Origin of the sequence: Thermotoga maritima MSB8 (assembly GCF_000008545.1) — a bacterium.
Lineage (GTDB): Bacteria > Thermotogota > Thermotogae > Thermotogales > Thermotogaceae > Thermotoga > Thermotoga maritima.
Map to the genome: position 1 here is coordinate 1 of NC_000853.1, position 461373 is coordinate 461373.

Sequence of the window (461373 nt, forward strand, 5' to 3'; positions counted from 1 at the left end):
TGGTACCGGAAGCTATGCGTTAAAAAAGGAATAATGGATGATATGAAGAGACAATATGAAGAGAATTTGTGGTAATCGATGACGTGTAAGTGCTTTGAATTCGAGAAATTAGTAGTTAACTTCTAACACACTGAGGAATACCTTCTTTCATCTATTTGTGAAACATGGAACTAATCGATTTTTACCAGAAACACCCCAAAATGCCCTGACGTAGGTTGATATAATTTATCTTCTGTTTTTTGCTTGTGTTCTTTCGTTGTTGGACTATGCAATTATTCCATTTTTCCAAACAGTACTTGAAGGTGCTCTCTTGTGTGTTAGAATGGTTTATGGAAAGGAAGGATATGGAAGGTCAAAAAACATCTTGCTTTCAGAGTGTGTTTGTGGTATAATTTCTCTTGAACTCAACGGGTTTCAATACTTCCTTAGAGGTATGGAAACTCTGTGATCTGTTAACGGGGACATCCACACCCAAAATCGTTTCAATACTTCCTTAGAGGTATGGAAACACTGTCGGAGATGTTCTGCTGTGCATCGTCGAGAGTTTGTTTCAATACTTCCTTAGAGGTATGGAAACATATAAGCCTTTTCCAGTCTTCGGGGGACATTTCCCAGTTTCAATACTTCCTTAGAGGTATGGAAACATGCGAGCACTGTCCTCTCCAACATCCATATACACCGGTTTCAATACTTCCTTAGAGGTATGGAAACCATACTCCAGCATCAAGCAACTTGCTGGCGAAATTTCGTTTCAATACTTCCTTAGAGGTATGGAAACATCCATATCAACGTTGCATATTCTCGTTGATAAAAAGTTTCAATACTTCCTTAGAGGTATGGAAACGCGACAAGCCCACGTTCAGGCACGAGGTGTTCCCTGAGTTTCAATACTTCCTTAGAGGTATGGAAACAAGTTTTACCTTTTCTCAGACAACTTCAACTGGAAAAGTTTCAATACTTCCTTAGAGGTATGGAAACTCGATTATTTCTTTTACAAAGACATGCGATCATACAAGTTTCAATACTTCCTTAGAGGTATGGAAACTATACGTTGTAGAAATCGCAAAGGTGGTGATGTTAGTTTCAATACTTCCTTAGAGGTATGGAAACTCTCGAATCCGATATAATCATATTTCCTTATTATATGTTTCAATACTTCCTTAGAGGTATGGAAACCCGCATCTCGTAGGTATTGCTTGCCTTCTGTTCCCTTGTTTCAATACTTCCTTAGAGGTATGGAAACTAAACTTGTAAATCCTTTTGAAGACTTAGAACAACGTTTCAATACTTCCTTAGAGGTATGGAAACGAAACGCCCGCAAACGCTCATCACAAGCCCGTTTCCGTTTCAATACTTCCTTAGAGGTATGGAAACTTGAGTATAAAATCTTCTTCTGATAATGACAAAACAGTTTCAATACTTCCTTAGAGGTATGGAAACTGCTTCTATTACTCTTTGTAGCACGTTCGTGAACTCAGTTTCAATACTTCCTTAGAGGTATGGAAACTCGATAATCTCAGATGCCTCGCCTCAATTTCAATTGGTTTCAATACTTCCTTAGAGGTATGGAAACCTCCACAATGAAAAGAATAGATGGTAAGGTGTGCTTGTTTCAATACTTCCTTAGAGGTATGGAAACCTACTATCTTCTATATATATATTTTTGTTTTTGTTTTGTTTCAATACTTCCTTAGAGGTATGGAAACCTATTTCCCTCTGCCGTCTCTTCGAAATGATCACCTCTGTTTCAATACTTCCTTAGAGGTATGGAAACTGTGAAGGCGTATGAGGTGGAGGATATTCCTGCAATTGGTTTCAATAATTCCTTAGAGGTATGGAAACTTTTTCCAGCATCTTCTTCACGAAGTACGTCTTCATCGTTTCAATAATTCCTTAGAGGTATGGAAACGCGATGTTGCGAGAACGATGAAAGATTTGTATGAACGTTTCAATAATTCCTTAGAGGTATGGAAACTTGTCGAACTCTTTGGTACTTCCATCCGGATACATCTGTTTCAATAATTCCTTAGAGGTATGGAAACGAGTAGTACAGAGGAGAGAGATGCAGATATCCACGACGTTTCAATAATTCCTTAGAGGTATGGAAACCTCGATCGCTTGTGGTATCTCTGTCTGTGCGAGCTGTTTCAATAATTCCTTAGAGGTATGGAAACTTGTGATGATGTCGCCAAGCTTTAGGGGGACATCTGTTTGTTTCAATAATTCCTTAGAGGTATGGAAACCTGATCTAGCCGTCCGGCCAGTCACAGGTTGAGATAGTTTCAATAATTCCTTAGAGGTATGGAAACATGTATTGCAAGGAAAAGCAAAAATAAGATTCGACAGGTTTCAATAATTCCTTAGAGGTATGGAAACTCGAACTCGAAGAGGCCTATGCACCTGTCCAGCCTATGTTTCAATAATTCCTTAGAGGTATGGAAACATCCTCCTTACTTTGGCCGACACCGTTCGTCCGTTTGTTTCAATAATTCCTTAGAGGTATGGAAACCTTCAAGCCATACTAATATTGCGTATTCTCTTCTCAGTTTCAATAATTCCTTAGAGGTATGGAAACAAAAGCCTACGAAGGGCTTCGAGTACCACCAGCTTTTGTTTCAATAATTCCTTAGAGGTATGGAAACGGGCTGAAAAATTTCCCATTTCGTTTTATCACCTCCTGTTTCAATAATTCCTTAGAGGTATGGAAACCAAGGGGAGGATGATACTGAATGGATAGGGGAACTCAGTTTCAATAGTTCCTTAGAGGTATGGAAACACCATTCATCCATTACAACCTCTTTGCCTCTAATTTGTTTCAATAGTTCCTTAGAGGTATGGAAACTGATGTCTTCCCATTGTTTCGTGTTGTCAAACACCTGTTTCAATACTTCCTTAGAGGTATGGAAACTAAAGCATACGCTCCAAAACGTGAACAAATTCTCTCAGTTTCAATAATTCCTTAGAGGTATGGAAACAGTTGGACGACGATCTTGTATTCATAAATGTTGTTGTTTCAATACTTCCTTAGAGGTATGGAAACTAAGACATTCTTTCGCTAAGAAAATCTAATAGTTTGTTTCAATACTTCCTTAGATGTACGAAAAAAAATAACCCCCACATGAGTGGGGGGATGTTTTTGTTATAGACTCTCAGATCAAAAGATCACGTAAGTTCCCTTCTTTTTCACAAACTCTACAAATCTTCTGTAAGTTGGATGGACAGAGAGCGTGCTCGAATCTCCCGTTGCTATCAGTTTTCTTTTCGCCCGTGTGAGTGAGACGTTGAGTCTTCTCAGATCTTCGAGGAACCCTATTTCACCGTTTTTGTTCGAACGCACAAATGAGATGATGATGACCTCTTTTTCCCTTCCCTGAAAACCATCCACACTGTGTACTTCTACTTTCGCTTCGATCAACTCTCTTATGAGATTCACCTGATCATCGTAGGGAGTGATGATCCCGATCCAATCCTCCTTCACCCCCATGGAGAGAAGCTTTTCCACAACCTCTTTCACGATCTGTGCTTCTAATGGATTCTCTCTCGAGGGAGAGTCTTTCCTTTGCCTTTCAAATCTGTCAGATCTGTTCTTTGTGTCTATGAAGACCAGAACGTTTTTTGGGGAGAGAACAACATCCCAGAACTTTCCAAAGTTCGGTATCTCCACTCCAAGGTCGAAGAGCGTTATGTTTCTGACTTTCTCGGCCGCTTTCAGTTTTCCGTCGTAAAATTCTTCACTCGGAAACTCCATCAAAAGTTCGTTCATTCTGTACTGGGTATCGAGAAGAGAAGACTTCTCGGGATATCGAGTTATGAGTTCTTCAAACAGTGTTCTCGAAAGATCCTTCGCGTCTTCTGAGAGTATCGTGGGTGGAAGCTGTTTGTGATCCCCAGCGAGGACGAACTTTTTGCCTTTCGATATGGGAATGAGGATGCTTGGGATAGTTGCCTGAGAGGCCTCGTCAACAACTACCACATCGAAGACTATTCCCGATAGTATTTCCAGAGCTGCGGACGAATTGGTTGAAAGCACAACCTGCGCTTCCCGTACTATCCTGCTCGCTATTATTTCCTCTTTGCGTTCTATGAGGTCCCTGATATCTTGAATCTGGCTGTTTAACTTTATCCACTCTGCCATCTCCTTTATCTTTTCCTTGGAAACTCCCCTGGCACTCCAGTTCTTCTCTGCGTACTCCAGGATCTTCTTGTCGCTGAGCCCTCTTCTCCACTGCGGTGAAGGTTTTGTGAAACTGTCCCTTTTTTTGATCAACTTTGCGAGTTCTTCCTTCATCTTCTTTACCTTCTCGTACTCACTGCTTGTTTCGATTTGATGTGCGAGTGTGGACTCCTTCAGGTGAGAGGACACGCGCGAAGGATGGCCAATTCTCACCAGAGACACTTTCCCCCAGAGCCTCTCCACGAGGTTGTCCACAGCAAGGTTACTCTCCGCTGTGACCAGAATTTTCTTTCCACGTGCTACTTCCTGTCTTATGTACTCCACGAGTGTTCTGGTCTTTCCCGTGCCGAAGGGGCCGTGTATGAGAAAGAAATCAGAACTTCCGAGGGCAAGGGAAACCGCTTCCCTCTGACTCTCGTTCAATCCTTCATCGAAGGGAGTGAACTCTTCTTCAAACGACTCTTCTGGCTTCCTCTTTCCAAGTAGAAACTCAAGAGCTTTTTTCCCTTCCGAAGAAAGCGTCATCAGGTTCTCTATCTGTCTTCTGAACGTGATGTCGCTCGCAAAGAGGTCTATCCTCACATTTTTGAGCTTCCACGATGGAAGCCTATCGACCGCTACCGTGATGAAACGCTCTCCTTTCTCCACAACCGTTCCCGTGTAATCACTCTTGAGGGGGTTTCCTTTGCTTATGAGAACAAGATCACCCACACCGATTTCTGTGTCTATCTTCTTTCTTCTTCCAAACCTCACAAGGAAATATCCAAGTTCTTCTCCTATAAATTTTCCTGTGAGACCCAGAACGGCACGACCCTTTTTCTCTCTTTCCTCCCCCGAGAGCCGCTTCATCTCATCGAGCATTGCGTTTATTTCCGCGTTCCTTTCGAGCTCTACGAGCCTCACAAGCTTCTTTATGAACTGCTGAACCGTCATTGATCTTTCACCCTCATTCTCGGACCATCCTGGATGAATTTTCCTCTGAAAACTTCTTCCTTCAGCATCAGGTGACTGTCGAGGTCATGAAACTCAAAAGCTCCCGTTCCAAGCGCAAAATGAACACTCTGATTTATTCCGAGCGAGGACTCTCCCATGCATCCGATCATGAGCTTCAAACCTGACGATTCTGCTATTTCCACTATGGCAAGAGCGTCGGAAATTCCCGACTTCATGAGTTTTATGTTCACGTAATCAACCGCTTCTTCCTTCACAAGCCTCATCACATCGAACTTCGTCCTCGCGGATTCGTCCGCCGCGACGGGAAACGGAGAGTGGAACCTCACGAACTTCAAGCCTTCTATGTCTTCCCTCCTCACAGGTTGTTCGTACACAGCGATGTCTATTCCTTTTTGATATACTGCTCTCGCGAACTCCACCGCCTCCTTCTGGGTGTATCCCATGTTCGCGTCAACTATGTACTTCGCTCCACGGGTGACTTTCGCTATCTCTTCCACGGCTTCGATGTCTTCCTTCAAATTCTCTCCAACTTTTATCTTGATCACTCTGAAACCCTCTTCGAATATCTTCTTTGCCTCCTTCACACGGTTTTCGACGGTGTCTATCCCAACTGTTTTGTCCGTTTCTATCTCATCTCTTTTTCCTCCAAGGAGATAACAGACCTGTGTTCCAAGTTCTTGAGAGAGAGCGTCCAGTGTGGCAAATTGAACGGCTGCTTTCAAACTCGGAAACCCGAAGAGCCTGTCTGTGATCTCGAAGATCCTGGCATAGTTTCGCACATCGATGCCTGTGATCATCTCCCTCACAGCGTTTTCTATTGCAAGAAGTGCTTCCACCCTTTCACCGTTCACTCTGAAGGAGGGAGACGCTTCTCCGTACCCTTTGACACCACTTTCCAAAACGATTTCAACCTCGACATTTCTGCTTTCGGAAGATACGCTTCCAGTTATGTGAAACGGCTTTTCGTATTCGTATCTCTTGAGAGAAAGCTTCACGTTCACGATCCTCGACATCTCTCACACCTCCTCGAAACTAATAACTTCTATGGTACTTTCGAACGGCAGACGTTTCTCTTCGCTTTCCGCCTCTCCAACCTGGTTGTCTGTGGGATCGCTTCTCACAAAACGAGTTTTCGGATCGAAGTCTTTCATGAAGCCGTCGTTTGCCACCATTCTGAAGCCGTCCAGGTTTCCAAAGTAGAAGCTTCTGAAAGATTCATTATCTCTCCTCGCACCGCCAAAGGAAAGATCCGCAGGAAGCCACCCATAGGGCTCCACGTAGAAAAGTGCCCAGTCGTGAGGAGAACCGAAGATCGGATTTATGTACCATCCAGACTGCCATCTTGCGGGGACACCTGCGATCCTGCACATCGTTATGAAGAGAAGTGCCTGAAAACCACAGTCGCCTTTCAGGTTGTTCACCACAAAATCCGTTATATTCTCGTACAGGGCATACGGTTTCACGTAGGAGTACCTCACGTTGAGTGTGATCCAGTCGTATATCCTTTTCGCTTTGAGGTACGGGTTTACCTCGCTACCCACCACCGTTTGTGTTAACCACCTGAGTTTCGGAGTAAAAACGATGTGTGGAGGCTCTTCTTTCAGGAACTCTTCAAATCCCGCAACTTTCTCTGAAACTCTTTCAGGATCGACGTGGTTCACCCACTCTCTAACAATGTACTCGAATTCCACGAAAAAAGTGCTGTCTTCGCCTTCGAAGTAGATGGTCCTCTGTGGAACATCGTTCGGAGAAATGTAGTAACTTTTGTGACTTGTTCTCAGAAGTTTCACACTTTCGATCTGAAGGCTTTCCTTGGGAAACGGAAGCCATACGCGGTGCTTGGAGGATGTTTCCTTCAGTTTCAAAGTTATTCTCGCTCTTATTCTGTATCTTTTCGGATCCTCACCCTTTATGAGACGCTCCAGCCGTTCGTGGAGAATTCTTCGGGCTTTTTCACTTCTTTCATCTTTTCTGAGTCTTTCTCTGTACTCCGATCTGACGAAGGCGAGGTTGTGGAAGAAACGCCTTTCGAATCGTTTCTCACCCTCCACGACGATGTAGTCGAGTACTCCTTCGTTCATGAGATATTGGAACTCTCCCTCTGAGAAACCCTCGAACATCTCCCTCATCTTTTCCATCGCTTCTTTTTCGGTGAAAGGATAATCCTCGAGGAGTCTTTCGATCCTCTCTTTTTCGTAGATGAGTCTTTCACGCTGAAGCAAAGGGAGGTCCTTTTTCAGAAAGTCATCGATCAGCTTCAAAGCGACTGAAAAGTTCCCCAGCATTTCTTCTCTGAGAACTTCCTCTGGTAAACTGTAGATGAGAAACTCCATGTTGATACCTCCTTCAGAAAGGGAGTGACAGACGTGTTCATAGAATTATCTTATCCTATAGAAGAGAGAATGTTGACCTATCCGGACAACCCGCCAGACTATTTTGAGCCGAAAAGCAGAATAGAACAGGGAGACGCCGCCAACACGATGATGATTCATCATTTCTCGCACACGGGTACACACGTGGACGCCCCCTACCATTTTTGTGAAGAGGGCTGGACATTGGATCAGATACCTCTTGAATACTTCATTTTTGAAAAACCCCTGCTCGTGGACAGGGAGAAGAAACCAATGGAACTCTTCACCATCGAAGATATCGAAGAACTGGATCTGAATGGTGTGGATCTTCTCATGTTCAGATCGGGTTTTGCGAAGTTGAGAAGAACAGATCCTGCAACCTACAGGTACATGTTCCCCGGCATTTCAAAAGAGTTGGCTCGTTTTCTGAGGGAATCTGTCCTCTCTCTCAAAGCGGTCATGCTCGATTTTCTCAGTGCCGATCCCATCGTGTTGGGTGAAAAAGAAAACTACCCCGCGCACAGATGGCTTTTGTCGAAGAAATTCAGCAGCAAAAGACCTATCATCATATTCGAAGATGTGAATTTAGAACCCGTCGCTGGAAAGAAGATAAAACGTGTGATCGCTCTTCCTTTGAGATTCAAGGGGCTGGACGGTGGACCCGTCAGCGTTCTGGCAGAGGTGGAATGATTTGAACAAAAACCCCGCCGTCCGGCGGGGTATCTTCACACTTCCAGTCTCAGAAGGTCCCTCAGATGCTTTTTCTCCTCATCGATGATCGTCTGAACGGGTTCTTTCTCCGGTACGTAGCTCAATATTTCGCTGTAAAAGACTATGGAATCTTTTTCCACTTCGATGGCCCTTCTCACAGCCTCTCTCAGATCATCAGGGGGAGTTTCTTCGAGCTTGGGAAAGATAGAGATCTCTGCGAGAGCTTCGAGATAGCCGAGCACCTCATCGGATGGGTTAAGATCCTGCTCGTATTTTTCGAGGATCTCCTTGAACTTTCTGGAGTGGTCCCTCTCTTGTTCCGCCAGTCGTTCAAAGAGTGCCTTCGTTTCCCCCTCCGTTTTCTCCGTGAGATTCTTGTAGTAAGAGTAACCGGTTGATTCGATCCTCAAAGCTATATTCAGAAGATCCCTTGGGCCTATCATTCTACCGCCTCCTCCACCGGCAGAGCTGGAGTAACCTTGCTTATAGCTCCAAATCTACAGACTTCGATACAGCTACCACACCTGACACACTCCGCCTGATCTATCACGTGAGGCTGTCTCACCTGACCGCTTATACACTGAACCGGACAGACCCTCGCACACGCGGTACATCCAACACATTTTTCAGGATCAATCACGTAGCTGATCAACGCTTTACACTTCTTGGATGGACACCTCTTCTCTTTGACATGCGCCAGATACTCGTCTCTGAAGTATCTGAGTGTGGAAAGAACAGGATTCGGTGCGGTTTGACCAAGTCCACAGAGGGAAGTGTCCTTTACCACATGCGCCAGCTTTTCGAGCTCTTCTATGTCCTCCTCTGTTCCCTCTCCGGAAGTGATCTTCTCCAGGATTTCGAGCATCTTCTTCGTTCCTTCTCTACAGGGCGTACATTTTCCACAGGATTCTTCCACGGTGAACTCGAGGAAGAACCTTGCGACGTCAACCATACAGTCGTCTTCGTCCATCACTATCATTCCACCAGAACCCATGATTGCACCGAGTTTCTGGAGGGATTCGAAATCAACAGGTGTGTCTACGTACTCAGCGGGGATACACCCTCCGCTCGGTCCCCCAGTCTGGATGGCTTTCAGCTTTTTGTCTCCGGCTATTCCTCCTCCAATCTCGTATATGAGCTCTCTGAGTGTGATTCCCATGGGAACTTCCACAAGACCTGTGTTCTTCACTTTACCGGCGAGAGCGAATACTTTCGTTCCCGGAGAGTTCTCCGTCCCGTATTTTCTGAACTCTTTCGCACCGTTTCTGATGATCCAGGGTACGTTCGCAAGTGTTTCAACGTTGTTGATCACTGTGGGGTATCCCCAGAGTCCCTTCTCAACGGGATAGGGAGGCTTCACCTTCGGTTGGCCTCTCTCACCCTCTATGGAGGCCATCAAAGCGGTTTCCTCACCACAAACGAACGCACCCGCACCGATTCTGATCTCTATATCGAAGGAAAAATCCGTTCCCATTATGTTTCCTCCAAGGAAACCGTACTCTCTTGCCTGATTCAGCGCTATGTTGAGCCTTTCAATGGCGAGAGGATACTCCGCCCTGACATAAACGAACCCCTTCTGAGCACCTATCGCGTAGGCGGCTATTGCCATCCCCTCTATGACGGCGTGTGGATCTCCTTCAAGAACCGATCTGTCCATGAAAGCACCCGGGTCTCCTTCGTCCGCGTTACAGACAACGAATTTCTTCTCGGCCTTTTGCCTTGCCGCGAGTTCCCACTTGAGCCCTGTTGGAAAACCCGCTCCTCCTCTTCCTCTGAGTCCGCTGTCCTTTATCTCCTTTATCACGTCTTCCGGTTTCATCTGAAGAGCCTTCGCAAGGGCAAAATATCCGTCTCTTGCGATGTACTCCTCTATCTTCGTGGGATCTATGACACCGAGATTCCTTGTGACGATCCTAACCTGTTTCTTGAAGAAAGGCACTTCCTCATGAACTCTTGGAACAGGTTTTCCTTCGGAAGCCTTGTAAAGGTACTTCTCCACGATCCTTCCCTTCAAAATGTGTTCTTCGACGATCTCTCTTGCTGCGTCTGGTGTGAGTTTCTGGTAAAACACACTTTCCGGGTAGATCACGGCAATCGGTCCCAATGTACACGCTCCCATACAACCGGTCTCTATCACCCTGACAACTTCATCGAGGCCGTACTTTCTCAATTCTTCTTCGAAGGCATCTTTGACACTCTTTTCGCCGGCGGAAATACACGCTCCACCTGCACAGATAAGGATCGTGTTCGTTGTGAGCGGCACTCTCCTTCACCTCCAGAGTCAGGCTTCTCCTCTTTTGACCACCAGATCTTCGACGACCCTTCCTTCGAGTATGTGCATCTTCACGATTCTCTTTGCGTTTTCCGGAGTGACCCTTCCGTATATGACTGGCTCCTGACCTTCGAGCCTCACTTCAACGGTGGGTTCCACCTCGCAGAGTCCCATACAACCCGACTGAACAACCGCTATATCGTTTATGTTGTATTCATTGAGGGCTTCAACGATCGCCTTCAGAGTCTCTTTGGCACCCGCCGCTATTCCACACGTACCCATCGCAACAGTTATCTTCCCCCTTTTACCTGTTTCGCCCCTCAGCTGGAGATCCTTCAGAGCCTGTTCCTTTATCTTCATGAGTTCTTCCAGACTCTTCACCTTGGCCATCCTCATCCCTCCCGCTTGTACTTACTGATGATCTGAGGCACCATATCGGGAGTTACTCTGCCGTAAAAATCGTCTTCATCCACCATGACAACCGGTGCCATACTGCACGCCCCGAGGCATCTCACACCGTGAACGGAGAACATACCATCGCTGGTGGGTTCATCCGGATTCACCTTGAGTTCTTCGAGGAATCTTTCGAAGATTCTGTCCGCACCCTTCACGTAACACGCGGTACCGAGACAAACCTTGATCTGATGTTTACCCTTTGGCTTTGTGGAGAAGAAGTTGTAGAAGGTGACCACTCCATAAACCTTCGAGAGAGGAACGTCGAGTTTGTCTGAGATGTACTCGAGAACATCCGCGGGAAGATATCCGAAGAGTTCCTGGGCCTTGTGAAGCACCTGTATGAGTGCATCCTTCTTTCCCTCGTACCCATTTTCTTCTATGAAATTCTCCAGCTCTTTGAAGAGTTCCTCCTTCGACTTGACCAAAACCGCCACCTCCTGATCAGAATTTATCGGGAATTTTTTCACAATTTTTATCTGATATTTTTTTCACATTCACCATAGTCGATTATAACACCTCTCACTGTCATATGATGAAAAGAAAAGAAACAGTCACAAAGTGTTGCATGTAGTGATAGAATCAAATGGGGATTAATTCTTGAAATCGTTTGAAATCTGGAGGTGACAATATGTTTGAAAACGAAATCCTCTTCGACAACGGTCAGCACAAATTCATGTTTCTGGGATGGGAAGAGAAAGAAGAAGAGATCGTTCAGACGAACCAGTATTTGATCCTCGATGGAAACGAAGGGATTCTCCTGGACCCGGGCGGAGCACACGTCTTTCCCAGGGTGATGTCCAACGTAGCGGAAGTGGTTGATCTTTCCAGCATAAGACATATATTCTACACGCATCAGGATCCCGATGTCACATCCGGGATTTTGCTCTGGCTTTCGATATGTGAGAACGCGAAGATATACATATCCTCTCTCTGGGTGAGGTTTCTCCCACACTTTGGAATCTACGATCAGAAAAGGATCGTTCCGATCTCTGACAAAGGAACAAAGATAAAACTCCTGAGTGGTAACGAGCTCGAGATACTCCCGGCGCATTTCCTTCATTCTACTGGGAATTTCGTTCTCTACGATCCGGTGGCAAAGATCCTTTTCTCAGGAGATATAGGCGCCGCGGTGTTCGAAAAAGGAAAGAGGTACAGGTACGTCGATGATTTCGAAAGACATCTTCCGCTTATGGAGGCCTTCCACAAAAGGTACATGTCTTCCAATGCGGCTTGCAAGAAATGGGTGGATATGGTTTCAAAGAAGAAAATAGATATGATCGCACCTCAGCACGGCGCTGTGTTCAGAGGAGAGTCTGTGAAGAAATTCCTCGAGTGGTTCAGAAATCTCAAATGCGGTGTTGATCTGATAGACAATCTCTATTCTTTGTGAGGTGATTCTATGAGAGAAAGAGAAATCGTGGATAAACTCACTTCTGCGTTCTTTGCAGAGAACACGATCATATCCTTCACAAGCCAGCTGGACGAAGCACTGACCAGAAAGCTGAGAAGAATGCAGCGCAGAATAGAGGAAGTTAAAGAAAGATTTGTGAATCTCAACAGACTGTTTCAGGAACTGGTGGGAGATTTTCAAGCGAAAAGTGATCAGCTCGTCTCTGTCATCCAAGACATGGAAAAGATCAGCGAAAACATCATGGAGGAGTTGAAAAAATCCGGAACAAATGTAGATCAGATCGTCGAAAGGGTGAAAGAAGCTTCATCCCAGATAGGAGAGACCCTTGAAAACATAAGATCGATCGAAAAGTTGATTCAGAACATTATGAGAATCGCCAGGGAAACCAACATCCTCGCCTTGAACGCCACCATAGAGGCTGCGAGGGCCGGAGAAGCGGGAAAAGGCTTCATGATCGTAGCAAACGAGGTTCAGAATCTATCAAACGAAACAAATGAAGTGACAAAGCAGATCGTCGAGAAGGCCAGAGAAATCCTCGAATCTTCACAAAGATCCCTTGAAAACCTCGAGTTCATGGCGAATCTGTTTGAAACAGTTGGAAAAACCCTCCAGAATATGGTTCGTTTCATGGAAAACAACGTAAAGCTCCTTCAGGAGGTCAGAAACTCCCTCGATACCTCGAAGGAGTCACTCTCAGAAAAGAGTGCGGAAATCGACAGTGCAACGAAGGTTCTGGAAGAGACTGCAGGAGGATTCACGACCATAAACAGAGTTATCAACTCAGTGATCACCGCTCAGAGAAAACTGAAGGATCTAAAGATTTAATTTATTGTTTAAGTATACCATTATGAAATGCATTATGTATCTGATACAATAACGTGGGTTAAATCCATGTTGTCGAGGAGGTGCAATCGGATGCCCGTTGCGAAGAAATACTTTGAAATACGATGGCACGGTAGAGCCGGGCAAGGTGCGAAGAGTGCTTCCCAGATGCTGGCAGAAGCCGCTCTGGAAGCCGGGAAATACGTTCAGGCTTTTCCAGAATACGGTGCAGAAAGAACAGGTGCTCCCATGAGGGCCTTCAACAGGATTGGTGACGAGTACATCAGAGTGAGATCTGCAGTGGAAAACCCGGACGTCGTTGTGGTGATCGATGAAACACTACTTTCTCCCGCCATTGTAGAAGGCCTTTCAGAAGATGGTATCCTCCTTGTGAACACCGTTAAGGATTTCGAATTCGTCAGAAAAAAGACAGGATTCAACGGAAAGATATGCGTGGTGGATGCTACAGACATCGCTCTCCAGGAGATAAAGAGAGGAATACCGAACACACCGATGCTTGGAGCGCTGGTCAGAGTGACAGGTATTGTGCCTCTCGAGGCGATAGAGAAGAGAATCGAGAAGATGTTCGGAAAGAAATTCCCTCAGGAAGTGATTGATGCGAACAAGAGAGCTTTGAGACGTGGATATGAGGAAGTAAAGTGCTCAGAGTGAGGAGGTGTGAGAATGTCTCTTAAAAGCTGGAAGGAAATTCCCATTGGAGGAGTCATCGACAAACCGGGAACAGCAAGAGAATACAAAACAGGTGCCTGGCGTGTGATGAGACCTATTCTTCACAAAGAGAAATGTATAGACTGTATGTTCTGCTGGCTCTACTGTCCAGATCAAGCGATCATCCAAGAAGGCGGAATAATGAAAGGTTTCAACTACGACTACTGTAAAGGATGCGGACTCTGTGCGAACGTATGTCCAAAGCAGGCCATAGAGATGAGACCTGAGACTGAGTTTCTGAGCGAGGAGGGATGAGGATGGAAAGGGTCGTCGAGAGAGTGGCCGTCACCGGCGCTGAGGCCGTTGCCAATGCGATGAGACAGATAGAGCCCGATGTCGTTGCGGCGTACCCGATCACTCCACAGACACCTATTGTGGAGTACTTCGCCAGGTTCGTCGCGGACGGCGTTGTCAGGACAGAAATGATTCCCGTCGAAAGTGAACACAGTGCGATGAGCGCTGTCGTTGGAGCCGCTGCCGCGGGAGCAAGAGCGATGACAGCAACCAGTGCAAATGGACTCGCACTGATGCACGAAATAGTTTACATCGCTGCCTCCTACAGACTTCCCATTGTGATGCCCGTTGTGAACAGAGCGCTCAGTGGTCCTATAAACATTCACTGTGACCACAGCGACGCGATGGCAGAAAGGGATTCTGGATGGATTCAGCTCTTTGCGGAAACTAATCAGGAGGCTTACGATTTCACCATTCTCGCTGTGAGACTGGCAGAACACGAAGATGTGAGACTTCCCGTCATGGTGAACCTCGATGGGTTCATCCTTTCTCACGGAGTGGAACCCGTTGAGTTCTATCCCGATGAACTCGTGAAGAAGTTCGTTGGAGAGCTCAAACCCATGTATCCTCTTCTGGATACTGAACACCCTGTAACCTGGGGTCCTCTCGATCTTTACGATTACTACTTCGAACACAAAAGACAGCAGATTGAAGCCATGGAAAACGTAAAGAAGGTGTTCCCGGAAATCGCAAAAGAATTCGAAGAAACGTTTGGAAGGAAATACTGGTTTGTCGAACCGTACAGAATGGAAGATGCAGAGCACGTGATGGTAGCACTGGGCTCCACAAACAGCACGATAAAGTACGTGGTTGATGAACTGAGAGAAGAAGGCTACAAAGTTGGATCTTTGAAAATCTGGATGTTCAGACCGTTCCCGAAGGAGCAGCTTCAGGAACTCCTCAACGGAAGAAAGAGTGTAGTTGTGCTCGACAGAGCTGTTTCCTTCGGAGCGGAAGCACCTCTCTACGAAGCAGTGAAATCTGCGCTCTACGAAGTAGCAGCGAGGCCGATGCTTGGATCCTATGTCTACGGTCTCGGTGGAAGGGACATCAAACCAGAGCACATCAGAAAAGCGTTCGAAGATGCCATAAACGGAAACCTCATAGCAGATGAACAGAGATATCTTGGTCTCAGAGAGTGAAGGAGGTGTGAGGAATGCCCGTTAACATAAAACAGCTGGCACAGGAGTTCGATAAGAAAGAAATCGGTATCACACAGGGTCACAGGCTCTGTCCAGGTTGTGGAGCACCCATCACAGTGAAGTTCGTGATGATGATCGCAAGACACCTCGGATACGAACCCGTTGTTGGACTCGCAACAGGTTGTCTGGAGGTTTCTACCTCCATCTATCCGTACACCGCTTGGAGCGTACCTTACATTCACAACGCCTTTGAAAACGTGGCAGCAACGATGAGCGGTGTGGAAACGGCTTACAAAGCACTGAAAAACAAAGGAAAGATCCCAGAAGACAAAAAATACGCCTTCATTGCTTTTGGTGGAGACGGTGGAACGTACGATATCGGTCTTCAGTCACTGTCCGGGATGCTCGAAAGAGGTCACAAGGTGCTCTACGTCCTCTACGACAACGAGGGATACATGAACACAGGAAACCAGAGATCCGGATCCACACCCCCGGGTTCGGATACCACGACAGCTCCAGTTGGAAAGAAGCTCCCTGGAAAGGTCCAGCTGAAAAAGAACATCGTCGAGATCGTAGCGGCTCACGAGAACGTCTACGCAGCTACCGCATCGCTCTCTGAACCCATGGACTTCTTTGCCAAGGTGGAAAAGGCGCTGAACTTCGATGGACCTTCTTTCCTTGCGGTCTTCTCTCCTTGCGTCAGGTTCTGGAGAGTGAACGACGATAAAACAGTAGAAATATCAAAACTCGCCGTAGAAACGAAGTACTGGCCTTTGTACGAAGTGGAAAGAGGAGTTTACAGAGTCACCAGAAAACCGAGACAGTTCAAACCTGTGGAGGAATTCCTGAAGGCTCAGGGAAGGTTCAGAAAACTTCTTTCAAGACCGGATGCAAAAGAAATCGTAGACGAACTCCAGGAATACGTCGACAGAAGATGGGAAAGACTACTCACACTGGAAGAGGTTACAAAGGACAAACCGATTAGATAAAACGGGCGGGGGTTACCCCGCCTTTTCTGTGGGGTGTTAGCATGCTCGAAGGCAAGGTGGCAGTCGTTACAGGTGGAGGTCAGGGAATCGGAGCCGCGATCGCTCAGCTTTTTGCGGAAAACGGCATGAAGGTAGTCATAGCAGAGATAGACGAAGAAGCGGGCGTTGAAAGAGAAGAGATGTTGAGAGAAAGAGGGCTGGATGTCACATTCGTAAAAACGGACGTTGCAGATGAAAACTCCGTGAAGAACATGGTGAGAAAAACCGTCGAAATATACGGCGGGGTAGACGTTCTGGTGAACAACGCAGCCGTCATGTCCGTGAAGAGCATCTTCGAAAGACCTCTCGAAGAATGGGAGAGAGTGATCAGGGTGAACCTCACGGGGCCTTACATCTGTTCTCGATACTGCGCGGAAGAAATGATAAAACGCGGTGGCGGAGTGATCATAAACATAGCAAGCACAAGGGCATTTCAGTCAGAACCAGACACGGAACCCTACTCAGCTTCAAAAGGAGGCCTTGTGGCACTCACGCACTCCTTGGCCGTGAGTCTTTCCAGATATCACATAAGAGTGGTGAGCATAAGCCCCGGCTGGATAGAAACATCGGAATGGAAGAAGAAGTCCCTGAGAAAAAAACCCGATCTGAGACCCATCGATCACGAACAGCACCCGGCTGGAAGAGTTGGAAATCCCTTAGATATTGCCCATCTCTGCGTCTTTCTCGCGGACGACGAAAAAGCAGGTTTCATAACAGGCACGAACTTCATCGTCGATGGTGGTATGACGGTGAAGATGATATACGAGGAGTGATCGAGCTGGATTACCTGACAATTGCATTCGGAGGAGCGATTGGAGCCGTTCTCAGATACCTTGTTTCCCGTACGATCAATTCACTCCTGCCGTTCTCTTACATACCACTTGGCACGATCATCGTGAACTCTGTGGGTTCTTTTTTTCTTTCGTTTTTGATGTTCGCCGCTATCGAGAAAGTTCCTCTCTCTAAGGAAGCCATCCTTTTCTTCGGAACGGGGCTTCTGGGAGCCTTCACCACTTTTTCCACATTTACTTACGAAACGCTCTCGCTCATCGAAGAGAGTCCCGCAAGGGGAGTCGCTTATGCTCTTGCCAATCTTCTCTTTGCTTTTACATGCGCCTACTTTGGAATGATTCTGGGGAGGGGGAAGGTATGAAGCTTCTCAAGATCTACCTCGGAGAAAAAGACAAGCACAGCGGAAAGCCTCTTTTCGAGTATCTTGTGAAGCGCGCTTACGAACTCGGTATGAAAGGAGTCACCGTCTACAGAGGTATCATGGGTTTCGGTCACAAGAGACACATGCACAGAAGTGATTTTTTCAGTCTTTCACCGGATCTTCCTATCGTTCTTGAGATCGTCGATGAAGAAGAGAGAATAAACCTTTTTTTGAAGGAAATCGACAACATAGACTTCGATGGCCTGGTTTTCACCGCTGACGTCAACGTGGTGAAAATGGGTTAACGCTCGAAAAATCGGTCCATGTCCTCATAGCTGATCTTGAAAGAAATCGGCCTTCCGTGAGGACATCTTTCAAACCGCTTCTTGAAAAAGACATCCAGCAGTTTCGATGCGATCTCTTCGTCGAATTCTCCGGATTTAGTGGCAAGTTTACAAGCGGCAAGGGCTATTCTTTCCTTCAGTTTTTCATCAACTGGGAAGTCCCTGAAAAATTCCTCCACAACGTCTTCGGTGAGGAACTCAGGGATTTCAATGACTTTCAAAGCTCCTTCTTCTCCTTGAAAGGAGAATCCGTATTCTTCCAGTTTTTGTTTTTCTTCCCTTGATAGCACAACTGTTATGTTCCTTTTCACCCGTCTTTTCCCCCAGCTTTTTTTCGAAAGGATTTCTTCGTAAATCGTTCGTTCGTGGAGAGCATGAAGATCCACAAAGAGCAAACCATCTTCCACTTCAACGACAGCGTACTTACCCTTGACCAAAAACCATCTGTGGGATGGTGCTTCTGCCACGCTCAGCGCACGGGAGGATATTTCTTCGTACGCAACCGACCTGTACCATTTCCGTGCCAGATTTCTTTTGAGGGTTTCTTCCAAACTCTTTTTCACCTTTTCTTCGTTGAGAAATTTCACCACGATTTTCGAAGGGTGTATGTTCACGTCGAGTTCTTCCGGATTTACCTCTATGAAAAGAACCGCGACGGGATAGCTTCTCTTTGGAAGATCGTAAACTTTCATGAGTACTTCGTGGAGTTCTTCGGAAACCACAAAACGACCGTTCACGTAGAAATACTCTCCCGTTCTGCTGGATCTTGTCACCTCGCGGGATGAAACTATTCCCTTTATCCTCAGGCCGGATAATTCCTCTTCGAACGTGATGTAACCTTTTCTCAGATCTTCAAGGATCAGGAGAGCTCTTTCAAAGATGTTCTGTGTTCTTGGAAAGGAATGGACTATCTTTCCATCTGAGGTGAATACAAAATCAACGTCGTTTCGTACAAGGACGAATCTTTCAAACATCTCACGACACATTCTCAACTCGATGGCAGAGGACTTCAGAGATTTTCTCCGGACGGGTAGGTTGAAGAAGAGATCTCTCACCTCAACGGTGGTGCCGGTATCCCTGTGGGTTTCCGAGATTTCTTCCACTTTCCCCCCAGCAATCATCAACTGTGTTGCGAGTGCGTCTTTTTCCGTTTTTGTCACGATCTTGGCTCTGCTGACCTGCACAATCGAAGCAAGCGCTTCACCTCTGAAACCGTAAGTTCTGATCCTGTGCAGATCTTCCTCGCTCTCTATCTTGCTCGTCGTGTAAGGTTCTATTGCCAGAAGTGCCTCTTCTCTGGTCATCCCGATTCCATTGTCGGATACTCTTACCATGTTCTTTCCACCGTTTTCTATCTCAACAACTATCCTGTCGGCCTGCGCGTCCAGACTGTTTTCTACAAGCTCTTTCAGAACGAAAGATGGATTGTGAATCACCTCACCCGCGGCGATTTTTCTGACGAGGCTCTCGGGAAGTCTTTTTATTCTCAAAACAGAACACCTCTCCACTCGATCTCCCTGAAAATTTTAACATCCAGAAAAAAAGGCGGGATAACCCCGCCTGATTTTTTCTATTGATTTCCCTTCTCATACTTTGAACTTCTGAACGAGCGTTGAGAGCTGTTCAGAAAGCTCAGACAGTCTTTCAGCGGCCTCAGAGACCCTGGCAGCAGACTCGGTCTGATCTTCTATGAGAGACTCCATTCTGTTTAGACTTTCCACAACTCCTTCGACTATCTTTGTGACGTTGTCCATCGCGCTCGCCATCTCCTCCGCCGCCGCACCCTGTTCCTGCGCAGTGGCAGCTGTGTTCTCTATCATGCTGTTGATCTCTTCTATCCTTCCAAGGATCTCTCTGAATCTCTTTGTGACTTCTTCTCCCATCACCGCTATCTCGTCCACTCCTTCGAACATCTCTTTCGAGCCGTTTTCCACGTGTTCTATCGTTGCCCTCAAACTGCTCAACATCTTCGCTATGTCTTCTGTCGCCCTCTGGCTCTCTTCTGCAAGTTTCCTTATCTCGTCTGCCACAACCGCAAAGCCCCTTCCCGCTTCCCCAGCTCGAGCTGCTTCTATCGCTGCGTTCAACGCGAGCAGGTTCGTCTGCTCTGCTATCGAGCTGATCGTGTCCACTATCTCTCCTATCGTCTTGGCTGAGTCAACGAGTTCTCTCAGGTAGTCCCTCTGTCTTTCTGCTGACCCTTTGAGTTTGTTTATGACTCCTCCCACCGCTTCTACTCTCTCTGTTCCTTCTCTTGCCGCTTTCGTCACCGCTTCTGATCTTTCTGTCAGATCCTGGGTGATCTTTGAGATGTTCTGCGCACTCGCTGCCACTTCTTCTACGCCGCTCGTCACTTCTGTCAGCGCACTGCTCATGTTGTTCGCCTCGTCCAGTATCTTCTTGGCTTCTTCGTGCAGGTTCTCTGACATCTTGTGGCTCTCTTCTGAGAGAACTTTTATCTCTTCTGATGCTCCGCTCAGCTCTTTCGAAGCTTCTATGATGCTCACTATCATCTCTTTGAGTGATAGTACCGCTTCTTTCAGGCTCTCTTCTATCTGGGTCAGTTCATCTTTCCCTTTCGCTTCGAACTCTACTGTCAGGTCCCCTTCTCCGAATCTCTTCACTTTCTCTACCTGCTGCCTCATTCTCTTCACTACCGGCATCATCGAAACAAACAGCACCGCAAAGATCACGCCGCCAAACACTACATACGTCACTATCGTCCCAAAGGTCGCTTTCCTTCCTTCTGCAAGAAGTTCATCCAGGTACCCCGTCGAGAAGATGTAGAAGTCGTATCCGGGCACTTTCTCCCACACGGTGTATTTCTTCTCTCCGTTGTATTCGTACTCTACGTATTTCTCTCCACCACTCTTTGCTTCCTCGAATGCTTTCTCAAAGCCACCTAGTTCCTTCACGTCTTTCATGAAGTTCCCCATGTCTTTGTGGATCAGTACTTTCCCGTCGCTTGTGACAAGAAGCCCGTAGCCGCTCTTGCTCGCTTTCCCTTCTTCTACAACCGCTTTCCAGAGATCGGTGTTCTCAGAGAGGGATATACCTAATGCTATCAGTCCAGATGGTTCTGAACCGAACGTTGTAACTCCCTCCACGAAAAGCAAAACAGGCTTTCCATCGATGGATTCGGCAAGGACAAGCGAAGTTTTGTTTTTTTCCTTCATAAGGCTGAGGTACTTTTCGTACTCTGAATAGTTCTTCTCTTCTATTTTTTCTGGTAAAACCAAATAAGCGGATTCGCTCATCTCATCGACAACAATACCAACGGAGACTGTATCCGTAGCCCCCTGAAGAACAGACTGAAGGTTCGAAGCAATCGTGTACCCTCCTATGAGAGAGCTGCCAAGGAGGGTTTTCAGATTTCTTTGAACCTCGTTCAGCTTCTGGGAGATGTATTTTGAAAGAGAAGACACCGACTTCTCCATGTAATCTTTTGCGTTGCTGATGAGAAGAGACGAGGTACTTCTCTGAACCAGATAAGCACTGAGAACAAAAGAAACAAGAATCACAACCATTATGAATATGATTCTGAATCTTATGTTCATCTCGCATCTCTCCTTTTATGGTTCTGAAACATCCCCGGCGCAAAGCACCGGGGATGTGTCTCATTGAGGGCTCACCGTGACATCATCGAAATAAATCGTAGTTGCCGTTCCTTCTCCGAGTTCGAAACTGATCTGAACGACCTCATCCGCATCGTCTGGATGCGTGTAGGTGAACGTGAACGTCTGCCAGTCCGCTGTGAGATTCACCGTTTGAGCAAAATAGTTGGTCCAGGGATCGTGATTCTGCAGAATTTTCACATTTATAGGTCTTGGTGTATCCGCTTTTGCTTTGAAAGAAATGGTGTAGGTTTTTCCTCTGTAAAGACCTATCCACTGGTTGAACTGAATATGCCACGTGTCAGTTCCAGGATCGGCTATCGTGATATAAGCGTAGCCATCCCTGACACCGTAATCGGAGACCCTGGCACCGCTGATCCCGTAATCTCCCGCCTGCCAAATGAACCATTCGTCCGGGTTGTTGGCCTGATCGTTCACAATAGGTTCGTCGAAAGTGCCGTTATTTATCTGTTCATAGGTCACCTCGGGACCTGCCTGCTGCTGTGCTTGTTCATATTCGCAGTCATCCACTTCCCCGGTGATTGTTTCCGGATTCATATCTTTATAGACTCTGATGTAGTCGATGTACATTCTCTGCGGGAATTGGGTGGTTTCGTCGGGATAACCCGGCCAGTAGCCTCCCACGGCAACGTTCAGAATGAGGAAGAACGGATGGTCGAAAACCCACTCAAGACCGAGTTCGGCCAGTTCATCCTTGCTGAGGACGTGGTAGAGCTGTCCGTCCACGTACCACTCCACTTCGTCTTCGTCCCACTCGATGGAGAAAATGTGGAAGTCTTCGGAGAAATCAGGAACTCCTTCTGGAAGATGATAGGCAACACCTATACTCGCACCACCAGAATATCCCGGACCGTGTGCTGTTCCATAAACGGTTCTGGTGTCGTGGCCAAGCATTTCCATGATGTCTATCTCACCACAGGTGGGCCATCCGACCTCTCCTATGTTGTTTCCGAGCATCCAGAGAGCGGGCCAGATACCTTTTCCTTTTGGAAGTTTTGCCCTTATTTCGATTTTTCCGTACTTTATTTCGAATTTTCCTTCTGTGGTCATCCTGGCTGAGGTGTAGTCGTAGGTTCCGTACTCATCGGAAACCTGTTCTTTTCTTGCCTCAATCACAAGACAGCCGTTCTCAACGAACGCGTTTTCGTCTGTATAGTACTCGAGTTCCCCGTTACCCCAGCCTGGAATACCTTTTGCATGACCGTTTCCTATCTCGAAGTTCCAGATGTTCGGATCGATAACACCGTCATCGAACTCCTGACTCCAAACGAGCTGCCAGTCTTCCACTTTGTCTTCATCCTCCTCGGTGTAGATTTCGTTTTCCTCACCGCTTACCTCGAGAACACCGATGTCCTCCATCACTACGTCGTCTATCCAGACCGTGCCGGTATACCTTCCAAGCTGAAACTCGAAACGAGCATTTTCATCGGTCTCCTGTCTCATGACGAATTCGAACTCGTACTTCTGCCAATCTGTTCCGAGCTCGAAGACCATGCCGCCGGATTCGTCGGTACCGGGGTTGTACGCGGTCCATCCTCTTCCGGCCGTTCCTCCTATCTTCACCCCGATGTTCTTTTGAGAGGAAGCCTTGGCTCGGAAAGAAACTCTGTACTTGTGGAGTTTCTCAACACGTATGGGAGCCTGTATGATCTGAACCGACCAGGTGTGATCTCCTCCGTTTGTTATCTCAACCACGAGAACGCCGTTTTCGACTCGAGCCGTTCCCTCACCGTTTGAATTGGTGAAGAATACCCAGTTTCCTCCTGTGTCTATAGAGCCATCCTCTGCGGGTGGGTCTATATCCACACCTGCGATGAGAATTGGTTCATCGAAAGAAGCGTTGCCAAGGATGTTTTGAGCCAGAATGAAAACAGGAAAGAGAAGCAGAGCGAAAACCAGCCTGCTCATCATATTACCCCCTTTTCATGGTTTGAATCTCTTCTCTCCCTCAACCAGAAAAATATCTCTCAACCTTATATCCCTCGAAGATGCACCGACCCTGACCTCGTATTCTCCTGACTCGACAACCCATTCTTTCCCATCGAAACTCGCAAGATCTCTGAGAGGAATTTCCAAGGAGATTTCTTCTGATTCACCCGGGTTCAAAAGTTTTGTTTTGTGAAACGCTTTCAGCTCCTGGAAGGGTTTGTCTATTTTTCCTTTTGGAGCTTTGATGTAGACCTGTGAGACTTCCTTTCCAGCTCTGTCCCCAGTGTTTGTGATCGTGTACGACACTCTGAGCGTCTCACCGTCGATAGCGATTTTTAAATCTTTGTATTCAAACTTTGTGTAAGAGAGGCCGTAGCCGAATTCGTAGGCAGGTTCCACACCGAAGGTGTCGTAGTACCTGTATCCCACGTAGATGTCTTCCTCGTACACCACTCTTTGCGGATTGTCCTTTGGCTCTCCTGGGAACGTCCAGGATGGAACGTCCGAGTAATCCTTCGGGAAGGTCGTTGGAAGTTTTCCGGAGGGATTAATCTTTCCCACAAGAACATCGGCCACTATTCTTCCCATCTCCTGTCCCGCCTGCCAGACGAGAAGAATTCCATCCACAAGGTCTCTCCAGCTTGCGACTTCGATGGGACTTCCGATGTTCAGAAGAACCACAACTTTCTTACCCTGATCGTGGAATTCTTTCGAGACGGTTTTTATGAGTTCCAGCTCGTCATCGGAGAGGTAGAAGTCACCTTTCACCGGCTTTCTGTCGTATCCCTCACCGGAGATCCTACTGATCACAACAACTGCAACATCGTTTTTCTTTGCAGCTTTCTTTATCTCTTTTTCTGAGAGGAAATTCTCTGGGAGTTTCGGTTTTATGACCGTTCCCCAAGAGTCGGTTCTGGGTTTATATTCCTCTGTTTCTCTCATCTTTTTTATGTACTCCTCATAAGTGGAAGCGAGTTCTTCGTCGAACTTCATGTTTCTTTCTTTTATGCCTTCAAGGATAGAGATCGTGTATCTCGGATGGGTGTCTCCACTTCCCGTTCCTCCCTTTATTGTTTCGATTTGACCGGTGCCAAAGACGGCGACATGGGTATTTTCATCGAACGGAAGAACACCGTTGTTCTCAAGAAGGACAACACCCTCCGCACCTGCTTCGTAGGCGACTTCCGCGTGAGATTCGAGATCCGGCTTGTTTGAGTACCTGTACCCTTTGAAGGAAGGCGCGTTCACAAGAACTTTGAGAATGTTTCTCACACACTCATCGAGAACCTCCTCACTCAATTTTCCCTCCTTCAACGCCTCCATGATTTCTTCTATTTCATCTCTTCTTTCTGTGTTCACCTGATACGCTTTCCCAGGCATGATCATATCGTTTCCGGCCTTGAGCTGTTCTACAGGGTTGTCTCCCGCGTACCAGTCGCTCATCACGAAACCGTCAAATCCCCATTCTTCCCTGAGAACCTTCTTCAAAAGCCATTCGTTCTGTGAACAGTATTTTCCATTCAGTTTGTTGTAAGCGCTCATCACGGTCCAGGGTCTTGCTTTCTTGACAGCAATTTCAAAACCTTTCAGATATATTTCTCTGAGGGCTCGCTCGGACACGATCGTGTCCACTACCATCCTGTTCGTTTCCTGGTTGTTCGCGACAAAGTGTTTTATGCAGGCTCCCACCCCTTGAGATTGAACTCCCTTGACAAAGGCTGAAGCCATTTCACCGGAAAGGACAGGATCTTCTGAGTAGTACTCGAAATTCCTTCCACAAAGAGGGTTTCTGTGAATGTTCATCGCAGGTGCAAGAAGCACATCGACACCGTATTCCCTAACTTCTTCTCCCATGGCTTTTCCCACTTCTTCCAGAAGGTCTCTGTTCCAGGTAGAAGCGAGCATGATTTCAACGGGAAATGCCGTCGTGTAGTAAGTGTTTTCATCGTTTTCCCTTGTGGGATTTATTCTGAGTCCTGCGGGACCATCTGCCAGGACAAACGCAGGAATTCCAAGTCTTGGAACGGGATGTGTTTCTCCAGCCGCACCCGCCACTCTGGAATGTGGGTTCCCAAAAAGTCCTGGAAGACCAACCCCCACAACGAGCTTCACCTTTTCCTCTGTAGTTAACTGAGAGAGAATTTCATCGATCCTTTCCATCGTCTTCTTCCCTCCTCTTTTTCTTTTCTCTGACGACAAGAAACACAAGGAAAGGTACTGTGAGTCCGAGGAGTCCTAAATTTAGGTAGAACTCCACTGGCCTCAAGCCACGCCACAGGTAATAAAACAGAACTATCAATTCAAGAACCAGAGCCCAAGAAAAAATGGAGAGAACCGCTTTTGTAAACATCACAGATCCTCCAGTTTCCTGTAAAGCTTCGGGATGCTACCGACGAGGAGCTTGGTGTATTCGTGGGTCGGCTCGAGAACCACTTTGTCTGGGTGTCCCCTTTCCACGATTTCACCGTTCTTCATAACGAAAATGTTGTCGGAAACGTAATAGGCAAGCCCCAGATCGTGTGTGATGAATATGATGGACGTTCCTTGTTCCTCTCTGAGCTCTTCGAGGAGTTTTATGATACCTCCTCTGGAGGAAGCGTCTATCATGGATGTGGGTTCGTCCGCTACGATCAAAAGAGGCCTCAAGATCCAGCATCTTGCTATCATGATTCTTTGTTTCTGTCCACCAGAAATCTGGTGCGGGTACTTTCCAAGTACATCCTTTGGATCTATTCCCACTCTGAAAAGTGACTCCTTTATGAGTTCGAGCGCTTCTTTCTTGTTTGAAGGCTTGTTCTCGAGAAGACTTATGGCCTGCCAGAGAGTTCTCTCGACTGGATAGAAGGGATTGTAACTCGCAAAAGGATCCTGGAAAACCGCGTGGACCTTCCTTCTGAATTCAACCAGAGATTCCCTGTCCTTTATATCTTTCCAGATATCTTTACCTTCAAAGTAGATTTCACCGGAGGTAGGGGGAAGGAGCCTCAGTATCATCTTTGCGGTGGTTGTTTTTCCGGAACCGCTTTCTCCAACGAGTGAAACGATTTCTTTCTCCTTCACCTCAAAAGAAACATTCTTCACCGCCTCTATACGACGCTTGGAGAAGAATCCAAGTGAGAAGATCTTTGTAAGGTTCTTCACGACGAGCCTGCTCATGCTCTCTCCTCCATGTAAAGCCAGCATGCAACTCTTCTTCCTGGTTCTATCTCCGTTAGCGGTGGTTCTTTTTCTTTACAGACATCCATCGCGTGAGGGCATCTAGGATGGAATCTGCAGCCAGATGGAGGATTTATGAGATTGGGTGGAGCTCCAGGAATGGTGGTGATTCCTCTCTTTTTCACCTCTGGTTCTGGAGTGAGAACCGAATTGAAAAGCCCCTGGGTGTAAGGATGAAGCGGTTTTTCCAGGAGACTTTCCACAGGTGCGAACTCAACTATCTTTCCAGCGTACATGATGATCATTCTGTCTGCGATCTGCCTTACAGTCGCTATGTCATGGGTGATGAAGATTATGCTCTTCACGATTCCTTGGCGTTTCATCTGCATCAGGACTTTCAAAAGAACCTTTTGATTCACAACATCCAGAGCGGAAGTTGGCTCATCAGCTATGAGAAGGCTCGGATTCAATATAGTTGCGATCGCTATCACGGCTCTTTGTCTCATTCCACCACTTAGTTCAAAAGGATACCTTTTAATCCAAAGTGGATCGAGCCCTACCTCTTCAAATCTTCTTCTGGCTTTATCCAAAAGTTCCTCTTCGTCTATTCCGTGCGATTCCGCAAGATGCCTCACATACTTTTCCATCCTGATGGTGGGCATCAGTGCGTTCATCGCTGCCTGGGGTATTATCGTTATCTCTTTTCCCCAGAATTTTCTTTTCACTTCGTCTCTTGTCATGGACGACAGCTCCACAAACTCTCCGTTAACTCTCAGAAATATCTTTCCATCAACGAGTGTCAACGGCTTTACCATGTTCATGAAGATCACGTTCGAGAGAGTTGTCTTTCCACAACCAGATTCACCGACAACCCCTATAACTTCGTCTTCCAGTATTTCAAAAGACAAACCATCCACAGCTTTGACAGAAACCTTTTCCAGTTTATAGTAGGCCCTCACATTTTCTGCTTTCAAAAGTATTTCTTTCATTCTTCACTCCTCCCTCAAGCGTGGATTGAAGACTTCATCCATTGCAGTACTGATGACCAGCAGAGAAGCAGTGACAGCCACAATGGCGAGTCCTGGTGGCACGAACCACCACCACAGACCTCTTCTCACTGCCTCCATGAGAACTGCCCACTGGAGCATGATTCCAAGGGAGATTCCCTGGGTGGGACCGAGCCCTATCAAGCTCAGACCTGCTTCTCCCATGATTCCTCCGTTTATGAAAAGAACAAAGGACATGAAGGCGTAAGTTGCGATCGTTGGGATGAGGTCTTCTATCACCAGTCTGAGATCGGAATAGCCGGCCATAACAGAAAGGTACACGTACTCCCTCGACATCACACTCATGAGCTGTGCTCTTATCGCTCTTGCGAACCAGGGCCACTGGAATAGACCCAAGATGACTGCGACCATTTCAACACTTCGTACCTTCAAATAACTCGCTATCAGAATAGCTATGAGTATCGAAGGAGTTGTAAGGACGATGTTTGTTATTCCCATCAATACATCATCCACAATACCCCTTTTCACGGCGGAGAAACTTCCTATGATCGTACCTATCACAAGCGAGATGATTGCAGCCAGAAAACCGATGTAAAGCGAAGAACGAATTCCATGAAGCAGTTGTGCAAGAACGTCTCTACCGTACGTATCCGTTCCGAGAGGATGCGCACTGGAAGGAGGTTGCTCGTAATCCCAGGTCATTTCAGTAGGATCTACTCTGTAGAACATTGGTCCAAAAATTCCCAGGAAGAGAAAGAAGAGAAAAATCGAAAAGCCTATTATGAACTTTTTGTTTTTGAAAAGTGGTCTTATCATCGTTCGAAACATATTTTATGCCTCCTGTCCCAGTCTTATTCTTGGATCTATCAGAGCGTAAAGGAAATCCACAATGAAGTTGGCGAGATAGATAGAGGCAATAAGAATCACAAAGATTCCCTGAATCAATGGATAATCGAGTGTAGTCAAAGCCCTGAAGAGTAGATATCCCGTTCCAGGGTAATTGAACACGATCTCAGTGATGAGGGCTCCTCCCAGAACCCCTCCCAAGCTCAAAGCGAGTCCTGTAATCTGCGGGAGGAGGGAGTTTCTGAAGACATACTTGAAAATTCTCTTGTCTTTCATACCAAGATATTCAGAAAACATTGCGTAATCGCTTCCAAGCTCGTATATCACCATGAGTCTCATTCCTATCGCCCATCCACCCATCGCAGAAACGACGATGGATGCGAAGGGCATTATGTAGTGCTTCAAAACATCGACGAAGAACGACCAGCTCAGGTTCGGTATCGTTCCCTGAGAATAAGCCCCTTGAACAGGAAGCCAGCCGAGTTTAACTCCAAAAAGAAAGATGAATATCATTCCAAGCCAGTAATACGGGATCTGAGAAACTATCAGGGAAGTTGTAAGGACTCCCTTGTCAATCCATGTGTTTCTTTTGTAAGCTGCCAGAGCACCAAGGCTGTTACCTAGAATCCAGGCAACTATAGTTGCTGGAAGAAGAAGAATCAGTGTCCACGGAATGACTGGAATGATCAGGTCAATGACTTTCCTGGGGTAGAAAGTAATGGATGTTCCAAGATCTCCTCGAAGTGCCTTGGTGATGAATTCGAAATACTGAACGTACCAGGGTTTCCCGAGACCAAATTCTTCCATCAAAGTTCTTTCTGCAGCTCTTATAGCTTCTGGATTAGCCTGGGCGACTCTGGAAAGACCAGAGAGAATCTGAGATAAAGGATTCCCGGGAATCGCTCTTGGAAGTATAAACACAATAGTGGTTGCCACTATGTAGGTAACAAGCAGGAAGATGAAACGTCTCAAAAGGTACTTGAACATCGATTTCGATCCCATTCAATTCTCACTCCCCACTCTGTTTTTGTGGAACCCGGCCCCGAAGTGGGGCCGGGAAAAGATCACATAGTCGCTTTCTGGAGATCTTCGAAGATCTTTGCGGTGGGTATCTCGATTCCTCCTTCATCAACCGTTCCAAGCCAGGACGGTACGGGCTGTGGATCGCTCTTCTTGGAGATGATGAAGAGAGTCGGCCAGGCGTCCGCGTGCCATGGAGAAGGTCTGAACCAGGCTGGATTGTCCTCGCTCGGCCAGTTGATCCAGTACTTCGTCGAGTATTCGTACCAGTGAGCCGTGTAGAACGCGGGTATGCTCGGCATGTCTCTGTAGATGATCTGCTGGATTCTGAAGTACGCCTGTTTCCTCACCTCAGGATCGAGTGTAGAAACTGCTTTGTCGAGGAGTTCGACTACTTCATCGTTGTCGTACCTTTCCCAGTCTCCGGCCCACGTGACTTCACCGACTGGTTTGGAAAGTCTCTTATCAAGAACGAATCTGTAGATGTTGAACGGATGATCGAAGCTTGGTCCAACACTCCAGGATATGATGAGGTCGAACGTTCCCTTCGTCATCCTGTCCGCCCACACGGAGAAGTCCGGAAATTCTGTTTTCACATCGATACCTATGCTTCTCAGATTCTTTGCGATCATTTCACACATCATCATCCAGTCGGTCCAGCCGTACGGAACAGATATCGTGTACGGACCAAGTTTTGTGCCATCGGGTCCCACTCTCACACCGTCAGGTCCTTTCTTGTATCCTGCCTCGTCCAAGATCTTGTTTGCCATATCGAGATCGAATGGGATTCTTCCATCTTCAGTTCCAAAGGTCTTCTTCGCAAGCTCGTAGTCGATATACTGTTTGTACGGTTCGAAGAGATCAATCACCATGGACGGATGAGCCTGGCTTCCATAACCGAAGTAAGCCTTTTTGAGCATTTCGTTGTACGGAATAGCGTAAGCAATCGCTTTTCTCACAGCTGGGTCGCTCAAACCAGGTTTGGTATTGTTTACGTACACGAATCCCACACCGTCGGGAATGAAGTAAGGTTCCTTTTTGTACCACGTTCCAACCGGAAGGCCTTTCTTCTCCCACAGTTCCCAGACACTCGGAATGAAGAGTCCGTTCCAGTCAATGTCGCCTCTTTCGAACGCGAGACTGGCACTCGGGTTGTCCTTGTAAATGACGTGAGCCAGATACTTGGGTCTTGGGAGTCCAAAGATGTCCTTGCCCCACCAGTCGTCAACTCTCTGATACACAACGATGTTCGGGTCGTAGTAGTAGAGTTTGTAAGGACCAGAAACAACCTGTTCTTCAGGTTTGTCGTTGATCCAGTCTTTTATGTTCATCTGTGCTCTGATCCTTTCGTAGACGTGTTTGGGCATCGGTTGTGCACCGAGGGAGTAGGAAAGGAACTGGAAGTAATTGAGATTCTCTTCTTTCGCCTTGAATTCAACCACTTTTGTGTCAACAGCTTTCACGTACTCGATGTAGGTATCCCATCCACCGCCGGGACCTATTCCGAGTTCTTTGGTGAGCTCCAGAGCGTAGACAAAATCATCTGCGGTGATAGGCACCCCATCGCTCCATCTTGCTTCAGGTCTGATGTAGATCCTCAGAGTTTTGTCGTCCACGAATTCGTATCTTTCTGCGATGACAGGAATCCAAGCGTCTCTTCCAAGGTCGTACTGGAACGCCGGGAGGTACATGAACTGATCAGTACCCCATGTGGACTGCGGTGCATAGAGATTCCAGGTGGTTGCAGGACCCCAGAGGGCTCCTCCGATGTAGACTGTGTCTTCACGTGGCAGAGACACCTGCGCCATCAAACTGGAAAGAACCAGAAGAGCCAGTAACAGTACAAGTGACTTTCTCATACCCACACCTCCTTTGTATATGGATAAAGGTTAAGTTATTTGTCTCAGAAACTCTTCTATCGCCAGAACATTTCCTCCAACAAGGGACGGTGAAATTTCCTTGAAAATGGTATCTCTTATGAGAACATTGGCAATTTCTCTGTCTGTTATCTTTTCAAGTTCTCTTTTTATAAAAGAACCAAATGTGTCCCAGAGATCGTTGACAACACCGCCGAGTACTATCACGCCGGGATTCAGAAAGTAGATGATGTTCTTCAAAACAACTGCTACATGTTGAAGAAATTCTTCCATTGTTTCTTTCACGTTCTTTTCCCCTGAAAACCATAACCTTTTGATGTATCGGAACTTCTCATCCAGCGATTCTCCCTGAAGTTCCACAAATTTTTCCATCCTTTCCACGAGTTTTGATATGGAGAGAAACTCCTCCACTTCTTTTCCATTTTTTACATCGAGGACAACATGACCTATTTCTCCAGCAGCGAAATTTTCTCCTCTAACGATTTTTCCGTTCACCGAAATCGCTCCACCGATTCCTTCACCGAAATAGAGAAAGAAGGCAACATCACTTTCCTTTACATCCTGAGAAAAGAATTCTTCAGCCAACAGCGAAAGGTTGGAATCGTTTTCCACCAGAACTTCCAGATCCAGATTTCCAAACTCTCTCCGAAAATCAATGTTTCTCCATCCAAGGTTCGGTGCATGAATCAAAAACTTACTTTCCGTGTTCACAATACCTGGAAGAGAAAACACCACTTTCGATATGTTTTTGTTCAGAACATGGCTTTTGAGAATATTTTCATAAGAAGAAGTGACTCTTTGTTTGAATTCATCAAAATCCTTTGGAGTAGAGAACCTCTCAATTATTCTCCATGCACCATCCAGAAAACCAACTGCAACCAGCGTCTCAAGTACTTCTACGTTGTATATGATGGATGTGATGAAAGATCTTGTTGGCCCGTAAGTTACGGCTTTTCTGCGGCGACCAGTCGCTGTTCCCTTTTCTTCTACCAATCCCTCATTCACCAGTTCTTCAATGATTCTCCATATTGCACTCTGGGCGAGTCCTGTTTTTCTGGCGATTTCCACCCTGCTGTGCGGTCCGCTCTCTATCAGATACCTAAGGACCATCTTTTTGTTTTCTCTTTTCATGGATTTTGGATTCAGCTTTTTATGCACTCCATATTCCTCCTGCTTCTTATCTATCTTCCTCAGAAAGAAATTATAACGATATGACTCAAAAAGTACAAACACGAGTAATACTCATTTTTTATGATTATGAGTGAATAACAGGAATTATTTCGAATTATAGTTCAAATTCTAATATTTTCTTTGAGTTACAACTGATTTTATTCCCGATGCTCTTTCCAAGGAGCTCAAGACATTCTCAAAGTGAGAAGAATGTGTGTAACAAAAAATCCATCGAAATCATAAGTTATTGACTCCATGTAATGATCGGTTGCCGTTATTTTTTGTTAAAATTACAACATATCGAAGTGAATTCTGCATCAAAGGGGGTATAATCACGAGAAGAGGAATGCTGTTTTTTATTTTCATGGGAATTCTTTCTATACTCTTTGCGCAGGAGGATGTTACTGTGAAGAGTGTAACTCTTATTACAAAAGTCTTTCCGGAAGGTGAAAAAGTCTGTGCGGTCGTCATCGAATATCCCGTTGAGATCGATGGTCAGAAACTCTCACCGGATCAGTTCTCGGTGAAAGTGAAAACTGGCGATACCTACTCTTCAAGAACGATTACAAAAGTCTACGCAAACAACAGCGGAGGTCTCTCTTTCAGCATTTTCAACAACCGTGGAAAGTACGTTGTTCTGGAACTCTCCACCGAAGATTTACACTCAAACACCATTGTTTTCGGGCCTAATTTTCTCAACACCCGCATGAAACTGGACTACATTGTTTCACAGCTTGTTCCCATTTTTGACGTAGACGGGAACGAAGTGGAACCTTTTACGTCGAAACAAACGGATGAGAAACATCTCATCATCGATGATTTCCTCGCATTCACTTTCAAAGACCCAGAAACAGGTGTTGAGATACCTTACAGGTTGTTTGTTCCAAAAGATGTGAATCCTGACAGAAAATACCCGCTGGTTGTCTTCCTGCATGGCGCGGGAGAAAGGGGAACAGACAACTATCTGCAAGTTGCTGGAAATCGTGGAGCGGTTGTCTGGGCCCAGCCGAGATACCAGGTGGTTCATCCGTGTTTCGTCCTCGCACCGCAGTGCCCCCCAAACAGCAGCTGGTCCACACTCTTCACTGACAGGGAAAATCCTTTCAACCCAGAAAAACCCCTTCTTGCGGTGATAAAGATCATTAGAAAACTTCTTGACGAATACAACATAGATGAGAATCGAATCTACATCACCGGGCTTTCGATGGGAGGCTACGGCACCTGGACTGCCATCATGGAATTTCCTGAACTCTTCGCAGCCGCTATACCGATATGCGGTGGAGGAGATGTCAGCAAAGTCGAGAGAATAAAGGACATACCCATCTGGGTTTTCCACGCAGAAGACGACCCTGTTGTCCCGGTGGAGAATTCGCGTGTTCTTGTGAAAAAATTGGCGGAGATTGGTGGGAAGGTCAGATATACCGAGTACGAGAAAGGTTTCATGGAGAAACACGGGTGGGATCCACACGGATCGTGGATACCTACCTACGAGAATCAAGAAGCCATAGAGTGGCTGTTTGAACAAAGTAGATAGTTGTGGTAGAATTTAAGTGAAAAATCATACACCTCAAGAGAGCCCTGCTGGGCTCTCTTTTTAATTCTCAAAAAAGGAGGGATTCACATGCCAGCGAAGGTTTATTTCACAGACATGACAACCAACCCAAACATGAACATGCTTCAAAAGTTAGAACTTCTTTTGAAGAAAGTGGAACTGGAGAAAATCATCGAAAAAGACAAGTTCGTGGCTGTAAAACTCCATTTCGGTGAATACGGAAACCTCGCATTCATAAGACCCCAGTACGTGAAAATCATTGTGGACCAGATCAAGAAACTGGGTGGAAAACCTTTCCTCACCGACGCGAACACGCTCTACACCGGCCACAGATCGAACGCTGTGGATCATCTGATAAACGCCTACCTGAACGGCTTCACCTACGAGGTGACGGGAGCTCCTGTGATCATCGCGGATGGTCTCAGAGGTTCAGATGAGATAAAGGTGAAAATAGATGGAAACTACGTAAAAGAAGCGAAAATAGGTGCCGCAATAGCTCTTGCAGATGCGATAGTCGCTGTAACACATTTCAAAGGGCACGAAGCGACAGGTTTTGGTGGAACGATAAAAAACGTCGGAATGGGAAGTGCATCCAGAGCAGGAAAGATGGAACAACACTCCGAATCCAAACCGTACGTTGTGGAAGAAAAGTGTGTCGCCTGTGGAACATGTGCGAAGTTCTGCCCGGTTGGTGCGATTACTGTCACAAAAGTGGCAAAGATCGATTACGAGAAATGTATCGGTTGTGGACAGTGTATCGCCATGTGTTCCTACGGTGCCATGTCTCCAAAATGGGACAGCTCGACTGACTCTTTGAGTAAAAAGATGGCTGAATACGCAAAAGCGGTTCTCAAAGACAAGAAAGCGGTCTTCATTTCGTTCATCATGAACATCTCTCCAGACTGCGACTGCTGGAACATGAACAAACCTCCCGTGGCTCCCGATATCGGAATCGCGGTCAGTACAGATCCAGTTGCTCTGGATCAGGCCTGTATAGATCTCGTCCTTCAAAAAACGGGCAAAGACCCGTTCCTTGAGGTTCACCCAGATGTAACCTGGAAGACACAGCTCGAATACGCTGAGGAGATCGGTCTTGGAACGAGAGAATACGAACTCGTGAAGGTGGCTTGTGATTTGAAGTGAAAAGTGGTTTAATAGAAGTGGCAAACCTTATGAGGAGGTCTTATTGTGAAAAAACTTATTTTGATCAGTTTGGTTCTTTTAGCGGTCCTTGGAATCTCCCAGGAATGGGTCTTCCCGATCTTTCGGTCCCATTAGCTGGCAGCAACCGTCAGACTGGCAGGAAACACCCCCACTGGCTTTCAATTCGACCGGAGTCTTCAAGGGAGTGGGTGATGGCCAGACACTCAATCAGGGAATCGGTGTGTTTTTCATCTACGACGCAGGTGTCGAAGAAGCGCTCGTCTATGGACTATCTCAAGATGCATCTCTCGTCGACCAGGGTGAGACAGAGTGGAAAGGATTCAAAGGAAGATACTACAAGTTTGAAGGAAACAACCTTTCTTTCAACGTTCAGGTCTTTCCACTCGGAATGAGAGATCTCGCTTTCTGGAATTTTGTGGCCGGAGAACCTGCAGACGAGGATTTAAAAACTCTGGAGAAAATCCTCTCAAGCATCGATCTGAACGATCGATTCAAATTCAGCAGATGGAACTCACAGGATGGAACGCTGAAAATATACCAGAACGGCAACCACTTCGAAGGATCTTTTGGAGAGAAAACCTTGGAAGGAATAGTGATCGAAAACAGTATCTTTGGATGGTGGAAAAAATCAGACTCGACCGGTAGCGTGGGACCATCTCGGTTCTGGGATGGTGCTTTCAGCGGAAAGTTCGTAGAAGGGAAACTGCAACTGTTATTCTCCAGCTCGGAAGATCCGTTCTACTCGCTGGAAGGAACCACCGTGACCTTTGAAAACGTTTCTGGAAAATTCGAAAGCTCTACGGTAGAAGAAGTGTCCGTTACAGAATCACTCCTTTGCAGAAGTGTTTACGAAAACACACCTTTCGCCACGGACACTGCGTTCACACCTTTTGACAAAAGAATCGTCATGTGGAGCGCGACAAAGCCATTTGAAAACTCTCATATATTCAAATGGGAATGGTACGATCCAGATGGAAATCTGAAGGAAACCGTTTATTACATCGTTGCTCCAACGATAGAAACGGGTTACGACTATTACGACAGCGTGTGGGGCTGGATGGCAACCGACAGATTCGGAGAAGATGCGTTCGGCGAGTGGAAAGTAGTGGTTTACGCGGACGGAAAGAAACTCGATGAAAGTTCTTTTAAACTGGTTCAGGAACCAGAGATGAAAACCATCGAAACAGAAACCTTCAAATTGAACGTTCCCGCTTACACCTATTACCAGCTTTCTGAAGGAGTGCATTACTTCATATTGGACATTGCAAATCTGATCTTCGCAGAAGCACATTACGAGACAGAACCACTCAACGGTGAGGTTTACAAAACCCCGAATTACGAGGTTAACTTCATAGAAACATCCATGCCGGATTACCAGACGGGACAGAACTTCATTTACTGGGTCGTTCAATTTCCGGAGAAAGATGGACAGTACCTCTACATGAGCTTCTACGCTCCAGAAGATGACTTCAAGAGACTGGAAAGCCTGTTTGAAAGGATTTTGAACAGCGTTGAGTTAAAATGAAAATCCTTATCACCGGAAGGCCAGGTGTTGGGAAAACCACTTTAATCAAGAAACTATCACGCCTCCTGCAGAACGCAGGGGGCTTTTACACTGAAGAGATGAGAGAGGGCGAAAAAAGAATCGGTTTCAAGATCATCACCTTAGATGGTGAGGAAGGAATACTAGCAAGAACAGATCTCCCTTCTCCATACAGAGTGGGTAAATACTACGTGAATCTAAAAGACCTGGAAGAAATCGGTGTAAGATCGCTCGAAAGAGCCTTTCAGGAGAAAGATCTGATCATCGTAGACGAGATAGGGAAGATGGAACTCCTATCCAGGAAATTCCGGGAAGTAGTCGAAAAAATCTTCGACAGCGAGAAAGATGTGATAGCCACAATCAAAAAATCGAGCGATCCATTCGTAGAAAAGATCAAAAACAGAAATGATGTCGTCATCTTTGAGCTGAACGAGAAAAATCGTAACTCTCTGTTGAACGAAATTCTGTCTGTTTTAAAATTCAATCGAGGTGAAAAACAATGATACAGATGTTTATCAATTTACTGGAAACGATCCCTTCACTGGGAAGACACTCATTTCAGGTCGCTTTTCTTTCCGCTCAGATCGCAGAAAAAATGAATCTTGATCCCAACGTTTCATTCTTATCTGGATTGATCCACGATCTGGGACTGATTCTGCCATACGAAGGGAAAACGCTGCTGGATGAAATAGACGACACTTTCGTTATCGTGCGGGACACCCCGGGCAAACCCCTTCACCTTCACAGCATCCTTGGGAGTTTCATCACCGATTACGTCGAGAAACTGAAGCCCATATCCCCCATCGTTTTGAAACATCATTTCCCCGCCTCGTACCTGGACAAAACAGAAGAGAATCTGATCTCCAACATCGTCTTCATCTCGGACCAGGTTTCAAGATATACAATGATCAATTTAGACGTTTCACCCAGAGATATCCTCATAGCTCTTGAAGATATGAAGAGCTTCTTCTTTCCGGAGGTGTTCGAAGCATGCAGAGAGGTTCTGAACACGGAGTTTGTCCAGTGGCAACTTGAGAATATTCTTGCAGGATACGATGTTACAGACTTGCTGGATCACCACGTAAGAAATTGTCCGGACTGTGACAAGAAAGACCTGATTCAAATTGGGAAAATCGTATCGTTCATCGTGGATACCAAAAGCGAATTCACCACCAGCCACACCTGGAGAGTCGCAGTCTTCTCAGAAAAAATGGCAGAAAAAGCCGGCAGAAACAGTGAGGATCTCTTCATCGCTGGTCTGTACCACGACATTGGTAAAATCAGCGTGAGTTACAAAATTCTCGAAAAACCAGCAAAACTCAGTGATGAAGAATACGCTATTATGAAAAAGCACGTCTATTTCTCCTATCTCATCCTTCTCCCCTACAAAGATGAAAACTGGTTCTTACCCGCGGTAAGGCACCATGAGAGGCTCGACGGTTATGGCTATCCTTTTAGACTGAAAGGGGAAGAAATGACCCTTGAAGATAAAATAATCCAGGTTGCCGACGTGTTCAGCGCACTTTTAGAGGAAAGGCCTTACAGACCTGCGAACACCGTGGAAAAAGCCCTGAGCATGGTGCGCGAAGAAGTGAAGAAAAAGAAGTTATCTCAAGAAGCCTTCGAGTTACTTGAATCATCCCTGGAAGACTTCGATCTCAGCAGTATAGAGGTGGGAAGAGAGATTAGAAAAGAGATCAGAACGTTTGTGAATAGAGTGGTCGAAAAATTCGGAGATTACGTTCTTTAGAGGTGAGAGCATGATCTTGGTGAAGAAATTTTCTTTTGAAGCCGCACACAATCTGACCAGGTACCTTGGAAAGTGTGAGAGACTCCACGGTCACACCTACAGACTCGTTGTTAAGATAGAAGGTCCTCTGAACGAAGAAGAGATGGTCATGGATTTTGCCGAGCTGAAAAAAATCGTCGAAGAGCTGGTTATTTCTAAACTCGATCACTCGTATCTCAACGACATGTTCGACCAGCCCACCACGGAAAGAGTAGCGATATGGATATGGGATCAGCTCTCAAAAGAGATGGAAAAACGCGGTGTCAGGCTCCACGAGATAGAACTGTGGGAGACAGAAACGAGCGGTGTTGTGTACAGGGGTGAGAAGGTTTGAAGGATGTTCAGAACGAAAAAGACCCAAGGATGGTCCCTCTAAAAAAGGTGGGAATAAAAGATCTGCACTGGCCTCTCAAGGTGATTCTCAAGGAAGATGGATACCAGTCCACCGTTGCTCAGATTAGCTGTTCAGTGGATCTTCACCGTGAAAAAAGGGGAATACACATGAGCAGATTCATAGAAGTTCTAAACAAACTGGAAGTGATAACTCCTCAAATCTTCGAAGAGATTCTGGATGATCTCATAGAAATCATGGAAGCAAAGAGGGCACACCTGGAGATCCACTTTCCTTACTTCATATGGAAGGAGTCTCCTGTTTCCAGAAAGAAATCGCCGTTGAAAGTGGACTGCTTCGTTGAAGCAGAAAAGGAGAAGAATTTTTCTTTCAAAATTGGGGTCAGAACACCTGTCCACACACTCTGCCCGTGTTCAAAAGAGATCAGCGATTACGGTGCTCACAACCAGAGGGCTTTCGTTGAAATAACGGTGAAAACCAGAAAGTTCATCTGGTTCGAAGATCTGGTAGAAATAGCGGAGAAAAACGCAAGCTCTCCTCTTTACACCCTGCTGAAGAGGCCGGACGAAAAATTCGTCACGGAAAAGGCTTATGAGAATCCCCGATTCGTAGAGGATGTGGCAAGAGACGTGGCACTGGAACTGGAGAAAGATCCAAGGATCACCTGGTACAGAGTCTACGTGGAAAGTATGGAAAGCATACACAACCACAACGCGTTCGCCTGTGTAGAAAAAGGAGATTTCGTTCTGGAGGGATGAAACGTGGTTTACACAACTCCATGGAACAGAAAGATCGAGTTTGGAAGAACGATGGTTATGGGAATAATAAACGTCACACCGGACTCCTTCTTCGCTGATTCCAGAAAACAGAGCGTACTCGAAGCGGTGGAAACCGCAAAGAAGATGATAGAAGAAGGTGCTGACATAATAGACGTGGGAGGAATGTCCACCCGTCCCGGATCAGATCCCGTCGATGAGGAAGAAGAATTGAACAGAGTGATTCCCGTGATAAGAGCGATCAGATCGATAACCGACGTTCCGATTTCCGTAGATACATACAGGTGGAGGGTGGCTTTGAAAGCTCTTGAAGCCGGAGCGGATATCGTAAACGATATCAGCGGTTATCAATTCGAACCGGATATCGTCAGAGTAGTTTCTGAAAACAACGTCCCTTACGTTCTCATGCACATAAAAGGAACGCCAAAGACGATGCAGGAAAATCCTCATTACGAAGATGTGGTGAAGGAGATAAAAGAGTACTTCACAGAAAAAATAGAGTATCTAAAAGAAAAAGGTGTGAACCAGATCGTTCTGGACCCGGGTATCGGGTTTGGAAAAAGATACGAAGACAACCTCGAAATTCTTCGAAGGATCGACGAATTCAAAGAGTTAAAACTGCCCATCCTCATAGGTGCTTCAAGAAAATCTTTCATAGGAATCACCTTGGGAAACGTGCCCCCCGAAGAAAGACTTGAAGGTACTCTTGCGGTCACCGCGTACTGCACGATGAAAGGAGTAGATATAATTCGGGTACACGATGTCCTCCCTAACAAGAGGGTGATAAGAATGATGGAGGCGATACTCTGGCAAAGGTTGTAATAGCGCTTGGAAGCAACCTCGGTGACAGGCAGAGAAACATAGAAAAAGCCCTTGAGGAAATGAACAAGAGAAATATAAAGGTGGAAAAAGTCTCCTCCGTAATAGAAACAGAACCATACGGCTACGAAGATCAACCGAGGTTCCTGAACGCGGTTTGTATCGCACAAACACCGCTTTCTCCTCACGAACTGCTGAATACACTTCTTCAAATAGAGAGAAACATGGGAAGAGTGAGAACGATACGGTGGGGACCCAGGATCATCGATCTCGACATCGTATTCTATGAAGATCTTGTTCTCAGCGAAGAAGACCTCATAATACCCCATCCCGATGCGCACAACAGAACGTTTGTCCTGGAACCACTGTGCGAGATAGCTCCAGATTTAATCCATCCTGTGATGGGAAAGACAGTGAGAGAACTACTGGAAGATCTCAGACGACGAAGATAGATCTCGGCAGAGTAGTGAGTATTTCACAGCCTTGCTCTTTCAAGACCACGTCTTCTTCTATCCTTATACCGAACTTTCCCTCCAGATAAATTCCGGGTTCTACGGTGAAAACAACGTTTTCTGGAAGTGGAGAATCGTTTCTGAAGCTGATGGCTGGTCCTTCGTGTACTTCGAGGCCTATCCCGTGTCCCAAACTGTGTCCGAAGAACTCACCGTAACCTTTTTCCCGTATAAATTCCCTGGCAACCGAATCGAGTAGTTTTCCCGTCACACCTGCCTTTGCAATTTTGAGAGCCCTTTCCTGTGCTTCGAGAACTATACTGTGAACTTCCTTTACTTCGTCGGATGGTTCTCCTATGGAAACAACACGGGTGATATCAGCACAGTAATTCTCATATGTGGCCCCGAAGTCTATCACAATCACGTCCCCTCTCTCAACTACTTTGTCTGAGGCTTTACCGTGTGGAAGTGCGGATCTACAGCCTGAAGCCACTATGGTGTCAAAAGCTACACCCTCCGCTCCTTCTTTTCTCATCGTGTATTCGAGAAGGGCGGCGATCTCTTTTTCTGTCATTCCAGCTCTGATCTGCTGTACCGTTTCGAGGAAGGCTCTTTCAGAGATCTCTATTGCCTGTTTTATCTTCTCGATTTCTCCTTCGTCTTTCACCATCCTCATCTGCTTGACTTCATCATCTATTCCTATGAACTTTCTATCTCCAAAGGCACTCGAAATCCTCCGGAAAAGTGAAAGAGAAACCCTTTCTTCTTCCAAAGCAATCGTTTTTATTTTCAGATCATTCACCGTTTTTTTGAGAACATCAATGAAATCCCCACCTTTTACTTCCCTCACCTCGAAATCCGTTTCCTGCTTGGCTTGAACTGTGTATCTGGAGTCGGTTATGAGAAGCCTTGTGTTTTCGGAGATGAGAATGATAGAAAAAGATCCGGTGAATCCGGAAAAGTAAACCGAAGATGCCCTGGCGGAGTTTTCTATGTTCATTATCAGAAAAGCGTCAATGCCCTCTTCAGAGATGAGTTGAATCAATCTTTCTGATCTGTCCATTGTTTTCCCTCCCTACGCATTTTCGAACTGTATCTTGTAAAGGTTGTAGTAAAATCCTCTCTTCTCTAACAGTTCATAGTGATTGCCTTTCTCTACAATCCTACCATTGTGGACTACCACTATTTCATCGACGTCTTTCACAGTAGAGAGTCTGTGTGCGATCATTATCACTGTCCTGTCTTTCGAAAGCTCTTCTAAAGCTTCCTGAATCTTTGTCTCTGTTATAACATCCACGTTGCTCGTCGCTTCATCAAGAATGAAGATCTTCGCGTCAAATAAAACGGCCCTCGCGAGCGCTATGAGTTGTCTTTCGCCTGCTGAGAGAGTGGTTCCTCTTTCGACTATTTCGTAATAAACACCTCCGGGTAACCTCTCTATTATATCCAGAGCATGAACTCTTTTCAGTGCTTCGAGAACCCGTTCTTCTGGTATGCTCTCATCGAAAAGCCTGATATTATCGAGGATCGTACCGCTAAACAGCAGCACATCTTGCGGGACAGCTGCTATCTGTTTTCTCACGAGTTTTAAATTGTACTCCAGAAGCGGAATCTCATCGATGAATATATTTCCCTTCTGTGGTATGTAAAGACCGTTTATCAGGCTCATGAGAGTGGATTTCCCACCACCTGTTTCTCCCACTATCGCGTACAGTTTCCCTGGTTGAAAATCCAAGTTTATGTCCTTCAGCACCCAGTTCTTTCCGTCGTACGAAAACCACACGTTCTCAAAACGAACACGACCTTTTGAAATCTTATTCGGTCCATTTGGATTTCCTATGACCTCTGGTTCTTCTTTTAAGAGGTTCAAAATTTTCTCGGAGGATGCCATGGAGTTCTGGATTATATCGTACTTCTCAGAAAGGTCTCTGAGAGGCCTGAAGAACATATCGAGGTAAGATACAAAAGCGTACAGAGAACCGAATCCAAGGGTTTTATTCGCGATATACCTGGCACCGTACCATAAAACAAGACTCACTCCCAGAAAGTAGAGAAAATCCATAAGGGGACGAAAGACTCCGAAAACGTAAAGCTGCTCCATCAAGGACCTGTAATACTCTGTGGCCACTGTGGAAAACTCCCTTTCTTTGTGTTTTTCCAGATTCAAGATTTTTGTCACGTTGATACCCGCTATATGCTCTGCCAGGAAGGCGTTGAGGCGGGCGAGGTTGGTTCTGACCTTACGATAAGCCCTCCTGTCGAAGTATCTGAACAGGAGGATCGAAATGACGATCAAAGGCAAAAGGTAATAGACGTGGCCAAAAAGCTCACGACTGAGCTGGACGAGAGAAACAACGACCGCTCCCAAAAGGAGAACATCCATAATCACACTGGTCACAACAGAAGAGAAGAACTCCTGGATATTCTGTGTGTCGTTAACGATCCTGGTGGTAACTACTCCGGAAGGTATTCCTGTGAAAAAAGAATACGGAAGTGAAATGACATGGGAAAACACATCTTTTCTCATCAGAAGGACTATCCTTGAGCCTGCGTATCCTGTTACATAAGAACTCGCAAACCCCACCAGAAAGGAAAGGACGCGAATTCCTAAAATTATAAAGGCCGTTATTACAATACCGTTCAAACGCTCAAACGAAGATAAAGTACTTTCCACAAGAAACTTATCTATCGCCGTTTTCATCAAACGGGGTGGGAGGATTTCCATCACTGTGAGAATCAGAGATAGTACAGTTCCTACAAGAAAAAGATACCAGTATTTTTTAGCGTACCTTAGCAGAAACTTCTCCGGACTCAAAATCACCACCTCTGTCTTGATATTTTACCACTTCTGTGTGTTATAATTGAACACGGAAAATTTCATTACAGGGAGGGAGTTTTCATGAAAAAGCTTCTTGTGATTCTTCTCGCGGTAGTGGCAGTGGGAGCTTTCGCTTTCTCGCTGGAGGATCTGAAGGTCAGCGTTTTTGGGAATTATAATTTTGTTGTTTCTGCGACATCTACAACTTCCGATGCTACGGCCGCTAATTACTTGGATTTTGGTCTCGATCTCACATATCCGGTAGCAGAAAATATGGAGCTGGGTCTTGGGCTTGGTTTTGCTTATCTTCTTGGTACTGATGCTACTCCTCTTTTCTCTGTTGATGCTACTCCGAGTCAGAACGCACTCGATCTGTTTGCTGTTTTCAAATACTCCATTGAACTCGACAGAGAATCCAGAGTTGTCATAAGGGGATTCGGTGGACCCAGCTGGCCTATGGCCAAGTTCGATTTTGGTAAATTCGGTTGGGTCTTTGGTGTTGGTGCCAGCTACACAAGAGACTTTGAAGGACTCGTAGTTGGACTCGGTGCAGGTGTTGAAATGAGAATCTACGAGAAAAACAACGTGATCGCAATCCCCGTTGGAGGAAACTTTGAGATCAACTTCTGATGAAATCCATAGAAACGAAGGGGGCATATGCCCCCTTTTTGTTTTGAGGTGATGTGGATGGACAAGGAAAAATACGTGAAAGGAATAGAAAAAGCACTTCAGAAAATAGCGGTCCGTGAGTTAAAAATCGTCGATATCTCCGAAATATGGATCGAAACGGCTCTCCCAAAAGATCTCATAATCGAAATACTCAAAGAAGGAAAGCTCAATATCCCATCCGGTATCGAGACCATAAAAGACGGGAGGGATGTCATCTGGAAAAGGTCTGGTTCCTGAACGTCTCCAACTACGAGGAAGCCAGCACAAGGCTCAGAGAACTCCTTGACAAGTACTTTTCTCACCTGTTTTCACCATCCGATAAGGTTCTTTTGACACTCCCAATCCCCTGAAGGGGATGGGATTCTTGGCAGCTCTTAGGCTGCCTTCCATGGAGCGCTAATCGCTCCATGGCCACAGAGGTGCGGGTTAAACCTCACACCTCTGGCGGGTGCCAAGCCCGCTACTACTTGGGACTTCGTCCCAAGATACCTTTTCCAAATGTTGATTGCTCCCACTCCGTCCCTGTGATACTCAAAACCGCAGCCGGCGCACTTGTAATTTCGTCCAGACGGCCTGTTTTGAGTGCCGCATACAGGACACGTTTTGCTTGTATGCGCTTCAGAAATGCGCACGACCTCGATGCCGAATATTTGCGCTTTGTATTCTATCTGGCTCATGAGCTTTCTGAAGGCCCATTGGTGCAGTTTTTGATTGAAATTATCGTTGCCGTTTGTGCGTTCTCTTATGTTCGTAATGTCTCCGACGACAATGGTGCCTATGTTCTTTTGCACGCATAAACCGATGAAGTGGCTCGTGATTTTGTGGAGCACGTCGTTGATTTGGTTTCTCGTCTTGTACAGCACCCTTCTTTTGGCTCTCGACAGTTTTTTATACCTTCGTGAGCCCTTTTGGCATCGACTCAAAGCCCGCTGAATATCTGCTAGTCTTTTGTTTCGGTATCTGAGTATGCTGTTGAGAACACCACCGTGATATGAAATCACCTCAGAACCATCGAAACAGGTTATCGGGCGGAGTATTCCGACGTCTACGGACATAACTTTCTGGCTTTGGCCTCTCTTGTGCTCACTCTTCACCTCTATCGCAAGGTGAAGATAATACCGGCCGGCTTCGTAAACCAACTTGGCTTGCCTGATTGTTGTACCGGCTGGCAACGTTGTGGGGATTACAAATGGCTCTCGATTGCGTCCCATCGAGAGCTTGACCTTCCCATCTGGCAAAAGCTTGATGGCTTGATTTTTCCAAATGAACGGCAGAAAATTTTTCCTCTTGTATGGCGGTTTTGCATGTGGATTTGTTTTGACTGCAACAAAGTAGCTATTGAGTGCCTGAAAGTACAGCTGGACCATGGCTTGTTTGGAGTGAGTGTGGATATCGATAGCGCTCGACCAGCGAAGGATGTATTTTTGCGCTGTGTTCGGTGAGAGCCAAAAACCTTTCTTGTTTTTGATCTTTTTGACCAGCGACATGGTTTTGTTGTAGATCCGAGCGGCGATCCTGTTCAGCTCGGAACACAAAGGATACAATTCCACCGGCACAGGGACTTTGTAGGTTCTGATCACATATCTTGACACTCTTCAATGTACCTCCTGATGGTTTCTTCTGAAACGGTGCCCACTGAGCCCACATAGTATGTTCTGCTCCACAATCCTTCTCTTGTTCTCAGGTGCGGGAATTTTTCGAGAAGCTTTTTTGAAGACACCCCTTTGAACAGGTTGACTATTTGTGCCGGAGCTAACCGAGGAGGCGCAGAAACAAAAAGATGCACATGATCCGGTTGGATCGATAGCGACAACACCCAATCATAACACGAACATGACCAACAAGCAAGCCTCTTACCCGTTCCCCTGAAGCGGAAGGGCTTGCGAGGCTGTTTTTCTGTCACAGGTGTTGAAGATGTTTGTGAAAGACTGGGCGTTCCATGTGTTCCTTTGGATGATCCTGTGGAAGTCAGCGGAGAAGTGTTTCAGAAGATAAAAATTTCCAGGAAGGTTCTTGAAGCAGACAAGGTGGTTAATCTTCCAAAATTGAAGACCCACTCCCAAATGGTTATGACACTCGGAGTGAAAAACACCTTCGGATGTGTGGTGGGTCTCGAAAAATCTTCCTGGCACATGAGGGCAAAGAATTACGACGATTTCGCGAATCTGTTGATAGACATTCATCGAATCGTGTCTCCAGTTCTCACGATTCTCGACGGTGTGGAGGGTATGGAAGGAAACGGACCCACAAACGGTAAAAAGAAACATTTTGGCCTTGTGGCTGTTTCGAAAAATGCTTTTGCTCTCGACGACGCTGTCTGCAAAGCTTTAGGAATAGATCATGTTGTTTACACGGTTCAGCATGCTCGAAAAAGAAGAGTAGTTCCTGATTATGAAATTGTGGGAACGTTCCACGCTTCTATACAACTTCCTTCCACCGTCTCCACCCTCGATAGACTATCCAGAACCTTTTCAAGGTTCTTTGTGAAGTATCCAAAGATCGACACCAGAAAGTGCGTGAAGTGTCGGCTCTGCGAGGAACGATGCCCCGCCTCGGCCATAGATATCTCCTCTCAGAGAATCGACTACCAGAAGTGCATAAGATGCTACGTCTGCCATGAAGTCTGCCCTCAGGATGCCATAAAGCTTGTCAGAAGACTCGTATAGACAATATATTAGAAATGTATATATTGAAAGCATCCATGTGATGATGATACAATTAATCTGAATTTTTTGAGAATCATTCTCAAAAAAAGGGGGCAGAGCCGTGAAACTTTCAAGACTCGTACCAGGAGTTCCCGCAAGAATAAAAAGACTCGAAGTTTCCGGAGAACTGCATGAAAAACTCGTGGGAATGGGATTCGTTCCAGGTGAAGAAATAGAAATCGTTCAAGTCGCTCCCCTGGGAGATCCCATCGTTTGCAAGATTGGGAATAGGAACATCACATTGAGAAAAAGAGAAGCGGATCTCATAGAAGTGGAAGTCGTGGGAGGAGAATTGCCTTTGATCCTTGCAGACGATGGAACTTACGAGATAACCAAACTAAATGGTGGAAGGAGATTTCTTTTTAGAATGAAGAACCTTGGAATCGAATCAGGTAAGAAAATACAGGTTTCAGGAAGGAGATACTACATAGAAGGAAGGGAAATAGATTTAGGATACGGCGAAGCAACCAAGATATGGGTGAGGAGGGTCAGCGATGCCGGTGAAGAGTCTCACCCGCAGAAGTGAGATTTCTCAAAAAATCGTGAAAGTCGCTCTTGCGGGATGCCCAAACGTTGGAAAGACCAGTCTTTTCAATGCCCTGACCGGCACGAAACAGTACGTCGCCAACTGGCCCGGCGTGACGGTTGAGAAAAAGGAAGGTGTCTTCACATACAAAGGGTACACCATCAATCTGATAGACCTTCCTGGAACTTACTCGCTCGGATATTCCTCGATAGACGAAAAGATAGCCCGTGACTATTTACTGAAAGGTGACGCTGATCTTGTGATACTCGTCGCGGACTCTGTCAATCCAGAGCAGAGTCTGTATCTACTTCTTGAAATACTAGAAATGGAAAAAAAAGTTATCCTTGCCATGACAGCCATAGACGAAGCGAAAAAGACGGGAATGAAAATCGATCGTTATGAACTTCAGAAACATCTGGGAATCCCCGTGGTTTTCACCTCTTCTGTTACTGGAGAGGGTCTGGAGGAACTCAAAGAAAAGATTGTGGAGTACGCACAAAAAAACACGATTCTTCACAGAATGATTCTGGATTACGGAGAAAAAGTAGAATCTGAGATAAAGAAGGTAGAAAATTTTCTCAGAGATAAAAAGTTGAGAATCAACCCGAGGTATTTCGCTTTGAAATACCTCTCGGGGGACCCGGAATTTTACTCAGAGGGCGTGAAGCTTGGTCTTCCAGAGCTGAGCGAAGAAGAAAGGATCGGTTATCGCCTTCTCATAGCGAAAAGAAAGAGAGAATACGTTGAAAACGTTGTTAAAGAAGCCTTTGCAGATGCAGGGTCGAAATCTCTCTCTCTATCCGAAGCCATAGATCATGTCCTGACCCACAAGTTTCTTTCGTTTCCGCTGTTCTTTGCCCTCATGTATCTCGTTTTCAAGTTCACATTCGACATCGCGCAGGTCTTTTCGGACTTGCTGGATCTGCTCTTTTCCCAGTTGGGATCCGCTGTTGTCAACACTTTCGGAGAGAACGCTTTCACATCGCTGATATCCGATGGAATCATTGGTGGAGTGGGAAGTGTTCTGGTGTTCACACCAAACATCTTCGCCATGTTCCTCGCACTCGGTTTTCTGGAAGAAAGCGGTTATCTCCCCAGAGCCGCGTTCGTGATGGACAGAATCATGGAAAAATTCAAACTGAGCGGTAGAGCGTTCATGTCTCTCATACTCGGATTCGGATGTAATGTACCTTCTATCATGGCCACCCGTGCCATAGATGATCCAAGAGAAAGGCTCGTGACCATCCTCATCACTCCCTTTATCAGCTGCAGCGCAAGACTTCCAGTGTACCTTCTCATTCTGAGAATCTTCTTCCCTGAGTCCTCCGCTGCCATGCTCTTTATAATCTACTCTCTGAGTATTCTGATAACCCTCCTTTCATCGGTTGTCATAAACTGGCTGTTCTACAGGGGAAGGACTTCACCACTCATTCTGGAACTGCCGAGGTACAGAATGCCCACACTCAAGAATCTGTACATCTACACCTGGAACAGAGGAAAGCACTTTCTGAAAAAAGCCGGAACGATCATATTCGTTTCTGCCATTCTTATCTGGGTTTTGAGTTATTTCCCAGCAGCCGGGGACATTGAGAACAGCTTCTCCGCGATGATAGGAAAATCCTTGGAGTGGATCTTCAAGCCTTTTGGATACTCCTGGAAGATAGTGACATCGCTCTTCTACGGGGCCGTAGCGAAGGAAGTTGTTGTCTCGACTATGTCGATGCTCTATGGATTCGAGGAAGAAACATTCCTGGGAGCAAAGGAAGCTCTGTCTGCGGAAATGGACCCTGTGTCTGCCATAGCGTTTCTCATTTTCGTCATGGCGTACATACCGTGTTTCGCAACTATCGCAACCATATATTCTGAAACGGGAAGTTTGAAGTGGACCCTTTTCTCAATTGGATATTCCCTTTCAATTGCGTATGTGCTATCCCTGATCGTATTCTATGTTGGAAAACTGGTGGTGATGCTAATATGAACATTTTGATGTTCATATTAACCCTGATTTCTGGTATCCTTTACATGAAGATCGATCTTCTGTTCGGCATCTTCCTGGGAGTCGTCTCGCTTGTTTTTCTTGCTGGACAATTCGAGATCTCTAAAGAAAAGTACCATGCACACATGTTCGTTGGAAGTATCATTGTTTTGTTTTTCGCTGGAATGAGTCTTCTTGAGTACCTGACAGGGTTTTTGAGACCCATTCTTGGAGAAGAAAGAATCACCCTGTCAGCGGGACACTACACCCTCTTTCTAACGGGATTGGTGGCACTTTTCATGATATTCAAGAAAAGGATGAGATCAGAATGAGGTTCTTTCTGGTTGCGATCGTCCTTCTTGGTGTATCAATGTTTGGCTTCAACATCATTCTGGAATCTACACCCACACTCTACGATGTGGTGGAGTACTACGCTGGGGACTGGTGTATATTCAGGATGGTGTACGATGGAACCGTTGATCCGTACAATCCTCCTCTCCTTGAAACCAACGCCACCGTCATTGGAAAAGTGATAAAATGGCAAAAACCAGAGGAAAAACTCGCTGAAATACACAAAGAAGGTTCTTCTCTCAATCTCGTAGTGATACACGGAATGGATCCGAGGGAATACACAGGCGAGATGACCGAGTACAAGAAAGAGATTGAGAAGGTGTTCGAGGAAATAGGAGAAAGACTGAGAATAAACGTCTATCTGTTTATCTACCCAACTCTTCTTGCAGATCCGGAAAAGTCAGCCGAAAGATTCATCGATCTCACAAAAGATATGGAGAACATCATCATATTCGCACACAGCATGGGAGGAATAATAGCAGAGCATATCGCTGCTAAGCACCCTGGAAACGTGAAAGGGATAATCTTCGCGGGAACGCCTCACTTAGGAAGTCCACTTGCCAACGTTCTGTTCACCGATCCAGATCGATACGAAGAGGAGTTTCTCATAGACAAAAAGACCGCAGAAAATCTCAGAGCGGCTCTTCTGATATCCTACGCGGGTTTCAGTGCAACGTACGCTCCAGGATACAGATATCTTCTCTGGCAAAGAAAACCACTGGATTTTTCAAATGTTCCGTTTGTGAACCTGGTCGGAACTATTTCCCTCGATAGTGTAGAAAGTATTCCAGGAATTCTACTGAACATAATGACAACATCTGCGTGGGACACTCTGGGATTGATCGGCCTGAAACTTCTCGCAAGTAGTGTTTCCACAATGAAAGACGATTTTGAAGAAACGGATGGTATGGTACCATGCAAAAGTGCCTCATACGGAGGAAATGCACTCGTTTTCGACGCCGATCACGAAGATCTTTACAAAAGAAAAGATATAATCCTCGAGGGGCTTTCATATATTCTTTTCAGAATACTGGAAAACGAGGTGATTTTAAAGAAGGGGGGATCGCAATGAAAGTTCTTTTGATTTCTGCTACTTTATTCAGTCTTATTCTCACAGGATGCATGCTGACCACGACTTTCCAAACCCCACCAGGTACTGGAGAGATTTCAGAGGAGACATTAGTAAGTAGTATTGTCGAGGGTCAATCTCCAGAATCAACAATTACTACTGTTGTGGACAACAGTTTGCCCGAATCCGATCAACACGGAACGGTTCTCTACGTTTCTCCTTCTTCAACAGATGTCACCGGTTTCATCAGCGTGTGGTTCGATCTAAAGAAGCTCCTTGAAGGAAAAGCTTTCAAAGGAGACATCGTTAAGTTTTATATCGACATACTTCAAACCAGAGAAGACCAGGCGACTGTCACTATGAACATCTATGAAGAAACCGGCGGCAGCACCTCACTCACAAAGATAGCCACGGCTCTTTTGGAGAAAAACGAATGGACGACCGTGGAAGGTACCACGACCGTCCCTGATATTGGCAATGTCGAAAGATATCTACTCGGTGTTTGTGCTTCGAAACCCGCCACACTCGACTTCTACATAGACAATTTCGAATGGGAGGTCATATATCAAGAAGAAGGAGGAGCAATCTGATCACGGATATATCTTTCTTCCCTTCTCATCAGGGATACCCGTTCTCCTGTAAAAGTATGTGTTGATTACATCACGCCACTCCTTCGCGTGTTCGAGTTGCATATGAAGACGCTCTTTCACTCTCTCAAAAATATCTGGTGATACCCTGTCTTTCAGTTCCTCCCATTTCTTTATGAATTCTTCTACTTCCTCCACCCCTTCAAAGTGGAGATCGTACATCGTCTGAAGGAGTGTCTTTCCGGATTTCAAACGATGATCGTATCGTACCCTGTGGAAGAAAAGAAGAAGATCCTCGGGACACGTGTTGATATCATCGTATATCTCTTTCCACGGTGAATGGTATTGAAGGGTGTAACCAGTGCCTCTGGAAGTTCTATCGACACCGATCGCTTCCCAGTTGGCTCTGTGGTAAGTACCCCATTTCGAATATTCGTATCCCTCCGGATTTGGACCGTAGTGGTGACCAGGATTCACCATCCATCCCAACCCGAACGGAGTGGTGTATTTCTCATACGTCCTGTGGGATTTCATCAACATGTATGAAACATTTTCCAGAACCTTCTCGTCATCGCCGAAAGTGAGTTTTATCCATTCTTCAACTATCCTTTCGATTTCTTCATCGGGATTCCACGCAAGTCTTCCGAACGCGTATAAATTCGCCTGAGCGAGATCGTGGCCCGTCCAGTTCACACTGTCACCAACGTTTGATACTCCGGCAAAACCGTTGTTTTCACGGTCAAAGAGAGTTCCATCCACGATTCTCTTCACGTAAGAACCCTCACCCTTCGCAAACGTGTCGAATTCCAGTATCTCCTTCCAGAGGGTTCCTAAAAAACACAGATGAATCTGCTGACCTGTGTATTCCTGCGTGATTTGAAGCTCAAGAATTTGATTTGTCTTCTCCATTCCTCCGAAAAGCGGATTGACGGGTTCTCTCACCTGAAAATCCATAGGACCATACTTTATTTGAATGATCACGTTGTCGTCGAACTGCCCATCAAGAGGCTTGAAATTGTCATAAGCCGCCTTTGCTCTGTCCGTCTTGTAATCTCTCCAGTCCTGGAGGCAGTTGTAAACAAAAGCTCTCCATATTACTACTCCACCGAACGGTGCCAGAGCCCTTGCAAGCATGTTTGCCCCTTCTGCATGCGTTCTTCCAAACATGTGCGGTCCAGGATTGAACTCAGAATCGGCTTTGACAAGAAATCCTCCAAAATCTGGAATATAATCGTATATTCCCCTCGCTTTTTCTCTCCACCAGCGCGCCACTCTTTCGTCGAGGGGATCGGCCGTATCCAGCCCTCCCAGATAAACAGGAGAAGCGAAGTTTATACTTAGATAGATCTTAATTCCATACTCTCTGAAGATATCAGCCAACTTTTTCAATTTTTTAAGGTAGATAGAGTCTATCAAGTAAACTTCTCGCTTTTTGACGTTCACGTTGTTTATAACAACACCGTTTATACCTATTGAGGCTAAAAGTCTGGCGTAGTCTTTCGTTCTCTGATTTATGATAATTCTGTTGTCTTTGAAAAAAATGGAGTTCCCTGCGTATCCTCTCTCGATCGTTCCATCGAGGTTGTCCCAGTGGTTAAGCATACGAAATTTCGCTTTCGGCTTCGCCAGGACGTTCATCTTCTCGATATCTTCACCAAGTCTTATTCTCTTCATCAAATCAAAAATCCCGTAAACAAGCGCCTTCTTTGTTTCGCCAGTTACAAGCAGAATTTTCGAACCATTCCACTCAATCGTTCTCAGCATGAAACCTTCCTCACCAAGATTCACATCAAGCTTGATGGGAAGGGATTCCAAACGTCCCACCATGATGTATTTTTCTTTCTTCAAGGGTCTGGAATAAAATCTGGGAGTGATGCCAATCGATCTTTCAGAAAATCTTCTGATCTCGTCTTTCAAAACTGAAGAACCGGGTTCCAGAATGGAAACACTTGAAAACCAGTCTTTGAGTTTTCCGGCGACATCAGCTGGTAAACCTCTGTACTCCAGCCAGCACATCCTGTAGTCCACAGCATTTCCCTCCCTGAAAGTTCTGAAAACCCCCGGCGATTGCCGGGGGCTTAGATTCATTTCTGTTCGATGAAGAACTGCATCGGCATGGCATTCAGAGGAGTTCTCAACACATCGTCCGTTACGAGGAATTCCGGTACGTTTCTGAAGTTGTTCTTCGCTATGGCAGGCGAAAGGTCTTCTCCGACGGTTCCTATCATCCAGAGATTTTCTCTATGGATCTTCGTCGCTTCTGCCATGAGCTCTTTGATCTTATCAGGATCCGGCGTGGAGGCTATCTGGTAGTACAGATCGACAAGTCTGTAGACGACCTCTGGTGGTTCAGGCCCTTCGGGTACTTCTTCGGGCTCCACACCTCTTATGTTCTTGTCGATGTAGTATGAGATCCAGCCACTCCATCCGATGTACCAGAAGTCTGCTATGTTCTCGGAACCCGGGAAGATGACCATCGGTGAAGAGAGTGGTTGGGCAGCCCTATCCATGTTCCACACCATCGCGTCGAAGTCACCGGCATCGGCTCTTTCGTAGAAGAGAGATCTTTCAAGGTTCTCAATCTCCACCCAGACACCTATCTGTTTCCAGTATTCTTTTACCATCGTCCAGACGTCAACATGAAACTGCCCAGTCACAGTGATGGTGAATCGGAGTGGTCTGCCATCTGGTAAGAGTCTGTATTCGTGCTTGTCATCCCACTTCAATCCCATTTCATCGAGAAGCTTGTTCGCTCTGTCTGGATCGTACTCTGCATAAGCTTTTTCCCATTCGGGATCGAAGTATGGGGATCCACTCACGAGAGACGCCTGCCTTGGCTCAGCGAGACCGTTGAAGAGAATCTCGTTGATTTCTTCCCTGTTGATAGCGAGTGAGAGAGCCTGCCTGAACCTTACATCGTTGAAGACCTTCCTCAGCACCTCGTCGGAGTGAGCGTAGTTTAGTGAGATTCTGCTGGCAGAACCGTTCGCAGCGATCCATTTTAGCACTCTGTATCCTCCACTCTGGCTGTTCTCCATGAGCAGTGTGAAGTTTCCTGCTCCCGCTCCCAGTCCTCCGATATGTCTCCACTGCATATCGATTTCACCGGAGATCGCTTTCAGGAGTATGACTTCGTCGTTCTTGACGTATTCGTGCCTCACGTAATCGATGTATGGAAGCTGATTACCTTCGATATCAACCGCCCAGAAGTACGGGTTTCTCTCGAGTATGTAGAACTGTTCTGTTGGATCGGTGATAGGCTTCCACGGTGATAGTGTTGGAAGCTCGGTGTTTTCAAGGAAGTCGTTTTTATCGTTGAAGAGGTCCACCCAGGTGTTGTGCACACCTTCCACCATCTTCTTCTCTATTTCTTCCATCGGTGTGTACTTTGGATGGAACTGTTTCAGATAGTGTGCTGGTGCTCCGGTAAATCCACCGTATGGAACTTTCAGAAGGAACAATCCATAAGGCTTGCTGAATTCGAACTTCACCGTGTAATCGTCGAGCGCTTCGACTTTCACACCAATGTTGTACCAGTCAGGTTTCGAAGGCGTGATATCGTCGTTTCCTACGATGTCGTTAACCCAGAACACGATATCGTGGGCCGTGTACGGTGCTCCATCGGACCACTTCACACCCTTTCTCAGATGGAAGATGTAGACCCTTCCGTTCTCCAGAACCTCCCAGCTCTTCGCGAGCCCCGGAACGAGTTTTCCACCCTCTTTGTCCCAGAACGCGAGTTTCACTTCGATGAGCTTGGAAATACCCCACCTGTCAGAAGGCCCTTTCCAGACTCTTCTCCAGGTACCACCGAACTGTCCAACTTTTTCAACAGGCTGAACCACGAGCGGTTCCTCCGGGAGTCTCTGTTCGACGGGTGGAAGCTTTCCTTCTTCGACGAGCTTGGTCAGCATCGGCGATTCATGGTACTCGGTAATCTTCTTTCCTGTAGCCTTGTAGTACTCTTCCGGTGTTGCGTAGAAGACCCATGTGTCGTTGGCAGCAAGAGCTAAAACAACCATGAACACAAGCGACAGCAAAACAAACAACCTTCTCACAACTAACACCCCCTCACAAAGTGATTTTCACACCTCTCAATTTCAAACTTTCGGCGAAATGACAGGCCACGTAATGTGGATTGTCTTCCGTTCCAAGATTTCTGAACTCAGGATACTCTTCCTTACAGATACTTTTTGCATAAGGACATCTTGGATGGAAGTAGCATCCTGATGGTGGGTTTGCCGGGTTTGGAACCTCTCCTTCTATTGGAACGAGTTCTTCCCTCAGATCCGGATCAGGCTTTGGAACGGACCTCAAAAGCGTCTCCGTGTATGGATGCTTTGGATTTTCGAATATCTCCTCGGTGCTGGAAAGTTCCACAATCTTTCCTAAGTACATCACCGCAACTCTATCGGATATGTGTTCCACAACGCTCAGGTCGTGTGTGATAAAGAGATAGGTGAGGGCAAATTCTTCCTGAAGATCCATTAAAAGGTTGAGTATCTGTGCCCTTATGGAAACATCCAGTGCAGATGTCGGTTCATCACACACCACCAGTTTCGGTCTCAGGGCGATTGCCCTTGCTATAACGATTCTCTGTCTCTGACCACCTGAGAAGGCATGCGGATACCTTATCATGTACTCTGGTCTCAATCCGACCGCCTTCAAAAGTTCTGCCACTCGATCTTCCAGTTCTTTTCCCTTCGCTATACCGTTCACCAGAAGTGGTTCACCAACGATCTCCTTGACCTTCATTCTTGGGTTGAGAGAGGTATAAGGATTCTGAAAGATCATCTGCATATACCTTCTGTAGGGTTTCAGTTCATCTCTGGAGAGCTTTGCTATGTTCACGTCTTTTCCATCCAGATGAAGAATAACATCTCCATCTGTGGGATCTATCGCTCTGAGGATACTCTTGGCTGTTGTTGTTTTTCCACATCCACTCTCTCCCACCAATGCGAGAGTTTCACCCTGTTTTATATCGAAACTGACATCATCCACTGCTCTGACGTAACCTACTACCTTCTTGAAAAAACCCTTTGTCAGCGGGAAGTACTTTTTCAGTCCCTTCACTTCGAGTAGTTTCATTCTTTTTCCCCTCCATAAAGGAAGCACTTTACTTTGTGGCCGGGTTTTACCTCTACCTCGGGAGGCTCTTTCACATCACACAATCCTTTCATGAATTTCTCACATCTGTTGTGGAACCTGCAACCCGTTGGAAGATTGTACGGATCCGGTACCATGCCCTTTATGGTCTCGAGTCTCGTTTTCCTTATTCCAATCTTCGGAATGGATCTCAGCAGAGCCTGTGTGTAAGGATGGAGCGGATTCTTGAAGAGTTCGAAGACCTCCGCTGTCTCCACAATGTTTCCGAGGTACATCACAGCTACTCTGTCTGCCATCTGGGCTACAACTCCCATATCGTGCGTGATCAGAAGGATCGAAGAATGGTACTCCTTTTGAAGTTCCTTCATTAGATAAAGAATTTGTGCCTGTATAGTCACATCCAGAGCAGTTGTGGGTTCATCCGCTAAAAGCAACGTGGGATTCAGAGACATAGCCATTGCGATCATACATCTTTGAAGCATTCCACCGGAGAGTTCAAAAGGATACATATCCACTACCTTCTCGGCATTCGGAATCTTCACCTTTTTGAGCATCTCTACAACGCGCTTTCGTGCTTCTTCCTTGGAAACGTTCTCGTGAAGTAATATCGCTTCTATCATCTGCGCGCCAACTGTGTACACAGGAGAAAAAGAGGCCATCGGTTCCTGAAAAATCATCGATATATCCTTCCCTCTTATATCTCTTATTTCTTCACCTTCAGGATCGAGTCTCGTGAGATCTAACGTTTTCCCATTTCTGTGAAACACAATCTCTCCATTAACTATTCGAGCACTTTTTGGAAGGATCCTCAGTATGGACTGTGCCGTGACACTTTTGCCACAACCACTTTCACCAACGAGACCCAGTATTTCTCCCCTTCGAATATCGAACGAAACTCCATCAACCGCTTTTACTGTTCCTTCAGTGAGATCAAAATAAACTTTTAAATCTCTTATTTCGAGAACCTTTTCCATGACTCTCCTCCCTTCATGTCTTGTATGGGTCGGCGGCGTCTCTCAGACCATCACCGACGAAGTTGAAGCAAAGGACAGTGATGATCACAAAGAGACCAGGTATCAGAAGCCATGGATAGAGAGCGACAGTTCTTATGTTCTGTGCTTCCTGTAGAAGAACACCCCAGCTGATCGCAGGTGGTCTGAGTCCCAGTCCCAGAAAGCTGAGCCCAGTCTCACCGAGTATCATCCCGGGTATCGAAAGTGTGGCAGAAGCTATAAGGTGACTCGTCAGAGATGGAAGCATGTGTTTGAAAATGATCCTCCATTCCGAAGCTCCAGCAAGCCTTGCAGCTACAACGAAGTCTTCATCTTTGAGCGAGAGAAATTTACTTCTCACGACTCTCGCAAGCCCTGTCCAGCCTATCAATGAAAGGATCACGGTGATGGCAAAGTACACCTTTATCTGTGACCAGTACCTTGGAAGCGCCGCAGCCAGTGCCATCCAGAGAGGAATGGTTGGAATACTAATCAGAAACTCTATAGTTCTCTGAATGAAGTTATCGATCTTTCCTCCGTAGTATCCGGATATGCCCCCTATGATGATCCCAAGAACCATGCTGAGAAAGACTCCCACCAACCCTATTGTGGTGGAGATCCTGGCACCGTAAAGAATTCTGGAAAAGACATCTCTTCCGAGCCTGTCAGTTCCAAAAAGGAAGATAGTACCTTCTTCTACCCCAAAGAAATGAACGTCGGATTCCCACGTGTTCCAGAGTTTGTATTTGTCACCGTGAACAAAGAGCCTTATTTTATATATCTTCGTCTTGTCTTCCTTGTAGATTCTTCTGAACGTCTCCGGATCTCTTTCCATCTTGTATCCATAAACAAAGGGACCTATGAATTTTCCTTCGTGGAAGAAGTGAATCTTCTGTGGAGGAGCGTATACGTACCTTGCAAAGATCCTGTTTGGATCGTACGGTGAGAAGAATTCGCAGAAAATACCAAGAACGTAGAGTATTCCGAGAATCACCATTCCAATAACTGCGAGTTTGTTTTTCTTGAACCTCCACCACATCAACTTCCATTCTGAAGCAAGATACAGTTCTTCTGTTTTGTCCATCTTCTTCCTCTTCCACACACCTATCACCTCATTCGAATCTTATTCTGGGATCGAGCCAGGCAAGTAAGATGTCGGATATGAGAGTTCCTATGATCGTGAAGACACTCAGTATCAAAACGAGACTCCCTGCGAGGTACATATCCTGGGAAGTGAGTGCGTCAAGAAGAAGCGTACCAACCGTGGGAAGGTTCAAAACGATACCCGTCACAACTGCACCTGAGACTATCTGAGGAAGTGCCCACCCAGCAGTGGAAGCAAAAGGAATGACGGCAACTCTCAACGGGTACTTCCAGACGAGTTCTCTCTCAGGTACTCCTCTTGCTCTCGCTGCAACCACATAAGGCTTGTTTATTTCATCGAGGAGATTCGCTCTCAAAACCCTTATGAGACCGGCCATGCTTCCCGTTCCCAGGACAACTACTGGAATCCAGATGTGCTTCAAGAGATCAACAAATTTGGCCCACGACCAGGGAGCACCGGCATATTCCGGAGAAAATAGTCCACCTAAACTAACACCGGTCGTTACAAACATGAACCACAAAAGAATCAGTGCGAGGAGGAAGTTAGGTGTAGCGAGTCCTATATAACCAAGCACGGTAAAAACATAATCACCGATAGAATACTGATGCGTTCCAGAATAAACACCTATTAAAAATCCGAAAACCCACGCGAAAGCCGTTGAAAGAACGGATATCAGTATTGTCCACCAGACCCTCTGATTCAACAAATCACTGACAGGTTTTTCCCACATGAAAGAGTATCCGAAGTCACCTTTCGTAATGATGTTGCCGATCCAGTAAAAGTATCGGACTATCACTGGTTTGTCCAGACCATACCTTTTCTTCAGAACTTCCAGAGCCGCCTGATCGATGGTCTCTCCACTTTGCCTGAGCGTCATAACATATGTGGTGAGATAGTCTCCTGGAGGAAGTTCGATGATGATGAAAGAAACAATAGAGATAACGAACAACAAAGGAATGGCGTAGAGAACTCGTTTTGCTATATAAGCGAGCACCCAGTACACCTCCTCGAAAATTGTTTTCGAAATCAGAAGTTACAATCGCGGGTTACATCGTTCCTTCTTGGAATGAATTCTACACTATCACATCAAAAGAAATCAAGCACCATTAACGGCGATTACACCACATTAACTTCGAATAGCAGAAATTATTGCAGAATATCTTCGTTTTTCTAATTTGAAAGTTCCTTTCACAATAATGGTATAATTTCTTATCGAAGAAGCTCAATTTTTTCTTTACAAAAAATAACTTTAGGGTGATATAATTTCCCAAAAGAAGGTTGGTTAATTTTATGCAGGGAGGTGTGTGAATCTATGCAAGTCAGGAAGAGACGGGGTCTTCTGGATGTTTCAACCGCCGTACTGGTGGGGATTTTAGCGGGTTTTCTCGGTGTCGTACTGGCAGCATCGGGTGTTCTGAGTTTCGGGAAAGAAGCCTCCTCTAAGGGAGATTCTTCTCTCGAAACAGTTCTTGCTTTGAGTTTTGAAGGAACAACAGAAGGTGTGGTCCCATTTGGAAAAGACGTTGTTCTCACAGCTTCTCAGGATGTAGCAGCAGATGGTGAGTACTCTCTAAAGGTCGAGAACAGAACCTCCCCATGGGATGGGGTAGAAATCGACCTGACCGGAAAGGTAAAATCCGGAGCAGATTACCTTCTTTCCTTCCAGGTCTATCAATCTTCTGATGCTCCACAGCTGTTCAACGTAGTCGCGAGAACAGAAGATGAGAAGGGAGAGAGGTACGACGTCATACTCGACAAGGTTGTCGTATCAGATCACTGGAAAGAGATCTTAGTACCGTTCTCACCCACGTTCGAAGGCACACCCGCAAAATACTCTCTCATCATCGTAGCGTCTAAAAACACGAATTTCAATTTCTACCTTGACAAGGTTCAGGTACTTGCTCCAAAAGAATCGGGCCCAAAGGTCATCTACGAAACATCCTTTGAAAACGGTGTTGGAGACTGGCAGCCCAGAGGAGACGTGAACATCGAAGCTTCATCTGAAGTGGCACATTCAGGTAAGAGTTCGCTCTTTATCTCCAACAGGCAGAAGGGCTGGCAGGGTGCCCAGATCAACTTGAAAGGAATCCTGAAAACAGGAAAAACCTACGCCTTTGAAGCCTGGGTCTATCAGAACTCCGGTCAAGATCAGACGATCATCATGACAATGCAGAGAAAGTACTCATCCGACGCGAGCACACAGTACGAATGGATAAAATCAGCCACTGTACCATCTGGTCAGTGGGTGCAGCTTTCTGGAACGTACACAATCCCGGCCGGAGTTACCGTGGAAGATCTCACGCTTTACTTCGAATCTCAAAATCCAACTCTCGAGTTCTACGTAGACGACGTGAAGATAGTGGATACAACTTCCGCAGAGATAAAGATTGAAATGGAACCTGAAAAAGAGATACCTGCTCTGAAAGAAGTACTAAAAGACTACTTCAAAGTCGGAGTTGCACTGCCGTCCAAGGTCTTCCTCAACCCGAAGGACATAGAACTCATCACGAAACACTTCAACAGCATCACCGCAGAAAACGAGATGAAACCAGAGAGCCTGCTCGCGGGCATCGAAAACGGTAAGCTGAAGTTCAGGTTTGAAACAGCAGACAAATACATTCAGTTCGTCGAGGAAAACGGCATGGTTATAAGAGGTCACACACTGGTGTGGCACAACCAGACACCCGACTGGTTCTTCAAAGACGAAAACGGAAACCTCCTCTCCAAAGAAGCGATGACGGAAAGACTCAAAGAGTACATCCACACCGTTGTCGGACACTTCAAAGGAAAAGTCTACGCATGGGACGTGGTGAACGAAGCGGTCGATCCGAACCAGCCGGATGGACTGAGAAGATCCACCTGGTACCAGATCATGGGGCCTGACTACATAGAACTCGCCTTCAAGTTCGCAAGAGAAGCAGATCCAGATGCAAAACTCTTCTACAACGACTACAACACATTCGAGCCCAGAAAGAGAGATATCATCTACAACCTCGTGAAGGATCTCAAGGAGAAGGGACTCATCGATGGGATAGGCATGCAGTGTCACATCAGTCTTGCAACAGACATCAAACAGATCGAAGAGGCCATCAAAAAGTTCAGCACCATACCCGGTATAGAAATTCACATCACAGAACTCGATATGAGTGTCTACAGAGATTCCAGTTCCAACTACCCAGAGGCACCGAGGACGGCACTCATCGAACAGGCTCACAAAATGATGCAGCTCTTTGAGATTTTCAAGAAGTACAGCAACGTGATCACGAACGTCACATTCTGGGGTCTCAAGGACGATTACTCCTGGAGAGCAACAAGAAGAAACGACTGGCCGCTCATCTTCGACAAAGATCACCAGGCGAAACTCGCTTACTGGGCGATAGTGGCACCTGAGGTCCTTCCACCACTTCCAAAAGAAAGCAGGATCTCCGAAGGCGAGGCTGTGGTAGTGGGGATGATGGATGACTCGTACCTGATGTCGAAGCCGATAGAGATCCTTGACGAAGAAGGGAACGTGAAGGCAACGATCAGGGCGGTGTGGAAAGACAGCACGATCTACATCTACGGAGAGGTACAGGACAAGACGAAAAAACCAGCAGAAGACGGAGTGGCCATATTCATCAACCCGAACAACGAAAGAACACCCTATCTGCAGCCTGATGACACCTACGCTGTGCTGTGGACAAACTGGAAGACGGAGGTCAACAGAGAAGACGTACAGGTGAAGAAATTCGTTGGGCCTGGCTTTAGAAGATACAGCTTCGAGATGTCGATCACGATACCGGGTGTGGAGTTCAAGAAAGACAGCTACATAGGATTCGACGCTGCGGTGATAGACGACGGGAAGTGGTACAGCTGGAGCGACACGACGAACAGCCAGAAGACGAACACGATGAACTACGGAACGCTGAAACTCGAAGGAATAATGGTAGCGACAGCAAAATACGGAACACCGGTCATCGATGGAGAGATAGACGAGATCTGGAACACGACAGAGGAGATAGAGACGAAAGCGGTGGCCATGGGATCGCTTGACAAGAACGCGACAGCGAAAGTGAGGGTGCTGTGGGACGAGAACTACCTGTACGTACTTGCAATCGTGAAAGACCCCGTTCTGAACAAAGACAACAGCAACCCGTGGGAACAGGATTCCGTGGAGATCTTCATCGACGAGAACAACCACAAGACAGGATACTACGAAGACGACGACGCACAGTTCAGGGTGAACTACATGAACGAGCAGACGTTTGGAACGGGAGGAAGTCCAGCGAGGTTCAAGACAGCGGTGAAACTGATCGAAGGAGGATACATAGTTGAGGCAGCGATCAAGTGGAAGACGATCAAACCCACACCGAACACGGTGATAGGATTCAACATCCAGGTGAACGATGCGAACGAGAAAGGGCAGAGGGTCGGTATCATCTCCTGGAGCGATCCCACAAACAACAGCTGGAGAGATCCTTCAAAGTTCGGTAACCTCAGGCTCATCAAGTGAGGGGGGAGATTTCCCCCTCCTTATTTGATCATAATCTTAAGGGGGTAGATAGATCATGAAGAAATGGTTTTTGATGAGCGTGCTGGGAGTTTTCGCTTTTCTGATCATCCTTTCAGGATGTGTCTCTGCACCTGGTACGGGAGGAGCATTGAACAAGGTTCTAAAGGTAGAAACGGGTGATCAAGGCTGGAAAACGGCATGGTTCTATGGTATTGGGAACTACATCAACGCAGATGCAACCTACACCTACAGCGTCAGAATCTACCACGAAGAAGCCACATCTGTGAAGTTCAACCTCACGTTGAAGACAACAACAAATCAGTACAAATCCATATTCTGGGGAAGAGAAGTGCTACCCGCAACATGGGTGACGATCGAGGCAACCTACACGTTGAACTCCTCTGATGGAAATCCCTCGGACATCTACATCGAACCTCAGACCCCCGGTATCACCTTCTACCTCGACGACTTCGTGATCAAAGATGAGAGTGGCAAAGTTGTTTTGAAAACTGATTTCGAAGACGGTACAGAACAGGGCTGGTCAGGTAACAACGCCACTGTTTCGGTTGTGTACGATCCTGCTCAATCTCAATGAGCTGAGACATCAAAAAACAACCCCCGCTCGTGCGGGGGGTTATTCTTCATACACTGTGTAGATACTCATTTTTCAAATATCTGGAGGAAACGAAAATAAGAAGAGATCCACCGATGAGCTTCAGGAGGTAGATGATGATTTCCGGTAATCCCAACTTATAACCGACCGAGAAGAAAAATGGAGCCTGAAACCCTGCCCAAACAAACATGAGGATTCCTGAAACTGTGAGAACCGCCCTTAGAAGATCCTTCATACTACTTTCCACTTTTTTCCTGAAGTAACTCTCACTGAATATGAAAAATCCAAGGAACGCGATGCCCAAAACTATCACAACGAATTTGTCCACAGCGTTTATGGTTTGTAAACGAGCACTTGTGAGTCCAAGCAAGGTGAAGAAGAATCTTCTACCTTCCATGAATATCACGTAAAATCCAAGAACACTCGTCACTGCAAGAAAGAGATAGGCCAAAACGTAATTGAAAATTTTTTTCATAATTTCCCCCCTCATCCAAAGAAGAGAGCTTTCGGGCCATCGTAACTAACGTGCTTCACGAGTTCTCTTGCTTCCTTAATAGGAATCTGCCCCTTTTCAACCATCTCTCCCACCACATTCGAAAGAACCCTCCTGAACATCTCTGTTCTGGAACCGAAGGAGAGAAGTTTTCTGGAATCTGTGACCATTCCCGCAAGGTTGTACAGAAGATCGACTGAAGCGAGGTATTTCAGGTGCATCTCCATGCCAAATGGACTGTCGTTGAACCACCATGGAGCACCGACATAAACATTCGGAAAAGCACGTGCAATGGTGGATATCGTTGGAAGATGCGTGGGATCGAGTACATAGAGAACGATCTTGAGCTTTCCGTCGAACTCGTTCAGAAAGTACCTCAGCCCTTCTGCGATTCTCAGAAAGTTCGTCGAAATATCTCCTCCTGAGTCCGGTCCGAGCGTTTTGAAAAGGCTGTCTCTATAATCTCTCAAAGCACCGATGTGAAGCTGTGTCACCCAGTTCGTTTCCTGGTTCATTTTCCCAAACTGAACCATCATAAAGGCCTTGTAATCGTTTATTTCATCCTGAGTGAGTTTCTCCCCACTGAAGGCTTTTTCATGAACTGCCCTTGCTCTGTTTTCGTCCACATAGTATACCGATGGCTCCAGGAGAGCATGGTCACTCGCCACACAACCATGCTCTTTGAAATGTTCGTGTGACTTCCAGAGCGCGTTCAGAAAACCATCGAGTGTAGAGGTGTCTTCACCGTAACGCTCCCCCATCTTCTCCACGTACTCTCTCCATCCCTCTTTGTCTACGTTCATTGCTCTGTCTGGTCTCCAGGTGGGAAGGATGGTAACACCTTCCACCGCTTCTTTTGCCTTCCTGTGATGTTCCAGAGTGGAAACAGGATCATCTGTTGTGCAAAGGATCTCCACCTTCATGTCTCTGAGAAGTTTCTGAGGTGTCATCTCAGGAAGCTTCTTTTTCGTTTCTTCCCATATCTCTTCTGCCGTCTCTTCTGAAATTACCTTCTTTATGTTGAACCTTCTCCAGAGATCAAGGTGTATCCACTCGTAGGTTGGATTTCCCACAAATCTTGGAAACACCTTTGCGAGGGCAAGCCATTTTTCTTTGTTACTTCTCGATCCAGTTATGTACTCTTCCGAAACACCACAGCGTCTCATGAGTTCCCACACATAATGATCTGTCGCACCCTCTACTTCCCAGATATCGTTCCAGGGTTTGTTCTCAACGATGTCTTTCGCATCCAGATGGTTGTGTGGATCCACAATGGGAAGATCCTTGACCTCATTGAACAATCGCACAGCTGCTCTGTTTGTCAGAAGGTAATCCTCTCCAAGAAACATACATCCACCTCCATTTGAAAATGGTTTTCTCAAAAAGAAAATCTTCATGGTATTATTATAATTGATTGTAGACAAAGAAGAAAATCAGGGAGGCAGAGAATTTGAATACCCTCAAAAAAGCCTTCGAAATACTGGATTTCATCGTAAAGAATCCTGGCGATGTAAGCGTTTCTGAAATAGCCGAAAAGTTCAATATGAGCGTTTCAAACGCATACAAATACATGGTTGTTCTCGAAGAGAAAGGGTTTGTTCTCAGAAAAAAAGACAAGAGATACGTACCGGGGTACAAATTGATAGAGTACGGTTCATTCGTTCTGAGGCGCTTCAACATTAGGGATATAGCTCACGACCATCTCGTGGATATCATGAAAAGAACGGGGGAAACAGTACACCTGATTTTGAAAGATGGCTTCGAGGGAGTTTACATAGACAAGGTGGAGGGTGAGCAGAGCATTCCTATGGTCTCAAGACTTGGTATGAAAGTCGACCTTTACTCCACAGCCTCTGGTAAATCCATTCTCGCCTTCGTTCCCGAAAAAGAATTGAAGGAATACCTGAAAATTGTGGAACTAAAACCAAAAACCCCAAACACCATCACGAATCCCAGAGTACTGAAGAGAGAGCTTGAAAAAATTAGAAAGCGAGGATACGCCGTAGACAACGAAGAAAACGAAATAGGTATCATGTGTGTGGGAGTTCCTATATTTGATCACAACGGATATCCGGTGGCTGGAGTGAGTATTTCCGGGGTTGCACGAAAGTTCACAGAGGAAAAAATAGAAGAATACTCCGATGTACTCAAAGAAAAGGCAGAAGAAATATCCAGAAAACTTGGATATTGAAACCCGCAGATTTATGGTTTTTGTTTTTTTGAAATATGATTAAATATCACATATCAGGAGGGATGAAGATGGAAGAGCTCTTCAAAAAACACAAGATTGTAGCCGTGCTGAGGGCAAACAGTGTGGAAGAAGCGAAAGAAAAGGCGTTGGCTGTTTTTGAAGGAGGAGTTCACCTCATCGAAATCACCTTCACTGTTCCAGACGCTGACACAGTCATCAAAGAACTCTCGTTCCTCAAGGAAAAAGGTGCCATAATAGGTGCAGGTACAGTGACGAGTGTCGAACAGTGCAGAAAAGCTGTAGAAAGTGGAGCAGAGTTCATCGTCAGTCCACACCTTGACGAGGAAATCTCTCAATTCTGCAAAGAAAAAGGTGTCTTCTACATGCCCGGTGTGATGACACCCACCGAACTTGTAAAAGCCATGAAACTCGGTCACACGATTTTGAAACTCTTCCCTGGAGAAGTGGTGGGACCTCAGTTTGTAAAAGCGATGAAAGGACCGTTCCCCAATGTGAAATTCGTGCCCACTGGAGGCGTGAATCTGGACAACGTGTGTGAGTGGTTCAAAGCCGGAGTCCTCGCTGTTGGTGTTGGAAGTGCGCTTGTGAAAGGAACACCAGACGAGGTGAGAGAAAAAGCAAAAGCGTTCGTAGAAAAGATCAGGGGGTGCACAGAATGAAGGTGGTAACTTTTGGAGAGATCATGTTGAGACTCTCACCACCAGATCATAAGAGGATCTTCCAGACAGACAGCTTCGACGTCACCTACGGCGGAGCAGAAGCGAACGTAGCGGCTTTTCTTGCTCAGATGGGACTCGATGCGTACTTTGTGACAAAACTACCAAACAACCCGCTGGGGGACGCTGCAGCAGGACATCTCAGAAAGTTCGGTGTGAAGACAGACTACATAGCAAGAGGTGGAAATCGAATAGGTATTTACTTCCTTGAGATAGGGGCTTCTCAGAGACCGAGTAAAGTTGTCTACGACAGAGCACACTCTGCCATTTCTGAGGCAAAAAGGGAAGACTTCGACTGGGAGAAAATTTTGGATGGTGCGAGATGGTTCCACTTCTCAGGAATTACTCCTCCTCTTGGAAAAGAACTTCCTCTCATCCTTGAAGACGCTTTGAAAGTCGCTAATGAAAAAGGTGTGACGGTGAGCTGTGATCTAAATTACAGAGCAAGACTCTGGACAAAAGAAGAGGCACAGAAGGTGATGATTCCATTCATGGAATACGTGGATGTTCTGATCGCAAACGAAGAAGACATAGAAAAAGTTCTTGGCATCTCGGTTGAAGGTCTCGATCTTAAGACAGGAAAACTGAACAGAGAAGCGTACGCGAAGATAGCAGAAGAAGTCACTAGGAAATACAACTTCAAGACGGTTGGTATCACTCTCAGAGAAAGCATATCCGCAACTGTGAATTACTGGTCCGTCATGGTTTTTGAAAATGGTCAGCCCCATTTCTCGAACAGATATGAAATACATATCGTGGACAGAGTGGGAGCCGGAGACAGCTTTGCAGGAGCTCTCATCTACGGAAGTTTGATGGGATTTGACTCGCAGAAAAAGGCCGAATTCGCGGCAGCCGCTTCCTGTCTCAAGCACACAATACCCGGGGATTTTGTGGTGCTCAGCATAGAAGAGATAGAGAAACTCGCGTCCGGTGCTACCTCCGGTCGAGTGGAAAGATAAGGAGGTGAAAACGTGCGTCTCAACAGGGAAACGATAAAAGATAGAGCGGCTTGGGAAAAGATAGGTGTCAGGCCTCCGTATTTCGATCTCGACGAAGTAGAGAAAAATACAAAAGAACAACCGAAATGGGTTCATTTCGGTGGTGGAAACATATTCAGGGGATTCGTTGCGGCAGTGCTTCAGAATCTCCTCGAAGAGGGAAAGGAAGACACTGGTATAAATGTGATAGAACTCTTCGACTACGAAGTCATAGACAAAGTTTACAAACCGTACGACAATTTATCGATAGCGGTCACAATAAAACCCGACGGAGATTTTGAAAAGAGAATCATAGCGAGCGTGATGGAAGCTCTCAAGGGAGATCCTTCGCATCCAGACTGGGAAAGAGCAAAAGAAATCTTCAGAAATCCTTCTCTTCAGCTCGCTTCTCTCACCATCACAGAAAAAGGCTACAACATAGAAGATCAGGCCGGGAACCTCTTTCCTCAGGTGATGGAGGACATGAAAAACGGTCCTGTCTCACCCCAAACATCGATGGGAAAAGTGGCTGCACTTCTTTACGAAAGATTCAAAGCGGGAAGACTTCCTATCGCTCTTCTCAGCCTCGATAATTTCTCAAGAAATGGCGAAAAACTCTACAGCTCTGTGAAAAGAATTTCCGAGGAGTGGGTTAAAAGCGGTCTGGTGGAAAAAGATTTCATTGATTATCTGGAAAAAGACGTTGCTTTCCCATGGAGTATGATAGATAAGATTGTACCGGGTCCTTCAGAATTCATAAAAGAGCACTTAGAAAAACTTGGAATAGAGGGAATGGAAATCTTTGTGACATCCAAGAGGACCCACATCGCTCCTTTCGTAAACATGGAATGGGCTCAGTATCTGGTGATAGAAGACAGCTTTCCGAACGGCCGGCCAAAACTCGAAGGAGCAGATAGGAACGTTTTTCTGACAGACAGAGAAACTGTTGAGAAGGCAGAAAGAATGAAGGTGACAACCTGTCTCAATCCTCTTCACACAGCGCTGGCCATCTTCGGTTGCCTTCTGGGATACAAAAAGATCGCAGACGAAATGAAAGACCCCCTCCTGAAAAAACTTGTAGAAGGTGTGGGAGAAGAGGGAATAAAAGTTGTGGTAGATCCTGGTATCATAAATCCAAGAGAATTCTTGAACGAAGTGATAAACATCAGACTTCCCAATCCGTATCTGCCAGACACACCGCAGAGAATAGCAACGGATACCTCTCAAAAGATGCCTATCAGGTTCGGCGAAACTATAAAGGCATACCACGAAAGACCAGATCTGGATCCAAGGAATCTGAAATACATACCACTTGTGATAGCGGGATGGTGCAGATACCTCATGGGAATAGACGATGAAGGAAGAGAAATGCAGCTCAGTCCAGATCCCCTTCTTGAGAACCTGAGGTCTTACGTTTCAAAGATAAAATTCGGCGATCCCGAATCCACGGATGATCATCTGAAACCGATCCTTTCCAGCCAGCAGCTTTTCAGAGTGAACCTGTACGAAGTAGGACTTGGAGAAAAAATAGAAGAACTGTTCAAGAAGATGATCACAGGGCCACGAGCTGTGAGGAAAACACTCGAAGAAGTCGTTGGGAGGGAAGATGGATGAAGCTTGTTTTCAGATGGTATGGTGAAAAACACGATACCGTGACACTGGAACAAATACGTCAGATCCCAGGAGTAGAAGGAGTCGTAGGGGCTTTGTTTGACATACCTGTGGGAGAAGTCTGGCCATTTGAGGAAATAATGAAGCTGAAAGAAACCGTTGAAAAAGCGGGATTGAAACTCGAAGTTATCGAGAGTGTGAACGTCCACGAAGACATAAAACTGGGTCTTCCCACAAGGGACAGATATATAGAGAACTACAAGAAAACGATCAGAAATCTGGCAAAGGCCGGTGTGAAGGTAGTCTGCTACAACTTCATGCCCGTATTCGACTGGATGAGAACGGATCTACACAAAAAACTCCCGGATGGCTCTGAAACGATGGAGTACGATCACCGTCTCATCGAAGGAGTAACACCAGACGAACTCATAAAACGAGTGAAAGAGGGCTCTCAGGGTTTCGTCCTTCCAGGATGGGAATGGGACAGGTTGGAGAAACTGAGAGAAACCTTCGAACTCTACAAGAACGTAGATGAAGAAAAACTCTTCGAAAACCTGGTTTATTTTCTCGAAAGAGTCATTCCCGTTTGTGAAGAGTGCGATGTGAAACTCGCAATACACCCGGATGATCCACCATGGAGTATTTTTGGCCTGCCAAGGATTATAACAAACAAGGAAAACATAGAGAGAATGTTGAAAGCTGTTGACAGCCCCTACAACGGAATAACGTTCTGCATGGGATCACTTGGAGCAAATCCTGAGAATAACATACCTGAGATGATAAGATACTTCGGAAAGATGGGCAGGATCCACTTTGCACACGTGAGAAACCTGAAGTTCACCGGTGAGAAGAGTTTCTACGAAACTGCACATCCTTCCTTCTGCGGTTCTCACGATCTCTTTGAAGTGATGAAAGCGTTTCATGACATAGGCTACGAAGGGTACATACGTCCTGATCATGGAAGACTGATCTGGGGTGAAAAGGCACGACCTGGCTATGGACTCTACGACAGGGCACTCGGTGCAACCTACATTCTTGGCCTCTGGGAAGCCATCGACAAAATGAAAAAGAGATACTGCTGAAAATAAGGGGGCATCGCCCCCTCATTTTCTTTCTTCTATCTTTTTCTCCAGCACCTCTTTTATCGCGTAATAACAAGGCTTGGGGTTGTAATTCTCATCGAAGAGCAACGCTTTCCCGTACCCTTTGAAAAAGCCGGGAACCCAGGAGTATTTGTCTGTGAATCCCCAAAACTGGATCGCTTTAACTGCAGGGTTGTCCAAGCATATATCGAAGATCTTCGCACAAACTTCAGCCTGTTTTTTCAAATAATACTCCTCCGAACCACTGAGAGGAATTCTCACATCCATCTCTGTGATGTATATTTGAAGACCGAGTTTCGCAAATCTCTCCAAATTCCTTCTGAAACTGTCATAATTGAGCCCTCTGTAGTCTATGTGCATCTGAAATCCTATTCCATCAACAGGTACTCCCTTTTCTTTCAGCTCTTTTATCATGTTGTAGACGAAGTTCGATTTTGCGTTGATTTCTTCTATGCTGTAGTCGTTGTAGATGAGAATCGCATCTGGATCGGCTTCTTTTGCCCATCTGAACGCTTTTTCAATGTATTCAGGACCGATCGTCTTGTACCACACGCTTTCCCTGTAGGTTCCAGAATCGCTCACCGCTTCGTTCACCACATCCCAGATCTTCACTCTACCTTTGAAATGAGACACCACCGTTTTTATGTGGTCTTCAAGAACGTTCAAAAGTTCTTCCTTTGTCCATTCTCTACCAGTGATCCATCCAGGAAGCTGGTTGTGCCAGACAAGAGTGTGTCCATGCACGATCATGTCGTTTTCTTCTGCAAACTCAACGTGTTTTTCAGCGGGAGTGAAATTGTATCTGTCTCTTTCTGGATGAATCGTATCCCACTTCATCTGGTTCTCAGGGGTCAGGATGTTGAATTCTCTTCTTGCAACTTCCATGTACTTTTCTGCGTCGGAAAGAGACCAAAAGTTGTTGATTGCGGCAAAACCAATATAGATGTTCAGCTTTTCTGCGAGTTCTCTCAGAGATACATTCTGAGAGCTGAAAACTGGAACACATCCCAACAAAAGGATCAACACAGAAGGTAATATTTTCATAACATGAAACCTCCTTCTCTATGATTTAACGAAAATATAATACCAGAAAGGAAAAAAGAGAAAAAAGAAGAAAAACGACAATATTTTGAAATAATCTTTTACAAGTGCAGATAACCTCCATTATCCCAAAAAAACGCACCTTGATTTTCTCGGAGATTTACATTAAAATATTTCCCGAAAGGAAAAAATATAACATACAATCAAGGGAGGTGAGTTTTCATGAAGAAGTTTCTTGTAGTTTTGTTCGTCGTTTCCATGTTCAGTCTGTTCTTTGCACAGCTTCCACCCAATATTCCGAGAAATGAGACTTTCATAGCACAGGTTTTGACCGGAAGAGCAGCCAACCCCACCAACTTCAACGTGTGGACAGGATGGGTTTGGCAAGACAGGGGTATCCAGAACCTGCTTCTGGAACCGCTCTGGTACGTGGATTTCGCAACTGGAAAGATCATAAGCGCACTTGCCGAATCTCTCCCGACCTACAATTCCGACTTCACAGAACTCACCATCAAACTCAGAAAAGGTGTATATTGGAGCGATGGAGAACCATTCACAGCGGATGACGTTGTGTTCACAATCGAAACAATCATGAGCACTCCAGCGTTTGGATACCATCAGGAACTGGTCAACGAGGTTGAAAGCGTTGAGAAATTGGACGACTACACTGTGAAAATAAAACTCAAAAGACCAAATGCCAGGTTCCACGCCTACTTCATCGACAGATGGGGCGGAATAAGACCTATGCCAAAACACGTTTTTGAGAAAGTAGAAGATCCCGTTAACTTTGAATTCAATCCACCCGTTGGAACCGGCCCATACGTGCTCCATTCTGTCGATCCAGGAGGCTACTGGACACTCTGGCAGAGAAGAGAAGACTGGGAAAGAACACCGACTGGTATGCTCTTTGGAATGCCACAGCCCAAGTACGTACTCTTCATAGATTACGGTTCCCCGGAAAAACAGGTTCTTGCCATGGCACAGCATCAGCTCGACGAAGCGATCCTCACGATAGAAGCGCTCAAAGCGGTTCTCAACAGAGTCAAAACAGCCAGAGCCTGGAGGAAAAACTTCCCGTGGACTGTGAACAACGATCCGTGTGTGACAGGATTTGTCTTCAACACGGCGAAAGAACCATTCAACAACATCGAAGTAAGATGGGCTCTCACACTCGCAATTGATATTGTTGAATACGCTGCCAACGCTTTCGACGGTGCCGTAACACTTTCGCCTATCCACATACCACTTTCAACCGCATACTACAACTGGTATTTCACAAGACTTGAAGACTGGCTCAAAAATTACGAAATCGATCTTGGAAACGGAGAAAAATTCAAGCCATACGATCCAGAAGCAGGCCTTAGGTTAGCAGAATATGCAAAGAAGAGAGGCTATTCTGTACCTGATAGTCCTGAAATAATTAAGAGAACTTTCGGACCTGGTTGGTGGAAGTATGCCCCCGATGTTGCTGCAAAGCTTCTGGAAAAGAACGGATTCTACAGAGATAAGAATGGAAAATGGCATCTGCCGAATGGAGATCTGTGGCAGATAACGATAATTGCCCCCACCAATCCATCTGATCCTGCTTACAGAAACGCATTTGCTCTCTCCCAGGCGTGGAAGAAATTCGGAATAGATGCGGTCGTTCAGACTTCCGAAAATGCAAACTCGTTTGGTGCGGAAGGTAACTTCGACGTTCACACCGCATGGCCAGCTGCAGAACCCTGGGGTGGTCATCCAGACCTTTACAGGACACTCTATCCATTCCATTCTGAGTACGTTGTTCCAATAGGTGAAGATGCACCATGGGGTAACTACTGCAGATGGTCCGATCCAAGGCTTGACAAAATAATCGAAGAACTCAAGAACACGCCATGGGGTAACACTCAAAAACTCATAGAACTCGGTACCGAAGCTCTTAAGATAATCGTTGAAGGACTTCCAAGTGTTCCAACATTCAACTATCCTGGTGTTATCGCATGGGATGAATACTACTGGACGAATTATCCTGGAGCAGAAAATCCATACACACAACCTTACCAGCACTGGCCGAACTTCAAGTACATGCTTCCGTTCTTGAAACCTACCGGCAGAAAATAATGATGTAAAATATTTTCAAACAGGGGGCCGGGGGGACAACCCCCGGTCCTTTAAAGAGAAAAGGAGGGCAGATACCTTGAGCTTTGTAAGGAGATACCTGCTTCCAAGATTGATAACTTACTTTCTCGTAGTTTTTGTGGGTTTAACGATTGTGTTTTTCTTGCCGAGATTTCTTCCGAGCGATCCAATACAGGCTTACATCGATCGACTCATAACACAGGGAGGAAATTTGAATCCAGAGTACTTCAACAAACTTGTGGAAACGATCAAGGAACTTTATGGTTTGCAGGGAAGCCTGTGGAATCAGTACGTCAACTTCTGGAAAAGACTTTTAAAAGGCGATTTTGGTCCTTCATACTTTCAGTTTCCAACTCCTGTGATGAAATTAATAAGACAATCACTGCCCTGGACTGCCTGGCTCTTGTTTGTAACGACTGTCATTTCCTGGATCATAGGAAACATTCTTGGAGGACTCGCAGGATACTTCTCTGACAAAAAATGGGTGAAGATTCTCGATGGTATTGCGATGGTGATAAGACCGATGCCGTACTACATCCTCGCACTCGGACTTTTGATCCTACTTGCGTATATATTCCCCATCTTTCCAATCGGCGGAGGTTTTGCAATAGGAATGAAATTCACCTTCAGCTGGGAAAACCTGCTGATACTCCTAAAACATGCTTTCCTTCCAGCTCTTTCTTTAGTTCTAATAGGTGTGTTTTCCTGGTTTCAAGCCATGAAGCTTGTGGTTCAAAGTGTGAAAACAGAAGACTACGTGAAATACGCAAAGATGGGAGGAGTAGAGGAGAGAAGAATCGTTCGAAGATATGTCATAAGAAACGCTATGTTACCACAGATAACGGGTCTTGCTCTCTCTCTGGGACAGATCTTTGGAGGTGCTTTGATCACAGAGATCGTGTTCTCCTATCCCGGTATTGGATCTCTCCTTTATAATGCCATTTTCACAGGTGATTACAATCTACTGATGGGTATAAGTACCCTCTCCATACTTCTCGTCACAACCAGTATACTCGTTATAGACCTGCTGTATCCACTTTTCGATCCAAGGGTGAGATACAGATGAAAAAGGAGTGGAAAGAATGCAGGTGTTGAAGGATCTGTTGAGAGATACACGTTTCAGATTCGGTTTCATAGTTCTTCTGGTACTTTTGACTCTCTCTATCCTGTCTTTCTTTTCACCGTACAACCCGTACCTGTGGAATCAGGTCCCGAGGGATCTTCCACCCCATTGGCCTCACATATTGGGAACCAACTCGATGGGACAGGACATTTTCTGGAAACTCACTTTCGCTGTGAGAAACTCACTTGTCATGTCACTGATCGCGGGACTTGTATCGAGAATCATAGCCATGATCGTTGGTATGATAGCCGGATACAAAGGAGGAGCCGCAGATAGGGTCCTGACATTTCTCAGCGATTCTTTCCTTGTGATACCACTTTTCATAATAATAGTTCTGGTTGCTTCTATTGTAAAGGGACGTTTGAGTCTTCCCATGCTTGGTCTTCTCCTTGGAGTCTTTGGCTGGGCATGGGATGCGAGAGTGATCAGGTCTCAGGTTTTGAGTTTGAGGGAAAGAGATTTCACCTACACTGCTCTTCTCTCTGGATCAAAAGCCCTTTCGATTGTTTTCAAAGAGTACCTGCCGTTTCTGATACCGCTCATATTCGCCACTCTCATAGGTAACATGTCCTGGGCAATTGGAATGGAGATCACACTCGCGATACTGGGTGTGTCGAACCTGGACATACCCACACTCGGTACCATGCTTCAATGGTCGATAAACTACCAGGCCCTTCTACTGGGATACTGGTGGTGGGTGCTGACTCCTGTTTTAACGTCTATCTTTTTGTTCATAGCGCTGTACTTGATTTCCATCAGCATCAGTGAGTATCTGGATCCGAGGATGAGGATACAGAGAATAGGACAGGCATGAGGTGATAGCGGTGGAAGTGTTGAGAACAGAAAATCTCAAATCTTATTACATTCTGGACATATTCGGAAAAAAGAGAGTAGTGAAGGCAGTGGACGACGTGAACATCTCGATCATGGAGAACGAGATATACGGTATCGCAGGAGAGAGCGGATGTGGAAAGAGCACTCTTTTGAGAGCTCTCTTTGCTGCAATAGAACCACCACAGAGAATAGTGGGAGGAAAAGTCTTGTACAGAGAAAACGGAAAAGAAGTGGATGTTTATTCCCTGAGCGATGAAGAGAGAAGAAGGCTCAGATGGAGTTTCATTTCTTACGTTCCACAGGGATCGATGAGCGTTCTCAACCCCGTTGTGAAGATAAAAGAGACCTTCAAAGACTTCATAGAGAGCCACACGACCGGAAAGACGAAAGAAGAAGCCTACGAGATGGCAAAAGAACACATAAAAGAGCTTGGCCTTCCGATAGAAATTCTCAATGCCTATCCACACCAGCTATCCGGTGGAATGAGGCAGAGGGTGACGATCGCCCTTGCAACTGTTCTGTCACCGAAGGTGATCATAGCAGACGAACCAACGACCGCTCTCGACGTTGTAACTCAGAGAGGTGTGGTCCAACTTCTAAAGGAGATACAATCTTCAAGACAGAACACCATCATCCTTGTCACACACGATATGGGGGTCCATGCGAACGTGACAGACAGGATAGCGATCATGTACGCAGGAAAGATCATAGAAGAAGGGAAAACAGAAGAGATCTTTGAAAACCCCATGCATCCCTACACGAAGTATCTGATCTACTCGCTTCCAAAGTTTGGAGACAAAGGAAGGAGAGAAAGCGCTCCTGGAAGTCCTCCATCACTCGCCGATCTTCCACCAGGATGCAGTTTCCATCCAAGATGTCCACATGCGTTCGACAGGTGTAAAAAAGAAGTACCCCCTCTCAAGGAATACCTGCCGGGCCACAGAGTTGCATGCTGGTTAGTAGAGGAGGGAAAGAATGCCGCTTCTTGAGATAAAAAATCTGACGAAGATCTTCACCATAGGGAGTATCTTCTCCAGAACGAGGATAGTGGCTGTAGACAACGTGAACTTCGATATAAACGAAGCAGAGATCTTCACCCTCGCTGGAGAGAGCGGCTGTGGAAAGACCACGACCGCCAAGATCATCCTCGGCTTTGAAGAACCCACCTCCGGTGAGATCATCTACAAAGGAAGAAAGATCGATCGTGTGCATCAGAACGAAAAGGAAAGAAGAGAGCTTCTAAAAGAAATACAGGCAGTCTTCCAGAATCCGTTCTCCACGTTCAACCCCCTCAGGAAGGTGGACAGGTACTTCTATGAGACACTCTTCAACCTTGGCATAGCGGATACAAAAAAGAAGGCAGAAGAGATCATCAAAGAGAAACTCTCCGCAGTCGGTATCTCCTTTGAAGAATTCTCCGAGAAGTACCCAAGTGAGTTCTCGGGAGGTCAGCTTCAAAGAATTTCCATCGCAAGGGCGCTTCTCACGAATCCTTCTCTTCTTGTCGCAGACGAACCCGTCTCGATGGTCGACGCTTCTTTGAGAATGTCGATCGTGAACCTCTTCAAGGATCTCAAAGAACAGTACGGTGTGAGCGTGCTCTACATCACCCACGATCTCACAACGGCCTACTACGTCTCTGACAGAATCGCCGTCATGTTCAGAGGAAACATAGTGGAACTGGGACCTGCAGAGAAAGTTCTCATGGAACCAAAGCATCCATATACCCAGCTTTTGAGGGAATCCGTCCCAGAGCCGGATCCGAAGAAAAAGTGGGACATCAGGATAAAACTGTCCGAGACAGAGCAGGCAGAGTATCTGAGACAGGGCTGCAAGTTCGCAGGAAGATGTCCAAAGGCCATGGATATATGCAGAAAGGAGCCTCCTCCATATTTTGAAGTTGATGGTGTGCAGGTGAAGTGCTGGTTGTACAGATGAGCTTTATGGTTTCAATAACGGATGAGGAGGGAAAAATATGGAACTGTACAGGGATCCTTCGCAACCCATCGAAGTGAGAGTGAGAGATCTTCTTTCCAGAATGACGCTGGAAGAGAAAGTGGCCCAGCTTGGGTCTGTCTGGGGTTACGAACTGATAGACGAGAGGGGAAAGTTCAGTAGAGAAAAAGCAAAAGAACTCCTCAAAAATGGTATAGGCCAGATCACAAGGCCTGGTGGATCAACGAACCTTGAACCTCAAGAAGCCGCGGAACTTGTGAACGAAATACAGAGATTTCTTGTGGAAGAAACACGCCTTGGAATTCCTGCGATGATACACGAAGAATGTCTCACCGGTTACATGGGACTTGGAGGAACCAACTTCCCTCAGGCGATAGCAATGGCGAGTACATGGGATCCAGATCTCATAGAAAAAATGACCACCGCCGTCAGAGAGGATATGAGAAAGATAGGGGCACATCAGGGTCTCGCACCTGTTCTGGATGTCGCAAGAGATCCAAGGTGGGGGAGAACAGAAGAGACGTTCGGAGAATCTCCCTATCTGGTGGCGAGGATGGGAGTCTCTTACGTGAAAGGCCTCCAGGGGGAAGATATCAAAAAAGGTGTCGTTGCCACAGTGAAACACTTCGCCGGATACAGCGCTTCTGAAGGTGGAAAGAACTGGGCACCAACGAACATTCCGGAGAGGGAATTCAAAGAGGTCTTTCTCTTTCCGTTCGAAGCGGCCGTTAAAGAAGCGAATGTGCTTTCTGTGATGAACTCCTACAGCGAAATAGACGGTGTCCCATGTGCAGCGAACAGGAAACTCCTCACAGACATTCTCAGAAAAGACTGGGGATTCGAAGGAATCGTCGTTTCTGACTATTTTGCTGTGAAAGTTCTGGAAGATTATCACAGAATAGCAAGGGATAAGTCAGAAGCCGCAAGACTCGCACTTGAAGCGGGGATAGATGTTGAACTTCCGAAGACAGAATGTTATCAATATTTGAAAGACCTTGTTGAAAAAGGCATCATCTCCGAAGCTTTGATCGACGAGGCAGTCACCAGGGTGCTGAGGCTGAAGTTCATGCTCGGGCTCTTCGAAAATCCCTACGTTGAGGTGGAAAAAGCAAAGATAGAAAGTCACAGAGACATCGCACTCGAGATAGCAAGGAAATCCATTATCCTTCTCAAGAATGATGGAATTCTGCCTCTTCAGAAAAACAAAAAAGTTGCCCTGATCGGACCGAACGCGGGTGAGGTGAGAAATCTCCTCGGAGATTACATGTACCTTGCACACATAAGGGCTCTCCTCGACAACATAGACGACGTCTTTGGAAATCCTCAGATCCCGAGAGAAAACTACGAAAGACTGAAGAAGAGCATAGAAGAACATATGAAGAGCATTCCGAGTGTTCTCGATGCCTTCAAAGAAGAAGGGATCGAATTCGAATATGCAAAAGGCTGTGAAGTGACAGGGGAAGACAGAAGCGGTTTCGAAGAGGCGATAGAAATTGCAAAGAAATCCGACGTTGCCATCGTTGTCGTAGGGGACAAATCTGGACTCACCCTTGACTGCACAACCGGTGAGTCCAGAGACATGGCAAACCTCAAGCTTCCAGGAGTCCAGGAAGAACTCGTCCTCGAAGTTGCAAAGACAGGAAAACCCGTCGTTCTTGTCCTCATCACGGGAAGACCCTATTCACTCAAAAACGTCGTCGACAAGGTGAACGCGATCCTTCAGGTGTGGCTTCCTGGAGAAGCGGGAGGAAGAGCGATCGTTGACATCATCTATGGAAAGGTGAATCCCTCTGGAAAACTCCCGATCAGCTTTCCAAGAAGCGCTGGTCAGATTCCTGTCTTCCACTACGTCAAACCATCCGGGGGAAGGTCTCACTGGCACGGAGACTACGTGGATGAGAGCACAAAGCCTCTCTTCCCGTTTGGGCACGGTTTGTCTTACACGAAGTTCGAGTACAGCAACCTCAGAATCGAACCGAAGGAAGTGCCACCGGCCGGCGAAGTGGTGATAAAGGTGGACGTGGAAAACATCGGAGACAGAGACGGAGACGAGGTGGTTCAACTTTACATCGGTCGTGAGTTTGCAAGCGTCACAAGGCCTGTGAAAGAGCTGAAGGGCTTCAAGAGGGTTTCTTTGAAGGCGAAAGAGAAGAAGACTGTTGTGTTCAGGCTTCACATGGACGTGCTCGCCTACTACAACAGAGACATGAAACTCGTGGTTGAACCCGGTGAGTTCAAAGTGATGGTGGGAAGCTCTTCTGAAGACATCAGACTCACAGGTTCTTTCTCCGTCGTCGGTGAAAAAAGAGAAGTGGTGGGAATGAGGAAATTCTTCACGGAAGCCTGCGAGGAGTGAAAAAATGGCCTTCTTCGATTTACCACTCGAAGAACTGAAGAAATATCGTCCAGAGCGGTACGAAGAGAAAGACTTCGATGAGTTCTGGGAAGAGACACTCGCAGAGAGCGAAAAGTTCCCCTTAGACCCCGTCTTCGAGAGGATGGAGTCTCACCTCAAAACAGTCGAAGCGTACGATGTCACCTTCTCCGGATACAGGGGACAGAGGATCAAAGGGTGGCTCCTTGTTCCAAAACTGGAAGAAGAAAAACTTCCCTGCGTTGTGCAGTACATAGGATACAACGGTGGAAGAGGATTCCCTCACGACTGGCTGTTCTGGCCTTCTATGGGTTACATATGTTTCGTCATGGATACTCGAGGTCAGGGAAGCGGCTGGCTGAAAGGAGACACACCGGATTACCCTGAGGGTCCCGTTGACCCTCAGTATCCAGGATTCATGACAAGAGGAATACTGGATCCCAGAACTTACTACTACAGACGAGTCTTCACGGACGCTGTCAGAGCCGTTGAAGCTGCTGCTTCTTTTCCTCAGGTAGATCAAGAAAGAATCGTGATAGCTGGAGGCAGTCAGGGTGGCGGAATAGCCCTTGCGGTGAGCGCTCTCTCAAAGAAAGCAAAGGCTCTTCTGTGCGATGTGCCGTTTCTGTGTCACTTCAGAAGAGCAGTACAGCTTGTGGATACGCATCCATACGCGGAGATCACGAACTTTCTAAAGACCCACAGAGACAAGGAAGAAATCGTGTTCAGGACTCTTTCCTATTTCGATGGAGTGAACTTCGCAGCCAGAGCGAAGATCCCTGCGCTGTTTTCTGTGGGTCTCATGGACAACATTTGTCCTCCTTCAACGGTTTTCGCTGCCTACAATTACTACGCTGGACCGAAGGAAATCAGAATCTATCCGTACAACAACCACGAGGGAGGAGGCTCTTTCCAAGCGGTTGAACAGGTGAAATTCTTGAAAAAACTATTTGAGAAAGGCTAACGGTCTTCCTGTGACAGGATGTTCAAGTACCACGAATTCCGTTTCGAATGTATTCCGGAGCACCTCTTCGGTCACCACCTCTGGGGGTGCTCCGGTTTTTATCATCTCACCGTTTTTCATAACGCCTATTCGATCACACAGAGCAGATGCCACGTTTATGTCGTGGAAAACGGAGATGATGGTTTTTCCCGATTCTTTCAACCTTTTCAAAACGTTTCCCACAAGACTCACGTTGTTGTAATCCAGATGGGCTGTGAGTTCATCGATGAGCAGGATTTCCGTGTCCTGCACAATCGCTTTCGATAGCACAACCTTCCTGCGCTCTCCAGAGCTCAATGTCCAGAAGTTTCTGTCGACAAATTTCAGTGTTCCGGTTAGCTCTAGGCTTTTCAGGACTATCTCCTCATCCTTTCTGGATGTTCCACTCAGAAGACTCAAGTGTGGAAGCCGTCCCATCTCGACTATCTCTTTTACAGAAAAGTCGTAGGAAGGAAAGAAATCCTGAGAAACGAGGGTTACTATCTTCGCCATCTCTTTTCTCGAAGTCTCCCACGGTATCCTACCGAGGAGCTGAACCGTTCCTTTCTGAGGACGAAAAATCCCCACAAGGATCTTTAAAAGAGTAGTCTTTCCGGAACCGTTCGGTCCGATGATACCGAAGAACTCCCCTTTTTTCACAGAAAGATTTATGTTTTTCAGAGAGAATCCGCCTCTGTATTGGAAGAACAAATTTTCAATCCTCACAATCTCCACTTCACACACCTCTTTTCATGAGGAAAGCAAGGAAAGGTGCTCCAATCAACGCCGTTACAACGCCAACTGGAAGCTCCGTGGGCGAAAAGAAGGTTCTTGCTGCCGTGTCGCAGAGTGTGAGAAGAACTCCTCCCACGATCAAACTCGAAAGGACGGACTTCAGAAAATTCGGACCAACGAGGTAGCGAGAGATGTGAGGAACTATGAGACCGACGAAACCGATAACACCACTTCTGGAGACCAGAAATGCCGTGATGAGATTTCCAAAAAGAAAAGTGACAACCTTCAATCTCTCAACGCTGACTCCAAGGATGAACGCCTCTTCCTCTCCAAGTGCCATGGCGTTCAGATGTTTGGAGAAGATCAAAGAGTAAAGTAAAAACGGGATGACGACCATCAGATAGAAGAGAACATCCTCCCACGTACTCCCTGAAAAGCTTCCAAAGAGCCACATAGAGATGGTGGTTACATTCCTTTTCAAAAGAACGATCGTCATGTAAGTGAGAGAGCTGAACAACGTACTTACCACCACTCCAGAAAGCACGATGGTTGTTACCGGAAAGCGGCCCTCTTTCCTTGCAATGAGAAGGGTCAAGAGCGACGCTATCATAGAGAAACCAAAGCTGAGAAGTGGAATTCTGTATATCCAGGAGATTCCGAGGGTTTCAGCGAGGTAAAACGACACAACAGTACCGAAAGATGCACCCGAGGAGATTCCAAGGAGATACGGATCAACAAGAGGATTCTTCAAAAGATTCTGAAACGAATTTCCCACGATCGAAAGACCGGCTCCAACCAGAAAACTTGCCAGAACCCTTGGAATTCTGAGAGAAAGAATCCTTTCGACCCCGGGGTTTTCTTTCAAACCAAAGAGGACCCCCAACACTTCAAGGGGGTCCAAAGGCACACTTCCAAAGAAGATTCCAAGAAGAAAACTGAGTATCAGTATCGGAAAAACGAGTTTTCTCACTCACCTTTTCCTCCGTAGAAAAATTCATAGAACAAATCGAGGAGTTCAAACACATCGGGAGAAGGTTGAGAGGCCACGTTTCCGTCCACTGCGAAGACTCTTTTGTTCTTCACTGCGTTTATTTCTTTGAAAGGTTCAAAATTGAGTATTTTCTTTATCTCTTCGTTCTCCGTTCCAGGGATGTAAACTCCAACTATTATCACATCAGGATTTTGAGACACAACATACTCAATAGAAAGCTGTGGCCAGCCGTTTGGCCCTGCGATTCCAGAGGCAATGTTCACCCCGCCCGCCAGAGAGATGATCTCGTTGAGATAGGATCCCATACCACACGTCCAGATCTCCTTCACATCAGGACCGGGAGATGAGATCAGGTAGAGTACCTTGGGACGCTTCGATGGAGGAACGTTGTAGGTCTTCTTTCCTATCTCAAGCATTTTTTCTCTCAGCTTTTCCGATTTCTCCAGAGCAAGGTCTCGACGATCAAAGATTGTTCCAAGAAGGACCACGTCTCTAATGATGTCATTGAGAGAATTCGGATTCACAACAAGGACCTTTAAGCCTGCTTTCTCAAGTTTTGGAACTTCGGGAAGCTGGAATCCGCCGAACATCAGAACGAGATCGGGATTCAGACTCACCACCTTTTCAATGTTCACAGGAACCATCGCACCGACTTTTTCAGCTTCGTAGCTGTCGTAATCTGTGACTCCAACGATTTTGTCTTCCAGTCCGAGGAACACAAGAAACCTCGTTGCGGCGGGAGACAGACTGACCACCCTTTCGGGTGCGGATGTGATCTCAACCACTCTTCCCGCATTGTCCACAACCGTTACGGCGAGCGCAACAGCGGTGACAAAGAGAAGGATCAAAGAAACCAGTTTTCTGAACACTTCCATCCCTCCCTGAAAAAGAATATTCCCACCTTCCTGGTGCCGAGGAAGGTGGTTCCCCTTCACCGCGGGCGGGTTTCCCGGCTTCCGGATCATCCTACTCCCCGCGCCTTCCCAGGGTGATCGCCCCAGTGGCGTTCTGCGGGTTTCGTCCCCGGTCACGGTGGCGGCCCCGCGCCGGATTTTCACCGGCTTCCCCTTTGAACCCCGAAGGGTACCGCACGGTGAGGGAGGCTTCTATTTGAAAATCATACCACAGTCTTTGAACGCTCTATCTCTTCGGAAAGGAGGTGTCTCAACTGGTAATCTTCGTTCTCCAGTATCGTTTGAATTCCCTTCTTTTTCTTTTGATTCAAAATTATCGGTGCCCTGAGATTTATCGTGGTCTTTTCCGGTTTTCCTGGGGGAATCGTTAACACACAGAAGAAAAGGAGCGCTTCCTGATTTTCGGCTTCGATCTCCTCGAGATCTTCACTTGGCACTGCGGGATCGTAATCGGCTCTCACGAGCTTTGGATCCACAACGGGAAGTCCCACTTCCGAATCCTCGAGTGAAAGCAGCCATCCTATGGGAAAGGTTTCCTGAGGAAAAACGAGTGCGAACTTTCGCAGATGTTCGAATCCGGGGATTCCTTTTTCGAACGTGAAGATACTTTCATCCGAAATTTCTATCTCCCCGAGTTTGGTTTTGTAAACCACGTTATCACCTCACGAAGTCTACCAGGGTCGCCTGAAGCACTCGACTGGCCGATTTCAAAGCAGCTTCAAGAACCGACTGCTGCATAGCAAGATCCGTCACGAGTTCTGTGATGTCCGCGTCTCTCTCCTTTGAAAGGTACTCGGTGAAGAAGAAATCGAGATCCTGCACCCTTGAGTTCACCATATCGATGAACCTGCTCACACCACCGACCTTTCCTATCGTTTTGGTTATACGCTCCTCGAAGGAGGACAGTTCCTTCAAGAAAACGTTCGACACACGTTCAGATATCTGAGTTTCGTTGAGATTGGAACGAAGAGTGGCGGAAACCTCTTCAAGCATCTGGAACACATTCTTTCCGCTGTCCAGTTCAAAAACCTCACTGGCCGTGACACCGTAATCAATGGAATGTCCCAGCACTAGAATAGAGCGACTCTTATTTGAGGCCGGAAGTGTTGAAATCTTCCAGATACCGTTTTCGTTTTCGACCGGCTGGCTGAAAACATCGTATCCAGAAAAGATGTACTCGTTCCCTATTCTTGTGTTCGCTACTTCCACCAGATTCTCTTTGATTTTATCGATCTCCTCTGCTATAGCCTCCCTCTCTGCTTTCGAAAGAGTCCCATTCGCTGCTCTAACCAGCAGCTCTCTGAGTCTTTGAGTGATGGAGGAAACGGTTTGAAGGGCACTGTCGTACGCGTTCACGTAGGTTTGGACATGATCCACGCTTCTTTGAAACTGCTCGAGTTCCCTCTTTCTCGTCAGAATGTCACTGGCCCTCTTCGCAACAACGGCATCGTCACTTGGATACCTCACCTTGTATCCCGAAGAGAGTTGATCGTGGAGCTTCGCTATTCTTTTCAAACTCGTCTGTATGTTGAACAGCACTCTGTCACTGATCATTTTGTTCGTAACCCTCATTCAGATCACCCCACCATGTTGATCACGGTCTGTATCATCTGATCGACAGCGGTGATGACTTTGGCAGCAGCGCTGAACGCGTGCTGATACTCTATCATGTTCGCCATCTCCTCGTCGAGAGAGACTCCCTTCACCTCTTCACGGGCATTGTCGATCTCCTGTCTGAGGATTTCTGTGTTGTTCTTGAGATTGCTGGCAGTTTCCGCCTCCACACCGAGCTCTGAGACTACTCCCCCGAAGAACTCGTAGAAACTCTCCTTGCCGTTCGATAACATCTTTCTGGTGTAAAGATTCTGTATGGTTTCAAGAAGCTCTGGATTGGCTCCACCCGAAGGTTTGATACTCGTCGCGTTCCAGTCGGAATTTTCCAGAGCGTATCCCACATCGACCGCGAGGTTTGCAGGGTTCGTAGCGAGAGAAGAACTCACCTCGAACTGATTGACGATGTTCAGGGGTTCATCGTACGGTGCCCTGTCAAAAGTCAGAATGTCCGCAACTTTGAAACGTTCGCTCAACGTAGTGAAATCGTCAGATTTTGAAACCAGGGTGAAAGAAGTGTTCCAGTCAAAAGTAGTGGGATCACCGTCTGGATCAACAAATCCGACGGCTTCGAAAAACCCCTGCGGGCCTTTTATTTCCATCATTCTGAGATCGAAATCGTAGAGTGACGACGCCCTGAAGACGAGCGAATGATGGGGTGTTAGATCTGCAAGAACTCCCGTGTTCTTTTCGTTGATCTTTTCAACGAGTGTTTCCAGAGTGTCCACAGCTGGATCTATTTCTATATCCGTGGAGTTAATAGTGATCGTGAAAGGCCTTGTTGGGTCAAAACCGGTTTGACCGTAGAAAATGTTTTCCAGAGTGTCTTTGTATTTCAGCACTTCGTAATTTCTCACGAACGCGTTAGACTCCGTGAAGAAGTCATCGTCACTCAACACCTTGACAGCCGAAGGATCGAAATTGAGCTGCTCATCTGGAACGATCACAAGCATGTTTTCTCCAGTGGATGGATCCGCGTAAATCTGCGCCCTCAAATGCGAAGAAGAATTTATGGAAGCTTCTATATTCGAAAGGTTCACCCCGGAAGAAAGATCCACGCTGATTGTTTCTGTCTGTCTTGTGCCATCTTCAAGGATGTACTCCACGTTTATGTTGTAAACACCGGAAGACAACCCGGAAAGGTCGGATTCTTTTATGGTTATGTACCCTTTTGTCTCGGTGTCGAACCCCATCTGTGACAGAGAATCTCCCAGCGAGAGGAAAAGCCTGTTTCTCAGAGAACCGGTGCTGTCCTCCAGGTAAAGTCTGTATCCCCCTGCATGTGTACCCACTTTCAAAGAGGTACCGAGCAGGTTCCACGAACCAACGAGGTCACCAATGGTCGTTCCAGCCGAGATGTTCAAAACGTTCGATGAACCGCCATCGAAAGAGAGAACGACGTCATTAGAGTTGAAGCGCCTTCCTTCTATTTCAGCTTGGCTGTTTGCGGAATGAAGTCCCGTTACAGTGTGGTAGGGTCCCATCTCGAGCTTTCTGTTTCCTTTGATTCTGAAGATGGAAGGATCATCGCTGAAGGCCTCAATTTTCTTGAAGAAGTTGAGGTTCGTTGTCACTCCGTTCGACTCAAAACCATCCCTGTGAACAAGATTCAATGAGTCCGTTATAAAAAGCACGAATTCATCGAGTTTTCTCATGTACTTCACTATGCTGGAATCTCTCAGATCTATCAACGCCTTCAGTTTCCCATCCGAGAGAATTAACTGAGAGTTTCCAACGAAGAGCTCATGGTATCCTTTTCCGTAAGGTCTTTCCAGCGCCCTGAGCTCTCTATAAGTAGAACCGTTCAAAACGATCTGATTTCCTATCCTCAGGGTAATCTGTCCGTCCTCCGCTTCGGTGTAGTTGATATTCGCAAGATTGGAGAGCTCGTCAAGGATCCTGTCTCTTTCATCGAGAAGGTCGTTCGGTGGAGAGTTGAGCATCATGCTGGTTCTGATCTTGTTGTTGAGATCTGCCAGTCTTTTTATCATCTGGTTTATCTCGGACACCCTCTGAACGATCTCGGCGTCTATATCTTCTCTGAGCTGCTCCAGTCTTCCGTAGAGATCCTTTATCTGAGAAACCATCTGTTGCGCTCTGGAAACAACCTCCGCCTTCGAGGCTGTGCTGCTGGGGTCGGACATGACTTCCTTGAAAGCGTTCCAGAAGTTGTCCACGAGACTTCTTATACCGTCTTCCCCTGGCTCTGCCAGAAGCTGCTCTATGAAGTGAAGGTTGGAAAGGACAGTGTCCCAGTAGTTGTATCTGTTGTTCACCTGCCTATACTGAACGTCGAGGAAGGCATCTCTCAACCTCACAATAGTTTTAACCCTTGCACCGGTTCCCATCTGCAAGGGAAAAGAAGGCTGTGTCAGGGTAGTGAGGGGGATGGGAGGATTCGCCTCTATGACTGGTCTCTGTCTCGAGTAACCGGGTGTGCTGGCATTCGCGATGTTGTGCCCCACAATGTTCATCGCCAGCTTGTGCGCGTGTATTCCTGTGAGCGCCGTGTTGAGTATTCCGAACATGGACATATCGGGCATATTCAGGACCTCCCGTTGAACATCGAAGGACCGTCTCTATCGAAGGATCCATTTCGATTGTAGGTGAGTTCATTCCTCTGGAGATTGAACACAAAATCTATGAATTCAAATGAAAACCTATTGCCTGTTTTAACTTTTCTATCTCGAAGACCAACTTGTTCAGCGTTTCAAAGAAACTCCTTAGCTCTGAGAGCATTTCTTCATCGTCCTTGTAGATTTCCAGAAGATCGATGAGCTTTGTGCCATTTCCATGTGATTCCAGTGAAGATTTCAATCTCTCGTTGCAGGTTTCCATAGAAACGGAAAGTTCCTCAATGCGCGGCAGGATGCTTTCAAGACGTTCGAAGTCCTTATTTATGATCGCTTCTAATTCTTCCTCTAGAAGATTCCTCATGTTCTCCATGAGTCTTATCTTCTCTGTGAGAACCCTCTTCAATTCCTCTCTCATTCGGACAGCTCCTCCAGAATTTTTCGGGCAAGTCTTTCGGTATCGATGAAGTAATTCCCACTTTCTATGGCTTTTTTCAGCTCCTCTACCAGCTGTTCGCGGACAGTTGAGATGTTTTTCGCCTCTTCAGCGAATTTTCTGACATCTTCAACGTGTCGAAGTTCCACATTATCGGTGCTTTCCTTTTTCCTCTTCTCCTTTGATTTTTCTACAGAAGGCTTCTTTATTCCTTCGATGGGATTTATGTCTCTCGGTCCGTTTATTCTGTCTATCATCATTCCACCTCCTTCCGTATAATATTATCGGGTGCTTTTTTGCAAACTTGAATCAGGAGGAAGAAAAGTGTCCAGCATAAAGAAAACGCTCGCTTTCTCTCTGGGAACCTTTTTCTCCCGTATCACGGGTCTCGTTCGTGATATAATTCTCGCAAAAACCTTCGGTGCTTCCTCTACTCTCGATGCCTACTATGTTTCCATAGTCTTTCCGTTCTTCCTCAGGAGGACCTTCGCTGAGGGTGCGATGAGCTCAGCCTTCATGGCAATCTACAAAAAGCTGAAGAACAAAGAAGAAAAAGCACAATTCACCTCGGCTGTGCTCACCTCTCTTGGACTCGTTACTCTCCTCATTGTCTTTCTTTCCGAAGTTTTTCCTTACTTCATGGCATCTATCTTCGCCACAGGTGCCGACGAAGAAGTGAAATCGCTGGCAGCCGATCTCATACGCCTGACAGCTCCATTCATAACCATCGTTTTTGTGTGGGCAGTTTTTTATTCGGTACACAACGCCTCACACAGATACTTCCTTCCCGCGTTGACTCCGATGTTTTCGAACGTAGGTGTGATAGTGGGATGTCTATTCGGTGATGTAAGGTGGGCAGCCGCCGGATTCACGATAGGAGGTCTGGCTGCACTACTGGTTTTACTTCCCTTCGGAAAATTTCGATACAGACCAACATTCAAAGGCCTTGGAGAATTCTACAGACTCTTCTTTGGAACGTTTATGACAATGGCAGTCTCTCAAGTAACCACACTGATCGATGTGAACGTTGCCTCTTTTTTAGACCCAGGTTCTCTCTCTTTGATCCAGCTTTCCAGTCGTCTTTACCAGCTTCCACTCGGTATCTTTGGTGTTGCGGTATCCACCGTTGCACTGTCCACCCTCAGCGAAAGCGAAGGGGATTTTCACGAGAATCTGAAAGATTTCATAAGCAAAAGCCTCTTTCTGACGCTTCCTTCCTCGATTGGATTGATGGCTCTTTCCGAGAGAATCATTTCTCTACTTTTCGGATATGGAGCGTTCACCCATGAAGATGTGAAAAAATCGGCTCAGATACTCTTCATGTACGCAATTGGATTGTGTTTTGTGTCCCTGTTTAACCTTTTATCCCGAGCCTATCACGCTTCGAAAGAAGTGAAGACTCCCTTCTTTGCCACTCTGCTCGTTTCTGCTGTGAACATATCGCTCGACGTGATACTCGGTTTCACCATGGGAGCCTCGGGCATCGCACTTGCGACGAGTGTTTCATACATTGCAGGATTCGTTTTTCTCACTTTAAGGATGAAACCTTCCTTCGACAAAAAGATTTTCAAAATCAGCCTGGCTTCTGCGGTCATGGGAACTGTGATTCTTCTGCTGAGAGGTTCATTCAAAGGGAATCTCGGAACGATCTTTCTGGTACTGATCGGTGTGTTCGTTTATGTGTTGTTTTCGAAACTTCTGAAAATAGAAGAACTCGAAGAGATTCTCAGAAGAGGATCGCACTGAGATATCCAACAACCTCCAGCGTATCGCCCGAAACGTCTCCGCTGGTCGCGTGTTTCAAAATCCTGACATTCTCAAAATCCATGTTCAAAAGGGTGGCCACTCCACCGTACCCACACATGCTGATATCTTCTCTCACGAGATATTCGTATAGAAGACTTGGATCCATACCTTCTATCGCTTCTATGATATAAGAATCTTTCCTCAGAGTTGTTCTCTGATCCTCGTAGTGATTCAGATCCGTTGAGGCTATTATCAGAACACCCGGAAACTCAGCCACGAGTTTTGCCAGAGCACTCGCGAGATCTTCAGCAACCGCAGGACTTTGATCCATCAGACATATGGGAACTATGGAAACCTCTCCGAACACAAACTGAAGAAACGGAATTTGGACCTCAATAGAATGCTCTCTGATGTGAGACATGAAGTCTTCCTCAGCGTATCTAGAATTGCTCAAGACGATCTCCACTGCTCGTTCATTCACCGGAACAGTTCCAAGCGGGGTTTCCCATTCCCCCTCTGGCCACACACCCACAGGCCTTCCCAGACCCGTGTGATTTGGTCCGATAATAACCACGACAGAAGGTTCGCCGAACTTAACTGCCTCAAGAAATCCCCACGCAGCAACAGGCCCACTGTAGATGTAACCAGCATGAGGAGAGACAAGGCCAATGGGATTTTGAAGCTTTGTTTCGACAGGGCCAGGCAACTTGCCCGGCCCAATCCTTTTGTCAAGAAAACACATCCTGATTTGTTCGATGAGTTCATCTCTCCTGGAAGGATAGAAGAGGCCGGCCACAGCCGGCTTTCTTTTCATGGTTCCACCACCCTCACGGTGAGGAATATGACAAGATCTCGTTTTTCTTTGTTTTCGGACTTTGTTCTGAAGAATTGACCTATCACCGGTAGATCACCGAGGAAAGGTAGCTTGCTTTCTGTCACGTTCGTTACTTCTCTGATCAAACCTCCTATCGTTATGGTACTTCCATTCTTCACGATGAGGTGCGTCTGGGCTTCTCGCGTCCTTTCCCCCGGCACTTCATTTATGTAGTTTCCGGGTTCACTGGCCTTCACAAAGAGATCGAGCTCTATGGTGTCGTCGCTTCGCACGAACGGTGTGATACTGAGTTCTATACCGGTCTCGAGGAATTGCACTTCTGGAGTTCCGTCTCCATTGGTGTCTGTAACGTACGGTATTCTGTCACCTATCAGTATTCTCGCCTCTTTTCCGCTGGTGGTGACGATTCTTGGACTCGCAAGAATGTCATCGAGAGTGTTGGTCTTTTGATCTGAGAATTGAAGGGAAAGGGTATTGTTCAAAATCTCTCCGAAGATCTTTTCGAAATCAAGGTAGTCGGTCACGGAAAAAGATATCTCTGCGCCAGAGGACCCTACATTCACATTTTCTCCAGTCAATTCGAGACCAGTTTCTTTGCTCAATCTGTCGATCAAAGATCTATCCACTATCTTTGCGGATATCTCTATCTGTTTCGTCGGCTTTTTCAATTTTTCTATGATATTATCCAGCTCTCTCTTTATCGTCTCAGAAATCCCTGTTACCACCATGAAGTTGTTCAGAGAATCCACATAGACCGTTCCTCCGTAGAATTCGATCAAAGCTTTTATTTGATCGAAATTGTGCGGCACATCGTAGATGTAGCGCCTTGCAAGATCCTGTTTGGGTTTTGAGACAACGTACACACCGTTTTTGTTGTCAAATAAATAACCATAGTTCTGAGAGATCAGATCAATAAACTTTTCCCATGCGACATTATCTGCCTTCATCGTGATCTTCTCCGAAGGGATGGAAACAAACATCACCGAAATTCCGAGTTCGCTGGCGATCTCTTCGAGAAGATCGTAAAGCGGAGCATCCTCTGCGTTTATAGTCAGCTTACCATCCGAAACTTTCACGTAGTCTTTCCTTTCCTTCAAAACGATCTTTTCTTTTTCCGCTTCTACGAGTTCTACAGCTTTTTCCACTTCGTTCTCTGGCCCCTCTACGATCATCTGCCCCATGTTCGGGAAGACCGTGATCTCGACATTTCTGAGGAGTTTCTTCAAGTAAGAAGAAAGTTCGTCAGGATTCACACCGGAAGGTATGGTGACACTTTTCACCGCTTTCTTTTCTGATACAGCTTCTTCCTTTTTCAAGAACGTATCGAGGAGACTTTTCACTCTCTCTGACTGTGAAACAGGAACTTCCACCAGAAGCAGGTTCAACTTGTCAAGATAGACAACTTGTTTGACTTCTGGAACGAGGACTTCCAGGAAGGTCTTGAATTCCTCGAAAGAAAAACCGCTCGGAACTTCCAGCATGAGCCGATCGAACACGTTTTCTTTCACTATCTTCTGGTGTCTCTCGAAGAAAGAACGATACATGCTCGAAAGATCTTCCACCGCTTCTGAAGATCCCTTGAGAACCAGAAGGCCCAGTTGATCGAGACTGAAACAGGTAACATCCGGATACAGCTTACCGGAGAGGTTTATAAATTCATCAACAGGGAAGGAAGAATTCACTTCGAGGAATTCCACTGTTTCTTCCTTACGTACTTCTCCAAGTTTTTCCACTATGTCTGAGAAGAGTTCCTTTGCCTTCTCGACGTTCTCCTTTGTCCCTTCAAAGTAAACTACTCCGTCCAGTATTTCGTAAGTGATCCCGGCGCTGTTTTTCACAACTTCGAGGAGTTTCTCTTGTTCATCAATCCAGCTGGGCAACTTCACAAAGTCGCGTGAGATCTCTACTTCAGAAGAGAAGATTTTCTGAAGAAGATCAGCAGCCTTTTCGACTTCTTCTCTTTCACCGATGACGACAAGTTCATTCCCTAACTCTTCTATGGATACACTGTACAGTTGCAAAACAACGTTTTTCGCTTTATCGATCGGTACATTCTCAGTCTTTTTCACGAATCTTATGATCCTCTCCTCCGAAGAAATTATCTGCAACTCTTCAGCGGCCTTTTGAACGTTTTCTTCTTCCTTCCCACTCAGCATTGCCACCTTCAGAGAAGAAAAGTACTCGAATTCAACACCGTACTTTTCCTTCATGAATCTGCCCAAATCTTCCACATTCTCAGTTTTTAAGGCGATTTTCAAAAATTGTGTGTGTTCACTCAGGAGTTTCTTCAGTTGCTCTTCAACGTTTTCAACGGAACTCCTGGCTCCCTCTATGAAGAGGAAGTTCCCTATTTTTTCCATAGAAACCCCGTACATTCTCGTTATCGCGTCTATCATCTCCTGCTGAATCTCCTCTTTCAATTCCACACTTTTCACGATGAAATTCTTTCTTCTGAGTGACAACAATTTTTCCAGAACGGGGGATACTTTCTCATAGGCTGCTTTTGGAACTGAGATAGCGGCTTTTACATTCTCACCATCGATGTTGAGAAATTTCAGCCTTGAATCCGGTATTCCAAGAAACTGTGCCGCTTCTCTGAGAAAATCCTCTTCACCTTTTTTAATATCCAGATAGAACATCTCACCGAGTTCCAGATTGTTTTCCGCGATGAAATCAATCAGCTTCTGTTCTTCATCTATTGGCACCTGGCACACCACCAAGTTCATGTCTTTGAAAGGCTGGGCATCTATTCCGAGAAGCAAAGTGATAAGCGAAGCAGCGGATTCTGGGTCGTAGGCATAAAAGACAAATTTTTTAGCCGGAATCTGGACCTGTTCTTCTACAGACACCTGCTCGCGAGTTTCCAAAATCTTGATATATCTTTCCACTTTCGAAATCGTCTCAGAATCTCCCACAAGAATCATTCTGGATACCGGCTTTAAGAGATGATACTCGAACTGATACACACTTTTGAGAGCGGTCAGGAGCTCTTCCACTCTCCCTGAATCTACCGAAAAGGAAACTTCCTTTTGCTGGAGGGGTGGAGAAACAGAAAGAAGGCTCGCCACGAGGTCATGTTCTTCCGAGGTTCCATAGACGAAGAGAACAGATTTCGACGGAAGGTAGTCTATCATGGCTTCCTGAGAAATGAGACTCTTTATCCTGTCGGCGACGGTCTGGTTCTCTACCCTGTATATACCCCAGAATCTCTGAAACCTTCCGGATACTTCTTCGTATTTTCCTATGAACATAGTTCCATCCGGGAAATAAGCGTAGGCAACCTCTCCGAACGTAACAAGAAGGTCTCTCAGCGCATCTTCGGGTGTGACATCGTTCAGCTTCAAACTCGTTGTTGCACTTTTGACGCTATCGGAAACAATCACGTTGAGATTTAACCTTTCAGCGAGATATTTCACCATATCTTCGAAAGGCATGTTTTCAAAGGACACATCGATTCTTTCCTTACTTCTTGGGAATTCCATCACTATCGTTTTGTCTTCTACGCGGTAACTCCCTGAGAATGGGACCAGCAGACTCGCGGATACCATAACCCCATTGCCAACGTTCACCACTCGTACACCTTCAACAGGACCAACACCAACGGGAACCATGAACCTGCTGATCTTCATTTGAACCCCTTTCATGAAAATGGAGAACACAGTCTTTGAAGAATTCATTTCTGCCGAAACATCTTCAACCGGTGAAGAAATCTGGATCTCTATGATCACCCGATCATTCTCTATCTTAGGAAGTACCCCTACGAGCTCTGCAGAGAACAACACACTGAACATCAACATGACAAGAATAAGAAGTATTCTCCTCACAGATACCACCCCTCCTCATCTTATTGAAAAAAATCTACCATTTTCCACGTCGAGAACCAGAACACCGAGACTCGAAACGTAGGTGACCACATAATTCCCAAAAGTTGGGCTCTCGCCCGACACCTCAAAGAGCTTTCCTCCATCGGAGAGAAATATTTTTAATCCATCACCCGTTCTTATGAAACCCAGGAATCGATATTTCAGGGTAGGAAGTGTCACAATCAGAGTGTCAGCCGCCTCTTTCCCAAAGCTGAGCGTCACGGAATTGAAAACCCTGTACGAGAATTCTGGAGGATTTTCCTGAGCCGTTTTCTTGAGCAAGGGGTTGATCTGTATTTTGTTCACCAGCGCCGTAAAATCCGTTGGCCTTTCCACCTGAAGAGTTCCGGATTCTCTGTTGCCAGCGAATAAATAGAAAAGAACAAATGACCACACAACCCCCATAATTACGAGAAGAATCACTGTTCTTCGGTTCATTGTTTCACCCTTTCCAATTCAAGGGAGATCTTCACACTGGGTTGAGATATTGAAGTACCGAAAAAGTTGATCGGTATAACTCTTTTCGCATCAATGGTCAAGGTCTTCACTGTCACCCTTCGTGTCTCAGCAAGTTCCTTTAAGAGATCTTCAACTTCTTCAACACTGATTTCTTTTTCGGTGAAATTGTATTGAAATTCAGGTGTATTCATGATCGTCTTTATTATTTCCTCGTATTCCCTTTGCTTCAAGGTGAAAACCTTGAAAGCAGGTGCCAGGTTTTGAAGTCGTTGTTCTAACTCCTTTGTGTTGAACATGAAAATCACAAAATCTGGTACCACAAAGCCAAAGACCAGCACGAGGAGAGTCAAAACGGCGAACCAGATAGCGAACTTCCTGTTTATTCCCCTCACTTTTCCACCGCCTCGTACTCAAGCCTGTACTTTCTCAGGTAAAAACCTTCCGGTAGTTTTTCTTCAAACAGGAGACTTGTACTCACATTCGAGTTTTGAAAAGTACTACTTACAACGTTTTTGGAAACTTCGTAAAACTCAACAATGGCTTTTTCCTGAGAGAAATCAAGATAGCACAGAGTGCGATTCTGATCTTCAAAAATATTCAGCAAAACCTTCACAAAATCCTCCCATTTCTTCCTCTTATCAAGGAAAGCATTCAGTTGATTGACTCTCACTTCCAATGATTTTATTTGGTTCATAAAAACGCTTTCCACACGGGAGATTTCCTCCAGATTTTTGGAAGAATCTTTCGAAAGCTTCACAGAATATGCTCTCAAAACCTCGGAGTAATCACTTTGCAGTCTTTCTATCATTTGTTCTTTCGCATAACTAAAGTAGATATTAAAGGAAACGGGTGGCAGCAACATAACGGCCAACAGTACCAGAAAAGTAGATAACTTTACCTTTCGCTTCTTAAACGGATAGATGTTTAACTTTTCCAATTTCCCTGCCCCCCCTTATCATCAAACCAAGGGTTCCTAAAGATATACCAGGTTTGAAAGAAGGAACGATTCCTTGCTTCAATGCTACTCCTTCGAACTTTTCCAGTGACTGAGAAAGAACTGGTGAAAAGATTGGAGGATCAACGATGTAGAAGAACTGATTGACCCTGCTCAGATTGACTTCATCCAAAGACACTTTGACTTCTCTGTCGAGTTCGATCAAAAAATCTCCAAAATATGGTTGCAAGAAACTAAGATCAACATTCACTGTTCCTTCTATCAATTCCTTGGGTTGAATACCAGTGTTCTCCACCACAATGTCCATATAGTCCCAGAACATCGAAAAGAGCAACCTGAGGGAACGATAGTGGTTGTTTTCGAGAACAACTATGGAATAATAGTCACTCAAGAAAGAAATCACCGTAAGAACACTGGTTCCTTTCAAACGCTTCCCAAAATAAAATTCGAACACTTCAAGATATTTAACGATATCGGGAATAACCACATCCGTTTCTGGGAATTCTTTTTTCATGAGGTCTGTTACAAAACTCTTCACCTGATCAACCTTTGAAACAAAAAACAATCCTTCACCGCCACGAATATCCAACGGAGCAACAACAAGCTGTTCAGGGAGTATACCAAGATTTCTTGATATTTCCATCGTGGCATACTCTACAGCATTTTGCTTGTTCAACGTAGGAGGAACTTTTATATTCATCACCAGCACGTTTTCCATGGACACGTTCGCAACGACTATATCTTCAAGATCTTTTTTCACGTTTCTTGAAAGATTCAGTATAATTTCATCTGATTTCTCCTCATCTGTTATTTCCAGAAGAGATAATTTGTGATCTAACAGCTTCAATTTGGACCCTCTCATTCTCGCACGGGATATCTCCACACAATGTGAACACCAATTTAGGGAAAGGATATCATTGTAGAAAAGCTGCAAGCTATCTCCCCCCGTACAATCTCATTCTGCCAGTGACTGGTTCCACGGTGATCCACCACCCATCTCCATAGACAGTACCTGCTGTGGAGACAAATCCATTTTTGAAAGTGATGTCTTCTCCATCTACAGCTACTTTGGAGAGAAAAATGAATGGAAATTCATAGATTTTCTTTTCATTCTTATGAGGATCGTAAGTTACTATTTTTCCATTGTCTTCTATTATCAAAAGTCCGTTTCTGGATGTTTTTTCAATCATTCTAATCGTCATCACCTTAAAAGCAACAGCCTGATGATCTTTTCCCAGCTTGAACATCAGAGTTGGTATGAAAAATCCCATTATCATCAATGAAATAGCGATGACGATGAGAACTTCGATAATGTTCATCCACCTATACTCCTCTGAAGCTGGAATACCGTGGTGTATATCGAATACGCGAGGAAAGCCACAAATCCACCAACACCTGCTATCAATAGAGGCTCTACCAGAGAAACAAGCTGCTTCACACTGTTTTTCACTATGTCCTCGTAGAAGTCGGCCACTCTTTCCATCACTTCGTCGACTTTTCCAGTCTCTTCTCCTGTTCCGATCATCTCATAAATCAATTGTGGAAAAACTCCACTTTCTGCAAAAGTATCTCGAAGGGTTTTACCTTCAGATATCTTCCGAACCATTTCTTCGGTTTTTCTGATAATGGAAGGTGAACTGGAAGCCTGAGCGGCCATCTTTATGGCATCGGTTATTCTGACACCACTACCCACAAGAATTCCCAGTGTTCTGGCGAATCGTTCGAGCCCCATGTTCTGTCTGAGCTTCCTGACAGGTGGAAAAATAAAGGATAGATATTCCTTTATGTAAACACCGTATTTTGACTTCATCAAAACGAAAATACCGGCTATGATACCCGTCACAAGCACCGAGAACCACGGCCAGTTTTCACTCAAAAATTCATTGGCTTTCAGAAGAGACCGAATCGTGGGCGAGAGCGGAATAGAAGTCCCAAAAGCCCTGACGAGGTTGGGGAGTATGTAGAAACTGATCACAAGGACAATTACCACTGCAAAGAAGAGAACAAAGAGAGGATAAGCCATGGCAGATTTTACTTCATCTTGTAGTCTCTTTATACTTTCGTAAAAGTCCGCAGCCCTCTTCAGGGTTCTGTCAAGGACTCCGCCTTCCTCTCCTGCTTCTAACATACTGATCAAAACGTTGTCGAAAACACCTGTTTTTCTGAAAGCTTCTGCTAAAGAGTCCCCCGTTTCAACGTTGAGAGCGATTTCCAGTATAACTTTTCTGAAACGTCTTGAAAAAACCGTTTGACGTGCCAGAATGTTCAAAGCTTCCTTTATCCTTATGCCAGCTGAGATCATTATGGAAAGCTGTCGGCAGAACGTAGCTATTTCGCTGATTGAGATTTGGAAAAACGTTGAACTTCTCTGCGCTTTTTTTCTCTCCTCCACACGAACAACCATCAATCCTCTCTCAGAAAGGATCGATATCGCTTTCAATTTGTTCTCTGCCTCTATGACCCCCGTTATCTTCTTACCGCTCCCCTCCACGGCCACGTATTTGTAAAAAGGCATATCAGGTGATCATCCCCTTTATCCTGAGGAGTTTTACCACGTGCTGTTTTTCCTGCTCTATAATACCTTTAACAAGAGATCTTGCTTTCTCGTTCTTCAAGAGTTCTAAAATTTCGTAATAAAAGATGATGGTTTCCTTTTCAACCGATATAGAAAAATCTATTGCTTCCTCGACAGACTTTTCTTTCAGATATCTTTCCATAACTTCAGGGGATGGAAAGAATTTCCCCTCCACAAAGCTTTTGAGATATTCTTCGGTGTCTTCCATATCGAGGTAAGTCTCCTCTTTGGCTCCCACTTCTTCTCCGATCTTTTCAAAGGTTCTGGCATGTTCGGCTTCCTGTCTGGACATGTAAGAGAAAAATTCCTTTATGTCCGGCTGAGTGAAACGTTCGGCAATTTTTCTGTAAAACTCTTCTCCCTCTTTCTCTACTCTGACCGCTATGTTCAGCAATTCCTTTGCAGAAAACATGCTCACACCTCCTTGATGAAATTATAAAACATCTCTTTTAAAATTTGAACTTCTTCTATTTTCATAACTTTCTCTCTGAATCTCCTTGCGCCTTTCAGATCCTTTGTATAACCTGCCAGAAACTTTCTCATTTCCACAACCGCTTTTCTTTCACCCTTCGTCTTTATCAACAGCTCGAGATGTCTTTCGAACGTTCTAAGAATCTCTTCCCGGGACGGTTCAGAGTACTTTCCGCTTCGGAGGAAATCCTTTATCTGTTTGAAAATCCAAGGTCTTCCTATAGCACCTCTCGCTACCAGAAGACCATCACATCCGCTTTCTTCCAGAGCCCTCTTGGCGTCTTCTGGAGTGAAGATATCACCACTCACAAAGGTAGGAATTCTCTTTTCCAGAACACTCAACGCCTTCCATTCAGCCCTCCCAGTGAAACTCTGAACCACCGTTCTCGTGTGAATGAATACCTCATCCACCCCTTCCTCAACGAGTATTCGATATATCTCCTCGACTTCATTTTTCTCCCATCCAAGGCGAGTTTTCACAGAAAATTTGCCAGAAACACTCTTTCTGAGCTCCCTCACAATGTATCGAAAATGTCTCAAATCTTTCAACAAAGCTCCGCCTGCTCCTTTTTTTACAACTTTTCTCACAGGGCAACCAGCGTTCAAATCTATCCACTTGTACTTTTCAGAGAGAATCCTCGCTGCCTCAGAAAGTTCGTTCGGTTCGCTTCCAAAGATCTGGACCGCCACGTTTCTTTCATGTGGTTGTGGTAAGAGTTCTTCTGTTTTTTGAGAGTTCATGAGAAAACCCTTTGCACTCACCATTTCAGAGAAAGCAAAATCCGCACCCCATTCGAAAGCCAGAGTGCGGAATGCTGAATCAGTGTATCCAGCCATCGGCGCAAGACCGACTTTAACCTCCATAGAAAACCTCCACTTCCTTCCTGATCTCCTCTGGTACAAACCCTTTCAAAGTCTTCCCGAGTCTGGCCCTTTCGCGGATCTCCGTAGAAGAAATTTGAACGATAGGCATATCCAGAAACACAATCTCGCTCAGATCTCCTAATACTCTCCTGGCGTGCTCATGATAAGGTTTCCCGCAGTACCTCGGATAAACAACCAGGGTGGATTTTTTTAGGATATCGCGGTATCTGTACCATTTCTCAAAGTAGGAGAGCGCATCTTCACCAACGATAAAGAACGGTTTTGTCTTGTAGATCTCTGAAAAATACTCTATCGTGAAGATAGAGTAAGAAACACCCCCTCTCCTCTTCTCATAATCGCTCACTTCCATCTTCTCCATCCCTTCGAAGACTTTTTTCAACCACTCGAATCTCTTTTCAAAGGGGGCAACTGTTTTCTTGTGTGGCGGATTGAAAACGGGTACAACGATCAACCGATCCAGATCGAGAATTTCAAGCGTATAGACACTCACAAGTACATGACCGGTATGAACGGGATCGAACGAGCCCCCAAATATGCCTATTCTATTCCCTGTATTCAAACTCGAAGTCTCCGATCCTGACAACATCCCCTTCCTTCACCCCGGCTTCTTTTAACTTATTGTTTAGACCGTTTTTCTCCAGAACCTGTAAAAGCATCAATCTCGCGTCCCTCTGATTCAGGTCGAATCTCTCTATCCAGACTCTAAGGTTCTCTCCTTCAACCACCCAGTATCCCTCATCTTCTTTGACAACTTCTAAATGGAATTTCTCAGGAAGCCTCCTCCAGACAGGTGAAGGCTTCACGAATTTTTCTTCTTTTCTCTCTGGTTTCTCTACCTTCATTTCCCTGACGATGGAGGCCAGCTTTGAAACGAGCAGATCTATTCCCTCACCTGTCACAGCAGAGACAGGGATCACCTCTCGGTTGGTAGCATCTCTCAGTCTCTTCAGAATTTTCTCCAATTCTTCTTTACCGATAAGGTCTATCTTGTTTGCAACCACTATTTCGGGCTTCTCCAAAAGGAACGGGGAGTACTTCTTCATTTCTTCTCTTATGACGAAGTAATCTCTCACCGGATCTTCTCTCTCATAGCCACTCACATCGATCACATGGGCTATCAAGTAGCACCTTTCAACATGCCTCAAAAATACGTTTCCAAGACCTACTCCTTCACTCGCACCTTCGATGAGACCGGGAATGTCCGCCACCACAAAGCTGAAGTCATCGTATTTCACCACTCCCAGATTAGGTATGAGTGTTGTGAACGGATAATTCGCTATCTTGGGTCTCGCGTTGCTGATGCGCGATATGAGGGAAGACTTTCCCACGTTTGGATATCCAACGAGTCCAACGTCTGCCAGTATCTTCAGTTCAAGTTCGAGCCATCTGGACTCACCTTTTTCGCCGCGTTCTGCTATCAAAGGAGCCTGCTTTATGGATGTTGCAAAATGGGCGTTCCCTCTCCCACCTCTTCCACCGCGTGCCACACACACGATCTTTCCCGGTTCGTTCAAATCGGCGATGACTTCTCCAGTAACGGCGTCCTTGACCACAGTTCCTACCGGCACGTCTATGAAAAGATCCTTACCGTTTCTTCCTTTCATTTTCTTTCCCATGCCGTGCTTTCCGTTTTCTGCCATGAATTTCCTCTTGTTCACAAATTCTATCAATGTGGAAACGGAAGGATTGGCCCTGAGGAAGACGAATCCTCCATTACCGCCGTCTCCACCATCAGGGCCACCCTTTGGAACGTATTTCTCTCTTCTGAAGCTCACACAACCGTTTCCTCCGTCACCGGCTTTCACGAAGATTTTCACTCTGTCAACAAAATCCGCTCTCTCTATGTTCAACTCGAGACCCTCCTGAACATCTTATCAATCGTGTCTATCTTTTTCAAAAGATCCAGATTTTCCAGTTCCTCCAGTGCATCTCTTATCAAGACCTTTTCTTTTTTGAAAATGTTCAGATTTATAAGGAGGTCAACCGTTCCTTCTGTTGTCTCCAATTGTTTAGCCAATGAGGCTTTGAATCTGTCCTTGTACTTAGAGATTTCATGAAATGGAGAAAGACGGAAGTTCTTTCCATAGTGTATTCTATCTCCAATCGCCGAAAGCTCCAGGAAGACCTCTCCCGCTGTTTCTCTTAGGAAACTGTAAAGAAATATTGTTTCTAACCTGCTCAGGTTAAACGTCTTGAAGAAATTTCTCGGTCTGATATGAACCTTTGGAGCTTTTGAAGGCCTGGGAAATTTCATTTTTTCCAATTCCTTCAACACTTCCGATTTCATGGCACCGGCTGCCACTGAAAAGATCAACCCACCACCAATCTCTAAGAAGATCTGTGGGGGAAGCGCCAGCACTTTATGAACTGCCTCCAGAAGACTTTCCGCTTCGTCAGAAGTTCCCCAGACCTTGAGTTTAGAGAATTCCGCATCAATGTGCTTTGAAACATCGAAGTATTCGGGAAGTTCTTTCTTCAGAATTCCCACAAGGTCATCGAAGGTTCTCAACAGAGAACCTCGCAATTCAGGAGGTTCGTGTCTCCAGCCAATGTTGAAAACCATCGAAAAACAAAAGCTCTTCAGTGGTTTTCCCTCGAATATCAACTCCATTCCTTCCAACTCCTCATTATCTCGTCGAAGTTGTATCCCTTCAATTCTGCTCTTTTTCTGACAAACTCGAGGAATTCTTCCTCACTCATCATTTTTACTTTCAACATCTTCGCTCTTTCGTACTTGGAGCCGGGATTTTCACCCACTATGAGATAATCCGTGTTCCTGCTCACAGAGTTGACGACTTTTGCTCCCAGCTTCTCGAGGAACTCTATTATTTCTTCCCTTGTAAAGTTCTTCAAGGTACCTGTCACGGCGAAAGTCAATCCCCTCAGGATATCGAGTTTCACAACTTTCTCTTCGAGCTTCACTCCGGCTTTTTTGAGTTTTTCAATGATTTCCCTTGTTTTTGGATTTCGGAAGTACTCAACGATGCTCTTTGCGATTTCTGGACCGATTCCCGGTATGTCCTTTAGTGTTTCATAAGAAGCATCTGCAATTGCTTCCAGGGATTTGAAATGCTCCGCGAGAATCTTTGCCGTCTTCTGACCTACCATGGGAATTCCAAGACCCGTTATCAGTTTGTGAAGCGGTCTCTTCTTCGCCTCTTCTATCTCTTGGAGAATCTTCGCTATCGTTCGCTGACCGATCCCCGGTCCAAGCTGAGCGAGATCGAAAGGAGTAAGGTAGAAGATATCTGCTATATCCTTTATGAGACCAGCATCGACTAGTCTGTCTATCAGCTTCTCCCCGAGTCCTTCAATATCGAGAGCCTCTCTGGAAACCAGAGTCCTCAAAGCTCTCTTCAGTTTAGCAGGACAATGCGGGTTTAGACACCTGATAGCAACCTCGTCGGGATTCAACTTTCCTACTTTCCCACCACAGACAGGGCACTTATCGGGTGGTTTTATTTCCTTTTCGTTGCCAGTTCTCAATTCTGGTATCGATTTGACTATCTGAGGAATGATTCCACCGGCTTTTTCCACAAAGACGTAGTCTCCTATTCTGATATCTTTTTCTCTTATGTACTCGAAATTGTGCAGTGAAGCTCTCTTCACGATCGTTCCAGCGAGCTGAACGGGTTCGAGCTCGGCAACGGGTGTGAGAACACCTGTTCTTCCAACCTGGATGGTGACATCCAGCACCCTAGTTCTTGCCTGCTCAGCAGGAAACTTGAACGCGATAGCCCATCGTGGTGCTTTCGATGTCTCACCGAGAATTCTCTGGAAATCGAATCTGTTCACCTTCACCACAACGCCATCAACCCAATAATCCAGCTCCCTTTTTCTTTCTTTCCATTCCTTCCAGTAATCGATCACTTCCTGAATGTTTTTGCACAGTCTGGAGTGTGGATTCACCTTGAAACCGAGTTCTTTCAGAAACTGAAGAGCTTCCCATTGTGTTTTCAGACCGTAGTTTTCAGGATGAACCACATAGTAAATGAACGAATCCAGACGCCTTGCCGCAACAAGAGCCGTGTTCAACTGCCGAAGCGTTCCTGCAGCGGCATTCCTTGGGTTGGCAAAGGGAGGAAGTCCTTCTTCTTCTCTTTCATCGTTCAATCTTTTGAATTCATCCACAGGCATGTATATTTCCCCTCTCACTTCTATGGTGACGGGCTTTCTCAGACGAAGTGGAATACTGCGTACGGTTTTCACATTCTCGGAGACGTCTTCTCCTTCTATTCCATCTCCTCGTGTCGCTCCCAGAACGAACCTTCCGTTCTCATATCTAAGAGCTATGGAAACGCCGTCTATCTTCAGCTCGGCAACGTACTCGACTTCTGCCTCCTGAAGAGCTTTTTTAACACGCCGATCGAATTCGAGAATCTCTTCTTCGTTGTACGTGTTATCCAGACTCAACATAGGAACGGAATGCTTTACCGTTTTAAAACCTTCGAGTACCTTTCCCCCTACCCTCTGAGTTGGCGAATCCGGTGTAACCAGTTCTGGATACATCCTTTCCAGTTCAATGAGCCTTCTCATGAGTCTATCGTACTCTTCGTCCGTAATAACTGGATCGTTCAAAACGTAGTATCTGTAGTTGTGATACTCGATCTCCTCTCTGAGCCTTTCCACTTCTTCAATTACTTCCTTTGGGATCTTTCTCTCACTCATTCTTGATCACCCCTTGTCTATAGTATAATCCCGAATGGGGAGTTGAGACGATGAAAAAATGGATTTTTCTGTTCTTGTTATTTCTGGTTGTACCCGTTCTTTCCTATGCCATCGATTTAGAAAATGTCACCGCACAGTTTCAAAAGCTGGTGGAAGATTACGAAAGTGGATTCCCCCAGGATCCATTCGTGAGTTATGTAAAAGAAAACATCCCTCAACTTCAAAAGTACAGAATCTTTCGAAGATTTCTTGCAGGAAGTGTGGAAAAAACTGAGTTTGCAAAGACTCCGGGTGACTACCTGTTCGTGCTCTATCAGAACTGGAAAGAAACCAACTGGGAAAGAAAACTCTCCAACGTTCTTTTCCTCTCTTACCTGCAGTCCATGATGTCCGGTTCAAAGCCTTCAGAGAGTGTCCTGAAAAATTCTCCTGCCTTCAATTCCTTCTTTGCCGAATACAGAATGTTCGTTCGCTCCAACGCGTTGAACCTTCTCAGATGGATTCTAGCCTATTACACAGGAGGAACAAACACCCCTCCACCTGTTGAATTTAACCTGGGTATCAGAAACACAGGGTTCTCTTTCAATGTGAATCATGATGTTCATCCAGATATTTTGAAAGTCCTACCTGAAGATCTGGAAGCGAAATTAAAAGAAGCGATCGAGGAAATCGCCTCTTCGAAAAACCAGGCCGAGTACACTCGAAACATAAACAGGCAGGCGAGTCTTCTGTGGAAAGAATTCGAAAGTAATATCTCTGCGCTTCAGAACGAAGTAGCGGACGTTTTTGAAAACACCTCGCCATCGATCTCCAACTTCTGGTGGATCCGGTTTGTCGTCTACGGAATTCTTCTGGTGATTTTCCTGAGAAAGTATCGAACGATACTGCAGTTCATCATCGCCGCAGAGATTCTGTTCATCTGGGTGACAAAATCGCTGTATCTCAACACCGTTGAAAATATGATCTTTTCGACAGTTGTCGTTTTCATGTTCATCTTTTTCAATTTTATCCTCCTTGTCAGAAGAAGGTATCTTTATCCACTGCTCTCACTGATATTTGTTTTCCTCCTTTTCATCCCGTCGTACATCTCAATCAGGGAGATGGGTATGGATAGTGCTTTTGAGAACTCACCGTATTACGATCAACTGAAATTTGAGGTGTTTGAAGGTTCTGACTCGCCTGTGAAAACGGCCATCAGAAGAATGAACACGATCGCTCTTTCAAGCAAAGAACACACAAAGCAAATAGTAGAAACCTTGGGGTCTCTACCAGAAGAACTGTTGAAAATTGGAGCTCTAAAATCGATAGAACCCACCAAGAACGGACTTTTCTTTCTGTTGAATGAACGTTCAAAATTCTTCACCACAGCCGGGTTCGAAGACAGATTGGATTTAACCGGTAAAATCGAAGGCGATCTGAGTGATTACCTCTCACAGGAAAAATCCAGGTACAGAAAATACAGAAGAGAAATCAATTCACTGGACCAGCTCATAAAAAAGATCACCTCGTACACTTCCGAAAAATTCTCACAGGATTTCGAAAGAGAACTGACAAACACCATTGAAAGGTACCCACTCATTGCAGGTGTTTCTTTCTCCTATTCAACGGAGAAAAGCTATCTTTCGCTGAAACCTTATCGCACTATGAATGGATTGATCGGCATCTTCACTTTCTTTTTGCTTTTCTTCTCCGCTGTTCTTGGAGGAAGATACTTGCTCTTTCCCGCAGCGGCGACTCTGTTCACTTCCATCCTTTCGATGATCAAATGGAAACACCTCGAAGTCTTCGTGGAAAGCGGTATTTTCCCTCTGATCATCGAAACTTCGTCCACTCACACCTTCCACATCGAGGTGTTCTTGATATTCGTTTCTCTGTTTCTTCTCTATAAAAACTTCATGAAAAGGAGGGTGAAAGCATGAGAAAGTTTCTCGTTATTTCTTTGATGATTTTCGCGGTTGCTCTGTTTGGTTTCAAAGTCATTATGGTGACGGACGTCGGGGGACTCGGTGACAAATCCTTCAACGACGGAACGTGGGCAGGAATAAAGCAGGCCGCAGAAGAACTCGGAATAGAAGCGAAAGTGATACAATCTTACGAGCAGTCCGACTACATACCGAACCTCAGCAAAGCAGCGGAAGAAGCTGATCTCGTGTTCGCTGTTGGTTTCATGATGACGAATGATCTCTTTAAAGTGGCAAAGCAATATCCGGACACGTACTTTGTGGGAATAGACATCACGCCTCCCGAGGGCCAGATTCTCCCGAACGTACTCACATTCACCTTCAAAGAACAGGAAGCCGCTTTCTTGGTGGGGTACGTGGCAGCCGCCATGACGAAGACCGGAATGGTTGGATTCGTCGGAGGAATCCCGATACCCCCCGTGGAAAGGTTCAGATACGGTTACGAGGCTGGTATAAAGACCTATTCGGTTCTCCACAAAAAGAACGTGAAAATCTTGAGAGGCTACACACAGGATTTCGAAGATCCGAAGAAGGGTAAAGACCTCGCCATGTCTCAGTTCGCGGAAGGAGCCGACATCGTGTTCCACGCCTCCGGTGCCTGTGGAAACGGAGTTATAGAAGCTGCCAGGGAGAAGTTCTCAGCACTGGCCGGTTCTGACAAACTCGTTGACCTTATAGATTACTACACGACGAACGGAAAGGGATTCTTCGCCATAGGAGTGGACATGGACCAGGATTACATGGCTCCCGGTGCTGTTCTGACAAGCGCGATGAAGAGAGTGGACGTAGCGTCTTACTACGGAGTTGTCTGGGCGTACGAGGGAACGTTCGAAGGTGGGCACAGGGTTCTTGGAATCTCCGAAGACGCAGTTGGAATAAGTCCGATGAAGTACACGAAAGGACTCGTTCCCAACAGAGTCATAGCCGAACTTCTTTACCTTGAAAAATTGATGAAAGAAGGCACTCTGAAAGTCCCAGAGACTCAGGAAGAGCTTGACGCTTTCGAAGTTCCACAAATCGAATTCCCATTCTGAGGGGGAGTCCTCCCCCTCTTTTCAGGGGTGATCCGGTGGAGTACGCAGTTGTGATGAAGAGAATCGTTAAAAGGTTTCCCGGAGTTCTGGCAAACGATCACGTGGATCTCTTCGTCGAAAAGGGCGAAATCCACGCTATCGTTGGTGAAAACGGCGCTGGAAAAACCACTCTCATGAAACAGCTCTACGGCCTTTTAAAGCCCGATGAGGGGGAAATTTACATAAACGGAAAAAGAGTAGAATTTTCCGGTCCCGCTGACGCGATAAAAAGCGGTATAGGTATGGTTCACCAGCATTTCATGCTCGTTGACAACCTGACGGCTTACGAGAACGTGATCATCGGGATGGAACCAAGGAAAGGAATTCTTCTGGATAGGAAAAAGGCGAGGAAAGAAGTTAAAAGACTCTCGGAAGAGTACGGATTAACAATAGACGTCGATATGAAAATAGAGGACATGCCCGTGGGGTTGCAGCAGAGAGTAGAGATCATCAAGACACTCTACAGAGGAGCAGAGATTCTCATCTTAGATGAACCCACCGCCGTCCTCACTCCACAGGAAACAGAGGAACTCTTCGAAGTCTTGAAACGATTGAAAAAGAGCGGGAAAACGATCATATTCATTTCGCATAAATTGAACGAAGTGATGGAGATCTCCGATAGAATCACCGTTATGAGGCAGGGAAGGGTCACAGGAAACCTCATCACTTCACAAACCACACCACAGGAAATAGCGAGATTGATGGTGGGAAGAGATGTTGTTCTCACGGTTGAGAAAAAACCAAAAGAAGCCGGTGAAACACTCCTCAAAATAGAAGATCTCTGGGTCAAGGACAACAGAAAACTGGACGCTGTAAAGGGAGTTTCTTTCGAGGTAAAGAGGGGAGAGATAGTAGGGATAGCCGGTGTTGCTGGAAACGGTCAGTCCGAACTGGTGGAAGCGATCACAGGACTTCGCGGAGCGGAACGAGGAAGAGTCTACTTCAAAGGTGAAGATATAACGGGATACGACCCAAAAAGATTGCGAGATCTCGGAATGTTCCACGTTCCAGAAGATCGACTCAAAAGAGGTTTGATAGTGGATTTTCCGGCATATTTCAACACCATTTTGGGAAGGCACATGATAGAGCCTTTCGTGAAGAGCGGTTTTCTCAACATGAAGGAAATAAAAAGATTTTCAAAACAACTTTTTGAAAAGTTCGATATCAGGCCGAGAAACATAGAACTCCTCGCGGGAAGTTTCTCCGGTGGGAATCAGCAGAAGATCATCGTTGCACGTGAAATGAGTTTCTCCCCCGAACTTCTCGTTGTGGCTCAACCGACACGTGGTCTGGACGTGGGTGCGATAGAATTCATTCACAAAACACTCGTATCGATGAGAGATGCAGGTGTCGGTGTTCTTCTCATATCCATGGAACTGGACGAAATCTTCTCGCTCAGCGACAGAATACTGGTTATGTACGAAGGACAGATAATGGGAGAAGTCAAACCGGAAGAAACCACTCCAGAGGAAGTAGGGCTCATGATGGCAGGTAAAAGACTGGAGGAGATCAGAAGATGAACAACAGGGTGTGGTCATTTCTTGTCCCGTTCTTTTCGGTCATCATAGCACTTCTTATAGCGGCCGTGGTGATCATTCTGATCGGGCAAAACCCCGTGATAGCGTACAAAGCCATGATCGAAGGGGCTTTTGGAAATATCCAGGCTCTGGCCGATACGGTGATAAAAACCACGCCGCTCATCCTAACAGGACTCGCCGTTGGATTTGGTTTCAGAGCAGGGCTATTCAACATAGGAGCGGAAGGACAGATGATCATGGGAGGGATTCTGGCAACTGTCGTTGGAATGCACATGAGAGGAATACCGCCAGCACTCGCTATCCCTCTTACGATGATTGCCGGCATGCTGGGAGGTGCCGCCTGGGCCTCTATAGCCGGTTATCTGAAGGCAAAAACGGGAGCACATGAAGTTGTGTCAACCATAATGCTGAACTGGATCGCAACCTACATATCCTCTTACCTCATCACGGGACCACTGGCAGTGGGATCGGGTACTCCCAAAAGTCCAGAAATCGCTCCTTCTGCCAAACTTCCTCCTATCGTTACAGTTGGCGCTTTAGAAATGACCTCCGGTATTCTGATTTCAATTCTTTCAGCGGTGGTTATATACATCGTTCTGGAGAAGACGAAAACTGGCTATGAGGTGAAAGCAGTTGGATTCAATCCGTACGCGGCAGAATATGGAGGAATAAACATCTCAAAGAACATCGTCATGTGTATGGCAATAAGTGGAGCGCTGGCGGGCCTTGCTGGAGCCCTAGAAGTGATGGGATTGCACCACAGGTTCCTAGGAACACTCTCCGGCGGGAAGGGCTTCGACGGAATCTCGATCGCGCTGATCGGACAAAACCATCCCATAGGCATCATCTTCGCCTCATTTCTCATAGCCGCTCTGAGGACTGGATCGAGCAATATGCAGTTCGTTGGGGTACCAAAACACATTGTCACAATCATACAGGGTATCGTCATATTCCTCGTTGCAGCCGACAGGATCGTTAAAACCCTTCTCAGGTTCAGGAAGGTGAAAAGATGAAAATACTGGAAGTGCTCTGGAACATTTTCTCAAATCCCCTCTTTTACAAGCTCACTCTCACAGCTTCCACTCCTCTTCTTTTCGCATCCCTTGGAGGTGTTTTCAGTGAAGTTACAGGGGTTGTGAACATCGCCCTTGAAGGAATAATGCTTCTTGGAGCGTTCTCCTCGGTGGTGATCACATATTACACCGGAAACGTGTGGCTCGGTTTCTTGCTTTCTATTCCCATAGGAATCGGGTTTTCCTGGTTCCACGCCTGGGCGAGTATCAAATGGAGAGGCAACCAGATAGTGAGCGCGACGGCGTTGATACTGGTGGCGCAGGGTCTGACAGGTTTTCTCATGGAACCGATATTCGGTCAGCCGGGGCAGACACCTTATGTGGGTCGAATCGAAGAGATCACACTGCCTGGCATTTCCTCCATTCCTTTCATCGGAGAAGCCATCGGAACCATCAGTCCAATAGTTCTCATAGCCTTCGCAATGGTCTTTTTTGCGTGGTTTCTGATCTACAAGACCCCACTGGGTCTCAGAATGAGATCGGTAGGTGAAAATCCCGAGGCTGCCGATACTCTCGGTGTTGACGTCTTCAAAATAAGGTACTTCGGAGTTCTCATGAGCGGTGCTCTGGCGTCCATGGGAGGAGCGTTCCTTTCCATAGGAGAGGTCGGTAACTTCAGGGAACTCATGACGGGAGGAAGGGGCTTCATTGCCCTTGCGGCCATGATCCTTGGAAACTGGAATCCCATAGGTGCCATGTGGGCCTGCCTCATGTTTGGTATGTCAGAAGCTCTGGCCAATCAACTTCAGAGTAGTCCCATTCTCAACGTACCTGCTACGGCAAAACCGTTGTTCAATCTCTTTCCGTTCGTTGTTACCCTCGTTGTCGTGGCTGGCCTGATAGGAAGAACAAGACCACCAGCAGCCGATGGTGTTCCCTACGAAAAAGAAGAGTAAGACCTCATGAAATCCAGGACCAGCTTCGTTGCTCTCACATCATCCTCGTTGTACAGGAGCATCTGCTTTAGAAGCTCCTCGTTTCTCGTTTTTTTCCATTTCTCATAAAGCCGCAGTATTTCATAACCATTCAGGGACGTTCTCCAATCGTACCCCAGATACTTAGCGATTCTTTTGAGCGAGTAGGACATAACAGGAAAAACGAAATGATTCCTCAGGATTGTGAACACATCGAGAAAATTCATCCTTTTGTTTCTGCCGATCAATGAAATCAGCTTTCTCTTCTCCGGTCCATGATAGTGATAGAAAACACTCTCATCGTCCAGAGAATTCAAAAATGCGATCAGATCTCCTTGATCCTCTTCCAGAAAATATCTGTACTCATCACCTATTAAAAACCCATAGAGAAAATCCCTCTCTTCTGACGGATGATACTCTATGTCAACTATTGTTCCTTCTGGAAGATCCTCCGGAGGGGTTATCATTATCACTCTATTCTCGAGAAACGCCCTCGCCGCCATAACGAATCTTTTTCCTTTCTCTTTTCCAAATACCTTTTCCAGGATTCTCTGGTCCGCCTCCGCGAGATCTTCCAGCGTTTCTATACCCATTCCATAGAGAACCCTGTACGTTTCTTCTCCTATCCCGTTCACCAGAAGCAAACTCTTCTCTTCAAAAAACTTCCCTTCGCAATCTTCGAGGAAATCACAGTATCTACAGTGTCTTCCCACTCTGGGGTGAGGATCATCATCTATTGTCAACATTTCTCTCAAAACATCTTCGACGATGGGTATCAGATTTTTCCAGTTTTCCATCTTTCTTGAGAAGCTGTCAGATACGATCTCCACGCCCGAAACTTCCAGGCCAGCCCTTGAGAAAACCAGGGCATGATAAGCGCTCTCAAGGATGTATTTGTCTTTAAACCTTTTTGCGCTCTTTCTCAGAATAATTCTCCATCCATCCCTGTCTTTCACAATCAGATCGGGATTTGAAACCAGTTCATGACCCTCAAACTCACACACGATCACAGGATTTTCGAGCGGGAATCCAGCCTCCATTAACTCCTCCGAAAAGTTCGGAGAAACCTCTTTTGAAATTTTTTTTGAAAGGTAATATCGCCTTGGGCACACCAAGAAATTTTCTACATCCTCGTAGCTTATTGTCATCGAATCCTCCCTCCACATTTTCAACGTGGTAGAATATTTCTGAAGTTTATTATACTGACAATTGGGGGTGCTCAACATGGATGAACGCACGGAACTTTTGAAAAGAATAGAGGAACTGGAAGAGAAACTGCGGCAGTGCCAGCAGAGAGAGCAGGAGCTCGAGGCTCTGATAGAAGAATACAACGAAGTCATGAAGAAACAATTCCAGGTGTTCGACGATTTCTTTGAAAAGCTGGGAACTACAAAAATGATCGATCCACTGACAAGAGTGTACGCGAAAGACCATTTCCTGAGACTCCTATCTTATCAACATCAGAGGGCCTTCGAAGAGAACACACCTTACACGATATTCTTTGTGAAAACAAAGGTATCTAAGAATGAAAGAGAAAAAGCGCTGATGAAGATAGGAAAAATTCTCAAAGAATGTGTGAGAGTACCCTTAGACAGTGTGGGCAGATACTCCGATGATACTTTTGCACTCTTCGTAATCGGTGTTGGAAAAGAAACGGCCCCGAATATAGAAGAGAGAATAAAAAATCACATCGAAAGTATAGGAGGCATCGAATACTCGATTGCATACAAAAGCTATCCTGAAGATTTCATGGATCTGGAAAAGGCGATCCTTGATCTTGAAAAGGCGGTGGCTTGATTGGGTAAACTGGTCGTTCAGGGTGGCGCCGTTCTCGAAGGAGAAGTGGAGATATCGGGTTCAAAAAACGCTGCTCTTCCAATAATGGCAGCAGCGATTTTGTGTGATGAGGAGGTAATTCTCAAAAACGTACCGAGACTCCAAGATGTCTTCGTCATGATAGACATCCTGAGATCCATTGGATTCAGAGTGGAATTCGAGGAGAACGAACTGAAGATCAAAAGAGAAAACGATATCTCACAGGAAGTGCCTTACGAACTTGTCAGGAAGATGAGGGCGTCCTTCAACGTGCTCGGTCCGATCGCTGTGAGAACTGGAAGAGCGAAGGTTGCTCTTCCAGGTGGGTGTTCCATAGGAGTCAGACCTGTGGACTTTCATCTTGAAGGCCTCAAAAAAATGGGATTCTCGATAAAAGTGGAACATGGCTTTGTTGAAGCCTGCTTTGAAAGAAGAATCGATTATGTGACGATTACCCTTCCTTTTCCAAGCGTTGGTGCCACGGAGCACCTGATGACCACAGCGGCTCTCTTAAAAGGTGCCCGTGTAGTGATTGAAAACGCCGCAATGGAACCTGAAATCGTAGACCTTCAAAATTTCATAAACAGAATGGGTGGACATATTGAAGGAGCCGGAACCAGCCGGATAGTGATTGAAGGCGTGGAGAAAATGCAGGGAGTTGAATACAGCATCATTCCCGATCGAATAGAAGCTGGAACGTACCTGGTAGCCATCGCAGCAAGTCGTGGAAAAGGTCTGGTGAAGAATGTAAACCCGGATCACCTCACAAACTTTTTTGAGAAACTGGAAGAAACAGGGGCGAAACTTAAAGTTCTTGGAAACGAAGTAGAGATCGAAATGAGAGAAAGACCAAAAGCGGTGGATGTTACAACGAATCCGTACCCTGGTTTTCCCACGGATCTTCAGCCTCAGATGATGGCGTATCTATCGACAGCGTCGGGAGTCTCGGTTATAACCGAAAACGTCTTCAAAACGAGGTTCTTACACGTGGACGAGTTGAAAAGAATGGGAGCGGACATAGAAGTTTCTGGAAACGTCGCCATAGTGAAAGGCGTTGAAAAACTCAGCGGTGCCCCCGTTGAGGGAACGGATCTCAGGGCAACCGCTGCCCTTCTCATAGCGGGAATCATAGCAGATGGAGTCACTGAGATAAGCAACGTCGAACACATATTCAGAGGTTACGAAGATGTCATAGACAAATTCAGTGAACTGGGAGCAAAAATCGAGTATGTTGAAAAAGAAAATTGAAAGAATAAAAGAGATCGAAACCACACTGTGGGGCAACCTTGAAAAATGCGAACTCTGTCCTCGAAAATGCGGTGTTGATAGATACAGAACCACCGGTATCTGTGGACTACCCGCCAGAGCGAAGATATCCAACGCGGTTCTTCACTTCGGTGAAGAACCTCCCATCTCTGGAAAAACGGGTGCGGGTACGGTGTTCTTCAGCGGTTGTAACATGAAATGTGTATACTGTCAAAACATGGGATTCAGTCAGAAAGGGATAGGAACAGAGGTTGAAGTGGAAGACCTTGCGGAGATATTCTTGATCCTACAAAAGCACGGTGCGAAGACCCTGAATCTTGTCACCCCCACACCACACCTTCCGTTCATAATCTCAGCCCTGAGAATCGCCATTGAAAACGGATTGAACCTCCCCATCGTCTACAACACCAGCGGATACGAAGATCCTGAGATTCTCAGACTTTTAGAAGGTGTCGTTGATATCTATCTTTCCGATGTGAGATATTCGGACAACGAAGCTTCTAAGAAGTACTCAAAAACCCCGGATTACTGGACAGTTGTTCAGAAGGCCATCGTTGAGATGTTCAGACAGGTGGGAATCTTCGATGAAGAAAAAATGAAAGGTCTCATTGTGAGAATTCTTGTTCTTCCTGGAAACGTGGTGGATTATTCTGAAATTTTTTCTTTCCTTTCAAGCTTGTCCACACGGATTCCTCTCTCCATAATGAATCAATACATCCCTCACTTTGACGCCCAGAAATTTCCCGAAATAAGCAGGAAACTGAACCAGAACGAATACGAAAAAATTTTAGAACTGGCTGAAAGATACGGTTTTACCGAAGGATGGTATCAATCTGAAGAAAAAGAGAGAGTAACCACCAGAGGCCTGAAGGAAATCTCCGAAAAATTGCAATTTTTAAGGTTAAAAACCCATAATTCCTATTAAACAGCCAAAAAAGGAGAAAATAACAGATATCCGACCTTGATTTTAAATTATTTCCTGCATATAATTAATGTGAACATAATATTGAGATCCAAAAGGAGGAATCGAAGTTGAAATACAACTCACCAAGAATAAAAATCCTCAACAAAAAGAGCATTCTCAAAGTGATTCACGAAAACCATCCCATTTCCAGATCGGACATATCGGAGGTCACAGGGCTCACGCCGAGCAGTGTAACAAGACTCACGAAAGAACTAATAGATGAAGGTTATATAAGAGAGATCGGTACAATGGGAAAAAATTCTCCTGGAAGAAGAAGAATTCTCCTCGATCTAAGAAAGAACGCCTTTCTGAGTTTAGTCTTCGATATAGGAGTGAATATAACGACTTACGGTATTGGATTTTTCGATGGAGAAGTGGAACCAAGGGGAACTTTCAACACACCAAAGGAACCAGTGGAATTCTTCAACATAGTCAAAGAAATCTACGAACGTATCTCAGGTGAATATAGAATTTCAAGAATCTCTCTTTCCGTTCCAGGAATGGTGGATATGGAAGAAAAGAAAATACTTCTTGCCCCAAACCTCGAGTGGGAGAACGTGAACATAAAAGAGCTCCTCAAAGTCGACGTTCCTGTTCTTGCAGACAACGAGGCGAATCTTTCCATGCTCGCAGAAAAGTACCACTCAGAAGATCTGAGAAACGTGAAAGAAGCCGTTTTTATCATCATTAGAGAAGGTGTTGGAACGGGATTGATGATCGATGGAAAGATCTTCAGAGGGCCTTCCTTCACAGCGGGTGAAGCAGGACACATGACAGTGAACATGTACTCCGACAGGCAGTGCCACTGCTCTAACTGGGGTTGCTGGGAGCTCGTTTCTTCGATCAACTGGACGATCGAGCAGTACGGGAAAGAACTACCTGGAAAAAACGCCATAGAGAAATTCCAGGCACTGAAGCAGAGAAACGATGCGAAAAGAATACTGATGAAATTTGCGGAAAACATAGCGGTCGGCATCGTGAACCTGGTGAACATATTGAATCCTGAACTCGTGATCCTTGGTGGGGAAGTCGTCGATCTTGGTGAAAATTTCCTCGACATTATAAAGGATTTCGTCCATCAAAGAGCTTTGAAGGCCGCTGTGAAAGATCTGAAAATCAGGACTACGGAATTCAGAAACATCAGTTCTAACCTCGTGGGCGCGGCCGTATTGGCTGTCGAGGACATAATAGAAGAAGTCAAATGAAGGAGGTGGCAGCATGTTCAAAATTTCGTTCTATCTTCCAACGGAGATCATTTTCAGGGTGGGAGCGGTGGACGAACTGGAAGAAAGGGCAAAAAAGCTCGGAAAAAAGGCATTGATTGTGACAGGACGATCCAGCACTAAGAAGACCGGCCTTTTGCAGAGGGTGGTAGATCTTCTCAAGAAAGCGGGAGTGGAAAGTTTCGTCTTCGACAAAATAGTTCCCAACCCGATATCGGATCACGTCGATGAGGCTGCAGAAATCGTGAGAAAAGAGAAGATAGATTTCATCATAGGACTTGGTGGAGGAAGTCCCATAGACAGCGCAAAAGCGATCTCTATCACCGCTCCGAACGAAGGAAAGTTCTGGGATTACGTTCCCGTAGGTGGTGGAAAGATTCCAGAAAAATCCATCCCCGTTGTTGCTATACCCACCACACACGGAACGGGAACCGAGGCAGACCCATTTGCGGTGATTACAAATCCTCAAACGAAAGAAAAAGTGGGAATAGGCTATAGAAACACCTTTCCCGTTCTCTCCCTTGTGGATCCTGAAGTGATGAAGACACTACCGAAAGACCAGACCGCGTACACCTCTATGGATGCGTTCTATCACGCTATAGAAGCCTTCCTCAACGTGAATGCGAATCCTTACTCGGATGTTCTTGCCCTGGACGCCATGAAAAGAATCGTGACTTACCTTCCCGTTGCTTACGAGAATGGAGAAGATATGGAAGCCAGAACGAATCTCGCCTGGGCCAGTACTGAAGCAGGAATTACAGAGACTCTGACTGGTGTGATCGCAAACCACGCGCTGGAGCATGGTCTCAGTGGTTTCTATCCAGAAATAACCCATGGTCTTGGTCTGTGCATCACAGGTCCGTACCTGTTCGAGTACATCTTCGATCACGCCTACGAGAGACTCGCCATCGTTGGAAGGGAAGTGTTTGGCGTTTACGAAACAGACGATAGAAAAGCTGGAAGGCTCGCTATCAAGAAACTGAGAGACTTCCAGGAGATGTTCGGTCTCAACAAGAGACTCAGTGAACTGGGTGTGAAAAAAGAGGATATTCCAAAGATGGCAGAAACCGGCTACAGGATACTGAATGGAGTGGTTGTCGTAACTCCCGGTAACCTAACCGCAAAGGATATGGAGGAGATATTCAACAGGTGTTACTGAGGGGGAGATAACTTGGCTTCGAAATTTAAGAAGAGAACTTTCAGAGAACTCGGTCCTTTAGTTGCTCTCGTCAGTCTGGCTGTTTTTACGGCTATCTTGAATCCTCGCTTTCTGACGGCATTCAATCTTCAGGCTCTCGGAAGGCAGATCGCGATCTTTGGCCTTTTAGCTATCGGGGAAACCTTTGTCATCATCTCCGGGGGAGGAGCCATCGACCTCTCCCCCGGTTCCATGGTGGCGCTCACAGGGGTAATGGTTGCATGGCTCATGACTCACGGTGTTCCCGTGTGGATCTCTGTAATTCTCATTCTGTTGTTCTCTATAGGAGCAGGTGCGTGGCATGGCTTGTTTGTCACAAAGCTCAGAGTTCCCGCTTTTATCATCACCCTTGGAACTCTGACGATCGCCCGAGGCATGGCAGCCGTGATCACAAAGGGATGGCCTATCATCGGACTCCCGTCTTCTTTCTTGAAAATCGGGCAGGGTGAATTTTTGAAGATACCGATCCCGGTGTGGATTCTCCTTGCAGTGGCTCTTGTGGCAGATTTCTTCCTCAGAAAGACCGTTTATGGAAAACACCTGAGGGCTTCCGGCGGTAACGAAGTCGCCGCAAGATTTTCCGGAGTGAACGTAGACAGAGTGCGAATGATAGCGTTCATGGTATCGGGATTCCTCGCCGGTGTGGTGGGGATAATCATTGCGGCAAGGCTTTCTCAAGGGCAACCAGGTGTCGGTAGTATGTACGAACTCTATGCCATAGCCTCCACTGTAATCGGTGGAACGAGTCTCACGGGAGGAGAAGGAAGTGTTTTAGGAGCAATCGTAGGCGCGAGTATCATAAGTCTTCTCTGGAACGCTCTCGTTCTTCTCAACGTTTCGACGTACTGGCACAACGTAGTCATCGGAATCGTCATAGTTGTGGCAGTAACTCTCGACATATTGAGAAGGAGACTTGCAAGCAAATAACAGGTGGGTGGGTCATGAAAAGACTTCTGGTTTTTCTTTCGATCTTTTTGACAACAGTTTTGCTTTTTTCAACTGATTCAAAAGTGAACTTCGGGGAGGAAAACGGAGTGAAACTGGTGGCGCTCACTTTCGATGACGGTCCTGATGTAAAACTCACCTCCGCAGTACTGGGTACTCTTGAAAAACACGGTGTTGTAGCTACCTTTTTCGTTGTGGGACAGAGGTTGAACGAAAGTACTCGAGCTATTCTTGAAAGAATGATATCTATGGGATGTGAAATAGGAAATCACTCGTGGAATTATGAACCACTTGACAAAAAAGATCCTGAGACGATAAAAGATTACATCGAACGTACGAAGGATCTCATCAAGAAATACACAGGAAAAGAGCCTCGATTCTTCAGACCACCCAATCTGGCGGTGAGCGATACCATGTTCGATGTGATAAACATGCCGTTCGTGAGCGGCATTCTCGGCTACGACTGGGCGGGATGTGATAGAGATCCCCAAAAGATCGTAAGCAACGTGTTGAAAGACATAAGAGATGGTGCAATAATTCTTCTTCACGACGTACAACCAGAGCCGCATCCGATCGTCGAAGTTCTAGAGATACTGATCCCGGAATTGAAAAAACGTGGATACGGATTCGTCACTCTGAGCGAGCTTTTCAAAAGAAAAGGAGTGAACCCTGAAGATCCGGTGTACAGAAAAAAGATGTGGGTGTATGTGGAATAAAACATCTTTACAAGGGGGTGTTATCATGAGGAAACTTCTGGTTTTTCTTTCGGTTCTCCTGGTTGCTGGTCTGTCGCTGGCTCTCACCATAGGTGTTATCGGAAAATCCGTCCATCCTTACTGGTCACAGGTAGAACAAGGTGTTAAAGCGGCGGGGAAGGCACTTGGAGTGGATACGAAGTTCTTCGTTCCACAAAAGGAAGATATCAACGCTCAGCTTCAGATGCTCGAATCTTTCATAGCCGAAGGTGTAAACGGTATTGCGATCGCGCCGTCCGATCCAACTGCAGTCATCCCCACCATCAAGAAAGCCCTTGAGATGGGTATTCCTGTTGTCACTCTCGATACAGACTCTCCGGACAGTGGAAGGTACGTCTACATCGGAACGGACAACTACCAGGCAGGTTACACAGCTGGTCTCATCATGAAAGAGCTCCTTGGAGGAAAGGGTAAAGTTGTCATAGGAACGGGTTCACTGACAGCTATGAACTCCCTTCAGAGAATCCAGGGATTCAAAGACGCCATCAAGGACTCGGAGATAGAAATAGTCGACATCCTCAACGATGAAGAAGACGGTGCGAGAGCAGTGTCTCTAGCGGAAGCCGCTCTCAATGCCCATCCAGATCTCGATGCATTTTTTGGTGTGTATGCCTACAACGGACCTGCCCAAGCACTCGTGGTGAAAAATGCTGGAAAAGTTGGAAAAGTGAAGATCGTCTGTTTCGATACAACACCTGATATTCTTCAGTACGTGAAAGAAGGAGTTATCCAGGCAACGATGGGGCAGAGACCCTACATGATGGGATACCTGTCAGTCACAGTTCTTTATCTGATGAACAAGATAGGTGTTCAAAACACTTTGATGATGCTCCCGAAAGTCAAGGTTGATGGAAAGGTTGACTACGTGATCGACACAGGTGTTGATGTGGTCACACCAGAGAACCTCGATGAATATTTGAAGAAGATGGAAGAACTCGGAATTCCAATAAAATTCTGAAAAACACGAGGAGGGGTGTTTCCCCTCCTCGCTTTCCGGGGTGATCGAATGGAGATACTGAAAGCAAAGGGCATAGTGAAAAGATTCCCTGGAGTTGTGGCTGTGGACAACGTCGATTTTGAGGTTTACGAAAACGAGATTGTCTCTCTGATAGGTGAAAATGGTGCTGGTAAATCCACCCTCATAAAAATTCTGACGGGTGTCCTCAAACCTGATGCGGGAGAAATTCTGGTCAACGGCGAAAGGGTAGAATTTCACTCTCCGGTCGACGCGTTCAAAAAGGGCATAAGTGTTATCCATCAGGAGCTGAACCTGTGCGACAACATGACTGTGGCGGAAAACATCTTTCTCGCCTATGAAGCTGTCAGGGGACAGAAAAGAACCCTTTCCAGTAGAGTTGATGAGAACTATATGTACACAAGATCTAAAGAACTGCTCGATCTCATCGGCGCCAAGTTCTCTCCAGATGCTCTGGTGAGAAACCTCACCACCGCCCAGAGACAGATGGTGGAAATATGTAAGGCACTGGTTAAAGAACCCAGGATCATCTTCATGGATGAACCCACATCGTCGCTTACTGTCGAAGAGACAGAAAGACTCTTCGAAATCATAGAAATGTTGAAAAGTAGAGGTATTTCTGTTGTTTTCGTTTCACATAGACTGGACGAAGTTATGAGGATAAGTGACAGGATCGTTGTGATGAGAGACGGAAAAAGAATCGGCGAGTTGAAAAAAGGAGAATTCGATGTGGACACGATCATAAAAATGATGGTAGGACGTGAAGTGGAGTTTTTCCCACACGGAATAGAGACCAGACCCGGAGAAATTGCCCTTGAAGTCAGAAACCTGAAGTGGAAGGATAAAGTGAAGAATGTTTCTTTTGAAGTGAGAAAGGGAGAAGTTCTGGGATTCGCGGGACTTGTGGGGGCTGGAAGAACTGAAACGATGCTCTTGGTGTTCGGAGTGAATCAAAAGGAATCCGGAGACATATACGTTAACGGAAGGAAAGTTGAAATAAAAAATCCGGAAGATGCTATTAAGATGGGGATAGGACTCATTCCTGAGGACAGAAAACTTCAGGGGCTTGTTTTGAGAATGACTGTGAAGGACAATATCGTGCTCCCATCACTGAAAAAAATCAGCAGATGGGGGCTCGTGCTCGATGAAAGAAAAGAAGAAGAGATCTCAGAAGACTATGTAAAAAGACTCTCCATAAAAACGCCTTCCATTTATCAAATAACAGAAAATCTATCAGGTGGAAACCAGCAGAAAGTGGTCCTTGCCAAATGGCTCGCCACGAACGCGGATATTCTGATCTTCGACGAGCCAACACGCGGAATAGACGTTGGTGCAAAGGCAGAAATACACAGGATGATCAGAGAACTCGCCGCACAGGGCAAAGCTGTGATCATGATCTCTTCGGAACTCCCAGAAATACTGAATCTCAGCGATAGAATAGTCGTCATGTGGGAAGGTGAAATCACAGCCGTTCTGGACAACAGAGAGAAAAGAGTCACTCAGGAAGAAATAATGTACTACGCATCTGGACAGAAAAAACAGAACGGGAGGGTCGCATAATGAACCTGTACGTGGGACTCGATGTGGGAACGACCGGTGTCAAGGGAATTCTTGTGAACGAGAAGGGAGAGATTCTTGCAACAGCGAATGAAAGACTAACCATGTTCACTCCTCAGCCTGCCTGGGCGGAGCAGGATCCCCTCTCCTGGTGGGAGGCGGTGAAAAAAATACTGAAAAACCTCTCCGAAAGATCGAAAGAAATGGGCGGCAAAATAAGAGCGATCTCTACCAGCGGGCAGATGCACAGTCTTGTGGCAATCGATGACAACGGTAAAGTCCTGAGAAACGCTATCCTCTGGTGCGATCAGAGAACATACAAAGAGTGCGAAGAAGCCACCCAGATCCTCGGCGGAGAGGAAAACGTTCTCAAGCTCGTCGGAAATCCCATTTTGCCCGGTTTCACGCTCCCAAAGATACTCTGGATCCGAAAGCATGAACCTGAGATCTACGGAAAAATTTCAAAAATCATGCTGCCAAAAGATTTCATAAACTACATGCTCACCGGTGAGGTGAAAACGGAGCATTCCGACGCCTCCGGAACGGTGATGTACAGTGTGTCAAAGATGGAATGGAACAAGGACGTATTGAAAGAACTCAACATACCGGAAAGTGTTCTCCCAGAGATAATACCGTCGAACGGCGTGGTTGGAAATGTGAAACCTGAAGTAGCGTCGGATCTCGGTCTCTCCGAAGACACGCTTGTGATAGGCGGAGGAGCCGACAACGCCTGTGCAGCTCTTGGAATAGCCGTCGTAGAACCGGGTGACGTGATGGTGAGTCTTGGTACTTCAGGAACCGTTCTGGCACCCACAAAAGGGAATCAGCCCGATCCAAAGGGTAGAGTACATTTCTTTGCACACACCGTTCCAGAAACAAGATACCACATGGGTGTGATGCTCTCCGCTACCTATTCACTGGAGTGGTTCAAGGAAAAATTCCTGAGCGAAGATTACGAAACAATCAACGAAGAGGTGGATAAAATTCCTGCAGGATCAAACGGGATAATCTTCCTGCCGTATCTCAACGGTGAAAGGACACCACACAGAGATCCATTCGCGAGGGGTGTTTTCTTCGGTATATCCTCGTACAACACCAAGTGGGATATGGTGAGAGCCATATTCGAAGGCGTTGCCTTCGGTATCAAAGATTCGTTCGATATACTGAGAGAACTCAAGGTGGTTCTCAACAGTGTGAGAATTACAGGAGGAGGTTCAAAGAGCAGGGTATGGAACAAAATGCTCGCAGATATGACAGGATTGAGAATACAAAAACCAGCCGTGGATGAAGGGGCGTCTTACGGTGCAGCGATCCTCGCAGTGTCTGGCTCAATGGGAGAAAATCCCGCGAAAATTTCGAAAGAATGGTTTCGCGTGAAGAGTTACACTGACCCTGCTGTTGAAAACACAGAAACCTACGAAAAACTACACGAGAAATTCAAAAAACTCTACACATCTCTCAAAGAGATGTTCAGATCTTGAAAAGAGGGCGCTCTGCCCTCTCTATTCTTGAAAGAATGCAAGTAGTTCTTTTCGAGTTCTTTCGAAGTACTCATTCTCAAGTGCCCAGGAAAACCCTAGTTTTTCGTAAAAATCCTTCACACGCCATCGATAGTGCATGTCGTCGATAAACACGCAATCCACGTGAGGTTTCAACATGCTCGCCAGCTTTTTCGGGTTCATGGGAAGCATGGGACTGATGAAAACACAGGTCCTTATTCCATTTTCTTTCAGCACCTTCAAAGCCTCCACTCTTTCCTCTATGGAACTCGAGTTGGGCTCGAACATCTTCCGGATTTCGTCGTCATCAGTTGTGACGCTGAGTCCAACCGAGATTCTTCTCATCTTCTTAAACAGATCCAGGTCCCTTAAAACGAGTGTGGATTTTGTGAGAATCATCACCTCGATTTCCAGAAGCGGGAACTCCAGAAAGACTTCGAGACATCTTCGGGTGAGCTTGTACTCTTTCTCGATAGGTTGATACGGATCGCACATGGTGCTCATGAAAACGTGGTGTGGTTTCTTCTTGATGATATCTTTTCTGAGAACTTCGGCTATGTTTCGTTTCACAATGATTTCTGACTTCCAGATCATCTCTCTGTATCGTCGCGCGTAATCACTTGCGTAACAGTACACACAGGCATTGGTGCAGCCCACGTAAGGGCTGAGGGTGTACCTTCTTTTCGATTCGGAATAAGTCAGTGCGCTCTTAACATTTATCTCTTTTACTCTCATCTTCAAAAGGATACCATGGGAAATTCTTTAGAAATTTTCCGATACTGTTTCAGAATTTTCACCGGGATGGTGATGTATAATTTCTCGGGAAACCCTACCACATGTTGAATTACTGTGAAAAAACACACAATATGTTGTTTAAAAACAGGAGGGAGAACATGAAATTGTCCGATTTGATCTCAAGGTGGATCGACGTTGAACCTTCAAAAAATGCTCAGATAATTCTCAGAGACAGGTATTTCATGAAGGATCTGGATGGGAATTATCTGGAAACGAAATGGGAAGATGTGGCAAGAAGGGTGGCGAGAGTTGTAGCAACAGCAGAGCTTCTGAACCCATCGTACAAGAAGAACGAAAAACTCGACAGAATAAAGGAATGGGAAGACATCTTCTTCAGAGTTTTGAAAGCGAGACTCTTCATTCCAAACAGTCCCACCCTCTTCAACGCAGGACTCGGTGTGAAGCACGATCTCCTGTGGAAACCCATCGATCAGATGACACTAGAAGATTACGAAGAAATTTACAGATCGAGAAATCATCTTCATATGCTCTCCGCATGCTTCGTAGTACCCGTCGGCGATAGCATTGAAGAGATTTTCGAAGCGGTGAAAGAGTACGCGCTCATAACGAAAGTGGGAGGAGGAGTGGGAAGCAACTTTTCTGAGTTGAGGCCGAAGGGCAGCTTTGTGGCAGGCACACACGGAAAAGCGTCCGGTCCCGTTTCTTTCATGCACGTCTTCAACTCCGCCATCTCCGTTGTGAAACAGGGTTACAGAAGGCGCGGGGCACTGATGGGCATCTTGAACATAAACCACCCCGACATAGAAGAATTCATAGACGCAAAGAAAGAAAACACGGGAGAAGCGGTGCTGAACTTCTTCAACCTCTCTGTTGGATTTCCAATGGACAAGAAAGAGATTCTGAAACTCTACGAAGAAGATGGCGAACTCGAGCTTTCCCATCCAAGAAGCACGATCAGGAAGAAGGTTAAGATCAGAGAACTCTTCAGAAAGATCGCTACAAATGCCTGGAAGAGTGGAGACCCGGGACTTGCCTTCCTCGGAGAGATGAACAAATACTATCCACTCTACCCGCACAGAAAGATCAACTCGACCAACCCGTGCGGTGAGATCGGGCTTTCAGATTACGAAGCCTGCAACCTCGGTTCCATCGATGTTGCAAAGTTCTACAACAATGGTTTTGTGGATTTAGAAGCGCTTCAGGAACTCGTTCAGATAGCCGTTCGTTTCCTCGACAACGTCATCGACGTGAACGTGTTTCCTATAGACAAGATCACAAAAGCAGTCAAAGAGAGCAGAAGGCTCGGTCTTGGAATAATGGGATTTGCCGATCTCCTCTACAAGCTCGAAATTCCTTACAATTCTCAGGAAGCTCGTGATTTCGCGGCCAATCTCATGGCTTTCATAGCGCTCCACGCGCATAGAACTTCCTATGAACTCGGAAAAGAAAAAGGGAACTTCCCGCTCCTTGAGATCTCGAGGTACAGAACGGAAGACAATTTCGTGCCTTTCGCTATGGGTATGAGCAACTACGACGATGAAATAAGAGAAGTCATGAAGATGACAAAAGAGTTTAGAAGAAACGTCGCTCTTCTGACGATCGCACCCACCGGTTCGATCTCGAACATAGCGGACACTTCGTCGGGACTGGAACCAAACTTCCTCCTCGCGTACACCAGATTCGTGACGAAGGAAGACGGAACGAAAGAGCCTCTTCTCTACGTGAACCAGGTGCTCAGAGAGAAATTGAATCCGGAGATTCTCAAGAGGATAGAGAAAGAACTCATAGAGAAGGGAAGCTTGAAGGATATCCCGGATGTTCCAGAGAAGATAAAGAAGGTCTTCGTAGTCGCACTCGATATAGATCCAATGGATCACCTCCTCATGCAGGATGCCTTCCAGAGGTACGTTGATAACAACATCTCCAAAACGATCAACATGCCTCAGAGCGCAACCGTGGATGATGTTCTCAACGTGTACCTTGAAGCTCTCAGAACAAACGTTAGGGGCATCACCGTGTACAGAGACGGTTCTTTACAAACACAGGTGCTGACGAAAGCCTTGAAAACACCGGAGGCTCCAAAGGTTCAGTTCTTCGTCGTCGATGAGAAGCTGAAGCTCCATCCGAGACCGAGAAAAGATACTCTCAGAAGCGTCACGAGAAAGTACAAGAGGCCCGATGGCACCACTTACATAACGATATCCTTCGACGACACAGGAGAAGCGGTGGAGATATTCATTTCCAACGGCAGTGAGATGGCCGAAGCGATAGGAAGACTCTCCTCAATAGCTCTCAGAGCGGGAGTTTCCATAGATGAAATAGTAGAACAGCTTTCGAAGGTGAAAGGAGAGTACTGCAAGGGTCTAGCTGAAGAAATCAAGAAAGCGCTTGAAGACTTCGCAAAACTGTGGCTCAGAACGGGTGAAGAAGCACCAGAGAGTGAGGAAGAACCGATCGAAAGAGAAAAGTTCATAGTGGCGCACAACCTCAGATGGCAAAGCGGTTACTACGTGGATGACGAAGGAAACGTGTACTGTCCCGTTTGTCTCTCAAAGAATTCCCTGATAAAGCAAGAGGGATGCGTGAGCTGTAAGAACTGCGGCTGGTCAAAGTGTGAGTGAGGAGATGAGAGCATGAAGGTTGTGCCAGCCCAGAGGTGTGTATACTCGTTTTCAGCGAACATGGCACCCGTAGAAGAGGTATACCCTGGTGAACAGGTCGTGTTCGAAACACTCGACGCACTCGGTGGTAGTTACGATAAAATCGATTTTTCGAAGGTGAATCCAGCGACGGGACCTGTATTTGTCAACGGTGTAAAGCCCGGAGACACACTGAAGGTTCGGATAAAGAGGATAGAACTTCCCCGAAGAGGAATGATCGTAACTGGCAAGGGATTCGGAGTTCTCGGTGACGAAGTAGAGGGTTTTCACACAAAAGAACTGGAAATAGAGAAATGGGCCGTTCTGTTCGATGGTGTGAGGATTCCGATTCACCCGATGGTAGGAGTGATCGGGGTTGCTCCTCAGGAAGGCGAGTACCCAACGGGAACGGCCCACAGACACGGAGGAAACATGGACACGAAAGAGATAACAGAAAACGTCACAGTGCACCTTCCAGTGTTCCAGGAAGGTGCACTTCTTGCTCTGGGAGACGTCCACGCGACGATGGGAGACGGAGAAGTGTGTGTCTCCGCGTGCGAAGTCCCTGCAAAAGTGGTCGTGGAGATCGATGTATCCAAAGAAGAAATCAAATGGCCCGTGGTTGAGACAAACGATGCCTACTACATCATCGTTTCTCTTCCAGATATCGAAGAGGCTCTGAAAGAAGTCACACGCGAAACAGTGTGGTTTATCCAGAGGCGGAAAACCATTCCCTTCACAGATGCCTACATGCTCGCCAGTCTCTCCGTCGATGTGGGTATCTCTCAGCTCGTGAATCCCGCTAAGACTGCGAAGGCTCGCATTCCAAAATACATCTTCACGGGGGTATGAGGATGCTCTACGACCTTGCAAAACAGCGAAAGACCGTGAGAAAATTCAAAGAAGAAAAGCCTTCCATTGAGAAGTTGATGTACTGTCTGAAAGTGGCGAACGAGGCTCCTTCGGGAATGAACGCTCAACCCTGGAGATTTCTCGTCGTGAAAGATGAAGAAACGAAAAGACAAATCAGAGAAACCTGTGAAAAGGCCGAGAAAGACTTCTACGAAAACGTGAGAGGAAAACTTAAAGAATGGCTCAACGAAAACAGTTTCAACTGGAAAAAACCCTTTCTCGAAGAAGCACCATATCTTCTGCTCGTGTTCTCAAAAAAAGACGCACCCTATTCGAGAGAATCTGTCTGGCTCGCGATCGGATATCTTCTCCTCGCACTGGAAGAGCAGGGACTTGGAACCGTCCCGTACACACCTCCGAATCCCAATGAACTGACAAAAATCGTGAACACACCATCAGATTTGAGATTTGAGGTGATACTCCCGGTTGGATATCCGGACGATCCGAAACCCAAGTATCCAAGAGAAGAAATGAAAGTGAGTTTCAACCACTTTTAATCCCCCGGCAGGGGGATTCACACGGTGTATTCTTCCAAAAGTTCACTGTAATCGTCGAACCAGAGCGCCTGGGGATTCCTCTTGTACACCATGACTTTTCTTCTATTCTTCTCATCGTGTGCTCTATGGTATTTGAAAACGATGAAATCTTTCGTGAGGGCTGCGATTTCTATCTTCCCTGTTCTGTGAGACATAACGTATCTGACCCGCTTGGCGACACCAGATATGTTCGAAATCGCTTTCGTGAAGATCTCGTAACCCTCTTCAATCGGAACGGCGAATTTCCTGTTTCCAGAAACAGGCCTGTTCTGGAACACGTAGTAGGGAGTCACTCCAACAAAGGAAAGTCTGTCCAGAAGCTCACCGAGCACTTCAGGATCGTCGTTTATTCCCCTCAGAAGAGGAGTCTGATTGCAAAGCACCGCTCCTGCGTCTTTCAAAAGATTCACCGCTTCTATCGCTTCCCTGGTCAGTTCCCGGGGGTGGTTGAACTGTGTCATCACGTATATCTTCTTCTCTTTTGTGCTGTACTTTCTGATCATCTTCAACAGATCCGGATCGTCTATTATTCTGTAAGGGTTAAACGCTGGTATCTTGCTACCTATTCTGATAATTTGAACGTGATCTATCTCTCTCAAGGAACTCACTATCTTTTCCAGCTTTTCTGTCGATAAAAGCAGCGGATCTCCTCCCGTGAGCAAAACGTTCGTTATCTCTTTGTGAGTGCGGATGTAATCGAGTTGAGGTGTGATGTCTCGTATGACTTCGGCTCCAACGTTTATGAAGAGTCTCTTCCTGAAACAAAATCTGCAAAATCCACCACAAACATCGTTCACAAGAAAGAGGGCCGTGTCCGGGTATTTGTGCTGAAGTCCCTTCGCAACGGTGTAAGATTTTTCGTTAGAAGCATCCAGCGTTCCCCATTCTTCCAGCTCGTCCTCCTCGGGTACTATGATCTTCCTGATAGGGTCATCAGGGTCTGACCAGTCTATGAGACTCAAGTAATAAGAGTTGGCTCTGAATCGGTACTTTTCCTCTACCCTCTTCAACCTCTCTCTTTCTTCAGGAGACAATTGTTCCACCTGTGTTATGCTGGTGTAGTATTTCACCTTCAATCGAATCACCTCCTGATTTTTGTTTTAACAAAGTTATATTTTCTAAAATAAACCCCTTAAAAAAATCGAAGAACTCAGCTTCGACGAATACGACATCTGCCATCCATTTTCATTATACCATAATACGGTATAATCGGAGAGCACGATGAATACTGAGAAATATATCATCAGTACAATGTTTGAATGATATCTTGAAATCAGCGACTGTGTGTAGTACAATATAACTTGCAAATGCTTTGCATTTGCAGGTGAGAGTATGAGGATGACAAAAAACAGGGAAGCCGTTTTTGAGATAATCGAATCTTCCAGAGTCCCTCTCACTGCCGAGGAGATACATCGAAAACTGGATGTGAACCTCTCCACGGTCTACAGGGCATTGAAGTTTTTAGAGGAAAGAAACCTCGTGGGTTCTTTCAGTGTGGGTGGCCCGAGATACTTCTTCAAGAAGAAAAGACACTATCACTTTTTGATCTGTGAGAAATGCGGGAAGCTCTTTCCTTTCGAAGAATGCGTGGATGAATTTCTTGAAAAACTCCAGAAAAAGTACGATTTTTCTGAAGAAAGTCATCTGTTTTTGATTCACGGAATCTGTAAGGAATGCAAAAAGGAGGTGGAAAAATGAAGAAGATTCTTCTCCTTCTAGTACTCATTGTCGCTGTTTTGAATTTCGGCAAAACTATCGTGACCACGATAAACCCGTACTATCTCATCGTTTCTCAGCTACTTGGTGATACAGCGAGCGTAAAGCTCCTTGTTCCCCCTGGAGCGAATCCACACTTGTTCTCACTAAAGCCTTCCGACGCTAAGACTCTGGAAGAAGCGGATCTGATCGTGGCGAACGGGCTCGGATTGGAGCCGTATTTAGAAAAATACAGAGAAAAGACAGTTTTCGTTTCAGACTTCATTCCAGCACTTCTTCTCATCGATGATAACCCTCACATCTGGCTCGATCCTTTCTTCCTCAAATACTACATCGTTCCTGGACTGTACCAGGTTCTCATCGAGAAATTCCCAGAAAAACAGAGCGAAATAAAACAGAAAGCAGAAGAGATCGTAAGCGGATTGGACACCGTGATCAGAGATTCCTTCAAAGCACTCCTCCCTTACACCGGAAAAACGGTAGTGATGGCTCATCCGAGTTTTACGTACTTCTTCAAGGAATTCGGCCTGGAATTGATAACTCTCTCCAGCGGTCATGAACACAGCACGAGTTTTTCCACGATCAAAGAGATCCTCAGGAAAAAAGAACAGATTGTTGCCCTGTTCAGGGAACCGCAGCAGCCGGCAGAGATTCTCTCGAGCCTCGAAAAAGAACTGAGAATGAAAAGCTTCGTGCTCGATCCCCTCGGAGTGAACGGAGAAAAGACGATCGTGGAACTCCTGAGAAAGAACCTTTCTGTGATCCAGGAGGCGTTGAAATGAAAATCGTGGAAGTGAAGAATCTGACCTACAGAATAAACGATTTTGAGATCCTGAAGAATGTAACCTTCTCCGTGGAAGAAGGTGAATTCGTTGGAATAATCGGTCCGAACGGAGCAGGAAAAACCACACTTGTGAGAATTCTGGTGGGAGATATAAAGAATTACGAAGGCAAGGTAGAAGTCAGGGGGAAGATAGGATACCTTCCACAGCTCCATCAGGTTCAGAGGGAGTTTCCCATCACCGTAAAAGAGTTCGCCGCGATGGGAATGTACGGCAGGTACAGAAAGATAGACTGGGAAAAGGTGAGATCGACCTTGAAAGATGTGGGGATCCTTCACAAAGAAAACGATCCGATAAAGAACCTCTCAGGTGGTGAATTCCAGAGACTCTCACTCGCGAGGGCCCTTCTTTCAGATCCGGATATTCTCGTATTGGACGAACCTGAGGCTGGAGTGGATGAAATGGGAAAGGCTTCCTTTTACGAGCTTCTGAACCGATTGAGGAAAGAAAAAAATATCACAGTCATCATGGTCAGCCACGACATCGGAATGGTGTTCAAAGAATGCAGCACCATCATGTGTCTCAACAGGACCCTTCACTGTCATGGTCCCACTGAAACGATTAACCCTGAAGACCTCAAGAAAATCTTCACAGACTTCGATATATGGATCAGAGGAACAAGACACTACGAGATCTACCATGGGAGGGAGAGAGATTGAGCTTCTTTCACGATCTCGTTGAGTACAGTTTCTTAAGGACAGCTTTCGTTGGGGGAATCCTGGTCGCGTCTTTATCGGGCCTTGTTTCTCCAATAGTGGTTTTTAGAAGGATGGAGTTCATAGGAGACGGAACCGCACACGCGGTCTTTGCCGGGCTTGCTGCAGCCACTCTCATCGGAGCGGATCACAGATTGATCGCCTTTGCCACGGCTCTTCTTTTCGCTTTTGCGGTGAGTCTCTTTTCTCGCTCCAGGATCAGCGAAAGCAGTGCCATAGGCATCCTCCTTCCCTTCTTCATGGCCGTTGGAGTGGTTCTCTTTTCTGTTTCGGGAAGGTATCAGACAGATGTGATGGGGTATCTGTTCGGCGACGTGCTTCTTGTGAACAGCACCGACGTCGCGATAACGGCCGTTGTCCTTGCCCTGAGCGTGATCCTCACCGTGGTGTTCAGATGGGACATCAAGTATTTCATAGTGGATGAAAAAATGGCCAGGTTTTATGGCATAAAAACAGATCTCATCCGTTTTCTGATCACCTCGTTCATCGCTATCACCGTGGTGACGACCGTTAAAGTGGTTGGTGTGATCCTCACAGGTGCCCTTCTGATCCTTCCTGGACTCGTCTCGAAAATATTTGGAAAATCCTTCTGGTCACTCACAACAATATCCGTCATCTTCAGCACCGGCGTTTTCTTCGCGGGGTTTCTGACCGCCTACACTCTTGACCTGCCACCAGGTCCGGTCATAGTGATCATTGCTTTCGTTTCTTTCCTTCCAATGCTAAAATTCTCATGATGTGGAAGATAGCCGTTGTGGATGACGACAAAAATATTCTGAAAAAGGTGAGTGAAAAACTCCAGCAGTTGGGACGGGTGAAGACCTTCCTTACAGGAGAAGATTTTTTGAACGACGAGGAAGCCTTTCATGTTGTGGTTCTGGACGTCATGCTTCCAGACTACAGTGGTTACGAGATCTGCAGGATGATAAAAGAAACCCGACCAGAAACCTGGGTGATACTCCTAACGCTCCTTTCCGATGATGAAAGCGTTCTAAAAGGATTCGAAGCGGGGGCGGACGACTACGTGACAAAACCGTTCAACCCGGAGATTCTTCTTGCAAGAGTGAAAAGATTTCTGGAGAGGGAAAAGAAGGGACTGTACGACTTTGGAGATCTGAAGATAGATGCCACCGGTTTTACTGTGTTTTTGAAGGGGAAAAGAATACATCTTCCCAAAAAAGAATTCGAGATATTGCTCTTTCTCGCAGAAAACGCCGGGAAAGTCGTCACGCGTGAAAAACTCCTGGAAACCTTTTGGGAAGACCCTGTCTCACCAAGGGTTGTGGACACAGTCATAAAGAGGATCAGAAAAGCCATAGAGGACGACCCAAACCGTCCTCGATATATAAAGACTATCTGGGGTGTGGGCTACATGTTCACGGGGGGAGAAAGATGATATCTCTGAGAACCTTTCTCATCACCTTTCTTGTGAATATAGCCTTACTTGGAATCTTCTGGGGAAACAGGATGAACTTTGTGGATGTCGTTATTTTCTCTTTCTTTTCAGCGCTCTTTGTTAGTCTCGCTACTCATATTCTGGTGACCAGCAGACTGAGGAAGCTCAGAGAAGCTGTAGCCAGAAAAAGTCGATTCGAAGATTTCCTGAACGATGAGATCACAAAACTCGCCGAAGAGGTGAATTCGGTAGTCGAAAATTCGCTGATTCAGGAAAAAGAAACGGAAAAATTGAAAGACATCGTCACAGGTTTTGTGCACGATGTGAAATCGCTCGTATGGAATGAGGTTGAGGACGAAAATTTACAGAAGATCATAGAGGAATTCTACGAATTCGCCAAGCTCGAAGCTGGTCTTGAAAGGTTGAGAAAAGAGCCGGTTAATCTCGTCGAGCTCGTGAACGACGTGGTGGAAAAATTCCCAGGAAAAGTCATTTTCAAGTACGATGACGTCGTGGAAGTCGAAGCTGATCCCATGAAGCTTTTCAGGGCCTTTTACAACGTGATAGAAAACGCTGTGAAGTATTCTTCAGGACCGGTGGAGGTCCACGTGAAAAAAGACAGGATCATCGTGAAAGGTCCCGGACCAGAGATCCCCTATGAGGTACGTGCAAATCTTTTTGAGAAAAAGAAAAAAAGCAAAGGTACAGGACTGGGCCTGTACCTCGCAAGGGAATTTTTCGAAATGCATGGCTTCAGAATCGCTTACAGGAGAGAAGGAAATCACAACGTTTTTGAGATTTACACTGGATACACCGGCATGTCATCGGTAAAGTCAGAGAGAGATTCGAGATAGTTGAAGTCCACGCCGATCTTCTCCTCGTACTTCTTCCTCAAAAATTTCTTGCCTACCTCTCCCAGGATCACAGCGATGAGAAGGTCTTCGTCCGTTTCAACAAGAATTCCCAATTCTTTCCTTGTTTTGTCCAGTTCGGGTTCCAAAAGATCAGCAGGTCTGCAATCTATGGGTTTCTCATCACCAAGAATCTTTCTCATCAGTTCTGGATCGATCGGTGCGGGTGGCCTACCATAGAGTCCTTTCACATAATTCCTCGTTTCGTTGGTTATCCGCTCGTATCTACCATAGACCACGTTGAGAAACGCCTGAACACCCACGATCTGACTCGTTGGTGTAACGAGTGGTGGATAACCGAGGTCTTTTTGGACCCTTGGAACCTCCTCGAGCACCTTATCAAGCAAGTGTTCCATCCTCTGCTCTTTCAGCTGCTTGAGAAGGTTGGAGTACATACCACCGGGAATCTGCGAGAATATGATCCTCGAATCTGGATACTTCATCCCCACATCGTACTCGATGTATTTCATTCTCACCTTCGTGAAATGATCCACCAGAAACTTCAGCGCTTCTCTGTCAAAATCCTCTTTTCCGTTTCCTCTGAAAGCGTAATACATGGTTTCAAAAGTTGGCTGAGACGTTCCCATGGAAAACGGAGAAATAGCCGTATCGAAAAAATCCGCCCCTGCTTCGTAAGCCGCTTGATACGCAAGGGGAGCAAAGCCTGTGGTACAGTGAGAGTGGACCTCAACGGGAACACCGAACTTCTCTTTCAAAGCCCTGACGAGTTCGTAAGCCCTTTTTGGAGTGAGAAGCCCCGCCATGTCCTTTATACAAATCGAGTCCACTCCCATATCCAGAAGTTTTCTTGCGAAGTCAAGATAGTAATCGAGAGTGTGGACAGGACTCACCGTGTAACTGATCGCTACCTGAACATGAAGACCGTGCTTTTTTGACTCTTCAATAGATTTCTGCAGGTTTCTTTCATCGTTCAGCGCATCGAAGATACGTATGATATCCAGTCCATACTCCGCCACTTTCTTTATGAAAAGCTCCACAACATCGTCCGCGTAGTGCCTGTAGCCAACGAGATTCTGTCCTCTCAGAAGCATCTGAATCTTCGTGTTCTTCAAACCCTCTCTTATCTTTTTCAACCTCTCCCATGGATTTTCGTTCAGAAATCTAACGGCGACATCGAAGGTTGCTCCTCCCCAGACTTCCATGGAGTGAAAATTCATTCTGTCGAACGCTTCGAGAGCAGGCAGCATATCTTCCGTTCTCATCCTCGTCGCGATCAGAGATTGATGTCCATCTCTTAAGGTTGTATCAACGAACATTTTTTTCACCTCCAAGTTTTCTCAAAAGATGTACAACCAGATTCACCCTATCTTCAAATTGATCGAGTCTCGCGTATTCATCCTCGGAGTGCATCTTACCACCGGGAATACCCAGACCGTCTATGGAAGGAACGCCGTTCTGCGAGAAAAACGCCACGTCTCCTCCACCAGTTGCCCTCACAAAACTCACAGTCATTCCAATCTCTTCGGCAGACATCTTCACAATGTTCACAAAATCAGGATCTTCTTTCATAGGAAGCCTTCTGAGTTTCAAGGTGTAAGAAACGTTCGCTTCAGGATGTACAGCAGAGAGTCGTTTCAGTGTTTCTTCGAGAAACTCGTACTCTTTGTCGTCGTAGTACCTGACATCGAAATAAACCTCTGCTTTGTCCGGTGTTACGTTGCTTTCCGCACCGCCCTTTACGATTGTTGGATTCAGAGTAAGGTTTGGAAATCTCCCGTTCAGTGAAGTTAGTTCCACCACTTTGAAAGCCAGTTCAACGATCGCGTTGGCTCCTTCGTCCAGTCTCGAAGCGTGTCCTTTTTTTCCGCGAGCGAACAACCACAGAGAGATGATTCCCTTCCTGGAGGATATGAGCTCTCCGTTTTCTCTTCCCGGCTCGAAGGATAGACAGTGGGAACTCATACCGGCAACTTCTTTGAACACTTCTCCACTGAGCGGTGATCCCAGTTCTTCATCCACGTTTAGAACCACACAGAGATCGGTGTCGTTCTGTTGGAGGAATCTTTTCAAAGACTCAAGAAGGATCACAACTCCTCCTTTCATGTCACAAACACCAGGACCCTTGGCGATGTTTCCTTCTATTGTGAAAGGTCTTCTCTTCGATTCACCTTCGGGAAAGACGGTGTCGAGATGTCCTATGAGGGTAACATAAGGCGGTTTTCCACGGAAGGCCACGTAAGCGGCTTCCCTTTTTTCCACTCTGAAACCAAGGTCTTCGAGGATTTCTGTCAGAAACGACGTTCGCCTCAGCTTCCCCTCTAATGGAAGATCGGGTCCTGTGTCGATGTTCACGAGTTTTTCGTAAATTTCGATCCACTTCATTTTTATCCCTCCAACTACATTATACTATTCTTTAAGAAAACCCCGGTGAGGAGGGATGTTATGTCCAGAAAAAAGGCCTTCCTATTCATCGTGCTTTTGGGGCTGGTCAGTCTCTTCGCGGACGTTACTTACGAAGGGGCAAGGAGCATCATCGGACCGTTCATGAAGACACTGGGAGCGAGCGCCGCCGCTCTTGGATTTGCCGTAGGGCTCGGTGAACTCACAGGATATGCCTTCAGATTGATTTCGGGAATTCTGAGCGATAAAACACGAAAGTACTGGCTTTTCACCATCCTGGGATACGCGATAAATCTCTTTGCGGTACCGGCTCTCGCATTCGCAGGAAACTGGCAGACAGCGCTTGTTCTCATCATCGCCGAAAGATTTGGGAAGGCCCTGAGAACTCCCGCAAGGGATGTCTTGCTCTCTTTCGCTTCTGAAGAAGTTGGAATGGGCAAAGGCTTTGGCATTCATGAGGCGCTAGATCAGATCGGTGCCATCTTGGGACCTCTTGCGCTCACATTCGCCCTCGCATTTGAAAAAAGCTACAGGTTCTGCTTCTTCATTCTTCTCATACCGGCTCTCGTTGCAATGGTTCTTCTCCTCACAGCACGTATAACTTTCCCAGCTCTTCAGGAAATGAAAAAGAAGAAAGACAGTCCAGTGGATCGAAATCTGGGAAAGACTTACTGGTTCTATCTTGCCATCGTTTCTATGGTGGCCTTTGCTTTCGCTGATTTTCCCATCATCGCATACCACATGAAGAGTTTCGAAGTCGCAAAAGATTTCTTCGTTCCTGCGACTTACTCACTCGCGATGGCCGTGGATGCGGTGGCTGCGTTGGTTTTCGGTCATTTGTTCGATAAAAAGGGTTTCGTTGCCCTGGCCTACGCGGTCCTTCTCTCTTCTTTCTTTCCCGTGCTTTCTTTTTCGAACAGTTTTCCGCTCATCTTTGCCGGAGTGATTCTCTGGGGAATCGGTATGGGAGCGCAGGAATCGATCATGAGAGCGGTTGTAGCGAAGATCGTACCTGCAGAAAAGCGTGGATTCGCTTACGGAATGTTCTTCACCGTGTACGGTGTTTTCTGGTTCTTCGGGTCATGGATCATGGGAACGCTCTACGATATCAACCGGTTCTATTTGATACTGTTCTCTTTCGTAATACAGTTTGCAGCGGCTCTGCTCCTTCTTAGAATGAAAAGATACGAATGGTGAACCATCCTGCCTCCTATGAGGTAGGGTTTTCTGCTTCAACCCGTGATGGCTCGTAGACCCTTTTTAGGTTCCGCCGCCAGAGCACGGTCAACGGGCATGAACTCGGACGGCTCCCGCCCTACTGATAGCATCAAGCCATACCTGGCTAGATTCTTTGCAGCGTCCCTATCATGATGCGCTCCACTCTTTGGCTTCTTTATTTATGTATCCACATTCACTGCATAGCTGACTTGAGGGATAGTATCTGCTTGCTTTTATCACTTTGACCCCACAGCGCTTTGCCTTAAATGTTGAGATCTTTCACCACGATCTTTCCAGTTTGGCTTTCGCTGACAAGATCGCGGATGATCTTGTAAAGCCAGTCGTTCTTTACTATTCTTATCACGTAGTTTTCTTTGCACGTTCTGATAAAATTCATTATGGAAAGGGGGGATTTAGGATGAGGGTGAACGATGTAAATTTGATGCGGTACATTCAGCAACTCAGCCTTGAAAGAAAAGCCCCCACACCGGGAAGTTTCCTCTTCAACACAGTATCTGAACTTGCCGTTCAGCAGAAATTGAGAGGACAGATAGAAGGATACAAAACGACACTTTCACAAATATACAACGGAATAGGTCTTCTGAACACGGCCAACGCGGGACTTGAAAGCATATCAACAGCGCTTCAGAGGGCAAGAGAACTCGCCGTTCAAGCTTCGAACGCTACTCTCACAGACGTAGAAAGATCCATGATACAGAAAGAATACGAGGAGATAATGCGCGGTGTGAAAAGGATCATCCAGCAGACAACTTACAACGAACAGAGGGTGCTCGCCGGAGACGTTCGAAACCTTGTGATCCAAACTGGACCCAATGAAGGACAGAACGTAACGGTGAACATACCAAACCTCGAAGAGACTCTCTCCGAACTGTTTGAAGTGGACCTTTCCACCTTCGAAGGAGCACAAAGATCTCTTGAAACCATAGATCAAGCTCTGGAAAACATCTCTCAGATCAGAGGAAACGTTGGATCCTGGATGAACAGGCTGGAGTCTTCAGCAAGAAGTGTGATGAACAGCTACACGGAGCTCTTCAAAACAGAGAGTCTTTTCGAACCGAGCGTGGCAGAACTTCTCCTCGAGTCAACGAAGGAAGACATTTTGAGACAGACGGCACTGACCGGAATTCTCTTCAGAATGGAAAATGCGGGAAACGTACTCAAACTCTTGATGTAGTATGTTTTATTTCCCAGAAAGAGAAAAGAAAAGATTCACTTTGAAAAGGCCGGCACTTCTCATCATCGATCTTCAAAATTATTTCACCTCTCCTGACTCCCCAGCATACCTTCGGGGAGTGGAGGTTGCTATCGAAAACATCAGAAAACTGAAGATCTCCTTCGAAAGAGCGAAACTTCCCGTGATAGCCACGGTCCACGTGGGAGCGTCTCCGATGATGAAGAAGTGGTGGGGAAACGAAGTGGATAAAAGGTGGGCCGTTCCCGTTTTTTCCGATGTTCTTCTTTTTGAAAAGAACACGTACGACGCGTTTTATTCAACGAAACTCGAAGAGGAGCTCAGATCAAAGAGCATTAATCAGCTGATCATAACAGGTGTGATGACACATCTTTGCTGTGAAACTACAGCCCGAAGCGCTTTTGTGAGAAACTTCGAAGTGATAATGGTGGAGGACGCGCTGTGGGATAAAAACGAATGGTACCACTTCTCTTCACTGAAAAACCTGGCACATGGAGTTGCGTACATCGCTAAGACGGAGGAGATCCTGTGCGCGTTGGAATCGTTGGAGCAGGGCCAGCGGGAGTAGCAGCCGCTGTGTTTCTGAGGAGGTACAACGTTCACGTTACAGTGTTCGAAAAAAACAGGGTGGGAGGACTTTTGCGGAACGCCCATCTCGTTGAAAACATCCCGGTTTTGCCTCCAGCCTCCGGTGAAGAGATCTGCAAAACACTGGAGAAAAGATTATTTGAATCTGGTGCTGAACTCATATGGGAAGAAGTTGTAAAAGTGGAAAACGAAAAAATTCTGACAGAAAGAGAAATTCATTCGTTCGACTACGTGATCGTTGCAAGCGGCACGATTCCAAGGAGAATTCCAGAGTTCGAAGTATCTGAGAAGGTGGTCTATGAGTTCATCGATCTTCCAGAATTCGAAAAACTCGCAATCTATGGAGCAGGAGACGCTGCATTCGACAGTGCTTTGAACGCTCTTGTGAGAGGAAAAGAGGTACATCTTTTCAACAGAGGCAGCAGAATCAGAGCGCTTCCCCTTCTGGTCGAGAGAGCGAAAAAATACGAGAAATTCTATTATCATGAAAGATGCCCCATCCTCAAAGTGGAAGAAGAAAGCAAAATGGTTAAACTGAAAACAGAACACGGTGTTTTCACCTTCGACGCTCTCCTTTTGTCTGTAGGCAGGCTTCCAAACACTTCTTTCGTTGAACCTGGAGAAAGAAATTTCATCGTCGGAGATGCGAGAGGTGGCTTCAGGCAGGTATCGATAGCGATGGGCAGTGCCATCGAAACAGCGATGGAGATCCTGAGAAGAGAGGGAACAGTGTCAGCTACCCTCCCTCTGAAGGAGGGCTTGCTCAACCCAAACGGGGAGCATCAGGCCGGCTGACAACGGCCCCTAAAAGCTTTTCAAGATTGACCTGCTGGTCTTTGGCAAGAACTCTCAGGGCTATGTTGATCGCACCAACTATGTCTGCGTGTTCTTCGTAGCCGCAGCTTTGACATACAAAACGCTCTCCATGGTCTGGTCTGTTTTCTTTCGAGACGTGGCCGCACCTGGGACAGGTTTGCGAGGTGTAGCTGGGGTCGACCTTTTCGGACTGAACTCCGTAGTACAATTTCGCTTTGTACTCTATCTTTTGCTGAAGACTTGCAAACGGCCATTGTTCTGACTGTCTTCTTGCTTCTTTGTCTTTGCCGCGGTAGGTGATTCTGTTAGCTCTGATCTGAGTCAGGTCTTCGAGAACAAACCTGGCACCAGGGTGGCTTGTGGTGAGCTTTTTTGCAATGATGTGCAGTACGTTCTCAGTGAACCGTTTCTCTCGCCTGCTGATCCTGGCAAGCTTTCTCTTAGCAGAGCGAGTGCCTTTTGACATGAGCTCAGAGCGCAGACGCTGATAGTGTTGTTTTCTTTGTTTGAACTCTTCAGGAAGGTCTATCAGATACCTGGTGCCTTTGGTAGAAGCAACAGCAGCAATGTGTCTTTCTCCAACGTCAACACCGACGATTTCTTTTGGTTGATGTTCCTGAACTTCAAGAGTCACAGGAACAAGCAAGAAGAAGGTTTTGGATGATTTGTCGTAAGTCAGTATCGGATCGCCGATCTTGCAAGACTTGAGGTACTCAAAGTGTTTGGACCAGCCTTTCATCGGGATCCATTTGATTCGACCTTGAAGTGTGGACAAAGAAGCGTGCCACTCTCCGTTGATCTTTTTGAAGCTTGCAGTTCGGTTGTACGTGTATTTGACGATCAAGCTCTTTCGCTTCGGTGGTTTATCCCAGAACTTCTTGACAGCTTTTGAATCAGGTTTGCGGCGCTTGAGTTCTTTGAACTGAGCCCAGAGAGTTTTGTACATTGCAGAGACGTCTCTGTTTACGTTAATAGCCATCTGTGCTGGAAGGTCGAAGTCTTCGCGGATGGTTTTGTAGTAAAGTCTGTGGAGTTTTTTGACGTTCGTCGATTTGTCCTTGAGGTTTTGTTCGAGCACATAGTTGACGGCGTTTGTGTAAGCCGTCGCAATATCCAGGAACTGCTGTTTTTGGTCCTTGCTGAGTTCGAGTTTGAATCTACAGGTCAGAGTCACAGTCATTTGTTCAATCACCTCATCTATATATTAACACTATTGAATCTGGAGGTGGTACACATGTCTGCTTCCTCCCAATCCCCTAAAGGGGATGGGCTTTTGCAAACAATTTCTGTGAAAATTCTCAAGAGAGTAGGAAAAGAAGAAGTCGCATACGTGTATCTTGGAGAAACTTCCAGGGGAAATCTGGTGGAATTCGTTGAATCGATTCAGCCCCCCGTTCCCCGCGAAAAGAAATGGGTTCTCATCGTTTCAACACTCGCTGGATGTCCCGTGGGATGTCTCATGTGCGACGCTGGAGGTTTCTACAGAGGTAAACTCTCCGCCGATGAAATCTTCGAACAGATCGATTTTCTGGTGAAGAGCAGGTACCCAAACGGAAGGATCCCTTCGGAGAAGTTCAAAATACAATTTGCAAGGATGGGAGAGCCCGCACTGAACGAAGCCGTTCTCGATGTTCTGAAGGAACTTCCAGCAAGGTACGAAGCACCGGGACTGATGCCTTCGATCTCCACAGTTGCCCCTTGCGGGACGGATTCTTTCTTCGAAGATCTTCTTAAAATAAAGGAAAAACACTACAGAGGTAAGTTCCAGCTTCAGTTTTCCATTCACTCTACAGACGAGAAAGAAAGAGACCAAATCATTCCCGTCAAAAAATGGTCTCTCGAAAAGATATCAGAGTTCGGAAAGCGGTTCGTGAAAGAAAACGACAGAAAAATCACCTTGAATTTCGCTGTGGCACAGGAGTACTCGCTGGACCCGAAAGTCATCATAAGAGTTTTCGATCCCGAGAAGTTCCTTGTGAAAATCACACCGGTGAACCCCACCTATCGTTCAAAGGAGAACAATCTGAATTCAGATGTTGACGTCGAAAGAAAAGAACTTCTGAAGCATCGGAACTTCATAGAGGAGCTCAAAAAAGCTGGTTTTGAAGTGATCCTGAGTATCGGTGAACTCGAGGAGAACAAGATCGGCAGTAACTGTGGTCAGTACGTCCAGAGACACTTGATGAGCGAAAGAAAGATCGTGGATGGTTACCAATACGTGTGAAAAACCCCGCGCGGGCGGGGTTTTCATTTTCCGAGGAGTTCTTTTACTTTCTCAACAACCTTCCTGGGAATCTCATCCTTCGGATTTTCTTCCATTATTCTCACAAGAGCACTTCCGACGATCACACCGTCGGCGATCTCCCACACCTTTTTCACCTGTTCGTGCCTGGAGATTCCAAAACCCACGAAGAGAGGAAGTTTTATTCTTTCTTTCACCCTCTTTATGTGATCCGCGAAAGGAAGGTCTTCCCTCTCACCTGTGACACCGTACCGGGATATGTAATAGACGAACGGAGCCTGAACGGAATTGATCAAATCTATTTCCTCGTCTTTGGTGTTCGGTGCAACGAAGGGAACTATGGGATACGCTATATCGACGTTCTTTACCTCCCTCAAGGGCAGGTCAGGTATGATCAAGCCCTTCACACCGAGTTTTTTCAATTCATCGAGGAGTTTTTCTTTTCCCTCTGGATAGTTCACTATCGGATTCAGATAACTCATCAGGTAGAGATCGTAATCAACAGATATTTCACTCAGCATCTCCAGAATCTTTTTTATAGTGACACCGTTTCTCAAAGCCACGCTGTGGGCAAGCTGAATAACAGGACCGTCTGCGACCGGATCGGAGAACGGAACTCCTATCTCCACACCTGTGATGCCGAGTTCGTTGAGAGCGATCAGTATTTTCCTTGTTGTTTCAAGATCGGGAAATCCAGCGGGGATGTATGCAATAAAGCCCTTCATCTTATCCTCTCCCTGACGTACGGATGGTTCAAAACTGATTCTAAATCCTTGTCGCCGCGCCCTGAAAGGTTCACAACGACGACCTTACCCTTTATATTGATCTTCTTCAGGTAAGCCAGTGCGTGAGAGCTTTCGAGTGCTGGAATGATCCCTTCCAGCCTTGAAAGTTCGATGAAGGCATCGAGAGCTTCTTCATCCGTCACCGCATCGTACAGAACTTTTCCAGTCTCCCTCCAATAAGCATGTTCAGGCCCCACACCGGAATAGTCCAGTCCCGCCGAAACCGAGTGTGTCACCTGAACCTGGCCCCAGTCATCTTGAAGAACGAAGGTCTTACTTCCGTGTAGGTATCCAATTTTCCCTTTGAGAAGAGAAGCTGCGTGCTTTCCGGTTTCGAGGCCTTCTCCACCGGCTTCCACTCCGATCAGCTTCACACCGGAATCTATGAACGGGTAGAATATACCGGCGGCGTTGCTTCCTCCTCCAACGCACGCAACGATGTAATCCGGCAATCTCCCTTCCTTCTCAAGGATCTGCTTTTTTGTTTCCTCACCAATCACCTTCTGAAAGTTTCTCACTATGATCGGATACGGGTGAGGTCCCACGACGGATCCAATGACGTAGTAGGTGGTCTGAAGGTTCGTGATCCAGTCCCGAAGAGCTTCGTTTATGGCGTCTTTCAGCGTTCTGCTTCCGCTCTTCACAGGGACCACTTTCGCACCGAGAAGTTTCATCCTCTCAACGTTAGGTTTCTGTCTGATCGTGTCTTCTTCGCCCATGTATATGACGCACTCCATTCCAAAGAGCGCGGCAGCCGTTGCAGTGGCAACACCGTGCTGTCCCGCTCCTGTTTCCGCTATTATTCTTGTTTTTCCCATCTTTTTTGCGAGAAGCACCTGACCTATGGCGTTGTTTATCTTGTGAGCGCCTGTGTGAAGAAGATCTTCGCGCTTCAAATAGATCCTGGCACCGTACTTTTCACTCAACCTTCTGGCAAAGTAAAGAGGAGTGGGGCGTCCAGCGTAATCCCTTAGAAGGTCGTTGAACTCTTTCCAGAACGATTCATCCTTCATGATTTCCTCGTAAGCCGCCTCAAGTTCCTCGAGTGCGGGCATGAGAATCTCGGGAACGTACTGACCTCCGTAAGGACCGAAGTAACCTTTCATTCTCACAACCCCTTTGCATTTTTAATGAACATCTTTATTGAATCGTGATCTTTCTTTCCCGGAAAGGCCTCAACACCGGAAGACACATCCACCGCGAAAGGTCTAACCACGTCTATCGCACTTCTGACGTTCTCAGGATTCAAACCTCCCGATAGCACGAGATACCTGAACCGGTCCCTGTACGGGAGGATCAGAGACCAGTCGAACGTTTTTCCGCTTCCTCCATACTCCGGTGTCTTCGTATCGAGAAGAATCGGAAATTCCCTGTAATTCAAAGCACGTTCCATATCCCTTTCGTTCGAAACTCCAACTGCTTTTATCACCAGGATTCTCTCCGCTATTTTTCTGCACAGTTCGATCGGTTCTTCTCCATGTAGCTGGACCGCGTTCAGCTGAACATAAGAGGCCACATCCAGAATCTTTTCTGGTTCTTCGTTCACAAAGACCCCCACACGAAAAACGAAAGGAGGTAATTCAACAGAAATCCTCCTGGCATCCTCAGGAGAGATGTACCTTTTGCTCTTAGGATAGAAAACGAATCCCACAGCGTCAGCACCACTCTCCACAGAAAACAGTGCATCTTCCAGGTTCGTTATCCCGCAGATTTTCACTCTGACCATGCTCTCATCTCTTCTAGAAATCTTCTTGGATTTTCGGCTTTCATGATGGATGTACCAACGAGAACAGCGTTCACTTTCCCCCGCAGATCCTTGAGTTCTCTGGGATCTTTTATGCCACTTTCAGCGACCACAACCGTATCATCCGGCACGAGTGGTAGAAGTTCCCACAGCACATTTTTCTTTATCTCGAAAGTGTCCAGATCTCTCGTGTTGATACCGATTATCTTCGGTCTGATCACCGAAAAGACCTTCTCCAGATCTTCTCTGGAGTGGACTTCTACGAGACTGTCCATTCCGAGCTCTTCCGCCGCTTCATAGATCTCTTTTATCTGCTCTGCAGTGAGTATTCGAGCAATTATAAGGATGGCGTCCGCTCCCACACTGGAAGCCAGTTTCACCTGGACCGTGTCTATATAGAAGTCCTTAGCGAGAATGGGTCTGCAGGTCAAGTTTCTCGCCGCTCTTACGAAGGCAGGATCTCCTTTGAAATAGTGCTTTTCCGTGAGGATGCTGATCGCATCCGCCAGCTCGTCGTACATCCTTATGAAATCTTCCAGAGAAGCATCAGCGTTTATATCTCCAGCAGATGGAGAAGCCTTCTTGAATTCCGCTATGATCTTCACTCTCTCTTTTCCCGACAGAACCTCCAGAAATCTGTGGTTTCTTCTTTGAACGATCAAGTTCTCGCCGTCTATCTCCAGAATATCTTTCTTTTTGGCTTCAACTATTTCCCAGAGTCTTCTGATAGTCCATTACCTCCCTCAATTTTTTGTAGGCCTCACCCGTTCTGATGAGATCGAGAGCCTTCCCGACACCGTCCTTTATGGTGTCACATTCACCCACCAGCCAGAAAACAACCCCTGCGTTCAGAGCCACCGTCTCCACCTGTGTTCTGCTGGCTTCTCCTTTCAGAACACTTTCCATCATCCGGTACGCCTCTTTGGGATCGGAAGGACCTTTCAGCTCCTCGGGGTCTCCACTCTTCAATCCGAGTTCTTCGGGATCCAGCACCATGGGGACGATCTCTTCCTGAGTAACGAGGAGTAGGTTGTTCTTACCACACGTGGTGAGTTCGTCTGTGAAACCTCCGTTGACCACTGCCGAGCGTTCCGTACCAAGACGTTGAAGGGCCGTTGCGAGTTTGGAAGCGAAAGAAAGATCGAAGACCCCCACCACCTGGTACTTCACCCTGGCAGGGTTCGTTATGGGACCAAGAAGGTTGAAAGCCGTCCTTATCTTCAGCTGTCTTCTCGCGGGCATCACGTGCTTCATCGCTGGATGAAGAAGCGGTGCGAAAAGGAAAGAAAAACCGGTTTCTTTGAGCTCTCTTTCCATCTCCTCCGGTGTCTTTTCAAGTTTGTACCCACCGGCTTCGAGAACGTCGGCACTCCCCACCTTGCTTGAGACAGATCGGTTACCGTGTTTTGCAACGGGAATACCAGCCGCAGCAACGACAAAGGCCGTTGTCGTTGAAATGTTGAACGTGCCAAAACCGTCTCCACCGGTTCCGCAGGTGTCGACCGTTCTTGGAGAAGGTGCTTTTATATGAATCGATTTTTCTCGCATGACGCTGGCCATTCCACCGAGTTCGTCTCCCGTTTCCTCTTTCATCCTGAGTGCCACAAGGAAACCTGCAATTTGAGCGTCCGTGGCATTCCCGGACATGATGAAGTTCATCACCTGACGGCTCTCTTCAAAAGTGAGATCTTCAAATTCTACGAGTTTCTTGAGAGCGGAAACGATGTCAATTTCCGTTTCTTCGGAAACTTTCTTTACCTGAATATCCTGGATGTTCAGGAAGTTCTTTATGATTCTCTTTCCTTCTTCGGTCAGCACGGATTCTGGATGAAACTGAACTCCAAAGGTTGGGTGTTCTTTGTGCTGGAGTCCCATGATCTCTCCATCGTCACTTTTGGCGGTGATTTCCAGAACTTCAGGAAGGGATGCCTCTTCAACAACGAGTGAATGGTACCGCGTAGCAACGAGTGGATTTTTCACACCAGAGAATACACCCTTTCCGTTGTGTACGATCTTCGATGTCTTTCCATGAAGAATCCTCTTTGCATGCACGATCTTTCCACCAAAAGCGTAGCCGATCACCTGGTGTCCAAGACACACACCGAGTATTGGAACCTTCCCGCTGAAGTGCCTCACAACATCAACGGAGATACCCGCTTCTTCGGGTCTTCCGGGGCCAGGAGATATAACTATGTGAGTGGGATTTTTTCTCTCTATCTCTTCGATCGTTATCTCGTCGTTTCTGAAGACTTCGATTTCACAGTCTGGTTCTACCTCACCGATGTACTGAACGATGTTGTAAACGAACGAATCGTAGTTGTCTATAACGATCACTCTTTTCAAAACAATCCCCCCTGGATCTTCTGCGCAACTTCCAGGCTCCTGAACAAAGCCCTGAGTTTGTTCAGAGTCTCCTGATATTCGCGCTCCGGAACGGAATCGTAAACGATACCCGCTCCTGCCTGGAGCCATCCCTGTTTACCTTTGAAGAAAAAGGACCTGATGGTGATAGCAGAATCCATGTTCATCCTTCCCTTATCATCGGGGAAAGAGAAATACCCAACGGCTCCAGCGTATGGCCCTCGCGGGGTGGGTTCGAGTTCTTCTATGATCTCCATTGCCCTCACTTTGGGTGCGCCAGAGACTGTCCCCGCAGGGAAAGTCGCTTCGAACACATCCACAGCATCTTTATCGTCCTTCAGTTCACCGCTCACCTGCGAGACTATGTGCATAACGTGGGAGTACCTCTCGATAACCATCTTCTTCTCCACTCGCACGGTTCCTTCTTTACAGACTCTTCCAAGATCGTTTCTTCCAAGGTCCACGAGCATAACGTGTTCTGCTATCTCTTTTTCGTCGTTCAAAAGTTCTCTCTCCAGCTTCAGATCTTCTTCAACAGTTCTTCCCCGCGGTCTGGTGCCGGCAATTGGCTTCACAGTGGCCTTGTCTCCTTCCACCTTCGCCATGGTTTCGGGAGAAGATCCCAAAACGACCGTGTCTCCGAACTTCAGATAAAACATGTAGGGAGAAGGATTGATCATTCTGAGCGCCCTGTAGATGTAGAACGGATCCAGCGTCGTTTTGAATGTGAAAGCCTGGGAGAGAACCACCTGGAATATGTCACCTTCTACAATGTACTTTTTGGCCTTTTCAACCACTTTGTAGAACTGCTCTCTTTCGAAGTTCGATTCCGGTTCTGTCACAAAAACGTTCTTCTCTGGTTTCTCCTCAAAAGGACTCAAGACCTTCGATGTGAGTTCCTCAGGGCTATCGCTGATGATGAAGACGTTGTTCTTCAGGTGATCGAATATTATGAGATGCTCGGGTACCACGAAATAAAACGTGGGAAACACAGAGGCTTTGACTTTGACTTTCTCTATGTAAGAAATGTAGTCATAACTGACGAAGCCAACGGCTCCTCCCCTGAACGAAGGGAGTTCGTCGTGTTTGACGCTGTATCTATAGACCTCAAGCCAATCTTTTATCGCCTTGAGAGGAGAGGAAGTGTAATCGAGCTGCTGATTCGAAGTTCTCAAGATTCCCTTTTCGAAAACGAGCACGTCTTTTTTACCTATACCTATGAAGGAATGCCTTCCGAAAGCGGAACCGAGCTCCACGCTTTCGAGCAGGAAAGCGAATTCTTCCCCTCTGGAAACCTTCATGAAGGTGGAAACCGGTGTTTCCAGATCCGAAACGAGCTTCAGCACGTGCATGCTATCACCCACTGTGATTTTTCAGTTATTATATCACGTAACGATCTTTCCCAGAACGCTTAGCTGTGTAAAGTTTTTTGTCTGCTTCCTCTATCAATTCCACTGGTGAGGACTCTTTCTTTGAAAACGCAACCCCTCCACTCAAAGTTACTTTCTTTTCACTTCCGAATATCTTCTGCCAGTCGAAGTTTCTGATGTTCTCCATAATGTTGTCCATCGTTTTTACCACCGCGTCTCGCTCACCTGTTTCAAATACCACCATGAACTCCTCTCCACCGTATCTTCCCACTTTCCCAATCTTAACAGTTTCCCTCAGTATGTTTGCCACCACCCTCAACACTTCATCTCCCACCGGATGGCCGAACGTGTCGTTTATTTTCTTGAAATCGTCTATATCCATCATAGCCACTGCAATATTTTTTTCGCTTCGAAGAACTTCTTCCAGAAATCTCATGATGGCCCTCTTGTTGAACAAACCCGTCAGTCCGTCTGTTTCTGAAGCGATCACGTAATCTCGAAAGTCGTTCAGATTTCTGAAAAGAACCATCAGACTCGAAAGAGAATCTTCTAAAGCACTTCTCAAGAGGAATGGATTTTCAACATCTTCGAATAGGACAACCCCGAGTTCTGTTCCGTCATCTTTCACGACTGCAGAAATGTTATCATCCGAAATCGAACCCTCACCGAAAGCACCATGAAAGGACCAGAAAGATGGAGATGTCGGTTTTTCCAGTTTGGAGATCAAAAACTTTCTGAGAACTTCTTTATCAACCGGTTTTCCAAAGGAGTAAATCCTTCCTTCACTCGTGGAAATAAGAAGCGCTCTGAAGCTTCCAAACATAGAGAAATTTCTGAACAGCATAACAAGAAGGGAAATCACATATCTCTCGTCACGGGAGTACTTGAGATAAGAGAGAATTTCCTTCTCAAGAATCTCCCTTTTCAATCGCTTTTCAACGATATGAAAAACGTTTCCAGATTCGCTGCTCTCACAATTTTTGAGAGACTCGTATGGAGTGTTCAGAAAAACCTGAAGTTCCTTCTCGATTTCCTCTTTTTTTCCTTTGTTTATGAACAGATTCGCTCCACTCTTTTTCGCCCAGAAGGAATTGATCGTGTCAGAGGATGCCGTTAATATTACTATTCCTGAGTCCTTGAAAGCTTTCATTTCTCTCAAAACAACAGAAAGATAAAGTCCAGAGAAATCAGGCATGTTGTAATCGATGATGAAGTAGTCGGGTCTGTGATTCAAAGCTTTCTGTAACCCGTCCATTCCACCCTCTGCAAGGAGGATCTCTACGTCTTTCTTGATATTTTTTACAATATCAGAAACGACAAGCCGCCAGAATTTGCTGTCGTCAACGATGAGAACTTTCTTCATCAATCTCCACCCTATCCCTGAGTTTTCATAATAATATATTATCAGAGAAAAAAACGAGTTGAACCGATGACAGATTAATGGTATCATTTAAAAATGGATCGGGGCGTAGCGCAGGTGGCTAGCGCGCCTGCCTTGGGAGCAGGAGGTCGCTGGTTCAAGTCCAGTCGCCCCGACCATTTTTTTATCGAGGTAGACAAAGCACTATTGAAGGAGGTGAAAGACATGCCAATCTATAGATACGTGTGTGAAGAATGTGGATACGAAACAACGGTCATGCACGGCATAAACGAATCACCGGAGGTTATCTGTGAAGAGTGTGGTGCTAAAATGAAAAGAACGATAGGAAGAGTGGGAATTATTTTCAAAGGAAGCGGTTTTTACATAACAGATTCGAGAAAGAGTGAGAAAAAGAAAGAAGCGGCGTCTGCTTCAAGCGAAAAGAAAGACTAAACATTCAAGTTGGGATCGGCGTTCAAACTCAAGGGGGAGAACATCCCCCTTTTCGCTTTTTCGTAGCCCGCCTTTGCGACCATCAGAGCGTTGTCCGTGCAGAGTTCCAACGGTGGAAAGAAAACCTCGTAATTCCATCTTTCCGCCCTTTTCCGTACCTCTTCTCTCAACATAGAATTCGCGGCAACACCTCCGACGAACGCTATTTTTCTGATTCCAAGATTTCTCGCCAGTCGGAAGGTTTTTTCAACGAGAATATCAACGACCGCCTTCTGGAAAGAAGCCGCAACGTCTTCTACCTTGTAGCCTTTTTCCCTCTGGAGGAAATAGAGGACAGAAGTCTTCAAACCCGCAAAGCTGAAGTTGTAACTGTCATCATCCAGCATCGGACGAGGGAAGCTGTACTTTTCAGGATCTCCTTTCTTTGCCACTCTGTCGATCACAGGACCTCCAGGATATCCGAGTCCGAGGAGGCGAGCCACCTTATCGAATGCCTCCCCCGCCGAATCATCGAGCGTTTCACCCAGCACTTCCATGGAATAGTCCTCATCCACTTTCATCAGCTGTGTGTGCCCACCTGAAACCATCAAAACAACGAGGGGTGGTTTCAGATCAGGGTTTGCCAAAAAAACCGCCTGCACATGAGCCTCTACGTGATTCACTCCAACGAAGGGTTTTTCAAGCGAAATGGCGAGTCCTTTTGCTGCGGACAGACCAACGAGGAGGGCACCGATTAGGCCAGGTCCATAGGTGGCCGCAACGACATCCACTGTCTCCGGTGGGACTTTTTCAAAAGCTTTCTTCAAAAGAATGGGTAAATTTTTGAGGTGGTGCCTGGCCGCCACTTCAGGCACCACCCCTCCAAACTTCTGGTGGACCTCTATCTGAGAAACTGTGAAATTCACAACAACGTTTTTACCATCGTCCAGAACAGCGACCGCCGTTTCATCGCAGGACGTTTCTATTCCAAGAACTCTCATGCCGATTCCCTCATAACAACGATGGGTTTTTCTTTTCCAAGAGCAACTTCTTCCGTGATAACGACCTTTTCCACGTTCTTCAAATTTGGAAGTTCAAACATCATATCTATCATCATTTCCTCAAACACGTTTTTCAGAGCGCGTGCACCTGTGCCTCTCTTGAGCGCCTTCCTCGCTATGATCCTGAGGGCTTCGTCCGTTACTTCCAGTTTCACACCGTCGATTTCGAACAGTTTTTGATACTGCCTCACAACGGCGTTCTTCGGTTCTTTCAGTATCCTAACGAGATCGTCTTCCGACAGATCATCGAGCGTCGCTATCACAGGAAATCTTCCAACAAATTCTGGAATGAGACCGTACTGTACCAGATCGTCCGGTGTTACATGTTTCAGGATCTCTCCAAGTCTCATCTCCTTCTTGCTCTTTATCTCCGCACCAAATCCCATGGTGGTACTCTGAATACGTCTCTTTATGATTTCTTCAAGACCGTCGAACGCTCCTCCGGCTATGAAAAGGATGTTCCTCGTATCCACCTTTATGAACTCCTGGTACGGATGTTTCCTTCCACCCTGTGGTGGAACGTTCGCTATCGTTCCCTCCAGTATCTTGAGGAGAGCTTGCTGCACTCCTTCACCGGAGACATCTCTTGTTATCGAAGGATTTGGGGATTTCTTGGCTATCTTGTCGATTTCATCTATGTAGATGATTCCGTACTGGGCCCTTTCAACGTCGAAGTTCGCTGCCTCCAGCAGCCTGAGAACAACGTTTTCCACATCTTCTCCCACATATCCTGCCTCTGTGAGAGGTGTTGCATCGGCTATGGCGAATGGAACATTGAGGATTTTGGCGAGAATTCTCGCAAGATAGGTTTTCCCGGTGCCCGTGGGACCGATGAGAAGAACGTTCGATTTCTCTATCTCCACATCGTTAGAATCTAGGTTTGAGAACACCCGTTTGTAATGGTTGTAAACGGCCACGGAAAGGACTTTCTTCGCCCTTTCCTGTCCTATTATGTATTTGTCGAGTTCGGCCTTGATTTCCGCAGGTGTTGGAATTTCTTTTATTTCGTTTTTTATACGGACTTTTCTATCGCTTCTCAGAAGATCGTGAAACAGATCGATACACTCGTTACATATGTAAACGTTGTTGGGACCAGCAATCAGCCTTTCCACCTGCTGAATATCGCGTCCACAAAAACTACAGAACTTTCCTGCCATTCTCTCATCCTCCTCAAACACTTATCCTGTCCGCGTCTATCCAGAGTCCTTCAAGGTCGTAGAAATCTCTTCCTTTCTCCGTGAAGATGTGGATCACAACACTACCCGCATCTATGATCAACCATTCGTATTCTTCGCCTTTGTCATAGTAGATCAAGGGTAGCGACAATTCCTTTATCAGATCGATCAGTTCGTCCCTCATCGCCCTCATATGGGTGTAGGAATTCGCCGTAAAAATCACAAAGTAATCCGTTGGAACAGGTGTTTTTCTCATATCGAGCACAACTGGGTTCTCTCCGCCTTTCTCAGAGATCTTTTTCAGGATCTTCCTCAAAACATCTATCACCTGGTTTCACCTCCAGATCACTCCACAGTGACACTCTTCGCAAGATTTCTGGGCTTATCCGGATCCAGTCCTTTCAAATCCGCTATATGATAAGCAAACAGCTGTATAACCGGAGCCATCATGAGCGGATAGAGACTCTCATGGGTTGGGGGAACATGAATGATATCACCTGTGATCTCTTCGAGACTTCTGTTACCCTCCGTTCCCAGAACAATCACAGGTGCATTCCTCGATTTAGACTCGATCACGTTGCTCTTGGTTTTGAAGAACAGACTATCGTCCGGCATCACAGCGAAAACTGGAAAATCAACATCCAGAAGGGCTATGGGACCATGTTTGAGTTCGCCCGCCTGATAGGCTGTGGCATGTATGTACGTTATTTCCTTCAGTTTCAAAGCGCCTTCCAGTGCAGTGGGATAACCGTATCCTCTTCCTATGTACATGAAGTTCCTGTAATCTTTGTATTTTTCAGAAAGCTCCCTTATCTGAGGATCCTTTCTCAGCACGTTCTCCAGAAGTTCTGGCATACGAACGAGCTTGTCCAGAATCTCTTCTGCTTCCCTATCCCAGTAGCCGTTTATCTCCATTATCTTCAGCCCGAGGAGATACAACACCGCAAGTTCAGCCACGTAGGTTTTCGTCGCGGCAACTCCTATTTCGGGACCCGCGTTCATGAAGAGCGTCACATCGGATTCCCTATCGAGTGTGGAACCTACCACGTTCACAATTGAAACGATCTTTGCACCGTGTTTCTTGGCAAGTCTAACAGATTCAAGGGTATCTGCCGTTTCCCCAGATTGTGAGATGGCTATCAGAACATCTCCTTCCTTTATGTGAGGCCTCTTGTATCTGAATTCAGAAGAGACCTCGATTTCAACATCTATATCCGTGTGATTTTCCAGGAAATATTTGAACACCAACCCTGCATAGTAACTGGTTCCACACGACACCACACGGATTCTATCTGCATTCTTTAGAAGCTCTTCGTAGTACTCGAGCTCTTCAAAAAATGGTCGATCGTTCTTCACTCTTCCAACGAGTGCATTCACAAGAGCTTGCGGATCCTCCATTATTTCCTTGTACATGAAGTGTTTGTATCCACCCTTCTCTGCCGCTTTTTCATCCCAGTTAACGTGGTAAACTCTCCTCTGCTGCTTCACCCCGTCCGTGTTGTAAATCTCAAATCCATCCTTTCTCAAAACCATCACGTCGCCGTCTTCCAGAAAAACGACGTCTTTTGTAAACCTCAAAAGGGGAGTCACATCCGACGCGAGAATCCCCACACCGCTTCCAATCCCGGCAACAAGGGGACTGCCTTTCCTTGCAGCAACAATGGTGTCAGGAACATTTTTGTGAACAACCGCGATCGCGTAGGCTCCTTTCAACTTCTTGACGGCTTTCAGGACGGCATCAAGCAGATCGCCTTCGAACTCTTCTTCCACAAGATGAGCGATCACTTCGGTATCCGTTTCCGACGAAAAAACGTGTCCTCGTTGCTCCAGAAACTCCCTTATTTCTCTATAATTTTCAATTATGCCGTTGTGAACCACCGCAATTTCTTCCTTACAATCCATATGAGGATGGGCATTCATATCGTTCGGCTCACCATGTGTGGCCCATCTTGTGTGAGCGATCCCAACGAAGAATCTATCGTTCAGCTTTTGTTTGAGTCCGTTCTTTAGAACATCTATCCTTCCCTTCTTTTTGTACACTCCGAAACTATCACCCAAATAAGCGATACCCGCTGAATCGTAACCTCTGTATTCGAGCTTCTGAAGTGATGTCACAAGATCTTCGAGTTTCAAATTCTCACCGACCATCCCCACTATTCCGCACATGGGAGATCCCCCTCTCTATCTCCTGAACGATGTTCACTCTAATACCCTTCTCCGCAACTTTTATAGCATGCTTTATGGCCTTTGCATCTGAAGATCCATGCGCTTTCACAACGATTCCTTTCACTCCCAATATAAAAGTACCTCCATAGGACCTGGGGTCGAGCTTCTCTTTCATCTTGTCAAAACTTCTCTTCATGAGAAGCGCCCCAAGGAGGGAAAGAAATCCTCCATCCTTTATAGACTCCTTCAACACACTCGTGACCAACTTTGCAGTACCCTCCATGGTTTTCAACGCGACGTTCCCTGAGAAACCATCAGCCACCACAACATCAACGGTGCCAAGGTTTATATCGTGGCCTTCAACGTTTCCAAAAAACGTATCTCCGAGAAACTCCTTCAAAAGCTGATAGGCTCTTTTGATATCATCTGGTCCTTTGTTTTCTTCAGATCCCATATTCAGAAGACCAACTCTTGGGTTTTCTGCTCCCAGAACCTTGGAGTAAGCGATTCCCATGAAAGCAAAATCAACCAGATGCTCTGGTCTGACCTTGGCGTTCGCCCCCGCGTCGATGAGAACGGTAGCTCCCTTGAGCGAAGGTACGGCTACTCCAAGTGCGGGTCTTTCGATGCCTTCCAGTTTACCCACGATTGAAGTGGCACCAAGAAAGAGAGGACCAGTGGCACCAGCGCTCACAAACGCATCCACTTTTCCCTCGGAGAGCAACTTCAAGCCCATATGCATCGAAGAGTTCTTTTTTCTGAGAACTTCCAGAGGAGGATCGTCCATTTTAACGATTTCAGAGGCAGAAACAAAGGGAAGACCTTTGTTCTTCACTATTTCTTCGGGTCCGATGAGTACTATCTCTCCCTCAACTTCTTTTGAAGCCAAAAGAGCGCCCTTCAAAATTTCATCGGGCGCTCTGTCACCACCCATCACATCGATCGCTATTTTCACTCTATCACTCCGATATCTCAAGCACCTGTTTTCCTTTGTAGTAACCGCAGTGTAGACAGACCCTGTGTGGCATCTTGTATTCTCCACAGTTTGGGCACTTCTCAAGAGGCACGCTTATTGCTCTGTAGATCTTCGCTCTCTTGTGATGAGTTCTCGATCTGGACCTCTTTTGCTTTGGAACAGCCATCTTTTATACCTCCTCGTTTTTGAGTTTATTTTTTAACTCGGCAAGGATTTCGAATCTGCTGTCAACCACAGGAATTTTATCACATTTATGATCGGGCTCTTCATTCAAATTGGCACCGCAGTAGGGACACAACCCTTTGCAGTCCGGTTTGCACAGAACTTTTTCTGGAATGGCAACCACTATTGCTTCGATGATTCTTTCTGAAAGATCGAATTCCGTTTCATGATAGTATATGATGTTTTTCAAAGATTCAAGTTTCTCTTCTTTTACATTTTTTCTCATGCTTTCTGGTAGATAGAGAGCTTCTATGACTCCTCTTATCTCAACACGAGCGGGTTCAAGACATCTGGCACAGGGGTGTTCTACCGCCGTGTGAACGTATCCACCAACGGTGAAACCATCTTTTGTCTTTGCAACGACCATTTTCACCTGAACAGGTTCCAGGAATCTGCAAAAGCCAACATCGAGTTCTATACCGTCCTTATCAAAGATGCCTTCCAGAAAGAATCGCTTCTTTTTTTCTATTTCCGAGAGTTCTACTTTCCAGTTCATTTTCTATCACCTCTTTTCAGGATCAATTATACTGCTATTATTAGTAGTAGTAAATAATAGGGGACGCAGGTGGTAGGTTTCGAGTATTGAAATTTTTGAACAGGCTTCTGATGAGGCTTTTAATGATGTCTGCAACTTACCACCCGGGTGGTAGGTAAGTGGTAGGTAAGTGGTAGGTTTCTCTGAAATCGGCTTGGATACTGGATTTTAGGTGGTAGGTTTTCTGTAACGCTCATTAAAAGGACGTTGTAGAATCTTGAATCTGAACGGTAATATTGTTTGTAAAGACTAAAATAGTCTATTGATGAGAGATTCAGAAACCTACCACACTGAAGTTGTCCTAAAATGGTCAATACAGAGTTTGGTGGTAGGTTTGCTTTGCATATATTCAGTTTCATGCAATTGTTTGTCTATTTAATACAATATATGGTATGTATTTAAAACTCAGATACTACAAAATGTACACAAAACCTACCACTAAACCTACCATTTTAGTTTCAGTTAATAAGATTTTCTCTATAAATCACACAAATTCAACAAAAAGGAGGTATAGAGTTATGAGCTTGAGAGAGGAACTATGGCTATGGAAAAAAGAGAAACTCGCAGAGCACGTGGCTAACAACTTAAGAAAAAAGAAACATGAGGTATGGATTGCTCGTGATCGTGAAGAAATTCTTGAGAGAGTGAAAGAGCTTATCCCGGAGGGTGCAACGGTATCGGCTGGTGGTTCCCTCACCCTGGCAGATACAGGTGTGATTGAACTTTTGCGCAGCGGCAGGTACAACTTCCTTGACAGGGCAGCTGCCAAAACGAGGGAGGAAGTGGAGGAGATATACAGAAAGAGTTTCTGGGCCGACTATTACTTCACCAGTGTGAATGCCATAACGGAAGATGGAAAATTGGTCTTTCTCGATGGGAACGGTAACAGGGTAGCCGCCGTTGTTTTTGGACCAAAAAACGTGGTTGTGATAGCGAGTGTGAACAAGGTGGTGAAAGACGTAGAGGAGGCGAGAGAAAGGCTGAGATACATCTCTCCGATGAATTCGAAACGACTGAATCTGGAAACACCGTGCACAAAAACAGGATTCTGTGCAGACTGTTCTTCTCCTCAGAGGATCTGTGACTACTTTCTGGTAGTGGAATCTGGGGTGAGACAGCCGGGAAGGTTCAAGGTGATTCTGACGCTGGAAGACTTCGGACTTTAAAAAAGCGGGGAATTCTCCCCGCTTTAAAAATTCATCGGTATGATCTTGAGATAGTCATCGAGAGATCCGTCGTCGAGACAGCACTGGATGATTTCTCTTCCCACGGGATTCAGGTCTTCGGTCAGGAATTTTTTCAGTTCTCTCTTGAAGAAGTCTTTCAACTCTTGGGCACCTTTTTCATAAGCTTCCTCACCTACTTCGGATTGCAAGTGTGGCTGCAGAAGTTCTTTCGGAATGGTGTTTCCTTCGATCTTCATCTCTTTGAGAGAAAAACCGAGGAGCGAACATTTCGATGGAACGAGCTGGTCTGGTCTGAATCTGACGCCGCCCCTCCTTGAGAGATACTCTCTTGCAATCCACTCCGGCATGAACCCTACTTTGTAAGCGCCGATATACTGATTTGGTACGAGGATGTATCTTGTCTCTGGTGTATCTATGATCTGTTCGAGAAGAATGTTAGCGAGTCTTACCATTTTTCCAGAAGAGAAGGGCCAGAAGGATCCTACTCCTTCGCTGGTCATACCTTTGGTGCTGACAATGCTTGGATTTGCGTGTCCTCTTGGTGCTACCAGTCTCCAGAGCCATGCCAGCGCAGGGGGCAGAATCTGCATCAAACCCACGATCCCGTACGTTGGTTTTTCTTTCGTGCAAGGAGGAGTTCTCACTCCAAAGCTTCTCACATCCACTTTCACGGGTTCGGAAACCGCGTTCTTCATAAAACGTTTCGGTATGATGACACGCGGGTTCGGACATGGTTTTCCTGGTTCATCTTCGATGTGTTCCCAGATCAATGCGGTTGAGTTTGGAACGGCGTAGATGTTGAGGAATATGAGCGGTTCAGGCGGATGTATGGTCAGCCTTTCCAGATCCGGAGCGCTTCCGTATTCTGTTATGTGGTCGACCCTTATGAACCATCCAGCTTCCGCGTCTTTGGCCACGAGTTTCTTTCCCGTCTGGAGCTTTGGATGGCACATAAACATGTCATCCGCTACAGGCATGAGAACACAGGATTGTTTCAGTTCCATATAGAATTTTTCACCGGTCACAATGTTTTCGGCGAGCTTTATTCTTCCATCCGGTTCTCTGTGTATCTCTTCGAGGATTTCACTCTTTCCTCCTCCACTTGCCCCTTCATGCATGATCACGAGCTCGTTTTCGTAGGGTGTGATAACCTTCACTGCAGATGCGTGCGCGGTGACCCATTTTTCTTTCTCGCCTACGTGGAGAAGAAATCCATAGACTCCTTTCTTGGCGCTGGGACCTGGATAAAGATTGTAGGAGAAGATCTCATAGTGGGAGTTGTGTCTGTAGTGGACGACCACCTGTTTGCCGTCGAAGTGTGTGTGTCTGAAAGGCGGGGCTAAGAACATGTAGAGTTTGGGTTTGAAATTCTCGGGGACTTCGCTGGCCGGTACGAAGAACTGGAGATCGGCAAGACCGCCAACGAAGAACCCGGCGTTTTTGGGGGCTATCAGAACGGCAGGATATCCGTAATCGTATCCACCGGCCATGAAAGGTAGCAGGATCAACTCCTGTTTTTTCAGCCACTCGAAGGTTTCCTGTCGAATAGGTTCGAATTCTTTTCCGAATCTTTCTCTGAAACGCGGCTTGTCCGTTTCCAGATTGTCACCAACTACGAGTGCGTTTGGGTCTCTTCGTCTCATGTACGGTTCGGGGTAATTGACCACCAGACCATTTTTACAGCGGGTAACTGTTGCTTCGACTACGAAGCCTTTGCCAGGAACTTCGTAGCCTACTTCGAAAAGGTCTCTACCGGCTATGGCAAGGTCAAGTATTTCTTTCCTGCTCTCTGGTATTATTATCTCGGGGGCGTTTTCTATGATATCTCTAACTTCGTCAGAAAACACGAATCTGTCGAGAATAGCTGTTTTCACTTTATCACCCCTCCACGATATGGTGTTCAAGCCAGATTATACCACGCGTCATTATGTAATAATTATGTGTGAATTCAAATTTCCTTATACGTAATTTGAATTTTCCTTTAATAGAACCAACGAAAAAGCGATTGATGATTAAAAATTCCGTGTTGTAGAATATTTTGAGAGATCAGAGTTCAAGGAGGTAGGATAATTTGAAAGTTTATGTTTCCGGGAAAGGAACTCTTATGGACGCTTTGAGAAAGGAACTGGAAGATTCAGAGTGGCAGCTTTCCGAATCGATTGAAGACGCGGATCTCATCGTCTCGAGTGAGATTCTCGAGATATTATCTTCGAATCAGAGAATCGTTGATCTCTATCCCATCAAGGAAAAATCAATTCCGTTTTATAAGGAAAAATCGATTCGCTTTGCAAGCATCTTTCCGGTCTTTCACGGAGAATTCGCTTACTCTGAGTTTTATGTTGTTGAGAAGGTCTCCGATGAAGCAATCGAGAACTTTCTTGATTTTCTGAGAAAATTGGGTGTTGTGTTAAAGGACGTGTTATGGGATGATTATGTGAAACTTCTGGACAGGTCGTGTGCTGTTTTCTACCTTGGTTCAGCGTTTCGGGATCCCTTTTTGATCGATCACGTTTCTCATCTTCTTTCTTGGGAGGAAGAGAAGGAATCGTTTCTGAGACGGGGGAAAGAAGTCATTGCAAACCTCAGCGAAGGAAGCACTCCTGAAGAGACACCCAACATCGTCTCAAAAGTCCTCGCTGCTTTGAGAGATCCTTCCGATATCACTGAGATGAGGCACAAAATCAGGTTGATAGATTTCATACTGCTCAGGTTTATCGAAGAGAGAATGAAAGTGGCAAGAGATGTCGCAAAGGAAAAGAAAAAGACAGACTCTCCCATCGTTATAAGGGATATAGAAGAACAGAAGATAAAGGAGATTCTGGACAGGACAGATCTCAATCCTGTTAGAATGAGACGCATATTCGAGGAAATAATGAAGCTTGCCAAAGAAGAGGAGTACAGATTACTTGGAATTTCCAAGACGGTGGCCGTGCTGGGGCCCATGGGAAGTTTCAGTGATGAGATGGCCATGAAACTGATAGGTTCAAGAATACCCCTGAAGTACTGTTCCACAACTGACGAGATCATAGAAATGGTGGAAAAAGGTGAGGTAGATTATGGAATCGTGCCTATTGAGAATTCCACCTATGGAACGGTCATCCCTGTACTGGACGCCTTGCTCAACCACGAAGTGGAGGTGTTTGGTGAGGCAAAGCTCGAGATACACCACTGTCTCGTGGCAAAGAAAAAACTGGATCTGAAGGAGATAAAAAGGATCTACTCTCATCCCCAGGCCATATCTCAGTCTCTTGGATTCATCAACACGTACCTTTCGCACGCTGAGATTCGGTACACTTCTTCGACGAGCGACGCTGTAAACCTCCTGGATGACGAATCCGCTGCCATCATGTCAGAGAGTGCCGCAAAGATGTATGGGTTACTCATACTGAGGAGGAGCATTCAGGACTTGAAAGAAAAGAATATAACGAGGTTCTACATCATAAGAAGGAAAACAGGAAAGATGGAAGGAAAATACACCTCCCTTTTCTTTGGAGTTCAGGACAGACCGGGCTCTTTGAAGGCAGTTCTGGATATCTTCGCAAGCAGAGGAATAAACCTCAGAAAGCTGGAGTCAAGGCCCGCAAGGACGTTCTTGGGAGATTACGTGTTCTTTGTGGAAGTTGAGGCACCTTTGAAAGAAGAGGATATTAGGGACCTGGAAAGGGTCACGGCGTTTTACAAGATCATAGGTGTGTTTGATGAGGTAGAAGAGCTCGATGTGTTCAAATGAGGGGGCAGATCGCCCCTCATTTCGTTACGGGTTCTTTCAGAAGTGGATACTGAAGAGAGTACCCTGTGAGTTTCATTATGATCCTTGGAATCTCGGTGTTGTCGAGAAATCCGGTGAAGTTTTCGGCACCCGGACCAAAAGCGAAGATGGGAACGGGAGTTCCTGAATGTGTTGTGGTGGTCCACCCAACGCTAACCTTTTCTCCCAGGATCCTTCCAAGTTCGATCTTTGGATTTTTGGACATGGAAATCCTGTTCAGATCCTCATCAGAAAGAGTCAAACCGAAATACTCTTCGATGGCCTTTTTGAATTTCTCCCGATCTTTTGGCGAGTAATTTGCCATGATCCAGTCCGTTGTTTTTTTGAAGTTTCTGATTTTGTCCACATCTACTCTGTAGTCGCCCGAAGAAAGCCCTAATCCACCCGTTTCGTGGTCGGCAGTTACGATGACGAGGGTGTCTCCCCTCTTGAGGGCGAAATCGAGCGCCACCTGAACGGCTTTGTCGAATTCCACGACTTCTTTCCAGACCCCGTAGATGTCGTTATCGTGGGCTTCCCAGTCTATCTGGGAGCCTTCCACCATGAGGAAGAAGGGTTCATCATCTTTCGACAGTATCTCGAGCGCTTTTTCCACCATTTCATAGAGCATCGGCTGCTCCTTTCTGCTACTTGCAGGATCCAGGTGACTTGGTGCAAAGAGAGCGAGTATTTTATCTGAATCCGCGGAGATTTTTGAGAGTTCCTCTCTGGTTTTCACGTATATATACCCTTTTTCTTTTGCAAGTTCAATCAAGTTGAGGTTGTCATCTCGTTTTCCACCGAGATCCTTGGGAAGAAAGTTTGCCCAACCTCCCCCCATCACCACATCGACTGTTTCATTCTCAACGAGTTGTCTTGCTATTTCGTTCTCTTCATCTCTACTTTTAACGTGTGCGTAGAAAGCAGCCGGCGTCGCATGTGTTACTCTGCAGGTAACAACGATACCCGTTCGAACTCCGTAGGTCTTTGCCACTTCGAAGATAGTGGGTACCACCGTTCCATCGGGGAGAATGTTGATCATACCGTTGTTCGTTTTGAACCCCGATGCCAGCGCTGTGCCCGCTGCTGCGGAATCAGTCACCCAGCTGTTTGCGGAGTGTGTCTTCACAAGTCCGATGTAAGGAGTCTTCATGAACGAGAGGGGTCTTCCTTCGAGCATGCTGGTGAGATAGACTTGAGAAAGACCCATACCGTCTCCAATGAGGTAGATAACGTTCTTCACCTGAGAAAAAGCGAGCGCGACCAGCAGGGAAATCAGTATCAGTGTAAAAAGCCTTTTCATCCTCGATCACCTCCCGCCTCCAGTGTACGGGGACTTTTTTCGAGCTGTTTTAAGAAACGTGAAAAAATAAAGGCAGGGGCGAGCCCTGCCTTTCACAACAGTTCGTGTTCTCCGAATATGAGAGGAGGCTCATCTTTCAGTACTTTCTGCCTTCGCACAGTTCCGATGTAGACGATGTGATCCCCCGCTTCAAACTGTCCAGTCTTGTCGCACTCAATGTAAGCGATTGTTCCTTCTGGAATGGGAAGGTTCCCTTCGCTCATCGTGTAGGGATATTTTTTGAATTTGTCTGTGTTTCTGCCAGAAACAGTTCCGAAGTATTCAGCTATTTCTTTTGCGTCTTTTCCGAGAATGCACACAGCAAAGGAATCTGTCCTGTCCATGAGTTCTCTTGTGTATCTGGTTTTTCCTATCGAAACGGCCACCATGGGAGGTTGCCAGGAAACTCTCGTCACCCACGCTACAGTGATCCCGTTGAGTTTCCCTTCCACGTTCACGGTTACTATAGCGGTCGAGGTGTAAAGTTTTCCCAGAGCATCCATTATTTCACCCCCCTAAAAAATGGTATCATACTCACTGTGGGGGGTGGAAAAGTGAGTTTTGTTTCCTTTGGAAGAAAGGTGTTTCTTCCAAGAGAAAGAGTGATAGCCGTTATGCCTATCAGTACTTCTGTGGAAAAGAGGCTCAAGAACGTGGATTTTTACGCGAACAAAATAATAAACGCGACGTTTGGAAAACAAGCAAGAACCGCGGTAGTTATGGATAGTGGACATGTTGTACTCATTCCTACCAGATACAAAATAGCACTGAGAGTTATCTGGGGGCGGAGAAGAAAATGAAGAAAATCCTCGCTTTTCTCTTAATTGCTGCTGGATCGACGCTTTTCTTCGTTTTTCTGTTTATTTTTCTATCAAAAGTTTTCAGTGGAGAAATTCTGCTCAGCAGGTACATATTTCGAATCGGAGGCTTTGAACTCAGATGGTATTCCACTTTGATTCTCATGGGCTTTTTGATCAGCTACTTTGTGGCAAGAAAGAGAGCGAAGAATGAAGGCATAAACTTGGAAGAATTCGATGAGCTCATTTTCTACGGAGTGATAGCCGGTATTGTTGGAGCGCGCCTTTATTATGTCTTGTTCAATTTGAAGTATTACAGAAGTTTGTGGGATGCTTTGAAGATCTGGGAAGGAGGACTTGCCATACATGGAGCTGTGATTGGTGCTCTTCTCACAGGCTTCTTGTATGTTCGATTGAAAAAGCCTTCCTTCACTTTTTTGCAAGCAACAGACTTGTTCACCTCCGTATTGCCGCTGGGGCAGGCGATAGGAAGATGGGGAAACTTCTTCAACTACGAGGCATTCGGTGTTCCCACGAACCTTCCGTGGAAAATGTTCGTGCCAGAGCCCTACAGACCCGTTGTGTACAAAGATTATTCCTTCTTTCATCCTACGTTTCTTTATGAGTCCATATGGGATCTGCTGGTGTTTTTCATGTTGAGTGTTTATTTCAAAAGGTACAGGAAAAGGCACGGCGAAGTAACGTGCCTCTATTTTGTCCTCTACTCACTTGGAAGAATCGTGATAGAGAGATTGAGGGTCGATAGCCTCATGATTGGAAACATAAAAGCTGCTCAGCTGCTGAGTGCCGTGCTGATTCTCCTGGGATTCACCGGTTTTCTGATTCTAAGATCTTCTCAAGAACCGAAAAGAGCTTTCTGAAGGCCTTTGATCTGTGACTGATTTTTTCTTTGAGATGAGGAATTTCGCCGAAGGTCTTATCGTATCCATCCGGTATGAAGAACGGATCGTATCCGAAACCGCCTGTCCCTCTTATTTCGTTGGCTATTCGGCCTTCTACTCTGTCTTCAACAGAAATAAGGGTGTTTTCCACAGGATCGAAAAAGGTAGCACTGCACACGAAAGCAGCTCTTCTATCTTTTCCTTCAAGCATCTTCAGTATGGTTCTCATCTTCTCTTTGTAGGAATGTTCCTCCATGAACCGGGCAGACATGACACCGGGGAATCCTCCCAGGGAATAGATGACCAGTCCGGAATCGTCCGCCATCACAGGATGTTTGAGTTTTTTCCCGTAGACCACGGCCTTTTTCACGGAGTTTTCCAGAAACGTTTCACCGTCCTCGACTACTTCGATTTTTTCGGGAGAGGGCAGAATCTCCATCCATTCTGGAGCGATCATCTTTATTTCTTCAACTTTGTGCGGATTCGTCGTTGCAAGGTAGACGGTCAGTTTTTTCATGTTCTCTTCCCCCTTTCAAATAGGATTCTACAGGAACTGGTTGGTTCCTTTTTCGTATTGAAATTTAGTTGTAAAATAAAGTCTGGTGCGGAGTGTTTCAGAAAGGAGGGAACTGTCTTGAGGAAGGCATGGGTGAAGACTCTGGCGCTCGATAGAGTGAGTAACACGCCAGTAGTTATTCTCGGCATTGAAGGTACAAATAGAGTGCTTCCCATCTGGATAGGAGCGTGTGAAGGGCATGCTCTGGCCCTCGCGATGGAGAAGATGGAGTTTCCACGCCCTCTGACTCACGATCTCCTTTTGAGTGTTCTTGAATCTCTTGAAGCACGCGTGGATAAGGTGATCATTCACTCTTTGAAGGATAACACCTTCTACGCAACCCTCGTGATAAGAGATCTCACGTACACGGACGAGGAAGATGAAGAGGCTGCTTTGATAGATATCGATTCCAGACCTTCCGATGCGATCATACTCGCTGTGAAGACCGGGGCACCCATTTTCGTATCGGACAATCTGGTGGAGAAACACTCTATCGAGTTGGAAGTAAACGAAACACAGGACGAGGAAGAGGAATTCAAGAAGTTCGTTGAAAATCTGAACATAGATACGTTCAAACAGATGATAGAAAAGAAGAGGGAAGAAGATGAAGAAGGAGAAAGTTGAAGAAAGAATACGCGAGATTTTGAGGCCTGGATGGGATCTTCTCACAGAAGAAGCCATGCTGTACTCCGCGACGGTTGGAGGAAAGAGGATCCGTCCTCTCCTCGTCTTGACACTGGGTGAGGATTTGGGAGTGGAAGAGGAAAAACTTCTCGATGTGGCGGTGGCCGTTGAACTCTTTCACACGGCTTCTCTGATACACGATGATCTTCCCCCAATAGATAACGCGGATTTTCGAAGAGGGAAGCCTTCTTGTCACAGGACCTATGGTGAAGATATCGCCCTTCTTGCGGGAGATGGTCTGTTCTTCCTCGCTTTTTCTCAGATATCTAAAATCGGAAATTCAAAGATTTTTGAAGAGTTTTCGGAAACGGCCTACAAACTTCTTTTGGGGGAAGCGATGGATGTGGAATTCGAAAGAAGAAAGATGGAAGTCTCGCAGGAGATGGTGGAGAGAATGTACGCTTTCAAAACGGGAGCGCTATTTGCTTTCTGTTTCTCAGCTCCATTTATCCTGAAAGGAAAGGATCACACCAAGATGAAACTCCTCGGAGAGAAGTTCGGGGTGGCTTTCCAGATATACGACGATCTGAAAGACATTCTTGGGTCTTTCGAAAAGGTGGGAAAGGACCTCGGAAAAGACACAGAAAAAGTGACGCTTGTGAAAAAGGTGGGGATTCAGAAAGCTCGTGAGATGGCCGATAAGTATTATGAAGAAGTTTTGAAAGGTATCGAATCAGAAGGTCTCTTTCGCACGCTGTTTCTTCTGAAAGAACTCAAACAGATGGTGGAGGAGAGATGAGTTTTTTAAAAAAACTCCTAGAAATTGTTTTGAAAAGGAAGATTCTGTTTTTTACCCTGGTGTTTATAAGCATAACGGTGTTTTTCCTTCTGATCTTTTTTCAAAAAGAAGGCTCCTTGAAGATTGGAAAAGAAGGAGCGGAATCTGGTTTTATCAATTTGAGGGTGGAGATACCACCTGGAGCTTTTGGAAAACAAAAGGTTTTGAAAATCACGAGGCTTTCCGATGAAGAAAGAAAGCTTTATCCGGATGTGTTCGTGGGAGATCTTTACAGGGTGGAATTTGCGGACGGCGTAGATGAGTTTGCTCTGAAACCGATACGTCTCAAATACTATTTCGACGCCAAATACCTCAGAGGGGAGAATTACAACAATCTCACCTTTGCGTACGCGACAGAGGATGGTGGATACCGTATCATTCCCGGATCGATGATAGGAAAGGACGAAAGAGGATATTATGTGGAGGCCTTCACGTACCATCTTTCCGTTTTTGGAGTGGTTTTGAGATCGGCCGGTTTTCAAAAACATGGGATAAGGCTTCTGAGGGAAGCTGTGAACAGCTCCGGGCCAGCTGTTCTTCTGGTACCTGGAGAAGATCCTACCTTTGAAGGTGTCGTTAAGGACAACAACATATGGGAGACGATTTTCCCCGACAGAACGATCATGACGTACGAATACGCCCTTTATGAACCGCGTTCCCTGGCTTACAGTGAGATGTACAGAAGCTTCATAGAAAAAGAAGGAAGAAGAAGCTTCATTGACTTCGAATCGGATTTTCTCTCCCAAGAGATCTTGAAATATTCACAGTACGAGTTCGACATCCTTGCACATGGAACGGGTGGACTGATCGTCTTGAGGATGCTGCAACGTCATCCTGAGGTGAACAACGTCAGAAAAGTCGTTCTTCTTTCAACGCCGGTTCAGGGTACCAACGTGGTGAATCCCCTCTACTTCTCTTCTATCTTCTACGGCAAAGACCCAGAGGTGTTGGAAGACATATTCGGAATAGAGTGGACGAAGCTGAAGATGTTGACATTGCACATCAGAAATCTCATAGACACCCTGGGTGAGGTGGTGCAGGAAATCCTTCCGGATTCTCAACTTGTGAAAGAACTCGGGGGGTTTTCAAGAAACGATGTGGAAATAGTATCCATCTGTGGAGACACCCCACCTTACGGTGTTGATGTGTCCGGAACGGAACTTGAGAGGTTCTATCCGGAGTTCGTAAAAGGAAGGGGAGATGGTTTCGTTTCCATTCAGTCCTGTCGGGTGGGTAAAGTTGAGCAGTTGAGCGGGAATTTTTACGATCTCTATTCCCGTGAGGAGAACGTAGCCTACATAAGAGAACTTTTGAAGTACGAGGTTCAGGTGTTTTCCGGTTTCAGGAGCGATGATTACGAGGAATACCTTCCATCGAAAAACCCGGAGCTCTCTGAGGAAAGTGCTCAGAAGGTTGTTGAAGTTAAAGAGACGGAAGGTACTGAATTTCCCGTGCTACCAGTTAACATTCTCTTTGAAAACTTTTTAGAACGGATCCGATCTCTGGAGCTTTCTTCCTATCTGTCTGGAGCCCTGGTGGGTAAGGAAGTCTACATCGCTACCGAGTCGGGAGTTTTTGCCTGGGACAAGAAGGTTCTCGACAAGAAAATAGAGTTTTTTAAAAAGATAGAAGATTACGCGTCGTTCGTAGGTGAAGGCGACATTTTCATAATAGACAACATAGGAATAAAGAAATACGCACCCTTTCCTCTTGTCGGTGACATCAGTGACGCTCTAATAACAAGGAACGCGATTATCTATGCCAGGGTGGTTCCGGGTGGTGTGAGGTACTATCTTTTCAGGAATGGAGCGGAAAAACTTATCGCTACCTCTCCCGGTACAACGGTTCGAATGAAATCAGAGAATGGAAACTACCTTCTCATAACGGATGGAGAGGTTGTTGCAATAGGTTCAGATTTCAAAGAAAAAGGAAGAGTGTTAAGTTCTCTGTTCGGAGAGAAGGTGAAGATAGTAGATGCTTCTTTCAAGGACGATGCATTCTATATTTTGCTCAACGATGGATCTATTGCCTTCGTTTCCAGCAGCAGATCGGAAACAAAAAATTACGGTCTCGCTGTTCCAAAAAAGGTCCTGAACTTTCAGGGCAGGATACTGGTTGTTTACGATGGCGTCATTCTGGATCTTTCTGCTGGAAAAGCTCAGCGGTTCGACAGGGGAATTATCGATGTGTTCCCGGGAAATGAGAGTCTTTTCATTGTGTTCGATGAGAAGGTGAGAGTATCGGTAGAAGAGTGGTGGTTGTCAAAGGACTGATTTTGATTTTCATCTTGCTTTCTCTGGTTTCTGTTGCCAACGATCTCTATTCTAGCGCTTTGAGTGCATACCTCGAAGGTGACTACAGAAGGGCACTCGAACTTTTTGAGAATGCGCTTCGAGAGGATCCAACCATTGAAGAAAGAGACCCCCTTGTGAAACTGAAAATGGGAATCTGTGCTTACGCAATAGGTGACTACGAGAAAGCCCGTGCTTACCTTTCGAATTTTCCGGATAACGTAGTGGCACAAGAAATTCTGAAAAGATTGAGTGTCCCGGAAGAGGTCTGGAAAAAGTATATAGAAACCGAGAAGGCAGGTTCTGAATCAAAAAAGGTTGAAGCTACAAAGAGTATCCCTTTCTGGCTGCCGATGGTTGTTTCTGCTGCCACCTTCTTATCAGTTTTCTTTCTTCAAAGGTTCTTGATGAAGCGCCTGGCGATACGCTCTGAGAAGAAATCCAGTATTGCCGAAGAAACTCCAGAAGTTGTTGAGGAACTGCCAGAGGGTACCGTCGAAGAGATTCCCGAGGAGAAACCAAGTGAAACCTTTGCGGAAAAACTCGATTTTCTGGAAGAGCTCCTCGGTAAAGTTCAGGAATCTAATCGTGAAGAATATGTAGATGTCGATGAGGTGAAAAACAGAGCCAGAGAAATTCTCGAAAATTCAGAGGAGATACCAGATGATCTCACGGCAGAAGAAGTGAACCTTGATGTGGAAGAGGTCATCAAAGAGTTGGAAGAGAAAGAAGCGTACGATGAAGAGGATGCAAGGAAGCTAGTTCTTGTGGCCAAGAATAAACTCAGGGAGGAATGAAGGTGTGGTTCTTCTTTTCAGGTGTTCTTATGGGAATAGCGAACGTGGTACCGGGTGTCAGCGGTGGGACAATCGCCGTTCTCATGGGTGTCTATGAGAAACTGATAGAATCCGTGAATTCTTTTTTTCATGGAAATTCGAGATCTCTGAAGGTGCTGATACCTGTGGGAGCTGGTGTTTTGGTGGGAGTATTTGGTATAGCACGCTTCTTAGAAATCTTTCTTTCGAAGTATCCAGTTCCGACACATTTCTTTTTTTTGGGACTCATCATCGTTAGCTTTGTAAAAACAAAGGAATATTTCTCGATCAAACCTGTGAACATATTTTTTGTCTTGCTTGGGATGTTTTTGATTTTTATGTTGCATTTTTCAGGTGAAACAACTGCGAAGGAGAGTATGTTCCTTCTTGTTCTGGGAGGTTTTGTAGCGGCTACGGCCATGGTAGTGCCCGGTATCAGTGGTTCGCTGATCCTTCTGATTTTCGGTGTTTACGATCACGTTCTTTATCTGGTTTCGCACCTGATAATTGGTGAACTTTTGATATTCTCCATCGGAGTTGTCGCCGGAATTCTTGTCTCCGTAAAGATCATGAACTTTCTTTTGAAAAGATTCCGGGAGGAAACTTACAGTTTCATCGGTGGGATGATTCTCGCGTCTCTCTACGAGGTTCTTCCGAAAAAGATGAATACAAACGTCGTTCTGCCATCTGTCTTGAGTCTTGTACTCTCACTAACTCTTGGATTCTTTCTGCTTTACATTGAAAAGAAACTATCTGTGACTCAGAAACTTTAAAGCTTCTTTTATCAACTCGGATGTTTTCATTCCCTCTCTGTACACCTGTTTCACCGCTTCTCTTGCCTGTTTCTCCGGGTATCCCAGTGATACCAGGGCTTCTAAGGATTCATGATAGATTCTCATGTCTTTTATTCCAGCACTTTCGAATTCATCTTTCAGTTCCATCACGATCCGTTCCGCTGTTTTCTTACTGATGCCGGGAAGTTTTGAAAGGCCTTCCACGTCCTGAGAGGCGATCATTGCTACCAGTGTTTCCGCATCTTCGTTCGAGATGATCTTCAGGGCCGTTTTTGGCCCAAGCCTGGAAACCTTTGTGAGAGAAAGGAAGAGTTCCTTCTTCATTTCGTTTGAAAACCCGTAGAGGGTGATGCCATCCTGTGAAACGCTCAAAAATGTGTGAAGAAAACATTCCCCGCCTTCTTTCACTTCCTCACTGGTTTGAACGTCGCAGACGATTTCGAAGACGACACCGGATTTTGTTTCTACGAGAAGAACGTTTCCACTCTTTTTCAAAACCCTTCCAGAGATTCCCGCTATCATAGTTTCCACTCCTCATTTATCTTTCCGGTTGTCAGGAACTCCCTTACGTATCCCACTAGAAACAGTGATCCTGTAACAACCGTGGCTCTTTCAGTAGATTCGATCGCTTCCAGGGGATCTTCTATGACTTCCACGTTTTTGAAGAATTTCTTTGCCATGTCAACAAGGCTGTTCATGTCTTTCATACGAGGTGAAGGAACACGGGTGACTATGACCCTTTCGAAGATTCCGGTGTACTTTCGAAGAATGTCCTCCCGGTTCTTGTCGTCCAGAATACCTATTACCAGGCTCAAGGGTTCGCCGTTGAAGTACAATTTCAAGCTTCTGACAAGGCTTTCCGCTCCGTGAGGGTTGTGCGCTCCATCGAGGATGTACATCTTCCCGTTTTTCTCTAAGATTTCAAATCTTCCCAGATTCTTCGCATTTTTCAAGCCTTCGCGTATTGCTTTCTCGCTCAACGGAAGTCCTGTTGCTTCAAGAGTCTTCAGGGCAACACCGGCGTTTTCTATCTGGTGAGGACCGTTCATGGTCAGGACGAGATCTTCGAAGGTGTTTTCCCCACAGTAATCGAATCTGTTTTCGTGAAGTTTCAGAGATTTAACCTTAACGGAAAAATCCTTGTCGATGACGTACATCCTTGAGCTCTTCTTTCGGGCAACATCTTCCATCACTTTGAGGGCTTCTCTTTTTCTTTCCCCTGTCACAAGGGGAACTCTTTCTTTTATTATTCCGGATTTTTCCCATGCGATCTGTTCTATGGTGTATCCCAACGTTTTTTCGTGATCTCTGTCCACCGTGACAATGGTGGAACAAAGAGGGAACACCACGTTCGTTGCGTCCAGTCTGCCTCCAAGACCAACTTCCAGGACGGCAATGTCAACGTTTTTTTCCGCGAAATAGAGAAAAGCCATCGCCGTTACAACTTCAAAAAAGCTTGGGGAGAATATTTCTTCTTTGTCGAGCTCGTTCAGAATCGGCTCCATTGTTTCGTAGATCTTCACCACGTCCTCTTCGGATATGTACTCTTCGTTTAACCTTATCCTTTCTCTGAACGTGCTCAGATGAGGGGAGTAATATGATCCCACTCTGTACCCTTGAGATACCAGAATGTTACTGACCATGTTTGCAACAGAACCCTTTCCGTTCGTGCCACCTATGTGTATGGTTTTGTATTCCAGATGGGGATTTCCCAGCTTTGAAAGTAGCATTGAGATCCTCTCAAGACCTGGTTTCACCTTTCCCATAGGTCTTTTGTGGTAGAGATACCTGAGAACTTCGAGGTATGCCATGGTCTCATCTTTCACTCCCATATGAGGTTTTTGAAGGAGGTTCCGTTTTCAAGTGGGGGAACTCCGAAGATATCGGCGATGGTTTGGCCCAGGTCGGCAAAGGTTTCCCTGATGCCAACGTAAACGTCTTTTTTCAGTCTTCCTCCGTATCCAAGGAGGGGGACCATTTCCCGGGAGTGATCCGTTGAGGGAGTTGTGGGATCACATCCGTGATCTGCAGTGATGAAAAGAACGTCGTCCTCATTCAGATTATGCATGATCTCGGGTAATCTCGCGTCGAACTCCTCGAGGGCTTTGGCATAAGAAACGGGGTCGTTTCTGTGGCCGTATTTGGTGTCAAAATCCACAAGATTTGTGAAGATCAGACAGTCATGATTTTTCTCCTTCATGAGTGAGATCGTTTTGTCTATTCCATCGTTGTTGTCCTTCGTCTTGTAATTTTCCGTCACGCCCCTTCCGGCGAATATATCTGCGATCTTGCCAACACCGTAAACGGGTATTCCATTCTCTGTGAGGACATCGAGAAGTGTTTTACCTTCCGGTTCGAGCGAGAAGTCTTTCCTTTCGGGTGTTCGAACGTAGTTGGGCCACTCTCCCGTGAAGGGTCTTGCGATGACTCTGGCAACTTTGTATCCCATTTCGTTCAGAAGTTCCCTGGCGATTTCGCAGTACCTGTAAAGTTCCTCCAGGGGAACGATTTCTTTCTTTGCCGCTATCTGAAACACACTGTCCGCTGATGTGTACACGATCAGAGCACCGGTCTTCTCGTGGATCGGACCGAGTTCTTTTATGATTTCCGTACCGGATGCAGGTTTGTTACCTATGACTTTCCTCCCCGTTCTTCTCTCGAACTCTTCTATCAGTTCCTTGGGAAAGCCTTCCGGAAACAGATCGAACGGCTTCTTGAGGATGACACCCGCTATTTCCCAGTGTCCAGTCGTCGTGTCTTTACCGGGGCTTTTCTCCATCATTTTCCCGTAGATGCCTTCTGCGGGTTTCACAGGTTCAACCCCCGGTATGTCGTCGAGATTGCCGAGCCCCAGCTTTGCCATGTTTGGAAGGTGCAACCCACTTACCGCTTTTGCGGTGTTCACAATGGTGTTGCTCCCTTCATCGCCGTACAGATGAGCGTCGGGCATCTCACCTATTCCCACGCTGTCCAGGACTATCAGTACCACCCTCATCCTTCCAGCTCCTTTCCGAAAAATTCTATCACAAATGGCTGAAAAATCTGATATTATTAACTTTGAGAAGGAAATATCAGGAGGTGTAGACATGAAGGAATACAGACCACAGGAAATAGAGAAAAAATGGCAGGAAGTATGGGAAGAAAAGAAGGTCTTCTATACACCTCAGAGGTCTGAGAAACCCAAGTATTATGCCCTCGTGATGTTTCCGTATCCCTCTGGAACTCTCCACGTAGGGCACGTGAAAAACTACGTCATAGGTGACATAGTTGCAAGATACAAGAGGATGAGAGGATACAACGTCCTTCACCCGTTCGGATACGACGCATTCGGACTTCCCGCCGAGAACGCCGCGATCGAAAAGGGAATTCATCCTGAAGAGTGGACAAGGAAGAACATTGCCACCATTCGGCAGCAGGTGAAAAAACTCGGTATAAGCTACGACTGGAGCAGAGAAATAGCGACCTGCGACGAGGAGTACTACAAGTGGACCCAGTGGATATTTCTCCAGCTCTACAAGAATGGTTTGGCCTACAAGAAAAAGGCGGCTGTCAACTGGTGCCCCAAGTGTAAAACTGTTCTTGCGAACGAGCAGGTGAAAGACGGAAAATGTGAAAGATGTGGAACGAGCGTCACCATAAGGCACCTCGAACAGTGGTTTTTCAAGATCACGGATTACGCGGAAAGACTGCTGAACGACCTGGACAAGCTCACAGGATGGCCGGAGCACGTCAAGACCATGCAGAGAAACTGGATAGGAAAGAGCACCGGTGCGGAAATAGATTTTCCTGTCGAAGGATCGGATACAAAGATCAGGGTCTTCACAACCAGGCCCGACACACTCTGGGGTGTCACTTTCATGGCTCTTGCACCGGAGTCTCCCCTTGTTGAAGAGCTCGTTCCTGAGGAGAAGAAAGAAGAGCTTCAGGAATTCCTTGAACGTGTAAAGCAGCAGGATAGATTCAGAAGAACCTCTGTCGAAGCCGAGAAAGAAGGGTTCTTCCTGGGAAGGTACGCCATAAACCCCGTGACCGGCGAGAGGATACCGATCTACGTGGCAAACTACATCCTCATGGAGTATGGAACGGGTGCCATCATGGGAGTTCCTGCCCACGATCAGAGGGACTTCTCCTTCGCTAAAAAATACGGAATTCCGATAAAGGTTGTGATTAAACCAGCAGACAAAGATCTCGATCCGGAGAAGATGGAAGAAGCCTACGAAGGCGAGGGTATCATGGTGAACTCCGGACCGTTCGATGGAACACCGAGCAGCGAAGGAATAGAAAAAGTCATAAATTGGCTCGAGGAAAAAGGCATTGGAAAGAGGTCGGTCCAGTACAAGTTGAGAGACTGGCTCATATCGAGGCAGAGATACTGGGGCGCTCCAATCCCCATCATCTACTGTGAAAAATGCGGTGTTGTACCCGTTCCAGAAGAGGACCTTCCCGTGAGACTTCCAAAAGACGTGGAATTCCTTCCAACGGGTCAATCTCCTCTTTCTTTCCACGAAGGTTTCAAGAAGACAAAGTGCCCCGTCTGTGGCGGAGAAGCCCAGAGAGAAACGGACACCATGGACACTTTCGTTGATTCTTCCTGGTACTTCCTCAGATACGTGAATCCTCACCTGGAGGATAAGCCGTTCGAGCCTGATGACGTGAACTACTGGTTACCGGTGGATCAGTACATTGGAGGAGTGGAACACGCCGTACTGCATTTGCTGTACTCCAGATTCGTAACCAAGGTACTGCACGATCTGGGTTATCTCAATTTCGACGAACCATTCACCAACCTTTTCACACAGGGAATGATTTACAAAGACGGTGCCAAGATGTCCAAGTCGAAGGGGAACGTGGTGTCCCCGGATGAGATGATAGAGAAATACGGTGCGGATACCTTGAGAATGTACATACTCTTCATGGCACCTCCAGAGAAAGACGCCGAATGGAGTGACGCCGGTATCGAAGGTGTTCACAGATTCGTCAAAAGGCTCTGGAACACTTTCTACACGGTTCTTCCGTTTGTGAAAGAAGAAAACACGGAGAATCTTGTGTTGAAAAACTCCACAGAAAAGGAACTCAGAAGAAAGCTTCACAGTATTATCAAGAAGATAACGGAGGATATAGAAGGTGGATTCAAGTTCAACACCGCTATAAGTGGTCTGATGGAACTCGTGAACCACCTGAGCCAGTACTTGAACAGTGTACCGCAGGAGGAATGGAACAGGAAACTCCTGCGAGAGATAGTAGAGAAACTCACACTCGCTCTTTCACCTTTCGCACCGCACCTTGCAGAGGAGTTCTGGCACGATCTCGGAAACGATAGTCTTGTTGTCCAGCAGTCCTGGCCTTCCTACGATCCAAAAGCGCTCGAAGTGGAGGAAGTCGAAATCGCCATCCAGATAAATGGAAAGGTGAGAGACAAAGTGGTTGTGCCTGTGGATATCTCTGAAGAGGATCTGAAGAGGATCGTCCTCGAAAGAGAAAGGGTCAAGGAATACGTCGATGGCAAACCAATAAGGAAATTCATTTACGTGAAGGGAAGAATCGTAAATATCGTGGTATGAGGTGATAGAATGGCGGAAAAGATACCGAAGCCCGTTTCAAAAAGGTTGGTAAGTTACTACATGTGCCTTGAAAGGCTCCTCGATGAGGGTGTAGAGGTGGTATCCTCGGAAGAGCTCGCAAGAAGGCTCGATCTCAAAGCGAGTCAGATAAGAAAGGATCTGTCATATTTTGGAGAGTTTGGAAAGCGCGGGGTTGGTTACAACGTGGAACATCTTTACGATGCGATTGGCGAGATCCTCGGTGTAAAGAAAGAGTGGAAACTGGTCGTTGTGGGAGCTGGAAACATAGGAAGAGCAGTTGCGAACTACACAGTGATGAAGGAAAAGGGTTTCAGGATAATAGGAATTTTCGATAGCGATCCGTCAAAGATAGGAAAAGAAGCAGCTCCTGGCCTTACTGTGAGTGATGTGAGTGAACTCGAAAAATTTGTTGAAGAGCACGGTGTCGAAATAGGAGTGATAGCCGTTCCCGCTGAACACGCTCAGGAGATAGCTGAAAGATTGGAAAAAGCAGGCATCAAGGGGATTCTGAATTTCGCCCCCGTGAAGATAAAGGTATCTGTCCCGGTAGAGAACATAGACATAACCGCTTCTTTGAGAGTTCTTACCTTCGAGATTGTGAGGAGGAATTCTTGATATGGAATACGATGTTTACGTGAGGGTTTCAAAAGAGGATGTTCACCTTCTGAACTACCTTCTTGAGGTGGAAGAGCATATGTTCAACATCAGAAAATACGAAGATGGAGTTTTGAAAATTATCACTCCTTTTCCTGAGGAGGCTATAAAGCTCCTTGAAGGATGTAAAGAGATGGTGGATCTTGAAATCCTCGAGGTAAAGGAGAATCCCGGCGAGGCATGAAAGTCGAAAGAGTTGAAAGGGTCGAAGACATAGACTTCGAAGGTCTTTTGAAAGAAGGCTACACCTGTTTCTTTTTTGACTTCGATAACACTCTTGTTCCGTGGAAAGAGAGCAAACTTGAAGAGAGTAAGAGAAGGTTGTTAATCGAACTGGCAAAAAAAGCTCGTGTGGTAGTTGTTTCTAATGGAAAACCAAGAAAGGTCGATCTTCCAGTCATGTTCATCTGGAGGGCGGGGAAGCCTTTCAGTCTGAAGCTTTGGAGATTCCTGAAAAAGGAAAAAATCGATCCAAAGCGCTGTGTGATGATAGGAGATCAGATTTTTACAGATGTGCTCACTGGTAAGATTTTCGGATTTCGTGTGATAAAAGTAGAACCGATCAGTGCGAAAGAATTCTTTGGTACGAAGATTCTGAGGTTCTTCGAAAAAATACTGGAGGGAAAAGTACGATGAACACAGGTGAAATGAAGATAAACTGGGTTTCCAGATACATGCCCCTTCTGAACAAAATCGCCGAGGAGTATTCGAGAGAAAAGCCGCTGTCTGGTTTCACCGTTGGAATGAGCATACACCTTGAAGCAAAAACGGCCTATCTCGCGATTACTCTGTCAAAGCTTGGAGCGAAAGTGGTGATCACAGGAAGCAACCCACTTTCAACACAGGATGATGTGGCGGAAGCGCTCAGATCAAAGGGAATAACCGTTTATGCGAGAAGAACACACGACGAGAGCATCTACCGGGAAAATCTCATGAAAGTTCTCGATGAAAGGCCAGACTTCATAATAGACGACGGAGGAGATCTCACGGTGATTTCTCACACCGAAAGAGAAGAGGTTCTCGAAAATCTCAAAGGGGTATCCGAAGAAACCACGACGGGTGTTAGACGTTTAAAGGCATTGGAAGAGACAGGAAAATTGAGGGTGCCCGTTATCGCTGTGAATGATTCCAAGATGAAGTATCTCTTCGATAACAGATACGGGACGGGTCAGTCCACATGGGACGCCATCATGAGAAACACGAACCTTCTCGTTGCTGGAAAAAACGTTGTGGTGGCGGGATACGGTTGGTGTGGACGAGGGATCGCTCTCCGTGCAGCGGGACTAGGAGCCAGGGTGATCGTGACAGAAGTTGATCCTGTAAAGGCCGTCGAAGCGATCATGGACGGGTTCACAGTTATGCCTATGAAGGAGGCCGTGAAGATTGCCGACTTTGTGATAACGGCCTCAGGAAACACCGACGTTCTCTCAAAGGAAGATATCCTTTCACTCAAAGACGGGGCAGTTCTGGCAAACGCTGGGCATTTCAATGTGGAGATTCCGGTGAGGGTACTGGAAGAAATTGCGGTTGAAAAGTTCGAAGCACGGCCGAACGTGACAGGATACACTCTGGAGAACGGTAAAACAGTCTTTCTTCTTGCGGAGGGAAGGCTGGTCAACCTGGCAGCGGGAGATGGCCACCCAGTAGAAATAATGGATCTGTCCTTTGCACTTCAGATCTTCGCCGTGCTTTATCTTCTTGAAAATCACAGAAAGATGTCACCGAAGGTTTACATGCTCCCAGATGAAATAGACGAAAGAGTGGCCAGGATGAAACTGGATTCTCTGGGAGTAAAGATAGATGAGCTGACAGAGAAACAGAGGAGGTATCTGAGAAGTTGGCAGTGAATTCCAAATACCATCATTCCTGTATCAACTGTGGGGGATTGAACACCGATGAAAGAAACGAAAGGGGACTTCCTTGTGAAGTTTGTCTTCCCGAAGATTCCCCTTCTGACATTTATAGGGCCCTTCTTGAAAGAAAGACTCTGAAGGAGTATCGCTTCTATCATGAATTCTGGAACGAGTACGAAGATTTCAGGAGTTTCTTCAAGAAAAAATTCGGGAAGGATTTGACGGGTTATCAAAGGTTGTGGGCAAAGAGGATCGTTCAGGGAAAGAGTTTCACAATGGTTGCACCAACCGGTGTGGGGAAAACAACTTTTGGGATGATGACGGCCCTGTGGCTGGCAAGGAAAGGAAAAAAATCCGCTCTCGTTTTCCCAACGGTTACTCTGGTGAAGCAAACTCTCGAAAGGCTTCAAAAGCTTGCCGATGAAAAGGTGAAAATCTTCGGTTTTTATTCCTCAATGAAAAAAGAAGAAAAAGAAAAGTTCGAGAAAAGCTTTGAAGAAGACGATTACCATATCCTGGTTTTCTCCACTCAGTTCGTTTCGAAAAACAGAGAAAAGCTTTCCCAAAAAAGATTTGACTTTGTTTTCGTGGACGATGTGGATGCTGTTCTCAAGGCCTCCCGGAACATAGACACTTTGCTCATGATGGTTGGAATACCGGAAGAGATCATAAGAAAGGCTTTCTCGACTATAAAGCAGGGAAAGATTTACGAAAGGCCAAAGAACCTGAAGCCAGGTATTCTTGTGGTTTCTTCTGCCACCGCCAAACCGCGTGGTATAAGGCCCCTTCTCTTCAGAGACCTCCTCAATTTCACCGTCGGAAGGCTGGTTTCGGTAGCAAGAAACATCACCCATGTCAGGATCTCCTCCAGATCGAAAGAAAAACTGGTAGAGCTGCTGGAGATTTTCAGAGATGGGATATTGATCTTCGCACAAACTGAAGAGGAGGGTAAAGAGCTTTATGAGTACTTGAAAAGATTCAAATTCAATGTGGGAGAGACCTGGTCCGAATTTGAGAAGAATTTCGAAGATTTCAAAGTGGGAAAGATCAACATTCTGATAGGTGTTCAGGCGTACTACGGAAAACTGACGAGAGGTGTCGATCTTCCCGAAAGAATAAAATACGTGATCTTCTGGGGAACTCCTTCCATGAGATTTTCACTGGAACTCGACAAAGCACCGAGGTTTGTTCTTGCCAGGGTTTTAAAGGAAATGGGTTTGATAAAAGCTCAGGAGAACCCAGATGTCGAGGAGCTCAGAAAGATAGCGAAAGAGCATTTAACTCAAAAAGAATTCGTTGAGAAAGTGAAAGAAATGTTCAGAGGAGTGGTTGTTAAAGATGAAGACCTGGAGCTGATCATCCCAGATGTTTACACCTACATACAAGCGTCTGGGAGATCCTCCAGAATACTGAACGGTGTGCTGGTCAAGGGTGTTTCTGTGATCTTCGAAGAAGACGAGGAGATTTTCGAATCGCTGAAAACAAGACTCCTTCTCATCGCAGAAGAAGAAATAATAGAAGAGGCCGAAGCGAACTGGAAAGAATTGGTTCACGAGGTAGAGGAAAGCAGGAGAAGAAGCGAAAGGGAACTGACCGACACGTCAAGATCCCTTCTGATCATCGTGGAGTCTCCGACCAAAGCAGAAACACTCTCCAGATTCCTTGGAAGGGCTTCTTCTCGGAAAGAGAGAAACATAATTGTCCATGAAGCGGTGACAGGCGAGGGAGTGATACTCTTCACCGCGACGAGGGGACACGTCTACGATCTTGTTACAAAGGGAGGAATTCACGGAGTAGAGGAAGAAAATGGAAAATTCGTTCCCGTGTACAACTCTCTGAAAAGATGCAGAGATTGTGGATACCAGTTCACGGAGGATAGGGATGAGTGTCCTGTATGTTCTTCGAAAAACATAGATGATAAGACAGAAACGCTCAGAGCTCTAAGAGAGATTTCACTGGAGGCAGATGAAATCCTTGTGGCAACAGACCCGGATGTTGAAGGAGAGAAAATATCCTGGGATGTGACTCAGTATCTTCTTCCGTCCACCAGATCTTTGAGGAGAATAGAAATGCACGAAATCACAAGGTACGGTTTCAAAAAGGCAAGGGAAAGCGTCCGGTTCGTTGATTTCAATCTGGTGAAGGCACAGATCGTGAGGAGAGTGCAGGACAGGTGGATAGGGTTTGAACTCAGTGGAAAACTGCAGAAAAGATTTGGAAGATCGAATCTCTCGGCAGGCCGGGTGCAATCCACCGTTCTGGGATGGATAGTAGAGAGAGAAGAAGAATACAAAAAGAGCGAAAAAGATTTCACTCTCCTTGTTCTGGAAAACGGTGTGAATCTGGAAGTCGAAGGGAAAATCGCAGACGATGTGGTAACCGTTGTGGAACTACAGGAAGCCGAAGAAGAAAAAAATCCGCTACCACCATACACAACATCTTCGGCACTATCAGAGATTTCACAAAAATTGCGGCTCGGTGTTCAAGAAGTGATGGACATCCTTCAAGATCTTTTTGAAAAAGGTTTCATCACCTATCACAGAACGGATTCAACAAGAATTTCTCTTGAGGGTCAGAACGTCGCGCGAACCTACCTCAGGAAGATAGGAAAAGAGGATATATTCATGGGAAGAAGCTGGTCAACAGAAGGCGCTCACGAGGCGATAAGGCCCGTGAAGCCTATAGATGCCAGGGAACTTGAGGAGATGATCGAAGAAGGTTTGATAGCCGATCTCACCAAGAAACATTTGAGAGTTTATGAACTCATCTTCAACCGCTTTCTTGCCAGTCAATCCGCGGCTGTGAAGGTGAAAAAACAGATCGTGACAGTCGATGTGGATGGTAAGCGGATGGGAATAGAACAGATAGTCGAGATTTTGAGAGACGGCTGGAATCTCTTCGTGCCGTTAACAGTTTCTCCAAGATTTGAACACAGAACCTACAAGATAAAAGAAAAAAAGTTTTACAAAAAACACACCGTTCCTCTCTTCACTCAGGCTTCTATTGTGGAAGAAATGAAGAAAAGAGGTATTGGAAGACCTTCTACTTATGCAAAAATAGTAGAGGTACTTTTCAGAAGAGGCTATGTGTACGAAGACAAATACAAGAGAGTTCGACCAACCAGATTTGGTGTGATGGTCTATTCCTATCTGAAAGAGCGTTATGAGAAATACGTCACAGAAGAGACCACACGAAGATTAGAGGAGATCATGGATAAGGTGGAAAGGGGAGAGGAAGATTATCAAGCAACTCTGAGGCTTTTATATGAAGAAATAAAATCTCTCATGGAGGAGGGGTAATGTATGTGGCTGCTCTTTTCTTTTTAATTCCGCTTGTTGCACTCGGTTTTGCTGCCGCAAACTTCGCAGCCGTCGTCAGAAAACCAGAGGGGACCGAGCGGATGAAAGAGATTTCCTCCTACATCAGAAGTGGAGCAGATTCCTTCCTTGCACACGAAACAAAAGCTATTTTCAAAGTTGCCATCGTCATAGCGATACTCCTCATGATTTTCACAACCTGGCAGACGGGTGTGGCGTTTCTCCTGGGAGCCGTTATGAGTGCATCTGCTGGTATCGTGGGAATGAAGATGGCCACCAGGGCAAACGTCAGGGTGGCGGAGGCTGCAAGAACCACAAAGAAGATAGGTCCCGCTTTGAAAGTGGCGTATCAAGGCGGAAGCGTTATGGGTCTTTCCGTTGGTGGATTCGCTCTGCTTGGACTCGTCCTGGTGTATCTGATTTTCGGAAAGTGGATGGGACAGGTGGACAATCTGAACATATACACGAACTGGCTTGGAATAAACTTTGTTCCTTTTGCGATGACCGTTTCTGGATACGCCCTTGGATGTTCAATCATTGCCATGTTCGATAGGGTCGGTGGAGGAGTTTACACGAAGGCCGCTGATATGGCAGCCGACCTCGTTGGGAAAACCGAATTGAACCTCCCGGAAGACGATCCCAGGAATCCGGCAACGATCGCAGACAATGTGGGAGACAACGTGGGAGACGTTGCGGGGCTCGGAGCGGACCTTTTGGAGAGCTTTGTTGGAGCGATAGTTTCTTCCATAATCCTCGCTTCTTACATGTTCCCAATCTACGTTCAGAAGATAGGTGAGAATCTGGTACATCAGGTACCGAAGGAGACGATACAGGCGCTCATCAGCTATCCTATCTTCTTTGCTCTTGTTGGTCTTGGCTGTTCGATGCTTGGAATACTCTATGTGATCGTAAAGAAGCCATCTGATAATCCTCAAAGAGAACTCAACATCAGCCTCTGGACATCCGCGCTGCTCACAGTTGTCCTCACAGCCTTTCTGACGTATTTCTATCTGAAAGATCTTCAGGGACTCGATGTAGTCGGATTCCGATTTGGAGCCATCTCACCCTGGTTCTCAGCGATCATAGGCATCTTCTCAGGGATTCTCATAGGATTCTGGGCCGAGTACTACACGAGCTATCGCTACAAACCGACCCAGTTTCTGAGTAAATCTTCTATCGAAGGAACCGGAATGGTCATTTCGAACGGACTTTCGCTTGGTATGAAGAGCGTGTTTCCTCCCACTCTAACACTTGTTCTTGGTATTCTTTTTGCTGATTATTTTGCGGGTCTCTACGGTGTGGCGATTGCCGCGCTTGGAATGCTTTCGTTCGTTGCAACATCCGTTTCTGTTGACAGCTACGGTCCCATTGCGGACAACGCGGGCGGAATAAGCGAAATGTGTGAACTGGATCCCGAAGTCAGGAAGATCACGGATCACCTCGACGCGGTCGGTAACACCACCGCAGCCATAGGAAAAGGATTCGCTATAGGATCCGCTATCTTTGCAGCGCTTTCGCTCTTTGCGTCTTACATGTTCTCCCAGATCAGTCCTTCTGATATTGGGAAGCCTCCTTCACTCGTGCTTCTTCTGAACATGCTCGATGCGAGGGTCATAGCAGGCGCCCTCCTTGGTGCAGCCATCACATATTACTTCAGTGGATATCTTATTTCGGCAGTTACCAAGGCAGCTATGAAGATGGTGGATGAGATCAGAAGACAGGCTCGAGAGATCCCAGGACTGCTGGAAGGTAAGGCCAAGCCTGACTACAACAGGTGTATTGAGATCACAAGCGACAACGCTCTGAAGCAGATGGGTTATCCTGCGTTCATAGCGATTCTCACACCGCTTGTGACTGGTTTTCTCCTCGGAGCGGAGTTTGTTGGAGGAGTGTTGATAGGAACGGTCCTCAGTGGTGCGATGCTCGCAATTCTGACGGCCAATTCTGGAGGAGCCTGGGACAACGCGAAGAAGTACCTGGAAGCGGGTAATTTGGAAGGGTACGGAAAAGGTTCCGAGCCGCACAAAGCGCTGGTTATAGGAGACACGGTTGGAGATCCTCTCAAGGACACCGTTGGACCTTCTCTTGACATTCTCATAAAGATCATGTCGGTGGTCTCGGTGATAGCTGTCTCCATATTCAAACACGTTCACCTGTTCTGATAAACGGGGGCTTCGGCCCCCTTTAAAATTGTGATAGGATTTCATGGGGGGACTTCACGTGGAAAGAAAAAAGCTCATTGCGAAATTTGTCGAAATCGCGTCAGAGAAAATGGGAAAAGATCTTGAAACGGTTGATGAGGAAAACACGTTCAAAGAGCTCGGATTCGATTCGATAGACGTGATAGATCTTGTGATGTTCTTCGAGGATGAATTTGCCTTGAGAATAGAAGATGAGGAAATATCGAAAATCCGGAAGGTTAAGGATTTGATCGATATCGTAATCAAGAAGCTGGAGGAGATCGACGATGAGGTATCTGAGGGCTGACGAAAGGTGTCTGATCTGCAGTCTCAGACAGGCGGAGAATCTTCTGAAGAAAACCATCACTTCTCCCGAAAAGAGATGGGTGATCTTCAGAGAAGTTTTCAGGATTATGAGTGAGATGAAGTGGGGTATGAAGCCTCTCGAAGTTAACGGAGAGGTTCACAGGTTCATAATGGAGTACATAAAGGAAGAAGATCCTTTCAAAGAGGAGAAAAGAAGATCGAACGATATGGCCATAAAACTCGTTGAAATGTTCAGGCCAGAAATTTTGAACTCTCCTGACCCTGTGTATTCCGCCGCAAAGCTCGCTGTTTCTGGGAATCTGATAGATCTCGGGATACCGGGATGGAGTGTTGATGAAATCTTTGAAAAACTGCACGAGGTTTACGAAAGGCCGTTCGACAGAGAAGACTTCGAGAAATTCAGGAATGTGTTGATGAACGCTTCCACTCTGTTCTATGTGGCTGACAACGCAGGAGAAATCGTGTTTGACAAGTTCTTCATAGAAGTCCTGAAGATGGAGAATCCATCGCTGGAGGTAGTTGTGGCGGTTCGTGGCAAACCCATTATCAACGATGCAACCATCGAGGACGCAAAGTACATCGGTCTGGAAGAGATCGCCACTGTTATTAGCTCTGGAGTGGACGAACCTGGTGTCATGCTTGACAAAGCAAGTGAGGAGTTCAGAAAGGCATTCTTTGAGTTCGATGTTGTGATCTCCAAAGGCCAGGGAAACTTCGAAGGTCTCTACGAAGAGGAGAAAAAGAATCTCTTCTTCCTCCTGACAGCAAAGTGTGATTTCGTTGCCGAGGTACTGAACGTTCCTTTGGGTGGTAAGGTCTTCATCTCTTCTTCCTCCCTCTGATTTCTCTCGTGGAGGTGAAAGAAGTTGATAGAAAAAATCAAAGAGTACGTGCTGAGTACTCTTGGAACGTTGATCACTGCCGTTGGACTCGTTGTTTTCCTCATACCGAACGATATAGCGGCTGGTGGAGTGAGTGGACTTTCGATAATACTTCACAGTTTCGTACCGATCCCCGTTGGTGTGTGGATGTACATACTCAACGGTTTGCTCTTTTTGATAGCTTTCTTGACGATAGGTTTCGATTTCAGCGCGAAGACTATTTATTGCACTTTTGTTTTTAACTTCTTCGTGGATCTTTTCGACCGCATTATTCCCCTTCCAAAGTACACCGGTGATGATCTGTTTCTTGCCGTGTTTTTTGGAACCATCCTCACGGCTTCCGGACTTGCCATAACTTTCTCCCAGAACGCTTCCACAGGGGGAACGGATATTCTGGCCAGGATTCTGAACAAGTACTTCTGGATATCTATGGGAACGGGGCTGCTCATGGTGGATGTCGCGATAGCGGTGCTTGCAGGACTTGTTTTCAGTGCCAGAACAGGTATGTACGCACTTCTTGGAGTTATTTTGAACGGTATAATGGTGGATTTCATGATGAGAGGTATCGAACAGTCGAGTGAGGTGATCATTATCTCTGAAAAATGCGATGATATAAAAGACTTTGTGCTGAACGTTCTTCAAAGAGGGGCTACTTACATTCCCGCAAAGGGAGCTTACACCGGCAAAGAAAGGAAGATACTTCTGGTGGTGGTGAGGAGAAGGGAATTGAACGAACTGATCAGGTTCATAAAGAAGGCTGATCCAAAAGCCTTCGTCATAATCAAGGAAGTGAGACAGGCCCTTGGAGAAGGGTTCAAAGAACTGGAGGAGTTGTGAGATGTACTACAAGGTGGCTGTCTCCGGTTCGGGAAAAGTGCTGAATGTTTTCTCTTCGGAAGAGCTTTTGATAGGAGAAAGAGTGTGGTTGAACTGGCGAAACGGAAAAGTCAAGGGTTACGTACTGGAACGATCGCTTTCCCACGAAAACGAAGCAACGCCCAGTGAAAGGGACGGTAAAAGTTTTCTAAGCGAAGGACACGTGGAAATAGCAAAATGGGTGTCTGAAAGGTTTTTCTCACCCTTAGGAATGGTTTTCGATCTGTTTTTCCCACAGGGTATCGACGATTACAAAGAGGAAGTGGTTGTTTCGGAAAGCCCGTTTTTGGATTTCGACAGGATGACTCTGCGCGATTTTCTTGAAAATTTCGGGGAAAAAGCTCTGAAAGAAATGGTGAAAAAAGGCCTGGTGAGGGTGGAGAAAAATTTCTATGTGAAAGAGCCAAGACCTCGTGTGAAAAAGCGATTGTTTCTGAAGAAGAGAATAAGTGAAATTATTCGAGAACATCTAACTGTGAAGCAGAGAATGGTGGTGGAATACCTTCAATTCAACGATGGGGTCCCTCTTGAGGAGCTGCTGGAGGATCTGGAGGTTTCAAAGAGTGTGATTGAAACTCTTCAAAGGAAGAATATAGTAGAAATAGTGAGTGGTGACGTTTTTCCAAAAAAGAGAAGGATCCTTCGCGGTGATTTCAAAGGAAATATCTCGAAGGAAAATCTTTTTTTTGGTCCTACTGGAAGTGGAAAAACCGAGGCTTTGTTCGAGTTGATCGATGTGTATTCGAGGAAAGGAACTGTGCTTTTCCTCGTACCGGAAGTTTCCGTCCTCACCCACACGCTTTCACGTCTGAAGGGAGCCTTCCCGGACTTGAAAATAGGGATTTATCACAGCTACCTTTCCAGAGCGAGGAAAAATCTGGAGTGGTACAAAGCGGCTAGTGGAAAAATCGATGTGCTTTTGGGAACACGCAGTGCTGTTTTTGTTCCAGTTAAGAATCTTTCTCTCTTGATAGTCGACGAAGAACACGATGAGAGTTTTTATCAACACACTCGACCTTCTTACGATGCCATCGTGGTTGCAAGGAAAATCTCTGAAGTTTTCGATGTTCCCATAATTCTGTCTTCTGCAACACCGGATTTGTGGACCTACAGAGAGGCAAAAGAGGGTCGCATCAGGACGTTCAATTTTACGAGAAGGTTCGGGAGTTTGTCTGTGGAAGTTGTCGATATGCGAAATGAAGAGAAGATAGGAAGTTTTGCGAAAAAGACCCTTGACAGAATAGAGGAGACCCTCGAGGAAGGCAAGAGAGTTCTCATCTACGTAAGGAGAAAAGGTTTCTGGGGCCGCGTCCAGTGTGAAGTGTGTGGGTACGTGCTCAAATGTGAAAATTGTGATGTGTCTCTGGTGTACCATTCAGATACGCATTCCTTGAAATGTCATCAATGTGGGCGTGAGTACGGATTGGTTGAATCCTGTCCTCGCTGTGGAGGGCGTCTCGTCGGAAGAACAGCGGGAACAGAAAGAGTGGAAAGGGAACTGAAAAGGTACTTTCCGACTCGCAGGATAGCGAGAGTCGATAGAGAGGTTGTCGATAATATCATGGAGCTGGAAAGTTACATAGACAAATTGATCAGAGGCGAGATAGATATACTCGTTGGAACCAGGTTGATCACAAAGAGTCTCAGTGTACCCGAAATAGGTCTCGTATGTATCATGGATGTGGATTCTTTAATCTTCAACCCTGATTATTCGTCTTCGCTTCGTACGTTTCAGTTGGTCGTTCAGGCACTTGGGAGAGCATCAAGAGGAGATCAGGGGAAGGCGATTATCCAGACTTACAACCCGGAGGACACGATCATCAGAAAAGCTCTGGAAGAAGATGTGAACGGTTTTTATGCCGAAGAACTCGAAAGAAGAAAAGCCCTTGGTTATCCTCCATATCGTCACCTCATTCAGGTTGCTGTGAAGTCTAAGAATCCGGAAGTTGGAAAGAATTCTCTGACTTCTCTAAAAGAATTTCTGAAAGGCGAGGAGGTTCTTGGACCCGTCGAGCACTGGGTTTTCAAACTGAGAGGATTCTACAGGCACCATCTCATTGTGAAAACAGAAGACTTGGAGAGAGTACTTCCGAAACTGGAAAAAGCGTTGAGAATACTGGGAATCGATGCGATTGTTCGGGTCGATCCACCCACGCTCGAGGTATCAGATTAATCTTGATGTTACTTTATCGTATCTTTTTCTTAATTGAAAGAGGTTGAAGGGGATGCTATTATTAATCTCGGCGACGTTGAGATGAAGGGTCTTCAGAAAGCGGAAAAAGAAGAATAAAACCCGGAAAGAGAAGTTACGAACTCAGAGTCGAAGCAAACTTCAAGGTTTTTGTCCCCGGGTCATTGAAATATGGATAGCAGCCCCCCAGTTTGTTGAGCCTGGATCGAATCTTATATGGAGGGTTTGATCCTGGCTCAGGGTGAACGCTGGCGGCGTGCCTAACACATGCAAGTCGAGCGGGGGAAACTCCCTTCGGGGAGGAGTACCCAGCGGCGGACGGGTGAGTAACACGTGGGTAACCTGCCCTCCGGAGGGGGATAACCAGGGGAAACCCTGGTTAATACCCCATACGCTCCATCAACGCAAGTTGGTGGAGGAAAGGGGCGTTTGCCCCGCCGGAGGAGGGGCCCGCGGCCCATCAGGTAGTTGGTGGGGTAACGGCCCACCAAGCCGACGACGGGTAGCCGGCCTGAGAGGGTGGTCGGCCACAGGGGCACTGAGACACGGGCCCCACTCTACGGGAGGCAGCAGTGGGGAATCTTGGACAATGGGGGAAACCCTGATCCAGCGACGCCGCGTGCGGGACGAAGCCTTCGGGGTGTAAACCGCTGTGGCGGGGGAAGAATAAGGTAGGGAGGAAATGCCCTACCGATGACGGTACCCCGCTAGAAAGCCCCGGCTAACTACGTGCCAGCAGCCGCGGTAATACGTAGGGGGCAAGCGTTACCCGGATTTACTGGGCGTAAAGGGGGCGTAGGCGGCCTGGTGTGTCGGATGTGAAATCCCACGGCTCAACCGTGGGGCTGCATCCGAAACTACCAGGCTTGGGGGCGGTAGAGGGAGACGGAACTGCCGGTGTAGGGGTGAAATCCGTAGATATCGGCAGGAACGCCGGTGGGGAAGCCGGTCTCCTGGGCCGACCCCGACGCTGAGGCCCGAAAGCCAGGGGAGCAAACCGGATTAGATACCCGGGTAGTCCTGGCTGTAAACGATGCCCACTAGGTGTGGGGGGGTAATCCCTCCGTGCTGAAGCTAACGCGTTAAGTGGGCCGCCTGGGGAGTACGCCCGCAAGGGTGAAACTCAAAGGAATTGACGGGGGCCCGCACAAGCGGTGGAGCGTGTGGTTTAATTGGATGCTAAGCCAAGAACCTTACCAGGGCTTGACATGCCGGTGGTACCTCCCCGAAAGGGGTAGGGACCCAGTCCTTCGGGACTGGGAGCCGGCACAGGTGGTGCACGGCCGTCGTCAGCTCGTGCCGTGAGGTGTTGGGTTAAGTCCCGCAACGAGCGCAACCCCTGCCCCTAGTTGCCAGCGGTTCGGCCGGGCACTCTAGGGGGACTGCCGGCGACGAGCCGGAGGAAGGAGGGGATGACGTCAGGTACTCGTGCCCCTTATGCCCTGGGCGACACACGCGCTACAATGGGCGGTACAATGGGTTGCGACCCCGCGAGGGGGAGCCAATCCCCAAAGCCGCCCTCAGTTCGGATCGCAGGCTGCAACCCGCCTGCGTGAAGCCGGAATCGCTAGTAATCGCGGATCAGCCATGCCGCGGTGAATACGTTCCCGGGCCTTGTACACACCGCCCGTCACGCCACCCGAGTCGGGGGCTCCCGAAGACACCTACCCCAACCCGAAAGGGAGGGGGGGTGTCGAGGGAGAACCTGGCGAGGGGGGCGAAGTCGTAACAAGGTAGCCGTACCGGAAGGTGCGGCTGGATCACCTCCTTTCTAGGAGATGAATGGGGGCTGCTATCCATATTCCAATGGCTCGGGCTCGTAGCTCAGTCGGTCAGAGCGCACGCCTGATAAGCGTGAGGTCGGTGGTTCGAGTCCACCCGAGCCCACCATTGGTGGGGACGTAGCTCAGCTGGGAGAGCGCCTGCTTTGCAAGCAGGAGGTCAGGGGTTCGAATCCCCTCGTCTCCACCAAGGTGAAGGGTCATTGAAAACTGCATAGGGGAAAGTAGGAGGTCAAGGTACTAAGGGCACGCGGTGGATGCCTTGGCGGCGGGAGGCGATGAAGGGCGTGGCAAGCTGCGATAAGCCCGGGGGAGCCGCAAGCAGGCGTTGATCCCGGGATTCCCGAATGGGGAAACCTGGGTGGCCGTTGAGGCCACTCGCCGCCGAAAGGCGGTGCGACACCGGGGGAAGTGAAACATCTCAGTACCCCGAGGAAAAGAAATCAACCGAGATTCCCCTAGTAGCGGCGAGCGAACGGGGAGGAGCCCAAACCAGCGTGGTGTCAAAGCCCGTGGGCGTTGCCACGCTGGGGTTGTGGGACACGGCCGGGCGAGGCCACGGACTCGCCGGGGAGTTACAAATCCCTCCTCTAGCCGAACCACCTGGGAAGGTGGGCCGGAGAGGGTGACAGCCCCGTAGGCGAAAGGGGAGGGACTCCCTGGGCCGTGCTCCCGAGTACCACGGGACACGTGGAATCCCGTGGGAAGCTGGGGGGACCACCCTCCAAGGCTAAATACTACCCGCCGTCCGATAGCGCACCAGTACCGTGAGGGAAAGGTGAAAAGCACCCCGGAAGGGGAGTGAAAGAGGACCTGAAACCGCGTGCCTACAAGAAGTCGGAGCCCCCATTTGGGGGTGACGGCGTGCCTTTTGATTAATGAGCCCGCGAGTTGCCGTCGGTGGCGAGGTTAAGCCGACGAAGGCGTAGCCGTAGCGAAAGCGAGTCCGAACAGGGCGCTCAGTCACCGGCGGCAGACCCGAAGCCGGGTGAGCTACCCCTGGGCAGGGTGAAGGTGGGTTAAAACCCACTGGAGGCCCGAACCGGTGGACAGTGAAAAGTCCTCGGATGACCTGGGGGTAGGAGTGAAAAGCTAACCGAACCCGGTGATAGCTGGTTCTCCCCGAAATGCATTGAGGTGCAGCCTCGGGCGGTCTGTGCAGGGGGTAGAGCACTGATGGGGCTAGGGGGGTTTCCTCCGAACCCCGTCAAACTCCGAATCCCTGCACACAAAGCCCGGGAGTGAGCCCGCGGGGGATAAGCTCCGCGGACGAGAGGGGAACAACCCAGACCGCCGGCTAAGGGCCCGAAGAGGTGGCTAAGTGGTAAAGGATGTGGAGCGCCTAAGACAGCTGGGATGTTGGCTTAGAAGCAGCCATCATTTAAAGAGTGCGTAACAGCTCACCAGCCGAGGCGCTCTGCACCGAAAATGTAACGGGGCTCAAGCCACCCCCCGAAGCCGCGGGTCAGTACCTCCGCTGGAGGTACTGGCGGTAGGGGAGCTTTCCGCTGTAGGGTGAAGGCGGACCCGCGAGGGCCGCTGGACGAGGCGGAAGTGAGAATGCGGGCATGAGTACGCGAAAGGAGGGTGAGAATCCCTCCCCCCGTAAGCCCAAGGGTACCTGGGGAAGGTTCGTCCGCCCAGGGTTAGCCGGGACCCTAAGGTGAACCCGAAAGGGGTAGCCGAAGGGAAGCCGGTTAATATTCCGGCGCCACCTGCGGTCGATGGTACGAGGGGTGACGCAGGAGGGTAGGCGCCGGGGGCAAGTGGCATGCCCCTCCAAGCGGTTAGGGCGATGACGGGCGTAGGTAAATCCGCGCCCCGAGCCTGAGCCGTGATGGGGAGGTCCCTTCGGGGACCAACGGCGCTGACCCCACACTGCCGAGAAAAACCTCGCGTACCGCTTGAGACCGTAGGTGCCCGTTCCGCAAACCGACACAGGTGGGCGGGCTGAGAAGGCTCAGGGGAGCGGGTTAACCCTCGCCAAGGAACTCGGCAAATTGGCCCCGTAACTTCGGGAGAAGGGGTGCCGCGTTAGGGTGAACCCAGGGGAAGGGGCAACCCGGAAACTGGGGGAGCCCGAGGCGGTCGCAGTGACAAGGCCCTGGCGACTGTTTACCAAAAACACAGGTCTCTGCTAACTCGAAAAGAGGAAGTATAGGGACTGACGCCTGCCCAGTGCCGGAAGGTTAAGGGGAGGGGTGAGGCTCCCCTTGTGGGAGCGTAGCTCCGACCCGAAGCCCCGGTAAACGGCGGCCGTAACTATAACGGTCCTAAGGTAGCGAAATTCCTTGTCGGGTAAGTTCCGACCTGCATGAATGGCGTAACGACTGGGGCACTGTCTCGGCGGGGGGCCCGGCGAAATTTCAGTCTGGGTGAAGATGCCCAGTACCCGCGGCTAGACGGAAAGACCCCGTGGAGCTTTACTGCAGCCTGGTATTGGGCTCTGGTGCATCGTGTATAGCATAGGTGGGAGGCTGTGAAGCCGCCTCGCCAGGGGCGGTGGAGCCGCCAGTGGAATACCACCCTCGGTGCACTGGAGTCCTAACCTGACCCTGTGAAGAGCAGGGTGGGGACAGTGCCAGGTGGGCAGTTTGACTGGGGCGGTCACCTCCTAAAAGGTAACGGAGGTGTGCAAAGGTCGGCTCAGGTGGGTTGGAAATCCACCGCAGAGTGCAAGGGCATAAGCCGGCCTGACTGCGAGGCCGACAGGCCGAGCAGGGGGGAAACCCGGCCCTAGTGACCCGGCGGTCCCGTGTGGAAGGGCCGTCGATCAACGGATAAAAGTTACCCCGGGGATAACAGGCTGGTCCCGCCCGAGAGTTCACATCGACGGCGGGGTTCGGCACCTCGATGTCGGCTCATCCCATCCTGGGGCTGAAGCAGGTCCCAAGGGTTGGGCTGTTCGCCCATTAAAGGGGTACGTGAGCTGGGTTCAGACCGTCGTGAGACAGGTCGGTCCCTATCTGCCGCGGGCGTAGGAGGCTTGAGGGGGGTCCTCCCTTGTACGAGAGGACCGGGAGGAGGGGGCCTCTGGTGTACCGGCTGTCGCGCCAGCGGCATACGCCGGGTAGCTACGCCCCTAAGCGATAACCGCTGAAAGCATCTAAGCGGGAAGCGCGCCCCAAGATTAGGCCTCCCATCCCGTTAAGGGAGTAAGGCCGGTCCGAGAAGAGGACCTTGATAGGCCGGGGGTGTAAGCGCCGCAAGCGTTGAGCCCACCGGTACTAATCGGCCGAGGCCTTGACCTCCGAAATCCCCTATGCAGTTTCCAGTGACCCTTCGAAGTATCCCCGGGTGCCGATACTGGGGCGGGAAACACCCGGTTCCATTCCGAACCCGGCCGTTAAGCCGCCCTGGGCCGATGGTAGTATGGGGGCAGCCCCATGCGAGAGTAGGTAGCGCCCGGGGATTTGTTTTTTTATAGATCACCTTTTGTTATAATAGTAACAAGGGGGTGATCTCGTGGCGGAAAAACTTCCTATAAAAACTGTGATGACAATCCTTGTGGAAAACAGAAGAGAAACGGCAGAGAAAGTTCAGAAGATTCTCACGGCCTGGGGTTGTCTGATCAAGACAAGACTCGGCCTTCACGATGGTGTTCTCGATAACTGCTCAGAAGCGGGTCTCATAGTTCTTGAACTTGTGGGAAGTCCTGAGCAGCACAGAGAACTGTGTGACAAACTCAACAAACTTCCGGGTGTGAAAGCAGACTACATGGAACTTTCATTCGACGAAGAATGAAGCCCCTCGAAAAGAGGGGCTTTCGTTTTACCAGGCGGTCCAGGTGACCCAGAGCCTTACGTTGGTGATGGTGACCGTGACGGTGGCACCAGTGGTGGACTCGTATTCGTTTTGACCAAAAATCACCCATAGAGTGACATCTTCGCCGTTGTTTATTCTGTTGAGGGCTGTTCTCAGAGCATCTGAATCATCGGCAGAGATGGGAAAAGAGTATTCGCTCTCCTGCGAGGTGTCAATACGGATAGTCACATCACCGGTTGTGGGCGTAGATGATGGCTCCTCAAGCGCAAATCTTATGAATCCAACGAATCTGAGATCTCCTTCAACCGTGATCTTTCCGGACACTTCGATGTTGTGGAAGTGTACCGTTCCGGGAACTCCTGCTTTCTGCTGTGCATTTTTCACATCTTCTGCTTTGACTGTGAAACTTGCCGATGTTGTTTCTAGTGTAGAAGAACTTCCCGCCGGGATCTCAAACACCTGAGGCTCGATACCGAGGTTTCCAAGATCGATGGGAATGGGCACCGGGATGCATCCAGAAATCAGTACGAGAATACCAGCTGTGATCAGAGCCGACCAGATGAGCACCCTTTTCATATTTTCACCTCCTCACTATCCAAATAATAACACTTTGAAATTGTTTCTCAAAGCGTGTTAAAATCACCATGAGAGGTGATTGTATGCCAGTCACGTTTCTCACAGGTACTGCAGAAACTCAGAAGGAAGAATTGATAAAGAAACTCCTGAAGGATGGTAACGTGGAGTACATAAGGATCCATCCGGAGGATCCCGACAAGATCGATTTCATAAGGTCTTTACTCAGGACAAAGACGATCTTTTCCAACAAGACGATCATTGACATCGTCAATTTCGATGAGTGGAAAGCACAGGAGCAGAAGCGTCTCGTTGAACTTTTGAAAAACGTACCGGAAGACGTTCATATCTTCATCCGTTCTCAAAAAACAGGTGGAAAGGGAGTAGCGCTGGAGCTTCCGAAGCCATGGGAAACGGACAAGTGGCTTGAGTGGATAGAAAAGCGCTTCAGGGAGAATGGTTTGCTCATCGATAAAGATGCCCTTCAGCTGTTTTTCTCCAAGGTTGGAACGAACGACCTGATCATAGAAAGGGAGATTGAAAAACTGAAAGCTTATTCCGAGGACAGAAAGATAACGGTAGAAGACGTGGAAGAGGTCGTTTTTACCTATCAGACTCCGGGATACGATGATTTTTGCTTTGCTGTTTCCGAAGGAAAAAGGAAGCTCGCTCACTCTCTTCTGTCGCAGCTGTGGAAAACCACAGAGTCCGTGGTGATTGCCACTGTCCTTGCGAATCACTTCTTGGATCTCTTCAAAATCCTCGTTCTTGTGACAAAGAAAAGATACTACACCTGGCCTGATGTGTCCAGGGTGTCCAAAGAGCTGGGAATTCCCGTTCCTCGTGTGGCTCGTTTCCTCGGTTTCTCCTTTAAGACCTGGAAATTCAAGGTGATGAACCACCTCCTCTACTACGATGTGAAGAAGGTTAGAAAGATACTGAGGGATCTCTACGATCTGGACAGAGCCGTGAAAAGCGAAGAAGATCCAAAACCGTTCTTCCACGAGTTCATAGAAGAGGTGGCACTGGATGTATATTCTCTTCAGAGAGATGAAGAATAACTGGTACAGCCTCGCGGCCCTTCTCTCAACCATATACAGCAGGCACCTCGATGTGGAAGCAAGACCTGTGAAGTTTGAGGAAATAAAGAAGTTCCCTCCAGAAAAGACCATCGTTGCCTATTCCTTCATGAGTTTTGACCTTGATACCGTCAGAGAGGAAGTCAAAACATTGAAGGAAAGGGGATACACACTCATCGCGGGAGGACCGCATGTGACAGCCGATCCAGAAGGCTGCTTGAGAATGGGATTCGATCACGTTTTCACGGGGGATGGAGAGGAGAATATTTTGAAGTTCTTGATGGGGGAGAGAAAAAAGATCTTCGATGGTATCTCAAAGAGGGTCAACCTGAACCACTACCCACCTTTCCTACCTTCGAAAGGAATCTACATGCCCATCGAAATCACGAGGGGATGCCCGTTTTCTTGTGCGTACTGTCAGACACCGATCATCGCCGGAAGACGGGTAAGACACCGCGATGTGGATGTCGTCGTTCATTACGCGAAACTCGGTGTGAAACACGGAAGGAAGCTCGCTCGTTTCATAGCTCCCAACTCCTTCGGCTATGGTTCGAAGAACGGAGTAACACCCAATGTAGAGAAGATAGAAGAACTCCTGTATGGACTCAAAAAGGTTGGTATCGAAGAAATATATTTCGGAACGTTTCCTTCCGAAGTGAGGCCAGAGTCTGTGACCGACGAAGTACTCAAAGTGGTGAAAAAGTACGTCAACAACCGTTCCATAGTGATAGGTGCCCAGAGCGGAAGCGACAGGATCTTGAAGATCATAAAGCGTGGCCACACGGTTGAACAGGTAGAGGAAGCGATAGAAAAGATCTCTCTTCACGGTTTTATTCCACACGTTGATTTCATATTCGGCTTCCCGTTCGAAACGGAAGAGGATGTGGAGAAAACTTTCAGCTTTATTGTTAAAATAGTGGAGAGGTACGGCGCAAAGATCCATGCGCACACCTTCATGCCGCTTCCCGGGACGGAACTTTTCAACGCTGGGCCCGGAAGACTCACAGAGGTTCATTACAAATTTCTGGGGAGGCTCGCTTCAAAGGGTATTCTCGACGGTTACTGGATGAAGCAGGAAATGCTTGCGAGGAAGGTGTACGAAATTGCGAGTGGCGGCAGTACAGATGTTACCAGCGATCGGTGACTTCGAAGGAAATCTGGAGAGAATAGAACAGTTCATAGAGATGGCTGTTTCGGAAGGAGCCGAAGTCGTTGTCTTTCCGGAGCTCACAATCAGTGGGTACACCTGGGACGAGGCGATTCTGAAAAGGGGAGCCTTGTTTTTCTCGGAAGTCGCAAAGAAAAAACTCTTGAAGCTTTCAAGGGAAGGACAGATACTGATAGCTGTTGGTACACCAAGGGTCGTTCTGGGAAAGCTCAGAAACTCGCTTGTGATTTTCAAGAAGAAAAAGGAATTGCTTTTCTACGATAAAACACATCTCTTTCGTGGAGAGAAAAACGTCTTTGAACCTGGGGAGTATTTCCTTGTGTTTTCTTACAGAGGGGTAGTTTTTGGCACGTTGATCTGTTATGAGATCGGCTTCCCTGAAATATCACGTATTTTAACATTCAAAGGGAGCAAAGTGATTCTTTCGGCCTTTGCTTTTGGGAAAGCTCGGGGGCACACGTACGATGTTGCCACAAGATCCAGGGCGGTTGAGAACGGAGTTTTCCTTGTGGCATCCTCCATGTGCGGCGAAGGTTTTGTGGAATTCGTCGGAAGAACGAGAATAGTGGGTCCAAACGGAAAGGTTATGAACGAGATAGAGAGCGGTGAAGGTTTGATCTGTGAAGATCTCGATCTAGATGCTGTTTATCATTACAGATACGACGAAGAAGGAGATTCTCACGCTTACCTTAGAAACTACATATCCCACCTTTACACGCTTCAGAAGGGGAGGTTATGAGGGTGAAATACTTCGGAACCGACGGAATAAGGGGAATCTTTGGTGAAACACTCACAGATGAGCTGGCCTTCAAGGTGGGCAAAGCGCTGGGAGAGATTGTCGGAGAAGGGAAAGTTATCGTGGGAAAGGACACGAGGGTTTCGGGGGATTCGCTCGAAGCGGCTATTTCCGCTGGCCTCACGTCCATGGGGGTGGACGTTCTTCTGTGCGGCATTCTTCCAACGCCCGCGGTGGCTCTCCTCACGAGGATCACCAGGTCGTTCGGTGTTGTCATTTCGGCTTCTCACAATCCTCCAGAATACAACGGCATAAAGGTGTTGAAGGGTGGATACAAGATACCGGACGAGATGGAAGCAGAGATAGAGAAGAGACTGGAAAACGGGAGTTTCTTAACCCGCTCGGTTGTCGGCAGGACAAAATCGTTTAGAGAAGGAAGGGACATGTACATCGGAGCGGTCCTTGAAATGTTCAGGGATCTCGATCTCACAGGTGAGATGGTATCCCTGGACCTTGCGAACGGTGCCACAACGACAACTGCCAGAGAGGTTTTTGAATTCCTTGGAGCGAAAGTAGAGGTGTTCAACGATTCCCAGGACGGACTCCTCATAAATCAAGGATGCGGAGCCACTCATCCCAGGTTTTTGGCCGAAGAGATGAAGAACGGGAAGGTGGGATTCACCTTCGATGGTGATGGAGACCGTGTGATAGCTGTAGACGAAGAAAGAAACGTTGTGAACGGAGATAGGATCATAGGGATCCTCGCAGTTGGGTTGAAAGAAGAGGGACGTCTAAACAGCGATACCGTGGTGGGCACCGTTATGACGAATGGAGGCCTCGAAGATTTTCTCAAAGAAAAAGGGATAAGACTTCTTCGAACGAAAGTTGGAGACAAATACGTTCTTGAAAAGATGCTCGAAAGTGGAGCGAATCTGGGAGGAGAGAGATCCGGTCACATAATAATCCTCGACAGAAGCACTACGGGAGATGGTTTGATAACCGCTTTGGAGCTGATGAGAGTCCTCAAGCGATCGGGAAGAAAGCTTTCTGATTTCGCGAAGGAGATACCAGATTATCCGCAGATCACAAAGAACGTAAGGAGAACGGAGCGAATGTCTCTCGAAAATGAGAATCTGAGAAAGATCGTTGAAGAGAGCACTTCCAGGGGCTACCGTGTGGTGATAAGACCGTCCGGTACAGAGCCCGTTATAAGAATCACGGTTGAGGGAAAAGACAGAGAGGAGATAGAAAAGATCGTGGAGGAGATTTCAAGGGTTCTCGAGAGTTGATATCCCGTATTCTATCCATATCTTCGCGAGGGTCAACATTTCTCCCCATCCGACTGCACACTCGAGCTTTATTTTCATGTCCTCTTCGTTGAGGACGATCGTGTGGTCTTCTACCTGAACCCAGGTGCCGTTGTAGCTTGAAGGGAAGAACTCCATCTTGACGCGGGATCTGAATCCATCTTCGTATGTGTTCCAGGAGAACTCTATGAGATTGGGAGGTTCTAACCTATGGATGATACCTTCGTCCGTCACTTCCTCCCCAAACGTTTTTCTGAACCACCTGAAGAAGATCTTTCCTCCTTCCTTGAGTTCCATCTTCATACCATCGGTGAACCAGCCGTCCCAGCCGTTTTCGTTAACGAATACCCTCCACACCTTCTCCAGGGGAGCTCTGATGTGAACGCCCGCCGTTGTGGGAGGTATCTTCATCCTTCTCCCTCCTGTAGACATCGGTTATTTCTTTTTCCAGTTTCAGGAAGGCTTCGACTACTTCTGGTGAATAGAGCTTCCCGGAAAGGGATTCTATCTCTCTGAACGCTTCTTCAAGTGGTTTTGGGTTTTTGTAGGGTCTTCTGGAAACCATGGCGTCGAAACTGTCCGCCACCGCTACGATGAGGCCAGAAATGGGTATTTCTCTCTCCTTCAGTCCCCTGGGATACCCGGACCCATCCCATCTTTCGTGATGCGTGAGAGCGATCTCCGCTCCAAGTTGAAGGATAGGGGAGTTGCTCCGGCTGAGGATCCTGAATCCGATGGTGGTGTGTTGTTTCATGATTTCGAATTCTTCCGGTGTGAGAATACCGGGCTTCAACAGGATTCTGTCGGGTATTCCGATCTTTCCAATATCGTGGAGGGGAGCGGCGAACTGAATCTCTGTGACGAAAACCTCGCTCATTCCCATTTCTTCAGCAATCCTTCCTGAGAGCCATCCAACCCTCTCTGTGTGTCTGTGTGTCTCCATGTCCCTGTATTCGGAAAGCATGTTCAGTATTTCCAGAACTTCGAAGAGAAAGTCTTCGTATTCTGTGAAGAACTCCTCCGCGGTTTTTTCCAGAAGGAAGAGTTTTTTCTTCAACGATTTCAGATAGCTGTTTCTGTACATATGGAAGACTCTGTTTCTGAGGGCGTGGGTTATTTTCAATCTCAACAGTTCGAGATTGACAGGTTTTTTGATGAAATCATCGGCTCCTGCCTCCACACATTTCTTTACTATTTCAGTGTCGTCGTACGCGGTTACGACGAAGACCACACAGGATGGATTCTTCGCTTTTATCTTGTTCACCACTTCTATTCCACTCATCCCTGGTAGCATCACGTCTACCAGCGCGACATCGACGTTTTCCGAAAGCTCGACGGCTTTCTCTCCGTTTTCTGCTTCGATCACGTTGAACCCGGAGAGCTTCAGGTACTGTCCCATGGCTTCCCGTGTGATGTCATCATCTTCCACGATCAGTACTGTCATTTTTATCCCTCCTGAGGGGAAGGGTTATTACGAATGTGGTCCCGTCCTTTTTTATGACTTCCATCGAACCATTCAGATAGTTCACCAGTTTCTTCACTGTGAAGAGTCCAAATCCGTTTTGTTCCTTCAAACCCGGTCCTGTGTCAGAAACACGCAAGTTGATTTTATCATTTTTCTTTTCTATTTTGAGAACCACTCTTCCAGAAGGTGTGTACTTCACCGCGTTTGAAAACAGGTTCAAAACCAGTGCGAGGAAAGCATCTTTGTCGATTTCGAGTTCGTCGAATTCCATTTCGATGTCTGTTTCAAGGTTTTTGAGCCGAGCCGTTTCCAGAATCGGTTCCAGGGCTTTTTCCACGTCATTCTTCCTCAGAACTTCGCTTCTTCCTATCGACGTTTTGAGGATCCTTTCTATCTCTTCTGTCATTTCGTGGCAGAGTTTTTCTATGTTTCTAACCACAGGCGAGGTCTCTGGGAACTGTTGTTTCAAAAGTTGAGCACTCACGTAGATGGCGTTCACCGGGTTTTTCAAATTGTGGGCGAGGTTCTTGGTGAGTACAACGTACATATCCTGAAATTTTTGTTTTTCTTCCAGAAAGGATATGTACTCCTCGGCAAACTTTGAAAAAGCATCTCTTAACTTTGGAAAATAAGAAGACACTTCTTGTGAAAAATATTTGCTGAGCATCTCTCTCACTCTGTTTTGATCATCTTCACGCAGGATTTCCGGTATGATTCGCAGGATTTCGATGAGAAAGTTGTAAAGGTTCGTGACGGCAGAAGAAATTCGTTCGGGAGGAATCTCGAGTTCCTTTGAGAGCTTTTCTGCTTCTTCTTTGGGTGTCTCCACGTACTTTTTAACGAAGTGCCACATCAAAAAGATACTGCCCGATGCCACATGGTAGGGATATGCACTTCTGAAAAAGTAGAAAAAAATCGAGGAAATGGAATAAAGAAACAAACTCACCGAAAGGAGTGTTGTCTGCGGTTTTCTGATGAGGAGAAGAAGAGAAAAAAGAGCGAGCGAAACGCTCTCAAGGTGGAGGGTGAAGTCAAATCTCAAAACTGATACAGCAAAAAGAATAACAAATGTGAGAACAACGAGCCATTTGAAAGAATTCTTTTTCTTCCCGATCAGAAAGAAAAAGAAACCTTCAGCGAGGATCAGCTTGGAGCTGCTCAGAAACATCCACGCGTTTTTGGGATTCATGAGGAAAATCCGAAGGAAAAAGAGGGAAAGTAGAGAAGAGAACAAACAGGAAAAAGCGAGGATGGTTAAATCCTCATCCTTTCTTGAGCTGGTGTAGTGTGTGAAAAACGAGAGAAAGAGCGCCGCAAAGTTCAGAGCAGAGACGATCACTACGTTTGTCGTTTCAGGAAATAGGAAATACATAACGACCATACCAAAAAGTGAGATTATAATAAAGGGTCCATGCTATCTACCCCCCTTGATTTAATCTAACACATGAGTTTGTAACATGTCAATAATTGACTGTTATTTCGTCAATTGATTCAGTTGAAAACTATCATTTGTTAAAGCAGTTTCGTTTGATACTGAATTTAATAAAATGAATCAAAACGAAAGACTGGGCAGGCGGTATGTTGAGAGTTATAAAGATCACCGAAGTCTTCAGGAATGGCTCTCAGGATAGGACTTGAATAAATAGAAGAGATCGAGTATAATAAATCACGGATGTGGGGCCGTAGCTCAGCTGGGAGAGCGCTACCTTCGCACGGTAGAGGTCGTGGGTTCAAGTCCCATCGGCTCCACCAAAAAGCCCCTGCGCGTGCAGGGGGTTATTTTTTTAATTTAAAGGGGGAGTTGGATGTGTTTCTGTTGAAACAGATCGGTGTGATTAGATCTCCTTTCAAAAGTCCCTCCGAGTGTCCTTTCCAGGGGAGATTTTCTCAGGAGAGATTCACGATCGAACTCTTTCCTGAATACGAGGAAGGGCTGAAGGACATCGAAACGTGTACACATCTGATCGTTCTTTACTGGCTTGACAGAGCGAACAGAGACAGATTGATCGCTATCCCACCGTTTGACAAGCGTGAGCACGGTGTTTTCGCGACACGCTCTCCCCACAGGCCGAATCCCATCGGTTTTTCTGTTGTGAAACTTTTAGAAGTGAGGGGAAGGGAACTGGTTGTAGAGGGACTGGACGCTGTTGATGGAACCCCCGTTGTCGATATCAAACCCTACTCTTCGAAAATAGACTGCGTAGAGAACGCCAGAATTGGATGGTTCGAGGAGGTGTAGAGAAATGAAATTCAAGGTTTTTATCTCTGTTTTTCTGATTCTCTCGGTCGCGTTGTTTTCGGAAGGAATCGTGATAAAAGATCTTCTTGGAAGAGAAGTGGAGATTCCTTCGAACGTGAATCGAATCGTGGCAGTGGGTCCCGGGGCGCTCAGGTTGATTGCGTATTTGAAAGCCACCGATATGGTTGTCGGTGTGGAAGACTTTGAGAAACTCAGACCTTACGGGAGGCCATACATACTTGCGTATCCGGAGCTCAAGAAACTTCCGAGTGTTGGTCCTGGAGGACCGGGAAAGCTTCCAGATCTGGAGTCTTTGATAACCCTGCAACCCGACGTTGTCTTCATCACGTACGTTGACAGGAAGACGGCGAAGGACATACAGGAGAAAACGGGGATTCCTGTTGTCGTTCTCAGTTATGGGAATCTGGGGACATTTGAAGACGAGGATCTCTTCAGATCGATCGAGCTGGCGGGAAAGATTCTTGGAAGAGAAGAAAGGGCCCATGAAGTGGTTGATTTCATAAGGAAAGCGCAGGAGGATCTCGTAACTCGATCTGAGGGTGTCGAAAGCCCTACCGTCTACGTTGGTGGAATCGGATACAAAGGAGCTCATGGAATCGATAGCACGGAGGCGAAGTATCCTCCTTTCGTGGTCCTACACGCGAGGAACGTTGTGGACGAACTGGGAGAAGGACACAAATTCATAGATCCTGAGAAGCTACTCGTTTGGAATCCAGAGTACATTTTCATCGATGAAAACGGTTTGAGCCTCGTACTGGACGATTATTCGAAACACAGAGAATTCTACGAGAGTTTGAGTGCTGTCAAAAGAGGAAAAGTTTACGGCATTCTCCCTTACAATTACTACACCACCAACATTGGAACGGCTCTGGCCGATGCGTACTTCATCGGAAAGGTTCTCTATCCCGAACGTTTTACCGATATCGATCCAGAGGAAAAGGCGGATGAAATTTATGAATTCCTCCTCGGGAAAAGGGTTTACGGGGAGATGGCTGAGCAATTTGGAGGATTTGGAAAGATAGATCTTCCTTCAGGAAGGATCCTCCGTGGAACGTGGTGATTTACAAGAATTACGTTGCGAGAAGAATTCTCACGATTCTGTTTTTATCATTTTTGCTGGTGCTTGTAGGGATCTATTCTCTATCACATGGTGGATACTCTCTGTCGCTCAAAGATATTATCGGCGCATTTCTGGGGAAGGGTGACAGGAAGGCGCAACTTGTGATCTGGAGTGTCAGATTTCCAAGAGTAGTCACCGGTATCCTCGTTGGTGCTTCTTTGGCGGTCTCTGGAGCTGTTATGCAGGGAGTTTTGAAAAATCCTCTTGCCAGCCCCTTTACAACGGGTACATCTCATGGCGCTATGTTCGGTGCTTCCTTAGCCATCGCACTGGGAGCAGGGTATTCTGAGAGCACTGGTAGTGTCACACTGAACAATCCCTACACCATCGCTCTCTTCGCTTTTCTTGGGGCGATGAGTTCTTCTCTTGTCATTCTTTTGATTGGAAAACTAAAAGAAATCACTCCAGAAGCTATAGTGCTGATGGGTGTCGCCATGGGTTCTCTCTTCACGGCTGCCACCACGTTGATCCAGTACTTTGCCGATGATCTGGAACTCGCCACGATGGTTTACTGGAGCTTTGGAGATCTTGGAAGGACAACCTGGAGAGAAAACCTCATACTTCTGGTGATATTTTTGACGGTTTTCGCTTATTTCCTCTGGAAGGCGTGGGATATCAATGCGATGGTTGTGGGAGACGAAATCGCAAAGTCGACGGGGATTGAAGTGGAAAAAGTGAGATTGATTCTGGTAGTGCTCTCTACTTTGCTGACAGCCATCAGTGTGGCGTTCGTCGGTATAATCGGTTTCATAGGACTGCTGGCACCCCACATGATGAGAATCCTCTTTGGAGAAGATTACAGATTTTTGATTCCTCTTTCCGCGCTGTGTGGTAGTGTTTTGCTGTTATCGGCCGATACTGTGGCACGCGTTCTTCTATCTCCCACAGTTCTTCCTGTGGGGATTGTGACTTCTTTTCTCGGGGCACCTCTTTTCATCTATCTGCTCCTTCACGGGGAAGAAAGGTGACAGAGATGCTTCGAATAAGAAATCTCTCGTTCAGTTACAGAAACAAAAAGATCCTAGATAATGTCACTTTCAGCGCGCAGAAGGGAGAACTCATCGCTATCCTGGGGCCAAACGGTGCAGGAAAGAGCACGTTGTTGAAGTGCATAGCAGGTATCCTGAAGTGCCAGGGCGTAGAGATTTTTAGTAAACCTCTCGAACAATACACCAGAAGAGATCTGGCCAGGATAGTAGGGTACGTTCCACAGAGAATCGATCCCGGAATGTTGAACGTTTACAATCTGATCCTTCTCGGGAGGAAACCATACGTAAGCGTAAGCCCCTCAAAAGAGGATATCGAGATTGTAAACAGGGTGGTAGAACGATTGAATCTCCAACATCTGGTGTTTCAGAGAGCGAAGAATTTGAGCGGTGGCGAACTTCAAAAGGTGAGTATTGCCAGGGCACTCGTTCAAGAGCCGGAGATACTTTTGCTGGACGAGCCAACGAACAATCTCGACCCAAAGAATCAGATCGAGATCATGGAGATAGTTCAAGATTTTGTGAAATCAAGAAAGATGGCACTAGTCGTGATGCATGAGATAAACCTGGCTCTGCGATTTGCTGATAGGTTCATTTTCATGAAGGATGGAAAGATTGTACGCGACGGTGAAAGATCGATTTTGACACCAGATCTGTTCTGGGAAGTGTACGGGGTGAACGGAGTTGTGAAAGAGATTCTTGATACACCTGTTTTTGTTTTGAGAGGCAAGGAATCTCCGGGATCCCGTGAAAATGCTGGCTAGCAAAAACAAAAATCCCCGCAAATGCGGGGATTTCGTTTGCTTTTTCTTGTGAAAACTCAGTCTTTCGGGAAGACAATGAACTTGATTGCCGTTCTGGTTTCTCCGTTGATCTGAACTTCCGCGAAAGCGGGAACGCAAACGAGGTTGATTCCACTTGGAGCAAGATAACCCCTTGCGATGGCTATGGCCTTCACGGCCTGGTTAACAGCACCCGCTCCAATTGCCTGAAGCTCGGCCTTTCCTTTTTCTCTGATAACTCCTGCGAGAGCTCCTGCGACTTTGTTGGGGTTGGAATTAGAAGCAACCTTGAGTACTTCCATGTGTTTCTACCTCCTCTACGGTGAGTGTTCTTCTATGCCCTTCAACGACATTGGTTTATTGGTTTTCGAGTGGCGCGCCCGGCAGGACTCGAACCCGCAACCATCGGATCCGAAGTCCGACGCTCTATCCAGTTGAGCTACGGGCGCGTCGCTGGGGTGACCAGCGGGACTCGAACCCGCGACCACCTGATCCACAGTCAGGCGCTCTACCAACTGAGCTATGGTCACCACGAAAAAAATGGCGCGCCCGGCAGGACTCGAACCTGCAACCCTCGGATTAGAAATCCGATGCTCTATCCTGTTGAGCTACGGGCGCACCAGAAACGTTGGAGCGGGCGACGGGACTCGAACCCGCAACCCTCGGCTTGGAAGGCCGATGCTCTACCAGTTGAGCTACACCCGCCCTTCAAAGACCCTCCAAGCACTAAAAATATTATCATAACTCTTTGGGAACGTCAAGTGGGATATACAACGTGTGAGTTTTGAAGTTCTCAAACGATCAGCTGATTTTCTCTGTTGAAGAAAGCTTTGTATCCCAGATAGAGAAACACGCTCACACTGATCGTGACTTCACCAAGTATTCCAAGCATTATTGCGATCTGATACTTTATCGCAGTGATCGGAGAGGCTCCAGAGAGGATCTGTCCCGTCATCATCCCGGGGAGGAACACGATACCCATACCAATCATGGAGTTGAGAGTTGGCAGTATCGCCGAATCGAACGCCCTGTCACTGAACATTCTCACAGCATCTTTTGGCCTTGCACCCAGCATCAAAGCGGCTTCCACAATATCTTTTTGAATCGTTATTGACTCAGAGAGTGTCTTCACTCCGAGTGAAACACCGGTCATGGAGTTTCCGATGATCATACCCGCAAGAGGGATCACGTACCTCGGATCGAACCAGGGAGAGATCCTGACTACCACGTACAGAAAGTACACGAGACTGAGAAGCGTTCCTGTGCTCACAGAGATCGCTATGAAGAGCTCCAGACGTTTTTTCACCCTTGCAGGAAGAGAGAGCCTTGCCCTTTTGTAAACGTTGTAGATGGCGAAGATCTCCATAACGAGAACTGCCAGAATTGTGTAGAGAGGTGAAGGGTGATCGAGTATGTAACTCAGTACAAATCCTGCCATCACCAGCTGGAAAGTCATCCTGATAGATGCCACCAGAACTTCCTTTTCTCGCGGTATTCTTCTTATTCTCAGTATGAGCATCAGAACCACAACGAAAATGTAGGCGCTCAAAAGCTGTATCAGACCGATATCAACTGGTCCCATCACAAAACCCTCCCGTTTTTGAGTTCGATCAACACGTCTGCGAATTTTCTCAATTCCGGGTTATGAGTCACCATGACAAGCGTTTTTCCCCGACTTTTTGCAAAGTTGGACACTTTTTTGATGATTTCAATGCCGGTTTTTTCGTCCAGAGAGGAAGTGGGTTCATCGAGGAGCAACACCTCAGGATCCATGAGAAGAACCCTTGCCAGAGCGAGACGCTGTTTTTCACCGCCGGAGAACTTTTCTGGATCATCGTTCAGGTCTTTTTCGAGCATGACGAACTTTAGGATTTTTCTCAACTCTTCATCATGTGGAATCTTTTTTCCAGAAAATTTCAGGCCCATGAGGAGATTCTCCTTCACGTTGCCGGGAAACACAACGGGAAACTGAGGAAGCATCACCACTTTCCTTCTGAGTTCAACCGAGTCGATCTCCGTCAACGGTGTGCCCTTGAAGAAAATTTCTCCACTATCCGGTGAAATCAGTTTGTTCAGCATCTTTAGAAGAGTTGTTTTTCCCGTACCGCTCTTTCCTGTAATAACGGTAATTTTTCTGGCCGGTATGTGGAGTTCCTCGATGTTCAATATATCCTTGTATTTCACGTTCTTTAGAACAAACACGATCTTTCCTCCCCTTGAATATTTCTGGATATGTTGCTATAATAAATGGCAGGTGGAGAGGTGGCCGAGCGGCCTAAGGCGCTTGCCTGCTAAGCAAGTGTGGGGGTTTCCCCACCGTGGGTTCGAATCCCACCCTCTCCGCCAGTTTTTTATATATGTGCCCGTAGCTCAGTTGGATAGAGCGCCAGACTGCGGATCTGGAGGTTGGGGGTTCGAATCCCCCCGGGCACGCCATCTTTTTTCAAGGATCTCCCACACTATTCCGTATCTGTAACCCCTGGTGCTCACCGTCATCCTCGGCGAATATTTTCTCAAAAGAGCAATGGTCACGATTCCTCCTGCGAGTATTGTCTTCTCTCGTCCTTCAGGAAGCACTTTCAAGTTCTTCACGTCTTCAAAGCTCATCCTTTTGATCTTGTCCACGAGTTTTTCAACCTCTTCTAATTTTAAGACGCTTCCGTGAAGAATTTCTAGATCCCATTTCCCCTTCATCAATGCAGCGAGCGCGACAAAACTTCCCCCAACTCCAAAAAGCTCGTCCTTTTTTACCTCGGGAAGTCTCTTCATCACGTACTCAACTATTCCGTCCACCGGCTCGATGTAGGGAAGTGTTAGGGAAAAAGTGCGATTCAGAACGTGTGTTCCAAGTTCTAAACTCACGTATCCATCTTTCCAGGCGAGTTCGAGGCTACCTCCACCGAGGTCGGCCACCAGGATATCCTTTTTCCCGAAATCTTTCGCTACAGAAATATAAGAATAGTACGCTTCCTTTTCCTCCGGTAAAATCTCTCCCCTGCCCCCTGTTATCTGTTGGAAAATGTCGGGATGCTTCCTAAAAAATGCCGTTCCAAATATGTGAAGTTCCGCCCCCATTTTTTCAGCTTTTTCCACACATTCTTTGAACACCTCTTTCGCCTTCTCGAGGTTTCCGGAGGCTATTCCGACTTCGTGGACCTCTTCAAGAATGGTCTCTCCTTTCTCCGAAACGACAAGGAGAATGAAGGAGTTGGTTCCCATATCCAGCACTGCGATCATTTCCCCACCTCCTGGTGTTAGAATATTCCTGGGAGGTGAAAGCGTGAGTGTACAGCTCGAGGTCGTGGACGTGTCCATTCCAGAAAATGCCAATATTATTCTGGGACATTCTCATTTTATCAAGACGGTTGAGGATCTGTACGAGGTGATGGTGACAACGAATCCAAACCTCAAGTTCGGTATAGCCTTCAACGAAGCGAGTGGGCCATGTCTCATCAGGTACGAAGGAAACGACGAAGAGTTAGTGAATCAGGCGATCGAGACGGCAAAAAAGATAGGTGCCGGCCACACCTTTGTGATCTACATAAGGGGTGGTTACCCCATCAACATCCTGAACCAGATCAAAAACGTTCAGGAGGTATGCAGGATATACACGGCAACAGCGAATCCTTTACAGGTGATCGTTGGTATCACTTCTCAGGGAAGAGCGGTCCTCGGAGTGGTTGACGGGTACTCACCCAAGGGTGTGGAAGGTGAGGAAGACAAAAGGAAAAGACACGCGTTTCTTAGAGAGATCACAAAGTACAAAAAATGATCCCCCGCTTATGCGGGGGTTTTGTTTTTCCTTTTCTCTACCTGCTTTCTGAGTCTGCAGAAGGAACACACCTCTGCCGTCGTTGGATAACCACATTCTTTGCATTCCCTGAGTCCTTCCACTTCGAATTTTGGCTCTTTTTTTCTTTTCAAAAATCCAAGATAAAAATTCAGAGTGATTCCGGGTTGTTCTTCTTCGAGTTCCCGCAGGATCTTTTTGTATACGAGTGAAGTTGCTCCCACGGAGAATGGACAGGCCATCTCGAGGTGTGGTATCTCGTTCAGAGTTGCGTACAGTTTTATGTCTTCTTCGTAGTTCAAAACGAGTGGTTTGGCCTTTGGAACGAGTTTTTCATGGGTTTTTGGAAGGAGCGGCCACTGTCTCTCCAGATATCCTTCCTGCCAGTGAAGGATGTTTCCCAGCAAAACGGACGCCTCATCGTTCAGGTTGTGCCCCGTGACCACCACATCGTAACCGTTTTCGTAGGCAAATTTGTTCATGAGATACCTTCTCACGACCCCACAAATAGAACAAACAGGTCTCCTCAACATAATGGAGATTTCCTGAGTGGAAAGGCCTCCGAAGTATTCCGTTGCATCGACTATGTGAAGTTTAGTGTTGAGAAGCTCTGCGTTTTTTTCAACGATTTCCTGAGCTTTCTGAACCATTCCGCTTTTTCCGGCTCTGATGAATAGTGCGTCCACCTCGTAGCCAAGTTTTTTCAACATGTGCCACAGGGAAACACTGTCCTTTCCACCGGAAACAGCTATCAATATTTTCGAATTTCTGCCGAACATTTTGAACTTTTTTATCGCTTTCTCCACCCTTTGTTCTATGAATTCGTTGAAGTGTTCTTTGCAGAGCTTTATGTTGTAGTGTCTCAACTTAACCGAGGCGGGTTTTCCACACTTGGTACACTTCATTTTTTTCCCTCCTTTCGAGAAAAGTGTCGTTTAAATTCGGTTCGATTAAATTGTATCATGGATATTTCACCGGTTGTAGATCCGTACGAAAAATCGAATTCGGTGAATCTAATTGTTACCTTTTGCTTTACTTCTGAGAGAACTTTGAACATTTCTGAAAGATGTTATGTCCATAAGGGTGATATAATGAAATTGGAAGACCCGGAGGTGATACTATGTTTGATAAGTTCTCGGAGAAGACAGCTCAGATATTTGTAACAGCCCAGGAGGAGGCAAAAGAACTCGGGCATTCGTACGTCGGAACGGAGCACCTTCTGCTTGCAATTCTAAAAGTAGATAGAAGCCCGGCCGTCGAACTCCTGGAAGAAATGGGAGCCTCGTACTCCAAGGTGAGATCCGAGATCATCTCCATGGTTGGCATGGGGATGAGAGGCTTTGTCCCTTCTCCTCAGATGACTCCAAGAGCCAAAAGAGTGACTGAACTCGCATACGAAGAGGCGAAGATTCTTGGAAGTGACAAGATAAACCCGGAGCATCTTCTCCTTGGTATTCTGAGAGAGGGAGAAGGGATTGCAATACACATTCTGAGGAAACTCGGAGTAGATATCGCTACTCTGAGAAGAGAGATCATAGATATCTACTCCTACTCCTCGAACAAAAATCTGGAGTATGAGGAAGAGGAGGATTACACTTACAGAAGCGTGAAGCAACTTGAAGGCTTCGGTGTGAATCTCACAGAACTTGCAGCTAAGAAAGAACTCGACCCAGTTATTGGAAGAGAAGAAGAAATAGAGAGAGTGATGCAGGTCCTCGTCAGAAGGAAGAAAAACAATCCTGTTCTCATAGGAGATCCTGGAGTTGGAAAGACAGCGATAGTCGAAGGTCTGGCTCAGAGGATAGTCGCTGGAGATGTGCCCGAGATCTTGAAAAACAAGGTGATCTTCTCTCTTGACGTGGCAGCGCTGGTTGCGGGAACCAAATACAGAGGTGAATTCGAAAAGAGGATGAAGAAGCTCCTTCAGATCGTGACCAAGGATAAGAACATTATCCTCTTCATAGACGAGATACACACCATAGTTGGTGCTGGATCGGCTGAGGGAGCAATCGATGCTGCGAACATTTTGAAGCCTGCTCTCGCACGTGGAGAGATAAGCTGTATAGGTGCCACCACACCGGACGAATACAGAAGGTACATTGAAAAGGATGCGGCTCTGGAGAGAAGGTTTCAGAAGATATATGTGAAAGAACCAACTGAGGAAGAAACGCTCGAAATATTGAAAGGTTTGAAGAGAAAATACGAAGCGCATCATAAAGTGATTTATACCGACAAGGCTCTGGAGGCGGCCGTTTACCTTTCCAAGAGATACATAACCGATCACTATCTACCTGACAAGGCGATCGATGTGATAGACGAGGCAGGTGCCAGAGCGAGATTGAAGGTGTTCGTGCTTCCTCCAGAACTGAAGGATATGAAGCTAGAACTGGAAAGAATAAGAAGCGATAAGGAGCTCGCTGTTCTGAACCAGGATTACGAAAAGGCTGCACAACTGAAAGAAGAAGAGATGGAGCTGGAGGCGGAATACAGAAAAAGGTACGCAGAGTGGAGAAGACGCGCAGAAACAGCTGTGGTAAAGGTGGATGTAGACGACGTGGCTGAAGTGGTGTCTTCCTGGACGGGTGTTCCTCTCAGAAAGATCGAGGAAACAGAAGTCGAAAAGCTTCTCAATCTCGAAGAGGCTCTCCACCAGAGAATCGTTGCTCAGGACGAAGCCATAAAAGCTGTAGCCAGGGCCATAAGAAGAGCAAGAAGCGGTTTGAAGGATCCAAGAAGGCCGATAGGTGTGTTCCTGTTCCTCGGTCCAACGGGTGTTGGAAAGACAGAGCTTGCAAAGGCGCTCGCAGAGTACCTGTTCGGGGATGAAAGGGCCCTCATCAGGTTCGACATGAGCGAATACATGGAGAGGTTCTCCGTTTCGAGGCTCATAGGAGCACCTCCAGGATATGTGGGTTACGAAGAGGGAGGTACTCTCACGGAAAAAGTGAGAAGAAGACCGTTCTCGGTGATCCTGTTCGACGAAATAGAGAAAGCACATCCGGACGTGTTCAACATACTGCTCCAGATAATGGACGATGGAAGACTCACGGATTCCCAGGGACGTGAAGTTGATTTCAGGAACACGATCATCATCATGACCAGCAACATCGGAAGCTCTTACATCAACAAATCCAAGAGAACTCTTGGGTTTGTGGGTGACAACAACGAAGAGAAGGAATTCGAGAAAATAAAGGATCTCGTTCTGGAAGAGGTGAAAAGAACGTTCAGACCTGAGTTCCTGAACAGGATCGATGAAACGATCATATTCCATCCGTTGAAGAAGGAACACATCGAACAGATCATCGACATACTCTTGAGAGACCTCAGAAAGAGACTCTCGGAGAAGAACATGAAGCTTGTACTGACAAAGAGTGCAAAAGAGTTCCTGGTCGAAAAAGGATTCGATCCGGTGTACGGAGCAAGACCTCTGAAGAGGGCCATACAAAGATACGTGGAAGATCCTCTCTCTGAGGAGATCCTGAGAGGCAAGTTCAACGAAGGAGATACGATCGTCTGTAGGGCTCGCAAAGATGCTCTTCGATTCACCAGAAAGGGTGAAAAGAAGGAGAAGGTGGTCCAGTGAAGAAGTTCGTCTGTTCCAACTGCGGCTACGTTTCTCCAAAATGGTTCGGAAGGTGCCCTCAGTGCGGTGAATACGATACAGCAGAAGAGGTTCAAAGAAGAAAAAACAGGGAGGGGAGCCCCTCCCTGTTTTTAAATTTAGAAGACGCTGGAGAAATTTCCCTTGAAAGGCTATCCACTGGCTTTTCAGAACTGGACAGGGCTTTCAGGGGAGGAATTGTCCCCGGACAGGTGATCCTGCTCTCCGGTGAACCCGGGATAGGAAAGAGCACGATAGCGCTTCAAATCGCTGAAAGGTTCGCTGAAAGAGGACTGGTTGTTTACGTTTCCGGTGAAGAATCCCCTCAGCAGTTGAAATTGAGGGCGGACAGGCTTCTGTTGAAGAGGAAAAAGGACATCCTTTTGACCTTGGAGAACGACATCGATGAAATAATATCTTCTCTACAAAACAAAAGAGTGAGTTTTATGGTGGTTGACTCTATTCAAACGGTTTTTTCTTCGGATCTTGGAAGCAGTCCTGGAAGCATCTCTCAGGTAAAAAACGTGACGATGAAAACGATCGACTTCGCGAAGAGAAGAGGTGTGCCAGTTCTCCTGGTGGGACATGTGACGAAAGAAGGGGAAATAGCAGGACCGAAACTGGTGGAACACATGGTGGACACCGTGGCGTATTTTGAAGGGGACAGACGTACAGGATTGAGACTCTTGAAGATTACAAAGAACAGATTCGGACCTTCCGACGAAGTGGCGGTCTTTGAGCTCAAAGAAAACGGTTTCGTCCAGGTGGAGAATCCTTCCTTTACTGAAGGAGATGCGGATCTTCCAGGAAATGTCCTCACGTGTGTTTTTGAAGGCACGAAGCCCTTTGTTGTGCAGATACAGGCACTCGTCTCCAAGAACAGAACGTTCTCTCCCAAGAGGGTGTGTAAAGGCGTAGATGTGAACAGAGTGATGCTTTTGATTGCCGTGATCAGTAAATATCTGAAGCTTCCCATAGAAACACACGATGTTTATGTCAACGTTGTAGGGGGACTCAGAGTAACGGATCCCGCAGCGGATCTTGCGATAGCGCTTTCCATTGTGTCTTCCTATCTGGAAGTTTCCCTGCACAACACGGCGGCCGTTGGCGAAATTGGTTTGGATGGAAGGGTGAGGAAGGTTTACAATATTAATAGAAGATTGAACTCTTTGAAGAGTTCTGGAAGGATAATAGTTCCTCCGATCGAAGAAGAGCAAAAAGGAGTTTTTGAGGTGCGTGACCTCAAAGAGGCCGTCTCTATAATTGGGGGTGAAATCCTTGGTACCCCAGGAGCTGATTGAAAAGATAAAACTCATATCACCGGGAACGGAGTTGAGAAAAGCACTGGATGACATAATCAATGCCAACTTTGGTGCGCTTATTTTTCTTGTTGATGATCCAAAAAAATACGAAGATGTTATCCAAGGGGGATTCTGGCTGGACACCGATTTCTCGGCGGAGAAACTGTACGAGCTTTCAAAAATGGATGGTGCGATAGTTCTTTCTGAGGATATCACAAAGATATACTACGCGAATGTTCATCTTGTGCCGGATCCTACGATACCAACGGGAGAAACCGGTACAAGACACAGAACGGCAGAAAGGCTGGCGAAACAAACGGGAAAAGTCGTGATAGCAGTTTCAAGAAGGAGGAATATCATCTCACTCTACTATAAAAATTACAAGTACGTTGTGAACCAGGTGGATTTTCTCATATCGAAAGTGACGCAGGCGATCAGCACTCTGGAAAAATACAAGGACAATTTCAACAAACTTCTTTCGGAACTTGAAGTTCTGGAACTGGAGAACAGAGTCACTCTCGCTGACGTGGTGAGGACACTGGCAAAAGGGTTCGAGCTTTTGAGGATAGTAGAGGAGATAAGACCCTACATAGTAGAGCTCGGTGAGGAAGGAAGACTCGCAAGGATGCAGCTCAGGGAGTTGACGGAAGACGTGGACGACCTTCTGGTTCTTCTCATAATGGATTACTCTTCCGAAGAGGTGGAAGAAGAAACGGCTCAAAATATCTTGCAGGATTTCATCACAAGGAGAGAACCGTCTCCCATTTCGATTTCCAGAGTTTTGGGATACGATGTGCAGCAAGCCGCACAGTTGGACGATGTACTTGTTTCCGCAAGAGGCTACAGACTCCTTAAAACAGTGGCGAGGATTCCGCTCAGCATAGGATACAACGTGGTCAGAATGTTCAAAACACTCGATCAGATCAGCAAAGCTTCTGTTGAGGACTTGAAGAAAGTCGAGGGAATAGGAGAAAAAAGAGCGCGGGCCATTTCAGAAAGTATCAGTTCCTTGAAGCATAGAAAAACTTCCGAGTAGTTGTGGTAATATATCCCAATGAGGAGGTTTTTTAAAAATAATTTGAGAAATTTATCACAAAATGGTGAAACCAATTCTGTGAGGAGGTGCTTTGCCTTGGCGGACGTGACGGTTGTTATAAATGGTAGAACGCTCACGGTACCTGACAACTTGACGGTCATTGAAGCCTGTGAAAAGGCGGGAATAGAAATTCCTGCTTTGTGTCACCATCCAAGACTCGGGGAATCAATAGGTGCGTGTAGAGTCTGTGTCGTTGAGGTGGAAGGAGCGAGGAATCTTCAACCTGCGTGTGTGACAAAAGTGAGAGATGGTATGGTGATAAAGACCTCCTCTGACAGGGTAAAAACAGCCAGGAAGTTCAACCTCGCGCTTCTTCTCTCTGAACATCCCAACGATTGTATGACGTGTGAAGCGAATGGAAGGTGTGAGTTCCAGGATCTGATCTACAAGTACGATGTGGAACCCATTTTCGGATACGGTACTAAAGAAGGGTTGGTCGACAGGAGCAGCCCTGCTATAGTCAGAGATCTTTCCAAATGTATCAAATGCCAGCGCTGTGTTAGAGCATGTTCCGAACTTCAGGGAATGCACATCTACTCTATGGTGGAGAGGGGCCACAGAACTTATCCCGGCACTCCTTTCGACATGCCTGTTTATGAAACAGATTGTATAGGTTGTGGTCAGTGTGCTGCGTTCTGTCCAACGGGTGCTATAGTCGAAAATTCGGCGGTAAAGGTTGTTCTGGAGGAACTGGAGAAGAAGGAAAAGATCCTCGTTGTTCAAACTGCACCTTCAGTGAGAGTGGCGATTGGCGAAGAATTTGGATACGCTCCCGGTACCATTTCTACTGGCCAGATGGTTGCTGCCCTCAGAAGACTCGGTTTCGATTACGTCTTCGACACGAACTTTGGGGCAGACCTCACCATAATGGAAGAAGGAAGTGAATTTCTCGAAAGACTCGAAAAAGGCGACCTTGAAGACCTCCCCATGTTCACTTCTTGTTGTCCTGGTTGGGTGAACCTTGTGGAAAAGGTCTATCCCGAACTCAGAACGAGGCTTTCCTCTGCCAAGTCTCCACAGGGAATGCTCTCCGCTATGGTGAAGACCTACTTCGCGGAGAAACTCGGAGTGAAACCGGAAGACATTTTCCACGTGTCCATCATGCCCTGTACCGCGAAGAAGGACGAGGCTCTGAGAAAACAGCTCATGGTGAACGGTGTTCCAGCGGTGGATGTTGTTCTCACCACAAGGGAACTTGGGAAGCTCATAAGGATGAAGAAGATACCGTTTGCAAACCTTCCAGAGGAAGAATACGACGCACCGCTTGGAATCTCTACGGGAGCGGCGGCACTCTTTGGCGTTACAGGCGGTGTGATGGAGGCTGCTTTGAGAACTGCGTACGAACTCAAAACGGGAAAGGCACTACCGAAGATCGTTTTTGAAGAGGTGAGAGGACTCAAAGGTGTCAGGGAAGCCGAAATAGATCTGGATGGCAAAAAGATAAGGATCGCTGTGGTTCACGGTACAGCCAACGTGAGAAATCTGGTGGAGAAGATTCTGAGAAGAGAAGTGAAGTATCATTTCGTTGAAGTGATGGCGTGTCCCGGCGGATGTATCGGTGGAGGAGGCCAGCCCTACAGCAGGGATCCAGAGATCCTCAGAAAGAGGGCGGAAGCCATCTACACCATCGACGAGAGAATGACTCTGAGGAAGTCCCACGAGAACCCTGCCATAAAGAAGCTGTACGAAGAGTACCTCGAACATCCGCTCAGTCACAAAGCTCACGAGCTGCTTCACACCTACTACGAAGACAGATCAAGGAAGAAAAGACTTGCGGTAAAATAAACAGGGAGGGGAAACCCTCCCTTTCTTTTTCAGGAGGTGATTAGATGAAGAAAGTAACGATCGTGGTTTTGCTCCTGACGATATCCATTCTTTTCGGAGAAACACTTTTGAATCCCCTCGGGCCCGCGTTGATTCCTGTTGTTCCTATCATGGACGGGAAGATACCGACGGATGTGAAGATCGAAATCTGGAAAAATCCAGAGGAAGCGGTTGCGAAGATAGTTTCAAAAGAGGTTGATTTCGCTGTTCTTCCCGTGACCGTTGGTGCGAATCTATACGGAAAGGGAGTAAGGATAAAACTCGTGGGTGTACACGAGTGGAAGGTGTTCTATCTTGTTGCATCTGATGATGCTACCTTTGATGGATGGGAGAGTCTTCGAGGGCAGGAAGTTTACACACCTCACGGAAGAGGACAGACGGTGGATGTTCTGATGAGGTACTTTTTATCAAAAGCAGGACTCACTCTCGACAGAGATGTGAAGATACTCTACGCACCTCCCCAGGAAATAGTCGCACTCTTCAAATCAGGAAAGGTGAAGTACGCGGCTCTTCCCGAACCATTCGTTTCCATGTGTCTTGACAGGGGAAAAGTGGTTCTAGATTTTCAGAAAGAGTGGGGAAAGGAACTGGGAGTACCCGGAAGGATTCCGATTGCCGGTCTGTTCGTGAGGGAAGGTGTGGACAAAGAAACCGTTGAAAAAGTAGAGAAAGCCCTCATAGATTCTATCAGGTGGATGAAAGAAAATCTCGATGAAACCGTTCAACTTTCTTCTGAAAAATTGGGTATTCCCGCAAAGATTCTGAAATCGTCACTGGAGAGAATAGAGTTCGAATATGTACCTGTTGAAAAATGCAGAGAGGAAGTCGAGACCTTTCTGAAAAAGCTGAACGAACTCTATCCCGAAGGGTTTGAAAAGATACCAGACGAAGGATTCTACTGGAAATGAGAGCGGTTTTTGGAATACTTCTTGTTCTGATAGCGTGGTACCTTTTGCACTTTCTTTTCCCATCTTCTCTCATATTGCCGGGTCCTGTGGAAACCTTCAAAGTCTTTATTAAAATGTTGAATCGTGAAACCTTCGAGGCCCTTTTGAGCACACTCTTGAAGGGCCTCGTTTCCACTTTCATCGTCATCGCTGTGGGACTTCCCGTTGGTTTCTTCATGGGTATCAGCGACAGGGTGTACGAATTTCTACGTCCTTTGGTCACGGTGGTGCAGGCGGTACCCGTTGTTTCCTGGCTCGTCGTTGTGATCTTTCTCTGGGGAATAGGCTGGCAGGGTCCTGTCGTCATCTCTTCCCTTTCCCTCATTCCAGTTGCCATTTTCACAACGGTTTCCGGGGTAAGAAGCGTGGACAGAAAGCTGTTGGAAGTGATGAAGGTCTACAGGGTGCCGCGGAGGATGATTTTGAAGGAGGTGTATCTTGGTTCGATCTGGCCCTTCGTTCTCTCGATTCTGGAGGTGTCTTCTGGAAACGTGTGGAAAGCGGTTGTTATGGGGGAGTACCTTTGCGGTGACAGTGGACTGGGAGTTCTGATATCCTGGGCACGGCAGTACGTGGACGTTCCTCGGGTGTACGCACTCACCATTTTCACAGTGGTTCTGGGGATATCTTTTGAAAGATCTGTGAAGGTTCTCGCAAGGAGAGTGTGGAAGAAGTGGAGGTTATCCTGAAGGTAGAAGGATTGAGGAAAGACTTCAACGGTGTTAAGGTGATAGAAAACTGGGGTTTTTCAGTTGGTAAGGGTGAAAGGGTGGCTCTTCTTGGGCCGTCTGGCTGTGGAAAAACAACCTTTTTGAGGATTGTATCAGGTCTTGAAGACTATCAGGGAAAGGTGAAGGTTTTCACGGATAAAATCGGATACGTGTTTCAGGAACCCAGGCTGATTCCGTGGAAAACGATAACGGAGAATTTGATGTTGATCAGAAGAGATACAGACAGAATAGCATCCCTTCTCGAGAAAGTGGAGCTGAAAGGTTTTGAAAATCACTATCCATGGCAACTCAGCGAGGGAATGAAACAGAGGGTAAACTTTGTGAGGGCACTCCTTGTGGATCCTGATCTTCTCCTTCTCGACGAACCTTTCGACGCACTGGACTTGAAGACAAAGATGAAGGTGATGGATTTGCTGGTTGATTTATGGCAGAAGAGGAGGTTCTCCATCGTTTTTGTGACACACAACGTGAAGGAGGCTGTTTTTCTGTCGGAAAGGATCTTTCTCCTATCGGGAAGGCCTTCAAAGATACTCGACGAAGTGAAGCTGAAAGAGAAAGCCATAGATTTCACTGATGAGAAATTGTTCAGGCTGGAAAAGATGGTGATCGAAAGGCTCCTCAACCTACTTCGATGAGTTTTATCTCTTCCGGGAGTTCTATTCCTTCCACGTCGATTTCCTGAACGTCTTCTCTTGCCCACTCCAAGAGTTTCAGATCTCTGTATAGATCGGCCACTTTGAAGCCGCTCAAACCGTGCTGTTTCACACCGAAGAACTCTCCAGGGCCCCTCGTTTTCAGGTCGTACTCGGCTATTTTGAACCCATCTGTGTTGAGTGTGAAGAATCTCAGCCTCTCCATTGCCTCCTCTCCCACGTCTCCAACAACGAGGAAGCAGTAAGCCTCCTGACCTCCCCTTCCCACTCTTCCACGAAGCTGGTGGAGCTGGGCGAGGCCAAACCTCTCTGGGTTTTCTATCACCATCACGTTCGCTCTCGGAACGTCTATCCCGACTTCTATAACCGTTGTGGAAACGAGGATGTCGTACCTTCCTTCGGCGAACTCTAACATGACTCTGTCCTTTTCTTCCTGAGAAAGCCGTCCGTGCATGAGACCCAGTTTGAACTCCGGGAAGACTTCTTTCGAGAGGTATTCGTACATCTCCACAGCGGACTTCACGTTCAGTTTGTCCGACTCTTCGATGAGCGGATAAACGATGAAAGCCTGTCCTCCCCTCATCACTTCTTGCCTCACGAACTCGTAGACTTCGTTCACTCTATCCATTGGAACGAGCATGGTCTGCACTTCTTTCCTTCCAGGAGGCATCTCGTCTATCACTGTGACATCGAGGTCCCCGTAGAAGGCAAGGGCCATGCTTCTGGGAATGGGAGTGGCACTCATCACCAGTGTGTCCACCATTTTTCCCTTGTTCATGAGGGCTTCTCTTTGCTTCACACCGAAGCGGTGCTGTTCGTCGATTATGACCAGTCCCAGGTTCTTGAAATGAACGTCTTCCTGTATCAGTGCGTGTGTTCCTATCACCACATCTATCTGACCGTTCCTGAGGCCGGATTTTATTTTCTCCTTCTCTGAGGGCGTGGTTGCTCCTATGAGGAGTGCCACGTGGATGTTGAACTTCGAAAAACTCTCGACGGTTCTTCTGTAGTGCTGGATCGCGAGGATCGAGGTTGGCACCATGAAGGCCGTCTGGAAACCCGCTTCGTAGTTGTCGAGTATGGCAAGCTGTGCCACGACGGTCTTTCCAGAACCCACATCTCCTTGAAGAAGCCTGTTCATCGGTTTTTCAGAGATCATATCGTTTCTTATCTCCTGGTGGGCTCTTTTTTGAGCATTTGTCAGCTTGAAGGGAAGGGACTTTATAAACTCCTCTGCGAGTTTTCCTTCTATTTTCTTTGGAATCCCTCCGTGCTTTTCCCGCTCTTTTCTGATCTTCTGGAAAGCCAACTGAAGTACGAAGAGTTCTTCGTAAGCCAGTCTCTCTCGGGCCTTTTCGAGGTGATAGAAGGTTTTGGGAAAGTGCATGCCGTAGTACGCGTCTTTCACACCAAGCAGTTTTCTCTTCTCAAGAATCCTTTCTGGAAGGGTTTCTTTCAACGAACAGCAGAGCGATGGGATGTTTTCCTCGAAGATCTTTCTCATTTGTTTTTGTGAAATTCCCGAGGTCAAACGGTATATGGGAAGTATCCTTCTTACATATTCTCCCTCTTTCGGTGTTACCTCGGCGTTGTGGATTTCGTACTGGCCCGTGTACGCGTTCGATTTCACGGTGCCGGTCACGAAAACTTCTTTTCCAGTGAGCTGTTTCAGATAGGTCTGGAGGTAGTCCTGGTTGAACCATTTCAAGGGAACGTGCACCAAACCGTCAGACAGAACGGCAGTCAAGATGTTCATGTTCTGGAATTTTTTTGTCTCAACGCTCACGATCTTTCCCTGGGTTGTCACCTTTTCACCGGGAAGGAGATCGTTCAGTTTGAAGATCTTTCTTCTGTCTTCGTAATCCCTCGGGAAGAACTCGAGGAGGTCTCTCAGCGTTTCTATTCCGAGTTTTTTTAGTTTCTTCTTTCTGTTGGGTCCCACTCCTTTTGCGTACTGGATATCCGTTGAGAGATCGACTTCTTCTCCAGAACATTCCAAATAGTCTATGAGAAACCAGCTTCTCAGCTTTTCTATCATTTCCAGAGATTTCTGGATTCTGTACCTTTTTCTTGCTTCCGGAAGGTTGGGAATTTCTTTCACGTAGTCAAGAAAAGCTTGAAGTTTCTCCTCGAGGTCTTTGTTTTCCAGTAAAGGATCATCCAGCTCCTTCAGGAGCTGGTGAATTCTCCGTGTGTTCACCTGATTCTTGAGCATTTTCTCGACTTCGTTGAGGAATTCTTCTAACAGTGTCGGCAACGCTTCACCCCACAAGAAAAGAGAGGATGTAAAGTATCTGGAACACAACAAAAGACACCATCATCAAAACGATGAGGGCGAAGACAAGCACGAACCCCTTATTCCACATAGCCTATGTAGGGAAGGTTTCGGTATTTTTCATCGATGTCGAGACCGTAACCAACCAGGAATTTATCATCCACTCTGAATCCCACGAAGTCCAGAGGAATTCCATGATCGTGGACGGTTTTTTCTATGAGACTCACTATCCTGAAATCTCTTGGATTGTATTTTTTCAGGTATCGGACTATGTGCTGCAAGGTGAGACCGGTGTCAACGATGTCTTCCACAAGGAGCACGTATTCATCGTGTATCGATTCATCGATCCAGGATTTCACTCTAATCTTTCCCGTTGAAGAGGTACCCTGATAGCTCGAGACATGAATGAAAGAGTATTTGACGTTCAGTTTCCTTATGTTCAACATGAGGTCGCTGAAGAAGTGTATGGATCCCTTCAAGATGCATACAGCGTGTATGGTGTCTGTTTTACCCAGGTAGTACTCTTCTATTTCCCGTGCCAGTTCCTTGATTCTCTTCTTGAGAGTCTCTTCGTCTATCAGCACCTTTATCATCACTGCACCTCCATGACGACTACTTTTCTTTCTTTCGGCTTTTCAAAGAGCTCGAGGATGTTTCCCACACGTTCGTACGAATCGAAGAGTTTCAAAAAATCATCAACGGGCAGGAGATTGAATTTCAGGTACTTCGTCTTGTAGTGCATCGGAATGATGACTTTCGCGTTCAGCAAATCCGCTACTTCCTTTGCCTCCTTTGGCCCAATGGTGTAAGTTCCACCGACGGGTACCAGCAGGACATCGATCTCACCTATTTCTTCTACCTGAGCGGGGGTAAGCACGTGTCCAAGGTCTCCCAGGTGGCATACTTTTATGCCTTCCCCTTCGAATACGAAGACGATGTTTTTGCCCCTTTCTCTTCCATGCGATGGGTCGTGAAAGGTCTCCACACCTTTTATTTTCACACCGTTCACGGTGTAAGCACCGGGTCTGTCTATCACACGGAAGTTTCCCTTCACAAGATGGTGAGCGTTGTGATCGAAATGCTGATGACTTTCCGTTACAACATCAGCGGTTACGTTTGGTATGGGATATCCCACACTCTCATCGAAAGGATCTGTAACGATCGTTTTTCCTTCCATCTCCAGGGCGAAGCATGCGTGTCCAAACCAGGTGATCTTCATAGCGATCCCCCCTCAATCCACCTTCAACACCCTTATGGTGTTTGTCGTTCCCACCTTTCCTGGAACGCCGGAAGTGAGAACCACCAGATCCCCTTTTTCTGCCAAACCCATTTCTTCTACTTTCTTCAGCCCTTTTTCGATAAACTCTAATTCCTGGGAACATTTTTCAGCGAGAACGGGTATCACCTTCCTCACGAGAGAAAGTCTGTAGTAGGTTTTCTCTTCTGGTGTCAGGGCCACAATGGGTTGAGAAACGTTGTACTTTGAAACACGAACAGCGGTACTCCCGGATATGGTAGGTGTGATGATCAGCTTCGCGTTCAGAGATTCAGAGAGCTGCCAGCAGGCGTGTGATATAGCCTCAGATATGTCGCTGGTATCGTATTCTATCGTTCTGAAAAATTCCAGTTTTTTTTCGGCTTCTTTTGCTACTTTACTCAGCACCTTTATGGCTTCCAGGGGATGTTTTCCAACCGCTGTTTCCGCTGTGAGGAGCAGGGCGTCCGCTCCATCGAAGATGGCGTTGGCTATGTCGGTGACCTCTGCCCTCGTGGGGAACGGATTTTCTATCATCGATTCGAGTATCTGAGTTGCGACTATGACTGGTTTGGAGTAGTACTTGGAGAGTTTGATGATTTCTTTCTGAACGATGGGGACTTCTTCTATGGGTATCTCCACTCCCAGGTCACCGCGTGCGACCATGATTCCATCGCTCACCTTTATTATCTCCTCGAGACGCTCCAGAGCCTTTTTCGTTTCTATTTTGGAGATTACAGGTATTTCCTTTCCGTGTTTTCTGATCTCTTCTTTTGCCTTGAGCACGTCCTCTGGCTTTCTCACAAAAGAAAGAGCGAAAAATTCAACGTCATGCAACGTTCCGAGTTTTATGAATTCTCTGTCTCTGTCCGTTATGGATTCCACCGAAAGATCGGCCGTCGGTACGTTCACACCTCTCCTGTGTGTGATCTTTCCACCGACTTTCACCACTGTTTTCACTTCTGTATCGGTTGTTTCAATTACCTCAAGCACTATCTCTCCATCGCTCAGCAGAATGGTGTCTCCTTTCTTCACGTCCTTTGGAAGAGAGCTGAGATTCACCGAGACTATGTGTTCGTTTCCAAGTATTTCCTTTGTGGTGAGAGTGAAGATCTGGCCTTCTTTTAATTCCACAAACTCTTTTTCGAGGTATCCGGTTCTGATCTTCGGCCCCGCAAGATCGATCAGAATGGCTACGGGTTTTTTCTTTTTCTCTCTCAGATCTTTTATTTTGAGTATTTTCTGTTCCTGCTCGTTCCAGTCACCATGTGAGGTGTTTATTCTGAAGACGTTCACTCCAAGGTCTATCATCTTTTCTATCATTTCATAGCTGTCTGTTCTTGGTCCGACCGTACATACGATCTTTGTACTTCGCACGATTTCACCCCGTTCATGAAAGCATATGTGCTATTTCGTAAAGTTTTTTGTCGATCGTTTTCTTTGTGGAGAGCGCTTCCATTATAGGAACTCTCACGAACTTGTTCCCTTGGAGCGCTATCATCACGTCTACCTCTCCGTCCAGAAGAGCATCGACCGCTTCAACTCCCATACTCAGTGCCAGTCTTCTGTCGAAAGCCGTTGGAGAACCACCTCTCTGTACGTGTCCGAGTATGGTGATCCTCGTTTCGTAGCCTATCCTGTATTCGAGGTGTCTTGCGACGGTATAGGCACTCGCTGCCCCTTCAGCGACTATGATTATGCTGTTGATCTTTCCTCTTCTCCTTTCTTCGAGAATTCTATCGGCGAGCTGTGAATAATCCACCGGAATCTCTGGTACGATGATGGCTTCTGCACCAGTCACCAGTCCCGCCATGAGAGCGATGTAGCCGGAATGCCTCCCCATGACTTCCACAATGAAAGCTCTCTCATGCGAGCTAGCGGTGTCTTTGAGCTTTTGAACAGCATCCATCACCGTGTTCAAACACGTGTCCACCCCTATGCACATGTCAGTCAACCCAATGTCGTTGTCTATGGTTGCTGGTATACCGACAACGGGTATTTTGTGTTCTTCGTAAAGAAGATGAGCGCCGGTGAGACTCCCTTCACCACCTATGACGACGAGTCCTTCTATACCATGTTTTTTTATCTGTTTCGCAGCGAGTTCCCTGCCCTCTTCTGTCTTGAACTCCTCACATCTGGAAGTTCTCAGAATTGTTCCTCCCTTTTCTGTGATTCCTGCCACATCTTTGTACTCGAGTTTTACAAAATCGCCGTCGATGAGGCCTGAGTAACCTCTTCTCACTCCGATCACTTCCAGTCCCTGCCTGACACCGTACCTGACCACGGCTCTCACAGCTGCGTTCATTCCAGGTGCGTCTCCGCCGCTTGTAAGTACTGCTATCTTCTTCAAGGCGATCAGCCTCCCTGTGAATTGTTTGTTCTCTTCAATGAGAGTTTAGCATATGCATCAAAAGTGATAAAATGTACATGGGTTCCCTATGTCAATTTACCACTTCTTCGTGATGTTAACAAACCCTGAATCTTGGTGTAAGGAGGATTAAAATTTTGAAGTGGAAAACTTTAATTGAGGGAAGTGAACTGGAGGTAAAGATGATCGAGGATATATTGAAAGAAAACGGAGTACCTTACGTAGTTGAAACGTGTGATGATGTTACACCGAGAGCGATTTTTGGTTCTTCAGCCCTCATGGTGATAAAGGTACCAGAGAAATTTTTAGAAGAAGCAAAGAGAATTCTGGAGGAGATGCGGGAATGAAGAGAACGCCTCTATTTGAAAAGCATGTTGAACTCGGTGCGAAAATGGTAGATTTCGCGGGGTGGGAGATGCCTCTTTATTACACATCCATATTCGAAGAAGTGATGGCAGTCAGAAAATCGGTGGGGATGTTCGATGTCTCTCACATGGGGGAATTTCTCGTTAAAGGGCCCGAGGCGGTTTCTTTTATTGACTTTCTTATAACGAACGACTTTTCTTCACTTCCGGATGGTAAAGCGATTTACTCTGTCATGTGCAATGAAAACGGTGGAATCATCGATGATCTTGTTGTGTACAAGGTGAGTCCTGATGAAGCTCTCATGGTGGTGAACGCGGCAAACATTGAAAAGGACTTCAACTGGATAAAATCCCATTCGAAGAATTTCGATGTCGAAGTATCGAACATTTCAGATACGACAGCGCTCATAGCGTTCCAGGGGCCAAAAGCACAGGAGACCCTCCAGGAGCTTGTTGAAGACGGTCTCGAGGAAATTGCCTATTATTCTTTCAGAAAGAGTATTGTAGCCGGTGTAGAGACTCTTGTCTCAAGAACGGGATACACGGGTGAGGACGGTTTCGAACTGATGCTTGAAGCGAAGAATGCACCGAAGGTCTGGGATGCTTTGATGAATCTGCTCAGAAAAATCGATGGCAGACCCGCAGGTCTTGGGGCGAGAGACGTTTGCCGACTCGAGGCGACTTATTTGCTGTACGGTCAGGACATGGATGAGAACACGAATCCTTTCGAAGTGGGACTTTCCTGGGTTGTAAAACTGAACAAAGACTTCGTGGGGAAGGAAGCGCTGCTGAAAGCGAAGGAAAAAGTGGAAAGAAAACTTGTGGCGCTTGAGCTCTCTGGAAAAAGAATAGCAAGAAAAGGCTATGAAGTTTTAAAGAATGGAGAGAGAGTGGGAGAGATCACAAGTGGTAACTTCTCTCCAACTCTTGGGAAGTCGATAGCGCTGGCTCTCGTTTCAAAATCGGTGAAGATAGGAGACCAACTGGGAGTGGTGTTTCCTGGTGGAAAGCTTGTAGAAGCTCTGGTAGTAAAAAAACCATTTTACAGAGGCAGTGTGAGGAGGGAGGTTTGAAGATGAAAAAGTACACGAAAACTCACGAATGGGTGTCGATTGAGGACAAAGTAGCAACGGTTGGAATAACGAATCACGCTCAGGAACAGCTCGGCGATGTGGTCTACGTGGATCTTCCTGAAGTCGGCAGAGAGGTGAAGAAAGGGGAAGTTGTGGCGAGTATAGAGTCTGTGAAAGCCGCAGCGGACGTGTACGCTCCTCTCAGTGGGAAGATCGTGGAAGTGAACGAGAAACTCGATACTGAACCTGAACTCATAAACAAGGATCCAGAAGGAGAAGGCTGGCTTTTCAAAATGGAAATATCCGATGAAGGCGAACTCGAAGATCTTCTGGATGAACAGGCTTATCAGGAATTCTGTGCTCAGGAGTAGTTTCTCATAGAAATCCGGAGGTGTCCTGATGAACTATCCTTACATTCCCCACACGGATGAAGACGTCCGTGCCATGTTGGACTTCATAGGGGTTTCTTCCATAGAAGAGCTGTTTTCTTCGATTCCTGTTTCTGCCAGGTCGTCTCTGAATATTCCAGAGTCCAGAGATGAGTTCAGTGTTTTCAAGCAGTTGAAAGAGATTTCTGAGATGAACAATTCTCTTGAAGACTACGCTGTCTTTCTTGGTGCCGGCGTTTATAAAAGATACGTTCCCACGGTCGTTTACGATCTTGCGATGAAGCCCGATTTTCTCACCGCTTATACACCGTATCAGGCGGAGGTATCCCAGGGAACCCTCCAGGCTCTGTTTGAATACCAGACCATGGTATGCGAACTGACAGGAATGGAAGTGGCGAACGCATCCATGTACGATGGAGCCACCGCTCTGGCGGAAGCGGCTCTAATGAGTTTTCGGCTCACCGGAAAGGAAAAAGTGGTTGTGGCAAGGTCCGTTCATCCCGAGTACAGAGCAGTCTTGAGAACCTATCTCGAAAAAAGAGGTTTCACCGTGGTGGAAGCCGGATACGACGAAACGGGAAGGGTCCTGTTAGAAGAGGTCGATGAGGAAACGGCGGCGATAGCCGTTCAATATCCCAATTTCTTTGGAATCATAGAGGATCTCGATTATGTCAGAAGCCGATCGGGTAATGCTCTTCTGATAGTGGTTGTAGAACCAGTTTCACTCGCTCTTCTGGAACCTCCAGGAAGTTACGGGGCAGACATCGTGGTTGGTGAAGGCCAGTCGCTGGGACTTCCCATGTGGTTCGGAGGATATTCCCTTGGAATCTTTGCCACAAGAGAGGAGTACGTGAGGCAGATGCCGGGGAGATTGATTGGACAGACCGTGGATCAAGCCGGTAACACAGCCTACACCATGATCCTTCAGACCAGAGAACAGCACATAAGGCGAGCCAGAGCCACTTCGAACATATGTTCCAACCATGCCCACGCCGCTCTGATCGCGGCTGTTTACATGAGTGTGATGGGACCTGATGGTTTGAAGGAGGTAGCCAGGCGTTCTTACAACGCCGCTCATTACCTCCAGGAAAGACTGGAAGAAATTGGATTCAAACTGTGCTTTTCGGGAGAATTTTTCAACGAGTTCGTTTTCAACGTGCCAGAAGATTATCCTGATCGGTGGAGGAAAATGATGGAGAAGAAGATCCTTGGGCCGTTGCCTTTGGAAGAATTTTATCCGGAACTTGGAGACACAGCACTCGCGTGTGCCACAGAGGTGATTTCCAAAGAGGATATAGAAAAGCTCCTGGAGGCGATGAAATGACGATATTTGAGAGATCTAAAAAGGGAAGAAAAGCATTCCGGCTTCCCGAGAGTGACATTCCAGAATATTCCCTTCCGGATCGATTTCTCAGGAGGACACCTCCGGAGCTTCCCGAGGTGAGCGAGCCTGATTTGGTGAGGCATTACACCAATCTTGCCAGAAAGAACTACTCTGTGGATCTCGGAATCTACCCCCTCGGTTCCTGCACCATGAAGTACAATCCCAAACTGAACGAAAAAGCTGCGAATCTCGAAGGATTCAGAGAGATACACCCGTATCAGCCCGTCGAAACTGTTCAGGGCAGTCTTCGGCTCATGTACGAACTGAAAAAAATGTTGTGCGAGATAACGGGAATGGATGATATGACACTTCAACCCGCTGCCGGAGCTCACGGAGAACTCACGGGAATGCTGATAGTGAGAGAGTACTTTAAAAACAGAGGGGACACTGGAAGAAAGAAAGTTCTCGTACCGGATTCTGCCCACGGTACCAACCCAGCATCTGCTTCGATGGTTGGTTTTGAGGTGGTGGAGATAAAGAGCAAAAACGGTATGGTGGATGTGGAAGATTTGAAAAAACTACTGGATGAAGAAGTAGCCGCTGTGATGCTCACAAATCCAAACACGCTTGGGCTCTTCGAAAAGGACATACTGAAAATAGCGGAAATGACGCATGAGTGTGGTGCCCTTCTCTATTACGATGGTGCGAACCTCAACGCGATCATGGGTAAAGTGAGACCAGGAGACATGGGGTTCGACATCGTCCATTTGAACCTGCACAAGACGTTTTCCACTCCCCACGGAATGGGAGGGCCCGGATCTGGGCCAGTTGGTGTGAAAAAGCATCTGGTGGATTTTCTGCCCTTCCCCCAGGTAAAGAAGAACGGAGAACTTTACGAACTCTTCGTTCCTGAAAAGACCATAGGACGTGTGAGGAGTTTCTTTGGAAATTTCCCGGTTCTCGTAAAAGCGTACACGTACATTCTCACGATGGGAAGAGACGGCCTTGAAAGAGTGAGTGAAATGGCCGTTTTGAACGCGAACTACTTGAAGAAAAAAATAGAGAAGTTCCTGGAGATTCCATACAATGGGTTCTGCATGCATGAATTCGTGGCGAGCGCGGAGAAAGTGTTCAGGGAAACCGGTGTGAGAACACTGGATATTGCGAAGCGAATACTGGACTTTGGTGTGCATCCTCCCACAGTTTACTTTCCACTCATCGTTCCGGAAGCACTCATGATAGAACCAACTGAGACTGAAAACAAAGAAACGCTGGATAAGTACGCCGAAATCCTTGAAAGAGTGGTAAAAGAAGCCTATGAGAATCCTGATGCTTTGAAAAACGCTCCTCACAACACACCGGTTCGAAGGGTCAACGAAGTGCTCGCTTCGAAGAAACCCGTGTTCAGGTGGAGGGGATAGTATGAAGCGCTTTGTCGAAACCGATAAGGCTCCAAAGGCCATAGGCCCGTACTCTCAGGCGGTCGTTGTCGGAAACATGATGTTCGTTTCGGGTCAAATTCCCATAGATCCAGAAACCGGTGAACTCGTTCAGGGTACCATAGAAGAAAAGACTGAGAGAGTTCTGGAAAATCTGAAAGCAATACTGGAGGCGGGCGGTTTCTCCCTGAAAGACGTCGTGAAGGTGACGGTGTTTACGACCAGTATGGACTACTTCCAGAGAGTCAACGAGGTGTATTCCAGATACTTTGGAGACCACAGGCCCGCTAGGTCGTTTGTGGCGGTTGCTCAGCTCCCGAGAAACGTAGAAATAGAAATAGAAGCGATCGCTGTGAAGGAAGGGGAGTGAAAGATGTATCTTCAGGATGTGATAATGAAACTGAACGATTTCTGGGCGTCTAAAGGTTGTCTGCTTGAACAACCTTACGATATGGAAGTCGGTGCCGGAACGTTTCACCCCGCTACGTTCTTTGGTAGCCTGAGAAAGGGTCCTTGGAAAGTGGCCTACGTTCAGCCAAGCAGAAGGCCGACCGATGGTAGATATGGAGAGAATCCCAACAGATTGCAGAGGTACTTCCAGTACCAGGTGATCATAAAACCCTCCCCTGAAAACTCTCAAGAACTGTATCTTGAGTCCCTGGAGTACCTCGGTATAAACCTGAAGGAACACGACATCAGATTCGTGGAGGACAATTGGGAATCTCCCACCCTCGGAGCGTGGGGTGTTGGTTGGGAAGTGTGGTTAGACGGCATGGAGATAACCCAGTTCACATATTTCCAGCAGATTGGTGGAATTTCCCTGAAGGACATTCCTCTCGAGATAACCTACGGGCTGGAAAGGATCGCCATGTATCTTCAGGGAGTCGATAACGTTTACGAGGTACAGTGGAATGAAAACGTGAAATACGGTGATGTGTTCCTTGAAAACGAAAGAGAATTTTCGGTTTTCAACTTCGAAGAAGCCAACGTAGGACTCCTTTTCAGACATTTCGATGAGTACGAGAAGGAGTTTTACAGACTTGTGGAAAAAAATCTTTACCTTCCCGCTTACGATTACATTTTGAAATGTTCTCACACGTTCAATCTTCTCGATGCGCGCGGAGCGATAAGTGTGTCTCAGCGACAAACCTACGTGAAACGTATTCAGGCGATGGCAAGAAAGGCTGCGAGAGTTTTTCTGGAGGTGCAGGCTAATGAGAACAGCCCTGCTTGAGGTGGGACTCGAAGAACTTCCCGCGAGCGAATTCCACAGTATTCTGAAACAGCTCGAGGAAAAATCGGCTGAGCTTCTCAAAGCGTACAGAGTTTCTTCCGGATCTGTTGAAGTCTTCGTTGGAAGCAGACGTTTTGGTGTGATTCTCAAGAATCTTCCGGAGAGACAGGAGGATTTTACCGAAGAGAAGAAAGGTCCACCACTGAACGTTGCTTACGATGAAAACGGAAAACCAACCAGAGCTCTTGAGGGGTTTTTGAGGAACAACAACGCTTCCTTGGAGAACGTGGTTCACAGGGAGGGGTACGTCTATTTATCGCGAGTTGTTGAAGGAAAGCCTGTCGAAGAAGTTCTCCCAGATCTGTTCAGAGATCTCGTTTTGGGTTTGAATTTTAGAAAACCCATGAGGTGGGGTTCCGGTGAACACGAATACATCAGACCTGTTCACTGGATTGTGGCGATGGTTGATGGAAGAGTTCTTGACTTAGAAATCTTCGGTCTTAGATCGTCCAGAATCTCTTACGGCAAAAGGTATCACGCTGGATCAATCGAAATTCCCGATTCGGAAAGGTACTACGAATCTCTCAAAAAAGGATTCGTGATTTCTTCCCACCTGGAGAGAAAAAAATTCGTCCTCGAACAGATCGATGAATTTGAAAAAAGAAGTAGTATGAAGATCGAACGCGATGAAGAACTCATCGAAGAGATAGTGGCGATAACGGAGTATCCCAGGATCGTTGTTGGACAGTTCGATCGAAAATATCTCGAACTTCCAGAGGAGATCATAGTAACCGCCGTGAAACATCATCAACGCTCTTTTATAGCGCATAAAGGAACCCTGACGAATACCTTTGTGGCTTTTCAAGACGGTCCACAACCACCGGAGAACGTGGTTAAGGGATACGAGAGAGTCATAAACGCTCGATTGGAAGACGCGCGGTACTACTTCCAGAAGGATCTCGAGACACCGCTGGAAAAGATGAATGAAAAGCTCAAAGAAATCGTTTTTCAGGAGAAACTCGGAACACTCTACGATAAGGTAGAAAGGATAAAGAAAATATCACAGAGACTCTGTGAAGATCTGAAACTTCCAGGGTCGTTCACGCAGAAGGTCCTGGAAGCCGCCTCTATATGCAAAGCAGACATCGCTTCGAAGGTGGTGTACGAGTTCCCGGAGCTCCAGGGTGTTATGGGTAGGATCTATGCCCTGAGGGAGGGAATAAACGAAGAAATAGCAACGGCCATAGAAGATCACTACTCTGAAGAGCCACAGACAGTGATAGGTTCCATTCTTGGAATAGCGGATAGAATCGACACCATCGTGGGAAATTTCGCCATAGGCAACGTTCCCACGAGTTCTAAAGATCCGTATGGCCTGAAAAGTAAAGCTGACACAATCTTCAGGATCATAAGGAAGAACGAGTGGGATATTTCTCTGGAAGAGCTTCTCACTTTCGCTTCTTCACTGGTGGGGTACCGTCTTTCTGAAGAACTGGAAACGTTCTTTGCAGGCAGGTTCTATCAGTTTCTGATCAACGAACTTGGAATATCCTTCGACGTGGCAAGAGCGGTGAATCACCTGTGGAAGAAGCCCCTTCGCGGGATCCTCTCTGCGGAAGCCCTCCAAGAGATATCTGAAAAACCCGAGTTTCAAGACCTGTTCGTTGGATTTGAGCGAGTCCACAACATAACGAAGAATCACGACTCCACCAAATTCGATGGAGCCCTCTTTGAGAAAGAAGAAGAGAAAAAGCTGATGAACAAGTTCTACGAAGTCAAAGAAAAAGTTTTGAAAGCTCTGGAGAGGTTGAACTACCGTGAGGCGCTTCAGTATCTGATCGAATTGAAACCTTACATAGACGAGTACTTCGACAATGTCTTTGTGATGGTGAAGAGGGACGACTTGAGAGTGAACAGGTTGAGCTTTCTGAAAAACATCGACGAACTCTTCATGATGGTAGGAGACATGACTTACTTAGTCAAGAGATCTCAGGTATAGATCCAGAAGTTTCTGAAGGGTTTCCTCGAATGAAGCTTTTTCAAAGACACCCTGTTTCAGAAAGGAATCGATCTCGTCTTTCATTTCCACAGCTTTGTCAACGAGTGGATTGGTCCCACTCTTGTAAGCACCGATTTCAATCAGATCTTTTGCGGATTCATAAGCCGACATCAGCGATCGGAGGCGGTTCGCCGCCTCTCTGTGTTCTTCGGTGACGATATCGTTCATCAATCGGCTCACACTTGCAAGAACATCGACTGCTGGGTAGTGATTCGATTCGGCAAGTCTCCTCGAAAGAATTATGTGTCCATCTACGATGGATCTGACAGTGTCGGAAATGGGTTCGTTGAAGTCGTCCGCTTCAACGAGCACGGTGTAAATCGCTGTTATGCTGCCTTTATCTGAGTTTCCTGCCCTTTCGAGTATTTTTGGAAGGCCGGCAAAGACACTTGGTGGATATCCCCTGGTGGTGGGAGGTTCTCCCACTGCGAGCCCCACTTCTCTCTGAGCCATGGCCCATCTGGTGAGAGAGTCCACCATCAGAAGGACATCGTATCCCAGATCTCTGAAGAATTCCGCTATACTGGTGGCGGTGAGGAGAGATTTCACTCTGGCAAGGGCAGGCTGATCGGAAGTTGAGACCACCAGTATAGATCGCTTCAGTCCCTCCTCTCCAAGGTCCCTCTCTATGAATTCCCTGACCTCTCTTCCGCGCTCCCCGATGAGGGCCAGCACGTTAATGTCCGCCGTCGTGTTTCGTGCGATCATTCCAAGAAGTGTGCTTTTTCCAACACCGCTGCCCGCGAAAATTCCAATTCTCTGGCCTTTGCCTATGGTTATGAAACCATCTATTGATCGTATACCCACCGGTAAAGGATCTTTTATTCTTCGTCTTTTTAGAGGGTTTGGAGGGTTGTTGATCAGAGGATATCTGTCTTCCGGAACGAAGGGCTTTCCGTCTATTGGACGTCCCAGACCATCGAACACCCTTCCGATCATCTTTCTGCTGACACCAACTTCGAGTACTTTGTTAGTTCTGATGACTTCACAGCCCATCTTCAACCCGGAGACATCCTCGTAGGGCATGAGAATAACACTTTCTTCCCTGAAACCAACTACCTCCGCGAGTGCGTTTTTACCGTTTTGAAGTGAGATCTTACACATTTCTCCTAGAAAAGCGTCTGGACCTTTCGATTCCACAGTGAGTCCTACCACTCGTGTGACTCTTCCGTTGAATTTATTGAAATCTTCTTCACTCAACTTCTTTTTCAGCTCTTTCAGGATGTCCTTCAAAACCTACCACCTCTTCGAAGATGTCCTCCACGAGTTCCCATTGATGAGAGAAGGTTTTGTCCAGAATTCCAAAATCTGTCTCGACGATGACGCCGCCTCTTTCTACATTGGGATCCGGTATCAAAGTTTCTTTGCTGACTTCACTGAGGTCCAGTTTTTTTGCATCTTCTGGATTTATTCTGATCTTCACATTTTTGATGCCCACTACTTTTGATAAGGCGCTCCTCAACTTTCTTTCCACTGTGGACTCGTCCATCTCCTTTTCGAGGATCTTCTTGAAGAGGATCCTGAGTATATCGAGAAGCTCTGGAAGTATCTCTTCTATTCTCTGGTTTACTTGTTTCTGGATCTTTTCCTTCAAAGCAAGAATGTATTTCTGGAAATCGTTCTTCATTGTTTTTGCTTCTTCTAAGACCTTCTTCGCTTCGAGCTTTAAAGCTTCAGCCTCGCTGGAGGCGTTGCTTAAGATTTCCTCTGCGTCTTTTCTGGCACCTTCAATGATTTTTCTGGCCTCTTCCTGAGCTTCAGAGAGGATCTTTTCTCTCATTTTTTCGATCCGCTGGATTTCCTCTGCTGCGTTTTCTTTTGTTTTTTCTTCTTTTACTTTTTCTTCTTTTTCTATTTTCCTTGGAAGATCTATGTAGAAGACCTCATCCTTTCTGAGAAGCATACTACATGATCAGCTCCTCTCCGCCACCTCTCGCGATGACGATTTCGCCAGCCTCTTCCAGCCTTCTTATGATGTTTATTATCTTCTGCTGGGCTTCCTCCACATCCTTGAGTCTCACAGGCCCCATGTATTCGAGTTCGTCTTTCAGCAACGCGGCAGCTCTCTTTGACATGTTCTTGAATATCTTCTCTTTCAGCTCGTCGGAAGCCCCCTTCAAAGCGAGAGCTAGGTCCCTCGTGTCCACTTCCCTCAGCACAAGCTGTATCGATCTGTCGTCGAGCTTCAGAATGTCTTCGAAGACGAACATCCTTCTTCTTATCTCGTCGGCCAGTTCGGGGTTCTCCTGAACCAGTTTGTCCATGATCTTCTTCTCGGTAGTTCTGTCAAGATTGTTCATTATCTCTGCAGCTGTATCGATTCCACCTACTTTGCTGAACGTTCGACTCACAAATCCAGAGATCTTTTTCTCCAAGTTCCTTTCTATCTCTTTAACAACTTCTGGAGAGGTGCGTTCGAGCAGAGCTATTCTCTTCAGAACTTCGGTCTGAAGCTCTTCGGGAAGCGCTCCAAGAATCTGAGCCGCGACAGGAGGATCAAGATAGCTCAGAACAACCGCTATAGTTTGCGGATGTTCGCTTTGGAGGAAGTTCACAAGCTGGACGGGATCTGTGTCTCTTACGAAGCTGAAAGGTTTGACCTGCAGAGAGGATGTTAACCTTTCTATGATTTTTCTTGCCCTTTCAGGCCCGAATGCTTTTTCCAGAACTTTTTTTGCGTACTCTATACCACCTTCTGATATCATTTCTTTTGCTTTGGCGAGACTCAGGAATTCTTCTAAAACTTGCTTTTTTTCCTCTGGAGTAACCCTTCCTATGTTTGCGATTTCTACTACCAGTTGTTCCACCGTTTCCTCGTCGAGGTGTTTCATCACCTGGGCTGCTTTTTCGGGTCCAAGGGCCACCAGAAGAACTGCGGCCTTTCTTCTGCCATCTATCTTTTTCTCGGGCATATCCTCATCCCCTTTCAAAGAACCACAGTCGGACTATCTCGGCGATGTCGGAAGGTGAACGGGAAAAGATGTTCTCCAATTCTTCCAAAAGCTCGAGCAGTTCCTTTTCTTCTGGCGATACCTCTTCCTCCTTCAATTCTTCCTGGAGGATTTCTTTCACCTCTTCTTCCAGTTTTCTTCTCCGTTCTTCTGCGAGTTTCCTTGCCCTTATTCTTCTTATCTGAACGATCATAAGATAGATGAGCATGAACGTGAGAAAACCAAGCAGGGCTATTCCCACCGAGTACAGAACGAATCTTCTTCTCGTTTCAATCTGTTTCAACTCTTCCTGAAGAGCTCTTTCGATGGAGCGATCGAATGGCAAAAAGGCAACCGCGACGCTGAGAGAAGCGGAAGACGTTATGGATCCCACTCCTTTTTCCACAAGATCGTTTATTACACTGCTCCAGTCACTGCTGTTTTGAAGAACAGAAGAAGAAGCATCGATTATGACGGCGACGGAAAGCGAGGAGATCTCCCCTTCGCGGTTCTGTATTATCTTCTGATACACTTCGTTCAGTTCGTAGTTGGTGATGGTATGGGTTCGTTCGTAGGTACTCGTTCCTTCAGACGTGACTGATGGATAGGTGAGAGGCGGTATGTTCGAATCCGTTCCCGCTGGTCCTCCAGTTGGAGGAAGGTTTTGGCTCTTCTCTACCTGCGTCTCCTGACTTCTCACCAGACCTTCTCTTCTGGCGGGCGCTTCGTACTTTTTCATCTCCGTTTCTATCTTGGACCAGTTGATCGATATGTCGGGTATTACCTCCACTCTTCCAGGACCGAAGACGCTTTCCAGTGCTTTCTTTATTTTGCTTTCGTAGTATTTCTCAAGCTGTTGTTTCAATTCCAGTTTGCTGGAGGCAAGGAAAGTTCCTTCGTCTGTTTCTAACATATCGCTCAGCGATCTGGAGTAGTTATCCACTACCCTCACGTTCTCCGGTTTCAACCCTTCAACGGCTCCTGAGACGAGTTCAACGATTCCTCTCACCTGTTCGCGGGTGAGTTCTGCACCGGGTTCCAGGACCACGAGAACTGAAGCTCGGGGTTCTGCCATCTCACCACGAACGTAATAGGTGTACTTCGGAAGGACCAGGTGAACTCTTGCATCTTTCACACCTTTTATCGTCATGATGCTTCTTTCAAGTTCCTCCTGTAAAGCGATCTGATATTTGACCTGCTTGTCGAAGCTCGTGGCTCCGAAAGAGTTTTCACTGAGTATAGAAAAACCTTTCCTTGAACTTCCGAGAACTCCTTCAGACGCCAGTTTCATTCTGAGTTCATAGACGTTGTAACTGTCGGGAACGTATATATCTCCCCCAGGGGATACTTTGTAAGGAACGTTCATCTCCTCGAGCTTTTGGATGATCACACCTGCCTCGTCTTCGTTGAGGCCAGACACGAGGAGTCTGTAGTGAGGAACGGACGCTACAACGGCGAACAGAACGATCGCTATTACAAGGGCAATCCCTATTCCTCCCACGAGGAATTTCCTTTCCCGAGGCATGGAGTTCCATAAGTCTACAATCTTCTTCCAGAGATCTCTCAAACGTTCAACAATGTTCATAGGATAATCCACCTCTCGTTAAATTTTACCACGTGATATAATTTTCAACATGAGAATAGAAGTAGTCAACGTTTCCCATATCTTTCACAGGGGAACACCCTTGGAAAAAAAAGCACTCGAGAATGTAAGCCTTGTGATAAACGAAGGAGAGTGTCTCCTTGTTGCTGGGAATACAGGATCTGGGAAGTCGACCCTCCTTCAAATTGTGGCAGGTTTGATCGAACCCACCTCAGGTGATGTGCTTTACGACGGAGAAAGAAAGAAAGGTTATGAGATAAGAAGGAACATAGGAATCGCTTTTCAGTACCCCGAGGATCAGTTCTTCGCAGAGAGAGTTTTTGACGAAGTGGCTTTCGCCGTGAAAAACTTCTATCCAGATAGGGATCCTGTTCCCCTGGTGAAGAAAGCGATGGAGTTTGTGGGGCTGGATTTCGACTCTTTCAAAGACAGAGTGCCGTTTTTCCTGTCCGGCGGTGAGAAGAGGCGGGTAGCGATCGCTTCTGTGATCGTTCACGAACCGGATATTCTCATCCTCGATGAGCCTCTCGTGGGATTGGATCGGGAGGGGAAAACGGACCTTCTGAGGATTGTAGAGAAGTGGAAGACCCTTGGAAAGACGGTCATTCTCATTTCTCACGATATCGAAACAGTTATAAATCACGTGGATCGTGTGGTGGTACTCGAGAAGGGAAAGAAGGTCTTCGACGGGACCAGAATGGAATTCCTTGAAAAATACGACCCTCGCTTCTTCACGAGCAAGATGCTGGTTATGAGAAGATTAGTTTTGAAAGGAGAAGACCCCTTCTCAATGAGCGACGATGAGCTTTTGGAAAGGGTGTGCAATTCATGAGATTAGATTTGTTTCTCAAGATCTCGGTGGTGAAGAGAAGAACGATTGCCCAGAAACTTCTGAAAGGGCAGAGAGTTTTGGTGAACGGAAGACCCGCGAAAGCCTCGTACGAGGTAAAGGACGGAGACATCGTGGAGGTGTTCTTACCAACCAAGAAAATAATCCTAAGGGTTGTGGGAAACGGAGGCTATGAAATCCTCAGTGAGGAGAGAGTGAGTAAACCTTTTTGATCTCTCCGTCGAAGTCTATCAACAGACTATCGGGGTTTATCTTTACGATCTTTCCCTTCTTTCCTTCCAGAGATATGAGATCTCCTTCTTTCTGAAGAAGGTACCTCTTCCAGATCCTCGTCAAAGCTTCTTTCTTCCTTGAGTATTTTCTGAAAATCACGCGCGCGTTCTTCAACATCGACTCCATGAGTTTCACAATGCTGATTTCTTTTCCCATGATTTCCTTCAGACTGATCGCTCTTGTTTTCAACTCGGCTGGGATTTCGTTGTTCACGTTCATGCCCACTCCCACAACAACGGCGAGAGGCTTTGCACCTTCAAAAATTCCCTCTGAGAGAACTCCTGCGAGCTTTCTCCCGTTTATGTACACGTCGTTGGGCCACTTTATGTTCGCATGTATTTTCATGTTTTCAAGAGTTTTCACAACTGCTACTGAGAACACCCTTGTGTAAAACGAAAGCTCCAGTGGCTTTCTCGGTTTGAAAAGCACCGAAAACCATAATCCACCCTTTGGAGAGTGCCAGTGTCTTCCGCTTCTTCCGTATCCGGAGGTCTGCTCCAACGCGACCACCACCGTGCCATCGGGATAGAAACGGTAATTCTCTTTCAAGAAACGATTCGTGGAGTCTATGGATTCGAAAGAAATGATCTTTTCTCCTATCAATCTCTCTCCCTCCCGTGCTACAATTCTAACAAACAAAAAGAGGGGGGAGACGAATGAGAATCGATCTTTCCCTTAAACCCACACCTGTTCAGTTTCTCAAAAGACTTTCGGAAAAATACGGGTTCAACATCTACGTTAAAAGAGACGATCTCACAGAGCTTGTGGGATCGGGCAACAAAATCAGAAAGCTGGAGTATCTTCTATGGGAAGCTCTTAAAAAAGGAGCAACGACTGTCTTCACCTGTGGAGGTCTTCAGTCGAACCATGCCAGAGCAACGGCATACGTTTCGAGAAGATACGGCTTGAAACCTGTTCTCTTCCTCAGAAAAGGGGAGAAGGTACTGAACGGAAATCTTCTCCTCGACATTCTCCTCGGTGCTGAAATAGTGGAGGTATCCCCGGAAGAGTACGAACGCATCGATGAGATCTTCGATGTTCACAAAAAGATGAGAGAAAAGAAAGGTGAAAAGGTGTACGTGATACCCGAAGGGGGATCGAACTCCCTTGGAGCCTTTGGCTACTTCAATGCGGTGCTGGAGATGAAAGATCAATTGAACCTCGAATCTTTCGATGCTATTGTGTGTGCTGTTGGAAGTGGTGGAACCATAGCGGGCTTGTCAGCTGGAATTTCCTTTCTGGAATATCACGTACCCGTAGTGGGTGTGAACGTCACCACGAAAAACTCGGATTATTTTGTGGGGAAGGTGAAAAGAATAATTAGTGGTATGGAAGAGTACGGCCTGAGAGTCAACGAAACCGTTTTCGAAGTGGTGGACGATTACAGAGGGCCGGGATATGCGATTCCGTCCAGTGAGGATGTGGAGATCTTGAAAGAAGTAGCTTCGATAGAAGGCATCATCCTCGATCCGGTCTACACGGCAAAAGCCTTCAGAGGAATGATCGAAATGTTCAGAAACTCAGAAAAGAACGTTCTTTTCATCCACACGGGGGGAATATTCGGTCTGTTCGCGCAGAGCAGGAGGTTGGTATAATGTTTCACTACGCTGTTCTTCTGAACGCACTTGGGGTTTTGATCGGTGCGTCCGTGGGCTTCCTGTTCAAAAGAAAGATTCCTCAGAGGTTACACGACATCCTTTTCACGGTGATAGGACTCACCACACTGGGTATAGGTATCCGGATGGTCACGCAGGGAGATGATTTTTTGATGATTCTCCTCGCACTCGTCGCAGGCGGCATCATCGGAGAGTTGTTCAGAATAGAGGACAGAATAGAAGGTATTGGGAAGAAGTTCAGTGATTCTCAGGGGTTTGCGGAGAGTTTTCTCACTTCTTCGCTTCTCTTTCTGGTTGGTCCCATGACCATAGTGGGATCCATAAACATAGGACTCACGGGAAACGCGGATTTGATACTCGTGAAAACGGTGCTCGACACAGTGTCAGCCACAGTGCTCACGGCAACCTTAGGAACAGGGGTTTTTCTCTCGGCAGTTTCTGTGTTCCTCGTTCAGGGACTTCTCGTTGTTTTCGCAAAGAGTTTGACTTTTCTCACAGGTGATGTGTTTATCTCCGATTTTGTTGGCACGGGTGGTGTCATGATTCTGGGTCTTGGAATAAGGATTCTTAAGCTGAGAGAGGTGAAGGTTGGGAACCTACTTCCGGCGCTGGTTTTGATTCCTATTTTTGACTGGTTGAAAAACCTTTTTTAAAAGGCATAGAAAAAGTGGTATAATTTTTCGTGAATAATTGTGAAATTTTTGACGAGGGGGAGTGAAGATGAGGGAGGTAATAGCAGAGATCGTCCAGAAAGCTAAAGAGACAGCAGAAGAGAGAGATGTTTTGATAAACACTCTGCACGAGATACAGAAGCGCTTTGACAACTTCATACCACCGGAGGCTGCTGAGATCGTGGCTGAAGAGCTCGATGTTCCGCTCTCCAGAGTGTACGAGGTGTTGACGTTCTACACCATGTTTTCGACAAAACCGAAGGAAAATACGTGATAAGGGTTTGTGAGAGTCTGCCGTGTCATGTTGAAAACGGAAGAGAAGTGGTCAAAGCCCTCAAAGAAATTCTGAAAATCGACTTCGGACAGACCACTTCTGATGGTCTTTTCACACTCGAAATGACGAGTTGTCTGGGTCTTTGTGGTGTTGCACCGGTGATCATGGTGAACGACGAGTATTACGGTAACATGACGCCCGATCGTGTGAAGGATCTCATAGATAGACTGAGAGGTGAGTCGCTATGAAACCGATAACAGTTCTGGTTTCGGTGGATTCAAACAGTGTGTTGATGGGTGCTCGTCACTTTCTCAATTACTTCAGAGATCTTGTGAAGGAACACAATCTCGAAGATACCGTCGATGTGCTGGAAACGGGCAGCATGGGAATTTATCCAGAAGGAGTGATTGTTTCCGTTCTTCCCGACGGTGTTTTCTACGTTGTGAGGAATGAATTGGATGTGAGGAGGATCTTCGAAGAGCACATTCTCAAGGGAAGGAGAGTGCTCGATCTTGAAATTCCCGAGAGTCAAATAAAAGGAACCGTTGAGGTAGAGAAGGTGGCCGAAGAAACTCGTATCGTTCTAAAGAACGTAGGAGAGATAGATCCCACTCGTATAGAGGAATACATCGCAAGAGACGGTTACTTTGCCCTCGCCAAGGCGCTCCAGATGGAACCAGGAGAGATAATCGAAGAGATAAAGCGAAGTGGGCTGAGAGGAAGAGGTGGAGCCGGTTTTCCAACGGGTCTGAAATGGGAATTCACCTACAAAGCTTCTGCCGACCAGAAATATGTTCTGTGCAACGCCGATGAAGGAGAGCCCGGTACCTTTAAAGACAGGCTCATCATGGAGGGTGATCCTCATTCTTTGATAGAGGGCATGATCATAGCGGGGTACGCGGTTGGTGCAACGAAGGGTTACATATACATAAGGGGAGAGTATCACAGTTCGATAGAAATCTTGAAAAAAGCTGTAGAACAGGCCTACGAGTACGGATTCCTCGGTGAGAACATCCTCGGAAGTGGATTCAACTTCGATCTGAAAATAAGGCTCGGGGCGGGAGCTTACGTGGCGGGAGAGGAGACGGCGTTGATAGAGTCCATAGAGGGGAAACCCGCTCGACCCAGGCTGAAACCTCCTTACCCTCCCACTTTTGGCCTCTTTGGAAAACCCACCGTTGTGAACAACGTGGAAACTTTTGTGAACGTTCCAAGGATAATAATGAACGGTGCGGAGTGGTTCAAAAAGTTCGGCACCGAGTCTTCTCCTGGGACGAAAGTGTTCTCCCTCGTGGGTAATGTGGTGAGAAAGGGAATCGTGGAAGTGCCAATGGGAGTGACGGTGAGAGATCTCATTTTCAAATTTGGTGGGGGGATTGAGGGTGGCAGGAAGTTGAAAGTGGTGCAAACGGGTGGTAGTGCAGGAACGTTCATCGGACCAGACAAACTCGACGTTCCACTCGATTTTGATTCTTACGCAAAGTACGGAGTTTCTCTCGGATCAGGAGTGATTCTCGTTGCTGACGAGACTCACTGTGTGGTGGATCTCGCACTCACCGTTATGAGGTTCTTCGAACACGAGTCGTGTGGGAAGTGTACACCGTGTCGGGAAGGTACGAGGATGATCGTCAATATTTTGGAGAGAATAAGCAGAGGAGAAGGCAAAAAAGAGGATCTCGATACGTTGAGGGAGATTGCTCGAAACGCGGGGGAAACTTCTTTCTGCGGACTGGGTCAAAGCATTCCGGTTCCTCTGCTCTCCATCGTTGACAACTTCGAGGAAGAGTTCAAAGCCCACATAGGTGCTGATAAATGTCCAGTGGGTGTGTGTGAGTTCAAGAAGAAGAAGGAAAAGAAGAAAATTGGTGTTAGAAAACCATAAAGAGGGCGTCAAAGAGACGCCCTCTTTTTCTGGTAGAATTCCTCTCAGGGGTGCACTGAATGGAATTTTCGGTCATCATACTGATCGGTTATCTGACGAAGAAATTTTTCGAAAGAGATACTGGTAAGATCCTTTCAAAACTCGTGGTGAATTTCACACTGCCTGCGGCGATCTTCTACAGTTTTTCCACCTCACGTTTTCACTTTTCGAAGTTCGCCTTCACCGCAACGGGTATTTTGAGTAACCTTCTTCTCATCTTTCTTGCCTTTCTGTTTTTCTCGAGAATAAAGGATCCAAGAGTGAGAATCCCGATCATTCTCTCTTTCGTTGGTTTCAACACAGGTTTGTTCATGTATCCTCTGGCGGAAAGCCTCTGGGGAGAAGCATCGGTTGTTAACTTTGCCCTGTTCGACCTGGGGAATTCTTTCTTCATATTTGGTGTGGGGAAAGCAGTGGCTGAGCAGAACAAAAAAGGAATACTGAAGGTTTTCACCTTCCCACCGTTTCTGTTTCTTCTCGTCGGAATAACAATGAACAGCCTCAAAGTGGTTCCACCTGGTATTGTTCTCGATGTGGCACGAACGATAAAGAACGCTAATGCCTTCCTCGTGTTTTTTCTTGTGGGATACTATCTCAGCTTCAGATCGGTTTACGAAAAATTCCGTCTGATTTTAATGGCGGGACTCGTAAAGTATGCTGCCGGGTTGCTTGTTGCTCTGATCGCAGTGAAGATCTTCTCTCTTTCTTCTTTCGAAGAGATGAACCTGTTTCTTTCACCGCTTCTTCCTTCTGCCATCATGACACTCGTGTACTCGGTTGAAAAGGGTTACGATGCGGAACTCGCGAGCGGGCTCATTACTTTCTTCACGATCGTTTCAACGTCCATAATCATGGCGGTAAACTATACATGGGGGTGATGTGAATGTGGCTGATACTCAGTGACACTCACGATAACATGGAGGTTCTGAAAAAGGTGGAAGAACTCGTATCTGAGAAGAACATCGAAAAAATTTTCCACTGTGGTGACTTTGTTGCGCCGTTCACACTTGGAAGATTGATCAAAGAAGGGGTGGATTTCTACGGTGTTTTTGGAAACAACGACGGAGAAGTACTGCTGCTGGACAAAAGATCCGGCGGAAGAATCAAAAAACCACCCATTTCCTTGGAGGTCGATGGTTTAAGAATAGCGATGATGCACGAACCCGTTCTTCTGGATGCGATCGTTCGTTCTCAGGAGTTCGATCTGGTTCTCTACGGGCACACTCATAAAGTGGATGTGAGAAAAGAAGGAAAAACTCTCGTGGTGAATCCCGGAGAAGCGTGCGGTTATCTTTCCGGTAGGAGCACCGTCTATTTGTTCGATCCTAGGACGCGCGAAGGAGAACTTTTGGAGCTCTGATAACGTTCCACGAACCTTCTGGAAGAGTAGATGATATCTCCGGCACCAACGAAAAGGAAGACGGTGTTCTCACTCACGGAGATTACCTTTTCCAGTTCTGGAAGCTTCTCAACGAAATATGCCTCTTTACCGAGCGACTTGAGAGAGTCCCAGATCATCTTCCCTGAGATGCCGTTTTTCTTCTCTTCGAACGCATCGTAGACTTCCGTGACCACAACTTCATCCGCCAGCTGAAGCGCCTTTGCGAAGTTTCCGTCTTCTCTTTCCAGTCTGGAATATCGGTGCGGCTGGAATATCACCACGATTTTTTCGTTTTCGAAGACTTCTTTTGCTGTCTGAAGAAGGTTTCTTATCTCATCTGGTGTGTGGGCGTAGTCGTCTATCACATAGATGTTCGTTTCCGGATCGTGAAACGCGATGGAAAAACGCCTGTGAACTCCCCGGAATTCTTCCAGCGCTTCGAGCACTGGTGCCAGATCGTACCCGAGCGAGTCGAAAAGCGCTATCACTGCCAGTGCGTTCAAAACGTTGTGAAAACCGGGAACCTTGAGTTTGAGTTCGAGATATCTCTTTCCATTTTTCTCCACCATTGCTTTTTGCTCGGCGCGAGAGGCACTTCTCATCTCGAGGGTGTATGTGCCTTTCTTCACGCCAAAAGTTACATCACCGAGATGAGATGTGAGTTCGTCCTCTGCGAAGGTGACTACCAGATCGGTGTTCCTGCTGATCTTTTCGAAGGCCGATCTGTATCTGGTCAGGGAGTTGCCGTAGTTTTCCAGATGATCTCCTCTGGCGTTTGTGATTATGAGATAGTTTGGAGAGAACTCTGAGAAAAACTCTTCGCTCTCGTCGAGTTCGTAAACTACAGGTCCGTTTCCTTTCTCGTAGTTTCCGTGTTCGAGAGAATCCATTATACCTCCAAGGAACACCGTTGGAGACTTTCTCAAATGTTTCAAAACGTGTGCAACCATAGCGGTTGTCGTGGTTTTGCCATCGGTTCCGGTTACAGCGAACTCTTCCTTTTTCTCCCGTTTCAGAGTGTCTCGGAAATAATGCAGTCTGTTTTCGATCGGGACCCTTTCCATCCTGGCGCGTACTATCTCCGGGTTGTCGTCACGAACAGCGGGGGTTTTTATAACCAGATCGGGATCGTACCAGTTGTCTGCGGAGTGTGGCACAAAAATCGGAATTCCTAATTTTCTTAGATAAGCGGTTCTTTCTGTTTCCTCTATATTTGAACCGTAAACATCGTTTCCATTCGAGAATTCGTGTAAAGCCACGGCACTCATTCCAATTCCACCAATTCCTACGAAATGAATTTTCACATTATCTCCCCCAGTATTTCCTTAGATATTTTGGAAGCAGGGTTTTCTTTCATCTTCTCTATTTTACCTTTTTTCACTACTTTATCAATAGACTCGATTATTTTCCGAGGAGACGCTTCGTTTTCTCTGATAACGATAGCATACCCCAGTCTTTCCGCTTCCAGAGCGTTTTCAAGCTGGTGTGATTCGGCGGAACTTTCCCACGGTATCAGTATTCCGGGAACACCGTAGTACATCATCTCTGCGATTGTACTCGCCCCTGCCCTTGAAATGGACGCGATCGCTTTCTTCCAGTAGGCTCCCATGGGGTCTATGTAAGTGAGTGCTGTTACATTTGGAAAAACGGAAAGCCTTTCTGTCCAATCGTCTGACCCTGTGGAATGTACGAATTGAGTTTCCTGAAGTTCTGGATACACCTTTTCCATCAACTCGTTTATCGCTTCGCTTCCCAAACTTCCACCGAGAACGAGCACGAAATCCTTCAGAGGTGCTTCTTTTTCCGTTTCTCTCACCGGACATCCAGTGACGACGATTTTATCCTGCCATTCTCTCAGATAATCTCGGGTTCTTTCGAAAGAGACGAAAACTTTCTTCGCGTACTGTGAGAGAACTTTCACTGCGAGTCCTGGAACGACGTTTTGTTCGTGAACAAAGATGGGTATCCCAAGATCCTTAGCGGCTAGCCCCACAACTCCAGATATGTATCCACCCGTGAGAACCACTAAATCCGGTTTGAAGCGCTTCAAATGTTTCTTTACTTCGATCGTAGCAATTCCTATCTTCAAGGTTCTCCACAGGTTTTTTGGATGATGGAGTGGCCTGAGCAAACCTCTGACATCGATTGAAACTGTTTCGAACTCTGGATGATCTTTTCTCACAACTCTCTCATCGATTTTGCCTTTTACAGCGAAGAACAGGACCTTCACGTCAACTCTTTTCGCGAGCGTCTCGAGGATGGCCAGAAGTGGATAGAGATGTCCACCAGTTCCACCGCCAGCTGCAGCGACCTTTATCACTCTCTTTCACTCTCCAGAATCATATTTCCGACTATTCCAAAGCCTATCATGATAGAAAGAAGTGAACTCCCTCCATAGCTTACCAGAGGAAGAGTTACTCCCGTGACTGGAAGAATTCCGGATATGACACCAACGTTCGTCATCACCTGAAGCATTATCAAAATAGCGAAACCGGAGATGAACGTTCTGACTGATGGAACCGTATGCATTTTCGTAGCGACCTTCACAAGGCTGTGAACCAATCCGTAAAATGAGAACAGGACAACTCCCAGTCCTATGAAGCCAAGCTCTTCTCCCACTATAGCTAACACGAAGTCGCTTGTCACCACAGGCACGAAGAGCTTTTCTTCACCGAGAACTAATCCTTTGCCAAGCGTACCACCGTTTCTTATAGCGTTCACTGCTTCAACAACCTGTTCTGAAACGTTCCCTCTCAGATACGATATGAGTCTTTCCATCTGGTAATTTTTCATGAAATGTTCCAGAACACCGGTTTTATACATGGAAATAAAAAGAGAAATTATCACCAGAAAGAAACTCAGCACGTAAATCCCGCGAGTTTCAGCAGCGTAGAGTGTGAGGATAACCATGAAAACAAGAAGCACAAAAGTACTGAAATCGGGTTCTATCAGAACAAGGAAGAGTAGAGGAGAAACAAGAAGAATCGGCTTCAAAAATCCCCTGAAGAATTTTTTCATGAACAGGGAGTTTTTTTCGACGTACCACGCGAGAAACAGAAGAATGTAGATTTTGACCAGTTCGGATGGCTGGAATGAAAAGCTACCAAGATCTATCCACCTGTGTGCACCTCTCTCACTCGAGGGGAGGAACAGCACGACCGTCAGAAGGACAAGGGAGAGGACGTATCCCCCTATGATGATTTGCTTTGAGAAGAGCAATCTGTGGTCCGTGTAGAGGAAGACAACGAAAAAAGCGATGGCCACCGCGAGCTTCATCAAATGGTTCAGCACCACGTGTGCGGTGTCTCTGACCGGTTTCACATAATCCCGAACTATTTCAAAACTGCTGAGAGATATGAACCCCACGCACAGAAGTACGATGACAAAGAACACGAGAGATTTTTCGTTCAAACTTCATCCCCTCCGTGTCGTTTGAAGATCTCTCTGAAGTGTTCACCTCTTTTTGCGTAGTTTTCGTACATGTCAAAGCTCGCTCCTCCCGGGCTGAGAAGAATCACATCACCTTTTTCAGAGACTTCCATTGCTTTTTCAAAGGCTTCTTCCATGTTTTCGACGATGCTGTGAGGAATTTTCCCCACAAACGGAGCAAGTTCCTTAGATATCTCTCCGAACATGATGAGATGTTTCAGCTTTGGACTGGCTTTTTCCACGAAGAGAGAATAGTTTTCTTTTTTGCCGATTCCACACATTATGAGAACTACCTTGTCGAAGTTGGAGAGCGCACCCAGTACCGCGTGTGTCGACGTGGCTTTCGAGTCGTTGTAGAAATGTCTTCCATCTATTTGACCCAGATATTCCATTCTGTGCGGGAGCGGTTTGAAATCTCTGAGAAGTTCCAGAAAACTTTCCAGTTCGTTGAACATTTCCATGTAAAGAACGGAAACTGCCAGTATGTTTTCCCTCATCTGATACGGATAGTTTCCAGGAAGTGTGTATTTCTTCCCGCGAACGATCAGTTCTTTTTCTGTAGCAAAGTTTTCATCCGTCCAGAAAGGGATTTTTCTGGATCTCACACCCTCCAGATTCCTCAAACGTTCGATGTGCTTGTTGTAGACGAACAGATCTCCTTCTGTCTGGAGAAAAGCCGGTTTCAACTTTGAATCAACGTATTCTTTGAAAGAAGAGTGCCAATCCAGATGATCTTCGGATATGTTCAGAACAAGGAAGTTTGAAAGATACGGTCTTTCGCTCCAGAAAAGCTGGAAACTGCTCATTTCCAGTACGTAATAGTCGTACTCTCCTTCCAGTGCTTCCACAGCCGGTGTACCAAAGTTCCCACCAAGGAAAGTCTTGAATCCTCTTCCGGAAAGTACATGATACATGAGGGCGGTGGCGGTGCTTTTTCCATCAGTCCCCGTGATGCCTACGACCTTTTTTGGATCTACATTGTCCAGGAAAAACTGAAGTTCTGTGGATAATTTCACACCTCTGGAGGAGAGGAGTTCGATCATGCTCGTGTCTGGTTTTATCCCGGGACTCACGTAAACAACATCACAATCCAGGAGTTTTTCGGTGTGGCCTCCTTCTTCGTATTCCACCGAATGTTCTTCCAGAAATTTTTTCGTTTCACCGTCCAGAGTTTTTGCTTCGCTCACGAAAAATTTCGCTTCTTGATGATTCAAAAGATATTTCAGAAGGGACCTGTTGCTCTTTCCAAAACCCAGAAAGCCTATTTTCATCCTATCACCCCGAAGATCTCAAGAGCGACAAGAGAAGATATCAGATTGAAAACGGTGAACACCGCTACGATTTTTTCCTCGCTCCATCCAATCAATTCGAAGTGATGGTGCAGAGGAGACATTTTGAATATTCTGCGTTTGAAGATCTTGAAAGATCCCACCTGAAGAATAACGCTCAATGTTTCGATGACGGGAATCATAAAGAAAAGCACCAGATAAAACTCCGTTTTTGTCAGAACGGAAACAGTTCCCAAAACCCCACCGAGTGTGATAGAACCTGTGTCTCCCATGAAGATCTTTGCGGGTTTCGAGTTGAACACGAGAAAGGCAAGAACACCGACTCCAAGGATCAACAGAATATCCTCTGAGACTCCCCTTTCTTTGAGGAAAAACCAGTAAGGGATGCTCCCACTCACGTATATCCACCCGGCTAGGCCGTCTAGTCCGTCCGTCAGGTTCATGGCGTTCGAACTTCCCACGATGACCAGGAGCGCGAAGAGGTAATACCACTTCCCCATTTCAATCGTGGAGCCAAAAAAGTCGACGTTCGTGTCGGGACGTATCAGAAGCAACATAATGAAGGCTGCGAGGGTCTGAAGCAGAGCCTTCTGATAAGTTTTCAACCCGGTGGAATCTTTTCTTGCCACACTGAGAAAGTCATCCAGAAAACCGATGAGGAAGAAGAGAAACATGCCGAGCAACACCATCGTATTTGTCTTCGAAATCATTCCAAACAGAAAACCGGTCAGAACGAACAGAATACCTCCCATGGTGGGGGTACCCTCTTTGTAGCCGTGAAGGTCTGGGCCTTCTTTCCTTATGTACTGCCCGATTCTTCTTCGTCTGAAGAGTTTTATGAGGATCGGATAAAGAAAAAGGTTCAGGAGAAAATTCGCTGCTATCATCTTTTCTCCAGCTCCTTTTCAAACATTTCCAGAACTCTTTCTATTCTCACCGCTCTTGAAGCTTTGAAGAGAACCACATCCCCTTTTTTTACCCTGGTGGCGAGATCTTTCGCTATCTTTTCGGGATCGTCTGACTTCAGGATGATCTTTTTGGACTTGATCCATTCTGCTTCGGGTTCTGACAAGAAAACATACACCCCATCCAGAACGTTCAATCTCTCTCCCAGTTCTTCGTGAAACTCCTTCGACCTCTCCCCGAGCTCTTTCATCGCTCCCACAACAGCGAATTTCTTTCCGGGGAAACGAAGAAGCGCCTCTATGGAAGTTTGAAACGCTTCAGGGCTTGCGTTGTACGTATCATCCACGATCAGCACACCTTTTTTTTCTCTCACGTTGAAACGGCCGGGAACTGTTTTCAGGCTGGCAAGATCGAAGATATCCACAGTTTCGCCCAAAGTTCTCATGACACACAGAGAAGCGGCGATGTTCAGAAGTTGCCCTCCATTCCAGTATCCGGAGAGTTTCACTGTGAAAAGAGAATCAAAAGCTTCGAACTCTGCGATCGTGGAACCCTCATAGTACCACCAATCCTTTAGAACCGAGTCACCGCCTTCTTTGCCGAAGAACAGTGTATTTCTGTAGCGAGGCACTTCTTTTCTCAGATCAGGATCGTCAAAGAGTGTTACGGCTATCGCATTTTCTTTCGAGTGCTTGATGATCTCCATCTTGGTTTCCATGATTCTTTCTCGTGTTCCAAAAAACTCGAGGTGAGCGCTTCCAACGTTGAGGAGAACGGCGACATCCGGAGGAGCGATTTTACACAGGTGAGCGATATCACCGGGCCTGCTCGCGGCCATTTCGAGAACCAGGATTTCTTCTCCTTTGTAGTCGTTGAGAATGGAGAGTGGCAACCCGTACTCCGTGTTCATGTTTCCCGGTGTTTTGAAGACACTTCTCTTGTTTTTGAGAAGGTTGTACAATATTTCTTTCGTGGTGGTTTTTCCCGATGAACCTGTTACACCAACGACTGTACCGGAAAAATTCCCGAGCTTTTCTCGGGCCAGCTTAGCAAGCGTGTCAACGGAACTTTCTACGAGAAAGATTCTATCAGAATTCACCGTTTTTCTCTCGGCAATGATCGCATAAGCGCCGTTCCTGAGGGCTTCATCTATAAAATCGTGACCATCGAATCTTTTCCCTTTCACGGCGACGAACACGTCACCTTCTCTCACTTCTTTCGAATTCAGAACGAAACGCCTTGTGAGTAGATCTTTCATTGGGCGTATTTCCTCCCCTTCAGCTTGTCTCTTATGATCTCTTCCACGACTTCTCTGTCTTGGAACGGCACCTTCTTTTCTTCATCGATTATCTGGTATCTTTCATGGCCTCTCCCCGCTATGACAACAGAATCTCCTCTGTTGGCGATGGTTAGAGCCGTTTCGATGGCTTCTCTTCTGTCGAAGAGCACCAGATACGGTTTGCGTTTATCTATACCCTTTATCAGGTCTTCCATTATCTGTTCCGGGTCTTCCCCTCGTGGATCATCGGTTGTGAGGATTACGACGTCAGCGAGTTTTGATGCAACTTCGGACATCATGGGACGTTTTCCCCTGTCGCTGTTTCCCCCGGCCCCGAAGACAACTATCACTCTTCCCTGAGAGATCTTCCTGACATTTTTCAGTAATTTTTCCAGTGCATCTGGAGAATGAGCGAAATCGACGACGACGTTGAGCCCGATCTTCTTTGCTCCCCGTACTACTTCGAATCTTCCCTCGACCCCTGTGAACGTCTCAAGGGAACTCGCCAGATCTTTTGGATCGTATCCGAGCTGGTGAAGAGCCGCGATAGCGGCCGCGGCGTTGTAGGCGTTGAAATCTCCTATCGCTCTTGTGAAAACCTTCAGCAAACCATCGGGAGTTTCCAGAACGAACTGTGTTCCTTCCCAGCTCACTTCTATGTTTCCCAGCCTGTAATCGGCGTTTTTCGATGTTCCAAAGGTGATTTTTCGCGACTTCCGATTGAAAGCGTCCGCCAGTGATTCGTTCAGAACAGCGACCCCATCATCTTTCAGCAGATCGAAGAGGTGAAGCTTTGCTTTCAGATAGTTTTCGAATGTGCCGTGAAAATCGAGGTGATCGCGTGATATGTTGGTGAATATTCCTACATCGAATCTGACTCCTTCGACCCTTTGTTGGACCAGTGCGTGGGAAGAGACTTCGAGGGCGAAGAACTTCCCTCCACCTTCCCTGTTTTCTTTCATGGCGGAAAGGATGGTGATCGCATCCGGTGTGGTGATGTCGTCGTAGTAGGAGTTTCCAAGGATTCTCTTCACAGCGGTGGTGAGAACGCTTCCTCTTTCTCCAAGAGAGGTGAGCATGTGGTAGATCATCATGGTTGTTGTGGTTTTGCCATTTGTTCCTGTGACTCCAAAGGTTAAAACGTCTTTCCAGGGATCTTCGAAGAAAAGGCTGGCCACTTTCGCCTCAAAATAGCGCGAGTCAAAAACCTGAATGTAGGGAAAATCCAGATCTATTTCCCTTTCAACGACAACAGCCACTGCTCCTTTTTCCATCACTTCGGGTATTATCTCGTGGGAATCGAACTTCTCCCCTCTTCTGCAGATGAAAAGATCTCCTTTTTTTACCTTAGAAGAGTGGTTGGACACACCTGTTATTTCGAGATCATAGGGTGCACGAACTTCCAAAATGAGATCCTTTAAATTCGACACGATAGTTGATATATTCATAGTAGAACCACCTCTGAAGGAATTTTAACACTTTATTTAAAGCTTTTCCAGACAGGAGGTAAGAAAAATGATTTTAACTTATCATCTTGAGAAATGGAAAGACAGGGAAATCGTGAAAGTAGAACTGATGGAAGATGAATTCAAGGGAGGATCGACCATAGTTCCCGAAAGATCGCTGGGAGAGCATTACAAGATTTTTGTGGCCGTGCTAGAAGAATATGAAGGGATTCTCAAGGAAGCAAAATCGAGTCAGATTTTTGGTCTCTTCGAGAGACTCGAGGCGCATTTTCCAGAACATCCGAAAGTGCTTTTCTCGTTATCGTGTGCCATGTTAGAACTCTTTTCCAGACGTTATGGAGTAAGGCTCGAAGAAATGTTCGATCTGCCAGACTTCGAACCAGAAGAACTCGATTTTCCTTCTGGTGATTTTCTGATCTTCCCCGAAATGATCGGTCACGTTCTCAGGGTGATGGGATTCATGTCTGCCATGAGAAGCTTTGGAGAGAGAGTTTATCTTGTCGTGAGGGAATATCCGGATTCTAACACCAATTTCATTGTAGATTTACTGAAAAAACTTTCGGACGGTTTTATAGAAGAAAAGTGGAGGTGATAGAATTCTTTAGTGAACGAAGGAAGAGAGGTGTGAAGAATGAGGGTGCTTGGATTGATTCTTGCTGGGGGAAAAAGTGATCGTTTGTGGCCTCTGACGAAGGTGAGAGCCAGTGCGGCGGTTCCTGTGTTTGGAAAGTACAGGGCTATAGACTTCACTTTGAGCAACATGGTGAATTCCGGCATCAGGAAAGTGGGTATCCTTACTCAGTACAATCCAAGGAGTTTGATGGACCATCTGGGTTCTGGAAAGGAATGGGACCTCGATCGGAAAAGCGGAGGATTGTTCATTCTCCAGCCCTACGTTGGGCCGAACAGAGAAGTTTGGTACAGGGGAACGGCGGATGCCATCTTCCAGAATATGACCATTCTAAGAAGGGGCGAGGAAGATCACGTTTTGATAGGTTCGGGAGATCACATCTACAAGATGATCTACAGGGATCTTTTCAACTACCATCTAAAAAAGGGAGCGGACATAACTCTCGTAGTTAAAGAACTCGATGAAACGTACAACTTGAGTGAATATGGAATAGTTCAGCTCGACGATGACATGAGAGTGGTGGAGATAGAAGAAAAACCGGCACATCCAAAAGGGAACATCGCGTTTCTTGGGGTTTACTTCATGAACAAAGAGCTGCTCAAGGAGCTTCTTTATGCAACGGTTCCCCAGGGGAAGTACGATCTTCTTCTCGACATAGTGATTCCCAACCTCGACAGGTTGAAGGTCTACGCTTACAGGTTCGATGGTTACTGGAGAAACGTAAAGAAGGGAATAAAAGAGTACTACAGGATAAACATGGATATATTGAAAAAGGAAGTGCGCGATGAGCTCTTCTACAGAAACGGTAAGGTTTATACGAAGCTGAAGGATCTTCCTCCTCCAAAATTCACGACCACGGCTGTTGTTGAGAATTCTTTGATTGCAGATGGGAGCATAGTTTCTGGTACGGTGAGAAATTCTGTCATTTTCAGAAACGTGCGGATAAAAGTCGGGGCAGTAGTAGAAAATTCCATCATTATGGAGAACACCGTCGTGGAGGAAGGAGCAGTTCTGAGAAACGTGATCCTGGACAAGAACTGTATCGTGAGAGAAGGTCGTGTCATCGAAGGAGACACAGAGTTACCTGTTTTCGAAAAAAGAGCAGTTTTGTGAGGTGAAATCTTATGGGAAATACCGTTGCGATGATACTGGCGGGTGGTCAGGGGACGCGGCTCGGAGTTCTCACGGAGAGAATAGCGAAACCTGCGGTTCCTTTTGGAGGGAAATACCGTCTCATAGATTTTACTCTGAGCAATTGTGTGAATTCTGGAATCTATAGGGTAGGAGTTTTGACCCAGTACAGACCCCATGTTCTCTCGAAACACATAGGTATTGGAAGACCCTGGGATCTGGACAGAAAGGACGGAGGGGTTGAAATTCTTCCACCTTACGTCGGGAGGCACGAGTCTGACTGGTACAAAGGGACTGCCAACGCCGTCTATCAGAATCTCGAATTTCTCGAAGAAAACGATGCGGAACTCGTCCTCATCCTCTCAGGAGATCACGTGTACGCCATGAATTACAACGATCTCATAGATTACCATCTGCTCAAAGAGGCGGATGGAACGATAGCCTGCATGGAAGTGCCCATCGAAGAAGCGAGCAGATTCGGTATCATGATAACGGACGTGGATGGGAGGATCGTCGATTTTGAAGAAAAACCGGCAAAACCCCGGTCGAACCTGGCATCTCTGGGAATCTATGTCTTCAACTATGAATTCCTGAAGAAAGTTCTCATCGAAGACGAGAACGATCCAAACAGTTCCCACGATTTTGGAAAAGACGTGATTCCAAGAATTTTGAGGGAAAATCTCGGTTCTCTCTACGCGTTCAGATTCGACGGGTACTGGAGAGACGTTGGTACGCTCAGATCTTACTGGGAAGCCAATCTGGAGCTTGTTCTTCCAGTGCCGCCTTTCAATCTCTACGATCCAAACTGGAGGTTTTTCACCCACACCGAAGAGATGCCGCCCGCTTACGTAGCTCCTGGTTCGAAGGTTTCCACCTCCCTCGTGAGTGAAGGAGCAGAGGTTTATGGCAACGTTTTCAACTCCGTTATTTTCCAGGGTGTGAAGATCGGTAGAGGAACAGTGGTGAAAAATTCAGTCATAATGACCAGAACTGAGATAGGAGAGAACTGTTATCTGGAAAACGTGATAATAGCGGAAAATGTAAAAATAGGAAGCAACGTCAGGATGGGAGTGGGTGAAGACGCTGAAAGCAAACTGGATCCAAAGGTGTACTCGGGTCTTCTGACAGTGGTTGGGATGAATTCTGTGATTCCCGACGACATGGTGATAGGAAAGAACTGTGTTATAGGTATTGGTGTAAGACCTGAAGACTTCAAATCGAAAACTTTAGAATCGGGAGATTATGTGATAGTCAGGGAGGAGTAGTGAGTGGATCTCTATTTTGTGAAGTTCAGGGTCACATCGAAGCTCACATCTGAAATCGTTCAGGGGTATTTCCTCGGCAAACTCAACCAGATCCCCGAGTACGATTTTTTTGTGATACCGGGTCGGTACGCCCGGAAATATTCTGTAGATTTGAATCTTGGATTTGAAGATTTCCTTGAAGATTTTAAAGCGAAAAAGGAATCGGCTTTGAAAGAAGTACTGGAAGCTTCTGCCATAACGGATGAATTCTTCGATTTCTGGCTGATTCAAAGCAGAAAACAGAACCTCCGGTTGGTGGGGAGCGAGTTTTTCAGGCTCGTTGAAAGCGGTGATCACGAGGCGCTCAGGGTCTTCATAGCCGACCTTTTCAGGGAGTGGTCTGAAAAACTAGAGGTTGAAGTGGTAGGAGTGCCTCTGGACTATGAAGACGTTTCTCTTGAAGTGGTGAAAGAGCACTTCGAAGAACTCTCGACTGATGAAGTTTTTAAATTGTTTCAGAGAGAAGACTTGAGAAATCTGCCGGAAGTGTTTCCGGTTCTTGATCCCTTGAACGGCGTGACCATAAGAGAGATAGATGTGGAAGAGAGGATAGATTTCGTGATCCTGAACTATGGAAATGAAGAGTTTTCGGAGAAGTTCAAGAGGTTTCTGAAGGAAAAGTTCGGGACGGAAAACGTAGCGAGTCTCCCCGGAAAAGTCCTTTCAAAAGAAATCGTGAAGACCAGGGAAGGAACTCTTTATCTTTTGAAGGTAGAGTTTGAAGAAGGAATAATTGGAAAAGCCATAGTATCCCCGAATTTGAAGATAAAACGCGGTGAAAGCAGGGTGAAGATTTCCGATGAAGAATGGATGGAAAAAATAGGAGAGATGCTCAAGGAGGGGGAAGAATCGAAGCAAGAAAAGTTGAAACTGAGAAACTCTCCTCAGCCCGTTCAAAAAACGACGAGTTCGGATTTTCTCCTCGCTCTCGTGCTGGCGCTTCTTGTCATGGGAATTCTTCTGATACTTTCTTATCTTCTTTTCAGTTAGGTTCTCTTGTCATGGAAGTCCTTTTTGCTCTTCTCATCGTCACAGTGATCTTTTTCACGGTTTGCAGTGTTTCCATTCATGCGAGAAGGATATTTTTACTTTACAGGGAAAGAGAAATAGCTGAAAGAACCGCAGATGGTGTGCTCATGCGATTGGAAGCAAAACAGTCGATTCCTGAGTTTTTGAACGGTTTCGAGATCAGTGTAGAAGGGAGCAGGGTTCGCCTGAGAAAACAAGAAAGAGAATACGAGTTTGAGGTGGAGAAATGATGCTCAGAGCATCTTACGGAACGATTCGGAAAGTAAATGGAAACTCGTCCTTAGAGATGGACACCGCTTATCTCATGCTTGGAGAAAGGTGTGTTTACAACTGTCTGTACTGCGCGCAGTCACGCTCTTCCACAAGCCCATCTCATTTTCTCTCCAGGGTCACCTGGAAAGAGGTTTCGGAAGATTTGCTTGGCAAATTGAACGATCGTTTCAAGAGGGTTTGTATCCAGGTTGTTTCTTATCCTAGCTACGGAAAGGATCTCAGGTTGATCATTCCAAGGTTTCGTATACCGGTTTCAGTGAGTGTCAGAGCAGTCAGCATAGAAGAAGTTGTGGAGTACTTCGAACTGGGAGCAGACAGAGTGGGTATCGCTGTGGATGTCCCCAACAAAACTCTCTTTGAAAAAATCAGAGGAGGAAAGTACGAGAGACACCTTCATATCCTCGAAAAGGTATCAGAAATGTTTCCTGGAAGGATCACAACACACGTGATAGTCGGACTGGGTGAAAGCGATAAAGACATCGTTGATTTTACAGTGTGGGCAAGGGAAAGAAATATCGTGGTTTCTCTGTTTGCTTTCACCCCTATCAAGGGAACAGCCTTTGAAAACAGAGAAAGACCTTCCCTCGAGCGTTACAGAAAAATCCAGCTGGTAACTTACCTTCTCGAGAAAAACCTGATAAAGCCGGAGAACATAATTTTCGACTCAAATGGTAAAATTATTGACGTTGAATGGAACGGCGAGTTTCCAGAAGAGGCTTTAAGAACCCGCGGATGCCCTCACTGCACGCGTCCCTACTACAATGAAAGCCCAAGAGGTCCCATCTACAACGTTCACTGGAGGTGAAACTGTGCTCACTTTCAAGGGAGGAGTACACCCCCCGGAATTGAAAGAATGGTCGAAGGACAAACCTATTGAAAGGGCACCTCTACCTCAGAAGGTTTTCGTCTTTCTTTCCAATCATGCGGGGAACCCGGCGAAACCAGTGGTTTCTCCCGGTGACGAAGTGAAGACCGGTCAGGTTATAGGAGAACCTGAAGGTTTCATTTCCGCTTATCTGCATTCTCCTGTGACAGGAAGAGTACTCGAGATAAAGAAGATCCTGCACCCAATCCTTGGAAAGCCCATCGAAGCGATCGTTATAGAAAGAACCTCTGACGATGAGTGGGTTCACATAGAAACTGGGGATTTTGAACGCATGTCGAAAGAAGAAATCCTGGAAATCATCAAAAAAGCGGGAATCGTTGGTCTGGGTGGAGCGATGTTTCCAACCCACGTTAAACTCTCACCTCCTCCCGAGAAAAAAGTGGATACCTTGATCGTCAACGGGGCGGAGTGTGAACCCGTTCTCACGATAGATCACAGACTCATGCTAGAAAGAGCCGAGGACATCCTCCAGGGAATCCTGATAATGATGAAGGTTCTGGGGGTTCAAAAAGCCGTAGTCGGTGTAGAGAGCAACAAGATGGATGCGTACCACAATTTGAAAAAGGTTTTCAAGGGATATCCCGTTGATGTTGCTCTCCTCAGGACCAAATATCCGCAGGGTGCAGAAAAGCAGCTCATATACGCGATAACCGGAAGGATGGTACCGAGAGGCGGTCTTCCAATGGATGTTGGAGTGGTGGTCCAGAACGTCGGTACCTGTGTTGCTGTGAAGGAAGCGGTCGTCGATGGAAAACCGCTCGTGGAAAGAGGTATGACAGTCAGCGGTGATGCCGTGAAAAATCAGAAAAATCTGATCGTCAGAATAGGGACACCCGTGAAGGATGTTATCGACTACTGTGGTGGAATAGATGAGAACACGGAGCGTGTCATCCTCGGTGGCCCGATGATGGGAATATCCATCACAAATCTGGACATCCCTGTTATGAAAGGAACTTCTGGAATAACCGCGTTTCTTCCAAAGAAGTCTCGACCTCAGAAACCCTGTATTAGATGCAGTGAATGTGTTCAGGTGTGTCCGATGAACCTTCAGCCTTACCTTCTCTATCTCCTCTCCACGAAGAGAAAGTACGACGAAGCTGTGGAAAACGGTTTGATGGACTGTATAGAGTGCGGCTCGTGTACCTACACCTGTCCTTCGAAGATAGAACACGTAAGGTACATAAAACTCGCAAAAACAGTGTATCGCGCCACAAGGAGGGGTAGAAGATGAAGCTGATAAGCGCTTACGCTCCACACCTTCGAGAAGAGGATGATGTGAGAAAGATCATGCTGGATGTGCTCATAGCCCTATCACCAGCGGTTATTGGGGCGGCTTATTTCTTCGGATGGTATGCTCTATTTCTCTGTATCGCAGGAGCGGTGATAGGTGAGCTGTTCGATATATTCGTCATGAGATACCTGAGAGGAGTGAAGGATTTCGTCCCGGATGGCAGCGGGGCAGTGACAGGACTGCTTCTGGCGATGAACGTGAGCACAAGGCTTCCTTTCTGGGCTTTTTTGTTGGGACTCGTTTTCGCTCTGGGGATCGGGAAACACGTGTTCGGAGGACTCGGCCAGAACATTTTCAACCCTGCGCTCGTCGGAAGAGCGTTTCTGCTCATTTCTTTTCCCACTTACATGACCACCTGGGTTGTACCCGGGGCAGGATTCTGGAAATCTCCAGCGGATGTGGTAACGGCAGCAACTCCTCTTGCACTTTTCAAGGAACACGGTGTTTTCACACCCTATTGGGATCTGTTCATAGGTAAGGTTGGAGGATCCTTAGGTGAAACGAGTGCACTTCTTCTCATAATTGGTTTCATCTATCTTCTCTTGAGAAAGAGAGTGAAGATATTCATTCCTGTCTCCTATATAGGAACTGTTCTTGTGTTTTCTTCGATAGCTTATTTGATGAATCCAAGGTACGGTGATCCTCTCTTTCACCTCCTCAGTGGTGGTCTCATGCTCGGTGCACTTTTCATGGCCACCGATATGGTGACGAGTCCCATCACCGCGAAGGGACAGGTGATCTTCGGGATTGGATGTGGCGTTCTCACGATGGCTATAAGACTCTTTGGAGCGTATCCTGAAGGCGTTTCATTTTCGATCCTTTTCATGAATGCACTGGTTCCCCTGATAGACAGGTACACCAGACCGCGCATCTTCGGTGAGGTGAAAAAATGAAGGATATCCTGAAGACTGGATTGATTCTGATGGTTTTCACGGCTATTTCTGGACTCTTTCTTGGACTCGTGTATGTGGGAGTCAAAGGAAAGATCCAGGAAGCGGATAACGCAGCTAAGTTGAGCGCCATCAAATTCGTTCTGAAAGATCCCCTCACGGGAGATTATCTGGTGGATGAAAAAGAAATCGAGGAAATCGTCAAAAAAACAGGCATAGAAACGGTTGTTCTGAAAGAGTACAAAGAAGGGGTAGTCCTTGGTCCCTTGTATGAATTCGTGACGAAGGATGGCAGAAACGCATACGTTCTGTCGGGATACGCACCCGGTTTTGGAGGAAACGTGACCGTTGTAGCCTGTTTTATAAAAACGGAAGATGGATTCATGCTCAATTCCGTGAGAGTAATAGATTATTCTCAGGAGACGCCTGGACTCGGCGCAAAGATAGGAGAAGAAAGTATACAGAGGCGTTTCTTTCCAGTTCCACCCGAAGGACTGAAGAACGGCCTGAGGGTCGACAAAGATGCGGGACTTCCGAAGGGTTCTCCTGAGGAGTTGAAAAAGCAGGGTATTGTGAAGGTAAGCGATGTAATGACGGGAGCAACGATCACACCAAGGGCCGTGGTGACCGCTCTGAATCTCATGTACAGGTACCTCGAGGAGGTGTCGAAATGAGCCGCTTGAGAGAATTAACTAAGGGGATCATAAAAGAGAATCCCACTTATGTTCAGGTTCTTGGAATGTGTCCCACACTCGCCGTCACCACGAGTGCCATCAACGGTCTGGGGATGGGGCTTGCTACGACAGCCGTTCTCACCATGTCAAACGTGGTTATTTCACTGATAAGAAAGATCGTTCCTGATAAGATCAGAATTCCTATATTCATCGTTGTTATCGCGTCTTTCGTTACCATGATAGATCTCCTCATGCACGGTTTTGCCTACGATCTGTGGAAGACCCTGGGACTTTTCATTCCTCTCATAGTGGTGAACTGTATCATAATGGGAAGGGCGGAATCGTTCGCTTCCAAGCATGGTGTTCTGGATTCCATGCTCGATGGCCTGGGAGTGGGTCTCGGTTTCACAGGTTCGCTTGTTCTCCTTGGAAGCGTCAGAGAACTCTTCGGTAACGGTACGATCTTCGGTTACAAAGTGTGGGAGTTGAAGATATTTCTTGAAATTCTTCCACCGGGAGCCTACATAACACTCGGTCTTCTCTCTGCACTCTTCACCTACATCGGCATCAGGAGAAAGAAAAGAGGTGAAGCGAAATGAAGGTGTTTTTGCTCTTCTTTTCTGCCATATTCGTGAACAACTTCGTTCTGGCGAGGTTTCTCGGGATTTGTCCCTTCCTGGGGGTCTCCAAAAGGTTGGAAACGGCAACAGGAATGGGTATAGCCGTTACGTTCGTTATGACGGTTTCTGCTGCCATCAGCTGGTTTCTGGACAAGCTCCTTATCTCCACAGGACTTGAATTTCTGAGAACGATCGTCTTCATACTCGTCATCGCTTCTTTCGTCCAGTTCGTCGAACTGTTTTTGAAGAAAACCAGCCCGGATCTCTACGAAGCGCTTGGTATTTTCCTGCCTCTCATCACCACAAACTGTGCGATCCTCGGTATGGTGCTTTTGAACAGTCTCATGAAGCTCAACTTTGTTGAGGCGGTCTTCCACGCACTGGGATCTGGTCTTGGATTTGCTCTTGCTCTTGTGATATTCGCCGGAATAAGGGAAAAAATGGATCTCTACGATCTGCCGGAGCCTTTCAAAGGCACCGCCATAGCCCTCATCACCGCGGGACTTCTTTCGCTTGCTTTCATGGGATTCCAGGGAATGGTGAAGCTGTGAGGAGGTGAAGGAGTTGGAAGTCATCTACTCGACGCTCTTGCTCGCTGTTCTGGGTTTTGGGTTCGGGGCTTTTCTTGCCTATTCTGCGCAAAGATTCAAGGTGGAAGAAGATCCACGTGTGAAGATGATAACGGAGGTTCTTCCTGGAATAAACTGTGGCGCGTGCGGTTTTGCCGGGTGTGAAGCCTACGCGAAGGCGATCGTGAAGGGTCAGGCGGAAACGAACAGGTGTCTCCCCGGAAGACCTCAGGGTGTCGAAGAGAAGATAAAGAAGATTCTCGAGGAGTACAAGAATGTCTCCTCTTGAGATGGCTCTGCTCGTTCATCGTGGTGAGTTCCATCTTCGGGAACTGGAACCGGAGTTACCTCTCGAAAAATTTCTGAAGAACGCGGATCCAAAAAAGACGAGGAAGTTTCTTGAAAAGTGCGGAAAAGAAGAATTAGAAAGGCAAAAGGAACTGATAAGGAAACACAATGTGAAGCTCGTTTCGTTCTGGGAAGATGACTACCCCCAGCACTTGAGGGAGATCAGGTATCCGCCAGCTGTTCTTTTTGTGAGGGGCGATGCTGAGCTCTTGAAAGAAAAGTGTGTGGGAGTTGTGGGAACAAGAAGACCCACAAGTTATGGAGTGAACGTCACAAAGCGCTTTGTTAAACTGCTGAGCGAATACTTTGTGATCGTTTCCGGCATGGCGTTTGGAATAGATTCCGTTGCACACAAGGAAGCCCTGAGTTCTGGAGGAAAGACGGTGGCGGTTCTCGGCACAGGAGTGGATGTTGTTTATCCGCGATCGAACGAACGACTCTTCCATGAAATTGTGAAAAACGGGTGTGTTGTCAGTGAGTATCCAATGGGAACTCGTGCTCGAAAACATCATTTTCCAGCGAGAAATCGAATCATAGCGGGTCTTTCTGATGCGATCATCGTCACAGAGGCTCCCATCAAAAGCGGTGCACTCATAACGGTGAAGTTTGCTCTGGAAAGCGGTCGTGATGTGTTCGCCGTTCCCGGTGATATAGATAGGAAGACCAGCGAAGGTACGAACTATCTGATAAAGTCAGGTGCCTATCCCCTCACCGACGAGGAAGACCTTGAAACTCATTTTGGAATCAGAAGAATCGCTTCCCCATCGCTCGATGATGACAAAAAGAAGATCTACGATCTGTTGAGAAGTTCGCCAAAAACAGTCGATGAGCTTGTTGAAGAATTGGGGTGGAGCGTTTCGGAGGTCCTCAGGGTGATATCGGAGATGGAACTGATGGGAATGATCTGGTTCGACGGCGGTGCATACAGATTGCTGGGGTGATAACGTGCTGGTTCTCACTAGAAGAGTAGGGGAAAAGATCGTGATTGGTGAAGACATAGTGATTACTGTCCTGAAGATAGAGGGGAATTCTGTTAAAATTGGTATAGAGGCACCCAAACATGTGAAGATTCTTCGTGAGGAACTCTACGAAGAACTCAAGAGTGAGAACATAAAAGCTTCTGAAGTTTCAAAAGATGACCTGAAGGGGGTTTTAAGGAATGATAAAGGTTACAAAGGACCTAGTGCTTCATCTTGAAAATCTGGCAAGGTTAGAACTCTCCGAAGACCAGAGAGAAAGTCTGATGAAAGATTTTCAGGAGATACTCGATTACGTGGAGCTCCTCAACGAAGTCGACGTGGAGGGTGTGGAGCCAATGTACACACCCGTTGAGGACAGCGCCAAACTCAGAAAAGGAGATCCGAGGTTCTTTGAAATGCGGGACCTCATAAAGAAGAACTTCCCGGAAGAAAAAGACGGTCACATAAAAGTCCCCGGAATCCACAGATGATGGACTGGAAGGAAGCGGAAGAACTCGCATGTAAATTTTTGAAGAAAAAAGGTTACAAAATTCTTGAAAGAAACTACAGAACGAAGTACGGTGAGATAGACATAGTGGCGCGCGATGGGAGAGAGATAGTTTTCGTGGAAGTCAAAAGCGGAAGTGGGAAAGTGGATCCTCTTGAAAGAATAGATCTCAAAAAGGTGAGGAACCTGGAACAGACAGCGAGATTTTACATGATTCAGAACAAATTAAAAGGACCAGCGCGGGTTGATTTTGTGAGGGTGACTCCTGAAGGAATAGACCATTTTGAAGGTATCTGGCTGGGGTGAGATGGTGAAGGTTGTTGCCACGAACAAAAAAGCCTACACGGACTACGAGATCCTGGAAACTTACGAAGCGGGAATCGTTCTCACAGGAACGGAAGTGAAATCCCTGAGGAACGGCTCAGTCAATTTCAAGGATTCCTTCTGTAGATTCAAGAACGGGGAGCTTTACCTTTTGAATTTACACATTCCACCCTACAGTCACGGTGGAGTTTACAACCACGATCCTGAAAGGCCGAGGAAACTGCTTCTTCACAAAAGAGAACTGAAGAGACTCATGGGTAAGGTACAGGAAGAGGGAGTAACGATAGTTCCACTGAAGATATACTTCAACGATCGCGGGATTGCAAAAGTGGAGATAGCCGTTGCTCGAGGGAAAAAAGAAGTATGACAAGAGAGAAGCGATAAAAAAGAGGGAAATGGAAAGAAAGATCAGGGAGTACATGAAGTATTCGAGATAGTTATGGTATACTCTTGGAGAGAGAAATCAGACTCACGGGAGGGCATGATCATGGCAAAGAGATGTGAAGTGTGCGGAAAAGCTCCTAGATCCGGAAACACCGTTAGTCACTCAGACAAGAAGTCAGGAAGATGGTTCAGACCCAATCTCCAGAAAGTAAGAGTGGTGCTTCCAGATGGAACGATTAAAAGGATGAGAGTCTGTACATCCTGTTTGAAGTCTGGGAAAGTGAAAAAGTACGTTGGACAAGTTTCGGAGGTGTGAGCGGGCTGTTGGCCCGCATTATTTATGGCTGTAATAAGATTCAGGGTCCCTTTCTGGTATAAGTTCATCATGATTCTGCTATGGGTTGTGAGCTTTGACCTCACAATTTTCCTTTTTTATAAACCTCTCCATTCAGTCTTGCGATATTCCATTCTGATTTTGGATATAATCTTTGGTGTATGGGTGTTCTCACTCTTCAAAAAAGAGATAGTGATCGATGTAGAAAAAAGCAGACTGATTCTGGGAAAGGAATCGTTTGACCTTTCTTCGATTGAGAGAGTTGAAAGGTACGGGATGTCAATTGTTTTTTATTTAAGTGATGGAACACGTCGTGTTTTCTCTCATCCCATAGAGGACTTTGAACTTTTGAGGAAATTGATTGACGAGAAGGGAAGTGGTTGGTTTGAAACTCGGTGATTTGATGCCAAGAGATCTGCTAAAACAGGAACTGTTTGTTCAGGATTTGAAAAGTCATATCAACGACAACGTAGAAATTATCTTGAAGATTAGGAGTAAAAAACTCCAGGAAACAAAAGACAGTAAGAAATTCCTGATCATGACACTGGAGGACAGGACGGGAACCGTCAGGGCTGTGGACTGGTACAACGCTGAACTCAACGATCAGCGTCTGAAGGAAGGAAACGTCGTCAGAGTGAAGGGCAGAGTGGTATTTTTTGAGAACAGGATACAGATAAACGTGGATAACGATTACGGTGCCATAAAGATTCTGAAGAGCGACGAGTACGATTACACGAAATTCGTCGCACAGTCGAAAAAAGACCTGGAGATTTTGAAGAAAAAGCTCTTTGTCCTTCTGGATCAAATAAAGGATCAACACTACAAAAAACTTCTGAAGGCATTCTTTGAAAATAAAGAGTTCTCCGAAAAATTCTTCAGATCACCGGCGGGTATGAGAGTACATCATGCCTACATAGGAGGACTTCTAGAGCACAGCGTCACGGTCGCTGAGATTTGCAAAGAGATCAGTAAATATTACTCCCTCGATAGAGATCTTCTCATAACTGGTGCCCTCCTCCATGATGTTGGAAAGGTGGAAGAATACAGAATCACAGAATCCGGGATCGAAGTGACTACCGAAGGGAGTTGAAAGGGCATATAGCAATAGGGGCGGCTATGGTTAGAGAAATGGCGAAGAAATTGTCTATTCCAGAGCACAAGATCCTCGAGTTAGAGCACATAATTCTTTCGCACCACGGAGAGCTCGAATGGGGTTCACCCGTGGTTCCAAAGACGATAGAGGCTTTAATAGTTCATCACGTTGAGAACCTGGATTCCAAGATAGCTCGATTCATCGAGGTTATGGAAAGTTCCGAATCGAATCAGGGTTGGACGGAGTACGACAGGAATTTGGGAAGAAGAATCTTTTTAAGAGGTGGAGGAACTGATGAGTAAGAAAGTGAAGAAATATATCGTTGTTGAATCTCCTGCCAAGGCGAAGACGATCAAGAGTATTCTTGGGAATGAGTACGAAGTATTCGCTTCGATGGGGCACATCATAGACCTTCCCAAGAGCAAGTTCGGTGTGGATCTGGAAAAGGATTTCGAACCGGAATTCGCGGTGATAAAAGGGAAAGAGAAGGTAGTTGAAAAGCTGAAGGATCTTGCAAAAAAAGGCGAACTGCTCATCGCTTCTGATATGGATAGAGAAGGGGAAGCCATAGCCTGGCACATAGCCAGGGTAACGAACACACTGGGGAGAAAGAACAGGATCGTGTTCTCTGAGATCACTCCTCGTGTGATAAGAGAAGCCGTTAAGAATCCTCGAGAGATTGACATGAAGAAAGTTCGTGCGCAGCTTGCAAGAAGGATTTTAGACAGGATCGTTGGTTATTCTCTGAGTCCGGTTCTCTGGAGAAACTTCAAATCCAATTTGAGCGCTGGTAGAGTCCAATCAGCAACCTTGAAGCTCGTTTGTGACAGAGAGAGAGAAATCCTCAGGTTTGTGCCAAAGAAGTACCACAGGATCACCGTCAATTTCGATGGTCTCACAGCAGAAATAGATGTGAAAGAAAAGAAGTTCTTCGACGCTGAAACGTTGAAAGAAATCCAGAGCATAGACGAACTCGTTGTAGAAGAGAAAAAGGTTTCTGTGAAAAAGTTTGCGCCTCCAGAACCCTTCAAAACCAGTACCCTCCAGCAGGAAGCGTATTCTAAACTGGGTTTCTCCGTTTCCAAAACCATGATGATTGCCCAGCAGTTGTATGAAGGCGTGGAAACAAAAGATGGGCATATCGCGTTCATAACCTATATGAGAACAGATTCAACGCGTGTTTCGGACTACGCGAAAGAAGAAGCCAGAAATCTGATAACGGAGGTCTTTGGAGAAGAGTACGTTGGTTCAAAGAGAGAAAGGAGAAAGAGCAACGCAAAAATACAGGATGCGCATGAGGCGATTCGTCCCACGAACGTTTTCATGACACCTGAAGAAGCGGGAAAATACCTGAATTCTGACCAGAAAAAACTCTACGAGTTGATATGGAAGAGATTTCTCGCATCGCAAATGAAGCCTTCTCAATACGAGGAAACTCGTTTTGTCCTGAGAACAAAGGATGGGAAGTACAGATTCAAGGGAACGGTGCTGAAGAAGATTTTCGATGGGTACGAAAAGGTGTGGAAGACGGAAAGAAACACGGGAGAGTTTCCTTTCGAAGAGGGAGAATCTGTGAAACCGGTGGTTGTAAAAATAGAGGAACAGGAAACCAAACCGAAACCAAGGTACACAGAGGGTTCTCTTGTAAAAGAAATGGAAAGACTCGGTATAGGTCGTCCCAGCACATATGCGTCCACGATAAAGCTTTTGCTGAACAGGGGTTACATAAAAAAGATCAGGGGCTATCTCTATCCAACGATCGTTGGAAGCGTTGTCATGGATTATCTGGAGAAAAAGTACTCTGATGTTGTTAGCGTTTCCTTCACAGCTGAAATGGAAAAGGACCTCGATGAAGTCGAACAGGGTAAGAAAACAGACAAAATCGTTCTGCGGGAGTTTTATGAATCCTTTTCCAGTGTGTTCGACAGGAACGACAGAATTGTGGTTGATTTTCCGACGAACCAGAAATGTTCGTGTGGAAAGGAAATGAGGCTCTCTTTTGGAAAATACGGCTTCTATTTGAAATGCGAGTGTGGTAAAACCAGAAGCGTGAAAAACGATGAAATTGCGGTCATAGACGATGGAAAAATATTCCTGGGGAGGAAAGACAGTGAGAGTGGCTCTCCTGATGGGAGGAGTGTCGAGGGAAAGGGAAATCTCTCTGAGAAGCGGAGAAAGGGTAAAAAAGGCTCTTGAAAAACTCGGGTATGAACACACCGTTTTTGACGTTAGAGAAGATTTTCTCAAGAAAGTGGATCAGTTGAAAAGTTTTGATGTGGTCTTCAACGTTCTCCATGGAACTTTCGGTGAGGATGGAACGCTTCAGGCAATTCTGGATTTTTTGGGGATCAGATACACCGGGTCCGATGCGTTTTCAAGCATGATATGTTTTGATAAACTCGTGACTTACAGGTTTTTAAAGGGCACCGTCGAGATACCTGATTTTGTGGAGATCAAGGAATTCATGAAAACTTCTCCCCTTGGGTATCCCTGTGTGGTAAAACCGAGGAGAGAGGGTTCAAGCATAGGAGTGTTCGTTTGTGAATCGGATGAAGAGTTTCAACACGCGCTCAAGGAAGATTTACCACGATATGGGAGTGTGATTGTTCAAAAGTACATCCCCGGCAGGGAAATGACTGTGTCTATTTTAGAAACGGAAAAGGGCTTCGAAATTCTTCCCGTTCTTGAGTTGCGACCAAAGCGTCGTTTCTACGATTACGTTGCGAAGTACACGAAAGGTGAAACGGAGTTCATTCTTCCTGCTCCTTTGAATCCTTCAGAAGAACGCCTTGTCAAGGAAATGGCTCTCAAAGCGTTTGTAGAAGCTGGTTGCAGAGGTTTTGGGAGGGTGGATGGTATTTTCAGCGATGGCAGGTTCTACTTTCTGGAAATCAACACGGTACCGGGTCTAACGGAAACCAGTGATCTCCCAGCGAGCGCGAAAGCGGGAGGAATCGAGTTCGAGGAACTCGTTGAGATCATCTTAAAGAGCGCTTTTTTGAAAGAAGGGGTGAGAGTATGAAATTTATAGAAAAAATGCTTCCGGAGGAGTCTCCCATCGATCTTCTCATAAATCTTTCCAGAAGAGGCGAAGCGGCCGTCGTGCTTCTCAAGGATGCCATCGAGGATTACTTCACCGGAAAATTCGGGGAAGGTCACCTCAATCGTGTAATCTCTCTGGAGCGAGAGTCAGATGAGATCAAATCAAAGCTGAAGAAGATGTATCTCAAAATGAAGTACACCTACTTCGAAAAAGACGACTTTCTTTACATAGTTCACAAAGCGGATGAGATTCTTGACGTTGTCAGGGACATCGTCATCATGCTCGACATGAACAGAGTTGAAGATGTACCGGAGAATATCAAAGAGTTATTCGCAGAACTCGTTGAAAACGTTCTGGATACTATCAGAGAAACCACCGAGGCAATCGAACAGCTTCGCACACTCGCGGAGAGCGGTTTTTCACCTTTTGAAAAAGAAAAGGAAGAAAGAGAAATCTTTGACGTGTCCATGGAGGAGAGGGAAGTCGACACAATATCGAGGAATCTTGGTAAAAAACTCTATTCCCTCAAAAACAGTATGAATCCCGTGGATCTGATTTTCTTGAACAAAGTGGCAAGACTTATTTCAAAGATTGCCGATCAGGGCAAAGATATCACAAAGAGGATAAATTCCATCCTTAGGTGAGGAGGGAATAACGTGACAATACTCATCATAGCTGGCATACTTGGTTTCATCATGGCTTTCTCCATAGGAGCCAACGATGTGGCGAACTCCATGGCGACAGCTGTTGGGGCAAGGGCTATAACTGTGAGACAGGCAGCTCTTATAGCGATGTTTCTCGAGTTTCTTGGAGCAGTTATGTTCGGCTCCCATGTCTCCCAGACGATCGTCAAAGGAATAGTGGAAGTGGAGAAAGTTCAACCGGTAGAACTCATGTATGGTGCACTGTCAGCCTTGATCGCAGCTTCATTCTGGATTCTGATAGCGACCAACTGGGGTTATCCCGTTTCCACCACCCATTCTATAGTCGGAGGAATGATGGGATTCGGTCTTGTGGCGGTGGGTATAAATGGCGTGAACTGGAAAACGTTTCTCTTCATAGTACTTTCCTGGGTTGTTTCACCTGTTCTCGGCGGTTTGATTTCCTTTGTGATGTTCAAACTGATCTCTCTTTCGGTGTTCCACACAAAAAATCCGAAGAAATCTTCCACTGTCGCTATTCCGTTTTTCATATCTCTTGCGATTTTCACAATGATATCTCTTTTTGTAAAAAAGACGCTCAAACAGCCTCTCAGTGAATCTTTTCTGCTCGGTATCGCTTTCTCTCTCGTAACATTTTTTGTGGTTCACTTCGCTGTGAGAAAGTTGATAAACGAAAAGAAAGATGTGTACGATGCGGTTGAAAATGTGTTCAAGCGCGCTCAGATTCTCACTTCATGCTACGTTTCTTTTTCTCATGGAGCCAACGACGTTGCCAACGCGGCGGGCCCTGTAGCGGCGGTCATGATCGTTGCGTCAACGGGTGTTGTTCCAAAAACCGTCGAGATTCCGTTTCTGGCGCTTCTTCTTGGGGGAATCGGTATCTCGCTCGGTGTGTTCTTCCTTGGACAGAAGGTCATGGAAACGGTGGGTGAAAAGATAACTACGCTCACAAATTCCAGGGGATTCACAGTGGATTTTTCCACTGCGACGACGGTTCTACTCGCTTCGTCACTAGGGCTTCCTATCTCCACGACACACGTTGTGGTGGGAGCTGTCACGGGTGTTGGCTTCGCCAGAGGGCTTGAGATGGTGAACGTTGGTGTGTTGAAGAACATCGTTATATCCTGGCTTCTCATAGTACCAACGGTGGCTGCGACTTCCGCGGCTGTCTATTGGGTTTTGAAACTGATACTAAAATTCTAATGGGGGTGAGACGATGAAAGTAACCGTCACGACTCTTGAATTGAAAGACAAAATAACCATCGCCTCAAAAGCGCTCGCAAAGAAATCCGTGAAACCCATTCTTGCTGGATTTCTTTTCGAAGTGAAAGATGGAAATTTCTACATCTGCGCGACCGATCTCGAGACCGGAGTCAAAGCAACCGTGAATGCCGCTGAAATCTCCGGTGAGGCACGTTTTGTGGTACCAGGAGATGTCATTCAGAAGATGGTCAAGGTTCTCCCAGATGAGATAACGGAACTTTCTTTAGAGGGGGATGCTCTTGTTATAAGTTCTGGAAGCACCGTTTTCAGGATCACCACCATGCCCGCGGACGAATTTCCAGAGATAACGCCTGCCGAGTCTGGAATAACCTTCGAAGTTGACACTTCGCTCCTCGAGGAAATGGTTGAAAAGGTCATCTTCGCCGCTGCCAAAGACGAGTTCATGCGAAATCTGAATGGAGTTTTCTGGGAACTCCACAAGAATCTTCTCAGGCTGGTTGCAAGTGATGGTTTCAGACTTGCACTTGCTGAAGAGCAGATAGAAAACGAGGAAGAGGCGAGTTTCTTGCTCTCTTTGAAGAGCATGAAAGAAGTTCAAAACGTGCTGGACAACACAACGGAGCCGACTATAACGGTGAGGTACGATGGAAGAAGGGTTTCTCTGTCGACAAATGATGTAGAAACGGTGATGAGAGTGGTCGACGCTGAATTTCCCGATTACAAAAGGGTGATCCCCGAAACTTTCAAAACGAAAGTGGTGGTTTCCAGAAAAGAACTCAGGGAATCTTTGAAGAGGGTGATGGTGATTGCCAGCAAGGGAAGCGAGTCCGTGAAGTTCGAAATAGAAGAAAACGTTATGAGACTTGTGAGCAAGAGCCCGGATTATGGAGAAGTGGTCGATGAAGTTGAAGTTCAAAAAGAAGGGGAAGATCTCGTGATCGCTTTCAACCCGAAGTTCATCGAGGACGTTTTGAAGCACATTGAGACTGAAGAAATCGAAATGAACTTCGTTGATTCTACCAGTCCATGTCAGATAAATCCACTCGATATTTCTGGATACCTTTACATAGTGATGCCCATCAGACTGGCATGAGGTGATTGGTTTGAGGCCTGAGGACGATCGTGTCTATGATGTGATCGTTGTGGGAGCCGGTCATGCGGGAATAGAGGCGGCTCTTGCGGCTGCCAGAATGGGTTTCAGAGTACTTGTCCTCACGGTGAATCCGGACACCGTGGGATGGGCCCCGTGCAATCCCGCCATAGGTGGTCCGGCAAAGGGTGTTGTGGTTCGTGAAATAGACGCTCTCGGTGGAGAGATGGCCAAAACCACCGACGAGACGATGATAAACGTGCGAATGCTGAACGTGAGCAAAGGGCCCGCTGTGAGGGCTTTGAGGGCTCAGATAGACAAGATTTCGTACAGCAGAACGATGAAAAGAAAGCTGGAAACGAATCCGAACATAGTGTTGAGACACGGTATCGTTGAAAGGATTCTAACGGAGAAGGGAAGAGTTAAGGGAGTTGTAGACAATTACGGGATAGACTACCTGGGAAAAGCCGTGATCGTGACAACAGGGACTTTTCTGAGGGGAAAGATATTCATCGGCCGTTCCACGTTCCCAGCGGGTCGTATGGGAGAGTTTCCAGCGACAAAACTCACGGAAAGTCTCATAGAACTGGGATTCGAAGTTGGTAGATTCAAAACAGGAACGCCGGCTCGTGTGTTGAAGCGCTCTATAAACTTTTCCGTTATGGAAAGGCAGGACACCTCGGATGAACCCCTTGCTTTTTCCTTCTTTGACGAACCGAGAGTTCTCCCGAAGGATTACCCCTGCTGGCTGACCAGAACGAACCCGGAAACCCACAGCATAATAAAACAGTATCTGGAATTTTCGCCCCTTTATGGAACGGTCAAACTCATAGAAGGAATAGGACCAAGGTACTGTCCTTCTATAGAGGACAAGGTTGTCAAATTCAAAGACAAAGAATCGCATCAAGTCTTCGTAGAGCCAGAAGGAAGAGACACGGAGGAATACTATCTGAACGGTTTGAGTACGAGTCTTCCCTATGAAGCACAGATAAAGATGATAAGAAGCGTGAAAGGACTCGAGAACGCAATCGTTACTCGTCCTGCCTACGCGATAGAGTACGACTACATAGATCCCAGGCAGCTCTATCCCACACTTGAATCCAAGCTTGTGGAGAATCTCTATTTCGCAGGTCAGGTGAACGGGACGAGCGGATATGAAGAAGCGGCTGGTCAGGGCATAATCGCTGGTATAAACGCTGCTCTCAAACTCCGGGGAGAGCCTCCTCTCATTTTGAAGAGATCTGAGGCTTACATTGGTGTTCTGATAGATGATCTGGTAACAAAGGGAGTGGATGAACCATATCGGCTTCTCACTTCGAGGGCTGAGTATCGTCTTCTTCTACGCCATGACAACGCTCATCTGCGCCTGGCAAAGTACGGCTATCGGGTGGGGCTGATTCCCAAGTGGTTCTACGAAAAGGTGCTGAGTCTTGAGCGTAGAATAAACGAAGAGATCGAACGTTTGAAGAAGGTCATTGTGAAACCTTCTGACAGGGTCAACGATCTTTTAACTTCCTTGAGAACCAGTCCTCTTAAAGAACCGGTTTCTTTTTATCAGCTCTTGAAACGTCCTCAATTGAGTTACAGTGCGCTGAAGTTTCTGGATCCGAATCCTATAGACGATCCGGAAGTTGTGGAACAGGTGGAAATAAATGTGAAATACGAGGGATACATTCAGAAGATGTTTGAAGAGGTCGCCGTCTTTGAGAAGTATGAAAATTACGAGATACCACACGATTTAGATTACGACGCGGTTCCAAATCTCTCCACAGAAGCGAGAGATAAATTGAAGAAGATCAGGCCAAGATCCATCGGTCAGGCCATGAGAATCCCGGGAATAAATCCTTCCGATATTTCGAACCTCATAATCTACCTGGACAGGAAGAAACAATGAGACTGGACAGGTATCTTTCGAATAGTGGTGTGGGAACGAGAAAAGAAGTGAAAAAACTGATAAAACAGGGCAGGGTGACCGTTAACGGGAGAGTAGTGCTCGATCCTGGACATCCTGTGTTGGAGAACGACGCAGTTGCGCTCGATGGTGAGGTGGTGAGATTTCACAAAAAGGTTTACATTCTCTTCTACAAGCCTTCAGGATACGTGACCAGCACGAAAGATCCACATTCGGAAACCATCATGGAATTTCTCCCTCCATTGAAAGGAATTTTCCCCGTTGGAAGACTCGACAAAGATGCCGAAGGTCTCCTGATAATAACGAACGATGGTGATTTCGCTCATCGTGTGATTTCACCGAAATGGTCTGTAGAAAAAGAGTACATTGTGAAGGTAGAAGGAGAAGTCACAGAAGACAAGATAGAAAAGTTGAAAAATGGTGTGACTTTAAGGGATGGTTTTTTCGCGAAAGCAAAGCGCGTGGAGAAGCTGTCGAACGACACGTTGAAGATAGTTATAACGGAGGGTAAGTATCATCAGATCAAACGAATGACAGCCGCTGTGGGTCTAAAAACAGTGCACTTGAAGAGAACAAGAATCGGTGGACTCGTTTTACCCGATGACATGAAACCCGGAGAGTACAGATTCTTGAGTGAAGAGGAGGTGAAGAAGGTTTTTGAAAGAGAAGATCAGAAAGAAGATACTCCTCGCTCCTGAAGAACCTGGTGTTTACATCTTCAAAAACAAAGGGGTTCCCATCTACATAGGAAAAGCAAAGAGATTGTCCAATAGATTAAGGAGTTACCTCAATCCCCAGACGGAGAAAGTGTTCAGAATCGGCGAAGAAGCTGACGAACTGGAAACGATCGTTGTGATGAACGAAAGGGAAGCGTTCATACTCGAGGCAAATCTCATAAAGAAGTACAGGCCGAAGTACAACGTTCGTCTCAAAGACACAGATTTCTATCCTTACATCAGGATATCCGATGACGAGATACCGTACGTTGAAATTGTGAAGAGAAAACTGTGGGATGGAACGTACTTTGGGCCCTACACCAGCGTTCAATTCGTCAGAAATCTGCTGGAAATCCTTCAGAAAATAATGGGATTCAGAACCTGTAAATCCGATTTGAAAAGGATAAAGAGGCCCTGTTTTCTTTACCATCTTGGCAGATGTATCGGCCCGTGCATTGGAAACATAGAATCGCATGAAGAAGCAATAAGAAAGCTGAGAGAGTTTCTCTCGGGAAACATGGAAGAAGTCTTCGATTATCTGAAAGAAAAGATGGAAACTCATAGCAAAATGCTCGATTTTGAGAACGCTGCAAAGTACAGGGACCTTCTTTTGAATCTGTCGAATGTTCTGGAATCTCAGGGTGTGGTTTTTGAAGAAAATATCAATTGTGATGTTCTGGTCCATGCACACGACCTGTTCGTAGTTCTGAGAGTCAGGAATGGTTACCTGGTAGGGAAGATCTCCTTTGAAATGGAAGGGGGAAATGTGGAAGATTTCATCAGAGAATACTACATATCTGGGAGAGGTGATATCCCGAAAACTCTCATTCTGGAGAGTGATCTGGACGAAATGGATTACTCGTCTCTCGGTTTTGAGTATGTAGGACCGCCACGCTCCACCACAGAAGAAGATCTTCTTGAGAAAGCAAAGAAAAACCTGGAAAACGAGTTAAAAATGAGAGGATTGAGGAAGGAAGCGCTCGAAGAATTGATGAAGCTCCTGAACATGAAGGATTTTCCGTACAGGATAGAAGGGATCGATATTTCTCATCTTCAGGGAAAATACACCGTGGCTTCTCTGGTGGTGTTTGAAGATGGATTTCCCAAAAAGGGCGATTACAGACGTTATAAGATCGAACAGGATCATCCCGATGATTACGAATCGATAAGAACAGTTGTGAAAAGAAGATATTCGAAACACCCGCTTCCGAATCTTCTGTTCGTGGATGGTGGAATAGGTCAAGTGAACGCTGCTATCGAAGCGTTGAAGGAAATAGGAAAGGACTGTCCTGTGGTTGGTCTCGCGAAGAAGGAAGAGACCGTTGTCTTTGAAAACAGAGAAATACACCTTCCACACGATCACCCGGTTTTGAGGCTTCTCGTTCAGATAAGAGACGAAACACATAGATTCGCTGTGAGTTACCACAGAAAGCGGAGGGAGAAAGAATCACTCAGGTCTGTTCTTGACAATGTACCCGGAATAGGTCCCATCAGAAAGAAAAAGCTCATTGAACACTTTGGTTCCCTGGAGAATATTCGTTCTGCATCCCTGGAGGAAATAGCAAGGGTCATTGGTAGTACTGAGATAGCACGAAGGGTCCTGGATATTTTGTAAATTTTCTGTAACTGATTCTAATTTTTGTCCTATTTTTCGAAATCCCGCTTTTTATGGGGATTTTAGAACTTTCAGACTTCGAAGTGCTTTTCTAAAGGGACTTGCAACACCCCGCTGTAAAATGGTATATTTACAAGCAGTGAGAAGAGTGCTTTACAACCCTAGAAAGGAGGGGGTTTCATGACCAAGAAGGAACTCATCGACAGGGTGGCGAAGAAAGCAGGTGCGAAGAAAAAGGATGTAAAATTGATTCTCGACACCATCCTTGAAACGATCACAGAAGCTCTCGCAAAGGGTGAAAAGGTTCAGATCGTTGGATTCGGAAGCTTCGAAGTGAGGAAGGCCGCTGCAAGAAAAGGCGTGAATCCTCAGACAAGAAAACCCATCACCATTCCCGAAAGAAAGGTCCCGAAGTTCAAACCCGGAAAAGCCCTCAAAGAGAAGGTCAAGTGATAGGGGAAGGGGAAACCCTTCCCCTCATTCATTTTCCAACGCAGAAATTGGAGAATATGGTATCCAGCAGATCTTCCCTGAAGCTCCTTCCTGTCACTTCATCGAGAAGATTGAGAGCCCTCTCTAGATCTATAGAAGCCATATCAACCGGCATTCCTTCCTTCAAAGACTTTATAGCGTCTTCCAGATGTCCTTTAACGTTTTCAAGCAACTGTTTTTGTCGAAGATTTGTGATGAGAGAATCAGAACCTCTTTCAAAGATCTCCTGAGTTTCTCTGTAGATGGATTCTTCCAGCTTTTCAAGTCCTTCTCCTTTCAGGGCAGATATCTTCACCATGTGTCTGTCTGTTCCGAGTTTGTTTTTTATCTCCTCTTCATTTATCTTCTCCACCACATCTACTTTGTTTATCACCACAAGATAGCGTTTGTTCTTTATCCTTTCGAGGATTTTTCTGTCCTCTTCGTCAAGTGGTGAAGAAGCATCGAGCACAAACAGTACTATGTCAGCTTTCTCTATTTCCTGAAGAGTTCTCTCTATCCCCAGTCTCTCGACCAGATCGTTCGTTTCCGATCTCACACCCGCTGTGTCGACTATCCTGAAAAGAATTCCTCTTATGACGATTTCTTCACTGATAACATCCCTTGTTGTTCCGGGTATATCTGTGACGATCGCCCTGTCCTCGTTCAAAAGTCGATTCAGAAGAGTAGATTTTCCCACGTTGGGCTTTCCCACGATGACCATCCTGAGTCCTCTGTTGAGAAGAATACCCGCATCTGCTTTTTTCAGTTCTTCTGTGAGCTTTTCTTTTATTCGCTCCAGTCTGGTCACCACTTCGCCTGTGTTCGTTTCTATCTCGTCTGGATAATCGAGCTCTACCCGTATCTCAGCAAGGACTTCTATGAGTTCTCTTCTCAAGCTATCAACGAAGTCTCTCAATCCTCCCTTGAGGTTCCTCAGGGAGAGTTTCAAACTAGTTTCACTTTTCGCCTCTATGAGATCTCTCACAGCCTCCGCTGAAGTGAGGTCCATCTTCCCGTTCAAAAAAGCTCGTTTTGTGAACTCGCCGGGTTCAGCCATTCTCGCTCCAGATTTCAAGAAGAGATCCAGCAGCTTTTTCACCACGAGCGGTCCTCCGTGGCACATCACCTCTACCATGTCCTCTCCTGTGTAGCTCTTTGGTGATTTGTAGAAAACGACCACTACCTCATCCACATCTTCTCCGTTTTCGTGGATCCAGCCGTGGATTGCCTTTCGTGGAACGATTTTCGATCGTGTTCGAAGGTGTTTCTGAACGATCTTCCAGCTATCTGGACCGCTCAACCTGAGAATCGCGATTGCTCCTTTTCCGGGAGGGGTAGCTACAGCGACAATGGTATCCACACTCTCATCTCCCAAGAGATTTCAATATTTTTACCGCTTCGGAAGCATTCTTTGCGTAATAGTCCGCTCCAAGCTCTTTTGCTAGTTTTTCGTTCAGGGAAGCACCACCCACTATGACAGGGATTTTCAGGTTCTTTTCTTTGAGCTTTTCCACAACTTCCTTTATTCTGCCGACGGTGGTTGTCATCATTGCAGACAGACCGAGTGCAACGGGTCTTTCTTTTTCCACGGCTTCCACTATTTCCGATGTGTCCACGTCTTTTCCAAGGTCCACCACGCGGTACCCGCTGCTTCTGATGACAGATGCCACTATGTTCTTTCCTATGTCGTGCACATCACCCTTGACTGTTGCAATGACGAACGTTTCACCCTGACTGTCTGATGGAAGCATCGATGTCAGTTTGTCGAACACGGGTTTCACCGTTTGAGCGGCGAGGATGAGTTGCGGCAGAAAGATCTTTCCCTTATCGTAGAGTTCTCCAATACGTTCCATCGCTGGCCTCAGGTGTTCTTCTATGACGGAAAGAGGATCTTTTTCCTTCAGAAAATCCTCCACAAGCTTCTCGAGTTCCGACCGGTTCCCGGAGAGTATGATTTCAACCAGTTTTTCTTCCTTCACTTCAGCCCTGGGAAGTTCCTTCTTTTCAAGTATCACAAGTGTAGCGTTCAAGGTCTTCATTAGTGTTTCGTCGAGGGGATTCATGATGGCAGAGCTCAGGCCTTTAGATATTCCAAGAACGAGAAAAGCGGTGTTGTAATAACTTCTGTCAGGAAGTCCGAAAGACAGGTTGGAAAGACCAACAGTTGTGTTGAAACCCTTGCTTGAGATGAATTCTATGGTCTTCAGTACTTCTACCGGTTTTCCTTCTGCACCGAGGGGCAGAACTCCTGGATCGAAGATCACCCTGTCTGAGAAATCGTGTCTCTCCAGGATTTTCAAAGCCTTTTCGAAGTACTCTTTTCTCTCTTCGAAGCTTTTTGGAACGTCTTTTCCCATCAATAGTACGATGAGTGTACCTCCGTATTTCTTCAACAGGTTTATTTTCATTTCGAGTTCTTCTTCATCCACCTTGGCCGAGTTGAAAAGAGATCTTCCCGGATAGGCTCTGAGCGCTCTCTCTGTGAGGTCGACGTTCTGGATGTCCAAGGAAAGAGGAACGTTCGAAACATACGGAAGTGTTTGAACGATCTTTTCCACGTATCGTACGTCTATCTGAGATTCTATCCCGAAGTTCACATCAAGCACTTCCGCGCCTTTTTCCACCTGTGTTTTCGCTTCCTTGATCACAATTTCTTCGTTTCCTTTCTGCATCTCCGCCCATAGCTTCTTTCTACCTGCCGGGTTTATCCTCTCTCCTATGACGACGAAATGATCGAACGTCACGAGTTTTGAAGGAGAAGAGACAGCGAATATTCTCTTTTTCTTTCTTTGAAGAGGCTTTCTGTTTCCGAGAACTTTTCTGAAGAGCTTCACGTGTTCAGGGGTGGTTCCGCAGCAGCCTCCGAATATGTTCACGCCGAGTTCGTAATAGGAGTCTATGTGAACGGCAAAATCGTGTGGTTTTAAAGGATACACAGTTTTCCCGTTCTCCACGATGGGCTTTCCCGCGTTAGGTTCCACTACGAGAAACTTGTCTGTGTACTGGGACAGTTCCTGAAAAATGGGAAGGATCTCTTCGGGCCCGAGTGAACAGTTTATACCGAGGGCATCGATATCCAGTTCATCGAACGTGATGGCAAAGTTTGCGGGATCTGTCCCTGTAAGACTTCTTCCCTTCTCATCGAATGTCATGTGGGCAATCAGGAAAACATCCCGGGATACTTCCCTTGCCGCAAGCACAGCGGCTTTCAGCTCGAGAATGTCCGAGAACGTCTCAAAGATGATTCCGTCCACACCTTCTTCGACCATTATCTCCACGGTTTCTCTGAAGTTCTCGTAGAATTCCTCGAACAAAGTGCTTCCGAGTGGATAGGGAAGTTCTCCCGTCGGTCCGATATCTCCAAAAACAAGCTTTTCTCCAGCTGCTCTTCTTGCGATTCTCACAGCGTTTCTCACAATAGGGTCCAGTTTGTCCTCCAGCCCGTGTTTTCTCAGTTTCATCCTTGTGGCACCGAACGTGTTCGTCAGAATGACATCCGATCCACTCTCTATGTAACTTCTATGAACTTTCAGCACCACATCGGGTGCTTTTATATTCAGCTCTTCGGGAAGGTCATCGTATCCGTACTTCATGAATTCTGTTCCGTAAGCACCATCTAGGAGCAACACCCTTTCTGAAAGCAATTTTGAAACCTCACGTCTGTTTCTCATTCTTCTCCCTCCAGCCCACGAACGCTGTGATGGTTTTTCTGGGAACGAGCACGTAGGAGTCTTCGATCACATTGACGTCCACTTCTTCCTTGAAAATTTCGGCGATTTTCTTGTTCAAGGAAAGTGGAAGGTCTCCATATCCGGGTGAAATTCTAAAACTTCCCTCCAGGTTGGATCTTTTCATTCTGAGCTCCGCATCTACCTTTCTCAAAGCGTACTCCACCATCTCTGAAGCGATTCCATCGATGAAAAACGCGAGAAGATCCTCTCCTTTTCTAAAGTATTCCTCTATCTTTTCGTCCACCTTTTTTCCGAGGGTCGCAAGAAAAACTGTGATGATCTTACTCCCAGAAAGGTGTTTCGTTGCAAGTTCACCCGTGAGTCTCATGTCGTCGAAAGAGAGAGAACCGTCCACCTCGAAATCTCGCCACAGAACCACAGGTTTTGCCGCATCGAGAAGCTCTTCGTAAGCCCTGTTCACCGTTTTCCTGAATTCTTCAGGTATCTCCTCTGCTCCTCCAAAACCGAGCTTTGCCTTCAAAACGTTGTCTGGAATCTTTATCTCGCTGGGGGCTATTTCAACTTTTGGCAATTTCTACCACCTTCCTGATTTTTTCGAGATCTTTCACTATAGCCACTATGTAGAAACCATCCAGTACACCTTTTGTTTCTTCAACGAATCTGAGTACACTTTCAAAACTTTTTTCTTTCAGGTAATCGTCACCCTTCTCCGTGGAATTCACTATCTCATCGGGTATTTCTATTCCAGGAACACTCGAGAAGTAACTCATCTGTTTTGCGTTTTCAAAGAAGACTATAGAAGCGAGAATTTTCGTGTTCAGTTCTTCCTTGATCTTTTTCGCCACCTCGCTGTTGAAAAGTGGCTGGGTGACAAGGAAATCCACACCGGCTTCAATCTTCTGTTTAGCTCTTTTTATATCCTTATCACTGAAAGGGTTCAGCGCACCACCAACGAAGAAATCGGTTTTTCCATAGATCTTGTTTCCGGCAAGATCCGTTCCTTCGTTCATGAGCTTTGTGAGTCTTATGAGGTCTAAGATATCTATATCGTTAACGGAGGTCGTTTCAGGGTAATCACCGTGGGAAGGATTGTCCCCAGACAGAAGAAGCAGATTCTTCACTCCGAGGGCATGACAGCCCAGAAGGTCAGATTGTATTCTTATCATATTCCTTGTGTTCCTCGTGAAATGCATGAGAACATCTTTTCCGCTTTCCACAAGAAGGTGGGAAGCAGCCCAGGGAGCCATTCTCACTCTTCCCATCGGCATGTCGGTCACCGTGAACGCGTCGATACCTGTCTTCCAGGCTTCTTCGGTGAACTCCATGAACCTACCCAGATTTGTGCCTCTTGGTGTCAGCACTTCCAGAACAACACATTTTCCTATCTCGAGAGATTTTCTCAACGTGCTACCTCCTTTCCTGTGTTATCATAAGTTTTGGTGAAGAAAAAAGAAGGAGGTTCTGAACATGAAGAAAGGGATAATCTTTATCCTGCTGATTCTCACGGCCCTCTCTTTTTCACAAATATTAAACTATGTACCGGAGAATTTCAAGGTGATTCGATATGTGAAGGATTTATCAGAGTTCTACTCCGAGATCAAAAGTCTTCCCACCGGCCGTTTCCTGACAGAGAGCCTCGGTCTTGAGATGATGATACAGGGTGTTCTGGAGTCCCAGCTTCTCAGCAGGGATATAGAGCCTTCCGACTTCTACGATCTCCTCTCTCACGAATTTCTCTTTGTACAGCTCAACAGCGAAGACACTTGCTTCGTTCTGGGACCATCTGAAAAGGCAAAGAAACTGAAAGACAGCATAAAGTCTCTTGTGGTTGATCTGCTGGGAATGGAAGATGTGGTCGTTGTTGAAAAAGATGGGTATCTCTTCTTAGGAACAGCTAAAGCAGTGAACGCTTCTTTGAAAGGTGGAGGGAAGATTCCCGACACTCTGAAGACCGCAGATTTCTTTGGCTACGGTTTGCTGCAAGGTGAGAAGTATTCCTTCACCGTTGTGAGCACAAAAGAATCCGCGAGTGATCATCTCTCGATAAAGGTGGAAATCGCTCCAGCGGATGATACTTCCAGAAACTTCCTCGAAAAAGTAGGACAGCCAAGGAAAGTCCCATCTGATTACTACACGTTCGGAGAATTGACGGTGATTTTCAACACGGAGAATTACGATGGACTGTTGGATGTTCTCTCCAGTGCTGGATTTTCTATAGAAAGCGAGAATCTACCTGTTCAACTCCCCGAATCGGACATTGAGAAAGTTGTCAAAAATCTCTTTGAAGAACTCGAACCTCCAATGTTCTTGAGTGCGAATGTATCTTCAGCGGTTATGGACCTGATAGCCGGATCCACTCCCACCAATCTCGAAGTTGTTGCAAAAGCCAGGCTGAAAACCCCTGATGCAGTGGAAAACGCTTTAAAAGCCGCGGGAGTTCAGTACAGGAAGGAAGGCAGGTGTTTTGTTCTGGAAAATGGATTATCGATTTGCACAGAGGGAGACACAGTCGTTCTGAAAAGCGAGCAATTTTCTCCCAGAGATCTCGATATCACGCCTGCAAAGAACGACGTTTTCTTCCTCTTTCTCGATATGAAAGCTGTCATGGAATCGCTTGTGGGAGAGGGTGAGGAGGCTTACATCTTTGCGAGGGGCTTCTACAAAGATGGGAAGATGGTTTTCTATGTTAACGTGAAATGATACCGAAGTTAATCGTGCGGTTTTGATTTTATAATAAATTCTTGGATACGAAAGGAAAAGGAGGGAGTCAGAAGATGGCAAAGAAATACGTGTACTTCTTCGCAAACGGTAAGGCAGAAGGCCGAGCGGACATGAAAGATATCCTCGGTGGAAAAGGTGCCAACCTCGCAGAGATGACCAACCTTGGAATTCCTGTTCCTCCCGGATTCACCATTTCCGCAGAGGTCTGTAAGTACTACTACGACCACGGAAGAACTTATCCAGAAGAACTGAAAGAACAGGTTGAAGAGGCAATGAGGAGACTCGAGGAGGTTACTGGAAAAAAGTTCGGTGACCCCAACAATCCACTCCTTGTTTCCGTCAGATCTGGTGCAGCCATTTCAATGCCTGGAATGATGGACACCGTTCTCAATCTTGGTCTCAACGATGAGACAGTGAAAGGATTAGCAAAGCTGACGAACAACGAAAGGTTTGCCTACGACGCTTACAGAAGATTCCTTCAGATGTTTGGTGATGTGGTTCTGAAGATACCTCACGAGAAATTCGAAAAGGCACTCGAAGAACTCAAGAAGGAAAAAGGTGTGAAACTCGACACCGAACTGGATGCAGAAGACCTCAAAAAACTCGTTGAAAGATACAAACAGATCTACAAGGAAGAGGGAAAAGAATTTCCGCAGGATCCCTGGAAACAGCTCTGGCTTGCGATCGATGCGGTGTTCGGTAGCTGGATGAACGAGAGAGCTATCAAGTACAGGCAGATTCACGGAATCAAGGAAGGAGATCTCCTCGGTACGGCCGTGAACATCGTCGCGATGGTGTTTGGAAACATGGGAGAAGACTCCGGAACGGGTGTCGCCTTCACAAGAGACCCGAACACTGGAGAGAAGAAACCTTACGGAGAGTTCCTGCCCAATGCTCAGGGTGAGGACGTTGTTGCGGGTATCAGAACTCCTCTCAAACTTGAAGAGTTGAAAAACAGAATGCCAGAGGTCTACAATCAGCTCCTTGAAATAATGGACAAACTGGAAAAACACTACAGAGATATGCAGGACATCGAGTTCACCGTTGAGAGAGGAAAGCTCTACATCTTGCAGACAAGAAATGGAAAGAGAACCTCTCAGGCAGCTATCAGGATCGCCGTTGACATGGTCCACGAAGGACTCATCACCAAAGAGGAAGCTATTCTCAGAGTGAGACCTGAAGACGTCGAACAGGTGCTTCATCCTGTGTTCGATCCAAAAGAAAAGGCCCAGGCAAAAGTCATCGCGAAAGGGCTTCCTGCATCTCCAGGTGCCGCAACGGGTAAGGTCGTCTTCAACGCGAAGAAAGCTGAGGAGCTCGGCAAAGCAGGTGAACAGGTCATTCTTGTGAGACCTGAAACCAGCCCCGAAGACGTTGGAGGAATGGCCGCTGCGCAGGGAATTTTGACCTCCAGAGGGGGAATGACCTCTCACGCTGCCGTTGTCGCAAGAGGAATGGGTAAGCCAGCAGTCGTCGGAGCAGAATCCATAGAAGTCCATCCTGAGGAAGGTTACTTCAAAGTGGGAGACGTCGTTGTAAAAGAAGGAGAATGGATCTCCATCGATGGGACTACCGGTGAGGTCCTCCTTGGAAAAGTAACAACAATAAAACCACAGGGCCTTGAAGGACCTGTCGCGGAGCTTCTGCAGTGGGCCGATGAGATCAGAAGACTCGGTGTGAGAACCAACGCAGACATACCGAGAGACGCGGAAGTCGCGAGAAAATTCGGTGCTGAAGGAATCGGGCTCTGTAGAACAGAACACATGTTCTTCGAAAAGGACAGAATACCCAAGGTTAGAAGGATGATCCTCGCAAAGACAAAAGAAGAAAGAGAAAAGGCTCTGGACGAACTTCTGCCACTTCAGAAAGAGGACTTCAAGGGATTGTTCAGAGTGATGAAAGGACTTCCAGTCACCATAAGGCTCATAGATCCTCCTCTCCATGAATTCCTGCCGCAAGAAGATGAACAGATCAAGGAAGTTGCCGAGCAGATGGGAGTCTCCTTTGAGGAACTCAAGAACGTCGTGGAGAATCTCAAAGAACTCAACCCAATGCTCGGGCACAGAGGTTGTAGGCTCACCATCACCTATCCTGAGATCGCTGTGATGCAGACCAAAGCAATAATTGGAGCGGCCATCGAACTCAAGAAAGAGGAAGGAATAGATGTAATACCTGAAATCATGATTCCTCTTGTGGGACACGTTAACGAACTCAGGTACCTGAAGAAGATCATCAAGGAAACGGCCGACGCTCTCATAAAAGAAGCTGGTGTCGAGCTCACTTACAAGATCGGAACCATGATTGAAGTTCCAAGGGCCGCTGTTACCGCCCATCAGATAGCGGAAGAAGCAGAATTCTTCAGCTTCGGTACTAACGACCTCACACAGATGACCTTTGGATTCAGCCGAGACGACGTTGGAAAGTTCCTGCCTGAGTACCTTGAAAAGGGCATCCTCGAACACGATCCATTCAAGACGCTGGACTACGACGGTGTTGGAGAACTGGTGAGGATGGGTAAAGAGAAAGGAAGAAGCACAAGGCCCGATCTCAAAGTTGGAGTCTGTGGAGAACACGGTGGAGATCCGAGATCCATACTGTTCTTCGACAAAATTGGACTCGACTACGTTTCCTGTTCGCCGTACAGAGTACCTGTTGCCAGACTTGCAGCGGCTCAGGCAGCTCTCAAAAACAAGAAATAATTGAAGGCCGGGCTTGTCCCGGCCTTTACATTGAAGGAGGTGTGACAATGCCTTATGTAAAGAACACGAAAGAAATTCTGGAAAAAGCCAGCAAAGAGAGATACGCTATCGGTGCATTCAATTTCAACAACATGGAATTTCTCCAGGCAATTCTTGAAGCCGCTGAGGAAGAAAAAGCACCGGTCATCGTCGCTACATCGGAAGGAGCGATAAAGTACATAGGAAAGGGCGATATAGAAACAGGAGCAAAACTTGCCGTTGAAATGGTGAGAACTTACGCTGAAAAACTTTCAGTTCCCGTCGCACTCCACCTGGACCACGGAAGAGACTTTAAAGTTATCATGGCTGCCATAAAAGCGGGTTACTCTTCAGTGATGATCGACGCTTCGCATCTTCCCTTCGAGGAAAACCTCAGAGAGACGAAGAGGATCGTGGAGATAGCTCACGCGGTTGGTATAAGTGTAGAAGCGGAACTCGGAAAACTCAAGGGAATAGAGGACAATGTGGTGGAAAAAGAGTCCGTGCTCGTCGATCCGGAAGAAGCAAAGGTATTTGTGAAGGAAACAGAAGTGGATTTCCTGGCTCCAGCCATTGGAACCAGCCACGGTGCGTTCAAGTTCAAAGGGGAAGCACAGCTCGACTTTGAACGACTGAAGAAAGTGAAAGAATACACCCAGATACCGCTCGTTCTTCACGGAGCTTCCATGGTACCGCAGGATATTGTGAAACTGGCGAACGAATACGGTGCCGAGCTTTCCGGTGCGAAAGGCGTTCCGGAAGACATGCTGAAGAAAGCTATAGAACTTGGTATCAACAAGATAAACACAGACACCGATCTGAGAATCACCTTCGTCGCGTATCTCAGGAAGGTTCTCTCAGAAGACAAGTCTCAGATAGATCCCAGAAAAATTTTCAAACCTGTCTTCGAACAGGTGAAAGAAATCGTCAAGGAGAGAATCAGAATATTCGGATCCAGCGGAAAGGCGTGAGGTGAAAATAGGATGAGAGTACTGGTGATAAACTCGGGAAGTTCTTCAATAAAGTACCAGCTCATCGAGATGGAGGGTGAGAAAGTTCTCTGTAAGGGTATCGCAGAAAGAATCGGCATTGAAGGCAGCAGGCTCGTTCACAGAGTGGGCGACGAAAAGCATGTGATAGAAAGAGAACTTCCGGATCACGAGGAAGCGTTGAAACTCATATTGAACACATTGGTCGATGAAAAACTTGGAGTCATAAAAGATCTAAAAGAGATCGATGCCGTCGGCCACAGAGTGGTTCACGGTGGTGAAAGATTCAAAGAATCGGTACTTGTGGACGAGGAAGTGCTCAAAGCGATTGAAGAAGTTTCACCCCTTGCGCCGCTTCACAACCCTGCGAATCTCATGGGAATAAAAGCTGCCATGAAGCTTCTTCCTGGAGTACCAAATGTGGCTGTTTTCGACACAGCTTTCCACCAGACGATTCCTCAGAAAGCATATCTTTACGCTATACCGTACGAATACTACGAGAAGTATAAAATCAGACGCTACGGTTTTCACGGTACAAGCCACAGGTACGTTTCGAAAAGAGCGGCGGAGATTCTCGGGAAGAAACTAGAAGAACTCAAGATCATCACCTGTCACATAGGAAACGGCGCTTCAGTAGCCGCTGTGAAATATGGAAAGTGTGTCGATACTTCCATGGGATTCACGCCACTTGAAGGGCTCGTTATGGGTACAAGGTCCGGTGATTTGGATCCGGCAATTCCCTTCTTCATCATGGAAAAAGAAGGTATATCTCCCCAGGAGATGTACGATATACTGAACAAAAAGAGCGGTGTCTATGGACTTTCAAAGGGCTTCAGCTCCGACATGAGAGATATCGAAGAGGCTGCCTTGAAAGGAGACGAATGGTGCAAGCTCGTTCTGGAAATTTACGACTACAGAATAGCGAAATACATAGGCGCATACGCTGCAGCGATGAACGGTGTCGATGCCATAGTTTTCACAGCCGGTGTTGGAGAAAACTCTCCAATCACAAGGGAAGATGTGTGTTCTTACCTAGAATTTCTCGGAGTGAAGCTTGACAAACAGAAGAACGAAGAAACAATAAGAGGAAAGGAAGGCATAATCTCCACTCCCGATTCCCGTGTGAAAGTACTGGTTGTTCCCACAAACGAGGAGCTCATGATAGCGAGGGATACGAAAGAAATAGTCGAGAAGATTGGCAGGTAAAGGAGAGGTGATTTGCAATCCTTCCAAAATACAGAATAATTGAAAAATTTTTGATCGATGAAATAAAATCTGGAAAGTACAAACACGGAGACAAACTCCCCACCGAGAAAGAGTTAATGGAAAGATTCAACGCCAGTCGGGAAACGGTGAGAAAGGCCCTTGAAAGACTGGTAGTTAAAAACCTGGTCATCAGAAAGCCAGGACTTGGAACGTTTGTGAACATAGAAAAGAAAAACAAGGTCGTTGGCATTCTTGTCCAGCAGATCACAAGTTACATATTTCCATATATAGCACTCGGCGCCGAAGAGGTTCTGTTCGCAAACGGGTACAAGATGCTTCTTGGAAATGCTTCTGAGGACCCCCACAAGGAGAGACAGATCATAAACGAATGGCTGGAAGTTGGTGTGGATGGCCTGATAATAGACCCTGTCTACAGTGCCACCAAACGTTCCAACAGAGATTTGATAGAAGACATGGCAAAAAAAGGCACGAAGGTAGTTCTGGTACACACCAACTGGGACATAGAAGGTGTGGGAAGTGTTGTTCTCGACGACTGGTACGGAGGAGAAAAAGCAGCGGAAATATTTTATCAGTATGGACACAGGAATGTGGCTGTATTGTATAAAACGATACACCTTCCCAGTGTTGTGAGAGCCCAGGCTTTTCTGAAACGAGGAAGAGAACTCGGTTTCGAGAAAGTCCACGAGAAATCTTTTCATGTTTCGGAGTTCACCGGTATTGTTATGCAGAGTGCTTTTGAGCTTCTATCTTTACCGAAGGATCAGCGTCCAACTGCGGTTTTCTGCTACAATGATGCAACGGCTCTTCAGTTTTTCCTTGCAGCAAAGAGAATGGGTCTGAAGATACCAGAGGACGTTTCAGTTATAGGTTTCGACGATGCTCCCATAGGTGATTTCAGAGAGATTCTGACCACCTTTGAACATCCCAAGGAAGAAGTTGGAAAGAAAGCAGTCGAGATCCTTTTGAAGATGATCGATGGAGAAAAACCTGAGAAATATGTTTTCAAACCAAAACTCATTATGAGAGAGTCGGTGACGTATCCAAAAAAATGAGGGGCTTTCGCCCCTCTTTCATCTTTTCAAAAGCCCCCAGTAGAGTTCGTTCCATCTCAGTTCTTTTTTGAAGTCCTCGAGATCCAAATTCTCATCGATGACGACGTATTCGATTTCCAATGCCTCCGCCCAGTCGATGAGGTATTCTACGTCAATGGCTGTTGAGAAGGCAGTGTGGTGTGATCCTCCAGCGAGTATCCATGCAGTAGTTGCCCTCTTGAAATCAGGCAGCGGTTTCCAGAGGACCCTGGCTGTCGGGAGTTTTGGCATCTTCCTCTCTATGGGAACGGATAAAACCTTGTTCACAACGAGTCTGAACCTGTTGCCCATATCAACGATCGATGCGTTAACGGCTGGTCCTTCCTGACCATCGAAGACAAGACGGGCAGGATCTGCTTTCCCGCCGATGCTGAGAGGGTGAACCTCTATTCGTGGTTTTTCCTTTGCTATCGTTGGACATACCTCGAGCATGTGAGCCCCTAAAACGAGTTCATTTCCGGGAGTGAGGTGGTAAGTGTAGTCTTCCATAAAAGAAGTTCCGCCGGGAAGACTCGTTCCCATTACCTTGATAGCTCTAACCAATCCCGCTGCTTTCCAGTCACCTTCTGCACCAAAACCGTATCCTTCCTCCATGAGTCTCTGGACCGCGAGCCCGGGAAGCTGTGGAAGATCGTGCAGGTCCTCGAACGTGGTGGTGAAACCAACAGCGTTCTTTTCTTTCAAAAATTCTCTCAGAGCAATTTCTATTTTCGCCTGCTCTCTTATTGCTTTGAGACTGTATTCATCCTCTGGCATGATGTATTTTTCTCTGTATTCTTTGAGAAGTTCCTCTACTTCGCGCTCTGGAACGGCTTTCACTCTCTCTGCAAGTTCTCCAACTCCCCAAGTGTTTATGGACCAGCCGAGTTTTATCTGTGCTTCTACTTTGTCGCCTTCGGTGCTGGCGACTTCTCTCATGTTGTCACCGAACCTGACTATCTGTCCCATTCTTCCATCCTGTATCGCACAGGCCACTCTCATCCACTTTGCGATCTTTTCTCTGACTTCTTTCTCTTCCCAGTGTCCCACCACAACTTTCCTTGGAAGTCTCATCCTTGCATGTATGAACCCATGCTCTCTGTCTCCGTGTGCGGACTGGTTCAGGTTCATGTAATCCATATCGATCGTATCCCATGGAATCTCTCTGTTGTACTGCGTGTGAAGGTGAAGCAGGGGTTTTTTGTTTATGGAGAGTCCCCGTATCCACATCTTCGATGGGGAAAAAGTGTGCATCCAGACGATAACCCCTGCGCATTTGGGGTCTGCGTTTGCCTTCTCAAAGATTTCCGTGATTTCAGAAGAACTCTTCAAAACCGGCTTTAAAACGATCTTTGAAGGGAAGATGGGGTCATCGTTCAGTGAATCCACGATCTTACTTGCCTGTTGCTCCACCTTTTTCAGGGTTTCCAGACCGTAAAGATACTGACTTCCAACGAGAAACCAGAACTCGTACTGCTTGAGATCTATCATTCTCCGACCTCCTTTCTCATGGTTTCATCCTTTTAGTATAACATAAAAGTACGTACCATTATACGTATCATGTCCGTTTCTGCGGAGATTTATGTTAACTAATTGACTATAAGATAATTCTTTGTTGACAGATATGATATACTACCATCGGTACGTACCGTTATCCACTATTTTTAGGCAGGGGGGATTTGTATGAAGAGATTTTTACTGTTGATCTTTCTCATCATCACCTCGTTGATCTTCTCGGTTAAAATCTCCGTTCTCTGTTCTCCAGACAACGCGGACGCCCTGAAGTGGCTTGCCCAGGAGTTCATGAAACAGAATCCCGACATTCAGGTTGAAATCGTACCTCTTTCGTGGGAAGTACTTTATCCGAAGCTGCTGCAGGATCTCAGATCTCAGGCTGGATCGTTCGACGCTTTCACTTACGATGTGATGACCACTGGAGCCGTCTCTTTCCGGACTGGTTGACCTTGGAGAGTTCATGAAACAACATCCAGAACTTGTTCCAGAAGATTACGATTTGAACGATTTTATCCCACAGGTTCTGGAAGAATCTGGAAAGTGGAAGGGAAAACTCATCGGGCTTCCGTTCTACAACAACACAATGCTCTTCTATTACAGAAAAGATCTCTTTGAAGATCCAAAGATAAAACAAGCGTTCAAAGAAAAATACGGTAGAGAACTCACCCTCCCGACCACCTGGGAAGAAGTTGTAGAAATAGCGGAATTCTTCACCAAAAAATACAACAAGAGCTCTCCAACAGACTACGGAATCGCCCTCATGTTCCCGAGAACCCACACACTCTTCTACATGTATCTGCTGTTTTTCGGTGAGTACAGGAACGCACCACTCGGTATCATGAGGCACGGAACCGCGGATCTTGAATTCGGTGAATACTTCACAGCGGATCACAAACCTGCCTTCAACAGTGAAGAGGGATTGAAAGCGCTCGAAATGATGAAAAAACTCATGCCTTACAGTCCAGATCCGCTCGGCTCTGATTACGGTGAAACGATCGAGTACTTCAACCAGGGACTCGTTGCTATGGTACCTCAATGGACGGGACCGTATCTGATCTTCAAGAGCACCCTCGGTGAAGATAAAGTCGGGATCATTCCCATGCCGGGTCGATCCGTGAGTGGTCAATGGGCACTCGGCATCAACAAATTTATACCTGAGGAAAAGAAACTCGCTGCGTTCAAATTCATCATTTTCGCCACCAGCAAATGGGCTGACAAGAACAAGTTCCTGAGATTCGCCGTCGCTCCTGCCAGAATCTCAACACTCCAGGATCCCGAGGTGAGGGCCGCTGATCCGAGAGTTCCCGCCCTCGAGGTAACGTACGTTTCTCAGACCCACAGGCCAAGGATTCCAGAGGAACCAAGACTCGAAGACATCACCGTTGAGACCTTCTCCAAGATCCTCTCTGGAGAACTCCCGCTCTCCATGGAAACGCTGAACGATCTCGCAAAGAAATGGGAAGAGATTCTTGGAAAATAAGGAGGTGAAGAGGGGGCGCTCTGCCCCCTTTTGCCATGAGAAAAAGAATTGTTCCCTGGTTGATGGTCCTTCCCGTTCTCGCTCTTTTCCTTGCAATGACGATCTATCCCTTTGGTTTCATGATCTGGGCTTCTTTCAGAGATTACGATCTTTCAAAGAGTGCGGAGACTCACTTCATTGGTCTTTCGAATTACTTCCAGATTTTCAGAGATTCAACCGCTATCGAATCCATGAAATTCACCGCAAAGCTCCTCTCGATAGCAGTTCCCGTAGAACTTGTTCTCGGTGTTCTCATCGCTTTTCTGATAAGGGGCGTCAAGGGAGAAAAGATAATCAGGTCTTCTCTCCTTATTCCCATGATGATTCCACCGGCAGTTTCCGGGGTTGCCTGGAAGATGTTGTACAACTTTGCCTTTGGACCGGTGAACTGGTTTTTGTCACTCTTCGGTGTTCCCAAAATTTCGTGGCTTGGAGATCCATTCTATGCACAACTGGGGATCATTATCATAGACGTCTGGCAGTGGACTCCTTTCATTTTTCTCATGATATACGCAGGTCTTCAGTCGATACCTCAGGATCTCATCGACGCAGCCCGAGTGGATGGAGCCGATTGGGGAAGAGTCTTTTTGCACGTGGAGTTTCCTCTTCTAAGACCTTTGATTCTGGTTGCTCTTGTTCTAAGAATCATAGACTGTCTGAAGACCTTCGATATTGTCTTCATGACAACCTGGGGTGGCCCAGGATCTGCGACCCACACCTACAGTTTCTACATCTACAAGGTAGGTATTTCTTTTGGATGGAACATCGGTTACGCCTCTGCGTTGAGTGTTCTGCTATTGATTGTGGCGATAGTCCTCGTGAATGTAGTGTTCAGGCTTGTGAGAATGAGACAACAACTGGGGTTTGGGGGTGAGGAGTGATGAAAAAAATCCTGACGATTGTGAGATACATCCTGATCGCCATTTGTCTGATATTTTTCCTTTTTCCCGTTTACTGGCTCGTGATCACGGCCTTTAAGCCTTCAGACGAGTGGTTCACCATGCCTCCTAGATTCTTTCCAACAAAGCCCACGCTTGCTAATTTCTTTGGAGCAAAAGAGACAGAAGTTTTCGGTGGAACAACCGGTTCTATTGAGAACATCTTTCCGTACTTGAGAAACAGTATCGTGGTTGGTGTATCTGTAGCACTTATAGGAACGGTAATCAGTGCCCTCGCTGCCTATGCTATAGCCCGCTACAGGGTAGGAGGTCCATTCCTGGCGGAGTGGATCATCTCCATCAGAATGCTCCCACCTATTGTGTCAGCCGTTCCCCTGTACGTGATATTCACAAAACTGAGACTCATCAACACCTGGTGGGCTCTCATTCTGTCACATCTTGTCATAGTTGTGCCTCTCGGGGTCTGGCTTCTTATCAGCTTTTTCAGAGAGATTCCAAGAGAGATAGATGAAGCGGCCTATGTAGATGGAGCTACTCCCTTTCAAGCGTTCTTCTATGTGGTTCTTCCGCTCAGTGCTCCAGGACTCGCAGCGGTTGCAGTGCTTTCTCTCATTCAAAGCTGGGGAGAGTTCCTTCTGGCCCTTGTTTTAACGAACGATGCACGTGCTCAAACGCTACCCATTTTCCTTGGAAGATACATCACTGGCTGGAGGGTTGCCTGGGGACCTCTTTCGGCTGCAGGAATCGTCACAATGCTTCCCGTTGTGGTCTTTGCTCTTGTTGCCCAGAGGTATCTAATCAGAGGCCTCACTTCGGAGCGGTGAAAGGATAGTTTGTGAAAAAATGAGAAACCATAAGAAAAGAGCTTTTAAACGGAAATATTTGTATCTATTAAGGTATAACATGCAATATTTGTCCAGAAATATACTTGATTTAACAAAAATGGACAATGTAGAATTTGCGTAAAGAATAATGTACGTACCTAAATGTATGAAAAGGAGGAATATCGTTTATGTCCAAAATCGTAGAAGTTTCCAAAAGTCCCTACGCAAAGCTCAAAACGATACCTGTTGGTTCTGTGAGGGTAAATGGATTCATGGGTAAATATTTTGAAACTCTCGTCAACGTAACCCTTCCCACACAGTACGATCTTTTGGAGAACACAGGAAGACTCGACAACTTCAGAATCGCCGCTGGCAAGATGGAAGGATCTTACAAAACTCTCTTTCCCTTCGACGACACAGACGTGTACAAATGGGCTGAGACAGTGTCCTTCGCCTTGGCGAACAGGAAACTGCCGGAGCTGGAGAAGATCCTCGACAGCGTGATAGAAGAGGTGAAAGCTGCTCAGGATGAAGACGGTTACCTTGGAACCTATCTTTCTGGAGATAGAAAAAAAGAGCGATGGACGAACCTTGCATGGAATCATGAATTGTACAACGCAGGTCATTTGATTCAGGCGGCCGTTGCACACAGAAGAGTGACAGGGAAGAATACACTCTTCGAGGTGGCAAAAAGATTCGCAGATCACATCTACAACACCTTCGGCCCTGAGAAGAAAGAGGGAGCACCGGGGCATCCTGAAGTGGAAATGGCACTTGTAGAGCTCTACAGAGAAACAGGAGACAGAAAATATTTGGACCTTGCAAGGTACTTCATTTACGCACGTGGAAAAGGGCTTGCCAGCGTCCCAAGAAATCCTGGACCAGAGTACTTCATCGATCACAAACCTTTTGTGGAGCTAGAAGAGATCACAGGCCATGCGGTGAGAGCTCTGTATCTCTGCTCTGGTGCTACCGATCTTTATCTTGAAACAGGTGATGAAAAGATCTGGCAGGCCCTCAACAGACTCTGGGAGAATTTTGTGACGAAGAAGATGTACATCACAGGAGGGGCGGGTTCCAGACACGACTGGGAATCCTTCGGAGAAGAGTACGAGCTTCCAAACAGAAGATCTTACGCCGAGTCCTGTGCCTCGATAGCGAACTTCATGTGGAACTTCAGGATGCTTCTTGCAACGGGCGATGGGAAATTTGCAGATGTGATGGAACAGGTACTGTACAACGGACTTCTCTCCGGTATATCCCTCGATGGGAAGCACTATTTCTACTTCAACCCGCTGGAGGACTACGGGAGAACAAGAAGACAGAAATGGTTCGACTGTGCGTGCTGCCCACCGAATCTTGCCAGGTTCATAGTGTCTTTTCCGGGATACATGTACACCACATCGGACGACGGTGTTCAGGTTCATCTGTACGAAAAAAGTACAGCCAGGCTTGATTTCAAAGGTTCGGTTGTGGAGATAGAGCAGGAAACAGACTATCCATGGAGCGGCGAAGTAGCTTTCACGATTAAAACAGACATTGAAGAGCCATTCTCCATTTATCTCAGGCTTCCTTCCTGGGCAGATGATTTTGTTCTCAGGGTGGACGGAAAAGCGGTGATAGCAAAGCCACAGAACGGCTATGTGAAATTGAGCCAGAGCTGGAAAGGAAAACACACAGTGGAACTTTCACTTCCCATGAAAGCGGTGTTTATCGAGGCACACCCATTTGTGAGAGACGACCTTGGAAAAGCTGCAGTGAAAAGAGGTCCAGTCGTCTACTGTATAGAACAAGCAGATAACCCGGATTTCCATGTTTGGACACTGGTGTTGAACTCAGAAAGCCTGAAGGAAGAAAAAGGAAAGATACTGGACAGGGAGGCTGTTTTCCTCAAAGGAACTGGAAGAGCACTGGACATCTCTGAATGGGAGGGGAAACTGTACAGAAAGCTGTCTGAGGTTAGGGAAAAAACGGTAGAGTTCACTCTCATTCCCTACCATATGTGGGCCAACAGAGAACCGGGTGCAATGGCGGTGTGGTTGAAGAGATAAGAGATGAGGAGGGAAAAGAGTATGTCCTACAGGATAGTGGTGGATCCAAAAGAAGTTGTCAAGCCGATTAGCAGACACATCTACGGTCATTTCACGGAACATCTGGGAAGGTGTATCTACGGCGGAATTTATGAAGAAGGTTCTCCGCTCTCCGATGAAAGGGGTTTCAGAAAGGACGTTCTGGAGGCTGTAAAGAGGATAAAAGTTCCGAACTTGAGATGGCCCGGTGGAAACTTCGTGTCGAACTACCACTGGGAAGACGGAATAGGTCCCAAAGATCAGAGGCCTGTTAGGTTCGATCTCGCCTGGCAACAGGAAGAGACGAATAGATTTGGAACGGACGAATTCATTGAGTACTGTCGTGAGATAGGAGCAGAACCTTACATCAGTATAAACATGGGAACTGGAACACTCGACGAAGCTCTCCACTGGCTTGAATACTGCAATGGAAAGGGTAATACCTACTACGCTCAACTCAGAAGAAAGTACGGTCATCCAGAACCTTACAACGTAAAGTTCTGGGGAATAGGCAACGAGATGTACGGGGAATGGCAGGTAGGCCACATGACGGCGGACGAATACGCAAGAGCCGCCAAAGAATACACGAAATGGATGAAGGTTTTCGACCCTACAATTAAAGCGATCGCCGTGGGCTGTGACGACCCCATATGGAATCTCAGGGTTCTTCAAGAAGCAGGTGATGTGATTGACTTCATATCCTACCATTTCTACACAGGGTCCGACGATTACTACGAAACGGTCTCTACGGTTTACCTTCTCAAAGAAAGACTCATCGGAGTGAAAAAGCTCATTGATATGGTGGATACTGCTAGAAAGAGAGGTGTCAAAATCGCCCTTGATGAATGGAACGTATGGTACAGAGTGTCCGATAACAAGCTCGAAGAACCTTACGATCTCAAAGATGGTATCTTTGCATGTGGAGTGCTTGTACTTCTTCAAAAGATGAGCGACATAGTCCCACTTGCCAATCTCGCACAGCTTGTAAACGCCCTTGGAGCTATACACACCGAGAAAGACGGTCTCATTCTCACACCCGTTTACAAGGCTTTTGAACTCATCGTGAATCATTCCGGAGAAAAGCTTGTCAAGACCCATGTTGAATCGGAGACTTACAACATAGAAGGAGTCATGTTCATCAACAAAATGCCTTTCTCTGTCGAGAACGCACCGTTCCTTGATGCCGCCGCTTCCATCTCAGAAGATGGCAAGAAACTTTTCATCGCTGTTGTAAACTACAGGAAAGAAGACGCTTTGAAGGTTCCAATCAGAGTGGAAGGTCTGGGACAGAAAAAAGCCACCGTTTATACACTCACAGGTCCGGACGTGAACGCGAGAAACACCATGGAAAATCCGAACGTCGTTGATATTACCTCCGAAACCATCACCGTTGACACCGAATTTGAACACACGTTTAAACCATTCTCTTGCAGTGTGATTGAGGTAGAATTGGAGTAAGAAAAACTGTTGCCAGGAGGAGAAAGAAATGGAATATCTGATGAGCCACATTGAAAAGGAGTTCTTCGGAGCAACTTCTGAGGGAATACCTGTATATCAGTACACACTCATAAACAAAAATGGAATGATGGCAAAAATCATCACTTATGGTGCGATAGTTAGAGAGTTGTGGGTGCCAGACAGTTCTGGCACCCTTTCTGATGTTGTTTTGGGATTTGACACGCTCCAGGAGTACGAAGCAAAGAACTCGAACTTCTTCTTCGGAGCGATAGTGGGAAGATACGCGAACAGAATAGCCGGTGGAAGATTCGAGATCGACGGAGTCACCTATCAGCTTGCCCTGAACGATGGAGATCGCCCAAACGCGCTCCACGGTGGTGTGAAGGGATTCTACACCAGGGTCTTCAAAGCCGTCCCCATGAAAACACCCACTGGACCTTTCCTTGTTCTGAAGTATTTGAGCCACGATGGCGAAGAAGGCTATCCTGGCAATCTGGATCTCACAGTTATCTACACTCTCACAAACGAAAACGAGCTGAAGGTAGAGTATCGTGCCACAACGGATAAACCCACCGTTGTGAACCTCACACAACATTCCTACTTCAATCTCTCCGGCGAGGGAACAATCCTCGATCATGAACTCAAGATAAACGCAGACAGTTACACCCCCGTTGATGATAACCTCATACCAACAGGAGAGATTGCACCGGTTGAAGGCACACCGTTCGATTTGAGATCTTTCAAAGTTCTGAGAGACGCCATCGAACCGTTGAAAAGCACTACAACAAAAGGTTTCGATATAAACTACGTTTTAAACGGTGAAGATGGAAAGCTGAAGCTTGCAGCTGTTCTAAGAGACAAGAGATCTCGTCGAAGGATGGAGGTCTACACAACAGAGCCGGGTCTTCAACTCTACACGGGAAACTTCCTCGATGTGAAGGGAAAATGCGGTACATACTACGGACCGTACTCAGGTTTGTGTCTTGAAGCACAGCACTTCCCCGATTCTCCAAATCATGCAAACTTTCCAAGCACCATCTTGAGACCAGGTGAGGAGTACAGACAGGTTACTGTTTATAGATTTTCTGTTGAAGTTTGAAAACAAAAACGGAACTGTGATACCTTGTTGTGTGGATAATTTTGACTGTACGTTTACCCATAAAGGAGGTAAAAGCATGTACGAAAAAGAAAGGAAAGAGCTATACAATGCCCATCTTCTGTTGGAAAAATACGGTCTTGTCGCTTACACAAGCGGTAACGTGAGTGTGAGAATCGGTGATCATGTTCTGATAAAGCCCTCCGGTGTTCCATACACCGAGCTGAAACCAGAGGACTTCGTCGTGGTGGACCTTGAAGGAAACGTGATCGAGGGAGAGAAGAAACCCTCCGTCGATACAGCTACACATCTGTATCTCTACAAACACCTCGACTGGGCAAAATCCGTGATTCACACTCATTCAACATTCGCCATGGTGTGGGCAATTCTCGAAAAATCAATCCCCGTTCTTTGCACGGCACATGCGGATGTTTTCGGAGAGGAGATTCCTCTTACAGAATACGCTCCTGTAGGATCCGAGGCGATTGGAAAAGCTGTCGTGAAAGTGATTGGAAAATCCGGTGCTGTTCTTCTCAGAAAACACGGTGTTATGATCGTGGGGACCTCTGTGGACGATGCAGTGAAAAAGGCGATTTTCCTTGAGGAGGTAGCAAAGGCAGCGTACTTTGCGACACTTGCAGGAAAACCCACACCATTGCCACCTGACGAGGTGGATCATCTCTACAATCAGTACCACACCAAGTACGGTCAGAAGTGAGGAGGGGGAACATGTACCTCATCGGAAGTGATATAGGAACTCAGGGGACGAAATCCGTCATTGTGAACGAAAAAGGAGAAGTACTCGCTGAGGCTTTCAGAGAGTACGAAGTCATAACTCCAAAACCAAACTGGGCAGAACAGTGGCCTGATGTCTGGGTTAAAGCAGTCTTTGAAACTGTAAAAGAAGTGGTGGAGAAATCTGGGGTATCGAAGAAAGAAATAGCTGGGATTGCCATTAGCGGGCTCTACGGTGGATCGGGCATTCCAGTTGACAGGAACATGCAACCCCTCAGACCCTGCCTCATCTGGATGGACAGAAGAGCGGTGAAAGAGACGGAGTGGGTGAAACAGAACGTTCCCAAGGAAAAGCTCTTCGAAATCACAGGAAATTACGTGGATTCGTACTTTGGCTTTACGAAAATCATGTGGATCAGAAACAACGAACCAGAGATCTGGGAAAAGATCTACAAGTTCATCACTCCTAAGGACTACGTGATCTATCAAATGACGGGAGAAGTTGTCATCGACTATTCCTCTGCTGGAAACCTGGGTGGTGTTTTTGACATCAGAAAGCTCACCTGGTCCAAGGAGATGTGCGATGTTCTCGGAATACCAATTGAGTTTCTCCCCGAGAGAATAGTGAAGTCTTCTGACGTGGTTGGAAGAGTGACGAAAGAAGCTTCAGAATTGTGCGGACTCCTTGAGGGAACACCCGTAGTGGCCGGTGGAATAGACGCTCCAGTTGCCCAGCTTTCTGCCGGTGCACTTGAGGAGGGAGAACACGTTGCGATGGTGGGTACTTCCACCTGCTGGGGAACGGTCCACGACGGTTCGAAACTGGCTTTCGGGCTTGTGAATTATCCTTATGTGGTTTACGACACTGAAAGGATCTACACATTTGGAGGGTCCGCTACAACGGGGGCTCTCGCCAGGTGGTTTAAAGAACAGTTCGGTGAGAGCGAGACAATCGTCGGTGAAAGAACTGGCATCTCACCGTACCAGCTCTTTGACAAGGAGGTAGCAAACATCCCTGCTGGAAGCGAGGGTATCATCGTTCTTCCATACTTCATGGGTGAAAGATCTCCGATATGGGATCCTACCGCAAGGGGTGTGTTCTTTGGGGTCACTCTCTATCACAAGAGAGCACACCTCTACAGGGCACTAATGGAAGGAGGAGCGTATGCCCTGAGACACAACATGGAAGAGGGTTTGAAAGCTGGTTTGAAACTGAACGACGAATGCTGGATCGTCGGTGGCGTTTCCAAGTCTTCTGTGTGGGTTAAAATATTCGCGGATGTTACTGGTTTCAAGATGAGGCAGGTTGCAAGCCTTGTGGAGGCTCCTTACGGAGATGCCTTCCTTGCGGGACTCGGAACAGGCGTTATAGACAAGCCCGAGAGAATAAAAGAGTGGGTGAAATACAGAGATCCCGTGGAGCCAGATCCGGAGAACAAGAAGATCTACGACAGGTACTACGAAATATACAGAGAGCTCTATGAGAGAACAAAAGACCTGATGGCGAGGTTGTGAGGGATGAAGGATATCCTGGGAAAAACCTTCGAGTGCAGTTGCGGGAAAACTCATGAGGTTCCAGATATAGAAATCCTGGAGACATCCATAAGAGAGGCACCGGATGTTTTTTCGGATGCGTTTTTCATAGCAGACCTGAACACCGCTTCCCTGGTGGACTTGCCCGGGAAGCGGTCTTTCGTTTTCAACGAGAGAAGACCCCTTGCAACGATGGAAAACGTTGAAAAAATAGTGAAAGCATCTGGAGATTTCCCAGAGATCGTATCGATTGGATCTGGCAGCCTCACAGACATAGCAAGATACGCGGCATATCTTTCTGGAAAGCGTTTCTCGTGTGTTCCTACAGCGCCTTCTGTGGATGCTTATACTTCCACCGTGGCGCCCATCCTGGTGAACGGTGTGAAAAAGACCTTCATGGCGATTCCCCCCAGGAGAATCCTTTTAGATATCGAGGTGTTGAGAAACGCACCGATGGACCTTTTGAGAGCTGGCGTAGGAGACATCGTTGCCAAGATTCCCGCGAGAATGGACTGGATTCTTTCACATATCGTTACGGGTGAATACATCTGTGACTTCGTCTGGGACGACATGAAAGATCTGTTGAAAGAAATTCTTTTGAAGTCAAAGGACATTCTCAACAGAGAAAGAAGCGCCATCAAAACACTCATAGAGGCCCATCTCGTTTCGGGAATCAACATGGTCATCATGGGAAATTCAAGGCCGGCGTCCGGTGCAGAACACATGGTTTCCCATCTGATAGAGATGTTTCACGAAGAAAAAGAGGAGATGCCTCCTTTCCATGGCCTGACAGTGATGATAGGAGTTTTTGTTTCGATGAAGGCGTACGAGGCACTTGTAGAGAAAAAAGAGATACCTCTAGAAGAGTACTCCATTGAGGAAAGAAGGAAAGAACTTCTTGAGCTCTTCGAAGAAAGAAAAGTAGAAGAATTTTTAAAAACATATGCCGGGAAGAAACTCCCAAAAATCGAAGCAGATATAGTCAGAGAACCAATGGAAAGCATCTATAAGGAATTTTTCCCCCATCTCAAAAGAACTCTTGAGACGATAGATGTGAACTCGATGATCAACAGCTACAGCAAAGACTTTCTGTCAAAAGTTGTACGTCTCGCAAACACCATAAGGGACAGGTTCACCGTCCTGGATGTCTTTGATGAGATGAAGATCCTCAAGAATTTTTCCAAAATAGTGTTTTGAAACATTCCAGGAGTCCGGTATAATTTTTGTTGAAAATCATAACTCTATAGATATATCTGGTGACAGTATGAGAGATACGAAAGGGCATCTGAAATTTCTGGTTCTTCACATAATTTCTCAACAACCCTCTCATGGGTACTACATAATGAAGAAGATCTCCCAGATAATAGGGGCAGAGCCTCCGAGCCCTGGTGCGCTCTACCCGATACTCTCTTCTCTCAGGAAGCAAAAGTACATCGAAACGTACAACGAGGGGAAAAGAAAGGTTTACCGTTTGACTGATAAGGGGAGAAAGTATCTGGAAGAACACAAAGAAGAGATCAAGAAAGCTCTGGATTTTGCAGAGAGATTCAGAGTCTTTTCTGAAATTTGTGGTCTTTCCTTGAGAAATGTAGTGGATGTGATTTTCAAAAACGCGAAAGATCTCACACCGGAACAAAAGAAGAAATTAAAACACGCCACGGAAGACTTTGAAAGGAACGTATACAACATCATCTACGGAGGGAAAAACTCGAAATGAAAACACTCGCCAGATATTTAAAGCCGTACTGGATATTTGCCGTTCTCGCACCGCTTTTCATGGTTGTAGAAGTGATATGTGATCTTTCACAACCCACTCTTTTGGCACGTATTGTCGACGAAGGAATCGCGCGTGGAGACTTTTCTCTGGTTTTGAAAACAGGGATCCTCATGTTGATAGTGGCACTGATAGGTGCGGTGGGAGGAATAGGCTGCACGGTCTTCGCGAGCTATGCCAGTCAGAACTTTGGAGCCGACTTGAGGCGAGATCTCTTCAGAAAAGTTCTGAGTTTTTCTATTTCCAATGTGAACAGATTCCACACTTCATCTTTGATAACGCGTCTCACCAACGACGTCACGCAGCTTCAAAACTTGGTGATGATGCTTCTCAGGATCGTTGTCAGAGCGCCTCTTCTCTTTGTGGGTGGAATAGTCATGGCAGTGTCTATCAACGTGAAGCTTTCTTCCGTTTTGATCTTTTTGATACCTCCCATCGTTCTCCTCTTTGTGTGGCTCACTAAGAAAGGGAATCCTCTTTTTCGAAAGATTCAAGAGAGCACCGACGAGGTCAACAGAGTCGTGAGAGAAAATCTCCTGGGTGTCAGGGTAGTGAGGGCCTTTCGAAGAGAAGAATACGAGAATGAGAACTTTCGGAAAGCAAACGAGTCTCTGAGAAGATCCATCATCAGTGCCTTTTCACTCATTGTTTTCGCACTGCCCCTTTTCATATTCATCGTGAATATGGGGATGATCGCCGTCCTGTGGTTTGGAGGGGTTCTCGTTAGAAACAACCAGATGGAGATAGGAAGCATCATGGCATACACGAATTACCTCATGCAGATCATGTTCTCTCTCATGATGATCGGAAACATTCTCAATTTCATTGTAAGAGCCAGTGCTTCTGCAAAGAGAGTTCTCGAGGTGTTGAACGAAAAACCTGCGATTGAAGAAGCGGACAATGCCTTAGCACTTCCAAATGTGGAGGGGAGCGTTTCCTTCGAAAATGTCGAATTCAGATACTTCGAAAACACCGATCCTGTTCTCAGTGGAGTGAACTTCTCCGTTAAACCAGGATCACTCGTTGCCGTTCTGGGTGAAACAGGGTCCGGAAAGAGCACCCTCATGAACCTCATTCCAAGACTCATCGATCCAGAACGTGGACGTGTGGAAGTCGATGAACTGGATGTTCGGACGGTGAAGCTGAAAGATCTGAGAGGTCACATATCTGCTGTTCCTCAGGAAACCGTGCTGTTTTCGGGAACCATCAAAGAGAACCTGAAATGGGGAAGAGAAGACGCCACAGATGATGAAATCGTGGAGGCGGCGAAGATCGCTCAGATACACGATTTCATAATCAGTCTGCCCGAAGGATACGATTCTCGCGTCGAAAGAGGGGGGAGAAACTTCTCGGGAGGTCAGAAACAGAGACTCTCTATAGCCCGTGCTCTTGTAAAAAAACCAAAGGTACTGATACTCGACGACTGCACGAGTTCAGTGGATCCCATAACTGAGAAAAGAATACTGGATGGGTTGAAGCGATACACGAAGGGATGTACGACCTTCATCATCACTCAGAAGATCCCAACGGCTCTTCTCGCCGATAAGATCCTGGTCCTTCATGAAGGGAAAGTAGCGGGATTTGGCACCCACAAAGAGTTGCTCGAACACTGCAAACCCTATCGAGAGATATATGAATCCCAGTTTGGAAACGGGGTGATGAACGATGCCTGAGATCAGAAGAAGGCCACACGGACCAATTTTAGAAAAACCCGCACTGAAAAATCCCACGGCCACGTTGAGAAGACTCCTCGGTTATCTGAGACCTCACACTTTCACTTTGATCATGGTCTTTGTTTTCGTCACCGTTTCTTCCATACTTGGTGTTCTCTCACCGTATCTCATAGGAAAAACGATCGATGTTGTCTTCGTTCCGAGAAGATTCGATCTTCTTCCCAGATACATGCTGATTCTCGGAACGATTTATGCGCTTACGTCTCTTCTCTTCTGGCTTCAGGGAAAAATCATGTTAACGCTTTCCCAAGATGTTGTTTTTCGTTTGAGAAAGGAGCTTTTCGAGAAACTTCAAAGAGTTCCGGTCGGCTTCTTCGACAGAACACCTCACGGAGACATCATAAGCAGAGTCATAAACGATGTGGACAATATAAACAACGTTCTTGGAAACAGTATCATTCAGTTCTTCTCGGGAATTGTGACACTCGCAGGTGCTGTGATCATGATGTTCAGAGTGAATGTGATCCTTTCACTCGTCACACTCTCAATAGTTCCCTTGACCGTTCTCATCACGCAGATCGTCTCCAGCCAAACCAGAAAATACTTCTACGAAAATCAAAGAGTCCTCGGCCAGCTCAATGGGATCATAGAAGAAGACATCTCCGGCCTCACTGTGATAAAACTCTTCACCCGTGAGGAAAAAGAGATGGAGAAGTTCGACCGGGTGAACGAGAGTCTCAGAAAGGTGGGAACGAAGGCTCAGATCTTTTCAGGTGTTCTCCCCCCTCTGATGAACATGGTCAACAACCTCGGATTTGCCCTGATCAGCGGTTTTGGAGGATGGCTCGCCTTGAAAGACATAATCACGGTGGGTACCATAGCCACTTTCATAGGTTACTCAAGGCAGTTCACAAGACCGTTGAACGAGCTTTCTAACCAGTTCAACATGATCCAGATGGCGCTTGCGAGTGCTGAAAGAATATTTGAGATTCTCGATCTGGAGGAAGAAAAAGACGATCCTGATGCTGTGGAACTGAGAGAAGTCAGAGGAGAAATCGAGTTCAAGAATGTCTGGTTCTCCTACGACAAGAAAAAGCCTGTTCTTAAAGACATAACCTTTCACATAAAACCGGGTCAGAAGGTTGCACTGGTGGGTCCCACAGGGTCCGGAAAGACGACGATCGTGAATCTGTTGATGAGATTCTACGACGTGGACAGAGGGCAGATCCTCGTGGATGGTATAGATATAAGAAAAATAAAGAGGAGTTCTCTGAGATCCAGCATAGGCATCGTCCTTCAGGATACTATTTTGTTTTCCACCACCGTGAAAGAAAACCTCAAATACGGAAATCCTGGCGCTACCGACGAAGAAATAAAAGAAGCAGCGAAACTGACACATTCCGACCACTTCATAAAGCACCTGCCTGAGGGTTACGAAACGGTCCTCACCGACAACGGTGAAGATCTGAGTCAGGGTCAAAGACAGCTTCTTGCCATAACAAGAGCTTTCCTTGCGAATCCAAAGATCCTGATACTGGACGAAGCCACCAGCAACGTTGACACAAAGACGGAGAAAAGCATACAGGCAGCCATGTGGAAACTCATGGAGGGGAAGACCAGCATCATCATAGCTCACAGATTGAACACGATAAAAAACGCAGATCTGATCATCGTTTTAAGAGACGGAGAAATTGTGGAGATGGGAAAACACGATGAGTTGATTCAAAAGCGAGGCTTTTATTACGAGCTCTTCACAAGCCAATACGGTCTCGTTGTAGAAAAAGAATGAGCCCCGAGATGGGGCTCATGAAAGTTTTATGGAAGCTCTGTCGTATGCCAGTATTTCTTTTTGAATTCTTCAGGTTCCATCTTTGCGAGCTTTGCTAGTTTTTCGAGAGTTTCGGGATCTTCGAGATCTTTCTTTTCCAGCCTTATCATGTATTTTCTTGCTACTCTGTAATCTTCCGATCGAACATCCACCACTCTCACCTTTGTCCTTCCGGTCTTTGGATCCATGAAAGCGTCGAAGGGAAGAATCTTGATTCTGCCACCAACCACGCACACCATCCCGCCAGGGAGATCGGAATAGTCTCCAAGGAGAAATCTCACTGCACCGTAACCGAGTGTTCTGGTGTATACTATGTCGAAAGGTATAGGGCGTGCGCTTCTGAGTTCGTATCCTATTGTGACATCGACGATGTGGATTCTTTCACCTCTTTCAGCGTATCTCCTCTCGATCGCCCGTTTCAGAATGGTGGCGAGCGGGATCTCTGCAAGTCTCAGGTGTCCGTGTGGGTCTTTTTCGACTATCACACCGGGAATGTTGGCGAGTTCTTCAGGATCCATCTTTTCTGCGATACCTTCACCTATGACCGCCACTCCATCGTCTCTTCCCATGAGTTTTCTCTTGAGAATCGCTCCATCAAGAACGTCGCACACTTCTTCGAGCGTCACTCCCTCTTTGAACTCTTCAGGAATGATCGTGATCGTTGCACTCGCCGCTTTTCCAACGCCGAGAGCGAGGTGCCCGGCTTCTCTTCCCATCATGGCCACAAAGTACCACCTGTTCGTTGTTCTTGAGTCTTGCATGAGATTGTAGACGAGCTCTGTGGCTACGTGACGAGCTGTTTCGAAACCGAACGTGGGCATGTTCTCCGGAAGAGGGAGATCGTTGTCTATAGTCTTTGGAACGTGGACCACCTTTATTTCGCCCTTCGATCTTTCACACACTTTGCTCGCGGAGAACGCGGTGTCGTCCCCGCCGATAGTAACAAGATACTTTATCCCGAGCTTTTTGAGAGTCTGAACTGTCTTCTCGAGGGTTTCTTCGGATTTGGCAGGATTCACCCTCGAGGTTCTGAGAATGGATCCACCTTCGATGTGGATTCTGGAGACATCTTCGATGGAAAGTTTTTTCACCATATTCGTTTTTCCCTCTACGAGGTGTTTGAATCCATCGTATATTCCGATCACTTCGAGTCCGTTGTTTATAGCTTCGATGGTAACAGAACTTATCACACTGTTGATTCCAGGTGCCGGCCCTCCACCAACGAGTATCCCCAATCTTTCAGCCACTTCAACCCCTCCCCTTGCTTAATGTCTTCAAAACATATTCTACCAATTTTTCTGCGAAAGTGTTAAATCTTTTTTGAAATGAAAAGCATTAAAATGCCAGCCTGTGCCATGCAGTACTGTTTAACTTTACCTTCAAGTTTGTATGGTAAAATTTCCCAAAGCCCTCCTTCATTTTTAATCGTTCCAGTGTATAGTTATACAACACGGAGGTGTTATTTTGATACAAAAGGGACTGGAAGGCGTCAAAATATGTGAAAGTTCGATATGCTATCTGGATGGCATCAACGGAAGGCTCTACTACCGAGGAATACCGGTTGAGGAACTCGCGGAAAAATCGACCTTCGAAGAAACGGCCTACTTTCTCTGGTACGGAAAGCTTCCCACAAAGAGTGAGCTTGAAGAATTCAAAAGGAAAATGGCAGATTACAGAGAGCTTCCTGCAGAAGCCCTTGGAATTCTTTACCATCTTCCGAAAAACCTTCATTACATTGATGTTTTGAAGATATTCCTTTCTATTCACGGTTCCATGGATGGGAACGATGAGGATCTCAGAGAAAAAGCCATCAGGGTTGCCAGCGTCTTTCCCACAATACTGGCGTATTACTACAGATACTCTAAAGGAAAAGAACTGATAAGGCCAAGAAAAGACTTATCACACGTTGAGAACTTCTACTACATGATGTTCGGAGAGAGAAACGAAAAGATCCGTCTTCTGGAATCTGCGTTCATTCTTCTCATGGAGCAGGATATAAACGCTTCCACCTTTGCCGCGCTCGTGATAGCCTCCACACTCTCCGATCTTTATTCCTGTATTGTAGGGGCTCTCGGTGCACTCAAGGGTCCTCTCCACGGTGGTGCAAGTGAAAAGGTTCCACCCATGCTGGAAGAGATCGGAAGCGAAGACAGGGTGGAAGAGTTCGTTCAAAAGTGTCTGAAAGAGAAAAGAAAGATCATGGGATTCGGGCATCGAGTTTACAAAACTTACGATCCGAGAGCGGTGTTTTTGAAGAGAGTCCTTCAGGAACACTTTCCAGATAGCAAACTGTTCAGAATCGCCAGCAAGCTGGAAGAATACATCGTTTCCAACAAGATCAAAAACATATACCCGAATGTGGATCTGTATTCGAGCGTTCTCTTCGAAGAACTCGGTTTTCCAAGGAACATGTTCACTGCCCTGTTTGCAACTGCGCGTGTTGTCGGATGGACCGCTCATGTGATCGAATACGTGAGTGACAACAAGCTGATCAGACCAACCAGTGAGTACGTGGGTCCTATGGATGTCGAATACATTCCTATCGAGCGGAGGGATGAGAATGGGTAAGACACTCGCAGAAAAGATCTTTTCTGAACATGTTGGAAGAGACGTGAAAGCCGGAGAAATCGTACTCGCGAGAGTGGATATAGCCATGGCCCAGGATGGAACAGGCCCTCTGATGATAAACGAATTCAGAGAACTCGGTTTCAAAGAAGTGAAGGTCCCGAAGGCCTTCCTCTTCATCGATCACGCTTCTCCGAGCCCGAGGAAAGAGCTTTCGAACTCGCAGAAGATGATGAGAGAATTTGGAAAAGAGATGGGAGTCAAGGTTTTCGATGCGGGAGACGGAATATCCCATCAAATCCTCGCGGAAAAATACGTGAAGCCCGGCGATCTGGTAGCGGGTGCGGATTCGCACACCTGCACTGCCGGTGGGCTCGGTGCTTTCGGAACAGGAATGGGTTCCACGGATGTTGCGATCATCTTCGGGCTTGGACAGAACTGGTTCAAAGTACCTGAGACGATCAAAGTTGTGGTGAACGGGAAGCTACAGGATGGAGTTTACGCGAAGGACATCATTCTCGAGATCGCGAGAATTCTGGGAAGCGACGGCGCAACTTACAAAGCGTTGGAGTTCCACGGAAGCTGTATCGAAAATATGAATGTGGAGGACAGACTCACCATCTCCAACATGGCGGTGGAAGTGGGAGCGAAAGCGGGTCTCATGCCCTCTGATGAGAAGACCAGAGAATTCCTGAAAAAGATGGGAAGAGAGGAGGACTTCAGAGAGTTGAAAGCAGATCCAGACGCGGTTTACGAGACAGAGATAGAGATAGATGCCACCACACTCGAACCACTCGTCTCTTTGCCTCACTATGTGGACAACGTGAGAAAGGTGAGCGAGGTTGAAAAGGAAAAGATAAAGATAGATCAAGTTTTCATAGGAACCTGTACGAACGGAAGACTCCAGGATCTTGAGATCGCTTTGAAGATTCTTGAGAAACACGGAAAGCATCCGGATGTGAGGCTGATCGTTGGTCCTGCTTCAAGGAAGGTCTACATGGACGCCCTTGAAAAGGGAATAATCAAGAAATTCGTTGAACTTGGAGCGGCAGTTATACCACCTGGCTGTGGCCCGTGTGTTGGAATTCACATGGGTGTTCTTGGAGACGGAGAGAGGGTACTTTCCACGCAGAACAGAAACTTCAAGGGAAGAATGGGGAATCCCAATGCGGAGATATACCTCGCTTCTCCTGCAACGGCGGCAGCCACCGCGGTAACTGGATACATCACAGATCCAAGAAGGTTCATTTGAAGGAGGGTGAATCATGATAAGGGGAAGAGTCTGGAAGTTCGGTGACAATATATCGACTGATCATATAGCGCCTGGAAGGTACTTTCATCTGAGGAACAATCTCGAGGAGCTCGCAAAACACGTCCTGGAAGATGCCATGGAGGATTTCGCGAAGAAGGTGCAGAAAGGTGACATCATCGTGGCTGGCAAGAACTTCGGACTTGGTTCTTCCAGAGAACACGCTGCGCGCATCATAAAGATCGCTGGTGTTTCCTGTATCGTGGCGAAGTCTTTCGCAAGGATCTTCTACCGAAACGCCATCAATGTGGGCCTTCCAGTCATAGAGCTCAAAGAAGTCGACGAGATCAACCAGGGAGACGAACTTGAGATAGATCTCGAAAACGGTGTTTTGAAGAACCTCACAACGGGAAAAGAATACAGATTCACTCCAATTCCGAAGTTTCTCCTCGAAATACTGAAAGAAGACGGTATAGTGAACTATCTGAAAAAACACGGTTCCTTCCCGAAGGTTTAGGGGGTGAGGATTGTGGATGAACTCCTCGAGAAGGCGAAGAAGGTACGAGAGGCTTGGGATGTTCTGAGAAACGCTACGACGAGGGAAAAGAACAAAGCGATAAAGAAGATAGCCGAGAAACTCGATGAGAGGAGAAAAGAAATCCTCGAAGCGAACAGAATCGACGTGGAAAAGGCCCGCGAGCGGGGTGTGAAGGAGTCTCTCGTTGACAGACTCGCTCTGAACGATAAAAGAATCGATGAGATGATAAAAGCGTGTGAGACGGTGATTGGACTGAAAGATCCCGTGGGAGAAGTGATCGATTCTTGGGTGAGAGAAGACGGACTCAGAATAGCGAGAGTGAGGGTTCCCATCGGTCCGATAGGGATCATTTACGAATCCAGGCCGAACGTCACCGTGGAGACCACGATCTTGGCCTTGAAGAGCGGTAACACCATACTGCTCAGGGGCGGATCCGACGCTTTGAACTCGAACAAGGCGATAGTCTCAGCCATAAGGGAGGCGCTCAAAGAAACCGAGATTCCGGAAAGCTCCGTTGAGTTCATCGAGAACACCGACAGATCCCTCGTTCTTGAGATGATACGGCTCAGGGAATATCTCTCCCTTGTCATTCCACGTGGTGGATACGGCCTCATCAGCTTTGTGCGTGACAACGCGACCGTTCCGGTACTGGAAACAGGTGTTGGAAACTGTCACATCTTCGTCGATGAGAGCGCCGATCTGAAGAAGGCTGTTCCGGTCATAATAAACGCGAAGACACAAAGGCCTGGTACCTGTAACGCTGCAGAGAAACTGCTCGTTCATGAGAAGATAGCGAAGGAGTTTCTTCCTGTGATCGTGGAGGAGCTGAGAAAACACGGCGTCGAAGTGAGAGGCTGTGAAAAGACCAGAGAAATCGTGCCGGACGTGGTACCGGCTACTGAAGATGACTGGCCCACCGAGTATCTGGACCTCATCATCGCCATCAAAGTGGTCAAGAATGTGGACGAGGCGATTGAGCACATAAAGAAATATTCCACAGGACATTCCGAATCGATTCTGACTGAAAACTATTCGAACGCTAAAAAGTTCGTTTCAGAAATCGATGCCGCAGCCGTTTACGTGAACGCTTCGACCAGATTCACAGACGGCGGGCAGTTCGGTTTCGGTGCCGAGATCGGAATCAGCACCCAGAGATTCCACGCAAGAGGTCCCGTGGGGCTCAGAGAGCTCACCACGTACAAATTCGTCGTTCTTGGAGAGTATCATGTGAGGGAATGATTATGAAAGTCGTTGTAAAGGTTGGAAGCAACCTGCTTGTGGGAAGTTCTGGCTTGAGAAAGTCTTACATCGCAGAACTCTGTCGCGAGGTTGCACGTTTGAAAAGTCAAGGGCACGAAATTTCCATCATCACATCTGGGGCCCGCGCTGCGGGCTTTACTTATCTTGGAAAAGGAAAGAGAACACAGGACCTTCACATAAAACAGGCTCTCTGCGCTGTGGGACAGGTCCAGCTCATGAAGGTGTACGAAAACGCCTTCGATTTCTATGGCATCAAAATCGCCCAGATCCTGCTCACAAGGGACACTTTTTCCAACAGAAAAAGGTACCTGAACCTCAGAAACACACTGATCGGACTCTCGGAGTTCGATGTTGTACCCATCGTGAACGAAAACGACACAGTTGCAACAGAGGAGATCACACTCGGTGACAACGACACGCTCGCTGCCATGTTCTCGATAGCCTGGGATGCGGACTTCCTTGTGCTTTTCACAACGGTGGATGGAGTCATCGATGAGAACGGAAAACTCGTCGAAAGATTCGACGAGTCGGTGAAACTGAAAGATATGGGAAAGAGCAGCTGGGGAACTGGTGGTATCAGATCCAAGATAGAATCTGCGTTGATGGCTTCAAGATGCGGTGTGAAAGCGACCATATGCAGCGGAAACGACGTTTCAAACCTCACAAGGTTTGTGAAGGGAGAACCTGTCGGTACTGTTTTTGAACCACAAGGACGCTTGAAAGCAAAAAAAGCCTGGATTGCCTTTCTCTCAGAACCTGCAGGAAAGATATACGTAAACAAAGGAGCTGAAGAGGCACTCAAAAGCGGTAATAGCCTTCTGCCTGTTGGTGTCACAGGTGTGGAAGGAACGTTCGATGTGGGAGATGTGGTGGAGATAGTGAACGAAGAAGGAGAACTCGTCGGTCGAGGGATCGTGAATTACTCGTCTTCGGATCTGGAGAAAATAGCGGGTCACAAATCTTCCGATTTGAAAAAGATCCTCGGATACGAAGGAAACAAGGTGGTCGTTCACATAGACAACATGTGGGTAGCTTAAAAAAGCCCGCCGGGTGGCGGGCTCTTTATTTCTTCAGGTTCTCCAAATACTTTTTCCAGTCTTCCATGAACCTTTCTATTCCAAGATCCGTCATCGGGTGTTTGAAGAGTTTCTCCAGCACGGCAAATGGCATCGTCACGATATCCACACCCATAAGTGCTGCTTCCACCACGTGCATTGGATGTCTGATGCTTGCGGCGATGATCTCGGTTTCGAAACCGTAGTTGTTGTAGATCTCGACGATTTCTCCAAGCATTCTCATTCCGTCGTTTGAAAGATCGTCCATCCTTCCAACGAAGGGGCTCACGTAGGTTGCTCCCGCTTTCGCGGCCAGAATGGCCTGGGCTGGGCTGAACACGAGTGTCACGTTTGTCTTTATACCCTCTGCAGAGAGAGTCTTCACCGCTTTGATGCCATCGGGTGTCATTGGTATCTTGATCACCACGTATTCGCTGATCTGAGCGAGTTCTCTCGCCTCTCTCACCATGCCTTCGTAGTCGAGAGACACAACCTCCGCAGAAACGGGACCTTTCACCAGATCGCAGATCTCTTTCACTCTCTGTTTGAACTCTGCTCCTTCCTTTGAAATCAGTGTTGGATTCGTCGTTACTCCATCCACGATACCCCATTCAACACCTTTTTTGATCTCTTCTAAGTTTGCTGTGTCCAGAAAGATCTTCATCGTTTCACCTCCCAGAAGCTATTCTCTCTTATTTTCTTTAAGAGCTCGATAGGAGTTTTTGAAAATCTCTGTTAGTCTTTGGTTGATAAGAAGTTAACTCAACGTTCCTGATTTGATAGAAACATTTCAACTTCATCTAACACCGGCATAGCATCTACACCGCCTACTCTTGTGATAACGATAGCGGCGACGGCGTTGGCGAACTTTCCTATCTCGACAGCGTCTTCGATCGTTTCAGGTGTTTTCTCCAGATACTTGTGTATCACAGCGGCTGTGAACGAGTCTCCGCACCCCGTGGCATCCACAGGTTTTACTTTGAAAGAAGGAACCATACGTTTTTCTCCTTTGAACTTCACAAGACATCCCCTTTCTCCCATGGTCACAAAAAGCAGGCCGTTTTCCTTGATCGGAATTTTGTCAACGGCCGTTTCTAAATCTTCCTGGAAGATGTATTCCAGATCCTTGTCGCTGAGTTTTACGATATCTACCTTCGAAGAGATCTCGAGAAAGTCCTTCACGAAGGTGTTTCTGTCTTCTATCAGTGAGGGTCTCACGTTCGGATCGTAAGAGACGGGCTTCCCTTCTTCCAAAAACGTTTCCATCACTTTCAAATAGGCGCTTCTCGATGGTTCAACGGCAAGAGAGTATGATCCGATGTGAAGGAAAGAAAATTGTGCGGGGTCGATGTTCACTTCTTCCGGTCTCAGATTCGTATCGGCTGGTTTTTCTCTGAAGAAGACGAAATCCGGATTTCCCTGAGCGTCTCTTGCCACAAAAGCGAGGGTAGTCTTACAAGAAGAATCGAAGATGATGTGTGTTGTGTCTATGCCTTCTTTTTTCATCACCTCAAGTAGGAACTCGGAGAACTGGTCTCCTCCAAGTTTTCCGAGAAAAGAAACCTCTCTTCCCAGTCTTTTGAGAGCAACGGCGACGTTCAGGGGAGAACCTCCCGCTTTCTTTCTGAAGAGCTCACTCTGTGAAAGGTTCTTTCCTTTGTCCTCTGAGATGAAATCAATGAGGATTTCACCGGTGCAGAGAACATTCACAAGAATACACCTCCGCCGGAAAACGATTTTCTATTTCATCTTCATTATACTTCAAGGCGAAGTGTGTTAATATTGTGTTGAACTGTTATTTTTCCGGGAGGGATCGTTGTGAATATTCTTGAAAAGCTTTTCTCTTTGAAAAGAAAGGTAGCTCTGGTGACTGGTGGAGGACAGGGCATCGGGAAGGCCATCGCCCAGGCGCTGGCAGCGGCGGGTGCAGCTGTTTTGATCATGGACATAAACGAAGAAACAGCCAGAAGAACGGTCGAAGAGATAAAAGAGAAAGGTGGCGAAGCAGATTTCTATGTTGGGGATGTGACGAAAGAAGAAGATTGTTTTGGAGCGGTCAAAAAGGCGCTGGATAGGTGGGGGAAACTCGACATAGGAGTCAACAACGCGGGAATAGGAGACTGGTGTGAAGCGGAGAATTATCCGGTTGAGAAGTGGAAAAAGGTCATAGACGTGAATCTGGTTGGGGTGTTTCTTTCCGCAAAAGCGGAGTTCCACGCTATGAAGGAAAGAAAATACGGAAAGATCATAAACATCGCGTCCATGTCCGGACACATCGTGAACAAACCTCAGAAGCAGACAGCTTACAACGCTTCGAAAGCGGGTGTGATCCATCTCACCAGATCTCTGGCCGCCGAGTGGGCCCCGTACGGAATCAGGGTGAACAGCATAAGCCCCGGATACATCAGAACACCTCTCATAGAATCTCCAAACGTGAAAGATCTTGTTCCCCTCTGGCTCGACATGATCCCTCTTGGAAGACTGGGAGAGGTGGACGATCTGATAGGAGCTGCTATCTTCCTTGCAAGTCCCGCCTCAGATTACATGACAGGGCACGATCTTGTGATAGACGGAGGCTACACCGTCTGGTGAGGAGGTTAGAATATGAAAGTACTTTTGATAGAAAAACCCGGTGTTGCGAGTGTTGTGGAGAAAGAGATACCCGTTCCCGGTGAAGATCAGACCCTCGTGAAAGTACTCGCGTGCGGTATCTGTGGAACCGACTACAAGATATTCTCAGGAGGCACCAACGCCAACTATCCAGTTGTTCCAGGGCATGAGATCGTCGGCGTCGTTGAAAGATCGGGTGTTTTCGAAAAGGGGCAGATGGTTGTGATCGATCCCAACAGATCCTGTGGGAAGTGTGACTACTGTAGAAAAGGTATGTCTCAGTTCTGTGAAAACCTTCAGGCAACGGGCGTGACAGAACCAGGAGGATTTGCGGAATACGTGCTCGTGGAGAACTCACAGGTTTATCCTGTGAGAAATGTACCCGCAGAGAGAGCCGTTTTCGCAGAACCGCTTTCCTGTGTTCTCGAAGGAGTGAAGATGGTGAAACATGGATTCTACGACAGAATCCTCGTAGTCGGAGCAGGTAGTATAGGTGTGATTTTTGGTCTGATCTTCAAGAAAATTTTTCCGGGTGCAGAAATAGTCCTTGCGGAGAAAGACGAGAAACGTGCGGAATACGTTGTGCAAACTTTTGGATTGAAAGTGGATGAACCAAAAGGAGAGTACGATCTTACTGTCGAGTGTTCTGGTACGGTGGAAGGGTTCAAAACTTGCTTTGAACACACAGGAAAAGGTGGAATGCTCCTTCAGTTCAGCGTCATCTCCAAAGACAAGATGGTTGAGATCTCACCGTTCGAGATCTACCGAAAGGAGATGAAAATACTCGGGTCCTATCTCAATCCTTTCACAATGAAAGAAGCGGTGAAGATCATAGAATCTGGAGAGTTTCCCTTCGAAAAACTTGTCACCGATCGTCTGGATCTTGAAGGGGTGAAAGAATACCTGTCGTCTCACAAAAAGGCATTGATGAAGGGAATTTTTTCTTAATTAAGCTAATTCCCGTCGAGAGTTTTAAAGAAAAACATTCTTGTCACGAGAAATCTTTTAGTGTTTTTATTGTTCTGACGGAAGATCGCTCCACGAATTTTACCTTTAACACAACTTGCATACGGGGAGATGGTTTCTTTCTATTTTTCATTCTGTCTAAAAGAATTGTTGCTGCTATCAACCCTATTTGTTGGGGGTCTTGTCTTACACAAGTTATCGGCGGATCGAAGATTTCGTTCCAATATGCATCATCGAAACTGACAAGGGATATGTCTTCTGGTATTTTTATATTCAGCTCCTTAGCAGCTTTTAATACTCCTAAAGTCATCAGGTTATTTCCAATGACAATAGCTGTCGGTCTTTCCTGACTTGTCATTATCCTCAGAAAGGATTCATATCCACCCTGTTCAGAGGATCTTCCGTCTCTTATCCACTCTTCGCGGATCTCTATGCTGTCCTTGAAGAGGAGAAAGCCCTTTAATCTTTCTTCTCCAGTAAAAGAACCTCTTAAAGGATGTATGAGACCGATTTTTTTATGGCCATGCTTTACAAGGTAATTAACAAGTATTTCCATTCCTTCTCTATTATCTGAAATTACAAAGTCAGAGTCTACACCTTCTACTAGCCTGTCGAAGAAAACCACGGGAATTTTGAAGTGATTGATTATACTGTTGTATATATCCTTATTTTCCTTCACATTCACAGGCGCAGAAAGAATTCCCTCTACTTTTTGATCGAGGAGAAGTTGTAAATGCTCCCTTTCCTTCACAGGATCGTCATCAGTTGAACAAAGTATAAGTCTGTATCCGAGATGAAACAATGATTTCTCTATACTTGAGACGATATCTGCGAAGAAATTAGCGCTTAACTCAGGTATGAGAACACCAACAGTTCTAGTATTTCCCTTTTTTAAACCCAGAGCCATTAAATTTGGGGTATACCCAATTTCTCTGGCTTTTTCCAGTATTTTCTCCCTCAATTCACTGCTGACACCGGGTTTTCCAGAAAGAGCTCTTGAAACAGTGGAAATTGAGACACCAAAATATTCTGCAATGTCTTTTAGAGTAGCTTTTTTCATGTTGTTGCCTCCCTGTACTCTTCTCTTAATCACTTCATTCACTATTATAACGTTTCCCACGAACTAAGCAAACGTTTGCGTAAATGTGATATGAAAAAATATGGAACGATAAGTTATCATATTTCTTTTTAATTTGAAATAATCGTCTTTTTTGAGATTTTGAATGAAAATGTTTTCATAGTAATCTTATGAGTAAGCTTTACTAAAAACAAAACTTTTTTTTAAGGGGGTGTTTTTATGAAAAGGTTTCTTTTTGTGGCGGTGCTGTTCACCATTTTTGCAGCAAGTTTTGCGCAATTTTTGAATGTTCCCAGAGAACAAACAGTTATAGTACCGGGTCCTAAAACAGCAAATCCGGGAGACTTCAACGTGATAGCAGGATGGAAAGATCCACACAGGGGGATTCAGCAGTTGTTGCTCGAACCACTCTGGATGGATGATCCTGTGAGAGGAGAGATTATTAACGCGCTGGCAGAAACTGGCCCTATTTACAATGAAGATTTTACCAAAATGATTGTAAAACTCAGAAAGGGTGTTTACTGGAGCGATGGTGTACCTTTCACAGCGGACGACGTGGTTTTCACAGTAGAAATGTGCATGAAATATCCAGAAATGGCAAGGCACATGGAATTCAACGAATACATAGACAAGGTCTACAAAGAAGACGACTATACCGTGGTTTTTGAACTGAAGAAACCCAACACAAGATTTCACACGTATTTCATAGACAGATGGGGATACTGGTGGCCCATGCCGAAACACGTTTTTGAAAAGGTTGAAGACCCTGTTGGATTCACTTTCAACCCACCCGTTGGCACAGGTCCTTACGTTCTTAAAGACTACGATCCAGCGGGATACTGGGTTCTCTGGGAAAGAAGGGAAGATTGGCAAAGGACACCGACTGGTATGATTTTTGGTATGCCCAAGCCGAAATATGTGCTCTTCTATGCTTACGAAACAGATGAAAAAATTACTTTAGCATTTCTCCAGAATCAACTTGATGCTGCGGGTATAGGTCCTCAAGCCCTCAAGGCACTCCTCAAAAGAAGCAAGTATGTGAAGCTTTATTCAGATTTCCCATTCGTCCCTCTCGTTGATCCCGTCGTCGGAGGAATCACCATCAACACCGCAAAATATCCGTTCAACATGAAAGAAGTAAGATGGGCTCTGGCTCTCGCACTTGATATTGTGAAACTCTCAGAAACCGAAGAAGGTAACATGCTGATATCTGCGCTTCACATACCGCCACTTCCTCTCTACAGGAAGCTCTACTATGAACCTCTGGAGGAATGGTTGCAGAATCTCACCGTGAACGGTGTAAAGGTGTACGATCCAGACGTTCCCTTGAAGATCGCTGAAGTTGCGAAAAGATACGGCTGGAACGTGCCTGATGACCCTGAAAAGATAAAACTAGGTGTTGGAAGTGGCTGGTGGAAGCATCTCCCGGATGTCGCTGAACAGTTGTTGCTCAGTGTAGGTTTCAAGAGAGATAAAAATGGAAAATGGCTGTTGCCGAATGGAACTCCTTGGAAGATCCAGCTTGGAACGAATCCGAACGATCTTGTAGCCTTCGGTGTTGCTCAGCAGTGGAGAGAGTTTGGTATAGATGTTGATGTCATCACAACTTATATTTCAGGTATAAACGAAGGGAACTTTGAGGTGCTGATAACTGGAAACTGGCCTGCTCCAGAGCCATGGGGAGGCCACGCTGATCTTCACAGAACACTTTACTTCTTCCATTCAAAATATCAAAATAAACCTCTTGGAGAAGGTGTAGGACATGTATCAAGATGGTTTGACGAAAGACTGGATAAAATCATAGACGAAATGGAAAAGCTGGATTGGAACGATCCCCGAAATATAGAATTTGGAAGAGAAGGACTGAAAATACTGGCAGAAGAGCTTCCCACCATACCAATTGGAACTATAGGAGTGTTAACCACAGCCCTTGTCTACAACGATTACTACTGGACCAACTGGCCAACTCTTGAAAATCCATACATGATGCCTTATTGGCACTGGTCACAGTTTAAGTATCTCCTCACCTTCCTTGAACCAACTGGAAGGAAATAACATTCCCCCGCCCCAGACGGGGCGGGCTCTTCTTTGAGATTAGACATAAGGAGTGAGAAAAATTATGAAATTTATAAAAAGCTACCTCATTCCAAGATTGATTCAGTATGTGTACATGGTCGTAATAGGTATAACCCTTGTTTTCCTCATACCAAGACTATCACCAGTAGACCCTATCGAACAGATTTTGAACACGAGATTAAGAATACAAAACACAACACCTGAAGCCGTTATCAAGATGAGGGAAGTTATGGAAGAGCTTTATGGACTGAAAGGCACTCTGTGGGAACAGTACGTTAATCTCTGGAAGAGACTCTTAAAAGGAGATTTTGGTCCATCGATGGTCTATTATCCTGCATCGGTAATAAGCTTGATCAGAAACTCTCTTCCGTGGACCATAGGTCTCCTTACTTTGACAACACTGATCTCATGGGTTTTAGGGTTGGTAATAGGCGCTATATTAGGATATTACAAGGAATCTTTTGGTTCCAAGATTCTTACGGGTATTCTTATGGCTATAAATCCGATACCTTACTATATCTTTGCACTTACACTCCTTCTCCTGTTTTGTTACGTGTTTCCAATTTTTCCACTTGGTGGAGGTTTCTCTGTTGGACAAAAGATCTCTCTTAGCTGGTCTTTTATTCTTGATGTTATAAAACATGGGACATTACCAGCACTGTCTCTTATTATTCTTGGTTTTGCAGGTTGGGGATTGGGAACGAAAATACTCGTTCAAAATCTTCGAGAGGAAGATTACGTTGTTTATGCCAGAATGATGGGATTGAGGAATAGCAAGATTTTATTTTCCTACGTTTTGAGAAATGCTATGCTCCCTCAGGTTACCGGTCTTGGTTTATCTCTTGGTGGAATATTCGGAGGTGCGATGATGACAGAAATTCTCTTCACCTATCCAGGTATAGGGACATTGGCTTATAACGCTGTCAGGGCCAACGATTATAATGTCATGATTGCTATAAGTTTTTTCTCAATCATAGCGGTTGCAACTGCTCTGTTGATACTGGACCTTCTTTATCCTCTGATAGATCCTCGTATAAGGTATAGATAAAAGCAAGGAGTGATCCTGATGAAGAGGATTCTGAGATTGTTTTTCGATATGTGGGAAGATCTAAGATTCAAGTACGCAGTCACAGTTCTTACTGCTTTGGTTCTTCTTTCGATTCTTTCCATTTTTTCTCCTTATGATCCTTACAAATGGTATGTGTTACCAACAAATCAACCACCTTCTTTAGAGCATATCCTCGGAACGGATGGGAAAGGTCAGGATATCTTCTGGCTTCTAACTTTTTCCCTGAAGAATTCTCTGATACTTGCAACAATCGCGGCTGTTTTTTCCAGAATCATAGCGATAACAATAGGAATGCTATCAGGATATCTTGGAGGAACTACGGACAGAATCCTCATGGCTCTAACGGATACATTCATGGTCATGCCTGTTTTTCCCCTCTTACTTCTCTTATCTTCTCTCATAAAGAACTATTTAAGCCTTCCAATTTTGGGACTGATAATAGGTGTCTTTGGATGGGCAGGGGATGCCCGCGTAATAAGATCCATGATTCTAAGCTTGAGAGAAAGAGAATTCGTTGTTACTTCGAAATTTTCCGGTATGAGAACCTTTGAAGTCGTCTTTGGTGATTTTGTACCATATTTGATCCCTGTTATCTCGGGTGGATTCATTGGAAGTATGATGGGTGCCATCGGTTTCGAAATTGTCCTGGCGATACTAGGGTTCACTCGCGTGGAGATTCCCACACTTGGATCCATGTTCCACTGGATGATAAATTTCCAGGCCATGCTCCTTGGATACTGGTGGTGGGTTCTAACACCAATAGTAACGGCTGTTTTCCTTTTCACGGCTCTCTACACACTTTCTCTGAGTATAAACGAATACCTCGATCCGCGAACGCGGATGCAAAGAATAGGGGCGGTGAAGTGATCATGGAGAAGATCGCTGTCGCAGAGAACTTGAGAGCCTACTATTTCATCAAATCTGGAGATAAAACGACTTCCATTAGAGCCGTTGATAACGTTTCCCTTCATTTTTTTGAGAATGAAGTCTATGGAATAGCAGGGGAAAGTGGATGCGGAAAGAGCACTCTTTTGAAAGTACTCTTTGGTGAAATAAAACCCCCGCTCAAATTGGTTGATGGAGAAGTTGTTTTCAAGCTCGACGGCGAAGAGTACAGGATAAACTCTATGAGTCTTGATCAGTTAAAAAAAATCCGCTGGAAATACGTGTCTTACGTTCCGCAAGGCTCAATGAGCGTTTTGAATCCTGTTAGAAAAATCAGGAGGATATTTCTTGATGTCATAGAGGAGCATACTTCAATGTCCAGGGAAGAGGCGTTTTCAAGAATAGAAAGCTATTTCGAAGCTCTTGGTCTTCCTGTTAGAGTGCTTGATTCTTATCCCCATCAGCTCTCCGGTGGTATGAGACAAAGAGTCACAATAGCCCTCGCAACCGTTTTGAACCCTAAAGTGATATTCGCGGATGAACCAACAACAGCCCTCGATGTTGTGGTTCAAAGGGGAGTGATACAACTTCTTAAAAAGATACACAAAGAGCAGAAGAATACATTGGTCATCGTCACACACGATATGGGAGTTCACGCACATCTTGCTACTAGAATCGGCGTAATGTACGCGGGAAGATTGATAGAAGAAGCAGAAACCCATGAGATATTCAAAAATCCTCTTCATCCGTACACAAGGTTCCTAATAAACTCACTTCCAAGATTCGGTGATCGCTCCCGCAAAGAAGGAACACCAGGTTCTCCTCCTTCTCTTGCAAATCTTCCTTCTGGATGTCCTTTTCATCCAAGATGTCCTATTGCGGATCAAATTTGTATGGAGATGGAACCTGACCTTATAGAAGTTGCTAGAAATCATAAAGTGGCTTGCTGGAAAGTAGGTGTTGAGCGATGAGGGTGTCTGTTCGAAATTTAACGAAGATATTTAGAGTAGGAAGCATTTTTTCTCTGAAAAAACTTGTAGCAATTGATAACGTTTCTTTTGAAATTGGCTCTGGGGAAATTTTCTCTCTTGCTGGAGAATCAGGTTGCGGAAAGACAACAACCGCAAAGATTCTTCTCGGATTGGAAGAACCAACTAATGGTGAAGTCTTGTATGACGGAATAAAGCTGAAAGACTTTGTAGAAAATGAAATGCATTTTCTCAAGAAAGTTCAAACAGTTCAACAAAATCCATTTTCCACATTTAATCCTTTTAGAAAGGTGGAAGATTATCTTTTTAAAACTGTACTGAGATTTAAAATGGCCAATACTAAAGATGAAGCGCTAAGGTTAATAGAAGAAAAGCTATCTGTGGTTGGATTGAACTTTGATGAGATTAAGGGAAGATACCCAAGTGAATTTTCAGGGGGACAATTACAAAGAATTTCAATTGCGAGAGCTCTTCTCACTAATCCTTCATTCTTGGTGGCAGATGAACCTGTCTCTATGATTGATGCCTCCTTGAGAATTTCTATAGTCAATCTCTTCAGAGATCTAAAGGAAAGATTTGGTATAAGCATACTTTACATAACTCATGATTTATCAACGGCTTATTATGTGGCAGATAAACTTGCGATCATGTTTAGGGGCAGCATAGTTGAAATGGGAAGGGCACAAGACATACTGGACACACCTTTTCACCCGTATACAAAACTTTTAAAAAGTTCTATCCCTGTTCCTGATCCTGAATACGAATGGGATGAAAATATCAACCTTTCATCCACCGAGCGTGAAGAATTTTTTGCGAAAGGGTGCAAATTTGCGAGCCGTTGCCCGGAAGTTATGAGTATTTGTAGAGAAAGTGTTCCTCCAGACTTTGATGTTAATGGTAGAGTGGTGAAATGCTGGTTATACAAATAGTAAGGGGGTGTAAAAATGCTTAGATCTTTCTTGATTTTATTTTTAGCGATACTGGGTGTTGTTTTTGGAGCAACTTTTGAGTGGAAATCGGTGGAAATCAACGGAGGAGGATTTGTACCAGGAATAATATTCCATCCTGCTAGTCCTGGGCTTTTATATGCGAGAACGGATGTTGGTGGACTTTACAGGTGGGATGAGGAAACAAAGAGGTGGAAGCAATTATTTGATTTTTTGAGAAGAGATCAGTCCGATTACATGGGAGTGTTGAGCGTTGCTCTCGATCCTAGTGATCCGAAGAGAATCTACGCGATGACAGGAAAATACACTCAGGATTGGGCAGGATATGGAGCCATTCTTATCTCGGAAGATTACGGTGAAACGTGGACAATTGTAAACCTTGACAAGTATGGGATAAAAGTTGGTGGGAACGAAGATGGAAGAAACGCTGGTGAAAGATTGCAGGTAGATCCAAATTTCAGTAGCGTGCTTTTTATGGGTACAACGAAATATGGTCTGTGGAAATCAGAAGATTTTGGAAAAAATTGGAAAAAAGTGGATAGTTTTCCCTCAACCAGTGTAACGTTTGTGCTATTCGATGAGAAAAGTGGAGAAAAAGGAAGTCCTACTCCTAGAATTTTTGTTGGATGTTCAGAACCCAAGGGGATCTTTGTAACTGAAGATGGTGGAACCACCTGGAATGTTCTTCCAAACCTGCCGAACGATCTCATTCCATTGCGTGGAAAAATACATGACGGGATCCTTTACGTTACACTTTCCAATGCTTTGGGACCGAATGGTGCTACGAGAGGGGCTGTTATGAAGTATGTGATTGCTGATCAAAAATGGTACGATGTAACACCAATGAAAGGAGATTTCGGATATTGTGGAATAGATGTTCAAGAGAACGTGGTGATAGTATCCACACTCGATAGGTGGTATCCACACGATGAGATATTTATTTCCCTGAACGGAGGAGAAACGTGGAGACCTCTTCTGGAAAAGGCAAATTTTGATATCAACAAAGCGCCCTGGATAAAAGATTTAAATCCTCACTGGATATCTGACGTCAAGATAGATCCATTTGACATGAATAGGGCTATTTTCACAACAGGTTATGGTGTGTGGGTGACTTATGAGTTAAAAAAGTCATTCGAAGGTATGGGAAAACCAGTGAAATGGATATTCGAAAATCGAGGGTTAGAAGAAACAGTTGTTTTGCAACTGGTTCCCCCCATAGGAGAAAGGCCTCTTCTCTCTGCAATCGCCGATTGGGGAGGATTCCGTCACGAAAGTTTGGACACCCCACCATCATCTATGTACAAACCCCTAAAATGGACGTCTCTTGGTATAGCTTTTGCCTATCAGAATTCAAAATTCGTGGCAAGAGTGCATACATACACCTATCCTTTCTTGTCTTACTCCGAGGATGGCGGAATCAACTGGAGAGAGATAGAAACTGTCCCGGAGGGAATAACTGACGGCGGGAGGTTAAGTTTGGCAGTCTCGAACGATGGAAAAACACTGGTCTGGAGTCCAGCGAATCATGAGGTAATTGTTTCAAGCGATAAAGGAAAAAGCTGGAAAAAAGCCATTAGTGTTCCAGTTCCAGAATTCAACTATTTTCCTGCATCTGATCCTGTAAATCCGAGTAAATTTTACATCTTCGATTGGAAAAACGGTGACTTCCTCATAAGTAAAGATGGAGGAAAGAGTTTTATGAAAGGTGCTAAACTTCCTTCTTTTGATAACTGGTGGGTATCGCTTTATTCTTTCCCTGTGTTGGCTCCTGACAGAGAAGGAGATATCTGGTTAGCACTTCAATGGAATGGACTTTACAGATCAAAAGATGGTGGAATAACGTTTGAGCGACTAGGAAACGTTGATATAGCCTACGTGATTGGTTTCGGAGCCCCAAAACCAGGTACTGACTATCCAGCAATTTACCTGAACGGTATGGTGAATGGAGTTTATGGTATTTTCATGTCGACAGATGAGGGCAAAACATGGATGAGAATTAACAACGATAAGCATCAATTTGGATGGATACATTACATGATAGGAGATATGAATGAATTCGGGAGAATTTTCCTTGGTACGGAAGGAAGAGGAATCATCGTTGGTGAAGTGAAGGAGGAATGATTTCTATGAAACCCCGTTACAAACCTGACTGGGAATCTCTGAGGGAACACACAGTACCGAAATGGTTCGACAAGGCGAAATTCGGGATCTTCATTCACTGGGGGATTTACTCTGTTCCGGGATGGGCGACGCCCACCGGAGAACTCGGTAAAGTGCCGATGGATGCCTGGTTCTTCCAGAATCCGTACGCAGAGTGGTACGAAAATTCCCTCAGGATCAAGGAGAGTCCCACCTGGGAATACCACGTGAAGACCTACGGAGAAAATTTCGAGTACGAGAAGTTTGCGGATCTTTTCACCGCAGAGAAGTGGGATCCACAAGAGTGGGCTGATCTCTTCAAAAAAGCAGGAGCGAAGTACGTGATACCGACAACGAAACACCACGATGGATTTTGTCTGTGGGGGACGAAATACACAGATTTCAACTCCGTGAAGAGAGGACCGAAGAGAGATCTCGTAGGAGATCTTGCAAAAGCCGTAAGAGAAGCAGGATTGAGATTTGGAGTGTACTACTCAGGAGGTCTGGACTGGCGCTTCACGACCGAGCCGATAAGATACCCCGAGGATCTCTCCTACATCAGGCCGAACACTTACGAGTACGCAGATTATGCCTACAAACAGGTCATGGAACTTGTGGATCTGTACCTTCCCGACGTTCTCTGGAACGACATGGGCTGGCCGGAGAAAGGAAAGGAAGACCTGAAGTATCTCTTCGCTTACTACTACAACAAACATCCAGAAGGTTCTGTGAACGACAGGTGGGGAGTGCCGCACTGGGATTTCAAAACGGCCGAGTACCACGTGAACTATCCGGGGGATCTGCCGGGCTACAAATGGGAGTTTACGAGGGGAATAGGGCTCTCTTTTGGATACAACCGAAACGAGGGGCCGGAACACATGCTCTCTGTTGAACAGCTCGTCTACACACTCGTGGACGTTGTGAGCAAGGGAGGAAATCTCCTTTTGAACGTTGGGCCAAAGGGTGACGGAACGATTCCGGATCTGCAAAAAGAAAGACTCCTGGGCCTTGGTGAATGGCTGAGAAAGTACGGAGATGCCATCTACGGTACTTCTGTCTGGGAAAGGTGCTGTGCGAAGACTGAGGATGGAACAGAGATCAGGTTCACCAGAAAATGTAACAGAATCTTTGTCATCTTTCTCGGTATCCCGACCGGAGAAAAAATTGTAATTGAGGATCTCAATCTATCAGCAGGGACAGTGAGACATTTCCTGACGGGGGAGAGATTGAGCTTCAAAAATGTGGGAAAGAACCTGGAAATCACAGTACCCAAAAAGCTCCTTGAAACAGACAGCATAACACTCGTGTTGGAGGCGGTGGAAGAATGAAGGGAAAATACAGGGTGGGACTCATCAGCTTCTCCGATGGAAGAGAGTACGTGCACAGAGAACTTGAAGGCATTGTGAAAAAGTTCGAAGATGAGATAGCAAAAACTCTGGAAGAAACAGGAGAAGTGGAGGTAATCAGAGCAAAAGAAATCGTGTGGAAGCCTTCAATAGCGAAGAGAGAAGCAAGAAGGCTCGCAGAAGAGGGAGCGGAAGTTACCATCTTCAACTACGCAGTTTGGGCGTTCCCTCATTTCACAGTTCTTGCGAGCAAATTCGCACCGGGTCCGTTTCTACTTTTTTCCAACATAAACCCGCAGTATCCAGGTATGGTTGCGATGCTCTCTGCGGCGGGAGCGCTGGAACAGGACGGAACGAAGCACTACAGAATGTGGGGCAACATAAAAGACGAGAAAGTTCTCAGGAAAGTGATGGCATTCATCAGAGCGGGAAGCACATACAAAAAACTCAGGGGTCAGAGATACGGTGTGTTCGGTGGAAGATCGATGGGTATGTACACCGCCGTTCCTAACGTGGATCTGTGGAACAAGATCTTCGGTGTCGATGTAGAGCACATAGACCAGTTCGAGATCGTTCGAAGAAGCCAGCTGATACCGGACGAGCGCGCAAGGAAAGGAAGGCTCTGGATCGAAGAGAAAGCAAAAGCGGTTCACTACGATGGGAAGTACCTCACACCCGAAAAGCTCGAACTCCAGATAAAGAGCTATCATGCGGTGAGGGAGATCGTGGAGGAGATGGAATTAGACTTTGTGGGAATAAAAGGCCAGCTCGAACTCACAGAACACTTCGTGACGATGGATGTGACGGAGACGTTCCTGAACGATCCCTACGACTGGGAAGGAGAGCACGAACCGATCGTGTGCGCAACAGAGGCAGATTCCGATGGGGCGCTCACGATGCAGATCTTCAAGCTGATTGCGAAAACACCCGTGCTCTTTGCGGACGTGAGACACTACGTGGAGGAGTACGATGTACTGGATCTGTGCAACTCAGGAAACCACGCAACGTACTTTGCAGCCAGATCGTTCGATCCCGACGAGAACATGAAGAAAGTGGAGTTCTATCCACAGACGTTCTACTTCCCCGCAGGTGGTGCAGCGGTAAAACACATAGCAGCACCCGGAAAAGTGACACTTGGAAGACTCACGAGGGAAGATGGAAGGTACAGATTCACAGTCGTTCCTGGAGAGTTCGTGGACTTTGGGGAGGAGAAAAACTACGAGATAGCAGACAGCATACAGAACAACTGGCCGCACGCGTTTTTGAAGATGGAGACACCTATAGACGAATTCCTGGCCAAATATTCCTCCAACCACATCCACGGCGTCTACGGGGACTACGTGGAGGAGATCAAAACCTTCTGTGAAATAGCCAGTATCGATTTTGTGCTTATGAAATGAGGGCGCAGAAGCGCCCTCATTTTGTCTTTAAAATCGCTCTCTGGAAGCTGAGAACCACCTCTGTTCCTTTTTCTAGTTCTCTTGTCTCAGCTCCTTCCACAGCTTCAAGCCTTTCGTTCCAGAACAGCAGCTTCCATGGTTTTCTGGAGTCCTTCAGGACCTCAACGTGTATCTCGTTTCCTTTTCTCTCTACTTTCACACTCAATTCCACCTCGCCCCGTGTGTTGTAAACATGCGCTGTTTTGTTTGAAATTTCAAAAACGTTCAATGTGACACCGTCTGCGTAATCGTAATCCGGCCTGTCATCGACGGACCCTGTCGGAATTATGGAGTTCGGTCTTGTAAAGAGTGGGAGTCCGAAGTAGTCGTATTTTTCTGTTCTCCATCTTCCTCCTTCTACCCTCTCGCCGGTGAGAAAGTGAGTCCAGACTCCCTCTGGAAGGTAGTAGGTCACCTCTCCCGTCTCGCTGAAGATCGGAGCGACAAGGAGTGATTCTCCCAGCATGTACTGTCTGTCCAGATAGAGACAGGTGGGATCGTCTGGAAACTCAAGAATCATGGGTCTCATGACAGGGATTCCCCTCTCATGTACTTCGACTGCGCTGGCGAATATATAGGGCATGAGCTTGCACTTCAGTTTCGTGAAAAATCTGAGCACCTCCACCGCTTCCTCATCGAAGTTCCAGGGAACCTTGTACATCGAATTTCCGTGGAGCCTGCTGTGAGATGACAGAAGACCGAATGCCACCCATCTCTTGTACAGATCCGGTGTTGTGATGTCCTCGAATCCTCCGATGTCGTGACTCCAGAAACCGAAACCGCACAGTGCCAGAGAAAGACCTCCTCTCAAGGTTTCCGCCATGGACTCATAGGAAGCCAGACAATCTCCTCCCCAGTGGACCGGGAATTTCTGACTCCCTGCCGTTGCAGACCTTGCGAAGACGACAGCGTTTCTCTTTCCGAGTTTTCTCTCAATGGTTTCGAAGACCACTTTGTTGTACAGATAGGTGTAGTAGTTGTGCATCTTCTCAGGATCGGATCCGTCGTAATAGACCACATCTGTGGGAATCTTCTCTCCAAAGTCCGTCTTGAAACAGTCAACTCCCATATCTATCAATCTTTCCAGTTTTGAAGCGAACCACTTTCTGACTTCCGGATTCGTGAAATCGATGATCGCCATTCCTGGTTGCCAGTCGTCCGTCTGCCAGACATCTCCGTCTGGTTTTTTCAGGAAATAACCCTTTTCTTTTCCCTCGTCAAAGAGACTCGAAAACTGAGAGACATAGGGGTTTATCCAGACACACACCTTCAGGCCCTTCTCTTTGAGACGTTTCAACAACCCTTCAGGGTCGGGGAAGTTCTCCCTGTTCCACTCAAGATCCACCCAGTGAAACTCCTTCATCCAGAAGCAGTCGAAGTGAAAGACATGAAGGGGTATGTCACGCTCTCTCATGCCATCCACGAACTCCATCACAGTTCTCTCATCGTACTGTGTGGTGAAGGATGTGGTGAGCCAGAGTCCGAAACTCCAGGCAGGAGGAAGTTCTGGTCGTCCTGTGAGAAGTGTGTAGCGTTCCAGAACTTCTTTCAGATCTTTCCCGGCGATGATGAAATAGTCCAGAGTCTCTCCTTTCACACTGAACTGCACCTTTTCCACATGTTCTGTTGCGATTTCGAAGTCCACCTTTCCAGGATCGTTCACAAAGACACCGTATTTTCTGATGCTCACATAGAACGGGATGTTCTTGTAGGTCATATCGGAGATCGTTCCGGCGTCCTCGTTCCACATGACAACTCTCTGAGCGTTTTTGACGAAAGCTGAGAATCTTTCTCCGAGACCGTAGATCATCTCTCCCACGCTCAGATGGAGTCTTTCAAGACAGAACCTCCCTTCTGGTGCCACGGCGTATCCCAGATCCGATTTCGTGAGGAAACGATCTTCGTAAAAGAATTCCACACCGAAGGGATTCTTCCTTATGATCGCTTTTGCCTTTCCTGAGGTGAAGATAAAACTTCCTTCTGTTTCTTTGATATCCGGTGTGAAGCTTTCGTCCTGGTAGATTTCGTAGTACGGGGGCTTTTCGAGTACTCCCTTGAAATGTCTGAACCGAATTCTTATTACGTTTTCAAACGGAGAGGAGATCTCGATCTCGAAGACCGGACCCTGAAGCGTCTGTCCCCGGTGCTCCACCCTCCGAAACGGCGATCGAAGGATCAGTTTCTTTCCATCGCAGGAGTATTCGTACACCTGTTCTGGCCTGAACAACTGTACCCCCTCTCTCAATCTCCAAAGCCCTTCCGTGAAACGCATCTTGGCCCACCTCCTTTTGAACTAAGATTATCATGAAACTGTTTTCACGCAGAGTTCGAATAATTCCTCTGAAACCGGATACCAGGGAATTATAGAAGATTAACGTCGAGTTTCTTTTCTGAAGGCTTTTTCAAATTAGGAAATACGATTTCAGATGAGAAAATTGACGGTAAAAATCGATATTTATCGATAGTTGCGAATAATTCCAGAAAATCGGATTTTTTCGTGTTTGGTTCTCTTTGTACAGTGGTGGTAGTATAATAACGAAGAAATTTCTTTAGAGGAAAAAATAAAAACATTCATCAAAGGGGGTGTGTTCATGAGGAAAGTCTTTGTTTTTCTGCTCGTCTCACTGTTCATTGTGATTGGTCTTTCCTGGAGTGTCTACGCAACACCTGAAGACTACTACAAAGCCACGGGTAAAAGGATTGAAAAGTTCAACGAGGCACCCATGCTTGCAGAACTTGTGAAGCAAGGAAAACTACCACCGGTCGAGCAGAGACTTCCAAAGGAACCTCTTGTTGTAGTTCCTGAGGAGAGTGTAGGACAGTACGGTGGCACCTGGAGGAGAGTCTGGAAAGGGCCTTCTGACAGGTGGGGTATTCCCAGGATCAACCAGGCGAGTCTTGTGTTTTGGGACAAGAACGGAGAGAAGTTTGTACCGGGAGTAGCGAAAAGCTGGGACATACTTGAAAATGGAAAAGTATATGTCTTTTATCTCAGAGAAGGCATGAAGTGGTCCGATGGTCATCCTTACACTTCCGAAGATATCCTTTTCTGGGTCGACGATATACTGGGGAATGATGAACTCACCCCTGCGAAACCCGCCTGGTACAGACTTCTCGACAGGGTGGAAGCTCCAGACCCCTACACGGTGAAATTCGTGTTCAAACAACCGTACGCTCTGTTTCTACTTCAGGTGGCGAACAGAGGATTCACAGGCTCTCCGAAACATTTCTTGAAGCAATTCCACCCAAATTACACCCCTATGGAAGAGATCGAAAAGAAAATGGTCGAGGGTGTTCACAACACGTGGGTTGATCTTTTCAATGATAAAAGTGATTTTCTCGAAAGTCTCGATCTGCCCGTTTTAACACCCTGGAAACCCGTCACAGATCCAACAGAACAGTTCTACATACTCGAGAGGAACCCATACTTCTGGGCAGTTGACATCGAAGGGAATCAACTGCCTTACATTGACAGGATCAGACACGAATACGTTCAAAGTAGTGAAGTTATCATGTTGAAAGCAATCTCCGGAGAAATCGATATGCAGTGGAGGCACATCGGTCTTCTGGGACCCGGCCCGGGTGTTTTGCCGCTTCTTCTCGAAAACGCCAAGAGCGGTGGTTACAGGGTTTTGAGATGGAAAACCGACAATGGATCCGTGAGCATGGTGATGCTGAACATATCCGATCCGCCAGATCCTGTACTCGGAGAAGTTTTCAGGGATGTGAGATTCAGACAGGCGCTGTCACTTGCTATCAACAGAGAGGAGATCAACGAGATCCTCTTCAACGGACTGGCAGAACCAAGGCAAGCCTCGTTCGTGAGCGGATCTCCGTACTACGATCCTGAATGGGAGAAGGCGTATGCGGAGTATGACCCAGACAGAGCAAACAAGCTCCTCGACGAAATGGGACTGAAGTGGGACAGCAGGCACGAGTACAGACTCCTTCCCGATGGAAGACCTCTGAGATTCACCATACAGGTCACCGGTCAGACCCATGTTGATGTCTGGACAATGGTGAAAGAATACTGGAAACAGATAGGTGTTCGGGTCGAAATCGAGAACCTCGAAAGGTCACTCTACGATTCGAGGCTCAGTGCGCACGATTTCGATGCGCAGGCTTGGGTGATGGATAGGGCAAGCCAGCCTCTTGTGGATCCCCTATGGATCATTCCTGGAAGCACGGAGTACGCTTCTGCGTGGTACATTGGCTGGGCTGATTGGGCTGGTTCTTACCTTGAAGGAGAAGAATCTCTGAAGGAATATCTACAGCAGGAAGATGCGATCGTTCCACCCGAGGGTATAAAGGAGACTCTCGAAAAACTACTCGACGTATGGAAGGAGATTCAGAACACTTCCGATCCTGAAAAGATCAAGGAACTCATGAAAGAAGTAACGAAGATTCACAGAGAAAATCTCTGGATGATAGGAACGGTGGGCGAAGATATATCTCCTGCTATTGTCAAGAACAACTTCAAGAACGTACCGGAGGAACTGGTGACAGCAACGCCGTTCTTCAGCCCGTGGAACGCCATGCCGATACAGTTCTACATAGAACAGAAATGAGGAAGCCCCGGCGATCGCCGGGGTTTTTTGGAGGTGAACATGGGTGGTAAATCCGAAACTTCCTGTGATCTGGTACGGAGGAGACTACTACCCGGAACAGTGGGACGAGGAAACGTTCGAAAGAGATATTAGGATGTTCAAAGAAGCAGGTATCAACGTGGTCACCATCGGGGTTTTCTCATGGAGTCTTATCCAACCAGACGAGAACACCTACGATTTTTCGTTCTTTGAAAAAGTAATGGATCGCCTGTACAAAGAAGGTATCTACGTCTGTCTTGCAACTCCCACATCCGCTCCCCCTCACTGGATGACGCAGAAATACCCTGAAATCCTTTTCACAGACGTGAACGGTGTAAAGCGAGAAAAGGGAGGCAGACAGAACTTTTGCCCCAACAGTGAGAAGTACAGATATTTTGCAAGAAACATTGCAGAGAAACTCGCAGAACATTTCAAGGATCATCCTGCTCTCGTTCTCTGGCACGTGAACAACGAATACCTGAACTACTGCTACTGTGATATCTGCAGGGGGAAGTTTCAGAACTGGTTGAAGGAAAAGTACGGCACACTCGATGAATTGAACAGAAGATGGAACACACGGTTCTGGTCCCAGACCTTCACCGCCTGGGAAGAGATTCCTGTTCCAACAACGAGGAGTGTTCTCGTCTGGAGAAAGGACAGGTATCAATCTGTTCTTCCAGAACTTTATCTGGATTACAGACGCTTCATGACACAGAGTATGCTCGAGTGTTTCCTGGAGGAATACAGGGCAATAAAGAAACACACTCCCGACATACCCGTCACCACGAATCTGATTGCGGCAACTTTCAAGGAGTGGAACTATTTCGAATGGGCGAAGCATATGGACGTTGCAGCATGGGACAACTATCCCGGTTACAAAGAAGATTTCTCCGTGATTTCTTTGAGACACTCTCTGATACGCTGTTTGAAAGAAGGAAAACCCTTCGTCCTGATGGAACAGTCTCCTTCGCAGGCGTGCTGGAGATGGTACAATCCCCAGAAAAGACCCGGAGAGATGAGGCTCTGGAGTTATCACGCTCTCGCTCACGGTGCTGAAACGCTCATGTTCTTTCAGCTGAGACAATCAAAAGGAGGAGTAGAAAAATTCCACGGGGCTGTTATCACACATGTCGACAGTCCGAACACAAGGGTCTTTCAGGAAGTGAAAAGAGTGGGAGAAGAGATAAAGTCCTTATCGGATATTCTCGACGCAAGGGTTGTCTCACAGACAGCCCTTCTGTTCGATTGGGAAAGCTGGTGGGCGATGGAAGACACCCTGACACCTAGCGTAGACTTCAGGTATTTAAACGAAGTGCAGAAGTACTTCAAGGCACTTGTGAAAACCGGCCTTGGAGTCGATGTTGTTGGGAAAGATCAGAATTTTGAAAGGTACAGAGTCCTCGTTGCTCCGGTGCTTTATATGGTGGGCAAAGAACTTGCACAGAAGCTGAAAGATTACGTCTCGAACGGAGGAATCTTGATCCTCACAACAATGAGTGGTATTGTCGATGAAGACGATCAGGTTGTTCTGGGAGGTTATCCAGGTTATCTTCGCGATCTTATGGGGGGCTATGTGGAAGAAATAGATGCTTTGCCACCTGAAGAGAAGAACGAAATCTTGATGTTTGGCAAGAGGTACGAATGTAGTTTGGTGTTTGACTACATAAAAACCACCACCGCGGAAGTACTCGGAAGATTTGGAAGGGACTATTACATGAACGAACCTGCCGTGTTGAGAAACAACTACGGCAAAGGATGGGTTTACTACGTAGGCTCTTCCACGTCTTTCGATCTTGTATGGGATCTTGTGAAGTTCATGGAGAGAGAACACAATCTCAGAGCAGAGATCGCACCGCCAGATGATGTAGAAGTGATAAAGAAAATCAAAGGGGAAAAAATTTTCTACTTCCTCTTCAATCATTCCCATGAACTACAGATCGTTGATTTGCCGGAAGGAATGTTCAGGGATCTGATCAAAGGAAATTTGTATGAGAAAAAAGTAAAATTGCAACCGCTCGATGTTCTGATCCTTCTAAAAGAATGAGAGTTTTGCCAACAGGAGTATGTTCAAGGGCGGATTTCCGCCCTTTTTTGTTCTGGTGTTAGAATTTGTACAAGCTTCGTATAGGGGGTGTGATGATGCTCTGGAAGGCTTTGATCTTTCTGGGTATCTACGCTGTTCTTCACTTTGGCTACGAACTCTCCGGATGGGAACTTTTAAAGCCCATCTGTGGAGTTGATGAGTCTGTTTTCGAGCATCTCAAGATCGGTTTCTGGGCGTACTTTTTTACGAACATCATCGAGTATTTCTTTGCGAAGAAAAAACACGGGTTCTGGTATCCACGTATCCTTTCAACCGTTCTTCTTCCTTGGTTTATAGTGCTCATCTGGTACATGCTTCCTGTGTTCTTCGGGCACGTTGAATCACTTGCTGTGGATCTTTCCTGGGCTTTTGTGGTGACCTTCCTTGCTGCTATCCTGTCAGAGATTCTCGAGAAAGACTTGGAGAGAAACTCTCTTGGAACAGCTCTCAAAATAGTGATAGTTGTACTTTTCATCATCTCCATAATCTTCTACACCGCTTTTTCCTATGAAAAACCGTGGATCGATGTTTTCACCAAACATTGAAATGAAAACATTTTCAGACTATAATGTACTGAAAAATCACGTGAAAGAAGGTGAAGCCTTTGAGAAAAATCAGATTGGGTATTGTGGGGTGTGGAATCGCCGCTCGAGAGTTGCACCTTCCTGCCTTGAAGAATCTTTCCCATCTCTTTGAGATCACGGCTGTCACGAGTAGAACGAGGTCTCACGCTGAAGAGTTCGCGAAAATGGTAGGAAATCCCGCTGTTTTCGATAGCTACGAAGAACTTTTGGAATCTGGCCTTGTTGACGCGGTTGATCTAACGCTCCCTGTTGAATTGAACCTCCCGTTCATCGAAAAGGCCCTTCGAAAAGGAGTCCATGTGATCTGTGAAAAACCCATCTCAACGGACGTGGAAACAGGAAAGAAGGTTGTCGAGTTGTCCGAAAAATCTGAAAAAACAGTCTACATCGCGGAGAATTTCAGACACGTTCCGGCTTTCTGGAAGGCAAAAGAGCTGGTTGAGAGCGGAGCGATAGGTGATCCCGTTTTCATGAATTGGCAGATCTGGGTGGGAATGGACGAAAACAACAAATACGTTCACACTGACTGGAGAAAGAAGCCGAAGCACGTTGGAGGTTTTCTCTCAGACGGAGGGGTCCACCACGCTGCGGCGATGAGACTGATCCTTGGTGAGATAGAATGGATTTCCGCCGTTGCGAAGGATCTTTCTCCGCTTCTTGGGGGAATGGATTTTCTTTCCTCTATCTTCGAGTTCGAAAACGGCACAGTTGGAAACTACACGATTTCTTACTCTCTGAAAGGGAACGAGCGATTCGAAATCACAGGAACAAAAGGAAAGATTTCCATATCCTGGGACAAGATCGTTCTGAACGAAGAGGAAATGAAAGTTCCACAGGAAAACAGCTATCAGAAGGAGTTCGAGGATTTCTATCAGGTGGTTGCGGAAGGAAAACCGAACGATCTGGGAAGTCCGGTTCAGGCTCTGAAAGATCTTGCTTTCATAGAAGCATGTGTGAGGTCCGCGGGAAACAAAGTGTTCGTTTCCAGTCTGTTGTAAGGAGGTGTTTTCGATGGAGTACAGAAAGGTAGGTAAATGGGGTGTCAAGATCAGCGAACTCTCTCTTGGGTCCTGGCTTACGTTTGGAAAACAGCTCGACCTCGATACGGCTACGGAAGTGGTGAAAAAGGCGTTCAACAGTGGAATAAACTTCTTCGACACGGCAGAGGCATACGCGGGTGGAATAGCGGAAGCGATGCTTGGAAAAATACTCAAGAACTTCAGAAGAGAAGACCTCGTCGTTTCCACGAAGATTTTCTGGGGTGGAAGTGGGCCGAACGATCTGGGACTTTCGAAGAAGCATCTTCTCGAGGGAACCTGGAACTCTTTGAAGAGACTTCAGATGGATTACGTGGATATCCTCTACTGTCACAGACCCGATCCGAACGTTCCCATGGAAGAGGTTGTCTTCGCGATGGACTACATTTTGAGAGAGGGGCTTGCACTCTACTGGGGAACCTCCGAGTGGAGTGCAAAGGAGATAGAGGAAGCGCACAGGGTTTGTAAAGAACTGGGTGTCATGCCTCCCATCGTGGAACAGCCGCAGTACAACATGTTCGTGAGAGAAAGGGTGGAAAAAGAGTACGCACCTCTCTACGAAAAGTACGGCATGGGACTGACCACTTATTCACCTCTCGCGTCTGGCCTTCTCTCTGGAAAATACAACAACGGAATACCTGAAGGCTCAAGGCTTGCCACGTTCCCGCAGGTGAGGAAGTGGCTCGAAGAAGGAGGACTTCTCAACGAAAAAACCTTCAAAAAGCTCAGAAAACTCCAGAATATAGCGGATCAGCTCGGTGCGAGTCTTCCACAGCTTGCCATCGCGTGGATCTTGAAGAACAAAAACGTCAGCAGTGTCATTCTCGGAGTGAGCAGACCGGAACAGCTCGAAGAGAACCTGAAAGCAGTCGAGATCAAAGAAAAACTCACAGAAGATGTGATGGAAGAGATAGAAAAGATCCTGAATGAATAAAAGGCGCCGGATGGCGCCTTTTTGATCAATGACAGCATCCATGGCCGTGTGAGTTTTTCTGGTGTGCATACTGCTCCGGGTTATCTTTGAACTTTTCAGCACACTCTTGAGAACAGAAGTAGTACTCTTTCCCCATGTACTCTATCTTTTCTGCCGCTTCTTCTTTTTCGATCTTCATTCCGCAGACGGGATCCTTTACTTTCATAAAATCCACCTCCTTGCTAGAAAATTTCGACTTGAGTTAGGCTTTCATAATGTGCTACAATTAGTATAGCATAATTTGAAAGGAGGAATCAACGATGTGTCCATTCTGTTTTTGGAGCTGGGGCTTCTGGCCCTGGAACTGGGGAGGAGGAGTTATCATGATGATTTTCTGGGCAGTTATTCTGGTGTTTCTTTTTGTCTTTCTCTTCAGGTGGCTTGGAGGAGAAAGACATGAAAGAGTGGAAAGAACTGATAGAGCTCTTGAGATACTGAAGGAGAGATTCGCTCGTGGTGAGATCACAGAAGAAGAGTATGAGAGAATGAAGAGGAAGATCCAAAATGAATGAATTCGAAAGGTGGAGAAGAGAATTCCCTGAGGTGAGCGGTGCGGTTGTGAGGATGAGAAATAAGGCCTTTTCTGATGGATCGATACCTGCAAAGTACAAGGTGCTGGCAGCCTTAGCCATAGCGGTTGTGGAAAAGTGCAAGCCCTGTGCTCAGGGGTACTATCAAAAAGCAATTGAAATGGGTGCCACAAAGGATGAAATAAAAGAGATCCTCGAAGTTGCTGTCACCATGGGAGCGTGCATCGCAGAAACCTGGGCGAGGGAGGTGTGGCAGTATGAGCGATCAGAAAACGATGGAGGATCGTGCTGCGAAGAATGAGGAGATAAAGAAGACCTTCACTGTGACAGGAATGACGTGCGCCACCTGCGCGAAAACCGTTGAAAAGGCCCTGAAAAAACTCGACGGGGTGAAGTTCGCGGCTGTGAATCTTGCCACTTCAACGGGGTTCATAGTGGCAGAGAAAGAGATATCCTTCGAGGAAATCAAAAAAGCTGTGGAGGAAGTAGGATACGGAGTAACAACAGAATCTCCAGAAGATGTGGAAAGAAAGCGATACGAAGAGTCGAAGAGAAATCTGATTCTTGCCTGGCTTGTCACGGCCCCTCTTGCCCTCCTCATGATCTATCACATGTTTGTTTCTGAGGTACCTTATTTCACCTGGATAGAGGTTTTCGCGGGTGCGTTCGTTACGTTCTACGTGGGCAGAGGAACGATCAGAGGAGCATGGATAGCCCTCACACACAAACACACAAACATGGACACGCTCATCTTCTTCGGTGCGGTGACTTCTTGGGTGACCGCTCTTCTTGACAGTGTGGGACTTCCTGTAATGTCCTTTGGTGCCATCGGTGCGATGATCGTTGCGTTCCACATCACGGGACGTTTCATAGAATCTTACCTGCGCGACAGGGCCAGCAAAGAAATCAAAGCCCTTCTGAAACTTCAAGCAAAAGAAGCCCGCGTCATCACCGACGAAGGAGAAGTGATGATGCCGATAGAGGCGGTGAAAGAGGGTTTCATCGTGCTGGTAAAACCCGGTGAAAGAATCCCCGTGGATGGGGTGATCGTGGAAGGGCAGTCTTCGATCGACGAATCTGTGGTCACGGGTGAATCCATACCGGTTTTGAAGAAAGAAAACGATGAAGTGATCGGTGGTTCTTTGAACGTATCGAGTCCTATCAAAATAAAAGTCACAAAGGTAGGAGAAGACACCTTTTTGTCTCAAATGGTCAAATTGATTCAGGAAGCGCAAGGTTCGAAGGTACCGATCCAGGCTCTGGCCGACAGGATCACCATGTGGTTTGTTCCCACGATCATCGTCCTCGCTATAACCAGCGCTCTGGTGTGGTACTTCAATTACGAACGGTTCCTTCCTTTTGTAGAAAAGGCAAGAGAAATCTTCCCTTGGATCATACAAACCAGTGACCCGTTGACCTTTTCCATCTTCGTCTTTGTTGCAACGATTGTCATAGCGTGTCCGTGTGCTCTCGGTCTTGCAACTCCCATGGCGCTTGTAACTGGAACGGGACTTGCGGCAAAGAAGGGCCTTCTCATAAGAAACGCCGAGGCGATTCAGACATCGAAGGATGTAGGGGTAGTTCTCACGGATAAGACGGGAACGCTCACCGAGGGTAGTCCGAAGGTGGTGGATCACAATCTCTCCGCTGAACTGATCAGAATAGTTGCAAGTATAGAAAGGAACTCGAACCACCCGCTCGCGAAGGCAATTTCTGAGCTATCTCAGGATGTGGTCGAAGTGGAAAGCGTGGAGGAAATCCCAGGAGAAGGGGTAAGGGCACTCTACGGAGGAGAGGAGTATTTCGTCGGGAAACCTCTGGATTACTCAAAGTACGAGTCTCTTTTGGAGGAAGGAAAGACCATTGTCGAGGTGAGAAGAAACGGTGAAGTTGTGGGATTTCTCGCAATAGAAGATCCAATCCGAGAAGACAGTCCCGAGGCCGTGAGAAGACTCAAAGAGATGGGAATAGAACCTGTCATGATAACGGGAGACAATGAAAAGACCGCAAGGGCGGTTGCGAGACGCCTTGGAATAGAGAAGTTCCATGCAGGTGTGAAGCCTTCTGAGAAACTTGATCTTGTAAGATCTTACCAGGCACAGGGAAAGAAAGTCGCGATGGTGGGAGACGGCATGAACGATGCCGCTGCTCTGAAAGGAGCAGATGTCGGAATAGCGATAGGTTCAGGAACAGACCTTGCTATCGACAGTGCAGACATCATCATAACAAAGGGTGGCATATCGAAAGTCGTCGATGCGATAGAAATATCGAGAAAGACGTTCAAAATCATAAAACAGAATCTCTTCTGGGCCTTCTTCTACAACGTGATAGCTATTCCAATGGCGATGATGGGACTGCTTCATCCGGTGATCGCAGAACTCGCCATGGCTTTCAGTTCCATCACCGTGACCCTCAATTCTATGAGGGTGAGAGAGTGAGTGTTGAGAGAAAGTACGACAGATTTGCAGCACTGTACGATAAGTTCGAAAGTTTTATTGAGAAAAAGTTTTTCTCACGGTTTCGTGAAGAACTCTTCAAAAGAGTAGAAGGGAAGAAAATATTGGAAGTTGGTATCGGCACCGGAAAGAACGTTCCGTACTATTCGGACGATATGGATGTTGTAGGTGTAGATATCAGTGAAGGAATGCTCAGGGTGTGTCAGGAAAGGTTAAAAAAGTTTCCAGAAAAAAAGGTGAAGTTGTTGAGAGCGGACGTTCAGAATCTTCCTTTTTCAGACGGAGAGTACGACTGTGTTGTTTCTACGTTCGTTTTCTGCACAGTGCCTGATCCTGTGAAAGGTTTGAAGGAAGTTCACAGAGTTCTCAGACCTTCTGGAAAAGCCGTTTTTCTCGAACACATGAGAAGCAGAAAATGGTACGTTAACGTGATTTTGTTTTTGATGCACATCTTCACGAAACTTCTTTTGGGAACAAGCATGCTCAGAAAAACGGTTGATAACATAAAAAAAGCAGGATTTGTGATCGAAGAAGAAAAGTACCTTCTAAGTGATGTGGTGCGGCTGATAATTGCCAGAAAAGGAAGTGAAGAAAGTGATTGAAAAGATAAAAGAGGATACCTCTCTCAAGGAAATCATGGAAACTCATGAAAGACTGGAGAAAGCTCTCAGAAAATACGGCTTTGATACTTGCTGTGCGAAGATGGCAAGTTTGAAGGATGCCTGTGAAAAGAAATGGCTGGATGTTGAAAAGGTTCTGGAAGATCTCAACAGAGTTGTGGAAGAGATCAACGAGGAAGAGAGGATAATAATAGAATCTCAGTTTCTGTGAGGAGGTGCTGCCATGAGGTACGTTCTCTATGTTCCAGATATTTCCTGCAATCACTGCAAAATGAGAATTTCGAAGGCGCTGGAAGAATTGGGTGTTAAAAACTACGAGGTGAGTGTGGAAGAGAAGAAGGTGGTCGTTGAAACGGAAAATCTGGACAGTGTTCTGAAGAAACTCGAGGAGATCGACTATCCGGTGGAGAGTTACCAGGAAGTCTGATTAACAAAGGTGTTGAGAACTTTTTTCAAAAAATCTCTAAAGACCTGATCCTTCAGGCCCTCGCTGTGAGCAGGTGTGAGGGCCAGTATTTTTCCGTTGTGGTATCTTCTCCTCCAGCCCGCAATGGAAGTTCCATCGTCCGACTCGCTCCAGAGGAATATCTCTACATCGGAATACAGATCCACGAAATAGTGTTCATCCACGAGTTCAAATTCGATGTCCTTGCCGTAGTATCTCACTTTCTTCTGAGGTGGATGGTGGATGAACCTTCCTCCAACGAGTCCGTTGTAACTCTCTGGAAAACGTGCAAGGCCGGAGTGCCAGACGAAAAGTTTTCCTCCAGATCTCACATAATCTACCAGGATCTTGATGTCTCCCTCTTTAAGCCATGGTGTTTCATCATCGAGAAGGTTCCATCGTCCTATGACAACAAGATCTGGGAGTTTTCTGATCTCCGGGAAATCCTCAGGACGAAGATCATTAATCTCACAGTTTAAGGCATACTTCAAAGTTTCCAGAAAGAGATCGTGATCGTGGTACTTATCTCCAAGAAAAGAAAAAGCTGTCATCTCAACCCCTCCTCATCAGTATCCTATCACCACGTTATGTAACAAAAATATTAACCATTGACTTCCAATTCGATTTAGACATAAGAAAAAAATATTTTTAACGAGGAGGTGTGGATTAATGAGTAGAAGGCTTCTTCTGATCCTAGTCTTGGGTGTATTTTTGGTGTCAGCGGTATTTGGCGCGAAGTACACACTGAGATTTGGACACGTTCTTGCTCCAGGTGAACCGTACCATCAGGCGTTTCTGAAATGGGCCAAAGCAGTTGAAGAGAAAACGAACGGCGACGTTAGAATTGAGGTTTTCCCGAGCTCTCAGCTCGGAGTGGAAGAGGACATCATCGAACAGATCAGAATGGGAGCACCTGTGGGATGGAACACGGACTCTGCGAGGCTTGGAATGTACGTTAAAGACATCGGTGTCATGAATCTTGCATACTTCATCGACTTCATGGGTGCAAAAACTCCTGAAGAGGCAATTGAGGTTCTGAAGAAGATCAAACAGTCTCCGACAATGCAGAAGTGGTTGAAGGAACTTGAACAGAGATTCGGCATAAAAGTTCTCTCCTTCTATTGGGTGCAGGGTTACAGACACTTTGTGACAAACAAACCTATCAGGAAACCGGAAGATCTGAATGGCTTGAGAATCAGAACTCCCGGTGCACCAGCATGGCAGGAATCCATAAGATCTCTCGGCGCTATCCCTGTTGCTGTCAACTTCGGAGAGATCTACACAGCGGTTCAGACAAGAGCAGTTGATGGAGCGGAACTCACCTACGCAAATGTTTACAACGGCGGTCTCTACGAAGTTTTGAAGTACATGTCTGAAACAGGTCATTTCCTTCTCATCAACTTCGAAATCGTCAGCGCAGACTGGTTCAACAGCCTGCCTAAGGAATATCAGAAGATTATTGAGGAAGAGATGGACAAAGCGGGAATCGAAGTCTCTCTCAAAATCATGAAAGAACTCGAAGAAGAATACAAACAGAAGTGTATCGAAAAGGGTATGGCAGTGATACCAGCTTCTGAAATCGACAAGGAGGCTTTCATGGAAAAGGCAAAACAGGCTTACAAAAATCTCGGTCTTGAGAATGCCCTCAACCAGCTGATCAAGGAAGTGAAGGGAGAGTAATTATTAACTTACCCGGCCCTTTCTGGGTCGGGCTTTCTTTCACTCTAATTCAGACAGAGGTGAGAGACGTGAAAAAAGTGGACCAAATTCTTTTGAAGTTTGAGAAGCACGCCGCCAAGATTCTCCTTATGGCTATGATTGTTCTTGTCTTTGCTTCAGGGGTTGCCAGATTTCTAAAGCACCCAATAAACTGGGCTGTTGATATGAGTAGTTTTCTCTTTGCCTGGGCTTGTTTCTTTGCAGTCGATGTAGCCTGGCGTGAAAACAAAATGATGTCGGTGGATATACTTGTGAAGAAATTCTCCGAAAGAACTCAGAATAGTGAATTACCTTATCATTCTTGCCTTCATTGTTTATCTCATTGTGTGGGGCTTTTATCTTTCCTATAAAACAAGATACAGAACCTTCGTAGGGATACCGAACTTTAGCTACACGTGGGTTACACTTAGTGTTCCTGTTGGTGCGATTCTGCTCTTCAGAACAACTGTACTGAAGCTGATAGGAGAATTCAGAGGCAACAAGAAGGAGGAAAGATGACATGATCATAGTTCTCATCGCCTTTGCTGTTTTTCTGATGCTTGGAATGCCTGTTGCCTTTGCTATAGGAATATCCGGGTTTCTCTGGTTTCTCCAACATCCTGAACTACCTATCACCATTCCGATACAGAGACTGCTTTCTCAAACGGTGAATTTCACGTTGCTTGCTATTCCCATGTTCATTGTGGCTGGAAATGTGATGAATTCTGCTGGAGTGACGAGAAGACTCCTCGATTTTGCCTCCACCCTCGTTGGTCACATGAGAGGAGGACTCGGTCAGGTTTCAGCTGTTCTTTCCACGTTGATGGGAGGAGTTTCCGGATCCAGTATTGCAGACGCAGCTATGGAAACAAGGATGCTCGGTCCAGAGATGCTCAAACGAGGTTATCCAAGAGGTTTCGCAGTTGCCGTGAATGTCTGGACGTCTCTGATCACCCCGATCATTCCCCCTGGTATCGCTTTCATCATTTACGGTACGATCGGTCAGGTCTCTATAGGGAGGCTCTTCGCAGCAGGAATAGGACCCGGTCTTCTTTTGATGATCGTGTACATGATCACCATATGGTTTGTTGCCAAAAGATTGAATCTTGCACCCGAACGAGAGAGACGAGCACCGGTAAATGAAGTTTTCAGATCTCTGGGAAAGAGCATCTGGGCTCTTATGTTTCCGGTTTTGCTGATTGTGGGTCTGAGAGGCGGTATCTTTACCCCTTCAGAGGTTGGTTCCTTCGCGGTTTTGTACGGAATGCTGGTGGGATTCATAATACACAGAGAGATGTCTCTTAAAACCTTTTACTGGGAAACCCTGGAGAATTCTCTTGGTGATATCGGGAGTGTGATGTTCATACTTTCGATGTCTACAATTTTCGGTTACGGTATGATCTGGGAAAGAATACCGGAAAAGCTCGCGGAATTTCTCCTGGGAATATCTTCCAATCCAAACGTTCTGATGATAATGATCTCTTTATTCTTGGTTTTTGCCGGTCTGTTTGTCGATGCAACGGCTTTGATTCTCATGCTCACGGCAATCTTGCTTCCTGTGGCAGAACAGGTGGGAATAGATCCAGTTCACTTCGGTCTGGTATTCATTTTATCCGCTGCTATGGGTAACCAGACACCTCCTGTAGGTGCTTCTATGTACGCAGGTTGCTCGGTACTCGATGCGACTATGGAAGAGTACATACAGGCATCCTGGCCTTTCTTGTTTGTGACGATACTGGCGATACTTATAGTCATCTTCTTCCCACAGATCGTATTGTTCATTCCGAATCTCATCTTTGGATGAGGAGGGAGCAGAGATATGAATTTCCAGGGAAAAGTGGTTTTAATAACAGGAGCAGGTTCCGGTATTGGAAAGAAAGCAGCCGTTATGTTCGCAGAAAGAGGGGCAAAAGTAGCGATCAACGATATCTCTGAAGAAAAAGGAAAAGAAACTGTGGAGCTGATAAAGAGCATGGGAGGAGAAGCTGCGTTTATCTTCGGAGATGTAGCGAAAGATGCAGAACAGATAGTGAAGAAAACGGTGGAAACGTTCGGAAGGCTCGACATCCTGGTGAACAACGCTGGCATCGTACCTTATGGAAACATAGAAGAGACTTCGGAGGAAGATTTTGATAAAACAATGGCTGTGAATGTCAAAGGGCCTTTTCTTCTCTCAAAATATGCCGTTGAGCAGATGAAAAAGCAGGGCGGAGGAGTCATTGTAAACGTTTCCTCCGAAGCAGGACTCATAGGAATTCCAAGAAGGTGTGTCTACAGTGTTTCAAAAGCTGCACTCCTGGGACTTACAAGATCTCTTGCCGTCGATTACGTCGATTATGGAATCAGGGTCAACGCGGTGTGCCCGGGTACCACTCAGTCTGAGGGACTCATGGCGAGGGTGAAGGCTTCTCCAAATCCAGAAGAACTCCTGAAAAAAATGACCTCCAGGATCCCTATGAAGAGACTGGGAAAAGAGGAGGAAATCGCCTTCGCGATCCTCTTTGCAGCGTGTGACGAAGCCGGATTTATGACGGGCAGTATCATAAACATAGATGGAGGTTCTACCGCTGTATGAGGAGGTCTTAGTGTGGATGTTATTCAGAGGATAAAGGAAAAATACGATGAGTTCACGAATGCAGAGAAAAAAATAGCTGATACCATCCTTTCTGATCCGAAGGGAATTATAGAGAGTTCCATCAGCGATCTCAGTGAAAAAGCAGGTGTGAAGAGTGAAGCTTCCGTCGTGAAGTTTTACAAAAAACTGGGGTTAAACAGCTTTCAGCAGTTCAAGGTGCTTTTAGCCCAGAGTATCTCCAGGGCACCGCTCGAGATCGTCTACGAAGATGTCTCAAGTGAGGACGATACGAAAACCATCACGGAAAAGATATTCAAAGCAACAGTGAGGGCCATCCTGGATACACTGAACTGGCTGGATATCGATTCCATTGAAAGAACCGTCGATCTGTTCAAAAACGCTCAGAGGATCATATTCATTGGTTTTGCAGCTTCGGCCGCCGTTGCCTTCGATGCGTTTCATAAATTCACAAGAATTGGAAAAAACTGTCTGTTTTCCAACGATGAACACATCATAGCAGCCATTCTTGCCACAGCCTCACCAAGCGATCTGCTGGTTGCCATATCGCACACTGGAGAAACGATCTCCGTGGTGAACTTCGCTAAGAAAGCGAAAGAAATGAAAATGCCAGTTGTTACAATCACAGGGAATAGAAAATCCACGCTCGCGAAGTACTCAGATGTTGTTCTTGCCACCAATACGAAAGAAACGAAAATAAGAACCGATGCAATGACTTCGAGGATAGTCCAGCTTGTGATTCTTGACACGATATACACACTCTTAGCAGCAAGAGATCCAAGGGCAATAGAAAATCTCAACAAGAGTAGACTCGCAGTCTCAGAATTGAAGTACTGAACCTGGAGGGGGAAGATATGAAAAAAATATTGATCGTGACACGAACCTTCGGAAAGTACTCTCAGGAACCTGTCGAATTCCTCAGAAAGGAAGGTTTCGAAATAATAAGATCCGATACTATAGACCCTGACATCCTGAAGGAAGTAGATGCTTTGATTGTGGGAACACACCCAGTAACAGCGGAAATGGTAGAAAACTCCAGTCTCAAGATCATAGCAAAGCACGGTGTGGGAGTGGACAACATAGATTTGGAAGCTGCCACGAAGAAAGGTATTCCCGTTACCATCACAGCCGGTGCGAATTCCCTTTCTGTTGCGGAACTTACAATCGCTTTCATCTTCGCACTGAGTAGGGGACTTGTATGGGCTCATAACAAACTGTTTCTCGAAAGAAGATGGGAAGGAACGGTGGGACAGGAAGTTTCTGGAAAAACACTGGGTGTGGTGGGGTTTGGCTCGATAGGAAGAGAAGTGGTTAAAAAGGCTGTCTGCCTTGGAATGAACGTACTGGTCTATGATCCTTACGTGAGCAAAGATAGTGTTAGATTACTGGAAGCCACCCCTGTTGATGATCTGGAACAGCTTTTGAAGGAAAGCGATTTCGTCTCACTCCATGTTCCGCTGAACGAAAGTACAAAGAACATGATAGGAGAAAGAGAACTTTCACTCATGAAGAAATCTGCTTTTTTGATCAACACCTCCCGCGGAGAGCTGGTGGATGAAGAAGCGCTTGTGAAAGCTTTGAAAGAAGGAAGAATAGCGGGTGCAGCCTTGGACGTCTTTTCTGAAGAACCTCCAGATGCCAATTCACCTCTTTTCGAATGTCCCAATCTCATCACCACGGCGCATATAGGTGCACACACAAAGGAAGCCATCTTCAGAATGAACATGATGGCCGCCCAATCTATTGTGGATTTCTTCAAAGGTAGAATACCAAGGTACGTGGTGAATAAAGAAGTGATCCGAATTTTGAAAGAAAAGGGTTATCAGGAAATATCTTGAATAGAAAAGGTTCGTGTGTTAAAATAACCACAGAGGCGAGCAGGCGTAGCTTCAAGCGGTGGAGCGCCGCCTTGGTAAGGCGGAGGGTGTGGGTTCGAGTCCCACCGCCTGCTCCATTTTCTATTTTCCTATCCCCAGGGGATGACATTGTGAAGAGAAGAAAATCAACAAGAACCAGTTCTTTTGGAGTAAAAGGCCGGGAAAGCCATGATTCATCTCCATTTTATAGTAGAGCGATCTATTCCAACTTTTCCCTTCCAAAACCTTCAGAGGAAGATCTCATCGAGAACCCACTTCCTGAAAATCTCTTAGACAAGGTCATTGAGGGGGATGCCAGAGAAGTTCTGAAAAAAATACCTGACTGTTCGATACATCTCATGGTGACTTCACCTCCGTACAATGTAGGGAAAGAATACGATGAAGATATGACTCTTGATGAATACCTTGAATTCATAGAAGAAATCATGAAAGAAGTGTACAGGGTTCTCGTCTGGGGTGGAAGAGCCTGTTTTAATGTAGCAAATCTTGGAAGAAAACCGTACATTCCTCTTCATGCGTATCTCATCCATTTGTTTGAAAAGATAGGCTTTTTGATACGTGGAGAGATCATTTGGGACAAAGGGGAAGCGGTGAGTGGTTCTTCGACTGCGTGGGGTTCGTGGATGTCTCCTGTAAATCCCGTGCTAAGAGATCAACACGAATATATAATTGTAATGAGTAAAGGAGATCTAAAGCGAAGAAAACCCAGTGATAGAGAAGCAAAATCAACAATAACAAGGGAAGAATTTTTAGAATTCACAAGGAGTGTGTGGAAATTTCCACCAGAGTCAGCTAAGAGAGTAGGACATCCTGCCCCCTTTCCTGAGGAACTTCCTTACCGTTGTATACAGCTCTACACCTTTAAAGGAGATGTCGTTCTCGATCCTTTTGCTGGTGTAGGAACAACTTGTGTGGCTGCCGTTAAAACAGGACGGCATTTTGTTGGAATAGAGATAAATCCCGAATACGTAAAAAAGGCCGAAGAAAGGGTAAAGGATATTCTCAGCAAACCTACTCTTTTTGAAGATCACTGTTGATATTTTTCTATCAACTCTTTTATGAGATCGTACCATCCTTTGAAATATTCTTCTTTTGCTTTGAGTATCAATTCAACGGGAAAAGGTTTGTAATCGATCTCTAAATAGTTTTCCTCTTTTTTTGAAAGCTCGATCAATCTTTTTACAGTAGAACTCTTCAATCCAAAACCACGCGGGTTTGTGTTGCTGCTCGGGAGTGAGTAGTACTCCTCCAACTTTGATTCATTTTTTTCTACTTCTCTCTGTAGGTCTCTCAATTTTTCTAAATCAATAACGCATAGTATTATTTTGTCTTTGTTTCTTGCAATGTAGAATATATCTGCCTGGAAGTTGAAAGTTAAAATTCTATCTTTGGTTGGGAATCCATCCCATGCTATTTTAACGTCGGAAAATCCTTCAGTTGTTTTTATACTGTACCTCTTTGTTGAGTCGTCTTGAAAAGTTATTTCAATATCCCAGTTTCTTTCTGTGTCTGGGGCTTGATTAACGGATTTTATGAAGTGTGAAAGTTCTTTTCTTATCATCTCAACTATGAAATTCTCACGCCTTTTACCTACATCGGGAGCTCTTCCTTCAAAATAAAAGATATCCCATGCTTTTCCAAGGATATCGATTCTCTCTTTGTTCTTTTTGAAAATATCAATGAGAGGATCCGTTTTTCTCATAAATCTTCTCCCCCTCCACAAACACCGCAATGGGATCATCCTCGAAAAGAAGTGGATTTCTCTCGTAGAGACAAAAGTCTGCTCTGTACCCTGCTTCTATCTTTCCTGTTTTTATTCCCACCTGACTTGCCCCCGCTTCCGTCATCAGGTAGAACGTTTCTTCTCTGGAGAAACCCATTTTGAGTGCGTGTTCTGCGATATATTTTGGGTCACACGGTGAAACGGGAGAATCCGAAGAGAAAGAGATAGAAACACCCGCTTTGAACATTCTGTAGAACGGATAGTGAAGAGCGTTCACCTTGACTTTCTTCAAAAGGGGCTGATCTTCGAAGAAGAAATGTGGCTGAACGGAAAAAGTGGTGTTTTTCACCCGTTGTAGATCCTTTTCCTGGACGAACTGAGCGTGGATGATTCTGTGACCGCGGTGTCTTTCGAGAACATCGAGAACAAGGCTCACCGCACTGTCTCCTATGGCGTGAACGTTCAAAATGAGATCGTGTTCGTCGCAGAAGCGAGCCAGTTCTTCGAGTTTTTCTTCTGTGAGAAGTTGCACACCCTGCGTTCCGTCGTCGTATTCACCGGAGATGAGAGCCGTTTTTGCTCCAAGGGAACCGTCCATGAAGACTTTGACTCCTTTAACGTGCACTCTCTTGTTGAGATCTCCGAAGTGTTCGGGTTTTAGATCCTTTGGTTTCAGCTTCTCGAAGAGTCTGATTCTGGAGTGTTTTATAATGGAAAGAAGCCTTTCCACGCTCACACCGTAAAGGTCATCGCTCTGAACGAATGTTACACCGTGTTTGAGAAATTCCTCTTCTCCTACTCTGTAGAATTCTGCTATTTTCTCTTTGAAGACGTATTCGTAGATCTTTTCCAAGTTCTCTACGAGATACCTTTCTTCGACTCCCAGAACCTCCATCGCTTTTTTGTTGAGAAACGCTTTGTGACCGCACCTTCTTATGAGAAAGACAGGCGCTTCGATTCTGTCCAACCTCTCAACAACCGATCCATCTGGTTCTTCGAACCAACCCCTTCCCACCACAACTTCACTGGTGAGATCTCTTTCGAAAAGCTCGTCCCAATCGTTGAACTGGACACTGAGTTTCGAAAAGCCCGTTCCCACAACGTGTGCGTGTGAATCGACAAAGCCAGGAACGAGGAAGTATCCTTTCGCATCGATGACAGGTTCACTCGATTTTTCGACGAATTCTCCGTTTTCCACGAACAGATCTTTTTGAACGAACTCCTTTCCGCTCCACACCAGGGCACCTTTTATTATCATTTCAATCCCCTGCTTCCCGGTTTTTCTGCCGGGATTCCCTGTTTGCAGAGTGGACAGTCTTCAGGATCGTAAACCGGAAGGTCGAGCTTCAGAAGACTTTCGAACGGAACTCCAAAGTCCACTTTTCCGCCGGAGCGATCGATGATGGAACCCACACACACCACGTTTGCTCCATACTCTTTCAAGAGCTCTATCACTTCCTTCACAGAACCACCCGTGGTCACCACGTCTTCAACTACCGCTACTTTTTCTCCAGGTTTCACGAAAAAACCCCTTCTTAGTTTCATCACTCCGTTTTCTCTTTCCGCGAACAACGACCTCGCTTTCAGGTACCTTGCAACGACGTACGAGAGTATCACTCCCCCCATTGCGGGACCCACTACTGTTTCAACATCGTATTTCTTCAGAAGCTTTGCTAATTCTTCTCCCACGACGTCGCCGTACTCTGGAAACTCGAAAAGACGTGCGCACTGCACGTATCTTGAGGAGTGTTTCCCGGAAGAGAGAATGAAGTGCCCTTCCATCAAAGCACCGGTTTTCTCGAGGATTTCCTTTATCACAGTCTCATCTCCTTTATCCTTTTGATCTTTTCTCTGGGATTTTCGCTCAGGTAGATCTCTCTTCCGAGCACAGCAAAATTCGCTATTCCCTTCATCTCTTCGAGCGTTACGACGTCCTTTTGATCGTCTGCTTTCACTTCCATTCTGATGCCGGGAACGAGAATTTTGCCTTTTATCTTCTCTCTCAGAGCCTTTGCCCATGGACCGGGAAGCACGAAATCACACCCAAGCTTGTTCAGTTTTTCTATCCTGTCCATGTAATCCTCGAGGGATCCTTCCATGGAAGTGAGTTTCACCACAACGAACACGTGTTTGTCTGTTGCACTGAGAGCCCTCTCCACGCTTTCGTATCCAGCGCAGGAGTGAACTGTGAAACCTATGATCGCCGGGTGATCCCAGCTCTTTATGGAACGTTCCACCGTTGAAGGGATATCGCAGAACTTCAGGTCGAGGATTATCTTCAAATTTCTCTTTGCGAGCTCGTCGAAGATCTTTTTCCCGTGTATGGCGAGGTTGTGACCCACCTTCACCACTTCGAAACTGCCGTTTTCGTCGATGAATCTGATAGGATCTTCCATGTCCAGACTGAGAACAGGTGTCATCTTTTCACCTCCAGCAGATATTTTCCAATTTCTTCCACAACACCGGGATCTTTGAAGAGAGCGCTTCCGACTCCTATCACGTCCGCTCCCACTTTCAGGAATTCTTCTGCGTCTTTCACGGAGTACACACCACCGCTTGCTATCACAAAGAGTTCTGGGAATCTTTTCTTCACTTCGTACACTGCCCTGAGGGCGATCGGTTTCAGCACGGGACCAGAAAGTCCTCCTAAGATCATCGTGTCTTTTTCAAAATGCAGTCCCCTCACCGTGTTCACGAGCGTGATTCCGTCCCACCCTGTTTTCATCACAAATTCCGCGGCATCTTCCACAAAGATACCCTCTACTCCCACTTTCGCTATCAAGAAGGAGTCGGGAAGTTCTTTTCTAAGTGTGTTCAGGAGTTTCTTCCACTCTTCCGCGTTTTTGACTATGGAGAGTCCTCCTTCTTTCACGTTCGGACAGGAGAAATTGAACTCCACCGCATAGAATCTGTCCGCTACCTTTTTGAACACACGGGCCACTTCCAGATACTCCTCGAAAGAATCACCGCCGAGACTTGCGATCATGGGAACGGGAAGTTCCGGAATGTTTTCAACGAACGCGTGTATTCCGGGGTTTTCCAGTCCGATCCTGTTTATCACGTAGAAATCGCTGTCTGCCATTCTGGGAGTGGGGTTTCCTTCTTTCGGATGGAGCGTGACGGTTTTCAGCAAAACACCGCCCACGTATCTGTGATCCATGAGCTTCAGATACTCTCCAAAGCCGGCAGGACCGGAGAGAAGAACAAGGGGAGGTTTCAGCTCCAGCACAGTTCATCACCTCTGAATATAGGACCATCGGTGCAGACGTGTTTCACACCCTCTTTTGTGAAGACGGCACAGGACTTACACGCTCCTATTCCGCATCCCATGTATTCTTCGAGCGAGAAGTAAACTTCTTTTCCTTTCAGGTGTTCCCAGCAGACTTTTTCCATTCCCCGAGAACCGGAGACGAGGTACCAGTCGTACTCTCCCGTGGAGGAGAGTTTACTCAAAAACTCCTCATCACCAACGGCCGTTTCGTGATCAAGTGGTATCTGGAAGGGAGTTCTGCTTCCCACGAGTACATCCACGTTCATCTTCTTTCGGAACGCTTCGGCCATCGTGAGGCATGTGGGAGAGATGATGAGAAGGCCTTTTCCAGGCTTTTCGAAGCCGTTTCCAAGAGGACCGTGACCTTTTATCTTCTCTGCTTCTTCGACGATCCACTTCGTTCCCTTTCCCTTCACCTGAACGGAGATCGCTGTGTGATCTTCCCAGTATCCGAGAACGAAAGGCTTTCTGACGAGTTTCGGTGTCTCCAACATGACGAACTGTCCTGGAGAGAAATCGATCCGCTCCTCGAAGAGAACGATCCAGGTATCCTCGTTCACTCTAATCGTTTTCTTTTTGGTCAGCAATAACCTCTCCATCTATCATCACCCATCTTCCTTTGAGTTTAAGAGCGACCACTTTTCCCTTCAGTCTGACACCGTCGAACATGGAATTCTTCCCTTTGCTTTTGAATTTTTTTGCGTCCACGATGAACTCTGCCTCCGGATCGATGAACACAAGAGTATCTTCTGTGAGACGAGCTTCAACACCGAGCACTTCGAGGGGCTTTTTCGTGAGTTTTTTTACGACGAGTTCGAGATCACCCAGGGCTGTGTAATAGGCAGGAAAGGCGATTTCTATGGATGTTGAGCCGTAGGGAGCGGTGAGAAAATCGTCCGGTTTTTCGTGGTGTGGCGCGTGATCCGTCGCTAGAACATCGATCACATCTTTTTTCACGGCCTCAATGAGAGCTCTTCTATCCTCCGGAGATCCGAGAGGAGGGTTGATCTTGAAGTTCGTGTTTTTGATGTCTTCGTAGCAGAAAAACAGGTGGTGCGGTGTTACTTCACAGCTGACCTTTGCCAGGTTCTTCAAAAACGATATCACTTCTACGGAGTACTTCGTTGTTACATGCTGGATGTGGAATCTTTCGAATCCGTACTCAAGGCCCGTCAGAACGGTTCGTGCTATGGCTATCGCTTCGTTCGATCTCGGTCTTTTCTGAAACGGTAGAGGAGCTCCCTCGTAGAAGATTCCATCCACCTCGTACATCTGGCTGTGGTCGAACCAGAGGGCTTTCTTTTTCTTTTTCATCGTTTCAACGAGTGTAGGGTAGTCGTACTCTATGCCGTCCGTTGAAAAGCCCACCACTCTTTCTCCTTCAGCTTCGATCGATCCGAAGGGAGAAACGGCAAAGAGAAACTCGACCGCTCTGTTTTTGGAGAGATCCAGGTGTCTTTCCAGAACTTCTTTGCTGTCTATGAGTGGCTTTGTATTGGGCTGTACCACCACTTTAAAAAAGCCTCCCACAAGGGAGGCTTCTTCTAAGGAGCTGTAATCTTCTCCACCATTGAGGCGAACATGAACGTGAAGATCGACAAAGGGAAACGTGGCAACCAATCCTTTCGAGGGAAAGGGTGTTTCTATTTCTTCTTCTATCCATTTCTTTCTAAACGGATCGTAGATCCTCACACTTTTCCCTCCGAATTCCTTTCCTGTTATTTTACCATCCACCTGGCGATCTCATCTATTACTCTTTTGTCAACGTGACCTTTCTTCATGTATTCAACCGGCGTTGATTTTCCTTCTCCTGAAATCATCAAGTGATTGAGATCGTCGAAGACGAGTATTTTCACATTTTCCCTGCCTGAAAGTTCCTTCAACCAGATCTCCTGGTCCTTTTCAGTCACCTGGTAGTCTCTGCCGCCGAAGATCAAAAGCATGGGGATGGTTAGTCTCTTCGCAATTGAAGCAGGATCTCTTTCTCTCAGATCGTAAAAGTACTTCGCGGGAGCTCCAAGGACGAATTCATCTGGAGGAATCTCTTTTCTTTTGAGTTTTTCCAGAATGTTCAGAGTTTCTTCTACGTTGCTTGCAAGACCCAGAGACTGAAGATATTTCAACTGATCTTCCATGACTTCTTCGAGCGGTCTTGCGGGCGGTGCTATCATGACAACACCGTCTGCCTTCGATCTTTCCGCTATCTCCGGTGTGAGCATCGCACCGAGGCTGTGTCCCAGCACATAAACTCGGGAGACGTCTTTTCTCTCTTTGAGTATCTTCACCGCTTCCAGTGCGTCTTCTATGACTTCTTTTTCGACGGTCAGGGTGGTAGGGTCTACTTTCTCGACGAACGTTCTTTTGTGGTATCTGAGAACGATGATACCCTTCGAAGACAGACCGTACGCGATGTCCTTGAATATCTTGTTTGGACCGATGGTTTCGTCCATGTCGTTCGGTCCAGAGCCGTGCACGAGGACAACAGCCGGGAACGGTCCGCTTCCTTTTGGGATCGTGATCTTCCCGGGAAGGCCGTTCACGGTGATATCCTTCTCCTCAAAGCTCTCCGGGTCCACGTAGTCTGGAAGTTCGTACTCTGTCTTTGTAGCCTGTTTGAAGAAGAGTCCGGCGACTTTTCCTTCTCTGTCCATGGTGACAAGTGCTGAGATTTCTCCTCTGTCGAACTTCAGAGTGAAGTTGTAGATCTCGTATTCAGCCTGGATGATTTTCTCGTATCCAGCGATTTCTCTGAAGTCACTGAGCTGTGCTTTCAGAGAGTTCCAGATGTTTGAAAGACTCTGGACACTGAGCTGTGCTTTTACCTGATTGGAACACATATTCAAAGCCGATTCGAAGTTTTCAGAGGTGAGATGTTGAACGAAGAGAAACGCTTCCTGATCGAAGGCACCAAACACCATCACACCGAGAAAGAGCGAAAGGAAGACAGTGAGTCTCATCTCTTTTCCCTCCCCTTCTTTTTGAACAGCACGTTCTCCTTCATCTTGTTTCTCACCTTCAGCGATCTTTCGACGTGGACCTTTTCACCTGTGAAGGGATCCACACCAGAGTAGTACATCGCGGTGCTCACCGTTCCGGGAGTAGGTGTGAAGATCTGGATCTGCTGGGGAAAGTACCCGAGGTGTTTGAGTATGAAGTCTCTCAAGTAATTGTTCTCCCTCCAGCCTTCTCCCGGGTGTCCCACTATGAAGTAGCCGATCACATACTTTCTCTTTCCCATCTTCTTTGCGAGTGTTTCGAAGCGTTTTTTGAACTCGAGAAACAGTTCCACAGGCGGTTTTCTCATCAGAGATAGCACCTTTGGATGAGCGTGTTCGGGGGCGAGTTTCAGCTGTCCCGGGGTGTACTTCACGAGTTCCCTTATGAAGACATCTGGGTCTTTTTCGGCAAAGACAAAGTCGTGTCTGATTCCTGAAGAGACAAAGACGTTTCTGACACCTGGAATTTGCCTGATCGACTCGAGAAGAGAGATGAATTCGTCGTGGTTCGGTCGGACAACCTTGCACACGATGGGATACAAACAGAACTTCTGGCACTGTCCTTTCGTTTCTCTGATGGAACAGCCCGAACCGTAGAGGTTCGCAGTCGGTCCTCCAACGTCTGTGATGGTGCCTTTGAAGTCCTTTTTCTTCGTGAGGATCCTCACTTCTTCGAGAATGGAATCTTTGCTGCGGTAGGAGACGTGAGTTGTCTGATGCTGTGTGAGGGCGCAGAAAGAACAGTTTCCGAAACAACCTCTCACAGCCGTTATCGAGAACTTCACCGTCTCTATCGCTTTCACTTTTCCCATCTTTGCGTAAAACGGATGAACTTCTCTTTCGAAAGGGAGAAGGTAGAGCCGGTCGAGTTCTTCCTGGCTGAGCGGTGGCTGGGGTGGATTCTGCACCACGTACCTCGTGTCTTGCCTCTGGTAGATCGGAATGTTCTTGTATGGATCAGTGTACCAGGTCTGAAGTTTCAATGCTTCGGCGTATTTTTCGGGATTCTCTGAGATTTCATCGTAAGAGGGCAGTTCGATGCCTTCTTCGGGTTTTTGAGAGGCCCACCAGACGACTCCACGAATACTTTTGCACTTTTCTATATCACCCGTTCTGGAAAGGATCTGTGCGATCCCAAGAACTGCCTTTTCACCCATTCCATAGACGAGGAGATCTGCCTTTGAATCGACGAGAACAGACTTTCTCACTCTATCGCTCCACCAGTCGTAGTGTGCGAACCTTCTGAGGCTCGCTTCCAATCCACCAAGGACAACGGGAACTTCCGGGAAGAATCTCTTGATGAGATTCGTATAGACGATGGTTGCCCTGTCGGGTCTTTTTCCACCGATTCCACCCGGTGTGTAGTCGTCCGTTTTTCTTTTTTTCTTCGAGGCCGTGTAATTCGCCACCATCGAGTCAACGTTTCCAGCGGTGACACCGAAGAAAAGACGAGGCCTTCCAAGGCGTGTGATGTCTTTCTCTGTTCTCCAGTCTGGCTGAGCGATGATCCCCACTTTGAAGCCATGAGAGACGAGATAATGACCGATGAAGGCAACACCGAAGGAGGGATGATCCACATAAGCGTCGCCTGTGACAAGGATGATATCGAGCTCTTTCCAGCCTAATTTTCTCATTTCCTCACGTGTTGTGGGAAGAAACACAGTATCACCCTATGTATTTTAAAACAAAAAAAGCCTCGTTTCGAGGCCTGGTTAAAAAATGGGGACGCAGGGGTACGGCACTTACTTTTTGTTATTCTTCTTTCTGTTTTCCTGTGTTTTTCCACCAAAAATCTCTATGACCACATCCAGCGGTATCAGTTCTAACATCTTCTTCACCTCCTTTCAGATATCATCATCCTTCGCCTGTAAATGTAGCATCGGAATATTAAGCACAAAATAAGAATTAATAATTATCTGTTCCTTTTCTGTCCTATCTTCTCGCTGTGAATGGCTATCAACACATCTACCGGTATCAACACAAACATTTTCCTCACCTCCTTTTTGAGAATAATTCTCATCTTTCACATAAGAGTGTACCACCGGTGTATTAAAAATCAAATAAGGCAATACTAATTATATGTAAAGAAAATCTCGTTTCACGGCGGGAAAAGGGGCAACGAAAATCCTTACAGAAAAATTTTTTTGGAGACTTGACAAAATATTTGGTAATATTCTAAAATATTTTGCAGGAGGTGACAAAATATGTTGCCCAAGTGCCCGGTCTGTGGAAAAGAAATGATAGTTACAGAGCTTCACTGCAAAAGAGATGAGGTCACCGTGCGAGGACGTTTCAGAGCGAGTCCGTTCGATTTTCTCGATAAAGACGAGCTCGAGTTCGTGATTCTATTTTTCAGAGCGCGTGGAAATCTGAAGGAGATAGAGCGCTACACAGGGCAGGGTTACTTCGCTCTGAGAGGAAAACTGGAAAAGATTCTGGAGAAGATGAACCTCCAACCTCTTGGAGAGATGAAAGAGGAAATCTCAGAAGAGGATCTCTTCAAACAGGTGAAAGAGGGAAAGATCGGCGTTGAAGAAGCCCTGGAAATTCTGAAAAAGAGAAAAAAAGGAGGGGAGAGCGATGTCTGACGAAATCAGAAAGATTCTGGAGGCCGTGGCAAGAGGAGAGATCAGTCCAGAAGAAGGGGAGATGCTGATAAAAGCGATGCAGGAAAAGGAAAGAGAAGAAAACGGGTCAAAAGATGATTTTTCTGAACGGGAGGGCGACTACATCCTCGACGAAGACGAGATGGTGGAAGAAGATCTCGTCCTTTCTAAAAAGAAAGCGATCATAAGGGGGAAAATTAAAGGAGATCTCGCACTCATCAACTGTGAGACGTTCTTTTCCGGAGAGGTTGGAAGGTGATCTTGCCGTCATCGGTGGAAAGATCGAATTCGGTGGAGGAACGGTGAAAGGAGACCTCGCCCTGATCGATGCCAAAGAATCAGGGAAAACACCAGTGGTGGAAGGTGATATCGCGAGGATATCGAATTTCTTCGTCGGCGGTATTTTGAAGATGATTTCTCCTTTCATCAGTAATATCTCTGTTTCTTCCAGAAAGAAGAAGGTCGAAGGAGAGGAGTGATCTTCCATGAAGGTGTATCTGATGGTTTCAACGATTCTTGTGGTGATGTTGTTTTCTTTGATATGGCTGTATGTGCTGTTTTTTTCTACTTTAGAGACAGTTCCATCTTCACCGGCGGTTTGGGAACCGGGTATCACAGAAACATCCAGTACAATGGTACCTGGAAGTCTTCAGAATCGATGAGGAGGGAGTACTGTGAATGAGATCTTACACTGGAAGAGGAACTTCTTCCTTCTCGCACTCGGAAGATTCGTATCGATTCTTGGAAGTTCCGTTCAGGCGGTTGCGATTCCTCTTTTTGTACTGGATCTGACACACTCCGGATCTGCCGTTGCCCTGATGACCGTAGCCTACATGGTTCCAAGGATCCTTTTCACACCCATAGCCGGGATCGTGGGAGACAGGGGAGACAGGAAGTTCCTCATGGTGTCGATGGATTTTTTGAGGGGATTTCTCATCTGTTTTCTGGCTCTTCTCGCGTTCAGGAACTCCATCACTCTTCCCGTTCTCTACGTTTCTCAGATAGCCATGGCTATTATGGACAATCTCTTCGACATACCGACAGGCGCGATGTTTCCCGATATTGTTCCGCAGGATTTTCTCATGAGAGCCAACTCCATCATGGGTATGGTGAGGATCTTTCCTCAGATTCTGGGTCCTGCACTGGGAGGAGTGATCTACGGATTTTACGGTATAGCGATCGTGTTTCTTGTGAATGGAGTGTCTTTTGTCCTCTCTGCCATCAGTGAGATCTTCATCGTTTACAGCCGAAAGGTGGAGAAAAAGCCAGCAAAATTCTCTCAGATCCTTGAAGATCTCAAAGAAGGATTTCTCTTCATCTGGAACCACGAGCTCATACGAACCATTCTGATCTTCGCACTTTTTCTGAATCTGCTCATCTCTCCGCTGTTCATGGTGGTGTATCCTTACACGATCAGGGAAGTGATGAAATTTTCGGCTCAGGAATTTGGTTTCCTGGAGACCTCCTTCACTTTAGGGGCACTCCTTGGGAACTTTTTGATTGCATCGTACCTGTCGAAGAAGAACATGTGGAAGGCCATGAAGATCTCTATCTTTCTTTTTGAGCTTCCCATCGTCTTCCTTGGCTTTCTCGTTATGCCTGATTTTTCCTTGAACAGACTGGTCCTCTTCTCGTTGTTTTTCATCACTTTCCTGATAATGGGTTTTTTGAATCCCATCATCAACGTTCCGCTGGACACGGCGTTTCAAAAGATGACACCTTCTCACATCAGAGCGAGGGCCTTTTCTTTCCTCATTCTCGTGGCAAACGGAGTCACTCCGCTCGGATCGGTTCTCTACGGATACCTCGTTGATAGAGTGCCGGTCCATTTTCTCTACTACGTTGTCGGGGCACTTTCTTTTCTGGTCGCTGTACTGCTTCTGGTAGCTTTGAGGGGAAAAGAGCTTCCCACTTGATTTTTCCAGCGTTGTTTGTTAGAATAGTAACCAAACAGGGGTGAAAGGTTATGCGACGTGGAAGAATAATATGTCTCAAATCGGTTGAACACAATTATTATTACTTTTGGTTTAACAGGGGCACCTGTCCGTGAGTGCGACCGCTCCGGGCAGGTGCCTCTTTCGGTATCTGCCCGGAGCGATAGAAAACACTGAAGGGCTCCGGGCAGCGGAGCCCTTTTTTTATTACCAGAATCCCGTAGGAGGTGGTAGGTCTATGATAGTCGTTTTGAAACCCGGTTCCACAGAAGAAGATATAAGGAAGGTGGTGAAGTTGGCCGAGAGTTACAACTTGAAGTGTCACATTTCCAAAGGTCAGGAAAGAACGGTTATTGGGATCATCGGGGACGACAGGTACGTGGTGGCGGACAAGTTCGAGTCGCTGGATTGCGTGGAAAGCGTTGTGAGGGTGCTCAAACCTTACAAACTCGTTTCTCGTGAGTTCCATCCGGAGGACACGGTGATCGACCTCGGAGATGTGAAGATAGGAAACGGCTACTTCACCATCATAGCGGGACCGTGCTCAGTTGAAGGCAGGGAAATGCTCATGGAAACCGCACACTTTTTAAGCGAACTCGGTGTTAAAGTTTTGAGGGGAGGGGCCTACAAGCCTCGAACATCTCCTTACTCTTTCCAAGGACTCGGAGAAAAGGGGCTGGAATACCTGAGAGAGGCTGCCGACAAGTACGGTATGTACGTGGTGACGGAGGCTCTCGGAGAAGACGATCTTCCAAAAGTGGCCGAGTACGCTGATATCATTCAGATAGGAGCGAGAAACGCTCAGAACTTCAGATTGCTCTCTAAAGCGGGAAGCTACAACAAACCCGTTCTTCTGAAAAGGGGTTTCATGAACACCATCGAAGAGTTCCTTCTCTCCGCTGAATACATTGCAAACTCTGGAAACACGAAGATCATACTGTGTGAAAGGGGAATCAGAACGTTCGAAAAGGCCACGAGGAACACACTCGATATATCCGCTGTTCCTATAATCAGAAAGGAATCCCATCTTCCCATTCTGGTGGATCCGAGCCACTCTGGGGGAAGAAGAGACCTCGTTATTCCACTCTCCCGGGCCGCTATAGCGGTTGGAGCTCATGGAATCATTGTGGAGGTTCATCCGGAGCCGGAGAAGGCACTTTCGGATGGAAAACAGAGTCTTGACTTCGAGCTCTTCAAGGAACTGGTTCAGGAAATGAAGAAACTCGCTGATGCCCTGGGGGTGAAGGTGAATTGAAAATTTCTGTGCTCGGAGCGGGATGCATCGGTGGATCGATCGCACTTAAATTGAAAGAAAAGCATCATGTCACAGCCTTCGACAGAGATGAAGAAACGATGAAAGCATTGGAAGAAAACGGAATAGAAACTGTTTCAAAGGAAAGCGATCTCTACGATACAGACCTTCTCGTTCTTGCGCTTCCCATGAGCGTCGAGGAGAGATTCCTGAAAGAAACGGACTTTTCAGGGAAGATTCTCGATGTGGCGAGCGTGAAGACACCTTTCATGGAAATAGCCAGAGAGAGGGGATTGAACTTCACAGGAGGACATCCCATGGCCGGAAACGAACGAAAGGGAAAATCAGGTTGGGATCGAGAAATGTTCGACGGAAAGATCTTCTTTCTCTGCTCTCTCGACGGAAAAGAGGATGGGATGATTGAAAACATCGTGAAAGATCTTGGTGCCAGACCTTTGTGGATAGACTACAGGATCCACGACGAGATCGTCGCTGCGGTGAGCCACGTTCAGTACTTGATCTCACTGAGCGCACGGTACGTAGGGAAACCCTTTGAAGAATACGCGGGACCTGGTTATCTTTCCAACACGAGACTTTCGAAACAGAACATGGAGATGGCGCTGGATATGATCAGATATAATAAAGAAAACATCCTCAAATACCTGGAGAACGCAAGAAACTTTCTGAATGTTTTATATCATCTCACAGAGAAAGAGGATTTCGAAAACCTGAAAAAAGTGATAAGGGAAGTGATATCTTGAAGGTACTTCCGGCGAAGAAGGTTGAAGGAGTGCTGAGCGTTCCTCCGGACAAATCCATAACTCACAGGGCTCTCATTCTGTCCGCTTTGGCGGAAACGGAAAGCACCCTGTACAACCTCTTGAGGTGTCTCGACACAGAGAGAACCCACGATATTCTCGAAAAACTCGGTACACGTTTTGAAGGCGATTGGGAAAAGATGAAGGTCTTTCCGAAGCCCTTCGCTGAGCCAATAGAACCTCTCTTCTGTGGAAACTCCGGAACAACCACGAGGTTGATGAGTGGAGTTCTTGCTTCATACGAGATGTTCACAGTGCTTTATGGGGATCCTTCTCTCTCCAGAAGGCCGATGAGAAGAGTGATCGAACCTCTGGAGATGATGGGAGCGCGTTTCATGGCGAGGCAGAACAACTACCTTCCCATGGCCATCAAAGGAAATCACCTTTCCGGTATCAGTTACAAAACACCGGTGGCGAGCGCTCAAGTGAAGAGCGCTGTTCTTCTGGCGGGGCTCAGAGCCAGCGGACGAACAATCGTTATCGAACCAGCAAAAAGCAGAGATCACACGGAAAGGATGCTCAAAAACCTCGGTGTTCCCGTCGAGGTGGAGGGAACACGTGTGGTTCTGGAGCCTGCTACCTTCAGGGGTTTCACGATGAAAGTCCCTGGTGATATCTCGTCGGCTGCTTTCTTCGTGGTTCTCGGCGCCATTCATCCCAACGCTCGAATCACAGTAACGGACGTTGGCCTGAATCCCACCCGAACGGGACTCCTCGAAGTTATGAAACTCATGGGAGCCAACCTGGAGTGGGAGATCACGGAAGAAAATCTTGAACCGATAGGAACTGTGAGGGTTGAGACATCTCCAAACCTGAAAGGTGTGGTTGTTCCCGAACACCTCGTACCTCTCATGATAGATGAACTGCCTCTTGTGGCGCTTCTCGGTGTTTTTGCGGAAGGAGAAACGGTTGTGAGAAACGCGGAGGAGTTGAGAAAGAAGGAATCCGACAGGATAAGGGTTCTGGTGGAAAACTTCAAACGGCTCGGTGTCGAAATAGAAGAGTTCAAAGATGGTTTCAAGATCGTTGGAAAGCAGAGCATAAAAGGTGGATCGGTGGATCCAGAAGGCGACCACAGAATGGCTATGCTCTTTTCCATAGCAGGGCTCGTGAGTGAAGAGGGGGTTGATGTGAAAGATCACGAATGCGTGGCGGTGTCTTTCCCGAACTTTTACGAACTGCTGGAGAGAGTGGTGATATCATGAAATTCTGCATCATAGGGTATCCGGTGAGACACAGCATATCACCAAGGCTTTACAACGAGTATTTCAAAAGGGCGGGAATGAACCACTCGTACGGTATGGAAGAGATACCACCTGAATCTTTCGACACGGAGATAAGAAGGATTCTCGAAGAATACGATGGTTTCAACGCGACAATTCCTCACAAAGAAAGAGTGATGCGGTACGTCGAACCATCTGAAGATGCGCAGAGAATAAAAGCCGTGAACTGTGTCTTTCGGGGAAAGGGATACAACACCGACTGGGTTGGCGTTGTGAAATCGCTCGAGGGTGTAGAGGTGAAGGAGCCCGTTGTCGTTGTGGGAGCGGGCGGAGCCGCACGTGCCGTGATCTACGCTCTCCTCCAGATGGGCGTGAAAGACATCTGGGTGGTGAACAGAACGATCGAAAGGGCGAAGGCTCTCGATTTTCCTGTGAAAATTTTCTCTCTCGATCAGCTCGACGAGGTTGTGAAAAAGGCGAAGAGTCTCTTCAACACCACTTCGGTTGGTATGAAGGGAGAGGAACTTCCCGTTTCTGACGATTCACTGAAAAACCTGAGCCTTGTTTACGATGTGATCTACTTCGACACACCACTTGTTGTGAAAGCAAGAAAACTTGGTGTGAAACACATCATAAAGGGAAACCTCATGTTTTACTACCAGGCAATGGAGAATCTGAAGATATGGGGAATATACGACGAGGAGGTTTTCAAAGAAGTGTTCGGGGAGGTTCTGAAATGAAACTCACGATAGCGGGGGATTCCCATGGAAAATACATGGTTGCAATCCTGGAAGGTTTGCCTTCGGGGATAAGGGTGGATGAGGAACTCATAAGGAGGGATCTTTTCAGAAGGAGAAACTGTTACGGCAGAGGAAAGAGAATGAAGATGGAAGAGGACGCGTTCGAGATCGTTTCGGGGTTGTGGAAGGGCATCACAACGGGTGCACCGGTGACGATCCTCATTCCCAACAGGGCGGGAAACCCTGTGAAAGATGTTCGGAGTGTTCCAAGACCCGGTCACATCGATTACGCTGCGTGGGTGAAGTACAAACTTCCCGATCTGAACATCTACGTGGAGCGGTCCAGTGCAAGATGGACGGTGGCGCTCACGGCGGCAGGCTCCCTCTTGAAAAGCCTCCTCAAAGAGTTCGGTATCGAGGTACTGGGATTTGTCACAAGACTTGGAAATGTCGAGGCAAGGGACATTCCAGGTGATTTCGAAGAGTTGAAGAGAAGAAGGGATGAATCCGTGGTGTTCTGCCCAGATCCTGAGGCAACGAAAGAGATGGTCGCCGAGATCGACAGGGCGAAAGAAGAGGGAAACACCCTCGGCGGCAAGGTGAAGGTCATTGCAAGAGGTGTCCCGGCAGGCATCGGGAGCTACTCCGATCTTTTCAAAAAGCTCGACTCGAAGATAGGTTCTCTCTTTTTTGCCATTCCCGCTGTGAAGGGAGTGGTGATTGGAAGTGAAGAAATGTGGTACGGCTTCGACTATCTGGATGAATTCGAACTGGAAGACGGCAAGATAAAGAGAAAAACGAACAATCTGGGAGGAATAGAAGGGGGCATCACCAACGGAGAAGACGTGTGGGTGAACGTCTCTGTGAAGCCTATTCCCACCACGGGAAAGCCGTTGAAATCCGTTGATCTGAGAACGATGGAACCAGCGAAGACACCGTACGTGAGATCTGACGTGACGGCCGTTCCTCCTGCTTCTGTCGTGTGTGAAGCCGCGCTCGCTGTGGTGATCTCGGACGCTTTGCTCGAACATCTGGGCGATGGAAACATCGACGACCTGAAAAGGAGGTTCGAGAATGAGAATCTTCCTCGTTGGAATGATGGGTTCTGGAAAGAGCACTATCGGTAAAAGGATTTCCGAGGTGCTCGACCTTCAGTTCATAGATATGGATGAAGAGATAGAAAGAAGAGAGGGAAGAAGCGTTCGAAGGATTTTCGAAGAAGACGGTGAGGAGTACTTCCGCCTGAAAGAAAAAGAACTTCTTAAAGAACTTGTGGAAAGAGACAACGTGGTTGTGGCAACGGGTGGAGGTGTTGTGGTCGATCCAGAGAACAGAGAGCTTTTGAAGAAGGAAAAGACTCTCTTTCTCTACGCTCCCCCTGAAGTGTTGATGGAAAGAGTAACAACAGAGAACAGACCTCTTCTGAGCGAAGGAAAAGAGAGAATACGGGAGATCTGGGAAAAGAGAAAACAGTTCTACGCGGAGTTCAGAAGGATCGACACCTCCAGGTTGAACGAGTGGGAAACAACCGCACTCGTTGTGCTGGAGGCTCTGGACGAGAAAGAAATCTCAACGATAGAAAAACCACACCTGGTGAAGATCATCCTCGGTGGCTTCAAGAGGGTGAGAAACGAAGAGCTGGTTTTCACCACGGAGAGGGTGGAGAAGATATACGGAAGGTACCTCCCGGAGAATCGGCTTCTTTTTCCGGATGGAGAGGAAGTGAAGACGCTGGAGCATGTCTCCAGAGCGTACTACGAACTCATCCGAATGGACTTTCCCAGGGGAAAGACCATAGCGGGTGTCGGGGGAGGTGCTCTCACCGACTTCACCGGCTTTGTAGCGAGCACGTTTAAAAGAGGAGTGGGACTTTCTTTCTATCCAACAACACTTCTGGCTCAGGTGGACGCTTCCGTTGGTGGAAAGAATGCCATCGATTTCGCTGGAGTGAAAAACGTCGTTGGGACTTTCAGAATGCCAGACTACGTGATCATAGATCCCACCGTCACGCTTTCCATGGATGAGGGCAGGTTCGAAGAGGGAGTCGTGGAAGCCTTCAAGATGACGATTCTTTCGGGTCGCGGGGTAGAACTCTTCGATGAGCCGGAGAAGATTGAGAAGAGAAATCTCAGAGTTCTCAGCGAGATGGTAAAAATCTCCGTTGAAGAGAAAGCGAGGATAGTGATGGAAGATCCCTACGACATGGGTTTGAGGCACGCCCTGAATCTGGGACACACACTCGGTCATGTGTACGAGATGCTGGAAGGGGTACCTCACGGTATAGCAGTAGCATGGGGCATCGAAAAAGAGACGATGTACCTGTACAGAAAAGGAATAGTGCCTAAGGAAACCATGAGATGGATCGTAGAAAAGGTCAAACAGATCGTACCAATTCCTGTTCCATCCGTCGATGTTGAGAAAGCCAGAAATCTCATTCTGAACGACAAGAAGATCCTGAAAGGTTCCAGAGTCAGGCTTCCTTACGTGAAAGAAATCGGAAAGATCGAATTCTTGGAGGTCGATCCGCTCGAGCTTCTGGAGGTGGTAGATTGAAAGTACTCGTGGTGAACGGACCCAACTTGAACATGCTCGGAAAAAGAGACAAAAACATCTATGGAAACTTTTCTCATGAGGATCTTGTGAAGATGATAGAAGATTGGGGAAGGAAAAACGGTGTGGAAGTGGAGGTCTTTCAGTCGAACCACGAGGGAAAAATTTTGGATAGACTGCACAGGCTCGATTTCGATGGTCTTGTGATAAACCCGGGGGCTTTCACCCACTACAGCTACGCCATAAGGGATGCCCTGGAGATCGTGAAGGTGCCGAAGGTGGAGGTTCACATATCGAACATACACAGGAGAGAAGAGTTCAGAAGAAGGAGCGTCACGGCTGAGGTGTGCGACGGTCAGATAAGCGGACTTGGTGTGTACGGTTACCTTCTGGCTCTGGAGTACATAAAGAAGAAACTGGAAGAACTCACCTGAGAGAGTCAAGCACGAAGAAAAGGCCAAAACCGATGAGGAACAGACCGGTCACGGTCATCACTATTTTGTAGATCAGTGAGGATTTCAAGATGGTGTTTCCAAAGACACCTATCAGAGAGTACCAGAGAATGTCTGAGAGAATGTGGCCGAAGTAGAAGGCAGTAACTCCAGCCAGAAGTGATGTTTGCGCTTTGACGAGGAAAGCGCTGCCGACGGACATCCACCAAAGAAGAAAGTACGGGTTGGACAGTGAAACAAGGGCACCTGTGATTGGAAGGGGGATTTTCTGATCGGTTTTTTCTACCTGTGAGATCTCACCTTTGATGGCTGTTAGCTGAGAAACGCCCATGAAGGCAAGGAAAGACCCTCCAAGAAGGCCTATCACTTTTGTCACAAGCGGAGATTTCAGGACCCATTGAAAGCCAAGAACCAGCAGGAGAACGAGAAAAGCTTCCAGAACAACGTGGCCGAATATCAGTTTTATAGAGTTTTTCCAGCTTTTTGCACTCTGATATACGGCTATCATCATCAGAGGACCCGGTGCAACTGCACCGGAAAGTCCCACAAGGAAACTCCCGAAGAATATGGAAATCATTTTCTTCCTCCCCAAGGATTTTGAGAAATTTTACCACTCTGTTCTTTGCTTTTGTATTAGTGTGAAATATATTTGTTTTAACATATTGTGTTTTATGCATACAAACCAGGTTAGTTCCAATCATTCACAAAGTAGGTGATGCGTGTATCTGGCACTGGAAGAACGATACAGAGTATGCAATTACCGGTAACGAAAAATTTCATGCGCCTTTCTGGTACCGGAAGCTATGCGTTAAAAAGGGAATAATGAATGATATGAAGAGACAATATGAAGAGAATTTGTGGAGATAGATTACGTGTAAGTGCTTTGAATTCAAGGAGTCAATAGTTAACTTCTAACACATTGAGGAATCCCTTCTTTCATCTATTTGTGAAACATGGAACTAATCGATTTTTACCAGAAACACCCCAAAATGCCCTGACGTAGGTTGATATAATTTATCTTCTGTTTTTTGCTTGTGTTCTTTCATTGTTGAACTATGCAATTATTCCATTTTTCCAAACAGTACTTGAAGGTGCTCTCTTGTGTGTTAGAATGGTTTATGGAGAAAGAGAATATGGAAGTTCAAAAAACATCTTGCTTTCAGAGTGTGTTTGTGGTATAATTCCTTTTGAACTCAATGGGTTTCAATAATTCCTTAGAGGTATGGAAACAGACAATCGTGGATCAGGTCATCAATGCCCTGAATTAGTTTCAATAATTCCTTAGAGGTATGGAAACACTTGTGGAGATTGAGGAACATCTAGGAAAGAACATCGTTTCAATAATTCCTTAGAGGTATGGAAACAGCGATAACATTCAATCCTTCGACGAGGTACACCAAGTTTCAATAATTCCTTAGAGGTATGGAAACTAATCTTGTCTGTAGGATCCTCTGAAAACCCTCTCTGGTTTCAATAATTCCTTAGAGGTATGGAAACGTGGAAGAGTCCGCAGGAAAAGACAGCGCTGGGTAGGTAGTTTCAATAATTCCTTAGAGGTATGGAAACTAGGTGTCTGAAACCGAGTCAATCAGTGCATTGTCGAGTTTCAATAATTCCTTAGAGGTATGGAAACCAGGAGAGCCATTTTCTGAGTATTTCGCAAGGAAGATGTTTCAATAATTCCTTAGAGGTATGGAAACAGTGATCCTCGTGAATTGTGCTCCTTTTGATCGTCTCAATGCATCCTTAGAGGCACAGAAATCTCCTGAGTTTGCCTCAGTTCAAAAAGTCTCTCAGCGATTTTGATACAAAATAAAAAAATGCCCCTTTCGGGGCAAATGTTTGTTTTTATATTTACGCTATCCGGTTAAATTACTCGTACCTCAGGGCTTCTATCGGGCTCAACCTGGAGGCTCTGTACGCAGGATAGAATCCGAAGAACAATCCAACACTTGCTGAAACTCCAAACGCGATAATCACAGAAAACGGATCTACCACGGCTTTCAATCCGTACTGACTGCCAAAGGTGTTAACTATCGTGTTCGAACCCAGAATACCCAAAGCAACACCTATGGCACCAGCAACGAATGTGATCACAACGCTTTCCACAAGAAATTCCAGAAGAATCCTGAGTCTTGATGCTCCTATAGCCATCTTTATACCTATTTCCCTGGTTCTTTCAACAACGGAAACGAGCATGATGTTCATGATACCGATACCACCAACGATCAGCGACACAGCGGCAATTGCAACGAGAACAAGGTTGATGATAGACACACTCTCGGAGACCACATTCAAGATGGCTTGCTGACTGATGATGTTGTAGTAACTTTCTTCCTCGTGAAACTTTGTGTAGAGCAGGTGATCTATCTCCATGACTGCTCTTTGAGCAACGTCCGCAGATTTACTTGTTGCGAGTATCATGGAAACCTTTCCGTGTGTCTGGAAGACCCTGAATTTTCCCGTTTCATAGGGGATCAGAATCATGTTGTCTGGGTTGAACATGAGAATGCTACCGGTTCTTTCGAAGATTCCAATGATTTCAAAGACGAGTTTTCTATTTCCCTGAACGAGGTAAATCTTTTTGCCCACCGGGTTTTCGTTTCCAAACAGATTGTAAGCTACTTCCTGTCCAATTATTGCAACGTTGGCGGCGCTGTCCTCTTCTGAGAAGGTCCTTCCAGAAGAGACTTTCAAATTCAAAATGTGGAAGATATCAGGTGGTGCCGAGTACACGTTCGATCTGGTGTTCGTCTCTCTGTATTGAACAAGGAAACTTCCGCTCATAAGATCGATCGCTTTGTCAACACTTGGGCACATCTTCAGGATGTCTTCTACATCGTCTTCCTCGAGCGATTCCACCGACTGAGCGATCGTACCACCTCTTCCTCCAGCGAATCCAGGTGTGATCATGATAATGTTCGAGCCAAGAGAGGTGAGCCTCTCTGTCACGCTTTCCCTCATACCTGCCCCAAGAGACATCACCATGATAACGGCGGTCACTCCGATCACAATACCAAGCATCGATAGAAACGTTCTCATCTTGTTGGCCAGAAGTGATCTCAAAACCTCTTTAAGTATCTCCATACACAACACCTCGACGTTCTATACCTTCGATTCTTCCATCTCTGATTCTCACGATGCACGTTCCTTCATCCACCATTTCGAGGTTGTGAGTCACAACAACCAGTGTCTTTCCCATCTCGTGAAGTTTTCTGAACAGCTCCAGTATCTCTTCACCAGTTTTTGTGTCCAGATTTCCCGTTGGTTCGTCTGCGAGAATGAAGACAGGATCGTTTGCCAGAGCCCTCGCTATCGCAACTCTTTGTTGCTGACCTCCTGAAAGCTGATTCGGCCGGTGATGGAGTCTGTCTCCCAGACCGACCAATTCCAGAAGCTCTTTTGCCCTCCTTTTTCTCTCCTTCGCCGGTACACCCGCGTAGATCATTGGAAGCTCCACATTTTCCAAAGCGGTGAGACGGGGAAGAAGGTTGTAACTCTGAAAGACAAAGCCTATTTTCCTGTTTCTAACCTGCGCGAGCCTTCGATCACCCATCCTCGAAACCTCTTCTCCTTCTATGAGTACCTTTCCCTTTGTAGGACGATCGAGACATCCAAGAATGTGAAGAAGTGTAGATTTCCCACTTCCAGATGGTCCTATTATGATCACGTATTCTCCTTCGAACACCTCGAAAGAAACACCACGAAGAGCCTCAACCTTCACCTCACCCAGATCGTATATTTTCCACACATCGACGAGCTCCATCACCTTTTTCATCTTGCTCGTCCCCCTCCGGGACCGAACATCGGAAGACCTTGTCTTGTTCGAAGTCTCTGGATTTCCTGCTGTGACGGGATGAGAAGCAGGACGTCTCCTTCGGAAACACCCTTTTTGATTTCTATCTTATCGTTCAGCTCTTCACCCAACTCAACATACACCTTCTGAGGTCCCTGGGGTGTTTGTTTCATCACGTAGTAACCGTTTTGATCCTGCCTGACCGCTTCTTTTGGAATGAAGAAAGAACTTGTAGCTTCTTTGATAATTATTTCCACGTCGCACGTGAGACCGGGTATCACTAAGCTGGGAGGTGTCTGATCGAAAGAAAACTCCACCGGTATCACTGTAACTCCACCGGATGTTTCCGCAACGGGACTGATTCTTTTCACCTTTCCAGTCAGGGTGAGGCCAAGCTGTTCGAAGGTGAAAACAGCCTTCATTCCTTCTTTGACGTTCTTGAGGTCGTATTCACTGATGGAACCTTCTACTCTGAGGGTATCTGTTTCCACTATCGTGACTATGCTAGTACCAACCGATACTCTGTCTCCCACATCCACATTGACTGCTTGAACCACTCCACTCACAGGCGAAACCACTGTTGTGTTCTCCAGGTTCTCTTTTGCTTTTTCCAGGTTAAGACGGTTGATCTCGGTGGGAGAAGTTTTGTAGCTGTTGAGAGCTGAAAGATAACTGATTTGATAATCTGTGTCGTCTATCTTTGCTATTTTCTGACCTACCTGAACCACGTCTCCCTCTTCCACGTAGATTTCCAGAACGTCTCCAGATACTTTGGAAGTGACTTTCTTCGTATCGGCAGTGACTTGACCCACTATTTCTACGGTTTCGTTCTCTTTCGTTACGGTGTAGGTGAGAAAGACAGGAGCCTGTGTTGAAGTGGCGTCTTTTTCAGAAACGGTCTGGGCACTGGCTCTGTTCAAAAAGATCACAACAGCTACCAAAACCACCAGTACTGCTATGATCAGCAGGGTTATCCACTTTTTCAATTCTGATCACCTTCCTTGAGGAATTTCTCAAGATCGTATCCCAAGATGCTTATGTATTTCAGCTTTTCCAGAATCAATGAATTTTCCATATTTTCTTTCTCGAGAGTTCCTTCCGCGTAGTCGAGCTTCGAGAGAGCGTAGTCTTCTTCGCTCAGAAAGCCTTTATTGAAAAGCTGATCGCTTGTTTTAGAGCTTTCCTCCAGATCTTCCAGTTCGATTTCTTTTTGTTTCAGCTGGGACTCGAGATTGGCAATGTTGACAAGCTCCTGGTTCAACGAGTTTTCTATGTTTTTCACCTCTTCCTGATATTCCAGAGAAACCAACTGGGATTTCCTTTTCTCTGCTTCCAGTTTTCTTTCTCCAAAGTCCCAGAGCGTCATCTGAAAACCGATCCCGATCGACCACTCGCTATCTTCGAAGTCGTAGTTGAACGAAACTGTTAGATCCGGAAGATACGGAAGAAACCATGTTTTCTTTTCTATCTCTTCGGCTTTCTTTTGAAGCTCCAGAGCTTTCAGGTCTTCTCTGTACTCCAGAGTGGTGGCCGGCAGAGTGATACTTTCAAGGAGATTTCTTGTTTTCTGATACACTTCTTCGTCGATGTTTTTTGTTTGAATCGTCTGAAGCTTGTATTCTGCATTTCTCAGGGTTTGTTCAGTGGAGAGTATCTGCTTTTCCAGAGCTTTCTTTTCGTCGTCATCTTTTGCCTTGCTGAGTTTTTCGTTCAACACCTGAAGCCTCTGCGAGAGTATTTCGATCTTCTTTGTGTAGTAGTACCAGTCGAATATGTCCTGGACGGTCTGGATGAAAACACTGTTCTTTGTGGACTTTAAGGAATACTTGCTGGAAAGATAGCTTGACTCTGCCATCAATCTATCCACTGTGTATTCTGTTTTAAGCCCCCTTGACACACTCAGCTGTGTTCCTTCGAAGTTAAAAGACCAGTCGTCGGTGTTCACCGAGATCGGAAAAGAAAGTCCGAGCTCGAATCCGTAGATGTTTACAAAGTTGACAATTGGAGATATTGAGAAATCAGAAACACCATCCTCTGTTATGGTGATACCGGTCTTCCCCAATGAAACGGATATCTCAGGATTCCAGAAGTTCGTGTAACGTTTGTAGTTGAGCTGTGCTTCTTTGAACTTTTCCACACTTGACCAGTAACTGTACGAGTTTTCCAGGTTCTCTTTGAAAAGATCGAAGACGTTCCCCGCGAGGAAAACCGGAACAAGGAGAAAAACCAGAAAAAATCGTTTCATTTCCTACCACCTTCTTCAAAAGGAGACTTCTTTTCCAGCGTCTATCAGGAGGTTCACTATCGAAATGTAGTAGCTGCGCAGCGAATTGAGGTAATTCTTTTTGATGTTGAGAAGATTGATCTTCTGGGTGTTCAGTTCTTTCTTTGAGATCAGTCCCTTTTCGTATCTTTCCTGGTAATCTTTGAGGATGTTCTCGTTGAGCTCAATCTTCTCTTTCAGTACTTTCAGGTTCAAGAAGGCGATCTCCAGAGAGTCGAGAGTGCTCTTGTAGCTGTCTTTTGCTTCTTTCAAAGCTTCGTCGTAGTTCATCTTTGATTTCTTGTAATTCAGCTCCGCCTTTTTTTGTTCGTATTTTGAGGCGGAAGCGGAGAGGTTGTTGAGATCGTATTCAGCGATCTTCATGTTCAGCTCCGCGATCTTGACGGAAGAAAGATTGTCAAGGTATTCGTCTTCACCTACAAGGTTCTGATAATCGATGAGAGGAAGCTCTATTTCACTCACTTCCACGCTGAAGATCTCCTCGTAATCTTTTTGGGCTTCTTCAAGATCTTTCTGGGCGGAAAGGAGATTGTTGCTGGCTTCTTCGAGGGTGAGTTCGGAATCCTTCAGGTCGTTTTCGGAAATGAGATTCTTTTTGAAGAGCTCCTGACTGGTTTTGTAGTCTTCCTGGGCGTTTTCGAAGTTCAGCTGTGCGATTTCATAGGAAAGATCAGCGGTCAGGAGATTGAAAATCCTTCCAAGAACATCCTGATAAGCGGATTTCAGCGAATTTCTGTAGCTTTGAAGGTTGTTGTAGTAGCTGAGTTCCGCGGAGAGTTCTGATCTCTTGTTCGTTGCTTCGAGTTTTGCTTTTTCGTAGTCCATCGTCGCGGATTCCAAGCTGATCTGCGCGATTTGATAATCTGTACTGCTCGCAAGAGCGGTTTGAAGAACATCATTCAGAGAAACAGAAAAGCTCAGCACAGAAACGAGAGACAACAGCACCACGAGGAGATTTTTCATACGAATACCTCCTTTTTCAATTGTTTGACGATAAAATTCTATACTCTTCTTTGTGAAAAAAGTGTGAATTTCTCACATGCAAAATGAGGAAATCCTTCTTTCAAACGAGTTCAAGCCTGGAGTAAGATTAAAACTGTGGTTGCTCAGAAAACCGGGAGGTGTTTCTCGTGATCACACTCGAGGATATAAAAGAAGCCCAAAGAACATTGAAGAATGTGGTGCACAGGACAGCTCTTGCTTACAGCTCTGTTCTGAGCGAGGTAACCGGTGGAGAGATCTACCTGAAGATGGAAAATCTCCAGAAGACCGGTTCGTTCAAAATAAGGGGAGCGTACAACAAAATAGCTCACCTGAGCGAAGAAGAAAGAAAGAGAGGAGTCGTTGCCGCGTCCGCTGGAAACCACGCGCAGGGAGTGGCACTTGCTGCTCAAATCTTCGGTATTCCCGCTACCATTGTGATGCCGAGGTACGCCCCTCTTTCTAAAATCACCAAAACGAGGAATCTTGGAGCTCAGGTGATTCTTGAGGGGAACATTTTCGACGAGGCCTACGAGGCGGCTCTCAGAATACAGGAGAAAACAGGTGCGGTTTTTGTGCATCCCTTCAATGATCCTCATGTCATCGCCGGGCAGGGAACTATAGGGCTGGAAATAATGGAAGATCTTCCGGATGTGGAAGTGGTGGTGGTGCCCGTTGGTGGAGGTGGTTTGATTTCGGGAGTATCCGTTGCGATCAAATCGATGAATCCTGAGGTTAAAGTAATAGGCGTTCAAACGGAGAACATGCCTTCCATGATCGCTTCACTGAGAAGGGGCAGGGCAGAGCGGGTCGAAGGTAAACCCACACTTGCCGATGGAATAGCCGTGAAAAAGCCCGGTGACCTGACCTTCGAGCTGGTGAAGAAGTATGTCGATGAGATGGTCGCGGTGAACGAAGAAGAAATAGCGGATGCTATCCTTTTCCTTCTTGAGCAGGCAAAGGTGGTTGCTGAAGGTGCAGGAGCGGTGGGTGTAGCCGCTGTTTTGAACAAACTGGATGTGAAGGGAAAGAAGGTAGCGATCGTGATAAGCGGTGGTAACATAGATGTGAACATGATAGACAGAATCATAAACAAAGGGCTCGTGAAGAGCGGAAGGAAGGTGTTCATAGAAACGTTCGTGATGGACAGACCCGGTGCCCTGAAAGAGCTTCTCGGGATAGTGGCGGAACTCGGCGCAAACGTTCTTTCCGTTTTTCACAATCGCTCCGCAAAGGAAGTTCCCATTGGTTTTGCCAAAATAGAGCTCGAGCTTGAAACGGTCGATGAAAAACACGTCGAAGAGATAGAGAGGGTGTTGATCGCAAAGGGATACGAGGTGAGGATAGTCGGGTGAGATGGAGGTGAGACTTTGAGATTTGTATCGGATTTTCTGTTCTTTGCCGGTTTTGGACTTTTGTTCATCGCGATAGTGTTTTTCGATCTTGGAACACGTGCTATAAAGAAGAAGCAGAATCAAAAGAAAAAGTTCTACGATAAAAAAGGATGGCAGTTTCTCTCTGTGAGTCTTGGAGCCTTTGCTGTATCTATTCTGCTTGCTCTGATCGGAAGGGGATGAAAGTGGTATTCCTGATCTGCAATCCCGCTGCGGGTGGAGGAAGAGCTGGAAAAATCTGGAACAGAGTTGAAGATCTTCTGAAGAAACACGGGATAGATCACAAGTTTGCCTTCACAGAAAGGCCAGGTCACGCGATGGAGATTTCAAAGAAGGCTTTCAAAGAGGGATACAGAAGAATAGCAGCGTTCGGAGGAGATGGAACGGTAAATGAGATGGTAAACGGGATCTTTCTGAACGGATACGATTTAAGAGAAGTTGTCTTCGGATGGATACCGTTTGGAAGCGGCAAAGACTGGGCGAGAACGATCGGAGTTCCTCTCGAGATCGAAGAAGCGATCAAAATGCTGAAAGATGGAAAGGAATTCGTTCAGGATCTGGGAGTAGGTGAATACGAAAAAGCGAGCGGAGAGATAGAAAAGCGCGCGTTCGTGAATGTTGCAGGCCTTTTCTTCGACGGATTTGTGACCTACAGGACCAACCTTCTCAAGAGGAAGAACCGTGTTTCTTACTTCTCGAGGATTTTCTCCTCTATCATCGAATACGATCCCCCTACTGCCAGAATCCAGATCGATGAAAAGGTGTGGGAGAAGAGGGTTTTTTCCATGAACGTTGGGATCTGTAAATACAATGGAGGAGGCATGAACCAGCTTCCCCACGCTGTGCCAGACGACGGCCTTCTTGCTGTGACAGTGATAAACGACATAGGAAAATTGAGAATCCTGGCTAACCTGCACAGGGTGTTCAACGGAAAGCTATTGGAACATCCCGGGGTGGAGGGTTATCAGGCGAAAAAGGTGGTGGTGGAGTTTCAAAGAGATGAACCGGTGGAATTCGATGGTGAATCTTTCTGGGCCAAGAAGATTTTCTTTTCAATAATCCCCGGGGTTATAAGGGTGCTGGTGAAAAAATGAGGGGGCTGCCCCCTCATTTGGTGATGGTCTTTGCAAGATCCAGGAATTCCTGAGCGATCTTGTCACCGCCGTACTTTTCCACAAAAACCCTCACTTCTTTCTTGATATCCTCGACCAGCTCTCTGTCCAGCATCAAAAGCTCAAGCTTGTGAACCAGATCGTGAATATTTCTGTACTTCACGATGGGGCCGAATCCGTACACGTCGGTCTCTATGGTTTCAACGAATCTACTGTCTCTTATGACGATGGGGGTTTCACTCGCTATGATCTGATACAGGGTAGAAGACACAACAACGTTCGGAGTGTTTCCTTTTGGTAGAAGGTGTACGTTCGAGCCTTTCAGATAACTGTAGAGTTTTTCGACGGTTGGTCTTTTCTGCCACTGGGTGATCCACTCAGCCTCGTAATCCACCCTTCCATCTGACCTGATGATCCAGTAGTGAACGTTGTCGAATCTCTTTCTGAGTTTTTTCAGGGCGTTGAGGAAGTCACAGTATTCTTCGACGGGTTGTCTTCCAAACGAAAAGAACAGGAACTTGTCTTCACTGACGGGTCTTTCTGGTTCCGCATCGTAGGGTTTCATTACCGGGTAGCTGATCACTTCGACCTTTTCCCGGGGAATCTCGTAAAACTCCAGAATCTCATCGTAAAACCTTCTGTCGAAAACCACGATTTTATCGCAGGGCAGTTTCACCACTTCTCTTGCTTTGAAGATGTTTGCTTCATGGAAAACGGAAATAACCGGAATCTTCAGCTTTTCTATGAGCCTGGTGAGTGGTTTTACCGGAACTCTCCAGAAGGTTTCTATTATGAGCAGGTCCAGGTTTTCCTTTAAAATCTCTTCTTCTTTCACCCAGCCCTCCTCTGTTACGTTGTCCACTTCCGTGTAAATCTCTCTCTTCACGAACTCCGGATCCTGGGCTTCCGTTCTTTTGTAGTATTTAACTTCCTTGCTGGCACTCTCTTCTGTTGGTGCAAAGACCACAACTTCGTGTCCCATTCTGATGAACTCTCTTGCAAGTATCTCTGCGTGCATCCCCACACCGCACGTGGCACCCCATCTGCTGAGGAATCCGATTTTCATACTCTCACCTCCTTTTTGTGATGCAAATTTTAAGAACCTCTATAATATATTATAGAATTCATCGAATTTAGGAGCGTGATGAAATTGAAAGAAATTTCGAGCATGGAAACAAAAGAGCTGATTCTAAAAGCAAATAGAATGACGATGATGATATAAAACTCATTGAAGGATTGAGGGAGCTGATGGGATGGTAGAAAGACTTCTTGAAATCATCGAAAGAAGTTTGAGGAAGTGCCCCTGGTTAGAGAAACAGAGCATTGAAACTCTGCTTGAAGCACTCGCTTCTGAAATAGAAGAAGTCGCTGAAGCTGTGAAGAAAAACGACCTCGCAAATCTCGAGGAAGAGATAGGAGATCTCATCTACGACGCTCTTCTCGTGGCAGCAGTGGCACAGAGAGATTACGGAATAGACCTTGAAAGTGCTATTCAGAAGGTGGTGGAAAAGATCTCACACAGGAAACCCTGGCTGTTCTGGGAAGAAAAGATCTCCTTAGAAGAAGCGGAAAAAATATGGAAAGAGCGCAAAAAGAAAATTTAATCTTTCTTCTCCAAAGGAACCTCTCCAAAAAGCTTTGCAGGTATGAAATAAAGAGGTGATTTGAGTTTCCTGTTGAATTTCTCTACCTCAAAGTTGTAGTCTTCCCTGGCTTTTTCGAGGAGCTTCAGTATTTTTTCGTATTTTTCTTTGACAAAGTCATTTCCTGAGACGACTTCTCTTCTGAAGAGCTTCTCTCTTTCTTCTAACTCCAAAATCTCTCTTTCTATGTACGAGATGATCTTTCTGTGACGAACAAGAAACGCCCAGGTGTAAAATGAATATAGAGTGAATCCAAGAACAACAAGCGCAGTGATCCACACGATGTCACCCCCATGCACCGTTTCATTATATCACCGGGAAAGGGGTAAGAAGCATGATAAAAATAGGAGCTCACATGCCCATCTCGAAAGGATTTGACAGGGTACCACAAGACACAGTGAACATAGGGGGGAACTCCTTCCAGATATTTCCTCACAACGCTCGCTCCTGGAGTGCAAAACTCCCTTCTGACGAGGCCGCCACGAAATTCAAAAGGGAGATGAAAAAACACGGTATCGACTGGGAAAACGCGTTTTGTCACAGTGGATACCTCATAAATCTCGCCAGTCCAAAGGATGACATTTGGCAGAAATCTGTTGAACTTTTGAAAAAAGAAGTGGAAATTTGCAGAAAGCTGGGTATAAGGTATCTGAACATTCACCCCGGAAGCCACCTCGGAACTGGAGAGGAAGAGGGAATAGACAGAATAGTAAGAGGTCTGAACGAAGTGCTGAACAACACCGAAGGTGTGGTGATTCTTCTTGAAAACGTTTCTCAAAAAGGAGGAAATATCGGTTACAAATTGGAACAGCTGAAGAAGATCAGAGATCTCGTCGATCAAAGAGATCGTGTGGCCATCACCTACGATACGTGTCACGGGTTCGACTCTGGATACGACATCACAAAAAAGGAGGGTGTCGAAGCCCTTCTCAACGAGATAGAGAGCCTGTTCGGTCTGGAAAGACTCAAGATGATACACCTGAACGATTCTAAATACCCCCTCGGTGCGGCAAAAGACAGGCACGAAAGAATAGGAAGCGGATTCATAGGTGAAGAAGGTTTTGCCGTATTTTTCTCCTTCAAAGAGATCCAGGAAGTTCCATGGATCCTGGAAACCCCTGGTGGAAACGAAGAGCACGCGGAGGATATAAAGAAAGTGTTTGAGATCATAGAAAAATTCGGTATAGAGGTCGATTGATATGCCCTTCGATGGGTTGCTTTTGCACAAAGCAGTCCGAGAGTTAAAGGAACTCGAAGGAGAACACTTGAGGCAGATTTATCAACCAACGACGGTTGATTATTATTTTCTTTTCAGAAGTGCGACCGTTCGGGTGTGTTTGAGACCCGATGTTTCCCATGTAGCGATCGCTGAAAAAGAAGAGGCATCGGAGAAGATGCCCTCTTCGTTCACGATGCTTCTGAGAAAGGAACTGAAAGGTGCGAAACTTCTAAAGGTAGAACAAATTGGGATGGACAGAACACTGCGGTTTTCCTTCGAGAAATTCGATGAGATAGAGGGAATCGTTCAAAAAGATCTCTACATCGAAATAATGGGGATCCACTCGAACATGATACTGGTCAGAGATAGGAGGATCATTGACGCACACAGACGCATTGTAACGAAAAAGAGAGAAATCCTCCCCGGCAGGGAGTTCGTGATTTTTCCCTCCGGAAAGGTTTCCATTTTTGAATTGAGAGAGCTTCCACCAGAGAGTGAAAAAACGATCCGAAACGTTCTCCTTTCACTTCTCGAAGGCTTCTCTCCCGTCTCCGTGGAAGAGCTGATCCACAGAACCGGCTACGAACTGGATACTCCGTGGAAGGCTGTGGATCAAAGGAAGATACTCGAAGTTCTTGAGGAGATAAAAAAGGAGCTGGAACTCCCGGGGGTGTTTGTCTACTACGAAGCTTCACACCCTGTGGAAGTTTCTGCTTTTAGGTTTACTATGCTGAGCCTCAAAGAAAGGTACTTTGAAAAACCCTCCGAGGGTATCAACGAATTTGTGAGATGGAAAGAAGAAAAATCCACCTTTGAAAACACCAAAAATCGTTTTATCAAAGTGGTTGTGAATAGAATTGAAGATCTGGAGGATCTTGAAGAAAAACTTTCGAGGGAACTTTCCGAAGCAGAGAAAGCCGAAAGATACAAAAAACTCGGCGATCTCATCGTTCAGAACCTCTGGAGTATAAAGGGAAAATCCGGAGAGGTCGAACTCACGGACTGGGAGACAAACGAAAAGATCGTTGTGGATGTGGGAAAAGATCCTGCCCAGACGGCTCAGAAGTTCTACAATACCTACAAAAAACTGCAGAGAAAGAAAGAACAGGTAGAAAAACGGCTCGAAGAGATACAGCGGGAAAAAGAGTATCTCTATCAGCTGTGGCAGACGATCGAAGACGCGGAAGATCTGGAAACACTCGAAGAGATAGAAGAAGAAATGAGAGAATTTGGACTCCTGAAAGAGAGGAAAACGAAAAAACAAAAATCAAAGAAAACCCGTTTCAGAGAGGTGTACTACGGCGGGTTCAAAATTCTCATAGGAAGAAACAACAAACAGAACGATGAACTCGTGAGAACTTCCTCGAAGGAGGACCTGTGGTTCCACGCTCACGAGATGCCGGGAGCCCACGTTGTGGTGAAGACAGAAGGAAAGAAGGTGCCTCAGGAAGTCGTGGAATATGCGGCGAGTCTCGCGGCCGGTTACTCGAAGGGAAAAAACTCCGGAAAAGTGCCGGTCGATTACACATTCATAAAATATGTAAGAAAACCTAAGGGTTTCAAACCCGGTATGGTGATATACAAGAACTACAAAACCATTCTTGTTGAGCCAAGGAGGATAGAGGGATGATAGGCTATCAGATCTACGTGAGATCTTTCAGGGATGGAAACCTCGACGGTGTGGGAGATTTCAGGGGATTGAAAAACGCTGTTTCCTACCTGAAAGAACTGGGGATTGACTTTGTCTGGCTCATGCCTGTTTTTTCCTCCATATCTTTTCACGGGTACGACGTGGTGGATTTTTATTCTTTCAAAGCTGAGTACGGTAGTGAGAGAGAGTTCAAAGAGATGATCGAGGCATTCCACGACAGCGGAATAAAAGTCGTTCTTGACCTTCCCATCCATCACACAGGCTTTCTCCACACGTGGTTCCAGAAGGCGCTGAAAGGAGATCCACACTACAGAGATTACTACGTATGGGCAAACAAAGAGACGGATCTGGACGAAAGAAGAGAGTGGGATGGAGAAAAGATCTGGCATCCCCTGGAAGATGGGAGGTTCTACAGAGGGCTCTTTGGACCTTTCTCACCCGACTTGAACTACGACAACCCGCAGGTATTCGATGAAATGAAAAGACTGGTTCTCCACCTTCTCGATATGGGAGTGGATGGTTTCAGGTTCGATGCAGCAAAGCACATGAGAGATACGATCGAACAGAATGTTCGCTTCTGGAAGTACTTTCTTTCCGATTTGAAGGGCATCTTCCTCGCAGAGATATGGGCAGAGGCCAGAATGGTGGATGAACACGGCAGAATATTTGGCTACATGCTCAACTTTGACACATCCCACTGTATAAAGGAAGCTGTATGGAAAGAGAACACAAGAGTTCTGATAGAGTCGATCGAAAGGGCCGTTATCGGCAAAGACTACCTCCCGGTGAATTTTACTTCGAATCACGACATGTCGAGGCTTGCAAGCTTTGAAGGAGGCTTCAGCAAAGAAAAGATCAAACTTTCGATTTCCATTCTTTTCACTCTCCCGGGAGTTCCTCTCGTGTTCTATGGGGATGAGCTTGGAATGAAGGGAGTTTACCAGAAACCGAACACAGAAGTCGTCCTGGATCCGTTCCCGTGGAACGAGAGTATGTGCGTTGAGGGACAGACCTTCTGGAAGTGGCCCGCGTACAACGGGCCTTTCTCTGGTATCTCCGTAGAATACCAGAAGAGAGATCCCGATTCGATTCTTTCACACACTCTGGGATGGACGAGATTCAGAAAGGAAAACCAGTGGATCGATCGGGCAAAGCTCGAATTTTTGTGTAAAGAGGACAAGTTTCTTGTGTACAGACTCTACGATGATCAGCATTCTTTGAAGGTGTTTCACAATCTTTCAGGGGAAGAGGTTGTCTTTGAGGGAGTTAAAATGAAGCCTTACAAAACGGAGGTGGTTTGATGAAAATGGAAAGGAAAAACGTCTGGCACCACAGGAAGAAGGAGGAAATAGAAGCCTTTTCGAAAGAGTACATGGAATTCATGAGCAAAGCAAAAACCGAAAGGATGACGGTGAAAGAGATCAAGAGAATCCTCGACGAATCGGGATTCGTTCCTCTTGAAGACTTCGCGGGGGATCCCATGAACATGACAGTTTACGCTGTGAACCGGGGAAAAGCCATCGCCGCCTTTCGTGTGGTGGATGACCTCAAAAGAGGTCTGAACCTTGTGGTTGCGCACATAGATTCTCCAAGGCTGGATTTCAAACCCAATCCGTTGATAGAAGATGAGCAGATAGCCCTGTTCAAAACACACTACTACGGAGGAATAAAAAAGTATCACTGGCTGAGCATTCCTCTTGAAATACACGGTGTTCTTTTCAAAAACGATGGAACGGAGATAGAGATTCACATAGGGGATAAACCGGAGGATCCCGTCTTCACGATTCCAGATCTTCTTCCGCATCTTGACAAGGAAGACGCGAAGATCTCTGAGAAGTTCAAGGGAGAAAACCTCATGCTCATAGCCGGAACGATTCCTCTCAGTGGAGAAGAAAAAGAAGCGGTGAAGACGAACGTTCTTAAGATTTTGAACGAGATGTACGGTATCACCGAAGAAGACTTCGTGAGCGGTGAGATAGAAGTGGTTCCTGCTTTCTCACCGAGAGAGGTAGGAATGGACAGAAGTCTCATAGGAGCGTATGGACAGGACGACAGGATATGTGCCTACACAGCTCTTCGGGCTCTTCTGTCTGCAAATCCCGAAAAATCGATAGGTGTGATCTTCTTCGACAAGGAAGAGATAGGAAGCGATGGAAACACGGGAGCAAAAGCTAGATTCTACTTGAAAGCCCTCAGACAAATTCTGAAAATGCAAGGTGCGAAAGATTCGGAGTTCGTGCTCGATGAAGTGCTTGAGAATACCTCCGTGATCTCTGGAGATGTGTGCGCTGCCGTGAATCCTCCTTACAAAGATGTCCACGACCTTCACAACGCTCCGAAACTGGGATACGGAGTTGCTCTTGTGAAGTACACGGGTGCAAGGGGAAAATACTCCACGAACGACGCGCACGCTGAATTCGTGGCTCGTGTGAGAAAAGTGCTGAACGAACAGGGAGTCATCTGGCAGGTGGCCACCCTCGGGAAGGTGGACCAGGGCGGAGGAGGAACAATTGCCAAGTTCTTTGCTGAGAGAGGATCCGATGTGATCGACATGGGACCCGCTCTTCTGGGGATGCACTCTCCTTTTGAGATCTCCTCGAAGGCGGACCTCTTCGAAACCTACGTTGCTTACAGGAGTCTCATGGAAAAACTGTGAGGTGGTACTTTGATAGAAGAGCTGGCAAGAGAAATCGTGAAGCGATTTCCAAGGAACCACAAAGAAACGGATCCATTCAGAGTTCTCATCTCCACTGTCCTGAGCCAGAGAACGCGCGACGAGAACACAGAGAAAGCGTCGAAGAAGCTCTTCGAAGTTTACAGAACACCGCAGGAACTCGCAAAGGCGAAACCAGAGGATCTCTACGATTTGATCAAAGAATCCGGGATGTACAGGCAAAAAGCCGAGAGGATTGTGGAGATATCCAGGATCCTCGTGGAAAAGTACGGCGGAAGAGTTCCCGATTCGCTGGAAGAACTGCTCAAACTTCCCGGTGTGGGAAGAAAAACAGCGAACATAGTGCTGTGGGTGGGTTTCAAGAAACCTGCCCTCGCGGTTGATACGCATGTTCACAGAATCAGCAACAGACTGGGTTGGGTGAAGACAAGAACACCGGAAGAAACAGAAGAAGCCCTCAAGAAATTGCTCCCGGAAGATCTCTGGGGGCCGATCAACGGTTCTATGGTCGAATTCGGAAGAAGAATCTGCAAACCGCAGAATCCTCTGTGTGAAGAGTGCTTTCTGAAGAATCACTGTGAGTTTTACAGAAGGAGGGGGAAGGGTGAAGTACGAAATCGTACTGAAAGGTAGCTACGCTCTTTTGAAGGTGTTTCTTTCGACCGGAGAGAGTGTTGTGGTAGAACCGGGTGCGATGGTCTACATGAAAGGACCCATCGAAGTTAAAACCTCAGCAACGGGAGGTGTCTGGAAAGCCCTCAAAAGAGCTATTTTGGGCGGGGAGAACTTTTTCATGAACACGTACATATCTCGCGGAGAAAGTGAAATCGGTCTGGCTCCTCAGCTTCCGGGAGATATAGACGTGATACCTCTGAAAGACATCCTCTACGTTCAATCGACTTCTTTCCTGGCATGTGATCCTTCGGTGGAAATGGACGTTTCATTCGGTGGTTTGAAATCATTCTTCTCTGGTGAAGGAATATTTCTCTTGAAATTCATTGGTCACGGTGATGTGGCCGTTTCCTCTTTTGGAGGAATAAAGTCTGTAGAACTCCAGCCGGGAGAGGAGTTCACCGTTGATACGGGACATGTTGTGGCGTTCGATGGAACGGTGAAATGGAACGTCAGAACATTTGGTGGACTGAAATCCACACTCTTTGGTGGGGAAGGCCTGGTGTGTACTTTCACAGGCCCGGGAAGGGTCTACATCCAGACGAGAAATTATCCCGCTTTTGTCGAGTGGATAAAGTCTCTTGTTCCTAGGCAGACGGGTAGCAGATGATTTGATAGGTACATGATAAGTTGTTGGATTTTTTGTTTGCTATTCTTTTGATGTTTGATGTTTTTCGTCATTGTGATAAAATAATTCACATACCGAACTAATTGCTGGAGGGTTGAAGGATGCTCTTTCTCACCAACGTTCTTCGCTCTATGGGCACCATGAGTTTCAATCTTCTGATACAGCTTCGCATGAAAGAAATAGGAGCAACTCTCTTTCTGATAGGGCTCCTTTCCAGTTTACAAGGGGCAATGAACACCTTTTCTAACGTTTTCTGGGGAAGAATTTCGGACAAAATCGGGAAAAGAAAGGTATTCATCATATTGAGCCTCGTTCTAGCATCTGCTTTTTATCCTCTGTACGCGGTCATAGACGTTCCTTCTGCCATTCTGATCGTTTCCATGATCATAGCGTTCTTCAACGGAATGTATCCTCCCGCTGCCATGGCGCTCAGCAGCACTGCGAAGAAAATGTCGCTTGGATTTTCACTTTACAACTCCTCGAATTCACTTGGGATGCTTCTGAGCAGGATTTCCATAGGTTTTCTGCTGATGTTCATGGACCTGAAACTCGCTTTTGTTTTCTTTTCGATAGTCGTGGCAGTATCCGTGATTCCTGCTCTCGGGTTGAAAGAAGAGAAGATCCAAAAGAAGAAAGAGGAAGACTTTCATTTTGGAAGGAAGGTAATGGAGCATGGAATCTGGGCACTGTACCTGGGGAGTCTCTTGAGGCAGATGGGAACTTCCGGTTCCATGTCACTGATCGCTGTCTATCTAAACGAAAGATTTCATTATAGTGCTTCGACGATAGGCTTTATCACGGCTGTGAATCCACTAGTTCAAATACCATCCCATTTTTTGTTCGGGAAGATGGTAGAAAAGGTCGATCCGAAATTCATAAGTGTTCTGGGCATTTTCATGTCTTCACTGGTTCCCTTTCTCATGATGATACCTGAGAACTGGGCACCAGTGCTGGCTTATGCCTTTTTGGGAGCGAGTTTTGGAGCTTTCATCAACGGATCGAACAATTTTCTTGGAAGAAGATTCCACTACCTTCAGAGGGGAAGAGCACTTGGTCTTTTGAGCTCTGCCAGATTTCTTGGAGCAACCATCGGACCTTTCCTGGCGGGATTGCTCGCAGAAAAGTCTTACTCTCTTATGTTTTCGACACTGGGTCTTGCTGTGCTTTCAGGAGGAATAGTGGTTCTTCTGTTCACAAAAGGCGGGGATTGATTCCCCGCCTCACAGTTTCTGAATCACACTTTCAAGTTTCTGTTTGATCTCCTCGAGTTCTTTTTTGACTTCCTGGAGCTTTTCGTCACTACCAGTAGTAGTAGTGACTACCTTGATACCCTCACCTATCAATCCTTCCACACTCAACTTTCCTTCCTTCAGAAGTTCATAAGTTTCGTTCACCAGCTTTCCGGCTTTGGTTTCTCCCTTGACGTGTTCTCTGATTGTTGCTTCTGTCCTTCCAAGTTCCTCTGCTATTTCGGAAGCTGTCATTCCTGCCTTTGCCCTTGCAAGGGCACCGGCTGCCACCGCCAGGCTGTCAACCCAGGTGAGCCTCTCAGCAGAATTTCTGATCTCCTCGAGCACTTCCTTTCTGAAAAGTGTACCAACGAGCAAAGCGGTCTCGAGCTGGTGAATCTCCTCTTTGGTCACGGGATTGAAGTTGAGTTTCATCTTCCTTCACCCCCCTCCGAAGGATATATGACGATTCCTTTATCGGTTATTTCGAACGGATGCCTCCTCATCGAGTGGGATGTTCCTCTCATCTTCCAGACGATCAGGCTTCTTTTGAGTTCTCCATCGATTTCGTCAAGGTCCAGCCTGATGATACCGTCCACTCCGTGTTCGACACCAGGACCTCCGAATCCCTTCTCAGTGACTGACACCTGACTCACAAAGAGCGATGTACATCCAAGGCCTGAGAGTATTCTCTTGAGCTGGAAGATAATACTTCTTGCCATTGCAGGTTTCGTGATATAGAGAGTGGTTACAGAATCGATCACAACTCTTTTTGCCTGTGTTTCTCTCACCGCTCTCTTCAGCACTTCGGCGAGTTCTCTGACATCGTCTATGTCTCTTACGACGTATTTTTCTTTCTCGGCATATTCACCGATTCCACCTGTGAACGCGTCCACTATGGCAAACTTTCCTTCCTTCTCAAAAGGATCAACGTTCCAGCCGAAAACTTCCATGTTTTTCTTCACCTGAACAGGATGTTCCTCGAGTGCAACATAGATGCCGGGTTCTCCCATCTGAAGACCGTTCCATATGAACTGCTGGGAGAAGATTGTCTTTCCGGTACCGGGTCCTCCAGAGATGAGCACGATGTTTCTCTCAGGAATTCCGCCGTGAAGAATTTCATCCATCCCCGGGATTCCCGTCTTGACCCTCTTGATCATCTTTCCACCCCCCATAATTATCTTAGCAATCATTTTTTTCTTTTGATAAACCAATACGTTACTTTTTTGATAACAACATCATAAAAATTGAATTTTCCGTTCATATTTTTCATATTTATGCTATATATATAGTTGTATGCTTTCAAAAATGTTCTTCGGAGGTGTTTTCAATTGAAAATTTCAAAGAAGAGAAGACAGGAACTGATAAGGAAGATTATACACGAGAAAAAAATAAGTAATCAATTCCAGATCGTTGAAGAACTGAAAAAATATGGAATAAAAGCAGTTCAACCAACCGTTGCTCGAGATCTGAAAGAGATAGGTGCCGTGAAGATCATGGACGAGAGCGGAAACTACGTGTACAAACTTCTCGATGAGACCCCTGTGATCGATCCGTGGAAGGAACTGAAAAGAAACTTCAAATCTTTCGTTGAGAGTATAGACAGGGCAGGGAATCTCATCGTCATAAAGACGATACCAGGTACCGCAAGCGGTATCGCTCGGGTTATAGACAGACTCGACATAGACGAAATCGTAGGTACTCTCGCTGGAGACGATACCATATTCGTCGCGGTGCGCGATCCAGAAAGCTGTGAGAAGATAGTTGAGAAGCTCTCATCTATACTCTGACTTTTCTTCTGATCGCGGCGTAGATCACAGGGATCACAAACAAAGTGAACAGCATGGATATCAACATTCCAAAGATCACCACCCAGGATATCGGAGACTCTATTTCCGATCCTTCTGCGTGGCTCAGTGCAGTTGGTAGAAGCGCAACGATCGTGGTGAAGGTGGTCATCAGGATGGGTCTTAACCTGCTCTGAGCACCTTCAAGTGTGGCCTCTAAGAGGCCTTTTTCCTGTCTTATCTGTTCTATTCTTGTCAGCATCACGATGGCGTTGTTCACAACCGTTCCCGAAAGGGTAAGAAGCCCAACAAGAACGGGTACATTCAGTGAGTATCCGTTCACGAAAACCGCGAAGGCAACCCCAACGACAGCAAAGGGTATGGTGAAGAATATGACAAAAGGTAGCACAAAAGACTCGAACTGCGCAGCGAGAATCATGTATACGAGTGCGATCGCTATGTAGACAACATACTGAAGCTCCGAAAACGCTTCGTCCATGAAACTTTTCTGTCCGGTGATTTCCACTTTTACACCAGAAAGATCAATTTCATTTAAGAGCTTTTCTACTTTCTTTGCAACTTCACCGATCGAACCTTCTACACTCACCAGATCCACGTAAACAACACGTTCTCCATCGGAGTGCTCCACTATAGAAGGAAGTGTTTCCCTTGAGATGTTTGAAACAACACCAAGAGGGACATCTCCTTTGAGACCAGTAAGCGAAATCTTCGATAAGTCTTCGGGGGATAGAAATTTTGCCTTTTTCAAAACGATGGGAAGTGTTCCTTCTTCCGTTCTCAGTGTTCCGATTTTCTTTCCGAGAAGGTAAGTCTGGAGATCCAGAAAGACCTGCCCTGCCACCACTCCGTTCATGAGGGCTTTGTTCCGGTCTATTTTCACATGAAGGACTTCCTTTTCAAAGGAATTTCTTATCTGAATCTTTTTGACTTCCTGCAGTTTCCTTAAGCGCTCGAAGATTTCTTTCGCTTTTTCCTGTATCAGGGAAAGGTCATCTCCTCTAACTTCGATCGTCACAGGATAGCCCAGAATTTCGTATATCTGCTGTGATTGCTCAAGAACTTCTATTTTCGCTTCTGGAATGTTCAGCTGGGAGATGGCATTCTTCAGTTTCTCTCTGTTTTTCGCGAATTCCCTCCTGCTTCCTCCGAGGTTCACCATTATTCTTGCTTCGTTCTGTCCCCTTCCCATTATCTGCGAGTAAACGTTCGTTATTCCAACTTCCGCGTAGAAGGAAGAGATTTTGTACTCGTTTCTGTGTTCGTTCAGGTAATCTTCTATTTGCTTCACAGCTTCGGCGGTTTTCTCATAGGACGACTGAGAGGGAAGTTTCACATCTATCACCATGAGATTCGTCTGGAAAGACGGGAGAAAACCCAGAGGTTTCGAAAGAAGGTAAATCACGGAGATTGCAACCAGAGCAAAAGAAATCACCAGGACCAGTTTCTTTCTCTTCAAACACCATTCCAATGCCTTCCGATAATGTTTTTGCAGTGCTTCGGTGAGTTTTCCTCTTCTTGGCTTTATCCACCTTGTACCCGCTGGAACGACGACTGTAGATACGAACAGCGAAGAAGAAAGTGCGAAGACGAACGCAATGGCGAAATACTTGAACAGTCTCACCACAAAGCCTGTGAAGAACACTATGGGAAGAAAAACAGAAACGGTTGTGAGTGTGGAAGCAAGAATCGCCAGCCACACCTCTCCCGCACCTTTTCTCGCGGCGTCCGGTATTGGATCACCGAGGGAGCGATGACGGTATATGTTTTCAAATACGACTATGGAATTGTCCACCAGCATTCCCAGTGCCATGATGAGACCACCCAGCGTGAGCGTGTCGAGGTTCAAGCCGAAGGCGTAAAGAAGAACAAAGGTGATCGTGAGGGACAGCGGAATGGAAAACGAAGTGACGATGGTTGACGTGAAATCCTTCAAAAAGATCAAAACCACCACGAAAGCCGCGATGAAGCCGTAGAGAAGATTCTTGAGAAGATTGTCGATCGCTCTTTCAGTGTAATAAGCCTGGTTCATGGCCTCTATGTAATTTATTTTGGAATCTCTCAGTATCCTCTTTATTTCACGGACAGTTTTGACGGTGTTCGCACCGCTTCTTTTGTAGATAGCGATGAGAGAAGCCTTCTTTCCGTTGACCCTGACTTCTCCCTGAACGCTTTCGTTCGTTATATTAACCTCGGCTATGTTTCTCAATCTCACGGGAACGAGTATGTTCGGTACCTTACCCTGCAGAAGGGACTGGTACTTCACTCCCCTGAAACCAACGATGGTGTTTTTGAGATCTTCTATGTTCTCAAACCGGCCGTCAACGGAAACGGGGTAAATGTTTCCTTCAGAATCGCTCACATAGCCGAACGGGTAAACGAGATTTCCAGAAAGGATGGTCTCTATCAACGAAGGATCAACATCGAACCGTTTTATTTTCTCCTGATCAAGTATAACCTCGACGATTTTTTCTGGTTTTCCCATCACTTCTACACTGGCGACTTCCGGCAGTCTTTTGATTTTCGACACGACATCTTCGTAGTCATCTTCCGTTGAGAAAGCATACACGGGAAGTAAGGAAGGATCGAACTCTACGACCACAGGATTCGCACCCTCTGGCAGGTCGCGAGTGGCAAGATCTACGTACCTTGAGAGTCTTCCAACAGCTTCGGAGGTTTTCACATTCCAGTCGAACTCGACGAGGATGAAAGAAACGGAATCCATCGACATGGAGGTGAACCTTCTAACACCCGGAGTTGAGGAAATGTACCCTTCAAGAGGTTTGGTTACGAGTTCTTCGACTTCTTCCGTGCCCGCTCCCATGTACGTGGTTATAACAACAGCGTAAGGGTACTCTATCTGAGGAAGAAGATCCAGCTTGAGATGCTGAAACGAAATGAAACCAAGGAAGACAACAGCCATCAACAACATGAAGATAGCTATGGGTCTTTTTGAAGAGATTTCCGCGATCTTCACTTCGATCCCTCCCCGACAGAACAAATTATAGCTCACTTTTGATCTGAATTGTTATTATCATTCAAACATTTCATTTGCTATACGATATTGTTTCTAAAAAATTATATATTCGATTTCCCTCATATTTAGGTGCATGTATGTTTTTACAAATTCTCATACGACCCCTTGACATCCCATTCTGTGCCTCACTATAATTTTTCATGGATGAGAAAAGGTTCTAAGGAGGTGACACAATGGCAGAAAAGAAAGAATTCGTTGTGGGAATAGACCTTGGAACGACAAATTCTGTTATAGCTTGGATGAAACCGGACGGTACAGTTGAAGTGATACCGAACGCTGAAGGAAGCAGGGTCACACCATCCGTGGTTGCGTTCACAAAGAGTGGAGAGATACTCGTAGGAGAACCCGCCAAGAGACAGATGATACTCAATCCTGAACGAACGATAAAATCCATAAAGAGAAAAATGGGAACTGATTACAAAGTGAGAATAGACGATAAAGAATACACTCCTCAGGAGATCAGCGCGTTCATTCTCAAGAAGCTGAAGAACGACGCGGAAGCGTACCTCGGTGGTGAAATAAAGAAAGCCGTCATCACCTGTCCCGCTTACTTCAACGATGCCCAGAGACAGGCAACGAAAGAGGCTGGAATCATAGCAGGTCTTGAGGTCTTGAGGATCATCAACGAACCAACCGCAGCGGCCCTCGCTTACGGACTCGATAAAGCTGGAAAAGAAGAGAAAGTGCTGGTTTACGACCTCGGTGGTGGAACGTTTGATGTCTCCATACTCGAGATAGGAGAAGGTGTGATCGAGGTCATCGCGACAGCTGGTAACAACCACCTCGGTGGAGACGACTTCGATCAGAGGCTCATTGACTGGATGGCAGAGGAATTCAAGAAACAGCACGGAATAGATCTCAGAGAAGACAGACAGGCGCTTCAGAGATTGAGAGACGCTGCCGAAAAAGCCAAGATAGAGCTTTCAACGAAGATGGAAACCGATGTGAGTTTGCCGTTCATCGCTGTCTCTCCGAGCGGACAGCCTCTGCACCTTGAAATGAGAATCACCAGAAGTCTCTTCGAATCGCTCACAAGAGATCTCGTTGAAATGACAAGAGGCCCAATCGAACAGGCACTGAACGATGCAAAGCTCTCACCACAGGATATCGACGAAATCATACTCGTCGGCGGTATGACCAGAGTTCCAATGGTGCAGAGGTTCATAAAGGAGTTCTTCGGAAAAGAACCCAACAAGAGCGTCAACCCGGACGAAGCAGTTGCTATCGGAGCAGCGATTCAGGCGGCGATACTCGCAGGCACCGAAGGAGCAAAGGGAAGAGATATCGTTCTCGTCGATGTAACACCACTAACACTCGGAATAGAAGTCAAAGGCGGACTCTTCGAACCGATAATCCCAAGAAATACCAAGATACCCGTGAGGAAGAGCAAGATCTTCACAACGGTTGAAGACGGTCAGACCGAAGTAGAAATCAGAGTCTATCAGGGTGAAAGGCCGATTGCGAGGGAAAACATCTTCCTTGGAAGCTTCAAACTCGTTGGAATTCCACCGGCACCGAGGGGTGTTCCTCAGATAGAGGTCACGTTCGACATAGACAGCGACGGAATAGTCCACGTTTCCGCAAAAGATCTCGGTTCTGGAAAAGAACAGTCCATGGTAGTCACAGGAAGACACAAGCTCTCCGAAGACGAAATAAAGAGAATGATAGAAGATGCGAAAAGATACGAAGAACAGGACAAACGTCTCAAAGAAGAAATCGAACTCAAGAACAGAGCAGACGATCTCGCATACAGCGTAGAAAAGACTCTGAAAGAACACGGAGATAAGATACCAGCGGATCTCAAGTCCAGACTTGAAGACATGATCAGAGAACTCAGAGACGCGATAAACAGAAACGACATACCAAAAGTGAAGATGCTCTTCGATGATCTTCAGAAGGAAAGCATGAAGATAGGAGAATACCTATACAAATCTGCAACTGGTGGAGAAACATCAAATCAGTAAAAGGGGGGGTGACACTATGCTTCTTGGAAGAAGAGAAGACATCTTCAGGCCGTTCAGGGAACTCCAGAGGGAGATCGACAGGCTCTTCGATGACTTCTTCAGGACGGAGGTCAGACCCGCTAAGGAGTTCTTTGCACCAGACATGGATGTGTACGAAACAGACGATGAAGTAGTGATAGAAGTAGAAATCCCAGGCATAGACAGAAAAGACGTCAAAATAACGGTTGAAGAGAACATTTTGAAGATCTCTGGTGAAAAGAAACTCGAAAGAGAACAGAAAGGTAAAAACTATTACTACGTTGAGAGAAGCGCTGGAAAATTCGAAAGGGCAATCAGACTCCCAGACTACGTTGACGTAGAAAAGATCAAAGCAGAGTACAAGAACGGTGTTCTCACGATAAGGGTACCAAAGAAAGAAGAAAGGAAGAAGAAAGTGATCGAGGTGGAGGTTCAGGAGTAAGGGGAGCGTGCGCTCCCCTTTTTTATTTTTCTAGAACTCCACGATGTAGACGAGATCTCCTGTGTTGAGCATGGCGGCGTTTGCTTCGTCCGTGTCCACATGAAATTCCAGGGCGAAATCTTCCCTCACCCTTATGAGAACATCGTCGAATATCAACCTTCTGTCTCCGCTTTCAACGATCACCTTCACTATGTCCTTGTCTTTCACACCGTAGTATTCTGCGTCTTTTGGGTGCATGTGTATGTGTCTTTTCGCTATGATGACTCCCTTTTCCTTCACCAGGATCCCGTTTGGACCTATTATGACGATTCCCGGGGTTCCCTCGAGGTCCCCCGAGTCTCTTACAGGGGGTCTTACACCGAGCCTGAATGCATCCGTTCTGGAGATCTCCACCTGGGTCTCTTTCCTGACGGGTCCAAGCACACGGACGTTTTCAATGGCACCTTTTGGACCAACTATGGTGACGGTTTCCTTCGCAGCGTACTGACCGGGCTGTCTGAGTTCTTTCACCGGTGTGAGTTCGTAACCTTCCCCAAAGAGTGTCTCTAGGTCTTCTCTGGAAAGATGGACGTGCCTGTTGCTCACTCCGACGATTATCCCGGGTTCTTTCCTGAGCAATTGGTACACCTCCCTAACTTTATGCATTATTCCATCTGTTATCATCTCACTTTTCTATTTCTTTCTGGTTGAAAGTTAATTAAAAAACGTATCTTATTCCAACCACGATTACTGCTGTAAAGACGATCCATCTCACCCAATTTGCACCTTTTTTGATGGAGAAAGTGGCAGCGAGCCACGCACCAGTCATATTCCCAAGAGCGAGAATGAAACCGTAGAGGAAGTTCACCTTTCCGTTCAGAATGAAGATCACAAGTGAGATTATATTGTAAGAAGCCACGATGAAAACTTTTACAGCGTTTGTTTTGACCAGTTCGTATCCAAGAAGAAGAGCGATCGCAGGCATGAGAAGAAAACCGACCCCCGCTTGAATGAACCCACCGTAGATACCGATCAGAAAAAAGACGATGTATATGAGAACCCAGTTTCTTTTGACGAATCTATCCTCAAGCCAGATTCTGGGTTTCCAGACAAGAGAAACGGCCATAACGAGGAAGATAACACCGACGATTTTCTGAAGCATCTCTTTCTCTATCTGAACCGCTATGGAGCTTCCCAGAATTGCTCCCACTATGGCCGGCAAGGCAACAAGAATCGCTTCTTTTATTTTCAAAACCTTCTTGGCTTTGAACCTTTCAATTGCCACAAGATTTTGAAGTATTATGGCGATCCTGTTCGTTCCGTTTGCAACATCTATTCCGAGTCCCAGAGCAGTTAAGATAGGAAGTGTGATCATTGATCCACCACCTGCGAGAACGTTCAAAAAACCTGCGAGGATACCCCCAAGGAACACAAGAACGATCACCTCAGAACACCTCCAAAAAAGTTTTGAAAAATTTTACCACTCTGTTCTTTGCTTTGATGTTAGGATAAAATATGTTTACTTTAACATGTTATGTTTTATGCATACAAACCAAAATAGTTCCGATTGTTCACAAAGTAGGTGATGTGTGTACATGGCACTGGAAGATCGATACAGAGTATGCAATTACCGGTAACGAAAAATTTCATGCGGGTTTGTGGTAACGGAAGCTATGCGTTAAAAAGGGAATAATGGATGATATGAAGAGACAATATGAAGAGAATTTGCGGTAATCTATGACGTGTAAGTGATTTGAATTCGAGAAGTTAATAGTTAACTTCTAACACACTGAGGAATACCTTCTTTCATCTATTTGTGAAACATGGAACTAATCGATTTTTACCAGAAACACCCCAAAATGCCCTGAACTAGGTTGATATAATTTATCTTCTGTTTTTTGCTTGTGTTCTTTTCTTGTTTGACTATGCAATTATTCCATTTTTCCAAACAGTACTTGAAGGTGCTCTCTTGTGTGTTAGAATGGTTTATGGAAAGGGAGGATATGGAAGTTCAAAAAACATCTTGCTTTCAGATTGTGTTTGTGGTATAATTTCTCTTGAACTCAACGGGTTTCAATAATTCCTTAGAGGTATGGAAACGAAGGTTTGATGTAGAAGGTGGTGTGTACTGGAGAAGTTTCAATAATTCCTTAGAGGTATGGAAACCCAGAGAAGGAGGAGTGTTTTGGGATTTTGCATGTGTTTCAATAATTCCTTAGAGGTATGGAAACTGATCCAGACGGCATTCGTCCTGTACTGAGCTGGAAGGTTTCAATAATTCCTTAGAGGTATGGAAACTCAACCTCAAGCACCATTTGCCCGTAGCGCGTTGACAGTTTCAATAATTCCTTAGAGGTATGGAAACACTAGTATGAGCTACTACAATCCAACCACTGCACCTAGTTTCAATAGTTCCTTAGAGGTATGGAAACACGTGAGCGCGTTTCTTTGCCATTTTCAGTATCGTATTTGTTTCAATAGTTCCTTAGAGGTATGGAAACACCTGTGCTAAATTCTCATCCCAGTATCGGATCTCGGTTTCAATAGTTCCTTAGAGGTATGGAAACTCTAAACCAGTGATACGACTCAAAAGCAATAACCTCATTGTTTCAACACTTCCTTATAGGTACAGAAACATCCAATTCCGTGAGATATGAGAGAACCATTTCACGAAGCAGGGGAAAACCCTGCTTTTTGTTTTTTGTTAAAATTCTTGGGGAATTCTGTTTTTGAGGAGGAATGGAGATGAGATTTTTTGTTCTCGGTGCAGGGAGCTGGGGGACAGTTTTTGCACAGATGCTGCATGAAAACGGAGAAGAAGTGATTCTCTGGGCAAGAAGGAAAGAGATCGTCGATCTCATAAATGTTTCACACACGAGCCCTTATGTGGAGGAATCGAAGATCACCGTAAGAGCCACAAACGATCTTGAAGAAATCAAAAAAGAAGACATTCTCGTTATAGCGATTCCCGTTCAATACATAAGAGAACATCTTCTGAGACTACCTGTGAAGCCTTCCATGGTGCTGAATCTTTCAAAGGGAATAGAGATCAAAACAGGTAAAAGAGTGTCTGAGATCGTTGAAGAGATACTGGGTTGTCCTTACGCTGTCCTCTCCGGTCCTTCACATGCCGAAGAGGTCGCAAAAAAACTCCCAACTGCCGTCACACTCGCTGGAGAAAATTCGAAAGAACTTCAAAAGAGGATCTCCACCGAGTACTTCAGGGTGTACACCTGCGAAGATGTGGTGGGTGTGGAAATCGCTGGAGCATTGAAAAATGTCATCGTATCGCCGCGGGGATCCTGGATGGATTCGGTGGTTGGGACAACGCAAAAGCAGCACTCGAAACTCGCGGTATATACGAAATAGCAAGATTTGGAATGTTTTTTGGAGCGGATCAGAAGACCTTCATGGGTCTTGCAGGAATAGGCGATCTCATGGTCACTTGCAACAGTCGTTACAGCAGAAATAGACGCTTCGGAGAATTGATAGCGCGGGGATTCAACCCGCTGAAACTCCTTGAAAGCTCAAACCAGGTTGTAGAAGGTGCCTTCACTGTGAAAGCTGTGATGAAGATAGCCAAAGAAAACAAAATAGATATGCCCATCTCCGAAGAGGTTTACCGAGTCGTTTACGAAGGGAAACCACCTCTTCAGTCGATGAGAGATCTCATGAGAAGAAGCCTGAAAGACGAATTCTGGGCGAGCTGATTATTAGACACCGTAATTTCTCTACCTTTGCAGTTGAAATTTAATCCGAAAAGTAGTAGAATTGTGAATGGAAGATCGTGAAAAATTTCTCTTTTGGAGGGGAAAACATGAGGTACGATGTTGTAGTTGTTGGAGGTGGACCAGCCGGTCTTGTGGCGGCATTCACCACAAAAAGATTCTTTGGAGACAAAAAAATTCTCGTTGTCAAGAAGACCGAGAAAGAAATGGTACCCTGTGGAATACCGTACATCTTTCACACTCTCGGCAGTGTGGAAAACGACTACATGGGAATTGAAGACCGCTTCAAAGGTGCAGGCATAGATCTTCTGATAGACGAAGTTGTCGATGGAAACCCAGATGAAAAGAAGCTTTTCACGAAGAGCGGAAAAGAGATTTCTTACGACAAGCTCATCATCGCAACTGGATCTTCACCGAACATACCAAAGATCCCTGGTGTGGATCTAAAAGGTGTGTTCACCGTTCCAAAAGAGGCTGACTATCTCAAACTACTGCACGAGAAAGTGAAGGATGCCAACGATGTGGTCATCATCGGGGGCGGTTTCATAGGTGTTGAAGTGGCTGACGAGATCAAAAAGTCCGGGAAGAACGTCACCCTCGTGGAAATAATGGACAGCCTCCTTCCCGTGTCGTTCGACCCGGATTTTGGAGAACTCGCGAGAAAGGAACTCGAATCGGACAACGTCAAAGTCCTCACAGGAAGAAAAGTAACAGAGATCCTCGGAACGGAAAAAGTGGAGGGAGTAAAGCTGGACAGCGGAGAAACGATCCCGGCCGATGTGGTCGTGCTCGCAACGGGTTACAAACCGAATTCTGAACTCGCCAGAAAACTCGGACTCAAGGTGACAGAACTCGGCTTCATAGAAACGGATGAGTACATGAGAACTTCAAAACCTGATATCTTCGCTGCAGGCGACTGCGTACAGCACAAAGACTTCCTCACTGGAAAGCCTTCCAGACTTATGCTTGCCTCCGCTGCTGTTTTTGATGCCAGAATTGCAGCGTCCAACCTGTACGGTCTGAAGGTGATCAGAACGAACAAGGGTTCTCTGAACGCGTACTCGACCGTCATAGGAAGCAAGGCCTTCGGCTCTGTGGGAATAACGGAGAGAATAGCGAAGGAAGAAGGATTCGAAGTTGTCGTTGGAAAGGCAGAGGCACCAGACAGACATCCTGGAAAGTTCGAAGATACCTCAAAACTCGTGGTGAAACTCATCTTCTCGGAAGACAGCAAGATCCTGCTCGGTGCGCAGGTGTGTGGTGGAAAGAGCGTCGGTGAGATAGTGAACCTAATAAGCCTCGGCATACAGAAAGGCATCACAGCCAACGATCTGTTCACCATGCAGATCGGGACCCATCCACTTCTCACATCCGCTCCAACGGTGTATCCACTGGCGAAAGCGGCTGAAATGGTATTATAAATTTCTCATATGGAGGTGTTGCTCATGGCAGCGAAAGAAAAACTGGAACAGATTCAGAAGCAGCTTCAGGAAATCATCGGAAAGGCACCTGAGATCGGAAAGTTCGCAGAATACGTTCACGCGGCTGAAAGCCCGAAAGCACTCGACACAAAAACGAAGGAACTCATATCTCTTGGAATAGCTGTGGCAGTGAGATGTGAACCGTGTATCGTCTGGCATGCGGGACCGCTGTGAGAGCAGGAGCAACAGAAGAAGAAATCCTCGACACAATCAAAGTGGCAGTCTGTATGGGCGGTGGCCCAGCACTCATGTACGGTTTGAAGGCATACGAAATCGCCCTCGAATTCCTCGGAAAATAACATCACCCCTCCCTTCGGGAGGGGTTTTCTCAGGAGGGGACGAACATGTACGATGCTGTGATCATAGGAGGAGGACCCGGAGGTTACGTCTGCGCTATAAAACTCGCACAGCTTGGAAAGAAGGTCGCACTTGTCGAAAAAGATGCCCTCGGGGGAACCTGTACCAACAGGGGATGCATTCCAACGAAGGCGATGCTCACAGTCTCCCATCTCATGGATGAAATGAAAGAGAAAGCTTCAAAGTACGGCTTGAAAGTCTCAGGAGTCGAATACGACGTCGCCGCCATAATGAAACACGTTCAAAAGAGTGTGATGATGTCAAGAAAGGGAATAGAGTACCTGCTGAAAAAGAATGGGGTTGAAGTCTTCAAAGGAACGGCCGTCGTGGAAAACAAGAACACGGTTGTTGTCCAGGAAACGGGAGAGAAACTGGAAGCAAAGAATCTTGTTCTCGCACACGGATCCGTTCCCTCCGTGTTTTCTCCCTTCGATATCGACGGAGTCTGGACGAGTGATGACGTGTTCAATTTGAAAGAATTTCCAAAGTCGCTTGTGATAGTGGGCGGTGGTGTCATCGGAGTTGAATTCGCGACGTTTTTCGGTTCTTTCGGTGTGGATGTGACGATCGTTGAGATCGCAGAACACATCCTCCCCTATGAAGACTCAGATGTGGCAGAAGAAGTGAAAAAGGCCCTCAAAAGGAAGGGTGTTAAGATCCTGGAAAAAACAAAAATTTCCTCCCTGAGCAAAGTCGATGACGGCTTTGAAGTCGCACTCGAAAATGGAGAAACCCTTAAGGCAGAAAAGGTCCTGCTCGCCGCAGGAAGAAAGCCCAACATACCGGAGGACGTGAAAGCTCTCGGAGTGAAGATAGAAAAAGGAGTCGTCACTGATAGCAGGATGAGAACGAACGTGGAAAACGTTTACGCGATAGGAGATATCAGAAGTGGAATCATGCTCGCTCATGTGGCCATGTACGAGGGAATAGTCGCTGCAAAGAACATCGCGGGAGAAGAGGAAGAAATGGATTACTCGGCCGTTCCGAGTATCATCTTCTCCTCTCCGGAAGTGGCATCTGTCGGTGTGAGAGAAAAAGACGTGAACCCCGAAGAAGTTGTGATCTCCAAGTTCCCAGTCTCCGCAAACGGAAGGGCAAGAACGATGCTTGAAAACATAGGGTTTGCCAAGGTCATAGCGGACAAGAAAGACGGAACGGTTCTCGGCATGAGCATCGTTTCACCATCGGCTACCGATATGATCATGGAAGGTGTCATAGCCGTGAAGTTCAGGATGAAAGCGGAAGATCTGGAGAAAGCCATTCACCCGCATCCGACTTTGACAGAAACCATACTCGGGGCTCTTGAAGGGGTCTCAGGAAAACCCATTCATCTGTGATACATGGCAGCACTCTTTCTTTAAAGGGCAGACACCGCACTTCGGAGTTTTGCTGCAAAATTTTTTCGCGTGTTCCACTATAAGCCCGTGAAACTCCTGGTAAAGACGAACATCTTCTGGATAGTGAGTCATGAAAAGCTTTTGCACTTCGTCGTAGTCGTTCAGCTCGATGTTGAAGATTCTCTTCAAAAGTCTTCTTGTGTAGCTGTCAACAACGAAAACCGGTTTTTCCAGGGCGTAGAGCAGAATGGCATCGGCGGTTTCTTTGCCGATGCCTTTTATTTTGAGGAGTCTTTCTCGTAAAATATGTGTTGGAAGATCTCTCAGACGAGATAGATTGTAGTTGTATTCTTTGAGAAATTTCAACAGTTCCTTGAGGCGCTTTGTTTTGATGTTGAAGAACCCCGCTGGTCTTATGAGCTCTGCTACTTTCTCCTCGGGAAGAGAATCCAGTTCTTTCAGCAGGTTGTTTCCTTTGACTTCGTTTTTGATGTTTTCCATGGCACGTTCAACGTTCTTCCAGTTCGTGTTCTGGGTGAGAACTGCTGTTATTACGATTTCCTCAGGTGTTCCGGGCCACCATTTCCCAACCGATCCGTGTATTTCCAGTAACTTTCTGTAGAGTTCTGTCAGTCTCATACTTAAAATTATACGGGGGGTGAACCAGATGAGCATCATCTACAGGAGAAGGAGTATCAGAAAGTATCAGAAAAAGGATGTTCCGGACGAGCTGGTGAAAGAGATCATCCGTGCCGCCATGCACGCTCCTTCCGCGTGCAATCAACAACCGTGGCATTTCGTTGTTATCAGAAACGAAGAAACAAAAAAGAAAATCGCGGAGATCCACCCTCATGCACAAATGTCTGCAGAGGCGCCCGTTGTAATCCTTGTCTGTGGAGATCCCACACTTGAAAAGTGCAAAGGCTACTGGATCCAAGACTGTTCCGCCGCTGTGGAGAACCTTCTTCTGAGAGCGACAGAACTCGGTCTTGGAGCAGTGTGGTGTGGAGTTTACCCAAGAGAGGAAAGAGTGAAAGCCTTCAGAGAGCTTCTTGGAATACCCGAACATGTCGTTCCTTTTGCCCTCGTTCCGGTGGGATACCCCGCAGAACATCCCGTCCAGGTGGACAGGTTCAAGCCCGAAAGGATCCATTATGAAAAATGGTGAAAAACATTAACAAACAGATCCATCTTTTTAGAATCTCCACCAACAATTTTTTGAGATGTAACTAAACAAACCACAATATATTGTGGTAAAATCTCAGCAGATTTCACCGGAAGGGGGTCCTTCCCTTGTATGTGAACCGAATAGGAACTTTCCGGGATCATCCAGATCTCTATGGGGTGTCGGTTTACTTCCAGGGGTGCGATGCGAAACCAAAGTGCTACATGTGCCACAATCCAGAAACATGGCATCTTTCAGAAGAATACAAAAGACCATCAGAGGTTGTGACAAAGATCATCGATGAAAAACTCTCGAGTCTTTTGAGGTACTTCCCAAAAGCCGCCCTCGTCTTTCTCGGAGGAGAACCCCTCGCACCGTACAACAGAGAAGAGATGCTTTCTCTTTCGAAGATGTTCAAGGAAAAGTACGGAGAACGCTTGACGGTTGTGCTGTTCACCTGGAGGCTTCCGAAGGACATCGTAAAAGAGAACCTTCTCAAGTACGTTCAATACGTGGATGAGTTCGTCATGGGAAGGTACCTCCACACTTACCGCCGGGATGGGTTTCCGGCCTCTAAGAACCAGATTCATATTGACAGGAGAACTTTTGAGAGAATGATCGAAGCAGTGTTGAGGAGGGGACACTATGAAGGTTCAGTATTCGTTCGAAAGAGAATTTGAAGAACTGATGAGTGATCTTCTTTCCAAGTACGGTTATGAGATGTTCCAGATGGACGGCCTCGGCGACCAGCTCGATGTAGTAAAGTTCACAGAAGACTTCGTGAGACGGGGAATCATCGAGTCTACGATCGACGCAAACGCGAACGTCAGGGTCACCAACATCAGCACTTACTTCATCGAGATATCGAAGCCGCACACGTACCTCTACTCGCTGTACAGGATCTGGCAAAAGATGAAGGAGATGTTTGGAAAAGGGGTCGCAGACGAGTTCGTCGAAGCGCAGATAAACGGTGCCGTCTATCTTCATGACAGGCACCACGCAGCTCTCATGCCTTACTGTTTCGCCTACACTCTGAAACCCATAGTGGAGAAGGGACTTCCGTTCATAAAAACCATAAAATCCGAGCCCGCAAAGCACCTGTCCACATTCATTCAGCACGTCATTCAGTTTGTGATGTTTGCGTCCAACCAAAGCTCTGGTGCGGTTGGACTTCCTGACTTTTTCGTCTGGATGTGGTACTTCGTCAAGAAAGACCTCAAGGAAGGAATCATCCCGCGTGACAAACTCGACTGGTACATAGAACAGCATTTCCAGATACTCACTTACTCACTGAACCAGCCCATCAGAACGACACAGTCTCCGTACACGAACTTCACGTACCTCGACAGAAACTACATAAAAGCGATTTTCGAAGGGGAAAGGTATCCAGATGGTTCTTTGATCACGGACCACGTGGAAGACATCATCGCTCTGCAGAAGCACTACTGGGAGTGGGTGTCAAGGGAAAGAGAGCGCCAGATGTTCACCTTCCCTGTACTCACAGCAAGCCTTCTCTATAAGGACGGCAAGTTCCTCGACGAGGACAGCGCTCGCTTCATAAACAAAATCAACATGAAGTGGCAGGACACAAACTGGTACATCTCCGACTCGATAGATGCTGTGGCGTCCTGCTGCAGGCTCACATCGTCTACTCAAACTCTGAAGAAGTTCTCACTTTCGAGCGAGGAAGAAGAAAAACTGAAAGGAAGGATGAACTCTATCGGTGGATCAGACCTGAACATCGGATCCTTCAAAGTGATCACGGTGAACCTTCCAAGAATCGCTCTTGAAAGCGGCGGAGACAGAGAAAAGTATCTTCAGATTCTCAGGCACCGCGTTCAGCTCATCAAAAAAGCCCTCGCCGCAGTCAGGGAGATCATAAAAGAGAGAATATCCGAAGGACTTCTTCCTCTCTACGAAAACGGTCTCATGCTTTTGAACAGACAGTACGGAACCATCGGTGTCACTGGTGTCTGGGAGAGCGCCTCGATCATGGGATTGACCACGGAAGACATCGACGGTCTGAAGTACACAGAAGAAGGAGAAGTGTTCGTAGACAACGTTTTGGACACCATCCGAGAAGAAGCGGAAAAGGGATACCATGAGTACGGCTTCACCTTCAACATAGAACAGGTACCCGCAGAGAAAGCGGCTGTGACTCTTGCTCAGAAAGACAGATTTCTCTTCGGTGAGAAACAGCCGTTCGAGATCTACTCCAACCAGTGGGTGCCTCTCATGGCGAACACGGATGTTCTCAACAGAATCCGCTACTCCGGAAAATGGGACAAAAAGGTGAGTGGAGGAGCGATTCTGCATATCAACCTCGGAGAATCTTTCAAGACGGAGGAAGAATCCTTCAACATGGTGAAAATGATCGCGGACATGGGTGTAATGTACTTTGCGTTCAACACGAAGATCAGCGTGTGTGAGGATGGACACGCGTTCTACGGAGAGAGATGTCCTGTCTGTGGAAAAGCCAAAGTAGATGAATACATGAGAATCGTAGGGTATCTCGTTCCCGTTTCCGCTTTCAACAAAGAAAGAAGAGAAATAGAGTATCCCAGAAGACAGTTCTACGATTCGCTGACAATCAGAAGGTGATCAGCCCCCGCACAACGCGGGGGTTTTTTGTGGTACAATTATTATTGAGAATTAGTTTCAACTTTTTTGGAGGTGAGTTTCATGAGGGTGAAGCACTTTGAACTCCTCACGGACGAAGGGAAAACATTCACTCACGTTGATCTTTACGGGAAGTACACCATCCTCTTCTTTTTTCCTAAAGCAGGAACGAGCGGTTGCACGAGAGAAGCCGTCGAATTCTCCAGGGAAAACTTCGAGAAGGCTCAGGTAGTAGGGATCTCCAGAGACAGTGTTGAAGCATTGAAGAGATTCAAGGAAAAGAACGATCTCAAAGTGACTCTCCTTTCAGATCCGGAAGGAATTCTCCATGAGTTTTTCAACGTTCTGGAAAACGGAAAAACAGTTCGATCCACCTTCTTAATAGACAGGTGGGGCTTTGTGAGGAAAGAGTGGAGAAGAGTGAAGGTCGAAGGACATGTTCAGGAAGTGAAAGAAGCTTTAGATCGACTGATAGAAGAAGACCTTTCACTGAACAAGCACATAGAGTGGAGAAGGGCAAGGAGAGCGTTGAAAAAAGACAGAGTACCGAGAGAGGAGTTAGAACTCCTCATAAAAGCAGCTCATCTTGCTCCTTCGTGCATGAACAACCAGCCGTGGAGGTTCGTGGTAGTGGATGAAGAGGAACTCCTCAAAAAGATACACGAAGCACTTCCCGGTGGAAACTACTGGATGAAGAACGCACCCGCTTTGATAGCGGTTCATTCGAAAAAAGACTTCGATTGTGCACTCCCAGATAACAGAGATTACTTCCTGTTCGACACTGGGCTTGCCGTGGGAAACCTCCTTGTTCAGGCAACACAGATGGGCCTTGTGGCTCATCCCGTTGCAGGCTACGATCCTGTGAAGGTCAAAGAAATCTTGAAAATCCCTGAAGATCACGTGCTGATAACCTTGATCGCTGTAGGATACCTGGGAGACGAAAGTGAGCTTTCCGAGAAACACAGGGAGCTGGAACGCTCAGAAAGGGTGAGAAAAGAGCTCTCCGAAATTGTCAGGTGGAACCTTTAGTCTTCTTTTCTCAGAACGAGTGACGCTGTGTAAAAGACAAACATAAGACCAGCTAAGAACATGATCACTGCGGTGATAAGGTACCTGCTGAACGGAAATATCTCAAAGCCCAATGAGTACCTGATGAGTTCCACACCATATTTCACAGGTAGGAAGTAAGAGACAACTCTCAGATAATCAGGGAGGAACGAGACCGGAAAATAAACACCTGTTAGAAACATCATAATGGTGAAGAGAATCACAGCAGCATCCGTTGCCACATCGGATTTCTTGAACAGAATTGATATCAAAGCTCCAAGCGCGATGAAGGATAGAACAGAACTGACGACGGATATCAAAAAGAGAAACACGTTCAGTTCGTAGCTTGCTTTAAAGATCAAAGTTCCCAGCAGCATTATGAGAGCGGTGCTCAAAATTCCGTAGAACATCCTCGCTGAGATGAGACCAAAGACAAAGGAAAAGTTTCCAACGGGAGTTGCTTTGAGCCTCTTCAAAAAGCCTCTTTCACGATAGCGGGAGAACACGTCCACGGTTCCAAAGAGCCCGATCGAGAGTAGAGATACGGCGATCACACCCGTGAGGGTATAATCGAAAGATGTGAGCTCTCTTGCGGTTTTCAGAACTTCTTTTTTCACCATGATGACGGGATTCAGACCGTTGAGGAGCCTTGTGACCTTGTTTTTGAGGGAGATTTCCCAGGAGTCGAGAAGCGATTGATAGTATTCGTCCGTTGTGTTTCTTATAAAGATGATTCTTTCTTTCTCCACCACCGCCACTTCGTGGTAGTAGCCCTTCAACTCCTCGAGCGAGGTGTAAACATCTCCAAAATCCGAAAGATCGTAATCGACGGTCACAACTGCTGTTTTCACAGAATTGCCGGAACCGCCAAAAAGAAAACCAAAAATCAGAAGAAACATGACGGGAAAAGCAATGCTGAAAAAAGTGGAAATTTTATCCCTCCACGATTCTTTCCACATAGCAGAGAACAGAGCCAAAAACTCACTCAACCATCATCACCCTCCTCCAGTTCAAAAAAAAGAGAACGAAAGAGAGTACTATCCACACGATCGGCACTAAAAAGTGATTCGAGTAAATCGTTCTGTATCCGAAAGACCCCCTCAGATAATCCACCAAGTAGGTTGCAGGATTTCCAAGAACAACCGCTTTGATCGGCCAAGGAATTCCGGAGACATCGAAGTAAAAACCTCCGAGGAACATGAACACCTGGTTGAACACCTGCGAAGCTGCACTCAAAGCGGAGAAGGTTTTGAACAAAGACACCATGAGCAGAGACACACTCAGAAACGTAAGAAAGGAAAGAAGCACACCGCCTAAGAAGGATACATTGATGGGGAACTCTATTCCGTACACAAAACGTGCAAAGAGCGTCACAGAAGCGGAAGTGATGGACATGGCAAAAAGTCCGCAGACGACTATGGAGAAAAAGTAGTGATGACCTCTCAGTGGAGAAGCGAGGATTCTTTTCAAAATTCCCTGCTCTCTGTAGAGAGCGAGCTGATACGGAACAGTGAAAAGGCCGACGGACATCACACCCACAAGAAGAACGGCAGGAAGAATGTAGTGAGAGTAATTGATAGCCTGCCTTTCTTTTTTTCTGTACTCCACTTCTACCTCCTTTACCTTTCTTAGTTGAAGGTCGAGCGACTCGAGTATGTTAGAAACAACGTTCGCAAGGACAATGGATTCCTGCCTCTCCGGAGCGTAGAGAATGGTGATCTCTACAGGAACAGAGATCTTCGTTTTGGAAAAGATGATAGCTTTTGTGAAGAGATTGTCGAAGTTCTCCGGTAGAATCACACAAACATCGATCTTTCCGTATTTGAGGTCTCTTTCAGGGTTCTGTGTTCTGATGATCTCGATACCGGATGGGAGATGGCTGAACACACTCTCTACCAAACTACTCTCTCCCACAAGTCCTATCCTCAGGTTCATGTTAGAAGACATATCTCCGAAGATGGATACGAGAATGAGATAGAGGAGTATTGGAAAAAGGAAATTCCAAAAAAGAACGCTCTTAGTTCTGAAGTAATCGTTTTTCAGAATGGAAACAACAAGATGCCTCATTCTCTGAGATCCCTGCCTGTGAGCTTCAGGAAAACATCTTCAAGATTCGGTTTTCTTATCACGATGTTTGAAACGTTCCAATTTTTCAGGAGATCTTTTATGAGTTCTTCTGGGGCATCAGTTTCCACAACGTAGTGGTTCTCTTTTTTCTCCAAGTATCTCACGTTCACGTCCTGATCACAGTCAAACTCGACGACGGTTTTCAGCCCGGAAGAGCTTATGAGAGAGGAAGGAGTTCCTTCTGCTATGATCTTCCCGTGGTCTATGATGCAGACGTGGTCAGATAGTCTCTCTGCCTCTTCCATGTAATGGGTGGTGAGAAAGATGGTCTTTCCAAGATTTTTGAAGTGTTCTATGGTGTCCCATATCTGCCTTCTCGCCTGTGGGTCAAGACCTGTCGTTGGTTCGTCGAGGAAAACAATCTCCGGATCGTTGATGAACGCCACAGCCACTGCGAGTCTCTGAAGCTGGCCCCCAGAGAGTGTTTTCACCATTTTTTTCTCTATGTTTTCAAGAGAAAACAATCCCATCACTTCTTTGAGATCCAATCCCGTTCCGTACAGCCCGCGGAACAATTTGAGGGTTTCCCAAACGGTGAGGTTTTCAAAAAACGCACTTTTCTGGAGACACACACCAATTTTTCTCTTCGTTTCTCTATCCAAGACATCCTTTCTCTCACCGAAATAGTAGATCTCCCCGGAGTCTTTCTTTCTGAGACCTTCGAGTATCTCAACGGTCGTGGTTTTTCCCGCACCGTTGGGTCCAAGAAAGGAGAAAACAGTTCCACGCTCCACGGTGAAACTTATCCCGTCCACGGCCTTCACGTCACCGTAGTGTTTCTTCAGATCAACGACTTTCAAAATCTCCAGAAAAAATCCCCCCTTTGAATGTAATACTACCATACATTGAAACAAAAAAGCGCCCCTCACGGGCACTTTTGTTTAAAGGATGCATTGAAATTTGTTGAGCTTAGCGGAGATCATCGATACAAGACAAGTTTCCGTACCTCTAAGGAAGTATTGAAACCTGAAAGAGGGAACGAATGTGTTTATGCGACGAAAACTGGTTTCCATACCTCTAAGGAACTATTGAAACTTTGGGAAGAGGAGGGAGAACATGAGGATAAGTGAGTTTCCATACCTCTAAGGAATTATTGAAACTAATCAAAATGTATCCAGACGGAACATCTAAAGAATTGTTTCCATACCTCTAAGGAATTATTGAAACTTCCAGTCCAACCGTCGACTGAGTGTGAATGACTCCCGTTTCCATACCTCTAAGGAATTATTGAAACCACCCGTGATGTCTATCGTGTTGCCTGTCGTTACCGGTTTCCATACCTCTAAGGAATTATTGAAACGCGTTTCCACTCGTATCTATCGCTCTCACACGGAAGGTTTCCATACCTCTAAGGAATTATTGAAACTTGTGCCTGTAAAGGGGACAGTAGATACTGAAAGTTTATATTGTTTCCATACCTCTAAGGAATTATTGAAACCCGACAGCGAATCAGCGAATCCCCACGATGGTGCGGTTTCCATACCTCTAAGGAATTATTGAAACAGGTGCAATCGCAGGCATCTGGAAGCTCCAGAACAAAGGGTTTCCATACCTCTAAGGAATTATTGAAACCAGAGTAATGAGAGGAGTCATATTTGAAATCGATGAGTTTCCATACCTCTAAGGAATTATTGAAACCCGGAAGTAGTAGGGTTCGTCGCCGGGCTCTGTGATGTTTCCATACCTCTAAGGAATTATTGAAACGTCTGAACTCTGCCTTGAACAATGCCTCCGAAGAATGTTTCCATACCTCTAAGGAATTATTGAAACCATTTGTAGCACTATCATAAGTCAGAGTTTTCCCCGGTTTCCATACCTCTAAGGAATTATTGAAACAGGAAACGAATACGAAATCTGGATAAGAGAAGCAGAGTTTCCATACCTCTAAGGAATTATTGAAACTATTGTGCTTTTGTTCAGAATGCTTTCGAGTCTGTGTTTCCATACCTCTAAGGAATTATTGAAACTTTGAGCCTGATCGGGATAGCAGAGAACTTCACGTGCTGTTTCCATACCTCTAAGGAATTATTGAAACGTGTCCTTCAGTAGCAAATGGAGCTACAGGAAGAGCGTTTCCATACCTCTAAGGAATTATTGAAACACTTGAAAGTGCTTGAAAAAGTTGTGGAATAGCGCTAGTTTCCATACCTCTAAGGAATTATTGAAACTGCGAAGGATTGTGGTAGAGCATATGAAGTATATAGTTTCCATACCTCTAAGGAATTATTGAAACATCCATTCACAATCCCGACATTGTGAAGCCAACCACGGTTTCCATACCTCTAAGGAATTATTGAAACAAGTACACATCAACCATTGTCCCTTCTGTTACCTGGGTTTCCATACCTCTAAGGAATTATTGAAACTCGATGCGATGGGGTGATAGGGTGCTTCGATGGAAGTTTCCATACCTCTAAGGAATTATTGAAACAAGGCAGATCTGAGGATCATTGCAGAGCGAGGAAACAGTTTCCATACCTCTAAGGAATTATTGAAACGAAGAAAGGAGGATGAGGAAGATGGGAAAAGAGAACCGTTTCCATACCTCTAAGGAATTATTGAAACCCGTTGAGTTCAAGAGAAATTATACCACAAACACACTCTGAAAGCAAGATGTTTTTTGAACTTCCATATCCTCCCTTTCCATAAACCATTCTAACACACAAAAGAGCACCTTCAAGTACTGTTTGGAAAAATGGAATAATTGCATAGTCCAACAATGAAAGAACACAAGCAAAAAACAGAAGATAAATTATATCAACCTAGTTCAGGGCATTTTGGGGTGTTTCTGGTAAAAATCGATTAGTTCCATGTTTCACAAATAGATGAAAGAAGGTATTCCTCAGTGTGTTAGAAGTTAACTATTAACTTCTCGAATTCAAATCACTTACACGTCATAGATTACCGCAAATTCTCTTCATATTGTCTCTTCATATCATCCATTATTCCCTTTTTAACGCATAGCTTCCGTTACCACAAACCCGCATGAAATTTTTCGTTACCGGTAATTGCATACTCTGTATCGATCTTCCAGTGCCAGATACACGCATCACCTACTTTGTGAATGATTGGAACTAATTTGGTTTATATGCATAAAACAATATTGTTCAAAACTACCTTTATTTTCACTAACTCGAAAAAACCTCTTGAAACATTTCCATCCCGTGGTATGATTAATTGTGTATTAATTCAAGTTACGAATAAATTTGGGAGGGATCACCGTGGATGTTGTGTTGAGAGAGCGAAGCATAGAGGAGTACCGCACCATAATCGGAAACGAGGTGGACGAGATAAAAAAACTCGCAGAACCTCTTAAAGGAAAAAAGGTGCTCCACGTCAATGCGACTGCCTACGGTGGAGGAGTTGCTGAAATTCTCCACAATCTCGTTCCGCTTATGAGATCGGTTGGTCTGGATGCCAGATGGAGGGTCATAGAGGCACCCGATGAGTTCTTCAATGTCACAAAAAAGTTTCACAACACGCTTCAGGGAGCAGATATAGAGATTTCAGAGGAAGAATGGAACCTTTACGAAGAGGTCTGCAGAAAAAACGCAGAACTGATCCAGGATGAAGAGTTATTCGTGATCCACGATTCCCAACCAGCAGCTGTGAGAAAGTTTGTGGATTTGAACGACAGGAAGTGGATCTGGAGATGTCATATAGATCTATCCACTCCAAACATGAAGGTCTGGCAAAAATTTTCTCAGTATCTGGAAGGATACAACAGACTCGTTTTCCATCTCGAGGAGTATTTCCCGCAGGGATGGAAAGAAAGGAGCATTGCTTTTCCACCGAGTATAGACCCCCTGAGTGAAAAGAATCGAGATCTTGACGAAGACACGATAAGAAAAACTCTTGAAAGACTCGAAATAGACCCGGAGAGACCTCTGATAACTGTTGTGGCTCGATTTGATCCGTGGAAAGATCTCTTCAGTGCCATCGACGTCTATAGACTGGTGAAGAAAGAGATCCCGGAGGTTCAGCTTGCCGTGGTTTCCGCCATGGCGGCGGACGATCCAGAAGGATGGTTCTTCTTTGAGAAGGTCCTCAGATACGCCGGAACGGACGAAGATATAAAATTCTGCACGAACCTGAAAGGTGTTGGAAACAAGGAAGTGAACGCTATTCAGAGGGCCACAACCGTTGCTCTTCACACGGCAACAAGAGAAGGCTTTGGTCTCGTCATAAGTGAAGCCCTTTACAAGAGGGTTCCGGTCGTGGCAAGGCCAGTTGGTGGTGTTAAGATACAGGTGAAACATGGAGAAAATGGTTATTTGGCATGGGAAAGAGAAGACCTTGCGGGGTACGTGGTAAAACTCATAAAGGATGAAGAACTCAGAAGAAAAATGGGAGAAAAAGGAAGGCAAACCGTGGTGGAAAATTTCATTATCACGGTGCATCTGAAGAACTATCTGAAACTCTTCTTAGATCTGTTGAGGTGAGAGAGTGCCTTCACCGCTTCTTCGAAGAGAAAACAAGATAAAGATCCTGAGGTACATACTGAAAAATGGAAAAACTACCAGAAACCAGCTTGCCAGCAATTTGAACCTCGCACACAGCACTCTGAGCTACATAATCGACGAGTTGCTCGATGAAGGTTTCCTCGTCTTTGAGGAGATCAAAAAGAAGAGAGGGAGACCATATCAGATTTTGAGCGTCAATCCAGAGAAATTCACCGCGATCGGGGTGAAGGTAGGCCGCGAAGAGGTACGGGGTGTACTCTTTGACGCAAGAATGAATCCTTTGAAAGAACACAGAGTGCAGATTCTGTCCGGTATGAGAAACAACGACGGTTATACTCGTGCTCTCAGAGAAACCATCGAACAACTTCGCAGTGAAAATCTTCTCGGAGTGGGTATCTGCTCTTCTGGTATCGTGAAGGAAGGAAGAGTGGTTGTTTCTCATGTGATGAACGTGAAAGACTGGGATCCAAGGAAAGTCCTGAAAGATCTTGAAAGGATCCTCGTCATGAACGATTCGGATGCCCTCTGCCGGGAAATTTCCCAGAGAGTGAACACAGACTTTCTTCTGGTGAGCTACGGTGTCGGCATAGGTGCAAGTCTCTGGAAAGATAAGAAGATTCATCACATAGAGATGGGACATATGCTGGCCGCTTCGGAAGGAAAGTGCTACTGTGGACAGACAGGTTGTCTGGAGTATCACTCTTCAGAGTACGCTGTTTTGAAGTCTTACCTTGGAAAAGAGATCGATTTCGAAGATTTCATCACAAGTGAAGAAGAAAAGTACAGGCAGACAATCGAAGAATTGAGAGAAAAAGCCAGAGAAGATTTTGATTCTGTGAAAGTGCACTACGAAAAGGCATTCAAAACCTTTTCTGTGGTACTGGGGAACGTTATCATGGGTTCGGGTGTTTCTCGGGTGTTCTTCGCGGGAGAAGGTGTGGTAAGCGAAGAGATGGTCAAGATCCTGGAAGAGCTGGTTAAAGTTCGGTTCAACCGCGATTTTGTGGGAGAAGTGCAATTCCAGGTGGCCGATGCGAACTGGATGCTCGGCGCGGCTCGGGCGGTTGTTGACAAATACCTTCCTTATATTGTGAAATAAGCTCCCGGAATCCCGGGAGCTCTTTTTTAATACGCATACAATCTTCCGTACGGTCTGTGTGTGTAGGGTTTGAGGATGATGAATTCTTCGTTCAGGATCTCCTCTGAGTCGTAGTCAAAGAGTCTGCAGAACTCTTCAACATAAGGCTTGATCCTGTTGATATCCTCTTCGGTGGGCTGGAAGATTTTCACTTCTTTTCCGAGTTTGTGCTCTTCTACGGTTCCTCTGAGAAAGATCTCCCCACCGTGCATTCCTGTTCCAACGTAGTTTCCTGCGATGTTTCCATCTTCATCTTTTTCCAGTCCCAGCACTATGAGAAGTCCTCCTGCCATGTATTCTCCGAGGAAGTCTCTCGCAAAGCCTCCTATGACGACAACGGGGTAATTTTCTTTGTATGCCTTCATGTGTATTCCCACTCGATATCCAGCATTTCTTTTTATGTAGATGTGTCCACCCCTCATGGCGTATCCTATGATGTCGCCCGCGTGCCCGTGAACCACGATTTTTCCTGCGTTCATGGTGTTTCCTACACCGTCTTGTGCGTTTCCGTTCACGATGATTTCAGGACCGTCCATGAAAACACCAAGATCGTTCCCCGGAACGCCGTTTATTTCTATTTTTACTTTCTTTCTGATTCCGGCTCCGATGTATCTCTGACCGCAAACGTTGTCCAGAACTATTTCTTCTTCTCCGTTTTCTACCGCTTCCCAGATCAAGTCGTTCAATTTTTTGTAGTGGAGACCTTTCGCGTCTATTCTAACCATATCTTGATTTCCCCCTCCAGCATCTTCTTTCTGAACTCTTTTGGAAGGTAAACGAGGCCGAAGTTCTCGTCGAGTAGTCTGTCTTTGAAAGAAGACACGTCGAGTTTTTGAAGGATGAGGCCTGTGTAGATTCCGGCCCTGTCTATGTCGTTCACGAGGATAGCACCTACGAGTCTGTTGTCCTTCAACACCATTTTTTTGTAAGTATTTCCTTCTTCGAAGGTGAGGATTTCATACCCACCGTCTTCCACGTTCGAGTGCCCGACAGATATGGTTGGAATACCGGCGAGTTCAACGGAGTTCATCGGGATACCGCCGGGATATCTCACGTTTTTCCCAGCCATGTTGTAGCCAGCCACTCTTCCCTGCGCAACGGCCACAGGCCAGATGGCGATCGTTTTTCTCTGACCATCTATCAGATCGTAGAATTCAGTGCAGTCTCCCGCAGCGTAAACACCTTCCACGTTTGTTTCCATCTTTTCGTTCACCACAATACCGCGGTTTATTTCTATCCCGGAGTCTTTGAGAAATTCCACATTCGGCTTTACTCCAATTGCGATGACGAGAAGCTTTGTTGGGATCTCCTTTCCGCTTTTTAGAACAACGGAGGAAACCGTGTCGTCACCGTTCACTTTCACCACTGTGTCGTTCGTTATAACGCTGCATCCTTCTTTTTTCAAAGCTTCGGTGATGATCTCAGATGCCTTTCTGTCGAAGGTAACAGAGAGTATCCTGTCTGCCAGTTCAACGATGGTGACCTTCACTCCGAGTTCCATCAGCGCTTCCGTTGTTTTAAGACCGATCAGACCTCCACCGAGCACCACGGCTTCTTTCACATCGTTTTCTTCTATGTACTTTTCTACCTTCTCTTCGTCTTCCCACGTGGTGAATGTGAACACACCTTTCTTTCCAGTGAGTCCCTCTATGTTTGGAACAAACGGCTTTCCACCGGTGGCAATCAGGAGTTTGTCGTAGCGAATTTCTTCTCCGCTGTCTGTTACTACTGTTTTCTCCTCTGGTATCACCTTTTCGACTCTTGTAGCGGGTTTTATATCGACCCTCATTTCTCTCAGATAGTCTTCCGTTCTGTAATACATCTTCTCCTCTGTGACCTTTCTTCCAAGCAAGTAGGTGATCAAAGGTCTTGAGTATCCCACGTATTTCTCTGCCGTGATCAGAAGGATTTCTCCTTCTTTGTCAACTTCTCTGATCGCTTCTATCGCGTTCAAACCGGCTGGTCCGGATCCAACTATCACGTACCTCATTCTCTCACCTCAACCAGAACGAGCGCTTCGTTTGGACAGCCTTCGACACAGCCAGGAGTTCCTCTATCGGCACAGAGATCACACTTTGAGGCAACTTTCTTTTCTTTCGTGTTCCTTCTTATCACACCGAAGGGACAGGCCATCACACACATCCAGCATCCTACACACTTTTCTTGATTCACTCTGATGGCTCCTGTTTTTGGATCTCTGTGCATCGCGCCCGTCATACAGGCCTTCAGACAGGATGGATCATCACAGTTTCTGCACTGAAGTGCGAAAGTGACGTAATCGTGCTCTTCCACTATCACGTTTGGTTCGGGAAGTTCCGGGACGTATCTGTACACCTTTATGAGGTTTCCCGTTCCCACCTGTGCAGCGACGCAGTTTATCTCACACAGCTTACATCCCATGCAGTACTCTTCCCTGATAAGTATTCTTCTCACCGCTATCACCACGCCTCTCCTGCGGGTTTAATACCAAGGAGTTTCAACTCGTATTCGTGGAGTCCCACACCCCTGAGGACTTCCCTGTTGCCTCTCAGTGACTCTATGGCGTTGATACCCATTCCACCGAGGATTTCTTTTATCTCATGAGCCCAGGCTCTCAGAAGGTTCGCGGCTCTTCTTGCGCCTATCTCTGGATTCAGTCTCTTTGTGAGTTTTGGATCCTGGGTGGCGATTCCCCAGTTGCACTTTCCAAGGTAACACGTCTGACAGAGATGACAGCCGAGTGAAATGAGAGCGGCCGTTCCTATGTAAACCGCGTCCGCTCCGAGTGCGATCGCTTTGATCACATCGGCACTGTTTCTGATTCCACCCGCAACCACGATAGAGGCCATGTGCCTTATGCCTTCCTCTCTGAGCCTCTGATCAACAACGGCTACAGCGAATTCTATGGGAATTCCGACGTGATCTCTTGTTATCTTGGGAGCGGCTCCTGTACCACCCCTTATACCGTCTATCACTATGTAGTCCGCACCGGCTCTGACTGCACCGGCAGCGATTGGAGCCACGTTGTGGACTGCAGCGATCTTGACACCAACTGGTTTTTCGTATCTTGTGGCTTCCTTTATGGCGTAGATGAGCTGTCTCAGGTCTTCTATGGAGTAGATGTCGTGGTGCGGTGCGGGAGAGAGAGCATCGGTTCCAACGGGAATCATTCTGGTTTCCGATATGGGCTCGGTGACCTTTTCTCCCGGAAGGTGTCCACCGATACCCGGCTTTGCACCCTGCCCTATCTTTATCTCAACCGCAGATCCAGCGTTCAGATAATCTGCACTCACACCGAAGCGTCCGGATGCAACCTGAACGATCATGTTGTCCTTGAACTCTCTCAGTTCTTTCGGGAGTCCTCCTTCACCTGTGTTGAAGAAGGTTCCCACGGTCCTTGCAGCTCTTGCGAGTGAAAGGATTGCGTTCAAACTGATCGAACCGTAGGACATGGCGGTGAACATGACTGGAACTTCCAGTTTGAGCTGAGGAGCGATCTCTGTTTTGAGTTTCACTGTTCCATCCTCGTCTTCTTCAATTTCCAGTTTTTCTTCTTTTCTTCCGATGTACGTTCTGATTTCCATGGGTTCTCTGAGGGGGTCTATCGAAGGATTCGTCACCTGACTCGCGTTGAGCACTATGCGGTCGAAATAGCTGAAATAAGGTCGGTCGTTGCCCATGCTGGTGAGAAGAACTCCTCCGGTTTCTGCCTGCTTCATGATGCCTATGAGATGTTCTGGAGTCCAGTGGGCAAGAGGCCTTATGTCGAAATCGTTCTTTCGAACCGTGATGGCCTCTGTTGGACAGATAGCCTCACAGAAGTGACATCCAACACACTTGGTGTTTTCTGTGTACACTCTGTTGGCGTTTTCATCGTAGAAGTTCGCACCGTAGGAACAAACCCTCACACAGGCGAGACACCTTATACATTTATAATCATCGCGTTCCACAACAAATTCGGGGGGTACTTTTCTCTTAGCCATTTTCTCCCTCCAGTACCACCTGAGTTTTCCTGGCGGATTTCAGCACTCCAACGACGGGATCACCGGCTTTTGGAGCCCAGACCTCATCAGGTTCCGGGCAAACAACTCTTATAGCGGACTCCTCGGAAGCGATGTATAGAAAGTCGTCTTTTGTAGCGGCGACGAGTGGTCTGAGCTTTATTCTGTCGTTCAGCCCCATCATCATGTTGTTGTTCGCAACGATAATGGCAAACGGTCCGTTCAAAAGTGCTCCTCCGTAGTTCATTCTCAAAGCGGTGTAGAGTTTTCTTTCCTCTTCTGGCATGAGGTCTATATCTTTCCAGAGAGGCGCTGCGAGGATCTTCGCTGTGAGCTGAGGACTGTAGCCGAACCGTCTCATGAAGAGATCCACCAGGTACGCTACCACTTCAGTGTCCGTCATGAGTGTACATTTGTAGCCGTACGCTTCCAGAAACCTTCTGTTTATACCGTAGGAAGATATTTCTCCGTTGTGAACGACCGTCCAGTCGAGAATACCGAACGGATGTGCTCCTCCCCACCATCCGACGGTGTTTGTGGGGAACCTGTTGTGTGCTGTCCAGATGTAACCCTTGTACTCGTCTATTCTGTAGAAATCAGCGATGTCTTCCGGAAATCCCACTCCCTTGAAAACACCCATGTTCTTTCCACTGGACATGACGAAGGCTCCGTTTATTTTTTCGTTTATGAACATGACAGTGCTGACGACAAAGTCCTCTTCGCTCATGTCTTCAGGAATGAATTTTGGCTTCAGAAAATAGCGCCAGAGGATGTGGACTTCCTTGATGTGGGGATTTTTCCTGGTGGGGATGGGTTCACTTTCGATGATTTCGTAGTGATCTTTTATGTATTCTTCGGCATTTTTCTTATCGAGATCGCTGTCGTAGAGCATGTGGAAACAGTAAAGATCTTTCAACTCCGGATATATTCCATACGCAGCGTATCCAGCCCCAAGCCCGTTTCCTCTTTCTCTCATGAGTGCCATGCTTTCCACGATCACGCTACCGCTGAATCTCTTTCCAGAGGTGTTCATTATCCCGGAGACTCCACAGGCGGATGGGACTTTGAAATCTTTATCTGGTGTCAGACGGGGAAGGTCATAGGACAAGGCATTCACCTCCTGAAGGAGAAAAGCATGAATATAAAATCTTGTGTATAACATTTATACCATATGTGTTCTCTCAATCAAAGGACTGTATCAGTATTGTTTCGTTTGAGAAAAGTAAAAGTCTGTTATGAAACATCCGTGTAATTATTCCAGTTATGGCATAAAAATTAATTTGGTCTGTGGATAAAGAAAAAGGGGATGCATTGCATCCCCTTTCTGGCTGGGAGGGGAGGACTCGAACCTCCACCAGCGGATCCAGAGTCCGCCGTCCTACCGTTAGACGACCTCCCAACGGCCTTTCAAATTATACATCAAGAACAGGGATAGTTCAAGGGGTGGTGTTTCACGTTTTTTTCACGTTCAAGCTGATAGAATTTGATCAAGGTCAAAAATCGGGGTGATGAACGTGAGAGTCCTTGTGGTAGAAGACGAAAGAGATCTCGCCGATCTGATAACCGAGGCTTTAAAGAAAGAAATGTTCACCGTCGATGTCTGTTACGATGGCGAAGAGGGTATGTACATGGCTTTGAACGAACCTTTCGATGTTGTGATTCTTGACATAATGCTTCCCGTCCACGATGGGTGGGAGATCCTGAAGTCTATGAGAGAAAGTGGAGTGAACACCCCCGTTTTGATGCTCACGGCTCTTTCGGATGTGGAGTACCGTGTGAAAGGTCTCAACATGGGAGCGGACGATTACCTTCCTAAACCCTTCGATCTCAGAGAGCTCATAGCCAGGGTGAGAGCTCTCATCAGAAGAAAGAGCGAAAGCAAAAGCACAAAACTCGTGTGCGGTGACCTGATTCTGGATACAGCCACTAAAAAGGCATACAGGGGCAGTAAAGAAATAGATTTGACAAAGAAAGAGTACCAAATTTTGGAATACCTTGTGATGAACAAAAACAGAGTTGTCACGAAGGAGGAGCTCCAGGAACACCTGTGGAGCTTCGATGATGAAGTTTTCTCCGATGTTTTGAGAAGTCATATAAAGAATTTGAGGAAAAAAGTGGACAAAGGGTTTAAAAAGAAAATAATTCACACGGTGAGAGGTATCGGTTATGTTGCCCGTGACGAGTGAAAGAAAGGCCTTCAGAAAAACACAGCTCATCTGGACGGCCGTGTTCACACTCTCCATAGTTCTCATAGTGGCCATCACAGTGGGCGCTGTTTTCATTGTAGAAAAGAGAAGAATAACCACCCAATTCGATGGTGAGCTGAGGAGAACGGCGGATCTCATCGAAAGAAGATTGAGAGCGCCTGGAATGATGGGAATGCTCCGCACGTTTAGGGGAGTGGATCCCCTTTTTGTCCCACGTGGTGAGGCGTTCCAGTTCCTGCTTCCCTCGGGAGAGGTCTTTCTGGAGGTGGGAGAACAGATAGGAACTCCCGAAACTCCCGTGGAAGAGGGGTTTTCCACGGAAGGGAACTACAGGATTTTCACCAAAAAGATAGATCTGGGAGACACCACAATATTCCTGAGAGTGGGAAAGGACATCTCCGATCTCATAGAGCGAAGTAAAAGACTTCTTTCCATGTATTTGCTCGTGATTCTGTTTTCTGCGGGGGGAGCCGCTGTATTCGGATATTTCGTGTCCAGCCTGGCTCTGCTTCCTGTGAGGAATGCCTACAACAGCCTGAAAAGATTCTCGATGGACGCCTCCCACGAGTTGAAGACGCCTCTCTCTGTTCTGAAAACAAGTCTCGATGTTTTGAAGTATCGAGAAGATTTACCAGATGATGTGAAAAACAAGCTGGGCATAATGGAAAAGAACGTCGAGAAGATGAGCAAACAAATAAACCAGCTCCTTCTTCTCGTGAAAAGCGAAGGTTCTCTCAACAGCGTTGTGAAGGAAAGAATAAACCTCAAGGATTTTCTCCAGCAAATCGTAGATGAATTCAAGCCGAAAGCAGAATCAAAGGGGCTGGAGCTGGAAATAGATTGCCCAGAAGATCTATTTTTAGAAACCGAGAAAGACACCTTGAGGGTGATACTGGAGAATCTGGTCGACAATGCTGTGAAGTTCACGGAGAAAGGGAAAGTGATCGTCGGTGCAAGAAAGGAAGGTAGATTAACCATCTACGTTCAGGACACAGGACCTGGAATTCCGAAAAAAGAGCAGAAGAGAATCTTTGAGAGATTCTACAGAATATCCAGAAACACAGAGGGTTCCGGACTTGGTCTTTCCATAGTCAAAGAACTCGCTTCCAGATTGAAAGCGAAGGTAATTCTTGAAAGCGAAGAAGGAAAAGGTAGCACCTTCAAACTCGTTTTTTGAGGGTGTTGTAACAGTCTCTGCAGACCGCAATGTATTTTTCCTGTCCCCCAACGTCTATTTCTTCTTCACCTCCTGCTACTTTTAGTGTGAGAGTAGCGTTGTACTCACCGCATCTGTGACAGACTGCCTTCTTTTTGATCACGGTGTCGGCGAGACTGAGGAGCAGAGCGGTTGTTTCAAAGGGATTTTGCTTGTGTGTGAGATCGAGCCCTGCACAGAAGACATCTATTCCTCTGTCGAGAAGATCTTTCACCACTTCAAACAAACTCGGATTGAAGAACTGCACCTCGTCTATGAAAACTCCCCGGGTGTCTTCTTCGATGTACTTTCGCATTTCTTCAGGACGTTCTATCACGTGTGCTTCAACACCGTTTCCAGAATGAGAGACGATCATGGTGGAGTGATATCTGCTGTCGATTTTTGGTTTAAAAACAGCGACTTTTTTCTTTCCCAGTTTGTATATTTCCACAAAGGAGAGAAGCTCGGTTGTCTTTCCGGAGTACATGGGACCCGTGATTACGGTCAATTTTCCCGACATGTTGATCCCTCCCTGACGATTATACAACCCGGAGTGTTAACAATCTTCCCAGTCAAACTGAAACATTCTCATAATTGACAGCGGTTTTTTGAATTGATAGTATTGAGACATATAAAATCCTCCAGAAATTTATTCCCGAAAATTAGTAATAAATATCTAATCCAACATGGGGTTTGTGCCCTCTAAAAAAAAGAACCCCATGGTGTTTGTTTTTTGTTTTTCAAGAATATTGTTTATTTGTATCATATTGATAGAGAATTAATCTTAAAAGAGTCAACAAACATATTTACCAAAAGGAGGTGTTTTTATGCGAAAGAGAGTTTTTTCCTTGTTGCTAGTTCTTGCTTTTCTTTCTGTGGGTTTCGCCCAGGACGGTGTCACAGATGTCGGCTGGTCACTCGACATGGTCTGGATCCTCATTTCCGCAGCGCTGGTCTTCTTCATGCAAGCGGGTTTTGCCATGGTAGAGTCCGGTTTCACCCGCGCAAAGAACACGGTGAATGTGCTCATGAAAAACCTCATGGATTTTGCGATCGGATCTGTGGTCTTCTTCATCTTCGGCTACTGGATCATGTTCGGGAAACATCCTCTCACCTTTGATCCCTCCACAAAAGAAGGTCTCTGGGATTTTGCCATGTGGATGTTTCAGATGGCTTTCGCAGGTACGGCCGCGACGATTGTGTCCGGAGCGATGGCAGAGCGCACTAAGTTTCCCGCGTACCTCGCTTACACAGGTTTCATAACAGGAATCATCTATTCGGTTGTTGGAAGGTGGATCTGGGGAGGAGGATGGCTTGCACAGAAAGGTTTTATCGATTTTGCAGGTTCCACAGTTGTTCATTCTGTTGGTGGATGGGCTGCCATGATAGGTGCATCCCTTCTTGGTCCCAGGTTTGGAAAGTACGACAGTCAAGGTAATCCCAAGCCTATTCCAGGGCACAACATTCCTCTTGCTGCTCTCGGAACCTTCATCCTATGGTTTGGATGGTTCGGGTTCAATGGAGGAAGCACTCTTGCCGGAACGAACGGTGCGATAGGGATGATCATATTGAACACCAACCTCGCTGCTGCCACTGGAGCACTCGCTGCAATGGTCACCGTATGGGCAAAATATGGAAAGCCGGATGCGAGTATGACGATGAACGGTGCTCTTGCTGGCCTTGTTGCCATCACCGCACCGTGTGCTGTGGTGTCTCCTGTGAGTTCTTTGATCATAGGAGCGATCGGAGGGGTGATCGTAGTGTTTGCGGTTGAGTTCTTCGACAAAGTTTTGAAAATCGACGATCCCGTTGGGGCCATATCCGTTCATGGTGTCAACGGTGCTTGGGGGACTCTCGCCGTGGGACTCTTTGCGGAGAGCAAGTACGCTCTTGCAAGCGGGATGGGGGATGTGAACGGACTCTTCTTCGGAGGAGGAGTGCATCAACTTGGAGTTCAGTTTCTGGGGGTGGTCAGTGTGTTTGCCTGGACGGTAGTGACCAGTTTCCTTGTTTTCTGGTTCATCAAAAAGACAATTGGTTTGAGGGTAGACAGAGACATAGAGTTGAAGGGGCTGGATATAGAGGAGCACGGCATGGAAGGATACGCTGATTTTGAAATCTTCACCACAAGATGAAGGAGGTGACAGTATGAAACTGATCATAGCTGTTATACAACCCCACAAGTTACCGGATGTGAAAAAGGCACTTTTCGATGCACAGGTTTACAAGATGACTGTCATGAACGTTCTTGGATGTGGTCAACAGAAGGGATACACAGAAACGTATCGAGGTGAAGTAGAAGAGGTGAATCTTCTCAAAAAGGTGATGCTTCTCATAGCGGTCAATGAAGAATTCGTTGAACCAACTATCGAGGCGATTCAAAAAGGGGCAAGGACAGGAAACATAGGAGATGGGAAAATTTTTGTGCTGGATCTGCTGGATTGCATTAGGATCAGAACGGGAGAAAGAGGACGGGAGGCCATAGGATAAGGTTTCCTTTCGGGAGGAGAAACCTCCTCCCCTTTTTTCGGCCTCCCTTGAAACGACGTCTGGGATTGAAATTATACTACAGAAGGCGAGGGCACGTAAAGCCCTCGCTTTTGTTTGTGATACAATCTCATAAGGGTGAGTTTGTGAAAGACAGGCTGGAGGAATATCTGAACAATCTGAAAATAGAGAAGAAACCAGATAGCAGAGAATCCTGGGACTCCTACTTCATGAGGATTGCCAGGATGGTTAGTGAGCGATCGACCTGTGTTCACAGAAAAGTGGGAGCTGTGATTGTGAAAGATCACAGAATCCTCGCCACCGGATACAATCAGCCCCCCTCAAAATTTCCCCACTGCAACGAAATCGGATGTATCCGCGATGACCTTGAAATAAATTCTGGAGAACACCAGGAGATATGCTACGCGCTCCACGCGGAACAGAACGCATTGATGCAAGCGGCAAAGTTCGGTATAGCGGTCAACGGTGCTACCATATATGTCACGCACAAACCGTGTTCAATCTGTGCAAGACTCATAGTTAACGCTGGAATAAAGAGAGTCGTTTACGAGAAGGATTATCCTGATCCTCTGACAGATTTCTTCTTCAAGTTCACGGGAGTGGAAAGTGTTCGTTTTGTAGGTGATGAGATGTGAAAACGGAAAGACTCATTTCTTACCTCAGGCCGGGCAGGTGGCCGAGTGTCTGGTGCCCGGGTTGTGGGAACGGAATAGTCTTGAAAGCGTTCCTGGAAGCCGTAGATGACCTCGCACTTCCGAAAGAAAAAGTGGCTGTGGTGTCTGGAATCGGCTGTTCCTCGAGGGCCACAGGGTACCTCGATTTCAACACACTGCACACCCTTCATGGAAGGGCAATCGCCTTCGCAACGGGAGTGAAGCTGGCAAAGCCGGATTTCGAAGTGGTTGTGATGGGAGGAGACGGAGACATTCTCTCGATAGGTGGGAACCATTTCATACACGCGTGTAGGAGGAACATAGATATAACCGTTGTCATTTTCAACAACATGATATACGGCATGACAGGTGGCCAGGTTTCTTCAACGACTCCTCAGTATTATCAGACTTCGACAACTCCTCTTGGGGCCTTTGAAAAACCGTTCGACGCGGTGGAGATAGCTCTCTCCGCTGGAGCCACTTTCGTTGCGAGAAGTACCGTTTATCACTACGATCACCTGGTGAGAGTCCTAAAAAAGGCCCTTCAGCACCGGGGAATTTCTGTTGTTGACGTTCTAACGAACTGTCACACCTACTTTGGACGGTACAACGGCATGCCCGAACCTCATCAGATGATGGAATACTTCAAGAACAACACGTGTTTTCTGGAACGACCCGAAGAAGGTAAAATAAAGATAGGAATCTTCCGTGAGGAAGAAAAAGAAGACTTTCTGACTGTTTACAGGCGTTTGACCAGAAAAGAAGGTGCGATGGAATGACAGAGCCTGTTTCCATACGAATAGCGGGTATCAGCGGACAGGGAAACATACTGGCGGGTTTGATACTCGCGAAGGCTCTCGTTTATGAAGGTAAATGGGTTGTCCAAACGCAGTCTTACAGCGCTCAGGTGAGAGGAGATGTCAGTTACTGCGACGTGCTTTACGACGACTCACCGATAGACTATCCAGAGAGTGAATATTTCGACATTGTGTGTATTCTTCATCAGAAAGCGATGGACGAGCTTTACAAGTCGGTGAAAGTAAACGGTGTGGTCATTCTCGATCAAACTTTTGTGAAGAACGTTCCTGACTTCGTAAAGAGAATAACCCGAAAGATTCTGTTTGTACCCGCTACAGAAAGGGCCATTTCAGAATTCAAGACGGCTATGGTTTCTAACGTCATAATGGTGGGGGTACTTGCCAAAGTTTGTAACATAGTGAAGCTCGATTCTTTGAAAAGAGCACTGAAAGATCACGTGAGGAGGCCTCTGTGGGACATAAACTTGAAGGCTTTGGAGTTCGGCTACAACATGTTCGAAAAACAGTTCAAGATAAAAACAGAGAGGGTGTGGAAGAGGCTTGCAGCGGGATTCGAATAATATTTTGAAGTCCTTCAAAAACGCCTTTGAAGGAATAGAAAATGCCTTAAAACTGGAAAGAAATCTCAAAATACATTTCTTCATAGGGATCGTTGTGGCTATTTTTTCTCTCTTTTTGCCGTTGAGTGCGAATGATCTTTTGTGGATATACTTTGCCATATTCTCTGTCATTGGAGCGGAGCTTCTCAACACGGTGGTGGAAAAATTTCTCGATCTTTTCTTCAAGGAGTACAGTGAATCGGTAAAGCTCGTGAAAGATATAGCGGCCGGTGTGGTTCTCTGGTATTCACTTTTTTCAGTGGTTGTGGGTATTTTGATACTGGGAAAAGCTCTTTTCTCCTGGGAACCTTCGTTTGCCAAGTTCTTCGTTTCTGGTGTTTTGATATTCTTTCCTGTAATCTCTTTTTCCATGAGGAGGTACAGAAATGACAGACAGGGTGATAAGAGTACTGGTAGTAGATGACTCGGCGTTCATGAGAATGGTACTCAAGGACATCATAGATTCTCAGCCGGACATGAAAGTAGTGGGGTTCGCTAAAGACGGTTTGGAAGCCGTTGAAAAAGCTATAGAGCTCAAACCAGACGTCATAACCATGGACATCGAAATGCCGAATCTGAACGGTATTGAAGCGCTGAAGCTCATCATGAAAAAAGCTCCCACACGAGTCATCATGGTGAGCAGTTTGACGGAAGAAGGTGCGGCGATCACAATAGAAGCTCTCAGAAACGGTGCGGTGGATTTCATCACCAAGCCACACGGTTCGATTTCTCTCACCTTCAGACAAGTTGCCCCGGAACTTCTGGAGAAAATCAGACAGGCAATGAACGTGGATCCACGCACTCTCCTCTTTAAGCCGAAGGTTTCACGGCTCACCATAACCAAACCAGCTGTAAGTGGGAAAATCGTGGTTATAGGTTCCTCAACCGGAGGGCCCAGATCGCTCGATATGATCATCCCAAACCTTCCGAAAAACTTCCCAGCTCCAATAGTTGTGGTCCAGCACATGCCTCCTGGTTTCACAAAATCGCTCGCAATGAGGCTGGATAGCACCTCTGAACTCACCGTGAAAGAGGCCGAAGATGGAGAAGAGGTCAAGCCCGGTTTTGTTTATATCGCTCCCGGGGACTTTCACCTTGGTTTGAAGGCCCAGAACGGCAAGGTTTTTTTCTTCCTGGACAAGTCTGATAAAATAAACAACGTGAGGCCAGCGGTGGATTTCACCCTCGACAAAGCAGCGGAGATATACAAATCCAAAACGATAGCTGTGATTCTCACGGGTATGGGCAAAGATGGCACCAAGGGAGCATTCAAGGTCAAGTTTTACGGTGGAACGGTAATAGCCGAGGACAAAGAAACATGTGTCGTCTTTGGAATGCCCAAATCGGTGATCGAGGAAGGTTACGCTGATTACGTCCTTCCGGCCTATAAAATACCTGAGAAGCTGATAGAACTCGTATGAAAGGATGAGGAGGATGAAGAGAGGCTTCTTTTTGCTTTTTCTGGTTGTCTTTTTCGTGTACGGATTTTCATCCTACTTCCTGATTCATTACAAGGTCCAGAAGAACGACACCCTTTACAGTATTTCCCTCAACTTTGGGATTTCCCCCTCTCTCCTTCTTGACTGGAATCCCGGACTCGATCCTCACAGCCTCAGAGTGGGGCAGGAGATCGTAATTCCTCAGCCGCCTGGCTACCTTTACACAGTGAAAAAAGGAGATACCCTCGATGCTATTGCAAAAAGGTTCTTCACAACCGCTACTTTCATAAAGGAAGCGAATCAGCTTAAGTCTTACACCATATATGCGGGACAGAAGCTGTTCATACCTGAAAGTATCATTGGAAAGGCGTTCAACGACGAGAAATTTTTCATCTGGCCTGTTTATGGTGTCATTTCCTCCGGTTTTGGCTGGAGGATTCACCCCATAACCGGGAAATATTCCTTTCACTCAGGAGTTGATATATCGGCACCGGAGGGTACACCCATATTCGCCGCCGAAAGCGGAGTGGTGGAGTTTGCCGGGAAAAACGGTGGGTACGGCCTCATGATAAAAATAAAATCCGCTTCTTACGAACACATATACGGGCATCTTTCCCAAATAGATGTCTACGAGGGTCAGTACGTAAAGAAAGGTCAGATAATAGGAAGGGTGGGAAACACCGGCTTGAGTACAGGGCCTCACCTTCATTTCGAGGTTAGAGTGAATCAGAAAGCCGTGAATCCGATCAATTACCTGCCAAACCAGATCTGGGTGTTGAAAAAAGAGCTCATAGGAACTGGTGGAGAATGAAGATCCTGGTAAGCGCGTGTCTTCTGGGACTTCCCACAAGATACGACGGGCGTTCGGTGGCAGATGAAAGAGTTCTTTCGCTGCTGAAAAGGCACGATCTGATACCTGTTTGTCCCGAGCAACTTGGTGGTCTTCCAACCCCAAGGCCCCGGTGTGAGATTTATGGAGGCTGTGGATGGACCGGGAAGGAAAGAGTTCTCGATGAGTTTGGAAGCGACAGAACTGAGAATTTTTTAAGAGGCGCGGAAACCACCCTCAAGGTTGCTCGCCTTCTGAAAGTGGATCTCGCCATTCTGAAATCTAAAAGTCCCTCCTGTGGAAAAAGATTTGTCTACGATGGAAGTTTTTCCGGAAGATTGGTTCCGGGAAAGGGAGTTACCGCTTTCGTTCTGGAAAGAAACGGTGTGGAGGTACTGGACGAAACAGAGATACCAGGTGATTTGTGAATAACGATGATTCTACTTGATGTGAAATGATCCCATAAAAATATTCTCCTTTAACCCGAGGAAACTTTTGTTTCCTCTTTTTTTCTAATTTTTCTTATAGTTGACAAATTGATTATAATGTGGTTGGTTAGTTAACGATAACAAACGAAAGGAATGGAAAAATGCTGAATGAAATGGAAAAGACAGTTCTTCAAATGATAATGGCTGGAAGCGACATTTCAAGGGTGGATATCAGCAGAGCTCTTGGGATAAGTAAGCCAGTGGTGTCTAAGGCTGTGAACAGGCTTATAGAACTGGGTTTCGTCAAAGAAGCGGGAAGGAAAGAAAGTTCTTCCAAAGGTGGAAGAAAGCCCGTTTTGCTTTCTTTTGTTCCGGAGAGCAGATACGTCATAGGTGTGGATATCGGCGGCACGAAAATCGACGCTGTGCTCACCGATCTGGTTGGAAATGTTTTGAACAAGGAGCACATACTTTTACCCTCAAACCTGGACAAGAGGAAGTTGCTTGAATTGATAAAAAAGGTGATCCATCCATTTCTTGTCTATGAGAGGATTCTTGGAATAGGAATTGGAATACCGGGCACTGTCGATGAAGATCATCTTGTAAAGCGTATTCCGGCTTTCGATGTCACAGATTGGGATCTAAAAGAGGAGCTGGAGAAAACTTTTGGATATCCCGTTTTTGTCGAAAATAACGCGAATCTGGATGCTTTCGCGGAGGCAAAGATAGGAGCTGGACGAGGATTCAGGTGTGTCTTGCTCATTTCTGTCGGCTGGGGAATTGGATCGGGAATTGTTTACGATGGAAAGATCTTCAGGGGGGCGAGGGGGAAAGCAGGGGAGTTCGGGCACATTGTTACGGACTGGTCAAAGGAAAAGGAGATAGTACTCGAAAAGGGTTTTGGACATCTGGAAGAGTGGTTCTCTGGTTTTTCTATGAGTAAAAGATTTGGAAAAAGTCCTGAATGGGTATTTGAAAAACGCCACAACGAGATAAAAAAGAACCTGGAACACTTTGGAGTCGCTGTCGCGAATGCGATTGTACTTTTCGATCCAGACGTTGTCATCATAAAAGGAGGAATAGGACTCCATCAATTTGAAAAAATCTCGGCTGTAGTGAGGTCGGTTGTCTCAAAGATCGTTCCCGAGGATATATTGAAGGATGTTGAGATCAGAAAAGGAGAAATCGAGGAATACGGAGTTGCGATCGGTGGGGCTCTTTTTGTGATTGAAAATATCCTGGGGTTAAAAGGAGGGGGAAAGTATGAGGGCTGTCAGGCTTCACGCGAAGTGGGATCCAAGGCCGGAGTTTAAGCTCGGTCCAAAAGACATTGAGGGGAAACTCACCTGGCTCGGTAGCAAGGTTTGGAGATATCCGGAAGTGAGGGTGGAAGAGGTACCAGAACCAAGAATCGAAAAACCCACGGAAATCATAATCAAGGTGAAAGCCTGTGGAATCTGTGGAAGTGATGTCCATATGGCTCAAACTGATGAAGAAGGTTACATTCTCTACCCAGGTCTCACCGGTTTTCCTGTCACTTTGGGTCACGAGTTCTCGGGAGTTGTGGTTGAAGCGGGACCGGAAGCCATAAATAGAAGAACAAACAAAAGATTCGAAATTGGGGAACCTGTCTGTGCGGAAGAGATGCTCTGGTGTGGCCATTGCAGACCGTGTGCGGAAGGATTTCCTAACCACTGCGAAAATCTCAACGAACTTGGGTTCAATGTGGATGGAGCGTTTGCGGAGTATGTAAAAGTGGACGCAAAGTATGCGTGGAGTCTCAGAGAACTTGAAGGAGTGTACGAAGGTGACAGACTATTCCTCGCAGGAAGTCTTGTGGAGCCCACATCTGTTGCTTACAACGCTGTGATCGTAAGAGGTGGGGGTATCAGACCGGGCGACAACGTGGTGATTCTGGGAGGAGGTCCTATTGGGCTCGCGGCCGTTGCGATCCTGAAACACGCTGGTGCTTCAAAGGTGATTCTTTCTGAACCTTCGGAGGTTCGGAGAAATCTGGCAAAAGAACTCGGAGCGGATCACGTGATAGACCCCACCAAAGAGAATTTTGTTGAGGCGGTTCTCGATTACACCAACGGCCTTGGAGCAAAACTCTTTCTTGAGGCTACTGGAGTTCCTCAGCTCGTCTGGCCTCAGATAGAAGAGGTGATCTGGAGGGCTCGCGGTATCAATGCCACAGTGGCGATCGTAGCGCGGGCCGATGCAAAAATACCTCTCACCGGTGAGGTTTTCCAAGTGAGGAGAGCTCAGATTGTGGGATCTCAAGGACATTCGGGACACGGGACATTTCCACGTGTGATCAGCCTGATGGCATCCGGCATGGATATGACGAAGATCATATCCAAAACGGTTTCAATGGAGGAGATACCTGAATACATAAAGAGACTTCAGACTGACAAATCTTTGGTGAAGGTTACCATGCTGAACGAGTGAGGTGAGATATATGGGTAAATGGCAGATTCCTCCTGAAGGAGGACACATGGAAAGGCCAACCGGGGTGTATTTTCAGACGATGACGATGAAGCAAATAAGGGAAAGACTCAAACAGTGCGATCTCATCATAATCCCTGTGGGGAGCACGGAGAACCACGGCCCGAACGCACCAACAGGGGAGGATACCTTTCTTGTCACAAGAATGGCCGAGCAGGTCGCGCTGAAGACAGGCTGTACTGTTGCCGAGCCGATCTGGTACGGTTACCATCCTTACCATCATATAGGAATGCCAGGAACAGTTCCGGTGAAGGACGAGGCGTTCATAGATTATCTGGTGAGTGTCATAGCAGGATTCTGGAACACCGGTTTCAGAAAACAGATACTCCTCAACGGCCACGGCCAGGAGTTCGTGATTCCTATAGCAATACACAAATTCGCTAAAATTTTCCAGGTTCCCGCCATAATCATCAATCTGAACTGGTACCACGCTATACAGGACAAATTCAAGACGAAGGAAGAAGGAGGACCGTACGAAACACCGTTCATTCACGCGGACGAGGTGGAAACATCCTGGAGTCTTGCTCTTTTCCCGGAGTTCATGCATCAGGAGTGGGCTGTGGACACCGAACCAAAGGGTTTCCTTCCGGAAGGACACATCGACAAAGCGGGAAATCTTCTTCACAGACCGATTGCCTGGTATGGACACGTTGGAGGTGGACCGATAGAGGTCGTGGCGTACCCCGAGGGAGTTGTAGGAAAGGCTACTCTGGCTTCTGCGGAAAAAGCTAAGGAAGGGGTAGAAGCTCTCCTTGATTACCTGGAAAAACTCGTGAGAGACATAATGGAAAGGTTCCCGGCGGGGAAACTGCCACCCGCTGAGATGCTTTCCCAGAGGCCGAAAGAGGAGCTCGAAGCGCTCACAAAAGAACCCCTCACAGAAGGCTGGAGAAACCTCTACACCGCTGGAAACCTCTGGGGATGAGAGCGTGAGAATAGGTGTTATAGGCCTTGGAAGGATTGGAACGATACACGCCGAGAATTTGAAGATGATCGATGATGCGATTCTCTATGCGATATCTGATGTCAGAGAAGATCGTTTGAGAGAAATGAAGGAAAAGCTCGGTGTGGAAAAGGCCTACAAGGATCCACACGAACTGATCGAAGATCCGAACGTGGACGCGGTCCTCGTGTGCTCCAGCACGAATACCCACTCCGAACTTGTGATTGCCTGTGCAAAAGCGAAAAAGCATGTCTTCTGTGAGAAACCCCTCTCACTGAATCTTGCGGATGTGGACAGGATGATCGAAGAGACGAAAAAAGCAGATGTGATTCTCTTCACTGGTTTCAACAGACGTTTCGACAGGAACTTCAAAAAATTGAAGGAAGCTGTGGAAAACGGTACAATAGGAAAACCTCATGTTCTAAGGATCACGAGCCGTGACCCCGCACCACCACCTCTAGACTACATACGGGTTTCTGGCGGAATCTTTCTCGACATGACAATACACGATTTTGACATGGCGAGGTACATCATGGGAGAAGAAGTGGAAGAAGTTTTTGCCGATGGATCTGTCCTTGTGGATGAAGAGATAGGAAAGGCCGGGGATGTAGATACGGCTGTGGTTGTTCTGCGTTTCAAAAGTGGGGCTCTCGGTGTGATAGACAACTCCAGAAGAGCCGTGTACGGTTACGATCAAAGAATAGAAGTTTTTGGTTCGAAGGGAAGGATTTTTGCGGACAACGTCAGAGAAACAACGGTGGTTCTCACAGATGAGCAGGGGGACCGCGGTTCAAGGTATCTCTACTTCTTTTTAGAGCGGTACAGAGACTCGTATCTGGAGGAGTTAAAAACGTTCATAAAGAATGTGAAGAGCGGCGAACCTCCAGCTGTAAGTGGCGAAGACGGGAAAATGGCTCTTCTTCTTGGATACGCTGCGAAGAAGTCCCTGGAGGAAAAAAGGTCTGTGAAGCTGGAAGAGGTGATTGGATGATCACCTTCATTGGGCATGTATCGAAAGACGTCAACGTGGTAGATGGAAAGAGGGAGATCGCGTACGGTGGGGGAGTGGTGATGGGGGCCATCACCTCCTCGCTGCTCGGTGTGAAAACAAAAGTGATTACAAAATGCACGAGAGAGGACGTTTCAAAGTTTTCTTTTCTCCGAGACAATGGTGTGGAAGTGGTGTTTCTGAAAAGTCCTAGAACAACCAGCATTGAGAACAGGTACGGATCAGATCCTGACACGAGGGAGAGTTTTTTGATATCGGCGGCGGATCCGTTCACTGAAAGTGACCTGGCATTCATCGAAGGAGAGGCGGTTCATATCAACCCGCTCTGGTATGGAGAGTTTCCGGAGGATCTCATACCTGTTTTGCGAAGGAAAGTGATGTTTCTCTCTGCCGACGCGCAGGGGTTTGTAAGAGTGCCAGAAAATGAAAAACTCGTTTACAGAGACTGGGAGATGAAAGAGAAATATTTGAAGTACCTCGATCTCTTCAAGGTGGACAGCAGGGAAGCAGAAACACTCACGGGAACGAACGACTTGAGAGAGTCGTGCAGGATCATCCGTTCTTTTGGTGCGAAGATCATTCTGGCAACACATGCGAGCGGTGTGATAGTCTTCGATGGAAACTTCTACGAAGCTTCATTCAGAAGTTGGTCACTGGAAGGTAGAACGGGAAGAGGGGACACCTGTACTGCGGCGTTTCTCGTTGGATTCGTCTTCAAAAAGATGAGCATCGAGAAGGCAACAAAATTCGCGGCTGCTGTAACTTCTGTAAAGATGAGACATCCTGGACCACTGAGGAGGGAGGATCTTGAAGCTATCTCTGGTGATCAGTACTTCTGACGCAGCTTTTGATGCATTGGCTTTTAAAGGAGACCTGAGGAAGGGTATGGAACTCGCAAAGAGAGTGGGCTATCAGGCTGTGGAAATCGCTGTCAGAGATCCTTCCATCGTGGATTGGAACGAAGTGAAGATTCTCTCTGAGGAGCTCAACCTCCCCATCTGTGCCATAGGAACGGGTCAGGCGTATCTCGCAGACGGTCTGTCCCTGACACATCCGAACGATGAAATCAGAAAAAAAGCGATAGAGAGAGTGGTAAAACACACCGAAGTTGCAGGCATGTTCGGTGCTCTTGTCATCATAGGTCTCGTCAGGGGAAGGCGAGAGGGCAGATCATACGAAGAAACTGAAGAGTTGTTCATCGAAAGTATGAAACGTTTGCTTGAGCTTACAGAACACGCGAAATTCGTTATCGAACCCCTGAACAGATACGAAACAGACTTCATAAACACCATCGACGACGCACTCAGGATACTGAGGAAAATTAACTCGAATAGAGTTGGAATCCTCGCGGATACATTCCACATGAACATTGAAGAGGTGAACATTCCGGAAAGTTTGAAAAGAGCAGGAGAGAAACTCTATCACTTTCACGTGGCAGACAGCAACAGGTGGGCACCGGGATGTGGACATTTTGATTTCAGGAGCGTTTTCAATACTCTGAAGGAGATCGGTTACAACAGATACGTTTCTGTTGAGTGTTTGCCCCTTCCAGGGGGAATGGAAGAAGCAGCGGAGATTGCTTTCAAGACCCTAAAAGAACTGATTATTAAACTTACATGACATTATCTGGGGCATCTTGATTAATATTGAGAATAATGATAAACTAATTGATGCTAGTCATTCCTGAAAAATCCAGAGAAGGAGGTAGAAACTGTGCATCTCGGTGCTCTTTTGATAACATTCAGAGAAGCTCTGGAAGCCAGTGTGATCATTGCAGTGATCCTCGCCTATTTGAAAAGAACCGGAAGAGAAACTCAGAAAAGAGAAGTTTGGTTGGGAATGTTTTTTTCTATCTTTGCAAGTCTTGTTCTTGGAGCGATCGTTATCTGGTTCTATGGAGGTATTGAAGAAAAGGAACTTTTTGAGAGTGTAGCTTCGTACGTTGCAGTGGTGGTGCTTACAAGCATGATCTATTGGATGGCCACGAAGGGAAAAAGTATCAAGTCAGAGATAGAACGAAAAGTCAGTAAGGTTATCAGCAGATGGGCATTGATTGGTTTTGTTTTCGTTGTTGTGTTCAGGGAAGGCTTTGAGACAGTATTGTTCGTTACACCTTTCATGACGCAGAATCTTGCTGGAACTGTTGTGGGAATTGTCCTGGGATTGATATTTGCCGGAGCGATTGCTTATACCCTTTACGTTGTGGGAGTAAAGATCAACCTAAGAAGGTTCTTCTATTACAGCTCCATTCTGTTGATTTTCGTCGCTGCTGGGCTTGTTGGTTACGGAACACATGAATTCATAGAGTGGTCTGAAGAAAAAGGGTTCGATCTTGGCTTTTTTGAAAAAGAAGCTTATAACTTAGGAATCCCCGAAAGCAGTGTGTGGCATCACAAAGGATTGATAGGTTCCATTCTTATGGTTCTATTCGGTTATTCCGTGAAAATGGAATGGGGGAGAGTGCTTGTACAATTCGGCTATCTTGTTTTGGCTCTTATTCTGATCACTCGAGCGTACAAAAGAAAAGAAATTTGATATTTTTTAATGAAAATGAATATAATGTGATAAAATAAATAAAAATGGGGGGTGAGATTATGCGTAAATTTTTGATGACTATCGTTTTGATGGTCTCTCTTCTGATTTTCGCGGAGGAGATTACCATCACAGCCTGGACTGTGGGACCCGATAATCCATCTTACTACAGGTTCGACAACCTGAAAACAGCTGCGGAGAGGCTAAACAAGATTCTGAAGGATCTGGGAGTCGATCTCACCATCAAGGTTGATGGCTATTTCGATACCACAGACTGGAGTTCTTTCAAGCAGAAAGTAGTTTTCGGAATCAAATCTGGTCAGACGGTGGACATCATCTGTTCCGGTCACGACGACATAGGAGCCTGGGCAAAAGCGGGATACATCATACCTCTCGACGAATACGTGAAGAAGTACTGGGACGAGGTTTACTACGATTTCATCCCATCGCTCTGGGAATCAACGAAGTACAAGGGACAGATCTATGGAATTCCTCAGGACACAGAAGCACGGCCTTTCTACATCAACAAGCAGGTTCTTAAGAAACTCGGCTGGTCGGACGAAGAGATCAATTCCCTGCCAGACCGAATCGCCAGAGGAGAGTTCACCTTCGAGGACTTCATCGAAGTGGCAAGAGAAGCCATTGAAAAGGGCCTTGTGGAATGGGGCCTCTATCACAGGCCGAAAGCAGGTATCGATTACTACCAGCTCATGATCAGCATGGGCATTGACTTCTACGATGAAGAGAAGGCAGTCTTTGTTTACAATGTGGAAGAGATGAAAGATTACTACAAATTGCTCTACGACCTTGCAAATACCTACAAGATTCTTCCAAAGAACATGATAGGAACACCGTGGACTTCTGTTCACAAAGACGTTACAGGTGGAAAGGTCCTGGCGTGGATGGGCGGAACGTGGAACTGGGCTGAGTGGAAAAAAGATTACGGAAAAACAGAAGAAGAACTCCAGGAAATGTTCATTCTTGCTCCCGTTCCTAAGTTCAGAGACAGAGGAAGACCAAACACCCTGTCTCATCCGGTTGTTTACATGATCCCAAGCACGAGTAAGTACCCGGACATCGCGTTCCTTCTGATAACACTTGCGTCTGCTCCAGAGCTCAACATGAGGCATGCGGTTGAGAGTGGACATCTGCCGATCAGATGGCAGCAGACTGTGCTTCCCGAATACACCAAGGAATTCATCATGATGGAAGGAACAAAGCTTCTGCCGTACTCGGGGTTCATTCCAAACGACGACATGTTCAATCTCTACAACCAAATCATCTTCGAAGGAATGCAGATGGCAGAAAGTGGCATGAATCCAGAGAAGGTAGCGGAGGATGTGGCAAAGAGGCTCAAATCACAGCTGAAAGATAGAGTAGTGATCATTGAGTGAGGGGGTTCCCCCTCACTTCGCTTTTGTGAGGTGATTCCATGAAAAAACTGAAGCCGTGGCTTTTGCTTTCTCCTCTTCTCATCTTCGTGATCATCTTTTTTGTTATCCCAGTCATTCTCACCGTTGTCATTGCCTTCACTGATATGGATTATTCTTTCACATGGAATTTTGTAGGTTTCCAGAATTTCAAAGACATTTCCACGGATTTTATAATTCCAAGAGTGATCGCAAACACTTTTATTTATACCTTCGGGACCCTGGGACTGTTCAACCTCGGTACCGCTCTTTTGCTCTCTCTTCTCACCACATCGATCAGCGATAGATGGGGAAATTTTTTCAGAACTCTCTGGATGTTACCAAGACTCACTCCTTCTGTGGTCTATGGTCTTCTCTGGCTCTGGATGTTCGATCCCACTGAGTATGGACTTGTGAACTTCATACGGGGGCTCTTCGGTCTTCCACCACAGGACTGGCTGCACAGCGCTCCAATGTGGATGATCATATTCGCCAATGGCTTCATAGGTGCTTCGATGGGTATGCTGGTTTTCACAGCGGCGATAAAATCTATTCCAGAAGATTACTACAGGGCAGCTCGTATCGATGGGGCGAGCTGGTTCATGATAGTGAGAAAAATCACTCTTCCTCTCATAAAGTGGCATTTGCTGTTTGTAACTGCCTATCAGACTCTTTCACTCCTTGCTTCGTTCGAATACATTCTCATCATCACGGATGGAGGACCTGTTTACAGAACTGAAGTATGGGCGCTTTACACTTATCACAACGCCTTTTCACACTTCAGATTCGGTTACGGTGCCGCTCTTTCCATCATTTTAGTGATCATAGGTGTGATCTCTGCGTTTGTTTACATGAAATTCTTCGGTTTTGAATCCCTCATGGAAAAGCCGAAGGTCGAGGTGGAATGATGAAGGTCACTTTCTGGCAAAAGAACTCGGAGAAAATCAGGAATCTCATAATAATAGTGATCCTTTTTCTCATAACCTCCCCGATACTGATCGGGTATGTTTGGCTCGTTCTCAGATCTTTCAGCGAAGATCTGGTGAACGGTTTTGTGCCCACCAAACTCACATTGAAGAATTGGAGATTTCTATGGGAAGAAATTAAAGGCTATCCGAACATATGGCAAACTACCCTGAACACGGCGCTTTTAGCGCTTGGTGTGATGGGAGTTGAGGTGGCGATTACAAGTCTGGGTGGATACGCTCTGTCCAGGTACGATTTTCCGGGACGTTCTTCGATGATGAAGTTCATTCTCGCTTTGCACGCCTTCCCGGCGATTTCTCTTATGACGGCTGTGTTCTATCTTCTGTGGACCTTAAAACTTCTCGATACCCTCTGGGGGGTGATTCTCCTCAAAGCTTCTCTGGAGGTACCATGGGGCACTTGGATCATGAAGGGATTTTACGATGGTATACCGTGGGAACTCGAGTGGGCAGGACTCGTTGATGGTTACAGCAGGTTCCAGGTGTGGAGAAGAGTTCTTCTTCCACTTGTAAAACCCGGGATCGCCGTTACAGCTATCTTCGCATTTCTTTCTGGATGGTCTGAGTTTGTCTTTGTGAACACGTTCATCTTCTCGCAGAATCTGTGGACTCTTTCCAAGTACGTGAAAGGCTTCATCGGAGACTACAGATTTGCTGACTATGGTCTCGTGACCGCTGTTGGATTGTTTTACATGATACCAACGATCATCTTTTTCTTCTTCGTCAGCAAACACATGATAAAACTGACCATCGGGGGAGTGAAAGGATAATGCCCAGTATCAGGGTTGTGAATCTGAAAAAGTACTTCGGAAAAGTAAAAGCGGTGGATGGTGTGAGTTTTGAAGTGAAAGATGGAGAGTTCGTAGCGCTGCTTGGTCCATCTGGCTGTGGAAAGACCACGACTCTTTTGATGCTTGCCGGTATATACAAGCCCACCTCTGGTGAGATCTACTTCGACGACGTGCTGGTCAACGACATTCCTCCAAAGTACAGAGAAGTGGGTATGGTGTTCCAAAACTACGCGCTTTATCCTCATATGACTGTTTTTGAAAACATAGCCTTTCCACTCAGGGCAAGAAGAATCTCAAAGGACGAAGTCGAAAAAAGGGTCGTTGAGATAGCCCGGAAACTTCTCATAGATAATCTTCTCGACAGAAAGCCAACCCAACTTTCCGGAGGACAACAGCAAAGAGTGGCGCTCGCAAGGGCTCTGGTGAAGCAACCAAAGGTGCTCCTTTTCGATGAACCACTGTCAAACCTGGACGCAAACCTCAGGATGATCATGCGGGCGGAAATAAAACACCTTCAGCAGGAACTTGGAATCACCTCTGTTTACGTCACTCACGATCAGGCTGAGGCGATGACGATGGCTTCAAGAATCGCTGTTTTCAATCAGGGGAAACTCGTTCAGTATGGAACACCCGATGAGGTTTATGACTCTCCAAAGAACATGTTTGTCGCCTCGTTCATAGGTAATCCTCCAACGAACTTCCTGAGGGATTTCTCTGTCTCCGTGGAAAACAAACAAACGATTTTGAAAAGAGACGATGTCATCATTAAACTGCCAGAACCAGTTGATGTAAAATTGAAGGAAGTCGTTGTCGGCATTAGACCTGAGCACTGCAGGATTTCCCGCGAGCGTGTGGAAAACTCAATTCCCGGTGTTGTCTATGTTGTAGAACCATTGGGAAGGGATATAATAGTGAACGTGAAAACGGAGAAAGGAGAGATAATAAAGGTCTTCGGCGACACTGGAAAAGCCCCACAACCGGGTGAGAATGTATTTCTGGTTCCTGATCTAAGGAAGATTCATCTGTTTAATCCAGAAACGGAGGAAACGATTCTGTAAAAGAAGGTGCAGTTATGATAAAGGGAATAGGAACCAACGTGGATACAAGGAGGGTAAACGGTTCAATAAAAAGACTGGTGAGTGAACTCGAGTTTTTCAAAAGCATAGGATTCGATTACGTGGAGATTCCAGCTGCTGGCCTCGATGTGATAGCACGGGGCAGGATCATTAGGAAAAGGCTTGAGCGAGTGAAAGAACTTCTTTCCAACTACAATTTCCGATACACGGTTCATGCTCCCGATGTGATAAATCTGAAGATAAAAACCAATCCCTGGCATTACCGGGTTATGGAAGCCACAATAGAATTCGCCGGTGAGATAAATGCGGAAGTGGTGGTTTACCATTACGGAGAGGTGGATCATTCGATAGATGTTCCCGAGAGAGTTCAAAGAAAGGCTGAAATCGTGGCTCTCCGTGAATTGGCGGATCTTGCAAAAGAGAAGGGTGTTGTCATAGGCGTTGAAAATGTTGGTCATCCAGTTTCTGAGGTGTTGAAGCTTGTAAGAGCGGTGAATCATCCAAACGTGAAGCTCGTCATAGATGTGGGTCATTTGTTTATAGTTTCAAACTACACCGGTATAGATTTCTACGATGAGTTGAAGAAGGGCCTTCCATATGCAGTTGAACTGCATCTCAGCGATAACTTCGGGGAGTCTCCGCAGACTTATCAAAAAATACCGGATGTAGAAGCCTTTCGTTTCGTCTATGGAATAGGAGATCTTCACCTTCCCATTGGAGAAGGGGATATTCCGTACAACAAGGTCTTCAGGATAATCAGAGAGTCTGGTTTCGATGGTATCGTAATTTTGGAAATAAATTCCATGGACAGATTCGCTGATGAGTATGCGGACTCCCTCAACCTTCTGAGAAAGCGTCTGATTCTTGCAGCAGACAACAACAAGACTAAAAAAAGAAGAAAGGTCAAGTGAGGTTTTTTCTCATCCTTCCGTACCTGTCTGCTGCTTTTAGGGCGAAAAACACATCCTTTGATGTCACAGGTTGGGGTTCGTTGTGTATTGTTTCATTCTTGTCACAGGCTTTCTCAGCCACTTTCATCAGATCCTCGTCCGAAACACCATCAAGTCCTATCTCTGCCAGAGTAGTGGGTAATCCCACTTCTTCACAGAAGGAGTAGACCTCTTCGATCATCTTTCTGGGTTTGTCAGTCAAAAACAGTGATGCGAGAACTCCTATGGCCACTTTTTCCCCGTGTAAATACTTGTGGGTATTTTCCAGAACGGTGAGACCGTTGTGAATAGCATGTGCAGCTGCCAGTCCTCCACTTTCGAATCCCAGACCACTTAAAAGGGTGTTCGCCTCAACGATTTTTTCAAGGGCAGGTGTGACAGACTTTTCCTCCACCGACCTTTTCGCAAGTACACCGTATTCTAGAAGTGTCTCATAGCAAAGTCTTGCGAGCGCGTAGGCTGTCATCGAACCAAGTCTTCCCGTCATATTTGGAGCGTATTTCTGTTTACAAGATTCTGCCTCAAACCACGTGGCAAGGGCATCTCCCATTCCGGCAACAAGAAACCTCGCGGGGGCTTTCGCCACAATCTCCGTGTCTACCAGAACGACATCTGGATTCCTTGGCAAAAACAGGTATCTTTTGAATTCCCCGTTTGGTGTGTAAATCACGGAAAGGGCGCTGCATGGAGCATCTGTAGAGGCAATAGTTGGAACAATCACAACAGGCTTTTTCAACTTATAGGCGACCGCTTTAGCGGTATCGAGTGTTTTTCCGCCACCTATGCCCACCACCACGTCTGTTTCTTCTTCAACAAGACCTGAAAGTCGCTCTATCTCTTCGTCTGAACACTCTCCACCAAAGATCTGTTTGTTTACCCTGACTTTTGTGAAAGAGCTGAAGAAATTTTCTCCTAGCACGTTTTTGTCCACAAAATCATCGATCACCACAAATGCCCTTTCTCCAAAACGAGAAAGTTCTTCTTCTAGAATGTTGATAGCACCTGCCCCCTGAACATATCTACCTGGAAATATGGTGGTTGTTATCATGATTATCACCTCCTACCATTATTATCAACCTTAATTGTTAAATTTTTCACGAAGTATAGAAAAATTTTTATTAAGACTTGCAAAGAGGACTCCATCTTCTACAAGGTGCTTTAATGTTAGAGAATGGACGTGAACCGCATGTGGAGCGCATCACGATAGAAACAGGAACCGTCCGAGTTCATGCCCGTGGACCGTGCTCTGGCGGCAGAACCCGAAAAGGGTCTACGATCTATCACGGGTCGAAGCGGAGAGCCTTGCCTTCTATGGAGCAGGGTAGTTCACAATATCAACCAAATATACTCTCTAGGATGACAGCCCAGACAGGAAGAGTAAAGATGGCAAAGAAAGTGGTGAGAGTAACACCATAACTCACTGTTTCACTATCGCCACCGAGGGCGGAGGTGAGAATCACTGCGTTCACAGCAGCAGGCATCGCGGTTTCCAGCACGAAAACCTTGGCTGTGAGTCCTTCAAGACCGTAAATCAGAGCGAAAACCAGTGCAATGAGGGGGGCAAGGAAGAGCTTATTCACAACGATGATCCCGCCAATCTTTGAAAGATGTCTTCCCAGTTTCAGTTTGGAAACAGACAATCCCACGTAAATAAGAAGGTACGGTATGGCAGATTGCTTCAACATCAAAATAGCATTTACAAGCCATTCGGGAAGTTCCCGAAAACTCCAGCCCAATTTTCCAGTTAGAAATCCAGCAACCAGAGCGTATACGTAGGGAAGTTTGAACAGATTTTTGACATTCACCTTCTCGCCAAGGAACATAGGGAGAACGGCGGAGAACATGATGATGTTCAGGGTGGCGTAAACAACTCCGAGAGAAAGTGCTTCTTCTCCCCACAAAGAAAGAAGGATAGGATATCCCAAATAGCCAACGTTTGCGGTAACTGCGGTGACGTGAATCACTTCTTTTTTCTCCTTGAAGAGTCTGGAATAAAGATAGAAGATAACAAAAATAATAGCCACTCCAAGTCCGAATTCTCCAAGAGTTGAAAAACTGGGAGTGTACTCGTTTATGAAGGTAAACGTTACCGTTGGAACCATGACCCAGATTGCAACTTTTGAAGCAAGACCCATTGTTTCTTCAGAAAAGATTTTCCCCACTGTGTAGCCGATGAGTATGATGAGAAAAGACGGGATTATCGCCGAGAACGTCGTGTAGAGCATTCTTTTTCCTCCTTCAGATCAGAACGATCTGCCCTGTATCTGCTGAAAGTCTTGCTTTTAATGCGATCTCGGTGGTGAGAATGGAGTCTTCCGGTGTTACCATACACTTTCCTTGACCACGAATTTCCCTCAAGAAATCTTCGAAAATCTGCCCTTTTTCAACGAGTGGTACTTCTCTGTGTCCTTTCTCGTCAGTGAGAAACACTCTTTCATTAATGACCTCTACGATTCCTCTGGTTCCCACTATTCTCATTCTGTCGTCGTCGTGGGTAGGGGCACCCTGGGGTCTGAGATAATCTATGGAAAGAGAGGCGAAAACCTCGTTTTCCAATGTGAAGTGGCAGAGTGCTGTCGTTTCGAGTTCTCCATGGCCTGAATTGTGAAGACGTGAGTGAGTAGCATAAACGGAGAGAAATTTTTTTCCGGTGATCCAGTGGATCCAGTCAATCGCGTGTATTCCAACCCAGGGAATGGTCCCTCCGTATGTTTCCCTCTTTTTGTAAAAATCTGGTCTTTGTCCGAGTTTGTATGACTTCTGTGTGTTCACAAGTCTGATTTCACCCACAGCACCTTCACTGACAAGTTTTTTGGCGGTGAGAAAATGTGGCCGGTATCTAATACCAAACATGGCTGTGAAGAAAACCTCGTTCCTCACCTTCTGATAGACAGACCTGATCTTTTCCAGATCTTCAAAGGTGGTAGCTATAGGTTTCTCTACGAAGGCGTGGATTTTCCTCTCTAAAGCTTCTAGCAGGATCTTTCCGTTCAGAGAAAAAACGGTATTTATAACCAGAATATCGGGTTTTTCTTTTTCTAACATTTCCCACCAGTTGTTGTATTTCTTCGGTTTTATGTTCATTTCAGATATAGCTTTTTCCAGCTTTGACAAATCTTCTTCTGGTACCCCTGGTGCGATCCCGGTAATGGAACACTCCTCGTCGAGTCCTTCTAAAGCATATCTGAAATGACCAGAGGAGCCAATTACGCATATCTTCAGCATGTTATCTCCCCTTCGAGCCCCTCGAAGTTTTCAAGCTTTACTTCTTCACCACGCTTCGCCCACGGTAGATTCAGTTCAGAAAAGATTTTTTCCTCCTCGTAGGCTCTCTCCATGGCCTCTTTTAATCCTTCTACCCAAATCATAGGAGGTTCTCCCTCTACTCTTTTCAGTTCTGTTGGAAAATCCTGGATTTCTTTCATGGAAACGTGTGCTCCATTTATAGCAATTGTGTGGGCCATGGCCGATTCAAGGGTACAGATGAATTCCTTTCGCCCCCTCGCTGCATCTACCACAACCCAGAGTTTTCTCATACTACCATGATCTGTTGGACCGTAAATCTCTTTTCTACCATCTTCATAAACAACGAGAAGATTCTCTTCACTTTCAGGATATTCCGGGTAATTACATATGACCCGGGCCTTTTCAAATCTGTATTCAAAAACAGGTCCTTTACGTTCTTTTACAGCGTGTGTTGCGAAGAAAAGAACGGGTATCTTTCTCACAGTCATTTTCAAAGCACAAGTGTCGAAACTTTCTATGTCGTTGGCTCTGTAGAGTTCCGCAACCATACTTTCAGGATACGCACTTTCTTCCATTTTTTCGCCCAGCAAGAAAAGCATGTTGTGCAGAAAGTGTGCTGTAGCGTTTCCTGCCACACTGTCTAAAACCCATCGATTGTTCACCTTCAATTTTCCTGCCCAGGAGTTTCTTCTGTAATAAGCCGTATCTCTTGGCCAGAGGACAAGAGTTTTAAAAAGAACCGGCTTTCCAAATTTTCCAGCGAGAATATCCTCCTTGAGCTTGAGAACCGCAGGATTATAGGACCACTGATAACCTATCGCTACGATCTTTCCGTATTTTTCTCTGCATTCGATCATCTTTTTTACTTCCTTTACAGTAGCTGCAGCGGGTTTTTCACAGAGCACGTGACTTCCGTTTCTGACTGCCGTACAGGTTTGCTCGCAGTGATAATGGATAGGAGAAGAAATGATAGCAAGATCTGCTGTATGGTGAGAGTAAAATTCTTCGAGTGTGTTGTACATAGGAACGTTTAACGAACGGAGTTCATCATAGAACCTGCTGTTCTGTGGATACGGATCTACCACACCAGATATTCGAACACCTTTTTCTCTTCCTTCTCTCAGTATGTACTCTACATATTTGTTACCGTAACCCCCGATGCCTACGAGAACCACAGAGATTTCTTTCATGAGTTGTTGCCTCCTTCTCATCTGAAAACTTCTCTTCTCATGAAGCTATTCCATATCGTTTCGAACCAGGTATCTTCCCTTGGAATTTCCTTCACAGGATCCCAGAAAAATTCACACCTGTTTTCTTTGCAACGAACTCTCTGAATTTTCTTGTTGAAAGATTCGCCGGCCAGGCTGTATCTGAACATCTCTGGTAGATTTGGGACGGGGAGTTCTCCAGTCGGATCGTGAACGATGTAAGAACCTCTACTCTTTCCACCCGATTCTATGTAATTTTCAACCGCTGAAAGATACACGTATTGTGTGAGAAGAACGTCGTAGAGTCTGAATGCGAAAGGAAGTTGTCTTATAGAGGAGAGTTCTACTTTTTCAATCAGATTATTGAAATCTCTGAGGGCCTCGTTTTTCCCTTTTCCCGCTTCTTCAAGAGATCTCACTATACCCATACTTCTCATGGAACGCTCGCTTATCTCTTTGAGAATGGATGACACATTGGATTTTCCAGTGATTTTTTTCACAAAACTTTCGCCCAGTTCAATTTTTTTGAGGATTTGATCTTTCGCCTCTTCCAGAATTTCCTCTTCGCACAGAGGATCACCGGAGTAGTTCTCAACTATGTACTGGGCGGCCCTCACTCCTCCCACCTGTCCGGAGTTCAGAGCGCTACCACCGGGTCTGTATACTCCATGGGATCCGTTCACTTCTCCCACCGGGAAGAAATGTTTCAGATTGCTTTCCCACCAGATGTTTCCGTGAAGACCTCCGTTGTTATGCTGGGCGCAGACTCCGATTTCTAAGTATTCTTTTCTCAGATCTATTCCGTGCTGTAAATAGACTTCTATCGCGGGTCTGTTCATTTTTTCAAGCCTGTCTATAGGTCGACCGAAGAGAGCACCTGAATTTTTCAGGTATTCGTACGCTTCTTTTCCAAGAAGGGAGAAGTCCAGTTCCCCGTTTTTGCTTCCCCAGCTGGGATTTCTTGTGAAATCCAACCAGACCCTTCTACCTTTGATTACTGTTTCGTAGAACACGAGGATATCTATTAGAGAGGAACCGTAGTTTTTTATCTTTCTCACATCGAACGGCCACTGGTAACCTTTCAGGAAGATGGCGTTCAGCATCGTGGAAGGATCCGGGAAGTACTCTTCAAGGAACTCTCTTTCATCGTTTCCATTTTCATCCGTAGAAACGTACCTCGGTATGACCTGTTGATAGGTACCAGACAGGTTCCATCTGAACTTTTTGGAAGCGATTCCAAACTGCCATTCCGTCAGATTCTTCCCCATAACCCCCGCTTCGAAAGCGATACCCGTGGCTCCAAAATGCACAGGAGGATAAACCGAGTGGAAATAGAACATTCCCGCAGGTCCACCGGTTGCGTAGATTATGTTTTTCACGTTGAAGAGAACGTATCTCTTTTCCGGATCATCAATGTTGTTCAGATCTAGTGCGATGAGACCAATTGTTTTTTCTTCGTTTCTGTCTGTTAAGATACCGATCACCTGGTAACCTTCAAAGATCTTTATACCCTTTCTTCTGATCTCCTCCAGGAGTTTTTCACACATGTAATAGGAAGTCAGAGGACCTGCAGAGGTAGCGCGCTGTTTGGGATCATGATCTGTCTTGTATCCAACGTACTCACCGTACCTCGAATGGGGAAAAGGAACCCCAAGTTCCACGAGCCTGAAAAACGCCCGGGCCGAAAGGGCAGCTTCAACGAGTGCGATGTCACCGTCCATACTTCCTCCGTTGAACAATGTTTCAGCAAGTTCATAAACGGAATCAGGTACATTACCTGCAAGCGTGAGCTTGTAGTATGTTTGCTTGTCAGAGCCAGTGTTTCTGGATGTTCCCCATTTCAGGTTATCCGTTAAAAGTGCCACATCTTTCTGGCCAAAAGAGAAAACCCTGTCTACCGCATTCAAACCCGCAGCACCAGAACCCACCACGATAGTATTGAGAGAGAAAATTCTCAGGGTGTATTCGTTTAACTTAACAACCGACTCTCTCATGATTTCTTGCTCTCCTCCATCTTTCTGTATATGGGAAGGTACACTTCACCATCTCTGACAACACAACCACAGCTTTCTCCCGCAGCTTTCAGTTCCGCGCACTTGTTACAAGTGATACAAACTTTTTTCGGATCGAGTTCCCCCTTTGTCAGTATGTCTTTGGGATAATCTGGGTACGCGAATGTCATTCTTCCAAAACCCACAAAGTCGCACCAGCCGTTCTTCAGCATACCGGCTGCAACGTAGGGTGCGAACTGTCTGAACCAGGTGAAGCCGCTCGCAACAACGAGCGTTTTTGAAAGAGTTTCTTTGGCCAGTTTCGCCAGGTTCAGAAGTCTCATGGCTCCAACGATGGGATGCTCAGGAGGATTGTACTTTCCCATTTCATCATACGGTCTGTTTATATGAGGTTTCAGATACGGTGTGGAAGCGGTCACGTTGATTATTTTCACACCGAGTTCTTCCAGTTCTTTCAGAAGTCTTCCAGGTTCTGTGAAATCGAGTGTTCCCTCTTCTGTCGATCCCCACCCGTATGGGTAAGGAATGAAGTCAGAAAGGTTCAATCGCACGGTAATGTCTATTTCGACTTCCTTTCTAACGAGTCTTACGATGTCTTTCAGAAGTTTTGTTCTGTTTTCGTAGGAACCTCCATATTTTCCCTCGCGTGTGTGTGCTGCAAGTAGTTCGGAAAGAAGGTATCTGTGACACGCTTTAATATCAACCGCATCGAAACCAGCTGTTTTTGCGAATTTTGCAGCTCTCAGGTACTGTTCTTTCAAGCTATCCAGTTCTTCATCGGACATGAGGGGAAAATCTTCTGTTATACCGTATTTTTCATCCAAGAATTTATCGTGGAAGAGAATCTTTCTGTTCTTTCCAAATCTTCCAGGATGGGTAAGCTGGGCTACAATGTACGGTTCAAAGTTTTTTGTTTTCAAGGAAACACTTTTTATCTCTGCAACAAAGCTTCTGAAAGAGTTCACAGTTTCTTCTGTCAACATTAGTTGTCTGTCGTTTCCCCTCGCTTCCCTGGAAACAGCAATGGCTTCCACCCATATCACACCAGCTCCACCTTCGGCAAGTTTCCTGTAACGCCTCAGTGTGAGGGGACCGGGAGTTCCATCGAGCTGTGCGTCGTTTCCTTCCATAGGTTGATCAACGAATCTGTTCGGGATTGTCTTTGAACCAAGATCAACAAGATCTCTGAAAACATCGAAATCACCCGACAGTGGAAGATCGATTCCCAACGTAATAGCTTCCCAGCGCATCTCTTCGAGTGTTCTGTATTTGAACCTTTTTTTCACTCAGATTCACCTCACACCTTGAACTTCTGAACGAGCGTTGAGAGCTGTTCAGAAAGCTCAGACAGTCTTTCAGCAGCCTGAGAGACTTTTGCAGCAGAAGTGGTCTGATCTTCTATGAGAGACTCCATTCTGTTTAGACTTTCCACAACTCCTTCGACTATCTTTGTGACGTTGTCCATCGCGCTCGCCATCTCCTCCGCCGCCGCACCCTGTTCCTGCGCAGTGGCAGCTGTGTTCTCTATCATGCTGTTGATCTCTTCTATCCTTCCAAGGATCTCTCTGAATCTCTTTGTGACTTCTTCTCCCATCACCGCTATCTCGTCCACTCCTTCGAACATCTCTTTCGAGCCGTTTTCTACGTGTTCTATCGTTGTTCTCAGGCTGCTCAGCATCTTCGCTATGTCTTCTGTCGCCCTCTGGCTCTCTTCTGCGAGTTTCCTTATCTCGTCTGCCACCACCGCAAAGCCTCTTCCCGCTTCTCCAGCTCGAGCTGCTTCTATCGCTGCGTTCAACGCGAGCAGGTTCGTCTGCTCTGCTATCGAGCTGATCGTGTCCACTATCTCTCCTATCGTCTTGGCCGAGTCAACTAGTTCTCTCAGGTAGTCCCTCTGTCTTTCTGCTGACCCTTTGAGTTTGTTTATGACTCCTCCCACCGCTTCTACTCTCTCTGTCCCTTCTCTTGCCGCTTTCGTCACCGCTTCTGACCTTTCTGTCAGATCCTGGGTGATCTTTGAGATGTTCTGAGCACTCGCTGCTACTTCTTCTACGCCGCTCGTCACTTCTGTCAGCGCACTGCTCATGTTGTTCGCCTCGTCCAGTATCTTTTTGGCTTCTTCGTGCAGGTTCTCTGACATCTTGTGGCTCTCTTCTGAGAGAACTTTTATCTCTTCTGATGCTCCGCTAAGCTCTTTCGCAGCTTCTATGATGCTCACTATCATCTCTTTGAGTGAGAGTGCCGCTTCTTTCAGGCTCTCTTCTATCTGGGTCAGCTCGTCTCTTCCTTTCGCTTCGAACTCTACTGTCAGATCCCCTTCTCCGAATCTCTTCACTTTCTCTACCTGCTGCCTCATTCTCTTCACTACCGGCATCATCGAGACAAACAGCACCGCAAAGATCACTCCGCCAAACACTACATACGTCACTATCGTCCCAAGGGTCGCTTTCCTTCCTTCTGCAAGAAGTTCTTCCAGGTACCCTGTTGAGAAGATGTAGAAGTCGTACCCGGGCACTTTCTCCCATACGGTGTATTTCTTCTCCCCGTTGTATTCGTATTCTACGTATTTCTCTCCACCGCTCTTTGCTTCCTCGAATGCTTTCTCAAAGCCGCCTAACTCCTTCACGTCTTTCATGAAGTTTCCCATGTCTTTGTGGATCAGTACCTTTCCGTCGCTTGTGACAAGAAGCCCGTAGCCGCTCTTGCTCGCTTTCCCTTCTTCTACAACTGCCTTCCAGAGATCGGAGTTTTCGGAAAGATTTATTCCAAAACCCACAATCCCGGTACGGGTATTCATAGTTTCTATGGGAACCACTACGGTCAGGACGGGCGTTCCCTGAAAGGTTTCGGGCATAAAGAAAATGTCTTTTCCCTCCACAGCTTTTATGTATTTCTCGTAATCAGCGAAATCTACACGGTCAACGCGATTACCATCAGTTAAGGCTGCACTTTTGTTAAAAGAAAGCGCAGAAAAAGCAAAGGCAAATGTTGATTTCTCTTTCTCCACAGTTGTTTTCAACTGGTTCGTAATCATATATGCCTCAAAAAATTGGGAACCAAGGTACGTTGCCGCAGATCTTGCAACATTAGTAACATTGTTCAGTTTCTCAACGACAAATTTCGACAAAGCTTTTGCTTGATTTTCCGTGTTCGATCTAACAGAATTAATTATTGAATTGGACACGCTTCTATAAATGAGAAAGAAGCTGAGTAGCAATCCTGCCACAACTACTATCATCAAAAGAAATACTTTTTTCCTCAAAGACATGCTTTCTCCTCCTCTTCCATAGTTAGAGTTAGTATTTCAATCCACCTGCCATTATACCCTTCATGAAGAGTCTTTGGAAGAGGAGGAATATGATCAAGGTAGGAATGATTGTCAGTGTAGAAAATGCGAGTATGGTATTCCACTCTGCACCGCCGTACTCTTCCTGTATTGTTGCGAGTGCCAGCTGCAGTGTATAGAGGTTTCTTCTATTTACAACAAGGAGCGGTAAGACAAAGTCATTCCATCTCCATGTGAAAGAAAAGATAGCAAGAGCGGCTACCAGAGGTTTTGATAGAGGGAAAACTATTCTCCAGAAAATCTGCCATTCATTTGCTCCATCGATTTTCGCACTCTCTAAGAGTTCGTCGGGAATGTCTTTCATGTATTGCACTGCCATGAACATACCTGTTGGAGTATAGACAGCAGGAATGATCAATCCCCAGAGGCTATTTATCAATCCCAGACTTCTGATTACAACAAACAGAGGAACCATTATCACCTGTGCACTGACAAACATAGTCATGGTGAACATGCTGTTTACTGGCCTGATACCCCAGAATTTTCCCTTTGCCAAGCCATATCCAGTCATGACGCTTACCAGAACCGTGATAACGGTTGCCACTGTGGCCACAAAAAGGGTATTTCTCAAATAAGTTAAAAGATCATACTCTTTTATAACATTTATATATCCTTCAAGAGAAGGTTTTTTCGGAAAAATGGTAGGTGGATAGCTGTATATCTCACTCATGGGTTTAAATGATGAAACTACTGCATAGAATACAGGAAGCATGAATACTACCAGCATAAAGACGATGAAAATCCACTTTATTGTTTTTGTCAGCATTTCTGTCCCTCCCAACTAGGATCTCGATTCTCTAAGTTTGAGAGTGATCATAGCAATCGCAAACGCAATAAGGAAATATATGACAGAAGCAGCGTAGGAATAACCTATTCTGAACTGAGTGAACGCTGTTTGATAGATGTAGAGAGGAATTATCGTTGTAGCGTAACCTGGTCCTCCTGTAGTGAGCACGTATACCCCTGCAAAGCTTCTTAATGTGTGAGCGATCGCTGTCATCAACACTAAGAGATTTGTATTGCTCATAGCAGGAAATACCACGTACCAGAATCTCTGCCATCTATTTGCACCATCGATCATCGCGGCTTCTATATAATCTTGCGGAACATTTTGGAGTCCTGTGATGAACATAACCATCAAAAGTCCTGTCATCCCCCAGGTCCTCAGTAATGCAATCGAAAACAAAGCGGGAAATGGTTTTATCAACCAGGGAACGGGTGGCAAACCCAATGTCCTCAAAATATGGTTCAAGAGTCCTATATCATAAGACAAAAGCCACTTCCACATTGTTGTTCCAGCGACGGCTGGCATCATGTACGGCCAGTAGAAGAAAGCACGAAGTATTTTCGAAGCAGTGGTTTCTTCATACAGACAAAGAGCCAGTCCCAGCGATACGAAGAACTGCATCGGAACTGCCAAAAGAAGGAGCTTGATGGAAACCCACACAGAATTCCAAAACCATTTATCTTTTAGAAGCATCTTAAAGTTTTCTAATCCAACGAATCGGGGAGGACTCAGGAGATTCCATTTGAAGAATCCCATGATGAAAACACTGATAACTGGTACTGCAACAAACAGTACAAGGAATACAAGACCAGGAAGAACGAAGATGAATCTGGATCTAACTAGGCTTCGGATCATCCACTCTCCTCCCTGTTTTGTTTTCGTGGCAAATAAATATGGGGAGGGAGGATACCCTCCCCGAAGGCAATCATCATTGATTATTTAATACCAAGTTCTTCAACTATTCTTTCATACTCCGCTCTGATATTCTTCAAAGCTGTCTGCAAATCCTGTTGACCAGCTATAACGAGTGAGATTTGCTTTCTCAGAGGATCATATAGTCTACTCCAGACAGGATTTGCCCTGACCGTCACAATCCATTCAGGAGCATTCGCAGCAAGGTATCCAAACACCTTCTGCACACTTTCCATTATTGGTACTCCGTAGTCTACCTTGTGATCTTTGTAAGCGGAAAGGTGCAGGGTTGTCTTCAAGTAAATATCGTAACCCTTTCCTTTCCATCCAGCCCAGAGAGCGAATTTTGCGGCTTCTTCTTCTTTCTTTTTGTCACCCGTCTTGAACGCACCGAAGAACCTTCCGCCTTCTACACCAAAACAGTATTCATCCTTTGGTAAGTATGCCGGGAGAAATCTCTTGCCTTCTACAGAGAGAGCATCGAGGGTTTCCCAACTACCGGCCCAGTAAACCGCTGTGACACCACCATAGAAATCATTGTCCGCAGACTGCCCGCTTACCCACTCGGCGGGAACACAAAGGTTTTCTTTGAATAGATTAACAAAATCCTCAAGAGCTTTGATTGCTTTTGGATCCTTATCGAGAACAAGATTCAGATTCTCATCCAGCACTTTGGCTCCTCTGATTGCAAGATAGTTCGCTATTCTTTCAGCAGAATACTGCATGGACATAGCGTATGGCAGGTTATTTGCCTCTTTCACCTTTCTCAAAACTTCCACGAACTCTTCCCATGTCCAGGGCTCTTCTCTTCCACCAAGTGGTGGGAAAGGTATACCAGCTTTTTCGAAGTAATCCACATTGACCCATAGACCCTGGACTGTGAAGTGAAGTGGAACGTACTTGATCTTCCCATTCTCGTCCTTGATATAAGGCTTCACAACATTGTAGAAAGCATCTTCGTATTCTTTTGGCGTGATTCCCAAGTATTTTTCTATGTATGGATCCAAATCGATGAGGTACTTTCTAAGTTCCGGTGCAAATGGATACGTTATGGTCATGAGATCTGGAACGTCACCGCTCATGACTGCAAGGGAGATCTTCTGCATATAGGATGAATAAGAAATGTCGATAATTTCGAAGTCGACATCAGGATTCAGTTTCTTGTACTCGGCTACGAGAGCCTCCAGTCCTTTTCTTTCTGTTCCTCCACCACAGTAGATAGTGAGTTTCACTGCACTAGCTAGTACCGGTAGAAGTATCAAAGAGATCAAAAGAACAACTGCGAGTTTCCGCATAACTCTCCCCTCCTAACATAAGATTTTCGATTTTGATGTCTGATACTTCAAAGGGATTTTATCACCGAATTTTCATCCGTGTCAAGTTTGATTAACTTGAAGAACAATCGATTACGAGTGATTAGAAACAATTATATCCAATTATTGTGTGTGTTCTTATGAAACCAAATATTGACTTGAATCGAAAAGATGTGGTAACATCACTGACGTGAAAATTTGAAACATCAGATATCTCAGTAGGGAGGGATGCTCATGAGGTTTTCTCGTGTGGTTTCTTTAGTACTGCTTCTTGTTTTCACAGCTGTTCTAACTGGTGCTGTAAAAGCTTCTCTCAATGACAAACCTGTGGGATTTGCATCCGTACCGACGGCGGATTTACCGGAGGGCACAGTTGGTGGATTGGGTGGTGAGATCGTTTTCGTCAGAACAGCGGAAGAACTGGAGAAATACACAACAGCAGAAGGAAAGTACGTAATAGTCGTTGATGGAACGATCGTTTTTGAACCAAAGAGAGAAATTAAAGTTCTTTCAGACAAAACGATCGTGGGAATAAACGATGCAAAGATAGTCGGTGGAGGTCTTGTGATAAAGGATGCCCAGAATGTGATCATAAGAAATATTCATTTTGAGGGCTTTTACATGGAGGACGATCCTCGGGGTAAGAAGTATGATTTCGACTATATCAACGTGGAAAATTCTCATCATATCTGGATCGACCACTGTACCTTCGTCAACGGCAACGATGGTGCAGTGGATATTAAAAAATACTCAAACTACATCACTGTTTCCTGGTGTAAATTTGTGGATCACGACAAGGTCTCCCTCGTTGGTTCCTCCGACAAAGAAGATCCGGAACAGGCAGGGCAGGCTTACAAGGTCACGTACCACCATAACTACTTCAAGAACTGTATTCAGAGAATGCCCAGAATTAGATTTGGAATGGCACACGTGTTCAATAACTTCTACAGCATGGGCCTGAGAACAGGTGTCTCTGGAAACGTCTTCCCCATTTACGGTGTTGCTTCAGCGATGGGAGCGAAAGTCCACGTTGAAGGAAACTACTTCATGGGATACGGTGCTGTGATGGCAGAGGCGGGAATTGCGTTCCTTCCCACCAGAATCATGGGTCCCGTGGAAGGTTATCTGACGCTCGGTGAAGGAGATGCAAAGAATGAATTTTACTACTGTAAAGAACCTGAAGTGCGTCCTGTTGAGGAAGGAAAACCCGCTCTCGATCCACGCGAGTACTACGATTACACGCTTGATCCAGTTCAAGATGTTCCAAAAATCGTTGTAGATGGAGCAGGAGCAGGGAAACTGGTGTTTGAAGAACTAAATACGGCTCAGTAATTATCATCAACCAATCCGTTAACATTTGGAGGGGGGAGACCCCCTCTTTGTATTTGAACCATTACCCGGAATTTAGAGGAGGTGCACACATGCCTACCATAGTATTTGTAGGAGCGGGGAGTGTGAGGTACACGATCAAGCTGGTAGGGGACCTGGCGAAGACACCGGATTTGTATGGGTCAAGACTGGTACTGATGGACATCGACGAAGAAAGGTTGAAAGCAACGTACATTCTCGTCACAAAGTACCTCAGAGAACTGAATGCAGAGTACACAGTGGAACAGACGACAAGCCTTGAGGAGGCACTTGAAGGGGCAGATTTTGTCATCAACACAGCCCTCTACAGGGCACCAGGGCACGAAGACGGATACGTACACTACGAGATCATGAGGGAAGTAGGGGAGAGACATGGCTACTACAGAGGGATAGACAGCCAGGAGCTGAACATGGTCTCGGACTACTACACACTCAGCAACTACAACCACCTGAAGATGAGCCTTGATATAGCAAAGGCAGTGGAGAAGATAGCACCGAATGCGTGGATACTGCAGACGGCCAATCCTGTTTTTGAGATCACACAACTTGTGAAGAGGCTTACGAAGGCAAAGATAGTGGGTTTCTGCCACGGGTATGCGCACGTGTTCCACCTTGCGAAAGTACTCGGTGTGGAGCCAGAGGAATTAGACTGGCAGGTAGCAGGGGTGAACCATGCGATATGGATGAACAGGTTTAGATGCAGAGGGGAAGATCTCTATCCGAAGCTGGACGAATGGATAGAGGAGAACGCATCGCGATGGGAACCGAAGAATCCCTGGGATGTGGACTTTTCACCTGCAGCGATAGACATGTACAGGTTCTACGGGATGTACCCGATAGGGGATACGGTGAGGAGTGGGACATGGAAATACCACTACGATCTTGAGACGAAGAAGAGATGGTACGGGAAGTTTGGAGGGATAGACAACGAAGTGGAAAGGCCGAAGTTCTACGAGAGTTTGAGGGAGCAGAGGAAGAGGCTGATGGAACTTGCGAAAGAAGTGGAGAAAGATCCGACGATAGAGCTGACGAAGGTGTGGCCTGAGGTGTTCACAACAGGCAGTGAGAGTGTAGAACAGCACATACCTTTCATCAACGCGCTTGTGAACGACAAGAAGGCGAGGCTTGTATTGAACGTAGAGAACAGAGGGGTGATAAAGGGGATACCGGACGATGTAATGGTGGAGGTGCCGGTGGTAGTTGATAAAGAGGGGATACATCCGGAGAAGATAGAGCCTGATCTTACAGACAGGATCAAGAAGTTCTACTTACTTCCGAGGATACTCAGGATGGAGTGGACACTTGAGGCGTTCATATCTGGTGACAGGAGGGTTCTTGAGGAGATCCTCGTCAGGGATCCAAGAACCAGATCCTACGAACAGGCCGTCGCTGTTATTGATGATATCCTTAACCTCCCCTTCAACGAGGAAATGAAGAAGCATTACTCAAAAGTAGGAAAGAATTGATATGGCGCTGTTTGACATGCCTCTGGAGAAATTAAGGTCTTACCTTCCTGAAAGATACGAAGAGGGGGATTTTGACCAGTTCTGGAGAAAAACTCTTGAGGAATCAAAGGGGTTTCCTCTGGATCCTGTTTTTGAAAGAGTAGATTATTTACTTGAGAACGTGGAAGTGTACGATGTCACCTTCTCTGGTTACAAGGGACAAAGGATAAAGGCGTGGTTAATTTTACCGGTTGTCAGGAAAGAGGAGAAACTCCCGTGTGTTGTTCAGTTCATTGGGTACAGAGGAGGAAGGGGATTCCCGTTCGACTGGCTCTTCTGGAGTAGTGCGGGATATGCCAATTTTGTTATGGATACACGAGGCCAGGGAACGAGTAGAACAAAAGGTGACACACCAGATTATTGCGAAGAACCATTGAATCCCCAATTCCCAGGTTTTATGACTCGTGGTATACTGGATCCTAAAACGTATTATTATATATAGACATAAATATGAATTATGGTAAACTATATCTGAAACATCAAACATCTTAAAGGGAGTGATGGGGTTGAAAGCTCACGCCATGGTGCTCGAAAAGTTCAATCAACCTCTTGTATATAAAGAATTCGAGATCTCAGACATTCCACGAGGATCTATTCTGGTTGAAATTCTCTCTGCAGGTGTTTGTGGTTCCGATGTTCACATGTTTCGCGGAGAAGATCCCAGAGTACCTCTTCCCATCATCCTGGGGCACGAGGGTGCAGGAAGAGTTGTCGAAGTGAACGGAGAAAAGAGAGATCTCAATGGAGAACTCCTTAAACCCGGTGATTTGATAGTCTGGAATAGGGGTATCACCTGTGGTGAATGTTACTGGTGTAAGGTGTCAAAAGAACCTTATCTCTGTCCAAACAGAAAGGTCTATGGAATAAACAGGGGATGTTCTGAGTATCCTCACCTCAGGGGATGCTACAGTTCTCACATTGTGCTGGACCCAGAAACAGACGTTTTAAAGGTATCGGAAAAAGACGATCTCGATGTTCTTGCCATGGCGATGTGTTCAGGAGCAACTGCATACCACGCGTTTGATGAGTATCCTGAATCCTTTGCTGGGAAGACCGTTGTTATACAGGGAGCAGGACCTTTGGGATTGTTTGGAGTTGTTATAGCAAGGAGTCTTGGTGCGGAGAATGTGATTGTAATAGCGGGTTCTCCGAACAGGCTGAAACTTGCCGAAGAAATAGGAGCAGATCTCACATTGAACAGAAGAGAAACGAGTGTTGAGGAGAGAAGAAAAGCAATAATGGACATCACACACGGTAGAGGAGCAGATTTTATCCTGGAAGCGACGGGGGACAGCAGAGCACTTCTCGAAGGATCTGAGTTACTGAGAAGAGGAGGATTTTACTCTGTTGCGGGGGTAGCTGTGCCACAGGATCCTGTACCTTTTAAAGTTTACGAATGGCTTGTTTTGAAGAACGCGACTTTCAAGGGAATCTGGGTCAGTGATACTTCACACTTTGTGAAGACGGTTTCAATCACGTCCAGGAATTATCAACTTCTTTCCAAGCTCATCACGCACAGACTTCCTTTGAAAGAGGCAAACAAAGCCCTGGAACTCATGGAATCGAGAGAGGCTTTGAAAGTAATCCTTTATCCGGAGGGATGATCATGGAAGAACTGGCAAAAAAGATTGAAGAAGAGATTTTGAATCACGTGAGAGAGCCTCAGATACCCGATCGGGAGGTTAACCTCCTTGATTTTGGAGCGAGAGGGGATGGAAGAACAGACTGTTCTGAGAGCTTCAAAAGGGCCATAGAAGAACTTTCAAAACAGGGCGGAGGAAGACTGATTGTTCCCGAAGGTGTGTTTCTAACGGGACCAATTCATTTGAAGAGCAACATCGAACTCCACGTGAAGGGAACCATAAAATTCATTCCTGATCCTGAGAGATACCTTCCCGTCGTTCTCACCAGGTTCGAGGGAATCGAACTGTACAATTATTCTCCCCTGGTTTACGCCTTAGATTGTGAGAACGTGGCTATCACCGGAAGTGGGGTTTTGGACGGTTCAGCAGACAACGAACACTGGTGGCCCTGGAAGGGAAAGAAAGATTTCGGATGGAAGGAAGGACTTCCCAACCAGCAGGAGGATGTAAAAAAACTGAAAGAAATGGCCGAGAGAGGAACACCAGTTGAAGAAAGGGTGTTCGGAAAAGGACATTATCTGAGACCGAGTTTTGTTCAGTTTTACAGATGCAGAAATGTTTTGGTAGAGGGTGTGAAGATCATCAACTCTCCTATGTGGTGTGTACATCCGGTTCTCTCTGAAAATGTGATCATAAGAAACATTGAAATTTCAAGCACGGGCCCAAACAATGATGGTATCGATCCTGAATCCTGCAAGTATATGCTCATTGAGAAATGCAGATTCGACACAGGTGATGATTCTGTGGTCATCAAATCGGGGAGAGACGCGGACGGAAGACGAATCGGAGTACCTTCTGAATACATTCTTGTGAGGGATAACCTGGTGATCAGTCAGGCGAGTCATGGTGGACTTGTGATTGGGAGTGAGATGTCCGGTGGTGTGAGAAACGTCGTTGCAAGGAACAACGTCTACATGAATGTGGAAAGGGCTCTCAGGTTGAAAACGAATTCCAGGCGTGGAGGATACATGGAGAACATCTTCTTTATAGACAACGTGGCTGTGAACGTTTCAGAAGAGGTGATCAGAATAAATCTCAGATACGATAACGAAGAGGGAGAATATCTTCCTGTAGTCAGAAGCGTTTTTGTTAAGAACCTGAAGGCGACAGGTGGAAAATACGCTGTACGGATTGAGGGTCTGGAGAATGATTATGTAAAAGATATTCTGATATCTGATACTATAATTGAAGGAGCGAAGATCTCTGTTCTTCTTGAGTTCGGTCAGTTGGGGATGGAGAATGTTATCATGAATGGATCAAGATTCGAAAAGCTTTACATCGAAGGTAAAGCTCTGCTGAAATAAAATAGGGAGGTGACGCCGGTGAAATCTCATATTGGTCTCATCGGTCTTGCTGTGATGGGTCAGAATCTTGCACTGAACATTGCGAGGAAAGGCTACAAAGTTTCGGTTTACAACAGAACAGCACAGAGAACGGAGGAATTTGTGAAAAATCGTGTAACGAATGAAGAGATAGAACCTCATTACGATATCGAAAGCTTCGTGAAGTCTCTCGAAAGACCAAGAAAGATAATCTTAATGGTAAAGGCAGGAAAACCCGTGGATGATACGATTTCTCAGCTTCTTCCTCACCTCGAACCAGGTGATTTGATAATAGACGGTGGTAATTCCCATTACATGGATACCGAAAGACGCTTCAAGGAACTCTCTGAAAAGGGAATACTTTTCCTCGGTATGGGAGTTTCTGGTGGTGAGTACGGGGCTCTTCACGGGCCTTCTCTCATGCCTGGGGGAAGTAGAGAAGCGTACAACCTGGTTGAGGAGATTCTTTTGGAAATAGCAGCGAAAACAGAGGATGGACCATGCTGTACATACGTTGGTGAAAGATCAGCGGGCCACTTTGTGAAGATGGTTCACAACGGCATAGAATACGCCATCATGCAGGCGATAGCGGAAGTTTATCACATTATGAGAGATGTTTTGAGCCTATCATCTGAAGAAATGTCCAGTATCTTTGAAGAGTGGAACAGAGGAGAACTCAGCTCGTTCCTGGTGGAGATCACCTACAAGATTTTGAGAAAGAAAGATGAAGAAACAGGAAAACCGATGGTCGATGTGATTCTGGACAAGGCGGAACAAAAGGGAACTGGAAAGTGGACATCCCAAGCAGCCCTTGACCTCGGAATACCTACCCCTTCCATAAACCTGGCGGTGGTTGAAAGGGTGATTTCCCATTTCAAAGACATAAGAACAAGGCTTTCGAAACTGTATAATAAGAGAAGAAGCGCTACTCAGGGTAGCGAGGAATTTTTGAGAGATCTCCGAAACTCTCTCTTCTTTGCCATGTTCATGGCCTTTTCTCAGGGCATGTGGTTGATCGCAGAAGCATCGAAAGAGTTCGGCTATGGGGTGAGCCTCTCGGAGGTGCTCAGAATATGGAAGGGTGGATGTATCATAAGGGCGAAGTTGATAGACACACTCAGAAGGTACATATCTAACGAGAACGCGTATTTGCTGGAGAACGAAGAAGTGATGAATCTATTGAAAGGCAAAATCGATTCTCTAAAGAACATATTGAAGGCGTCCATAGAGAACGAAATCCCCGTTCCTGTTTTGAGTTCCTCTTACAACTACTTCATGAGTCTTACCGAAGAGAGACTGCCGGCGAATCTCATACAGGCTCAAAGAGACTTCTTCGGAGCACACACTTTTGAGAGAGTAGACAGAGAAGGTGTGTTCCACATCAACTGGGAGGAAGGAGAGATAGGATGAAAAAAATCGAAGTGGACCTCGTGAGAACGAAGGTCTACAATCTTCTCAAAGAAATGATACTGAACCACGAATTGAAGCTTGGAGAGAAACTAAACGTGAGAGAACTCTCCGAAAAACTTGGTATCAGCTTTACTCCTGTGCGGGATGCCCTTCTCCAGCTTGCAACTGAGGGTCTTGTGAAGGTGGTTCCAAGGGTTGGTTTTTTTGTAACCGACGTCGATGAGAAATTCATAAGAGAAACCATAGAAACGAGAATCATGATGGAAGTCTTCTGTCTTGAAAATTACTTCGATAAAATTGCTGGTTCCGAAGAACTTTTAGAGATAAAGGGAGAAATCGATGATGTGGAGAAAAGCGCCAAGAGAGAGATTTTTGACGATTCCGATGAAAGGCTACACAAACTCTTCATCAGAGCCTCGGGAAATGAACTCATCATATCTTTGTATGAAAAAATATGGGATCGTATAGACCTCGTAAGGCAT

426 protein-coding genes, 12 tRNA genes, 3 rRNA genes, 6 pseudogenes, 4 CRISPR repeat arrays and 1 riboswitch (1 of these 452 only partly in view) are annotated in these 461373 nt (G+C 46.3%); of the genes and pseudogenes, 281 read left to right on the top strand and 166 right to left on the bottom strand.

Annotated elements, in window-relative coordinates; genetic code table 11:
- The first annotated feature begins 411 nt into the window (after positions 1-411).
- A CRISPR array of direct repeats spans positions 412-3105; the repeat unit is 30 nt; unit sequence GTTTCAATAATTCCTTAGAGGTATGGAAAC.
- Between the two features lie 49 nt (positions 3106-3154).
- From TM_RS00005 to TM_RS00015, 3 genes are read right to left on the bottom strand one after another with little or no spacing between them, the layout of a single operon-like run.
- Positions 3155-5107, bottom strand: a complete 1953-nt coding sequence (locus tag TM_RS00005; protein WP_010865024.1) for an IGHMBP2 family helicase — start codon at positions 5105-5107, stop codon at positions 3155-3157.
- Positions 5104-6141 (bottom strand): L-Ala-D/L-Glu epimerase, encoded by a 1038-nt coding sequence (locus tag TM_RS00010; protein ID WP_004082436.1) that lies wholly within the window; start codon positions 6139-6141, stop codon positions 5104-5106. The genes TM_RS00005 and TM_RS00010 overlap by 4 nt, the downstream gene beginning before the upstream one ends.
- A gap of 3 nt (positions 6142-6144) precedes the next feature.
- Positions 6145-7461: a transglutaminase-like domain-containing protein gene (locus tag TM_RS00015; RefSeq protein WP_004082444.1), complete on the bottom strand. Its 1317-nt coding sequence runs from the start codon at positions 7459-7461 to the stop codon at positions 6145-6147.
- A 33-nt stretch (positions 7462-7494) separates the two neighbouring features.
- On the opposite strand from TM_RS00015, the gene TM_RS00020 reads away from it, so the two are divergent.
- On the top strand, positions 7495-8169 hold the full coding sequence (locus tag TM_RS00020) for a cyclase family protein (protein ID WP_004082445.1): 675 nt from the start codon (positions 7495-7497) through the stop codon (positions 8167-8169).
- Between the two features lie 35 nt (positions 8170-8204).
- On the opposite strand, the gene TM_RS00025 is transcribed toward TM_RS00020, so the two are convergent.
- From TM_RS00025 to TM_RS00040, 4 genes are read right to left on the bottom strand one after another with little or no spacing between them, the layout of a single operon-like run.
- Positions 8205-8633: a ferritin-like domain-containing protein gene (locus TM_RS00025; RefSeq protein ID WP_004082446.1), complete on the bottom strand. Its 429-nt coding sequence runs from the start codon at positions 8631-8633 to the stop codon at positions 8205-8207.
- Entirely contained in the window at positions 8630-10453 is a 1824-nt protein-coding gene (gene nuoF, locus TM_RS00030) for an NADH-quinone oxidoreductase subunit NuoF (protein ID WP_004082447.1), read from the bottom strand. Before nuoF (TM_RS00030) ends, TM_RS00025 begins: the two co-directional genes overlap by 4 nt.
- Before the next feature lie 18 nt (positions 10454-10471).
- Positions 10472-10852, bottom strand: coding sequence for a (2Fe-2S) ferredoxin domain-containing protein (locus tag TM_RS00035; RefSeq protein WP_004082448.1), 381 nt, complete (start codon positions 10850-10852; stop codon positions 10472-10474).
- 2 nt (positions 10853-10854) lie between these two features.
- Complete coding sequence (locus TM_RS00040) at positions 10855-11343, bottom strand: NAD(P)H-dependent oxidoreductase subunit E (protein WP_004082449.1); 489 nt, start codon at positions 11341-11343, stop codon at positions 10855-10857.
- 203 nt (positions 11344-11546) lie between these two features.
- On the opposite strand from TM_RS00040, the gene TM_RS00045 reads away from it, so the two are divergent.
- The 9 genes from TM_RS00045 (at position 11547) to TM_RS00085 (ending at position 17802) form a co-directional block, all read left to right on the top strand.
- Positions 11547-12308 carry an MBL fold metallo-hydrolase gene (locus TM_RS00045; protein WP_004082451.1) on the top strand — a complete coding sequence of 254 codons (762 nt, stop codon included), beginning with the start codon at positions 11547-11549 and terminating at the stop codon, positions 12306-12308.
- A 9-nt stretch (positions 12309-12317) separates the two neighbouring features.
- Positions 12318-13154 (top strand): methyl-accepting chemotaxis protein, encoded by an 837-nt coding sequence (locus TM_RS00050; protein ID WP_004082453.1) that lies wholly within the window; start codon positions 12318-12320, stop codon positions 13152-13154.
- A 90-nt stretch (positions 13155-13244) separates the two neighbouring features.
- Entirely contained in the window at positions 13245-13823 is a 579-nt protein-coding gene (gene porC / locus TM_RS00055) for a pyruvate synthase subunit PorC (protein ID WP_004082456.1), read from the top strand.
- A 12-nt stretch (positions 13824-13835) separates the two neighbouring features.
- A complete protein-coding gene (gene porD / locus TM_RS00060) occupies positions 13836-14135 on the top strand; it encodes a pyruvate synthase subunit PorD (RefSeq protein WP_004082458.1) in 300 nt (99 codons plus the stop codon).
- A 2-nt stretch (positions 14136-14137) separates the two neighbouring features.
- On the top strand, positions 14138-15316 hold the full coding sequence (gene porA / locus TM_RS00065; protein WP_004082460.1) for a pyruvate synthase subunit PorA: 1179 nt from the start codon (positions 14138-14140) through the stop codon (positions 15314-15316).
- A gap of 14 nt (positions 15317-15330) precedes the next feature.
- Positions 15331-16305: a thiamine pyrophosphate-dependent enzyme gene (locus TM_RS00070; protein WP_004082462.1), complete on the top strand. Its 975-nt coding sequence runs from the start codon at positions 15331-15333 to the stop codon at positions 16303-16305.
- A 41-nt stretch (positions 16306-16346) separates the two neighbouring features.
- The gene (locus TM_RS00075; RefSeq protein ID WP_004082464.1) at positions 16347-17117 is read left to right on the top strand and encodes a glucose 1-dehydrogenase; all 771 of its coding nucleotides are present in this window, start codon (positions 16347-16349) and stop codon (positions 17115-17117) included.
- Positions 17114-17497 carry a fluoride efflux transporter CrcB gene (gene crcB / locus TM_RS00080; RefSeq protein ID WP_004082466.1) on the top strand — a complete coding sequence of 128 codons (384 nt, stop codon included), beginning with the start codon at positions 17114-17116 and terminating at the stop codon, positions 17495-17497. The genes TM_RS00075 and crcB overlap by 4 nt, the downstream gene beginning before the upstream one ends.
- Positions 17494-17802 (top strand): DUF190 domain-containing protein, encoded by a 309-nt coding sequence (locus TM_RS00085; protein ID WP_004082468.1) that lies wholly within the window; start codon positions 17494-17496, stop codon positions 17800-17802. Before crcB ends, TM_RS00085 begins: the two co-directional genes overlap by 4 nt.
- On the opposite strand, the gene mutL is transcribed toward TM_RS00085, so the two are convergent.
- The 11 genes from mutL to TM_RS00140 form a co-directional block, all read right to left on the bottom strand.
- Positions 17799-19331 carry a DNA mismatch repair endonuclease MutL gene (mutL, locus tag TM_RS00090; RefSeq protein ID WP_004082472.1) on the bottom strand — a complete coding sequence of 511 codons (1533 nt, stop codon included), beginning with the start codon at positions 19329-19331 and terminating at the stop codon, positions 17799-17801. The genes TM_RS00085 and mutL overlap by 4 nt on opposite strands.
- Before the next feature lie 96 nt (positions 19332-19427).
- Positions 19428-21398 carry a methyl-accepting chemotaxis protein gene (locus TM_RS00095; RefSeq protein WP_010865030.1) on the bottom strand — a complete coding sequence of 657 codons (1971 nt, stop codon included), beginning with the start codon at positions 21396-21398 and terminating at the stop codon, positions 19428-19430.
- 60 nt (positions 21399-21458) lie between these two features.
- Positions 21459-23387, bottom strand: coding sequence for a carbohydrate binding domain-containing protein (locus TM_RS00100; protein WP_010865031.1), 1929 nt, complete (start codon positions 23385-23387; stop codon positions 21459-21461).
- A 12-nt stretch (positions 23388-23399) separates the two neighbouring features.
- Positions 23400-25565: a beta-glucosidase family protein gene (locus TM_RS00105; RefSeq protein ID WP_004082478.1), complete on the bottom strand. Its 2166-nt coding sequence runs from the start codon at positions 25563-25565 to the stop codon at positions 23400-23402.
- Positions 25549-25755 carry a TM0026 family membrane protein gene (locus tag TM_RS00110; protein ID WP_004082479.1) on the bottom strand — a complete coding sequence of 69 codons (207 nt, stop codon included), beginning with the start codon at positions 25753-25755 and terminating at the stop codon, positions 25549-25551. The genes TM_RS00105 and TM_RS00110 overlap by 17 nt, the downstream gene beginning before the upstream one ends.
- Positions 25755-26561, bottom strand: coding sequence for an ABC transporter ATP-binding protein (locus TM_RS00115; RefSeq protein ID WP_004082480.1), 807 nt, complete (start codon positions 26559-26561; stop codon positions 25755-25757). The genes TM_RS00110 and TM_RS00115 overlap by 1 nt, the downstream gene beginning before the upstream one ends.
- Entirely contained in the window at positions 26558-27550 is a 993-nt protein-coding gene (locus tag TM_RS00120) for an ABC transporter ATP-binding protein (protein WP_004082481.1), read from the bottom strand. Before TM_RS00120 ends, TM_RS00115 begins: the two co-directional genes overlap by 4 nt.
- A 3-nt stretch (positions 27551-27553) precedes the next feature.
- Positions 27554-28396 carry an ABC transporter permease gene (locus tag TM_RS00125; RefSeq protein ID WP_004082483.1) on the bottom strand — a complete coding sequence of 281 codons (843 nt, stop codon included), beginning with the start codon at positions 28394-28396 and terminating at the stop codon, positions 27554-27556.
- Between the two features lie 3 nt (positions 28397-28399).
- Positions 28400-29416, bottom strand: coding sequence for an ABC transporter permease (locus tag TM_RS00130; protein WP_004082485.1), 1017 nt, complete (start codon positions 29414-29416; stop codon positions 28400-28402).
- 62 nt (positions 29417-29478) lie between these two features.
- The gene (locus tag TM_RS00135) at positions 29479-31293 is read right to left on the bottom strand and encodes an ABC transporter substrate-binding protein (protein WP_004082487.1); all 1815 of its coding nucleotides are present in this window, start codon (positions 31291-31293) and stop codon (positions 29479-29481) included.
- Positions 31294-31323: 30 nt separating this feature from the next.
- Positions 31324-32469, bottom strand: coding sequence for an ROK family transcriptional regulator (locus TM_RS00140; RefSeq protein ID WP_004082489.1), 1146 nt, complete (start codon positions 32467-32469; stop codon positions 31324-31326).
- Between the two features lie 418 nt (positions 32470-32887).
- On the opposite strand from TM_RS00140, the gene TM_RS00145 reads away from it, so the two are divergent.
- The 9 genes from TM_RS00145 (at position 32888) to folK (ending at position 40928) form a co-directional block, all read left to right on the top strand.
- Positions 32888-34015, top strand: a complete 1128-nt coding sequence (locus TM_RS00145; RefSeq protein WP_228378899.1) for a prolyl oligopeptidase family serine peptidase — start codon at positions 32888-32890, stop codon at positions 34013-34015.
- A gap of 87 nt (positions 34016-34102) precedes the next feature.
- Positions 34103-35176 (top strand): DUF362 domain-containing protein, encoded by a 1074-nt coding sequence (locus TM_RS00150; RefSeq protein ID WP_004082494.1) that lies wholly within the window; start codon positions 34103-34105, stop codon positions 35174-35176.
- Between the two features lie 88 nt (positions 35177-35264).
- The gene (locus TM_RS00155) at positions 35265-36722 is read left to right on the top strand and encodes a hypothetical protein (protein ID WP_010865033.1); all 1458 of its coding nucleotides are present in this window, start codon (positions 35265-35267) and stop codon (positions 36720-36722) included.
- Positions 36719-37243 (top strand): NTPase, encoded by a 525-nt coding sequence (locus tag TM_RS00160; protein ID WP_004082498.1) that lies wholly within the window; start codon positions 36719-36721, stop codon positions 37241-37243. Before TM_RS00155 ends, TM_RS00160 begins: the two co-directional genes overlap by 4 nt.
- A complete protein-coding gene (locus tag TM_RS00165) occupies positions 37240-38490 on the top strand; it encodes an HD domain-containing protein (RefSeq protein WP_004082500.1) in 1251 nt (416 codons plus the stop codon). Before TM_RS00160 ends, TM_RS00165 begins: the two co-directional genes overlap by 4 nt.
- 10 nt (positions 38491-38500) lie before the next feature.
- The gene (gene queD / locus TM_RS00170) at positions 38501-38863 is read left to right on the top strand and encodes a 6-carboxytetrahydropterin synthase QueD (RefSeq protein WP_004082502.1); all 363 of its coding nucleotides are present in this window, start codon (positions 38501-38503) and stop codon (positions 38861-38863) included.
- Positions 38860-39639, top strand: a complete 780-nt coding sequence (gene folE2 / locus TM_RS00175; RefSeq protein WP_004082504.1) for a GTP cyclohydrolase FolE2 — start codon at positions 38860-38862, stop codon at positions 39637-39639. Before queD ends, folE2 begins: the two co-directional genes overlap by 4 nt.
- A 3-nt stretch (positions 39640-39642) precedes the next feature.
- Complete coding sequence (gene folP, locus TM_RS00180) at positions 39643-40479, top strand: dihydropteroate synthase (protein WP_004082506.1); 837 nt, start codon at positions 39643-39645, stop codon at positions 40477-40479.
- 38 nt (positions 40480-40517) lie between these two features.
- Complete coding sequence (gene folK, locus TM_RS00185; RefSeq protein WP_238581566.1) at positions 40518-40928, top strand: 2-amino-4-hydroxy-6-hydroxymethyldihydropteridine diphosphokinase; 411 nt, start codon at positions 40518-40520, stop codon at positions 40926-40928.
- Here folK and TM_RS00190 read toward each other — a convergent pair.
- Together TM_RS00190 and TM_RS00195 are read right to left on the bottom strand one after the other, a co-directional pair.
- Positions 40912-41991: a M24 family metallopeptidase gene (locus tag TM_RS00190; protein WP_004082509.1), complete on the bottom strand. Its 1080-nt coding sequence runs from the start codon at positions 41989-41991 to the stop codon at positions 40912-40914. The two genes, folK and TM_RS00190, sit on opposite strands and share 17 nt — an antisense overlap.
- A gap of 12 nt (positions 41992-42003) precedes the next feature.
- Positions 42004-43743 carry an ABC transporter ATP-binding protein gene (locus tag TM_RS00195; protein ID WP_004082511.1) on the bottom strand — a complete coding sequence of 580 codons (1740 nt, stop codon included), beginning with the start codon at positions 43741-43743 and terminating at the stop codon, positions 42004-42006.
- An 84-nt stretch (positions 43744-43827) separates the two neighbouring features.
- Here TM_RS00195 and TM_RS00200 point away from each other — a divergent pair, with 84 nt between their 5' ends.
- Positions 43828-44376, top strand: coding sequence for an outer membrane beta-barrel protein (locus TM_RS00200; RefSeq protein ID WP_004082513.1), 549 nt, complete (start codon positions 43828-43830; stop codon positions 44374-44376).
- Between the two features lie 57 nt (positions 44377-44433).
- Entirely contained in the window at positions 44434-44652 is a 219-nt protein-coding gene (locus tag TM_RS00205; protein ID WP_004082515.1) for a hypothetical protein, read from the top strand.
- Between the two features lie 137 nt (positions 44653-44789).
- Here the strand turns inward: TM_RS00205 and TM_RS00210 are convergent, their stop codons facing one another.
- Both TM_RS00210 and tnpA read right to left on the bottom strand, forming a co-directional pair.
- A complete protein-coding gene (locus TM_RS00210; protein ID WP_004082517.1) occupies positions 44790-46007 on the bottom strand; it encodes an RNA-guided endonuclease InsQ/TnpB family protein in 1218 nt (405 codons plus the stop codon).
- The gene (gene tnpA, locus TM_RS09765) at positions 45992-46318 is read right to left on the bottom strand and encodes an IS200/IS605 family transposase (RefSeq protein ID WP_010865038.1); all 327 of its coding nucleotides are present in this window, start codon (positions 46316-46318) and stop codon (positions 45992-45994) included. Before tnpA ends, TM_RS00210 begins: the two co-directional genes overlap by 16 nt.
- Between tnpA and TM_RS00220 the strand changes: the two genes are divergently transcribed.
- The 6 genes from TM_RS00220 to TM_RS00245 all read left to right on the top strand — a co-directional run bounded on the left by TM_RS00220 (position 46296) and on the right by TM_RS00245 (position 51631).
- Positions 46296-47081: a DUF362 domain-containing protein gene (locus TM_RS00220; RefSeq protein WP_010865039.1), complete on the top strand. Its 786-nt coding sequence runs from the start codon at positions 46296-46298 to the stop codon at positions 47079-47081. The genes tnpA and TM_RS00220 overlap by 23 nt on opposite strands.
- Positions 47082-47181: 100 nt before the next feature.
- Positions 47182-47646, top strand: coding sequence for a FeoA family protein (locus TM_RS00225; RefSeq protein ID WP_004082532.1), 465 nt, complete (start codon positions 47182-47184; stop codon positions 47644-47646).
- Positions 47615-49624 (top strand): ferrous iron transport protein B, encoded by a 2010-nt coding sequence (gene feoB, locus TM_RS00230; RefSeq protein ID WP_004082534.1) that lies wholly within the window; start codon positions 47615-47617, stop codon positions 49622-49624. Before TM_RS00225 ends, feoB begins: the two co-directional genes overlap by 32 nt.
- Positions 49621-49953 (top strand): hypothetical protein, encoded by a 333-nt coding sequence (locus tag TM_RS00235; protein ID WP_004082537.1) that lies wholly within the window; start codon positions 49621-49623, stop codon positions 49951-49953. The genes feoB and TM_RS00235 overlap by 4 nt, the downstream gene beginning before the upstream one ends.
- On the top strand, positions 49950-51044 hold the full coding sequence (locus TM_RS00240) for a lipase family alpha/beta hydrolase (protein WP_004082539.1): 1095 nt from the start codon (positions 49950-49952) through the stop codon (positions 51042-51044). The genes TM_RS00235 and TM_RS00240 overlap by 4 nt, the downstream gene beginning before the upstream one ends.
- Complete coding sequence (locus TM_RS00245; protein ID WP_004082541.1) at positions 51041-51631, top strand: hypothetical protein; 591 nt, start codon at positions 51041-51043, stop codon at positions 51629-51631. The genes TM_RS00240 and TM_RS00245 overlap by 4 nt, the downstream gene beginning before the upstream one ends.
- Here TM_RS00245 and aguA read toward each other — a convergent pair whose 3' ends face one another.
- From aguA to TM_RS00275, 6 genes are read right to left on the bottom strand one after another with little or no spacing between them, the layout of a single operon-like run.
- Positions 51632-53656, bottom strand: coding sequence for a xylan alpha-(1->2)-glucuronosidase (aguA, locus tag TM_RS00250; RefSeq protein WP_004082543.1), 2025 nt, complete (start codon positions 53654-53656; stop codon positions 51632-51634).
- A gap of 56 nt (positions 53657-53712) precedes the next feature.
- Entirely contained in the window at positions 53713-55686 is a 1974-nt protein-coding gene (locus TM_RS00255; RefSeq protein ID WP_004082544.1) for an ABC transporter substrate-binding protein, read from the bottom strand.
- 13 nt (positions 55687-55699) lie between these two features.
- Entirely contained in the window at positions 55700-56716 is a 1017-nt protein-coding gene (locus TM_RS00260; RefSeq protein ID WP_004082545.1) for an ABC transporter ATP-binding protein, read from the bottom strand.
- Positions 56713-57708, bottom strand: coding sequence for an ABC transporter ATP-binding protein (locus TM_RS00265; RefSeq protein WP_004082546.1), 996 nt, complete (start codon positions 57706-57708; stop codon positions 56713-56715). Before TM_RS00265 ends, TM_RS00260 begins: the two co-directional genes overlap by 4 nt.
- A 13-nt stretch (positions 57709-57721) precedes the next feature.
- Positions 57722-58810, bottom strand: coding sequence for an ABC transporter permease (locus tag TM_RS00270; RefSeq protein WP_004082547.1), 1089 nt, complete (start codon positions 58808-58810; stop codon positions 57722-57724).
- Between the two features lie 28 nt (positions 58811-58838).
- On the bottom strand, positions 58839-59825 hold the full coding sequence (locus TM_RS00275; RefSeq protein WP_004082548.1) for an ABC transporter permease: 987 nt from the start codon (positions 59823-59825) through the stop codon (positions 58839-58841).
- 318 nt (positions 59826-60143) lie between these two features.
- On the opposite strand from TM_RS00275, the gene xynA reads away from it, so the two are divergent.
- A complete protein-coding gene (xynA, locus tag TM_RS00280; RefSeq protein WP_004082550.1) occupies positions 60144-63323 on the top strand; it encodes an endo-1,4-beta-xylanase XynA in 3180 nt (1059 codons plus the stop codon).
- A gap of 55 nt (positions 63324-63378) precedes the next feature.
- A complete protein-coding gene (locus tag TM_RS00285) occupies positions 63379-63918 on the top strand; it encodes a carbohydrate binding domain-containing protein (protein WP_004082552.1) in 540 nt (179 codons plus the stop codon).
- 46 nt (positions 63919-63964) lie between these two features.
- Here the strand turns inward: TM_RS00285 and TM_RS00290 are convergent, their stop codons facing one another.
- Positions 63965-64411: a hypothetical protein gene (locus TM_RS00290; RefSeq protein ID WP_004082554.1), complete on the bottom strand. Its 447-nt coding sequence runs from the start codon at positions 64409-64411 to the stop codon at positions 63965-63967.
- An 11-nt stretch (positions 64412-64422) separates the two neighbouring features.
- Complete coding sequence (uxaC, locus tag TM_RS00295; protein ID WP_004082556.1) at positions 64423-65778, bottom strand: glucuronate isomerase; 1356 nt, start codon at positions 65776-65778, stop codon at positions 64423-64425.
- Between the two features lie 101 nt (positions 65779-65879).
- Here uxaC and TM_RS00300 point away from each other — a divergent pair, with 101 nt between their 5' ends.
- From TM_RS00300 to uxuA, 5 genes are all read left to right on the top strand, one after another.
- Complete coding sequence (locus TM_RS00300) at positions 65880-66620, top strand: IclR family transcriptional regulator (protein WP_004082558.1); 741 nt, start codon at positions 65880-65882, stop codon at positions 66618-66620.
- A gap of 68 nt (positions 66621-66688) precedes the next feature.
- Positions 66689-67300, top strand: a complete 612-nt coding sequence (locus TM_RS00305; RefSeq protein ID WP_004082560.1) for a bifunctional 4-hydroxy-2-oxoglutarate aldolase/2-dehydro-3-deoxy-phosphogluconate aldolase — start codon at positions 66689-66691, stop codon at positions 67298-67300.
- Positions 67297-68316, top strand: a complete 1020-nt coding sequence (locus TM_RS00310) for a sugar kinase (protein WP_004082562.1) — start codon at positions 67297-67299, stop codon at positions 68314-68316. The genes TM_RS00305 and TM_RS00310 overlap by 4 nt, the downstream gene beginning before the upstream one ends.
- Positions 68317-68328: 12 nt before the next feature.
- Positions 68329-69948, top strand: a complete 1620-nt coding sequence (gene uxuB, locus TM_RS00315) for a D-mannonate dehydrogenase UxuB (protein WP_004082564.1) — start codon at positions 68329-68331, stop codon at positions 69946-69948.
- Complete coding sequence (uxuA, locus tag TM_RS00320; protein WP_004082566.1) at positions 69945-71027, top strand: mannonate dehydratase; 1083 nt, start codon at positions 69945-69947, stop codon at positions 71025-71027. Before uxuB ends, uxuA begins: the two co-directional genes overlap by 4 nt.
- Positions 71028-71048: 21 nt before the next feature.
- Here uxuA and TM_RS00325 read toward each other — a convergent pair whose 3' ends face one another.
- Positions 71049-72092: an endo-1,4-beta-xylanase gene (locus tag TM_RS00325; RefSeq protein WP_004082568.1), complete on the bottom strand. Its 1044-nt coding sequence runs from the start codon at positions 72090-72092 to the stop codon at positions 71049-71051.
- 219 nt (positions 72093-72311) lie between these two features.
- Between TM_RS00325 and TM_RS00330 the strand changes: the two genes are divergently transcribed.
- The 7 genes from TM_RS00330 to axeA all read left to right on the top strand — a co-directional run bounded on the left by TM_RS00330 (position 72312) and on the right by axeA (position 81458).
- Complete coding sequence (locus TM_RS00330) at positions 72312-74189, top strand: ABC transporter substrate-binding protein (RefSeq protein WP_004082579.1); 1878 nt, start codon at positions 72312-72314, stop codon at positions 74187-74189.
- 76 nt (positions 74190-74265) lie between these two features.
- On the top strand, positions 74266-75273 hold the full coding sequence (locus TM_RS00335) for an ABC transporter permease (protein WP_004082581.1): 1008 nt from the start codon (positions 74266-74268) through the stop codon (positions 75271-75273).
- A gap of 16 nt (positions 75274-75289) precedes the next feature.
- Positions 75290-76144 carry an ABC transporter permease gene (locus TM_RS00340; protein WP_004082583.1) on the top strand — a complete coding sequence of 285 codons (855 nt, stop codon included), beginning with the start codon at positions 75290-75292 and terminating at the stop codon, positions 76142-76144.
- 1 nt (position 76145) lies between these two features.
- A complete protein-coding gene (locus TM_RS00345; RefSeq protein WP_041426669.1) occupies positions 76146-77153 on the top strand; it encodes an ABC transporter ATP-binding protein in 1008 nt (335 codons plus the stop codon).
- On the top strand, positions 77140-78102 hold the full coding sequence (locus tag TM_RS00350; protein WP_004082591.1) for an ABC transporter ATP-binding protein: 963 nt from the start codon (positions 77140-77142) through the stop codon (positions 78100-78102). The genes TM_RS00345 and TM_RS00350 overlap by 14 nt, the downstream gene beginning before the upstream one ends.
- Positions 78103-78139: 37 nt before the next feature.
- On the top strand, positions 78140-80476 hold the full coding sequence (locus tag TM_RS00355; protein ID WP_004082594.1) for a glycoside hydrolase family 3 N-terminal domain-containing protein: 2337 nt from the start codon (positions 78140-78142) through the stop codon (positions 80474-80476).
- Between the two features lie 4 nt (positions 80477-80480).
- Positions 80481-81458 carry a cephalosporin-C deacetylase gene (gene axeA / locus TM_RS00360; protein WP_004082599.1) on the top strand — a complete coding sequence of 326 codons (978 nt, stop codon included), beginning with the start codon at positions 80481-80483 and terminating at the stop codon, positions 81456-81458.
- On the opposite strand, the gene TM_RS00365 is transcribed toward axeA, so the two are convergent.
- The 8 genes from TM_RS00365 to flgM all read right to left on the bottom strand — a co-directional run bounded on the left by TM_RS00365 (position 81441) and on the right by flgM (position 88993).
- A complete protein-coding gene (locus tag TM_RS00365) occupies positions 81441-82211 on the bottom strand; it encodes an ABC transporter ATP-binding protein (RefSeq protein WP_004082601.1) in 771 nt (256 codons plus the stop codon). The genes axeA and TM_RS00365 overlap by 18 nt on opposite strands.
- A gap of 1 nt (position 82212) precedes the next feature.
- Positions 82213-83181, bottom strand: a complete 969-nt coding sequence (locus TM_RS00370; RefSeq protein WP_004082603.1) for a FecCD family ABC transporter permease — start codon at positions 83179-83181, stop codon at positions 82213-82215.
- A complete protein-coding gene (locus TM_RS00375) occupies positions 83178-84071 on the bottom strand; it encodes a cobalamin-binding protein (RefSeq protein ID WP_004082604.1) in 894 nt (297 codons plus the stop codon). The genes TM_RS00370 and TM_RS00375 overlap by 4 nt, the downstream gene beginning before the upstream one ends.
- A gap of 53 nt (positions 84072-84124) precedes the next feature.
- Positions 84125-84309: riboswitch (cobalamin riboswitch) on the bottom strand.
- A 10-nt stretch (positions 84310-84319) separates the two neighbouring features.
- Positions 84320-84769, bottom strand: coding sequence for a flagellar assembly protein FliW (gene fliW, locus TM_RS00380; protein WP_004082606.1), 450 nt, complete (start codon positions 84767-84769; stop codon positions 84320-84322).
- 4 nt (positions 84770-84773) lie between these two features.
- The gene (gene flgL / locus TM_RS00385; RefSeq protein WP_004082608.1) at positions 84774-85688 is read right to left on the bottom strand and encodes a flagellar hook-associated protein FlgL; all 915 of its coding nucleotides are present in this window, start codon (positions 85686-85688) and stop codon (positions 84774-84776) included.
- Positions 85689-85693: 5 nt separating this feature from the next.
- Positions 85694-88270: a flagellar hook-associated protein FlgK gene (flgK, locus tag TM_RS00390; protein ID WP_004082609.1), complete on the bottom strand. Its 2577-nt coding sequence runs from the start codon at positions 88268-88270 to the stop codon at positions 85694-85696.
- A gap of 97 nt (positions 88271-88367) precedes the next feature.
- The gene (gene flgN, locus TM_RS00395; RefSeq protein WP_010865045.1) at positions 88368-88718 is read right to left on the bottom strand and encodes a flagellar export chaperone FlgN; all 351 of its coding nucleotides are present in this window, start codon (positions 88716-88718) and stop codon (positions 88368-88370) included.
- The gene (flgM, locus tag TM_RS00400) at positions 88715-88993 is read right to left on the bottom strand and encodes a flagellar biosynthesis anti-sigma factor FlgM (protein ID WP_004082612.1); all 279 of its coding nucleotides are present in this window, start codon (positions 88991-88993) and stop codon (positions 88715-88717) included. Before flgM ends, flgN begins: the two co-directional genes overlap by 4 nt.
- 67 nt (positions 88994-89060) lie before the next feature.
- Between flgM and murJ the strand changes: the two genes are divergently transcribed.
- The gene (gene murJ, locus TM_RS00405; RefSeq protein WP_004082614.1) at positions 89061-90482 is read left to right on the top strand and encodes a murein biosynthesis integral membrane protein MurJ; all 1422 of its coding nucleotides are present in this window, start codon (positions 89061-89063) and stop codon (positions 90480-90482) included.
- Here the strand turns inward: murJ and amrB are convergent.
- Genes amrB through ligA form a run of 14 tightly spaced genes read right to left on the bottom strand, consistent with a single transcriptional unit; the run spans position 90463 to position 105193 of the window.
- Positions 90463-91296, bottom strand: a complete 834-nt coding sequence (amrB, locus tag TM_RS00410) for an AmmeMemoRadiSam system protein B (RefSeq protein ID WP_004082616.1) — start codon at positions 91294-91296, stop codon at positions 90463-90465. The two genes, murJ and amrB, sit on opposite strands and share 20 nt — an antisense overlap.
- The gene (locus TM_RS00415; protein ID WP_004082618.1) at positions 91293-95141 is read right to left on the bottom strand and encodes a type II secretion system protein GspD; all 3849 of its coding nucleotides are present in this window, start codon (positions 95139-95141) and stop codon (positions 91293-91295) included. The genes amrB and TM_RS00415 overlap by 4 nt, the downstream gene beginning before the upstream one ends.
- Before the next feature lie 15 nt (positions 95142-95156).
- The gene (locus tag TM_RS00420) at positions 95157-95618 is read right to left on the bottom strand and encodes a hypothetical protein (RefSeq protein WP_004082621.1); all 462 of its coding nucleotides are present in this window, start codon (positions 95616-95618) and stop codon (positions 95157-95159) included.
- Positions 95615-96031, bottom strand: coding sequence for a hypothetical protein (locus TM_RS00425; protein ID WP_004082622.1), 417 nt, complete (start codon positions 96029-96031; stop codon positions 95615-95617). Before TM_RS00425 ends, TM_RS00420 begins: the two co-directional genes overlap by 4 nt.
- On the bottom strand, positions 96028-96576 hold the full coding sequence (locus TM_RS00430) for a hypothetical protein (RefSeq protein WP_004082632.1): 549 nt from the start codon (positions 96574-96576) through the stop codon (positions 96028-96030). The genes TM_RS00425 and TM_RS00430 overlap by 4 nt, the downstream gene beginning before the upstream one ends.
- Positions 96548-97528 (bottom strand): hypothetical protein, encoded by a 981-nt coding sequence (locus TM_RS00435; protein ID WP_004082634.1) that lies wholly within the window; start codon positions 97526-97528, stop codon positions 96548-96550. Before TM_RS00435 ends, TM_RS00430 begins: the two co-directional genes overlap by 29 nt.
- A gap of 1 nt (position 97529) precedes the next feature.
- Complete coding sequence (locus tag TM_RS00440; RefSeq protein WP_004082636.1) at positions 97530-97913, bottom strand: hypothetical protein; 384 nt, start codon at positions 97911-97913, stop codon at positions 97530-97532.
- Positions 97910-99109: a type II secretion system F family protein gene (locus TM_RS00445; RefSeq protein ID WP_004082638.1), complete on the bottom strand. Its 1200-nt coding sequence runs from the start codon at positions 99107-99109 to the stop codon at positions 97910-97912. Before TM_RS00445 ends, TM_RS00440 begins: the two co-directional genes overlap by 4 nt.
- 1 nt (position 99110) lies before the next feature.
- Positions 99111-99581 (bottom strand): ferritin-like domain-containing protein, encoded by a 471-nt coding sequence (locus TM_RS00450; protein WP_004082639.1) that lies wholly within the window; start codon positions 99579-99581, stop codon positions 99111-99113.
- A 2-nt stretch (positions 99582-99583) separates the two neighbouring features.
- On the bottom strand, positions 99584-100504 hold the full coding sequence (gene dusB, locus TM_RS00455) for a tRNA dihydrouridine synthase DusB (RefSeq protein ID WP_004082642.1): 921 nt from the start codon (positions 100502-100504) through the stop codon (positions 99584-99586).
- Entirely contained in the window at positions 100494-101111 is a 618-nt protein-coding gene (gene nadD, locus TM_RS00460) for a nicotinate (nicotinamide) nucleotide adenylyltransferase (protein ID WP_010865050.1), read from the bottom strand. Before nadD ends, dusB begins: the two co-directional genes overlap by 11 nt.
- The gene (obgE, locus tag TM_RS00465) at positions 101068-102375 is read right to left on the bottom strand and encodes a GTPase ObgE (RefSeq protein ID WP_004082646.1); all 1308 of its coding nucleotides are present in this window, start codon (positions 102373-102375) and stop codon (positions 101068-101070) included. The genes nadD and obgE overlap by 44 nt, the downstream gene beginning before the upstream one ends.
- On the bottom strand, positions 102372-103136 hold the full coding sequence (locus TM_RS00470) for a hypothetical protein (protein WP_004082647.1): 765 nt from the start codon (positions 103134-103136) through the stop codon (positions 102372-102374). The genes obgE and TM_RS00470 overlap by 4 nt, the downstream gene beginning before the upstream one ends.
- Positions 103127-105193: an NAD-dependent DNA ligase LigA gene (ligA, locus tag TM_RS00475; protein WP_004082648.1), complete on the bottom strand. Its 2067-nt coding sequence runs from the start codon at positions 105191-105193 to the stop codon at positions 103127-103129. The genes TM_RS00470 and ligA overlap by 10 nt, the downstream gene beginning before the upstream one ends.
- Positions 105194-105243: 50 nt before the next feature.
- On the opposite strand from ligA, the gene TM_RS00480 reads away from it, so the two are divergent.
- From TM_RS00480 to TM_RS00500, 5 genes are read left to right on the top strand one after another with little or no spacing between them, the layout of a single operon-like run.
- Complete coding sequence (locus TM_RS00480) at positions 105244-107112, top strand: hypothetical protein (protein ID WP_004082649.1); 1869 nt, start codon at positions 105244-105246, stop codon at positions 107110-107112.
- A complete protein-coding gene (locus TM_RS00485; RefSeq protein WP_004082657.1) occupies positions 107109-108188 on the top strand; it encodes a BMP family lipoprotein in 1080 nt (359 codons plus the stop codon). Before TM_RS00480 ends, TM_RS00485 begins: the two co-directional genes overlap by 4 nt.
- Positions 108189-108223: 35 nt before the next feature.
- Positions 108224-109747, top strand: a complete 1524-nt coding sequence (locus TM_RS00490; protein WP_010865052.1) for an ABC transporter ATP-binding protein — start codon at positions 108224-108226, stop codon at positions 109745-109747.
- Positions 109744-110778 carry an ABC transporter permease gene (locus TM_RS00495; RefSeq protein WP_004082660.1) on the top strand — a complete coding sequence of 345 codons (1035 nt, stop codon included), beginning with the start codon at positions 109744-109746 and terminating at the stop codon, positions 110776-110778. The genes TM_RS00490 and TM_RS00495 overlap by 4 nt, the downstream gene beginning before the upstream one ends.
- The gene (locus TM_RS00500) at positions 110775-111734 is read left to right on the top strand and encodes an ABC transporter permease (RefSeq protein WP_004082669.1); all 960 of its coding nucleotides are present in this window, start codon (positions 110775-110777) and stop codon (positions 111732-111734) included. Before TM_RS00495 ends, TM_RS00500 begins: the two co-directional genes overlap by 4 nt.
- Here TM_RS00500 and TM_RS00505 read toward each other — a convergent pair.
- Positions 111716-112900 carry a TM0106 family RecB-like putative nuclease gene (locus TM_RS00505; RefSeq protein ID WP_004082671.1) on the bottom strand — a complete coding sequence of 395 codons (1185 nt, stop codon included), beginning with the start codon at positions 112898-112900 and terminating at the stop codon, positions 111716-111718. The two genes, TM_RS00500 and TM_RS00505, sit on opposite strands and share 19 nt — an antisense overlap.
- Positions 112901-112976: 76 nt before the next feature.
- Here TM_RS00505 and TM_RS00510 point away from each other — a divergent pair, with 76 nt between their 5' ends.
- From TM_RS00510 to xylB, 10 genes are all read left to right on the top strand, one after another.
- Entirely contained in the window at positions 112977-113549 is a 573-nt protein-coding gene (locus TM_RS00510; RefSeq protein ID WP_004082673.1) for a diguanylate cyclase domain-containing protein, read from the top strand.
- A complete protein-coding gene (gene murA / locus TM_RS00515) occupies positions 113550-114815 on the top strand; it encodes a UDP-N-acetylglucosamine 1-carboxyvinyltransferase (protein WP_004082675.1) in 1266 nt (421 codons plus the stop codon).
- Complete coding sequence (locus TM_RS00520) at positions 114796-115758, top strand: radical SAM protein (RefSeq protein WP_004082677.1); 963 nt, start codon at positions 114796-114798, stop codon at positions 115756-115758. The genes murA and TM_RS00520 overlap by 20 nt, the downstream gene beginning before the upstream one ends.
- A 107-nt stretch (positions 115759-115865) precedes the next feature.
- The gene (locus TM_RS00525) at positions 115866-117002 is read left to right on the top strand and encodes an ROK family transcriptional regulator (RefSeq protein ID WP_004082680.1); all 1137 of its coding nucleotides are present in this window, start codon (positions 115866-115868) and stop codon (positions 117000-117002) included.
- 13 nt (positions 117003-117015) lie between these two features.
- Positions 117016-118179, top strand: coding sequence for an iron-containing alcohol dehydrogenase (locus TM_RS00530; protein ID WP_004082682.1), 1164 nt, complete (start codon positions 117016-117018; stop codon positions 118177-118179).
- Between the two features lie 12 nt (positions 118180-118191).
- A complete protein-coding gene (locus TM_RS00535; RefSeq protein WP_004082684.1) occupies positions 118192-119145 on the top strand; it encodes an ABC transporter permease in 954 nt (317 codons plus the stop codon).
- Between the two features lie 14 nt (positions 119146-119159).
- Positions 119160-119879: a polysaccharide deacetylase family protein gene (locus TM_RS00540; RefSeq protein WP_004082686.1), complete on the top strand. Its 720-nt coding sequence runs from the start codon at positions 119160-119162 to the stop codon at positions 119877-119879.
- 25 nt (positions 119880-119904) lie between these two features.
- On the top strand, positions 119905-120876 hold the full coding sequence (locus TM_RS00545) for a sugar-binding protein (protein WP_004082691.1): 972 nt from the start codon (positions 119905-119907) through the stop codon (positions 120874-120876).
- Between the two features lie 15 nt (positions 120877-120891).
- Positions 120892-122454: a sugar ABC transporter ATP-binding protein gene (locus tag TM_RS00550; RefSeq protein ID WP_004082693.1), complete on the top strand. Its 1563-nt coding sequence runs from the start codon at positions 120892-120894 to the stop codon at positions 122452-122454.
- Complete coding sequence (gene xylB, locus TM_RS00555) at positions 122454-123932, top strand: xylulokinase (RefSeq protein ID WP_004082695.1); 1479 nt, start codon at positions 122454-122456, stop codon at positions 123930-123932. Before TM_RS00550 ends, xylB begins: the two co-directional genes overlap by 1 nt.
- 21 nt (positions 123933-123953) lie before the next feature.
- Here the strand turns inward: xylB and TM_RS00560 are convergent, their stop codons facing one another.
- Complete coding sequence (locus tag TM_RS00560; protein WP_004082697.1) at positions 123954-124685, bottom strand: SPL family radical SAM protein; 732 nt, start codon at positions 124683-124685, stop codon at positions 123954-123956.
- Between the two features lie 158 nt (positions 124686-124843).
- On the opposite strand from TM_RS00560, the gene TM_RS00565 reads away from it, so the two are divergent.
- From TM_RS00565 to TM_RS00575, 3 genes are read left to right on the top strand one after another with little or no spacing between them, the layout of a single operon-like run.
- Positions 124844-127327 carry an adenosylcobalamin-dependent ribonucleoside-diphosphate reductase gene (locus TM_RS00565; RefSeq protein ID WP_004082700.1) on the top strand — a complete coding sequence of 828 codons (2484 nt, stop codon included), beginning with the start codon at positions 124844-124846 and terminating at the stop codon, positions 127325-127327.
- 12 nt (positions 127328-127339) lie between these two features.
- Entirely contained in the window at positions 127340-128197 is an 858-nt protein-coding gene (locus tag TM_RS00570) for an acetamidase/formamidase family protein (protein WP_004082702.1), read from the top strand.
- 2 nt (positions 128198-128199) lie between these two features.
- Positions 128200-128754, top strand: a complete 555-nt coding sequence (locus TM_RS00575; protein ID WP_004082703.1) for a nitroreductase family protein — start codon at positions 128200-128202, stop codon at positions 128752-128754.
- 17 nt (positions 128755-128771) lie between these two features.
- Here the strand turns inward: TM_RS00575 and TM_RS00580 are convergent, their stop codons facing one another.
- A complete protein-coding gene (locus TM_RS00580; protein WP_004082704.1) occupies positions 128772-129869 on the bottom strand; it encodes a KamA family radical SAM protein in 1098 nt (365 codons plus the stop codon).
- Positions 129870-130125: 256 nt separating this feature from the next.
- Between TM_RS00580 and TM_RS00585 the strand changes: the two genes are divergently transcribed.
- From TM_RS00585 to TM_RS00610, 6 genes are read left to right on the top strand one after another with little or no spacing between them, the layout of a single operon-like run.
- On the top strand, positions 130126-130491 hold the full coding sequence (locus TM_RS00585; protein WP_004082705.1) for a Fur family transcriptional regulator: 366 nt from the start codon (positions 130126-130128) through the stop codon (positions 130489-130491).
- The gene (locus tag TM_RS00590; RefSeq protein WP_004082706.1) at positions 130488-131291 is read left to right on the top strand and encodes a metal ABC transporter substrate-binding protein; all 804 of its coding nucleotides are present in this window, start codon (positions 130488-130490) and stop codon (positions 131289-131291) included. Before TM_RS00585 ends, TM_RS00590 begins: the two co-directional genes overlap by 4 nt.
- A complete protein-coding gene (locus TM_RS00595; protein WP_004082707.1) occupies positions 131288-132010 on the top strand; it encodes a metal ABC transporter ATP-binding protein in 723 nt (240 codons plus the stop codon). The genes TM_RS00590 and TM_RS00595 overlap by 4 nt, the downstream gene beginning before the upstream one ends.
- Positions 132007-132804 (top strand): metal ABC transporter permease, encoded by a 798-nt coding sequence (locus TM_RS00600; protein WP_004082709.1) that lies wholly within the window; start codon positions 132007-132009, stop codon positions 132802-132804. The genes TM_RS00595 and TM_RS00600 overlap by 4 nt, the downstream gene beginning before the upstream one ends.
- Positions 132801-133463 carry a response regulator transcription factor gene (locus tag TM_RS00605; RefSeq protein WP_004082711.1) on the top strand — a complete coding sequence of 221 codons (663 nt, stop codon included), beginning with the start codon at positions 132801-132803 and terminating at the stop codon, positions 133461-133463. The genes TM_RS00600 and TM_RS00605 overlap by 4 nt, the downstream gene beginning before the upstream one ends.
- Positions 133460-134317 carry a sensor histidine kinase gene (locus TM_RS00610; protein WP_004082713.1) on the top strand — a complete coding sequence of 286 codons (858 nt, stop codon included), beginning with the start codon at positions 133460-133462 and terminating at the stop codon, positions 134315-134317. The genes TM_RS00605 and TM_RS00610 overlap by 4 nt, the downstream gene beginning before the upstream one ends.
- Here TM_RS00610 and TM_RS00615 read toward each other — a convergent pair.
- Both TM_RS00615 and TM_RS00620 read right to left on the bottom strand, forming a co-directional pair.
- Positions 134263-135651 carry a pyruvate carboxylase subunit B gene (locus TM_RS00615; protein WP_004082715.1) on the bottom strand — a complete coding sequence of 463 codons (1389 nt, stop codon included), beginning with the start codon at positions 135649-135651 and terminating at the stop codon, positions 134263-134265. The two genes, TM_RS00610 and TM_RS00615, sit on opposite strands and share 55 nt — an antisense overlap.
- Positions 135641-136717 carry a M20 family metallopeptidase gene (locus TM_RS00620; RefSeq protein ID WP_004082717.1) on the bottom strand — a complete coding sequence of 359 codons (1077 nt, stop codon included), beginning with the start codon at positions 136715-136717 and terminating at the stop codon, positions 135641-135643. Before TM_RS00620 ends, TM_RS00615 begins: the two co-directional genes overlap by 11 nt.
- 60 nt (positions 136718-136777) lie before the next feature.
- Between TM_RS00620 and TM_RS00625 the strand changes: the two genes are divergently transcribed.
- Positions 136778-137932 (top strand): MFS transporter, encoded by a 1155-nt coding sequence (locus tag TM_RS00625; protein ID WP_004082719.1) that lies wholly within the window; start codon positions 136778-136780, stop codon positions 137930-137932.
- A gap of 168 nt (positions 137933-138100) precedes the next feature.
- Here the strand turns inward: TM_RS00625 and TM_RS09585 are convergent, their stop codons facing one another.
- A complete protein-coding gene (locus tag TM_RS09585; protein ID WP_231556600.1) occupies positions 138101-138193 on the bottom strand; it encodes a transposase in 93 nt (30 codons plus the stop codon).
- A 178-nt stretch (positions 138194-138371) separates the two neighbouring features.
- Between TM_RS09585 and TM_RS00635 the strand changes: the two genes are divergently transcribed.
- Genes TM_RS00635 through TM_RS00645 form a run of 3 tightly spaced genes read left to right on the top strand, consistent with a single transcriptional unit; the run spans position 138372 to position 140549 of the window.
- Positions 138372-139148, top strand: coding sequence for a flagellin (locus tag TM_RS00635; protein ID WP_004082721.1), 777 nt, complete (start codon positions 138372-138374; stop codon positions 139146-139148).
- Between the two features lies 1 nt (position 139149).
- Positions 139150-139734 carry an isochorismatase family protein gene (locus tag TM_RS00640; RefSeq protein WP_004082723.1) on the top strand — a complete coding sequence of 195 codons (585 nt, stop codon included), beginning with the start codon at positions 139150-139152 and terminating at the stop codon, positions 139732-139734.
- Positions 139695-140549, top strand: a complete 855-nt coding sequence (locus tag TM_RS00645; protein WP_004082725.1) for an NAD(P)/FAD-dependent oxidoreductase — start codon at positions 139695-139697, stop codon at positions 140547-140549. The genes TM_RS00640 and TM_RS00645 overlap by 40 nt, the downstream gene beginning before the upstream one ends.
- Here TM_RS00645 and TM_RS00650 read toward each other — a convergent pair.
- Complete coding sequence (locus tag TM_RS00650) at positions 140518-141750, bottom strand: RNA-guided endonuclease InsQ/TnpB family protein (RefSeq protein ID WP_004082727.1); 1233 nt, start codon at positions 141748-141750, stop codon at positions 140518-140520. The two genes, TM_RS00645 and TM_RS00650, sit on opposite strands and share 32 nt — an antisense overlap.
- Positions 141751-141858: 108 nt before the next feature.
- On the opposite strand from TM_RS00650, the gene TM_RS00655 reads away from it, so the two are divergent.
- Positions 141859-142794 carry a hypothetical protein gene (locus tag TM_RS00655; protein WP_008194003.1) on the top strand — a complete coding sequence of 312 codons (936 nt, stop codon included), beginning with the start codon at positions 141859-141861 and terminating at the stop codon, positions 142792-142794.
- Positions 142795-142817: 23 nt separating this feature from the next.
- Here TM_RS00655 and trpA read toward each other — a convergent pair whose 3' ends face one another.
- From trpA to TM_RS00690, 7 genes are read right to left on the bottom strand one after another with little or no spacing between them, the layout of a single operon-like run.
- Entirely contained in the window at positions 142818-143537 is a 720-nt protein-coding gene (gene trpA, locus TM_RS00660) for a tryptophan synthase subunit alpha (RefSeq protein ID WP_004082732.1), read from the bottom strand.
- Positions 143534-144703, bottom strand: coding sequence for a tryptophan synthase subunit beta (gene trpB / locus TM_RS00665; RefSeq protein WP_004082734.1), 1170 nt, complete (start codon positions 144701-144703; stop codon positions 143534-143536). Before trpB ends, trpA begins: the two co-directional genes overlap by 4 nt.
- A gap of 2 nt (positions 144704-144705) precedes the next feature.
- Positions 144706-145323: a phosphoribosylanthranilate isomerase gene (locus TM_RS00670; RefSeq protein WP_004082737.1), complete on the bottom strand. Its 618-nt coding sequence runs from the start codon at positions 145321-145323 to the stop codon at positions 144706-144708.
- Positions 145311-146069, bottom strand: coding sequence for an indole-3-glycerol-phosphate synthase (locus TM_RS00675; protein WP_015646085.1), 759 nt, complete (start codon positions 146067-146069; stop codon positions 145311-145313). The genes TM_RS00670 and TM_RS00675 overlap by 13 nt, the downstream gene beginning before the upstream one ends.
- Positions 146044-147675, bottom strand: coding sequence for a bifunctional anthranilate synthase component II/anthranilate phosphoribosyltransferase (locus tag TM_RS00680; RefSeq protein ID WP_024103750.1), 1632 nt, complete (start codon positions 147673-147675; stop codon positions 146044-146046). Before TM_RS00680 ends, TM_RS00675 begins: the two co-directional genes overlap by 26 nt.
- A gap of 5 nt (positions 147676-147680) precedes the next feature.
- Positions 147681-149054, bottom strand: a complete 1374-nt coding sequence (locus TM_RS00685) for an anthranilate synthase component I family protein (RefSeq protein ID WP_004082742.1) — start codon at positions 149052-149054, stop codon at positions 147681-147683.
- A gap of 28 nt (positions 149055-149082) precedes the next feature.
- Positions 149083-150435 (bottom strand): GGDEF domain-containing response regulator, encoded by a 1353-nt coding sequence (locus tag TM_RS00690; RefSeq protein WP_004082745.1) that lies wholly within the window; start codon positions 150433-150435, stop codon positions 149083-149085.
- Positions 150436-150534: 99 nt separating this feature from the next.
- On the opposite strand from TM_RS00690, the gene TM_RS00695 reads away from it, so the two are divergent.
- Both TM_RS00695 and TM_RS00700 read left to right on the top strand, forming a co-directional pair.
- Positions 150535-150611 (top strand) — tRNA-Pro (locus TM_RS00695).
- Positions 150612-150657: 46 nt separating this feature from the next.
- The gene (locus tag TM_RS00700; protein ID WP_004082747.1) at positions 150658-150885 is read left to right on the top strand and encodes an FmdB family zinc ribbon protein; all 228 of its coding nucleotides are present in this window, start codon (positions 150658-150660) and stop codon (positions 150883-150885) included.
- Here TM_RS00700 and tsaD read toward each other — a convergent pair.
- Genes tsaD through TM_RS00735 form a run of 7 tightly spaced genes read right to left on the bottom strand, consistent with a single transcriptional unit; the run spans position 150882 to position 156960 of the window.
- Complete coding sequence (tsaD, locus tag TM_RS00705) at positions 150882-151865, bottom strand: tRNA (adenosine(37)-N6)-threonylcarbamoyltransferase complex transferase subunit TsaD (RefSeq protein ID WP_004082750.1); 984 nt, start codon at positions 151863-151865, stop codon at positions 150882-150884. The two genes, TM_RS00700 and tsaD, sit on opposite strands and share 4 nt — an antisense overlap.
- Positions 151862-153082: an ATP-dependent Clp protease ATP-binding subunit ClpX gene (gene clpX, locus TM_RS00710; RefSeq protein ID WP_004082752.1), complete on the bottom strand. Its 1221-nt coding sequence runs from the start codon at positions 153080-153082 to the stop codon at positions 151862-151864. Before clpX ends, tsaD begins: the two co-directional genes overlap by 4 nt.
- Positions 153083-153095: 13 nt before the next feature.
- Positions 153096-153428, bottom strand: coding sequence for a ribosome silencing factor (gene rsfS, locus TM_RS00715; RefSeq protein WP_004082754.1), 333 nt, complete (start codon positions 153426-153428; stop codon positions 153096-153098).
- 17 nt (positions 153429-153445) lie between these two features.
- Entirely contained in the window at positions 153446-155266 is a 1821-nt protein-coding gene (gene glmS, locus TM_RS00720) for a glutamine--fructose-6-phosphate transaminase (isomerizing) (RefSeq protein ID WP_004082756.1), read from the bottom strand.
- Positions 155238-156221 (bottom strand): phosphate acyltransferase PlsX, encoded by a 984-nt coding sequence (plsX, locus tag TM_RS00725; RefSeq protein ID WP_004082759.1) that lies wholly within the window; start codon positions 156219-156221, stop codon positions 155238-155240. Before plsX ends, glmS begins: the two co-directional genes overlap by 29 nt.
- Positions 156222-156225: 4 nt before the next feature.
- Positions 156226-156408, bottom strand: coding sequence for a 50S ribosomal protein L32 (gene rpmF / locus TM_RS00730; RefSeq protein ID WP_004082761.1), 183 nt, complete (start codon positions 156406-156408; stop codon positions 156226-156228).
- A 3-nt stretch (positions 156409-156411) separates the two neighbouring features.
- A complete protein-coding gene (locus TM_RS00735; RefSeq protein WP_004082764.1) occupies positions 156412-156960 on the bottom strand; it encodes a YceD family protein in 549 nt (182 codons plus the stop codon).
- A gap of 557 nt (positions 156961-157517) precedes the next feature.
- Between TM_RS00735 and TM_RS00740 the strand changes: the two genes are divergently transcribed.
- The gene (locus TM_RS00740) at positions 157518-158165 is read left to right on the top strand and encodes a lactate utilization protein (RefSeq protein ID WP_004082766.1); all 648 of its coding nucleotides are present in this window, start codon (positions 157518-157520) and stop codon (positions 158163-158165) included.
- A gap of 23 nt (positions 158166-158188) precedes the next feature.
- On the opposite strand, the gene TM_RS00745 is transcribed toward TM_RS00740, so the two are convergent.
- Complete coding sequence (locus TM_RS00745; protein ID WP_004082768.1) at positions 158189-160060, bottom strand: DUF4914 family protein; 1872 nt, start codon at positions 160058-160060, stop codon at positions 158189-158191.
- A 197-nt stretch (positions 160061-160257) separates the two neighbouring features.
- Here TM_RS00745 and pheA point away from each other — a divergent pair, with 197 nt between their 5' ends.
- Positions 160258-161916 (top strand): prephenate dehydratase, encoded by a 1659-nt coding sequence (gene pheA / locus TM_RS00750; protein ID WP_004082770.1) that lies wholly within the window; start codon positions 160258-160260, stop codon positions 161914-161916.
- A gap of 16 nt (positions 161917-161932) precedes the next feature.
- On the opposite strand, the gene TM_RS00755 is transcribed toward pheA, so the two are convergent.
- Entirely contained in the window at positions 161933-163237 is a 1305-nt protein-coding gene (locus TM_RS00755; RefSeq protein ID WP_004082772.1) for an alkaline phosphatase, read from the bottom strand.
- Between the two features lie 92 nt (positions 163238-163329).
- On the bottom strand, positions 163330-163779 hold the full coding sequence (locus TM_RS00760) for a flavin reductase family protein (RefSeq protein ID WP_004082774.1): 450 nt from the start codon (positions 163777-163779) through the stop codon (positions 163330-163332).
- Between the two features lie 51 nt (positions 163780-163830).
- Between TM_RS00760 and TM_RS00765 the strand changes: the two genes are divergently transcribed.
- The gene (locus TM_RS00765; protein ID WP_004082776.1) at positions 163831-164076 is read left to right on the top strand and encodes a DUF370 domain-containing protein; all 246 of its coding nucleotides are present in this window, start codon (positions 163831-163833) and stop codon (positions 164074-164076) included.
- Entirely contained in the window at positions 164073-164954 is an 882-nt protein-coding gene (lgt, locus tag TM_RS00770; protein ID WP_004082778.1) for a prolipoprotein diacylglyceryl transferase, read from the top strand. Before TM_RS00765 ends, lgt begins: the two co-directional genes overlap by 4 nt.
- Here the strand turns inward: lgt and rdgB are convergent.
- Complete coding sequence (gene rdgB / locus TM_RS00775) at positions 164902-165492, bottom strand: RdgB/HAM1 family non-canonical purine NTP pyrophosphatase (RefSeq protein ID WP_004082779.1); 591 nt, start codon at positions 165490-165492, stop codon at positions 164902-164904. The two genes, lgt and rdgB, sit on opposite strands and share 53 nt — an antisense overlap.
- Before the next feature lie 117 nt (positions 165493-165609).
- Here rdgB and TM_RS00780 point away from each other — a divergent pair, with 117 nt between their 5' ends.
- The 5 genes from TM_RS00780 to TM_RS00800 are packed head-to-tail and all read left to right on the top strand — an operon-like array spanning position 165610 to position 170872.
- Positions 165610-166155: a bifunctional nuclease family protein gene (locus TM_RS00780; protein WP_004082781.1), complete on the top strand. Its 546-nt coding sequence runs from the start codon at positions 165610-165612 to the stop codon at positions 166153-166155.
- The gene (locus tag TM_RS00785) at positions 166136-166954 is read left to right on the top strand and encodes a polyprenyl synthetase family protein (RefSeq protein ID WP_004082783.1); all 819 of its coding nucleotides are present in this window, start codon (positions 166136-166138) and stop codon (positions 166952-166954) included. Before TM_RS00780 ends, TM_RS00785 begins: the two co-directional genes overlap by 20 nt.
- Positions 166951-169266: an alpha/beta fold hydrolase gene (locus TM_RS00790; RefSeq protein WP_004082785.1), complete on the top strand. Its 2316-nt coding sequence runs from the start codon at positions 166951-166953 to the stop codon at positions 169264-169266. Before TM_RS00785 ends, TM_RS00790 begins: the two co-directional genes overlap by 4 nt.
- Positions 169245-170081, top strand: a complete 837-nt coding sequence (locus TM_RS00795; protein ID WP_004082787.1) for a tetratricopeptide repeat protein — start codon at positions 169245-169247, stop codon at positions 170079-170081. Before TM_RS00790 ends, TM_RS00795 begins: the two co-directional genes overlap by 22 nt.
- 2 nt (positions 170082-170083) lie before the next feature.
- Positions 170084-170872 (top strand): DUF368 domain-containing protein, encoded by a 789-nt coding sequence (locus TM_RS00800; protein ID WP_004082789.1) that lies wholly within the window; start codon positions 170084-170086, stop codon positions 170870-170872.
- Here the strand turns inward: TM_RS00800 and ruvA are convergent.
- The 3 genes from ruvA to TM_RS00815 are packed head-to-tail and all read right to left on the bottom strand — an operon-like array spanning position 170849 to position 173888.
- Positions 170849-171415 (bottom strand): Holliday junction branch migration protein RuvA, encoded by a 567-nt coding sequence (ruvA, locus tag TM_RS00805; RefSeq protein WP_004082791.1) that lies wholly within the window; start codon positions 171413-171415, stop codon positions 170849-170851. The genes TM_RS00800 and ruvA overlap by 24 nt on opposite strands.
- Positions 171412-172704: a bifunctional folylpolyglutamate synthase/dihydrofolate synthase gene (locus TM_RS00810; RefSeq protein ID WP_010865066.1), complete on the bottom strand. Its 1293-nt coding sequence runs from the start codon at positions 172702-172704 to the stop codon at positions 171412-171414. Before TM_RS00810 ends, ruvA begins: the two co-directional genes overlap by 4 nt.
- Before the next feature lie 11 nt (positions 172705-172715).
- Positions 172716-173888, bottom strand: coding sequence for a phosphopentomutase (locus TM_RS00815; protein WP_004082794.1), 1173 nt, complete (start codon positions 173886-173888; stop codon positions 172716-172718).
- A 91-nt stretch (positions 173889-173979) separates the two neighbouring features.
- On the opposite strand from TM_RS00815, the gene leuS reads away from it, so the two are divergent.
- The 17 genes from leuS to TM_RS00900 all read left to right on the top strand — a co-directional run bounded on the left by leuS (position 173980) and on the right by TM_RS00900 (position 194279).
- On the top strand, positions 173980-176454 hold the full coding sequence (gene leuS, locus TM_RS00820) for a leucine--tRNA ligase (protein WP_004082796.1): 2475 nt from the start codon (positions 173980-173982) through the stop codon (positions 176452-176454).
- A 9-nt stretch (positions 176455-176463) separates the two neighbouring features.
- On the top strand, positions 176464-177090 hold the full coding sequence (locus TM_RS00825) for a redox-sensing transcriptional repressor Rex (RefSeq protein ID WP_004082798.1): 627 nt from the start codon (positions 176464-176466) through the stop codon (positions 177088-177090).
- A 1-nt stretch (position 177091) separates the two neighbouring features.
- Positions 177092-177313, top strand: a complete 222-nt coding sequence (locus tag TM_RS00830) for a DUF4911 domain-containing protein (RefSeq protein WP_004082801.1) — start codon at positions 177092-177094, stop codon at positions 177311-177313.
- Positions 177310-177765: a YqeG family HAD IIIA-type phosphatase gene (locus tag TM_RS00835; protein WP_004082803.1), complete on the top strand. Its 456-nt coding sequence runs from the start codon at positions 177310-177312 to the stop codon at positions 177763-177765. Before TM_RS00830 ends, TM_RS00835 begins: the two co-directional genes overlap by 4 nt.
- Positions 177762-178976: an adenosylhomocysteinase gene (locus tag TM_RS00840; protein ID WP_004082805.1), complete on the top strand. Its 1215-nt coding sequence runs from the start codon at positions 177762-177764 to the stop codon at positions 178974-178976. The genes TM_RS00835 and TM_RS00840 overlap by 4 nt, the downstream gene beginning before the upstream one ends.
- Positions 178973-182281 (top strand): reverse gyrase, encoded by a 3309-nt coding sequence (gene rgy / locus TM_RS00845; protein ID WP_227738432.1) that lies wholly within the window; start codon positions 178973-178975, stop codon positions 182279-182281. The genes TM_RS00840 and rgy overlap by 4 nt, the downstream gene beginning before the upstream one ends.
- Positions 182281-184461, top strand: a complete 2181-nt coding sequence (locus TM_RS00850; RefSeq protein ID WP_004082809.1) for a sodium-translocating pyrophosphatase — start codon at positions 182281-182283, stop codon at positions 184459-184461. Before rgy ends, TM_RS00850 begins: the two co-directional genes overlap by 1 nt.
- 58 nt (positions 184462-184519) lie before the next feature.
- Positions 184520-184786 carry an acyl carrier protein gene (locus TM_RS00855; protein WP_004082810.1) on the top strand — a complete coding sequence of 89 codons (267 nt, stop codon included), beginning with the start codon at positions 184520-184522 and terminating at the stop codon, positions 184784-184786.
- On the top strand, positions 184767-185648 hold the full coding sequence (locus tag TM_RS00860; protein WP_004082811.1) for a damage-control phosphatase ARMT1 family protein: 882 nt from the start codon (positions 184767-184769) through the stop codon (positions 185646-185648). Before TM_RS00855 ends, TM_RS00860 begins: the two co-directional genes overlap by 20 nt.
- Before the next feature lie 24 nt (positions 185649-185672).
- Positions 185673-186524, top strand: coding sequence for a YitT family protein (locus TM_RS00865; RefSeq protein ID WP_004082812.1), 852 nt, complete (start codon positions 185673-185675; stop codon positions 186522-186524).
- Position 186525: 1 nt separating this feature from the next.
- Complete coding sequence (priA, locus tag TM_RS00870) at positions 186526-188736, top strand: replication restart helicase PriA (protein WP_004082813.1); 2211 nt, start codon at positions 186526-186528, stop codon at positions 188734-188736.
- Positions 188737-188967: 231 nt separating this feature from the next.
- Positions 188968-190525, top strand: a 16S ribosomal RNA gene (locus TM_RS00875).
- A 42-nt stretch (positions 190526-190567) separates the two neighbouring features.
- Positions 190568-190644 (top strand) — tRNA-Ile (locus TM_RS00880).
- 5 nt (positions 190645-190649) lie between these two features.
- Positions 190650-190725 (top strand) — tRNA-Ala (locus TM_RS00885).
- A gap of 40 nt (positions 190726-190765) precedes the next feature.
- Positions 190766-193786: ribosomal RNA gene (locus TM_RS00890) — 23S ribosomal RNA — on the top strand.
- Between the two features lie 42 nt (positions 193787-193828).
- Positions 193829-193945 (top strand): 5S ribosomal RNA (gene rrf / locus TM_RS00895).
- The 16S, 23S and 5S rRNA genes sit together here with 2 tRNA genes alongside, the layout of an rRNA operon.
- Positions 193946-194000: 55 nt before the next feature.
- Positions 194001-194279, top strand: coding sequence for a hypothetical protein (locus tag TM_RS00900; RefSeq protein ID WP_004082814.1), 279 nt, complete (start codon positions 194001-194003; stop codon positions 194277-194279).
- Between the two features lie 27 nt (positions 194280-194306).
- Here TM_RS00900 and TM_RS00905 read toward each other — a convergent pair whose 3' ends face one another.
- Positions 194307-194876 carry a hypothetical protein gene (locus TM_RS00905; RefSeq protein ID WP_004082815.1) on the bottom strand — a complete coding sequence of 190 codons (570 nt, stop codon included), beginning with the start codon at positions 194874-194876 and terminating at the stop codon, positions 194307-194309.
- An 83-nt stretch (positions 194877-194959) separates the two neighbouring features.
- Here TM_RS00905 and holA point away from each other — a divergent pair, with 83 nt between their 5' ends.
- From holA to glmM, 4 genes are read left to right on the top strand one after another with little or no spacing between them, the layout of a single operon-like run.
- Entirely contained in the window at positions 194960-195934 is a 975-nt protein-coding gene (gene holA, locus TM_RS00910) for a DNA polymerase III subunit delta (RefSeq protein WP_004082816.1), read from the top strand.
- A complete protein-coding gene (locus tag TM_RS00915) occupies positions 195903-197096 on the top strand; it encodes a TIGR04013 family B12-binding domain/radical SAM domain-containing protein (RefSeq protein ID WP_004082817.1) in 1194 nt (397 codons plus the stop codon). The genes holA and TM_RS00915 overlap by 32 nt, the downstream gene beginning before the upstream one ends.
- On the top strand, positions 197077-197859 hold the full coding sequence (locus tag TM_RS00920) for a carbon-nitrogen hydrolase family protein (RefSeq protein ID WP_004082819.1): 783 nt from the start codon (positions 197077-197079) through the stop codon (positions 197857-197859). The genes TM_RS00915 and TM_RS00920 overlap by 20 nt, the downstream gene beginning before the upstream one ends.
- Positions 197856-199145, top strand: a complete 1290-nt coding sequence (gene glmM / locus TM_RS00925) for a phosphoglucosamine mutase (protein ID WP_004082821.1) — start codon at positions 197856-197858, stop codon at positions 199143-199145. The genes TM_RS00920 and glmM overlap by 4 nt, the downstream gene beginning before the upstream one ends.
- On the opposite strand, the gene TM_RS00930 is transcribed toward glmM, so the two are convergent.
- From TM_RS00930 to TM_RS00940, 3 genes are read right to left on the bottom strand one after another with little or no spacing between them, the layout of a single operon-like run.
- Positions 199125-199574 carry an SRPBCC family protein gene (locus tag TM_RS00930; RefSeq protein WP_008193929.1) on the bottom strand — a complete coding sequence of 150 codons (450 nt, stop codon included), beginning with the start codon at positions 199572-199574 and terminating at the stop codon, positions 199125-199127. The genes glmM and TM_RS00930 overlap by 21 nt on opposite strands.
- On the bottom strand, positions 199501-200607 hold the full coding sequence (locus TM_RS00935; protein ID WP_004082825.1) for a cyclic di-GMP phosphodiesterase: 1107 nt from the start codon (positions 200605-200607) through the stop codon (positions 199501-199503). The genes TM_RS00930 and TM_RS00935 overlap by 74 nt, the downstream gene beginning before the upstream one ends.
- Entirely contained in the window at positions 200582-202000 is a 1419-nt protein-coding gene (locus TM_RS00940; protein ID WP_008193926.1) for a sensor histidine kinase, read from the bottom strand. The genes TM_RS00935 and TM_RS00940 overlap by 26 nt, the downstream gene beginning before the upstream one ends.
- 304 nt (positions 202001-202304) lie before the next feature.
- Here TM_RS00940 and TM_RS00945 point away from each other — a divergent pair.
- The 5 genes from TM_RS00945 to TM_RS00965 all read left to right on the top strand — a co-directional run bounded on the left by TM_RS00945 (position 202305) and on the right by TM_RS00965 (position 205758).
- A tRNA-Ala gene (locus tag TM_RS00945) sits at positions 202305-202380 on the top strand.
- A 55-nt stretch (positions 202381-202435) separates the two neighbouring features.
- Positions 202436-202867: a tRNA (N6-threonylcarbamoyladenosine(37)-N6)-methyltransferase TrmO gene (gene tsaA / locus TM_RS00950; RefSeq protein WP_004082829.1), complete on the top strand. Its 432-nt coding sequence runs from the start codon at positions 202436-202438 to the stop codon at positions 202865-202867.
- 4 nt (positions 202868-202871) lie between these two features.
- Positions 202872-203948: an iron ABC transporter substrate-binding protein gene (locus TM_RS00955; RefSeq protein WP_004082831.1), complete on the top strand. Its 1077-nt coding sequence runs from the start codon at positions 202872-202874 to the stop codon at positions 203946-203948.
- Positions 203942-204976 carry a FecCD family ABC transporter permease gene (locus TM_RS00960; protein WP_008193921.1) on the top strand — a complete coding sequence of 345 codons (1035 nt, stop codon included), beginning with the start codon at positions 203942-203944 and terminating at the stop codon, positions 204974-204976. The genes TM_RS00955 and TM_RS00960 overlap by 7 nt, the downstream gene beginning before the upstream one ends.
- A gap of 5 nt (positions 204977-204981) precedes the next feature.
- The gene (locus TM_RS00965) at positions 204982-205758 is read left to right on the top strand and encodes an ABC transporter ATP-binding protein (RefSeq protein WP_010865069.1); all 777 of its coding nucleotides are present in this window, start codon (positions 204982-204984) and stop codon (positions 205756-205758) included.
- Between the two features lie 56 nt (positions 205759-205814).
- On the opposite strand, the gene TM_RS00970 is transcribed toward TM_RS00965, so the two are convergent.
- From TM_RS00970 to TM_RS01000, 7 genes are all read right to left on the bottom strand, one after another.
- Positions 205815-206078 carry a stage V sporulation protein S gene (locus TM_RS00970; RefSeq protein ID WP_004082838.1) on the bottom strand — a complete coding sequence of 88 codons (264 nt, stop codon included), beginning with the start codon at positions 206076-206078 and terminating at the stop codon, positions 205815-205817.
- 70 nt (positions 206079-206148) lie between these two features.
- Positions 206149-206225: transfer RNA gene (locus TM_RS00975), tRNA-Arg, on the bottom strand.
- A 5-nt stretch (positions 206226-206230) separates the two neighbouring features.
- Positions 206231-206306: transfer RNA gene (locus TM_RS00980), tRNA-His, on the bottom strand.
- An 11-nt stretch (positions 206307-206317) separates the two neighbouring features.
- Positions 206318-206394, bottom strand: a tRNA-Arg gene (locus tag TM_RS00985).
- A gap of 11 nt (positions 206395-206405) precedes the next feature.
- Positions 206406-206481 (bottom strand) — tRNA-Gly (locus TM_RS00990).
- Positions 206482-206569: 88 nt separating this feature from the next.
- Positions 206570-207358, bottom strand: coding sequence for an ABC transporter permease (locus TM_RS00995; protein WP_164924970.1), 789 nt, complete (start codon positions 207356-207358; stop codon positions 206570-206572).
- The gene (locus TM_RS01000; protein ID WP_004082842.1) at positions 207358-207978 is read right to left on the bottom strand and encodes an ABC transporter ATP-binding protein; all 621 of its coding nucleotides are present in this window, start codon (positions 207976-207978) and stop codon (positions 207358-207360) included. Before TM_RS01000 ends, TM_RS00995 begins: the two co-directional genes overlap by 1 nt.
- Positions 207979-208032: 54 nt before the next feature.
- Between TM_RS01000 and TM_RS01005 the strand changes: the two genes are divergently transcribed.
- Together TM_RS01005 and TM_RS01010 are read left to right on the top strand one after the other, a co-directional pair.
- Positions 208033-208122: transfer RNA gene (locus tag TM_RS01005), tRNA-Ser, on the top strand.
- 13 nt (positions 208123-208135) lie between these two features.
- Positions 208136-208212 (top strand) — tRNA-Arg (locus TM_RS01010).
- A 15-nt stretch (positions 208213-208227) separates the two neighbouring features.
- Here TM_RS01010 and TM_RS09785 read toward each other — a convergent pair.
- Positions 208228-209091 (bottom strand): annotated as a pseudogene (locus tag TM_RS09785) (hypothetical protein); the annotation flags it as partial.
- On the opposite strand from TM_RS09785, the gene TM_RS01020 reads away from it, so the two are divergent.
- Entirely contained in the window at positions 209057-209548 is a 492-nt protein-coding gene (locus TM_RS01020; protein ID WP_004082847.1) for an adenosine-specific kinase, read from the top strand. The pseudogene TM_RS09785 and the gene TM_RS01020 overlap by 35 nt on opposite strands.
- 8 nt (positions 209549-209556) lie before the next feature.
- On the opposite strand, the gene ttuA is transcribed toward TM_RS01020, so the two are convergent.
- Positions 209557-210471, bottom strand: coding sequence for a tRNA-5-methyluridine(54) 2-sulfurtransferase (ttuA, locus tag TM_RS01025; protein ID WP_004082849.1), 915 nt, complete (start codon positions 210469-210471; stop codon positions 209557-209559).
- Positions 210472-210686: 215 nt separating this feature from the next.
- Here ttuA and TM_RS01030 point away from each other — a divergent pair, with 215 nt between their 5' ends.
- The 7 genes from TM_RS01030 to TM_RS01060 all read left to right on the top strand — a co-directional run bounded on the left by TM_RS01030 (position 210687) and on the right by TM_RS01060 (position 219701).
- Complete coding sequence (locus TM_RS01030; protein WP_004082850.1) at positions 210687-213149, top strand: ATP-dependent Clp protease ATP-binding subunit; 2463 nt, start codon at positions 210687-210689, stop codon at positions 213147-213149.
- A complete protein-coding gene (radA, locus tag TM_RS01035) occupies positions 213146-214468 on the top strand; it encodes a DNA repair protein RadA (RefSeq protein ID WP_004082860.1) in 1323 nt (440 codons plus the stop codon). The genes TM_RS01030 and radA overlap by 4 nt, the downstream gene beginning before the upstream one ends.
- Entirely contained in the window at positions 214446-215504 is a 1059-nt protein-coding gene (gene disA / locus TM_RS01040) for a DNA integrity scanning diadenylate cyclase DisA (RefSeq protein ID WP_004082863.1), read from the top strand. Before radA ends, disA begins: the two co-directional genes overlap by 23 nt.
- Before the next feature lie 96 nt (positions 215505-215600).
- Complete coding sequence (locus TM_RS01045) at positions 215601-217349, top strand: NADH-dependent [FeFe] hydrogenase, group A6 (protein ID WP_004082865.1); 1749 nt, start codon at positions 215601-215603, stop codon at positions 217347-217349.
- A gap of 44 nt (positions 217350-217393) precedes the next feature.
- Positions 217394-218296, top strand: a complete 903-nt coding sequence (locus TM_RS01050; protein WP_004082867.1) for an ABC transporter substrate-binding protein — start codon at positions 217394-217396, stop codon at positions 218294-218296.
- On the top strand, positions 218293-219024 hold the full coding sequence (locus TM_RS01055) for an ABC transporter permease (protein ID WP_004082869.1): 732 nt from the start codon (positions 218293-218295) through the stop codon (positions 219022-219024). The genes TM_RS01050 and TM_RS01055 overlap by 4 nt, the downstream gene beginning before the upstream one ends.
- Positions 219009-219701: an ABC transporter ATP-binding protein gene (locus tag TM_RS01060; RefSeq protein ID WP_004082871.1), complete on the top strand. Its 693-nt coding sequence runs from the start codon at positions 219009-219011 to the stop codon at positions 219699-219701. The genes TM_RS01055 and TM_RS01060 overlap by 16 nt, the downstream gene beginning before the upstream one ends.
- Here the strand turns inward: TM_RS01060 and recG are convergent.
- The 5 genes from recG to pfkA all read right to left on the bottom strand — a co-directional run bounded on the left by recG (position 219685) and on the right by pfkA (position 225599).
- Positions 219685-221976: an ATP-dependent DNA helicase RecG gene (gene recG, locus TM_RS01065; RefSeq protein ID WP_008193905.1), complete on the bottom strand. Its 2292-nt coding sequence runs from the start codon at positions 221974-221976 to the stop codon at positions 219685-219687. The two genes, TM_RS01060 and recG, sit on opposite strands and share 17 nt — an antisense overlap.
- Positions 221977-222074: 98 nt before the next feature.
- The gene (hpt, locus tag TM_RS01070) at positions 222075-222587 is read right to left on the bottom strand and encodes a hypoxanthine phosphoribosyltransferase (RefSeq protein ID WP_004082875.1); all 513 of its coding nucleotides are present in this window, start codon (positions 222585-222587) and stop codon (positions 222075-222077) included.
- The gene (locus TM_RS01075) at positions 222587-223213 is read right to left on the bottom strand and encodes an MBL fold metallo-hydrolase (protein WP_004082876.1); all 627 of its coding nucleotides are present in this window, start codon (positions 223211-223213) and stop codon (positions 222587-222589) included. The genes hpt and TM_RS01075 overlap by 1 nt, the downstream gene beginning before the upstream one ends.
- A 12-nt stretch (positions 223214-223225) precedes the next feature.
- Positions 223226-224626, bottom strand: coding sequence for a pyruvate kinase (gene pyk, locus TM_RS01080; RefSeq protein WP_008193903.1), 1401 nt, complete (start codon positions 224624-224626; stop codon positions 223226-223228).
- A 13-nt stretch (positions 224627-224639) separates the two neighbouring features.
- A complete protein-coding gene (gene pfkA, locus TM_RS01085) occupies positions 224640-225599 on the bottom strand; it encodes a 6-phosphofructokinase (RefSeq protein ID WP_004082880.1) in 960 nt (319 codons plus the stop codon).
- 155 nt (positions 225600-225754) lie between these two features.
- On the opposite strand from pfkA, the gene TM_RS01090 reads away from it, so the two are divergent.
- The 8 genes from TM_RS01090 to glyS are packed head-to-tail and all read left to right on the top strand — an operon-like array spanning position 225755 to position 233440.
- On the top strand, positions 225755-225964 hold the full coding sequence (locus TM_RS01090) for a DUF2007 domain-containing protein (protein ID WP_004082882.1): 210 nt from the start codon (positions 225755-225757) through the stop codon (positions 225962-225964).
- Positions 225961-227055, top strand: coding sequence for a glycine cleavage system aminomethyltransferase GcvT (gene gcvT / locus TM_RS01095; protein WP_004082884.1), 1095 nt, complete (start codon positions 225961-225963; stop codon positions 227053-227055). The genes TM_RS01090 and gcvT overlap by 4 nt, the downstream gene beginning before the upstream one ends.
- Entirely contained in the window at positions 227052-227426 is a 375-nt protein-coding gene (gene gcvH / locus TM_RS01100; protein ID WP_010865076.1) for a glycine cleavage system protein GcvH, read from the top strand. The genes gcvT and gcvH overlap by 4 nt, the downstream gene beginning before the upstream one ends.
- Positions 227427-227454: 28 nt before the next feature.
- Complete coding sequence (gcvPA, locus tag TM_RS01105; protein ID WP_004082888.1) at positions 227455-228768, top strand: aminomethyl-transferring glycine dehydrogenase subunit GcvPA; 1314 nt, start codon at positions 227455-227457, stop codon at positions 228766-228768.
- Positions 228765-230189: an aminomethyl-transferring glycine dehydrogenase subunit GcvPB gene (gcvPB, locus tag TM_RS01110; RefSeq protein ID WP_004082890.1), complete on the top strand. Its 1425-nt coding sequence runs from the start codon at positions 228765-228767 to the stop codon at positions 230187-230189. The genes gcvPA and gcvPB overlap by 4 nt, the downstream gene beginning before the upstream one ends.
- Before the next feature lies 1 nt (position 230190).
- Entirely contained in the window at positions 230191-230577 is a 387-nt protein-coding gene (locus TM_RS01115; protein WP_004082892.1) for a RidA family protein, read from the top strand.
- A 3-nt stretch (positions 230578-230580) separates the two neighbouring features.
- Positions 230581-231441 (top strand): glycine--tRNA ligase subunit alpha, encoded by an 861-nt coding sequence (locus TM_RS01120; protein WP_004082894.1) that lies wholly within the window; start codon positions 230581-230583, stop codon positions 231439-231441.
- A complete protein-coding gene (gene glyS, locus TM_RS01125) occupies positions 231422-233440 on the top strand; it encodes a glycine--tRNA ligase subunit beta (RefSeq protein ID WP_004082897.1) in 2019 nt (672 codons plus the stop codon). The genes TM_RS01120 and glyS overlap by 20 nt, the downstream gene beginning before the upstream one ends.
- Here glyS and fliI read toward each other — a convergent pair.
- The 4 genes from fliI to fliF are packed head-to-tail and all read right to left on the bottom strand — an operon-like array spanning position 233417 to position 238015.
- Positions 233417-234733, bottom strand: a complete 1317-nt coding sequence (gene fliI / locus TM_RS01130; protein ID WP_004082899.1) for a flagellar protein export ATPase FliI — start codon at positions 234731-234733, stop codon at positions 233417-233419. The genes glyS and fliI overlap by 24 nt on opposite strands.
- On the bottom strand, positions 234693-235403 hold the full coding sequence (locus TM_RS01135) for a FliH/SctL family protein (protein WP_004082901.1): 711 nt from the start codon (positions 235401-235403) through the stop codon (positions 234693-234695). The genes fliI and TM_RS01135 overlap by 41 nt, the downstream gene beginning before the upstream one ends.
- A gap of 1 nt (position 235404) precedes the next feature.
- The gene (gene fliG, locus TM_RS01140; protein ID WP_004082903.1) at positions 235405-236412 is read right to left on the bottom strand and encodes a flagellar motor switch protein FliG; all 1008 of its coding nucleotides are present in this window, start codon (positions 236410-236412) and stop codon (positions 235405-235407) included.
- Between the two features lie 4 nt (positions 236413-236416).
- On the bottom strand, positions 236417-238015 hold the full coding sequence (fliF, locus tag TM_RS01145; RefSeq protein WP_004082905.1) for a flagellar basal-body MS-ring/collar protein FliF: 1599 nt from the start codon (positions 238013-238015) through the stop codon (positions 236417-236419).
- A gap of 49 nt (positions 238016-238064) precedes the next feature.
- On the opposite strand from fliF, the gene ecfA2 reads away from it, so the two are divergent.
- Together ecfA2 and TM_RS01155 are read left to right on the top strand one after the other, a co-directional pair.
- Positions 238065-238865 (top strand): energy-coupling factor ABC transporter ATP-binding protein EcfA2, encoded by an 801-nt coding sequence (gene ecfA2, locus TM_RS01150; protein ID WP_004082907.1) that lies wholly within the window; start codon positions 238065-238067, stop codon positions 238863-238865.
- A complete protein-coding gene (locus TM_RS01155; protein ID WP_004082908.1) occupies positions 238862-239095 on the top strand; it encodes a S4 domain-containing protein in 234 nt (77 codons plus the stop codon). The genes ecfA2 and TM_RS01155 overlap by 4 nt, the downstream gene beginning before the upstream one ends.
- On the opposite strand, the gene TM_RS01160 is transcribed toward TM_RS01155, so the two are convergent.
- A complete protein-coding gene (locus TM_RS01160; RefSeq protein WP_004082910.1) occupies positions 239064-239759 on the bottom strand; it encodes a biotin--[acetyl-CoA-carboxylase] ligase in 696 nt (231 codons plus the stop codon). The genes TM_RS01155 and TM_RS01160 overlap by 32 nt on opposite strands.
- A 53-nt stretch (positions 239760-239812) precedes the next feature.
- Between TM_RS01160 and TM_RS01165 the strand changes: the two genes are divergently transcribed.
- The 6 genes and pseudogenes from TM_RS01165 (at position 239813) to TM_RS01190 (ending at position 244998) form a co-directional block, all read left to right on the top strand.
- The gene (locus tag TM_RS01165; protein ID WP_004082912.1) at positions 239813-240751 is read left to right on the top strand and encodes an aminocyclopropane-1-carboxylate deaminase/D-cysteine desulfhydrase family protein; all 939 of its coding nucleotides are present in this window, start codon (positions 239813-239815) and stop codon (positions 240749-240751) included.
- A complete protein-coding gene (locus TM_RS01170; protein ID WP_004082914.1) occupies positions 240751-241425 on the top strand; it encodes a DUF554 domain-containing protein in 675 nt (224 codons plus the stop codon). The genes TM_RS01165 and TM_RS01170 overlap by 1 nt, the downstream gene beginning before the upstream one ends.
- A 67-nt stretch (positions 241426-241492) precedes the next feature.
- A pseudogene (gene nuoE / locus TM_RS01175) lies at positions 241493-241965 on the top strand (NADH-quinone oxidoreductase subunit NuoE).
- A complete protein-coding gene (nuoF, locus tag TM_RS01180; RefSeq protein WP_004082918.1) occupies positions 241962-243599 on the top strand; it encodes an NADH-quinone oxidoreductase subunit NuoF in 1638 nt (545 codons plus the stop codon). Before nuoE ends, nuoF (TM_RS01180) begins: the two are co-directional and overlap by 4 nt.
- A gap of 59 nt (positions 243600-243658) precedes the next feature.
- Positions 243659-244516, top strand: a complete 858-nt coding sequence (locus tag TM_RS01185; RefSeq protein ID WP_004082920.1) for an AEC family transporter — start codon at positions 243659-243661, stop codon at positions 244514-244516.
- Between the two features lie 5 nt (positions 244517-244521).
- Positions 244522-244998 (top strand): metallophosphoesterase, encoded by a 477-nt coding sequence (locus TM_RS01190; RefSeq protein WP_004082922.1) that lies wholly within the window; start codon positions 244522-244524, stop codon positions 244996-244998.
- On the opposite strand, the gene murC is transcribed toward TM_RS01190, so the two are convergent.
- The 7 genes from murC to TM_RS01225 are packed head-to-tail and all read right to left on the bottom strand — an operon-like array spanning position 244950 to position 253370.
- A complete protein-coding gene (gene murC, locus TM_RS01195; protein WP_004082924.1) occupies positions 244950-246323 on the bottom strand; it encodes a UDP-N-acetylmuramate--L-alanine ligase in 1374 nt (457 codons plus the stop codon). The genes TM_RS01190 and murC overlap by 49 nt on opposite strands.
- Positions 246320-247339, bottom strand: a complete 1020-nt coding sequence (gene murG, locus TM_RS01200) for an undecaprenyldiphospho-muramoylpentapeptide beta-N-acetylglucosaminyltransferase (protein ID WP_004082926.1) — start codon at positions 247337-247339, stop codon at positions 246320-246322. The genes murC and murG overlap by 4 nt, the downstream gene beginning before the upstream one ends.
- The gene (locus tag TM_RS01205) at positions 247336-248430 is read right to left on the bottom strand and encodes an FtsW/RodA/SpoVE family cell cycle protein (protein ID WP_004082928.1); all 1095 of its coding nucleotides are present in this window, start codon (positions 248428-248430) and stop codon (positions 247336-247338) included. The genes murG and TM_RS01205 overlap by 4 nt, the downstream gene beginning before the upstream one ends.
- Complete coding sequence (gene murD, locus TM_RS01210) at positions 248427-249719, bottom strand: UDP-N-acetylmuramoyl-L-alanine--D-glutamate ligase (RefSeq protein ID WP_004082930.1); 1293 nt, start codon at positions 249717-249719, stop codon at positions 248427-248429. The genes TM_RS01205 and murD overlap by 4 nt, the downstream gene beginning before the upstream one ends.
- Positions 249716-250624 (bottom strand): phospho-N-acetylmuramoyl-pentapeptide-transferase, encoded by a 909-nt coding sequence (mraY, locus tag TM_RS01215; RefSeq protein ID WP_004082932.1) that lies wholly within the window; start codon positions 250622-250624, stop codon positions 249716-249718. The genes murD and mraY overlap by 4 nt, the downstream gene beginning before the upstream one ends.
- A complete protein-coding gene (locus TM_RS01220; protein WP_004082934.1) occupies positions 250621-251901 on the bottom strand; it encodes a UDP-N-acetylmuramoyl-tripeptide--D-alanyl-D-alanine ligase in 1281 nt (426 codons plus the stop codon). Before TM_RS01220 ends, mraY begins: the two co-directional genes overlap by 4 nt.
- Positions 251898-253370, bottom strand: a complete 1473-nt coding sequence (locus tag TM_RS01225) for a UDP-N-acetylmuramoyl-L-alanyl-D-glutamate--2,6-diaminopimelate ligase (protein WP_004082936.1) — start codon at positions 253368-253370, stop codon at positions 251898-251900. Before TM_RS01225 ends, TM_RS01220 begins: the two co-directional genes overlap by 4 nt.
- A 67-nt stretch (positions 253371-253437) precedes the next feature.
- Here TM_RS01225 and TM_RS01230 point away from each other — a divergent pair, with 67 nt between their 5' ends.
- From TM_RS01230 to hup, 28 genes and pseudogenes are all read left to right on the top strand, one after another.
- Positions 253438-253980, top strand: a complete 543-nt coding sequence (locus TM_RS01230) for a hypothetical protein (RefSeq protein WP_004082938.1) — start codon at positions 253438-253440, stop codon at positions 253978-253980.
- A 39-nt stretch (positions 253981-254019) separates the two neighbouring features.
- Positions 254020-255132, top strand: a complete 1113-nt coding sequence (glgD, locus tag TM_RS01235; RefSeq protein ID WP_004082940.1) for a glucose-1-phosphate adenylyltransferase subunit GlgD — start codon at positions 254020-254022, stop codon at positions 255130-255132.
- Positions 255133-255143: 11 nt separating this feature from the next.
- Complete coding sequence (locus tag TM_RS01240) at positions 255144-256415, top strand: glucose-1-phosphate adenylyltransferase (RefSeq protein WP_004082942.1); 1272 nt, start codon at positions 255144-255146, stop codon at positions 256413-256415.
- A gap of 3 nt (positions 256416-256418) precedes the next feature.
- Positions 256419-257444 carry a DUF4899 domain-containing protein gene (locus TM_RS01245; protein ID WP_004082943.1) on the top strand — a complete coding sequence of 342 codons (1026 nt, stop codon included), beginning with the start codon at positions 256419-256421 and terminating at the stop codon, positions 257442-257444.
- Positions 257445-257455: 11 nt separating this feature from the next.
- Complete coding sequence (locus tag TM_RS01250) at positions 257456-257713, top strand: hypothetical protein (RefSeq protein ID WP_004082945.1); 258 nt, start codon at positions 257456-257458, stop codon at positions 257711-257713.
- Positions 257710-258561: a radical SAM protein gene (locus tag TM_RS01255; RefSeq protein WP_010865078.1), complete on the top strand. Its 852-nt coding sequence runs from the start codon at positions 257710-257712 to the stop codon at positions 258559-258561. Before TM_RS01250 ends, TM_RS01255 begins: the two co-directional genes overlap by 4 nt.
- Positions 258562-258565: 4 nt before the next feature.
- Positions 258566-259873 (top strand): electron transport complex subunit RsxC, encoded by a 1308-nt coding sequence (gene rsxC, locus TM_RS01260; protein ID WP_004082948.1) that lies wholly within the window; start codon positions 258566-258568, stop codon positions 259871-259873.
- Positions 259870-260826, top strand: coding sequence for an RnfABCDGE type electron transport complex subunit D (locus TM_RS01265; protein ID WP_004082949.1), 957 nt, complete (start codon positions 259870-259872; stop codon positions 260824-260826). Before rsxC ends, TM_RS01265 begins: the two co-directional genes overlap by 4 nt.
- Positions 260823-261497 carry an RnfABCDGE type electron transport complex subunit G gene (locus TM_RS01270; protein WP_004082950.1) on the top strand — a complete coding sequence of 225 codons (675 nt, stop codon included), beginning with the start codon at positions 260823-260825 and terminating at the stop codon, positions 261495-261497. The genes TM_RS01265 and TM_RS01270 overlap by 4 nt, the downstream gene beginning before the upstream one ends.
- A complete protein-coding gene (gene rsxE, locus TM_RS01275) occupies positions 261494-262096 on the top strand; it encodes an electron transport complex subunit RsxE (RefSeq protein ID WP_004082951.1) in 603 nt (200 codons plus the stop codon). The genes TM_RS01270 and rsxE overlap by 4 nt, the downstream gene beginning before the upstream one ends.
- Complete coding sequence (rsxA, locus tag TM_RS01280; RefSeq protein ID WP_004082952.1) at positions 262093-262668, top strand: electron transport complex subunit RsxA; 576 nt, start codon at positions 262093-262095, stop codon at positions 262666-262668. The genes rsxE and rsxA overlap by 4 nt, the downstream gene beginning before the upstream one ends.
- A 13-nt stretch (positions 262669-262681) precedes the next feature.
- The gene (locus tag TM_RS01285; RefSeq protein ID WP_004082953.1) at positions 262682-262975 is read left to right on the top strand and encodes an RnfABCDGE type electron transport complex subunit B; all 294 of its coding nucleotides are present in this window, start codon (positions 262682-262684) and stop codon (positions 262973-262975) included.
- A complete protein-coding gene (gene dprA / locus TM_RS01290; RefSeq protein ID WP_004082954.1) occupies positions 262962-263975 on the top strand; it encodes a DNA-processing protein DprA in 1014 nt (337 codons plus the stop codon). Before TM_RS01285 ends, dprA begins: the two co-directional genes overlap by 14 nt.
- A 4-nt stretch (positions 263976-263979) precedes the next feature.
- The gene (gene csrA / locus TM_RS01295) at positions 263980-264231 is read left to right on the top strand and encodes a carbon storage regulator CsrA (RefSeq protein WP_010865081.1); all 252 of its coding nucleotides are present in this window, start codon (positions 263980-263982) and stop codon (positions 264229-264231) included.
- Positions 264194-264484: an Asp-tRNA(Asn)/Glu-tRNA(Gln) amidotransferase subunit GatC gene (gatC, locus tag TM_RS01300; protein ID WP_004082956.1), complete on the top strand. Its 291-nt coding sequence runs from the start codon at positions 264194-264196 to the stop codon at positions 264482-264484. Before csrA ends, gatC begins: the two co-directional genes overlap by 38 nt.
- Positions 264481-264807 carry a YraN family protein gene (locus TM_RS01305; protein ID WP_004082957.1) on the top strand — a complete coding sequence of 109 codons (327 nt, stop codon included), beginning with the start codon at positions 264481-264483 and terminating at the stop codon, positions 264805-264807. The genes gatC and TM_RS01305 overlap by 4 nt, the downstream gene beginning before the upstream one ends.
- A gap of 1 nt (position 264808) precedes the next feature.
- Positions 264809-265262 (top strand): annotated as a pseudogene (gene smpB / locus TM_RS01310) (SsrA-binding protein SmpB).
- A gap of 50 nt (positions 265263-265312) precedes the next feature.
- On the top strand, positions 265313-265525 hold the full coding sequence (rpmB, locus tag TM_RS01315; RefSeq protein WP_008193812.1) for a 50S ribosomal protein L28: 213 nt from the start codon (positions 265313-265315) through the stop codon (positions 265523-265525).
- 403 nt (positions 265526-265928) lie between these two features.
- A pseudogene (locus tag TM_RS01325) lies at positions 265929-266938 on the top strand (3'-5' exoribonuclease YhaM family protein).
- Positions 266931-268832, top strand: coding sequence for a type I DNA topoisomerase (topA, locus tag TM_RS01330; protein ID WP_004082962.1), 1902 nt, complete (start codon positions 266931-266933; stop codon positions 268830-268832). The pseudogene TM_RS01325 and the gene topA overlap by 8 nt, the downstream one beginning before the upstream one ends.
- Entirely contained in the window at positions 268747-269658 is a 912-nt protein-coding gene (locus TM_RS01335; RefSeq protein WP_010865083.1) for a D-alanine--D-alanine ligase, read from the top strand. Before topA ends, TM_RS01335 begins: the two co-directional genes overlap by 86 nt.
- The gene (locus TM_RS01340) at positions 269655-270323 is read left to right on the top strand and encodes a DUF47 domain-containing protein (protein WP_004082964.1); all 669 of its coding nucleotides are present in this window, start codon (positions 269655-269657) and stop codon (positions 270321-270323) included. The genes TM_RS01335 and TM_RS01340 overlap by 4 nt, the downstream gene beginning before the upstream one ends.
- 12 nt (positions 270324-270335) lie before the next feature.
- The gene (locus TM_RS01345) at positions 270336-271544 is read left to right on the top strand and encodes an inorganic phosphate transporter (protein WP_004082965.1); all 1209 of its coding nucleotides are present in this window, start codon (positions 270336-270338) and stop codon (positions 271542-271544) included.
- Positions 271545-271557: 13 nt separating this feature from the next.
- Positions 271558-272658, top strand: a complete 1101-nt coding sequence (gene dnaN / locus TM_RS01350; RefSeq protein WP_004082966.1) for a DNA polymerase III subunit beta — start codon at positions 271558-271560, stop codon at positions 272656-272658.
- Between the two features lie 10 nt (positions 272659-272668).
- Complete coding sequence (gene mnmG, locus TM_RS01355; protein ID WP_004082967.1) at positions 272669-274549, top strand: tRNA uridine-5-carboxymethylaminomethyl(34) synthesis enzyme MnmG; 1881 nt, start codon at positions 272669-272671, stop codon at positions 274547-274549.
- On the top strand, positions 274546-275265 hold the full coding sequence (locus tag TM_RS01360) for a pseudouridine synthase (protein ID WP_004082968.1): 720 nt from the start codon (positions 274546-274548) through the stop codon (positions 275263-275265). The genes mnmG and TM_RS01360 overlap by 4 nt, the downstream gene beginning before the upstream one ends.
- Complete coding sequence (gene uvrC / locus TM_RS01365; RefSeq protein WP_004082969.1) at positions 275225-276898, top strand: excinuclease ABC subunit UvrC; 1674 nt, start codon at positions 275225-275227, stop codon at positions 276896-276898. Before TM_RS01360 ends, uvrC begins: the two co-directional genes overlap by 41 nt.
- Positions 276899-277078: 180 nt before the next feature.
- Positions 277079-277351: a DNA-binding protein HU gene (hup, locus tag TM_RS01370; protein WP_010865085.1), complete on the top strand. Its 273-nt coding sequence runs from the start codon at positions 277079-277081 to the stop codon at positions 277349-277351.
- Positions 277352-277379: 28 nt separating this feature from the next.
- Here the strand turns inward: hup and mnmE are convergent, their stop codons facing one another.
- Genes mnmE through TM_RS01390 form a run of 4 tightly spaced genes read right to left on the bottom strand, consistent with a single transcriptional unit; the run spans position 277380 to position 282467 of the window.
- Positions 277380-278732: a tRNA uridine-5-carboxymethylaminomethyl(34) synthesis GTPase MnmE gene (gene mnmE / locus TM_RS01375; RefSeq protein ID WP_004082971.1), complete on the bottom strand. Its 1353-nt coding sequence runs from the start codon at positions 278730-278732 to the stop codon at positions 277380-277382.
- Positions 278733-278736: 4 nt separating this feature from the next.
- The gene (locus TM_RS01380) at positions 278737-281043 is read right to left on the bottom strand and encodes a homocysteine S-methyltransferase family protein (RefSeq protein WP_004082972.1); all 2307 of its coding nucleotides are present in this window, start codon (positions 281041-281043) and stop codon (positions 278737-278739) included.
- A complete protein-coding gene (locus TM_RS01385) occupies positions 281027-281635 on the bottom strand; it encodes a hypothetical protein (protein ID WP_004082973.1) in 609 nt (202 codons plus the stop codon). The genes TM_RS01380 and TM_RS01385 overlap by 17 nt, the downstream gene beginning before the upstream one ends.
- Complete coding sequence (locus TM_RS01390; protein WP_004082974.1) at positions 281622-282467, bottom strand: methylenetetrahydrofolate reductase; 846 nt, start codon at positions 282465-282467, stop codon at positions 281622-281624. Before TM_RS01390 ends, TM_RS01385 begins: the two co-directional genes overlap by 14 nt.
- A 64-nt stretch (positions 282468-282531) precedes the next feature.
- On the opposite strand from TM_RS01390, the gene TM_RS01395 reads away from it, so the two are divergent.
- The 5 genes from TM_RS01395 to TM_RS01415 all read left to right on the top strand — a co-directional run bounded on the left by TM_RS01395 (position 282532) and on the right by TM_RS01415 (position 289770).
- The gene (locus tag TM_RS01395) at positions 282532-283764 is read left to right on the top strand and encodes a hypothetical protein (protein WP_004082975.1); all 1233 of its coding nucleotides are present in this window, start codon (positions 282532-282534) and stop codon (positions 283762-283764) included.
- Positions 283765-283838: 74 nt separating this feature from the next.
- Positions 283839-286484, top strand: coding sequence for a pyruvate, phosphate dikinase (gene ppdK, locus TM_RS01400; RefSeq protein ID WP_004082976.1), 2646 nt, complete (start codon positions 283839-283841; stop codon positions 286482-286484).
- Positions 286485-286531: 47 nt separating this feature from the next.
- Complete coding sequence (gene fba / locus TM_RS01405; protein WP_004082977.1) at positions 286532-287473, top strand: class II fructose-1,6-bisphosphate aldolase; 942 nt, start codon at positions 286532-286534, stop codon at positions 287471-287473.
- Positions 287474-287485: 12 nt separating this feature from the next.
- Positions 287486-288697: an acetate kinase gene (ackA, locus tag TM_RS01410; RefSeq protein ID WP_004082978.1), complete on the top strand. Its 1212-nt coding sequence runs from the start codon at positions 287486-287488 to the stop codon at positions 288695-288697.
- A 17-nt stretch (positions 288698-288714) separates the two neighbouring features.
- Positions 288715-289770 carry a GntR family transcriptional regulator gene (locus TM_RS01415; RefSeq protein ID WP_081625172.1) on the top strand — a complete coding sequence of 352 codons (1056 nt, stop codon included), beginning with the start codon at positions 288715-288717 and terminating at the stop codon, positions 289768-289770.
- A gap of 18 nt (positions 289771-289788) precedes the next feature.
- Here the strand turns inward: TM_RS01415 and araA are convergent, their stop codons facing one another.
- Positions 289789-291279 carry an L-arabinose isomerase gene (araA, locus tag TM_RS01420; protein WP_004082981.1) on the bottom strand — a complete coding sequence of 497 codons (1491 nt, stop codon included), beginning with the start codon at positions 291277-291279 and terminating at the stop codon, positions 289789-289791.
- A gap of 192 nt (positions 291280-291471) precedes the next feature.
- On the opposite strand from araA, the gene TM_RS09750 reads away from it, so the two are divergent.
- From TM_RS09750 to TM_RS01480, 13 genes are all read left to right on the top strand, one after another.
- The gene (locus TM_RS09750; RefSeq protein WP_280097295.1) at positions 291472-291750 is read left to right on the top strand and encodes an extracellular solute-binding protein; all 279 of its coding nucleotides are present in this window, start codon (positions 291472-291474) and stop codon (positions 291748-291750) included.
- Positions 291751-291763: 13 nt separating this feature from the next.
- Positions 291764-292783, top strand: a complete 1020-nt coding sequence (locus TM_RS01425) for an extracellular solute-binding protein (protein ID WP_280097296.1) — start codon at positions 291764-291766, stop codon at positions 292781-292783.
- A 62-nt stretch (positions 292784-292845) separates the two neighbouring features.
- Positions 292846-293703: a carbohydrate ABC transporter permease gene (locus tag TM_RS01430; protein ID WP_228378910.1), complete on the top strand. Its 858-nt coding sequence runs from the start codon at positions 292846-292848 to the stop codon at positions 293701-293703.
- On the top strand, positions 293703-294545 hold the full coding sequence (locus TM_RS01435; protein ID WP_164924971.1) for a carbohydrate ABC transporter permease: 843 nt from the start codon (positions 293703-293705) through the stop codon (positions 294543-294545). Before TM_RS01430 ends, TM_RS01435 begins: the two co-directional genes overlap by 1 nt.
- Before the next feature lie 188 nt (positions 294546-294733).
- Positions 294734-296596 carry a glycoside hydrolase family 127 protein gene (locus tag TM_RS01440; RefSeq protein WP_004082989.1) on the top strand — a complete coding sequence of 621 codons (1863 nt, stop codon included), beginning with the start codon at positions 294734-294736 and terminating at the stop codon, positions 296594-296596.
- Positions 296597-296617: 21 nt separating this feature from the next.
- Complete coding sequence (locus tag TM_RS01445; protein ID WP_004082990.1) at positions 296618-298072, top strand: alpha-N-arabinofuranosidase; 1455 nt, start codon at positions 296618-296620, stop codon at positions 298070-298072.
- Positions 298073-298100: 28 nt separating this feature from the next.
- A complete protein-coding gene (locus TM_RS01450) occupies positions 298101-299171 on the top strand; it encodes an aldose epimerase family protein (RefSeq protein ID WP_004082991.1) in 1071 nt (356 codons plus the stop codon).
- A 76-nt stretch (positions 299172-299247) separates the two neighbouring features.
- Positions 299248-299886 carry an L-ribulose-5-phosphate 4-epimerase gene (locus TM_RS01455; protein WP_004082992.1) on the top strand — a complete coding sequence of 213 codons (639 nt, stop codon included), beginning with the start codon at positions 299248-299250 and terminating at the stop codon, positions 299884-299886.
- 11 nt (positions 299887-299897) lie between these two features.
- Complete coding sequence (locus TM_RS01460) at positions 299898-301418, top strand: FGGY-family carbohydrate kinase (protein ID WP_004082994.1); 1521 nt, start codon at positions 299898-299900, stop codon at positions 301416-301418.
- A gap of 3 nt (positions 301419-301421) precedes the next feature.
- Positions 301422-302633 carry a sn-glycerol-1-phosphate dehydrogenase gene (locus tag TM_RS01465; protein WP_004082995.1) on the top strand — a complete coding sequence of 404 codons (1212 nt, stop codon included), beginning with the start codon at positions 301422-301424 and terminating at the stop codon, positions 302631-302633.
- Positions 302634-302700: 67 nt separating this feature from the next.
- The gene (locus TM_RS01470) at positions 302701-303153 is read left to right on the top strand and encodes a PadR family transcriptional regulator (RefSeq protein ID WP_004082997.1); all 453 of its coding nucleotides are present in this window, start codon (positions 302701-302703) and stop codon (positions 303151-303153) included.
- A complete protein-coding gene (locus TM_RS01475) occupies positions 303150-304883 on the top strand; it encodes an ABC transporter ATP-binding protein (protein ID WP_004083000.1) in 1734 nt (577 codons plus the stop codon). Before TM_RS01470 ends, TM_RS01475 begins: the two co-directional genes overlap by 4 nt.
- The gene (locus TM_RS01480) at positions 304876-306672 is read left to right on the top strand and encodes an ABC transporter ATP-binding protein (protein WP_004083002.1); all 1797 of its coding nucleotides are present in this window, start codon (positions 304876-304878) and stop codon (positions 306670-306672) included. The genes TM_RS01475 and TM_RS01480 overlap by 8 nt, the downstream gene beginning before the upstream one ends.
- A gap of 26 nt (positions 306673-306698) precedes the next feature.
- Here the strand turns inward: TM_RS01480 and pfp are convergent, their stop codons facing one another.
- Positions 306699-307958 carry a diphosphate--fructose-6-phosphate 1-phosphotransferase gene (gene pfp, locus TM_RS01485; protein WP_004083005.1) on the bottom strand — a complete coding sequence of 420 codons (1260 nt, stop codon included), beginning with the start codon at positions 307956-307958 and terminating at the stop codon, positions 306699-306701.
- A 217-nt stretch (positions 307959-308175) separates the two neighbouring features.
- On the opposite strand from pfp, the gene TM_RS01490 reads away from it, so the two are divergent.
- From TM_RS01490 to proB, 5 genes are read left to right on the top strand one after another with little or no spacing between them, the layout of a single operon-like run.
- Positions 308176-309279: a citrate synthase/methylcitrate synthase gene (locus tag TM_RS01490; protein WP_004083006.1), complete on the top strand. Its 1104-nt coding sequence runs from the start codon at positions 308176-308178 to the stop codon at positions 309277-309279.
- Positions 309272-310528, top strand: coding sequence for a 3-isopropylmalate dehydratase large subunit (locus TM_RS01495; RefSeq protein WP_004083007.1), 1257 nt, complete (start codon positions 309272-309274; stop codon positions 310526-310528). The genes TM_RS01490 and TM_RS01495 overlap by 8 nt, the downstream gene beginning before the upstream one ends.
- 13 nt (positions 310529-310541) lie before the next feature.
- Positions 310542-311042 (top strand): 3-isopropylmalate dehydratase small subunit, encoded by a 501-nt coding sequence (locus TM_RS01500; RefSeq protein WP_004083008.1) that lies wholly within the window; start codon positions 310542-310544, stop codon positions 311040-311042.
- A gap of 12 nt (positions 311043-311054) precedes the next feature.
- The gene (locus tag TM_RS01505) at positions 311055-312302 is read left to right on the top strand and encodes a glutamate-5-semialdehyde dehydrogenase (RefSeq protein WP_004083010.1); all 1248 of its coding nucleotides are present in this window, start codon (positions 311055-311057) and stop codon (positions 312300-312302) included.
- A 2-nt stretch (positions 312303-312304) separates the two neighbouring features.
- Entirely contained in the window at positions 312305-313360 is a 1056-nt protein-coding gene (gene proB, locus TM_RS01510; protein ID WP_004083012.1) for a glutamate 5-kinase, read from the top strand.
- A 25-nt stretch (positions 313361-313385) separates the two neighbouring features.
- Here the strand turns inward: proB and fsa are convergent, their stop codons facing one another.
- Together fsa and TM_RS01520 are read right to left on the bottom strand one after the other, a co-directional pair.
- Positions 313386-314042, bottom strand: coding sequence for a fructose-6-phosphate aldolase (gene fsa, locus TM_RS01515; RefSeq protein ID WP_004083013.1), 657 nt, complete (start codon positions 314040-314042; stop codon positions 313386-313388).
- 98 nt (positions 314043-314140) lie between these two features.
- Positions 314141-315088: a carbohydrate kinase family protein gene (locus tag TM_RS01520; protein WP_004083014.1), complete on the bottom strand. Its 948-nt coding sequence runs from the start codon at positions 315086-315088 to the stop codon at positions 314141-314143.
- Between the two features lie 108 nt (positions 315089-315196).
- Here TM_RS01520 and TM_RS01525 point away from each other — a divergent pair, with 108 nt between their 5' ends.
- Both TM_RS01525 and TM_RS01530 read left to right on the top strand, forming a co-directional pair.
- Positions 315197-315970 carry an SDR family NAD(P)-dependent oxidoreductase gene (locus tag TM_RS01525; protein ID WP_004083016.1) on the top strand — a complete coding sequence of 258 codons (774 nt, stop codon included), beginning with the start codon at positions 315197-315199 and terminating at the stop codon, positions 315968-315970.
- 12 nt (positions 315971-315982) lie between these two features.
- Positions 315983-316936: a mannitol dehydrogenase gene (locus TM_RS01530; protein ID WP_004083017.1), complete on the top strand. Its 954-nt coding sequence runs from the start codon at positions 315983-315985 to the stop codon at positions 316934-316936.
- A gap of 43 nt (positions 316937-316979) precedes the next feature.
- Here the strand turns inward: TM_RS01530 and TM_RS01535 are convergent, their stop codons facing one another.
- Positions 316980-318014, bottom strand: a complete 1035-nt coding sequence (locus TM_RS01535) for a LacI family DNA-binding transcriptional regulator (RefSeq protein WP_004083018.1) — start codon at positions 318012-318014, stop codon at positions 316980-316982.
- Positions 318015-318251: 237 nt separating this feature from the next.
- Between TM_RS01535 and TM_RS01540 the strand changes: the two genes are divergently transcribed.
- From TM_RS01540 to TM_RS01575, 8 genes are all read left to right on the top strand, one after another.
- Positions 318252-320087: an ABC transporter substrate-binding protein gene (locus TM_RS01540; RefSeq protein ID WP_004083020.1), complete on the top strand. Its 1836-nt coding sequence runs from the start codon at positions 318252-318254 to the stop codon at positions 320085-320087.
- A gap of 64 nt (positions 320088-320151) precedes the next feature.
- Positions 320152-321156, top strand: a complete 1005-nt coding sequence (locus tag TM_RS01545) for an ABC transporter permease (RefSeq protein ID WP_004083023.1) — start codon at positions 320152-320154, stop codon at positions 321154-321156.
- 18 nt (positions 321157-321174) lie between these two features.
- A complete protein-coding gene (locus tag TM_RS01550) occupies positions 321175-322044 on the top strand; it encodes an ABC transporter permease (protein ID WP_004083025.1) in 870 nt (289 codons plus the stop codon).
- Between the two features lie 2 nt (positions 322045-322046).
- The gene (locus TM_RS01555; protein ID WP_004083027.1) at positions 322047-323033 is read left to right on the top strand and encodes an ABC transporter ATP-binding protein; all 987 of its coding nucleotides are present in this window, start codon (positions 322047-322049) and stop codon (positions 323031-323033) included.
- Positions 323030-323980 carry an ABC transporter ATP-binding protein gene (locus TM_RS01560; protein WP_004083029.1) on the top strand — a complete coding sequence of 317 codons (951 nt, stop codon included), beginning with the start codon at positions 323030-323032 and terminating at the stop codon, positions 323978-323980. The genes TM_RS01555 and TM_RS01560 overlap by 4 nt, the downstream gene beginning before the upstream one ends.
- A 15-nt stretch (positions 323981-323995) precedes the next feature.
- Positions 323996-326119, top strand: coding sequence for a WD40/YVTN/BNR-like repeat-containing protein (locus tag TM_RS01565; protein ID WP_004083030.1), 2124 nt, complete (start codon positions 323996-323998; stop codon positions 326117-326119).
- Positions 326120-326124: 5 nt separating this feature from the next.
- Complete coding sequence (locus TM_RS01570) at positions 326125-327465, top strand: alpha-L-fucosidase (protein WP_004083032.1); 1341 nt, start codon at positions 326125-326127, stop codon at positions 327463-327465.
- Complete coding sequence (locus TM_RS01575) at positions 327462-328883, top strand: L-fucose/L-arabinose isomerase family protein (protein ID WP_004083033.1); 1422 nt, start codon at positions 327462-327464, stop codon at positions 328881-328883. Before TM_RS01570 ends, TM_RS01575 begins: the two co-directional genes overlap by 4 nt.
- A 16-nt stretch (positions 328884-328899) precedes the next feature.
- Here the strand turns inward: TM_RS01575 and yicI are convergent, their stop codons facing one another.
- Positions 328900-331194, bottom strand: a complete 2295-nt coding sequence (gene yicI, locus TM_RS01580; RefSeq protein WP_004083036.1) for an alpha-xylosidase — start codon at positions 331192-331194, stop codon at positions 328900-328902.
- Positions 331195-331513: 319 nt separating this feature from the next.
- On the opposite strand from yicI, the gene TM_RS01585 reads away from it, so the two are divergent.
- From TM_RS01585 to TM_RS01605, 5 genes are all read left to right on the top strand, one after another.
- On the top strand, positions 331514-333490 hold the full coding sequence (locus TM_RS01585) for an ABC transporter substrate-binding protein (RefSeq protein WP_004083038.1): 1977 nt from the start codon (positions 331514-331516) through the stop codon (positions 333488-333490).
- 43 nt (positions 333491-333533) lie between these two features.
- Positions 333534-335552, top strand: a complete 2019-nt coding sequence (locus TM_RS01590) for a beta-galactosidase (RefSeq protein ID WP_004083040.1) — start codon at positions 333534-333536, stop codon at positions 335550-335552.
- Positions 335553-335647: 95 nt separating this feature from the next.
- Positions 335648-336136, top strand: a complete 489-nt coding sequence (locus TM_RS01595) for a DUF6512 family protein (protein WP_004083042.1) — start codon at positions 335648-335650, stop codon at positions 336134-336136.
- A gap of 59 nt (positions 336137-336195) precedes the next feature.
- On the top strand, positions 336196-337173 hold the full coding sequence (locus TM_RS01600) for a Gfo/Idh/MocA family protein (RefSeq protein WP_004083048.1): 978 nt from the start codon (positions 336196-336198) through the stop codon (positions 337171-337173).
- A 13-nt stretch (positions 337174-337186) separates the two neighbouring features.
- On the top strand, positions 337187-338146 hold the full coding sequence (locus TM_RS01605; protein WP_004083050.1) for a potassium channel beta subunit family protein: 960 nt from the start codon (positions 337187-337189) through the stop codon (positions 338144-338146).
- A gap of 25 nt (positions 338147-338171) precedes the next feature.
- On the opposite strand, the gene TM_RS01610 is transcribed toward TM_RS01605, so the two are convergent.
- Positions 338172-338351 carry a YHS domain-containing protein gene (locus tag TM_RS01610; RefSeq protein WP_004083052.1) on the bottom strand — a complete coding sequence of 60 codons (180 nt, stop codon included), beginning with the start codon at positions 338349-338351 and terminating at the stop codon, positions 338172-338174.
- Between the two features lie 94 nt (positions 338352-338445).
- Here TM_RS01610 and TM_RS01615 point away from each other — a divergent pair, with 94 nt between their 5' ends.
- From TM_RS01615 to TM_RS01640, 6 genes are read left to right on the top strand one after another with little or no spacing between them, the layout of a single operon-like run.
- On the top strand, positions 338446-338697 hold the full coding sequence (locus tag TM_RS01615; protein WP_004083053.1) for an SHOCT domain-containing protein: 252 nt from the start codon (positions 338446-338448) through the stop codon (positions 338695-338697).
- Positions 338690-339016 (top strand): carboxymuconolactone decarboxylase family protein, encoded by a 327-nt coding sequence (locus TM_RS01620; protein ID WP_004083056.1) that lies wholly within the window; start codon positions 338690-338692, stop codon positions 339014-339016. The genes TM_RS01615 and TM_RS01620 overlap by 8 nt, the downstream gene beginning before the upstream one ends.
- Entirely contained in the window at positions 338973-341153 is a 2181-nt protein-coding gene (locus tag TM_RS01625; RefSeq protein ID WP_004083057.1) for a heavy metal translocating P-type ATPase, read from the top strand. Before TM_RS01620 ends, TM_RS01625 begins: the two co-directional genes overlap by 44 nt.
- Positions 341150-341773 (top strand): class I SAM-dependent methyltransferase, encoded by a 624-nt coding sequence (locus TM_RS01630; protein WP_004083064.1) that lies wholly within the window; start codon positions 341150-341152, stop codon positions 341771-341773. Before TM_RS01625 ends, TM_RS01630 begins: the two co-directional genes overlap by 4 nt.
- Positions 341766-342002 (top strand): hypothetical protein, encoded by a 237-nt coding sequence (locus tag TM_RS01635; RefSeq protein WP_004083066.1) that lies wholly within the window; start codon positions 341766-341768, stop codon positions 342000-342002. The genes TM_RS01630 and TM_RS01635 overlap by 8 nt, the downstream gene beginning before the upstream one ends.
- 12 nt (positions 342003-342014) lie before the next feature.
- Entirely contained in the window at positions 342015-342218 is a 204-nt protein-coding gene (locus TM_RS01640; protein ID WP_004083068.1) for a heavy-metal-associated domain-containing protein, read from the top strand.
- Here the strand turns inward: TM_RS01640 and TM_RS01645 are convergent.
- Complete coding sequence (locus tag TM_RS01645) at positions 342203-342787, bottom strand: ThuA domain-containing protein (RefSeq protein ID WP_004083070.1); 585 nt, start codon at positions 342785-342787, stop codon at positions 342203-342205. The two genes, TM_RS01640 and TM_RS01645, sit on opposite strands and share 16 nt — an antisense overlap.
- 118 nt (positions 342788-342905) lie before the next feature.
- On the opposite strand from TM_RS01645, the gene TM_RS01650 reads away from it, so the two are divergent.
- The 8 genes and pseudogenes from TM_RS01650 to TM_RS01685 all read left to right on the top strand — a co-directional run bounded on the left by TM_RS01650 (position 342906) and on the right by TM_RS01685 (position 349441).
- The gene (locus TM_RS01650) at positions 342906-343916 is read left to right on the top strand and encodes a C4-dicarboxylate TRAP transporter substrate-binding protein (RefSeq protein WP_004083072.1); all 1011 of its coding nucleotides are present in this window, start codon (positions 342906-342908) and stop codon (positions 343914-343916) included.
- 134 nt (positions 343917-344050) lie between these two features.
- Positions 344051-344453: pseudogene (locus TM_RS09790) on the top strand (TRAP transporter small permease).
- A gap of 1 nt (position 344454) precedes the next feature.
- Positions 344455-345738, top strand: coding sequence for a TRAP transporter large permease subunit (locus TM_RS01660; RefSeq protein WP_004083077.1), 1284 nt, complete (start codon positions 344455-344457; stop codon positions 345736-345738).
- Positions 345739-345753: 15 nt separating this feature from the next.
- Positions 345754-346509, top strand: coding sequence for an SDR family NAD(P)-dependent oxidoreductase (locus tag TM_RS01665; RefSeq protein ID WP_004083078.1), 756 nt, complete (start codon positions 345754-345756; stop codon positions 346507-346509).
- Positions 346510-346521: 12 nt separating this feature from the next.
- Positions 346522-347364 (top strand): MurR/RpiR family transcriptional regulator, encoded by an 843-nt coding sequence (locus tag TM_RS01670; RefSeq protein ID WP_004083079.1) that lies wholly within the window; start codon positions 346522-346524, stop codon positions 347362-347364.
- A gap of 17 nt (positions 347365-347381) precedes the next feature.
- Complete coding sequence (locus tag TM_RS01675; RefSeq protein ID WP_004083086.1) at positions 347382-348365, top strand: phosphoglycerate dehydrogenase; 984 nt, start codon at positions 347382-347384, stop codon at positions 348363-348365.
- A 39-nt stretch (positions 348366-348404) separates the two neighbouring features.
- Positions 348405-348481, top strand: a tRNA-Thr gene (locus TM_RS01680).
- Between the two features lie 33 nt (positions 348482-348514).
- Positions 348515-349441 (top strand): type II restriction-modification system DNA methyltransferase, encoded by a 927-nt coding sequence (locus TM_RS01685; protein ID WP_008193633.1) that lies wholly within the window; start codon positions 348515-348517, stop codon positions 349439-349441.
- Here TM_RS01685 and TM_RS01690 read toward each other — a convergent pair.
- The 9 genes from TM_RS01690 to TM_RS01730 are packed head-to-tail and all read right to left on the bottom strand — an operon-like array spanning position 349432 to position 358055.
- Entirely contained in the window at positions 349432-350106 is a 675-nt protein-coding gene (locus TM_RS01690) for a type II restriction-modification system endonuclease (RefSeq protein WP_004083091.1), read from the bottom strand. The two genes, TM_RS01685 and TM_RS01690, sit on opposite strands and share 10 nt — an antisense overlap.
- A complete protein-coding gene (locus TM_RS01695; RefSeq protein WP_004083093.1) occupies positions 350081-351385 on the bottom strand; it encodes an amidohydrolase family protein in 1305 nt (434 codons plus the stop codon). Before TM_RS01695 ends, TM_RS01690 begins: the two co-directional genes overlap by 26 nt.
- Positions 351382-351945: an orotate phosphoribosyltransferase gene (gene pyrE, locus TM_RS01700; RefSeq protein WP_004083096.1), complete on the bottom strand. Its 564-nt coding sequence runs from the start codon at positions 351943-351945 to the stop codon at positions 351382-351384. The genes TM_RS01695 and pyrE overlap by 4 nt, the downstream gene beginning before the upstream one ends.
- Positions 351942-352547: an orotidine-5'-phosphate decarboxylase gene (gene pyrF, locus TM_RS01705; RefSeq protein WP_004083099.1), complete on the bottom strand. Its 606-nt coding sequence runs from the start codon at positions 352545-352547 to the stop codon at positions 351942-351944. Before pyrF ends, pyrE begins: the two co-directional genes overlap by 4 nt.
- A complete protein-coding gene (locus TM_RS01710; RefSeq protein ID WP_004083101.1) occupies positions 352544-353356 on the bottom strand; it encodes a dihydroorotate dehydrogenase in 813 nt (270 codons plus the stop codon). Before TM_RS01710 ends, pyrF begins: the two co-directional genes overlap by 4 nt.
- Positions 353344-353997 carry a dihydroorotate dehydrogenase gene (locus tag TM_RS01715; RefSeq protein WP_010865096.1) on the bottom strand — a complete coding sequence of 218 codons (654 nt, stop codon included), beginning with the start codon at positions 353995-353997 and terminating at the stop codon, positions 353344-353346. Before TM_RS01715 ends, TM_RS01710 begins: the two co-directional genes overlap by 13 nt.
- Positions 353960-355090: a dihydroorotase gene (locus tag TM_RS01720; RefSeq protein WP_004083103.1), complete on the bottom strand. Its 1131-nt coding sequence runs from the start codon at positions 355088-355090 to the stop codon at positions 353960-353962. The genes TM_RS01715 and TM_RS01720 overlap by 38 nt, the downstream gene beginning before the upstream one ends.
- 26 nt (positions 355091-355116) lie before the next feature.
- Complete coding sequence (gene estD / locus TM_RS01725) at positions 355117-356355, bottom strand: esterase EstD (RefSeq protein WP_004083104.1); 1239 nt, start codon at positions 356353-356355, stop codon at positions 355117-355119.
- Positions 356352-358055, bottom strand: a complete 1704-nt coding sequence (locus TM_RS01730) for a YgiQ family radical SAM protein (protein WP_004083105.1) — start codon at positions 358053-358055, stop codon at positions 356352-356354. The genes estD and TM_RS01730 overlap by 4 nt, the downstream gene beginning before the upstream one ends.
- Positions 358056-358598: 543 nt before the next feature.
- Between TM_RS01730 and TM_RS01735 the strand changes: the two genes are divergently transcribed.
- The 12 genes from TM_RS01735 to aroQ all read left to right on the top strand — a co-directional run bounded on the left by TM_RS01735 (position 358599) and on the right by aroQ (position 367951).
- Entirely contained in the window at positions 358599-358982 is a 384-nt protein-coding gene (locus TM_RS01735) for a DUF2089 domain-containing protein (protein ID WP_004083106.1), read from the top strand.
- A complete protein-coding gene (locus tag TM_RS09590; RefSeq protein WP_010865099.1) occupies positions 358975-359259 on the top strand; it encodes an SHOCT-like domain-containing protein in 285 nt (94 codons plus the stop codon). The genes TM_RS01735 and TM_RS09590 overlap by 8 nt, the downstream gene beginning before the upstream one ends.
- A complete protein-coding gene (locus tag TM_RS09595) occupies positions 359249-359479 on the top strand; it encodes a hypothetical protein (RefSeq protein WP_244261691.1) in 231 nt (76 codons plus the stop codon). Before TM_RS09590 ends, TM_RS09595 begins: the two co-directional genes overlap by 11 nt.
- A gap of 6 nt (positions 359480-359485) precedes the next feature.
- On the top strand, positions 359486-359662 hold the full coding sequence (locus TM_RS09550) for a hypothetical protein (RefSeq protein WP_004083108.1): 177 nt from the start codon (positions 359486-359488) through the stop codon (positions 359660-359662).
- A 12-nt stretch (positions 359663-359674) separates the two neighbouring features.
- Positions 359675-360916: an MFS transporter gene (locus tag TM_RS01745; protein WP_004083122.1), complete on the top strand. Its 1242-nt coding sequence runs from the start codon at positions 359675-359677 to the stop codon at positions 360914-360916.
- 256 nt (positions 360917-361172) lie between these two features.
- Positions 361173-362189 carry a 3-deoxy-7-phosphoheptulonate synthase gene (gene aroF / locus TM_RS01750; protein WP_004083125.1) on the top strand — a complete coding sequence of 339 codons (1017 nt, stop codon included), beginning with the start codon at positions 361173-361175 and terminating at the stop codon, positions 362187-362189.
- Positions 362186-362947 (top strand): prephenate dehydrogenase, encoded by a 762-nt coding sequence (locus TM_RS01755; RefSeq protein ID WP_004083127.1) that lies wholly within the window; start codon positions 362186-362188, stop codon positions 362945-362947. Before aroF ends, TM_RS01755 begins: the two co-directional genes overlap by 4 nt.
- Positions 362944-364209: a 3-phosphoshikimate 1-carboxyvinyltransferase gene (aroA, locus tag TM_RS01760; RefSeq protein WP_004083129.1), complete on the top strand. Its 1266-nt coding sequence runs from the start codon at positions 362944-362946 to the stop codon at positions 364207-364209. The genes TM_RS01755 and aroA overlap by 4 nt, the downstream gene beginning before the upstream one ends.
- Complete coding sequence (gene aroE, locus TM_RS01765; RefSeq protein ID WP_004083132.1) at positions 364206-364967, top strand: shikimate 5-dehydrogenase; 762 nt, start codon at positions 364206-364208, stop codon at positions 364965-364967. Before aroA ends, aroE begins: the two co-directional genes overlap by 4 nt.
- Positions 364964-366094, top strand: coding sequence for a chorismate synthase (gene aroC, locus TM_RS01770; protein ID WP_004083133.1), 1131 nt, complete (start codon positions 364964-364966; stop codon positions 366092-366094). The genes aroE and aroC overlap by 4 nt, the downstream gene beginning before the upstream one ends.
- On the top strand, positions 366042-367520 hold the full coding sequence (aroB, locus tag TM_RS01775; protein WP_004083135.1) for a bifunctional shikimate kinase AroK/3-dehydroquinate synthase AroB: 1479 nt from the start codon (positions 366042-366044) through the stop codon (positions 367518-367520). Before aroC ends, aroB begins: the two co-directional genes overlap by 53 nt.
- Complete coding sequence (aroQ, locus tag TM_RS01780; protein WP_004083137.1) at positions 367517-367951, top strand: type II 3-dehydroquinate dehydratase; 435 nt, start codon at positions 367517-367519, stop codon at positions 367949-367951. Before aroB ends, aroQ begins: the two co-directional genes overlap by 4 nt.
- Here aroQ and TM_RS01785 read toward each other — a convergent pair.
- The 6 genes from TM_RS01785 to TM_RS01810 all read right to left on the bottom strand — a co-directional run bounded on the left by TM_RS01785 (position 367944) and on the right by TM_RS01810 (position 375012).
- A complete protein-coding gene (locus TM_RS01785; protein WP_004083139.1) occupies positions 367944-368546 on the bottom strand; it encodes a LysE family translocator in 603 nt (200 codons plus the stop codon). The genes aroQ and TM_RS01785 overlap by 8 nt on opposite strands.
- A gap of 623 nt (positions 368547-369169) precedes the next feature.
- A CRISPR array of direct repeats spans positions 369170-369669; the repeat unit is 30 nt; unit sequence GTTTCAATAATTCCTTAGAGGTATGGAAAC.
- Between the two features lie 172 nt (positions 369670-369841).
- Positions 369842-371056, bottom strand: coding sequence for an ABC transporter permease (locus TM_RS01790; RefSeq protein WP_004083141.1), 1215 nt, complete (start codon positions 371054-371056; stop codon positions 369842-369844).
- Positions 371043-371747 (bottom strand): ABC transporter ATP-binding protein, encoded by a 705-nt coding sequence (locus TM_RS01795; protein WP_004083143.1) that lies wholly within the window; start codon positions 371745-371747, stop codon positions 371043-371045. Before TM_RS01795 ends, TM_RS01790 begins: the two co-directional genes overlap by 14 nt.
- Positions 371744-372751 (bottom strand): efflux RND transporter periplasmic adaptor subunit, encoded by a 1008-nt coding sequence (locus TM_RS01800; RefSeq protein ID WP_004083145.1) that lies wholly within the window; start codon positions 372749-372751, stop codon positions 371744-371746. The genes TM_RS01795 and TM_RS01800 overlap by 4 nt, the downstream gene beginning before the upstream one ends.
- A complete protein-coding gene (locus TM_RS01805) occupies positions 372748-374010 on the bottom strand; it encodes a TolC family protein (protein WP_004083147.1) in 1263 nt (420 codons plus the stop codon). Before TM_RS01805 ends, TM_RS01800 begins: the two co-directional genes overlap by 4 nt.
- Before the next feature lie 15 nt (positions 374011-374025).
- Positions 374026-375012: a TolC family protein gene (locus TM_RS01810; RefSeq protein ID WP_004083154.1), complete on the bottom strand. Its 987-nt coding sequence runs from the start codon at positions 375010-375012 to the stop codon at positions 374026-374028.
- 167 nt (positions 375013-375179) lie between these two features.
- Between TM_RS01810 and ilvA the strand changes: the two genes are divergently transcribed.
- From ilvA to TM_RS01825, 3 genes are read left to right on the top strand one after another with little or no spacing between them, the layout of a single operon-like run.
- The gene (ilvA, locus tag TM_RS01815; RefSeq protein WP_004083156.1) at positions 375180-376385 is read left to right on the top strand and encodes a threonine ammonia-lyase; all 1206 of its coding nucleotides are present in this window, start codon (positions 375180-375182) and stop codon (positions 376383-376385) included.
- 15 nt (positions 376386-376400) lie between these two features.
- On the top strand, positions 376401-376607 hold the full coding sequence (locus TM_RS01820; protein WP_004083158.1) for a hypothetical protein: 207 nt from the start codon (positions 376401-376403) through the stop codon (positions 376605-376607).
- Between the two features lie 2 nt (positions 376608-376609).
- On the top strand, positions 376610-377518 hold the full coding sequence (locus tag TM_RS01825; RefSeq protein WP_015646094.1) for a diacylglycerol/lipid kinase family protein: 909 nt from the start codon (positions 376610-376612) through the stop codon (positions 377516-377518).
- Between the two features lie 13 nt (positions 377519-377531).
- Here TM_RS01825 and mds read toward each other — a convergent pair whose 3' ends face one another.
- Positions 377532-378602, bottom strand: a complete 1071-nt coding sequence (gene mds, locus TM_RS01830) for a GDP-mannose:di-myo-inositol-1,3'-phosphate beta-1,2-mannosyltransferase (RefSeq protein ID WP_004083160.1) — start codon at positions 378600-378602, stop codon at positions 377532-377534.
- A gap of 187 nt (positions 378603-378789) precedes the next feature.
- Between mds and TM_RS01835 the strand changes: the two genes are divergently transcribed.
- A complete protein-coding gene (locus tag TM_RS01835) occupies positions 378790-379140 on the top strand; it encodes a MazG nucleotide pyrophosphohydrolase domain-containing protein (protein ID WP_004083161.1) in 351 nt (116 codons plus the stop codon).
- On the opposite strand, the gene TM_RS01840 is transcribed toward TM_RS01835, so the two are convergent.
- Positions 379137-379460 (bottom strand): hypothetical protein, encoded by a 324-nt coding sequence (locus TM_RS01840; protein ID WP_004083163.1) that lies wholly within the window; start codon positions 379458-379460, stop codon positions 379137-379139. The genes TM_RS01835 and TM_RS01840 overlap by 4 nt on opposite strands.
- Before the next feature lie 53 nt (positions 379461-379513).
- Here TM_RS01840 and TM_RS01845 point away from each other — a divergent pair, with 53 nt between their 5' ends.
- The 7 genes from TM_RS01845 (at position 379514) to TM_RS01875 (ending at position 387234) form a co-directional block, all read left to right on the top strand.
- Positions 379514-380377 (top strand): deoxyribonuclease IV, encoded by an 864-nt coding sequence (locus TM_RS01845; RefSeq protein WP_010865102.1) that lies wholly within the window; start codon positions 379514-379516, stop codon positions 380375-380377.
- A gap of 1 nt (position 380378) precedes the next feature.
- Positions 380379-382028, top strand: a complete 1650-nt coding sequence (locus TM_RS01850; RefSeq protein ID WP_004083167.1) for an Rqc2 family fibronectin-binding protein — start codon at positions 380379-380381, stop codon at positions 382026-382028.
- Complete coding sequence (gene mgt / locus TM_RS01855) at positions 382025-383350, top strand: 4-alpha-glucanotransferase (protein ID WP_004083169.1); 1326 nt, start codon at positions 382025-382027, stop codon at positions 383348-383350. Before TM_RS01850 ends, mgt begins: the two co-directional genes overlap by 4 nt.
- Positions 383350-384705 carry an aminopeptidase gene (locus TM_RS01860; RefSeq protein ID WP_004083171.1) on the top strand — a complete coding sequence of 452 codons (1356 nt, stop codon included), beginning with the start codon at positions 383350-383352 and terminating at the stop codon, positions 384703-384705. Before mgt ends, TM_RS01860 begins: the two co-directional genes overlap by 1 nt.
- A 9-nt stretch (positions 384706-384714) precedes the next feature.
- Positions 384715-385356 carry an endonuclease III gene (gene nth, locus TM_RS01865; RefSeq protein ID WP_004083173.1) on the top strand — a complete coding sequence of 214 codons (642 nt, stop codon included), beginning with the start codon at positions 384715-384717 and terminating at the stop codon, positions 385354-385356.
- On the top strand, positions 385328-386005 hold the full coding sequence (locus tag TM_RS01870; protein WP_004083177.1) for a TIGR00266 family protein: 678 nt from the start codon (positions 385328-385330) through the stop codon (positions 386003-386005). The genes nth and TM_RS01870 overlap by 29 nt, the downstream gene beginning before the upstream one ends.
- Before the next feature lie 119 nt (positions 386006-386124).
- Complete coding sequence (locus TM_RS01875) at positions 386125-387234, top strand: MFS transporter (protein WP_004083179.1); 1110 nt, start codon at positions 386125-386127, stop codon at positions 387232-387234.
- Between the two features lie 9 nt (positions 387235-387243).
- Here TM_RS01875 and TM_RS01880 read toward each other — a convergent pair whose 3' ends face one another.
- Together TM_RS01880 and TM_RS01885 are read right to left on the bottom strand one after the other, a co-directional pair.
- On the bottom strand, positions 387244-387687 hold the full coding sequence (locus TM_RS01880) for a transcriptional regulator (protein ID WP_004083181.1): 444 nt from the start codon (positions 387685-387687) through the stop codon (positions 387244-387246).
- On the bottom strand, positions 387684-388412 hold the full coding sequence (locus TM_RS01885; protein WP_004083183.1) for a KaiC domain-containing protein: 729 nt from the start codon (positions 388410-388412) through the stop codon (positions 387684-387686). Before TM_RS01885 ends, TM_RS01880 begins: the two co-directional genes overlap by 4 nt.
- Before the next feature lie 171 nt (positions 388413-388583).
- On the opposite strand from TM_RS01885, the gene argR reads away from it, so the two are divergent.
- Positions 388584-389042 carry an arginine repressor gene (gene argR, locus TM_RS01890; protein WP_004083185.1) on the top strand — a complete coding sequence of 153 codons (459 nt, stop codon included), beginning with the start codon at positions 388584-388586 and terminating at the stop codon, positions 389040-389042.
- Here argR and TM_RS01895 read toward each other — a convergent pair.
- On the bottom strand, positions 389032-392034 hold the full coding sequence (locus tag TM_RS01895) for an efflux RND transporter permease subunit (protein WP_004083186.1): 3003 nt from the start codon (positions 392032-392034) through the stop codon (positions 389032-389034). The genes argR and TM_RS01895 overlap by 11 nt on opposite strands.
- 233 nt (positions 392035-392267) lie before the next feature.
- Between TM_RS01895 and dnaK the strand changes: the two genes are divergently transcribed.
- On the top strand, positions 392268-394058 hold the full coding sequence (dnaK, locus tag TM_RS01900) for a molecular chaperone DnaK (RefSeq protein WP_004083187.1): 1791 nt from the start codon (positions 392268-392270) through the stop codon (positions 394056-394058).
- A gap of 16 nt (positions 394059-394074) precedes the next feature.
- Complete coding sequence (locus TM_RS01905) at positions 394075-394518, top strand: Hsp20/alpha crystallin family protein (protein WP_004083188.1); 444 nt, start codon at positions 394075-394077, stop codon at positions 394516-394518.
- Between the two features lie 30 nt (positions 394519-394548).
- On the opposite strand, the gene TM_RS01910 is transcribed toward TM_RS01905, so the two are convergent.
- On the bottom strand, positions 394549-395181 hold the full coding sequence (locus TM_RS01910) for a phosphate propanoyltransferase (protein ID WP_010865105.1): 633 nt from the start codon (positions 395179-395181) through the stop codon (positions 394549-394551).
- Positions 395182-395215: 34 nt separating this feature from the next.
- On the bottom strand, positions 395216-395941 hold the full coding sequence (locus tag TM_RS01915; protein WP_004083192.1) for a sulfite exporter TauE/SafE family protein: 726 nt from the start codon (positions 395939-395941) through the stop codon (positions 395216-395218).
- Between the two features lie 626 nt (positions 395942-396567).
- Positions 396568-397133: direct repeats of the CRISPR family, unit length 30 nt; unit sequence GTTTCAATAATTCCTTAGAGGTATGGAAAC.
- Between the two features lie 109 nt (positions 397134-397242).
- On the opposite strand from TM_RS01915, the pseudogene TM_RS01920 reads away from it, so the two are divergent.
- The 5 genes and pseudogenes from TM_RS01920 to lpdA all read left to right on the top strand — a co-directional run bounded on the left by TM_RS01920 (position 397243) and on the right by lpdA (position 401400).
- Positions 397243-398207: pseudogene (locus TM_RS01920) on the top strand (NAD(P)H-dependent glycerol-3-phosphate dehydrogenase).
- Positions 398208-398314: 107 nt separating this feature from the next.
- On the top strand, positions 398315-399646 hold the full coding sequence (locus TM_RS01925) for an FAD-dependent oxidoreductase (protein ID WP_004083195.1): 1332 nt from the start codon (positions 398315-398317) through the stop codon (positions 399644-399646).
- A 24-nt stretch (positions 399647-399670) separates the two neighbouring features.
- Entirely contained in the window at positions 399671-399880 is a 210-nt protein-coding gene (locus TM_RS09770) for a carboxymuconolactone decarboxylase family protein (protein WP_341871633.1), read from the top strand.
- Positions 399877-400005, top strand: a complete 129-nt coding sequence (locus TM_RS09775) for a carboxymuconolactone decarboxylase family protein (RefSeq protein WP_341871634.1) — start codon at positions 399877-399879, stop codon at positions 400003-400005. The genes TM_RS09770 and TM_RS09775 overlap by 4 nt, the downstream gene beginning before the upstream one ends.
- A gap of 45 nt (positions 400006-400050) precedes the next feature.
- A complete protein-coding gene (gene lpdA, locus TM_RS01935) occupies positions 400051-401400 on the top strand; it encodes a dihydrolipoyl dehydrogenase (protein WP_004083198.1) in 1350 nt (449 codons plus the stop codon).
- Here the strand turns inward: lpdA and TM_RS01940 are convergent.
- Positions 401377-402039: an endonuclease III domain-containing protein gene (locus TM_RS01940; protein WP_004083200.1), complete on the bottom strand. Its 663-nt coding sequence runs from the start codon at positions 402037-402039 to the stop codon at positions 401377-401379. The two genes, lpdA and TM_RS01940, sit on opposite strands and share 24 nt — an antisense overlap.
- A 28-nt stretch (positions 402040-402067) precedes the next feature.
- On the opposite strand from TM_RS01940, the gene TM_RS01945 reads away from it, so the two are divergent.
- From TM_RS01945 to TM_RS01960, 4 genes are all read left to right on the top strand, one after another.
- Positions 402068-402568 carry a nitroreductase family protein gene (locus tag TM_RS01945; protein ID WP_004083201.1) on the top strand — a complete coding sequence of 167 codons (501 nt, stop codon included), beginning with the start codon at positions 402068-402070 and terminating at the stop codon, positions 402566-402568.
- A gap of 125 nt (positions 402569-402693) precedes the next feature.
- Positions 402694-403245: an anaerobic ribonucleoside-triphosphate reductase activating protein gene (gene nrdG, locus TM_RS01950; protein ID WP_004083204.1), complete on the top strand. Its 552-nt coding sequence runs from the start codon at positions 402694-402696 to the stop codon at positions 403243-403245.
- Entirely contained in the window at positions 403211-405166 is a 1956-nt protein-coding gene (gene nrdD / locus TM_RS01955; RefSeq protein ID WP_004083208.1) for an anaerobic ribonucleoside-triphosphate reductase, read from the top strand. Before nrdG ends, nrdD begins: the two co-directional genes overlap by 35 nt.
- Positions 405167-405247: 81 nt before the next feature.
- Entirely contained in the window at positions 405248-406213 is a 966-nt protein-coding gene (locus tag TM_RS01960; RefSeq protein WP_004083209.1) for a nitroreductase family protein, read from the top strand.
- Here TM_RS01960 and TM_RS01965 read toward each other — a convergent pair.
- From TM_RS01965 to TM_RS01975, 3 genes are read right to left on the bottom strand one after another with little or no spacing between them, the layout of a single operon-like run.
- Entirely contained in the window at positions 406210-407220 is a 1011-nt protein-coding gene (locus TM_RS01965; RefSeq protein WP_004083210.1) for an ABC transporter permease, read from the bottom strand. The genes TM_RS01960 and TM_RS01965 overlap by 4 nt on opposite strands.
- Positions 407213-408298: an ABC transporter permease gene (locus TM_RS01970; RefSeq protein ID WP_004083211.1), complete on the bottom strand. Its 1086-nt coding sequence runs from the start codon at positions 408296-408298 to the stop codon at positions 407213-407215. The genes TM_RS01965 and TM_RS01970 overlap by 8 nt, the downstream gene beginning before the upstream one ends.
- A complete protein-coding gene (locus TM_RS01975) occupies positions 408295-409200 on the bottom strand; it encodes an ABC transporter ATP-binding protein (RefSeq protein ID WP_010865109.1) in 906 nt (301 codons plus the stop codon). Before TM_RS01975 ends, TM_RS01970 begins: the two co-directional genes overlap by 4 nt.
- A gap of 94 nt (positions 409201-409294) precedes the next feature.
- Positions 409295-410923: direct repeats of the CRISPR family, unit length 30 nt; unit sequence GTTTCCATACCTCTAAGGAATTATTGAAAC.
- Between the two features lie 656 nt (positions 410924-411579).
- Here TM_RS01975 and TM_RS01980 point away from each other — a divergent pair.
- Both TM_RS01980 and TM_RS01985 read left to right on the top strand, forming a co-directional pair.
- On the top strand, positions 411580-412800 hold the full coding sequence (locus TM_RS01980; RefSeq protein ID WP_004083215.1) for a glycosyltransferase: 1221 nt from the start codon (positions 411580-411582) through the stop codon (positions 412798-412800).
- 4 nt (positions 412801-412804) lie between these two features.
- Complete coding sequence (locus tag TM_RS01985; protein ID WP_004083219.1) at positions 412805-413920, top strand: ROK family transcriptional regulator; 1116 nt, start codon at positions 412805-412807, stop codon at positions 413918-413920.
- Between the two features lie 26 nt (positions 413921-413946).
- Here TM_RS01985 and TM_RS01990 read toward each other — a convergent pair whose 3' ends face one another.
- The 6 genes from TM_RS01990 to TM_RS02015 all read right to left on the bottom strand — a co-directional run bounded on the left by TM_RS01990 (position 413947) and on the right by TM_RS02015 (position 419338).
- Positions 413947-414684: a hypothetical protein gene (locus TM_RS01990; protein ID WP_004083223.1), complete on the bottom strand. Its 738-nt coding sequence runs from the start codon at positions 414682-414684 to the stop codon at positions 413947-413949.
- Positions 414672-415949, bottom strand: coding sequence for an NAD(P)/FAD-dependent oxidoreductase (locus tag TM_RS01995; RefSeq protein ID WP_004083225.1), 1278 nt, complete (start codon positions 415947-415949; stop codon positions 414672-414674). Before TM_RS01995 ends, TM_RS01990 begins: the two co-directional genes overlap by 13 nt.
- Positions 415946-416392 carry a 4Fe-4S dicluster domain-containing protein gene (locus TM_RS02000; RefSeq protein WP_024103735.1) on the bottom strand — a complete coding sequence of 149 codons (447 nt, stop codon included), beginning with the start codon at positions 416390-416392 and terminating at the stop codon, positions 415946-415948. Before TM_RS02000 ends, TM_RS01995 begins: the two co-directional genes overlap by 4 nt.
- Before the next feature lie 5 nt (positions 416393-416397).
- Positions 416398-417921 carry a glutamate synthase-related protein gene (locus tag TM_RS02005; RefSeq protein WP_004083229.1) on the bottom strand — a complete coding sequence of 508 codons (1524 nt, stop codon included), beginning with the start codon at positions 417919-417921 and terminating at the stop codon, positions 416398-416400.
- Positions 417914-419047 carry a class II glutamine amidotransferase gene (locus tag TM_RS02010; protein WP_004083231.1) on the bottom strand — a complete coding sequence of 378 codons (1134 nt, stop codon included), beginning with the start codon at positions 419045-419047 and terminating at the stop codon, positions 417914-417916. Before TM_RS02010 ends, TM_RS02005 begins: the two co-directional genes overlap by 8 nt.
- 217 nt (positions 419048-419264) lie before the next feature.
- Positions 419265-419338 (bottom strand) — tRNA-Gln (locus tag TM_RS02015).
- 109 nt (positions 419339-419447) lie between these two features.
- Between TM_RS02015 and TM_RS02020 the strand changes: the two genes are divergently transcribed.
- Complete coding sequence (locus TM_RS02020) at positions 419448-420125, top strand: response regulator transcription factor (protein ID WP_004083233.1); 678 nt, start codon at positions 419448-419450, stop codon at positions 420123-420125.
- Positions 420106-421323, top strand: coding sequence for a sensor histidine kinase (locus TM_RS02025; RefSeq protein ID WP_004083236.1), 1218 nt, complete (start codon positions 420106-420108; stop codon positions 421321-421323). The genes TM_RS02020 and TM_RS02025 overlap by 20 nt, the downstream gene beginning before the upstream one ends.
- Here the strand turns inward: TM_RS02025 and TM_RS02030 are convergent.
- Positions 421307-421861 carry a thymidine kinase gene (locus TM_RS02030; protein ID WP_004083238.1) on the bottom strand — a complete coding sequence of 185 codons (555 nt, stop codon included), beginning with the start codon at positions 421859-421861 and terminating at the stop codon, positions 421307-421309. The two genes, TM_RS02025 and TM_RS02030, sit on opposite strands and share 17 nt — an antisense overlap.
- 307 nt (positions 421862-422168) lie before the next feature.
- Between TM_RS02030 and TM_RS02035 the strand changes: the two genes are divergently transcribed.
- The 21 genes from TM_RS02035 to TM_RS02135 all read left to right on the top strand — a co-directional run bounded on the left by TM_RS02035 (position 422169) and on the right by TM_RS02135 (position 440780).
- Positions 422169-423476, top strand: coding sequence for an ammonium transporter (locus tag TM_RS02035; protein ID WP_004083240.1), 1308 nt, complete (start codon positions 422169-422171; stop codon positions 423474-423476).
- Between the two features lie 13 nt (positions 423477-423489).
- Positions 423490-423831 (top strand): P-II family nitrogen regulator, encoded by a 342-nt coding sequence (locus tag TM_RS02040; RefSeq protein ID WP_004083241.1) that lies wholly within the window; start codon positions 423490-423492, stop codon positions 423829-423831.
- 143 nt (positions 423832-423974) lie between these two features.
- Complete coding sequence (locus TM_RS02045; RefSeq protein WP_004083243.1) at positions 423975-424484, top strand: deoxycytidylate deaminase; 510 nt, start codon at positions 423975-423977, stop codon at positions 424482-424484.
- Complete coding sequence (locus TM_RS02050) at positions 424481-425281, top strand: 2-oxoacid:ferredoxin oxidoreductase subunit beta (RefSeq protein WP_004083245.1); 801 nt, start codon at positions 424481-424483, stop codon at positions 425279-425281. The genes TM_RS02045 and TM_RS02050 overlap by 4 nt, the downstream gene beginning before the upstream one ends.
- On the top strand, positions 425278-425880 hold the full coding sequence (locus TM_RS02055) for a 2-oxoacid:acceptor oxidoreductase family protein (RefSeq protein WP_004083247.1): 603 nt from the start codon (positions 425278-425280) through the stop codon (positions 425878-425880). Before TM_RS02050 ends, TM_RS02055 begins: the two co-directional genes overlap by 4 nt.
- A complete protein-coding gene (locus tag TM_RS02060; protein WP_004083250.1) occupies positions 425861-426343 on the top strand; it encodes a diacylglycerol kinase family protein in 483 nt (160 codons plus the stop codon). Before TM_RS02055 ends, TM_RS02060 begins: the two co-directional genes overlap by 20 nt.
- Positions 426306-427340, top strand: a complete 1035-nt coding sequence (locus TM_RS02065) for a protein-glutamate methylesterase/protein-glutamine glutaminase (protein ID WP_004083251.1) — start codon at positions 426306-426308, stop codon at positions 427338-427340. Before TM_RS02060 ends, TM_RS02065 begins: the two co-directional genes overlap by 38 nt.
- A 13-nt stretch (positions 427341-427353) precedes the next feature.
- On the top strand, positions 427354-428169 hold the full coding sequence (locus TM_RS02070; RefSeq protein ID WP_004083253.1) for a peptidoglycan DD-metalloendopeptidase family protein: 816 nt from the start codon (positions 427354-427356) through the stop codon (positions 428167-428169).
- Positions 428166-428615, top strand: a complete 450-nt coding sequence (locus tag TM_RS02075) for a DUF523 domain-containing protein (protein ID WP_004083256.1) — start codon at positions 428166-428168, stop codon at positions 428613-428615. Before TM_RS02070 ends, TM_RS02075 begins: the two co-directional genes overlap by 4 nt.
- Before the next feature lie 161 nt (positions 428616-428776).
- Entirely contained in the window at positions 428777-429928 is a 1152-nt protein-coding gene (locus TM_RS02080; protein ID WP_004083258.1) for an ROK family transcriptional regulator, read from the top strand.
- Entirely contained in the window at positions 429879-431066 is a 1188-nt protein-coding gene (gene iolM, locus TM_RS02085; RefSeq protein ID WP_004083260.1) for a scyllo-inosose 3-dehydrogenase, read from the top strand. The genes TM_RS02080 and iolM overlap by 50 nt, the downstream gene beginning before the upstream one ends.
- Positions 431067-431076: 10 nt before the next feature.
- Positions 431077-432048 carry a 3-dehydro-scyllo-inosose hydrolase gene (gene iolN, locus TM_RS02090; RefSeq protein WP_004083262.1) on the top strand — a complete coding sequence of 324 codons (972 nt, stop codon included), beginning with the start codon at positions 431077-431079 and terminating at the stop codon, positions 432046-432048.
- Between the two features lie 4 nt (positions 432049-432052).
- Entirely contained in the window at positions 432053-433057 is a 1005-nt protein-coding gene (gene iolG, locus TM_RS02095) for an inositol 2-dehydrogenase (RefSeq protein WP_004083264.1), read from the top strand.
- Positions 433054-433914, top strand: coding sequence for a carbohydrate kinase family protein (locus TM_RS02100; RefSeq protein ID WP_004083266.1), 861 nt, complete (start codon positions 433054-433056; stop codon positions 433912-433914). The genes iolG and TM_RS02100 overlap by 4 nt, the downstream gene beginning before the upstream one ends.
- On the top strand, positions 433883-434695 hold the full coding sequence (gene iolO / locus TM_RS02105) for a 5-keto-L-gluconate epimerase (RefSeq protein ID WP_004083268.1): 813 nt from the start codon (positions 433883-433885) through the stop codon (positions 434693-434695). The genes TM_RS02100 and iolO overlap by 32 nt, the downstream gene beginning before the upstream one ends.
- 93 nt (positions 434696-434788) lie before the next feature.
- Positions 434789-435610 carry an FTR1 family protein gene (locus TM_RS02110; protein WP_004083270.1) on the top strand — a complete coding sequence of 274 codons (822 nt, stop codon included), beginning with the start codon at positions 434789-434791 and terminating at the stop codon, positions 435608-435610.
- Between the two features lie 59 nt (positions 435611-435669).
- The gene (locus tag TM_RS02115) at positions 435670-437001 is read left to right on the top strand and encodes an ABC transporter substrate-binding protein (protein ID WP_004083271.1); all 1332 of its coding nucleotides are present in this window, start codon (positions 435670-435672) and stop codon (positions 436999-437001) included.
- Positions 437002-437039: 38 nt separating this feature from the next.
- Positions 437040-437924 carry a carbohydrate ABC transporter permease gene (locus TM_RS02120; RefSeq protein WP_004083273.1) on the top strand — a complete coding sequence of 295 codons (885 nt, stop codon included), beginning with the start codon at positions 437040-437042 and terminating at the stop codon, positions 437922-437924.
- Positions 437924-438772 carry a carbohydrate ABC transporter permease gene (locus TM_RS02125; protein ID WP_004083275.1) on the top strand — a complete coding sequence of 283 codons (849 nt, stop codon included), beginning with the start codon at positions 437924-437926 and terminating at the stop codon, positions 438770-438772. Before TM_RS02120 ends, TM_RS02125 begins: the two co-directional genes overlap by 1 nt.
- Entirely contained in the window at positions 438772-439851 is a 1080-nt protein-coding gene (locus TM_RS02130; RefSeq protein WP_004083278.1) for an ABC transporter ATP-binding protein, read from the top strand. Before TM_RS02125 ends, TM_RS02130 begins: the two co-directional genes overlap by 1 nt.
- A 14-nt stretch (positions 439852-439865) precedes the next feature.
- On the top strand, positions 439866-440780 hold the full coding sequence (locus TM_RS02135) for a TIM barrel protein (RefSeq protein WP_004083281.1): 915 nt from the start codon (positions 439866-439868) through the stop codon (positions 440778-440780).
- Here TM_RS02135 and TM_RS02140 read toward each other — a convergent pair.
- The 10 genes from TM_RS02140 to TM_RS02190 all read right to left on the bottom strand — a co-directional run bounded on the left by TM_RS02140 (position 440773) and on the right by TM_RS02190 (position 453625).
- Positions 440773-441867, bottom strand: coding sequence for a glycerol dehydrogenase (locus tag TM_RS02140; RefSeq protein ID WP_004083283.1), 1095 nt, complete (start codon positions 441865-441867; stop codon positions 440773-440775). The genes TM_RS02135 and TM_RS02140 overlap by 8 nt on opposite strands.
- 286 nt (positions 441868-442153) lie before the next feature.
- Positions 442154-443044, bottom strand: a complete 891-nt coding sequence (locus tag TM_RS02150; protein WP_010865115.1) for an AEC family transporter — start codon at positions 443042-443044, stop codon at positions 442154-442156.
- Positions 443045-443057: 13 nt separating this feature from the next.
- A complete protein-coding gene (locus tag TM_RS02155; protein ID WP_004083301.1) occupies positions 443058-444044 on the bottom strand; it encodes a Gfo/Idh/MocA family protein in 987 nt (328 codons plus the stop codon).
- Positions 444038-445255, bottom strand: coding sequence for a Gfo/Idh/MocA family protein (locus TM_RS02160; protein WP_004083303.1), 1218 nt, complete (start codon positions 445253-445255; stop codon positions 444038-444040). Before TM_RS02160 ends, TM_RS02155 begins: the two co-directional genes overlap by 7 nt.
- Positions 445256-445272: 17 nt before the next feature.
- Positions 445273-447267, bottom strand: coding sequence for an FAD-dependent oxidoreductase (locus tag TM_RS02165; RefSeq protein ID WP_004083312.1), 1995 nt, complete (start codon positions 447265-447267; stop codon positions 445273-445275).
- Positions 447264-448571 carry an NADH:flavin oxidoreductase gene (locus TM_RS02170; protein ID WP_004083314.1) on the bottom strand — a complete coding sequence of 436 codons (1308 nt, stop codon included), beginning with the start codon at positions 448569-448571 and terminating at the stop codon, positions 447264-447266. The genes TM_RS02165 and TM_RS02170 overlap by 4 nt, the downstream gene beginning before the upstream one ends.
- Before the next feature lie 11 nt (positions 448572-448582).
- Positions 448583-450553, bottom strand: a complete 1971-nt coding sequence (locus tag TM_RS02175) for a methyl-accepting chemotaxis protein (protein WP_010865116.1) — start codon at positions 450551-450553, stop codon at positions 448583-448585.
- A gap of 28 nt (positions 450554-450581) precedes the next feature.
- Positions 450582-451397 (bottom strand): carbohydrate ABC transporter permease, encoded by an 816-nt coding sequence (locus TM_RS02180; RefSeq protein ID WP_004083318.1) that lies wholly within the window; start codon positions 451395-451397, stop codon positions 450582-450584.
- A gap of 15 nt (positions 451398-451412) precedes the next feature.
- Positions 451413-452273, bottom strand: coding sequence for a carbohydrate ABC transporter permease (locus TM_RS02185; protein ID WP_004083320.1), 861 nt, complete (start codon positions 452271-452273; stop codon positions 451413-451415).
- 80 nt (positions 452274-452353) lie between these two features.
- On the bottom strand, positions 452354-453625 hold the full coding sequence (locus TM_RS02190; RefSeq protein ID WP_004083321.1) for an ABC transporter substrate-binding protein: 1272 nt from the start codon (positions 453623-453625) through the stop codon (positions 452354-452356).
- Between the two features lie 246 nt (positions 453626-453871).
- Here TM_RS02190 and pelA point away from each other — a divergent pair, with 246 nt between their 5' ends.
- The 7 genes from pelA to TM_RS02225 all read left to right on the top strand — a co-directional run.
- Entirely contained in the window at positions 453872-454975 is a 1104-nt protein-coding gene (gene pelA, locus TM_RS02195; RefSeq protein ID WP_010865117.1) for a pectate trisaccharide-lyase, read from the top strand.
- Positions 454976-455064: 89 nt separating this feature from the next.
- Positions 455065-456477, top strand: a complete 1413-nt coding sequence (gene aglA / locus TM_RS02200) for an alpha-glucosidase AglA (protein WP_010865118.1) — start codon at positions 455065-455067, stop codon at positions 456475-456477.
- Between the two features lies 1 nt (position 456478).
- A complete protein-coding gene (locus TM_RS02205; RefSeq protein WP_004081531.1) occupies positions 456479-456958 on the top strand; it encodes an acetylxylan esterase in 480 nt (159 codons plus the stop codon).
- Between the two features lie 58 nt (positions 456959-457016).
- Positions 457017-458120 carry a zinc-binding dehydrogenase gene (locus tag TM_RS02210; protein ID WP_015646101.1) on the top strand — a complete coding sequence of 368 codons (1104 nt, stop codon included), beginning with the start codon at positions 457017-457019 and terminating at the stop codon, positions 458118-458120.
- Positions 458117-459463 (top strand): exopolygalacturonase PelB, encoded by a 1347-nt coding sequence (gene pelB / locus TM_RS02215; RefSeq protein WP_010865120.1) that lies wholly within the window; start codon positions 458117-458119, stop codon positions 459461-459463. The genes TM_RS02210 and pelB overlap by 4 nt, the downstream gene beginning before the upstream one ends.
- A gap of 18 nt (positions 459464-459481) precedes the next feature.
- Entirely contained in the window at positions 459482-460891 is a 1410-nt protein-coding gene (gndA, locus tag TM_RS02220; protein ID WP_004081528.1) for an NADP-dependent phosphogluconate dehydrogenase, read from the top strand.
- On the top strand, positions 460888-461373 hold the 5' portion of the coding sequence (locus TM_RS02225) for a GntR family transcriptional regulator (protein WP_004081527.1). 159 nt of this gene lie beyond the right edge of the window; the window shows 486 of its 645 coding nt (coding positions 1-486); its start codon is at positions 460888-460890; its stop codon lies off the right edge, out of view. Before gndA ends, TM_RS02225 begins: the two co-directional genes overlap by 4 nt.

Bases quoted from the DNA above. Each gene is read 5' to 3' on its own strand.
- araA (WP_004082981.1), bottom strand. From the start codon at position 291,279: ATGATAGATCTCAAGCAGTACGAGTTCTGGTTTCTCGTTGGAAGTCAG.
- TM_RS01990 (WP_004083223.1), bottom strand. From the start codon at position 414,684: ATGGTTAGAATAGACGCGAAAGGTCTCCACTACAAAAAATTGAACGAC.
- TM_RS00760 (WP_004082774.1), bottom strand. From the start codon at position 163,779: ATGGATGCTCTGGGAAAACTTTACACCTCGACCGCTATAGTAACCGTG.
- trpB (WP_004082734.1), bottom strand. From the start codon at position 144,703: ATGAAAGGTTACTTCGGTCCTTACGGAGGTCAGTACGTTCCCGAGATT.
- TM_RS01555 (WP_004083027.1), top strand. From the start codon at position 322,047: ATGGAGAAGATCGCTGTCGCAGAGAACTTGAGAGCCTACTATTTCATC.
- TM_RS01650 (WP_004083072.1), top strand. From the start codon at position 342,906: ATGAGTAGAAGGCTTCTTCTGATCCTAGTCTTGGGTGTATTTTTGGTG.
- TM_RS01605 (WP_004083050.1), top strand. From the start codon at position 337,187: ATGGAGTACAGAAAGGTAGGTAAATGGGGTGTCAAGATCAGCGAACTC.
- holA (WP_004082816.1), top strand. From the start codon at position 194,960: ATGCCAGTCACGTTTCTCACAGGTACTGCAGAAACTCAGAAGGAAGAA.
- TM_RS00625 (WP_004082719.1), top strand. From the start codon at position 136,778: ATGTCCAGAAAAAAGGCCTTCCTATTCATCGTGCTTTTGGGGCTGGTC.
- TM_RS00785 (WP_004082783.1), top strand. From the start codon at position 166,136: ATGAAGAAGGAGAAAGTTGAAGAAAGAATACGCGAGATTTTGAGGCCT.
- TM_RS01595 (WP_004083042.1), top strand. From the start codon at position 335,648: ATGCTCTGGAAGGCTTTGATCTTTCTGGGTATCTACGCTGTTCTTCAC.
- rpmF (WP_004082761.1), bottom strand. From the start codon at position 156,408: ATGGCTGTTCCAAAGCAAAAGAGGTCCAGATCGAGAACTCATCACAAG.
- TM_RS00085 (WP_004082468.1), top strand. From the start codon at position 17,494: ATGAAGCTTCTCAAGATCTACCTCGGAGAAAAAGACAAGCACAGCGGA.
- TM_RS02190 (WP_004083321.1), bottom strand. From the start codon at position 453,625: ATGCGGAAACTCGCAGTTGTTCTTTTGATCTCTTTGATACTTCTACCG.
- TM_RS00595 (WP_004082707.1), top strand. From the start codon at position 131,288: ATGAAAATCGTGGAAGTGAAGAATCTGACCTACAGAATAAACGATTTT.
- TM_RS01440 (WP_004082989.1), top strand. From the start codon at position 294,734: ATGTCCAAAATCGTAGAAGTTTCCAAAAGTCCCTACGCAAAGCTCAAA.
- TM_RS01455 (WP_004082992.1), top strand. From the start codon at position 299,248: ATGTACGAAAAAGAAAGGAAAGAGCTATACAATGCCCATCTTCTGTTG.
- TM_RS00690 (WP_004082745.1), bottom strand. From the start codon at position 150,435: ATGAAGAAAGTTCTCATCGTTGACGACAGCAAATTCTGGCGGCTTGTC.
- TM_RS01550 (WP_004083025.1), top strand. From the start codon at position 321,175: ATGAAGAGGATTCTGAGATTGTTTTTCGATATGTGGGAAGATCTAAGA.
- TM_RS00620 (WP_004082717.1), bottom strand. From the start codon at position 136,717: ATGAAGTGGATCGAAATTTACGAAAAACTCGTGAACATCGACACAGGA.
- TM_RS01810 (WP_004083154.1), bottom strand. From the start codon at position 375,012: ATGAAAAATCTCCTCGTGGTGCTGTTGTCTCTCGTTTCTGTGCTGAGC.
- flgL (WP_004082608.1), bottom strand. From the start codon at position 85,688: ATGAGGGTTACGAACAAAATGATCAGTGACAGAGTGCTGTTCAACATA.
- TM_RS00485 (WP_004082657.1), top strand. From the start codon at position 107,109: ATGAGAAAGTTTCTCGTTATTTCTTTGATGATTTTCGCGGTTGCTCTG.
- TM_RS00545 (WP_004082691.1), top strand. From the start codon at position 119,905: ATGAGGAAACTTCTGGTTTTTCTTTCGGTTCTCCTGGTTGCTGGTCTG.
- TM_RS01570 (WP_004083032.1), top strand. From the start codon at position 326,125: ATGAAACCCCGTTACAAACCTGACTGGGAATCTCTGAGGGAACACACA.
- TM_RS01660 (WP_004083077.1), top strand. From the start codon at position 344,455: ATGATCATAGTTCTCATCGCCTTTGCTGTTTTTCTGATGCTTGGAATG.
- TM_RS00590 (WP_004082706.1), top strand. From the start codon at position 130,488: ATGAAGAAGATTCTTCTCCTTCTAGTACTCATTGTCGCTGTTTTGAAT.
- ecfA2 (WP_004082907.1), top strand. From the start codon at position 238,065: ATGAGAATAGAAGTAGTCAACGTTTCCCATATCTTTCACAGGGGAACA.
- hpt (WP_004082875.1), bottom strand. From the start codon at position 222,587: ATGATAAAGGTGCTGATAGACGAAGAGACTCTCAAGAAGAGAATCAAG.
- TM_RS01875 (WP_004083179.1), top strand. From the start codon at position 386,125: ATGCTCTTTCTCACCAACGTTCTTCGCTCTATGGGCACCATGAGTTTC.
- gcvPA (WP_004082888.1), top strand. From the start codon at position 227,455: ATGAACTATCCTTACATTCCCCACACGGATGAAGACGTCCGTGCCATG.
- TM_RS00270 (WP_004082547.1), bottom strand. From the start codon at position 58,810: ATGGACAAAACAGAAGAACTGTATCTTGCTTCAGAATGGAAGTTGATG.
- TM_RS00790 (WP_004082785.1), top strand. From the start codon at position 166,951: ATGAGTTTTTTAAAAAAACTCCTAGAAATTGTTTTGAAAAGGAAGATT.
- TM_RS01925 (WP_004083195.1), top strand. From the start codon at position 398,315: ATGAGGTACGATGTTGTAGTTGTTGGAGGTGGACCAGCCGGTCTTGTG.
- TM_RS01610 (WP_004083052.1), bottom strand. From the start codon at position 338,351: ATGAAAGTAAAGGATCCCGTCTGCGGAATGAAGATCGAAAAAGAAGAA.
- TM_RS00810 (WP_010865066.1), bottom strand. From the start codon at position 172,704: ATGGCATACCTCGAAGTTCTCAGGTATCTCTACCACAAAAGACCTATG.
- flgN (WP_010865045.1), bottom strand. From the start codon at position 88,718: ATGAGAGAGGAATTGAAGAGGGTTCTCACAGAGAAGATAAGACTCATG.
- TM_RS09590 (WP_010865099.1), top strand. From the start codon at position 358,975: ATGTCTGACGAAATCAGAAAGATTCTGGAGGCCGTGGCAAGAGGAGAG.
- TM_RS00340 (WP_004082583.1), top strand. From the start codon at position 75,290: ATGCAGGTGTTGAAGGATCTGTTGAGAGATACACGTTTCAGATTCGGT.
- TM_RS00095 (WP_010865030.1), bottom strand. From the start codon at position 21,398: ATGAACATAAGATTCAGAATCATATTCATAATGGTTGTGATTCTTGTT.
- TM_RS00995 (WP_164924970.1), bottom strand. From the start codon at position 207,358: ATGGGACCAGTTGATATCGGTCTGATACAGCTTTTGAGCGCCTACATT.
- TM_RS00940 (WP_008193926.1), bottom strand. From the start codon at position 202,000: ATGTATTTCCTATTTCCTGAAACGACAAACGTAGTGATCGTCTCTGCT.
- TM_RS02160 (WP_004083303.1), bottom strand. From the start codon at position 445,255: ATGAAAGAAATCTCTGTGGTTCTCGTAGGCATCGGGGGTTACGGTAAC.
- TM_RS00440 (WP_004082636.1), bottom strand. From the start codon at position 97,913: ATGAACATTATCGAAGTTCTCATCGTCATCGCTATTTCATTGATGATA.
- TM_RS00850 (WP_004082809.1), top strand. From the start codon at position 182,281: ATGTATGTGGCTGCTCTTTTCTTTTTAATTCCGCTTGTTGCACTCGGT.
- TM_RS01620 (WP_004083056.1), top strand. From the start codon at position 338,690: ATGAATGAATTCGAAAGGTGGAGAAGAGAATTCCCTGAGGTGAGCGGT.
- hup (WP_010865085.1), top strand. From the start codon at position 277,079: ATGACCAAGAAGGAACTCATCGACAGGGTGGCGAAGAAAGCAGGTGCG.
- gcvT (WP_004082884.1), top strand. From the start codon at position 225,961: ATGAAGAGAACGCCTCTATTTGAAAAGCATGTTGAACTCGGTGCGAAA.
- TM_RS02150 (WP_010865115.1), bottom strand. From the start codon at position 443,044: ATGCTCTACACGACGTTCTCGGCGATAATCCCGTCTTTTCTCATCATA.
- ttuA (WP_004082849.1), bottom strand. From the start codon at position 210,471: ATGAAGTGTACCAAGTGTGGAAAACCCGCCTCGGTTAAGTTGAGACAC.
- TM_RS01170 (WP_004082914.1), top strand. From the start codon at position 240,751: ATGTTTCACTACGCTGTTCTTCTGAACGCACTTGGGGTTTTGATCGGT.
- TM_RS01690 (WP_004083091.1), bottom strand. From the start codon at position 350,106: ATGAGAAAAACGGATCCTCTCATTGATATTTTCAAAAAGAACAAAGAG.
- TM_RS01845 (WP_010865102.1), top strand. From the start codon at position 379,514: ATGATAAAAATAGGAGCTCACATGCCCATCTCGAAAGGATTTGACAGG.
- priA (WP_004082813.1), top strand. From the start codon at position 186,526: ATGTACTACAAGGTGGCTGTCTCCGGTTCGGGAAAAGTGCTGAATGTT.
- TM_RS01450 (WP_004082991.1), top strand. From the start codon at position 298,101: ATGGAATATCTGATGAGCCACATTGAAAAGGAGTTCTTCGGAGCAACT.
- TM_RS02165 (WP_004083312.1), bottom strand. From the start codon at position 447,267: ATGAGAGAGTCGGTTGTTAAGTTAAACGAATACACCCTGAGAATTTTC.
- TM_RS01230 (WP_004082938.1), top strand. From the start codon at position 253,438: ATGATTTTAACTTATCATCTTGAGAAATGGAAAGACAGGGAAATCGTG.
- leuS (WP_004082796.1), top strand. From the start codon at position 173,980: ATGAAGGAATACAGACCACAGGAAATAGAGAAAAAATGGCAGGAAGTA.
- TM_RS00150 (WP_004082494.1), top strand. From the start codon at position 34,103: ATGCCAGCGAAGGTTTATTTCACAGACATGACAACCAACCCAAACATG.
- TM_RS01380 (WP_004082972.1), bottom strand. From the start codon at position 281,043: ATGAGAAACAGACGTGAGGTTTCAAAATTGCTTTCAGAAAGGGTGTTG.
- TM_RS01250 (WP_004082945.1), top strand. From the start codon at position 257,456: ATGGAAGTCCTTTTTGCTCTTCTCATCGTCACAGTGATCTTTTTCACG.
- clpX (WP_004082752.1), bottom strand. From the start codon at position 153,082: ATGGCAGGAAAGTTCTGTAGTTTTTGTGGACGCGATATTCAGCAGGTG.
- TM_RS01675 (WP_004083086.1), top strand. From the start codon at position 347,382: ATGAAAAAAATATTGATCGTGACACGAACCTTCGGAAAGTACTCTCAG.
- TM_RS00160 (WP_004082498.1), top strand. From the start codon at position 36,719: ATGAAAATCCTTATCACCGGAAGGCCAGGTGTTGGGAAAACCACTTTA.
- TM_RS02035 (WP_004083240.1), top strand. From the start codon at position 422,169: ATGCGAAAGAGAGTTTTTTCCTTGTTGCTAGTTCTTGCTTTTCTTTCT.
- TM_RS01970 (WP_004083211.1), bottom strand. From the start codon at position 408,298: ATGAGGCATCTTGTTGTTTCCATTCTGAAAAACGATTACTTCAGAACT.
- TM_RS00010 (WP_004082436.1), bottom strand. From the start codon at position 6,141: ATGTCGAGGATCGTGAACGTGAAGCTTTCTCTCAAGAGATACGAATAC.
- TM_RS01460 (WP_004082994.1), top strand. From the start codon at position 299,898: ATGTACCTCATCGGAAGTGATATAGGAACTCAGGGGACGAAATCCGTC.
- TM_RS02075 (WP_004083256.1), top strand. From the start codon at position 428,166: ATGAAGATCCTGGTAAGCGCGTGTCTTCTGGGACTTCCCACAAGATAC.
- TM_RS02040 (WP_004083241.1), top strand. From the start codon at position 423,490: ATGAAACTGATCATAGCTGTTATACAACCCCACAAGTTACCGGATGTG.
- rsxE (WP_004082951.1), top strand. From the start codon at position 261,494: ATGAGCCGCTTGAGAGAATTAACTAAGGGGATCATAAAAGAGAATCCC.
- TM_RS02125 (WP_004083275.1), top strand. From the start codon at position 437,924: ATGAAGGTCACTTTCTGGCAAAAGAACTCGGAGAAAATCAGGAATCTC.
- TM_RS02130 (WP_004083278.1), top strand. From the start codon at position 438,772: ATGCCCAGTATCAGGGTTGTGAATCTGAAAAAGTACTTCGGAAAAGTA.
- TM_RS00480 (WP_004082649.1), top strand. From the start codon at position 105,244: ATGAAAAAATGGATTTTTCTGTTCTTGTTATTTCTGGTTGTACCCGTT.
- uxuA (WP_004082566.1), top strand. From the start codon at position 69,945: ATGAAGCTTGTTTTCAGATGGTATGGTGAAAAACACGATACCGTGACA.
- TM_RS01055 (WP_004082869.1), top strand. From the start codon at position 218,293: ATGAGAGCGGTTTTTGGAATACTTCTTGTTCTGATAGCGTGGTACCTT.
- TM_RS01445 (WP_004082990.1), top strand. From the start codon at position 296,618: ATGTCCTACAGGATAGTGGTGGATCCAAAAGAAGTTGTCAAGCCGATT.
- dnaN (WP_004082966.1), top strand. From the start codon at position 271,558: ATGAAAGTAACCGTCACGACTCTTGAATTGAAAGACAAAATAACCATC.
- TM_RS00505 (WP_004082671.1), bottom strand. From the start codon at position 112,900: ATGACAATAAGCTACGAGGATGTAGAAAATTTCTTGGTGTGCCCAAGG.
- TM_RS00520 (WP_004082677.1), top strand. From the start codon at position 114,796: ATGTTGAAAAAGAAAATTGAAAGAATAAAAGAGATCGAAACCACACTG.
- TM_RS00930 (WP_008193929.1), bottom strand. From the start codon at position 199,574: ATGAAGATACCTCCCACAACGGCGGGCGTTCACATCAGAGCTCCCCTG.
- TM_RS01185 (WP_004082920.1), top strand. From the start codon at position 243,659: ATGGAATTTTCGGTCATCATACTGATCGGTTATCTGACGAAGAAATTT.
- TM_RS02055 (WP_004083247.1), top strand. From the start codon at position 425,278: ATGACAGAGCCTGTTTCCATACGAATAGCGGGTATCAGCGGACAGGGA.
- TM_RS01880 (WP_004083181.1), bottom strand. From the start codon at position 387,687: ATGAAACTCAACTTCAATCCCGTGACCAAAGAGGAGATTCACCAGCTC.
- TM_RS00510 (WP_004082673.1), top strand. From the start codon at position 112,977: ATGGATGAACGCACGGAACTTTTGAAAAGAATAGAGGAACTGGAAGAG.
- TM_RS00005 (WP_010865024.1), bottom strand. From the start codon at position 5,107: ATGACGGTTCAGCAGTTCATAAAGAAGCTTGTGAGGCTCGTAGAGCTC.
- TM_RS00260 (WP_004082545.1), bottom strand. From the start codon at position 56,716: ATGAAACTACTCGAAGTGAAGGGACTGAAAAAGTACTTCCCGCTGACA.
- nuoF (WP_004082918.1), top strand. From the start codon at position 241,962: ATGAAACCGATAACAGTTCTGGTTTCGGTGGATTCAAACAGTGTGTTG.
- TM_RS01545 (WP_004083023.1), top strand. From the start codon at position 320,152: ATGAAATTTATAAAAAGCTACCTCATTCCAAGATTGATTCAGTATGTG.
- TM_RS00640 (WP_004082723.1), top strand. From the start codon at position 139,150: ATGTTTTATTTCCCAGAAAGAGAAAAGAAAAGATTCACTTTGAAAAGG.
- tsaD (WP_004082750.1), bottom strand. From the start codon at position 151,865: ATGAGAGTTCTTGGAATAGAAACGTCCTGCGATGAAACGGCGGTCGCT.
- topA (WP_004082962.1), top strand. From the start codon at position 266,931: ATGAGTAAGAAAGTGAAGAAATATATCGTTGTTGAATCTCCTGCCAAG.
- TM_RS00285 (WP_004082552.1), top strand. From the start codon at position 63,379: ATGAAGAAATGGTTTTTGATGAGCGTGCTGGGAGTTTTCGCTTTTCTG.
- TM_RS02140 (WP_004083283.1), bottom strand. From the start codon at position 441,867: ATGATAACAACCACCATATTTCCAGGTAGATATGTTCAGGGGGCAGGT.
- TM_RS00105 (WP_004082478.1), bottom strand. From the start codon at position 25,565: ATGGAAAGGATCGATGAAATTCTCTCTCAGTTAACTACAGAGGAAAAG.
- lpdA (WP_004083198.1), top strand. From the start codon at position 400,051: ATGTACGATGCTGTGATCATAGGAGGAGGACCCGGAGGTTACGTCTGC.
- nrdD (WP_004083208.1), top strand. From the start codon at position 403,211: ATGAAGGTTCAGTATTCGTTCGAAAGAGAATTTGAAGAACTGATGAGT.
- glmM (WP_004082821.1), top strand. From the start codon at position 197,856: ATGAGGGTGAAATACTTCGGAACCGACGGAATAAGGGGAATCTTTGGT.
- TM_RS00200 (WP_004082513.1), top strand. From the start codon at position 43,828: ATGAAAAAGCTTCTTGTGATTCTTCTCGCGGTAGTGGCAGTGGGAGCT.
- TM_RS00070 (WP_004082462.1), top strand. From the start codon at position 15,331: ATGCCCGTTAACATAAAACAGCTGGCACAGGAGTTCGATAAGAAAGAA.
- TM_RS00190 (WP_004082509.1), bottom strand. From the start codon at position 41,991: ATGGACAGATCAGAAAGATTGATTCAACTCATCTCTGAAGAGGGCATT.
- TM_RS01270 (WP_004082950.1), top strand. From the start codon at position 260,823: ATGAAGGATATCCTGAAGACTGGATTGATTCTGATGGTTTTCACGGCT.
- TM_RS00935 (WP_004082825.1), bottom strand. From the start codon at position 200,607: ATGACAGTACTGATCGTGGAAGATGATGACATCACACGGGAAGCCATG.
- TM_RS01465 (WP_004082995.1), top strand. From the start codon at position 301,422: ATGAAGGATATCCTGGGAAAAACCTTCGAGTGCAGTTGCGGGAAAACT.
- TM_RS01535 (WP_004083018.1), bottom strand. From the start codon at position 318,014: ATGAAAAAAGCTACTCTAAAAGACATTGCAGAATATTTTGGTGTCTCA.
- ppdK (WP_004082976.1), top strand. From the start codon at position 283,839: ATGGCAAAGAAATACGTGTACTTCTTCGCAAACGGTAAGGCAGAAGGC.
- yicI (WP_004083036.1), bottom strand. From the start codon at position 331,194: ATGCGTTTCACGGAAGGGCTTTGGAGATTGAGAGAGGGGGTACAGTTG.
- TM_RS01735 (WP_004083106.1), top strand. From the start codon at position 358,599: ATGTTGCCCAAGTGCCCGGTCTGTGGAAAAGAAATGATAGTTACAGAG.
- TM_RS01940 (WP_004083200.1), bottom strand. From the start codon at position 402,039: ATGAGACTGACAGAACTCTACAGAAAGTTACTGGAAATACACGGATCG.
- TM_RS00700 (WP_004082747.1), top strand. From the start codon at position 150,658: ATGCCAATCTATAGATACGTGTGTGAAGAATGTGGATACGAAACAACG.
- TM_RS01430 (WP_228378910.1), top strand. From the start codon at position 292,846: ATGGTCCTTCCCGTTCTCGCTCTTTTCCTTGCAATGACGATCTATCCC.
- TM_RS01120 (WP_004082894.1), top strand. From the start codon at position 230,581: ATGTATCTTCAGGATGTGATAATGAAACTGAACGATTTCTGGGCGTCT.
- uxaC (WP_004082556.1), bottom strand. From the start codon at position 65,778: ATGTTTCTTGGAGAGGATTACCTTCTGACAAACAGAGCAGCTGTGCGA.
- TM_RS00615 (WP_004082715.1), bottom strand. From the start codon at position 135,651: ATGTTCGTTGATACAACCTTAAGAGATGGACATCAATCTCTGATCGCG.
- TM_RS00025 (WP_004082446.1), bottom strand. From the start codon at position 8,633: ATGATAGGCCCAAGGGATCTTCTGAATATAGCTTTGAGGATCGAATCA.
- TM_RS01835 (WP_004083161.1), top strand. From the start codon at position 378,790: ATGGTAGAAAGACTTCTTGAAATCATCGAAAGAAGTTTGAGGAAGTGC.
- fliF (WP_004082905.1), bottom strand. From the start codon at position 238,015: ATGAACATTGTTGAACGTTTGAGAGATCTCTGGAAGAAGATTGTAGAC.
- TM_RS00445 (WP_004082638.1), bottom strand. From the start codon at position 99,109: ATGCCTTTTTACAAATACGTGGCCGTGGAGGGGAGCGGTAAGAAGATA.
- TM_RS00670 (WP_004082737.1), bottom strand. From the start codon at position 145,323: ATGGTCAGAGTGAAAATCTGCGGGATAACGAACCTGGAAGATGCACTG.
- ligA (WP_004082648.1), bottom strand. From the start codon at position 105,193: ATGAGTGAGAGAAAGATCCCAAAGGAAGTAATTGAAGAAGTGGAAAGG.
- TM_RS00605 (WP_004082711.1), top strand. From the start codon at position 132,801: ATGATGTGGAAGATAGCCGTTGTGGATGACGACAAAAATATTCTGAAA.
- TM_RS01395 (WP_004082975.1), top strand. From the start codon at position 282,532: ATGAAGAAAGGGATAATCTTTATCCTGCTGATTCTCACGGCCCTCTCT.
- dprA (WP_004082954.1), top strand. From the start codon at position 262,962: ATGTCTCCTCTTGAGATGGCTCTGCTCGTTCATCGTGGTGAGTTCCAT.
- TM_RS02080 (WP_004083258.1), top strand. From the start codon at position 428,777: ATGCTGAATGAAATGGAAAAGACAGTTCTTCAAATGATAATGGCTGGA.
- TM_RS01475 (WP_004083000.1), top strand. From the start codon at position 303,150: ATGAAAACACTCGCCAGATATTTAAAGCCGTACTGGATATTTGCCGTT.
- TM_RS01050 (WP_004082867.1), top strand. From the start codon at position 217,394: ATGAAGAAAGTAACGATCGTGGTTTTGCTCCTGACGATATCCATTCTT.
- TM_RS00135 (WP_004082487.1), bottom strand. From the start codon at position 31,293: ATGAGAAAGTCACTTGTACTGTTACTGGCTCTTCTGGTTCTTTCCAGT.
- TM_RS00830 (WP_004082801.1), top strand. From the start codon at position 177,092: ATGGAATACGATGTTTACGTGAGGGTTTCAAAAGAGGATGTTCACCTT.
- TM_RS01625 (WP_004083057.1), top strand. From the start codon at position 338,973: ATGAGCGATCAGAAAACGATGGAGGATCGTGCTGCGAAGAATGAGGAG.
- TM_RS00570 (WP_004082702.1), top strand. From the start codon at position 127,340: ATGAAGGTTGTGCCAGCCCAGAGGTGTGTATACTCGTTTTCAGCGAAC.
- TM_RS00100 (WP_010865031.1), bottom strand. From the start codon at position 23,387: ATGATGAGCAGGCTGGTTTTCGCTCTGCTTCTCTTTCCTGTTTTCATT.
- TM_RS02005 (WP_004083229.1), bottom strand. From the start codon at position 417,921: ATGGCTAAGAGAAAAGTACCCCCCGAATTTGTTGTGGAACGCGATGAT.
- TM_RS00240 (WP_004082539.1), top strand. From the start codon at position 49,950: ATGAGGTTCTTTCTGGTTGCGATCGTCCTTCTTGGTGTATCAATGTTT.
- lgt (WP_004082778.1), top strand. From the start codon at position 164,073: ATGAAGAAAATCCTCGCTTTTCTCTTAATTGCTGCTGGATCGACGCTT.
- TM_RS01885 (WP_004083183.1), bottom strand. From the start codon at position 388,412: ATGATCAAGAGGGTCAAGACGGGAATCCCGGGGATGGATGAAATTCTT.
- TM_RS00905 (WP_004082815.1), bottom strand. From the start codon at position 194,876: ATGAAAAGGGTGCTCATCTGGTCGGCTCTGATCACAGCTGGTATTCTC.
- TM_RS01540 (WP_004083020.1), top strand. From the start codon at position 318,252: ATGAAAAGGTTTCTTTTTGTGGCGGTGCTGTTCACCATTTTTGCAGCA.
- TM_RS00635 (WP_004082721.1), top strand. From the start codon at position 138,372: ATGAGGGTGAACGATGTAAATTTGATGCGGTACATTCAGCAACTCAGC.
- aglA (WP_010865118.1), top strand. From the start codon at position 455,065: ATGCCTACCATAGTATTTGTAGGAGCGGGGAGTGTGAGGTACACGATC.
- TM_RS00970 (WP_004082838.1), bottom strand. From the start codon at position 206,078: ATGGAAGTACTCAAGGTTGCTTCTAATTCCAACCCCAACAAAGTCGCA.
- TM_RS01860 (WP_004083171.1), top strand. From the start codon at position 383,350: ATGAAAATGGAAAGGAAAAACGTCTGGCACCACAGGAAGAAGGAGGAA.
- TM_RS00740 (WP_004082766.1), top strand. From the start codon at position 157,518: ATGAGCTTGAGAGAGGAACTATGGCTATGGAAAAAAGAGAAACTCGCA.
- TM_RS01995 (WP_004083225.1), bottom strand. From the start codon at position 415,949: ATGAGGTACGTGATAGTTGGATCCGGACCAGCCGGTTTGAACGCGATA.
- TM_RS01265 (WP_004082949.1), top strand. From the start codon at position 259,870: ATGAAGCTGATAAGCGCTTACGCTCCACACCTTCGAGAAGAGGATGAT.
- dnaK (WP_004083187.1), top strand. From the start codon at position 392,268: ATGGCAGAAAAGAAAGAATTCGTTGTGGGAATAGACCTTGGAACGACA.
- TM_RS00420 (WP_004082621.1), bottom strand. From the start codon at position 95,618: ATGAACCGAAGAACAGTGATTCTTCTCGTAATTATGGGGGTTGTGTGG.
- TM_RS00955 (WP_004082831.1), top strand. From the start codon at position 202,872: ATGAAATTCAAGGTTTTTATCTCTGTTTTTCTGATTCTCTCGGTCGCG.
- TM_RS02205 (WP_004081531.1), top strand. From the start codon at position 456,479: ATGGCGCTGTTTGACATGCCTCTGGAGAAATTAAGGTCTTACCTTCCT.
- TM_RS02180 (WP_004083318.1), bottom strand. From the start codon at position 451,397: ATGCTGACAAAAACAATAAAGTGGATTTTCATCGTCTTTATGCTGGTA.
- TM_RS01585 (WP_004083038.1), top strand. From the start codon at position 331,514: ATGAGGAAAGTCTTTGTTTTTCTGCTCGTCTCACTGTTCATTGTGATT.
- TM_RS01155 (WP_004082908.1), top strand. From the start codon at position 238,862: ATGAGATTAGATTTGTTTCTCAAGATCTCGGTGGTGAAGAGAAGAACG.
- glmS (WP_004082756.1), bottom strand. From the start codon at position 155,266: ATGTGCGGAATAGTGGGGATGGTCGGTGAGAATTTGAAACTCGAAGAT.
- TM_RS01645 (WP_004083070.1), bottom strand. From the start codon at position 342,787: ATGACAGCTTTTTCTTTTCTTGGAGATAAGTACCACGATCACGATCTC.
- TM_RS00470 (WP_004082647.1), bottom strand. From the start codon at position 103,136: ATGGAGTTGATATTCGAGGGAAAACCACTGAAGAGCTTTTGTTTTTCG.
- TM_RS02210 (WP_015646101.1), top strand. From the start codon at position 457,017: ATGGGGTTGAAAGCTCACGCCATGGTGCTCGAAAAGTTCAATCAACCT.
- aroE (WP_004083132.1), top strand. From the start codon at position 364,206: ATGAAATTCTGCATCATAGGGTATCCGGTGAGACACAGCATATCACCA.
- TM_RS00685 (WP_004082742.1), bottom strand. From the start codon at position 149,054: ATGCACGTGCTGAAGCTCGTTTCGGATCTGGAAACACCGGTTTCCACC.
- TM_RS01575 (WP_004083033.1), top strand. From the start codon at position 327,462: ATGAAGGGAAAATACAGGGTGGGACTCATCAGCTTCTCCGATGGAAGA.
- TM_RS02175 (WP_010865116.1), bottom strand. From the start codon at position 450,553: ATGTCTTTGAGGAAAAAAGTATTTCTTTTGATGATAGTAGTTGTGGCA.
- TM_RS01975 (WP_010865109.1), bottom strand. From the start codon at position 409,200: ATGGTAGTATTACATTCAAAGGGGGGATTTTTTCTGGAGATTTTGAAA.
- TM_RS09770 (WP_341871633.1), top strand. From the start codon at position 399,671: ATGGCAGCGAAAGAAAAACTGGAACAGATTCAGAAGCAGCTTCAGGAA.
- TM_RS00325 (WP_004082568.1), bottom strand. From the start codon at position 72,092: ATGAAAATATTACCTTCTGTGTTGATCCTTTTGTTGGGATGTGTTCCA.
- TM_RS01560 (WP_004083029.1), top strand. From the start codon at position 323,030: ATGAGGGTGTCTGTTCGAAATTTAACGAAGATATTTAGAGTAGGAAGC.
- porA (WP_004082460.1), top strand. From the start codon at position 14,138: ATGGAAAGGGTCGTCGAGAGAGTGGCCGTCACCGGCGCTGAGGCCGTT.
- TM_RS00235 (WP_004082537.1), top strand. From the start codon at position 49,621: ATGAACATTTTGATGTTCATATTAACCCTGATTTCTGGTATCCTTTAC.
- TM_RS01785 (WP_004083139.1), bottom strand. From the start codon at position 368,546: ATGATTTCCATATTCTTCGGGAGTTTCCTTGTGGGACTTTCCGGTGCA.
- TM_RS01805 (WP_004083147.1), bottom strand. From the start codon at position 374,010: ATGAAACGATTTTTTCTGGTTTTTCTCCTTGTTCCGGTTTTCCTCGCG.
- TM_RS01695 (WP_004083093.1), bottom strand. From the start codon at position 351,385: ATGATAATAAAAGGTGCCCTGGTGTGGAGCGGAAAGGAGTTCGTTCAA.
- TM_RS01530 (WP_004083017.1), top strand. From the start codon at position 315,983: ATGAAAGTACTTTTGATAGAAAAACCCGGTGTTGCGAGTGTTGTGGAG.
- TM_RS00120 (WP_004082481.1), bottom strand. From the start codon at position 27,550: ATGAAAGAAATACTTTTGAAAGCAGAAAATGTGAGGGCCTACTATAAA.
- rsxA (WP_004082952.1), top strand. From the start codon at position 262,093: ATGAAGGTGTTTTTGCTCTTCTTTTCTGCCATATTCGTGAACAACTTC.
- aroF (WP_004083125.1), top strand. From the start codon at position 361,173: ATGATAGTCGTTTTGAAACCCGGTTCCACAGAAGAAGATATAAGGAAG.
- glgD (WP_004082940.1), top strand. From the start codon at position 254,020: ATGAGGGTGCTTGGATTGATTCTTGCTGGGGGAAAAAGTGATCGTTTG.
- nadD (WP_010865050.1), bottom strand. From the start codon at position 101,111: ATGTTGTCAGGATCGGAGACTTCGAGTTTGAATACAGGGAATAGAATA.
- TM_RS00500 (WP_004082669.1), top strand. From the start codon at position 110,775: ATGAAAATACTGGAAGTGCTCTGGAACATTTTCTCAAATCCCCTCTTT.
- TM_RS00755 (WP_004082772.1), bottom strand. From the start codon at position 163,237: ATGAAAAGGCTTTTTACACTGATACTGATTTCCCTGCTGGTCGCGCTC.
- TM_RS00035 (WP_004082448.1), bottom strand. From the start codon at position 10,852: ATGGCCAAGGTGAAGAGTCTGGAAGAACTCATGAAGATAAAGGAACAG.
- TM_RS01565 (WP_004083030.1), top strand. From the start codon at position 323,996: ATGCTTAGATCTTTCTTGATTTTATTTTTAGCGATACTGGGTGTTGTT.
- proB (WP_004083012.1), top strand. From the start codon at position 312,305: ATGAAAGTCGTTGTAAAGGTTGGAAGCAACCTGCTTGTGGGAAGTTCT.
- TM_RS01135 (WP_004082901.1), bottom strand. From the start codon at position 235,403: ATGCTTCTCAGAAAGGATGAGGTCTTCTACATAGATCTTCCAAGGAAA.
- TM_RS00920 (WP_004082819.1), top strand. From the start codon at position 197,077: ATGTTACCAGCGATCGGTGACTTCGAAGGAAATCTGGAGAGAATAGAA.
- TM_RS01500 (WP_004083008.1), top strand. From the start codon at position 310,542: ATGATAAGGGGAAGAGTCTGGAAGTTCGGTGACAATATATCGACTGAT.
- TM_RS01795 (WP_004083143.1), bottom strand. From the start codon at position 371,747: ATGAAAAAGGTGATGGAGCTCGTCGATGTGTGGAAAATATACGATCTG.
- pelB (WP_010865120.1), top strand. From the start codon at position 458,117: ATGATCATGGAAGAACTGGCAAAAAAGATTGAAGAAGAGATTTTGAAT.
- TM_RS00305 (WP_004082560.1), top strand. From the start codon at position 66,689: ATGGAAGAGCTCTTCAAAAAACACAAGATTGTAGCCGTGCTGAGGGCA.
- iolN (WP_004083262.1), top strand. From the start codon at position 431,077: ATGGGTAAATGGCAGATTCCTCCTGAAGGAGGACACATGGAAAGGCCA.
- TM_RS00840 (WP_004082805.1), top strand. From the start codon at position 177,762: ATGAACACAGGTGAAATGAAGATAAACTGGGTTTCCAGATACATGCCC.
- ackA (WP_004082978.1), top strand. From the start codon at position 287,486: ATGAGAGTACTGGTGATAAACTCGGGAAGTTCTTCAATAAAGTACCAG.
- gatC (WP_004082956.1), top strand. From the start codon at position 264,194: ATGATAAAGGTTACAAAGGACCTAGTGCTTCATCTTGAAAATCTGGCA.
- TM_RS00050 (WP_004082453.1), top strand. From the start codon at position 12,318: ATGAGAGAAAGAGAAATCGTGGATAAACTCACTTCTGCGTTCTTTGCA.
- TM_RS01225 (WP_004082936.1), bottom strand. From the start codon at position 253,370: ATGAATATATCAACTATCGTGTCGAATTTAAAGGATCTCATTTTGGAA.
- TM_RS00330 (WP_004082579.1), top strand. From the start codon at position 72,312: ATGAAGAAGTTTCTTGTAGTTTTGTTCGTCGTTTCCATGTTCAGTCTG.
- mds (WP_004083160.1), bottom strand. From the start codon at position 378,602: ATGAAAATCGGATTCCTCAGCAGATGGGGTGCCACGTGCGGTGTGGGG.
- aroC (WP_004083133.1), top strand. From the start codon at position 364,964: ATGAAACTCACGATAGCGGGGGATTCCCATGGAAAATACATGGTTGCA.
- TM_RS00540 (WP_004082686.1), top strand. From the start codon at position 119,160: ATGAAAAGACTTCTGGTTTTTCTTTCGATCTTTTTGACAACAGTTTTG.
- TM_RS01715 (WP_010865096.1), bottom strand. From the start codon at position 353,997: ATGGAGAGGTTATTGCTGACCAAAAAGAAAACGATTAGAGTGAACGAG.
- TM_RS01905 (WP_004083188.1), top strand. From the start codon at position 394,075: ATGCTTCTTGGAAGAAGAGAAGACATCTTCAGGCCGTTCAGGGAACTC.
- porD (WP_004082458.1), top strand. From the start codon at position 13,836: ATGTCTCTTAAAAGCTGGAAGGAAATTCCCATTGGAGGAGTCATCGAC.
- TM_RS00265 (WP_004082546.1), bottom strand. From the start codon at position 57,708: ATGGAAAAGGTTCTCGAAATAAGAGATTTAAAAGTTTATTTTGATCTC.
- TM_RS02100 (WP_004083266.1), top strand. From the start codon at position 433,054: ATGATCACCTTCATTGGGCATGTATCGAAAGACGTCAACGTGGTAGAT.
- porC (WP_004082456.1), top strand. From the start codon at position 13,245: ATGCCCGTTGCGAAGAAATACTTTGAAATACGATGGCACGGTAGAGCC.
- TM_RS01850 (WP_004083167.1), top strand. From the start codon at position 380,379: ATGCCCTTCGATGGGTTGCTTTTGCACAAAGCAGTCCGAGAGTTAAAG.
- TM_RS01240 (WP_004082942.1), top strand. From the start codon at position 255,144: ATGGGAAATACCGTTGCGATGATACTGGCGGGTGGTCAGGGGACGCGG.
- TM_RS01030 (WP_004082850.1), top strand. From the start codon at position 210,687: ATGTTTGATAAGTTCTCGGAGAAGACAGCTCAGATATTTGTAACAGCC.
- TM_RS00245 (WP_004082541.1), top strand. From the start codon at position 51,041: ATGAAAGTTCTTTTGATTTCTGCTACTTTATTCAGTCTTATTCTCACA.
- TM_RS00205 (WP_004082515.1), top strand. From the start codon at position 44,434: ATGGACAAGGAAAAATACGTGAAAGGAATAGAAAAAGCACTTCAGAAA.
- trpA (WP_004082732.1), bottom strand. From the start codon at position 143,537: ATGAAGGGCTTTATTGCATACATCCCCGCTGGATTTCCCGATCTTGAA.
- TM_RS01480 (WP_004083002.1), top strand. From the start codon at position 304,876: ATGCCTGAGATCAGAAGAAGGCCACACGGACCAATTTTAGAAAAACCC.
- TM_RS00835 (WP_004082803.1), top strand. From the start codon at position 177,310: ATGAAAGTCGAAAGAGTTGAAAGGGTCGAAGACATAGACTTCGAAGGT.
- glyS (WP_004082897.1), top strand. From the start codon at position 231,422: ATGAGAACAGCCCTGCTTGAGGTGGGACTCGAAGAACTTCCCGCGAGC.
- amrB (WP_004082616.1), bottom strand. From the start codon at position 91,296: ATGAAAAGAAAGCCGGCTGTGGCCGGCCTCTTCTATCCTTCCAGGAGA.
- dusB (WP_004082642.1), bottom strand. From the start codon at position 100,504: ATGGAGGTTAAAGTCGGTCTTGCGCCGATGGCTGGATACACTGATTCA.
- TM_RS00290 (WP_004082554.1), bottom strand. From the start codon at position 64,411: ATGAAAAAAATTTTCAATTACGTTTTGGCCTATCTCTTTCTTGCAGTG.
- iolM (WP_004083260.1), top strand. From the start codon at position 429,879: ATGAGGGCTGTCAGGCTTCACGCGAAGTGGGATCCAAGGCCGGAGTTT.
- TM_RS01425 (WP_280097296.1), top strand. From the start codon at position 291,764: ATGAAACAACATCCAGAACTTGTTCCAGAAGATTACGATTTGAACGAT.
- TM_RS01640 (WP_004083068.1), top strand. From the start codon at position 342,015: ATGAGGTACGTTCTCTATGTTCCAGATATTTCCTGCAATCACTGCAAA.
- TM_RS02025 (WP_004083236.1), top strand. From the start codon at position 420,106: ATGTTGCCCGTGACGAGTGAAAGAAAGGCCTTCAGAAAAACACAGCTC.
- TM_RS02155 (WP_004083301.1), bottom strand. From the start codon at position 444,044: ATGCTGAAGATATGCGTAATTGGCTCCTCTGGTCATTTCAGATATGCT.
- flgK (WP_004082609.1), bottom strand. From the start codon at position 88,270: ATGCCCGATATGTCCATGTTCGGAATACTCAACACGGCGCTCACAGGA.
- TM_RS00825 (WP_004082798.1), top strand. From the start codon at position 176,464: ATGGCGGAAAAGATACCGAAGCCCGTTTCAAAAAGGTTGGTAAGTTAC.
- TM_RS00860 (WP_004082811.1), top strand. From the start codon at position 184,767: ATGAGGTATCTGAGGGCTGACGAAAGGTGTCTGATCTGCAGTCTCAGA.
- estD (WP_004083104.1), bottom strand. From the start codon at position 356,355: ATGAGACTCACTGTCTTCCTTTCGCTCTTTCTCGGTGTGATGGTGTTT.
- mraY (WP_004082932.1), bottom strand. From the start codon at position 250,624: ATGATAGCAGCGAATTTTCTCCTGAACCTTTTTCTTTATCCGATCCTC.
- ruvA (WP_004082791.1), bottom strand. From the start codon at position 171,415: ATGATAGCGGGAATCTCTGGAAGGGTTTTGAAAAAGAGTGGAAACGTT.
- TM_RS01255 (WP_010865078.1), top strand. From the start codon at position 257,710: ATGATGCTCAGAGCATCTTACGGAACGATTCGGAAAGTAAATGGAAAC.
- TM_RS01910 (WP_010865105.1), bottom strand. From the start codon at position 395,181: ATGATAACAGATGGAATAATGCATAAAGTTAGGGAGGTGTACCAATTG.
- xylB (WP_004082695.1), top strand. From the start codon at position 122,454: ATGAACCTGTACGTGGGACTCGATGTGGGAACGACCGGTGTCAAGGGA.
- queD (WP_004082502.1), top strand. From the start codon at position 38,501: ATGATCTTGGTGAAGAAATTTTCTTTTGAAGCCGCACACAATCTGACC.
- flgM (WP_004082612.1), bottom strand. From the start codon at position 88,993: ATGATAGACAGAATAAACGGACCGAGAGACATAAATCCCATCGAAGGA.
- TM_RS02065 (WP_004083251.1), top strand. From the start codon at position 426,306: ATGACAGACAGGGTGATAAGAGTACTGGTAGTAGATGACTCGGCGTTC.
- TM_RS00450 (WP_004082639.1), bottom strand. From the start codon at position 99,581: ATGTTTTCTGCAAAGGAATTGCTGAACATAGCGGTCAGAGTAGAGAAA.
- TM_RS00110 (WP_004082479.1), bottom strand. From the start codon at position 25,755: ATGTTTACAAAAGCGGTTCTCTCCATTTTTTCTTGGGCTCTGGTTCTT.
- TM_RS01165 (WP_004082912.1), top strand. From the start codon at position 239,813: ATGAGAATCGATCTTTCCCTTAAACCCACACCTGTTCAGTTTCTCAAA.
- rdgB (WP_004082779.1), bottom strand. From the start codon at position 165,492: ATGAAAAAACTGACCGTCTACCTTGCAACGACGAATCCGCACAAAGTT.
- TM_RS01115 (WP_004082892.1), top strand. From the start codon at position 230,191: ATGAAGCGCTTTGTCGAAACCGATAAGGCTCCAAAGGCCATAGGCCCG.
- TM_RS00585 (WP_004082705.1), top strand. From the start codon at position 130,126: ATGAGGATGACAAAAAACAGGGAAGCCGTTTTTGAGATAATCGAATCT.
- murD (WP_004082930.1), bottom strand. From the start codon at position 249,719: ATGAAAATAGGCTTTCTGGGTTTTGGAAAGAGCAACAGGTCCCTTCTG.
- TM_RS01360 (WP_004082968.1), top strand. From the start codon at position 274,546: ATGAGACTGGACAGGTATCTTTCGAATAGTGGTGTGGGAACGAGAAAA.
- TM_RS00650 (WP_004082727.1), bottom strand. From the start codon at position 141,750: ATGACTGTGACTCTGACCTGTAGATTCAAACTCGAACTCAGCAAGGAC.
- TM_RS02070 (WP_004083253.1), top strand. From the start codon at position 427,354: ATGAAGAGAGGCTTCTTTTTGCTTTTTCTGGTTGTCTTTTTCGTGTAC.
- TM_RS00735 (WP_004082764.1), bottom strand. From the start codon at position 156,960: ATGAACTGGAAAGTAGAACTCTCGGAAATAGAAAAAAAGAAGCGATTC.
- TM_RS00045 (WP_004082451.1), top strand. From the start codon at position 11,547: ATGTTTGAAAACGAAATCCTCTTCGACAACGGTCAGCACAAATTCATG.
- TM_RS02185 (WP_004083320.1), bottom strand. From the start codon at position 452,273: ATGATCCGAAGCCTAGTTAGATCCAGATTCATCTTCGTTCTTCCTGGT.
- TM_RS02115 (WP_004083271.1), top strand. From the start codon at position 435,670: ATGCGTAAATTTTTGATGACTATCGTTTTGATGGTCTCTCTTCTGATT.
- TM_RS09750 (WP_280097295.1), top strand. From the start codon at position 291,472: ATGAAGAGATTTTTACTGTTGATCTTTCTCATCATCACCTCGTTGATC.
- TM_RS00495 (WP_004082660.1), top strand. From the start codon at position 109,744: ATGAACAACAGGGTGTGGTCATTTCTTGTCCCGTTCTTTTCGGTCATC.
- feoB (WP_004082534.1), top strand. From the start codon at position 47,615: ATGCCGGTGAAGAGTCTCACCCGCAGAAGTGAGATTTCTCAAAAAATC.
- TM_RS09550 (WP_004083108.1), top strand. From the start codon at position 359,486: ATGAAGGTGTATCTGATGGTTTCAACGATTCTTGTGGTGATGTTGTTT.
- TM_RS00915 (WP_004082817.1), top strand. From the start codon at position 195,903: ATGTATATTCTCTTCAGAGAGATGAAGAATAACTGGTACAGCCTCGCG.
- mgt (WP_004083169.1), top strand. From the start codon at position 382,025: ATGATAGGCTATCAGATCTACGTGAGATCTTTCAGGGATGGAAACCTC.
- TM_RS01190 (WP_004082922.1), top strand. From the start codon at position 244,522: ATGTGGCTGATACTCAGTGACACTCACGATAACATGGAGGTTCTGAAA.
- aroB (WP_004083135.1), top strand. From the start codon at position 366,042: ATGAGAATCTTCCTCGTTGGAATGATGGGTTCTGGAAAGAGCACTATC.
- TM_RS01960 (WP_004083209.1), top strand. From the start codon at position 405,248: ATGAGGGTGAAGCACTTTGAACTCCTCACGGACGAAGGGAAAACATTC.
- TM_RS01495 (WP_004083007.1), top strand. From the start codon at position 309,272: ATGGGTAAGACACTCGCAGAAAAGATCTTTTCTGAACATGTTGGAAGA.
- TM_RS01790 (WP_004083141.1), bottom strand. From the start codon at position 371,056: ATGGAGATACTTAAAGAGGTTTTGAGATCACTTCTGGCCAACAAGATG.
- TM_RS00815 (WP_004082794.1), bottom strand. From the start codon at position 173,888: ATGAGGGTGGTACTGATAGTCCTGGACAGCGTGGGAATAGGTGAGATG.
- TM_RS00075 (WP_004082464.1), top strand. From the start codon at position 16,347: ATGCTCGAAGGCAAGGTGGCAGTCGTTACAGGTGGAGGTCAGGGAATC.
- TM_RS01945 (WP_004083201.1), top strand. From the start codon at position 402,068: ATGAGCATCATCTACAGGAGAAGGAGTATCAGAAAGTATCAGAAAAAG.
- fba (WP_004082977.1), top strand. From the start codon at position 286,532: ATGCCTTATGTAAAGAACACGAAAGAAATTCTGGAAAAAGCCAGCAAA.
- TM_RS00115 (WP_004082480.1), bottom strand. From the start codon at position 26,561: ATGAGCAGGCTCGTCGTGAAGAACCTTACAAAGATCTTCTCACTTGGA.
- TM_RS00310 (WP_004082562.1), top strand. From the start codon at position 67,297: ATGAAGGTGGTAACTTTTGGAGAGATCATGTTGAGACTCTCACCACCA.
- TM_RS01220 (WP_004082934.1), bottom strand. From the start codon at position 251,901: ATGAAAGATCTACTCACAAGGCGTTTCGTTCTGAATTCGAAAGAAGTG.
- TM_RS00125 (WP_004082483.1), bottom strand. From the start codon at position 28,396: ATGTTTCGAACGATGATAAGACCACTTTTCAAAAACAAAAAGTTCATA.
- TM_RS00355 (WP_004082594.1), top strand. From the start codon at position 78,140: ATGGAACTGTACAGGGATCCTTCGCAACCCATCGAAGTGAGAGTGAGA.
- TM_RS02135 (WP_004083281.1), top strand. From the start codon at position 439,866: ATGATAAAGGGAATAGGAACCAACGTGGATACAAGGAGGGTAAACGGT.
- TM_RS00130 (WP_004082485.1), bottom strand. From the start codon at position 29,416: ATGGGATCGAAATCGATGTTCAAGTACCTTTTGAGACGTTTCATCTTC.
- xynA (WP_004082550.1), top strand. From the start codon at position 60,144: ATGCAAGTCAGGAAGAGACGGGGTCTTCTGGATGTTTCAACCGCCGTA.
- TM_RS00530 (WP_004082682.1), top strand. From the start codon at position 117,016: ATGTTCAAAATTTCGTTCTATCTTCCAACGGAGATCATTTTCAGGGTG.
- TM_RS01340 (WP_004082964.1), top strand. From the start codon at position 269,655: ATGAAATTTATAGAAAAAATGCTTCCGGAGGAGTCTCCCATCGATCTT.
- rpmB (WP_008193812.1), top strand. From the start codon at position 265,313: ATGGCAAAGAGATGTGAAGTGTGCGGAAAAGCTCCTAGATCCGGAAAC.
- TM_RS00560 (WP_004082697.1), bottom strand. From the start codon at position 124,685: ATGAGAGTAAAAGAGATAAATGTTAAGAGCGCACTGACTTATTCCGAA.
- TM_RS00565 (WP_004082700.1), top strand. From the start codon at position 124,844: ATGAAATTGTCCGATTTGATCTCAAGGTGGATCGACGTTGAACCTTCA.
- axeA (WP_004082599.1), top strand. From the start codon at position 80,481: ATGGCCTTCTTCGATTTACCACTCGAAGAACTGAAGAAATATCGTCCA.
- pelA (WP_010865117.1), top strand. From the start codon at position 453,872: ATGCTCATGAGGTTTTCTCGTGTGGTTTCTTTAGTACTGCTTCTTGTT.
- TM_RS01665 (WP_004083078.1), top strand. From the start codon at position 345,754: ATGAATTTCCAGGGAAAAGTGGTTTTAATAACAGGAGCAGGTTCCGGT.
- TM_RS02020 (WP_004083233.1), top strand. From the start codon at position 419,448: ATGAACGTGAGAGTCCTTGTGGTAGAAGACGAAAGAGATCTCGCCGAT.
- TM_RS00350 (WP_004082591.1), top strand. From the start codon at position 77,140: ATGCCGCTTCTTGAGATAAAAAATCTGACGAAGATCTTCACCATAGGG.
- TM_RS01075 (WP_004082876.1), bottom strand. From the start codon at position 223,213: ATGAAGATCACCTGGTTTGGACACGCATGCTTCGCCCTGGAGATGGAA.
- TM_RS00575 (WP_004082703.1), top strand. From the start codon at position 128,200: ATGCTCTACGACCTTGCAAAACAGCGAAAGACCGTGAGAAAATTCAAA.
- pyrF (WP_004083099.1), bottom strand. From the start codon at position 352,547: ATGACACCTGTTCTCAGTCTGGACATGGAAGATCCTATCAGATTCATC.
- fliG (WP_004082903.1), bottom strand. From the start codon at position 236,412: ATGCCCGAGAAAAAGATAGATGGCAGAAGAAAGGCCGCAGTTCTTCTG.
- TM_RS01435 (WP_164924971.1), top strand. From the start codon at position 293,703: ATGAAAAAAATCCTGACGATTGTGAGATACATCCTGATCGCCATTTGT.
- TM_RS01470 (WP_004082997.1), top strand. From the start codon at position 302,701: ATGAGAGATACGAAAGGGCATCTGAAATTTCTGGTTCTTCACATAATT.
- fsa (WP_004083013.1), bottom strand. From the start codon at position 314,042: ATGAAGATCTTTCTGGACACAGCAAACTTAGAAGAGATCAAAAAAGGT.
- TM_RS00165 (WP_004082500.1), top strand. From the start codon at position 37,240: ATGATACAGATGTTTATCAATTTACTGGAAACGATCCCTTCACTGGGA.
- TM_RS02030 (WP_004083238.1), bottom strand. From the start codon at position 421,861: ATGTCGGGAAAATTGACCGTAATCACGGGTCCCATGTACTCCGGAAAG.
- gcvPB (WP_004082890.1), top strand. From the start codon at position 228,765: ATGACGATATTTGAGAGATCTAAAAAGGGAAGAAAAGCATTCCGGCTT.
- TM_RS02120 (WP_004083273.1), top strand. From the start codon at position 437,040: ATGAAAAAACTGAAGCCGTGGCTTTTGCTTTCTCCTCTTCTCATCTTC.
- TM_RS01305 (WP_004082957.1), top strand. From the start codon at position 264,481: ATGATGGACTGGAAGGAAGCGGAAGAACTCGCATGTAAATTTTTGAAG.
- TM_RS00965 (WP_010865069.1), top strand. From the start codon at position 204,982: ATGCTTCGAATAAGAAATCTCTCGTTCAGTTACAGAAACAAAAAGATC.
- TM_RS00610 (WP_004082713.1), top strand. From the start codon at position 133,460: ATGATATCTCTGAGAACCTTTCTCATCACCTTTCTTGTGAATATAGCC.
- TM_RS01615 (WP_004083053.1), top strand. From the start codon at position 338,446: ATGTGTCCATTCTGTTTTTGGAGCTGGGGCTTCTGGCCCTGGAACTGG.
- TM_RS00015 (WP_004082444.1), bottom strand. From the start codon at position 7,461: ATGGAGTTTCTCATCTACAGTTTACCAGAGGAAGTTCTCAGAGAAGAA.